Here is a 461,373-nt window from a genome sequence, read left to right as displayed (position 1 = left end):
CCAAAGTATTCTTGGAACGCATTCTCATCCGCTTTAATATTCACTAACCCACGCATGTAATACATGTAATCTAGATCTTTATGATTAGGATTTAAGCGAATAAAGCGGTCAATGGTCGCTAATGCTTGCTCTGTATTACCTGCTTGGTAATGGGCATAGACTAAATCCATTTGTACTTGTTTTGACATTGGGCCAAATGGGTAGCGTGAATCAATGGCACTTAATAGCTCAATTGCACGGGCATAAAGGCCTGAGTCTAATGTTTGTTTAGCGTCTTCATAAAGCGCTTGTGCTGATTTATTAGGAACGCGTTGGATATCTTCTTCATCTGGTGCAGACGAACATGCGCCTAAACCAAGTAATGAAACTGTAAAAACAATGGCGAATGCACGTTTCCCTATTCTATTTATCATTTTATTTGTTACCTTCGATGTCTTCGGCTAGGCCAACTGGGTAAAACCGAGTAAACTATGCTTATTATATAAATGCTTTTATTAAAAGCGATTCTAACCCAGTCGAGCACAGCTTGCACTGGTAAATTGGGTAAAGTTACTAATGTCAGAACAAATTTCTCTTCAAGCCGAGGTGCCAACTGAGTTAGGCGGTAAACGTCTAGACCAAGTATTGGCGCAATTGTTCCCTGATTATTCACGTTCACGTATAAAAACGTGGATTTTGGATGATAAAATCACCGTGGATGGTGAAATTTTCAACACTCCAAGAGAAAAACTCTTAGGTGGCGAAGTGGTCAATGTCGAAACCAGTATCGAAGCGCCACGTGAATATGAAGCGCAAGATATCAAATTAAACATCGTTTATGAAGACGATGATATTTTAGTTATCAATAAACCTATGGGTTTAGTGGTTCACCCAGGCGCAGGTAACCCAGATGGCACAGTATTAAATGCCTTACTGCACCATTACCCAGAGATCATTAACGTACCACGAGCGGGTATTGTGCACCGTCTTGATAAAGACACCACAGGATTAATGGTTGTAGCTAAAACCATTCCTGCACAAACTCATTTAGTGACTGCTTTGCAAAAGCGTGAAAACTTCACTCGTGAATATGAAGCGATTTGTAATGGGACGATGACCGCAGGTGGAATGGTTGAAAAACCAATCGGCCGTCATCCAACTCAACGTACGCATATGGCCGTACATGAGCAGGGAAAACCTGCTATTACGCACTTTCGTGTTGCAGAAAAGTTCCGTGCACATACACGCTTGCGTTTACGTCTAGAAACTGGCCGTACTCACCAAATTCGTGTGCATATGGCGTTTATAAATCATCCATTGATTGGTGATAAAGCTTATGGTGGCCGTCCGCGCCCACCAAAAGGTGCCACACCTGAGTTGTTTGAAATGCTAAGAGCGTTTAACCGTCAAGCATTACATGCGGTTAAGCTGAGTATTGCTCACCCAATCACAGGTGAAATGATGACGTGGCAAGCCCCTATTCCTGACGACATGGTGGCAATGACACACGCATTACGCGAAGACACCAAAGCTAACCCAAATATAGACTTTTAATCGCGATGATCACACCTACATGGCCCGCACCAATAAATATTGGTGCCCTGAGCACCACACGAAAAGGGGGCTACTCAGAAGCCCCATTTAGTAGTTTCAACTTGGGTTTACATGTAGGTGATGATGAACAAAAAGTACTGGCTAACCGTGAGTTATTAGCGAGCCATTTACCGACTAAGCCGGTTTGGTTAAACCAAGTTCATAGCAGCGATGTTGTTATTGTTGATGAGCAGTTTGATCATTCCAAATTAGTGGATGCAGATGCGCTTTTTACTCGTTTGCCAGAGCAACCTTTAGCGATAATGACGGCAGATTGTTTACCCATTCTACTCACCACTGAATGTGGGAGTGAGGTAGCCGCAATTCATGGTGGCTGGCGAGGTTTATATGCTGGCATCATCGCTAACACAATAGCTCTCTTTACGACTCCTTCAGAAAAAATAGTAGCTTGGCTTGGACCTGGTATTGGGGCGCAAAATTTCGAAGTGGGTGAAGAGGTCAAGGCTGCGTTTTGTCAGCTTAGTGCGCAGTATCAACACGCTTTTCAGGCACAAGCTAATGGTAAATATTTAGCCGATATATACGCCATTGCACATGTTCAACTAAACCATTTAGGTATTTTAAAAATTTCAGGTGGTGAGTATTGTACTGTTCACCAGCAAGCGCAGTTTTTTTCATATCGACGAGATGGTAAAACAGGGCGAATGGCTACTTTGATCTGGCGCAAATAATTGTTCATCATTGCGAATATATTACCTTCAAAACCTTGAACAAATCATTAAACATACCCATTAATAAAGTAATTAGTTTTTTTAATAGGTACCCCTCATGCGTTTAGATAGATTTACCAGTAAATTTCAATCTGCGCTTTCTGATGCGCAATCATTAGCACTTGGCCGCGACCATCAGTTTATTGAGCCTGTTCACTTGATGTACTCATTGTTACAACAAAGCGGCTCTAGTGTGCGAGCTTTATTAGCACAAGCAGGCGTTAGCGCGGATGAGCTTAATACTAAACTGTCAAAAGAAATTGAAAAGTTATTCAAAGTGGAAGGTGTAGGCGGTGATGTTCAACTGTCTAACAACATGGTTTCGCTGATTAACTTATGTGATAAATATGCGCAAAAGCGTAAAGATAAGTTTATCTCCAGCGAATTATTTGTACTTGCCGCCTGTGAAGACAAAGGTCCTCTTGGTGATATTTTCCGTGCTTTGAATGTAACAGCGAGTAAAATTGAAGCGGCAATTGAAGCGATTCGCGGCGGCCAAAAAGTAGATGACCCTAATGCTGAAGAAACCCGTCAAGCCCTGAAAAAGTTTACTATTGATCTCACTGAGCGTGCGGAGCAAGGTAAGCTTGATCCTGTGATCGGCCGCGATGATGAAATTCGCCGAACCATTCAGGTATTACAACGCCGCACCAAAAATAACCCGGTATTAATTGGTGAGCCCGGTGTAGGGAAAACAGCCATTGCCGAAGGGTTAGCGCAGCGTATTATTAATGGCGAAGTGCCAGAAGGACTAAAAAACAAGCGCGTATTATCACTTGATTTAGGTGCGCTGGTGGCAGGAGCTAAATACCGCGGTGAGTTTGAAGAGCGATTAAAATCAGTATTGAATGAGCTAGCTAAAGAAGAAGGCCAAGTTATTCTATTTATTGATGAAATACATACTATGGTTGGCGCTGGTAAAACCGATGGTGCCATGGATGCCGGTAATATGTTAAAGCCTGCACTTGCTCGTGGTGAATTACACTGCGTGGGCGCAACAACCCTTGATGAATATCGCCAATACATTGAAAAAGATGCCGCTCTTGAGCGCCGCTTTCAAAAAGTACTTGTTGAAGAGCCGTCGGTTGAAGACACTATCGCTATTTTGCGAGGCTTAAAAGAGCGCTATGAATTACATCACAGTGTTGATATTACCGATCCTGCAATCGTAGCTGCGGCGCATTTATCACATCGCTATATTAGCGACAGGCAACTTCCTGATAAAGCGATTGATTTAATTGACGAAGCGGGTTCTTCAATTCGTTTGCAAATAGATTCAAAGCCCGAATCTTTAGATAAATTAGAGCGTCGTATTATTCAGTTAAAACTGGAAGATAACGCCCTTGCCAAAGAAAAAGATGAAGCAAGCCAAAAACGTCGTACAGAGATGCAAGAGCTTATCGGTGAACTTGAATCACAATACCGTGAACTTGATGAAGTGTGGAATGCAGAAAAAGCCTCTTTACAAGGCACTCAAGTAATCAAAGCGGAGCTTGAACAAGCGCGTTTAGATTTAGAAGTAGCACGACGTGCAACCGATTTACAACGTATGTCGGAGTTACAATATGGGCGTATTCCCGATCTAGAGCGCAAACTTGATTTAGCCTCACAAGCTGAAATGCAAGATATGAGCTTGCTAAAAAACCAAGTTGGTGAAGATGAAATTGCTGAAATTTTATCGCGTTGGACAGGTATTCCCGTATCTAAAATGCTACAAGGTGAGCGGGAAAAATTATTACAAATGGAAGATCAACTCCATGCTAAAGTGATAGGACAAGATGAAGCGGTTGTCGCTGTTTCAAATGCAATTCGCCGTTCACGTGCAGGGCTTGCTGATCCCAACCGTCCAATTGGCTCGTTTTTATTTTTAGGGCCAACAGGGGTCGGTAAAACAGAGTTGACCAAAGCGCTTGCTACGTACATGTTTGATACTGAAAGCGCTATGATACGTATTGATATGTCAGAATTTATGGAAAAACACTCAGTTGCGCGTTTAGTGGGAGCACCTCCGGGCTATGTTGGGTATGAAGAAGGCGGTTATTTAACAGAAGCTGTGCGACGTCGCCCTTACTCTGTCATCTTGCTTGATGAAGTAGAAAAAGCGCACCCTGATGTATTTAATATTTTACTGCAAGTATTAGATGATGGCCGCTTAACTGACGGGCAGGGGCGCACGGTTGACTTTAAAAACACCGTGATCATTATGACCTCAAATCTTGGCTCAGATATTATTCAAGAGCAGGCGGGAAGTAATGATTATGATACGCTCAAAGAAAAAGTGATGGGTGTTTTAGTGAGCCAATTTCGACCAGAGTTTATCAATCGGATTGATGAAACGGTGGTGTTCCACCCATTGGCGAATGAGCATATTAAAGAGATTGCCGATATTCAGTTAACTAAATTACGAGAGCGCTTAACTGAAATGGGGTATTTATTAGATATTAGCGATGCAGCTTTAGAGCGGATTGCAGCCAGCGGTTTTGATCCAGTTTATGGGGCACGACCACTGAAACGAGCTATTCAACATACCATTGAGAATCCACTGGCTCAAAAACTGCTAGCAGGTGAGTATCAAAGTGGCAGTATGATAGTGATAGATGCCGATGAAAATGGACTGATATTCAGCGCACGCTAGTGGTATGAATTATCAAATATTAAGGCCAGCAATTAGCTGGCCTTAAATTATTTTAATTTACTAAATTTAAGCCTCAACACTCACCGCTTGTAATGACTCACTTTGATAGCAGCCAAGTACACGTACGTATTGCGTGTGTTCTTTCAGCTGCTCTAAAGCGTGCTGCACGTGGCTATCTACTAAGTTGGCTTCTAAATCAACATAGAATACTTCTTCCCATGGGTTTCCAGGCACTGGGCGAGACTCAAGTTTCACAAGATTGATATTGTGTTCTTTGAAAATCATTAACGCATCGGCCAATGAACCGGCTTGTTGCTTAGTGGCCATAATCAAACTGGTTTTCGTTGGAATTTGCTTTGACACTTGAAGTGGTTGGCGAGCGACGACGATGAAACGACTGTGATTTTCACGCTGGTTGGCAAGGCCTGATTTTAATACTTCTAACCCGACATGCTTGCCTGCTTGGGCTGAGCCTATCGCGGCACTATTTGGTGTATCAAGGGCTGATTGTAACGCACTGGAGGTCGAGTCAGAGGTTTCATGTTGAATATCACCTAAGCCTTGTAAAAACCGACTACATTGCGCAAAAGGTTGTGGATGAGCAAAGATTTTAGTTAATTTGCTGAGCTCTGTATCAGGTGAGGCTAATAAACAATGTTCAACACTGTGAGTTACTTCGCCCACGATGGATACTTGTGCATGTTGCAGTAAGTCAAATACTTCATTAATACTACCTGAGCTGGTGTTTTCGATGGGCAATAAACCAAAATCGGCTTGGCCGCTTTCTACATTACCAGTGATTTGTTCGAAACTTGCACAGCCAAGTTCAACCAGTTTGCCAGGACGACGACTAAAGTACTTATGACAGGCTAATTGACTGTATGTGCCTTGGCCACCTAAATAAGCAACACGGTGAGTTTCGCTCATTGCATCAGGGTTTAAATTCTTTTGTAGCATAGCTTGCTGATTAAGGACTGAATCTTCTAAGATAGTTTGGAATACGTTATTGACATAGTAGGCATCTAATCCCAAGGATTTACCGTAACCAATTAATTTTTCAAGTAAAGCTTGCTCACGCGCTTCATCACGAATCGGTTTGTTATTAGCTATTTTATACTCTACTACGCCATGACTAATACGGCGGCGCTTGGCAAGTAGCACAAGCAGGTCTGAATCAATCTCATTGATATCATGTCTGAGCGAATTTAGTACATCATTTGTCATTTGGGTTCCTCATTCCAAAAGTTACCTTAAAAAGGCAAAAACAAAAAAGCCTCCCAGTTGGGAGGCTTTGCTATTCGGTTGATTTAATCTCGCAAACAGGTAAGCCTCTTCTATTTGATAAAGAAGCTAAAAAAAGAAAATGTGAAAAGCGAGAATTTTATGTTCATGCTTTAAATGTATGGAGACTAGGCTATAAAGTCAACACTCTATTGTCTTTAATCGGGCAATTGAAGTCGTTTATTCGTAGAATTGAGTTTTTTTATGAATATTTACAAAAAATTTATAAATCTAAATAGGGATCTGGTATATTTCTGAGTGTCGATTCAAATAATAACAATTATTAATAAATAAGGTTGGCTTGTGGTGTATAGACGCCCACCATCACGTTTTGGTGTTAATTCATTAAGTATGAAACTGTCGCTGTTAATTTCAGCGATTTGTTTGATCGCCGGCATTTGTGCGGCTGCACTAATGCTTAAATCTGAAGAAAAACAACTCGTGTTTGAAGAACACGAAGTGCTGAAGCTATCTAGCGAACGTTTGAACCAGCAATTTAATAACCTAGTGAAAACAAAGGTTAATATTGCAGAGCAAGCGAATACAGTTGTATCGAGTCAACTTTTCTATAATTCTTCTCAATTGGCAAGCAGCCAAAATGCTAAATTAAGTTTTGATGCAGATGGCAGTATTCGTAGCGCGTCAGAAGACGGGTTGTCAGCAGCTTTTTTACCGCAGCAAGAGTTCACTCCGTTTTATAAAAAACTAATTAATGATTCTGAGTCATTATGGAAAATAGTTTCCCCACTTTGATCCAAGATTTTTTTAACTTTTATCTGATCTCAAAAGATAATTTTATCCGTATTGCGCCACCTAATTGGGCACTTAATGTTGCCAGTGAGCACCAGTTTACTGATGGCAGCAGTTTTAACTACGCTAAAGAAGCACTAAACCCAACGCGCGAAGCCGTATGGTCACAAGTTTATTATGATCAAATCTGGCATAAATGGGTTATTAGTGTATTGGTGCCAATTTATATTAATAATGAGTTTTTTGGCGTTACAGGCAGTGATCTGGCTCTTGAAACATTAATATCGCAACTTCCCGTAGGTGATAACGATCAGCACTTGTTTGTATTTGACAGTAAAGGCCAACTACTTGCGCATCCAAAGTTGACCAAAAATAAGTACGAACAATATGGCCAAGCTGGTCAACCCCTACGTACCAGTGATTTTGTTAATACAGATTTACAACAGCTTATAAATCAAACGATTAAAATGAAATTGCCAAAAAATGCTGATTCATTTATTCAAGATGGTGAAACCCACATTATTAATATCCGTAAAGTTGAGCACTTAGATTGGTATATCGGTATTTATAAAAAGCGTTCTTCGGCGCTATCTGCGTTGCAAGAACTTAAAGTAAAGTTTTTTGGTTTATTTATTTTATATGCCATTTTAGTCGCTTTGCTATTGCACCAAGCGTTGTATCAACTTGTTTTACGCCGAATCCACTCTTTAGTGCATGCAGTCACGAGTTTTGGTAAAGGACACTTACAAATTGAATTTCCAAAAGAAAATAAAGACGAAATAGGTACTTTAAATGGTTCCTTTCGTGATATGGCGGTGGAGATCCGTAAACTTATTGATGGTTTAAATCAGCGGATCACTGAAAAAGAAATCGCAGAAAAAGCGGCAAATAGACTTTCAAAGGCTGTAGCGTTCTCTGGCACTGGGGTAGTGATAACCGATCATAATTTTGTGATTGAGTACGTTAATCCAAAAATGCTAGAAATGACCAAATTTAGCGAAAAGCACTTTATGCAGTCGCCACTGTTAAGCATTATTGCTGATGAAATGGCTATTTTGGTGGATGACATAGATATAGATCTACGCAGCCGAAATTATTGGCGCGGTGATACCTTAATACAAGGGTTAGATAAAGCGCCTATCTGGGTTTCATTGAGTATTTCGCCTATTCGTGAAGAGGGTGGGGGAGATCACCAGTTATGTGGCATCTGCTCAAGATATTTCGTTCGTAAAAGAAAGCCAGCGCAAAATGGAGCAATTAGCATACTTTGATACCTTAACTGGGCTGGCAAATCGTACCTTTTTTAGAATGCAATTACGTAAATCAATGGCACTTGCTGAGCGCGGACATTATGCATTTGCGTTATTTTATTTTGATTTAGACGAGTTTAAACGGATAAACGATACACTTGGCCACGATGCTGGTGATCAATTGCTCGTTGAAGTGGCAAACCGGTTGAAAAAACGCTTGCGTGCTGAAGATACAATAGCTCGTTTAGGCGGCGACGAATTTGCTGTACTACTCAGTGGCATTGAACAACAAGAGCACGCCACAGAGGTGGCCAATACAATACAAAGAACACTAAATGAGCCTATTATGTTAGGCAATAATGAAGTGATTATAAGTGCCAGTATCGGAATTACAATGGCACCATACGATAGTCAAGAAGAAGATCAGCTATTAAAACATGCTGATTTAGCAATGTATGAGGCGAAAGCAAAAGGGCGAAATACTTTTCACTTCTATAGCCAAGAGCTTAACGCTGCTGCTAATGAACGTTTATTTATTGAAAATGAATTACGCTTAGCAATTAAAGAGCGTCAGTTTCTACTATATTATCAACCACAGGTAGATTGTAGAACGCAGCAAGTTACGGGCTACGAAGCATTAATTCGTTGGTTCCACCCAACCGAAGGCATGATCCCGCCGACTAAGTTTATCCCTATTGCTGAAGCAACAGGCCTAATTGTTGAGCTTGGTGCATGGGTGCTACAAGAAGCCTGTGAGTTTGCTGCAAGGTTAGCCAGACAAGAACGTGAAAATAATATTTCTATCAACCTCTCTGCGCGCCAATTTAAAGACGCTAACCTAGTACCACTACTTGCCTCTATTATTGAGAAAACACAAGTCCCAGCAAAACGCTTGCACTTAGAACTAACCGAAAGCATGTTAATGGGCAATGTTGAAGCTGCGATATTACAACTTCATCAACTTAAAGACTTGGGGATTTCTATATCGATTGACGATTTTGGTACGGGTTATTCGTCATTGAGTTACTTAAAACGTTTCCCTGTTGATATATTAAAAGTTGACCGTTCATTTGTAAAAGATATTCCAGATGACTCCAATGATATGGAAATTACCGCAGCAATCATCGCGATGGCGCAAAAGCTTAAGCTAGATGTTGTTGCCGAAGGAGTAGAAACGGTTGAGCAGGTTGAGTTTTTACAGAACAATAACTGCTTCATTGTGCAAGGTTACTATTATAGCCCACCCATTGCAGAAAGAGAGCTACCAGCGTTATTTGAAAGGCTTAGTACTAAACTTAAATAAGCGAGACTTGTATTTTATTGACAAAAAAGGCACTCAATGTGCCTTTTTTGTTGTTATAGGAAAGTGTAAATATTTGCAGTTAACCAGTTAACCAATAGCAGGAATTAAACCAGCCATTTGCAGGCCTTGTGCGCTTATTATTAACACACCGCATAGCCCTGCAATCGCAAGTCCTAAGTTTCCTCCTTTAACATTGTAGCCAGCATATTCGCTTTTACGTTGTTGGTATACCATGGCGACGGGTAAAAATACGGCCAAAATGACGAGTGCTATCGCTGCGTAGCCAAGCGCCATGATAAAGCCCTGCGGGTAGAAAAGGGCAAAACCTAAAGGTGGAATAAAAGTAATCAAGGCGGTTTTAATACGGTCTTTACTTCCATCGCCTTTTTTAAATGCATCAGCAAAAAAATCGAACAAGCCTAAACTTACCCCTAAAAACGAAGTGGCTAAGGCTAAATCGGCAAATAAATTAACGGCCGTTGAAACCGCTGAATTATTGGCAATATTGGCCATGCTCGTCACAAAACCGGGTAAACCCGTGCTGGTTAAAAGCTCAGCTTGACTCATCATACCTTGGCTAATTAGTTGCCAAAAAATATAAATAACGAGTGGCAGTGCAGCACCTGCGATCATAACGCGACGCAGTGTTTTAATATCCAAGCCAACGTATTTAACGATAGAAGGAATGGATCCATGAAAACCAAAAGAGGTAAACACAACCGGAATGGCTGAGAGAATAAGCCCTTGCTCGATGGGCATTTCAAGTAAATGCTGGCCATGGACATAAGGAGTAAGCATGTAAAATAGGCTCGCAAGTACAATTATTTTAATACTAAATAACACCCGATTAAGTTTATCGACCTTACTTGTGCCAAGGGTGACCACGGTGCCAATAACAACCGCAAGTATAATAGAGCCAATTTGTGGTGCTAGTTCTAAGTTTAGCCCAGAATTTATCTTTTCTTGTAATTGAGCACCACCCCCTGCGATATACGCAGCGCATAATGCGTAGAATAAAAACATCACAGAAAAATTAGCTACGTATTGGCCACGCTTACCAAGCCACGATTTTGCTAACGTATTTAATGTTGCATCGCGCTCAGCATGCTGGTGTAACTCGAGCATAAGTAATGCGGTGTACGTCATCAATAACCATGTAGCGACTATCAATGTAAGGGCGGTTGTAAACCCAAGTCCTGCACTTGCAATCGGTAGCGCCAACATACCTGCGCCTATAGTGGTACCTGCAACAATTAACATGCTGCCTATTGTTTTATTTTTAAGCACTTTTTGCCTCTAAAACTTCGTGAGAGGCAAGCAAGATATAACTAGTTGGCGCAAACTTAAATAGTTTTGTTATAAATCAAAGAAATTAAATGTAACTTATGATTTACATGTGCAATACAGTGCTTAATTTATTCACTGAAACCTAATTTATGTTGACTTATTAACCAAGTCTGATATTTGTATAGATATATTCTTATTTTTACAGATTTTTTAGTAGATAATTAAATGCAACTAACTAACCGAGTACCTTCAATTTTGTGCCCATGGCTGACCCTATCAGTGATGCGCTCATGTATGGGTCGCGGTAAAATATAGTTTTTATTTTAACCGCGGTATAACGCGGTTAGAATCCTCTTTTTCTCTTCTGTGTTGTACCGCTTCCATAAAGGAATAGCCGGGTGAACGTCAAAGTATCTTATTTGTTTATGGTGTTGATATGGTCAACAACACCGCTAGGCATCGTATTTAGCAGTGAAACAGTTGCTCCAACCCTTGCGGTGCTTATGCGCATGCTTATTGGCTTGGTGTTAGCGGCGTTTGTCGTATCGATTGCAAATGTGCGTATTCCTTGGCATCGTCGGGCTTGTTTTTTATATGTCTATTCTAGTATTGGTATTTATGGTGGCATGCTACTTAGTTATATGGCAGCTAAAACGGTGCCGTCAGGGTTAATCTCATTAACTTTTGGCTTAGCACCTATTTTATCTGGTCTACTGGCTCAGCGGTTATTAAACGAACCTAAGTTCAGCGCAATAAAGCTCATTGCATTGGCTTTTGCATTAATCGGTTTGTACTTGGTCAGTCAAAGGCATATTCAAGGCTCATTAATGCAAATGCAAGGGCTGCTATTTGTATTTTTGGCTGTCTGCTTTTTTAGTTTAAGTGGTGTCATGATCAAACGCGTTAAAATTGCGATACACCCAATGGCCACAACATTTGGTGCTCTGATATTTGTAACCCCCTTATTCTTTATTACTTGGTGGTTGCTTGATGGTGAACTCAATAGTGCGCTTTGGTCGGCTAAATCATTATGGTCAATAGTCTATTTAGGGGTGTTTGGCTCGTTAATTGGCGCGCTTGCTTATTTTCATGTTCTGCAAAAGTTAGCAGCAAGCACAGTAGCATTAACCACGCTCATCACACCTAGCTTCGCTATTGCTTTAGGAGCATGGTTAAACAACGAACCTGTAGATCTGCAACTCATTATGGGAGCTGTAATAATCTTGGTAAGTTTAGCTGTATTTCAATTTGGCGAAGGGTGGTTCAGCAAAAGAGGCAAGTTAAAAAAACAAGCCTCATAAGATTAAGCTTACATTTTTGCTATTTGAATAATTAAACGGCGGTTTTTATCTCGGCCTAAAATATTGTCATTTGTTGCAACATGGCGCTTTTCACCAAAGCCTTGTGTTTCAACTTTTGACTCATCAATACCTAAACTAACCATATAATCTTTAATTGCTTTGGCGCGCTTTTTAGATAATTCTAAATTGTTCCAACGCCCACCATAGCTATCAGTGTATGAATCGATAGAAATTGAAGCGATACTGGTATCGTGTTTTAAATACTCAGCTATTTTATCTAAGCGCTGTTGTGATGATTTAGTTAGTGTGCTGGTATTGGGTTGGTAATTCATCACTGTAAATGAAATATCTTCAAAGCTGTATGGGAGTAACTCATCACGACATTGCAAAAAAGCCCAGTAAGCTTGTTTAAAATTAATACTTGATAGGCCGACGGCAATTTTGTCGGCACTATTTTGCCAGTCTTGATAATAAAAAGTAGGGTAGTAACCTTTTTCTAGCTCCGTGAGCATTTCCCATGCTGTTTTATTGCCAAGCTCACCGTCAAATTTTCGCAGTAACTTCATATTAGCTATATCACGCGCAGCAAGGCCGGCTCGCCAAGAGGGCGGCACTGCTTTTAGTCCTGCGATGCTGTAATTATCTGGCCTAACCACCATATCTAAGTTAAACAACACATCTTTGTTCTTACTCGCCGTGGTGCTAAATATGGCTTCGCCGTAGTAAGGAACTTCATGATTTAACTGACATTGTAAGCGAGTGGTTTTTACCACCTCCCATTGTGAGGTATCGGCATCGGCACTGTATTGGCGCATCGCAGCATCTGCCAAGCTACTCGAGAGTAGGGCAATTGTTGTGATACCAAAAGATAAGGATGATAACTTCACAGCAGAGTTCTCCAACAATATTAACTTTTCTATGTGCTTTATAGCGTGCCAAAATTTTGGCTTAATGAACCAGTATAAGAGCCTGTTTATCAAAAACGGCAGACTTTATAAGGCGACGGGCTTAGTTTAGTAATGTATAAGCCTAACTAATACAACTAAGAGATAAGCAATATACATGCCTATAATTTATCATGTAATAAATCCTTTAACCCCTAGCCTAGAGGGCATCAATTTTGTCATAATAGAAGGCTTACATCCATAAACCAAGAAGACTATGGCAAATACTGAACAAACACTTTTCGCAAAACGCTTTCGTGGCTTTTTCCCTGTTGTTATTGACGTTGAAACTGCGGGCTTTAATAAAGAAACCGATGCGCTACTAGAAATTGCGGTCTCTATTTTAAAAATGGATGACGAAGGCTTGTTAAGTATTGATCACACGGTTCATTTTCATGTTCAACCATTCGAAGGTGCCAATATTGAACAGGCAGCCATTGAATTTAACGGTATTGATCCTTTTTCACCACTTCGTGGCGCAGTTCCTGAAGACGAAGCAATAAAAGGAGTCTGTAAAGCAGTACGTAAAGCGCAAAAAGCAGCGGGCTGTCAGCGCTCTGTGGTTGTGGCACATAATGCGGCATTTGATCATGGCTTTTTAAATGCAGCCATTGAGCGTAATAATATTAAGCGCACACCGTTTCATCCGTTTGTCAGTTTTGACACAACCTCTTTAGCTGGGCTTGCTCTTGGTCAAACCGTACTCGCTAAAGCGTGCCGTGCTGCGGGGATTGAATTTGATAACAAACAAGCTCACTCAGCACTTTACGATACAGAGCGCACAGCTGAGTTATATTGTTTAATAGTGAATCGTTGGCAGCAATTAGGTGGTTGGCCGCTAGCTGAAATTGAAGACGAATCAGATACTGAAGCATCAACGCAAGACTCAGCCGCTAAAACGACTGAGTAATTTTTCCTTCACTCATTTTTACTAAATGAGGCGGGTAAATACGGGAAAAGTTTTTTGAGTCTTTTGCTATTTTTAATTCCACACCTGGGTGCATTAGCTCATTAACTTTTACTCGGCTGGTTGCTAAAAGCTGCGCTATTTTGGTTTTAATTAAATGCTTCTTACGCTTAATATGCGCAATTCTTATATTTATTTGCTCTTCACTGGCCGCTATTTTAGTTAAAAATAGTTGTCTCTTATCGGCTGCGGGAATTTTAACTGCTTTTTTACGCGCTTGTTTAAGTGATGCGGCTTTTGTAGCCAGTAGCTTTTCAAAGTCAGAGACTTGAATCTGTTTTTGTCGTAAGTCATGCCAATATTGGGCGAGGTGTACCTTAGTTTTAGTACCAGAAGGCGCACCGAGTTCGCCAGTTTCAATACGCATTGCATTTAAAATACTACCACCAATAATTTTACCCTTGGGGTTATTCGCTTTACCAACCCTAATTAACCGCCGCGCACTTAAATCGCAGTGGAGAGCTTGGCGATCAATAAACAAATCTTGTTGCCCCTCAATAAAACAATATTGGGCGTATCCTAATGAGATTGTTCGTGCAGCTTTTATCTTACATGTAAACTCATCACCCTCTTCACGCTTTCGGCCAATTGCACCTAGCAGCACGGTGACTGCACTGGCACTGTCTATTTTGCCTGATTCAACAAAGCCTAATACAGTAACGTCACCGCTGGCGCGTACACGCATACCGTCTTTTATATCGCCACTGATAATGACACTGCCATCAAAATCAACATGACCAGTACCAATATCAACGTTATCAAAACATAATACGTCATCAACACGCATGCCACGTGGTAATGCAACGGGTACACCTTTACTATCAGCAATAAGCATATTAGGGTTATCAGGGTCGAGTTTAGTTCCTTCAAAGGGCTGTAGAGGAAGGTCTTTACCTGGGCAAGCAGCAATGGTGTCACCAAACACAGTGTAACCATCTTCACCTTGAGTTGCCGCTATGCGCTGCATTAATGGGGTACCAGGTTTTACAGTGATTATGGCGCCTAAATCACGCATATCAACTTTGCCACCTTCCTTTGCTTGTGGGCTTAAAACACGGTCTTGTGCTGTTGAACATAAGCGAACAAATTTAGCATCGCTACCTTCTTTAGGTCTGCGGCCATGAGCTACAATCGCGCTATACGAAGCCCCTGCGGGTTTTTCAAATTGTTGACCTAAAAAGCTATCTAATGCACGTTGGCTGATCCCTTGAATAACTCCCGCTTCGAGTAGCGCATCACGGGCATTATCCAGAGACATCAATTGACCACCTCGGGCTGTAGTTAAGGTGGCTTCAGCAACCATATTTTTTTCATCAATTTGAATGAGTAGCGAGGCGTCCACCGCACGCGCAATAATCAATGAATCAGCTTGATAATTACTATTTGGAGCAAACAGTTTGCCAATATTAGCACTGACTACTTCAAAGTCGGCGTACTGAGATTGTTCTAATAATTCTATTAACTGCGAGCTAGTAACAGGGAAACCACTGTTTTTTGGGTGCTCAGCAAGCGCAACAAAACCCGTTTGGGGATCATGATTAAACAGCGACATTTATAACATCCTTTAGAATATGCCTGTTTTTATTATTAATTACTCACCGAGATGCTTAATTTAAAAGTTTTAATACAAAATGGTGGTTTAGTATGCTATTTGAGCACAGCTATGCTGGTTTGTTAAGTAATTGTTTATTTTATTTTGCAGGACAATGCATAATTCACATTTTGTGTTTAATTAATCACCACTTAGTGGGAGCTAATAAAATAAAGCTCTGAAGAGTCTTGAGTATCAGCACCTTAGTCAGTTATACTGCTTGCACACTCTGAATGAGTTTACTAATTCAGGGGCTGATTAGGATTCGACGGAATTCAAGAAGCCCGAGGTGCATGTCGAGGTGCGGTTTGCCTCGTAAAAAAGCCGCAATTTAAAGTAATCGCAAACGACGATAACTACTCTCTAGCAGCTTAGGCTGGCTAGCGCTCCTTCCATGTATTCTTGTGGACTGGATTCTGGAGTGTCACCCTAACACCTGATCGCGACGGAAACCCTGGCCGGGGTTGAAGCGTTAAAACTAAGCGGCCTCGCCTTTATTTACCGTGTTTGTCCGGGACTTAAAGGTTAATTAAATGACAATACTAAACATGTAGTACCGACGGTCGAGGCTTTTCGGACGGGGGTTCAAATCCCCCAGCTCCACCAATAAAGGTTTTTAAATTCGTTGATTTGAAAACCATAAAAAACCCACCAATTTGAGCAATCAGGTTGGTGGGTTTTTTTATGCTTATAGCGAGGTGTTTTATTGTTTGAAAAGCTGGTGGCTTGTTGCTCTTTGTTGTAATAAGCGTTTTATTTTACTGCTGCTTTGGCTACTCGCTTGTTGTTTTTAATCATGCTAACGTCATTATTCTGTTTTGCTTGCCAAGTAGTGTTAGATGGAATTTTTAGCGGGTGATTTATTAACGCCGCTCAGCGTAGCTGGGCTTATTATTTTGTCGGCTGTTACGTCGATGATCTCCGCTGCCTTTGGGGCTGGTGGTGGGTTGATGTTGTTGGTGGTGATGGCGTCGTTATTGCCGATGAGTATTGTGATTCCGGTGCATGGGTTGGTGCAGTTGGGTTCAAATGCTAATCGCTTTATGCTGACTTTTAAACACCTTGATAAAAGTATGTTTGCATACTTTTCACTCGGCGGGATTATTGGTGCGTTTGCTGCGTCGTCTATTGTGACACGTATCCCACTTGAGTTGATGAAAATTGTGGTGGCGGGGTTTGTACTTTATTTACTATGGGGCGTGACACCCAAGCTACGTGAAACCTCAAAATTATGGCGTTATATGGCGGGAGCTGTCACCACATTTTTATCTATGTTTGTTGGTGCGAGTGGCCCGTTGGTAGGCAGTTGTTTGTATGTTAATAATTACGACAAGTTAAAATATACTGCTACCTTCTCTGCTTGTATGAGTATGCAGCATACTTTTAAAGCTATTTTGTATGGCTTTGTGGGCTTTTCGTTTTGGCAGTGGTTGCCATTGGTGACAGCTATGATTATAAGTGGTGCGCTCGGTACTGGGCTTGGTTTAAAACTATTACAGCGGATATCTACGGCTAAATTTAAAGCTATTTTTCGTGCGATTTTAACGTTACTTGCGCTGCAATTAGCATGGCAAGGGGTTAAAGCGTTTTAGTTTAAATCAGTTAAAGCGCTATAAGCCTAGGTTTTATAGCGCTTTATACTACCAACGAGGGAAAGTGGATCGTTTCGCAAATTTGATATCTTTCACAAGGTTAAAAACCCATAATAAAGCCAGTCTATGGTTTAACCTTGAGGTTGAACTCATTCCTTTTCACAATATTCGACCATTCACTCTACCTGTTTGATTTAGCTTTTTACTGACTAGAAGTTATATTGGATTTCAATAACACTCATTACGCCTTCTACAATGGTTTTCCACTCGCCGGTAAATTCTGCGCCATATGAAGCGGCGATTGTTTTACCTATTTTTTTGAGCTTCGTCGTTGCTCCAAAGTGGGCCGGCTAATACATTGGTTTTGAATGAATGGCTACCTGAATTTGCTACTTCAAGTTCAACTTCAACAACACTCATTTGGCTCTCTACTACGGTATTCCATTGACCCGTCCATTTACCTTGGTGTGCAGCGGCAACGGCGGGGGCTTTTTCTTCGGCATCTTTTTGATCCCAGATTGGGCCTGCTGGGATATTCACTTTAAATGTACTCATAAATTTCTCCTTAAATTGTTTATTGAATAGGTTTTGAGCAAAGCTCATCGCTGTACTCAATATGGAGTATATGAATTACTTCAGGCTTTTCTATTACAGGGTATTACATTGTGTGGGTTTAGATTAGAGTGATTTTGGCAAGCTTGAATACGCAATCACGGCACTATCGCGCTGTGCAATATCTGGGTGGTGTAAGCTTTGTTGGTACTGACGGCAATAATTAATAGGGTTGCCGTGATTAACTAAAAATGGGTTGTTATTTGATGAGGCTAATACGTTCGCCCACCGTGTTTTTATATGTTCAGGAGGACTTGGTAATGTATTAAGAATTGCTATGGATGCTTCAAATTGACTCGCTATTGCTAGCGATAGCATATCGTCATTGGCGGCTGCCAACCAACTTACGCCGTTTTTACCTACACATAGTAGTGGCATGTATGGTGCTAATGCAGGGCAAACGTCATTTTTATAGATGTCTACTTGCCAATATGAGCGAGCAATTTTTGTAAATTGCGCAAAGCTGGTTATTGCTGAAAATTGCGATGTGGCGAGTGGCAAAATCTCTACTCGAGGTTTATTGGCATTGACGGTGTCGTTGGCAACATCGATATACCAGGGGCCAAAAATCAGGGCATTTTGAAAATATTCATCCCGCAGTGAGCCCCATGCTTTTTTTATAACATGACCTTGTGAGATACCATCTCTGAGCAAACTTAACCCTGGTTTTTGGCTTTGCTGTAAGGCTATTTGCAACAAATTGAACATCTCGTCACGAATTTCTCTACAGCGGCCTATCGGGTATGGCTTATTTGCAAAGTACGGCATTTTTGGTGCTAGGGTGAGGTCGGCCTGTAACCGCAACGTTGCTAGCTCATTGCAAATTAAAGCCAGATGTTGAGTGGTGAGATCTTTAAGCTGCAAGTTTGCCTCAACCTTAATGAATATTTTCATCAGTTTAGACTACAAAGCCATTGTTTTCGATTTATTACAGCGTTGCTGTAATACGCTGTAATATTTTAAAACAAAGAATTTGTCTATCCTCAGTAAACATAGTTCAGGGACTGCTTAAATATGTTTACTCAGCCGATTACATTTACTCAATTACCTATCCCACTTAGTGAGTTTAACCTTGCTGATGACCTGTTAATTGCTGAGCAGTTAACTTGGGTGGAGCATGTTAATACCGATGAATATCAGGGTAAGTGGGATGTGCTTGAGCTTAAAGTGCCTAAAGAGCATCGTTACAGCCATCGTATTTTGCAGGCATTTGCTATTGAAGCTGCATGTGAATGGATTGACGGACCCAATTTAGAGTTACTGAGTGCATTTGAGAGTCTGCTTGCTAGTTTTGAGTGCGAGATTTTGTCGGCTCGTTTAATGCGTTTGCATCCAAACTCTTTTATCAAACCCCATCGGGATCACGGCTTGTGTATTGAAAAATCACAGCAGGCCCGTATACACATTTGTTTAGGTTACTCTGCCAATATTGAGTTTTATGTTGATGGCCACCGCGTGCCCATGAGCAATAATAGTGCTTGGTATATAAATGCAGATGCTGTTCATAGTGTAAAAAATGCAGGCTCAACACCCCGTATAAATTTGGTTGTAGATTGTAAAGTAAATGACTGGCTTAAAGGGTTGATCTGGGCATTACATGATTCAACGCAATTCAATGTTAATGCAGGAGGTTGTGATGACAAACCTGCATTTGCCTAACTCAGCTACTGCTTATATGACAGAAGAGCCGATGGTTACGGGGCTACTAAACCAAGCATTACGTAACCAAATTCGTTCGCTTACTCAACAACCGACAACTGCAATAACCTTGCAGCAATCATTTATAGCCATTGCCAGCCAAGCTGTGGCCCAAGCTCATAATGATGCATTAACTAAGCGTTTATTTTCAGACGCTTATGAGCAAGCAATGCATTGCCTTAATCAAGCTCAGTTGCAAGAGTCAGAAATAACCGAGCAATTTATTAATCAGCATGGTTTGGTTATGTCGGTTTTAAATTGCACCACCACAATTAAAGATGTGCACCGCAATAGCTGTTTCTATAAGGCAATATTTGAGTTGGTAACAGACTTATTAAAGCGCAGTGCGCAGATCAATATTGCCTATCCGGCATGTGGGCCTTTTGCGCCGTTATTGCTACCCATTTTGTTATACATGGATAAACAAAACCTGATCTCGCCAAAAACAGTGCGAGTTTCACTTATCGATATTCAACCCGGTGCTATTAAGTCTCTTAATGCGTTAATAAATGAGTTAGAACTCAGTGATTATTTTGATGGCGTATTTTTAAGTGATGCAGTGTTATATCAAGGGGAAAAACCATACGATATTTTTATCGCAGAAGCATTTCAACATGGTTTATCAAAAGAGGCGCATTTAAGTATTTGTAAAAACTTTGCGGCTCAATTAAGTAGTCACGGTGTGATGCTGCCTTGTAAAACCATTATTAATGCAGCATTAGTTAAGTGCCAACGTGAGTATATCGAACAGTGGCAAGCTTCAGCACAAGGGGAGGTGAGTGTTGAACCTAACCCTGAGGTTTTAAATGAAAGAATTGAATTAGGAAATGTACTGACCCTTGACCGCTATAGTTTATTAAACCTTGATATTCTTAATTTAGAGCAGCAGCAGGTTGTGTGCTGTAACACATTAGCAATCCCTGAAAATACGCAAGAAGTAAGTGAGCATGTATTGGTGCTTTATGCTCAAGTGATGACTTATAACGGTCATTGGCTGACTCAATATCAATCAGGCATTACCCACCCATTACCTTTACTCAATGTATGTATCGATTTTGTGCCGCAAAGCTCAACCGCGGATGACTTACTACTGAATTCGACAGATAAAATTACTTTTTATTACAAGCTAACTGGATTAACTGGGTTTTTGCCAACTAAAGCCGAGCAACAGGTGAGTTATGCAGCAAGTTAATCGTGTTGTACTTTTTACTTCAAGTTGTTTGGCGATGCCTACAATCGATTTGCTGTTGCAAGCCAAACTGCTGGTTGCGGTGGTTTTTGTTGATGATGAAGCACAGCACCATCAACATGAGCTGCAACAGTTACACGCCCAATGTGAAGCATTAAATATAAGCCTTAGCAGTTGGAATAATAATGAGCAATTGATAGCACAACTTGATCAATGGCATGCATCAATCGCAGTTTCGTGTATTACAGCCAGAGCGCTGGATGATGAGCTTATTAACTTTTTTCATGGCCAAGCTTATGGGCTGTGTTGTGGTATAGCTAAGAGTCATCAATGGGCCAATAGTTTATATTGGCATATCAGAACACTGCAAAATGAACTGCCTATCACTTTGCATAGACTCAACAGTAATGAAAATACAGCGCTGCAACCTGTTGCTATTCACCCGTTTGATACTTACCAAAGTTTGTCGTTACGAGTTGCCTCAGCATTAGCGCCTGCTTTAGTAAATGTAATGACGAAGCTCAGCACTATTACTTGGCAGCCATTAAATAAAAAGAATGACGCGTCAGATACTGCAAAGCCAATCACTCGCGAAGACATAACTTTATCTTTTAAAAATCATAACGCCAATGATTTTGTTGCTGCAGCAAAAGCAGGTAACCCTCTATATGGGGGAATTATTGTAGCAACTAAGCTTGGTGAATTTAATGTGCTGCAAGCCTCAACGATTGAGCAAAATGGAGTTATTGAGCCTGCGGGGACGATTTTGTCTATCAATAAATCAGCAGGGTTAGTTGTACAAACTAAACAGGGAGCGGTGGCACTAGATATTATTTCTAGCCAGTTTGGTTGTATCTCTGGTTATCGGTTTGCATCTTTAGCGAATGTTAGCGCTGGAATGCAATTATAACTATATAAAATTTAGAGGAAATACATTATGAGTGCGAATCCATTTATTGGCGATGTAGAAATATTTGCGGGAACCTTTGCCCCAAGAAGCTGGGCTATGTGCGACGGGCAGTTATTGGCAATTAGTAGCAATACTGCGCTTTTTTCTATTATTGGTACTATTTACGGTGGTGATGGTCGTACTACTATGGCGTTACCTGATTTACGTGGGCGAGCCCCAATAGGCTTTGGTCATGGCCCTGGCTTAAGCAGTTATAAGCTTGGTCAAAAAGGAGGCGCTGAGTCTGTACATATTTTACAACCCTATTTACCTTCAATGCAAAGCACAGTGTCATTGCCAAGTACTACGCAGTCAGTCTCAGTCAGTATTCCAGGACAAACCATAACCGATGTGACCGGTAGTGCAAATATTGCAACTACACAAAATGCTGATACAGGTGAGCCTGCAGCAGGTGCGGCATTGGCAACAGTTGTTGCTGGTGGCGGCCCTGATAAACAAGAATTGATCTATCAAACTGCGCCATCGTCCTTACTTAGCCTTGGTAATGTGAGTGTTGATTCGTTTGATATCCCAGCACAAGAGAATGTTGCATTAACATTGCCTGCTAATAGTTTGCAAGGGACAGCTTCTTTCCCTGGTGGTAACCAAGCTATGGATGTTCGCACACCCTATCTTGCAATGAACTACATAATTGCTCTGCAGGGATTATTCCCGAGTCGGAATTAATTATTTATGCAGCATAATTATCATTTTATCGCAGGTTTGCCCAGAGCAGGCTCAACATTATTGGCGAGTATATTAAGACAAAACCCTGATTTTCACGCTGATATGTCAACGCCTGTTGCGGGCTTTGTCACTAACCTATTGGAGCAAATGGGCTCTGGAAGTGAATTTGCTTCGTGTATTACTTCGGTCCAGCGGCTGAATATATGCCGTGCTGTTTGCTCTGGCTATTATCAGGACGTGGCAAAGCCAATAGTGTTTGATACTAACCGGTTATGGACAGCAAAGCTTAACGTATTAAACACTTTATTTGGTAATGATTTTAAGGTGATTTGTTTAGTGAGAAACCCTGCATGGGTGATGGATAGTTTTGAGCGTATTTACAGGAAAAACAGCCTTGAATTTAGTCGTATATATTCTGCAGCAACGCGGCAAAACGTGTATACCCGCTGCGAGCATATAGCGTCTAACCTTGGGCCATTTGGTAGTGCGTGGGCTGCGTTAAAAGAAGGTTTTTATGGTGAGTTTTCAGAGCAATTGTTGTTGCTCGATTATGACTTGTTAGTGACTAAACCAGAAAATAGCCTAGCGCTGATCTATCAGTTCTTAGGCTTACCTAACTATCAGCATGACTTTGAAAATGTCAGCTATAACGCCAATGAATTTGATAAGAACTTAGGCGCAGAGGGATTACATGCGGTGAAGAAAAAGGTGGAATTCACTGGCCGCAAAACGGTGCTTCCCCCTGAATTATTTAAAAAATACAGCGATATGGCTTTTTGGTTAGATCCACAAGGCAGTAACGCAAGCTTGATCACGCAAAAAGCACCTTAACGTTTCAAATAAGTAGTACTAAAGCAACGCTTTATACAATATGGTTAGAGGACTAAACCAATGCTGCATTTCTCTTTATCCCCAATTTCTATCTTTGTCGGCTCTGCTCTGGGGCTTACTCAAGCGGCTGATGTTGTCGCTAGTGAATACGTTCAATTACCCGTGCAGCCTCAGCACAGCGTAAGTATGTTCAAGCCTAGTCAGACTAACGCAGGTAAGGTAAAAAGTGAGCAATTAGTTGCGCCAAGCAAGAATGAATTGGTGCTCGAAAGCGCCAATGTTATTAAGCATTTGATCATTATTGATGCAGCAGTCCCAGATAAAAGTTTACTTTACGGGCAGCGTCAGACAGGTACAGAAATTGTTGAATTGCAAGCTGATGAGTCCGGTATTAAGCAACTTGAAGCACTACTGGTTGATTATCATGATCTACAGAGCGTGAGCATTTTTGCTCATGGGCGCAGTGGCGAAGTACTACTTGGTAACAGCTCGATAAATACCGCGGTAGTTGAAACAAATACACAGTTTATGCAGGCGTTTAAGGGGGCGGTTAGATCCGGTGGTGACATATTTTTTTATGGTTGTGATGTTGGCAAAGATACGCAAGGTGAGCAGTTTTTAACGGTGTTTAATCAAGCAACAGATTTAGATGTTGCTGCTTCTGATGATTTAACGGGTAATGCTAGCAAAGGAGGAGATTGGGATTTAGAAATCGTCAAAGGCGACGTGGATTTTGCTAACCGACCTTTTTCAGAGCATGCACTACAGGACTTTTCAGATGTATTGGCGTTTGACAGTACATTAACGTTTGATAATTTACCTACTGGCTACGCTAACAGTAAAAGTTATCAAATTTCTGGGACTAGCTATACCATAAAAGTTAAGTCTGGAGCGGAGGGAGGGCTAGATTTATATAACTTCACAACAGGTTATGTCTATGTCGCTACCAACAGCTCAACTCAAACTTACAGTAAAATATATTTTACGAATGATGAGGAGTTTAATTTATCAAGCCTTTACGTATATAACTCAAGTGGTACTAATCGAGCTGTCCGTTTAACTACAGACAAAGGAGGGGTTGCGGACTCTAGTAGTTTAGTTAACCGTCAGGGAGCGAATATAAATACTTCGGGCTCATTATTCACAGGAATAAAGTGGTTAAAAGTTTCTTATACAGATAACTCAACATTAGGCTGGTTGAGAATTGATAACCTTGCCATAAATAACTTATCGTCAGCTCCAGTAAACTCAGCCCCTGTAGTTGATTTAAATGGAGGAGTAGCTGGAGCAGATAGCTCTGTTTCGTTTACTGAAGGCAATGGTGCGGTAAATATAGCATCCAGCGCTAATGTAGCTGATAGCGATGCAGACACAATAACAACAGTAACGATTGCATTAACTAACGACCAAGATGGCGTCTTAGAAGGGCTGAGTGTTTCAGCGGCTGCACAAAATGCACTTGGTGGTATATCAGGTGCCTCAGACATTACTCTGCAAGATACAATTTCGATAACGGGTGCTTCTGCAACTGTTGCAGAAGTGACGACCTTTTTACAAGCAATAACCTATAACAACACCAGCTCTACACCCAATACCACAGCCAGAAATATCACAGTTGTCATTAACGATGGTACTGAAAATAGTGTAACCCGAAGTGCAAGTATCAGCGTTGCGAACGTGACTGCAGCAAGCTCAACAGCCGCTGGTTTCAATACGTCAAATGGCACAAATTTAAGCCCTGCAATCACGTTTAGTAATGATAATGAAACGCTAACTATTAGTAACGCATTACATATTGCGGGATCAACCGCCGATGGTGGCGGTGGAACAGATACTATCAATATTAATGATGGTGCTGACCTTACCGGTTTTGCATCGTTGACAGGTTTTGAAACTCTCACCCCCTATAACGATGGTTCATTGACTTTAAGTGAAACGCAGCACGAGAGTTTCACCACCATAAATGGCACAGGTACAAATCAGTTCACTATCTCTAGTGCGAATGGCGATCAAACACTGACTGGCGATGCAGATATTGAAACCTATGTGCTTGGCGCAGCAATGACCTTTACTCTTGGTAGCACAGCGCAAAATGTAACGGGTAGCAGCGCAGCTGATGCGGTTAATATTAATGCCTTTGCAGTTACTGGAACACTAAACGGTGCTGCAGGCACCGATGTATTACAGGTCGGCGCTGGGGCTGATCTTAGCGGTGCAACAATTTCTGCCTTTGAATCATTAACGCTTGCCAGTGGTGCGAGTGTAACGATGACCGAAGCGCAGCACGATAATTTTTCAACGTTTACTGCACCGGGTAGTGAAACAATAACCATTAGTTCAGCAACGGATGGACTAGTAGGTAACAGTGCGATTGAAACGTATGTGCTTGCTACGGCAAATACGTTCACCCTTGGCGCTGTAGGGCAAAATTTTACGGGCAGTACAGGGGATGACTCTCTTAATGTGGGGTCGTTTGCTGCAACGGGTATTTTTGCGGGCAACACCGGCACTGATACGTTATCTATTGGTAGTGGTGGTAGTATTTCTGGTGCCACGATTAGCGGCTTTGAAAACTTGGCTGTAGCCAGTGGCGGTTCAGCAAGTATTGCTGCATCACAATTAGCATTGTTCTCCGGTACGGTAACAGGCAGTGGCACAGAGACACTGATTATTTTAGGTGACGGTAATTTTGCAACAGTCTCTGCAATTGAAAACTATACAATAGCGGATGACAGCAGCAACGCACGAACGGTTACTATTAGTAGTGCAGGGCACTCAGTAATAGCGAGCTCAGCAAGTGATGCTATTACGTTTGATATTGGCACACTAGCTTATACGGGAACAATTACCGGCGAAAATAGTGTTGCTGATACGTTATCGATGAGTAATGGCGCAAATATTAGTAACGCGACCGTCAGTAATGTGGCTAATTTAACACTTGCATCGGGCGCATCAGTGTCGATGACGGCCAGTCAGCATGGCAACTTTACAGGCACCATAACCGCATCAGGTTCAGAAACGATTACTATCACCGGTGATGGTGATTTTACAACTTTAACTGGTATTGAAAGCTACGATGTAGCTGATGACAGTACAAATACCAGAACCATCACCGTATCAACGGGGACTACTAATGTAACCGCCGGATCATCGACAGATGCAATCACTTTTGCAATAGGTAGCAGCGCATACACAGGCACCTTAATTGGCGAGAATAGTGTTGCCGACCAAGTACAAGTCACTGATGGTGCAGACATTAGCGGCGGTGGATTTTTAAATATAGGCACTCTTTCGTTAGCTAGCGGCGCAACAGTGGCTATTGATGCGGCTAATATTGGTAATTTTAGCACTGCGATAACGGGGAGTGCGGGTACTGAAACACTGAAACTGATGGACGGTGGGGCGTTTGATTTCACCGGTACTTCAGTGTCTGCGGTTGAAGCAATCGCAATAGGGACTGACAATAATACGACGATAATTTTAACTGATAATTTTAATGCCAACGGTCAAACAGTATCTGTTGCAAATGTCAGTGGTGCTGCAATTACAGCGGATCTAACAATAAATGCTTCAGCTTTTACCAGTGACGTATTAACGATTTCGGCCAGCAATTTTAACGGTGATGATTTTATTACTGGTGGTAGCGGCGCAGATACCATTCGCCCAGGCGGTGGTACTGATTCGATGACGGGCAATGCCGGTAACGATAATTTTGTCGGCGATGTATCACAATTATCAGGGGATACAATCACTGATCTAGCCGTAGGTGATAGCTTAACTATTACAGGTGTGACAGGGCTTTCAAGTGCCAATGTGCGATTTAATGGTACTAGTACATTAGAAGTTGATACAGATGCCACCGATTTTAATATTTCAGAGCTTACGCTGGCGCTAAGTAACTCCCCAGCGGCAAATTTAGCTTTTAGTGTGGCTGACAGTGGGAGCGATACTGTTATCACTTTTGTTGAGCCAAATAGCGCTCCTGTATTTAGTAGCTTGAATGGCGGTACGACCTTTACTGAAAATGGCTCGGCAATTGTTATCGACTCTGATGTAACGATTGCTGATACTGAGCTCGATGCTCTTAATGGCGCGATAGGTAATTATAATAATGCCAGCTTAACCATTAGTCGAAACGGTGGAGCAAGTACGCAAGATGTCTTTGCGAACAATAGCTTATTGGGGGTGCTAATTGAGGGTAATACATTTACTTATAATTCGACCACGGTCGGAACGGTAACCACCAACTCAGCAGGTACGTTAGTACTGACCTTTAATGCGAATGCGACCTCTGCCATTGTTGACTCAGTGCTGCAAAGCATTACCTATCAAAATAGTTCAGAATCACCATCATCCGCAGTGACTTTGGATTATGTTTTTAATGATGGGGTAGCAAACAGTACGGGTACAAATCAAGCTGTAGTGAACATTACTGGGCTAAATGATAGCCCAACTGATATTTCGCTATCATCGGCAAGTATCAATCAATCATCAACTGGGGTGGCAGCTAATATAGGATCGCTTTCTACCTCAGATGTAGATACTAGCGACAGCCACAGTTATTCGTTTGTAAGCTCAGGTGCAAGTGTAAGCGGCACATGTAGCGCTGATACAAACAATAGTAGTTTTCAGATCAGTGGCACCTTAATTCAAACGCAAGCTACACTTAGTGCAGGAAGTTACATTATCTGTGTACAAAGTAGTGATGCAACAACTACGTTTCAAAAAGCGTTTACTATTACAGTCACGGATGATGTAGCGCCTAATGCACCTTCAACCCCCAGATTTAGACGTGGCTTCAGATTCAGGGGTATCTAATACAGACAACATTACCAGTGATACCACGCCAACATTTAGTGGTACTGCTGAGAGTGGCTCAACGGTTGCTTTGTATAGTGATCAAGTTGGTGGCGGAGCAACGGTAATAGGAACTGCTACGGCGACTGGTGGTAATTGGCAGATCACAACCAGTGCGTTAACTAGCGGTTTAGATCATGCTATTTCAGCAAAAGCAACTGATGCTGCAAGTAATGTGAGTAGTAGCTCAAGTGCGTTGACTATTACAATAGACACTGCTGCGCCGATCGCTCCGAGTTCGCCAGACTTGTCAGCAGCAAGTGATAGCGGTGCTTCTAACACAGATAATATTACAAACGATACCACACCGACCTTTACGGAACTGGTACTACTGGTGACACCATAACGCTGATCTCAAGTGTTGATGGTTCAATAGGGAGCACTGTTGTTAATGGTGGGGTATGGAGTATCACAGCAAGTTCAGCTATGTCCAGTGGCTCGCATGCCATTATGGCACGTGCGACGGACTCTGCTGGTAATATCACCAATGGTACGAGTACTACAATAACGATTGACACTAATGTGAGTACTCCGAGTATTACCACGCCCATTGAAGTAGATGGTCGGATCAATACTGTAGAAGATGCGCATGTGCTTATTCAGGGCCGCGGTGCTGATTCTGGTGCTGTGGTTAATGTGACTATCAGCGATGGCGCAAATAACCAATCGCGCAGTGTGACGGCTGATGGCTCTGGTGCATGGACTATCAGTGGTAATGAGTTTGATGTGAGCAGCTTTAATAACGGCACGCTCACCGTCAGCGCCACACAATCTGATACCGCGGGTAATATTTCAAGTGCAGCCAGCACCTCCGTGATTTTAGATAACGCTGCACCAAGTGCTGTAACTATCACTACGCCGATTGAGGGTGATGACATAGTTAATGCCAATGAAGATGACAGTGTATTGATCGTCGGCTTTGGGGCAGAAGCCAATGCCAGCGTGAGCGTCACTATCAGCGATGGCGCAAATAACCAATCGCGCAGTGTGACGGCTGATGGCTCTGGTGCATGGACTATCAGTGGTAACGAGTTTGATGTGAGCAGCTTTAATAACGGCACGCTCACCGTCAGCGCCACACAATCTGATACCGCGGGTAATATTTCAAGTGCAGCCAGTACTTCGGTGGTTTTAGATAACGCTGCACCAAGTGCTGTAACTATCACTACGCCGATTGAGGGTGATGACATAGTTAATGCCAATGAAGATGACAGTGTATTGATCGTCGGCTCTGGGGCAGAAGCCAATGCCAGCGTGAGCGTCACTATCAGCGATGGCGCGAATAACCAATCGCGCAGTGTGACGGCTGATGGCTCTGGTGCATGGACTATCAGTGGTAACGAGTTTGATGTGAGTAGCTTTAATAACGGCACGCTCACCGTCAGCGCTACTCAAAGTGATGCGGCGGGTAATATTTCCAGCGCAGCCAGCACCTCCGTGATTTTAGATAACGCTGCACCAAGTGCTGTAACTATCACTACGCCGATTGAGGGTGATGACATAGTTAATGCCAATGAAGATGACAGTGTATTGATTGTCGGCTCTGGGGCAGAAGCCAATGCCAGCGTGAGCGTCACTATCAGCGATGGCGCGAATAACCAATCTCGCAGTGTGACGGCTGATGGCTCTGGTGCATGGACTATCAGTGGTAACGACTTTGATGTGAGCAGCTTTAATAATGGCACGCTCACCGTCAGCGCTACTCAAAGTGATGCGGCGGGTAACACGTCAAGTGCAGCCAGTACTTCGGTGGTTTTAGATAACGCTGCACCAAGTGCTGTAACTATCACTACGCCGATTGAGGGTGATGGCCGCGTTAATGCCAATGAAGATGACAGTGTATTGATCACGGGCTCTGGGGCTGAAGCCAATGCCAGCGTGAGTGTGACTATCAGCGATGGCGCAAATAGTTTATCGCGCAGTGTGACGGCTGATGGCTCTGGTGCATGGACTATCAGTGGTAATGAGTTTGATGTGAGCAGCTTTAATAACGGCACGCTCACCGTCAGCGCCACACAATCTGATACCGCGGGTAATATTTCAAGTGCAGCCAGTACTTCGATGATTTTAGATAACGCTGCACCAAGTGCTGTAACTATCACTACACCGATTGAGGGTGATGACATAGTTAATGCCAATGAAGATGACAGTGTATTGATCACTGGCTCTGGGGCAGAAGCAGGTGCGACTGTGAATGTAAATGTTGCAGGGGTCAGCCGTACAATAACTGCAGATGGCAGTGGTAATTGGTCTCTTAGCGGCAGTGAATTAGACATTAGCGCGTTAAATAACGGTATTTTAACGGTATCTGCAACACAAACGGACAGCGCTGGTAATACTTCACCGGCTGCAACCACTAGTATTACATTAGACAATATAGCGCCTACAGGGCATGCTGCGAGTGTTGATCAGAGTGTAATAAATGCCAGTAATGAATCTGCAATGAGTGCTTCTTTGTCTGGTTTGGAAGGAGCTGGCACACTTAGTTATCAAGTAAGTGACGGCAGTAATTCAGTCAGTGGTACGGCAACTATCAGCGCAGCAACGCTGCAAATCACAGGTATTAATGTGACCTCATTGGCTGAGGGAACGTTAACCTTCTCAGCAATAGCTACAGACACCGCAGGCAATGCAAGCTCAGCTGTGACTGCAACAGTAACCAAGCAATATAATGTAGCGCCAGTATTAAGTGGAACTCCCAATACAACAACAGCAGAAGATGCAGCTTATAGCTTTATACCGACACTGACCGATAGTGATGAAGGCGATACTCACACCTTTACTATCATTAACAAACCAAGTTGGGCGAGTTTTAATACCAGCACGGGTGAGTTATCGGGCACACCGGATAACAGTGATGTAGGCAGCTACGCTAATATCACTATTGGTGTTAGCGATGGTACGGCCAGTGCCAGTTTAGCCCCGTTCACGTTAGAGGTAACCAACACTAACGATGCACCTGTTGGACAGAACTTTAGCTTTAACCTTGATGAAGGCGCAGCACTCACGGTGGCGCTCGCTAATGGTTTATTGAGTAATGCGAGCGATGATGACACTGGCGATACACTGACAGCGGTTGGGGTGAGCCAACCGCAATTTGGTAGCTTAACGCTAAGCGGTGACGGCAGCTTTAGTTATCAACATGATGGCAGTGAAAACCATAGCGACAGCTTTACCTTCCAAGTACGTGACAGCGATGGGGCACTCTCGGCGGTGCAGACAGTGACACTGACGATAGCAGCCGTGGCGGATGCGCCTGTTGCTGTTAATGACAATGCAACGACGACAGAAGACACCGCGATTAACTTTAGTTTAGTGGCCAATGACACCGATGCTGAAGATGATTTAGTGGCGGCCTCAGCGGCGATTGTATTACCTGCAAGCAAAGGCTCGGTGAGTATCACCAATGGCATTGCCACGTATACACCGAACGCCAATGAAACCGGCACTGACACCTTTACCTACACCGTTAAAGATGCGGCGCTGAATACCTCGGCTGCGGCCACAGTGACAGTGACCATTACCCCAGTGAATGATATTCCTGAGGTACAAAATGTTAATCTTAGTATTGATGAAGACACGGCCTCTGCGGCCACCGATGTACGCAGCTTAGCCAGTGATGTGGAAGACGCCACCCCCACAGGGGATATCACCCTTGTTAGCAGCCCAACGTCAGGGCAAGTGGTATTAGACCAAGCAGCGGGCAGCTTTGTGTATACCCCAAATGCGAATGTGACAGGGCAAGACAGTTTTACCTATACAGTAACCGATAGTGAAGGTGGAGTATCATTACCAGGCACTGTTACGGTAAATATCGGTGCAGTGAATGACCGTCCTGTAGTCGTTAATGATGCAGTGACAACCGATGAAGACACGGCGACAACGTTAGCTATTTTAGCCAACGACTCAGATGTGGAAGACAGCGGCTTTAATGCGGCGAACGTCAGCTTAGAGAACAAAGGCACAGGCGCCGGCATGTACGACTTTGCGGACGTGAGTATTAATCTCGATGGCAGTTTAGCAATCACGCCTAAGCAAGATGTCAACGGCGAGTTTAGCTTTACCTACACACTCACCGACAGTGAGGGGTTAAGTTCCACTCCTGCGACCGTCACACTGACGATTAACGCTGTTAATGACGCCCCTGTTGCCATGGACAACACTGCGCAACTACAAGAAGAAGGCTCATTTGAGGTCAACGTACTGGGTAACGACAGCGATGTGGATACTGGCGACAGTTTAGATGCCAGCAGTGTGACGGTAGTCAGTGCCCCAAGCAACGGGCAGACTCAAGTAACAGCGAGCGGGGCAATTATTTACACCGCCAATGCTGATTACTTCGGCAGCGACAGCTTCACTTACACTGTTAAAGACAGTAACGGCGCAACCTCCAACGAGGCGAGCGTAACCATGACAGTGACCCCAGTGAATGATGCACCGGTGGCTGTTGCACAAACGCTGAGCCTTGATGAGGATAGCAGTTTACTTATCACCTTAGTGGCAAATGATATTGAAAATGACGACTTAACGTATCGTATTGACAATGATGTAGCACAAGGAACTTTAGTACAGCAAAGCAACGACAGCTGGTTATATACACCAAACGCTAATTATAACGGCAGTGACAGCTTTAGCTTTATTGCTAATGATGGCGAGTTAGACTCAGCACCCGTGAGCGTAAACTTGACCGTCAATGCCATCAATGATGCACCGGTTGCCATCAATGATACCGTGTCCGTTAGTGAAGACAGCGCAATAACTATCAACTTGGCAGGCAGCGACATAGAAGGGGATACTTTAAGCTATCAAATAAGCCGTCAGCCTCAAAACGGCAGCGTGACTTTGACGGGCTCACAAGTCGTGTATCAAGGGGATAGCCACTTCTTTGGTACAGATTCCTTTAGCTTTATTGTTAACGACGGCACGGTGGATTCAGCACCGGCAGACATTACAGTAAATGTTACTAGCGTAAACGATGTGCCAGTGATCAGCGGCGCACCGACTTTATCGGTCAGTGAGAAAACCGCCTATAGCTTCACCCCAACCGCCGTTGATACAGAAGGCGACAGCCTTACCTTCAGTATTACCAATAAGCCAAGTTGGTTGAGCTTTGACAGCACCAGTGGAACACTCAGTGGCACGGCCACGAACGCCGATGTGGGCGTACACAATAATATTGTGATCAGTGTCAGCGATGGTATGGATACCGTAAGCCTGCCAGCCTTTAACTTAACCGTGATCAACGTTAATGACGCACCAACGATTGGTGGTGTTCCTGCATTAAATGTTGATCAAGATGCACTGTATAGCTTTACCCCAATAGCGAATGACATTGATGGTGACAGCTTAACCTTTAGCATCAGCAATAAGCCGAGCTGGGCAAACTTTGATAGCAGTACAGGGCAGTTGTCAGGTACGCCAAGTAATGATGATGTAGGCGTAAATAATAACATTATCATTGCAGCATCAGATGGCGCGCTTACAACAGCATTGAGTAGCTTTAATCTTACCGTTAAGAACGTTAACGATGCACCCACAATCAGTGGTACACCCAGCAGCACGGTTAGCGAAGACAGCCCGTATCAATTTATCCCTAGCGTGAACGATATTGATGGCGACAGTTTAAGCTTTAACATTAGCAACAAACCAAGTTGGGCGAGTTTTAATACCAGCACGGGTGAGTTATCGGGCACACCGGATAACAGTGATGTAGGCAGTTACGCTAATATCACCATTGGTGTTAGCGATGGTACGGCCAGTGCCAGTTTAGCCCCGTTCACGTTAGAGGTAACCAACACTAACGATGCACCTGTTGGACAGAACTTTAGCTTTAACCTTGATGAAGGCGCAACGCTCATGGTGACGCTCGCTAATGGTTTATTGAGTAATGCGAGCGATGATGACACTGGCGATACACTGACAGCGGTTGGGGTGAGCCAACCGCAATTTGGTAGCTTAACGCTAAGCGGTGACGGCAGCTTTAGTTATCAACATGATGGCAGTGAAAACCATAGCGACAGCTTTACCTTCCAAGTACGTGACAGCGATGGGGCACTCTCGGCGGTGCAGACAGTGACACTGACGATAGCAGCCGTGGCGGATGCGCCTGTTGCTGTTAATGACAATGCAACGACGACAGAAGACACCGCGATTAACTTTAGTTTAGTGGCCAATGACACCGATGCTGAAGATGATTTAGTGGCGGCCTCAGCGGCGATTGTATTACCTGCAAGCAAAGGCTCGGTGAGTATCACCAATGGCATTGCCACGTATACACCGAACGCCAATGAAACTGGCACTGACACCTTTACCTACAGCGTGAAAGATGCGGCGCTGAATACCTCGGCTGCGGCCACAGTGACAGTGACCATTACCCCAGTGAATGATATTCCTGAGGTACAAAATGTTAATCTTAGTATTGATGAAGACACGGCCTCTGCGGCCACCGATGTACGTAGCTTAGCCAGTGATGTGGAAGACGCCACCCCCACAGGGGATATCACCCTTGTTAGCAGCCCAACGTCAGGGCAAGTGGTATTAGACCAAGCAGCGGGCACCTTTGTGTATACCCCAAATGCGAATGTGACAGGGCAAGACAGTTTTACCTATACAGTAACCGATAGTGAAGGTGGAGTATCATTACCAGGCACTGTTACGGTAAATATCGGTGCAGTGAATGACCGTCCTGTAGTCGTTAATGATGCAGTGACAACCGATGAAGACACCGCAGTGAGCTTGGCTATTTTAGCCAACGACTCAGATGTGGAAGACAGCGGCTTTAATGCGGCGAACGTCAGTTTAGAGAACAAAGGCACAGGCGCCGGCATGTACGACTTTGCGGACGTGAGTGTTAATCTCGATGGCAGTTTAGCAATCACGCCTAAGCAAGATGTCAACGGCGAGTTTAGCTTTACCTACACACTCACCGACAGTGAGGGGTTAAGTTCCACTCCTGCGACCGTCACACTGACGATTAACGCTGTTAATGACGCCCCCGTTGCCATGGACAACACTGCGCAACTACAAGAAGAAGGCTCATTTGAGGTCAACGTACTGGGTAACGACAGCGATGTGGATACTGGCGACAGTTTAGATGCCAGCAGTGTGACGGTAGTCAGTGCCCCAAGCAACGGGCAGACTCAAGTAACAGCGAGCGGGGCAATTATTTACACCGCCAATGCTGATTACTTCGGCAGCGACAGCTTCACTTACACTGTTAAAGACAGTAACGGCGCAACCTCCAACGAGGCGAGCGTAACCATGACAGTGACCCCAGTGAATGATGCACCGGTGGCTGTTGCACAAACGCTGAGCCTTGATGAGGATAGCAGTTTACTTATCACCTTAGTGGCAAATGATATTGAAAATGACGACTTAACGTATCGTATTGACAATGATGTAGCACAAGGAACTTTAGTACAGCAAAGCAACGACAGCTGGTTATATACACCAAACGCTAATTATAACGGCAGTGACAGCTTTAGCTTTATTGCTAATGATGGCGAGTTAGACTCAGCACCCGTGAGCGTAAACTTGACCGTCAATGCCATCAATGATGCACCGGTTGCCATCAATGATACCGTGTCCGTTAGTGAAGACAGCGCAATAACTATCAACTTGGCAGGCAGCGACATAGAAGGGGATACTTTAAGCTATCAAATAAGCCGTCAGCCTCAAAACGGCAGCGTGACTTTGACGGGCTCACAAGTCGTGTATCAAGGGGATAGCCACTTCTTTGGTACAGATTCCTTTAGCTTTATTGTTAACGACGGCACGGTGGATTCAGCACCGGCAGACATTACAGTAAATGTTACTAGCGTAAACGATGTGCCAGTGATCAGCGGCGCACCGACTTTATCGGTCAGTGAGAAAACCGCCTATAGCTTCACCCCAACCGCCGTTGATACAGAAGGCGACAGCCTTACCTTCAGTATTACCAATAAGCCAAGTTGGTTGAGCTTTGACAGCACCAGAGGAACACTCAGTGGCACGGCCACGAACCGCCGATGTGGGCGTACACAATAATATTGTGATCAGTGTCAGCGATGGTATGGATACCGTAAGCCTGCCAGCCTTTAACTTAACCGTGATCAACGTTAATGACGCACCAACGATTGGTGGTGTTCCTGCATTAAATGTTGATCAAGATGCACTGTATAGCTTTACCCCAATAGCGAATGACATTGATGGTGACAGCTTAACCTTTAGCATCAGCAATAAGCCGAGCTGGGCAAACTTTGATAGCAGTACAGGGCAGTTGTCAGGTACGCCAAGTAATGATGATGTAGGCGTAAATAATAACATTATCATTGCAGCATCAGATGGCGCGCTTACAACAGCATTGAGTAGCTTTAATCTTACCGTTAAGAACGTTAACGATGCACCCACAATCAGTGGTACACCCAGCAGCACGGTTAGCGAAGACAGCCCGTATCAATTTATCCCTAGCGTGAACGATATTGATGGCGACAGTTTAAGCTTTAACATTAGCAACAAACCAAGTTGGGCGAGTTTTAATACCAGCACGGGTGAGTTATCGGGCACACCGGATAACAGTGATGTAGGCAGCTACGCTAATATCACTATTGGTGTTAGCGATGGTACGGCCAGTGCCAGTTTAGCCCCGTTCACGTTAGAGGTAACCAACACTAACGATGCGCCTGTTGGGCAGAACTTTAGCTTTAACCTTGATGAAGGCGCAGCACTCACGGTGGCGCTCGCTAATGGTTTATTGAGTAATGCGAGCGATGATGACACTGGCGATACACTGACAGCGGTTGGGGTGAGCCAACCGCAATTTGGTAGCTTAACGCTAAGCGGTGACGGCAGCTTTAGTTATCAACATGATGGCAGTGAAAACCATAGCGACAGCTTTACCTTCCAAGTACGTGACAGCGATGGGGCACTCTCGGCGGTGCAGACAGTGACACTGACGATAGCAGCCGTGGCGGATGCGCCTGTTGCTGTTAATGACAATGCAACGACGACAGAAGACACCGCGATTAACTTTAGTTTAGTGGCCAATGACACCGATGCTGAAGATGATTTAGTGGCGGCCTCAGCGGCGATTGTATTACCTGCAAGCAAAGGCTCGGTGAGTATCACCAATGGCATTGCCACGTATACACCGAACGCCAATGAAACCGGCACTGACACCTTTACCTACACCGTTAAAGATGCGGCGCTGAATACCTCGGCTGCGGCCACAGTGACAGTGACCATTACCCCAGTGAATGATATTCCTGAGGTACAAAATGTTAATCTTAGTATTGATGAAGACACGGCCTCTGCGGCCACCGATGTACGCAGCTTAGCCAGTGATGTGGAAGACGCCACCCCCACAGGGGATATCACCCTTGTTAGCAGCCCAACGTCAGGGCAAGTGGTATTAGACCAAGCAGCGGGCAGCTTTGTGTATACCCCAAATGCGAATGTGACAGGGCAAGACAGTTTTACCTATACAGTAACCGATAGTGAAGGTGGAGTATCATTACCAGGCACTGTTACGGTAAATATCGGTGCAGTGAATGACCGTCCTGTAGTCGTTAATGATGCAGTGACAACCGATGAAGACACGGCGACAACGTTAGCTATTTTAGCCAACGACTCAGATGTGGAAGACAGCGGCTTTAATGCGGCGAACGTCAGTTTAGAGAACAAAGGCACAGGCGCCGGCATGTACGACTTTGCGGACGTGAGTGTTAATCTCGATGGCAGTTTAGCAATCACGCCTAAGCAAGATGTCAACGGCGAGTTTAGCTTTACCTACACACTCACCGACAGTGAGGGGTTAAGTTCCACTCCTGCGACCGTCACACTGACGATTAACGCTGTTAATGACGCCCCCGTTGCCATGGACAACACTGCGCAACTACAAGAAGAAGGCTCATTTGAGGTCAACGTACTGGGTAACGACAGCGATGTGGATACTGGCGACAGTTTAGATGCCAGCAGTGTGACGGTAGTCAGTGCCCCAAGCAACGGGCAGACTCAAGTAACAGCGAGCGGGGCAATTATTTACACCGCCAATGCTGATTACTTCGGCAGCGACAGCTTCACTTACACTGTTAAAGACAGTAACGGCGCAACCTCCAACGAGGCTACTGTGACCATGACGGTCAACCCGGTCAATGACGCACCAATAGGTATTGCACAGGAACTTGTCCTAGCAGAAGATGAAGTGTTATTGATCACTTTAGTAGGCTCTGATATAGAGAACGATGATCTAAGCTATCGTATTGATGAAGGTGCATTACATGGCTCGCTCGTGCAGCAAAGTAATGACAGTTGGTTATATACGCCAAACGCTAATTATAACGGCAGTGATGGCCTTAGCTTTGTTGTTAATGATGGACAACTAGATTCTACAAGCACAGCTATTTCGTTAGTTATTACTGCAGTAAATGATGCACCAATGGTAAGGGCACTCAGTGCTAATGTTGACGAAGATACAGGGGTCGTTATTAACTTACTCGGTAGTGATATTGAAGGAGATAGCTTAACGTATTCAATCGTTGATCAGCCAGCGCACGGTACTGCGACTATCTCTGGCGAGCAAGTAACTTATCAAGGTAATACAAACTACTTTGGAGCAGACCAATTTACTTACATCGCGAATGATGGATTACTTGATTCAGCACCGAACACAGTGTCAGTAACTATTAATAGTATTAACGATTTGCCGGTGATTAGTGGAATACCAAGCTTAGAGGTTAATGAAAATGACTTGTATAGCTTTGTACCAACAGCAACAGACAACGATGGTGATAGCTTAAGTTTCAGTATTGCAAATAAACCAAGTTGGCTTAATTTTGATACCATTACAGGGGAGCTATCAGGCAGACCAAATAACGCTGATGTAGGAAGTTACGCTGATATTACGGTGCGTGTATCTGATGGGGTTGCAAGTCAAAGTTTAACCCCATTTACACTGACAGTAGTGAATGTTAACGATGCACCAACAATCAGCGGTTCACCTGCAACATCAATTGCGCAAGATACAGGCTACTCATTTACCCCAATTGTGTCGGATATTGATAATACTAGTCTATCATTCACGATTGCGAACAAGCCGAGTTGGGCAACGTTTGATAACACAAGTGGTACATTAAGTGGTGTACCAACACGAGACGACGTTGGCTTATATAGTAATATTTTGATCACTGTAAGCGATGGGCAGTTAAGCAGTACGCTTAACCCATTCAGCATTGATGTAACGTATGTGAACGCGCCGCCTATTGCTAATGATATGCAGCTTAATATTGAAGAAGATACTGCTATTAGTGTTAGCGCGCTAATTAGTGATAGTGATGAAGATAGTTTAGCTATACAGCTAGTCACTGAGCCACAATTTGGTAGTTTAGCAGTACAAGGCCGAGTATTTAGTTATCAACCTGAGGCGAATTATCATGGCCGTGACAGCTTTAGTTACTCAGTATTCGACGGTAAAGATAACTCGCAAATTGCAACTGTAGCAATAAACGTTTCACCAGTAAATGATGAGCCGGTGGCTTTGGCAGATACATTTAACCTAACGCCTACACAAAGTGGTCAATATACCTTAGATGTTCTTGCTAATGACACCGATGTTGACGGTGATCCGCTCAGTATTATTGGTGCCAAAGCGAGTGTGGGTACAGTCTTGGTTGTTGATAATCAATTACTATTTGAGTTGGTTGCAAGCACACAGAGCAGTATTAATATTGAATATATGGTTGCTGATCCGCACAATGCTAATAGCAGTGCAATTGCTACGCTTAGCTTTAATGAAAATATGGACGGAGGACCAACAATAACTGCACCAGCAGATGTTAGCATAAATGCAACTGGCTTATTTACACGGGTTAAATTGGGCACTGCAACGGCCTTTGATGATCAAGGAAACCCGCTAGCGGTTAGTACTGTAGAGCCAAGTATGTTGTTTGCTCCAGGCACACATCAAGTATATTGGCAAACAACAGATAGTGCTGGCAACATGGCCTTGGCTGAACAGCAAGTACTCGTTCACCCACAAGTATCCCTTGAGCAGGGGATGGAGGTAGCTGAACAACAAAGTTATACCACCTACGTTTACTTAAATGGTGAAGCACCGAGCTATCCAATAACGATACCGTATAGTATCTCAGGAACAGCAACTGAGGACGACCATGATTTAACTTCTGGTGAAGTTGTGATAGAGCAAGGTTTGGTTGGCGAAATTAACTTTAACGTGTTCGCTGATAGTGACGTTGAAGCTGATGAGGTTGTGACGATTACGCTAGATGAAAGTCTGAACACTGGAGTGAATGCTTCGAGTACGATAACAATTACTGAGCAAAATATTGCACCAACGTTATCAACGACTATTGAGCAAAATAACCAAACTCGACCATTTGTATTAGCCAATGACGATTTGGTTACAGTTCGGGCGTTCGCTGCAGATAACAATCCAACGGATACTATTTCAATAAGCTGGCAAGTAGACGATGAACGAATTATCAACTTAGCAGAACACCCTGATACATTCGTGTTTTCAACAGCTGATCTGACAGAAGGTATTTATGGCATTGCGGTCACTGCTACTGATAATGCGCAACAGAGTTTATCAAGTACAGTAACTCGTTATGTTGAGGTGGTTGCACAATTACCTGAGTTAACAAATACCGATACAGATGAGGATTTACTCCCAGATGATTTAGAAGGTTATCAAGATGGTGACAATGATGGCATCGCCGATTACTTAGACCCGATCAATGTTTGCAATGTCATGCCAGAGCAAGTCATGCAGACAACGCAATTTTTAGTCGAGGGAGATATTGGTGGTTGCTTAAGAAAAGCTTATTCAGGCTTAGCAAGTAGTAGTGGTGCGCTACAGTTTATGTCATCAGAATTGCCAGCAGATGAGGGAATGAACAACATAGGCGGTTATTTTGGCTTTATTGTTACAGATATTGAACCTGTAGGTTCGCGCTATAACATTGTATTACCACAACGCATGCCAATTCCAGCTAACGCTGTTTACCGTAAACTCATGAACAATGAATGGAGAGACTTTGACACGACTGAAGGAGACCAAGTTTATTCTACTCAAGGCGAACAAGGTTATTGTCCATCACCATCAAACGAGCTGTGGCAAGAGGGCCTTAAAGAAGGTGATTGGTGTGTGCGTCTGCGCATAGCCGATGGCGGCCTCAATGATGCAGATGCGTTAGTAAACGGCCAAATTGTGGATCCAGGGGGTGTTGCTGTTATGAAAACAGATAACAACAATCCCGTTACTCAGTCTGACCAAGCAATCATCGCAGTAGGTAGTACGATAATACTTGATGTACTCAATAATGACAGTGATGAAGATGCAAACGCATTGACATTAACTGGTGCAAATGTTGATTTTGGCGAAGTCACAATTATTGATAATCAACTTAGTTATACGCCGTTCACTAACTTTATCGGTACGGCCACTATTCGTTACAGTGTGTCAGATGGGCAAGGTGGAACTGCATATGATATTGCAACAGTGGATATTGTTGTTAATAGTGCGCCAACTACAGCAGCTGACAGTGCATCGACCAATGATCGCACCCAAATTGTGATTGATGTGCTTAGTAATGATAGCGATGCCGATGGCGATGCACTAACTATAACCAGTGCCATAGCTACTCAAGGGGAAGTAACTATTAATTCAGACGGTACATTGAGTTATCAACCAAAACAGGGATTTGAAGGTGTAGACTTAATTGAATACACCGTAATAGATAGCAAAGGCGCAAGTAGCCAGGGCGAGGTAAAAGTGACTGTAAAAGCTTATACAACCACAGCAGTGGATAATAGTTCATCAGGAAGCATGGGGGGAATGTTAGTGATAATGCTGGTTGGCGTGGTGCTAATTCGTCGTACAACCAAAGTGACACCTTGGGCTTTACTTGCAACCGTATCTATTGCGAGCCAGCCCGCGGTAGCAGGTACATGGTCACTTGATGGGCAGATTGGTTATGCTGCAGTGGCCGGGACTCCATCAGTAATGAGTGAGTCGGTTTTCGCGAATACAGCTTATGACGACACAGATGTTAGTTGGTCTATCGCAGGTAATTACACATTGTCGTCTAATTGGCAATTTGGCCTGCGCTATATTAACTTAGGTGAAGGAAATACGACCTTTGTTGGCAATACACTTGATCCAACCAATACTCACCAGCGTTTATCTAACAAGGTGCCAGTTTTGGGCCAAGGGCCTGCACTACAAACCGCCTATGTTTTTCCTTTATTTGGCCAAATAAAAAGTAAGCTGTTTATAGGCGCTTTTTACTATCATTATTCAATTGAGAGTCTTAATAATTGGGGGCAAAAAATTGAGTATAATGAGTCAAATACGCGCGCTTATTTTGGTGGGCAATTGGCTTATCCTATATTAAAAAATACAGATATTTCGCTTAACTTTAGCCATTACACATTAAACGAAAACGATGTCAATGAGTGGGCTTTGGGATTTGAATATCAATTTTAACAATTTAGTTGGCCAGCCTAACAGGCTGGCCGCTAACGTTTAATATTTAAATAACCCTAATTTTTGTACAATGCCTTTTTCAAGATCATTTAGTTGCTTTATGGTCTCGTCAAGATGTTCGGCTTCTTGTGCTAATGATTTTGCACCGTGGTTAATTTGTTCCATCGTGGTTAAAATTCCTTGTGTGGTCAAGGTTTGTTGTTCTGAGCTTGCAGCAATACGCTCATTCATGAGGTTTATTTCGTCGACTTGTTCTGCAATATTATGAAACACATGTTGGCTTTGTTCATTAGCATTGATCACTTGGCTACTAACGTGTTTGCTTTTTTGTGAGGCGGCTACACATTCACTGGCGTTTGTTTGCAGTGCATCAATAATACTCTCAATTTCAGAGGTTGAATGATAAGTTTTACTCGCCAGTGCACGTACTTCATCAGCAACCACGGCAAAGCCTCGACCTGACTCACCTGCTCTTGCAGCCTCGATAGCGGCATTGAGGGCAAGTAAATTGGTCTGCTCGGCAATACTTTTTATTACATCGAGTACTTGGCTTATTTCACTGCTGCGACTGTCGAGTTGCTCCACCACGCTTGAAGTATGATCGAGTTGATTTTCAAGATCATGGATTAAGGTACTGTTATTACTCATGCTTAATTGGCCATCTTGACACAAGTTTTGCACTTTTGTAGTTTGATCTGCGGTTTGAGTTGCGCCAAATGCAATTTCTTTTGTGGCTTCACTGAGTTGACTCAAGGATGATGTTGCAGCATCAGTAAGTGCATATTCTTGCTCAGCTTCGTATTTAGATCTCATAGTGGCTTCGTTCACAGCGCCCGCGATGATTTCTAATTCAGTGGCCGTTGTACCAAGACTGGCAATAATTTGTTGGACTTCGTTAATAAAGCGATTAAACCCTGCTACTAAATAACCAATTTCATCACTCGATTGATAGTTAATCCGTTGGGTTAAATCGCCACCGCCGCGTACCAGCTCATCAACAAGTTGGTTCACACCAACAATAGGTTTAATTATGATAAAGCGACACACGTAAATGATTGTTACACCGAGCAGTAAAAACGAAATAGCCAAAGTGATCACCATAGTTTTAACCGCTTTGAATATACCTTGATTGAGTGCATCTTGGCTGTATTTTATATTTATAGTGCCGATAGCTTGATCTGAAACAGACAAGGGTAACTGATGAGCGATTACGTTTTTTGTATTACTTTGTTGGCCTACGTTGCCTAAACGTTTATTACGATGATCAACTACTTCGATATGCTGAATATTGTGGTTTTTAGCAAAAGCATTAATTATTTGTGCAATCAGTGGCTTATCGTATGAAAAAACAGGCTCAGCCAAAATGACGGTTAATTGTTGATCCAGTGCCGTGATATTTTCTTGCCACTGCTGCGTTTCACTATTTTTTAATAAGTAATAGTTAACGCTAACCACAAAGCCAAATATGATAACGAGACAAATGCTCAGTGCGATAGTTATTTTGTATTGTAATGACTTCATTGTGTTGTTGTACTCTCATTAAGTGGGTCGAACCAAAGCTCTGAGCGAGATAAAGGGGTCATTGAACTTAAATCTGGGTTGCTAAGAGGGATAATAATACGTTGTTTTAAAAGTGCTTTTTGCAATACCATTTGTACTTGGCTGTCGCTAAAAAACATGCTGTTAAAGCTGCCATCTTTGACCATATCATTCAATGATTGCGTCAGCTTTTGTGCTAGTTGCGTGTTTTCTTTGGCAACAAAAAAATACAGCGGTGCGGTGTATTTTAATAGTACATATGGATCTACCGTTAGATTTAGATCTCGGTGATTGACTATTTCATCCCAAGGCTCATTTACACCACGAGGGAAGTAATCGAAACGGCCACCTTCAAGCATAGGGAACAGATTTGGGTACTTTAGTGTGGTGACTACATTCAAGCCGTTTTCTTTTAAAATGGTTGTATCAGGCCATGTTTTACCTTGACCAGCACGAAACTTTTTTAAGTCAGCAATATTATTGACATGCTTAAACAACTCAGCATTTTGTTGGGTTACGATTGCTAAGCGCATCCCTAACAAACCTCTAAACAGCGGAATGTATATCGCTTGGTAGTTTTGCTCAAGGGACTGTGATGTCATGCTCCACATTACATCAAGCTGGCCTATCTTTACATCGTTTAAAATGCGCGCATTTGAAATGTCTTTATCACTTTCATATGGATGACTGTAATCTAAGTTGGCATTGTTTAAAGCTGCAATGAGTAGCTTGTGGGGGAGGGATGTATCCTTTGAGTAACTTTGTAATTTAATAGGCTCGCCATAGCTAAAAAAGCTAATCAAGAGCACTAGAGTTAAAGGTAAATAGCGCATAAAAAACCGCATTGTTATAATTGTGTTAATTACAAACTACGGTTGTTTTAAAGTCAGCTCAACCTTTTGTTATATGCATACGTATTCACAGTGATTTAGGACAACTAGCGATTACTTTGCAAGCATTATTGCGATCTCGGTTTTATAGTCATTTGTGTATAGGCTGATGCGGATATTTTCATTTCCTACCGCGTAAAATAGTGTCATACGTGAGTTATCACCGCGGGTTAATTGTGGTTTACCTAGTTCTGAAATATAAAATGCAGCAATATCAGCTACAGATTGCGCAGAATAACCGGTTTGTACAAGCGGGTACTCATCAGTAACTTGTAGCGTAGGCTTAAAGTCATCGGGCAGAGGTACTGCGTCTAAATCAGCTACGCTGGTAAATGCAGTAAACACAAATGCGACGAGCATGGTCGTTATTATTTTGTTCACACTCTTTCCTTTTAAAGCTAAATGTTAGTTTTGATTAAATTTTATTACGGATTAAATCACGCACTATAAAGCGTGCAGGATGAATAGCTTGGCTAACCCGCTCACTGAGCGGGCTTGGCTCGTTATTCAAATTTGCAATTAAATGCTCAGCAGCCAAGGGGGCGCTGCAAAACCCTCGTGCGCCAAACCCTGTTAGTATGTGCAAGCCTTGTTGGGGCTTTTGCAGAGGCAGATACTGGTAGCGTTTACCTAAGCGTAGATTGGCAAATGCACTCACGTAATCTGTTTGCTCTACCCACTCACCGGCCATTGGTAGGTGATCAATAAAACTGCATCTTACAGCAGCCTTAGCTGAATCGATAGCACCTAAGCTGGTTGCAAAATCACATTGCCCATAAAAATTAAGCAGTTGCTCACGATTTGTAATGTTGTCCTGCTCGGTAACTTCGCGACTTTTTGAGTTTTTTTCAAAAGTGGCACCCATACAATGTTTACCTTGATAGGCAGGGGTAAAATACCCTTTATGACACAGTACTGTTTTAAGTTTTTTAGACGCCTCGCTCGCTTGTACATGGGATACCTGACCTCGCACACCTACAATGGGCAGTGCTTTCGTTTGTGTAAAACGGTCACTGTGCTCGCCAGCGCAAATAATAACATCACTAAATGGGCCGAATTGTTTATGCTCACTTTTGAGTATCCAACCATTGGCTGTTTTTTCAAGTGTATCAATGTCACAGTTAAAGTGACTTTGTATGTCTGACAGCGCACATGCTTGCTCAAAAAGAGCACTAACTAGTTGCGGCGGATTAACCCAACCAGCTAAGGGAAAATACACTCCAGCGTAACCAGACTCAATCCCCGCTATTTCATTTGCCTGCTCTGGGGTAACACTGTGCATTAACGCATTTGGCCAAAGTTGTTTGGTTTCAATATTTTGATGGCGCTCTGCTAAAGGTTGCTTAACAGCGTGTTGCAGCACTCCACACCATTGATGGTCATAGCTAAAGCCATTAGTAGTTAATTGCTGATACAAACGTTTTGCATATAAAAAGCTATGGGCAAAAAATTCGCTGTGAGGTGAGTTTTTTGCCTGAAGGTGAGGATAAACAGCACCTTGCACATTATGAGAGGCACCCATCGCAAGTTGACTGTCTTGGCAAAATAGCTGGCTATGAATACCGCGTTTGGCCAAGCTATAAAGCACTGCACTGCTGGCAATGCCACCGCCTATCACCGCAACATTGTTTAATTCACTTGCTTGGTTAGCAAAGTAGGGCGGGGCGGAATGCGCGGCATTTGCTTGTACTAACTTGCCCGTTAGCATTTCTCGTTTGCGGCCAAAGCCTTTGGCTTTTTGTATTTCAAAGCCTGCTGCTATTAATCCTCTTCGTACAAAACCTGCTGCCGTAAAGGTAGCTAATGTTGCACTGTTACGAGAGATATCAATCATCAAATTAAATAAACTTTGCTGCCACATTTCGGGATTTTTGCTGGGGCGAAACCGTCTAGATACCATGCATCGATAACTCCCGATGGTGAATAACTCATGTTGTTAATTGCGTCTTGCACATCACCAAAATGTAAGTCGAGCACTATTTGGCCGTTTTCAAACTCAAGACGGTGGCAGCCAGCTAAGTTTATCGGGTGGTTCGCAACAAGTTGTTCACTCAATGATGCCAATTCGGGCCAAGCTTGTAATGCTTTTGCCAAATCGTTTTTTTTCATTGGGTATTTTTCAAAAGAAATAAAATGTAAGCGGTTAACGTTTTGTTGCTTTTGAACTTTATTCTCGTCATGCTGCCTATTAGCTAAGTGATTTTTAAATTGCAGCCACGAATTAAGAAAGTTAAGTCCAGTACCAAAGCCTGTTTCGCCAATAACAAAATGTGCTTGGTCATGATTTTGTAATCGTCTGGGAATATCATTTTGTTGATAGAATACGTAATTGGACTCTGCTAGACCGTCGTCGTTAGAGAAATACACGTCGTCGAAGTTATCTGCAACGGGAGTGCCTAGGTGATTAAAGTGAATATCAGCGTTTTTGATCATGGCATGCAATTAATTAAAGAGTACTTTTTTTTCATTATTTTACGTGTTTTCTTTGAAATAGTCTGGCGTTATTTATAAGCTATACGTTCAGAGTACATGTGTACGCTAGAAAGCTGACCACTTAGTTATAAAATTCAGCGTAAAATAGATCACAATTTAGTATCAAGCTAAGGTAATTACCCATGAGAAGAGCCGTTATTACGGGCATCGGTGTTGTATCAAGCATCGGCAACAACAAAGAAGAAGTTTTAGAATCGTTAAAAACAGGTAAAAGCGGCATTGCTTTTAACCAAGAATTTGCCGATTACAAGTTACGAAGTAACGTATCGGGTCAAATTGATATTGACGTAAAAGAGTTTGTTGACCGTAAAGCAATGCGCTTTATGGGTGATGCAGCTGCCTATTCTTACATTTCAATGCAACAAGCGATTGAAGATGCTGGCTTAAATGAAGAACAAGTTTCAAATGAACGCACAGGACTATTAGTTGGCTCAGGTGGCGGTTCATCAAAATGGCAAGTTGAAGCCGCAGACATTTTACGTGAAAAAGGCGTAAAACGTGTAGGCCCTTATATGGTACCACGTACTATGGCGAGCACCACATCAGCGTGTTTGGCAACACCATTTAAAATCAAAGGTGTGAACTATTCAATTAGTTCTGCGTGTGCAACATCGGCGCATTGTATTGGTCATGCTGTTGAGCAAATCCAACTTGGCAAACAAGATGTAATTTTTGCCGGTGGTGGTGAAGAGTTGCACTGGACCCTTGCGATGGAATTTGACGCAATGGGCGCGCTTTCTACAAAATACAACGAAACACCAGAGCAAGCATCACGTACATATGATGCAAACCGCGATGGTTTTGTTATTTCTGGCGGCGGCGGTATCGTTGTTGTTGAAGAACTTGAGCATGCCCTTGCTCGTGGTGCGCACATTTATGCTGAAATTACTGGCTATGGCGCAACATCTGACGGCTACGACATGGTCGCACCATCAGGTGAAGGTGCAGTACGTTGTATGCGCCAAGCGATGCAAGACCTTGATGGTGGCATCGACTATTTGAATACCCATGGTACATCGACACCTGTGGGTGATGTTAAAGAGCTTGGTGCAATTCAAGAAGTATTTGGTGGTAATTCACCGATGATCAGTGCAACCAAAGCAATGACAGGGCATGCACTTGGTGCAGCAGGTGTGCATGAAGCTATTTTCTCATTACTAATGCTTGAGCATGGCTTTGTTGCTCCATCAATCAATATTGATGAATTAGACGAGCAAGCAGCAGGCTTAAATATTGTGACTGAACGCAAAGACGTTGAGTTAAACACTGTTATGTCTAATAGCTTTGGTTTTGGTGGCACTAATGCCACACTTGTTATGAGCAAATATAAAGGCTAATTAAAAGCTTGAAAATATAAAAGCCGAGCAAAAATGCTCGGCTTTTTCGTTTGTGCTAGTAGGGGGTTGTTAGTTACAATACCGCTCCTTTGAGTAAACGAGTCCGTTAATGAAGATACTTGCAGATCAAAATATGCCCTTAGTTGAACAATACTTCGCAGATTTAGGGCGAGTGGAGCGTTTTGATGGCCGTGCATTGCAAAGCGATCAATTAGTGGATGCCGATGTGTTACTTACCCGCTCAGTTACGCAAGTAAACGAGGCGCTTTTAAGCAAAGCAAATAAGCTTAAATTTGTCGGGACTGCTACCATCGGGGTGGATCATATTGACACTGATTTACTCACTCAACGAGGAATAGCCTTCACCAGTGCACCGGGTTGTAATGCCGTTGCGGTTGCAGAGTATGTGATGAGCAGCCTGTTCGCGCTAGCACAAGAAAATGCCAGCAGTATTGAAGGCAAGACTATTGGTATTGTGGGAGTTGGCAGTATTGGTAGTTGCCTACGAGAGAAACTTTCGGCTTTAGATGTAAACGTACTTGTTTGCGACCCGCCTAAGCATGAAGCAGGTTTACTGGCAGAGCATTGCGATCTGGACACACTCCTTACACAATCTGATATTGTGACTTTTCATGTACCTTTAGTAAAAACAGGTAAACACAGTACCTTACACTTAATGAACAAAGCACGATTAGCTGCTTTAAAAAATGGTGTGACTTTGATCAATGCCAGTCGTGGAGATGTCATTGACAACCACGCTTTACTTGAACTAATGCAAGGTGGCGCTGCACTCGATTTAGTGTTAGATGTGTGGGAAAACGAACCCACTATTTTAACCGAGCTACTTGATTACGTGCGCTTTGCCAGTGTTCACATAGCAGGGCACACGTTAGAAGGTAAAGCGCGCGGTACACAAATGCTGTATCAAGCACTGTGTAATATAGAGGGGCTAAAAGCTGATAAGTCTTTGGCTGATTTTTTACCTAAGCCGAGTGTTACAGATGTTTCATTGCAAGACACATTTACTCTTGCAGATCTTGGTCAACTGATACACCTAGTTTATGACGTGCGCCGTGACGATGGTATTTTACGTCGTCATCTAGCGTTGCAAGGGTTTGATAGCTTAAGAAAAAACTACCCCATTAGACGAGAATTTAGCACCGTAAGTATAACAGGTGCTGGGGACTATGCGCCCATACTGCGGGAGCTCGGTTTTAACATTTTAAATAATGGCCACATTGGCGATTATTAATAGAGGAATAAACATGTCACAAAAATACAATGTTGCTGTACTCGGTGCTACTGGCCTAGTTGGTCGTCAAATCATCGAAACTTTAGAAGACCGTAAGTTTCCTGTTGATCAATTATTTTTATTAGCAAGTAGCCGCAGCGCTGGCGAAGATATTAAGTTTCGTGGCGAAAACATTGAAGTACAAGATGTTGAAGGGTTTGACTTTAGCCAAGCCCACATAGGTTTGTTTTCGGCTGGCGGCAGCGTGTCTGAAAAGTACGCACCAATTGCAGCAGATGCGGGTTGTGTTGTTATCGACAACACTTCTCACTTTAGAAATGACTTTGAAGTACCTTTAGTGGTGCCTGAAGTAAATGCAGCAAGTTTAGCTGATTTTAGAAACCGCAATATCATTGCGAATCCTAATTGTTCAACCATTCAAATGATGGTCGCTTTGAAGCCAATTTATGATGCGTATGGTATCGATCGTATCAATGTGTCAACTTATCAAGCTGTATCTGGTGCAGGTAAAGAAGCCGTTGATGAGCTTGCCAAACAAACCGCAAATTTAATGAATGCACGTCCAATGGAGAATGAAATATTCCCTAAGCAAATTGCATTCAATGTTATCCCGCAGATTGATACTTTTGAAGAAAATGGCTACACCCGCGAAGAGATGAAAATGGTAAATGAAACCCATAAAATTCTTGGCGATACTACAGTAGCCGTAAACCCAACCTGTGTGAGAGTGCCTGTATTTTTTGGTCACTCAGAAGCGATTAGCATTGAAACGCGCATGCCTTATGATTTTGAGCATGTTAAGCAACTACTAAATGATGCACCAGGGCTTGAGCTTATTGAAGATGAAGGGGATTATCCAACAGCTGTTTCTGATGCAAGTGGTAACGATACAGTTTATGTCGGGCGCTTGCGCCAAGATATTTCTCACCCACATGGACTTAATATGTGGGTTGTTAGTGACAATACTCGTAAGGGTGCAGCAACTAACAGCGTACAAATTGCTGAAGAGCTAGTAGAAAACTACCTTTAGTCACATCTTTTAAAGCGGCATATTTGCCGCTTTTTATTTTTAAACTGCCAAATAATTGCCGCAACGTAACTAAAAGCGTATAAACTTAACCGTAACAATAGCAAATTCTTTCTGCTGATGAAGTTTAAGCGATTATGTTTCAATACGTTGCAATAGATATTACAACCTAACTGGTTTATAGTTTGTAACTGGAATAAAGCTTGCAGGAAATTTTAATTAACTATTAGTTTATGTAATTTAGTTTATGTAAGTTATTTTAATTTATATAAGTTATTTCTGTATGAAATAACCAATGTTTAAGCGCTCATACTCGCTATATAGCAGCGCTGCGTTAACATTTAAACATTAAAGGATCAGCATGCGCGGTTTAGCAACACTTCTTTTATTAGCGTCTGCATTGGTGGTTACACCAGTTTTCGGCCAAGATGGTGCCCAGCTTAAGGGACCAAAAGGGGTCGATTATGGCGTCCAAGGGCGCTCAATCGGGCCAATCAAACCAACCGATACACTTTGGCGTATCGCAGCGAAGGTGCGCCAAGATAACTCTGTTAGCATTTACCAAGTCATGCAAGCCTTGTATGAGAAAAACCCTAATTCATTTTTAGATCAAAACTTAAATCATATGCGTGATGGCGCATACTTAAAAATCCCCACACTTGCTGAAATTCGCAGCGTAAACCCACAGCTAGCTAAACAACGTTCAGAGCAAGATGACGAACCTTTGGGAAAAGAAGAAAAATGGCACGCTAACAAAAAGTGAAATTTCAGCTTCACAAAAAAAAGTCACACAGGCTCGTAAAGTTGACGTAGACGAAGCCAAACAAGAACTAAAGCAAGAAATAAACACCATTAAAACAGAGCAAGGTACTCAGCTTGTTGAACTGCAAAACCAATTCAAGTCATCTGTAGAAAATGTTGAAGAAATATTAGTTGAAAATAATAAGCTTAAAGAGCAATTAACTGGAATTTCAAAAGAATTAGAAAATGTTCGCAACCAATTAGGACAAGACAGCGAAATACAACAGCAATTAAAAGAGCTCATTGCAAAACAAAATGAAATAATCGAGCAGCAAAAAGCAAAAAAGATTGAACAGGACAGTGAGTTTGACTTTGGCGCACTGTTAAATAATCCAATTGTCCTCATATTGCTTATGACAATTCCAGCTTTGTTAGTTATTTTCGCTGTGGTTATGTTTTTACGTAAGCGTAATAACAAAGAAGAGCCAAGTGACGTTGATGATGAATTTTTACCGCAAAGCCCAACTTATCCAGAAGAAGATGACCTTGACCTAGGGCCTTCATTAGATCCTATCATTCCTGATCCCGTTGATGACGAACTGAACGACATTGGTGTTCAACTTGATGACAGCCTAGAAACGGATATGTTGCCTGATGATGACGACATTATTTTTGATGATAACATTGACGATACATTTGAAGAGGGCGACAGCCTTCTCGATCAAGATGAGCTTGATGGGCTGCTTGGAGATGACATTGTTTTTGATGATGAAAAATCTGAAGGCCAAGATGATGACCTAGATATTTTCTTGCAGCAAGACTTTGATCAAAATGATGACGATAGTTTAGGGGATGATATTGACCTAGATGCGGATAAAAATGATGGTGATATTTTAAGTGCCAGTGATCTAGATGACTTATTTGCAAATGAAGAAGATGAGTCTGTGCAAACAAGCGAAAAGTCAGAGGATGCAGCACAGGAAAACACGGATGATGAACTAGCTGCGCTCAGCGAAGAGCTTGCAGATGAAGATGACGATTTTGATATCGACAGCCTCATTGATGAAGCGGCTGAGCCAGCACCAGAGCAGCCAGCTGAATTAGTTGAAGAAGACGATGAATTCGATTTAGATGATATCGACAGCCTTATTGATGAAGCAGCCGAGTCAGAGCCAGAACCAGAGCAGCCAGCTGAATTAGTTGAAGAAGACGATGAATTCGATTTAGATGATATCGACAGCCTCATTGATGAAGCGGCCGAGTCAGAGCCAGAACCAGAGCAGCCAGCCGAATTAGTTGAAGAAGACGATGAGTTTGATTTAGATGATATCGACAGCCTTATTGATGAAGCGGCCGAGTCTGAGCCAGCACCAGAGCAGCCAGCTGAATTAGTTGAAGAAGACGATGAGTTTGATTTAGATGATATCGACAGCCTTATTGATGAAGCAGCCGAGTCTGAGCCAGCACCAGAGCAGCCAGCTGAATTAGTTGAAGAAGACGATGAATTCGATTTAGATGATATCGACAGCCTTATTGATGAAGCAGCCGAGTCAGAGCCAGAACCAGCACCAGAGGCGGCACCAGAGCAGCCAGCCGAATTAGTTGAAGAAGACGATGAGTTTGATTTAGATGATATCGACAGCCTCATTGATGAAGCTGCCGAGCCAGAATCAACACCAGAGGCAGCACCAGAGCAGCCAGCCGAATTAGTTGAAGAAGACGATGAATTCGATTTAGATGATATCGACAGCCTTATTGATGAAGCGGCCGAGCCAGAGGCAGCACCAGAGCAGCCAGCTGAATTAGTTGAAGAAGACGATGAGTTTGATTTAGATGATATCGACAGCCTCATTGATGAAGCGGCCGAGCCAGAGGCAGCACCAGAGCAGCCAGCCGAATTAGTTGAAGAAGACGATGAATTCGATTTAGATGATATCGAAGAGCTTGCCGATGATCGTAATTCTGAGTTAGATGAAGCTCTTGCCGATTCAATTGAGGAGCTGTCAGGTGCACAAGACGATCTCAATATTGATGAAGTAGAAAGCATTGCATCTTCACTTACAGACGAGCCAGAGCCAGAGCTAGAAGCTGAGCCAGAGCTAGAAGCTGAGCCAGAGCCAGAAGCTGAGCCAGAGCCAGAAGCTGAGCCAGAGCTAGAAGCTGAGCCAGAGCCAGAAGCTGAGCCAGAACTAGAAGCTGAGCCAGAGCCAGAGCCAGAAGCTGAGCCAGAGCTAGAAACTGAGCCAGAGCTAGAAGCTGAGCCAGAGCTTGAAGATGATCCATCAGAAGTGATGATGGATGAGGACGATTTATTAGATGAATATAACGATCCATCATTAAAAAGTGTTGATGAACTCTTAAATGAGCTACAGCAAGAAGACGACTACGTACCCACGCCAGAGTGGTCTGATGTTGATGATCTCAATAAAGAGTTAAACGATACACTTGATGATGAAATCGAAGAAATCGAGATTGATTTAGGTGATGACCCTCTTGCTGACGAAGAGGCCACCCCAGATCTTGAGCAAGAAAGTGAAGAGCTTGACAGTGAACTCGTTACACCCAGCGAAGAACTTGAAGAGTATCCAGAGCTGGAGTTAGATAGCGAAGAGCTAGTTGAAGATTTAGCACAAGATACTGGCGAGTTACAAGTAAGCCAAGCCGAGCAAGATCTTGCCAGTGCGATGGCAGGTGGACAAGACTTAGATAGCTTAGAATACGATTTTGATGACGAGCAGCTAATTGAGGATGAGTTACTTGACGATGTATTGTTAGATAACCCAACAGATATAGCTGAAACAACAGAGCCTGAGCCAGCGCAAGCAGATACCTCTATTTCTGAAGATGCAATAAGTGAATCACAGCAAACAGAGCAGGATTCATCTGATCAGTTACAACAGGATGAGCAAGCAGACTTACAGCTAAGCCAAGCTGAACAAGACCTCGCTGATGCTATGTCAAACAATCAAGATTTTGACTCATTAGAGCAAGACTTTGATGACGAGCCATTAATGGGTGATGAGCTGCTTGCTGATGATCAAGACAATGTTGAAAACGAAGAGCAGATCAAACATGAGCCAACTTTTGATAGTCACGATGTTGACAATGATGAACTCAATGAAGAGTTACTAACGAACACAAATAGCGGCGATGTAGCTAATGAGCTAGAAAGCACAATTGATGAAAGTAACTTATCTGATGATCAGCTCGATGATGACTTTATGGCTGATCTTACGCAAACTGATTTTGATGCATTACTCAGTGAGCTTGCAGAGCCTGAGCCACTCAATCTAGATGATAATGCAGAATTTGACGTTGATTTTAATGCGCTGCTAAATGAAGACTTAGCAGAGCTTGATGAATTAACTGAAGATGCTGATGTGCCAGCTGTCCCACAGGCAGAACAAGATTCTGATGATGAGTTTGTAGATATTGATGCTTTAATTGAACAAAGTGACGATGCAACAGCAGAGCATGAACCTTATGACGATGTAGATATGGATGTTGGCTTGGGTGAATTTGATGCTTTATTAGCTGGAGATAACCCGACTGATGTTGATTTAGAAAGTGGTGGTTATTCAGCAAAACTCGACTTAGCCCGCGCATATATTGAAATTGACGATATGGATTCAGCGCTTGATGCAATTGAGGATGTCATTGCCAATGGCCCAGAAGAAGTACAGCAAGAAGCGCAGAGCTTAAAAGCCAAATTGGTGTAAAAACTAAGCGTTAGCAGCAAAGGGCATGAACGCGAGTTTATGCCCTTTTTGCTTTTATTAGCTTGCTATATAGCATAAAATGCCCCGTTCATTAGTACAGTAGGTAAAGCAGTAATTATGCGAGTAGCACTTGGAGTTGAATACAACGGCGCCCGATACAGTGGTTGGCAGCGTCAGTCACATGTTAATAGTGTACAACAAGAAGTAGAGACAGCGCTTTCGCGTATTTGTAATCATCCGGTTGAAATCGTGTGCGCGGGGCGTACTGATGCCGGCGTACATGGCACCGGTCAGGTGGTACACTTTGAAACAAACGCTGAGCGTGAAATGGTGGCATTTACTATGGGTATGAACACTTTATTACCTAAAGATATTGCGATTCGATTTGCCAAACCTGTCAGTGAAGATTTTCACGCCCGCTTTAGTGCAACCGCAAGACGTTACCGCTACGTAATCTACAATTATTCATATCGCGGTGCCATTATGAATGAGGGGGTTACACACTTTCATCACCCATTAGATGAAGTGAAAATGCAACAAGCATGTCAGTATCTAATCGGTGAGCATGACTTTACTTCGTTTCGTGCGTTACATTGCCAAGCTAATACCGCTAATCGTACTATTCACCATTTATCAGTTAAGCGCCAAGGGGATTATGTAATCATTGATATAAAAGCAAATGCTTTTTTACATCATATGGTGCGAAATATTACCGGATGCTTGATGGATATTGGCTTGCATAAGCATCAGCCCGTATGGCTGAAAGAATTATTAGACTTAAAAGAGCGCGCAAAAGCCAGTGCCACTGCCAAAGCAGCGGGCTTGTATTTAGTTGACGTGGATTACCCAGCACAATTTGAAATACCATCAACCCCTTTAGGGCCGTTGTTTTTAGCTGATTCAGATAAATAAGTGCTTTTAAGGCGATAAAAACTCACGGTTATCCTACTACTAAGACCAGTTTTTTATACCGTCGGCGCGTAATTCATGTTTTAATTGAAAAAATTGTCTGCCTGTATATACGGGCAGGAAGCGACACAGAACAGCATTAAGAGAGTTGCAAATGAGTTGGTTAGAAAAAATCTTACCTAAAACGACAAAATCTTCAGGCCGTAAAGAGATCCCAGAAGGGGTTTGGGCTAAATGTACAGATTGTGATTCGATTTTATATAAAGCAGAATTAGAAAAATCATTAAATGTCTGCCCTAAGTGCGATCACCATATGCGTGTAAGTGGGCGTAAACGTCTAGAGCATTTCTTAGATGATGCCGATCGTCAAGAGCTTGGTACTGAACATGAACCAAAAGATGTTTTGAAATTTAAAGATTCTAAAAAGTATTCAGACCGCATTAGCGCAGCGCAAAAGGCCAGTGGTGAAAAAGACGCACTAGTTGCAATGAAAGGCCGCCTCAAAGGAATTCCTGTTGCCGCTGTTGCTTTTGAGTTTTCATTTATGGGTGGCTCAATGGCGTCGGTTGTTGGCGCGCGTTTTGTTGATGCCGTAGACCAATGTTTAGAACATAACATGCCGCTTATTTGTTTTTCTGCCTCAGGCGGTGCACGCATGCAAGAAGCACTTATGTCGCTAATGCAAATGGCTAAAACCAGTGCTGCACTTGCTAAAATGAGCGAAAAAGGTTTGCCGTTTATCTCTGTTATGACCGACCCCACAATGGGTGGTGTATCAGCATCATTAGCAATGTTAGGTGATATCAATGTTGCAGAGCCAAAAGCGTTAATTGGTTTTGCTGGGCCTCGCGTCATCGAACAAACAGTACGTGAAACCTTACCTGAAGGTTTTCAGCGCAGTGAATTCTTACTCGAGCACGGTGCAATCGACATGATTGTAGATCGTCGTGAGATGCGCGATACGTTAGCACGTGTACTGGCTAAATTTATGAACTTGCCTTCTACCGAACAAGAGCATAGAGTAGCGTAAATTTCAGCTTAACTGATTACACGCTATGACAAAAAATATTCCTAGCCAATCATCAAGCCTTGATGATTGGCTTTGTTATTTAGAAAGTGTTCACCCTGCAAATATTGCTATGGGCCTCGAACGTGTAGCCGATGTTGCCAACAACATTGGCTTATTAGACACCTCAAGTAAAATTATTCTGATTGCTGGAACGAACGGCAAAGGCACCACCGCGCGTTGTTTAGAGTCACTATTATTGGCTCAAGGGTACAGTGTGGGCACGTATGCTTCTCCACACCTAATTCATTACAATGAACGGGTTCGCATTAATGGTGCTGAGCTAGATGATCAATTCCATGTTGATGCTTTTGATTTGTTAGAGCAGGGCCGCGGAGAAACACCATTAACGTATTTTGAATATGGTACGTTGGGTGCGCTGGCTATATTTAAACGCCATAGCGTGGATTACGTGCTGCTTGAAGTGGGATTAGGTGGCCGGTTTGATGCAACCAACATTGTTACACCGTATGCCAGTGTTATTACTACGATTGATTTAGACCATAAAGAATACCTCGGTGATACCCGCGAATTAGTTGGCTATGATAAAGCCGGTATTTTTAGAACGGCGACTCCAGCAATTGTTGGCGATTTAAATATACCTCACACAGTAACCGATTACGGTACTGACATTGCGGCTAATATGTACCTATCTGGCCAAGACTTCACGTTTAATGAGCAAGCAGAAAGCTTCAGCTGGCAATTTAATGAACTGAGCTATCAGTTCGCAAAACCGGGTATACCGTGCCAAAATGCAGCGACTGCATTGACAACGTTGGCGGTTCTTGATTTATTACCAACACAAGAGGTAATAAAAGATTGCCTCACAAACCTTGTGGTAGAAGGGCGCTTTCAACAGCTCAGTACAGCGCCTTTGGTGTATACCGATGTAGCTCATAACCCTGAGTCGGCTCGCTACTTAACGCAAAAGTTAAAGCACTTGCGAGATCAAGGCTTTAAAGTTCATGCGTTAGTCGCTATGCTTGCAGATAAAGACAAAGTTGCTGTTTTGAGTGAAGTTAATGCTGTGGTTGATCAGTGGCACCTTGCAGGGCTTGACTGTTACCGTGGTGATACAGTAGAAAACTTAGCCAAAGCAATGGATAACGTGTGCACTGATGCAGCGCAAACTCAATCTCAAAATGTTGAGCTGGCACTCAGTCATGTGTTGCCAACTATTGATGAGCAATCAGTGTTAATTATTTTTGGCTCATTCTTTACGGTTGCAGCAGCAATTAAATATTGGAAAAAATAGAGAGAAATACGGTGAACTCAGGCTTTATAAATCGTTTAGTCGGCACAAGCATTGTAGTGATTGCAGCTATTATATTTATTCCAAATATATTGGATGGCGAAAAAGTACATTACAAAGAAGGCTTCAAAGCCATTCCTGAACGTCCTGAGTTCAAAACCATTGACTTACAAGATGCCATTGACGATAGCGTAGCGCATGTTGAACAACCCGATACACAAGCCATTGAAGATATTTCCAGTGATGACGCATTACTAGAAGAGAAAACTGAAACGGGTGACGCAGTAGCTGAATTTGCCGATGAGCAAAAAGTGGTGACAGTGTCAGCACCAAGCAATGAACCAACAGCACAAGTTGTTCCTAAAGTTGTTAAACCTAAGCCTGAACCTACTCGTAAGCCAGAAGAAAACCTCACGAAAATGGCTTATGTCATTCAATTAGGCAGTTTTTCTCATGCAGCGAATGTTAAATCTCTGCAAGCTAAACTCACTGCAAAAGGGTTTAAAACCTTTACTCGGCCTGTTAAAACACCGAATGGCACTTTAACCAAAGTTTTTGTAGGTCCATCGCTTGATAAGGCGCAACTTCAAAGCAAACTACCTGAATTAAAACAACTTACAAAATTAAACGGTAAAGTTACGCAATTCGAGGTAACAAAATGATCTGGCATTTAGCGTCATCCTCTTATAGAATGCGCCCCAAATTAACGACTAGTTGGTTATTATGATCTGGGTTGATTACGCCATACTTGGCATTATTGCACTGTCTACTATCATAGGTTTAATTCGTGGCTTTATAAAAGAAGCAATGTCTTTAGCTGTATGGGCTGGTGCATTCATCATCTCTAGCTTATTTTATCAATATTTAGCCTCCTTCCTAACCAGTATTTCTGAACCCCTTTTAAGAAATGCAGCGGCCATAGCCATATTATTCTTTGCGACGCTATTGTTAGGCGGAATGTTAAACTACCTCTTAGGTGAACTTGTACAACGTACAGGCTTATCTGGCACCGACCGTGTTTTTGGCATTGTCTTTGGTGCACTGCGTGGCGTGTTGGTCGTGAGCGCGTTACTCTTCTTTCTTGATGCTTTTACCGGTGCGCCAAACACGCATTGGTGGGGTAATTCTATTTTGATCCCAGAATTTGGCTTTGTTGTTGAGTGGTTTTTTTCATACCTCGAAAACAATTCAAGCTTTTTAAATTCGGTCAACCGTTAATCACCGAGGAAAAATTGCATGTGCGGTATCGTTGGAATAGTCGGAACATCTCCTGTTAATCAGGCGATTTATGATGGCTTAACTGTTTTGCAACACCGTGGTCAAGATGCTGCGGGCATCATCACCATTGAAAACAACACCTTTAGCTTACGTAAAGCAAATGGCTTAGTGAAAGATGTATTTCACACTCGCCATATGAAACGCTTACAAGGTACTATTGGTATTGGCCATGTACGCTACCCGACTGCTGGTTCGTCTAGCTCGTCAGAAGCACAACCTTTTTATGTTAACTCACCGTTTGGTATTGCGCTTGCGCACAATGGTAACTTAACCAATGCAGAGCAGCTTAAAGAGCAGCTATTCTCTGAAGCTCGCCGTCACGTTAATACGACTTCAGACTCTGAAATCTTACTTAACATCATGGCTCATGAGCTAAGTAAAGCAGACAAGTTAAAACTTGATCCTGAAGATATCTTTACTGCGGTTACTGAAGTTATCAACAAGGTGCAGGGCGGCTATGCTGCTATTGCGATGGTTATTGGTCATGGCGTACTTGCATTTCGTGATCCAAATGGCATTCGTCCATTGGTATTTGGTAAGCGTGAAACAGCAAGCGGCACAGAATATATGTTCGCTTCAGAAAGTGTGGCACTAAAAACCGATGGTTTTGAATTCGTTCGCGATGTAGCACCAGGTGAAGCAATTTACGTAACCGAAACAGGTGATTTTTACTCTCAAGCCTGTGCTGATAAAGCCGCTTATTCTCCGTGTATCTTTGAGTTTGTTTATTTTGCGCGTCCAGATTCAAACATCGACCGTATGTCGGTATATGCAACACGCGTCAATATGGGCACCAAGTTAGGCGAAAAAATAGCGCGTGACTGGGCTGATAAAGAGATTGACGTGGTGATCCCTATCCCTGAAACATCATGTGATGTTGCTCTTGAGATTGCCCGTGTTCTTGACTTACCTTATCGTCAGGGCTTTGTTAAAAACCGCTACATTGGCCGTACGTTTATCATGCCAGGCCAAGAAATGCGTAAAAAGTCAGTGCGTCAAAAACTTAATGCAATTGACCGCGAGTTCAAAGGTAAGAATGTGTTGTTGGTCGATGATTCAATTGTACGTGGGACTACTTCAGCACAAATCGTTGAAATGGCCCGTGAGTCAGGCGCTAAGAATGTTTACTTTGCGTCAGCTGCGCCTGAAATTCGCTTCCCGAATGTGTATGGTATTGATATGCCATCAGCTGCTGAGCTAATTGCTCATGGCCGTGAAGTTGAAGACATCAACGCAAGCATTGGCGCTGATGGCTTAATTTTCCAATCTTTAGATGATTTGATTGCTGCAGTGCGCCAAGAAAATCCAGAGATAAGCCGTTTTGAAACCTCAGTATTTGATGGTCAATATATAACTGGTGGAATCGATCAAGATTACCTAAATCGCATCGATAGATTACGTAATGACTCAGCTAAGACTACTCGTGAAAGTGCTATGTCTTCTGGTTTAGAGTTACATAATCAAGAAGAAAACGGGTCAGACTAATACGTTTAGTTAGCCTGCTTAGAGATAAAAAAAGGAGCTAAGTTTAGCTCCTTTTTTGTAAAGGAAAGGAAATAACGAACACTCTATATACTACTATATTTATACTACTATATTTATACTGCTTTTTACTTCTTATTACTGACGAACACTCCTCTACCAACATTTATGCTATGTAAAGGTTGGATCAACAATTCCATTAGTCCAAAGCATTGCTGTTACAGCTAAAATAATCACCAGCAAAATAAGCCCACATGTCACCACTGAGCTTGCATAAATGAAACCTCGCTCTTGAGGTATATGCATTAAAATTGGTACACCGGTGTAAAGTAAATAAACCGAATAAGCTAATGCAACCATGCCTATACATACTACAAACCAAAGCTCAGGTAAAAATGCTGCTAACGCAGACATAAACACAGGTGTAGAGGTATAAGCTGCAAGCTCTAAAGTTTGCGTAAAGGTAGGCTCTGCACCAAACGTTACCGCCATCCAGTGTGCTAAATAAGCCAGTGCGAACACACCCGCAATTAAGGCAGCGTACATGGCAACTGCAATTAACATAGCACTATCGTGAGTTAAGAATACCGGGTCACCTGTGCCAATGCTCCAACCTAAGTATACAGATGAATAATAGCCCATAGCTGATGGAAATAACGCAATCAGCAAAATATGCGATAAGCTATAGGTTAAGCTCTCATGACGATTGTCTATAGTTTGCCACTCTTCGAGTGGATGGGCATAGATGCCCCATAAGTGGTTTAATATCATTGTGTGCCCCTTAAAAAAGTTGTCTGCTGTTTTATTTTTTATACAGCTTGTATTAAGTTATGGTTCAGTTGTTGGGGCTTGTCAAGGAACAGCGATTCAGCGAGTGCTATTAGACATTAGTTGAAAGGTGGCTTTATTTTATTCTCTGGTTATTTTCGTGGTAAAATACTTGTAATAAAACTATTTATATAAGCAGTTCAAACCGTGCCTTACAGCGAACTTTTACAACCAATCAATAATTTTCTTAAGTGCGAAACCCCACAAGCTTGGATAGATGAAGCCGTAAAACCAGAGAACCTAAATGTTTTACTGATTGATCACCTGATATGTGAGCTTAAGGCTGCGCAGTCTGCCATGTTCTTAATTCGCAAATACGCGGTTGATAAACAAAGTAGCGATGCATTGCTTGAGTGGCTCAAGCCCTTTGAAACACTCATTTATAAGCGTGAAGGTAATTGGCAAGATTTAGTGGCTAAAAATAAGCTGAATAAGTCGGTGATCCCAAAATCGGATTCACCCTATGGGCAAGACTTGGTTGATAAAATGGTAATGCTGATAAAAGAAGAGCTGCACCATTTTTATCAAGTGCTCGAGATCATGGATGAATACGGTGTTGAATACCAAAGTATTACCCCGTGTCGTTACGCAAAAGGTATGCTCCGGCATGTTAAAACCTATGAGCCTGATGCATTAGTCGATAAGCTTATAGTGGGCGCTTACATTGAAGCGCGCTCATGTGAACGTTTTGCCAAACTGGCCCCGCATTTAGATAAACGTTTAGGTGATTTTTATATTTCATTGCTACGCTCTGAAGCTCGCCACTACCAAGATTACTTAACATTGGCACAAGAAATTGCAGGTTTTGATATTACGGAGCGAGTGACATTTTTTGCTGAAAAAGAGCGCGAGCTAATCATAACTTCAGATACTGATTTTAAGTTCCACTCGGGTGTACCTAATTTGTAAGTTCGCTATACTCGACCCTAATATTATAAAAATTATATGGATATTTAATGAAGAAGTTAATTGGGTTTTTATCACTTTTCAGTGTATCTGTTTGGTCTAATGAAGGAGGGGTTCCTGCCTTTTTTAATTCAGAATCAAATAAAGAATACCTTGCGCTCATAGAGCACCTTGTTGATGTGCTACCAAAAAATGGCAATCCTAACTTTTTAAGTGTATTAGCCTCTCCTTATGGTTTATTGGATGTACAGGCAACTAAGTTTAGCGATGATTTAGATAAGAATAGTTTCTCTAATTTTAATATGGGTGTAATGGGTTCTGCTATTTTTGATGCAAAGCAAAGCTATACAACAGATTTACCGAATCGTGTTTTGTGTCGTCAAAGCAGCTGCAGAAAACCGAGATTAGCATATGCGCGAGAACTTATTGCTCATATAAATACCATAGAGGCGTTTTTTACTGAAAATCCAACGATAAATTTAGTGGGCGTTTTAGACCAGTATGTTTATCGTGTAAATAATGCTTTTTATACTCCAGCTAGCGTAATTGATTATACCCCTTCTGCCGAAGCTGGTTTTGTACCATCAGCCGATTTTAAACAGTATTTTAGTGCCATTGAACGAACCCCTTATTATAAAATTGAAGAGCAAACATTGGCTATTCGCCAGCTTATGCTTAAAACTGGTATGAGTGTGATACACCGCTGCGACGATTCATTATTACGTATAATCGTTTCGGGTATTAGTAATAACCAGTGGGGAGTGGTTTTTAGTCCTGATAATAGTTATAAGCCGGTGCTCGGTGAGCGAAATTTACAAGGGTTTGAATACGATGATGTTGTAAAATTAGCTGATAATACCTTTACTACCAGACTAATTAATATTATTCATTACCTACAAATGGCTCGTTAATTAGCGTTTGTTGTTTTTCGGTTACAACAAGGTAAGAGCCTTGGTTGTACCAGTCACCTAAAACAGTGCGAGTCAGTTGGCTACCAGCTACATTATAATGGTGTACATTTGGGCGGTGGGTATGGCCGTGGATCATGTTAGTGACTTGGTGTTTAGCAAAAACATCAAGTACGGCGTCTTCGGTCACATCAAGAATGTCTAATGATTTGCCTGCTTGGTTTTGTTTGGATTTTTCGCGAGCTTTTTTTGCCACACCTCGGCGATACCATAATGGTAAGGCCAGCATCAAACGTGGCCACCACCAACCGCGGCCTTTTTTACGAAATTTTTGATACTCAATATCTTGGGTGCACATTTCATCGCCATGCAAAATGACAGTAGGTGTGCCATATAAATCAATCACGGTTTGTTCATCGAGTATAGTCATACCGGCTTTGTTGGCGTAGCCATCACGCATGATAAAGTCACGATTCCCATGAATAAAAAACACTGGCGTACCGTTATCGCTGACCTGCTTGAGCCGTTTTGCGACTTCACTCGATAATGGCGTGACATAATCATCACCTACCCAGACTTCAAAAAAGTCACCTAAAATATATAACGCATCGACATCTTTCTTCACAATATGCTTGTCTAAAAAGTGGTAAAACGCAGCACTTATATCAGGGCGGCTTTCAGTGAGGTGAAGATCGGCTATAAAGTATGTTTGGCGAGTCATAGGTAAGTCTTTTAAAAATAAATAAAGCGGGCATATACGCATAGCATAAATACCCGCTAAAACGCCACGTTACGTGGGTAAGCCTAACTTAGTTTACAGTTACGCTTTTGATAATAACATCATCAAGTGGTACATCTTGATGAAAACCAGAGCTGCCTGTAGCAACAGCTTTGATTTTCTCAACTACGTCCATACCTTCAACAACTTCTGCAAACACGCAGTAACCCCAACCTTGTGGCGTTTCGCTGCTAAAGTTTAAGAAGTCATTGTCGTTCACGTTAATGAAAAATTGAGCAGTCGCTGAATGTGGATCCGGTGTACGTGCCATAGCCAATGTGCCTTTTTTATTTGAAAGGCCATTGTTTGCTTCGTTTTGAATAGGATCATGTACTTCTTTTTGCGTCATACCAGGCTCAAAACCACCACCTTGAACCATAAAGCCATCAATTACGCGGTGGAAGATTGTACCGTCATAAAAGCCTGCATTTGCATACTGTAAAAAGTTTTTAACAGTGTTTGGTGCTTCGGTTTTGTGCATGTTAATGGTGATATCACCAAAGTTTGTATGTAGAACAACCATGAGGTTTCCTATTAGCTGATTTATTTGGCGCTATTTTATCTTAGTTAGCTAAGATTAACAAAGTGCTTATTGATTTGATAAAGCGCTAGAGCAGGGGCTTTTCAAGTGGTAACATAGTCAATCAAGTAAATAGTCAAGGACTTAAAATAAATGGTAAATATATACAACACACTCACGCGTCAAAAAGAGCAGTTTAAACCTATGGTCGAAGGCAAAATCGACATGTATGTGTGTGGTATCACCATTTATGATTACTGTCACATTGGTCATGCTCGTACATTTGTTGGTTTTGACGTGATTGTACGTTATCTTCGCCACCTTGGTTATGATTTAAAATATGTGCGTAATATCACCGATGTAGATGATAAAATTATTAAACGTGCGAATGAAAACGGCGAAGCTATTAATGACTTAACCACCCGCATGACAGTCGCCATGCATGAAGATTTTGATAGCTTAAACATGTTACGCCCAGATATTGAACCTACAGTCACAGGGCACATGGACGAGATCATCGAAATGGTTGAGCGCTTAATCGCAAAAGGCCATGCTTATGTTGCTGCGGATGGCGATGTACTGTTTGACGTATCTACATTTGAGCAATACGGCGCGTTATCGCAACAAGATTTAACGATGCTGCAAGCAGGCTCGCGTGTTGAAGTTGCGCAAGATAAAGACGATCCACTTGATTTTGTATTGTGGAAAAAAGCCAAAGCAGGTGAGCCATCGTGGTCTTCACCTTGGGGCGAAGGTCGTCCAGGTTGGCACATTGAATGTTCAGCAATGAGCTCTAAGCATTTAGGTGAGCATTTTGATATTCATGGTGGTGGATCAGATTTACAATTTCCACACCATGAGAACGAAATCGCGCAATCATGCTGTGCAAATAATGGTAAATACGTAAATACGTGGATCCACACCGGAATGGTGCAGGTAAATAAAGAAAAGATGTCTAAGTCATTAGATAACTTTTTTACCGTACGCGATGTACTTAAAGAGTATGACGCTGAATCAGTGCGTTACTTTTTGATCTCAGGGCATTACCGTAGCCAGCTAAATTACTCGCAAGAGAATTTAGACCAAGCACGGTCTTCACTTGAACGTATTTATACTGCACTTCGTGGTATTGAGCCTATCGCGTGTGAGCTTGAGGGCAACGAGTATGTCGCTAAGTTCAGAAAAGCAATGAACGATGACTTTAATACCCCAGAAGCATTACCTGTGTTATTTGAATTGGCAAAAGAGCTTAACCGCGTTAAAGACTCAGATGTAACACAAGCTGGTAAACTAGCTTATATTTTACGTAGCATTGGTGAAGTACTCGGCGTTGCACAGCAAGTCCCAGAAGCGTTTTTACAAGGCGGTCAAGCGGATGATGAAGTTGCTCAAATTGAAGCGTTAATTGTTAAGCGTAACGATGCCCGAGCTAATAAAGATTGGACTGCTGCCGATGAAGCTCGCGATGCACTTAATGCATTAGGTGTAGTGCTTGAAGACTCTGCTGGTAAAACTACGTGGCGTAAAGCGTAAGTTTATCTGTTAAAAGTTAAAAAGGTTGCCACATTGGCAACCTTTTTTGTTTTTCAGTATTGACCTCAACCTAACTTTAGGTTTTACCTTTATAGCTCTTATTTTTACAAAGGAAAGAAATGAATATTCTTCTTGCCATGATCCCCGCATTTTTATGGGGCACTACGTATGCAGTAACTAAGTATGCAACACCTGATTGGCCGCCGATTTTACTCGGTGCAATACGCTCATTGCCTGCGGGTTTATTATTACTATTGATCAAACCGACTTGGCCGCAATTAAGACAGTGGCGTGGTTTAATTGTATTAGCATTAGTTAATATCGCCCTGTTTTTTAGTTTTATCTTTGTTATGGCGATCAATTTGCCTGCTGCAATTGCTGGCGTGGGTATGGTCTCAGTACCTGTTGTGGCTTTGTTATATGCATGGTTGTTTAAAGGGCAGCGACCCGCGTTATTACAGTCAGTGTGTGCGTTAACGTTAGTTTATTTAGCGTGGCGGTTGTTCGATCCACAACACATTACGCTTAGCTTCTTAGGTATTGCTGCGTTGGTTGGGGCACTATTAACAATCGTTATTGGTAGTACATTAGTGCAGAAAATTACCACGCATATCCATTGGTGGACAGTGCTGACTTGGCAATTGATTTTAGGTGGCTCGCTGTTAGCAATTGCGGCATCAGTGCAAGCATTTTATATTGAGCCACAGGCTTATCAGGTTCTTACGCACACATTTACTCCACGTCAGTGGTTTGTACTATTTTGGTTAGTAGTGCCCAATACTGCACTGGCTTATGCGCTATATGTTTGGCTGCTTGGGCGGATGAGTGTGGTTGAATTTACCTTTGGCACGATTGCTAATCCAATTGCAGGTATTATTTGTGCCATCGTTTTATTAAATGAGCAATACCAAGGGTGGCAGTATATGCTGATGGCATTAATGATTTTCTTTTCTGTTTTGCCACAATTATTAAAATTGATGCGGCCTGCTCAATTAGCTAGATAGTTTAGGGATAAATAGGGATAGGTGGTATTTAATACACATCGCTGAAATTTAAGGCGTTGCCGCTGAATCAGCGGCAACGTAAGTATTTAGTGCAACCAGCGAATGGCGTCGTTGATTCGACCTGTATAGCGATCAACAGGGCTGCCTAAACTGGCGACTAATATAGTATCTGCTCCAGGCCCACGCTCTATATGCCCAGCAAACCGCTCATCATGGAAGTCACTTTCCCCATGACCAAAAGATTGTTTTTCTGAGGGGACAATGAAGACGGTCATCGGCCCGTGCTCGGACTCAAATACTAGGTGTAGTCCACGTTGTCCTTTGAAATCACAAAACATTAAGTAAGTTACTTTACCTGGTAACTCTTTTAGTTCACCACCAAGCTTTGCAAACTGTTCATTTACGCGCTCTAAACTGATCTCGTTAGTTTTTTCTAACGAGCCAAGTTCATGATATATATGTGCAAGTGCATGTTCTCCTGCACCATAATTAACATTTTGCTCGCTACTAAAGAAAAATGCACCCACTGCTACTAACAATGAAGCTGCCATAGCAAGAGGAAGTTTACCTAGCTTAAAACGCGAGCCAGCTTCGATTACATTACTTTGTGCAGTCTTATCAGCAACGGGCTCATTACTTACAGTACTTGGCTCAGAAGTATGCTCATCAGCGAACAGCTCAGTGTTTGCTAAAATACGCTCAGCTAAGCCTTCAGGCACAGGTATATCCAGTGCTTGGTTCAATGCATTGTCAAACTCTTGCATTTGGTCAATTAGTTCTTGTCGCTCAGGATCTTGCCCAGCAAAATCCAGAATTTCTTGGTCTTCACTGTTTGGCTGTGCGATTACTCGGCGACGAAACTCGAGATCATCCATTACTTTGATGCCCCTTTAAGTTGTTCATCATCACGGCTTAACGCCTCTTTTAACTGGTTTCTGGCACGGAAGAGTCGGGTCATTACCGTGTTTTTGTTTAAATCTAAAATATCAGCAATCTCATCTCCAGAGCAGCCCATGACTACTTGTAGTAATAAGGGCTCTTTGTATTCATCAGATAATTTAGCGATTTGACGTTGGATCACCGTTTGTTCCATTTCGTCATCTAACGTTACGCTTTTCTCATCGACGAGCGTATCGTTTTCTACATCGCTATAATCAAATTGTTTACGTTCAAAACGCCGTGCATTTTCACGGCGCACAATCGTCAATAGCCATGGTTTAGCTGCTTTTTGATCTAATAGCGAATCAAGCGAACGCCAAGCTCGCAAGAAAGTTTCTTGAACGAGATCTTCGGCTATATTAGGGTCGCGGCATAACCAATAGGCAAAGCGATATAATTCGCTATGATAAACTTGAACGAGTTTTTCATAACGTACTTTTTTCTCTGTCACATCAACTAAGACCTGACTTTTAGAATTATTATTTCCCGGCATAATTACTTTTTTATATTAAGGGATAGTTTGCTTGCATATTTACTATGCAAGCTGTTGAGTATACTAATAAAGTCCTTTTAAAACATTTTTCTGATTTTTTTTGTGCTGAGGAAGTGTGTAGCTCTAATGTTTTAATTATCACACTTAAATCAACCGTTTCACTATTTGAACTATAGAGTGCAGCCCTTAGTTTAGCAATTTGTTCGCTAAGTTGCTGATCATTTACTTGCTCGATTAACGCATCAATAGCGCTATTTGATTGCTTTGTCATTTTTATAGCGTATCGATTAAGTGCGTGATGAAATGCAGATAGATCGTTGCTTTTGCTCTTGGCTTTTAACTCACTAAGTGAAGGACGTACAACTGATGATACATGCTGCGGTTGTACATTTGGTTCGTGGGTTGTTTTACTGCGCCACCAAAGTAACAAGGTGATTAGCCACAGCAAGTAACCAATTATACAAACAATGATTAACCACATTGGCGTTGTTTTTACTGTTATTGTGTTGATATTGCTTGAGTTTTCATTTAGCGGTGTCATGCCTTCAGTTTGTTGAGGTATTGCAGGGACTGTAGCAGGTAAATGGCTTCTTGCTGTAACAGTAATTGTCCGTGCAGGCAAAGTTGCATAACTAATACGCTTAATTTTAGTGTTGTACCAAGGCACGCTGACTTCAGGCAGGGTGTATGTACCTGGCGTTTGTGGTAACAGTGCATATGAGGCAGTTTGCTGCGAAATAACGCGACCATCACGCACAAGGTGGTTATTTTCTTTTTCATCAGGGTAGCTACGAATACCGTTTATCTCAGGGAGTTCAATATCAGGTAACTGCTCTTTGGTTATGCCCAAGGCGGTAAGCGTTAGTGTACGGGTAATGGGGGGTGCCTACTTCGACAGTATCGCTATCAGGTTGCCATTGCTCGTCTAAATTAACCAACTCACTGGGTAACCATGCACCTTGATAATCATTCGGAATTGGTTTGATCTCAACATCGGTACTTTCACCCATAGCTGATACTTCTAACTGGCGGTAGTTTTGTCTAACGCGGCCCTGAAAAACAGGGGCTTCAATGGTATAAACACCGCTTTTTTGCGGTTGCACTAAATATTCACGCGTGATCACTAAATAGCGTTTACCATCAACCAATTCATATTCTTCTTGCTGTTTTCCGATTTGACTTAGTTGCGCATCAGGCATACTTGGCGCAGTTAAATTACCATCGAGTAATTCCTTTGCAAGGTAGAGTTTAACTGTGTATAAACCGGCCTCTTGCACAAATAAGGAGTCAGATGACATAGATGACTTTATAAAAATGTCGTTATTTTGTTCAGTTTCTTTGCTGCGCTCTGACACCTTTAATGCGATTGGTTGTGAGCTGATACCTGCAACAGTGAAAGCCGGAATTGTATAATCACCGGCATTTCGGGTCATTAATTTAATTGACCAGTTAGTTTGTTTAGAAATACTGCCATTAACGATATTGGTGCGGGTGCTTACACTCGTCGGGCCAACCACAAAGTCTTTAAGTAGCACTGAAGTGTCGGGCTGATCGTTCTTTATTGTGTCATCAGCACTGATTGTTAACATAAAAAACTCACCGGCTAACACAGGGTTTTTGTCAACACTGGCTTGCAGTTGTGTCATTGCCCACAGGGGCATAGCGCTGATAAGCAATAAACAGCAAAATAATCGCATTACCATGATTTTTCGACTCCTTGTGGACGACGTTGATAGTTTCGTTTTTGTGCTTCTAATTGCATTTTGTTACGTAATAAAATAGCAGGATCATCAGGTACTTTGCGCAGTAACTGATTTAGTTGCTGGGCTTTTTCTTTTTCTTCATTGGTCAGCTGCGCAGTTTGTGCTTGCATTGCTTGTTGCTTTGCCGCTTCTTCTGCCTGTTTTTGTTGCTCTTGACTCAATTGCGGTTGAGTTTGTTCACTCGGTTCTGACTGCTCTTCATCTGATGCTTGTTGTGAATCGTTTGATTCACTTTGCTGTGGTTGTTCAGGCTCTGCTTCCATCTCAGGTTTGTTTTGCTCATCACTTTGCACAGCCGAAGGGTTACCGTCTTGTGACTTATCTTGCTCGTCAGATTGCTCGCCCTGTTGATCGTTTTGCTGCGATTGAGAGTCTTGTTTTGATTGCTCACCTTGCTGTGATTCATCTTGATTTTGCTGATCTTGGTTTTGCTCGTTTTGTTGCTCTTGGTTATCGCCTTGTTCACCATCCTGTGAATCTTGATTTTGTTGCTGCTGTTGGTTTTTTAACTGCTCCACCAAGGTTTGGTTTTCTTTGGCTTGGTCAAAATTTGGTTGTAATGCTTGCGCTTGTTTATAAGCGTCAATCGCTTCATCTAATTTGCCTGCTTTGGCTAAAGCATTACCGTAATTATATAAACCAGTCGCGCTTTTGTCTTGGCTAAATGCGTGTAATGCACCTTCAAAATTACCTTGCTGATAAAGTGCAGCCCCTTTAAGTTGACTTGAATGGGCAGCGCTTGCGGCTTGTTCATATTCGCCTTGTTGATATGCATCTAACGCGCGTTGGTCTTGGTTTTTAAAAATACTGGGTAACTCTACTGCATAGGCATTTTGTTGAGGTAAAAAACAGACCACCATAAATGCGCCGAGTAGGGCACCCTTTCTAAAAAACCACATCATTAAGGGCAGTAAAATAAACAAACCATAAATACCCGCATCAATTCGCCATAACGCTTGGCTTTGTTTTTCATCTTTGAGGGTTTCAGTGTTGGCACTTGGCGCGAATACTGAAATATCACGGGCGCTTGGTTGATAAAGTGCAAATTTTCCGCCGCTGTTATTAGCAATACCCGACAAGCGAGATGTGTTTATAGTGGGTACTACAATTTGACCATAGTTATCTTTTAAAAAGCCGCCTTCAGGTAACTTTATCGGGGCGCCTTGCTCTGTGCCTACACCATATACATTGAGCCGGTAACGATTAGCCGCAGTAAATTGGTTGATATCGGATTGCTCATTTTGCTCAATGCCATCGGTGATCAAAATGATATCACCTTCTAAATAACCTGCTTGGGTTAGTAACTCTTTTGCTTCATCTAGGCCTGCTAGTACGTTTGAACCTTTATCTGGCATGATCTCAGGGCTAAGACTCGGAATTAAGTTTTCAAGAGTCGCTGCGTCATTTGTTAGTGGTGAAATAGTGTAAGCAGTGCCTGCATAAGCGACAAGTGCTGTGTCGCCTTCTTTAAATAGGTCAATCATATCCAGTGCTTTAAAGCGAGCTTGGATAAGTCTGCTCGGAGCTATATCAGTGCTGTACATTGACAGCGACATATCCATTACAATCACGCGGGCATTCTTACTCTGAAATACAGGTACTTGTTTTTCCTCAAAGCTAGGACCTGCACTAAATAGCACTGCTAATACGCAAAAGAATGCCACTAACCACATGGGTTGCCCGGTCGTTTTATTTTCAGAACCTATGACAAATTGTGCCAAATGCGGTGCTATTAATTCACCTTGGTTGGTTTTTTTATGCTTAATTAACGCAACAATAAATAATGCTGCCACGGGAATAAGTAACCATAAAACAGTTGGGCGTATAAATTCAAAGTCCATTAGGCCTCCTGTTTAAAAGCACGTGCAGTGATCAATATCATTCGCAGCGTAATAATGGCAAGTACTATTAATAAGGGGATATAAAACAGTGAGCTTTGTGGCCTAAAAGTTTGTTCATCAGCACTGATTGGCTCAAGTTTATCTAGCTCTTGGTAAATTTGCTGTAATCCAGCCACGTCTTTTAGCACGAAAATACAAACCACCAGTTTGTTCTGCAATGCGTTTCAGTAGACTTTCATCTAAGCTGCCACCACTGGCTCCACCCATATTAAATAAGCTAAAGCCGCGTGGGTTATCTGAGCCAACACCTATAGTATACACTTTTATACCTTCTTCACGTGCTAAAAGTAAGGCTTCTTCAGGGTCTAAATTACCAGCGGTGTTTTGACCGTCAGTAAGCAGTACTACAATCCGATTACTTTCATCTCTACTTGCAAACCGTTTTACAGATAACCCTAACGCGTCCCCGATTGCTGTCGCGCGGCCTACTAAACCAATTTGTGCTTCTGAAAGCATTTGGCTGACCGTTTTAACATCTCGTGTGAGTGGGGTTTGCAAAAAGGCGGTATCACCAAATAAAATGAGTCCTAAGCGGTCGCCTTGGCGTTGCTCTATAAAGTCACTCAGTACGGCTTTGACCATGGTTAAGCGGTCAACATATTGCCCTTGATAGGCCATGTCTTGCTCTGTCATTGAGCCAGACAAATCAACTGCGAGCATAATGTCGCGGCCTTCATTCGGCAAGGTGATTGGCTCATCAAGCCATGTAGGGTTTGCAACAGCACATACTAGTAACACCCAAAGAAGCCATTCTAATATATTAATGTTACGTGGATGCTGTTTTGCTACCTGACTTGCTAAATTATGCCTAGCAAAGCCAGGTATACGTAACTGGGTTTGTGCGTCACTGGTCGCTGGCTTAAATAGGCGTAATAGTAGCGGTAAAGGTAATAAAATAAATAGCCAAGGCCAACTAAATTCAAACATTTAGCGACTCCTTAAGCTTAAATTGTTTTAATGCCAGCTTTTAGCTTGGTAGCTAACGCTGGTTGTGCAGTATTTGCTTGATAAAGGCTCATGAGTTCTTGTTCACTAAAATGTTGCTCAGTGAGTTTATTTAATGTGATACACCATTCTTTTTGTTCCAGCACTGGCGTGTTCAGGGCTGTAGTAATGCAAAACTAATCGTTTGATCAGTATATGTAGCTGTGCGCTGTCGTTTGCTACGGCCTCGCTTTGTGCAATGGCGTAACGCTTTGCTTTTTTAAATTGATTGTCACGGTATAGTTTTATAGCTAATAAAATAGCGGCTACAGCAATAGCAGCGATAATGAACCACCAAATTGGTGCGAGCGGCCACCATGCTACTTGTTCTGGCACAATGACATCATGAAGGCCATCTAACGGGGATGCTTGCATATTTACTTTCTCACTAACTGCAGTTCCAAAGGAGAAGCTGCATTGAATGATATTAAATTAAGGCCTGATTTAGTTAACCTGTCCATTCGCGTGCTAAAAGCTTGAGCGGCTGTTTTGGCAAAAGTATCGCGAAAGCCTTTATCCATTAACGGCAGTGCAAAGTCACTCCCATTCGCGTTGACGGTGACTGTTTGCTTAAAAGCAGGTAATTGGTGCTCAAATGGATCGCTAATATGACAACCAATCAACTCACAGTGACGACTGAGTATTTCGAGTTGCTTAAAGCTAGCATCGTCTAGCGCGCTAAAATCTGAGACCAAATAAACTAGACTACCAGGCTTTGCTAAATGGTTGAGGCGTTTTAAATTATCACTAAAATTATGTGTTGCGGGTTGGTCAATCTTGGCAAGCGCCTGTTGGTGGCTATCACATAGATTATGACAAAGCTTTAATACGGCTTTTTCTCGGGCACTGGGTTTTAGCTCTAAATGTTCATGCTGATTAAATACGATACCGCCAATACGGTCGCCTCGTTGGCAGGCTGACCACGCAACTAACGCACTAATGTGCGCGGCTTGTATTGATTTTAGCAATAACTTTGAGCCAAACAACATCGAATTAGAAAAGTCAGTAAAAACAAATACTGGTCGCTCTTTTTCTTCTTGAAACAACTTAGTGTGGGTTTCACCTGTACGTGCAGTAACACGCCAATCAATAGAGCGAATATCATCGCCTTGTTGATAATGACGTACTTCGGCAAACTCCATACCTCGCCCTTTATGCGGTGCTAGGTATTGTCCAGTTAAACTGTTTTTAATTTTTACTTTGGGTGCAAGCTCTAAAAGCCGAGCCTTAGCTTTATAATACATTAGCTCTTTTAACGCTAAGTTTACGCCATGACTGTGGCTGGTTTTAAGCCAGCTTTGATTATCTAATTCGCTTTGCATAATTTAGGGTACGGCAACAAGTTCTAAAATACGGCTGATCACTTGATCTTTTGTTACGCCATCAGCTTGGGCTTCATAACTTAATATAATACGGTGACGTAATACATTATGCAGCACGGCTTGAATATCATCAGGTGCAACAAAGTCGCGACCATGTAGCCAAGCGTGTGCGCGCGCACATTTATCAAGAGCGATTGTCGCTCGTGGGCTTGCGCCATATTCAATCCAGCGGCCTAGTTGTTCGTCAAATTGTGCACCTTCTCGGGTGGCAATAATCAGTTGTACTAAATACTGTTCAAGTGGCTCGGCAAGATATAACCCTAAAATATCTTTACGGGCGGCAAATAAGTCTGCTTGGCTTATTTGTTGTTCAGGTACTTGATGCTCGCTTAGTGCTTCACCGCGAGTAAGGCGTAAAATATCGCGTTCATGCTCAGCTCCTGGGTAATTAATGCTTAAGTGTAATAAAAAGCGATCAAGTTGGGCTTCTGGTAATGGATAAGTACCTTCTTGCTCTAGTGGATTTTGTGTTGCCATTACCATAAACAAATCAGACAGAGGGTAGGTATTTTTCCCCACAGTAACTTGACGTTCAGCCATCGCTTCTAATAATGCAGATTGAACTTTGGCTGGGGCACGGTTTATTTCATCGGCTAAAATTAGGTTATGAAATAGAGGGCCTTTTTCAAATACAAATTCACTGGTTTGCTGGCGGTAGATGTCAGTACCGGTTACATCCGCAGGTAACAAGTCAGGCGTAAACTGTACGCGTTGAAATGAGCCCTCAACACCTTTGGCTAATGCATTTACAGCACGAGTCTTGGCAAGCCCCGGCGGGCCTTCTACTAATAAGTGGCCATCGGCTAAAATGGCGATCAGTAATGCTTGAGTTAATTCTGGCTGGCCAATAATTTGGCTATCTAAGTAAGTTTTTAGTTGTGAAAAAGCGTTAGCGGCCATAGTAAAAAGAGTATCCTCGTTAGCACGGGTTTAAAAAAGCTTAACTTGTAATATGGGTAAATAGGGTAAAACACAAGTGTTAGACCTAATTTTACAAAATAGTTCGTTATTTTTTAACGATTTTTACCCTAACATATAAAGAACCGATAATTTTGTAAATAGTTAAAAAAAAGCCTATTGTTGGTAACTAATTACACTATTTTCAATTTCGCTATTGGCTTTAGTACACGGGTTGTTTAGAATCGAGGAAAACAAACAGGTCAGACCTGTCAGCGGGAGAGCATAAATGTCTGAGCAAAACATACTTAAAACAGCAAAAGGCGATCGTATCGCCATCGTTAGTGGTTTACGTACACCGTTCGCAAAACAAGCAACTGCATTCCATCATGTACCAGCCCTTGATATGGGTAAACTAGTGGTTAATGAAATGCTAGAGCGCTTAAATTTTGATAAGTCAGAAATTGATCAATTGGTATTTGGCCAAGTGGTACAAATGCCTGAAGCGCCAAATATTGCTCGCGAAATTGTGTTAGGCACAGGTATGCCGGTATCGGTTGATGCTTATTCAGTGTCTCGCGCATGCGCGACTAGCTTTCAGGCCATTGCGAATGTTGCTGAGTCAATAATGGCCGGCTCTGTCCAAGTAGGTGTTGCCGGTGGCGCAGATTCTTCTTCAGTGTTACCTATCGGTGTAAGCAAGAAACTGGCGGGTAGCTTGGTTGACTTAAACAAAGCGCGTACTTTTAGCCAGCGTTTAAAAATATTTTCAAAACTGCGCTTAAAAGATTTAATGCCAGTACCGCCTGCAGTAGCCGAGTATTCAACGGGCTTGTCTATGGGTCAAACAGCTGAGCAAATGGCGAAGACGCATAACATTAGCCGCGCAGATCAAGATGCGTTAGCACATCGTTCACACTCGCTTGCCAGTCAATCATGGGCTGATGGCAAATTAGCTGAAGAAGTAATGACAGCGCATTTACCACCTTATAAGAGCTTTATCGAACAAGATAACAATATTCGCCATAACTCAACCGTTGAAGGTTATGCAAAATTAAAACCTGCATTTGACCGTCAACATGGTTCAGTTACCGCTGCAAACTCAACGCCATTAACCGATGGTGCGGCAGCTGTACTGATGATGAGTGAAAGTAGAGCAAAAGCATTGGGCTATAACATTTTAGGTTATGTGCGCAGCTTTGCCTTTTCAGCAATCGGTGTGCATGAAGACATGCTAATGGGACCAGCCCATTCCACACCTATCGCCCTTGATAGAGCGGGCATTACTCTAGCTGACCTTGATTTAATTGAAATGCATGAAGCATTTGCAGCGCAAACACTTGCTAACATGAAAATGTTTGCCTCAGATAAGTTTGCCCAAGAAAAACTTGGCCGTAGTAAGGCCATTGGTGAAATTAACATGGATAAGTTTAACGTGATGGGCGGATCGCTTGCATATGGGCACCCATTTGCAGCAACTGGCGCACGACTTATCACTCAAAGTTTACACGAACTTAACCGCCGTGGCGGTGGTTTAGCCTTGACTACCGCCTGTGCGGCTGGTGGTTTAGGTGCAGCCTTTGTATTGGAGAGTGCGTAATGACAGATTCAGTATTTAGTTTAGAAATTGAAGACGGTTTAGCCGTTGTAACTATTGATGTGCCGGGTGAGAAAATGAACACCCTGCGCGATACCTTTGCCGATGATTTAAAAGCACTGCTTGATAATGCAAAACAACAAGCTGTACAAGGTATGGTATTTATTAGCGGTAAAAGCGATAACTTTATCGCTGGTGCTGATGTCAAAATGCTTGATAACGTTGAAAAACGCGAAGATGCACTAGCAATCAGCGAGCTGTGCCACCGTGCGTTTTTTGATATGAAAAAGCTACCATTCCCAACGGTCAGCGCTATTCATGGTGCGGCTCTCGGTGGTGGTTTAGAATTTGCGCTAGCGTGCGATTACCGTGTGTGTTCAAACAGCGATATTACTAAGTTAGGCCTGCCGGAAGTACAACTTGGTTTATTACCTGGTGGCGGTGGCACACAACGTTTACCAAAATTAGTTGGCCTACAAAAAGCCCTAGAGTGGATGCTAACAGGTAAGCAAGTTCGTGCTAAACAAGCTAAAAAAGCGGGTTTAGTTGATGACTGCGTACCGCACACTGTTTTACTACGTGTAGCGAAAGAGTTTGCCTTAAAAGGTAAAGCAAAAGCGCCGAAACCAAAGCTTGACCGTATTAGTCAATTGCTTGAGTCAAACCCATTTGGCCGCAATATCATCTTTAAAAAAGCCCAAGAAAACGTATTGAAGAAAACCGGTGGTCATTACCCCGCACCATTGGCAATCATTAAAGCGGTGCGTGCAAGTGTTGAGCTTGATGAATTAAAAGCCTACAAAACAGAAGCCGAGGGTTTTGCAACCTTGGTAATGAGTGATGAATCAAAATCACTGCGTGGGATATTCTTTGCTACTACTGAGATGAAAAAAGAGTGGCGCAACGATGATGCCCCAGCCATTGAAAAAGCAGCCGTATTAGGCGGTGGTTTGATGGGCGCAGGTATTACACATGTTAGCGCAGTTAAAGCAGGTGTTCCTGTTCGTATTAAAGATGTAGCAGAGCAGGGTATTAGTAATGCCATGAATTACAGCTACAAAATTTTAGATAAAAAGCAAAAGCGGCGTATTTTATCTAAAGCTGATTTACAGCAAACCATGAGTAAAATAACCGGCACGACTAATTACAGTGGCTTTAAGCACATTGATATTGTTATTGAAGCGGTATTTGAAGATTTAAGCCTTAAGCAAGGTATGGTTGCAGATGTAGAACGTGAGTGCCAAGACAACACTATTTTTGCGAGTAATACGTCATCGTTACCTATTTCGCAAATAGCGGCACAAGCAGCTCGTCCTGAAAATGTAATTGGCTTGCATTATTTTTCACCAGTTGAAAAAATGCCATTGGTTGAGATTATTCCACATGAAGGTACGTCTCAAGAAACCATTGCTCGAGTGGTAAATTTTGCCCGTAAGCAGGGTAAAACACCGATTGTTGTTAAAGACATGGCAGGGTTTTACGTAAACCGTATTTTAGCGCCTTATGTCAATGAAGCGGCTAACTTACTTCTTGCAGGTGAGCCAATTGATAAAATTGATGCGGCACTTGTTGAATTTGGTTTTCCTGTTGGACCGTTGGCATTATTAGATGAAGTAGGTATCGACATAGGCTCTAAAATAGCCCCAATTCTTGAAAAAGAACTCGGTGAGCGCTTTAAAGCCCCTGATGCATTTAGTCGTTTAATTGACGCAAAACGCTTAGGCCGTAAAACAGGTCGTGGTTTTTATATCTATGATAAAAAAGCCAAAAAAGTGGATGAGTCAATCTACGAGTTACTAGGAGTAAGCCCATCACCACGTTTAAATAAAAGCGAAATTGCTAAGCGTTGTGTAGCTCAAATGCTAAACGAAGCAGTGCGTTGTTTAGATGATGGCATTATTGCAAGCCCACGTGACGGCGACATTGGTGCGATATTTGGTATTGGCTTCCCACCATTTTTGGGCGGCCCATTCAGTTATATGGATAAACTTGGCGCAAGTAAAGTGAGCTCAGAAATGGCGACCTTTGCTAACTACAACCCTGTATTTACCCCTTGTGATACCTTGGTCGATATGGCAGATAAAGGCGCGAGTTTTTACCAAGTTGAGCCTGTCGCTACAACAGACAACAAACCTCAAGCTGAAAAACAACCAAACGTTGTTGAAGAGTTGCCTGTTGAAGCTGCTGCGGATGAGGTTATTATTACGCAAGCTACGGAGTCTGACAGTGATGATGAAAACACCGATGAACAACAAGACGATAAAAAGTCTTAAGGTTTAAACCTGATAAAAGCGCACCCTTGAGGTGCGTTTTTTTATGCCTACATAAAATCACTAACGCATAAAATCACATTGCATATAGACTATTTGATGCACAGTAGAGGTGTGTATTTAAGGTATACTGAGAAAACTTGTGGGGAAAGTATTGCACTAAGCGAGGTGCCCAGTGCAATAGATGCATCACATGTGAATCTCGATCGCTTTGCGATCTTTTTCAGGCATGTTTGCTACAACTAAATTAAATGAATTATCAATCATGCGCTCAATTTCGCCTTGAGGGATAGAGCCATCAAGAATAACAGTATTCCATAACCGTTTATTCATATGATAGCCAGGTATCACTGAAGGAAAAAGATCCCGTAAAGCTTGTGCTTCATCAGGGTCACATTTTAAGTTCATCCACCAAATTAGGTTGCCATCTTCATCTGTTTCACCTTCATTACCGACCGATAATGTAGCAAACATTTTATGATTTACTTTATATACATCAACTTCTTGGCCAAAAGGTTTGGTAACCATAACCAGAGGTTTAGTTGTTAAATACTCATGTGCTGTGTGTTGATCCATGATCCAGTCCTTGAAGTCATTTACGGTATCTTAACCATAGCAGCTTTTTTCGTAGTTTAGTCATGAAAAAACGTCCAATAGGTATAATTTATTAGAATTATCAATCATAACGCTATTTGCTGGGATTTTCTTGTTGCAGAAAAATAACTTCATGGTATGTTTCTGATGATTAATAAATTATAGGAATACACTAATGCCTAAGGCAAGTGAAGTTAAAAAAGGTAATGCCATTGAGTTCAATAATCGCGTTTTAGTGGTTAAAGATATTGTTCGATCTGTGCCACAAGGCCGCGCTGGTGGTAGTTTATACCGTATGCGTCTGTATGATGTAGTAACGGGTGCTAAAGTTGATGAAACGTTTAAAGACAGTGATATGTTAAAGCTTGCTGACTTAATTCGCCGTGAGTCAATGTTTTCTTATATCGATGGCGATGAATATGTGTTCATGGATAATGAAGATTACACGCCATATAACCTAAATAAAGACGCTATCAGCGAAGAGATTTTATTTGTTAATGAAGAAACACAAGGCGTACACGTTATTGTGATTGATGGCGCACCTGTGGGCTTAGACTTACCATCAAGTGTTGAGCTGGTAGTTGAAGAAACAGATCCATCTATTAAAGGGGCATCAGCCAGCGCACGCTTCTAAACCAGCACGTTTATCAACTGGTTTAACTATTCAAGTGCCTGAACATATTTCAACGGGTGACCGCATTCGTATTAATACTGCAGAGCAAAAGTTTATGGGCCGTGCTGAAAAGTAATAATTTAGCTCATTAGATAGTCATTAAGAGCCGATGCATTATCGGCTTTTTTGTATCTATTATGAATGACACGAATACCCATTATTCATATATTAGAGTTTAAACAACGGTGAACATAAGTTACACTGCGCGCTTTATTTTTAACCAATTTTATAAGGTCTCTTTTGTATTTTTTGATTAGCGCAATTTGTATCGCAATTATGTATTTGGATGTAATCAAAAAAGGCATGCCGGTTAAACGCTGGGTTATGCTAGCAGGCTTGCTAGGGCCCATAGCATGGTGTTTATTTAACTTACATTACCGTAGAGCTTTATTACGGGGTGTTGGGGTCAATGCGTGCATTTGGCGCCCTTAGGCTTGATGAATTAAACTCGGCGCTGATTCATTAAGTTGTTTTTGCAAAAATGCGGTAAATTCTGTTTTTGATAAAGGCTTAGAGTAATAATAACCTTGCATGGTCTCGCAATTAAGTTGCTCTAAAATTGCTATTTGCTGCGCTTCTTCAACACCTTCTGCAACAACATGTAAATCTAGGTTGTGGGCAATGGTGACAATCGAATCGACCATATTGCGGCCACGTTCGTTTTCCATATCATCAATAAATGCTTTATCAACTTTTAATGTATTAAGTGGGAATTGTTTTAAGTACGCAAGTGATGAATAGCCGGTGCCAAAGTCATCCATAGCTAAGTGAATACCACGAGCACTGAGTGAGCGCATAATCGATATAGCGTCTTGTGGGTCATCCATTACAGTACCTTCAGTGATCTCAAGCTCTAAAAAGTAAGACGGTAGTGCATTTTTTTGTAAAATCACGTCAATACGCGTAGTTAAATCTGGCAAGCTAAATTGCTTTGCTGACAAATTTACCGCTACTCGGCCGTTAAATAAACCAGCATCGAGCCACTCTTTCACATCTCGGCAGGCTTTGTTTAATACCACTTCACCTATTTCGATGATTTGACCTGTTTCTTCAGCAATAGGAATAAACACGCCTGGGCTAATAATGCCTTTTTTTCGGTGTAATAAAGCGAACCAAAGCTTCCATACCGGTGAACTTGCCAGTTCGAATGTTCATTTTTGGTTGGTAATACACCTCAAAATGATCTTCTTTTAAACCAAATCGCATTAAGTTTTCGATTTGTAAGCGTTTAACGGCCTGGCGATTCATTGTATCGTTGAAAAATAAGTAACTATTGCCTTTCTTTTTTGCGTGATACATAGCTGTGTCGGCATTTTTAAGCAACAGCTCTGGCGTATTACCGTCTTCAGGGAATAGCACAATACCTAAACTAGAAGTGATCACCAATTCATGTCCCGCCATTTTAAATGGCGTCGCGATAGCGGCTAAAAACTGTTTTGCCATTCGAGTGATGGTGTGGATATCGTTTGTACCAGACATTACAAGAGCAAACTCATCACCACCTAAGCGGTAAAATACGTCTTTCTCACGGGTGAGCTTATTTAGCCGCATGGCTAATTTTGCTAATAAACTATCGCCGAGTTGATGGCCCAGTGAGTCGTTGATTTTTTTGAAGTTATCTAAATCAAAAACTAATAGCGCATGGTGGTTATCTTGCTTTGCCAATTTTTTTTAGATCAGTAAAAAACAAGTTACGATTAGGCAAGCCAGTAGTTCTATCTCGGTTGGATAAATTATGTAATTGCGACTCGGCTTTCTTACGCTCTGTTAAATCTGAAAATACCACCACATAATTACAGATTTGATTGTACTCATTTTTTATTTCGTCGATAGAAATTTCAATAGGTAATACTTTGCGGTCACTATTACGTAGTTTCACTTCTTGTTGCCAATGCTCCGTGCGACGCACGGTATTTTTTATCTCTTCTATGTAGCTATCTTCATAGCCCTGCAAGGTGAAAGGCTTATTAAGGTAGTTTTCACGGTTGCCGCCAAATTGACTTAAAAAACTTGGATTTAAATCAACCAGATTAAAGTTTTTGTCGTAAATAGCCAAAGCATCAGTAAGTGATTCAACACACTTTGCAAATAGGTTTAGGCGGGCTTCAGTTGATTTTAATAAGGTAATATCACGGACAGTACCGGTCATTCGTAATGGGTTTAAACTGGCATCTTTCTCGATAATTTTGCCGCGATCAAGTACCCAACGCCAACGGTCGAAACTATCTTTAATACGATAACTAGCTTCAAAGAAAGCGGTTTGTTCGGCAAAATGTTGTTTGAGTAAAAGCTCAACACTGGATATGTCATTAGGGTGGATCAGCGACTTGTTAGGGGGGAAGTCTGTTTGGGTGTTTCGATCCATCATGTATTTGTCGTTTATACGCAATACTTCACCGGATCCGATATTCCAATCCCACAAGGTATCGCCACTGCCTTCAACAGTGCTTTTTAAACGGTGCTCTGATACACGTAACTGTTTACGTGAGCGGCGCAGTCTGTGAATGGTAAATAACAGATACGGTAAAACCAGCGCAATAAATGCGCTGGGTATATAAACCATTAAGGTTTGGTTATCTACTAACTGCTCGCTATAAGCAAGTGGGTTAAAACTGAGTAGTAAAAATACAAATACAGTTAGTTTTATTGTTATTTTTTTTATTATCATTGTGCACTTCATTAATCTTCACTAGATAATCTAATAGAAGCGTCAGGTTGTGTCAAAGAGAATGCGAGTAAACAGCTTGTTTTGTTTGTTTCTTTAATTTTGCAACGCTCAATAGCTCATATCTTGCTCTATCATCATTGAAGGTGTCGAGTATATAACGTTTCATTTGTGACAGCGTTAGTTCTTTTAATGCGTTTAAAAGCTTTTTCTGCATGTGAAACTCATGGTCTTGATTACCAATAGCAAGCCACAACCTTTGTGAACGTAAACGTAAGTTTTTATCTTTTTCGGCTATATGGGTTTTAAGACCATGTTTTTGTATTTGCCACTGTTGCTCATCAATGGTATTTAGGTTACCAACGAAATTAGCTAAAAATTCATTATGGCGTTCTAGCAATGTTGTTGCGCTATAATTTGGTGACTGGACATAAAAAGCGATGCCTGCGCGAGTATTAAAGGGGGCATACCCAGCTCCTACTAAGTAACCTAGTTGTTGCTTGGTGCGTAGCTCATTAAAGTAATCATGGTTAATTAAATGATTTAACGCCATCATTTTGATTTTTTCGCTAACGTTGCTGGTTAACGCTTGGTAGTAAATTACCATGGCATTATCACTGCAATTTAACTCAAGCTGGGCACGGGTAATTTTATCAATTTCGTACAATGGGCGTTGTAAATCAGCAATTGTTGCAGATTTGGCTAAATGATTGGCGACCTCTTTTTGAAACTCTATTGCATCACTTTCTCGCCAGTTCCCGTGTAAGAAAGACTCAACATGTAGCGCTTTAAAAAACTCTCTTCGAAAGCAGTTAAACTGATGGAAACTGGTGTCTTTTAACGCCGTTGCGAGTTCTTCAGGTTCAGGGTTCCATGGCATGACTTTCGCGCCAAGCACACTAAACAACTCGCCAACAGGTTTATTTTGGTTGCTATTTCGCCAATGGCGCACCAACTGCTTTTTTATATTCAGCGAAGCGTTTGGCACAGATATCAACATTAAACAGCGCATCTAGTAGCTCATCTACAAGCTCCAATTGACTTGATGATAAACCCGCTGTATGCAGTGTTAGTCCGCCCTGGTGCGAGGTTAAATGGTAGCTTAAACCTGCTAATTCAGCTGGGTAAAATTGTTCGGCTACGCTATCCATAAATAAATCAGCAAATAGCCGTGTTAGTGCCATGTGTTTAATATCTTTAACCGCGTAGTCAGAGTCCATTGCTAAATAAAAGTGTCCTTTAGCGACCCGAAAAGTGTTGTCTTGTTTGAACCAGAAATCAAAACCGGGTTCTTTTACTAGTAACGTGGGTTTAGTTTGCGGTTGTTCTACATCAAATAAAGCCACCTCTTTAGTTAAATAGGGGTTTGCAGTTGGTAATAACATTTCAGGTAGTGGCGTGTTTATTTCGCTAAGCGCCTCAAGCCAACAGCTAGATAACCCTTCGACGCGGTAAGGTGTATGATACCACTGAGTTTTATGCTCAGGTTCAACATCGGGATGAATGAGCACCAAACGCATATTGTTCGGCACTAACCATTGCATGGCTATTTCGTGGGCATGCTGGTTAAACCCCTCCATCAAATAGTCACCTTGGACATAGTTGGCTTCGTCGTAATGCTGCATATTGACACTTAAATTACTCACCCAATCTATAAGCCGTGCTTTTTCTTGGTTATCAAACGCTATTTTTAATAGGTTTTTCTTATCTTGATAAAGTCGTGGTAGTTTGTCGGTATTTTGATTAATTAAGCAAATGTATTCAAACACCATTTCAACAATGTCTTCATAATACTCTATGCCTTCATCAGTCAGCGCCATGCTGATATTAAAATCTTTAAAGTTACTGCCATTTATTCCACCACCAGCGGAGAGAGCGTTGATCCAGCCTTGCTCTTTTAAAATGGAGTATAAAGAGCCTTGCCCCTCATAGCCTAACAGGTGTGCAATAAAGCTGACGGTTTTATGGCGATAAAACTCATCGATATTAGGCATAGCAAAGCTAACAATGAGCTTCTGCATATGTTTATGAGGCTCAATATGTAACACTTTACATAAATCTTGCTCGCGGTAGAGCTGTGCTTCAATCGCAGGCTTTTTAATATTACAACCTTTGATACCGTTAAACAGCGCTTTTACCCACTGTTGCATGGTAGCCACTTCTTCGTTTGCGCAAACAACCAATGTCATCCATTGAGCTTGATAATGAGTGTCAAAAAAAAGCTCTTAATTCATCACTTATGCAGAGTTCACGATCAGCTAAAGTTTGTAAGTTACCAACAGAAAATTTAGCAAAAGGGTGGGCTGGATTAACAGTTTCTTTGTGCGCTTGATATATACGACGTCCATCATCTTTTATTTTTAATTTAAATTCAGCTTCAATGGCATTACGTTCTTTTTCTGTTTCAGCGGGGTTCAAAAGTGGCGCGATAAAAAAGCGACTAAATTGTGTTAATGCATGTTCAAACTCTTGATTATTAATATCAAAAAAGTAACAGGTGTGCTCGGTCCCGGTCCACGCGTTGGTATTGCCACCTGACTGAGATACAAAGTTGCTAAAGCTATTTGATTCTGGAAATTGGTCTGTACCCAGAAAAAGCATGTGTTCTAAAAAGTGGGCTAAGCCTTGCCGATCAATGGGGTCATCAAAGTGTCCTGCGTTAACTGCCATTGAAGCAGCGGCTTTAGTTGAATCTTTATCTTGCACTATTAACACTTTTAGACCATTGTCCAGTGTTAGGGAGTGGTATGTTCTGTTATCATTACGGCTGATATTCAAATGATGCTCCTGAAACTTACGTTTACTTGTTTACAACACATGATATCTTCAGGACAGTATTTAACTGCGATGCCTTAATACCTGAATATCATAAGCGATAGGTTATATTGCTTTAATATAGCGGACAAACGGGCAAACTGGCTACTGTTTTATATTCTTTAATCGGTTGATTTTTTATGAAAACAATCCTAATTATGCGTCACGGCGAAGCAACACCGATGCAAGCAGACGATGCAAGTAGAAATTTGACCCTAGTTGGCCAACAGCAAGCAGAAAAAATGGGTAAGTGGTTACACACGACCTATACTCCAACAGCGTTATTAGTGAGCCCTTTCACAAGAGCCCAACAAACAGCGCAAGGCGTTAAAAAGAATAACGCATTTTTATTTGAAGAAACCTGTACAGACATTATCCCTGAAGGAAATCCGCAAGTTGCGGCTGACTACCTTGAAACCTTAATCGCATTACACCCTGAGTGTGATACTTGGCTGGTGGTGGCACACATGCCAATTGTTAGCTATTTGGTTGATCAGCTGAGTAATGGCAATATGCCTATATTTAACACGGGGGCTGTTGCGGTGATCAGTTATGATGATACTGAGAAAAAAAAGCCAATATTTGAGTATACACTCACCAGTTAGTGTTGATGTCTAGAAATTATTTCATCTTAGACAGTTAACCTTCTTGGTCTTACTTTGTTAAATTAGCGCCAAATAAATTAACGAGAGAATGAACATGATTATCGAACGTCTTCAAACGGGTGCGCGTATGAGCCGCATAGTTAAACATAACGGCACCGTGTACTTATGCGGTCAAGTGTGTGCAGATGCAGAGCAAGGTATTAAAGAGCAAACCCAAACCATGCTTGATAAGGTAGAAGCACTCTTAGATGAAGCAGGAAGCTCAAAAGAGCATATGCTTAGTGCCACTATTTATGTAAAAAGCATGGACTTCTTTGCTGATATGAATGCGGTGTGGGATGAGTGGGTACCAGCAGGGCACGCACCAGCTCGTGCGTGTGTGGAAGCTAAAATGGCGCGAGATGCATTATTGGTAGAGATATCAGTTGTCGCTGCAATTAAATAATCCCTTTAAGCGGCCTGATAGAAAAGCACAAACTCAATAGGTCGTTTAAAAAACTTAACCCTCAGGATAGACAATGAGCTCAAATCCAGTCGTACTAATAACCGGCGCTAGCCGTGGAATAGGGGCTGCGACTGCCATTCATTTCGCTCGCCATGGTTACGATATCTGTCTTAATTACAAAACAAATGAAGTTGAAGCGAAAAAAGTAGCGCAGCAAATTGAAGGTTGTGGTGTGAAGGTTATTATGTTGCAAGCTGATGTTTCTAGTGAAGTCGATGTAATTACCATGTTTGAAAGTATTGATAATACATTTGGCAAGCTAGATGTACTGATCAACAACGCCGGTATTTTAAAGCCACAAATGACGTTACTTGGTATGGATGCTAAACGCATCAATGAGGTATTGACGACAAATATCACCAGCGTTTTTCTATGTAGTCGTGAAGCGATAAAGCGTATGCCAAATGGCGGTAGTATCGTTAATGTGTCGTCGGGTGCAGCAAAAACAGGATCAGCTAATGAATATATCGACTATGCCGCGTCTAAAGGTGCTGTGGATACACTAACTATCGGTCTAGCTAAAGAGGTTGCGAAGCAAAATATTCGCGTGAATGGCGTGAGACCTGGGCTTATTTATACTGACATGCACCGTGATGGTGGAGAAGCCAATCGAGTAGATAGACTCAAACAAAAGCTTCCTTTAGGACGAGGCGGAGGGCCTGAAGAAGTGGCCGCTGCAATTTACTTTTTAGCGTCTGAGCAAGCCTCTTTTACTACCGGAAGTTTTATTGATGTTGCTGGCGGTTTATGACTAAGAAAAGTGTACTTAAAGCAAAATTATACTCGTTGCTTATATCCCCTATGAATGACCTTAAAGAAAGCAGCTGATAATATAAAACTTACCTATCATGGGCCTTACCTTGTTGTAATAACCGGTTACTTATGCAATGTAATTGTTAATACTTTACTCAGAATAGCTGGCAGTAACTAAGATGTGCCGTTATTATTAAGTGTGAATTTATAAATAATAATAATTTAGGTGTTATGGATACTGAAAAAAAATCGAGTTTGTTTCTATTTGGTTTATTTATTTTCATCATGCTGGTTGGCTTACTCGGGCTGTCACTTACCCCCAAATGGAATGAACCGTTAGCAAACAATATATACGCTATAGCTGGGTTATTCGCCTTTAGTGGAGACTGGACACAAGATCTTCATAAAACTCAACATATGAATATTTTTATTGAGTTTGCACGTTTTGCAGCCCCCCTAACCACGGCTTTAATTTTCTTTGTATTGATTTTTGATGGTGCAAAACAATTATTGGCATTTTTATTACGTCCGCGTAATGGTTTTGAGTTGGTCATAGGCCTTGGTAATAAAGGCTCTGCTATTGCCGTGTCGGCGCTTGAGCAAGGTAAAAAAGTAATAGCGATAGAGCATCAAAGTCAAAATAGTAATATTGCACTGTTAAAACGCCGAGGTGCGATTGTTTTCAATGGTGAAATCAATCTAAAGGTGGTTAAAAAGTTAAATGTACGGCATGCGAAAAATATATTTTTTTGCTGTGGTGATGACAATAAAAATATCGCCATAGCAGAGCAAGTGCTCCCTTATTTAAATGCTGTTGAAGGCGAAAACTCTCCTCAGGTTTTTGTACATTTACATAGCCGAGTATTGGCTGATAAATTAAATCAATTACCGCGCTTTATGAGTAACACTCAAACTGAATTGCGATTTTGGCGCAAAAGCCAAATTTTAGCGGAACACTTATTACAGCGTTATCCAATACAGCCTTATGCCAATATTCAAGGTGTATCGCGGGCGCATATTATTATCTTTGGCTGTAATGATAATGCGCTAGATTTAGCACGAACGATAGCCAAAAATGCAATTTATAAGAGTTTACAAACGCCAACGATTACGTTCATTACTGATAAGCCGAATGGCAGCTTAAAAGCTGAGTTTGCTGCTATTGCCGCAGCAACACAGTTGCAGGTCATTGATGAAGATGTTGCTCAGTTAGTTGCTGAGCAGCAACGTCTTGCAATGTTACTCAAAGATGTAACACAAGTATATGTATTTGAAAATGAAAGCTTAAATAGCTTTGAAGTGGCATTGGCGCTACGAAACGCAATGTTCAACCATTGCTTGTTTATGGCACCGATTATTTATGCCACTGATCATGCTGAAATTGGTGATAGTCCCGCGCGGCAAAATCAAAAAATTCCAGATAATTTATATGCTTTCAATAACAATAGTAAAGACATCAATATCAGTGCTATTACCCAACCGCTTGGCAGTTTAATAGCAAAACGCACTCATGAGCACAGTTATTTGGCCAGCAACAATGACGACAGCCAGCCTACCTCATGGCAAGCATTGCCATATAGCTTAAAAGAAGCAAACCGTGCGTTTGCTTTGAGTTGGGATAACAAACTCGCAGCAATTGGCGCACGATTTTGCACAACGGCTCAGGGAATTGAAATCAACGCCAGTGAGCTTACTCTTATGTCGGCTATGGAGCACACGCGTTGGTGTGCTGAGCGCAGCATTGATGGTTGGCAATTTAATGATGTGCGGTCTAACTTAACCAAGCAGCATCCATTATTAAAACCGTGGCGTGAACTCAATACTCTGCAACAGCAAGGTAACAATGATTTTTTTACAAGTACTGTAACCGACCTACAAACCATGGCTAATAGCAGTGAATTTGAGTTTGGCTTGCAACGAGTAAGAACAATTGCAGTAACAGGGCATCGCTTTAATGATTTAGCGACGTCAAAATACAGCGAGTTGGTAGCCTCGATTGATGCTACCTTATTGCAAATTAAACAACGATACCCAAATGATCATTTTCAATTTGTTAGTGGCTTGGCTCAAGGAGCTGATCGGTTGGTTGTTGAGCGCGCCAAAATTATTTTGGGTGCCCCATTTATAGCGTTACTGCCAATGGCTTATGAGCTCTATAAAATGGATTTTGATAATGACACTAATGAATTTGAACAATTCATTGCAAAATCACTTTGGTATAGCGAGATCCCACCTGTGTATCAGCATGTTGCTGATATGGAAGAGGCAACTAATCCTGCTCGTGCTAATCAATATGCTGCATTAGGTGCACATTTAGTGGCTATTGCGGATGATTTAATTGCAGTATGGGATGGCAACGCTGGAAGAGGTTTAGGCGGCACCGCTGATGTTGTTGATTGGTGGAAAAATAAAGTTCCAGAAGAGTTTGCAGTGAGCTACCCGCTAAAACCGCAAACAGCGAAGGGTGATTTGTATATTGTTGACTTTGTAAGAGGTACTTAAATATGAGTGAGTCACAGTTAACTCATCAATATTTAGCATTTATTTCGTATCGTCATGCAGACAATAAACAAACAGGGCGTCAATGGGCAACCTGGTTACACCAAGCAATTGAAACCTATGAAATACCTAAAGATTTAGTTGGCCAAAAGAATGCTCGAGGGGATGTAATCCCAGAACGGATCTTTCCTATTTTTCGTGATGAAGAAGAGCTCCCCGCAGATGCCGATTTAGCCAATGCGATTACCCGCGCACTTGATAATACCGGCTTGTTAATCGTGTTGTGTTCACCTAATGCGGTTGCTTCAACTTATGTAGCTGACGAAATTGATTACTTTAAAAAACTAGGTCGTTCGGATCAAATTATTGCAGCAATGATAGATGGCGAACCAAACGCAAGTTGGGATACCAGTAAACAAGAGCAGGGTTTTACCGCCAGTGATGAATGCTTTCCTAAGCCCTTACAATATGCATATGATGCTAACGGTCAGCCTACATCACAACTAGCTGAACCGTTGGCAGCAGATTTTAGGGTTAACCATGATGGGGTGCTTGAGCAGGGCTGGGCATCGATAGAAGCTTATCGACAGTATTTAAAAGCCTCAGGCTCAGTGTCGGCTAAAGTAATAAACGAACGAGTAACTCGTTATCAAGCTCAGCAGCAGCTAATGCTGTTAAAAATTATTGCTGGCATTATCGGAGTACCGCTGGGCGCATTAACAAAGCGCGATCAAGCTTACCAATTAGAGCTTGCTCAGCAAAAAGCCAAGCGCTTACGACAATGGTTAAGTGGTGTTGCCATCTTAGCTATTGTTGCAATTGCGGCAGGGATCATGGCTTTTTTTGCTCAACAACGAGCAGTAAAGAATGAACAATTAGCGACCGAGCAACGTGATGCGTCACTGTTAAATCAAAGTCGCTTTTTAATGGATCGAGCGCGCCAAGCGAATAGCAACGGCGAGCACGACCTTGCTTTGTTATTAGGTTTGAATGCGTTACCAGGTCATTATGGCGGGGAGCGGCCAATGCCTGATGATATTGGTCAAATAAGAACAGCAATTTATGCCACTAATAAGCGCTTTCACTATAAAGGGGCTGAAAATTTTTCTCAGGTTGAATTTAATGCAGAGCAAGGTTTGTTTGCTTTGAGTGATGGCAAGTTACAGTATTTGTCATATCACCCAATGGCTCAAGATAAAGTGATTGCCGCAGAGCAGGCGATTGTTGCTTTTGCACAAAGTGAAGATGCAACAAAATTAGTCACGGCGTCAAATAAAGGCCAACTCACTTTGTGGGATAGTAAATCATTAACTCAGCTAGCAACAACGAAGCTCAATGTAGATATAGCGCAGGTATTGATAAGTCCAGACGGGAGTATAGTTTACACCTTGTCTGCTATGAATCGCATCATTGCCTGGTCAGTGTCAGAGCAGAAAATTATTTTTGATCACACAACATCCAACAATTTTACTAATGATAAATTACTTCTAAGCTCCGATGGTAAATATCTCCTGATCTCTCCTGTTGCATTTGGTAAGGCCAGTATATTAAATGCGTTTACAGGGGACCTGATCCGACATATCGAATTAGATATCAGCTATGGGACGACGGGTAGCTTGGCAAGACAACTGCGCTTTACATCAGATAGTCGAGGTCTATTGATTTATGATAATAAGGGTACTCGAGTTGAAACGATAGTAACAGGAGAAATCCAAGGGGAAAGCTCAGGAATGCATGCGCTGACAGATAATTCAGGCGAATATATGTTTATCATGTCGAATTTTCAGCCTATTGTAAAAGATGCTACTAATGCTGAATTTATTCGAGGTTTACGAAAAGCGCCAGTCCTTTGGAATATTAAAACAAATACAGGCGGCCCATTGAGCCACTTTGGTGATGTAACTGATGCAGCCTTTACCAGTGATGGCACTATGTTATTGACCATATCTTATAACACAGTGAGGGTATGGGATGTAAAAACAGGCACAGAAATGACGACTTTTACATTGCAGGGCGCACCTAAGTTACAGCTGAAAAATAATTTATTACTCGGGGTGTCCAGTAAAGAAAAATCGATTGCGTTGTGGCAACTAGATAAAACTCAACCCCACTTTGTATTATCACCTGAGAGTAAAATATGGGGCAGCCAATTTAGTGCTGATGGCAAGCAACTTTTAACACCAAGCCATGAAAATGAACAGCGTTATTACCTAATAGATACCGGGAAAGGTGATATCCAGCAAACACTTACATTATGCAATTCAGCTAGACTAGCAGCTAATGCTTGGTCGAAAAGTGGTCGCTACTTAACTGTTAATTGTCAGTTTAACAGTACTAAGGTGTTTGATATAAAAAAGCTGACTACCTTAAGTTTGGTCAAGATAGCGATGATATTAATATCGCTAATATTGCACTCACAGCTAACGAAGCTCAGCTTGTCCTTTTGAAAAGTGATTGGCAAAGTAACACCCTGTCAAAATTTGATATAGAAAGTAAAGTTTTATTGGCTGAGTTTAAATTAGCGGATGATATTACGGTTGATAAACTTATAGTTAGTGAAACAGGCCTGTTTGCACTTACCACGAGCTATAATTCGGGTGGGCAAGTATATAACTTAAATACAGCCATGCAGATTGCCACAATAGATAAGTTGATCAACATTGGTAGTGGATTTTTTATCGAAGCGACGCAGCGGTTGATAGTGCAAAAGTCAAAACGTAGTTTGCTTATGTATGATCTCAACACTGGTGAGTTACTGAAACAATTGGAATTTGATTCTGACATTAAATCGTACAAATCACATCAACAACAATTTATTGTTGGTTTAAAAGATCAAGAATTAATCGTGTATGATAGCCAAAACGCACAGGAACAGCATCGCTTCAATACTTTAACCGAACCTAACAACTTAACGGCCACTGTGTCGAATAAGTACGTTATTTTAAATGGCAGCAAGCCGAGCATATATGAAGTTGCAACGGGAAAACTATTTTATCAAAGTGAGGATTATCACAATCAAGCATTGGCGTTTGATGAACAAAATGACCGTCTATTGCTGCTTTCAAATACGAATAAAGTATATACATTGCCAGCAATTAGCGAGGGTATCGCACAAGCGGCAATCAACGCTCTTCCCTATAAACGCCATTGTCTAACAAATAAAGAACGCGAAGAAAACTTTATTTCACCGTTAAAAAAACAACAGCAATTGAATAGAGATTGTCTGGGAATTAATTAACACACACGATGGCTACAAAAGCACCGATAACCAAAAACTAAAGCTAACTACACTTAATACAGTTGAAAGTACCACGGCACCTGCAAGCGTAACTTGATGCTTACCAATTTGGCTAGCAATGAGGTAGGCGTTTACTCCAACAGGAGAGGCGCTTAACAGTACCAACACATTTAAAATTTCTCTATCGAGTGAAAGTGCATAGCTGCCTATTAAAAACACCCCAGCAGGCAGTACAAAAATTTTCATTAATGACGCTATTAACGCCGGCTGCCAGTTAGCCGCGATTTTGTAAAATGCTAAATTAGCACCTAATACAAACAGCGCGCAGGCTATGGCAGGCGTTGCGAGCAGCTCTAAACTATTGGCTAAATTATCAAATAAGTGTATACCACTTATGTTGAGCAAAAGCCCACAACCTATGCTCAATACAATAGGGTTTAGCACCATACTCTTGATAAAGGTTGGCCATGAAAATGCGTGTTCACTGCCTTTTGCGCCTATCAAATACGTCAATGCGAATAATAATGTGCTATGAAAAGTAATAATCATAAACGCGATGGCTATCATATCTTTGCCTAATGAGGCTATCACGATTGGAATACCCACAAGTACCATGTTTGAATAACTTGACGCTAAGCCAAATACGCCGTGTTCTTGGTAATTTTTGTGCTTAGCCAGATAAAAACGGTCGATAATTATGCCGCTGGCGAACACCAATAACACCGGAATGTAAAAGCTCAAAAAAGCAGATAGACTAATACTTTGCTGTAAGTCGATACGGGACATATTTAATAACAAGAAGGCAGGTAAACTAACATAAAAAGTAAATTTGCTCAGTCCTGCGATGTGCTGTTGTTGAAAAAACTTTAACTTACAGCAGCTGTAACCAAGGGCAACAATAAATATCAGTGGAAAAATAATTGAAAAAATATGCACTGCTTTATTGCCTTAAATTTAAAGTGGTTGGAAAATCAAGGATGGTGTTTATCGTCTGAATAAATCATTTTGCGGTAAATTGATCAAAATAAGTACTGCGCCTTTACCACCGTATTCAAGGGGGGCTTGATGCATAGCTATTACATCGGGGTGTTGTACAAGGTATTGTGGTACTTTATGCCTGAGTATATGCCCACCAATACCATGAACAACGCAAGCACAGTAATAATGCTTTTTTTTGCATTCATGAATTAAGCCTGCTAACTCGTCTTTGGCAATTTCTTTATTTAAACCGTGTAAATCTAAGGTTAGATCAGGAATAAAATCCCCACGACGCAATTGCTTAGCTAAAAAGCGGTCTTGACCATCTTGCACATAATTAACTGTACCATTAGTGTCTATGTCTGGCACATATTCATCAGAAAAGAAAAATTCTGACTGTTGTTGCTTTTTTTGCTGGGCAAATTGCTTCGCTTGTGACACTTTAGGTTTATTAGCAAAACGATGGGTGTCTTGTTTAAATACACGGGCACCGTTAATACTTTGACGAAACAAGTCAATGTCGTCAGTGCTGATTTGGCTGTTTGAGTGAAGATCTTTTTCATAGCGGCAGTCTAAACAAAAAAATGCTAAAAATCGAGTAAAAACCGATGTTGAAACGAGTTACAATAGGGCAATCAAGAGGTTAATCTACCTCGATTGAATATACATTTTTTGAAAGTAAGCAGGCAGATAACACACATGAGCGAATTACTAATAGAAGAAGCAACCTTAGATGAAGCTGTTGCAGAACTTTCAACATTGCATGACTGGTTACGTTGGACGACTAGCCAGTTTGCCAGCAGTGGTATTTTCTTTGGCCACGGGACAGACAATGCATGGGATGAAGCGGTTAGCTTATTACTTCCTGCATTAAGTTTACCCATTGATGCGCCAAAAGAGTTAATGCATGCGCGGTTAACCAGTACTGAAAAAAACCGTTTAGCCGGTTTAATTGCAGAGCGAATTAACGATTTTACACCAGTCCCTTATTTAACAAATATTGCCTGGTTTGCAAATATGCCATTTTACGTTGATGAGCGCGTGCTAATTCCACGCTCGCCTTTTGCAGAGCTTATTAATAATCGTTTTACGCCGTGGTTAGAACAGCCTGAATCGGTAAACCGTATTTTAGATTTATGTACCGGCTCTGGCTGTATTGCAATTGCACTGGCACAAGTGTTTGATGAAGCACAAGTTGATGCGGTTGATATTTCTTATGAAGCGCTTGAAGTGGCTGATATTAATATTACCGACTATCAGCTAAACGACCGTGTACTACCCATTCAATCCGATGTATTTAGTGGTGTACCAGGACAAAAATACGACCTGATAGTTGCCAATCCGCCGTACGTTGATGCTGAAGACATGGCCGACTTACCGCGTGAGTTCCACCATGAGCCAGAGCTTGGCCTTGCATCAGGTCACGATGGCTTAGATGTTACTCGCACAATATTAAGTGAAGCGGCAGAACATCTAACTGATAACGGTTTGTTATTTGTCGAAGTGGGCAACTCTATGGTACACATGGATGCGCTGTATCCTGGTGCGCCGTTTGAATGGATTGAATTTGAACAAGGCGGCTTAGGTGTGTTTGTGATCAGCAAAAAGCAATTAATCGCTTATTTTGCTGACTAAAAAAGTTAAAAATTAAAGCCGAGCCCTAGGCTCGGTACTCAGTAGTCATTAGGAATGAGGAAAACAATGGCAGGTAATAGCATAGGGCAGTTGTTTAAAGTGTCCACCTTTGGCGAAAGCCATGGCGTCGCGTTAGGTGGTGTTGTCGATGGCACGCCCGCAGGTCTTGAAATCACAGAGGCCGACTTACAAATAGATTTAGACCGTCGTAAACCAGGGCAAAGCCGCTATACAACGCAGCGCCGTGAAGACGATCAAATAAAAATTCTTTCAGGCGTATTTGAAGGTAAAACCACCGGAACTAGCATTGGTTTACTAATTGAAAACACCGATCAACGCTCAAAAGATTACGGTAAAATTAAAGATGTATTTCGCCCCGGTCACGGTGATTACACATATTGGCATAAATATGGCCTGCGCGATTATCGCGGCGGTGGACGATCATCTGCCCGTGAAACCGCAATACGCGTAGCTGCAGGCAGCATTGCTAAAAAATACCTAAAACAATTTCATGGTATTGAAGTACGTGCATGTTTAAGCCAACTAGGGCCAATAAAAGCTGAGAACTATGATTGGGATGAAGTAGAAAACAACCTGTTTTTCTTTCCTGACGCCAGTAAAATTGAAGCATTAGACGAGTACATGCGAGATTTAAAAAAACAAGGTGACTCAGTAGGCGCTAAGGTTAAAGTCGTGGCTAAAAACGTCCCTGTAGGCCTAGGTGAACCTGTTTTTGACAGACTTGATGCAGAACTAGCACATTCACTGATGAGCATTAACGCAGTAAAAGGCGTTGAAATTGGTGATGGTTTTGATGTGGTTGAGCAAAAAGGTTCAGAGCATCGTGATGAGTTAACCCCTGATGGTTTTACCTCAAATCATGCCGGTGGCGTACTTGCGGGTATTTCCACAGGGCAAGATATTATTGCCTCTATTGCGCTCAAACCAACATCAAGTATTACAATACCTGGCAACAGCATTAATACAGAAAATGAAGCGGTTGAGATGATCACTAAAGGTCGTCACGACCCATGTGTTGGTATTCGTGCTATTCCCATTGCTGAGGCTATGATGGCGATTACGTTAATGGACCATTTACTACGCCAGCGCGGGCAAAACCCACATGTAAACCATGAGCATGGGCCGATAAACGGCTCGGTATAACTGATTAGGTTTTGATAAAATTAATTTTTGCTTTTCAAACGCGATTTTTATCGCGTTTTTTTTGTCGCTTTGTAAAAGGAAAATCAATGCAATTATTTATTGGCAATAAAAACTACTCTACATGGTCGCTCAGAGCATGGTATTTAATGAGTAAATTCAATGTTGAATTTACTGAGCAGCAACTAGTTTTAGATACACCAGAGTTTTATAGCGAACTGCAAAAACACTTTACAGTAGCAAAAGTACCTGCGTTGATAGATGGTGATTTACAGGTATGGGATTCGTTGGCTATTTGTGAATATATCAATGATGCTTATTTATCTAATGCAGCATGGCCAAAAGCAGTCGTTTTACGAGCACAAGCACGAAGTGTAAGTGCTGAAATGCATTCAGGGTTTATGGCGCTGCGTAATGAAATGCCAATGAATATACGCGCAACGCGAAAAGTAGAGTTATCTGATGCAGCTAAAAAAGACATTGCTCGCATCGATGAAATATTTTCCGCGCAACAAAAACGTTACCCTAACGGCTGGCTATTTGACGAGTTTAGTATTGCAGATGCTATGTTTGCGCCTGTTGTTTTACGTTTAAAAACATATCAAATTAGTTTATCCCCGTTAGCGCAGCAATACTGTGACACAGTAATGGCCTGCCCTGTACTGCAGCGCTGGATAACTGAATCAATGACCGAAACTGACATAGTTACCTGTGATGAAGTGGGCATTGATGTTAGTTAAATAATGAATGTTTATTAAAATATTTCGGGGCTGAGCCCCCTATGTTCGGTTTAAAATTTGATTAGTGGTAATGCGCTATTTTTTTGATCTGTCCAATGCACTAACTGAGTGCTTGGGTAGGATTTTATTGGCGATAATTCACTGATTTCTATGGCATCTAAAAACAGTTGATTGCTGGTTAATACAACCCATTCAGAGCCTAATGCAGTTAACTTGTTTGCACTATGCTTAAACTTGATTAATGCTTTATCAAAGTAAGCACTGTGTGCTTGGATCACTGGCAATAAATCTATATGGTTATTTGATATGTGGATGATTAAAATGCCATTTTTACTTAAACGTTGCCAGTAAAGCTCAAACGCTTCTTGAGTTAATAGGTGGGCGGGAATAACATCACTTGAAAATGCATCAATAACCAATGCGTTCATTAAAGGTGCATTACTTTTAAGCTCGTTTGCTAATGCGACTCTGCCATCACCAATGGTGACATTTATTTTGGCGGGGCTGTTTTTAAGATAATCAAAATACGTATTTGCCATTGTGTATACCGCGGGGTTTAGCTCATAAAAATGCACTGAATCGTGCTTATCAGCGAGGCTAGCCAACACCCCAGCACCTAAACCTACTACGCCCATGTTGAGCTTTTCTTGGCTTTTAAGTATCGCGAGTGACTTAGCGACGCCTGTGTGCTGATTATAGTAACTGCTAGCAACTACATTTTGACCAGGCAAGGGCTGCGAGCCATGTACCGTTGTGCCATCAATTAAGCGCCTTTGTGCAAGCTCAGGAGTATTGATATCTTTTACTGTGAGGTAACCATAAAAATTTCTCTGTGATGCAATGTTGTATTGATTAAAACTAAAATAAAGAACTAAATAGCAGCCACACCACAGAGCTGTAGCACTGATCAATAGCGTATTTATTTTTTTTAATTTAGCCAGATGAATGTACCCAATGAGAATAAGCAGCACAGCTAAACCGACGATATACTCGGTGATTTGTTCAAACAGCAGCGGGGCAAGTAACGTGGTAAATAAGCTGCCAAGCGCACCACCTAAAGCTATATACAAATAAAAATGTGTTAGTAATGTACCTTGTGGTGCGAGTTGTCTAAGTTCACCGTGGCAAATCATGCAGCCACTCAATAATATAAAGCTATAAATAATAATTTGTGTAATTGCATTAAATTGACTGCCTAAAAAGTACATTATTAGGCCTGCAAATGCGCTGAATATAAAAGCATACACCCAAACAGAACGGTTATAGTTGTTTTTGTTGGCAAACGCATAACTAAAACTACCTAAATAAATAGCAAGTGGCACCACCCATACAAGTGGCATAGGTGGGATGTTGGTGCTGATCATTTGTGTGGTCGCAATTAACATGATTGAGCTTGTTGCGGATAAAATAATCCAAAGCATATTTGGTTTTTTGACCATGGTTTGTACACGCGGTAACGCCGAGCAATTTTCTGTGCTGCTCTTGCTTAATAGTTTATAAGCTAAACAGATTAAGAGTATGCAGTAGATAAGTAGCCCTATTTGCTAGTAATGTTTTTGTTGCGACAATGAGAAAAACACCTCAAATATGATTGGGTAGCTCATTAAGGCTAATAAAGACCCAAGGTTAGAAACCGAATACCAATGATAGGGGACGGTATTTTTACCATGCTCAATGTACCATCGTTGCATAAGTACACTGGTCGCGCTTAGTAACATAAACACTAAGCCAATTTGATTTAGTAAGTTTGCCATTACTGACCAGTTAGGGGCTAAATTTAAATTAACGTGGAACTTGTTTAGGCTAATTAGGCTTGCTAAAACAACAAGCGAAATATGGATTACCATTTGTTTTTTTAGTGAATAGCGACTTAGAAAGTGTGCATAAAAGTAGCCAAGTAATAAAACAGTTTGATAAAAAAACAGACTAGCCGACCACACCGATGCGCCGCCTCCAAATCGAGGTAATAGCTCTTTAGATAGCATAGGCTGAATTTGAAATAGTAAAAAGGCGCTAACAAAAATGGTTAAGATAAATAAGATACGAAGCATGGATTTTAATTATTAATGAATCATGTGAGCAGCATTGCGGGTAACAGGTTAAGCAGCAATGGAATTAGCCTAGAATTTCTCTTAAGAAAACCTTAATATATGATTTATAATAATTTATTGGAGTAGCCAGTGGGCAAGTTTGTAATAGGGGAATTTGCTATTGATGTGAGCCGATGCAAAATATCATCAGCTAATACAGAGCAAGTCGTTGAACCTAAAGTCATGGATGTACTGCAATATTTGTATTCACATCGAGGTGTGGTGGTTAGCCAAGAGCAAATTTTTTTCAGCCGTATGGCCAAATGCGACATTTAGCCCAAGCTATGTGCAGCGTTGTATTGCATTGCTGAGAAAAGCATTGAGTGAAGACTCAAAAAATCCACGCTATATTATTACTCACCCAAAGCGGGGGTATAGCCTCGAAGTAGCTAAACCACAGTTAAATAAACCCAAGCGTATTTACTTATCAGCGTTGGTAATTTTAATCGTCACGTTTATTGGAATTGTAAATTGGCTTTACCCAGATACACCACAAGTAAAAACACACTTTACTAAATTGATGCCTATTTCTTCGAGTGAAGAAAATGAATCCAGCATCTCCTTATCACATAATGGTAAATATATTGCGTTTGTACGTGGTGATAAGTCAAACCAAACTATCTGGTTAAAAAACTTACGCTCAGGAAAAGAAGTTAAATTAACCCAAAAGCAATCAACCTATCACAGCCTAGGGTGGAGCAGCGACGACAGCGAAATCGCATTTGTGCACCAGCAAGATACCCAAACATTGGGATATTTCACCTTAGATAAACTGACATTACAACCTGCAAACTACAGAGAAATCTATACTTTTAAAGACTTTAAAGTGACGAGCCAGCAGTTAGAGTGGGCTAATGATAACCATATTTATTTTATTGAAAAACGTCAAAGCGATAACCATACTCAACTAAGTTCAATTGATTTAACAACGCAAGAAAAACGCGCCATTAAGTCATCCGTTGGGCAAGATTGGATGAAGTTGCAGGCATTATCACCGAGTCAGCAGGCTATTGCGCTTGCCTCTGAGGCAGGGCAAAATAAATACAGAATTGATTTGTTCGATGTTGCAACAAGTACAACGAAAACATTAGCGATTGTTGAAGATGCAGTACAAGGGTTGAGCTGGCACCCCGATGAACACCAATTATTGATTAGTAATAAGCATGAGCTCCAGCTATTAGATTTACAGGGTCAACTAACAGAGGTGGCGTTTAATAACTACCACATTATTAGAGATGCGCATTTTTCGCTGTCAGGCAACGACATATTAATGGAATTAGTTAAAGTTGATGTAGATATCATCCGCTCAACTCGTCAAGAACCAACGCAATTTGAAACGCTTGTAGATACCTCCTCAGTCGACTTTTTACCTGTTTACTCCCCTGATTCGTCTAAATTTGTATTTGAATCTCATCGGTTTGGTATAAAGCAGTTATTTTTGTATGAAAATGGCACGCAAACGCTGATTTTCTCTAATCCAAGCAATGAAGAACTATTTGGTATAGTCTGGTCAAAAGACGGTGAAGAAGTGATCACTGCCAGTAAAAATACACTCTTTAGAATTAATCTAAAAGAAGAAAGCTTTGTGAGTATTCCTCATTCTTATCATTCATTTTATCTACGAGAAATGTATCACCACGAAGACGCCATTTTAGTTTCTTATCGCGCTACAGACGGGGTTACTTTTCATCCTGCTAAATTTGACTTAGAGACGCTTGAATTAACACCTTATACTGGCTCTGGAGAGCGTTTGGCATGTTATGCAATGGATATAGATGAGCAGGATCAGGTTTACTTTTCTAATGAAAAACAAGTCTTTAGATTGAACAAAAACAAAGAGCTTGAAACTGTTTGGCAATCACCTGCAAAAGAGATAATCGGCTTGAACGCCGGAGTTACGAATATGACAGTAACACTTGCAGATAAGGACGGTTATGTGATGAATGAAATAGATCTTAAAACAGGTGGCAATAAAATAATATTCAACGGCAAAGATGATGGGAAAATGCTAATAAACGCATCCCATGATTTTCAGCAATTCCTTTATTTAACAGAGCCAAAAAGAACACGCACCTTAGTGCGCTTAAATTAACGACTTTAATAAAGAAGTACCCTAATTAAGGTGGTGAAGTGAGGTTGTACAATGAAGAACAACATAGAGCACCAAGCAACGTTAAAACGCTTAGAAAGATTTAGCCGGTTTACCGACAGCAGTATAGGTATTCCTTTTACTCGATTTAAATTTGGAGTTGAAGCGCTGATAGGAGTTATTCCCGGCATTGGAGATGCCGCCGGACTAATACTTTCAAGTTACGTACTTTTTGAGGCTCAGCGGCTTGGCGTTGGGTGGCGAATAAAATCTCGTATTATTTTAAATATGCAAATTGATTTTTTTGGTGGGTTAATCCCGTTTTTTGGCGATATTTTTGATGCGTTTTTTAAAGCGAATACGCGAAATACTCAGTTGTTAAAGCGCTATCTTGATGATCGAAGTAATATGGCAGAGACCTAAATTCCTCACTAAATATATCTAAGCAGTATAACGCAAGGCTTTTTTACTTTCCCTTTAAAAGCCCGTACAATTCGCCTCGTTTTTAGCGAGTACTTATTCCTGTTTACTGAGGCGTATTATTAAACCTTATGCACCAAATAGCCGATCTAATATCTATTTTTGAGTCAACGTTTTATCAAAGCCATAATACGCGTTTAGTCAAAGGTGAGCATGAGCCTATTTATATTCCAGCAAATGAGCAAACTCCCTATCATCAAATTATATTTGCCCATGGTTTTTATGCCAGTGCACTGCATGAAATTGCCCATTGGCTAGTAGCCGGTGAAAAACGACGATTATTAGAAGATTACGGTTATTGGTATTGCCCTGATGGCCGCGATAAAGCGCAGCAAGCTGAGTTTGAAAGTGTTGAAATTAAGCCTCAAGCCATCGAGTGGGCGCTCAGTGTTGCCGCCGGTTTTGATTTTAAAGTGTCGGTTGATAATTTAAATGGTGAACAAACTTGCCGATTTGACTTTCAAGCACGCGTCCATCAACACCTTTTAAATTTATTGAGTAATGGCTTTAATGTGCGCACGAATAAATTACTGAAGGCCATAAGTGAATTTTATAAAACACCGTGGCCGATGAATAACGCGCAGTTTACATGGCAGCACCCAAAGGAGCTAAAGAATGCAGTTTAAATTAGGCTTAATTGTAAACCCTGTGGCGGGTTTAGGTGGCAGTGTTGCACTAAAGGGCAGCGATGGCGTAGCTACTACTGCCAAAGCCTTAGCGCTTGGTGCTGAGCCTAAAGCCAACTTACGCACTAAAGCCGCTCTTGAGGTATTATTGCCCTATAAAGAGCAATTAACAATATTCACCGTTAATGACGCCATGGGTGAAAACACAGCGAAGGCGTTAGGTTTTGCCACACAAGTTATTTATCGTAGTGAGTGTGCTACAACGAGTGATGATACAGAGCAGGCTGCCAAAGCATTGCAACAACTCGGTGTTGATTTAATTTTATTTGCTGGTGGCGATGGTACTGCACGTAATATTTGTCATGCGGTGGATGATAGCGTACCAGTGCTCGGCATTCCTGCTGGCTGTAAAATTCACTCAGGTGTTTATGCCATTACCCCTAAAGCGGCGGGTCGTGTTGTCGAGATGCTCATCAAGGGCGAACTTGTTACACTGGCTGATGCAGATGTTATGGATATCGATGAAGATGCTTTTCGCCAAGGAACAGTCAAAGCAAAACGCTATGGTGAAATGCAAGTGCCGAGCGAAATACGTTATGTACAAGCCGTTAAAAATGGTGGTAAAGAAACCGACGAGTTAGTACTGGCTGATATAGCAGCCTATGTTGTGTCAGAAATGGAAGAAGACACCCAGTACATTATGGGCAGTGGCTCAACGGTTGAAGCCATCATGCAAGAAATGGGTTTGAATAACACCTTGTTAGGTGTTGATTTAGTACAAGATCAAACCCTGATAAAGCAAGATTTAACCGCTCAACAATTAATTGATTTAACCAAAGGTGTGCCTACAAAGTTGGTGATCACGTTGATCGGTGGGCAAGGGCATATATTTGGTCGGGGTAATCAACAATTAAGTCCAGCACTCATCCGCGCAATCGGTAAAGACAATATAATCTTAGTCGCAACCAAAACAAAATTACAGGCCTTAAATGGCCGACCGCTCATTGCTGATACCGGCGATAGCGAATTAGATGATGAATTAAGCGGTTATATTCGGGTAACAACCGGGTTTAACGACCATGTTATGTATGCTGTGGGTCACCAAGACACCCTGCAAGTACAGGAGAAATAAATGAGTTTAGTAAGTTACATTGAAGCAGCACAGCAATATTTTGACGATTTAGTAATAAAAGCCACTGATGATGAATTGTTTGCCGGTGGTTATTTACGCGGCCATTTTGATTTAGCTGTTGGGTATGCACAAGTTGAAGAACTTAATTTAGAAGTGTCAGAGCTCAATGAAACCGTTGAAAAAAGCCTAGTGAAAGCGTATCGCAATGGCGAGCTAAACGAAGATGATAAAACACTTGTAGTGCGTATTTGGGAAGAAGTAAAAGCACTCGCATAATATACAACGTTAATCGCGATACTTAAAAACGGCTTTATAGGTTGAACGTAAGAAAACTTGAAGTTGAACTCTGTTAATAATCGTTTAATGAAAACAGAGTTCACATGCGGGTTAACCAAGTTTCAAATCAATTAAAAGTCCTTATCTGAGATAAGCACCTTATTAAGCTTGCAAAAACCTCTGGATTTCAAGTTCGACACCGTTGCCTACTCATCGTTTCTCTGCTCAAAGCTGTATTCAAAAGCTTATCTTGCCTGCAAGATGGCGCTTCATTTTCTCAATTAGCTCAGGCTTTTGTAGGTCGCTTTACAGCTATTAGTCCTGCCGTCATCGAGTTGCATGTTACCTATGAGCTATTTAACGAACAACCTTGTGAAATAGACGTCTGTTCTGATGTTGAAACTGAGCGAGCCTTTTTACTTGGCAGCCACACGACCGCTGCTCCTTAAGCACTAAGCTATGAAAAACGATTAAAAAACTAAAAGTTAGGCTAAAAAATCATTTATCACATTAAATACAGAAAAATAAAATATCTCTAATACATCATTTAAATATCCGTTCTTTATTATCCCATATACAGCCTAATAATCTGCTGCTAGCTTGATTATAGGTTTCAGGAACCTTAGCTAAAAAATAATAAAAACCTGACACATTAAATTAATTATAACGAGTAATAAAAAGGGTGTTAAGAGATGAATATATTTAAGAAAAATAAAATAAGTCTACTTCTAGGTGTTACCGCAATAACATTAAGTATGACAGTCGCAGCAATGGATAGAATCCCCGTTCGTTTTATTGTAGCTGCAGATAGTCACAGTGGGTCAGGAAAACGAGCGTCAACCTCAGATTTAGATGATGGTATCAATCAGTTAAATACTTTTTTATAGTGATATTGACGTAGAATTTTATCGAGATGAAATTATTTATATTACAAACGATGATGTTGATGGCATTAATGATGATGATTGGAATACCGATAATGAAGAAGATGTAAAACCATGGTTTTCATATGGAAAAATGAATATTATCGTTGCTAGTCTTGACGGCCTAAATGGTCATGCATATTGGAACTATGAAGGAAGAGATGTTATTGAAATAGAACCTAGTAAATTAGACACCTCTACAATTGCACATGAAGTTGGCCACAGTTTAAGCTTGAAACATACTTATTCAGGTTGGGATGATGAAACAATAGCGGTAATGGAAGGTTCAAACGGTTATAAATACGGTGATAATATCATTGATACTCCTGTTGATCCTGGTGAGAGATCAAACTTTGATGACTGTGAATGGATAGGTAGTGATGAAGACAGTGATGGTGAAGAATATGACCCTGATGGATTTAACATCATGGGCAAAGGTCAAAACGAGTGCCGAGATAAATTTAGTAATGCGCAAAATAAACGCATGAAACGTATCGTTCAAACTCATAAATTTCATTTGTTTGATAAATATGGTTCGAATCAAAATCCAAATTGCTCTAATTCACCTAAAGTAACAAGTTATCCGAGCAGAGAGCAATTTAATTATGAAGATGAGGTTAGTGATACTCCTTGGGTACAAGATGCTTTTAACGATGATGAGTTTTCTTGGAAATTAGATTTTGATACCAGCTCTTCAAGTACTGGTGCAAATGAACCATATGAAGGTCAAAGTTTTGCACATATTGATTCCAGCCATGAATTTCTAAGTGAAAATGACGAAATAGCAATGCTTAGTCCTTGTTATGATATTACCAATAAAGACTTCGCTGAGGTTAGGTTTAGATATCATATGTATGGTAGCGATATCGGTGAACTTACCTTAGAAATAACTGAAGATAACGGTTTAAATTGGAATGAACTATGGTACAAAAGTGGAGAACAACATAGTTCAGGAAACAGTAGTTGGAGTACTGCAACAATATCTCTTGATCAATACCTTGGTAAAGATGTGCAACTACGTTTAACAGGAAAGGTTAAAGGTGGTAGCAAGGGCGATATATCGGTCGATGATATCAAATTTTCTGCCAGTGGCGATACTGGAGGAAATGGAAGCCAAACAATATCTACAGCTATTCAAAGTGGTAGTGACGATGCTGAAGAAATGGTTAGCTCTGGTGAAGTAAACCTTTCTAGTTCTGATTTAGAGCTTGTTGAAGAGAGTGGCTCAAACGCTAAAGAGCAATTAGTCGGCTTACGATTCGATAATGTAAATATACCCGCAGATGCAACGATTGAAAGTGCGACAATTCAGTTTACAGTAGATGCAACAAATACAGGAAACACCAACTTAACAATACATGGGCATTATAGTGGTAATTCTGACACTTTTAGTTCAAGTGATGATGATATCTCAGATCGACCACTAACTTCTGCCTCTGTTAATTGGACTCCTGGAGTGTGGGATGTAATAGGTCGTAAGAGCAATAATGAAAAAACACCTGATCTTAAAAGTATCGTTCAAGAACTTGTGAATAAGTCAACTTGGGATACTGATAGCGCTGTCACTTTTATTATTTCAGGTGAAGGAGAAAGAGAAGCTGAATCTTACGAAGGTACTGAAGGTGGTGAAGCTGTTTTAACCATAACTTATTCAAACTAACACAACCGCGCTGATATTTTCAGCGCATTTCCTCAATTAATAAATTGCTTTATCAATAAATAGTTAGTTAACTTGTTAAACTAAAAAGCATTTACCAATTCTCTGGTTAATGCTTTTGTATACTTTTAAAAGAAGGTATCTTTCACACCAAGCACCTGAAAATGTTCATTAATTAAATAAAGGGTGCTGTAGTTTTTTTATATCAGATTGCTCATAGTCAGTCACAGCAAATAATAATTTATTATCTTCAGGAACAACAATGAGTGGACTGGTATACGAAAAAGTCTTACTAGGAAACTTTGCTAATGGTCGAGATTTTTCTGATGCATAGTCAAAAAAATTGATTTGTTGTCCATTAGAAACCGCTGCTCGATAATAAATTCCTTTATCCGTTGTTCCCCAAAAATACTTCTCTTTCATATTTTTTCTTGAAATAAGAGCTCTTGCAGGCGACTCTGCTTGGGAACTGGATAGTATTTGCTGCCACAAGCCCCCTTCTTTCGGCTATATATTAATTTATTTTTATCCGTCATGACGCCAAATCGACCGCCATTAAAGGTCAATTGCTTAACTTCGCCAGTATCTATCGATATTAGGTGTAAATCAGTTTCATTTTCAGTGGATACCGCTGAAATAATAGCATCATCATTAATACTCCATGTTGGACGATTATGATCGTTAAAAGGACTATTTACTTTCATGATCTGCTTAGTTGCAACGTCAATCGTATAAACTTTTAAACCCTCCTCATCTTCAAAAGGTGCAAGAAAAACCAATTTTTTGCCATTGTGAGACCAGCGAGGAAAACTTATATTTACTCCAAAGTCCGTTAATTGTATTCGCTCTTTACCATGCTTATTAGAAAGCCAAATTTCATACATGCCTGTTTCATTTGAGACATAAGCAATTTGTTTAGAAATGCTCGAATAGTCAGGTTGCCGCTGGCTATAGTTTGATAGTAATATTGGCTCAGGGCTAGAAGCGATAGCTTGATCCAAACTTAACGATTTTATTTGATATTTTCTTAACCTTTTCTGATAAAAAAGTGAATTATCCACTCTATTAAATACAGGAAAACTAAAACCATCCACATTTAATAATTTTTTTTCTTTTGTTTTTGTATTAAGCCAATATCCGGTGCGGATCCCTGATTTACGATCACCGTAAACTAAATGTATATTATCTGAATGCCAACTTAAGCCACGTACATCCTCTATTCCTTCAGTAACACGTTGAGTTTCTTTTGTAGCTATGTCGATAATATAAATATCCTCACTGTATTTATTAAATCTTCTCGTAACAGCTAAGGATTTACCGTCCGGTGAAAAAGCCATATCTCTATCTTCATACTTGCAACCAGTAGCACAAGAAAAGCGCACTGGTTTAGCATTACTACTCGTTAAATCTAGCAAATAAATTCCACTTTCTTCAGAATCAATATCCTCACTATGAAAGGCTAGTGTTTTATCATCTGGGGAAATATCAAGGTAATTATGTTTGCTTTTCAAAGGACAGGTAGCAACTATCTTCTCAAACATACTTTTAATATCTAATTGAATATAATCACAAAATTTCTTTCTAGAATTCTCACGGGCATAAAATAAATAATTTCCATCATTACTCCATACTGAGTGCCGCTCTTTTGCCTCATCAAATGTCAATTGACGAGGCTGAACATCTGGCTGTTGCAGATCTTTCAAATATAAATTCGCAATATCATTTTGATCTGTCATGCGATAGACAATAAACCTGCCATTAGGTGATACCGAAACATATAACTCCTCACCTGGATCAGAGGTTACTGTTTCCACGCTCGCGTGTTTAACTTGCTTATTATTTGCTATGTATAACCAATAAATGAAAAATATGAACATGAGCAAACTTAAAAGTTTTATTAAAAAAGCATACGCATTTGGTTTATTCGCTTCAAACAATTCACTCCCTGTAAAATAATTCGCATCTGGTTCGATTGTTATTGGTTCTACTAATAATCTATAACCCGCCTTTCGAATGGTCTCAATGATCTGTTGAGCTTCACCTTCTTGCTTAAAGCTATTCCTTAAATTCCAAACAACGTTAGTTAACGATTTTTCTCCTACATAGCTATTACCTTTCCAAATCTTTTCTATTAACTCCTCTCGAGGAATAATCCTAGGATGGTGTTCAACAAGATAATTTAGTACTTCAACCCATTTAGGTTGTAAAGACTGTTTTTCATTATTCTCAAACTGAATAGCAAATTCATGGGGGTAAACAATGTATTTGCCAAGTTTATAAGTTTGTTCAATTTTCATTTAATTACCTACACTAACACTTTCAACTACTCAATAATGAGATATAAATCTTTGTTGTTATTACATCGTCCATTTTAATAATTAGATGAAAAATTAATTTTCACTTTAACAAAAAGAATATCCTTAATACCTTTTTAAAAACAATAATTAATATTATATTTACAGTTGTAATGCTTTTAAAAATCGTCTTGCAACTAAAAAATATAAAAATAAATTAATTTAATATTTTCATGTACTTAAAGACCTAAAAAAGACATTAAAATGAGGTATAAAAGGTTGATTGAATTCACTATTACCCGACAAAATGACGTAACAAAAAATTGATAGATAACGAATAAGGGAAGAGCAAATAATTGGGCGATAAAATCATCAAGCTTAGTGTTGCTCAACCCATGAAAGTGCTCACACTCTATCACCATAAAATAAAATATATTTAGGGGAAAATAATGAAAAAAAATCTAATCACCCATGCTTTACAGCTTGCTCTTATCGGGGGCATGTCTGCAACAATAGGGCAGGCTATTGCAGCTCAGGAAGAGACTGTAGAAAAACAAACAATCAAACAAGCCAAAGCCATAGTGCAAAAAAGAAGAAGCTAATGTAGAAAAAATTACAGTCACAGGTTCACGACTCCGTCGCGATAGTTTTAGTGTTGCAACCCCTTTGGCAACTATGGATAGAGACGCAATTGAAGACGCTGGAATCGGCTCATTATCTAATATTTTAATAGAAGAGATGCCTATGATAGGCATGGGAACGAGTAATACTACAAGCCAATCGGATGTTAACGGAACGGGATTATCCACCATTGATTTACGTAATTTAGGGTCAAGTAGAACATTAACCTTAATTGATGGGCGTCGAACCGTTTCTAATAGTTATAGTTCCAATAAAGTAAGTTTATCAACTATACCAACGGGGATGGTTGAGAAAGTTGAAGTTATCACAGGCGGAGCTTCTGCTGCTTATGGTTCAGATGCAATAGCCGGTGTTGTTAATATCATTACTCAACAATATAAAGAAGGATTTGAATTTGAAGCTAAGGGCAGTGAAAGCGCTGAAGGTGGAGCCAAAGAGTTCTCCTTATCAATGAGTTATGGAACTGATTTTGATAGCGGCCGAGGTTATCTATTCATGGCTGGCGATTACGCTAAAGAATACGGATTAAGCTTCAGGGATCGTAATCGAGCCCAACAAGAAATGGATCTTGATTATAATGATACCTTGATGTGTAACACCGTTATAATTGAGAGTGGAGATGAAGTTTGTCTTAATAGCACCACACAAGATCAATGGCGTAACCGTAGTGATGGTTTAGCTGGTGGTGTATTTGGCGAAAACAGTAAGAATGATCAACAGTTCTGGTACGATGAAAATGGCCTTCATAATGACTGGCGCGACAATGAAGAAAAATATGGCATCAATTCAAATCAATTTGTACAACTAAAAGTACCAGAAGACTCATCTTCTTTTGCGTTAAAGATGGATTATGAGCTATCTGACGAACTTGAAGCTTATTTCCAAGTGCAATATAGCACTAATGGCTCAGTAAATTATAAATCACCAGAAGATGGTAATGAAAGTTCCAATCGTGTTACATATGACCCTACAACAGGAATTTTTGACGAAATCAATCTCGGCTACATTCCAATTGACAACCCTTACGTTCCACAAGAGATTTTAGATTCGGGTTTATACAAAGATCGTATTTATTGGGATCGTAGGTTTAATGAGGTTGGTGAAATTATCACAGATAACACCCGAGATACTATTCGTGTTTGGGGCGGTGTTCAAGGGATTGCATTTGATGGCGAGTGGGAGTGGGATTTATCACTTGGTTATGGAAAATCTAGTCAAAGACAAACGCGATATAATGAACTTTATGTACAAAACTGGCGTAACGCTGTCGATGCTGAAATATTAGATGATGGTTCTATACAATGTAAAAGCGCTGAAGCACGTGCTAATGGTTGTGTACCATTGAATATGTTCGGCGAAGGTTCAATTACTCCTGAAGCGGCTAATTATATTAGAGCAAACCCAACAATTAATTCAGATATAGAACAAGTAACAGTTTTAGGTTATATCGCAGGTGATTTATTCACCATGCCTTATGGTCCTGTTGCATCAGTTTTTGGTTTTGAATATAGAGAAGATTCACAAGAGCTCAGCACCAATGTGCCAGAAGGTGGGATCACATTTAACTACGTTCCTTCTTTTTCAGGAAAAATTAACGTTGCTGAAATTTTTGCGGAAATGTCTTTACCATTATTAAAAAATGTTACCGCAGCTAAAAGTGTTGATTTAGAGGTTTCTGCTCGTTTTGCTGATTATAGCTCGGAAAATGTTGATTTGATCTCAAGTTACCGTGTGGGCTTGATGTGGGAGCTAACTGATGGGTATGCTTTTCGTGCCAACTACTCACGCGCTCAACGCGCGCCAAATATTACAGAATTAGATTCACCACCTCGCGGCGATTATGACAGTTATGATGATACATGTGACGGTTTAACTGCAACATCAAATGCCCCTGGACACGATAACTGTCGTTTAGAACAGGTATTTGCCAAACAACTCGCCGAAAATCCTAACTTTGAATTTGAAGATGAAAACGGAGGTTATTCTCCCGCAGAAGGCAATAACAAGTTATTTGAAGAAACAGCTGATACCTATACTTTTGGTATCACAATGGCCCCTGAATTTATTGATGGGTTTAAAGTAGCTCTTGATTATTATGATATTAAGATATCAGATGTAATTTCAAGTTATGAAAACCAAGCAATTGTTAACGCTTGCTACAACTCATCAATGGCTTGGGGAGCAGGTAACACGTTTTGTAATGATATTACCCGCGCTAATGATGGTCAAATTACGGAAGTAATACAACGTAACTACAACCTAAATGAAAGACGTACACGGGGATATGATGTTGCAATGGCATATCGCTATGATTTAAGCGAATACGGTTCTTTAAAGTTTAAGTTAGATATGAACCATATAATTGAATGGTCAGAAACTGCCGATACGGCGGGAGAGTTGATCACAACCGATTATATCGGTGATATTGATAATGAAAGTATTTTCAAAGACAAAGCATCGGCTTCAATATCTTGGTCAAAAAGCAATTGGCGAGTGCGCTGGAGTACCAGCTATAAAAGCTCGTCAATTAACGACAAAAATCGATATACAGAATGGTTAGGATATATGGAGAAAAACAATACAAATTGCGCAGCACTAAATGCAGCTTGTGTGGAAAACCCAGAATCATTAGCTTATTACGAAGTTAGCTCTTATACGAAACATAACTTATCAGTGAAATATAAAATGGAGCTATCTGATAATACTGAAATAGATTTCAAAGCAGGCATTAGAAATATTTTTGATAATAATGGTGACTTCAGACCTGATAGTCGACACTACTACAGTGCATTTGGTGGTGGCGTTGGCCGTCTTTATACTGCTGGAGTAACTTTATCCTTCTAAATAACAGCACTTCCACAAGGATGTGGGTATTTTACTGATTATTAAGCGATTCACCCTAGTGTGTGAATCGTTTATTTAAACCCTTGTGCCAATTCAAATACAGACAATAATAATTATCCTACAACTATATCCTAAGGCGTTATTTTAAGGAATATCATGAAAAAAATTAAAACTTTATCTCTTATATTGTTCACACTATCTTTCTCTATTCTAGCAAAAGAAGATGCACCTAAACTAATCGCTCAAGTCGATAATCAAACATCTAACCTAAATATTGAAATAAGTGATGGTCCTTATATTTTAAAAAATAAGAGTAAATCTTCATTTACTAGTTTTTGGGTTTGTGATGGTGAACGTAAACAAGAAATAACATTGATCGATAATTACCCTCATAAGTTTAATTCATGTGGTTTATCTGCCGAAGTTACTTCAGGTTTGGTAAAAGAAGATAATATTCTCGAGTATAGTGGCGACTTTAAAATTGCCGCAACGAGTGATTTTCATGGGCAATACAAGCTCATGATGCAATTACTTCAAAATAATAACATTATCGATACACAAGGAAATTGGTCTTTTGATAATGGCCATTTTGTCATAACAGGAGATGTCTTTGATCGCGGAGATCAGGTTACAGAAATTTTATGGTTTTTATATAAATTGGAAAAACAAGCGTTACGTGTCGGTGGGCAAGTACACTTATTATTAGGCAATCATGAAGTCATGACACTCAATGGCGACTTACGTTACTTAAACCCTAAATATGAGTATACCGCGAACACGCTAAATATACCTTATGATGAGTTGTTTTCTAAAGAGAGTATTTTAGGTAATTGGATAAGAAGTAAACCTGTATTAGTAAAAATAAATAATATGTTATTTACACATGGTGGTTTCCATCCTAGCTTAGCTAAAGAAAAACGTACGTTATCTGAAATCAATACTGTATTTAAGACAAATTTAGTAAAAAGTGAATTAAGCACTAAACGTGAGGGGGTGGGGAAAATATTTACATAAAAAAAATGGGCCAATATGGTATCGAGGTTACTTTAAAGTAAAAGACGAAGGTGCTAGTAATGAAGAAATTGAACTATTACTACAGCACTTTAACGTTAAAAATATAATAGTTGGTCACACATCTCAAAAACAAATAGAGACACGACATGAAGGAAAAGTGATTGCTATTGATTCAAGTATCAAAAATGGCAAGTACGGTGAAGTATTATTAATTGATGGAAACAATAAGTGGCGAGGTACATTAAGCGGAGAAATGATTCCTTTAGAAAACACCTCTTTAGTAACAGACTAAAAATTAGTCATATAATTCAGCTTTATTAAACACTATCTCTTATATGATTAATTAAGGGGTAGGGTTAAGGAATATCAAATGGATAGTATTTTTGATTTATTTACGATGGGTATAGGCCCATCCAGTTCTCATACTGTAGGTCCGATGAAAGCAGCGAATGTTTTTATGAAAGAGTTGAAAACGAAAGGAAACCTAAGCAATGTTAATCGTATTGAAGTTACTTTATATGGCTCGTTAGCAAATACGGGTAAAGGGCATGGAACCGATCAAGCTGTGATATATGGTTTATTAGGCTATAAGCCCGAATCAATTGACATAGAAAAAGCAAGACTTGCTCTAACGGAATTAACTAACACAAACACTTTAGCGATAGAAAAATATCATAGAATTGTCTTTAATCCAGACTTTCATATTGAGTTTAGAGATCAAGAATACTTAAAATTCCACCCAAACGGTATTAGGTTTCAAGCATTTGACAAAGACAATACTCTTTTACAAGCAGAGACCTTTTACTCAACTGGGGGTGGTTTTATCTGCACCGCTGATGATACAACACTAAAAATAACAACTTCAGTGCAGCCATACCCATTTAATTCCTTTGATGAATTGGCCAAGATTTGTAGTCGTTCTCAAATGAACGTCGTAGACGTTGTATTAGCCAATGAAGCCACCTTAACTAATGAAGATAAAATTTATGAAAAATGCCATGATATATGGCTTGTTATGAATGAGAGTGTCAATAGAGGATTACACTCTCAGGAAAAAACATTACCTGGCGGTTTAAATCTTAATCGTCGAGCACCAGAATTTTTTAAACGATTAATTCATCATAAGAGTATAGATTCACTCAATCAAATAGACTGGTTAAATGTGTTTGCTCTTGCTGTTAGTGAAGAGAACGCTCGGGGAAATCGCATTGTTACAGCCCCAACGAATGGTGCCGCGGGTATAATCCCCTCGGTCTTAAGTTACATTAATCAATTTCACTTGCCAATAACACGGAAAGTTTCTACAGAGTTTTTTGCCGTAGCTACAGCTATCGGCAGCTTATACAAAAAAAATGCATCTATTTCAGGAGCGGAAGTTGGTTGCCAAGGGGAAGTTGGTGTAGCTTGCTCTATGGCTGCTGGCGCATTAGCGCATATATTAGGTGGCGATATTAAGGCAATAGAAAACGCCGCTGAAATAGCGATGGAACACAATTTAGGTATGACCTGCGATCCCATTGGTGGATTAGTTCAAGCCCCCTGCATCGAACGAAATGCCATAGCAGCAGTTAAGGCGGTCAATGCTGCTAGAATGGCTGTCTATAATCCTAATGATAGCAAAGTATCACTCGATACAGTTATAAAAACAATGTATCAAACAGGTAAAGATATGGGACGTAAATATAAAGAAACATCTCATGGAGGGTTAGCTATAAACGTTTCTATCGTTGAGTGTTAATAACATTTCATAGGTTGGATCTAAAAAAGCGTGAAGTTGAACTCTGCTAAGAATCAAATCAGTTTAGAAAATAAGTTGATGGAGTAGTAGGAAGAGTAAAGGAGCACTATATGAGGCTCGTACGTACGCCCTGTGAGAGGGATGAGGAGAAAACCTCACCCTACTCGATGTACTTGGTGATTTATAGTTCCTAAAATCTATATTTTATGGTTACTTAAAATTTACCTAAGGAAGCATTTACGGTAATGTATGCTGGTTAAAATCCTAAGGAACAAGCGAAATGAATAATAATAATGATGCAACGATGCCGACAGGGCTAGTTGCACGATTTTTAAACTTTGTAGAAAGGGTGGGGAATAAATTACCTGATCCGGCAATTATATTTTTATTTGCTATGTTACTGATTTGGTTTTTGTCGTGGTGGTTTTCAGGCGTTAACTTTGACGCCATCGACCCGCGTACTGGCGAAGCTATTATAATCAATAACATGTTGGCCAGTGATTCACTTGCCACCTTTTTGTCTTCAATGGTAAAAACCTTTACTGGTTTTGCACCACTGGGCGTGGTTTTAGTTGCTATGCTAGGAGTGGGGGTTGCTGAGCACTCTGGCTTTATTAATACGGGCTTAAAGCTCATGTTAAAAGTAACGCCTAAACAGCTACTTACACCGTCTATTATTTTAGTTGCTATTGTTAGCCATACAGCAACCGATGCTGGGTACGTGTTAGTTATTCCACTCGCAGGGGTTATTTTTTATGCGGCTGGACGTCATCCGCTTGCGGGTATTGCTGCGGCATTTGCTGGTGTAAGTGGCGGCTTTGGTGCTAACTTTATTCCATCCGGAATCGACCCGTTATTACAGAGTTTTACCCAAAGTGCGGCGCAAATAATTAACCCGACTATGTCGATTAACCCATTAAATAACTGGGCATTTACCTCTGCATCGAGCTTATTTATCGTTTTATTAGGCTGGTATATCACTGATAAAATTATTGAGCCACGGTTAAAAAATACTGCTGTCGATGGTGAAACCGAAGATTTACCGGCGTTTGAAGATGCTCGTAGTGACGAAAAGCGCGCGTTTTTTATCGCAAGTAGCGTAATGATTGCAGGTCTGGCTTTGCTTGCCTATGTTTCTGCGCCAGCAGATTCAGCAATGCGCAGCGCAGATGGCTCGCTCACAAACTTTAGATCACCTTTAATGCAGTCAATTGTACCGCTCATTTTCTTACTGTTTTGGATACCGGGTGCGGTTTATGGTTTTACAGTTGGTACCTTTAAAAGCTCTAAAGATATGATCGATGCGATGAGTAAAGCAATGCATGGTATGTCGTATTATATTGTAATGGCATTTTTCTGCTCGCTATTTATTGCTGCATTTAGTAAATCAAATTTAGGAGCGCTTCTAGCTATAGAAGGGGCGCAGCTGTTAAAAGCAATGGAGCTGCCAAGTGCAGTTACTGTTGTGGGTATCATCTTTTTAACGGGCTTTGTTAACTTGTTTGTCGGCTCTAGCTCAGCTAAGTGGGCGTTATTAGGCCCGGTGTTTGTGCCTATGTTGATGCAATTAGGTATTTCGCCAGATTTAACGCAAGCCGCGTACCGAGTTGGCGATTCAAGCTCTAATATTATTACACCGTTAATGCCTTACTTCCCGCTAGTTGTGGTGTATTGTCAAAAGTATGTTAAAGGCACGGGCATTGGCACGCTCATCGCCATGATGCTACCGTATTCAATTGCCTTTATGATTGGTTGGAGTTTGTTTTTACTTGGCTATTGGGCACTTGGTATTCCACTGGGTCTTGACGCTAGCTACGTATATCCTGCCGTAACACCTTAGCGCAAAGTCACTTTTCTACAAAAAACCTCATCAGCTTACTGGTGGGGTTTTTTATTATTTAAATAATTCATCTAGTTTATAATATTTTAGCCCCTGAGCTGGTTGGGCACTGATATTACATATTTTTATAGCGACTTGTTTGCCACTTATTGGCCTAAACTTTTTAAGGCCTGGGAACATACATAAAACAGGCAAAAGTACGCTGCCAAGTTTTTCGCCAAGCCTAAAGTCATCATCTCGCTTCCCAAGTAATAACGATGGCTGAATAATGCTAATGTGCTTAAAGTTTAACTGTGCTACAACCTGTTCCAATTCGCCTTTCATTTTTAAATACGCACTACGACTGTTAGCATTTGCACCGCTAGATGACACCACTAAATAGTGTTCAACGCCATTCTTTGCAGCAAGTTGAGCTGCATGGAGTTGGTAGTTAAAGTCTACTTTTCGTTGCGCATCAATTGAGCCCGCGGCTTTTTTAGTCGTGCCTAAGCATGAAAATAAAATATCAGCTTCAAATAAATTTGAGTGTTGCTCTAATTGTGCAAAGTCCACCACATAATTAATGACTTTATCACTGTTAAAACTAACTGAGCGGCGAGTAAGTGTAATTACTTTAGTGATATGGGCTGCGCTAATCAACTGCTCAACTAAATGGCTACCTATTAATCCCGTAGCACCGATAACAATTGCCGTTTTATTCATATGTAATTACCACTGCGTTAAACTATAGAGTGAGCATTGTGAAGAATATTTATGCTTTAGACAATCAATCGACAGCTTTAGTCCTAGTAACTTAAACATTAACCATGGCATTATTAACAATATGCGCCTGTAATGTTAAAGGGGCAATCTAATCACACAATAAAAATTTAAAGGTACGACTATGAGTATTATGACATTATCCACGCAGGGGAGCGTGGCAGTTATTACATTTACCAATGGTGAAAACCGCCAGAACCCCACTTTTGCCGCTACTCTAAAGACGCTATTAAGTGAAGTGCTTGAAAACGAAAATCATAAAGCCTTAGTTATTACGTCAAATGATGAAAAAAGCTGGAGTTTAGGCATCGATACAGATTGGCTCATGCCTGCAATGAAAGCGAATAAAGCGGATGAAATACGTGGCTTTATGTACGATATGGATGAAGTTTTTAAAACTTTATTACTGTTCCCGATGCCAGTGATTGCAGCAATTAATGGCCATGCTTTTGGTAACGGGGCTATTTTATCGTGTGCCTGTGACTTTAGATTTATGCGAGCAGATCGAGGATTCTTTTGTTTCCCAGAAGTTGATTTATCAATTCCATTTTTACCGGGAATGATAGCTTTTGTGAAAAAAGCGATACCTTATTACCGCTTTAATGAAATGAAACTAACTGGCCGACGCGTCCCAGGTGCAGAGTTAGCAGTCGATCACGTTATTGAAAAGGCCTCAAAAGATAACGATACTTTACTTACAGATGCGATGGAATTTGCTGCTACATTTGACAAAAAACGAGCTATTTTTGCAGAGCATAAAAAGCGTTTACATAAAGAAATAATTCAAATTATTGATGAACAGAATAAACCGTTCATTGATAATCTTGCGTTAATGGTTTAGCTGCTAATAATAGCTCCAGGATATAAGAACGCTCATGAAGGCTAAACAAATAGAAGAGTTGAAGTTAACACACTCTGAAACCAAGGAAGTCATTACACCTTATGCATTCAAAATAGATGAGGCATTATTAGGGTTACCGCTGGCATCGCCAACAAGGCGAGCGTTAGCGATGATTATCGATGTTATGCTAATCTTTCTTGCGGCAAAGCTCAGTGCTGCTTTAATTGCATTCGTAGCTACAGTGGCTTTTTATAAAGGCACAGCACAAAAACACTTACCTAAAATGAACTCACTTTGGCGGCGAGCATTAAAATTAACGGCTGCTACCTTGTTGTTTTTTAGCTCGTTGTATTTATTGTCAGTAGCAATTGATTACTTTGATGGTGACACTGTGGCTGAAAGCGTAAGTATTCAGCAAGATATTGTATTAAGCCCAGAAGAAATACAGGTTGCTAAGGCTTATTTAAAACAAACCTCAGGTGAGCAGCTGTGCGATCAAGCGTGTCAAACAGCTAAGTTGGCTAATTTAGTATCTCAAGTACCAAAGCTCGCTGAACTTGAAGAGCTCAGCAAAGTTTACGAGATTGAACATATTAATATGGCAAAAGGGCTGCTGCATTTGCTCATTGAGGCTAGCCAGCAATCACATAATGAACAGTCATTAGAGGAAATTGACTCTATAGAGCCACATTCAAACTCACCAACATCTCATAGTATTTTAAAGTGGGGTATAGGGATTATAGAGGATTTAGGTCTAGGCTTTGGGTGGGCTGCGGTTTATTTCACTTTGTTTTCTCTTTTATGGAAAGGGCAAACGCCGGGTAAAAAGGTGTGTAATATTCGTGTAGTCGCTTTGAATGGAGAGCCGTTAGGCTTACTTGATTGCTTTGGTCGTTACGGCGGTTATGGCGCTGGCTTTGCAACCGGTTTATTGGGGTTCTTACAAGTCTATTGGGACCCGAATCGGCAAGCCATCCAAGATAAAATATCAGCGACGGTTGTTATAAAAGGGAGTATGAATCAGCCAGCCACTCCAGAAACAATAGAAAAGGCGATTAAGCAATAAATTAAAAGTCTGCTTTAATAAATATTTTAGCTCTGGCTTATTCAAACTAAGACATTCGCTATAAATTGTAGGTTGTCATTTATGGCAAAAGCGCTTTTATTGAACAATACAGTGCAACCTTAGGGTTTAATAGATAATCCTGTTGGCAAAGCTAAATCAGTCATACTGACCGAAGAAGGCTTAAAAAAGCAGAGCTACTTTTTGAGAAGCTATTTACGAAATAGTGAGTACAGAAAATAGAGAGTCACAAAAAGTGCTAGCTATAAAAGGTCTAAAGTTAGCTCATATTTATGGTCATTTTGCTGTAATAAATTATCAGTGGATGTTGAACTTTGTAGTCAAACTGAACGTAAACTCTAGCATAAAGTAAATGATAAAATAGTACTGTTTTGCGGACGAGACCTATGGCACATTTGCCACTTTAAGGGTGTTTAAACTTCTGTGGCAGCTTAAAAATCAAAGGTTGAGCAGATTATTTAAACGGCTTAAAAAATGTATTTGTAATGCGCCATTCCTTTATTATCAATTTAATGAAATGGCACAGGTTTTTGAACATTAGCTTGATATACCAGACCCAAGTTACTCTGGTTCTATTTTGCTATTTATGTCTTTTGGTATTGCCACAGGGCTGGTGACGGTGAAAGATTTCATTTGTACTTCAAATTGTTCTACACCTTTTTCGCCTTTCCACATTCTAACTAGCATATAGTCCATTTCTGGGGCGAACCACGCTAATGCCTGACGCTTGTCGTTATCGTAAAGGCGCTTTACTTTAATCGCCTCAATGTTACCGATAGGCAGAGAGATCATCTCCTTGCCTACGACTTCAAAATTATAGTCGCGGCAGTTACCTTTCTTATCAACAAGTGGATATGAAAAGCTGGTTTTACCCATTTTTAACTCTTCACGTACTTGAACTTGGTATGAGATTGAATCCTGAAATTGATCAGACCATTCACATTCTATAGGGTATTTACTCTCGCTGCTGTTGACGAGCTTTTTAGCGTTATCAAATTGTAGGGTATATTCTTTATCAGGCCCGGTGCCAGTACGGATCATACTGTAGCTAACAGGTGTGACTTTTTCGCCAGTGTAAATAAAATTTGATGTTTCTTTACGTGAATCTGAGAAGATCATCCACTCAATATCACTGTGGTAGCTAACTTGGTAGCTGTTATCGGCGAGTTTTTTTAGCGTACGTACGCCTTGGCCATGATTTTCGCCTTTACGCAAAATGTCATAGTTGGCTTCGAATTGGGTGAGTTCACCTGCGATTAAACTGGTAGGAAGTAAAGTGCCCGCACACAAAAGTAGGGCACTTAATTTTTTATTGTGGGTAGTCTGCGCCGTGTGGTGGGAGTTTGTTTTCATCAAGAACTGCATAATCTGCTTCCATCGTAAGTCGTTGTTCACTGAACCATTTGACCACCAAAGGATAGATTATATGTTCTTGCGCATGCACACGCTTTGCTAGTGTGTCAGCAGTGTCATCAGCTAACACAGGAACTTTGGCTTGAAGAATAACGGGACCGCCGTCTAATTCTTCAGTGACAAAGTGCACGCTTACACCATGAACGTCATCTTTTGCATCTATTGCTCTTTGGTGGGTATTCAGACCCTGATACTTAGGCAACAAAGAAGGATGAATGTTCAACATTTTTCCTTTAAATTTTTGCACTAAGCTAGGAGTAAGAATACGCATAAAACCAGCTAATACAACTAGATTTGGTGTAAAAGAGTCAATAACGTCCATTAATTCTGCATCATAGGCTTCGCGCGAGTCAAAATCTTTGTGGCTGAGCACTGCGGTTGCAATACCAGCTTGTTTTGCTCGCTCAAGGCCATAAGCGTCTGCTTTATTACTAATGACAGCCGCTATGTTTGCGTTTATCTCGCCATTATTACAGGCATCAATAATAGCTTGTAAATTAGAGCCACTACCTGAAATTAAGACTACTAGACGAGAAGGGGCCATTAATCACGACCACCTAGGATTTCTACTTGTTCTTCGCCTGCTTGGGCGTCTTGGATTTCACCAAGGTGCCATGCATTTTCGCCAAGATCTTTTAAGATGCTTAAGCTTTGCTCAAGTTTATCAGCAGGAACTACTAAAACCATACCTACACCACAGTTAAATGTGCGGTACATTTCATGAGTCGTGATATTACCGTTTTCTTGTAACCAGTTGAAGATACCAGGCCATTGCCAGCTATCACCTTTTACAACTGCTTTTGCAGATTCAGGTAACACACGTGGGATATTTTCCCAAAAGCCACCACCGGTGATGTGAGAAAGTGCGTGAACATCTACTTGTTTAAATAATTCAAGTAACTGTTTAACGTAGATACGTGTAGGTTCAAGCAGTGTTTCGCCTAGAGTTTTACCTTCAAACTCAGCGTTGGTATCAGCTTTTGATACTTCAAGCACTTTACGAATTAATGAGAAACCATTTGAATGAGGACCACTTGATGCAAGTGCGATTAGTTGATCGCCAGCGGCAACTTTAGTACCGTCGATGATGTTTGCTTTTTCAACTACGCCAGTACAAAAACCAGCCATATCGTAATCTTCACCTTCATACATGCCTGGCATTTCAGCAGTTTCACCACCGATTAGAGCACAGCCCGAAAGCTCACAGCCTTTGCCAATACCCGTTACAACGTCTGCAGCTGTATCAACATCAAGCTTACCTGTTGCATAGTAATCTAAGAAAAATAATGGCTCTGCACCTTGAACGATAAGGTCATTCACACACATAGCAACTAAGTCGATGCCCACGGTATCGTGTTTTTCAGGTCGATAGCTAAACGTAATTTAGTACCCACACCATCAGTGCCTGCAACTAAAACTGGTTGCTTGTAACCCTCAGGGATTTCGCACAGTGCGCCAAAACCACCAATTCCGCCCATAACTTCAGGACGACGGGTTTTTTTAACTACGCCTTTAATACGCTCAACAAGTGCGTTACCGGCATCGATATCTACGCCCGCGTCTTTATAACTTAGAGACTGTTTTTGTTCGCTCACAGGTTTTCCTCAAAAAAGTTGCATGGTTTTGCATGTGTATGCTTAGAAACGCGCGTATTTTACAACAATTGCTGGTGCGCGGCTAGTTCAAATATAAGTTTAACTATAATGACAAGGACAGTTGTCCGCATAAGTAAAGTTTCAAGTGGCAAGGTGAAAGTTATGAGTCTATAGACTTTCACCATTGACCTCGTATTTTTAAACTGTTGTTAGGCTTTAGCCGTTAATATTGCACGCAGTGGAGCAGGGTAGCCTTCAATGGTTTTGCTAATATCGTTCGGATCTAAAAAGTCGATCAGTGATTCGTTTTCCATCCAATCAGATTTTCGTTGTTCTTCAAGAGTGGTGATTGCACAGTCTTTTACTTGCACATTTTTAAAGCCAACGCGTTCCATCCACAGTTTTAATGCAGCGGTGCTTGGAATAAACCATACGTTACGCATTTTTGCGTAACGGTCAGTTGGCACTAACACTGTATTCTCATCACCTTCGATGACGAGTGTTTCAAGAACCAGCTCACCACCAGGGCGAAGTTGCGCTTTTAATTGTGCTAAAAAATCAATTGGTGAACGACGGTGATAAAGCACGCCCATTGAAAAAACCGTATCAAATGCTTTGAGTTCAGGTAGCGCTTCAACACCTAGCGGCAGTAAGTGAACGTTTTCATCTGGGTTGAAATGTTTAATGGCTTGAAACTGGCACAAAAATAAATCAGAAGGGTCGATACCAACAACAAATTCAGCACCTTCTCCACGCATTCGCCATAGGTGATAACCTGAGCCACAGCCAATATCTAATACTGTGCGCCCTTTAAGGGGCTCAATATGAGGTAATAACCTGTCCCACTTCCAATCGCTGCGCCATTCGGTATCAATCTCAATACCATGAACGTTGAAGGGGCCTTTACGCCAGGGCATCATACGCTTGAGCAGGTGTTTAGTTTGTTTTTGTTCACCTTCGCTCATTTCACCCGCGGCACCAATTTGTACTTTATCAGTGATATTTACATACTCAGTTGCCACTTCTGGCAAGTTTTTTAACACTTTTTGCCATTTTGGCAAGTCACCGTGGCTGGCCTCATTTTGCCAATGCTTTAATTGGCTTGGCAGTACTTCGAGCCAGTGACTCAGTGGGCCTTGTGCAATGGCTGCATAAAATCGATTAAACCATGAAGACATTAAATATTTCCTAAATTATTTTATTGCAACTAATGAGCAAAAGTTAAAACATTGATACCATACTTGAATTTGACTAAAGCCAATCTCTTTTAGGCGAGAATAATGTGCACTTAATGTATCTGGGCGCATTACATTTTCAATAGCAGTGCGTTTTTGGCTTATTTCTAATTCTGAATAGCCATTGTGACGTTTAAAATCATGATGTAAATCAATCAGTAAATTATCACACTGCTCGTTTTCGCCTTTTACTTTTTCACTAAGCAGTAATACACCACCAGGTTTTAAGTTAGCGTAAATTTTTTCAAGCACGGCGTGACGTTGTGCGGGCGGTATAAACTGAAGAGTAAAGTTCATCGCCACTACCGAAGCATTCTCAATATTAAGCTCGTTAATATCGCCAAGAGTAACAGTTACGGGTACGTCAGAGCGAAAACCTTTTAAATGCAGCTTACAACGTTCAACCATGGCTTCGGAGTTATCTACTGCAATAATATGGCAGTTATCAGTACGGATATTACGGCGCATACTTAAGGTGACGGCACCCAATGAGCAACCTAAATCATATAGATTAGAGTTACTTTGTGCGTATTCACCAGCAAGTTTACCCATTGTGCTAACAATGGTGGCGTATCCAGGCACTGAGCGCTGGATCATATCAGGGAATACTTCTACTACGTTTTGGTCAAAGCTAAAATCTTTAACCGCTTGCTCTGTGGCATAAATACTGTCTTTTACAGTCACACAAACAGTCTCTTTGAAAAATAATAGGGTCATTTTAGCATTTTATGCTGGATAGTCAGTGATAATTTCAGTAGCTTGGCTAGAATTATCAATAACAAGTATAAAATGAGACGTTTTAATGAGCAAAAGTAAAGTGATTAGTACTGAAGATATTCTATCTACTCTTTGTCATTCAGTTACTGGGGTACTGTCATCGGCTAGTGGCAACAGCATAAGCTATTCAGCGATGGTACAAAAAATAACCCGTACATGTATGCGACCTGATATTGGTTGCTTTGTTTTATTTGATGGTGGGTTTACAGGGTTGGTAATTACCAACTTCACTTCGCAAGCAGCAATGGAAATTTACCATGACTATATGCGTAGTATGGGTATGCCGGAAGAAGAAATTGCACACAGCCATTTGTCAGACGATGTATCAAATGTACTTGGTGAGTTAATGAACCAAATAGTGGGCGACTTTACTTCAAAAGTGCGCGAGCAGTTACACACTTCTATTACGCAAAATCAACCGAAAATGATGGCAATCAATAAACAAGTGCAAATTTCTGTTGATACTACGATGGATAGGCCGCAGGCACGACGTGTAACCTTCACCACAAGTAAGCAAAATATATTCTATCTAGAATTAGCAATGGATAAAACTGAGTTCATTAAATTGCATGATTTTGATATTAGTGAAGCTGTAGACCCTGATGACATCATTGAAAATGAAGCAAAACAAAAAGCGGAAAAAGAGCAAGCAGCCAAAGCAGAGGCAGCAGGTGATGCTGACGATGATTTTATGGCGGAGTTAGGATTATAATAGTTTTTAATGAAGGATAACCCCGATAATAGTTCGGGGTTATTTATGCAGTATTAGCCTTTTAAAAAATCTAACACAACTTGATGATGGTCTTTGGTTTTAAATTTATTAAACAAGTGTTTTATTTTGCCATCTTGGCCAATCAAAAAGCTTAAACGGTGGATTCCATCGTACTCTTTTCCCATAAACTTCTTATAACCCCATACGCCAAATGCTTCCGCAATGGCATGATCTTCATCAGATAAAAGGTCAAAGTTAAGTTCTTTTTTAGTTTCAAAGTTTTTTAAGCGTTTTACTGGGTCAGGGCTAATGCCAACGACGCGAGTGTTAAGCTTAGCAAGCTCTGCTTTTTCATCACGCAAATTTTCGGCTTGAACCGTGCAGCCAGGGGTCGAGGCTTTTGGGTAAAAATACACTAATACTTGTTGTTCTTTAAGTAGCTCAGCGAGTTCGATGGTTTCACCATCTTGGTTTTGCAGGCTAAAAGCGGGTGCAGTATCACCGGCTTGTAATGGGCTGATCACGTTCATATTGTGCTCCTTAGCGAATACGTCTAAAAATATAATCTACGTCAAGTGTACGAGAAAGGGCTTCAAAATCGATCTTAAATTCATCGATATTGACATCAACAGGAATATTAAACTCCAGTTCGCAACGCATTTTAGTTTGCTCATCTTCATCATACGTATCTGATTTTAATGAGCAAATGCTTATTTGATTGTCGGCAAAAAAGCGCGTTACTTTACTGAGTGTGCCTGGTGTATCGATTCCTGTGTATTCTAGGGTGTAACCTGCACAAAATTCACTTTGTGTATGACTGGCTGTACGCTTCATCATGGTAAGCAAGCCAAGCTCCATTCCTTTAACTGGCAAAGTATGTTCAATACGACTTATCGCAGACATATCGCCTGCTAAAAGCATAATAAATGTAAATTCACTGCCTAAAATAGCGATACGGCTGTCAATAATATTGCAGTGGCAGTCACTCACTAATTGCGTTAATTCGCTGACGATACCAGGGCGGTCTTCGCCAATAGCAGTTAAAACGATTTGATGATTTGAAAAAGCAGTCATGAATTCAAGTACCTAGGTTATATTAGTAATAACAGCCAGAGTGAGCTATGCCGGCAAATACACATGCACGGCGCGGAAGTTTAGCACAAATTTACCGCTAAACTACAAAACATCTGCATTAAGCATTATTTAAAGCACAGTGTTTCTTGTTTTTAATGGCATGGGAAAGTACCATAGTTAAAATTTTGCATAACCATTGGTAGTTTAATAAAAGCCGCCACTCTTATAGGGTTTGCATAAAAATAAGAAATGTAAAGTTAATCTTGATTTTACACTGAACCAAATCGGCATAACCCACTCATATATTTGTTAAAACAATTAAGGGTATGCTAAGGAGAATTATCTGTGCAGTATTGGATCCCAAAAGCGCTGACTGTAAGCGTATTGGTTAGTTTATCTGGGTGTGGCGTTTTTACTGACGAGGCGCATCATAAGCGTAACTATAAAGCCGGTGAGCCTGTACAGGTAGCAGGCCAATTAGCGCAACCAGCTCAAGACCCCACTTATAAAATGGAAGTGGCGGAGTACGATAACAACCCAGATTCGACTAATTATCGTCCCCCAGCGCAGGTGTTGACGATTGCTAAAGGTAGCTGGGTTGAAGAAGGTGACAAACAAGCACGTGTGTATTTTGATAAAAATGATGGAATTGTCGATTTAGATGAGTTTATTTGGGATTCGATTCAGGCTGTTTTGGCTGAGCATCAAACAAAGCCGTTAAAACAAGACAAATTACTAGGTACTGTTGAAACAGATTGGTATGCAATCATCCAACCTGAAGAAGGCTGGTTATGGGATAGTGAAACAGAAGTTTCACAGCAGCGTTTTGTATTTAGTATTGAAGAAAAATCACACCAGCGCACAGCATCTTTAACTTCTAAGCTAGTTGATTATAAAAGCAAGAGCGAAGAATTGACGCCGTTATTGCAACAGCAGTTAGAAGTGAGAGCTTTAAATCAGGTTATCGGTGAGTTTGATTATCGTTACCGTCAACTTGAAGTTGAAATGCGTAAACAACAAGGCATTATCTCGCTTGAAATGGGCTTTGATAATAAAGGCAATGCAGCTTTAGTGACTGAGCAAGATTATTTTGCAGTATTTGATCGTTTCTCAGGCTTTTTAGAGCGTTTATCATTTACGATTGTTGAAATTGATCAAGAGCGAGGTTTGATAACTGCTGATTACAATAAACCAGAATCAAGTGTATGGGATTCAATTTGGGGTGAAGATTTAGCTGAACTGCCGATTGTAGATGGTCAGTATCAAATTCTTGTGAGCCGAACTAAAGAGGGGGGCACAAGTTTAACGTGGATGGATGGTGAGGGGACAACCTTAGAGCCGGGCACTATGAATGACTTACAACAAGCATTAGAAAATGCGTTGCGTCAACGCGGTATCAAAATTTAATTAAACAATAAAAATATCACTACAAAAAGAGCTTTGGCTCTTTTTGTGGTTTCTACAGGTTGAAAATATGTCTCAGTTTAATTCACCAGCACCTAAATCAGTCGCGCCAAACTATGATTTAAAGGTGTGGTTAACCTTTTTAATTCCTTCGTTAATTGGTGTGTTTTTGTTTATGACCCCTGTTCCTTCTGGGGAGATCATGACAATTCCTATTGCGGTGATGGCAAAAGTTATACAAGCGTCATTTAGTGAAATTGCATCAGAAGTAATCGCAGTTATTATTTGCATAACAGGTTCTATGTCACTGATTTTTAGTCTTTTTTAAACCAAAAGCCTTAACGAAATTTCATTTGCTTAATCATTTATTTAATGTCAGTTGGATTTGGTTAGTTACTCGTCTATTTGGCATGGTGTTTGTGCTGCTTACATATTTTCAGGTAGGGCCGGATGCGATTAGCTCTGAAAATACTGGGTTATTAGTATTAAAAGACTTATTGCCCGTTTTATTCTCTGTTTTTATTTTAGCGGGTCTTTTACTACCTTTATTATTAAACTTTGGCTTGCTTGAACTGGCAGGAACTTTATTAACCAAAGTAATGAGGCCACTTTTTGGCGTACCAGGAAGAAGTGCAGTAAATTGTGTTGCCTCTTGGTTAGGGGATGGCAGTGTCGGTATTTTGATGACCGCACGTCAATATGAAGATAAATATTACACTCAACGTGAAGCTGCAATCATCGGTACAACGTTCTCTGCTGTGTCTATCACTTTCTGTTTGGTGGTGATTGGCCAAGTTAAGCTTGAGTATTTATTTGCACCCTTTTATTTAACCGTTTGTTTGGCTGGCGTTGTTGCCGCGATTATTGTGCCGCGTTTACCCCCATTAAGGTTTAAAAAAGATATCTACATTGATGGTTCTGAGCCTGATGGTAATGCAGAGCTTGTGCCCGAGGGGAAAACTTTGTTTAAACATTCTCTTGATGTCGCTCTTGAAAAAGCGAAAAAAGCGCCAGGTTTTAAAGGTACATTACAAGAGGGTCTTCATAATGCTTTTGATATGGTATTTGCTGTGTTACCCGTGGTTATGGCAGTGGGTACCTTTGCACTCATAATCGCTGAGTATACACCTATATTTCAGTATCTTGGTATGCCATTCGTGCCATTTTTAGAGCTTCTTCAAGTTCCTGAAGCAGAAGCCGCAGCACAAACAATAATGGTTGGTTTTGCTGACATGTTTATTCCTTCTATTTTAGCCGCAGGCTCAATAGAAAGTGATGTAACTCGATTTATTATTGCGGCTATGAGTGTAACGCAATTGATATATATGTCAGAAGTCGGAGCGCTATTATTAGGCAGTAAAATACCAGTAAATATCGTGGAATTATTTATTGTATTTATATTACGTACTTTAGTGACTTTACCGGTAATTGCCTTGATGGCGCATTGGTTAGTTGGCTAGCAGTTTAATGTAAATAAAAAGCCCTGATTTTTCAGGGCTTTTTTATATCTTAGCGCGGGGTGTATAGTTTAAAGCGGCGCGTCAATAAGTCTGATAGCTTCATTTGCTGGTAACGGCTTTGACTTTAAAAAGCCTTGGCCAAAATTACATTTCGTATTTTGTAAAATTGAAAGCTGTGCTTGAGTTTCAATTCCTTCTGCAACAACATCCAGTTCAAGGAACCTGCAAGCGATAAAATAGCCTCGACTAAAGGGTTGGCGCTATCTTGTAAATTATCTATGAAGCTTTTGTCTATTTTAAGGACGTGGATAGGTAGTTGGTGTAGATAACCTAAAGCAGAATAGCCAGTGCCAAAATCATCCAAACATAATTTCACTTTCAAAGGCGCTAGGCCTTCAATAATTTCAGTAGCCAGCTCAAGGTTTTCAATCAAACCGGACTCTGTGATTTCGAGGCATAAGGAGCCTAATGGAAGCTGGTATTTATTGTAAAGACTGTGGATTTGCGATACAAAATCAAGGCTGGCAAAGTGCCTAGATGAAACATTAACGGTGACGCGTAAAAAGCGTTTGCCTTGCTTAGTCCAAGCGGCAATTTGTTTCGCTGCAAGATTGAGCAAGTGTAGATCTAGGTTTATTATTTGCCCTGTATGCTCAGCTACAGGAATAAAGTCGTTCGGTGACACAAACCCTTTGTTAGGATGATGCCAACGCACAAGCGCCTCAAAACCGATAACTTTACTTGTTTGTATTGAAAAAATGGGTTGGTAGTAAAGCTCAAAGTCATCGTGCTCGATACCGTGCTGCAAGTCATTTTCAATATCAGCATGGGCTTTTAACTTTTTACGCATAGTGCCATTGAAAAATTTAACTTGTCCTCGGCCAGATGATTTAGCCTCATACATCGCTGCGTCGGCATGTTGCAATAATTTATAGGCCTTGTCTTTATCGCTATGGGTAAATGCAACGCCAATACTAGTGGATGCTTGTAACAAATGACCGTCGATATTGAGTGGTACATCAAGCGCTGTCGCAATCCTTTTCAATGCTTCGTTTACTTGATTTTTATGACTTATATTTTCCATAAATATAGCAAACTCATCGCCTCCTAATCGAGCAAATGTATCTGTACTACGCATCGTCTTTTGAATAGCCTTGCAAATAGTAACAAGGAAATGGTCACCCACTTCATGACCCAATGAGTCATTAATACTTTTAAAGCGATCAAAGTCTAAATAAAGCAAACAATGGCTGATTTTTTTTGTCGTTTGCGCGAGTTGCAAAATGGCATGTTGCATTTTTTCGATGAGTAATGAGCGATTAGCCAAGCCGGTAAGTTCATCATGTTGCGCTCTATATTCCAGCGTTTGCCGCGACAGTTGTCTGTCTATTGCCATACTAATTTGGCGACTAACATAGGTTAATATATCTCTATCATGTTCGCTGTAATGATATTGCTCTTGGTAGCTCTGTACCACAATAACTCCAGTGGTGTGATCATTAACAGTAAAAGGCACACCTAACCAAGACTCTGACGGCCTACCTACCATTTGAAAATGCCCAGCATCAATATATTGTTGGTATTCTTTTTTATTTAGTAGTAAAGATTGTTCTGCCGTGAGCAAGTAATAAGAAGCCGTATGTTTTAATTGCTGCTTTGAAATCTTTTTATGCGCATTAGAACGAACGCCTTCTTCGATAATATAAACAATTTCGAGTACATCGACATGTTTATCATATAAGCCGACCAAAAAGTTATCAGTGCGCAGTAAGTTGGTCATAATATTATGCAGTGACTCTAAAAAAGCATCCAAATCACTTGCTTGATAAGTTAAATTTGCTATTTGTAACAAAGTGGTTTCTAGCTTTTGCGCGTCATTTAACTGGTTTACGGTTTTTTGTAAATTATTTACTGTGCGTACTTGGTTGATTTTTGCACTCAAAAGATGTGCGACAGTCGTTAGTATTTCTAGGTGTGCATCGGTAAAATAATTACGCTTTGGGTGTTCGCAGTCAATAACCCCTAGTACTTTGCTTTTATAAATAAGTGGCACGCATAGCTCTGACATGGCGGGGCGGGCATCAGCAATATAACGCACATCAGCACTGACATCACCAATAATAACTGCTTGGCCAGTTGTTGCTACATAGCCAGTAATACCTTGATTAAACGGTATTGTATTGCGTTCAATGTAGTAGTCGGTGGCGATAGCTGACACGCCCATAGCGGCGATTTCATTTAAAGTGTTTTGACTATGGTCGGCTAAATAGATAACGCAATCGACAAAACCTAATCGCTTTACTACTTGAGTTGTAACGTATTCAAATAATTCATCAAGTTTGTCTAGCTGTAATAAGCTGGATGAAAATTGGTTAATAATACTCAATTGCTCGGTTTTAAGCTCAAGCGCAGTGGGAATATCTAATTTATTTGACATAGAAATTAGTCAGGAAACTGCTTCGTCATCATAATCATATTAACCACGTTAACTTAATATTAACCAAGGTACAAAGAAATAAGTCAAAATTACTTTTGGTTACTGTAAAAACTAATACACACTAAAGTTGCTTATAAATATCTATTTTTAGTCGCGATAATACTTTACTCGGGTTAGCCATATGCCTATGATCAACTAAATTCAGCCGTGGAACAAAGTAATGTCAAAGCAAGAAATTCAAAATACACCTACATTAACACTAACTCGTCCAGATGATTGGCACGTACATTTGCGTGACGGTGATCAGCTACCTGATACAGTACGTGATATTAGTCGTTACATGGGACGTGCGATCATCATGCCTAACCTGGTTCCACCTGCAGTGTGCACTGATTCTGCGTTAGCGTATCGCAATCGTATTATGGCAGCAGGTCCGCAAGGTAACTTTGAGCCATTAATGGTACTGTATTTGACAGACAATACCGCTCCTGAAGAGATAAAAAAAGCGCATGCAACGGGTAAAATAGTTGCTGCTAAAGTATACCCAGCAGGTGCAACAACGAACTCCGACTCTGGCGTTACTTCAATGAAGAATATTTACCCAGTACTTGAGGCAATGCAAGAAGTTGGTATGTTGTTGCTTATTCACGGTGAAGTAACTGATTCATCGATTGATATTTTTGATCGGGAAAAAGTGTTTTTAGACACTATAATGGGTGACGTTGTAAAAGACTTCCCGGATTTAAAAATTGTGCTTGAGCATATCACCACAAAGGATGCGGTGGATTTTGTTAATAATGCGTCTGATAACGTGGCTGCGACCATTACAGCTCATCATTTACTATACAACCGTAATCATATGTTAGTTGGAGGTATTCGCCCTCATTACTATTGCTTACCAATTTTAAAGCGTAATACTCATCAACAAGCATTAATTGAAGCGGCGACTAGTGGTAGTAAAAAATTCTTTTTAGGCACAGACTCTGCGCCGCATTATAAAAATAAAAAAGAGGCTGCATGTGGGTGTGCTGGTGCTTATACAGCTCATGCAGCTCTTGAGCTTTACGCTGAGGCGTTTGAGGACGCGGGTGCGTTAGATAAACTTGAAGGGTTTGCAAGCCACTTCGGACCTGACTTTTATGGACTAGCAAGAAATACAGACACGGTCACTTTAACTAAACAGCCTTGGACAGTCCCCGCTAGCTACCCGCTAGGTGGTGATCACGTGGTGCCAATAAAAGCTGAGTCTGTTATTGACTGGCAAGTAAAATAATTAACTATTATCTAAATATAAACTGCATTTTTTAGTCTTAAAATTAATCAGTTAAGCCGTGTTTCACCAATTGTTTCATGGCTTATAAAATATTTTTTAATTAATAGAGCTAAAACGTTTTTATTGTGTTAACCTTATCTTGCTTTGAGTTTTTGCGTATAGAATTTACGGATATTGTGCGGCGTGTAAGGTTACCGGTTAATGGTTTTGCTTCTTCCTGTACTATACCCCAAAGATTTTTGGGCATTCACTCAGGGAGGATATAGCCAATCTGGCTGAATTTTAATTATTGACTTACAGGAAAATTTGGTATGTCAAACACGGTTACTGGTAAAGTTAAGTTCTTCAACGAAGCTAAAGGCTTTGGTTTTATTGAACAAGAAAATGGTCCTGACGTATTCGTACATTTCAGCGCTATTACAGGCTCAGGTTTTCGCACTCTAAGCGAAGGCCAACAAGTGTCTTTCGGCATCAAGCAAGGTCAAAAAGGCCCTGAAGCTGAGAACGTAGAAGTAGCATAAGTTTTTATGTGAACCTTAGTTCATCTTGGTGAAACAGGCTCCTGTTTCACCATAATTCCCTCTTATTAAAATTATACTAATTCATTGTTTTACAGCTTTTTATTGCTATTGCTTCTGAAAATCCTCTCCGACATTGTTTATTTCTGTATCAAATTATGTATTCTGTTATTCTCTGATAAACCAAACAGTTAGAATGGTCTTGTTGAGTATTTAACTCATCCCTTATAATTATTAGCTACTAAACACTAAAATTATTATTTAATTTTACTGCTTAGTGATGCGTATGTGCTTATTAATACAAGGAACAATTCATAATCATGGTTTACACTAGGGTAAGAGAATAAAAATATACTAAGTAAAGGTTTACTACTGAATGAATACAGCAAATGATGTACTAATTGTTGATGATCACCCTATGGTTTGTGCTGCTATTAAAACTACGTTGAGCAAATCAGCTTTAGTTAATGACGTTTCAGCAGTAGCAAGTCAAAAGTCAGCATTAAATCTAATAAAAAAATGTTGCTTTTCCCTTATAATTCTTGATATTGAGCTTGAGGAGTCTGATGGTTTCAGTCTTTTTAAGCGGGCATTGCTTGAGGGCTATAAAGGAAAAGTACTGTTTCTTTCCGCAAAACAAGATAAACACATTATTAGAACCGCAGCTAAACTAGGTGCACAGGGCTTTATAAATAAAGCTGAGAGTTTAGAAGATATAACGTCTGCAGTTGAGCTTATCCTGAGAGGGTTTACATTTTTTCCACAAGACGATTTACAGATTAATGAAAAAGATATTGATCAAATTTTAACGCATAGGGAACTTACAGTGATGAGTTACCTAGTTGAGGGGTTATCAAATAAGGATATTGGGGAAAAGTTGTTTATTAGTAATAAAACTGTCAGCACGTATAAGACTAAAATTTTCGAAAAGCTTGGAGTCGACTCTGTGATTTCACTTGCTAAATTAGTAAATAACGATCCTTATTCAAAAAAACTGTAAATATCAATTCACGTTTAAGTAAAAAGTGTAATTTTATACGGGAAACTATCGCAGTTTTTATAATGTTAGCTGAATAAATACGCTTTTTTACTGAATGATTACTCTAGACTAAATTTTTCTTGAAGTTTTTTTCATCATTTCTAGCCCATCACAAAATGTTACATTTATGTTTTTTATTTAAAATTCACTCATAAAACCGTTACTACTAGTGGGGTTTGCATAAAGTTGCCATTCAGTATTGTTACTATTGTGTTAACCCTCTGTTTTTTTGAATTTTAGTTTCTATTCTTAATTGTTATTTATTTGCGTTTTATTATAAACATCAAGTTGACAGCGTGCATTGCATTTAGCATTATTGGAGGGTTGATATCTATTAAAAGATATCAGGGTTGTCTCCTTCGGGAGGTAATTAAATTATAAAAGTAACATTACTTAATTGGTTGGGAACTATGTCTGTTAAAATCAGAAAGAGTCTTGTAGCAACTGCGTTGGTTGGCGCTTTTGCATTCGCAAGCAGCAATGTGATTGCAGATCCTTTGAATGACGTGCAAAAAGCAGGTCAACAAATTCAAACGGCTGCGGTTAAGTCTCAAACTAAAATTGACAACGTATACGGTCAAACTCAAGAGCTTATCGCTGAGTACCGTGGCATTGTTGATGAAACTGAGCTTTTGAAAGTATATAACGATCACGTTGCACGTTTGGTCGCAGACCAAAATGCACAAATTGAATCGTTTGATCGCCAGATCGCGACTATCGACAACACTAAACAAAACGTTGTGCCTTTGATGTATCGCATGATCGATACGCTTGAGCAATTCATCAAAGCGGACGTTCCGTTTAACATTGACACTCGTTTAGCGCGTGTTGAGAGATTACGTGAAACAATGGTTTCTTCTTCTGTAACAACTTCAGAGAAATTCCGTCAAGTACTAGAGTCATACACAATTGAAGCTGCATATAGCTCTTTAGTTGCTGCTTCTCAAGGTACTTTAGAAATTGATGGTAAGAGCATTAACGTTGATTTCGGCCAACTTGGTCGCATCACTTACGTTGCTCAATCGTTTGACTTAAAGCACGCATGGGTATGGGATAACAATACTAAACAGTGGAAAGAATTAGGTGATGAATACCTAAAACCTGTTAAAGAAGTTATTCGTATGGCGCGTAAGCAAGCGACATTAGAACTTGTTAAACTACCAATCTTTGGCGCGGAGTAATCAATAATGAAGAAACTATTTAAAGGTTTTGCTGTTGCAGCAGTACTATCTGTTTCTGCAGGTACCGCGCTTAACGCACATGCAAATACTGATGCTTTAGATAAAATCCTTGAGCAAGTTAAGCAAGAGCGTATCTCTGAAGGCAAAATCAATAAGCAACGTGAGCAAGAGTTCTTATCAGATCGTGCTGATAAGCAAGCGTTACTTAATAAAGCGAAAAGCCAATTAGCTGCTGAAAAAGCACGTGGCGATAGCTTAACAAAGCAGTATGCACAAAACGAAAATACAATGAATGAGAAAGCAGCAGCTCTACAAAGTGCACAAGGTACTTTAGGTGAGATGTTTGGTGTTGTACGTCGTGCAGCACAAGATGCAATCGGTTCAATCGAAGCGTCACTTGTTTCTGCTGAAAAGCCAGGCCGTGCTGAAATCTTACGTTCATTAGCAGCAGCTAAAGAGCTTCCTACAGTTCGTGAATTAGAAGAGCTTTGGATTGCACTACAAACTGAAATGACTGAATCAGCTAAAGTTTCTACATTTGAAACTGAAGTTGCAGGTCTTGACGGTAACTCTTCTGTGAAGAAAGTAACGCGTATCGGTAACTTTAACTTAGTTACAGACGACGGTTACCTAATTTATTCACCTGAGACTAAGTCTATTCAACCTTTAGGTAAGCAACCAGACGGTTTCATCCTTGCAGGTATTGATGATTTAGCTGCTACTTCTGCTGGTGAATACGCAGGTGTTTACGTGGATCCTACACGTGGTGCTATATTACGTATCAATACACAGAAGAAGTCACTGATGGAATACTACCATCAAGGTGACGTAGTTGGTTATATCATCACTGCTTTATTAGCATTTGGTCTATTAATCTTCTTAGTTCGTTTTGTTGATTTAACTATCACTACGAGCAAAATCAAGAGCCAACTTAAAAATGTGTCTACACCAAACGGTAACAACCCACTGGGTCGTATCCTTAAAGTGTATCAAGAGAACAAAAACCAAGACGTTGAAAACCTTGAGCTTAAGCTTGATGAAGCGATTCTTCGTGAAACGCCTCGCATCGAAGCTGGTATCAACATCATCAAAATCCTTGCTGCAATCGCGCCACTACTTGGTCTACTAGGTACGGTAATCGGTATGATCTTAACGTTCCAAACAATCACATTGTTCGGTACAGGTGATCCGAAGATCATGGCAGGTAACATCTCTCTAGCACTTGTAACTACTGCGCTAGGTCTAATTGCTGCATTACCACTTATCCTTCTTCACGCTGTTGTAGCGGGTCGCAGTAAGTCGGTATTACACATCCTTGATGAGCAAAGCGCGGGTATCGTTGCTACTCACGCGGAGAAGGAGAAAGCCTAATGCTAGTCCTGATGGAGATCTGGGAATCTATCAGGGATTTTGTTGGCACAGGCGGCCAGGTATTATACGTGGTCGCGATAGCACTCTTTCTTATGTGGGTTTTAATGATTGAGCGCTATTGGTTCTTACTTTCTGAGTTTCCTCGTATGACGAAGGAAATTGTAGGAAAGTGGGATGCCCGCCAAGACACTACGTCTTGGTACGCACACAGAATCCGTGAAGCATGGATTTCTGAAGCGTCTGAAAAATTAGATCAGCGTATGTTGTTGATTAAAACATTAGTAGCTATTTGTCCTTTAATCGGCTTACTGGGTACAGTAACGGGTATGATATCGGTTTTCGAAACCATGGCTACCCAAGGTACTGGTAACGCACGTTTAATGGCATCTGGTATTTCAATGGCAACAATCCCAACAATGGCTGGAATGGTTGCGGCACTATCTGGAGTTTTCTTTAGCTCACGCCTTGAGGCAAGAGCGAGAATGGTGAAAGCCAAACTTATAGATAGTATGCCTCATCACTAGAGAGAGAATTAAATATGGCACGTAAACAACGTTTTCGTGAAGAAGAAGAAGCAGCGGTAGATATGACGCCGATGCTTGACATCGTATTTATCATGCTTATTTTCTTTATCGTAACTACATCGTTCGTTAAAGAGGCTGGTATCGAGGTCAATAAACCAAAAGCGGCCCAAGCTACGAAGCAAAAAAATGCTAACATTTTCATTGCTATTCGTGACAACGGCGAGATCTGGATTGATAAACAACAAGTTGATGTTGAACGTGTTTCAGCAAAGATCGAAAGTTTATTAGCAGAACAACCTACAGATGTTGTAATTTTGCAGGCTGACAAAGATGCAAAACATGGTACTGTGGTTAAAGTTATGGACCAGATCAAAGCGACGGGTGACAACCTGAGAATTTCAATAGCTGGAGATCAGTAATGATTCGTTTTCTGTTTTCACTGATTGCAGGTGGGGCAGTTACTTTCGGCTTGTTCTACTTCATGGCCTTCCTCATCTCTGGTGGGGCTGACCGTAACACGGAGCAAAAAGAACAAATCGTAGTCGAAATTATGACGAATCCGCCTGAATCTAAGGTGCAGGAGAGGAAGCGTGTTCCGCCTCCGCCTCCACCACCGCCAAAGCAGCCGCCTAAACCGCAGCCGCCTCAGCCGGAAAACAACAACCCTAATCCGGGTGCTATGTCATTTAATATGGGTAGCATCGATGTGGGAAGTTCGGCTGGTGGCTTAAGTGGTCCAGGTGCATTCGGACGTGATGGTGATGCGACACCTATCGTTCGTATTGAACCAAAATATCCAACACAAGCGGCACGTGATGGTAAAGAAGGTTGGGTACAACTTTCATTCTCAATTGATGAATTGGGTGGGGTTACAGACGTTGAAGTAATTGACGCAGACCCTAAACGTATTTTTGATAGAGAAGCTAAACGTGCACTACGTAAGTGGAAATACCGTCCTAAAATTATTGACGGTAAACCACAAAAGCAAGTTGGGTTACAAGTTCAGCTAGACTTTAAACTTAACCAAGGCAACTAAGGAGGCAAGTAATGAGAAATTTATCTAAAGTAACAGCACTTGCGGTACTTATGTCTCTCTCGGGTGCAGTGATTACTGCACCAGTTTTAGCCGCGCCAGATTACGCCAAGATTGAAGAGCGTAAGAAAGCAAAAACTAAAATCATGGGTGAGCGCACTGGTAAAAAAGTTGTTAAAGCATTTGATTTGTATAATGAAGACAAGCTTGATGAAGCAATTGCAATGCTCAAAGAGCTTGACCCTTCAGATGACTTTGACAAGGCAACAGTTAATCGCTACCTAGGTAGTATGTATGGTCAAAAAGAGCAGTATAAAACTGCGATTAAACACCTTGAATTAGCTGTAGCCCCTGATGTTCTAAATTTTGCTGATCAACAGCAAGCCTTAAAAACATTGGGTGATATGTATGCTGGTACTGAACAGTTCAAAAAAGCCAAAGAAGCTTACGTAAGGTGGATGGACTTTACTGGTGAAGAAGATGCAACGGTTTATACCCGTATTGCTCAAGCTAATTACCAGTTAGAACAATTCCGCGACGTTTTTGAGCCGGCAGATAAAGCAATTAAACTTCAAAAAGAGCCCAATAAAGGCCCTTACCAACTTAAATTAGGTTCGTATTTCGAACTTAAAGACTATAAGAATATGGTTAAAGTTGGCGAAGAAATTGTACGTACCTGGCCTGACGATAAAAAAGCGTGGGTAAGCTTAGGTAAGTACTACCTTCAAACGGAAGACTATAAAAAAGGTCTTGCGACAATGGAAGTAGCTTACAAAAATGGTTATTTTGAAGCTGAAGTTGATTATAAAGTTTTATCTAACTTCTATTCTTTGAATGAAATTCCTTTCAAGGCTGCAAAAATCCTTGAAAAGTCTATGAATGATAAGATTGTGAAGCGTAATAAACAAAATGTCAGCGCAGTAGCTAGTAACTATCATCGTTCAAAAGATATTGAAAAAGCAGCTAAGTTCTATGAAGAGGCCGCTAAGTTTGATGATGACGCTGAACTTTACCGTAAAGCGGGTTCATTATTACTTCAGTCGCAAAATTATAGTTCTGCCGTTGTTCGTTTGAACAAAGCTCTGGAATTAGGTTCTGATAAAAAAGGAACTATATACACAGATTTAGCAGAAGCTTATTACTATCAAGAAAAGTATAAGCAAGCATATGCTGCAATTGTTAAAGCTATGGATGACCCTCGCACGCGTAAGTTTGCGAAAGGTTGGTCTACATATATTAAAGATAAAGCCGCTCGCAACGGTGTAAAAATTTAATTTATAATGCTTTTCAATTTAAAAAGCCCCTATGGGGCTTTTTTATACCTAATATAAACACATGAAATTATATGTTTCCTCAATATATTAGCTTTAATTGGATAAAAAATGATTAAGAATCTGGTGATTGCAATAGTGGCTGTGCTAATTAGCGGGTGTAGTAAACCTGAAATTGCATATTCAAATATAGAACAGATGGATCAGCAGTTAAAAATACAAAATGTATTCTTACAGCCTCAAAGAATGCCAACATCTGCAAACTCAATCGCTCTGACTCAGCTACCATTCTCTGAGCAGTATTTAGAACAGCGTCATACTATTTATAAATCATTAAGAGCGTTGACGTTGGACGAAAATACCCAACAATTAGCTGATTATTTAAGCATCAGTGAGCGCTTTCCCGCACGCTATTTTCCATGGCCCTCTCAAGTGAATGTGGTTGAGAATATGCTAAATAATAATGTGCCACAGCAGCAAATTTCCGATTGGATTGACTTTACAGCCGGACAGCTTTCATTAGGCTTACAGAGTAAACTTAAACTCAATAAAGTAGAATTGGCAGAATTTCACTTACGTTTGACTGAGCTTAAAAGTCGGGGTGATTTAACAGAAGTCTTAACTAAGTCTTTAAATAGCTTTGATACCTATTTACAGCAATATACACCAAGAGGCAGTGTTGGTTTACATGGCTTACCTAATGGCGCACCTTGGTATCAAAGTAAGCTAAATTACTTTGCGGGAAAAACTGATGCACCTCTGAAGTGGCTAGTTAAAATTCAAAACCAATTAGCAGACATAAATGATAAGCCGTTCAAATTACCATTACAACAAGGACATCGCCAGTCAGTATTAGAGCAATGGCTTGAAAGTAAATCGCTTGATATGGCCTCAGGGCTTGACTGGTCACAAGGTTATTATAATTTACCTTTGTCCGCATCACGCGCTCTTCAAAGTATGTCTGATGATGAAAAGTACTTTTGGTTGGCAATGATGGAAACCGATATAGGAATTCACTATCATGCATGGACGTTGCAACAAGCAAAGGTTAATTTATCAAAAAGGTTAAACTTATCATCAGAATCAGCACAGTATTTAGTACATGATATTGTTTTTTATCCTGCGTTTAGCTTTTCTTTTGCAAGTTTATTGAAAGTGGATTAACTAGCGTTAGCCTGGTTCGCAATTTCTACAGCGTTGATTAGCAGGATCTGCTAAAAGACGCTGTGCATCAATTTTTTCTTCACAGTCACAGCAATACCCATACTGACCTATTTCAATCTGACAAATTGCTGCCTCTAATTTTTCTAAACGAAGTATAAGCTCACTGTATTCTGAGCCCAGTTGTTTCTCTGCCAATTCTAGCCAATGTTCAGGACTGCTTGTTTCAAGAGTAAGTAGAAGTGAATGATGGGCTAGATTATTTGATTGTGCGAGAGCCGCCAATAGAGATTGACGTTTTAAAGCAAGCTCACTATTTAAACGTGCTAAAATTTGCTGTGATTGGTACATGGTTGGCCTTCCTCACTGAATAATGAAAGTATTATCCATAAATTCAGTGAGGCGAAATATGATATGTATCAATTTAGGGTGCGATTGCGTATTTCTTTAATACATCAGCGACATCTACTTTGGTTTTTAAACGTCTAATTTCATCAAATAAAGCATGTGCTTGTTGATACTCACGTTTCAAATAGCCGAGCCATTGCTTAGTACGAGATGCAAAATATTTTTCATCTTTAGTTGGGTCATGATGCATCGATGAATGAATTATATGATAAAGAATGTGTTCCCATTGTAAACCTTGGTACTGCTCACCATTAATCTGTGCTTTAATCTTTTTTGCTAAATCAGGGTGTGAAAGCGCACCTCGTCCAAGCATGAGATCAGTACAGCCACTCCTTTGCTGACATAACAATGCATCCGATACTTGCCATATTTCGCCATTGGCTACAACATCAATTGCTTTACCCTCAATTAGTGGAGGAATTTTTTCCCAATAAGCCGGTGGGTTGTAGCCATCACGTTTAGTGCGAGCATGAATAGCTATACTGTTTGCACCTGCGCTAACAACAGCATCGACGATTTCTTGGCTATTACTATCATCATCAAAGCCTAAACGAATCTTGGCACTTACTTGATGCTGAATTGGTACAGCATCACGTACAGCTTTAATAATTTCATACATGTGCTCAGGATCTTTCAAAAGCACTGCGCCGCCTTTACTTCGGTTTACTGTTTTTGCTGGGCAGCCAAAATTTAAGTCTACGCCATGAGAACCCAGCTCAATGACCTTAACTGCATTTTCTGCAAGTGCCTCAGCAACTTGACCTAATAATTGGATACGTACAGGTGTGCCGGCGCGAGTAAAACCATTATTTTGCAATTCAGGGCAGTAGCGATTAAATACTTTATCAGGTAAGCAAGCATCAATTACTCTGACAAATTCAGTTACGCACAAATCAAAGCCACCAATATCGGTAAGTAATTGGCGCATTTTAAAATCGACTACGCCTTCCATTGGTGCTAATACTAATTTCATTGAGTGTAACTTTATTTGTAAAAATGGTGGCGTAGTTTACCTTGTCCGTTTAAATTGATAAATCACTAATAGCTTTATGTGTACAATAAAAAAATAATATTATTTTCGTCTTTTGTGAAAGTTATTCTTTTATGCTGGGTCTATTAAGTATACCCGTTGAGTAAAAATAGAGAGTTAGATTATGAACACAGTAAAAAATAATTCAATCGCATTAACATTAGGTGCAGTAGTGATCACTGGTGCAAGTTTAGTATCAACAAATGCACAAGCCAACCCTTTTGAGTACCAAGAACTCGTTACAGGTTATCAAGTAGATGCCACTGAAGGGAAATGTGGTGAAGGAAAGTGTGGTGGTGATGCAAAGACAAAAAACGCTAAAGCTAAAACTGAAGGTAAGTGCGGTGAAGGCAAGTGTGGTGGCGATGCTAAAACAAAAGATGCTAAAGCTAAAACTGAAGGCAAGTGCGGCGAAGGCAAATGCGGTGGTGATACTAAATCAAGCGATAAAAAAACTAAGAAAGAAGGTAAATGCGGTGAAGGCAAATGTGGCGGTAGCCACTAACCACTTCGCGATAGCATTAAGTTAATTCTATTAAAAAGGCCTTTGCGGGCCTTTTTAAATTAAGGAGTATCTATGGCAATAGCTAATAAAGATGAATTTGGTATGGTAGGGCTTGGTTTACGCCGAGAAATGTTGGATGAGCTACTTGTTCAAGTTCCAAAGCAAATTGATTTTATGGAAGTTGCCCCTGAAAACTGGCTAAAATTAGGAGGGCGATTTAAAAAGCAATTTAAGTTATTAACCAACGACCATAATTTTGTATGTCATGGCTTATCGCTTTCGCTTGGTTCTCCCGCGCCCCTTGATATTGATTTCGTCAAAGCGTTAAAAAGCTTTTTTATCGACCATGGTATCAAGCGTTATAGCGAACACCTAAGTTACTGTTCTGGCACTGGTCATATGTATGATTTAATGCCGATCCCTTTTACTGAGCAGGCAGTTAAGCACGTTGTGTCAAGAATTAAGCAAGTACAGGACATTCTTGAGCAACAAATCACGATTGAAAACGTTTCATATTATGCGGCGCCAGGCCAAGAATTAACTGAACTTGAATTTACCAACGAAGTTCTAGTCCAAGCTGATTGCAAACTTTTGCTCGATGTAAATAACATTTACGTAAACTCGGTTAATCATGGCTATGATGCACTTGGGTTCTTACAAGGGTTACCTTGTGAGAGAGTTGACTACGGTCACGTGGCGGGGCATTACAATGAGGCTGATGATTTGATTGTTGATACACATGGTGCAGATGTAATTGATCCAGTTTGGCAACTTTTAGATAAAGCATATGAATTTCATGGTGTATTTCCTACTCTATTAGAACGAGACTTTAATATCCCGGCTATGGATGTGCTAGTCAATGAGCTTGATATTATAACCCAGCTGCAAGCTAAGCACGGTGTAAGTAAACAAAAGCGAGCTTAACATTATGAGTTTTCAAGATATTCAAAATACCTTTATGGCCCACATTCGACAACCTGCAAGCCAGCCTGCTCCAAAAGGGATTGAAGAGCGTCGTATGGCTATTTACCGTGACTTATTTTTTAATAATATTGAAGGCTTTATTACATCGGGTTTTCCTGTATTAAGAACACTTTACTCAACTGATGATTGGAATACTTTAGTAAGGCGATTTTTTGTTGAACATGATTGTGTATCACCTTATTTTTTAGATATTGCAGGGGAATTTGTTAATTACCTTAGTCATGGCTATGTAAAAACAGCCACCGATCCGATTTTCATGATTGAGTTGGCGCATTACGAATGGGTTGAACTTGATGTGTCTATTTGCCAACAAGATGACAATGAGATTTTAATAAACACAGCACTGGCTGTAACGCCTTTGTATTTTAGCCAAACAGCACGTAATTTAAGCTATCAATTTGCAGTTCAACAGATAAGTGTTGATCACCAACCGACAACACCAAGCGGCCAACCAAATTACTTTGTAGTTTATAGAGACCTTGACGATGACGTACATTTTTTGACAACTAACCCGATGACTGCGCTTTTGTTATCGCTGATAGAAGCATCACCCGCCATTAACTTTGAACAACTTTGTCATCAGGTTATTCAACATGCGCCTCAGTTTAGTTATGAGCAAGTTAGTTATGGGGCTAATGAAACACTACAAGCGATGGCTAACAAAGGCGTGATCGTGACAAAAAATCAAGCTTAAAGGCTTTAATGATTATTTTACATGGACTATTATGTGCGCTTTAAAATGTCGCGCTTAATAAAGGTAGTACCATGTCAGAAGATAAAGATTTTAAAGACCCATTTAATGCAATGTATTTCCTAGCATTTTTAGCAATTTTTGTTGGAATTGGCTGTTTGAACGCAATTTTGGGCTGGGTAACCACAGTTTCTTAATTTGTTTATCTAGTTTTTGGGCTGCTACTGCAGCCTTATCTTTTAATTAGTTAACTTCTTACCGACAACCGATATTTCTAGTGTTATAATTGCTGGCTTTGTAATATAAACAATCAAATAGCTTAAATTATGACTACTCCTTCTATTATTAAAGACAGCATTACCACTATTGCAGATTACCCGAAAGCTGGCATTATGTTTCGCGATGTAACTACGTTAATGGCTGACCCTGCTGCATTCCAAGCTACAATCAACGCATTCATAGACGCCTATAAAGATCAAGGTTTTACTAAAATCATTGGTACAGAGTCGCGAGGCTTTATTTTTGGTGCGCCGCTTTCATACGCATTAGGCATTCCGTTTATTCCTGTACGTAAGCCAGGTAAATTACCTCGCGCTGTTATTTCTCAAGATTACCAACTTGAATATGGCGAAGATGTGCTTGAGCTTCATACAGACGCGATAGTACCTGGCGATAAAGTCCTTTTAGTTGATGACTTATTAGCTACGGGTGGTACGATTGAAGCAACAGCAAAATTAGTCAATAAACTTGGTGGCAATGCAACTGATGCTGCCTTTGTTGTTTCGTTACCAGAATTAGGTGGTGAGCAACGCATTGAGAAAATGGGGATTAACATCCTTAAATTGGTTGAATTCGAAGGCGAATAATTAAATGAGTTACCAAGTCCTAGCGAGAAAATGGCGTCCTCAGACCTTTCACGAATTGGTCGGTCAGTCACATGTGAAACAAGCGCTTGTTAATGCGTTAACACAAAACCGACTGCACCATGCTTATTTATTCACTGGGACTCGCGGAGTGGGTAAAACCACCATCGCGCGTATATTCGCTAAAAGCTTGAATTGCGACGAAGGTATTTCGTCTGAGCCTTGTGGCCAGTGCAGTAGTTGTAAAGATATCGAATCTGGCCGCTACATCGATTTGCTAGAAATAGATGCTGCGTCTCGAACAAAGGTCGAAGATACTCGTGAAATTCTTGATAACGTGCAATACGCACCAACTCGCGGTCGTTATAAGGTTTACCTTATCGATGAAGTGCATATGCTTTCTAAGCACAGCTTCAATGCGTTATTAAAAACCCTTGAAGAGCCACCGGAACACGTAAAGTTTTTACTTGCGACCACTGATCCACAAAAATTACCGGTGACTATTTTATCACGTTGTTTACAGTTCAATCTAAATGCATTGTCGCAATCTGAAATCTTGCAACAACTTGAGTACGTGTTGGGCGAGGAGCAATTGAGTTTTGAAACTCAAGCATTACAGATTATAGCCAAAGCCGCTGATGGCAGTATGCGCGATGCGCTTAGCTTGACCGATCAAGCTATTGCCCAAACAAACGGCAATATACAACACCAGTCAGTGCAAAACATGTTGGGCTTAATGGATAACCATTACAGTCAGCATTTATTAGCTGCGTTACTAGCTCAAGATGGGGCATTGTTAATGACCCAAATAGAGCAAATTGCGAGTCAAAATCCACAATATAATGCTCTTCTTGATGACTTAATTGGTTTAACACACCTTATTCAGTTAACTCAACTAGTGCCTGATGCAGCTAAGCTAGATGAGTATAATGCAGAGTTTATCCAGCAAGTAGCGCAAGCAAGCGACAGCCAACAAATACAAATTTACTATCAGTTATTACTTAACGGTAAAAAAGATTTGCAGTGGGCACCTGAGCCGCGTCTTGGTTTTGAAATGATTATGTTAAGGTTGCTTGCCTTTGTGCCAGCCGGTACTTCGTCGACGCAAGCATCACCAAGCACAGTGCAATCGGTACAAAACAAGGCAGGGCGAGCGAGTGCACTTCGCGATATTATTAATAAAAATAAAGTGGTGCAGCAAACCCCAAATGTTGATACAACAAATAGTGATGTACAGCCATTAAGCAGTGATGTAAATTCAGCTGATAAAATGCAGCCTGATAATAAAGCTACAGCGGACAATCAAGTAGAGCATCAGAACACTAATGAACAAGGTATTGAACACGTATCACCAGTAAAAAAAGTAGATGCTGCACAAACATTACCAAACACTGAAGTTACCCACAGTGATGAACACGCTCAACGGCAAAGTCAAGATGATGCCTATCAACAGCACAGCAACGCTGAACAAACGTTAGCGTCACAGTTTGATGACATCATGAGCAGCGCTGTAGATCAAGGCTTTAATGATCAAACCCAAGCAGTTCAAGTTGAGCCTCAAGCTAATAGCCATAATAGCGAACCGCACACCTCAATTGCACAACAAGAGTCACAAGCACAATCAGCCATAGCGCGAATTCTACGTGATAGAAACATATCTGGCGCAGGTAAGTTGTCTGGTGCGAATATTAATAGTACCCAAACCACAGAGCAACAAGTTACGCATGCTGAGCAAAATAGCTCTAAACCTGAGCTTCATCAAGCACCATTGTCTGAGTCACAGCCACAACAGGCAGCACAGCTCAAATCAGCGGCTATCGATGCGCCGCCTTGGTCGAATGATGACTCAGGCCAAACCATAAAAAAGCCAGCGCTCCCAGAGACGGGGAGCCAAACACGCTCAGATAATCAAATCGCAACAAAAAAAGTAGACTTTAAAGAAAAGCATCAAACAATTACCGAAAATTTGGCGCCTGAGTTACTTGAGCAAATTAACCCTCAAAAAAAGCCTGAAAAAAGTTGAACAAGAGCCTAGCATTCCGGTTCCTGATGATTTTCAGAGCCCAATTAGTGAAATTAGATTTGCTCATCAACAAGATGAATGGGCTTATTTAATCAAGCGAATGGGCCTAGGTGGTAGAATGCGCCAATTTGCGTTGCATTCTATTTTTACCAAACAAGGTAATAATTTACATATCGACGTGGATGAGTCACAAAAGCATCTCGATACACCAATGCTAAGACAAAAACTCGATGCAGCGCTTTCTAGTATTTATGAGCATAACGTCACACTCAGTATTAATTTTGCGCAAGGGGTAATTGACTCACCGTATTTAATACAGCAAAAAATTGATGTTGGGCGTCACCAACAAGCAATTGATGTGATTAACTCAGATGAAAATATAGTGCAATTTCAGCAGCTATTTTCAGCAATTATTGACGAAAACAGTATCCAGGCATTGTAATTAGTTACAATAGCCCTTATCTTCATGACAATTAAAGATTACACAAAGAGAGAGAATTATGTTTAAAGGTGGAATGGGTAACATGATGAAGCAAGCGCAGCAAATGCAAGAGCGCATGCAAAAAAGCCCAAGACGAAATCGCCACTATGGAAGTAGTTGGTGAAGCCGGTGCAGGTCTAGTAAAAGTAACCATGCTTGGTAATCACAATGTACGCCGCGTTGAGCTTGATGAAAGCTTAATGGAAGACGATAAAGACATGATTGAAGACTTACTTGCCGCGGCATGTAACGATGCTGTTCGCCGTGTAGCAGAAGAGACTCAAGAGCGTATGGGTAAAGTAACGGGCGGTATGCAATTACCACCAGGTATGAAAATGCCATTCTAAGGTAAATAATGCAACTTTCACAAAGTTTAAGCCAACTCATCGAAGCACTGCGCTGTCAGCCGGGCATAGGCCCAAAATCAGCGCAGCGCATTGCGTTTCATTTACTTGAGCGTGACCGCAAGGGTGGTACGCAACTTGGTAATGCGTTAACAAAAGCGATGAGTGCCGTAGGGCATTGCCAGTCGTGCCGTACTTTTGCAGAGCAACCACAATGTGAAATCTGTTTAAGTCCAAAACGTCAAGATAGCGGCATTTTATGTGTGGTTGAATCACCCACTGATGTACTAGCCATTGAGCAGACTGGGCAATACAAAGGTTTATACTTTGTGCTAATGGGACATCTATCACCGATAGATGGTATTGGCCCCAATGAAATAGGCCTTGATATTCTTGAAAAAAAATTAAGCCAAGGCGGCATTAATGAAGTGATTTTAGCCACCAACCCAACAGTTGAAGGCGAAACAACCGCTCATTATATTGCCCAGCTTTGTCATCGCTATAAAGTGGAAGCATCACGTATAGCCCATGGTATTCCAGTCGGTGGAGAGCTTGATTTATTAGATGGCATGACCTTAATGCATGCATTTTCTGGCCGAAAAGCGGTTAGCCAAGAATAGACTTTATGCTTAATTATAAAAGCCCGCGCTTATTAACGATGAGCGCGGGCTTTTTTATTTGCTTTGTTTTGATTTAATAAGAAACCTTTTTTAATTTATCCCTTGAAGTTCGAACGGCGCGCCCCATATTAAGTGCATAACGCAGACAATTTGCTAATTGGAGATTTACACAATGACTGCAGCACAAAAAGAAACATTAGGCTTTCAAACAGAAGTTAAACAACTATTAAACCTAATGATCCATTCACTTTATTCAAATAAAGAAATATTTTTACGTGAGCTTGTGTCGAATGCCTCAGATGCGGCTGACAAGTTACGCTTTTTAGCGCTTTCAAATGGTGACTTATACCAAGGTGATGCGGACTTACGTGTTCGTATCAGTGCAGATAAAGATGCAAAAACAGTGACAATTTCAGATAACGGTATCGGTATGACCCGTGACGAAGTTATCAGCTCACTGGGAACCATTGCAAAATCAGGCACTGCTGAGTTTTTTAAAAATCTAACTGGCGACCAAAGCAAAGATTCGCAGTTAATTGGTCAATTTGGTGTTGGTTTTTACTCAGCGTTTATTGTGGCGGACTTAGTAACTGTTCGTACTCGTAAAGCCGGCGAAGAAAAAGGTGTTGAATGGCAATCACAAGGTGAAGGCGAATACACCCTAGAAGAGATTGAAAAAGAAGGCCGTGGTACAGACATTATTTTACACCTTCGTGAAGACGAAGCAGAGTTTGCTGATGAGTGGCGTTTGCGTAGCATTGTCACTAAATACTCGGATCACATTTCTACACCGGTACAAATGTATAAAGCAGAAGTACCTGAGTCTGAAGGTGAAGATGGTGAGAAAATCCCAGCTGTTCCAGGTGAGTGGGAAAGCATTAACCGCGCTACAGCACTTTGGACGCGTGATAAGTCTGAAATATCAGAAGATGAATACAAAGAGTTTTATAAGCATGTAAGTCATGACTGGGAAGAGCCGCTAAGTTGGGGTCACAATAAAGTTGAAGGTAAGACTGAGTACACAAGCCTGCTTTATATCCCTAAAAAAGCGCCTTTCGATTTATGGAACCGTGAGCGTCAAAGTGGCTTAAAACTTTACGTACAACGTGTATTTGTAATGGATGACGCTGAGCAGTTTATGCCAAGCTACCTACGCTTTGTAAAAGGGTTACTTGATTCAAACGATTTACCGCTGAACGTATCACGTGAAATCTTACAAGATAACAAAGTAACACAAGCTATTCGCAAAGGGTGTACTTCACGTATTTTAAAAATGCTTGAACGCATGGCGAAAAATAAAGCCGATGATTACCAAGTATTTTGGAATGAGTTTGGCCAAGTAATGAAAGAAGGTCCAGCTGAAGATGCGACCAACAAAGAAGCGATTGCTAAATTACTACGTTTTTCTTCAACCCATACAGATGAAGAAGCTCAGAATGTTTCATTAGAGCAATACATTGAGCGTATGAACGAAGAGCAAGATGCGATTTACTATGTTGTTGCTGATTCGTTCACCGCAGCTAAAAGCTCACCACACTTAGAGATCTTCCGTAAGAAAGGTATCGAAGTATTATTAATGAGTGACCGTGTTGATGAGTGGATGATGAGCCACTTAACAGAGTTTTCAGAAAAACCGTTCAAATCAATTACCCGAGGCGATCTTGACCTAGGTAACTTGGATGATGAAGAAACGAAGAAAGCACAAGAAGAGTCAGAGAAAGAAGTAGAAGGCTTAGTTGAACGTATTAAAACAGCACTGGGTGATAGCGTAAAAGACGTACGCTTTACACATCGTTTAACGGACTCACCAGCATGTGTGGTTGCGGATGACAACGACATGAGTTCACAAATGCAAAAGCTAATGGAATCAGTAGGTCAAGCGGCTCCTGAAGCAAAACCAATTTTTGAGCTAAACCCTGAACATCAACTTGTGAAGCATTTAAATGTTGAGCAAGACGAAGACAAATTTGCGCAGTGGTCGCATGTGCTACTTGATCAAGCCTTGCTTGCAGAGCGCGGTACATTAAAAGACCCAGCGGGTTTTGTGACTCGATTAAATAAATTAATGTTAGATATGAGCAAGTAATTGCTAAATTAAGCATTTGATTGAAAAAGGGGCGAAAGTCCCTTTTTTGCATTCTACGGCTAGTTAATTAGTATAAGTTGCTTGAGTATCTGTGGCGCTTATGGAAGAATTCAGGCTTTAAAAATAAATATTACTGAACTGCTTTTTCAGTTTGGTATCAACCGAGGACAATGATATGCGCATTATTCTTTTGGGCGCGCCGGGTGCAGGTAAAGGTACTCAAGCTCAGTTTTTGATGGACAAATACGGTATTCCGCAAATCTCTACTGGTGATATGTTACGTGCAGCGATTAAAGAAGGCACGCCACTGGGTTTAGAAGCTAAAAAAGTAATGGATGCGGGTCAGTTAATTTCTGATGACATCATCATTGGTCTAGTAAAAGAGCGCATCGCCAAAGATGACTGTGAAAAAGGCTTCTTGCTAGATGGTTTCCCTCGTACGATCCCGCAAGCTGACGCGATGAAAGAAAATGGCGTAGTGGTTGATCACGTTATTGAGTTTGACGTAGCTGATGAAATCATTGTTGAACGTATGGGGGACGTCGTGTTCATCCTGGCTCTGGTCGCGTTTACCACGTTGTTTATAATCCGCCAAAAGTGGAAGGTAAAGACGACGTAACCGGTGAAGATTTAATTATCCGCGCCGATGATACTGAAGAAACAGTTCGTAAACGTTTAGGTATATACCATGAGCAAACAATGCCATTGGTTGATTATTATCAAGCAGAAGCGAAAGCGGGTAACACCCAGTACCATAAATTAGATGGTACTCAAGCAGTTGAAGCGGTAAGTCAACAGCTTGGTGAATTGTTAGGCTAATAAACGTCTAAAGTAAAAAACCGCCAAATTTGGCGGTTTTTTTCTATCTTTACTATTTTAGTAAACCATGGTGGCTTAAAGCGCGTTCATTGCGTTGATCACAGCATCATAGTTAGGCTCTTTTGATAAATCATCAACAAGCTGCTTATACACAATTTTATGTTCACTGTTTAAAACAAATACAGCACGGGTAAGAAGTCCCATATCTTTAATGATCAACCCATAATTTTGACCAAAGTCACGCCATACTGAATCAGATAAAGCGGTAACTTTATCTATATTCTCGGCTTTGCAAAAACGCTTTTGTGCAAAGGGTAAGTCAGCACTGATAGTAAGCATCACAATATTGGGAAACTTATCGGCCACCTTTTCATTGAAGTGTTTGGTTTGAATACTACACACTCCGGTATCTAGGCTTGGCACAACACTAATAAGTACCGCCTGACCTTTATAGTCATTTAATGTTATTGGTGAGAAAGAGTCATTGACAACTTTAAAATTAGGCGCTTGTTGCGAAACTTCAACCCCAGTACCAAGTAGTGTAATTGGTTTTGATTGAGCAGAAACTTTACCTGCATCTAGGCTATTTTCGGCTAGATTAGCCGCAAAAGTCGCAGAACAAAATGTACATAATGCAAAAGTGATTAAACGAAGCATAAGGTATTTCCTTTAGAGTTAACGCAATTGCGCTCAGTGTATTATAATCAACACAGAGCACCAAGGATTTATACTGCGTAATTAGTTTTCACAATGAAAGCATTATTACAGCTATCAATACCTGACTACAGAGAGTTATTAATATTTAGTTAGCTTTTACCTTGCGCTAAGTGACAATATACGAATTTAGAATTGTAAATGCTGGTTACATTGATTAACATAATGCAGTAATAAATGTTTATTAGCTGACAAATAATAATAAAGGAAGGTTGTAAGCTTAGCTGTATACAACTGAAACAACAGAGAGAAGTTATGTCAACATCGGTACTAATTTGTGATGACTCAAAGCTAGCGCGACGTCAACTGGCACGTTCGTTACCTGATGATTGGGATATCAAAGTTGAGTTTGCCGAGGATGGTGTTCACTGTATCGAGCAAATCAAAGCGATTCAGCCCGAAATACTATTTCTTGATTTAAATATGCCGCAAATGGATGGCTATGAAGTACTGCAAGCCATTCAGCAGCAGTCATTGTCGGTATTGACTGTTGTTGTTTCTGGTGATATTCAGCCAAATGCTCATCAACGAGTGCTCGACTTAGGGGCTATTGATTTTATCCAAAAGCCTTGCGACGCGCAAAAGCTTGCCGACATCATTGAGCATCACGGTATTAAAGACAAAGCGATGCGCGAGCGTCTTGCTCATCAGCTTGGTGAGCAGGTTGACCCGGATGTAAGAGATATATACCAAGAGCTAACGAATGTTGCTATGGGGCAAGCTGGGGACTTGCTTGCCCGTCTTCTTAATGTATTTGTTGAGCTCCCAATTCCTAATGTGAATATCCTTGAAGTGAACGAACTCGATATGGCTCTGCGTTCTATTGATGCAAATGCCTCAACATCGGGTGTATGCCAAGGCTTTATTGGTGGTGGTGTTTCAGGGGAAGCTCTTTTATTATTAAATGATTCAAGCTTTAAAGAAATTGCTTCACTAATGAATTACCAAGGTGAGCTAAATAATAAAGTTGAGCTTGAGCTGTTAATGGATATCAGTAATATCTTAATTGGCGCTATTTTAACAGGGCTATCACGTCAATTAGATATGACATTTAGCCAAGGCCACCCCGTAGTATTAGGCCAACACTGTGATGTATCCGATTTAGTGAAAGCTAATAAATCCCGTTGGCAACGTACCTTAGCAATAGAGATAAGCTACGGTATTGAAAACCATAATATTAACTGTGACCTTATGCTGTTATTTACCGAAGATTCACTTAAAACTTTGAAATACAAAGTTGCTTACCTACTAGAAGACTAACATTATGCCAGCAGCTGATTTTAATATGAATGAAATCCATTGGTTAATGGATATGTTTAACACCGTCGATGTCGGTTTAGTGGTGCTCGACCGTGACTATAAAGTGTGTATTTGGAATGGCTTTATGGAAAATCACTCGGGTATGTTGCCGAGTGCGGTTAAAGATAAAGATTTATTTGATTTATTTCCGTCTATCGATGAAAAGTGGTTTCGTAGTAAGTCAGAATCCGTATTTGTTCTAAAGAATCGCTCATTCACTATTTGGGAGCAACAGCCGTATATTTTTCGCTTCAAAAACTATAGGCCAATCACAGGTAAAGCGGATCATATGTACCAAAATGCGACTTTTATCCCGCTATCAAATACCATGGGGAGGTAAGTCACATCTGCGTTATCCTATATGATGTAACAGATGAAGCGGTAAATAAAAAAGAGTTAGAAGACGTTAACCGCAAGCTTGAACAAATGAGCCAAACCGATGCATTAACCCAACTGAATAACCGCGGCCATTGGGAGAACACATTACGGCAAGAATTTTTACGCATAAAACGTAATTCAGGTATATGTACTTTATTGATGTTTGATATTGATCACTTTAAGAAAATCAATGATGAATATGGTCACCGTTGCGGCGACGAAGCATTACGTCATATTGCCGACTTACTGCGTAAAACCTTGCGAGAAACGGATATCGCAGGACGTTATGGTGGCGAAGAATTCGCTGTAATTCTACTTGATAGTGATAAAGAAGGTGCTGAGACTTTTGCTGAAAGGTTACGTAGCCTAATTGAAAATTCATCTATTTATTTTGATGAACGACAAATTAAAATGACGGTTAGCATTGGCTTTGCTAGCTTTGATGACAGCTTTGAACGTTATGAAAAATGGATTGAAGCAGCTGATAAAGCCCTTTATGCGTCCAAAGGTAATGGCCGAAACTGCATTACCGATTACAAGAACCTATAAAAGTGACGCATTGGCGTCATTTTTATTCTGTGCTGTGCCTCGAGTCATCTAGCGGGCACTGGCCAAGGATACTCACATCACCCGTTTGTGATTGCTGCTCTAACTTAACTTTAAAGCCCCATAGTCTATAAAGGTGTTTCAACACTTCATCTTGCGATTTTGCTAGCGGAATGTTTTGATGTGGAACATAGCGCAAAGTTAATGAGCGATCACCACGCACATCCACATCAAAAACCTGTATATTTGGTTCAAGATTACTCAAATTATATTGCGCAGATAACGCTTCACGCACTTTGTGATAGCCACTGTCATCATGTATAGCTCCTACTTCTAAGGTCGGGTCTTTTTCATGATCAATAATAGTAAAGAGTTTAAAGTCGCGGATCAGCTTCGGAGATAAAAACTGACTAATAAAGCTTTCATCTTTAAAGTTCTGCATTGCAAAATGTAGCGTATCCAGCCAATCACTTCCGGCATATTCAGGAAACCATTGTTTATCTTCTTCGGTAGGGTTCTCACAAATCCGACGAATATCAATCATCATATTAAAACCCAGAGCATAAGGGTTAATACCTGAGTAATACTGGCTATTATAGGGCGGTTGATACACCACATTGGTATGACTTTGCAAAAACTCCAACATAAATGAATCTGTAAGCTTACCTTCATCATATAAGTGATTCAAAATAGTATAATGCCAAAACGTTGCCCAGCCTTCGTTCATGACTTGAGTTTGTTTTTGCGGATAAAAGTATTGCGATATTTTGCGTACAATGCGAATAATTTCTCGCTGCCATGATTCTAATAATGGCGCGTTTTTCTCAATGAAATATAAAATGTTTTCTTGTGGCTCAGAAGGGAAGTGTTGCTCTCGCTTTTTTGTTTCCTGCTGATGTGTTGGAATTGTACGCCATAGCTCATTGACTTGAGATTGCATATATTCTTCACGTTCCTGCTGGCGCTTTTGCTCCTCAAAAAGTGAAATTTGCTGAGGTCGTTTATATCTGTCAACGCCATAGTTCATTAAGGCATGACATGAATCAATAAGGTTTTCTACATCATCGATACCATATTTTTCTTCACAGCGAGCGATATAATTTTTGGCAAATAATAAATAGTCGATAATAGAGCTGGCATCAGTCCACGTTTTAAATAAGTAATTGCCTTTAAAGAATGAATTGTGGCCGTAACAAGCGTGAGCCATTACCAACGCTTGCATGGGAAGGGTGTTTTCTTCCATTAAATAGGCAATACAAGGGTCTGAGTTAATAACAATTTCGTAGGCAAGACCCATTTGCCCACGTTTGTAGTTTTGCTCGGTCTGAATAAACTTTTTACCATAAGACCAATGACTGTATCCAATAGGCATACCCACACTTGAATAAGCATCCATCATTTGTTCTGCGGTGATCACTTCAATTTGGTTAGGGTATGTATCTAAACGATAATGCTCGGCCACACGCGCAATTTCGTCTTGATATTGCTGCAACAAATCAAACGTCCAATCAGGACCATCACTTATTCGTTTATCGGTCATATAAATACCTCGTTGCGAAATTTATGCTGCACCTTGATGTTGACGACTTTTCTTAAATAGCTCGCGGAAAATAGGGTAAATGTCTTCAACAGATTTAATATGTTGCATGGCAAAGTTATCATGACTTTGGCTAATAGTTTGATACTCTCGCCAGAGGCTTTGATGTGCTCGGGTGGTGATTTCTATATAAGCGTAATAACGCACATCTGCGAGCAGTTTATTACGTAAAATTTCAGAGCATTGAGGTGAGTCATCAGCCCAATTATCACCATCGGATGCCTGCGCTGCGTATATGTTCCACTGCGATGTGTTGTAGCGGTTCTTTAATTATCTCGTTCATTAATTTAAGCGCACTTGAAACAATTGTACCGCCCGTTTCTTGGGAGTAAAAAAACTCTTGCTCGTCCACTTCTTTTGCTTGGGTATGATGGCGTATATAAACCACCTCTATGTCTTTATAGCTACGGGTTAAAAATTGATACAGCAAAATATAAAACCGCTTAGCCATGTCTTTGGTCGCCTGATCCATTGAGCCTGATACATCCATAATACAGAACATCACGGCCTTGCTGGTGGGGTGAGGCTGTTTTTCATAGTTACGAAAACGTAAATCATAATTATCTATAAAAGGCACTGCTTTTATTCGCAGCTCTAATTGCGCAATTTCTTGCTCCAACAAGGTTATTGCAGCTAAATCGGGCTCTGCTTCTGCTAGCAGTATGGCAAGTTGTTCGTTAAGCTCGTTTAAGCGGCGTTTTTTACTGGCGCTCATAGCGACGCGTCTGGCTAAGGAGCCTTGTAATGAACGAACAATATCAATATTACTGGGCATACCATCGCTGCAAAACCCCGCGCGGTGAGTTTTCATTTGCACTAATTTATCAAGCTGGTTCTGCTGTAAATTGGGCAGCTCTAAATCTTCAAACAGTAAATCTAGGTATTCATCTTTTGATATTGAAAATACAAAATCATCTTGGCCTTCACCTGAGTCACTTGCTTCGCCTTCACCAGCGCCACCACCTTGCCCCCCTTGCGGGCGTTGTATTTTATCCCCGGTAGAGAATTGGTCATTTCCAGGATGTATTTGTTCTCTATCGCCCCCTTGCCTTGATGAAAAATAGGCTCACTAATATCTCGTTGCGGAATCGAAATATTTTCGCCACTGCTGGTGTCAGTAACACTGCGTTTGTTAATTGCATCAGCCACCGCTTCTTTTATTTGCTTTTTATAACGCCTGATAAATCGTTGACGATTTAACGTGCTCTTGTTTTTACCGTTCAGGCGACGGTCTATAAAATGCGCCATAGAGACCCCCTAAAAGTACATCAGTCGCTTACTATTGTGATTTACGAACGCGTAAGTACCACTCAGATAGCAAGCGAACTTGTTTTTGGGTGTAGCCTTTTTCGACCATGCGATTGACAAAGTCTTCGTGTTTTTTCTGATCTTCTGCTGAGGTTTTAGCATTAAATGAAATAACGGGTAATAACTCTTCGGTATTTGAGAACATTTTTTTCTCAATTACAGTGCGCAGCTTTTCATAACTGGTCCAAAGCGGATTTTTACCATTATTATGGGCGCGTGCCCGTAATACAAAATTGACTATTTCATTACGGAAATCTTTCGGGTTAGAAATACCCGCTGGTTTTTCAATCTTTTCAAGCTCGGCGTTAAGCGCTGCCCGGTCAAATAATTGGCCGGTGTCTGGATCGCGGTACTCTTGATCTTGAATCCAAAAATCGGCGTAGGTGACATAACGGTCAAATATATTTTGGCCATATTCTGAATAGGACTCTAAATACGCGGTCTGCAGCTCTTTACCGATAAACTCAACATATTGAGGAATGAGGTAACCTTTTAGATGACTCAGGTAGCGTTCTTCTACGTCAGCAGAGAACTGCTCACGCTCAATTTGTTGCTCAAGTACGTAAAATAAATGCACCGGGTTGGCAGCAACTTCAAGAGTGTCAAAATTAAATACCCGAGATAAAATCTTAAACGCAAAGCGGGTAGAAAGCCCAGTCATGCCTTCGTCTACGCCGGCATAATCACGGTATTCTTGATATGATTTTGCTTTTGGATCAGTGTCTTTGAGACTTTCACCGTCATAAACGCGCATTTTTGAATAAATACTCGAATTTTCAGGCTCTTTTAAACGCGACAAGGTGGTAAATTTAGCTAACGTTTCGAGTGTGCCAGGCGCACATGGCGCATTGTAGAGCTCACTGTGCTCAAGCAGTTTATTGTAAATTTTGATCTCTTCAGAGACTCGCAAGCAATAAGGGACTTTGACAATATAAACCCGATCTAAGAATGCTTCGTTATTTTTATTATTTTTAAAGGTTTGCCATTCAGACTCATTTGAATGGGCTAAAATCATCCCATTAAAGGGCAGGGCACTAATGCCTTCGGTGCCGTTGTAGTTACCTTCTTGGGTTGCTGTTAAAAGTGGGTGCAGCACTTTAATAGGCGCTTTAAACATCTCAACAAATTCCATTAAACCTTGATTCGCAAGGCACAATGAGCCTGAATAAGCGTAAGCATCTGGATCGCTTTGGGCAAAATGCTCCAACTGACGAATATCCACTTTACCTACCAGAGCAGAGATATCTTGGTTGTTTTCATCGCCGGGTTCAGTTTTTGCAATAGCAATTTGATTTAAAATTGAAGGATAGCGTTTTACTACTCGAAACTGGCTAATATCACCATTAAATTCATGTAGTCGTTTAGTTGCCCATGGCGACATAATGGTTTTTAAATAACGCGGCTTAATACCGTATTCTTTTTCTAGTAGTTCGGCATCTTCGTTAGCATCAAAAAGGGCGAGTGGGTGGTCGTTTACTGGCGATCCCTTAATTGAGTAAATCGGAATTTGTTGCATTAGGTATTTTAGTTTTTCAGCAATAGAAGACTTACCGCCCCCAACTGGGCCAAGTAGGTAAAGCACCTGTTTACATTCTTCTAAGCCTTGGGCGGCGTGTTTTAAATAAGACACAATTTGTTCTATCGCATCTTCCATACCATAAAAATCATTAAAGGCGGGGTAACGAGCAACAACGCGATTAGAAAACAATCGACTTAGCCGGGCATCAGTTGAAGTATCGACCATGTTTGGTTCACCAATAGCCATGAGTAATCGTTCAGGCGCGCTGGCGTAGGCTGCTTTGTCTTTTTTACAAATATCGAGAAACTCTTCGATACTGTACTCTTCTTCTTTTGCTGCTTCGTATCGTGATTGATAATGCTCAAATATACTCATAGTAGAAACCTCCGAAAACCCGCTAAAAAAACCAGTTTTGAATGAAAGAAAAAGCAAAGGTTAATTTAAGGGTAGTCACGATTTTGATTCTTTGCGCAATAAAATTAAGAATTTAATTGAAATATTCTCACAGTGATCAGATTTAGTAATGAGTACGTATTAGGCACTAAATGCCAGCTATAAAAAAAGACGCCGTAGCGTCTTTTTATCGATTTATAACTAATTGTTTAGTTAATTATGCGAAGTTTGCGTTTGCAAATTCCCAGTTAACTAGTGACCAGAAACCTTTTAGGTAGTCTGGGCGCACGTTACGGTAATCGATGTAATAAGCGTGTTCCCACAGGTCAACTGTAAGAATAGGTGTAACACCTTCTTCAGTTAGTGGAGTTGCAGCGTTAGATGTATTAACGATGTCTAAAGTGCCATCAGCAAGTTTAACTAACCAAGTCCAGCTAGAGCCGAAGTTGTTAACTGCTTTATCATTTAAGGCATCTTTGAATGCGTCGAATGAGCCCCATTTAGCATTGATAGCATCAGCAACCGCGCCCGTTGCTTCGCCACCGCCGTTTGGAGATAGGCTGTTCCAGTAGAAAGTGTGGTTCCAGATTTGTGCAGCGTTGTTAAATACGCCACCAGTTGAAGAACATACGATTTCTTCAAGTGATTTACCTTCAAACTCAGTACCTGGGATCAAACCGTTAAGTTTAGTTACATAAGTGTTGTGGTGCTTGCCATGGTGAAACTCTAAAGTTTCTTGTGAAATATGTGGCTCAAGTGCATCAATTGCATATGGTAGTGACGGTAGTTCAAATGCCATTTTTTATCTCCATCTTCTTTTGGTTGATAGTCCAAATAGTAATAGTTAATACCCGCACAAACAGGGTCGTTACCTATACCAAATGGGATTATAGTGTTACTATAATTGTTGAGTATTTTACTCAAGTTTTAGCAAACAGCAATGCCAAACAGCGTTGCAAATGCAAGACTATTTCGATTGTGGCTTTATTTGCCCACTTTAAGATACATATATGAGGCTAAATGAAAATTTTTCAAGCCATGAATATGTTCAGCTATCGTCACTTTGAGGTTGTAGATGGAAACCATTGATAAAATTAAACAGCAAATTTCTGAAAATCCAATTATCCTTTACATGAAAGGATCGCCTAAATTACCAAATTGTGGTTTTTCTTCACAAGCATCTCAAGCACTTATGTCATGCGGTGAACCGTTTGCTTATGTTGATATTTTACTCAACCCTGATATCCGTGCTGAACTTCCAGCATATGCTAACTGGCCTACATTCCCACAATTATGGGTTGAAGGCGAGTTAATCGGTGGTTGTGACATTATCATCGAAATGTTTCAACGTGGTGAATTACAACCATTGATCACAGAAACAGCTGCAAAATATAAAGAAGCAGACGCAGAATAATCTGCTCGCGAATGCTTAAAGGCCGCACTTTATTGCGGCCTTTTTTATTGCTTATTTGGTAGGACTACATGCACGCTGAGACCGCCATAAGGCTGATTATGTAAGCTAATTTGACCATGATGTGCCTCAACTATTTCACGGCATAATGCCAGCCCTAAACCACTGCCTGTCGCTTTGGTGGAATAAAACGGGATCAATGCATTAGCCATCACTTGTTCACTCATTCCTTTACCCTGATCGCTGATTGTTATGCGCGTGCAATTTACATCCTGTGATAAGTTCACGTGTATATGCTCGATGTCTGAATCTGACTCATGGGCGTTTTTTAATAAGTTGATTAATAGTTGCTCGATTTGTGTGTGATCGGCATAGGTAGTTACATCAGCTTGTGCATTCAAACAAAATGCCCATTGATTCTGTAACTGTTTTAATAACTGTGGCCAATTAATGCGAGTAAGTTGTGGGGTGGGTAATTTGGCAAACTTACCGTACCCCTGGACAAACTCATTTAAGTGTTTAATACGCTCTTCAATCGTTAAAAATACCCGACTGAGCCTAGGCTCATCGACTTTTTCACTGAGGATTTTACCACTGTGTAACATGGACGACATAGGGCCGAGAGAGTTATTAAGCTCGTGGCTGATGATGCGTATTACTTTTTTCCATACTTCTACTTCTTGGCGGCTTAATTCACGGGTTAATTGTTTAAACACATATAAAGTATGATACTGATTATTAAGTAGCAGCTTGCCGGTTGATAAATGCCAAGTTTGTGATTCTTGCTGCTGGTTATCTATCGTAAATAGCCCGTCAACTTCTCGCTCCAGAGCGTGAACTAGCTGCGGGTTGGCACCGTCTAAAAGGTGTGTCAGCTGACTTCCTTCAAGCGCACTTTGTGCATTGAGTAAGTCTCTGGCACTGTGGTTACTGTAAACAATAAAGCCTTGGTCGTTTTTTAAAATAACCGCTTGCGGTGAGCTTTGTAGTACTTTATCTAGCATCAGCTCACGCTGGTAAATCCATTGTTTTTCTTGGCGTAGTTGCTTTGCCGTTTGGTTATATAGTTGGCATAAATCGCCAATTTCATTATTACTGTTATAAGCAAGCAGTGATGAAAGCTCGCCATCTTTAAAATTCAGTAACCCAGTCTCTAATGAGTGTATGCCTTTCACTAAAGGACTGGCCAAACGAAAGGCAAAATAGCTACTAATGATAATAGCTATAACACTAAAACCAACAGCTAAGGGCCATGAAAGTTCTGTTATCCAAGCAATTAACCAGATAGGGAGTAAACTGGCAACGGCACAAATAATGATGAGTTGCTGAGCGAGGCTAAAACGCAGAGTATTGCGGGTCATTAATAGTCAATCTCAAACTTTTGTAAACGACGATAGAGCGCTTGGCGGCTCATTCCAAATTGCCTCGCCACTTTGGCAATAACCCCATGATGTTGATGCATAGCATCTTCAATTTGCTGTTTCGTTACTTGGGTTTTTACAAGGGGGCTTGCTGGCGTACTCGTTTGCAGCGCAAAATCAGCTAAGTTAATAATACCCTCCGGATTAAGAACCGCAGCGCGTTTGCAGGCATTTTCAAGTTCACGCACATTACCAGGCCAATGGTGTGCCAGTAATGCTTGTTCTGTGTCTAGGGTAAGCTCACGGTTATTTAAAAAATGTTGCGCAAGCGGTAAAATATCATCGGGTCTTTCAGCGAGGCTAGGTAAATTAAGCTCGATTACATTGAGCCGATAATATAAATCTTCTCTAAATCTACCATTCTTAATTGCTGTGTGTAAGTTCTCGTTGGTGGCAGAAATGACCCGCACAGTGACTTTGCGAGTGTGGGTTGAGCCTAAGCGCTCAAATTCACCGGTTTGCAAAACGCGGAGTAATTTCATTTGCCCAGACAGTGGCAAGTTGCCAATTTCATCTAAAAACAGGGTACCACCATCAGCCGCCTCAAAGCGGCCAATCCGTTGTTTTGTAATCCCTGTATAAGCGCCAGCTTCTGCACCAAATAATTCGGCTTCAATAAGTTCATCGGGTAGGGCACCGGCATTTACCGTGATAAAAGGCTGATCATGTAATAACGAATTTGCTTGAATAATTTGCGCTATGCGCTCTTTACCGCTGCCGTTTGGGCCTGTGATCAGCACCGATGCATCAGACTTTGCTACCTGAATAGCCATAGTTAAAATACGTTCCATGGCGGTGCTTTTATATACCAAGCCGACTAAGTCTGCATTGTTTAGGTTGGCAGTTCGCTCTTGCTGGTGGCGCTGGTAGGTTGCGTTTTCTTGTTTAGCTTTACCTAATTCGATTAAATTATTTACACAGGTGAGTAATTTACTATCATCCCAAGGTTTTGGTAGGTAATCGGCGGCGCCTGCTTTTACTAGCTCTATTGCGGTTTCAAGTTCAGTCCAAGCGGTTATCAAAATAATCGGTAAATGGGGGTTGATAGCACGTAACTGGTAGAATAATGCTTTGCCTTCCTCACCTGAGGTGGTATCTGCGGTGAAGTTCATGTCTTGGATCACTAAGGAAATCCGTTGGTATTGCACGGTTTGTATTGCTTCAAATGGGGTCGCAGCTGTCACTACAGCAAAGTCATGTATCTCGAGCAGTAATGATAGCGCCTCTAAAATGGCAGGGTTATCATCAACGATAAGTATTTTTTCCATGTGTGTTTAATCGCTGTTTTTATTATGTACTATTTTTATTAAGTAATGAGTGAAAATGCTACACCGTGTTAAGTCAGTGTAGCATAGGTTGGGAGTCGCTTTATATTGTTCTTGTTGCGATACTTGGCGATATATTCGCTGCGCGTTTAGCGGGCCCTAATACTGCCAGAAGGCTCATAATAAGCACCATAATTGCGGTAATTGCAATATAGCTCGATGGTAAAGCGGCTATCGAAAAGTGTTGCATCAAAAACTGACCTAGCAATAATGCGCAAATGACACCGAGGACTAAACCCATAGTACAAATCAACGCATTCTCAACTAGAAAGTAATTAATAATGGCTGATTTTCTCGCTCCAAGTGCACGCCGAGTGCCTATTTGTTTAGTCCGTTTACTGATATTAAACAAGGTTAAGCCAAAAATGCCCAGCGCCGTGACTAGCACTAATATAGTGATGAGTACAATGAGCATACGCATCATAAGTTTATCCGCAGCCATATATTGATCTTTTAACTCATCGAGTCCTCTAATGTTATTAATTACGCGTTTGCTGTAATTTTTAAGCATCAGGTTTTCGATATCTTTCATCACAGCATCGCGTTGACCAGGCTTTGTTCTAACGGCAAATTGAGCGTAAGTTTTAGCCTGAATATAAGGAATAAGAGCCACATTATTTGGGTGTGAGTCTTTTAACCACGGGCCTTTCATTGGCGCTGTAATACCTATTATTTTTAGCGGTAAGTCACCAAAATAAATGGTTTTACCTAGTGCATCTCCCTCAGAAAAAAGCTCATTGGCTAAAGCCTTGGTCACGACAGTGACATTGGTTGTTCTATCTGTTGGTGAATTTGTAATGAGTACTTCAGCCTCAGTAAAATTACGCCCAGCAATTAATTTTACGCCATATGTGTCTAGGCCGTGCTCATCAATAAAAAAATAAGCGGTGCGCACACTTTTGCTTTCTTGTGGTGCCGGCTTTAAATTAAAGCTAGAAGCGCTACCGCTGCCAGATAACGGAATACTGCTACTTTGCGCTGCACTTTCGACCCCTGGAAGGGCTCTTATCATAGCTTCATCTAACTCAAACTGTTGACTTAAATCGACATCTTTACCAAAGGTCATCACATTAAATTTAAACAAGTCTTGCTCTGGATAGCCTGTTTCTTGGTTTAAAAAAGCAATTCTATCTTGAATAATAAATGCTGCATTACTAACAATAGCTGTGGTGATAGCAATTTGAATAAGTAAAAGTATTGCGCCAACCTTTGAGCGGCAAAGGGCATGAAATATCGGTTTTATCTCTAACATGATTAACTCCTTATTGGCTCTTAAGATAAATAGCAGGGTTGGTTTTGCACACCAGCCACGCAGGGTATAGTCCAGCAATAATACAGGTTGATATTGCAATAACTGGGGCGCTTAGCAGCATGGTTAAATCCATTGTGGCGAGATTAGCGTAATAATCGTAACTTTGTCTTACGCCAAGCAAACCGATTTGTGCGAGTATAATACCGAGCAAGCCGCCGATAAAACCAAGCATCGCCACTTCAACTAAATGCTGAAGAAAAACTTGCCGTTTACTTGCCCCTAAAGCACGGCGCACACCAACTTCTGGTGCCCTGCGCAAAAACTTTGCCAGTAATAACCCCAAAATATTGGCTAAACACACGGCTAAGAACATAAAGCTTAAGCCGACCAAAATTTTGTTATCTTCACTGACTACATTATTGTATTCCATCCATTGGTTGACATCGCGCAGGCTGTATTGAGGGATTTCGCGAGTGAAGCGGCCACGTTTTTTCTGCTCTTCTATATAAGAGATAAGATAGTTGCCATAGGCTGATTTTTGCTCTGGTGTATCAAGTTGAGCCCAAAATTGGATCCATACCTGTTCAGATTGCAATCGATCGGCAAAGTTTCGGGTATCTTCATGCTTCCAACCATTACTATTTCCCCAGCTTGTAAGTTCTTTGGCTTTTATTAAGCTAAATGGTAAAAATAGATCTTCTACTTTATTAAAAGCGCCGTTATTTAAGTCATAATATTTAAGGTTGAGGGGCCAATCGGCAAGAAACCACCAACAACTTGGTAGCTGTCGTCATCTAAATAGATTAGTTTTCCAATTGAGCTTTCTCCTGCAAATAGCTTATCGTTTAGCTCTTTTGAAATCACCACGACAGGGGCGGCTGATTGTTCTTGTTGCTGGCTCCACACACCACCATATTGAAATGACACATCGAACATGCTAAAAAAATCGGGTGTTGTCATGCGGGCATTGCTAATAAATGGTTTAACTTTATCTGAGTCTAAATAGACAGAGAAACCAGTTCGCATCATCGCCACTTTTTTGTCAGGAATTGGTGCGTTGTATAAATTTTCTGCATCTTGATAAGTCAGTTGCATAGGAATATCGTCACCTGTCCACCAAGTATGGCCTTCATCCATTGTTTGTAATTGTACCGTGTACAATTGGCTACTTTTATGCGGAATGGGATCTGCCGACATCATGTGGTATACGCTTAAGCTGGTCATGGTGACACCAATACCAATGGCAATCGCCAGCACCATGAGTGCACTTACCAGCGGTGTACGTTTAAAACTACGCCAACTTAAATCGAGGTAATGTAATAGCATGGCTTATGCTCCTGCAGCGCTTTTAATCGTTTGTGCACCTTGATACAAGGTAAAGTCAGCCAGTTGGCCGTCAACTACTTGAATGTTACGCGGTGCACGACGGGCAAGTTCTGGATCGTGGGTCACCATAACGATAGTGGCACCATCACGATTAATTTGTTCGAGTAGTTCCATTACTTGACGTGCCATTAGGCTATCAAGGTTACCTGTTGGCTCATCGGCAAGTAAAAAACGAGGCTCACCAGCGAGGGCTCTTGCTATGGCTACGCGCTGTTGTTGACCACCGGATAGCTGTTGAGGTAGGTGTTTAGCACGCGAAGCAAGACCTACTTGCTCTAAACATTGCTCAATACGACGTTTGCGCTCGCTAGCTTTAATACCTCGATACCTTAATGGAACTTCAATATTTTCATATAAATTAAGATCGGGTATTAAATTAAATCCTTGGAAAATAAAGCCAATTTTTTGGTTACGCACATCAGCCCGTTGATTATCGTTTAATTTACCTACATCTATACCATCTAGTAGATACTCACCTTCAGAAAATGGCTCTAACATGCCTGCAATATTTAAAAATGTGGTTTTGCCTGAGCCGCTAGGCCCCGTTACGGCGATAAACTCACCTTCGTCTACTTGTAAAGTAAAATCGCGTAAAGCGTGAGTTTGCACCATTTCTGTTTGGTATATTTTGCTGATGTTATTCATTTTTAACATGGGTTTGTCCTTTTTATTGTCCTGTTTATACACAACATACTTTTACTAGCGAAGTAGTAATGTTGATGCGTTTTTAAAATTGTCATAGCTTGAGATGATAAGCTCATCGCCAGGCTCTACACCGGCAATTAGCTCAACGGCATTAATACTGGTTGCACCGATAGTTATATCTACACGCTGTGCAGTATCACCGCTGACTTTGTATACGTAGGTTCCACCTTGTTGCATAAATGCGCCACGCTGTACTTGTAAAACATTGTCGCGGTTTTCTAATAAAATACGTGCGGTTAATCGTTGGTTTTGGCGGATCCCCGTCAGCTCTTTATTAAAGCGTACGCGGGTAGTGACTTCGCGGTTATTCACTTCAGGTGAAATAGCCGAGAGCGTACCGGTTACTTTTTTCGCGCCGAGTAATAATTCAACATCCATACCTAGGCCTAATTCATTGGCGTAGCTTTCTGGTACTTGAAGTTGGGCTTCAAAGTTACTGAGATCAACCAATGTCATCAGTGGTTGGCTTTGGCTTACGGCTTCTTTTTGTTGCACTAAAAGATTACCGACAATGCCGTTAACACTTGCTTTAATCGTTAGGTTGCTTACTTGGCGGTTTAATTCATCTACAATAAGTTGTTGGCGGGCTAGATCACGCTCTGCGGCTTGCATTTCAAACGCAAGGGTATCGTTTGCTAGGGCAACTTCTTGCTCCGCGTGTTTATATGATAGTTTTGCACGGGCGAGATCATCCACAGCTTTTTCTAAATCAATTTGGCTGATCAAGCTTTTTTCAATTGAGAGTTTTGCCCGGCGATTTTCTCTATCTGCTGCATTGAGCTCAACTTGCGCTAAATCGAGGGCTTTAGTTAAACTTAGTTTTTGTCGTCTTGCTTCGAGGTGTTTACGCTGTAACTCACCATCAAGGCGCGCTAACACTGATTGTTGTTGCTTTGGTTCGTTAGTGAGCTCGGGGCTGTCAACAATGGCAATCACCGCATCTTTATTTACCTTGTCACCTGCTTTTACTTTTAAATCAACATAACCGCGTTCTGGGCTATACACTTTAGGCGCATTAGCAGCAACAATTTTGCCGCTGGCAGAAACATCCCGGGTCAGGGTTTTAACACTAACAGGGGCTATATGTAAGGCGCTTCTTTCAACTGATAAAGTACCTTGTTCATTACCCATAAATGCTTTAACACATAAGGCCACTAAGGCCATAAGTGCTATAGCTATAATGATAGGCTTTTTATACTGGCGACGCTTTATGACAGAAATATCCTGCGCACTGGTATCTTTAATCATGCTGCTTCCTCTTTAATACGTTTAATCTTCAAGGTAAGTAATCATTAAACTCACGGCTAACATGGTGATAGGTGAGACTAAAAATAAACTGAGAATAAACATAGTGATGTCCTTTAAATTACGTAGTGTTAACTATCCGATTATCATGCCAAAATTTAAGTTGCTGTATTTTATGTGTTTTTTATTTTTTCTGGGTTTTTCTTCGTGTCCGCGGACAGAAAAAGTGTCCGCCGCGGACACTTTTTAAAGCTTAGCTTTACCTTTGGGTTAGTTTGCTAGGCCAGTAAGTTACAAATTTAGCGATCTTGGTCATGGGTTTTTATGCGTAATCTATGCACACAGAGATTATTAACTTTATATTTATGCATTATTTAGTTCATCATTCATAAGCTCTTTGCAGCAAACAACGGAGTTTTCACTCTAACTGAGCGTATTTTATTTGCTTTTTCAAAAAGGTTATCGCCTGAAAAGCTTTAAAATAGGTTCTGATTTAGAAATACACTTCGTGAATAATTATTCACTAAAGCAAGTGGTTTACGTTTACGTAAACTGGATATTTTGAGTGTGGCTTTTTTTACAACTTGTTAAATATGACACCAGTGTCATAAAAAAATAATGGCTAAAAAGGCGCTAAATGTTAAAAAATGGCATGAAATATAAAAGTTGCGCTTAAGTGAGAAATATTCAAGAATGTGAATATGTATTCAAAATTTTATTGACTCTACATACGATAGGCGATAGTTTTGACCGTCTGCTAGCAAACCGTCGAGAAGATCTTTAATAGCTAGCTGTTGTAGCAAGGGGAGGGGTCTATGTTATACGACTCAAAATTAGAAAAAGATAATTGTGGCTTTGGCTTAATAGCCCAGGTCAATGGTCAAGCTAGTCATCGCTTAATAAGAACTGCGATCACCGGTCTTGACCGTATGGAACACCGTGGTGGTATTTCTGCCGATGGTAAAACAGGCGATGGCTGTGGGTTATTATTACAAAAACCAGATAGCTTTTTTCGCGCAATCGCAGCTGAGAACAATTGGCATCTAGGTAAGAATTATGCGGTAGGCATGATTTTCTTAAATCCAGATCCAGTATTAGCACAAACCGCAAAAGACATATTGAGTGAAGAACTCGAAAAAGAAACACTTAATATTAAAGGCTGGCGTGTAGTACCCACTGATGCCTCATGTTTAGGTCCAATTGCCAAAAAACAATTACCAAACTTTGAACAAATATTTATTAATGCTCCAGAAGGTTGGCGTCCAAAAGATTTAGAACGCCGATTATACGTTGCGCGTCGTCGTGCAGAAAAACGTTTGAGCAATGATGAAGGTTTTTATATTGCCAGTTTGTCTGGGTTAGTGACTATCTATAAAGGCTTGATGATGCCAGTAGATTTACCTAACTTTTATCTAGACTTAGCTGATATCCGTATGACCAGTGCGATTTGTGTTTTCCATCAGCGCTTTTCAACTAATACACAACCGCGTTGGCCTCTTGCTCAACCGTTCCGTTATTTAGCGCATAATGGTGAAATTAACACCATTCAAGGTAACCGCCAGTGGGCGCGCGCACGTTCGTACAAATTTGCATCGCCACTGATCCCAGATTTACAATCAGCAGCGCCATTTGTTAACGAAACTGGCTCGGATTCATCAAGCTTAGATAACATGCTTGAGCTATTTTTAGCGGGTGGTATGGATTTATTCCGTGCGATGCGCATGCTGGTGCCACCTGCATGGCAGAAAAACCGTGCCATGGATGATGATCTTCGTGCATTCTATGACTTTAACTCAATGCATATGGAACCATGGGATGGCCCTGCGGGTATTGTAATGTCTGATGGTCGTTTTGCCGCTTGTAACTTAGACCGTAACGGTTTACGCCCTGCGCGTTATGTGATCACGCAAGATGGCTTTATTACACTTGCCTCAGAAGTCGGTATTTGGGATTACACCGCTGATGAAGTGGTTGAAAAAGGACGTGTTGGTCCAGGCGAGCTGTTAGTTATTGATACTCAGCTTGGTAAAATTTGGCATTCAGACGAAATTGACCAAGATTTAAAATCGCGCCACCCATACAAAGCATGGCTTGAAGAAAATGTTAAACGCTTAACACCGTTTGAAAAGTTATCAGAGCAGGACGCGGGTAATCGCTCATTTGACGACGAAACTTTACTGAAATATCAGAAAATGTTTGGTTTCACTAACGAAGAGCTAGACAGTGTCATTCGTGTAATGGGTGAAATTGGCCAAGAAGCAACGGGCTCTATGGGCGATGATACGCCATTTGCCGTGCTATCTGAAGGTAACCGTTCGTTGTTTGATTACTTCCGCCAAAAGTTTGCGCAGGTAACCAATCCGCCGATCGATCCTCTTCGTGAAAATCACGTCATGTCACTGGCTACTTGTATTGGTAGTGAGCAAAACGTGTTTAACGAAACCACTGGCCACGCTAAGCGCTTACAATTTGATACACCTATTTTGATGTATGCAGATATGCAACAGTTATTAAGTGCCGATCAAGCGCACTACAGCTATTGCAAAATTGATATTACCTACAGCAAAGAAGAAGGTCTCGCGGATGCGGTCACCCGTATTTGTGATGAAGCACAAGAAAAGGCCGCTGGCGGTTGTGTAATGCTGTTTTTAAGCGACCGTAACTTTGACGAAGATAGATTACCTATTCCTGCTGCTATGGCGGTAGGTGCTGTACAAAAACGCCTTGTAGATAACAATCTACGTTGTGAATCAAACATCATCATAGAAACCGGCAGCGTGCGTGATGCACATCAATTTGCGGTATTAATTGGCTTTGGTGCAACGGCGATTTACCCATACCTTGCTTATGAATCACTGGTTGCGATGAGTGACTCTAAAGTGATCAATAAGAGCTACTGTGAAGTAACTTTGGCTTATCGTAATGCGATAAACAAAGGGCTTTATAAGATCATGTCGAAAATGGGTATCAGTACCGTTGCGTCATATCGCTGTTCCATGTTGTTTGAAGCGGTTGGTTTGTCAGACACAATAGTTGATACGTGTTTCAATGGCGTAGCTAGTCGAATTAAGGGCGCATGTTTTAGCGACTTTGATGAAGACCAGCGTAAACTGCACCAGTTAGCATTCAGTAAGCGTAAGCTACTAAGTCATGGTGGTTTATTAAAATATGTTCACGGTGGTGAATACCATGCGTATAACCCAGACGTTATTCAAACATTGCAAAAAGCAGTGCGCTCAGGTGATTACTCAGATTATAACGTGTACGCTGATTTAGTGAACAAACGCCCAATTTCAACACTGCGCGACATGTTGTCGCTGAAACTGCCAGAAAAAGGCATTAGCATTGATGATGTAGAGCCTGCAACAGAACTTTATAAACGCTTTGACTCAGCAGCAATGAGTATTGGTGCATTGTCACCAGAAGCGCATGAAGCGCTGGCCATTGCAATGAACCGTTTAGGCGGTTGTTCGAACTCAGGTGAGGGTGGTGAAGATAAACTCCGCTACGGTACAGAGAAAAACTCGCGCATTAAGCAAGTTGCCTCAGGCCGATTTGGTGTTACACCGCATTACTTACGCAGTGCTGATGTTATTCAAATCAAAGTGGCGCAAGGCGCAAAACCAGGCGAAGGTGGTCAGTTACCTGGTGAAAAAGTAACGCCGTATATTGCTAAACTGCGTTATTCAGTACCCGGTGTGACGCTTATTTCGCCTCCACCGCATCACGATATTTACTCAATTGAAGATTTAGCTCAGCTAATCTTTGATTTAAAACAAGTGAACCCGAAAGCCCTGATCTCGGTCAAACTCGTATCAGAGCCAGGTGTGGGTACGATTGCAACGGGTGTTGCCAAAGCCTACGCCGATTTAATTACTATTTCAGGTTATGACGGTGGTACCGGCGCAAGTCCACTCACATCTGTTAAATACGCAGGTAGCCCATGGGAGCTTGGTCTTGCAGAAACGCAACAAGCACTGGTTGAAAATGGTCTGCGTCATCGTATTCGCTTGCAAACTGATGGCGGCTTAAAAACGGGCTTAGACATCATCAAAGCGGCTATTTTAGGTGCTGAAAGCTTTGGTTTTGGTACCGGACCTATGGTTGCACTAGGCTGTAAATACCTACGTATTTGTCACTTAAACAACTGTGCGACCGGTGTTGCAACACAAGACGATACACTGCGTCAAAAGCATTATCATGGTCTGCCGGAAATGGCGATGAACTACTTTAAGTTTATTGCCCAAGAAGCCCGTGAAATCATGGCAAGTCTAGGTGTTGCCCATTTAACTGATTTAATTGGTCGTTTAGATTTACTTGAAGCGATTGAAGGCAAAACTGCGAAGCAACAAAAGATTGATTTATCATCTGTGATTGCGCAGCCAAATAACCTAACGGGTGAAACACTTTATTGTAGCGTGCCAAACTCGTCACATTACTTAGGTAAATTAAACGAAACGTTATTGGAAAAAGCACAGCAAGCCATTGACGAAAGCACAGGTATTTCACTGGTTAATCGTATTTGTAATACCGACCGCTCTGTGGGCGCAATGTTATCAGGCTATATTGCCGATAAACACGGTAACCAAGGTATGGCAGCTGATCCTGTATCAATTGAATTACACGGTACTGCTGGTCAATCATTTGGTGTGTGGAATGCTGGTGGCCTTGAGATGACGTTAGTCGGCGATGCGAACGATTATGTTGGCAAAGGCATGGCAGGCGGTAAGTTGATTATTCGTCCACCATTGGGTTCATCATTTGAAAGTCATAAAGCAACTATTGCGGGTAATACCTGCTTGTACGGCGCAACAGGCGGTAAATTATTTGCAGCAGGTTGTGCAGGTGAACGTTTTGCTGTGCGTAACTCAGGTGTGCAAGCGGTTGTAGAAGGCTTAGGTGATAACGGCTGTGAATATATGACTGGCGGTGTGGTGTGTGTACTTGGCAACGTGGGTGTTAACTTTGGTGCCGGCATGACAGGTGGTTTTGCGTATATTTTAGATGAGCGTAACGACTTTGAAAAACGCATTAACCCAGAGCTGGTTGAAGTTGTGTTATTGGACGAACTGAGCTCTCACCAAGAGCACTTACGCGGCCTGATTGCAGAGCACTTAGAGTCAACAGGCTCAAGCCGAGCAGAGAATATTTTAGCGAACTTTGAAGCTTACTTACCTAAGTTTAAGTTAGTTAAACCAAAATCAAGTGATGTGAAAAGTTTACTCGGGCATCGCGCTCGCAGTAGTGCAGAACTTCGTGTTCAAGCACAGTAAGGGGGTAGTATGAGCGAGAATGTATATCAATTTATAGACGTGCAACGGGTTGATCCCCGTAAGAAACCTATTTCGTCACGTAAGAAATCGTTTGTTGAAATTTACGAACCCTTTTCAGAGACTCAAGTAAACTCTCAAGCTGATCGTTGCTTAGATTGTGGTAACCCATACTGTGAGTGGAAATGCCCAGTACATAACTATATCCCACAGTGGTTAAAGTTAATTCGTACTGGCCGTATCTTAGAGGCCGCAGAGCTGTCTCACCGTACGAATAGTTTGCCTGAAGTATGTGGACGTGTTTGTCCACAAGATAGATTATGCGAAGGCTCATGTACGTTAGATGAAGAGTTTGGTGCAGTAACTATCGGTAATATCGAAAAGTATATTACTGACACGGCATTTAAAATGGGCTGGAAGCCTGACATGTCCTATGTGACATGGACAGATAAAAAAGTAGCCATTATTGGCGCAGGTCCTGCAGGTCTAGGTTGTGCTGATATTCTAGTACGTAACGGTGTTAAGCCTGTGGTATTTGACCGTCACCCTGAAATTGGTGGGTTATTAACTTTTGGTATTCCTTCATTTAAACTTGAAAAAGAAGTGATGCAAAAGCGCCGCGAAATATTCACTGAAATGGGCGTTGAGTTTAAACTTAACGTTGAAGTGGGTGTTGATATCACCATGGATGAGATTTTAGCAGACTATGACGCAGTGTTCCTCGGTGTAGGTACGTATCAAAGTATGCGCGCAGGCCTTGAAAATGAAGATGCGCCAGGTGTACATGATGCACTGCCGTTCTTAATCGGTAATACTAACCGTGTAATGGGCTATGACGAAACAAACCAAGCGTACATCGATATGGCTAAGCAAAAAGTTGTGGTCCTCGGTGGTGGTGATACAGCGATGGACTGTGTTCGTACATCGATTCGTCAAGGCGCTGACAAAGTAATTTGTGCCTATCGCCGTGATGAAGAAAATATGCCTGGTTCAAAGCGTGAAGTTAAAAATGCCAAAGAAGAAGGCGTAGAATTTACCTTTAACGTACAACCTACAGGTATTGAGCTTGACGACAAAGGCCATGTTGCTGGCGTCAGAATGGTTAAAACTCAAATGGGTGAACCTGATGAAAACGGCCGTAGCCGCGCTGAAGTTGTGCCTGGTTCTGAGCATGTTATCGAGGCAGATCAAGTACTGATGGCATTTGGTTTTAAACCACACAAAATGGATTGGTTAGAAAAATACGATGTTGAAATTAACCACTGGGGCGGAATCAACGCACCGGAGCAGGGCGAATTTACTCATCAAACGACAAATCCAAAAATCTTTGCTGGTGGCGATATCGTTCGCGGCTCTGATTTAGTAGTAACCGCAATCTTTGAAGGGCGTAACGCCGCAGAAGGGATCATGGACTACTTAAAAGTGTAATGCTTTGAAGGTTTAAGAATGTAAAAAGCAAGCCCGATGGCTTGCTTTTTTTATGGCTAGGATTTTAGAGCCTTAAGCTGTCAGTTTTAAGCTTGCTCGGTGTTAAATTAAGCGCCGTAGGTTGGCTTGAATATAACGAAACCCAACGAAAAAAAAGACAAGCAGTCTGCATCAAGGCTCAGCATTATCAAATACTTCTATATCACTGAACTGAATTTAGGAAAGCCATTTAAGTGATATTCACAAAGAGGTTAAGAGGCGCTGCGCTTAAGAGTAGATATTAAGATTATATTTAAGTCGTAGAGGTAAAACGCAGACAGCTTGGTACCACCACATTGGGTCACTCGGGTAAGTTCGTTTCTGCTCCATAATGGTTTGTAGGAATTTAAATTAAGGGTAAAAAATCTCTATCGTTTTAGTGTTTATTCCATATATACCTGAGCTAGACGATTAAAAATAATTTAATCTTTGTGTATATCCAATAGATACACTACAATTTGTATATCTAATTAATATACGGGAGCTAATATGGCTACTAAAACTGCACCTATAAATATGCGAGTAGAACCGTCTGTTCGTAATATCATTGATGCTGCGGCTAATTTACTAAAGGTTGACCGTTCGGTATTTATTCAACAAGCAGCGCTTTGTGAAGCATACCAAGTTATAGCTTCACAAAGAGATTTTGCTTTGGATGAACAAGCCTTTGCTGCATTTGAGCAAGCGTTAGACGCAGAACCAACGGCTAATAAAGGTATGGTAGAGTTGATGAATAGGAAATCACCTTGGGAATAACTGCACCTGAATTGCTTAGCGAAACTCACGATTTATCTGATTTTGATTGTGGCAGACCTGAGCTAAATGACTGGTTAGTAAAAAAGGCGCTCAAGAGCCAACAACGAAATAACGCAAAAGTTTATATAGTCACTGATTCTATCACTACAAAGGTAATTGGTTATTATGCTATTGCTATGGGTTCTGTTCAACGAGAAGGTGCGATTGCCGCCCTAAGAAGAAACAGCCCCAACCCAATTCCAATGATCGTTCTTGCGAGATTAGCGGTCAATGACTCATATCACGGAAAAGGCATTGGTGTTGGCCTTCTTAAAGACTGTGTCAAAAGATCTGTTTATGCTATGAATGTAGTTGGTGGGGCGGGTATTCTTGTTCACGCTATCGACGATTCAGCAAAAGATTTTTACACGAGATTTGGCTTCAAAGAATCCACATTTGACCCGATGACGCTTATGGCTAGAATAAAGGATATTGAAGCTGCTCAGAAAGCATAAGTTTACAGGATCAGAAGCTTTCCAAAAAAATTACTCCTTCTAGTCAGAAAACTTAAACAAGTGCGGCAAATAAAAGTGATCATCGTTTTCACACAGCTTGCGCTTGTAAATGCTCTAAAGGTCGGCTTTGAGCGTGAAACAGACAGTCGGTCAAACTCATTTTTGGACAAAAATGAGTTAGCTAAAGGGATTAGAAGATCTCGTAGTCATTATAAAAATATAAAATAAAAAGATAATAGTCTATAAAGATTGAATAATTCGTTTGCTAAATGGAGATAGGTAATTAAAAAAATCTTTTTCCATAGTCTGTCTTAACTTATTCTCGGTTCCAACTATGTCTTTCATTTTACTTACCTCACTTGCAATCTTAACGATATCTTCTTGTGGGATTCCTAGATCATTTAAAATTCGTTCATAGCCATCCGTTGAATCCAAATAACTTTCTATCATATGAACACTTTGAACAAATGCTCTATTATTTGATTTGTCAAACAAATTTTTACTATTGAATAACTCATATATACCTATGATTTTCGTCATCTTAAATTTGATAAATTCATCAATTTGAAAAAGCGTATCAATAAATTTATTAATATCAACAACGCTGGGCTTATATTTATTAACAAATTTATCAATTACAGGTTTCAATAACCCATCGTTAATCATTAAAGAATAAACAGCATCAAAAATATGACTGCTTTGGGAGTTAAATGAGTAGTTCTTAACTTCTAACCCTCTTACAAATGACGCATCTTTTCTAAGTAGTCTAAATTTTATATCGTGGATAACATTCCATTCTTTTTCATGGGTTGTTATTTCATCATATATATTTATAAATTCAATCAATAAACTTATTTCAATTTCAGAATCTATAACTTCGGATAGATCTATACCAAATTTATCGGCTAAAGATTCTTTTAATTCTTGAATTGTTTTTTCTGGTACTCCATCACTGGAAGACTTTTCCAAGTATAAGATTTCATCTTCAGGGCTATCTGTAATTACTTCATCGGTTTCATATAGTATTTTTAAATCAATCCATTGATCAGGCTTATAAAGATCTAGGACTTCCTCATCATAAATATAAATTTTCCCTATTTGAGGTGATTTAGGGTTTAGCCGACCAACCCTCCCTATAAGGTTATTCAGTTCGAATGTTCCACGGGGTGGATCATATATGATTAATTTATTAGTTGGAGTATTTATGCCCTCCATCAATGTACTTGTACAAAGTATTGTATGTATACAACCATCTGGCTTTGAATATTCATTTTCTATATACTTTCTTAGAAATAAAGGTGTTCTTCCATGATGGATACCTATTCCTTTTTTTAAATAAATAGAATAATACCATTCAGGATGAATGTTCTCGGATATCCAATCAATAATATCCTCATCAAAGTTATCAAAATGGTCTTCATCATTTATTAAGTCAGTTTTATTTATAAATGACGTGATACTATTTGGTGACTTAAAGTAAACAAATTTTTTTTCATCATGATTTTTAAAAATGGCGGTCGATTTATTAAGCTTAATTTCGTTATAAACAAGGTTTAAATTCGTAATAAATTTGACAATTTTAATATCGCTTTTGAAGAAATCTACATTTCTTATGAAAGGGCCAAGCAACAATATCTTTCGTGATTCTTTTATTAAGTACTTATAGATAGAATTCATTTTAATGATTCTACTATTCGTCTCTTGTTGTTTAGCTTCATATTTAAGCTTGTAGATTTCATCGTATACAAGTAAATCAATGTTTGCCTTGCTAATATATTCCTTGAATTTCTTACTGCTAATTCTTTCAGGGACCACTATCATAATTTTTTTAGCCACATCATTATATTGATCAAGCTCTGCATCAGATGTAATTAATATGTAGTTCTCGTTGAAAAAATTAAAACACTTCTTCCGCAATTCATTCATTAATGAAATAGTAGGAACGACAAATATTATATTATCTAATAAGTGTTTGTTCCTGGCGATATACTCTAGTGCAATGAAGGTCTTACCAAAACTTGTAGGGGCGCTTAGAAACAAATTATTGTCATTTAATATATTTAAACATTCAACTTGTTCATTTGTAAGAATAATTTCTTCGTCTAACAAAGATTGTTTAACTGCATTATTAATTTTTGAAAAGAAAGTTCTGTTTTGAGAGTAAATTGATAGATCACTTAAATTCAATTCAGCTTCTGATATGACTTGTCCACTATATATCCCCTTTAACAAATGACTCCGTAAAAGATTCATATTTTCATCAAATTTATTAAGCATTTAAATTATCCCATACAATTTTACTTTTCTCATTAAAGAGCTTGAGGTAGTCATTTTTATTAAGAATAGGTAAAACAAAAACAACAATATTAAAATTAGTCTTTAAATCATTTAATTTTGCATTATCTTTAATAATATTCAGGATGTCGTCGTATTCGTTGTAATTGTCACAAATTAAAAACAAAACCAAATTTTCTGATACATTCTCATCTATTTCAATTACTTCGTTTAAGTTGTCAGTCTTTATATTACGAAATAATTCTATTCTATGGTTTAATTCTTCTTGAGTTACTTCATTATGTTCGCTTAGTGAATCCACGGCTTTATTAATGGCTGTGTTTAAATTACTGTAAAACTTAGCCTCTAAGTAATAAATTTCTTTTTTATCTTTTAAATAAATGGTTCCATCATTACCATATACAGGCATTTTAGGTGAGGTTTTAAAAACGAGTTTAGGGTAAATATATTTTTCGGAAGATTTTTCAGACAAAAATTGACTAAGCATAGTATGCATTAGAAACTCGCCTATATCGCCGTGTAAAGTTGTATGTGAAGTATTGACTCCATATTTAGATATAAACCCTATACTCTTTAATGCATCAAAATATTTTTTTTGCATTAGATCTTCAGTACATTTAAGGGATGGCGAATAAGTACTTGCAATTTTAAGAACATTTTCTTTATTGAAGATTTTTTCATTAATTTCTTCAAATAGAACATCTTTACAATCAAGTAATTCATCCCACGTAAAAAATTTCATTTTAATTTTATTTAAATCACTATCTTTTTTGTTGTTTTCAAATTCAGTTTCACTTCCTTCAATAGTGAGAGTTCTATAAAACGATTCATTATCGTATGTATTTGACCCGTTGAGCCCTAATTCATTACAAATTAAATTTTTGGTACTTAGTGAGACTTGTGAATGCATGAAATTTTTTGTTTTTTCATCAAAGTGTATATTAGAGACACTGTATAAGGTGGTTCCTGCACTTAAATCAAAGTAACTAACAATAAAATACAAGCGACTCTGTGATCTATGAAACTGGTCGTAAAAATTAGATACCTTTTTAATTCTCTCTTTATGCGTGAAGGTGTAAGACCCAGCCCTAGAAAACAATCTAAATACACGATGTGCAGTTGTAAAATGCATTAATACTTTCATTAAGATCCTTTTGTTCAATTTCCTATTTATTGCGCTTTATAATTAACAACCTCAGCTGAATGCTTTGATAACATTCCTACTGAAAATCATATAGAAGAAAGTACATTTTGTTTACACGATTTTGAAGATAACTTGCGTATACCATTAAAAATTAGCTATCGCTAACCCCAATTAATATAAGTTAATCCCCAATGATAACTATGTTAAAACTATCAGAAAAGCAAATAATTTCAACGTTCGGTAGCGGAATAACTTAACATATAAGCTTGAGTTGTATTAAACAAACCTAATTGACTTTCATAACATTTTGTAGGTGGTAAGTTTTGTAAGGAGGTTATTGGCTGAAGCAATATTCGTGCTGGCATTAGGAATGAACTACCCAATCTCGATAGAGAGTAAGAGCTCTCATCTTGCTATAAGTAGACATTAGAGTATTTACTTTAACTCATTTTAGGGCAGAAATGAGTTATCTCTGGATGTCTGATTATGGCACAAAGCCATCATTAAGCCTTAAATCATTGTGTCTAAGTGAGACTGTTTACTTCACGGCTTAAGCCGCAACTATAATTTTAATATTGATTGTTGGGTTTCGTTGCACTCAACCCAACCTACGGTGATAAATTTAACGCAGAGTTATTTTGGCTTTCCTAGCGCCTAGGACCTATTGCCTAGCACCTTTAACCTAGAACCTCGTATCTTTAACCTTTTTTCAATGACTAGCTTGCAAGCTTTGTAGCCAGGCATCAGGTTCTGCGATGATGAACTCTAGGCTGTGGTGATCTTTGGTGGTAATTTTGATACCTGTGTTGCCGATGGGGATTATGCCTGCTGCTTTTGTTGAGCACCTTTCAACGCGTGCTATGGTGTCGCGTTTAATGGCGTAACTGCCTAAGTTTAGTTGTTTATTAAGGGCTTCAAAGTGGAGTAAATGCTCGGTTAACGTTAAACGTCCATCAGCTTTTGCAGCGCCTAATTGTATTGTTGCGTAACTTGTTTTTAGTTGGGTTACTTTTGCAAGAGTTGCGTTCATCATTCACTCCGTGATTTTAATTTTTATTGAGTGTAAGCGGCGTTTTAATATGTGTCAATTTTGTAAATTAAATGTATTTATATTTTCCTGTACATAAAAGATTACAAAAAATTCTTTGCTCGATTATGTAGTTTTTGTTGTTTGTTGAGCGAGATAAAAGCAAATAACACCACGCTCATTTGCACTGTTAATGCAATTAAGGTACTCACTAAATTAAAGCGGCTTTGTGCACTGTTAGTGGTGTTTAGCTCGATTAACCATGCAAGCGCTAACATTAACACTAACGAGCCATGTAAAAAGCGTTGCAGATTGGCTTTAAACTTTAAATGTTTAAAAAAGCTAAAACCAAAGAGCAGTAAACTCAGTATTGGAGTGAGCAAAATACAAATAAATGACAACGTTATAAACGGCTGCCAATTTATGGCCGTGAGCGCGCTTGATTGTTGAATATAGTCTTTACAGCCGGTTAAAAGCACGAAGGCAAACGTGATCGCGCTAGTTTTGAGTGTGGTGTTATTTATCATTTTCGTCTATTCATTATGAGTTATTAAACAAAGTACTGAGCTTAACCGTGGGCAGAAATAAGCTCTTTAGCGTTTGCCCGGGCCATTTTGCTAATGTTATCGCCGGCGAGCAAGCGGGCAATTTCATCAATACGGCCATTTTTATTTAAACTTTGCATATGGGTAAACGTTTCGCCATCGGCGATTTCTTTGGCAACAAAAAACTGTTGATGCCCTGAACTTGCCACTTGAGGTAAGTGAGTAACGCAAATAACTTGGGTTGATTTACCCAGTTGACGTAATAATTTTCCTACCGCTGAGGCCGTTGGGCCAGAAATACCCACATCTACCTCATCAAAAATCAGGGTCGGTGTTGTCACTTTTTGCGCAATAATAACCTGTATCGCTAAGCTAATTCTCGATAACTCACCACCAGATGCTACTTTAGATAAAGGCTGTAGTGGTTGCCCAGGGTTGGTTGATACTAAAAATGCAATAGAGTCAAAACCAAGGCTATTAGGCGCACGCTCTGGCTCTTTTTTTAGGGCTATTTCAAATTGGCCATTCTCCATAGATAAGTTTGCCATACTAGCGCTGATCAAGGTGTTTAATGTCATTGCAGCTTGCAAGCGGCTTTCACTTAATTCATCAGCGGCATATTGATATGTACTAAGTGCGTCTTCAATTTCTTGTGCTAGCTGCTCGAGCCTGTCAGAGTTGTGGCTTATTGATTCAAGTTCTTGGCTAATTGATTGGTGAAAATCAACCAGCTCTTCAGGTTTAATATGATGTTTGCGAGCAAGATCCATGGCGCCACTTAAACGCTCTTCAACCTCAACTAAGCGGTTAGGGTCAAGCTCCGTTTGCTCGGCGTAGTTTCTGATTTCACGGCTTGCTTCTTCTACTTGAACAGCCGCCTCTTCTAATAAGGTAGCAACACTTGTTAAGCTAGCATCATAGTGGGCAAGCTCTGCAAAGCGTTGGGCGCTGTGTTGTAAAATAGAGCATGCGTTTTGCTCATCACTTTCATATAAGTGTTGTAGCTCACGCTGGCAAGATTCAAGAATTGTTTGACTGTGGCTTAACTTATGGTGCTCTGCTTCAATAGCGGTGAATTCACCTTGTTGCAGGGCAAATTCGTCTAATTCAGCGACTTGATATTCTAATAATTGTTTTTGCGCAGCTTGCTGTTGCTGGGCTTGTTCAAGCGCAGTGAACTCTTTTTGTAAACTTTGATAATGTCGATATTTACTTCGCACAGCATCAACAAGTTCAATATGCCCAGCATAAGCGTCTAGCAAATGCAGTTGATGATCCGCTTTCAATAAGTGCTGATGGGCATGTTGACCATGAATCGAAATAAGATGTTGGCCTAACTCTTTTAATTGAGCTGCCGTGACAGGGCTGCCATTAATATAACTTTTGCTGCGGCCATTTTTACAAATAACGCGGCGCAGCAAGCATTCCTTGTCATCATTGGATAGTAAATTTTGCTCTAGAAATTGAACTGCATTTGGTAATGCAGTGATATCAAATTGTGCGCAAATCTCTGCCCGCTCTGTGCCAGGGCGAACAGCTGAGGCCTCTGCGCGTTCTCCTAGGCATAAAGATAGGGCATCGATAGCAATCGATTTACCGGCACCTGTTTCACCGGTTATTGCTGTCATGCCACTGTGCCACTCAGTGCTCAGGTTGCTTACAATTGCGAAGTTTTTTATTTCTAATCCAATTAACATACTGTTTATCCATCCAGCCAATTAACTGTTAATTTATACAGTGTTTTGGTTTTTTGCAAATTAAATTTTTAAATTAATTCAAATTTTATATACATACTAGAAAGGGCAATGAACAGTGGAAGGGCTAAATGTGGCAGGAGAAACTGTAATAGGTAGTTGAGTAATATAGATAACTTTTAAATCATTAGTGCAGGGTGAATTGCTCACCCAACCCGTTATGCAATATTACTATGTATGCTGTTATTTTGTTCTGCTGAATTGTTGTTATTATCCGTTGTTGTTATGTAGTCATCGCCATTGCCGCTAAGCTCTGCTGACTCCAAGGTTTTTATAAGAGAAGGGAGAATTTCATAATAAAATGTACGGTTGTACTCAATACCGCCATACGGCAACTCGGCCACAAATAACGACAGTTGTTCTGATAACTGACCACGCTCACCGGTCACGTAGGTTTTTGCCAGTTCACTATTAACCGTGTTTATTAGTGAATCAACAATGCGCTCTAGGTATAGTAAGTTTTCATCTGTGTGTGGTTGCACAACAAAAAAGTTACTGGCAATCACCTGAATGCGGGCTATATATTTTGGTTTTATAATTTTTGCTGCGCAAAACTCATTTAACTTTGCTTTTAAATTATTCGTAACTTCAATCACTCGGTTGTTAAACTGTCGCTTTTCAGCTTCGCGTGCTTTGCGGCGATTATTTTCAATAACAAGGTAGGTACCTAATAATGTAATTAATAACAGCAAAGCTAAAAATACAACGTACGTCATATCGGCTTTATTTCCCATTTAAGGTATTTATATTGTTTTTTAATATTTTGCTCTAAAGTATGGGTAAGTGCAATAAAATTAATACAAACGACTACCCCAATTAAGCTTCGTTCGTAGAACGTGATAATAAGAGTAGTCTTTAGGATGAATTAATCTCAGTTTTTTATCCGCCTTTTTAATGACTACTTCATCGCCTGGGAGTACAGCTAAAACCACATGGCTGTCGCAACTGACTTGTAGACTGTCGGTATTTTCTAAGCTTAGCTTTAGTCGTACTTCGTTATCGGCATCAACTACTAATGGGCGGCTTGAAAGGGTGTGCGGAAACATTGGTACTAATGAAATAGCGTTAAGTTCAGGTGTTAAAATTGGCCCACCGCCAGAAAGCGAATAAGCAGTTGAACCTGTTGGGGTGGATACAATAAGCCCATCAGAGCGTTGCGAAAATACAAATGCGTCGTTAATAAAAGCTTCAAATTCAATCATGTGAGCGACTTTATCAGCATGTAATACCGCTTCATTTACTGCTGAGTTGGCGCTTTTAAGCTCTTCATGGCGATACACCTCGACTTCAAGTAAAAAGCGGTTTTCTTCTATGTATTGGCCACTAAGTACTTGTTCAAGGCTGGCTTCAAAACCTTCAGGGTTTAAATCTGTCAGGAATCCTAAGTTACCTCGGTTCACACCAATCACGGCAACATTAAATCGCGCCAATACGCGTGCTGCGCCAAGCATATTACCATCACCACCAACCACGATGGCTAAATCAGCTCGCTCACCAAGTTCGATCAATTTGACAAGCTTATCTTTGGGTACTTCGGCAAGTTGATGCCCTGTGCGTTGCTCCACAATCACGTTAAACCCTAAGGCATTTAAAAATATATAGAGTCTTTGTAAGGTTGCAGCGGCGCCGTCGTGATTTGCTTTACCAATTAAGCCTATGGTTTTAAACGGTGATTCCATGATATTTACGCAATAAATTATGATATCGCTAGGGTAACTCAAAAATGATCGCTTTGAAAAGCTCAGAGTCTTGAAATAACTTCTCGTTGCCCCGATATACTCTATATGCAGCAAGATGTAGATACTATGAATTTAAATCCGCGAGATCAGCAAATATTTTCCGCCGTAATGAGTCTTTATTGTAATGGTGAAGGTTTACCTGTGGCTTCAAGCCGTATTGCTAAGCAAAAAGGCATGGCTGTATGCTCTGCAACGGTGCGTAATGCTATGTCACGCCTTGAAAAGGTCGGGCTGTTATATTCACCACATACTTCTGCGGGGCGCGTCCCAACAAATGCGGGATTTGATTATTGGCTAAGTGAGTTTTTTTCCGTTAACTGATATTGCTCAATATTGGCATCCCGCTCAGGCGCAATTGGTTGAGTTGGCGCATGGACTAAGTCAAAAATACCAAGTGTGTTGTTGTGTTGGCTTACCGCAAGTAAGCTCGCAACATGTATTTAGAGTAGAAGTGCTCGATTTTGATAGCAACGACTGGCTTATTTTATTACTCGATAGAGCAGGTCAAAGTCATAATATTTGTATTCACAAACCCAATGATGCTTCAGATACTGTGCGATACCAGTTCGCTACGTGGTTAAATACGGTATTTAGTCAACAAACCTTAATGGAAGGGTTGTATCGGATGCAGGCAATGGCCAATACTGCACCGCGTAATTGTCATGATTCATTAAATCAGTGGACGCGAGAATTGAGCCAAAAGCTGGGTTCAGACAATAGCATTGTAGTTGGTGAGAATTATCTGTATCGACAAATCGATTGCCAACAAAGTTTAAACATTGGCGTGTCGTTCTTAAATTTTGTAGAAGATAAGCTGGCTTTTAAAAATGGCGTATCTGTGCTTAATACAGATCAACTGCCATTTACAGATTGCGATGAATTAATGGTGATCAGTGTGCCGTATTTTCAGAATCAAGAATATCAAAGTCGATTTTGTGTTATTTGCCCTAAATCGGCGCAAATTGAAGCAATCATACAAGAATTTAGATTAATCGAGTCATCTGACTCTTGAATCTTTTGATTCAATCCCCATAATTACCGCAATTGTAAAGAATTGGAGTACTTAAATTATGTCTGAGCAGACAAAATCACCAGAGCAAGAAGTTGAACTCAACGAAGAATTAGATCAAATGCAAGCAGATGTCGAAGCCGCAGTAGAAGCCGCAGATGCACATGAAGCTGAAGAAGTAAGTCCAGAAGCTGAAATTGCGATGCTATACGCTGAGCTTGAAGCTGCAAAGCAAACTATCAATGATCAAAAAGATGGCGTAGTTCGTGCTGCTGCTGATGTTGAAAATATTCGTCGTCGTGCTGCACAAGACGTAGAGAAAGCGCATAAATTTGCTTTAGAGAAATTTGCAAACGAATTACTACCTGTTATTGATAACCTAGAACGTGCTATTGAGTTTTCTGACAAAGAAAATGAAACGTTAAAGCCGTTACTTGAAGGTATTGATATGACGGTTAAGAGCTTTAATGATGCGGTTGCAAAATTTGGTGTTGAAATTGTTAACCCACAAGGAGAGCAGTTTAACCCTGAGTTTCATCAAGCCATGTCTATCCAGCCAAGTAATGATGTATCACCAAATACAGTGCTAGCGGTAATGCAAAAAGGCTACACATTGAATGGTCGTTTATTACGCCCTGCCATGGTGATGGTGTCTAAAGCTGCAGAATAATTTGTTACTCACAGTTTGAAAAAATGCCTCATCCATCATGAGGCATTTTTTTTGTTTCTCGCTCGGTGCCACAATTGGGCAATTAAAGTAAGCACTAAAGCACTAAACATTAGGCTTGAAAACGGTACTGCACTTTGCGCGTGCATAAGCGCTAGAATTGGCCCCACCAAGGCGCCACTGCCAAAGCGTAAAGTACCAATCACCGCTGTTGCAGTGCCTGACTTTTCTTCAAATTTCATTAAGATAAGAGCATCAGCATTACTTGCGATGACACCTAAACTCATCATTAATGGCGCAATAGCCGCAACAATAAAATACAAGGATAAGTGTAAAATACTAAAACTCAGTAACGAGCTACCAGCAATAAACCCGACAAATAAGCCATAGTAAAGCATTTTTCGTGAGCCAATACGTGGTACTAACCGGGTATTTAAAAAGTTACCAAACATTAAGGCCATGACATTAAAAGCAAACAGTAAACCAAACAACTGTTCTGAGACTTTAAAGTAGTCGAGGTACACAAACGGAACTGCAGTTAAAAAACAAAAAAAGCCAAATGAGACAAACATCGAACTGGCTATGTCTGCTCGGGCATCTTTATTGCTAAATACGGTTTTGTAGCTATCAAAAAGAGCGCAAAACCTTTGAGTGGGCTTTTGAAAATTGGTATATCAATTAAGTGTATTTGTGCCAGTGCTAAGATAACAAAGCTATAACTTGCCAGTACAATAAAAATAGTTTGCCATTGTGAAAAGCCTAAAATCATAGAGCCGACCGTCGGAGCTATAAGTGGCGCGACCATCATTATCATCGATACATATGACATACCTTTTGCCGTGTCTTTTTGATAAATATGGCGAATAATACCAGGCACTACAACCGTTGCTGCTGCTCCTGTAAAGGCCTGCACAACACGAAGACCCCAAAATATATGAATATCATTGCAAAAAGCGAGAGCGAGGGAGCTTATACCAAATAGAGCCAATCCTGTTTTAGCTAACACACGGCGGCCAAGTTGGTCGGCAATTGGGCCAAAAAAGAGCATGCCTAAAGCATAACCCGCTAAATAAAGACTAAGCGATATTTGTACATTAGGCATAGTCGTATTTAAGTCGTTCGCAATGACCAACATAGCAGGTAAGTACATATCTATTGCCAATGGTGTTATTGCAACAATACTGGCGAGCAGGGGAAGTAAAATACGCTTACTAAAAGAGTCTTGAATGTGCATGATCCACTCGAGAAATGAAAAGAGCCGCTATTGTAGCAGTCAATATTAGAACACGGAACTTAGTTTGCGTGCTAAGTAATCATTATTAAAATTAAGTAAATAGAAGTGCCGTAGTAATATTAAATTAAGGCATGTTTTGCTATATTATTATTAATGTCTAAGTTACTGAATATGCTTGAGGGAATACAATGAAAAAGTTAGTTTTGGCGATACTTGCTACGGCTGTATTAGCAGGCTGTAAAACATCACCAACGGGTCGCACTCAGCTTGCGCTTTATTCTGATCAAGAAATGAGCCAAATGGGGCAGCAAAGTTTTGCTGATATGAAGCAAAATCAAAAGATTAATAATGATCCATCGGTTAATGCTTACGTTAAGTGTATTGCTGAAGATGTAATTGCTGTGCTACCACAGCAATACGCGTCTCAAAAATGGGAAGTTGTAGTGTTTGAAGAAGACTCTGCCAACGCGTTTGCTTTACCTGGTGGCTATATTGGTGTTCATACAGGCTTGCTTCAAGTCGCTAAAAACCAAGATCAACTTGCGACTGTTATCGGTCATGAAGTGGGCCATGTCATTGCAGAGCATTCTAACGAGCGAGTATCACAAAGTTCAATTTTACAAACCGGCATGCAAGTGGGCAGTGCCGCCCTTGATATGGGAAATGTGCAATACCGTGGTGAAATTATGCAAGCTTTAGGGTTAGGCGCTCAGTATGGGGTTATTTTACCGTTTAGCCGCTCTCATGAGTCAGAAGCTGACATTATTGGCTTAGACCTCATGGCAAAGGCGGGCTTTAACCCACAGGAGTCGGTTACGCTTTGGCAAAACATGAGCCAGGCGGGCAGTGGTGAAACACCAGAGTTTATGTCGACTCACCCAGCTCCGGGTAATCGAATCAAAGAGTTACAAGCGAACATGTCAGAGGCATTAACAGAGCGAAAAGCGGCAAACAACTCTGGCAAAAAACCTCAGTGTACCTTGTAATTTAAATTGTGTTTAAAATGATAAAAGCCTGTAAAAATACAGGCTTTTGTTCAGGGGAATTATTTGTAATCTTAATTTACAGGTGTTGCGTCACTAAGCACTAACTTAGAAAAAGTAACTTGTGTGTAGTCACCATTGGCTTTATCGGTTTTCCAATCACCCGTACCGGGGCAGGCTGTGTACCAACCACCCGGTGAATCTTTGGTGCTACATTGGTTATAAGCACCGGCTTTAAAGTAATGCCAGTCAGCTAAGTAACCTAATGGGTGATCGTATTTATCAACTTCACCGTTAGCATCGACGTTGTTTGATAAATCAATAGCGTATTTTACTGTTGGTTTTCCTTTTGCAGTAAATGTCAGGTGCATTGTGCTTTCATACACATTGATTTCGTAGCTAAACTCTTCACCAAGGGCGATACCCGCAGCGCCAGGCTCTTCAGGGTTTTTCCAGGTATTACCCCAAACTGGGTAGGTGATATCAGTACGATTTGGATCATCTTTTGGTAAGTTACGTTCGTAGTTCCAAAACACAGATCCGGTTTCGTGATCTGGCCATTTTTTATAGTAAATTTTAATCGGTTCGTTGCCCCAACCAAAGCCAAAGTCTTTCTCAATTAAGGCTTTGTCTTTACCTGCGTGGATCTGTCCAACGACGACGCTATAGGCAGGTGGCTTATCTGGGTAACCGGCACGAACAGCAACATGATCAACTTTTAGTGTGGCAGACATTTTTCCGCCAACTGAGCCAAACCTTTCTGATAGCGGGTGTGCAGCAAGCGCAAAGTTGTTGCGAGAGTTTTTTGTTTTAATTTTAGTATTTGTACCACGGATCATTTGACGTAATTCACTACGAGTATTACTTGAAGTCGCCGTTGTAATTGCTTTATTTGGGCTGGTAAATACCATCCCGCCTTGATCATCTAAATAAAAATAATCAGGGTGAGCATAGGTTTGAATTTCTTCTACATCTATTTCGTCGATTTTACCGTTGCTGTCTTGATCCATTGGTAAAGTTATTTTCCAGTGGCTAAGATCAAATTTATCGGCAGGGACTAAGTTGGTGCTATTGCCAGTGTCTTGAGGTTTGTCGCCGCCGTTGCTACTACAAGCTGCTAGTATTGAAAGAGAAAGCGGTATCACCGTACCATAAAAAGCACATTGCTTAAGTCGATTATTTTTCATTTTTGTCTCTTTAATTTTACGCGTGTGTTAAAACCAATTTACAAAATATAACAGACCAATTAATTTAATCAACCATACCAATTGATAAAATAAAATAAGAGTTTAAATTAAACGTTTACGTTTTTTGTCATGCCAATTACCAGTGTAAGGTTATACATGGTGTTAAATTATGAAGGTGAATACTAAAATGTGTGCTGTTGCAGCTAAGGTTAGTTGCCTATGAAGATAATACCGTGGCGATATAAAAACTAAGCCCGTAGGGTACGGGCTTAGTGACTTTGTTATTTAAAACTTAGCTTACCAGCCACATTGGCGACCTTGATTTTGCTCATCTAAGTATTTTTGTAATGGCGCAAAATAATCCAGTAGCGCCGTCGCATCCATTTCAGGTTTACCGGTTACCGTAGCAAGTGCTTCTTGCCATGGACGGCTTGAGCCCATTTCTAGCATCGCGTTAAGCTTTTCACCGGCTTCTTTTGAATTATATACAGAGCAGCGGTGAATCGCTTCTTTGTTTCCTGCTATTTCACATAGGCTACGGTGGAAATCAAATTGTAAGATATGGGCTAAGAAATAGCGGGTGTAAGGCGTGTTACCAGGTACATGGTATTTTGCACCTGGATCAAAGTCAGACTCAGTACGTGCAATTGGCGCTTGTACCCCTTGGTACTTCTGACGTAAATCCCACCAAGCTTGGTTGTAGTTTGCTGGTGTGACTTCACCAGAGAATACCTTCCAGCGCCATTGATCAACGAGCAGCCCAAACGGAATAAAGGCAACTTTATCCAGTGCCATTTTCATTAAGAGGCCAATGTCTTTTGATTCATCAGAAACTTGCTCTAATAAACCAATTTCTTTTAGGTAACCGGGTGTAACAGACAGTGCAATGGTGTCACCAATTGCTTCATGGAAACCATCGTTAGCACTTTCTTGATAATAAAGCGGTTGCGTGTTGTAAGCACGCTGGTAAAAGTTGTGGCCAAGCTCATGGTGAATTACCGAAAACTCTTCACCAGTGCGCTGTATACACATTTTTATACGCAGGTCGTCTTTACTGTCAATATTCCATGCTGAGGCATGGCATTGTACGTCACGATCTTGTGGCTTTGTAAACAATGAACGCTCGTAGAATGTCTCTGGCAGGGGATTGAAGCCCATAGATGTAAAGAATTTTTCTGCGCCACGAACCATTTTTAGTTCATCATAATTATGTTCGGCGAGTAAAGCGGTCACATCATAACCTGGGTCTGCATTTTCAGGTGCGACAACATCATAAATATTGCCCCATGTTTGTGCCCACATATTGCCTAATAGGTGTGCTGGGATAGGTTGATCTTGTGGTACTTTATCTTCACCATACTTTTCGCCAAGCTTAGCGCGAACATGACAGTGTAATGAGTCATATAGCGGTTTTACCTGACCCCAAATACGGTCAAGTTCGGTGGCAAAATCATCCGCAGGCATATCATATTTACTGCGCCACATAGCACCAGTGTCTGCGTAACCAAGCTCTTTTGCACCTTCATTTGTCAGTGCAACTTGTTGTTCATATAGTGGACGCATCGGTTTTGAAACTTGACGCCAGCCTTGCCATAAATCAAGCAGTTCATTGTAATCACGGCTGCTCGCCATTTTTGCCGTCATATCACCTAAGCTTAAGCATGAGCCGTCATCTTTACAGTATTTACCTTTGCCATATAAACCACCTAGCTCAGCAACAAGTTGCGAAAGCTTTGCTGTTTTTTCTGCGTCTTGAGGTGCTGGTAACGTTAATGCCAGTTTTAGTTTATTTAGTTTGCGGCGCGCATCGTAATCAAGTTCTAATTCGTCAAACTTTGCCGCTTCATTAGCAAGACGCACAACAGCCTCGGTCATTTTGCGGTTTACTTCAGCAGAAAGTGCTGCAGTATCATGTGTTATAAAGTTTGCGTAAATCCATTCAGCACGGCTTGATTCTAAATAAAGCGCATTGAGTTCTTGTTCGGTTTTATCAATAAATGCAAGGGCATCTTTTGCGTTTACAGGGGCTGGTGTTACAGCCGTTGTACTGTTTTTTGCTGTTTCTTGGTTGCAGCCAGACAGTGCTATGGTGCTTGCCACCATCAAGGCGCTTAAACTGAGCTTAAACTGTGGAGTAATCATGTTGTGACCCTTATATTTGTTATTTGTCGGGTAGGATAATAGCAGCGTCTGTCTCTTAGGCAAAATTTATCAAGTGAGTTGGCGAAAGACAGACGATGTCGACAGTGACATTGTATTTATAAAAGGATCGGTCATAATTGAAGCTAGTCATTTTCATTAATTAAAAGGATAGTTTCCATGTCAGTGTTCATATTATTACTGGTCGTGGTGATAGTTATTTTTGCGGTAAAAGATATTCGCATTAGCTTAATTAGTCGCCCTGCATTTAAGTTTTTCAAAAAAGTCCTTCCTCCATTATCGCAAACCGAGCGTGAAGCGATGGAAGCGGGGATGTTTGGTGGGATGGAGAGCTATTTAGTGGTAACCCTGATTGGCAGGTGTTACATAGCTACCCTAAACCAGAGCTCAGTGAAAAAGAGCGAGCGTTTTTAGATAACGAAGTTGAAACATTGCTTGCGATGCTAGATGACTATCAAATAGTACAAAAAGACAAAGACCTGCCAAAAGAAGTATGGGATTACTTAAAAATAAAAGGCTTTTTTGCACTTATTATTCCAGAAGAATTTGGCGGTCGTCGTTCTCGGCTATCGCAAACTCGACTATAGTGGCTAAAATTGCGACCAAAAGCTTAACGGCGGCGGTCACTGTTATGGTACCTAATAGTTTAGGTCCGGGCGAGCTTTTACTGCATTACGGTACCAAAGAACAACAACAACGGTGGTTACCAACTCTTGCTACTGGTGAAGATGTGCCATGTTTTGCATTGACAGGGCCAGAAGCCGGCTCTGATGCCGGCAGCATTCCTGATTCAGGAGTTGTTTGTAAGGGAGAGTTCAATGGTGAGGAAATAATTGGTTTACGTTTGAATTGGTCAAAACGTTATATAACATTAGCGCCTGTGGCAACAGTACTTGGTCTTGCTTTTAAAATGTATGATCCAGATGGTTTATTAGGCAAGCACAAAGAGTTGGGTATTACCTGTGCGTTGATTCCAACTGATCATCCAGGTGTTGAAACAGGCGAACGCCATTTCCCACTTAATATGGCATTTATGAACGGCACGACATACGGCAAAGATGTGTTTATTCCATTAGATTGGATTATCGGTGGGCAACAAGGCGCAGGCCGTGGTTGGCGTATGTTGGTTGAATGTTTAAGTGCTGGCCGAGGTATTTCATTGCCTGCACTAAGCAGTGCAACTGGGCATTTATGCGCGCGTATGACGTCAGCATATGCGATGGTGCGCCAACAATTTGGTTTATCAATTGGCCAATTCGAGGGGGTACAAGAAGCACTAGCACGGATAGGTGGGTTAACTTACAGCCTAGAAGCCTGTAGATTAATGACAGCAGGTGCAATCGACCTTAAATTAAGCCCGTCAGTGGTAACGGCTATTGCTAAATACCATATGACTGAAATGGGTCGTACCGTTATGAACGATGCCATGGATATTCATTCAGGCAAAGGCATACAAGTTGGCCCAAATAATTATTTAGCTCACGGGTATATGGGAATTCCAGTGTCTATTACAGTTGAAGGCGCCAATATTCTAACCCGTAACTTGATGATTTTTGGACAAGGTGCAACTCGCTGCCATCCATTTGTGCTTAAAGAAATGGAAGCGGCGGCAATGGAAGACGAAGATGTTGCATTAAAAGAGTTCGATGCATTATTGCTACAGCATATTCTTTTTGCAGGTACCAATGCGGGTATGGCGTTTATTCATGGCTTAACGCGCAGTGTCTTTGCAAAATCGCCTGTTTGTGGTGCAACAGCTAATTATTATAAACACCTTGGTAGAATGAGTCGTAGTTTAGCGTTTTGTACAGATGTAGCCATGCTTATTTTAGGCGGGGAGCTTAAACGTAAAGAGATGATTTCTGCTCGTTTAGGTGATGTACTGAGTCATCTTTATCTTGCATCAACGGTATTAAAGCGCTTTGAAGACGAAGGTCGTCAGCAAGCTGATTTAGCATTTGTGCAATATTCTGTAGAGCGCTCTCTGTTTGAAATTGGTCAAGCGTTTGATGGTTTCTTTAAAAACTTCTCAAACCCAGTGGTTAACTTCTTATTAAAACGCATTGTTTTCCCACTGGGGAATCATTATCACCGACCTAGTGATGAGATTGCACAAGCCGTATGTGAACACATGACGCAGCCGGGTGTATTTAGGAACCGTTTAACTCATTTATGTTATATCGACGATAATGCTGGCACTGGGGTAATGGAAAACGCCTTTATTGCTATGCATGACACGGCGAATGCATTTAAGCGATTAAAAAAATGGCAACGTGAAGGAACGCTAAACCGTAACGCCGACATTGCAACAGCGATTAATGACGCAATTGCAAAACAACTTGTTACTGCCGAGGAAGGGCAAAGGCTCAATGAAGCAAATGAGTTGAGAAAGCAAGCTATTGCAGTAGATAACTATAAAGAAGGTGAGCTCTAAATAAAAAAGCCTCAGCAGTAGTGAGGCTTTAGATTTGAAACTTATCTGGCAAATGGGTCGGCGTTTATTTTATCAACGTACCATTTGCCTTTTTTACGTACCATTTTTACGCTACGCATATCATCTATTTTGTCACCGTTAAAATAACCAGTGAAAATTAAGTTAATATTTGCTTTATCCCCGTACTGCTCGCGCAGACTCATATTGGTCATATCAACTTCGATAACAACTTCATCGTACTGCATGTTTACTAAGTTTCGCGCAAATTGCTTTGCGGTGCCGTATGATTTCATAATACGTGCAAGCTTTGGTGTCGCCATTGTCATCGCTTTACTAAGGTCTTTAGCATTATAAAGCGTGTCAAAGTAAAGCGCGGCACTTTCGCCTGGGGTATTGTTTTCACCGGAAGGGGTTACATCATCGCCACAGCCTTGCAGCATGAACGCACAAACAAATGTGCAAATAGTTAGAAATAATTTCATTCGCATTAATTGAATTATTATTGATGATTTAGTGTGAGACTAAACGAGGAATATGTAAAGTTAAACACTTATATTAGTTGTTTATTTAGTTATAAATAATAAAAAAGGATGCTAATTAGCATCCTTTTAAATGTACAGTTGTTACTACTGTACTAGTTCTTGCTCTGAGAACTCTTCAGCAAATAATGGGCTAGATAAGTAGCGTTCAGTTGCGCTTGGTAAAATAACAACAATATTTTTGTCTGCATTTTCTGGTAGTTCAGCAATGCGTTTTGCTGCAACCACTGCAGCACCAGATGAAATACCGACTAAAATACCTTCATCTTTCATTAACTGGTGCGCCATAGCAATAGCATCTTCATTAGACACTTGTTCAGCTGCATCGATAACATCTAAATCTAAGTTTCCAGGAATAAAGCCCGCGCCGATACCTTGGATTTTATGAGGCCCAGGCGTTACGTCTTCCCCAGCTAATGTTTGGCTAATAACAGGAGAGTTTGTAGGCTCTACCGCAATTGATTTAACATCTAAGCCTTTTTCAAGCTTCAAGTAGCGGCTTACACCAGTAATTGTACCGCCAGTACCTACACCCGCAACGAAGAAATCTACTTTGCCGTCAGTTGCATTGAAAATTTCAGGGCCTGTTGTTTCAAAGTGAATTTTAGGGTTCGCAGGGTTTTCAAATTGTTGTAACAGAATGAATTTAGTTGGATCGCTTGCTTGAATTTCTTTTGCTTTTTCGATTGCGCCATTCATACCTTTAGCACCCTCAGTAAGTACTAAATTAGCGCCTAGAGCTTTTAGTAATTTACGACGTTCTAAGCTCATTGTATTAGGCATAGTAAGTGTAAGCTTATAACCGCGAGAAGCTGCAACAAACGCTAGTGCTATACCTGTGTTACCTGAGGTCGGCTCAATTAGCTCTTTATCTTGCGTTAATTGCCCAGACTTTTCGGCTTCCCAAATCATTGATGCACCGATCCGGCATTTAACACTAAAGCTTGGGTTACGAGATTCAATTTTAGCGAATACATTACCAGATGTAACTCGATTAAGTTTTACCAGTGGTGTATTACCAATGCTGAGTGAATTATCTTCAAAAATTGTAGACATAGTGGTCCCTTGAGTGCAATTTGTTCAATCGGGATCGAATTATAACAATCGATCTGTAATAGCTACACTTTACTGCTCAATAGAAAAAACTAAAGTAAAGTTTGGGTATAAGATATATCTATTCGGCTTATAATAAAATGAAATTAACTTTTAAGTATTATATGTTTTTTGTTATTAAAATTCTTTTTATTATGCCGTAGTGGTTTATTAATGTGCCTTCAGCATGGGTTATACATATGTCAGTGATATTTTAGTTTGATGTTTATCTACATGCTCACATTTTTAGTTGTCTCTTTAATGTAATCCAATAGCCAACCAGACACCTACTGCTATCATTAAGCTGCCAGCGATTGCGTTCATCCATTTGATATTATCGCCGCGGTTTAAAAATAAGCGTAAACTTTTACCACCCGTTGCATAGGCCATCATACAAACAAATTCACTAACAAGTATTACAGCAACTAAAATACTCAGTTGAGGAGCAATAGCATAGTCAATATTAATAAAAGGGGGCAGTAACGAGATCATAAAGGCCCAACCTTTGGGGTTAGCTATAGCAGTCACCAACCCTTGGCTAAATAATGTTTTGCGACTTATTTTACTCTTTTGATGATTATCTAGATTGAGTTTAGTCTGATCGCGCCACATGCTAATGCCTATAAAGACTAAATATGCACCACCGGCCCATTTTAAGATTGAAAATGCCTGCGGGTAATTTAACATGATACTTGCCACGCCTAATACGGCAGCTATAGCTACTAGAGCTACACCAAGTAACTCACCTAGCATCATCCACATAGTCCGCCTGACGCCAATACTCATACCAAGTGTCATTGCTAGCGTCATACACATACCGGGTGTGATTGAAACAAAAAAGAATGTCGGTATAAATGCCGCCAGTATTGCTAAATCAAACATCAAGTTACCCACTGAAAATTATCTGGACTAGACAATATCAAGAACTTGCGTTCTAAACCAAGAAATCGGCTATGTTTATAGCAAAAAATATAAAGCTGCAGTGCTACATCTTTTGCTTAGTAACATTAAATAGCTTGGTATTTTGAATATATTTTTGCTTTGTGCGGTGCTTTGAATTAGGATCAAATTAGTTTAAAACCAAGAACTAATGGCCTGTGTCTAGATTATTAATTTTACTTACTGCTATATTCTTCAGTTATTCGATTAAAGCTGTTGAAGTTACTGATTTATATCAAGATATACTTAAGGTTGAAGATAAATCCCGAGATGCACGTTTAACGGCAAGCCGTGCTGCACTATTAAATGTTTTGGTAAAAGTAAGTGGTGATCCTTATGCAGATCAAAACCCGCTTGCTAAACAGCGTAGTAAAGATATCTCTGATTATATGCTTAAATTTGAATATGATGAGAAAACAGACGGCACACTTCAACTTGTTGTAAAATTTGAAGCCAATAAAATTAATGCATTGGTCAAGGAGCTTAACCTGCCGCTATGGGGAACACGTAGACCTTTAGTCGCAATCTGGTTAGCAATCGAAGATAACTGGCGGCGAGAGCTTGTAACTCAAGAGAGTTACCCGCAACTCGAGCAGCTAATTTATGACACTGCCGCTCGCCGTGGGTTACCTGTTGTAGTCCCGTTACTTGATCTACAAGACAGAGCATTAGTTGGTATCCCTGAAGTGTGGGGTAATTTTTCTGAGCCAGTAGAGCAAGCATCGAGCAGATACAGAGCGGAGCGAAGCATTACTGCACGTTTATATACGCAGCAAGATAGCGAAAACTGGGTACTTGATTGGCGTTTTACAAACGATGACTTATTTGAAGCAAATCGTTTAACGGGCGATAAGCAACAAACCATTGCTTTAATGATAGATAGCTTAGCAGCAGGGCTTGCAGCTGAGTATGCTGTCGATCCAAATTCTTCAGGGCAACTTGCTCAAGCAATCTTTAAACTTAAAGGCACGCAAAGTTTTGTTGATATTGAGCTTGCAAAAAGACGGTTGGAAAGTTTAAGTGTGGTTACAAAAGTAGTAATCCGTTCACGTGATAGCCAAACGATTTACTTTGAAGTTAATCACACTGGTTCTTTAAGTGACTTTAAAAAAGCGTTGGAGTTAGACCGTACATTTGAAGCGTTTGTCGATCCTAGAGCTTTTTATCAGGTTGCTTCTGAGAATGATCTTGATTATCAATGGGTCGGCTTATAATGCAGGCATTAGAGCCGGTGCAAATGGCGCTTCCAGTTACACTGCCTGACGATGAAACGTTTGCATCGTATTTTGGTGGTGAGAATTCCTTGGAAGTTAGCCACTTAAAAAATGCCTTTAAAAGCCTAGCGACCACGTTTCAATATACTTATTTGTGTGGTTTAGGCGACTCGGGTAAATCTCATTTATTATATGCAACGTGTATTCATGCGCAAGAACGTGGTTTATCGACCATGTTGTTGTCAATGCGTGAAGTGATTGATTTTGGTCCTATGGTACTCGATGGCTTAGACGCATTAGATGTATTGTGTATTGATGATGTACACCTAGTCGCAGGTAATGACGCGTGGGAAAAAGCATTATTTAATTTTTTTAATCGTTTTAATGAGCCAGGCAAGTGTTTAGTGGTTACCGCAGATTTGTTACCAGATATGCTTAATATTACACTTCCTGATTTAGAGTCGCGATTAAAATGGGGAACGACGTTTCAGATTCGTTCAATGAGTGACGATGATAAAGCGGAAGCTTTAGTAAAACGCGCAAATATGCGAGGGCTTGAACTGAGTGATGAATGTGCTCGTTTTTTATTAACTCGTCTAAGCCGTGACATGAGAGCGTTATTAGACGTGCTGGATAAGCTTGACCATGCTTCTATGGCTGCGCAACGAAAACTCACTATTCCCTTTATAAAGTCTGCATTAAAGTTGTAAAAAACCTATTTCCTCGCTTTTAGACGCATGTTATTCAGAAAGAATTCAATAAGATTAGTATAAAGCCTAGAATCTAGTCCTTGCTTTCAGTTATCATTAGTCAACAAAATTGTAATCACCTTCTGTGAAAGATCAGGTATCGAATGAACTTAGAAAATATATTAGCGCAAGCACTTGAGGCCGTTGCCAGTGCCAATGAAATCGCGCAGCTTGAAGATATCAGGGTAAATTATCTTGGTAAAAAAGGGCGAAATCACCAGCTTATTAAAAACGCTTGGTAAGATTGCGCCAGAAGAGCGTAAAGAAGCCGGTCAAGTTATCAATCAAGCAAAACAAGATGTACAAGTCGCGATTAACGAAAAACGCGAATTACTTGCTAGCAAAGCACTTGAAGAAAAATTAGCCGCAGAAACAATTGATGTAACACTGCCAGGACGCGTTATGCCTACTGGTGGCCTTCATCCAGTTACACGTACAATTGAGCGTATTGAAAGCTTTTTTGGTGAATTAGGTTTTGCTGTTAAATCAGGTCCTGAAGTTGAAGATGATTTTCATAACTTCGATGCGCTAAATATTCCTGAGCATCATCCAGCACGTGCTGATCACGATACCTTCTATTTTAATCCAAAGCTTGTGTTACGTACCCAAACAAGTGGTGTACAAATACGTACTATGGAAACTGAGCAGCCACCACTGAGAATTATTTCTCCGGGCCGTGTTTACCGTAATGATTATGACCAGACACACACACCAATGTTCCATCAGGTTGAAGGCCTAATGGTCGATACAGATGTGAGCTTCACAGAGCTTAAAGGTATTTTGCACGATTTCTTACGTAACTTCTTTGAAGAAGACATGGAAATTCGTTTCCGTCCATCTTACTTCCCATTCACTGAACCGTCAGCTGAAGTAGATGTGATGGGTAAAAATGGTAAATGGTTAGAAGTATTAGGTTGTGGCATGGTTCACCCTAATGTACTTAAATCAGTGGGTATTGATCCTGAAAAATACACCGGTTTTGCCTTTGGTATGGGTGTAGAGCGTTTAACCATGTTGCGCTATGGCGTAAATGACTTACGTGCATTTTTCGAAAACGATTTAAAATTCCTAAACCAGTTCCGTTAAGAGTGAAGATATAAAATGAAATTTAGTGAAAAGTGGTTAAGAGAGTGGGTTAATCCTGCAATTGACACGCAGGCTCTTTCGGAACAGTTATCGATGGCCGGTCTTGAAGTTGATGCTGTAGAGCCTGCAGCAGCCAAATTTAACGGTGTTGTAGTTGGTGAAGTGGTTGAATGTGGTCAACACCCAGATGCAGACAAATTACGTGTAACAAAAGTCAATGTTGGTGGCGATGAGCTTCTTGATATTGTGTGTGGCGCACCAAATTGTCGTCAAGGTATTAAGGTTGCAGTAGCAACTGTAGGTGCTGTATTACCGGGCGACTTTAAAATTAAGAAAGCCAAGCTTCGTGGTCAACCATCTCACGGCATGTTATGTGCGTTTGTTGAGCTAGGTATTAGTGAAGAAGGCGATGGCATTATGGAATTGCCATTAGATGCGCCTGTAGGCGCTGATTTACGTGAATATTTAGGGCTTGATGACAATATCATCGATGTTGATTTAACCCCTAACCGCGGTGACTGCCTTGGTATTAAAGGCATTGCTCGTGAAGTCGGTGTGCTTAACAGCATTGACGTTAAAGCATTAGAAATTCCAGCTGTTAAAGCCACAATTGACGACAAAATATCAATTGAACTAGTTAATGAAGATGCCTGTCCACGTTATTTAGGCCGCGTGATTAAAGGCATTAACCTTGATGCAGAAACGCCGCTTTGGATGGTAGAAAAACTACGTCGTAGTGGTATTCGTTCAATCGACCCTGTGGTTGATGTAACTAATTTTGTGTTGCTTGAGCTAGGCCATCCAATGCATGCGTTTGACTTAAATGCAATTGAAGGCGGTATTAAAGTTCGCAGTGCAAACGCTGATGAAGAACTTGTTCTACTTGATGGCAACACAGCAACGCTAAATGAATCAACCTTAGTAATAGCCGATCACAATAAAGCGTTGGCAATTGCCGGTATTTTTGGTGGCGAGCAATCAGGTGTAACAGAAAAAACCGCTGATATTTTATTAGAAAGCGCATTTTTCAACCCAGTTGCAATTGCAGGTCAAGCTCGTAGCTACGGCCTACATACGGATGCATCACACCGCTATGAGCGTGGTGTTGATTTTGCACTGCAACATGATGCCATGGAACGTGCGACTGCATTATTACTTGATATTGTAGGTGGTGAAGCAGGCCCAGTTGTTGAGGCCGTTGCTAAAGATAAGTTACCAAAAGTAACAGAAGTGCGCCTACGCCGTGAACGTCTAGACCGCGTAATAGGCCATCACATTGCCGATGAAAAAGTAACGGATATCCTAACGCGCTTAGGTCTTGATGTGAAAATTGTTGATGGTGTGTGGAGTGCTGATGTACCAAGCTACCGCTTTGATATTCGCATCGAAGAGGATTTAATTGAAGAAGTAGCGCGTGTATTTGGTTACAACAGTATTCCAAATGTAGCACCTACAGCTAAATTGAAAATGACGACGCATAATGAAGCCACCATTGCCGTGAATAAATTCCGCAATGCACTTGTTACACGTGGTTATCAAGAAGCCATTACTTACAGTTTTGTTGATCCAAAAGCGCAAACTATTTTGCACCCAGACAGCGATGCACTTATCTTACCGCATCCGATCTCAAGTGATATGTCAGCAATGCGTGTAAGCTTAATGCCAGGATTGTTAGCGTCATTAGTTTATAACCAAAACCGCCAGCAGCCTCGAATTCGTTTATTCGAACATGGCCTTAAATTCTTACGTGATGAAAACGCAGAAAACGGCGTTAACCAAGTGGCAGTTATTGGTGGTGTTATTACGGGCCTTGCTCATGGTGAGCATTGGGTTGAAGAAAAGCGTAATGTTGATTTTTATGATTTAAAAGGTGATGTTGAAGCATTACTTTCATTAACCAATGATATAAATCGTTTTGAGATCAAAGCAGAGCAATCTGATGGTTTACACCCAGGTCAATCTGCTGCTATCTACGTTGATGGCAAAAAAGTAGGTTTCTTTGGTGCCATTCACCCGCAAGTACAAAAATCGCTAGATATTAATAATGCGGCTTATGTATTTGAAATTGAAATGTCAGCAATTGAAAAAAGAAATTTACCTGAAGCTGTAGGGGTATCTAAGTTCCCTTCAAACCGCCGCGACATCGCTATTTTAGTGGAAGATCAGGTGAAATCTGGCGACATTTTATCAGTGATAGAAAAAGTTGGCGGAAATCAATTGGTTGACCTAAACTTATTCGATGTGTATAAGGGCAAAGGTATTGAGCCAAATTATAAGAGTTTGGCGATTGCTCTAACACTGCAGGCGGTTGATAGAACACTCGAAGAGAAAGATATCAATCAGGTAGTTGATAACGTGGTGGCCGCACTGGCCGAACAGTTTAATGCATCGTTGAGGGACTAGATATGGCGCTTACTAAAGCCGACATAGCTGAACACCTATTTGAAAAACTCGGGATCAATAAAAAAGATGCCAAAGATTTAGTTGAAGCGTTTTTTGAAGAAATCCGCTCAGCGCTTGAAAAAGGCGAGCAGGTTAAGCTCTCTGGATTTGGTAACTTTGATCTTCGTGACAAAAAAGAAAGGCCAGGGCGTAATCCGAAAACAGGAGAAGATATTCCTATTTCGGCGCGTCGAGTGGTCACTTTTAGACCGGGTCAGAAATTAAAGACTCGTGTTGAAGTAGGCACTAGCAAAGCAAAATAAAAAAAGGCAGCGTAAGCTGCCTTTTTCTTTTCTGACTGGTGAGATATTAAAACTCTCGTGGCGATACAAATTGACCGCTTTGAATGCTGTCGTAGGTTTGCTGCGCCAATGTCTCTAAACTGTCTAAACTTTTACCTGTGGCCGTTATTTTGTGCTCAATTGGTAAAATATCAATATTTGTAATGCCTGATAATTGAGCAACACGTGCAAAGGTATATGCGTGCTTAAATTTCTCGTGTTTGTTAAATAAACTCACTAAGGTTATATACACTTCAGGATTTGGTGTCTGTTGTGCTTCATTGAGCTCCAACGTTTTATAGAGCAAATCAATGGTTTTATCTTCATCAAACTTAATATAGTAAGACGCTAAGAAAAACTGCATTTGTGCATCTTGCGTTACACTTGGATCATCTTCAAGTGCTAAAAGTTTAGTCAATGCAGACTGATCATTATTGCGAGACCAATGATAATAAAGTAATCCAGGATGGTTAGTGCCCTTAGTATCTTGATAAATTCGCGTCATCTCTTTGATGCTTGTTAAATGACCTTCAACACGAGAGGTGGTTTTTTCTTTGAGTTTGATGTGTTCAATTTTTGCCGCAAGTGATACGCACTGGCTGTACTGTTCAAAGCCTTGTAGTAGCGAGTATTTGTTCTCTTCAGTGGGCTGTTTATATTCATGGTAGCGTGCCAAAATTACATCAGTACGTTGTTTTTTACAGTGACTGTCTTTGTTTAAATCGTTACATAACCCAGGGGTTTCTTTACACACCTTTGCTTGCGTAAGCGTCTCTTCACACCCGGTTAGTACTAATAAACTCAATAATGCACTTGCTCTGAGCAACATCCCTCAATCCCACAGTAATAATTTCTTATCTATTCTAACGCAATGAATTGCTCTGTAACAGTGGAGAATAAAGTGAGTTTAAATTAGAATAGCCATGCCCATATTAGTGAATTGCTCTCACATGCATAATTCGCATTATGGTTATCCGTTCAAAAATTGTTTAATTAGGTAAAAAACATGACCTCATCTCACGAGTTAGAATATACAAATAGCTGGCAAGAGCGCCAAGATTACGCAGAAAGCATGCAACCAATTATAGGTAAACTTTACCGTAGTCGCGGTATTGAAATTGCAGTATATGGTCGTCCACTTGTTAATGCGAGCACCATTGATATCATTAAATCTCATAAAACAGTGGCGCAGTTTGAAGGTACTAAATTACGTTTACGCGAAAGCTTCCCGTTTTTAGAAGCCATCAGCAAAATGGATTTAAACTCAGCACGTATTGATATTGGTAAACTTGCTTATGGTTATTTATTTAACGATGCTGCTAAAGGTCGTTCAATTGAAGATTATCTAAATGATGAATTAGCAGAAATCATTAATTCAAAAGCAAAAGAGCCTCGTGATGTCGTACTATATGGCTTTGGCCGTATTGGCCGTTTATTAGCGCGTTTGCTAATTGAAAAATCAGGCCCATATGCTGACTTACGTTTACGTGCAATTGTTGTGCGTGGTGGTAAAGAGGGCGACCTTGAAAAACGTGCAAGCCTTTTACGCCGTGATTCAATCCATGGCCCATTCAATGGCTCTATCACCATTGATAAAGAGCGTAACGCAATTAAAGCAAATGGTAGCTATATTCAAGTTATCTACGCTAACTCGCCAAATGAAGTAGATTACACCGCTTACGGTATCGAAAATGCATTGGTTGTTGATAACACGGGTATCTGGAAAGATGAAGCAGGTCTTGGTCAACACCTAGAGTCAAAAGGTGCTGCAAAAGTATTATTAACAGCCCCCGCAAAAGGTAATATCAAAAACATCGTTTATGGTGTAAATAATCAAGATATTTTACCTGAAGATAAAATTGTATGTGCGGCAAGCTGTACAACTAACGCAATTACACCAACACTTAAAGCATTGAACGATAAGTTTGGTATCAACAACGGTCATGTTGAAACGGTGCATTCTTATACCAATGACCAAAACTTAATTGATAACTATCATAAAGCTGAACGTCGTGGACGTGCTGCTGCACTGAATATGGTTATCACAGAAACTGGCGCTGCTAAAGCAGTATCAAAAGCGTTACCAGAGCTTGAAGGCAAGCTGACAGGTAATGCCATCCGCGTTCCGACGCCAAATGTATCTTTAGCCATTTTGAACCTTAACTTAGCAAAAGACACCTCAGTAGAAGAATTAAACTCTTTCTTACGTGATGCTGCCTTGCATTCTGATTTACGCGACCAAATTGATTACACCGCCTCTACAGAAATCGTATCAACTGACTTAGTCGGCAGCCGTTACGCCGGTGTTGTTGATTCGCAAGCGACAATTGTTGATGGTAACCGTGTTGTACTTTATGTTTGGTACGATAATGAATTTGGCTATAGCTGTCAGGTTGTGCGCTGTATGCGTGATATGGCAGAGGTTTCATTCCCAAGCTTGCCACGTTAATTACTAATAATTAAAAATATTTACAAAAAGCCAGCGAATGCTGGCTTTTTTAATCGTGAACTTTTTCCAAAGCTCTAAGCGTGTGGTAGGCTGTTTCTAGTTTGCTACATTTTACTAACAAAACATCCCTTGCAATGGGGTGTTGCTTAATTTCTAACTGACAAGCGACTGACTGTTAGGAGTTATTTTTAACCTAAAGGGTTTATTTTAGATGAAAATCACCAGTAATTTTGACAGTGGTAACATCAATGTTATTGAAGCCACTGATCCATTAAACATACAGCTTGAGATCAACAAAGATCACCAGTCTGATTTTTTCCAATGGTTTCATTTCCGTCTCGAGACCACTCCTTTTCAAAATCATAAACTACACATTAATAATCTTGAAAACTCAGCGTACCCAGATGGCTGGGTAGGGTATCATGCCGTTGCATCTTATGACCGTCAAACATGGTTTCGTGTGCCGTCAAACTACGAAGAGGGCACATTAAGCTTTGAGATTGAGCCTGAATGCGGCACGGTATATTTTGCTTACTTTGCACCTTACAGCTATGAACGCCATCTTGACTTAATCACTTGGGCACAAAGCCAAGAAGCATGTCAGCTAGAAACTTTAGGTGAAACGCTGGACGGCCGTGATATGAGTGTATTACGCGTTGGTGGTGATAGCGATGAGAACAAAAAAAACAATTTGGATCACAGCTCGCCAGCACCCTGGTGAAACGATGGCGGAATGGTTTGTTGAAGGCGTATTACATAAACTACTCGATGATGAAGACCCACATGCAGCGACGTTACTTTCAAAAGCAGTATTCTATATAGTGCCTAATATGAACCCTGATGGCAGTGCTCGTGGACACCTACGTACTAATGCTAAAGGAGTTAACTTAAACCGTGAATGGCAAACACCAAGCATGGAAAATAGCCCTGAAGTGTACTTAGTACTTAATAAAATGCGTGAAACAGGTTTAGACATGCATTTAGATATTCATGGTGATGAAGCTATTCCGTATAACTTTGTTGCTGGTAGTGAAGGTATTCCAAGCTACGACGCACGCCTAAAAGATTTAGAGGATAGCTTCAAAGCCGCATTATTAGTTGTAACACCTGGGGTTCCAAGATGAACACGGTTATGGTAAAGATGAACCAGGGCAAGCTAACTTGACGGTTGGCTCGTCTGCAGTAGCTGAAGAGTTTAAAGCACTCGCTTATACGGTTGAAATGCCATTTAAAGACAATAATGACTTACCGGATCCAGATTATGGTTGGTCAGATCGTCGCTCTTATCAGTTTGGTCAAGATACGTTAGCAGCAATTGTTAATGTGGTTGATAAGCTTAAATAAGACCTAAGTAATGGGTATTGGTTAAGGCTGATGCCCATTACAATATACGAGATAACTTTATTATAAATTCAGCAGGAAACTCTTTAGTTGTTCAAATCTAAAACAAAAAGTTTAATAATATTTTATAGAGTCTGTGCAGATAGTTGAATAAATTAGTAATTATGAAAATTAAGTGTTAACTAAACCGGTTGGTTTAAGTTAATATGCGAAAACAATGAAAGTTAGTTTTATATTCGTCGCGCATTCTGAGTAACTGAAGCAGAGTATCGTAACTAAAAATAAAAAATATAATTATAGAGGATATCCATGGAAGCTTTTGTAAGTGCCGTTAATGACGTGGTTTGGAGTAGCGCACTCATATACTTATGCCTAGGCGCAGGTCTATTTTATTCAATTTTAACTCGCTTTGCGCAAGTTAGACACTTTAAAGAAATGTGTAAACTGTTACTCACTTCTAACCGTTCTACTACGGGTATTTCATCTTTCCAAGCGCTAGCCGTTTCGTTATCTGGACGAGTGGGTGTAGGTAATATCGCCGGTGTGGCTGCTGCAATTGGTTTTGGTGGGCCAGGTGCAATTTTTTGGATGTGGATTGTTGCGTTTTTAGGTGCAAGCACTGCTTATGCAGAGTCTACATTAGGGCAGATTTATAAAACAGAAGAAGACGGCCAATATCGTGGTGGACCAGCTTACTATTTTGATCGTTGCTTAGAGCAAAAGTGGTTAGGTATTTTATTTGCTGTTTCTGCAATTATTGCCTGTGGTGTGTTTTTACCCGGCGTCCAAGCCAATGCTGTTGGTAATGCATTTACCCAAGTGTTTGGTAATGGTGAAATGGTAACAACGAGCTTTGGTGATGTTGGAACATTTAAACTGGTTGCACTAGCAATTATTTTAATAGTGTTAGCCTTTATTATCTTTGGTGGCATTAAGCGAATTGCAAACTTTACCCAAATAGTCGTGCCATTTATGGCGCTAGGTTACATTGTATTAGCACTCATTGTGGTATTTTTAAATGTGGATAAAGTACCGGGTATCTTCTCATTAATTATTTCGGATGCATTCACTGCACAAGCTGGTTTTGGTGCTGCGATAGGTTGGGGTGTAAAACGCGGTATTTATTCTAATGAAGCTGGTCAAGGTACTGGCCCGCATGCAGCAGCAGCTGCAGAAGTTGAACACCCAGCACAGCAAGGCTTAGTACAAGCTTTTTCCGTGTATGTTGATACTATATTTGTATGTACAGCTACTGCATTAATGATATTAATTACTCAGCAATATAACGTTGTTGGTGAACTACCCGCTGGCCGGTTCATCGTGCAAAATGTTGATGCTGCAACCGAAGTTGGCTCAGCTGCATTCACTCAAATGGCTTTATTTAGTGTATTTGGTGGTTTTGGTGAGGCCTTTGTTGGTGTTGCTTTATTCTTCTTTGCGTTTACCACTATCCTTGCGTACTACTACATAGCAGAAACCAATGTGGCTTATCTTAACCGTTACTTTAAAGGCAGCATCCCACTTTTAATCGTTAAGTTGGTTATTATGTTTATGGTGGCATATGGCATGGTTAATAACTCCGGCTACATCTGGAGTATTGGTGATATTGGTGTGGGTTTGATGGCGTGGATCAATATTGTCGGGATATTGGCTATTTTCTTTGTTGCTAAGCCTGCTCTGAACTGTTTACGTGATTATGAAGAACAAAAGAAAGCCGGTGGTGAAATCATATTTGACCCTATTAAATTAGGCATTAAAAATGCGACTTTCTGGGAAAAACGCTTAGAACAAAAGAGAAAAGAAAAAAGCAATCTAGCAGACTAATGTATTTAATTTGTTGATATCACTGTGCAGCTTGCATTTTTTTCGAATCTTCACAATTGAGTGAAATTCAAAAAAGACATCGACCAATAAAACACGTACAATAAAGAGCGCCGCAAGGCGCTTTTTTTATGCGAAGTATGGAGAGATGTATGGCGATTGTGAGTTGTCCAAGTTGTAATAAGTCGATATCAGATAAACATAAGCAGTGCCCTCACTGTGAAAATAATGTGGCAGAGCTTAACGACGAGCAACGCCAGCAATTAGCGCGTGAAAAACGCATTCAGAAACAGCAAATGTTTATGAACCACTCCTTTTTTGCATTATTTATATTCTTAGGTGGTTTCTTCTGCTTATATTTCTTACAGCCTGAGCCAAAAAGCACTAATTGGTATGCATGTACTGCTGCGATTGGAATTGGTTGTATTTGGTATTTAATTAACCGCGTTATTTTAGTAACACTCAAGAAGAAAAAATGACATGAACATCGACAATCTTGTAAATAGCATTACCCCTGAATTATTTGAACGTTTGCAGTACGGCGCTGCAACAGGAAAATGGCCAGATGGCACACTATTAAGTGATGAGCAAAAAGAGCAAACTGTACAGCTGGTTATGCTTTATCAAGCTAAAGTAGCCCAGTCGAACGAGCAATTCACCATTGGCTCAAATGGCGAAATGGTACAAAAAACCAAAGCACAACTACAAAAAGAATTCACCGCAGATAACGAAATAGCAAGGTTTAGTGAACATGATCTTTAAACACCTTTTTACCCCAAAATGGAAGCACCCAAAACAACAAGTTCGTTTAGAGGCGATTGAAAAATTAGATGTTGAGCGTGACGCAACCATTTTAAGTTCACTGGCACTGGATGATAATTCAGCCGAAATACGTAAGAAAGCACTTAATAAAGTAGATAATTTAGTACTTTGGTGGAAAGCATATAAGCAAGACCAAAGCTTAAAAGATTTAGCTGAACAGCATATCTCTAATGCGGTTTTAAATAACGAGCAATCACTTACTAGTGATATAAAAAATGAATACATCGAACGTTTTGCGCCGGTTAAAACCCTAGAAAAGCTAGCTTTTGCTGAAAAAGAGTTACAAGTAAGGGTTAAGTTACTAAAGCGTCTATCGAACCCTAAGTTAACTGAAAAAGCCTTTAAAGAAGGCGCTAGTGAATTACAGCAGCAGCTAGTTGAATTAGTGATAAATCAACAGTTAGCAAAAAACCTAGTCAAACACGCGCAAGGTGAAGTTAAAACCATCCTACAAACGCATTTAGACAATGAACGTTTAGCTGTAGAAATGCCTGTGCAAGTACAAAATGAAACGCGCATTATATTAGCTAAGCTTAATGCATTACGTGATAAACAAGATTATGAGTTAGTAAACCAGCAAAACCAGCTATTAATCGCTCAGTGGCAAGCGATTGAGTTAAAATGGCTTAATGCAGAGCAAGTTGCTGTTTTAGATGAAAAGTACCAATCAATCACAGCAAAATTAGATGCGCATTTAGCGCAGCTTAATACGCAGTATGAGCAGCAAAAAGCTCTATTAATACAACAGCAACATGAAGTGTTAGCACTGGCTAACCTCGAAGCTTTAAGTGAAGAAATTGAGAATGCATTGCAGCTTGGTTTAGAAACTCCAGAGCAAATCCAACAAGACTGGTTAGATGCAAAAGTCGAACAAGCTCAAGTTGCTATTGCGCAAAGTGAACTAGGTAATAGCGAGCAAAAAACACAAGTAGTAGGTAAACTGACTCAGTTGTTTAAGCAAGTTGCGCAATTACCACAATTAACTCAAGCAATTAGTGATTTTAAACTTGCCTTTGCTGCGTTAAATGCGATTTCTACAGAGGTTGATAAGAGTACATTTGACCAACTAAATAGTGATTTTGATAGCGCTTTTAAAGCGGCAAATACGCCTTTAAAGCAATTACCAGCGTCATTACAAGGCCCTTTTAAAGCGCAATTAAAGGCGAAGAAGCAAGCCTGGCAAGAAGCCGTTGCGCCGTTGAGCACGCAACTGACAAAAAGCCAGCAACAGGCGAGCCGTAAAGGACGTGATGTTAAACGCTTAATTGAACAAGGGCGTTTTAATGTTGCTTTTGGTGTATTTAAAGGCTTTATTGAGCTGTATGACACACTCACTCCTGTTTACGCTCAGCAATTAGATAAACTTAAAGATGAACTTGAGCAGCAACTTGCCGATGCGCGTGATTGGCAAAAATACGCATCTGCACCTAAACGTGAAGAGTTGCTGGCAGAGATCACAGCGCAGCTTGAGCAACCATGCACAGATGCAAAAGCGCGTGCTAACGAAGTAAAAACCTTACGTCGTCGATGGAACGAGCTAGGCCGTTTAGACACAGAGCAAGAGCAGCTTCAAGGCAAAGAGTTTGATGAAAAAATTGAACTATTGTTTGCACCATGTCGTGAGCATTTTGCGCAACTGGAGCAGCAACGTGAGCAGATTAAGCAACAGCGTGAAGCTGTCATTGTGCAAATGCAGACACTTGCACAAACAGATACAGGTATTGACGGGTTTGAGTGGAAAGATTTTGAAAGTCAGTACAACCGCATAAATAAGGCATGGCGCAACGCTGGTAATGTTGAGCCTAAAGTATATCGAGCATTACAACAGCAGTATAAACCGCATCAACAAGCTGTATTTAATGCGCTTAACGCGTTTCATAAAGCAAATAGTGCAGCTAAAAATGCATTAGTAGAGCAAGCACAGCAACTTAGCCAATCAGACGATTTAGCCAGTGCGTGCCAGCAGCTTAAAGAGCTACAGCAACAGTGGCAAAAGGTGGGTTTTGCGGGTGTCAAAGCTGAAAATGCGCTGTGGCAAAAGTTTCGTCAATTTAACGACTTAACTTTCGCTAAACGTAGCGAGGAGTTTGCTCAGCATAAAGAACAGCAAGATGCCGACAATGCAATAATTGCACAGCAATTAACTGAACTTGAAGATGCACTTGGAGCGGTCAATCAAAAAGCGCAGTTACTTGATTTAAAAACAAAAGTAACAGCATTGCCCACCGCAAAAGAGCTGGTAAATAGAGTAAGCGCACTGCTTAGCAATATTGATGCTAAATTAGCCTTGTTGACAGAGCAAGCAGCAAAAGCAGATTTTGCTGCCTTGTTTAGTGCTCTTGAAAACCAACAGCCAATTCCGGCGCAATGGCAAGGCAATGCAAGTACAGCACTTTCGGTTGCACAGTTACTTATCCGCATGGAAATTTTAGCCAATGTAGCAAGCCCAGCAGGCAGTGAACGTATGGCAGAGCAAGTTGCCATGTTGGATGATAAACACCGCGGTGAGCAGGCTGATTTACACTTTTATTTAAAACAATTGTTAGCGCTCAGTGAGGGTTCAGTTGATGCTGAGACACTAACGCGGTTAAAAACTGTTTTTAGTGTTTAGTAAATAAATACATTAAACAATAATAAAGCCGCATTTTGTGGCTTTATTTTTTAAAGGAAGTTACATGAAATATATTTTATTAATTGGCTGCTTATTTTTATCAGCGTGTAATACCACCAATGGTGTGTCTGTTTATTCATTTACAAACAGTGAGATAGAGTCAGTTCTCAATCAGCAATTACCAAAGCTCAGTGAACAAGTTAAATTAATGGGGTTGCCTGTACAATTTGACGTCAACGACCTTAGTGTAAATGTAGGCCCTGACAACCGTGATGTGGTGGTGCTAGGTGCTGATTCAAGTGCAATTATCAATGCGTTCGCTATTAAGTACCCTGTGCGTCTGAAGTTACAAATAGAAGGTGCGCCATTTTATGATAGCGAGAAAAAAGCGGTGTTTTTACGAAATGTAAAGTTGCTTGATTCATCAATCGACGCAGGTGGCTTTAAAGGAAATTTAGGCGTACTCGATGATGAAGCAATGAAAGTTATTAATGGCTTTTTAGCGGTTAACCCTGTGTATACGCTTAATATGAATGACCCAAAAGTGGCATTATTAAGTAAACTTCCATTAGATATGAAAGTTGAGCAAGGTGCGATAAAACTCGTGCCGAGTATATAATAGTCTCAAGTTAAGTCCACAGCCCCCTAATAACACATAGTTACAAAAAAGCCCCGATGTACAGGGCTTTTGATTCCAGGGGGATTCCACTAAAGGCTAAACTAATTCACATCTGCGTAAAAACAACCAAAACCGGGCAGGGTTAACGTATTGTCTGTTACAGTGCCAGTGTGATGAGCGAGCTCCTCATGAATGTTAACTATTGTATTACTCAGTGCAAGAGATGCATTATTGCTAGCTAAGTTGAATACACATAGCATTGTCTTACCTTCAAATCGACGATAGAAAGCCAATAATGGCTCATCTGTATCGATAAACTCAATGTCACCTTCCAGGAGTACAGCTTGATTTTTACGCCATGCCATAAATTCACGGAATGCATTTAAAATAGAGTCGGAATTAGTATCTTGTTCATCTACTGCTTGATTCTTATGATTCGAATCGACAGGCAACCAAGGGGTCGATGTTGAGAAGCCAGCGTGGTCGCCGTTCTTGTTTTGCCAAGGCATCGGAGTACGACAGCCATCGCGGCCTTTAAAGTTTGGCCAGAAGGTGATGCCGTAAGGGTCTTGTAAATCTTCAAATGCAACGTTCGCTTCGCCAAGTCCTAGCTCTTCACCTTGATACATACATACACTACCGCGCAATGAAGCGAGTAGAGCGGTAAGCATTTTACACTGCGCATGGTTTACTTCGCCATTGTTACTCCAACGACTAGCCACACGTTCGACGTCGTGATTGCTAAACGCCCAGCATGGCCAGCCTTCAGTCATTCTCTTTTCTAATGTTTCGACTGTAGTACGAATATACTCACTGCTATAGTCATTTGTAAGCAGCTCAAAGCTGTAACCCATGTGCAGCTTATCACCACCTGAAGTGTACTCGGCCATTGTAGCGAGAGAGTCTTCTGATGATATTTCACCTAACGACACCGTGCCCGGATATTTATTGAGTAAAGCACGAATATCCTGCATAAAGCTGATGTTTTCAGGCTGGGTATTATTGTAGTGATGGTATTGAAATGCGTACGGATTATCTTCACTAAAACCGCGGCCTTGGCGTTTTTCAGGTGGCTTAGCGGGGTTGTCACGAAGCTGTGCATCGTGATAGCAAAAGTTAATTGCATCTAACCTAAAGCCGTCTACCCCTTTTTTTAAGCCAAAACTCTACGTTATCCAAAACCGCTTTACGAACATCTGGGTTATGAAAGTTTAGATCTGGTTGTTCAGTTAAAAAGTTATGTAAGTAATACTGACCACGACGCGGCTCCCACTGCCAAGCTGGGCCGCCAAAAATACTTAACCAATTATTTGGTTGTGTACCGTCTGGTTTTGAGTCTGCCCATACGTACCAGTCAGATCTGTCGTTAGTTTTGTCTTCACGGCTATCTAAAAACCATTGATGTTGGTCTGATGTGTGGCTCAATACTTGGTCAATAATAATTTTAATATCACGTTGATGAGCTTGAGCAATTAACTCATCAAAGTCATTTAAATCACCAAACAATGGGTCAATGTCACGATAATCACTAATATCATAGCCAAAGTCTTTCATTGGGGACTTAAAAAATGGTGAGATCCAAATAGCATCAACACCGAGACTTTTTATATAGTCAATTCGAGAGATGATCCCTTTTAAATCACCAATTCCATCGCCATTGGTATCTTGAAAACTGCGCGGGTAAACTTGATAAATAACCGCACCTTTATACCATTGCTGCTGAGCCATGCTTTTTCTCCATCGTGACAATGCTGCTTCACCACATTAGTCGTAGTGATTACGTCAATCTTATATGTGGCTACTACTTCGCCACGTTATTTTTTAAAAAGCATACGTGAAGGCTACAAGCCTGTAAAAAGCCTGCATACGTATGCATGATAAATAGATTTCAAAAGCTATAGATACAGCACCGCAAATTGCGCTTTAACAACACAATATCCTCTCATCATAAAACCTTACCAATTAGAGTTTGATAAAAATTAACATTTTATTCTGTTCATTTTTGTGCGATTTTAAAAGGGGTTGCGAGTTATTGGTGCATACTTGCAATGGTCTTACCAATTCTCTATTGTAAAAAGTTATAATTTTTAGTGCGCTATATTAGCAAGCTTGTTTGAAATTAAATGCTTACAGATTGAAAGAGTGAAAATGCATGGGGTCTGATTGGTGAAATTAATTTACTGATCAGTTGCACTATAACTGTTGTTGTTTATCCTTATAAAAACAAGGTGTTGCCATTTTGTTTGTGAAAACTTTGTTAAATAGATTGTTTTTGCACTAGCCTGAATACGTATGCATAAAGTTGTTAATAAAATAAAGCCAGCGTTAATATTCATCCTGACAACAAAATCAGCTAACGAATAACATCGCTTCTATCACAAGCACGTTATTACGGTAGTAATACAAAATATGGGTAACGGGAAAACATCATGTCTATGTTCAAACCAAGTATATTAACAATTGCACTTGCAACAGCAGGTATTAGCAGTTTCGCTTCATACGCACAACAAGAACAACCAACAGCAAAGAGTGACGTTGAAGTCATCGAAGTTAAAGGTTTTCGTGGCAGCGTAGTAGAGTCAATCAATACAAAGCGTTTTTCATCAGAAGTGGTTGAGTCTATCTCTGCAGAAGATATCGGTAAACTACCAGATTCTTCAATTGCCGAATCAATTGCACGCTTACCAGGTTTAACTGCACAACGCCTTGATGGCCGTGCTAGCCGCGTAAGCGTTCGTGGTTTTAGTGAAAACGAAAGTGCAACGACCTTTAATGGTCGTGAGCAAGTATCGATTGGTGATAACCGTGGTGTTGAGTTCGACCTTTACCCATCAGAAATAATGAGCGGTGTTACCGTATATAAAACACCAAGCGCCAGCCTAGATGCTGAGGGTATTGCGGGTGTTATCGACATGCAAACCGTAAAACCGTTAAGTAAAGGTGAGCGCGTTATCATGTTTAATGGTCAATTAGAGCAAACAGGTTTTGATAAGCTAAACCCTGATGGCGATGATCAAGGTTTCCGTGGCACTGTTTCATACATCGACCAGTTTGCAGATGACACAATTGGTGTTGCATTTGCTTATAATAAAATGACTTCACCTAACCAAGAAAAACGTTGGAACTCATGGGGTTATCCTGAATACAGTATTTCAGAAAATAAACTAAAAGATGACACCACTGTGGGGCCGTATAATCCTATTTTAGGTGGCGCTAAACCATTTGTGCGTTCATCAACCCTTGAACGTGATTCAGCTATGCTAGTAATTGAAGCCGCACCAACAGATCGCTTAAGTATGACATTTGATGCCTTATATGTTGATTTTTCAGATGAAAAAATTCTACGTGGCATAGAAGTACCTTTTGCTTGGGGTCAAGGCCAAATATTATCAGGTTCAGAGGTTGTCGATGCCAATTCGGACTTTATAACCAGTGCAGTAACAGAAGGTCAGCGCGTAGTTGTACGTAATGATTATGAAGAGCGAAATGCAGAACTGACGCAATTTGGCTTTAATACTAAATATGACATTAACGATGACTGGTCTGTAGAGTTTGATGTAAGTCGTTCAGAAGTTGAGCGACAAATCTGGAGTATCGAAAGTTACTCTGGAACAGGACGTGGTGACGCGAATGGCGTGGCTGACAATATTGGCTATGTATTTGATGGTGGTAATACTGGCGCGCAATTTTCCCATGAACTCGATTACAGCGATTATGGCTTAATTCAGTTAGGCGGCCCGTTATCTTGGGGGACTAGTGCTGCCCTGAACGATAAATACGGTTTAAGAGACACGCCTTATGAAAACACGGCGCAAGACGGCTTTATTAATGCACCTGAAATAAATGATGAACTATCAACGTTAAAGCTTGCTGCGAGCAAGGTACTTGATAGTGAGTATTTCAGTAAAGTTAGTTTTGGTATGTCATATCGTGACCGAGAAAAGTCTAAGCTGTCAGAAGGTTATTACATGACATTAAAAGACTTTTCACTTTCAAATCCAGGTATGTTATCAGTTCCAGAGCAATATCGTGAAGGGTCAGCCAGTTTAGACTTTATTGGTATGGGCGACATGATAGCCTATGATGTGAACGGTTTAGTTAATGATGGCTACTATGACTTACTCCAAGAGAGCTTAACTGATCAAAAACACAAAACACAATCTTGGACAGTACAAGAAGAAGTAACCGCCGTTTTTGCACAGCTAGATATCAATGCAGAGCTAGGTTCAATCCCTGTTACTGGTAACATTGGTGCGCGTTATGTACAAACTAAGCAATCATCACAAGGCTCTGCGGCAAACACGGTTGACGGACTTGTCGTTGTTACGCCAACAGATGTAAGTCATGATTATAATCACTTCTTACCAAGTATTAATTTATCGTTTGCGATTGATGAAGATCAAACCATTCGCTTTGGTGCTGCAAAAACAATTTCACGCGCTCGATTAGATGAAATGAACTCATCAGTTAATGCAAGCTATAATCAGCAACCTGATGAAAATGGTAACTATTGGAATGTTTCAGGTGGTAACCCATTACTTGAACCTAAAGAAGCGACAGGGTTAGATTTAAGCTACGAAAACTATTTTAATGCTGAAGGCTACTTTGCCGCTGCATTCTTTTATAAAGATATAACGCAGTGGATTTTTGATGGTAGCTATGAAGTAGATATGTCTGGTATTGCAGACCCATCAACAGGTGAGATCCCAGCTAACTCAACTGGTTCAGGCTCGGGTAAAGTAAATGGTGGTGAAGGTGATCTTTGGGGTTATGAATTGTCACTAGCTCTACCATTTAATATCTTCCATTCTTCGCTTGATGGTTTTGGTATGATTGCCAGCCACACAGGTGTTGAGCAAGACATTACAGACCAAAATGGTAATGACTATGAATTACCAGGCTTATCAGATCAAATTGATAGCTTAACTGTTTATTATGAGCGCAGTGGCTTCCAAGCTCGTACTAGCATGCGTAAACGTAGTGATTTTAAAGGCGATGTATACGGATTAGGTTTTGCTACCACACAAGTTGATATTAAAGGTGAAACCATTTGGGATGCGCAAATTGGTTATGACTTTAGTGAAGGTGGTGTAGAAAGCCTTGATGGTTTAAGTGTGACGTTCCAAGTCCAGAATATCACGGAAGAACCGTTTGTCTCTTTACAAGGCGACAGTGACTTACAAGTACGTGATTATCAAGACTACGGTCGTACTTTCTTACTTGGTTTTAGTTACAAGCTATAACATTCTTTAGCGTTGAAAGGCCCTTGTGAATTGTTTTACAAGGGCTTTTTTTATATCGACTACACTTAAGTAAAAGCAAGTGGAGCAGGGGCTATGCAGAATAAACAAATAAAAGACGTGGTAATAGCGGGTGGCGGTACGGCTGGGTGGATAACCGCGGCGCTACTTAATAAAGTGCTTGGTAAGGTTGTTAACATTACCCTTGTTGAGTCAGATCAAATAGGTACTGTAGGCGTAGGCGAGGCGAGCATTCCGCCGATCCTTCACCTTAATGCGGCACTGGGTATACCAGAGAACGAGTTTATAAAAGCAACCCAAGCGACGATTAAATTGGGGATTGAGTTTGAAAACTGGCAAAAGCAAAATCATAAATATATGCACGCCTTTGGCGATATTGGCAAAGACTTTCCGTTTTGTGAATTTTATCATTTTTGGCTAAGAGCAAAACAGCAAGGTACAGCGTCAGATTTTTGGGGCTTCTCCCTCAATTACCAAGCCGCCAAACAGCATAAGTTTGCTCACTTAACGCATATACCAAACACACAACTCACTGGCTTAAATTACGCCTACCATTTTGATGCCACCCTATATGGCGAATTTTTAAAAGAGCTTACAACTTCGCGGGGCGTTAAACGTATTGAAGGTAAAATAGCACACGTAAAACAATGTGAAGAGAGCGGTTTTGTTCGCGCCTTAGCGCTTGATAATGGGCAGTCAATATCAGGTGACTTATTTATTGATTGTACAGGGCTGCGTGCCTTGTTGATTGAGCAAACCCTCAATACTGGTTTTGAAGATTGGTCGCATTGGTTACCCTGCGATAGCGCTATTGCTGTGCAGACTCAAAGTGCGAATGATCCCGTGCCTTATACACGATCTATTGCGCATGATGCAGGTTGGCAATGGCAAATACCACTTCAGCACCGAGTTGGTAATGGCTTGGTGTTTTCAAGCCGCCATATGACAGATGAACAAGCTAAACAACAGCTATTAGATAATCTACCCGGTGAGCCTATCACTGAGCCGAGAGTTGTTCGTTTTAAAACGGGGCGTCGCCGCAAACAATGGCATAAAAATGTAGTAGCCATAGGTTTATCAAGTGGCTTTTTAGAGCCACTAGAATCAACCAGTATTCATTTAATTCAAACCGCGGCTATTCGACTAATTAAGCTTTTCCCGCATAACGGAATTGATGAAACCTTGGTTAATACCTTCAATCAACAAAGCCAAACAGAATTTGAGCGCATACGAGATTTTATCATTTTGCATTACAAATTAACTGAGCGCACCGACAGTGCATTTTGGCGTCAATGTAAGCAAATGAGTATTCCAGACACACTGCAAAAGAAAATCGATTTATATAAAACCACAGGCAAAATTGTACGCCAAGACGACGAGCTATTTGCCGAAGTTGCGTGGCAACAAGTGATGATAGGACAAGGACTTATTGCCGAAGATTTTCACCCTTTAGCCAATGCCTTCAACGACGAACAATTAGCCGAGCTATTTACAAATTTAAAAACGTTAATTGACGGCACAGTAAACCAATTGCCGACCCACAATGAATTTCTGCACAGGATGAAAAGCAATTAAAATGAAAAAACTCATTCACACATTTTTAGCTGGCTCGTTATTGACGACTTGTTTAGCCACAGCGTTAACAGCTAATGCAATGACAATATCACCACAAAATTGGTGGGTAGGTATGCAAAACAGCTCATTGCAAATCATGTTGTATGAAACAAAGGTTGCAAAACAACAATGGCAACTCGTGCCATACCCAGGCGTTACGCTTAAAAATATTACCAAAACCGATAACGCTAATTACGCATTTATAAACCTTGATATTAGCCCAAGTGCTAAACCGGGCAAGTTACTTTTCAAAAGCCAAACGGGTGAGCAGTTTGAATACCCACTTTTAGCACGCGATAAACAAAGTGCTGAACGCCAAGGTTTTGATAGTGGCGATACTATTTATTTAATTAACCCTGATCGTTTTGCCAATGGCGATAGCAGTAACGATTCAGTACGCGGTATGTCGGAGGCTGTAAACCCAAGTGAGCGAGGCGGGCGTCATGGTGGCGATATTCAAGGTATTATCAATGCATTACCCTACCTAGATGAATTAGGCGTCACGCAGTTATGGCTGACTCCACCGCTTGAAAACAATATGCCAAGTTATTCGTATCATGGCTATGCTATTACAGACTTTTACAACATAGACCCACGCATGGGCTCGAATGAACTTTACCGTGAGTTATCATCTATTGCGAAGCAACACGGCATCGGTTTGGTGATGGACTTAGTACTGAATCACTTTGGCTCAGAGCATGTGTGGATGAAAGATAAACCCACCGCAGATTGGATAAATTTTAATGGCGATTTTGCAAACGGTAAAAATGTCACAAGCCATGCGCGGCAAACAATTCAAGACCCGCACGCCAGTGAGTTTGATAAACGCCAGTTTAGTGATGGCTGGTTTGTCTCAACCATGCCAGATCTAAATCAGCGCCAACCTTTATTAGCTACCTACCTTATCCAAAATGCGATTTGGTGGATTGAATACGCCGATTTAAGCGGTATTCGCGTTGATACTTACTCATATTCAGACAAGGCGTTTTTAGCCGATTGGACCAAAGCGATTATGACTGAGTACCCTGCCTTTAATATTGTCGGCGAAGAGTGGACTTCAAACCCTGCGATTGCTTCGTACTGGCAAGCTGGAAAAATAAATAGCGATGGCTATACGTCAAGTCTGCCAAGTGTAATGGACTTTTCTTTACAAGAATCGCTCATTCAAGCACTTAATGAAGACGAAAGCTGGAATACCGGTTGGGTCAAAGTGTATGAATCTCTGGCGAATGATTTTTTATACCCAAACCCAGATAACTTACTGGTGTTTGCAGATAACCACGATATGAGCCGCGTTTATACTGAGCTTAAACAAGACCTAGCAAAAACTAAAATGGCGATGACCATGTTGCTTACCACCCGGGGGATTGCTCAAATGTATTATGGTACCGAGGTACTATTAGATAACACGGGCAGTAACGACCATGGTGATATACGTATTGATTTTCCCGGTGGCTTTGCAGGACAAAAAACAAACGCGTTTACAGGTCAAGGCTTAAATAGTGAACAAGTGGATATGCAGCAAACCATAACAACACTGCTTAACTTTAGAAAAAACAGCCCCGCGATTGCAAAAGGAAAGCTAACACACTTTAGCCCAAAAAGAGGGGGTGTATAGCTACGCCCGTATTAGCGAACAACAAACTGTGTTGGTGTTTTTAAATAAAAATACCACAGCTAAAACCTGGTCGTTAGATTATATGCGTGAAGTTATAGGCAAACATAAAAGTGCGACAGCCTTATTCAACAAGCAAAAAGTGAAACTAACCAAACCGCTCACCTTACCTACAATGAGCGCTGTAGTATTGGTGATTGAATAGCGTGAATACGTATGCAAATACTGTCAGTCAGCGGCAGTTCACATTAGTATCATAGTTATAATAAAAATGACGGTTTAATTACATTTTGTTAAACCGTCTGGATAAGTAAGAAGATTATGACAACAAACAAAACCACAATTAGCTCACTTAAGTATGGCTCGTTGCTTTTGGCCTCCAGCATGCTGCTAACAGCTTGCTCTGAGAAACCAGAGCCTGAAGCAAATGAGCAGCAACAAGTTGCAAAGCAGCATTTTAGTGAACATTCAAAGCCAGTGGTATACCAAGTGTTTACTCGCCTGTTTGGTAATACGCAAACGGCCAATGTGCCATGGGGTACAAAAGAGCAAAATGGTGTGGGTACATTTAGTGATTTTAATGATACGGCTTTAGCGGGTATTAAAGAGCTTGGCACAACTCATATTTGGTATACCGGCGTTTTACACCACGCATTGGTGGGCGACTACAGCCAGTATGGAATTAGCCAAGATGATCCTGATGTTGTAAAAGGGCGTGCGGGGTCACCCTATGCGATTAAAGACTATTACGATGTAAACCCTGATTTAGCAATCAACCCAGAACGTCGACTAGAAGAGTTTTCAGCATTAATAGAGCGCACCCATCAACATGGAATGAAAGTGGTTATTGATATCGTGCCAAATCATGTTGCACGCCATTATAAGTCAACCGCAAAACCTACTGGCGTAAAAGATTTTGGTGAACAAGATGACACCAGCGTAGAGTATGCTCGCGATAATAACTTTTATTATGTAACAGGGCAGTCGTTTCAAGTGCCAACCAGCGAAGGCTACCAAGTACTTGGTGGTAACGCGCATCCATTAGCCGATAACCTCTTTGACGAAACACCTGCTAAATGGACGGGCAACGGTGCGCGTGCTGCTAAACCAGATATAAACGACTGGTACGAAACAGTTAAAGTTAACTACGGGGTAAAACCAGACGGCAGTTATGACTTTCCTACTTTACCGAACGATTATGCCAATAAAGATTTACGTGCTCATTTTGAGTTTTGGCAAGACAAAGACTTACCTAACAGCTGGTATAAGTTTCGTGATATCGCACTGCACTGGCTAGATAAAGGCGTAGATGGCTTTCGCTATGATATGGCTGAAATGGTGCCTGTGGAGTTTTGGAGTTTTTTAAACTCGTCGATTAAAATGCACAACCCAGATGCATTTTTGTTAGCCGAAGTATACAACCCAACTTTATACCGCCCTTATATTCATCAAGGGAAGATGGATTACCTCTACGACAAAGTAGGCTTTTACGACACGCTTAAAGGCGTGATGCAAGGCAGGCAAGCTGCAAACAGCATTTTTGCACCACAGCAAGCCGTTGCAGACATTGAACAACACATGCTGCACTTTTTAGAAAATCATGACGAGCAACGTATCGCAAGCCCTGATTTTGCCGGCAGTGCTGACAAAGGTAAACCCGCGCTGGTGGTATCAAACCTTATTAGCCGCGCTCCAACACTGCTATATTTTGGTCAAGATGTAGGTGAAGACGGCTCTGAAGATGCAGGCTTTGGCAAGCCAACTCGTACCAGTATTTTTGATTATATTGGCGTGCCAGCGCATCAAGCATGGATGAATAATGGCAAATTTGACGGTGGTGCGTTAACTGCTGAGCAAAGCCAATTACGTGAATATTATAAATCAGTGATGGCACTGAGCAGGCACCCAGCAATTGTGGCCGGTGACATGCAACCACTTACGGTGACAGGGAATGAGCAGGTTGCTGCGTTTAGCCGCAGTATTGGCAAGCAACAGCTGTGGGTTGTGAGTAATTTTTCGAGCGCACAAACAATCGTCACCATTGAAATACCAATGACTACCTTAGTTGATGATGAACGTGGCGAGTTTAAGTTACTGGATTTACTTGAAGCAAACCAAACCGCAGTGATGAATATCACCGAACAACAGGCACAAATCAGTCTAACTTTAAATGCGCTTAGCAGTGCAGTATTAACCACTGGAGCACATGATGAGAGATAACAAACCCGATTTAAGCTTTTGGCAAATATGGAACATGTGCTTTGGCTTTTTAGGTATTCAATTTGGCTTTGCGCTGCAAAACGGTAACGTGAGCCGAATATTTCAAACATTGGGTGCAAACGTTGATGACATTCCTATTTTATGGGTGGCAGCGCCGTTAACAGGCTTAATTGTGCAACCGATTATAGGGTATTGGAGCGATAAAACTTGGGGCAAACTAGGGCGTCGTCGTCCGTTCTTTTTTATACGGCGCTATTTTAACGACCTTATCACTGTTTATTATGCCCAACTCTCCTACATTATGGATAGCGGCAGGTATGCTGTGGATCATGGATGCTTCTATCAACGTTACCATGGAACCATTTCGAGCTTTAGTAGGCGATAACCTCCCAAAAAAACAGCGAGCAACGGGCTATGCCATGCAAAGCTTTTTTATTGGTGTTGGCGCGGTTGTGGCATCAGCATTACCGTGGATGATGACCAACTGGTTTGATATTGCCAATACCGCACCACTGGGGCAAATTCCAGATTCTGTGAAGTATTCATTTTACTTTGGCGGAGTCATTTTATTAATTGCGGTTGGTTGGACGATTCTAACCACCAAAGAATATTCACCTGAGCAACTGGCTAAATTTAACGAACAAGACAACGCTGATGAACCACAAAGCATAACCAATACAGTTAACTTTACGAAAGGCGGTATTATTTTTACTGTACTTGGTTTAGCTGTGCTTGGGCTTGTAACAGGGCTAAGTCTTGAAAAGAGCTTTACCTACTTGCTGGTGGCTTAGTGAGCTTTGGGGTTATTCAATTTATTGCAGGTGCACTTAAAGCAAAGCAAGCAACAAAAGGCGGCTTTTACCAAGTAGTAAACGATGTATTCACTATGCCAGAGGCGATGAAACAACTCGCCTGGGTGCAGTTCTTTAGTTGGTTTGCACTGTTTGCAATGTGGATTTACACCACGTCAGCGGTGACCAGTTTTCATTACGGTAGCAGCGATACCAGCTCTGCGGCGTACAATAACGGCGCTGATTGGGTCGGTATTTTGTTTGCAGCTTACAACGGTTTTGCCGCAATTGCCGCGTTATGTATCCCGGTCATCGTAAAGCGTGTGGGTTTAAAGCTCGCGCATGCAATTAACTTAGTATTAGGGGCACTAGGGTTAGTTAGCTTTATTGTCATTAAAGATCCAACGTTACTTATTTGGCCAATGGTAGGCATTGGTTTTGCGTGGGCGTCTATTTTATCACTGCCGTATGCCATGTTAAGTACCTCAGTACCGAGCCATAAAATGGGCGTGTACATGGGAATTTTTAACTTCTTCATTGTGATCCCACAATTACTTGCAGCCAGCGTGTTAGGCCTCATTTTACGTCACTTCTTTGAGAATCAACCTATATATGCATTAGTGCTAGGCGCTGTGTCATTTGTATTGGCGGCTGTTGCTGTGCTGCGTGTTAAGCACACACAGTAACGTTTGCACGCTCTATCACTAAGAGAAAGAATTAAGGGTAAAAAATGAAAAAATACAACATCATCACCACAAGCTTACTTATGCTCGGTTTAACAGCTTGCAGCACAGAACAAGCAAAAACAGATACACACGTTACTTCGCAATTATCAGCACCGGGTGCGCCTGGCGTAGAGCCATTTTGGGCATACTCAGGTAAAACCGGTATTGGCACGTCATTTGAGCAATACCAAAAGGGGGCTTATAGCGATAATGCAGCAACAGGCACTGTATCAAAAGTATGGTTTTCAATTGCCAAAGGCATGATCACCGAAACCATGTTCGGGCTTATTCACCAAGCGCAAATTAAAGACATGCAGTTTGTGGTTGTCGGTAAAGACTTTACCGTCACAGAAGCCGACGACCTTGATGTTACGATTGATTATTTATACAAAGATGCGCAAGGTCGCCCGTTATCACTGGCTTACAAAGTAACCAGCAGTGACAAGCAAGGCCGCTTTAGCCTAGAAAAACACATATTTACCGATCCAGACGGCCAAACCTTATTTGTTCGCAGTATTTTTAATACCAAGCTTGATGGCGTAAAAGCTTATGTAAGTGTTAACCCATATATTGATAACAACGGCCTTGATGACTTTGCAAAAACAACGGAGCAAGGCTTGGTTGCTTGGCAGGGCGATAGTTACTTATCACTGCAAGGCGCAAAACCGTTTAAACAAACCAGTGTTGGTTTTACAGGTAAGAGCGATGGCCTAAGTGATCTTAAAACCTCACAGCAACTAAACAATGTTTATACCAACACCGGTGAGCAATCAGGTAATGTGAGCCTACTGGCTGAGTTGGGGGAAATTGGCAAAAACAGTCAATTTGACTTAACCCTTAGCTTTAGCAACAGTGAACAGGCAAGCTTTAAAGAAGGCCAAGCAAGTTTAAATCGTGGCTATCAACAAGTACTTGATAACTATAACGGTAAAGGTGCAGCATTAGGTTGGCAAGATTACCTACAAAGCCTTGAGCCGCTTAACAGCATGACAGCGCAAACAGCTGATAATGGCAAACTACTTTATACCAGTGCCATGGTGTTAAAAGCGCAAGAAGATAAAACCCATGCAGGTGCATTGATTGCGTCGTTATCAAACCCTTGGGGCGAAACCGTATCAGCAAAAACGGGCTCAACCGGTTACAAAGCGGTATGGGTGCGTGACTTTTACCAAGTAGCCATGGCGTTCATGGCAATGGGTGATACCGCTACGGCAAAAACGGCATTTGAATACCTTGAAAAAGTACAAGTAAACGCCAAAACACCGGGTAACAATGGCGATACTGGCTGGTTTTTACAAAAAACACATGTAGACGGTGAGCTTGAATGGGTAGGCGTACAGCTTGACCAAACAGCCATGCCTATTATGCTCGCGTGGAAATTGCACCAAGCCAATGTATTAACAGATGCAGAGCTAACTGATTGGTACGGCCGTATGTTAAAACCGGCTGCTGATTTTTTAGTTGATGGTGGCCGTGCTAAAATCTTGTGGAACGACATGCAAATCACGCCGCCAGCCACACAACAAGAGCGCTGGGAAGAGCAAGAAGGATATTCACCTTCAACAACCGCCGCTGTTGTAGCGGGGCTTATTACCGCCGCTGATATTGCAAAACTTGCAGGTGATGATCAAAACTCAAAGCGTTACCTAGCAACCGCTAAAAAATACAACAGTGATATTGAAAGCATGATGTTCACCACCAAAGGTAATTTAGAATCAAGTTATTCAGATGGTGAGTATTTTATCCGTATTGGTCAAGATAAAGATGCTAATTCAAACACTAAAATTAATGCCAATAATGGTCGCGAAGGCTTTAATAAAAAGCAAATTTTAGACGGTGGCTTTTTAGAGCTAGTACGCTACGGCGTACGCGATGCACTTGCCCCAAGTATTGTGAAAACATTGCCTGAATATGACGATGAAACCTTAGCCGATAACTTACAAGTTAAGTACAGCTACCAGTTTAGCGATGGCAGTGGCTCATTCCCAGGCTACCGCCGTTATGGTAACGACGGTTACGGTGAAGATGAAGTCACGGGGACTAACTACGCAGAAGGCGGGCAGAATACTCCAGGTCAACGTGGACGTGTTTGGCCGTTTTTCACCGGAGAGCGCGGCCATTACGAAATTGCCGCAGCTAATGCCACGCAATCGTTAAACGCAGAAAAGCAACAATCTATTAAAAACACCTACGTAAAAGGCCTAGAGCAGTTTGCTAACGAAGGCATGATGCTCCCTGAGCAAGTATGGGATGGCGTAGGCAATAATAAAGCAGGCTACCAACTTGGCGAGGGCACGAACTCTGCCACACCACTTGCGTGGACACACGCAGAGTACGTTAAATTGGTTCGCTCTTTAAGCGATAAACACGTATGGGATCACTACCCTGTGGTTGAAAAAGCACTAAAGTAAGTTTGTTTTAATAGGTAATACTAAGAGCCACGGTTAACAGCCGTGGTTTTTTACGTTAAGGCTTTATCAATTGGGATCATTGGTAACTAAAATTTTTTAATAATATTAAGTGATGGAGTTTAGTGGTGTTTAATTCGATTGTTTTCATTTAGTAAAAATGTAGATTCTCGATTAAGTAAATTCTCGCTATGAGAGGAACGAATTTTTGTTGCCATCTTCCTGATAAGTTAGTAAGTTAATAATATTATTATAAATTTTAAAGTGTATTTACGAAGAATAGGGCAAACACTCGCGAGTGTTTATCGGTATTCTTGGTAAAACGCTGTTATAAGCCTAAAGGAATATCGTGTGAAATCTCTCCTTCTATTATTATCAATGATTTCACTCCATTGTTACGGTGTTAATGATGTAGATATTGAAAATTGGAAAGCTGACCTTGAGTTTTACTCTAAAAACATGTCTGAAAAACATATAGATCTTTACCATACGATTTCTAGGCAAAGCTTTAATGAAGAGGTAGCGCAACTTAAAGACTCTCTTCCCTCCTTAACGAAAAATCAGTTGTTAATTGAACTGATGAGGTTAACTCACAAAATTGGTGATGGGCATACATCATTTCCTTTATGGGGGCTAATTTGAAAAGCTTTCCAATTCAATTAAAGGTACTTAATGGAAAGCTTTATGTAATTAAAACCACCAAGGAATTTAAGCATCTCCTTGGTGCGAAACTTGAGAAAATTAACGGTATGAATGCGGAAGAGATCTACCATTTATTTTCTCAACTAACCCCCTTTTTCTGAAAACAAATACTCAACACAAGTAAGAGCAGCACAATATATCCCAAAAGCCGAGTTACTAAATGGACTGGGAATTATAAACGATACATTTCAGGCTAGATTTATATTCACAATAGGTAAAGAACTAATTGAACAGCAATTAGAACCATCTTACACAAATGATTACACAGCCGAACTCAGCTATCAAAACAACTCCATATTTTCGATTTCGGAAAAGCTAAACGATAACCTTTGGTTTGGGTCGTTAAACGATAAAAAAGTGGTCTATTTTAAATTCCGACGTTATACATCAATCTCAAAAATGGAATCATTGGGTGAAGATTTATTGTCTTTCATCAATAAAAACAAATCTAAAAAGCTAATCATTGACCTTAGAGACAATTATGGCGGCGACTTTTTTGTAGGTTTAAAGCTGGCTCAACTTCTCGTACTGGCTGACACTATAGATTGGAAATCTGGAGTTTATGTTCTTATTGATAATGTCACTTTCTCTGCTGCAATGAGTAACGCAGCTCAGTTTTCTCAATTACTGAACGCAAAATTAATTGGTGAACCTACAGGAGCCAAACCTTCAGGGTATCAAGATATGGGCCAGTTTATTCTACCCAATTCCAACTTAGAAGTGACGTATTCAAAACGACTATATCATTTCACTAGTGATATTAAGGATGCGTTATACCCTGATATTAATATTGGGGTATCAATTGATGACTATATTTCAAAAAAGGATCCTCAATTAAAATGGATATTAGATGATATAGGTATGAATTAATCGGCTTATAATCGGGTAGCCGGAGGTCTCCTCCAGCCCCCACACCACCCATCATGCGCTTTTTATTAACAGGAAGTGCAATGGGCGGTTCATCTCCCGTAATGAATATTGATCCAAATATCTCTCAATGATGCTAAACCTTGTGATGCTAGATAGTCATTGCCCAGCGGAATGTTAATTCCTTTTGTTTTAGAACTTCGACAAGGGCCCTCGCTTGCAAGCGCCTACTTTTGGTGCTGGTGATACCACAGGCTATGGCGAGTCGTTCGCTAACACCTAATTTCATTAAACTGCGTACTTTGGTACGGGCTATTCCTTAATAGAGAGCGCCATTTTCGCCAGTAGCACATCCTTATCCTACGGCGGATCTAATGATTTAAATCTAACCTCAGCTATAAAAAATCAAAGTCAAAATAGACAGTCTAATGGGCCGACGGCAGCTTTTTCCTTAAGGAATGGCAAACGACTTAGCTGTATAGAGCCTGCTATCCTTTAAATAAACAGCGGAACATTACAGTTAACAAAGGCATGAATAAATTGACCTTGCGAGGTCAAACGAAATGAATGCATTCACTTCATTCTGCGGCAACTGTATTGCTTAGTTCATAATATAGAAAAGCTGCAAAACACGATACATTAATAAAGGTAAGCCCTTATAAATAAAGAAAAATAAAGAAGACACCCATTCTAAAGTTTGTATTTCGCCAATTTTTTACTAAAGTTTAATTAGTCTAAAAAACAAACAGGGTGAAATATGGCTACTGCAAGAAAACGGCAAGTAAGTTTGGCAGATACAAAGTATTATCACTGTATTTCACGTTGCGTTCGGCGTGCATTTTTATGTGGTGAAGATCATTTTACTGGCCAATCCTACGAACACCGCAGAGGCTGGGTTGAAGATAAGCTATTAGAGTTAGCCAAGGTATTTTGTATTGATGTGTGTGCTTATGCCGTAATGAGTAACCACAGCCATTTAGTACTCTATGTTGATGATAAAAAAGCAAACAGGTTGAATGACAAAGCAATTGTTATGCGCTGGCATAAACTGTGTAAAGGCACCTTGCTAACGCAGAAATACGTACAAGGTGAGAAGCTAAGCAAATCAGAGCTCATCTTTTTTAATCAAACGGTCAAACAGTATCGCGAACGCTTATCAAACATTAGCTGGTTTATGCGGTTGCTAAATGAAGATATAGCGCGCAAAGCGAATAAGGAAGACAACTGCACAGGCCGGTTTTGGGAAGGTCGCTTTAAATCACAAGCTTTGTTAGACGAAGCAGCACTTGCAGCATGTATGGCCTATGTAGACTTAAACCCCATTAGAGCGAAAATGGCTAATACCCTAGAAGAGTCTGACCATACCAGTGTTCAAAAACGTTTAACAAGCGCGACAGAAGGTAAGCAACCTAAACAGTTATTTCGCTTTGCAGGTATGTCGCGTCAAATAATGCCTAAAGGACTGCCATTTGAGGTTAAATCATACCTTGAACTTGTTGAGTTAACAGGACGAATAATACGGGAGGATAAACGAGGGCATATTGATAATTCTTGTCTTCCTTTACTAGAAAGATTAAATATATCCCCAGAAAACTGGTTAAAACTAACCACTCAATTTACACGTGTGTTTCATGGTGCTGTAGGCAGGGCATCATCACATGAAAGTTATTGTGAAAACCTCAACCGCAAACGGCGCACAAACATGAGTAACTGTGAAAAGTTATTCGGATAGAGCGAAATCCCCATAGAAGTACTTTCACTGCATAACGCAGGTATTCTCATGTCTGTTATTTAAGTTTTACAACGAAACTCACTTATTTTGAAACATAAGCTAGTTTCACAAAGTGATATGTGCGTACATTCAGCATTTAAATTTTAATTTTGTAGTGCTATTTGAATAATTTAAAGTGGGTGTCATTGTAGTTGTCCAACGTGGTGGTGGAAAAATCGAAAAAGTTCCTATTTTCATTGCTCTTGATCGTAGTGGTGCTATATCTCACAAGGTTTTAAAACGAAATACAAAAGAAAATATTCAAGCACAATTGAAGCCTTTATTATCATCAGGCTCAGTGCTTTGTACTGATGGAAACTTATCGTATAAAGGTATTGCTAAAGAACTCGATATTGACCATAAACGTTTGATTGGGTTGGATAACCAAAGAGTGGTAGAAGGTATTTACCATATCCAAACACTTAATAATTATATGATGCGATGGAAGGCATGGTTAAGACGTTTTAATGGCATTGGTACAGACTACATTGAGAATTATTTAAGCTGGTTTAGGTTTATGGAAGATAACACTGAGTATTCAGATCAAACATGGATAAAAAGAGACATTATGATATGAATTTTCAATACCCACACTCAACTACAACATAGCCCTACAGATTCAGTGATCTAAATCTACCGTTAGTTGATAAGCGTGGCTGTTAGGTAATAGTATTTCGACTGAGTGAATACATCTGGGCCTAGAATCTGTATTACTCTTAAGCGCAGCGTCTCTGAACCTCTTTGTGAATAATTCAATTGAAGATCTTTTGCACAAAGAGAAGTGAATGAGAAGTAAATGAGGATGAACTTGAAGGCTAATATCGATATGTGAAAACACGATGCATTAAGAAGGGTAAGTCCTTATCACCTTAAATAAGCCACTCAAAGACCTGTAACCCACGCTATAAGTCCGATCAAAGCAACAGCAAATTCTCTTTTTATATTTTACGTAAAATCGAAGTAACTAATTGAATAAAAATAGGAACTCGGCTATGGTTAATGCATCAATAAAAATAAATGATAAACGGGTTATTCTACAGGCTCGTTAGGCATACAAGGAGTAAATAGATGGATCAAACCAAAAATCGAGTAATCGCCGTCATTTTAGGTATTGCGCTGGCTTATGCATCAATAGTTATTGCAGGTATTGGTGCTGCCGTAGCCATACCAGCTGACATTCTAAAACCTGTTGCACAAGTATCAGGCTTACTTGCATTCACTCTGGTCGACTTGTTCACCATTGCGGTGCCGCTGGCAGCAGCATTTTTAGTGGTAGCTTTCGCCAGTAAGCTGGTAATCAGCAAGCCAGATTTCACTTTTTATGCGTTGTTGCTCGCGCCTTTAGTACTCTTGCAGCTGTATTTTGTCGTGCAATCACAGCCTCAGATGCTCAACAACATCATTACAACGCTGCCGCGTTATCTGTTGTTAGCTGTGTGCTTTTACTTTTTAGCTCGCAGGACTAAGCAGGCAAGTGCTATATAATCGGGTAGCCGGAGGTCTCTAACCTCCAGCTCCCACACCACCCATCATGCGCTTTTTATTAACAGGAAGTGCAATGGGCGGTTCACCTCCCGTAATGAATATTGATCCAAATATCCCTCAATGACGCTAAACCTTGTGAAGTTAAGTAGTTATTGCCTAGCGCAATGTTAATTCCTTTTGTTTTTGAGCTTCGACAAGCGCCTACTTTTGGTACTGATTCGCTAACACCCAATTTCATTAAACTGCGTATTTTAGTGCGGGCTATAACTTTATAAAGAGCGCTATTGTGCCAGTAGCACATTCTTATTCTACGACGGATCCAACGATCTAAATCCACCGTCAGCTATAAAAAATCAAAGTTAATATAGACAGTCCAATGGGGATACGGCAGCTTTTTACTTAAGGAATGGCAAACGACTAGGCTGTATAGAGCCTGCTTTCCTTTAAATAAACAGCGGAATATTACAGTCAATAAAGGCATGAGCAAGTTAGCCTTACGCGGACAAAGGAAAGTGCATGCATTCACTTCATTCCTTCCAAGGCGCCAATTAAAGCAACAGCAAATCCTCTTTTTATATTTTACGTAAAATCGACGTAACAAATTGAATCTGCAGAATCAAAAAAGGAACTCGGCTATGGTTAATACATCAATAAAAATAAATTAAAAACGAGTATTTCTACAGGCTCGTTAGGTGTTTCTCAAGTTTGGAGTGAGTGTGGGATTTAAATTTTGGTTCGTTAGAGTATTAAAAGTATTTCTTGGGGTAGCAGCTTTACTCTTTATAGTTGAGTTACTTAAACAACACTCGATTCAAGAGTCATTAATTTTTGCTCTTACTTGGTCTTTTATCACAACAGCAATTTTTATTGGTTCTAGGTTATATCAATCACGTAAAGGTATAGAGTGTGCCTTATGCAAAGATATTCCAGACAAAAGTAATAAAAACATCTAACACATATGAGCCTTAACTCTATCAATAGGCACTAGTATTTTATTTGACCGTTTTTATTCAGTGACGGTCAATTCCAAATCAACTCTAATTCAATAAGCAAATTCATTTACTTCGTCTGTCGATGCGGCTGTTAAGCAAGTAGCTTACAGCAAACACATGGCGCGTTACGCAGTAATCTCTTATTGCGATCTCATCGCAGCCAGGCTTTTCCCATATCCTTTGAGCTTACTGGGGCACTACGACTAAATGGATTTAGAAGGTAGAGTGAAGCAAGATGCCTGAGCCGAGACATTCATCGGTTAACCTAAACAGGTAAATGACTTAGGCCTACAGGCATATAATCAGGTTCACCTTATTGGTAACATCTTTGTGGGTAATTCAGTGAAAGATCTCTTGCAAAAAGAGCTGTTATAAATTGAACCAAAATAGGAACTAAGTTATGGTTAAGCTATTAATAACTCCTATTGAAACGAGTAACTTTGTAGGCTCGTACTATTTAAGGATGATTCGCATTGAATACACTCAAGTTTAGCGATTTTCTTCACTCGAGACCTCCTCCTAAAGGGATTGATGTTTTATGTAAGTTGCAACATTTTGCAATCATCACTTATGCAGTAGACCCTTCAAGGTTCGATGGGATGTTTCCTGCACGTTTTAAGTTAGACACCTTACAAATCAACGGTGAAGAAAAAGCGCTTATTTCAGTCGTGCCATTTATTGATGTTGATTTTACTTCCGCAGTTTATCCATTTCCTAAATTTACTATGGGGCAAACTAATTACCGGATCTATATAATAGATAAGCAAACCAATGAACGCTGTGTTTGGTTTTTGGGAACCACGTTAGATTCATGGACGATTGCAGTACCCAGGTTACTTTGGAATTTACCTTGGTACCCAGGTAAAGTTAAGTTTGATTGTGAGTTTGATGAAACAGAACAAATATACCGTAAATATAAAATGACGACAGAAGCTGCCTGGGCTCCTGTAAGCGTCGAACTAACACAGAGCAAAGATGCAAAAATTGAATTGTTGGGATTCCCTGATACGCAAACGGGGCTTGTGTATTTAACGCATCCATTAGCTGGCTTTTATTATCGTCGTGATGGGAAGCTAGGTACTTACAGGGTGTGGCACAAGCAATTAGAAGTAGCTTCTGCAAACGTAAAGTCTGCTCGTTTTGGTTTATTATCTCGCTTAGGTTTAGTTACTGAAAAAGAACAACAACTACCACATAGTGTACTAATTGAGCCGATAAATGAATTCACTATTTATTTACCGCCCAAAGTAGTGGGATAAGAGTATATTCCCCGTTGCGGGTAGCGTTTTAAATTAATATTGAGTATCTAAATTTATGGATGAAAACAGTGAAGTCTGGCGTCAATATTACGAAAGAGCGTTATCACGGCCACACTCAAAACGTACTGAATTTGCAATTCGGCTCAATAAATCTAGTTTTAAAGCCGCAATAGATTGTGGCTGTGGTACAGGTAGTGATATCCAATACTTAGATCAACAGGGTTTTCAAGTTGTTGGTCTTGATATTAACCCTGACTCTGTCGCCATTTGTAGAGATAGATTTGCTGCTAAGCCATCGATAGAAATAGTTGAGTGTTCATTTGAGGATTTCGTTTACCCAAAATCTAGTGTAGTAATTGCCAACTCAAGTTTTTTCTTTGCTGATCCGAGTCGATTTGCAGCAACATGGAGCCGAATTAACTCTTCTATTCAAGCTGGTGGTGTGTTTGCTGGTGATTTTATGGGGTTCAAAGACACTTGGGCTGACAATTACCGTAGCCCAACAACACCTTTGTCAGAACTACAAGTAAGGGCTTTATTCTCTGATTTCGAGATTGTAAGTTTCTCCGAGCGTGATGAAACAGCGAAGACCTCGTTAGGCAGAATAAAGCATTGGCACACTTATTCTGTAGTCGCGATGAAACGTGTGTAACAACTAATCCAAGCGAGCCTTTTAACAGCTTAATGCTGTACCTCACTACTTATCATCACAACGGGTTACTTCTATTTTATAATGTTTGCCTTCCTTTAAAAAAGCAACTCACTTCTTACACTAAAAACACTTTAATTTCAGAGGTGATTGGTCACCCAATTTAATCCTGTTTCAGCTGGTTTTCATTTTTAAAAATAAAAAATGCAAAAAAATTAGCCTGATTACAATTTATTTTTAGAATTGGTTTACCAATTAAGGCTAGTAAAAAATTATTGTTTCTGGTTCTTTTTGATGATTTTTTATGAAACTAAAAATATGCATAAAGAAAGAAATAAAACTTATTTTGTTGATAAATTTGATTTTATATTTTGTTAACAGGTGTAACAAAAATAAGAATCAACCTTATTTATTGGTTTTATAGGTGTTGCAAATAATTAACAGTGAATATGCATTTCGTTCACTAGCTGATTGACCGCTGGTATTAAATTGGTAACTTTCATCATGTCGTATTTAATTTTTTTACGTGATTTTTTGGTTACCAATTACTACACACAATTAAATCTTACTGTGGATTTCCTAGGTTAATGATAAGAGTTTAACCAGATTGTTAGGGTTTCTTTATGTATTTATTAGGAGAAATAAAGATAATGTTTATGAAACAAAACCTACTTATGTTATCGGTATTGGCTGCATGTTCAACTGTTGCGCAAGCGGCAACTATTAATAACTCAGGATTTGAGAATGGTTGGAGTGATTGGCAGGAAGTGGATCCTGCTGCAATATCTGGAGATGCCTATCAAGGGTCTCAATCGTTAAAAATTCAAGGAAGTCCAGGGCGCGTACATCAAGTCGTTGATGTACAGAGAAATACTGAATATACCCTAAGTGCTTATGTTTTAGGTAAAGGTCAAATTGGTATTAATGATCTTAATGGGTTATTTAAAAATAAAAAGTTTGATGTTTCATCTTGGACTAAAGTTTCAAGAACATTTACTTCAGCAAATACTGACTCTCTGCAAGTATTTGCAAAGCATGATAATAACTCGAGTGATGTTCGTTTCGACAACTTTTCACTGGTGGAGTCGAATGGCGGCGGAGGTTCTGCTGGTGGAGGTGATGATGGAGATAGTGGCGACGGTACAACGATCCCTAGCAGCATTACAAGTGGTAGCATCTTTGACCTTGAAGGGAATGATCCAAATCCACTAGTTAATGACAGTACGCTTGTATTTGTACCGCTTGAAGCTCAGCATATTACGCCAAATGGTAACGGTTGGCGCCATGAGTATAAAGTTAAATCAAGTTTGCGTGTTGCAATGACTGATACTTATGAAGTGTTTGAAGCGAGCGTTAAAGTAGACATGTCCGATGGTGGTAAAACGATTATTGCTCAGCATCACGCGAGTGATACAGGCACAATAATGAAGGTCTATGTGTCTGACTCAGCAGAGTCTGGATTTGATGACAGCGTTGCGGGTAATGGTGTTTTTGATGTGTATGTTCGTTTGCGTAACACCAGCGGTAACGAAGAAAAATATGCGTTAGGTACGATCACCAGCGGTGGGTCGTTTGATTTGAGAGTCGTGAATAATTATGGTGACGTTGATGTGTCTGCTTTAGGGTCTAGTTTTGGCATCCCTGTTGAAGATGACTCAGCCTCTTACTTCAAGTTTGGTAATTATTTACAATCACAAGATACATCGACATTAGATGATTGTGGTGAATCAGGTAATTCAAATTCATTTAAAGAGTGCTTTGAAGATTTAGGGATCACTGCTTCTAAAGTAACAATGACGAATGTTACCTACACTCGAGTAACAAACTAACTTTGTTGATAAATACCACGCGATTATAAAATCGCGTGGTATTTATTATGGCTTATGAGTTAATACGTCCATTTAATTGTAAAGTCGATATTTTGAGGCTCACCGTAGTTGGCAAAATCAATATTAGCCCAATATTTTTCGTCAGTTATATTGGTTGCACTTAGTGTTGCATTCCATGCGTTATTAAAGCGCCAGTTAGCGTATAAGTTAACCAGCATGTAAGCACCTTGTTGGTAAGTTACTCCTTCACTTTCGAGTGGGTGATTCACGCCATACCCAGTGATTTCACTTTGCCAATTAATGCCACCACCTATATTTAATTTCTCTAACGATCCTGTGAATTGATAATGCGTGGAAAGCTGAACAGAGTGCTCTGGCAAGTTGGTCCAAATGCGGTCGTTTTCATTACGAGTGGTGTCAACATAGGTATATCCAGCATTTATCTGCCATTCATTGCTAATGCGACCACTTAAACTAATTTCAACCCCTTTACTCTCTGTGCCATCAACACCTTTATAAGCAGAGCTTCCGTCTGGTAATGAGTAATCTGGTTGAGTTAGATCTCGAACACCGTAATTGTCTTGTTTGGTATTAAATATGGCGAAGGTTGCCATAAGTTGACCATTATAAAATTCACTTTTAATACCTGCTTCTAAGTTGCTACCGAGTACGGGTGCAAGCAAGTTATTATTTTTATCCTTGTAATTTTGTGGTGTAAAAATATCTGTGTAGCTTGTATAAAGGCTTGTTGCTGGTGTCAGATCATAAACAACACCTACGTAGGGGGTAATTTCGTTACTTACTTTATAGTCACCAGTCGTATTGGTATAAGCTGAGTCAGTATCATAATTGTCGGTGCCTGTTTCCCAGGAGGTAACCCGTGCGCCCCCGACGAATGATAAGGTCTCGGTTACCCGAAAGCGCGTTGCTGCATAAAAGCCATACTGATCTGTTTGACTTGTTCGGTACGCCCCAGTGCTAGTATAGCTGGGTTTAGGGGCTTCACCATCATAATCCCATGCATTTGGTACATTGTAAGACCAGTCAGATAGCGAGGAGTAGCCTAAGCTTGTTGATTCATGTTGGCTAATATTAAGACCGAACATAAGTTCATGTTCGCGCTCAAATAGGCTGTAACTGCCCGTCAGGTATAAATCTAGACTGTCACGCGTGTCCTCAGTGGAACCTACTGCACCTCGCAAGAATACCCCTTCGCCAGTGTCTCGATCAGGAAGACCAGAAGCATAAACACGTAAACTTTCAACCTCACCCTCGGTGTGGTTTAGTGCTGCTCGTAGTTGCCAATAGTCGTTGAAATGGTGGTTTATATCAGCAAATACAGTCGATGATTCTCGTTGCCATTTAGCCCACTTTGGCGCATAGCTGGTAGTAACGGGTAAGTTTGCTTCGTTACCATCACTGGCAAAAATGGGAATGGTACCCCATGTACTGCCCTCGGGGTTATTATCTTGGTTTTGATAACCCAGAGATACTGTTGTGTTTTGGCTAATGTCGGCTTCAATAATGCCCATCATGGCTAATTTGTCTTCTTGATAACGCTCAAGATAACTATCAGAATCTTGATATGCAACGACGAGCCGGCTTCTAACGCTGCCATCTTCGGTTAGTGGTAAAGAAATATCTGCGACACCACGGCGTCGATCCCATGAGCCAATGCCTGCGGATATAGAGGCGTCGAACTCTTGTTTTGGGCGTTTTCGTATCATATTAACCGTAGCCGAAGGTGAACCAACGCCACTTAATAAGCCATTGGCACCACGGATCACTTCGACTTGTTGATAGAGTGAGGTGTCGTATTCTTGATTAGTTGAGCCACTATAAGTTGGAATACCATCTACTTGGAAGTCGGTAATTTGAAATCCACGAGCAAAGTAGAGCGGGCGCTGACTATCATATTTTGTGACATTGACACCTGGCACATTCAGCATTATGTCGTTCATGTCAGTAATGCCGCTTAAATCCATCAGTTCGCGCGAAATACTCGTAACAGACTGTGGTAGCTCTTTGGCTGACAGTGGTATTCTAGTAGGATTTTGACTTGAAAAAGGTGAGCTTTTTACCTCTATAATTTCTATATCTTGGTTGTCTTTGCTTATATCTTTAGCTTCTTGCGCCCAAAGTGCTTGCCCATAAAGAGCAGCAGTGACAGCTAAGGCTATAGAATATCGATTTTTTTTAAAACAGGGAGCTGATGTCGTTGATGTGTTTTGCAAGCTGTGTTTTTTGTTAAAGCTCATCTGTCTATTTTCCCTTAAAAGGCTACATTAATGATAACTATTTGCATTATTATGGTTTGTGGTCTATGAGTCAATCGAAGATTCCGCAAAAAGGGTAAGAAAGATAAATAAACAGCTATGACATTGATGACTATAATGAAATAGTTAAGGGTAAACTTAGGTAGCAGTAAGTGTTCGTTAATAGAAGGTGTAGTAGTTTAGAGTACCTAAATATTTGCGAATATAGGAGTACAGATGGGATTTTGCAGATGTATGTTTGCGATATTTAGCACACTAATATTATTGAGCGGCTGTGATAAATTTTACGATAAAGTTGAGGTGTCTGCTGAGCAGCAGGCTTATTTACTCCCTGATCGCCATACACAAAATGCTCAGTTACAGCAGCAATCGGCTAATGGATTATCTCATGAGCAACTTTATCAACGTGCTTTGAGTTTATGGTCTATTGACTATCGCGAGTTAAGTATTCCTACTTCACTTGGTCAAGCTCGAGTTGTTGTCGCGGGGCCTATAGATGCTGAACCAGTTGTATTATTACATGGTATGCAGGCAAACTCGGCCATGTGGTATCCCAATATAACAGCATTGGCAGAGCATTATCGGGTGTATGCCATTGATGATTTACTTGGCTCCGGTGGTTCGCTTGCCAATACTGATATTACGGACATGACGCAGGTAGTGAGCTGGTATCAAGAATTGTTTAACCTTATGGGGTTAGATTCAATCCATTTAGTTGGTGCTTCTCGCGGTGGATGGCAGGCAACAGCGATTGCTATAGCTGAGTCAAATAGAGAATCTTCACGTATAGCTAGCTTGGTATTACTTAGCCCAGCGCAAACCTTTGGTTGGATTGAATTTAGCGGTGATCTACTGTCGAGCATTCTGTTTACGCTAAATCCTGAGCGGGATACAGTGCGAGAGAGCTTACAAAGTTTGTCGAGCAATGCACATAAGATTAACGCTGTCTATCTTGATCAATACGTAGCGGCACTGGATAACGACCCAATACCCGATTTAATTACTGAGATGCGACCGTTTTCAGATCAACAGTTACAGCAAATAACCTTACCAACATTAGTTATGATTGGTGATAATGACATAATGAACAATCAAGGTAGCCTTGATCGGGCAAGAAAAATGTTGAAATCAGTTCAGGCTGAGCAAGTTCAAAGTGCGGGACACTTTTTAACCGTTGATCGAGCAGAATATGTAAATCGTGCGGTATTAGAATTTTTATCACAGTAATATTTTTGCCCTATACTTGTTTTAATTAGCTGAGCAAGGCCATTGTTCAGTGTGTCTGGGTTCTATGCAATCAGTGCCGCCTCCTATCAAGTTGCGAGATTTAACCTATGAAAAATTATAATTATGATGAGTTTACAAGTAAAAACTATGATTTAGATAATTTTTACGGGCCAGATATTGGTGAAAAAGCCATGGATTTTACATTAACGAACACGGATGGACAAACCGTCCACTTACTTGATTTTTCTAACGAGTTTTTGGTGCTTGAGCTTGGCAGTATTACATGCCCGTTATTTCAAGGGCGACGAGAGGGGATGGCAAATTTAGTTAGTTTATTTCCCACGGTTAATTTTTCAGTTTTGTACGTAAGAGAAGCGCACCCTGGAAGTAATATACCTTCACATAAATCGGCAGCAGAGAAATTTAGCTGTGCGATAGCACTAAAAAATGATCAAGAAACAAGATCTATCCTTATTGATGACATTAAAGGAACTGCGCATGATGCTTATGGTGGTTACCCGAATGCCGTATTCATTATTAATCGTAATGGTTGTATTGTGTATAGAAGTGATTGGAATAATGTGTCGGCTACAAAAAAAAGCACTTAATCGACTTTTAAGTGGTAAGCCCGCTAATTCGAAGAGTTACTTTTTGCCAGTGAAACCTACAATAGCCTTAAAAACGTTGAAGCGAAGTGGTCAAGGTGCGATCAAAGATTTTTTGCTGGGGCTACCAACCTTGATATGGAAAAATGTAATTAAAAGAAATGTATTACTTTTCTTTAATTTAACAAAAACTGTTTCGCCAGATAAAAGGTGTTGAACTGTACCGCGAGACGCAAGGTCATGCCTCACGGTACAGTTTGGTTTTTATGCGCCTTGCGCACAAATCTGTTTTGGGTTGCTTTTTAACGAAAGCTCTTTACGTATAATATTTGCCCCTTCTCTGAGTGCATTTAGCTTACCTCTCGCTACAGAGCGAGGCAGGGGAGCCATGCCACAGTTTGTACATGGGTAGAGTTTATCTGCATCAACAAATTGCAATGCCTTTCTTAGGGTGTTTGCAACTTCTTCAGCAGTTTCGATGGTATTGGTTGCAACGTCAATTGCGCCCACCATTACTTTTTTACCACGTATTAATTCAAGTAACTCCATAGGAACATGAGAGTTATGACATTCTAATGAGATGATGTCGATATTGGACTTTTGCAGCTTAGGAAAGGCTTCCTCGTACTGTCGCCACTCGGTGCCCAACGTTTTCTTCCAGTCAGTGTTCGCTTTAATGCCATAGCCGTAACAAATATGCACAGCTGTTTCACATTTAAGGCCTTCAATTGCTCTTTCTAAAGTGGCAATGCCCCAATCGTTTACTTCATCAAAAAAAACATTGAATGCGGGCTCATCAAATTGAATAATATCAACGCCCGCGGCTTCCAGCTCTTTCGCTTCTTGATTGAGTATTTTGGCAAACTCCCATGCCAGCTGTTCGCGACTCTTATAATGATCATCATAGAGGGTGTCTATCATGGTCATTGGCCCAGGCAATGCCCATTTAATTGGTTTGTCTGTTTGCTGGCGTAAGAACTTAGCATCCTCAACAAACACTGGTTTTTGTCGTGAAACCGGGCCTATAACACTTGGCACACTGGCATCGTAACGATCACGAATTTTAACTGTTTTTCGCTTTTCAAAGTCAACACCATTAAGGTGCTCAATAAATGTGGTAACGAAATGCTGACGTGTTTGTTCGCCATCACTGACAATATCAATACCCGCTTGATTTTGCTCTTGTAATGACACTCGCAGTGCATCCTGTTTACCTTCAATGAGTTGTTCGTCTTGCAGTTTCCAAGGAGACCAAAGTTTTTCAGGCTCTGCAAGCCAGACAGGTTTAGGTAAACTGCCAGCAGTTGAAGTGGGTAAGAGTATTTTGCTGTTAACTGTGTTCATAATAAAATTGAGCCATCTATTTAGTTAATTTTTAAATTTTGCCGTTCTTAGTGCTGCACCTAGGCGTAATTTTGAGACCATTGCTCAAGCACATTCTGATATGGCTTTATAAAGTGTTGCTCAGCAAACTTACCTTGCTCACTCGCTAACTGGCTGCGCTCTTCTCGGTCATAAACAATTTGTGTTAATGAGTGATCAAGGTTTTTTAAATTAGGTTGATAGCATTTTCCAGCAACCGCATTGGCGTTATAGATCTCAGGTCGATAGATTTTTTGAAAGGTTTCCATCGTACTGATTGTGCCTATTAGCTCTAGGTGCGTGTAGTCATTGAGTAAATCACCAAAAAAGTAAAATGCTAAAGGCGCAACACTGTTTGGCGGCATAAAGTAGCGTACCTGTAGCCCCATTTTTTTGAAGTACTGCTCAGTTAACGAGGATTCATTTGGGTGATATTCAACGCCTAAAACAGGGTGCTGATTTTCACTGCGATGATAGGTTTTATTATCAGATACACTAAGGCATATCACAGGTGGCTTTTTAAAGTGCTGTTTATAGGTTTCTGAGTTAACAAAGTATTGAAATAGCTTTCCGTGTAGCTCACCAAAATTATCAGGAATACTGAATGTTGTTTTTCCTTTGTTATGAGCTGGCAGCAATACGCTAAAATCATAATCACGTACATATGAAGAAAAGTTATTGCCTACAATGCCCTCAATACGTTTATTGGTTTTATGATCCACGATATTCGTTTTTAAAACCTCGATTGATGGAAAGCTCTCCGCACTCCCTTGAACATCCATATCGACAGATACAATTTCAAGTTCAACTGTATAGCGGTCGCCTTGGGGGTTATCCCAATGAGCAAGAGCGTTAAAGCTGTTGTCGATCATCTTTAACGCGTTACGAAGGTTCTGCTGACGGTAACTACCTCTTGCTAAATTAGCAAAGTTGGTGGTGATACGTGTGCTGTTAGATGGGTGGTAGTTTTCATCAAGGCAAACACTCTTAACTGTAAATGTGAAATTTGTATTCATTGCTGCGGTATCCAATCTGGTTTAAAACTTGGGTTATTTATACGTGCATCGGTACATGAATAAAAACGGTTTAATTTCACATAAAACATGAATCATTTTCATGCTATTTTTTTATAAACACTCCTTTATTGAGTGATTGCGCGTTTTACTCAAAATTTTTAGCTAAACACTATGCTGGAAATCCAGGTGTCTAGACTTCCATTTTTAGATGTGTGTTTTTTTCATGTGAAACATGAGGATTATTCAGCAGTTATCATCAATTTAAGCCTGAATGGGCATCATTTATATTGATATACTCGCGCTGGGTGGAGTTAGTTGCGCCTATGATAAGAGCATTGTAACTATTAAAATAAGAGATAAGTTGAATGAGTGAAATGATATTATTGGTAATATACTGCGCAATACTTGGGTGCGGTGTGGGTTTTTTAGCTGGGTTACTAGGTATTGGTGGAGGGCTTGTTATTGTACCAATACTGAGCAGTATACTGCTTCATTTTGAGATTTTACCAGCTGAACAAGTAGTAATAGGCGCAATTGCCACATCGTTAGCATCAATATTGTTTACATCAACGTCATCAGCAATTGCCCATCATAAAAATGGTAACGTGCCTTGGGATTTAGCGCCTTGGGTAATGACTGGTGTAGCCTTAGGTGCACTGATCAGCGGCTTTATTGCTGCACTTTTACCGGAATCAGTTGTACGTTTGGTGTTTGCAGTGAGTGTGGTGCTTATCGCAATCAAGATGTTTTTTAGTAAAAGTACCTCAACGAATGAGCGCGATATTCCTAATAAAGGTGTGCTTACTATTTTTACAACACTCACAGGTGGACTGTCTGCCATGATAGGCATTGGTGGCGGTGCATTATTGGTGCCTTTGTTAACGTTCTTCTCAGTTGATATGAAAAAAGCTATTGGTTGCGCATCTGCTTGCGGCATTGTAATCGCATTATTTGGCTCTTTAGGGTATGTCAGCTCGGGGAGTGCTTATTTTTCGCTAAAAGATGGTTTTGCAGGATTTGTATATTTACCGGCGCTTTTTGGTATTGTTTGTACCTCTTGGTTTATGGCGCCTGTTGGTGCAAAAGCCACTCACTACTTACCAGTTACGACGATTAAAAAAATCTTCGCCGGTTTATTGGTTGTGACTGCCATAAAAATGATTATGGGTTAACTGTTTTTTTAACCATCTAAGTTAGATGATCTAGCGCTTTTGGCAAGGTTGGGTAAGTAAAGACAAACCCGTTGTCTGCTAACTTTTGTGGTAAAACAAATTGACCATAAATAAGTAAATCAGCCATTTCACCCATCAAAATATTAAGCACCCACGCTGGCATAGGTAATATAGCAGGGCGGTGAAGTGCTTTGGCGAGTATTTTACTAAAATTATAATTGCTCACAGGTGATGGGGCTGTGGCGTTTATTGCCCCACTTAGGCGGGGTGTTTCAAGCGTAAATTCTAACAACGAAACCATGTCATCAATGTGGATCCATGACATACCTTGCTCACCATTTGCTATAGGGCCGCCTAAGCCTAGTTTAAATGGCGGCAGCATTTTAGCCAAAGCACCGCCATGGCTTGCTAGGACTATACCTGTGCGGATCACGCATACTCTGGTGTGCTGTGATTGCGCGCTAAGTGCTGCTTGTTCCCAATCATCACATAGAGTGTGGCTAAATTCTGGATGGATTTTTTTCATATTGTTCGTCGATAAATTGAGAGCCTTGACGACCGTAATAGCCAATGGCACTGCCTGATATAAAAGTGTGTGGGGGAGTGTCACATTGCATTATTGCATCACTAATTTGTTGAGTTAAGCCGATGCGGCTATCTCTGATTTTTTGCTTTTGTTGTGAGCTCCAGCGTTTATTAACAATAGGTTCGCCAGCAAGATTAATTACGCAATCAATGGTGTTAAAGTTAATATTACTTACATCATTTACATAGCATAGTTCGTTACCAAGTTTTTGTTCCGCTGATTGTGTGTCTCTAGTTAAGACGCTCAATGTGTGAACGTGTTTTAATTTTTTACACAAAGCACTCCCAACCAAGCCTGTTGCACCAGTGATGAATATGTTCATTTACCTATCTCAGCAATTATTCAATTAAATTGTTATACGAAGTAAAGCTGCTTTTGATCACTTTGCAAACATTTCATTTTATTAACTTTTCACATACACTGACTGCAGTTTTTATTTTCAAGGATTGTGGTTTGGCGGGACTAACTGGAGTAAACAAAAGTTTAGTTATCTTTGCGGCGTTGGTTGTAGGGCTTGCAGGTATTAAAGCGGCAAGTGTCATCGTTATTCCGTTTGTATTAGCGGCATTTTTGGCGATCATCTGTAACCCTTTGTTAGGATTTTTTGCACGTTATAATATCCCTAAAGGCATTGCTATTATGTTAGTAATGCTGATGGTAATTGGTGTTGGCGTTAGTTTAGGTGGGCTTGTAGGACAGTCTCTGACAGATTTTTCAAAAGATTTACCAGAATACAAAGCTAAGTTACAAGAAGAATTTATTTGGCTGGTAGATGTAGCTGGGCGTTACAATATATTAATTAATAAAGAGCAGTTAGTCTCGATGTTTGACCCTGGGAAAATGATAGATGTAGCTACAAATATGCTCACAGGACTCGGCGGCGTGATGGCTAATTTGTTCTTAATCATTTTAACTGTCGTGTTTATGTTATTTGAAGGGCCTATGTTTAGTAAAAAAATACACATGGCATTAGATGACCCGGATATGAAAATGAAACAAATCGATCGGTTTTTAAATTCGATTAATTCATATTTAGCTATCAAAACGCTAGTGAGCTTGGGGACCGGTGTATTAGCTGCATTAATATTGTGGGTACTAAACGTTGACTACTTTGTATTGTGGGGAGTGGTTGCCTTTATGTTTAACTATATTCCCAATATTGGTTCGATTATCGCGGCAATACCAGCTGTTTTACTTGCGTTAATTACACAAGGCCCTTTAATTGCGGGGATTGTCGCCGCCAGTTACCTAACTATCAACACGGTAATGGGTAATATTGTCGAGCCAAGGTTTATGGGCAAGGGGCTGGGGCTTTCAACGCTCGTGGTCTTTTTATCTTTAATCTTCTGGGGGTGGTTATTAGGCACTGTGGGTATGCTGTTATCAGTCCCTTTAACTATGATAGTAAAAATTGCACTGGAGACAAGCGACGAAGGGCGTTGGCTAGCAACCTTACTTGGTAATGGTGAAGAGATAGAAAAAGAACGAAGCTAATTATGCTTGAGTTAAATTAAATAGCCACGCTCTGATTCGTGGCTTTTTATTGCTTGATTAAAATAGTTAATTAAAACAACTTAAGTGGCTGCTTTAATACCTCAATATGCTGCTCTAAAATAGCTATTTCACAGCGTTTATAAACAATAGCAGCTTGCGTCGCGTTGGGCATTTTGTGCAGGTAACGCCAACGACAGCTGTCTTCTAAAAAGCGGTTTTGGCTTTTAATACTGCGCTTAAAGATTGGCATTAACTGGGTGTTCCCCGTATCGTCCTGGATTTTACCTAAATCCAATGTCAGTTTATTGATCCAAGTTTGCTGACTGCGCTCTAAAGAGGCGATTTCTTTATCCAAACATTGAATGTATTTTTTAGATTCATCTGTTGTTGGTTGTTCCGCTAAGGTGCATTCATTTGCATATGATACAGTGCTAAACATCACACACAGTATGCTTATATACAGATTTAAGCGGTTATTTTTTGCCATTATAATTAAACTCTAAAGTAAATTGTGCGCCATTAAGTTGCTCTGAATCGGCAATTGTTAATGTACCGTGGTATGACTTCACAAGATCTGAAACGATAGCCATTCCAACTCCATGTCCGCTTTCGTATGTATCTAAGCGCGTTCCTCGGGTAAGTAGTGATTCACGTTTATCTAGGGGGACACCTGGACCATCATCACTTATCACAATGCGAAGCGACTTGCTTTGTATAACTTGTATATCGACCTGAGAGCGACAAGCTTTACAGGCGTTATCGATTAAGTTACCAAGTAACTCAAGTAAATCTGTTTTGTCCCCTAAAAAGTAATCTTTATCAGAGGCAGCACAATGAAATATAATATCTTTGTCGCGGTAAACTTTACTCATTGCATTCAAAATGGAATCAAGTACAGGCTTAATAGCAGTTTGTTTTTTCCATGTGTCTGATGCGCCAGTTGCTGCACGTTTTAATTGGTGCTCGATCATTACATTAATGCGATCTAACTGCTCTTGAGCATCAGCATCATTAGCCATTGGGCTTGATTTTAAGACAGCTAATGGAGTCTTTAACGCATGAGCTAAGTCACTTAAGGATGCTCTATAGCGCTCTTTTTGCCGTTGTTGTGATTCTAGCAGTAGATTTAGGTCAGATTTGATCGTTTGTAATTCAACAGGGTAAAGGCCCTTTATTTGTTGAATATCGCCTGATTCAATGGCTTTGATTTCTTTATCTAATCGTTGTAGAGGACGTGCACTCCACACAAAACCAACGGCCATTAAGGCTGCTATGGCAACACCCATTACATACATCCAATTCACCAGGGTTTGCTTAAAGCCATCCATTAAACGCAGTAATGCGTCGTTGCGCTTAAGCAAAATAAACCGGGCTTGTTCAGATTGGTCAATGTTATTGAGAATAACAGTAAGGCTTAATTGCCAGTAGATAGTGCCTTTGTATTGCACTCGTCTAAAGTCTGCGGCTCCAGCTTTTGTTTCGACATAGTCAGGAACAAAGTTCACATTAACTGCCGATTCTGAGTGCCATACAGGCTGATCATCACGATAGATCATCGCGTAGGTATCGGAGTTTAATCTATTGAGCTCTGGCGCCAAAATTGTGCTCGGCATAATTATACCGCGCTCAGTAAAGTCGACTTCTGATATCAGGGAATATAAATGTGCTTCGAGAGTTTTTTCTGTCGCTTCTACAAGTGATGCGTAATAGGCTTTGCCAATGGAGAAAAACAAAATAGGTAAAGCAACTAATAAAACAAAGACAAGAATAAATCCTTGCCTTATTTTTAACGGTATTTGCGATACTACCACTGACTTTTAAGCCTATACCCACGTCCGCGTAATGTTTCAACTGGGTTTAAGGTACCTTCAGGGTCAAGCTTTTACGTAAACGCAGCACAAATACTTCAATTACATTTGAGTCTAAGTCAAAGTCTTGGTCGTAAATATGCTCAGTTAACTCTGATTTAGAAATTACCTTTTGTGGATTTACCATTAAGTATTCAAGTACTTTGTACTCGTAGGCCGTTAAGCTTAGCTCTTTATCGTCAACCCAAACTTGCTGTGAGCGAGTATGAATTTTGATTGGACCTGCGGTCATTTCAGGATTCGCTTTACCTGCACTACGACGAATTAGTGCATTACAACGGGCAATCAATTCTTCAACATGAAATGGTTTAGTAAGGTAATCGTCAGCACCAGCATCAAGTCCTTCGACTTTGTCTTGCCAGCGGTCACGTGCTGTAAGGATTAGGATAGGGATCGTCACGCCTTGTGCGCGAGCTTTATTGATTAACTCGATACCGTCGATTTTAGGCAGGCCTAAATCGACAACGGCCATATCAAGTGGGTATTCTGTAATGTGGAATAAACCAGCCTCACCGTCGTGACAAAGATCAACACTGTAGCGTTCTTTTTCTAAAGCATTACGCAGGTTATCTGCTAAGTGTAAATCGTCTTCAATTACTAAAATTCGCATTTCTTAATCCTTTTTCACTTTGCCGGTTTTTTTGTTAACGTGAACGTCGACTACATGGCCGTCATTTTTCAATATTCTAACGGTATAAATATCGTTTTGGTCAGTAATTTTTAGTGTTTTACCATCTTCGTTTTTTTTTAGCAAGCTCAACAGCTTGCTTTTTACTTATTGCTGCTTTTTTAACGTGGGGTTCTGCAACGCTATTATTCGAATAAACGCTACACAATAAAGCAAACGCCACAAGATTGAGGGCAAATACAGTACGCATGATGGGGAAACTCCTAAACCAGACCTTATTAGTTTAATGAACCAAGCAACTAAAACTCAAGTAAAAACCGTAAAATAGTGTGATTCATTTTAACTAGTCTAGTTAACAACCAGTGAACAAACCCTGAACTTATTATTGAACTTTTTGGCTTTTATTTGCCAAACACTTTTTTAAATGGTTTCACTACGGAGTTATCGTAAACACCACCACTTACGTAAGGATCAGCGGCAGCCCATTCACGTGCCTCTTCTAACGAGCCAAACTGTGCTACCACTAACGAACCAGTAAAACCGGCTTCAGCAGGGTTTTCACTATCAATTGCAGGTAAAGGGCCAGCTGTTAACAACCGGCCTTGGTTGTCGAGTTCTTCTAATCGAGCTAGGTGAGCAGGGCGTGCTGCTTTTCTAAATTCTAAACTGTTCTCTATATCTGTGGAGTAAATCATATACAACATAATGTGTGCTCTGTGTTTTACTAGTTGGAATAATTCCCATATTAGCACAGAGAATTTAGTCGGCGAAGATTTTAGCTTTACAGTGTGTAACTATTTTTAAACTGAATCTGCTTGAAAAGCCCAGTACAACACTGGTAGAGTCGCTGGGATAGTACAAAATAATAATAAGGTCTTTAAATGAGCGATAATCGTGAGCACTTTAGCTCCCGCCTCGGATTTATATTGGCAGCTGCAGGTTCTGCAGTGGGTATTGGCAATCTAGTTGGTTTTCCTGTTTCTGCAACAAAAAATGGCGGTGGAGCATTTTTGCTTGTTTATGCACTGTTTGTCATTTTTATCTGCCTACCAGTGATGATGGCTGAAATGGCAATGGGCCGCCAAGCGCAAAAAGATCCACTCAATGCCTATAAGCTGCTTTCCGGCAATGATAAAAAAGTGGACGTTTGCTGGCTTTTTAGCTGTATTAACGCCTTTTATGATTGCGGTGTTTTATATGGTTATCACCGTATGGATTTTTGGTTATTTAAGCCAGGTCGCGATGGGTAATCTCGATCAACTAGCCGATCCAAAAAGCTTTGGTGCATTTATTAATAGCAGTAGCGTTTTTTGGGTACATGGCTGTTGTTGCGATAATTGTAAACTTAATACTTATGGGTGGTGTTAAGCAAGGTATTGAAAAAGCAGCTAAATTTTTAATGCCAGCCTTATTTGTCTTACTGATTGCCTTGGTTGTTTACGTATTGACGCTTGATAATGCGATGGCGGGTGTTAAATATTATATCATTCCTGACATTTCAAAAATGAATGCAAGTGTTTTGAATGGCGCATTGGCTCAAGCGTTCTTTTCATTGTCGTTGGGTATGGGTATCTTGATGACCTATGCGTCTTATATCTCGAAAAAAGACGACATTGTCGGTAGTGCAAAAATGGTTGCTATCACAGATTCATTGGTAGCGTTTATTGCCGGGTTAATGGTGTTACCAGCTATCTTTAGCTTTAACCCAAATACGGATCCAGCTAAGTTGTCTGACTCATCGGTATCCATGATTTTTGAATTTTTACCTAAAATCTTACTTGCACTACAAACTGATATTGGTTATCTGGGTGCATCAGTCGTGGCGTTTATATTCTTTTTACTGGTGTTTTTTGCTGCTATCACCTCTTTGGTGTCAATTGTTGAAGTACCGACAGCAACATTGAGTGAGCGCAAAGGCATAAGCCGAAAAATGGCATTACTTATTTTATCTGTCACTATTGGTTTACTAACCGTACTTTGTACTATGTCATTTGGAATGGTTGAAGGACTGACCTCATTTGTTAATTACGGCGGTGGTTCAAAAAGCATGTTTGATATTGTGTATGATGTGTTTTACGACACAATTTTACCGCTCAATGGTTTAATGGTGTGCTTGTTTGTGATGTATCGCTGGAAAAAAGTGCGTTTAACTGAAGAACTCAAGCCAAGGCTGCCCAGGCTATGCAGGTAGTTTTACAGAGAAATACGTTAACTTTTCACTGTCTACTTTCATTCCGGTCATTCTAGTACTTATATTTATTAATACCGTTGCAACTAAGTTTTTTGCAGTGAGTATTTTTGGTTTTTAGTATTAAATAACTTTCCATAATTAAGCCGTGCTTTTTATAGCGCGGCTTTTTTATTAGTGTTACAGCGCTCCTGCATCTAAATATTGGCCAATACCAAGGGTAAACATCCATAGCCCCCATAAACTATGTTCAATCACACAGACAAAGGTTGAGCGGCTTTGGGCGTAGGTATAAGAGAATAACAACCCACCTAAAAAAGCTAACAGCACAGCAACCCAATTAGCATACACAATATGGGCTAATGCAAATACAGATGCGCTTATTACAATACGTATTGTTTTATTGGGCATAATACGTTTATAGCGGTGAAAAAAATATGTCCGAAATATCAATTCTTGCGGTAATACCGAAAGGAGTGGGTAAAGTATAAGCAATAAGAGCCAGTCATTAAACGATGTCCGGGGCATTATAAACCAATTGCCTTGATTCATAATTGAGTAAAACACCCCTGAAAATAATGCGCCGATAAAAAAGAAACTAAATAGCCTACGCTTAACAGCTGAAAACTGCCCCAAGCTGGTTAATCGAAAACGTTTAAAGTGAGGATCGCCTAGCAATAACATACCACACACACTCATTAAAATGATGAGTGCAGGAATGAGCCAATTTGCTAAATGAGCTCTAAGGCTAAACCCAAGCATAGGTAAAGCTATAAATATTAAGGTAAATTCAAACCAACGGTATTGAGAGGCGTTCAAGGTCGTCTCGGCTTTGAGTTTGCAAATTAGGCTAACAAGCTAAGACGACAGATTTATGACATTGACAGCGCTTTTTGCTTATTTACTAGGCTTAACGTCATCATCGGGGAAGTATTTGTAAAGTGCTAAAATACTGGCAAAGATACTAACAAAGGTGATTGCCATTAAACCAAACACTTTAAAATTGACCCAAAAATCAAGGGGGAAGTTATAAGCAATGTATAAATTAAGCGCTGCTACACTTGTGGTAATGATTATCCAAACTAGATTAAGCTTTTCCCAAGTAGCCTTTGGTACAGCAATCGGTTGCTGCGTATCAAAGGCATTGCTTAACACCGACTCTAATGCTTTTTGGACTAAGTTTTTAGCGAAAAAGTACCGGCTAACGATTAATGTAATTGCTAACCCTGTGTAAATAATTGTCGCTTTTAGTTTTACGAATTGTTCGTCATGAAATACCAATGTAAGCGTACCAAGTATTACCGCTACAGCTAAAAATAACCACTGTCGGGTAGGGACTTTGCCTACTTTTAAATAGCTGTATGCAACTTGGATAAATGTAGTAGCCATTAATAGAGCGGTTGCCCAGTAGATATCAGCTAACTTAAAAATCGCAAAAAATAACAGCAAGGGGATAAATTCAATAATTGCGTGCATACAGCCCTTAGCATAGTAAATAAAATTCGGGTTGACGTTTTACCAATTTATTTAACCAGATACAAGGTTGACTTACGAGTGGCTAAGCCTTAGCCTGCGTGCTTTTGATTTTTAGACCAATTTGAACCGTACCGTGTGGCCTCGGGGATTTAGGAGCATTTTATGAATAAAGCAGAACTTATTAGCGCAATGTCTGAGCATAGCAAACTAACTAAAAAAGATTCAAAAGCAGCCTTAGCTAGCATGTTAGCAGCAATTACCACCTCACTTTCACAGGGTGATCAAGTACAAGTAAATGGATTTGGCACTTTTGCGTTAAGTTATTATCCTGCGCGCTCAGGGCGTAACCCGCAAACAGGTGAAACTATCGAAATTGAAGGTGCCAACAAACCGGTTTTTAAAGCCGCCAAAGCACTTAAAGACGCACTATAATGTAGATTATTCTCACCCTGTTACGCAATTACAGGGTGTTGCTCCTACCTTTTAAATACCTTTAATAATTTCAATAGGTTACAGTTTGGCATGGTGTCTGCTTTTAATGTGTTAAACCCACATAAATAAGGAGATAATATGTCTACAGGTACACAACTTAGCGGTAAAACCATCGCTATATTAGCAACCGATGGCTTTGAGCAAAGTGAGCTATTTTCACCGCGTAGCGCATTATTAGATGCGGGCGCAAAAGTTGAGATCATCTCAATCAAAGAAGGTGAAATCACTGGCTGGGATGAAGATGTATGGGGCGATAAAGTCACTGTTGATAAGCTCGCAAGCGAAGCTGACAGTGATGATTACGATGCTTTACTCTTACCTGGTGGGTTATTTAACCCAGATAGCTTACGCCAAGATAAAGACGCGAAAGCGTTTGTCGATAGCTTTTTTTGGTGCGAAGATGAATAAACCCGTCGCTGCAATTTGTCATGGTCCTTGGTTATTAGCTGAGATCAATAAACTAAGAGACCGTACAGTGACTTCATTCCCAAGCATTAAAACAGATTTAATGAATGCAGGCGCTAACTGGGTTGACGAAGAAGTGAGTGTGGATAAAGGTTTAGTAACAAGCCGCAGCCCCGCTGATTTAGCTGCGTTTAATCGTAAATTTATTGAAGAAATTATCGAAGGCAAGCATCAAGCGCATTAATAGCATTTAAAATATAATAAAAAGGGGCGCTTTGTGCGTCCCTTTTTATTGGCAAACCTTACAGCTGTGTTGCTGCTTTCATTGATGCGACAAACTCTTTCAGGCCTGTCAGCATAGCGGGTGGGTTATCGAGGTTTGTTTCGATAATCTTAACTACTGCAGAGCCTGAAATAGCACCCGCAGCGCCAGCTGCTAGCGCCGCTTTTACATCATCTGGTGTTGAAATACCAAAGCCTAATAGTGCTGGAGCACTGTGGTATTCTTTTAATTTAGTTACGATTGATGATGCGGGCATTTGCGCTTTAGTTTCAGTGCCAGTCACACCTGCACGAGATAGCAAGTAAGTATAACCGCGGCCATAAGAGGCACACTGACGCAAAGTATCATCTGAGGCATTCGGTGTAGCGATAAATATAGGATCAATCCCGTTACTCATCGCAGCTTGGCGAAACATTTTTGACTCATGTAGGGGCACATCGGCGACTAGAATAGAGTCAACGCCAGCAGCTTTTGCATCAGTATAAAACGTTTCAAGGCCACGTTTAAAAACCAAGTTAGAGTACAATAATAGCCCGATTGGAATATCAGCATTGTATTGGCGAACTTGTTTAATGATATCGAAGCAGTCTTGGGTATTAATATTTACATCAAGCGCACGAATATTTGCAGCTTGGATCACTGGACCATCGGCAATTGGGTCTGAAAATGGAATGCCTAGCTCTAACGCATCGGCGCCACCGTCAATTAAGCTTTTAATGATCTCAACGCTGAGCTCTTTATTTGGATCGCCAATGGTTACAAAAGGAACGAAAGCACCTTGATTTTGCTCTTTTAAGGCTGCAAACGTTTTACCGTAACGGTCAGATTGTTGAAGTGTTTGACTCATGATTGCTCTCCTTTTGACAGTACATCCATTACGTGCGATAGGTCTTTGTCACCACGGCCGCTTAAATTAACCACTAAAACAGTTTCTTCTGTTTGTTGCTCAGCGTATTTTAATGCATAAGCAAGGGCGTGACTTGACTCAAGTGCTGGGATAATCCCTTCATTTTTAGCTAGCAGTTGGAATGCTTCAAGTGCTTCGGTATCTGTAATACCAACATATTGTGCACGGCCTGTTTCGTGTAAAAATGCGTGCTGAGGACCTACAGCTGGGTAATCAAGCCCCGCAGATACAGAATACGACTCTTCAATTTGGCCATCATCATTTTGCATAATATAGGTATATGTGCCGTGTAAAATGCCTTTTGTGCCTTTACACAGTGTTGCGCCATGCTCATGGGTGTCTAGCCCTTTACCAGCAGGCTCTACGCCAATAAGTTTTACACTCGGCTCATCAATAAAATCGGTGAACATACCAATGGCATTTGAGCCACCGCCAACGCAGGCAAGTACGGCATCAGGTAAACGGCCTTCTGCTTTTAAAACTTGTTGTTTGGCTTCTTCACCAATCATTTTTTGAAACTCACGTACCATGGTCGGGAACGGATGTGGCCCTGCTGCCGTACCAAGTAAGTAATGGGCATCTTTATAATTAGCTGACCAGTCGCGAAGCGCTTCGTTTACCGCATCTTTAAGTGTGCCAGAGCCGGCGGTAACAGGGATAACTTCAGCGCCCATTAATTTCATACGAAATACATTAGGTTGCTGGCGCTCAACATCTTTTGCACCCATGTAAATACGGCATTTTAAGCCAAGTAATGCGCAGGCTAAAGCGGTTGCAACGCCATGTTGGCCTGCGCCGGTTTCTGCGATCACTTCTTTTTTGCCCATGCGCTTGGTTAGCAACGCTTGACCTAAAACTTGATTGGTTTTGTGTGCGCCACCGTGTAATAAATCTTCCCGCTTTAAGTACAGTTTTACTTTCGGGTTTTTAATTAAATTACGAGTTAATGTTAGCGGTGTTGGGCGACCCGCGTATTCATTCAGTAATTTTTCAAACTCTGCCTGAAACGCTGCGTCAGTTTGTGATTTATTAAATTCATCTTCTAACTGCTTAAGCGCAGGAACCAGGAGCTCTGGCACAAACATGCCACCAAACTCACCAAAATATGCTGGATTGTTCATTTTAACCTCAATATTTACGGATGCAGTTAAATGCATCATTTAATTTGTTTTGGCATTTTTTGCCTGCGCTTAGCTCAACCCCAGAGTTTAGATCTAGACCTTGAGCACCTTGGTATAAAGCGCCGTGTATGTTATTTGCGTTTAGTCCACCTGCTAACATAAATGGCTGTTTCGCATTGTTTAGAATTGACCAATCAAATGTTTTACCTGTGCCACCTTCTTGGGTATCGCTGTAGGTGTCGTAAAGGTGGCGATCAACACTAATAAGTTGCTCAGGCAAATTATCTTTGACCGCTTGCGCTTTCCAGATTTCACAGTTGTTTGGTAACAGCGGGCGTAGTTCGTCAATATAAGCTTGGGTTTCTTGTCCGTGTAACTGCACTGCTGCTAACTTTAAGATCTGTGCATGTTCAGCAACCTCACCAATACTGGCATTTACAAATACACCGACATAAGCAAGGGGCGCACTTTGCGTAATTTGTAATGCACAATCAAGGTCTATAAAGCGGGGGGATTTAGGTGCAAAAATAAGTCCACCAAACACCGCTCCACTGTTATAGGCAGCAATTGCATCTTGGCTACGGGTTAAGCCACAGACTTTGTTTTCGCCTAAAATAACACTACGGCAGGCACGCTCTAAATCGCGTTCAGCCATTAATGAGCTACCAATTAAAAATCCATTACATAGAGGCGCAAGTCGTTTAACATCTTGGTGAGTGTAAATGCCAGACTCAGAGATAACGACTTTGTCATTAGGGATTAGCTTACGTAACTTTTCTGTCGTTGCTAAATCTGTGCTTAAATCACGCAAATCACGGTTATTAATACCAATAATTTGTGCATTCAGTGCAAGAGCTCGTTCTACTTCAGCTTCATTGCTCACTTCAGTTAATACTGCCATATTAAGACTTTTAGCAACGCTCGCTAAGGCTTGATATTGGCTATCATCTAACACTGAAAGCATGAGTAAAATAGCATCGCCACCATAAATTCGCGCCATGTATATTTGGTACTCGTCGATGAAGAAGTCTTTACAGATCAGTGGCTGGTCAACTTGGCTACGCACAAATTCTAAATAATCAAAACTGCCTTGGAAGTATTTTTTATCAGTTAATACACTAATGCAGCTTGCATGATTTTTATAGACACCGGTAATTTCAGCCAGATCAAAGGGTTCACGAATGAGTCCTTTTGAGGGAGATGCTTTTTTACACTCTAAAATAAACTGTGTACCAGGGGCCGCTAAGGCTTTATAAAAGTCACGGTGTGTTGGTACTGCTTGTGCTTTAAAGCTCTCAAGCGGGCGCTTGGCTTTTCGCTCAGCTAACTCTATTTTTTTATCGGCGACTATTTTGTCTAATACATTAGCCATTGGTTACCTCTGCGTTTATGACTTTATTACTTTGCTCAACTATGGCGTTTAATGTGTTTAAGGCTTGGCCTGATTTTAAAATGTCGGCAACTTGCTCAGCGCCAGTTTTAAAATTATCTACTTTGCCGGTCAAATACAGCAAAGCGGCTACATTTACAATAATGGCTGCATTGTGAGCTGGCGTGCCTGTACCAGCTAAAATAGCGCGGCTGGCATTTGCGTTATATTCTGGGCCTTCACCGGCCAGTAGTTCAAGTGAATAGTTTGCAAGACCAAAATCTGCAGGAGTAAGTGTGTACTCGTTAAGTTCACCATTATTAAGTTCAACAACAGTAGTGGTGCCATGTAACGCAATTTCATCCGTGCCGGCACCATGGACAACCATTGCCCGTTGCGTACCGAGTGTTTTAAGTGTTTGTGCCATAGGCAGGCATAAACTTTCATCATAAACACCAAGTAATTGTACTTGCGGGGCTGCTGGGTTAGCCAGGGGCCCTAGAATATTAAATATTGTACGTGTTTTTAATGTAGTACGAACGCCCATCGCATGGCGCACACCACTGTGATAATGCGGGGCGAATAAAAACGTAAAACCTGTTTGCTCAAGGCATACAACGGCTTGTGCTGGGGTCATATCAATATTAATACCCAGCGCTTTAAGTAAATCGGCGGAGCCTGAATTACTCGAGACACTGCGGTTGCCATGTTTAACCATGTTTATGCCACACGCTGCGGCTACAATTGCAGCCGTGGTACTAATATTAATAGTGTTTGAGCCATCACCACCAGTACCGCAACTATCTGCAAGCTGAGTTAATTGTGTTTCAAATTGCACTGCATTGGCACGCATAGAGGCAGCGGCACCGGCAATCTCGTCGCTGACTTCACCTTTAATTTTTAATGCGACGAGTAAAGCAGATAACTCAATCTCATTGACTTCGCCTTGCATGATTGCATTGAACAACTGTTGGCTTTGGCTAAAGCTTAATGATGTTTGCGCGAGTAACACATCAATAAGGGCACGGCTGTTGTGCGTTGTTGATTGTTGGTTTACTGACATAAAATCCTCTACTGCTGTGCGTTAGCTAAAAACTGCATACTTTGTTGCAAAAGTGCTGCGCCATTAGGCGTTAAAATTGACTCAGGATGAAACTGATAGCCAAGGGCGTTATCTTGCTGATGGTAAATTGCCATCGGGATAGCGCCGAAGTTTGCAATCACGGCGACACTTTCAGGGACCATAGTGGCCATTAATGAATGATAACGTGCAACCGGCATGCGCTCGCCCATCCCATTGAAAACAGGGTGTTCACCCAGTTCTATGATTGATGACTTACCATGCACGGTTTCGCCTGCATGGCCAATAATACCACCGTAACTTTGCGTTAATGCTTGTTGCCCTAAGCATATTCCTAGCATTGGAAATTTTCCTTTGCACAATTCAATTAGTGCCATTAAACAACCCGCATCTGACGGTGTACCAGGACCGGGTGATAACACTAAAATGACAGGTTTTGTCTCACTGCACATTTTATTAAAAATAAGCTGCGCATCGATGTTGTTACGATATACCACTAAATCGCTGCCCAACATAGAAAGTTCATCGACTAAGTTATAACTAAATGAATCAAAGTTATCTAAAAAATAAATTTTTACATCGGCAAGGCTGCTGTTATTTAAGCTCATTTTATTGTCCTTGGTACGTCGATTGAATGGCTGTAATAACCGCCTGTGCTTTGGCGCGCGTTTCATTGGCCTCTGATTGTGGATCTGAATCATGCACTACGCCAGCACCAGCTTGAACGTATGCGGTGTTATTTTTAACAAATGCAGAGCGGATCACAATGCAGCTGTCCATCGTACCATCACCTGTTAAATAACCTACAGCACCGCCGTAACTGCCACGACGTTTGCCTTCAGTTTGGCGAACAAGCTCTGCTGCACTTACTTTAGGTGCACCAACAAGCGTTCCCATGTTCATGCAAGCTTGATAGGCGTGTAAGGCGTCAAGCTCGGGTTTTAATGTACCAACCACTCGCGATACTAAATGCATTACCTGCGAATAGCGGTCAACCTTTAATAGCTCTTTTGCATGGCGAGTGCCCGGTACACTAATACGTGCTACGTCGTTACGGGCTAAATCGACCAACATTAAATGTTCTGCGCGTTCTTTTTGGTCGTTACGTAATTCAAGCTCTATACGGCTGTCTAAGTCTGGGTTGATTTGGCCGTTAGCAAACTTGCCACGTGCACGGGTGCCAGCAATAGGATAAACCTCAACTTGTTGGCTGGTTGGGCAAAATTTTAATGCTGATTCAGGAGATGCACCAAATAAAGCAAATTCACTGTCGCGCATATAAAACATATAAGGGCTTGGGTTTTGCTGCTTAAGTTTGCTGTAAGCGTGAAGTGGGTTTGCACATGGCAATGAGAAAGTCCGAGAGGGAACAACTTGAAAAATATCACCATCTACAATGTGTTTTTTTAAGCTTTGCACTTGCTCGCAGTATACCTCATCACTAATATCAACATTAACAGTGCAGTTACCGCTTGTTTGTTCTGCGCTGAAATCGCATGCTTGATCGCATACTTTGTTTAAACGTTCGAGCTTTTTGCCTACTTCAAAGCAGTTAGCATGAACATCAGGGCCATTAAATACATTACCGATTAACTCTGTTGTTTTTGCTTGATGATCAATAACAACGAGAGTTTCAGCAAGGTAAAAAACATAATCAGGGCAGCTATTTTCACCATCAGGCACGTCACTGAGTTGTTCAAAGTTTGCCACCATGTCGTAGGCAAAAACGCCGCCTAAAAATAAAGAAAACGGATTGTGCGTGGTGCTGGTTATATTATTGATACAGCAGCGTAGGGCGCTAAATGCATTATCAGCGACTAACTTACTCGCTTCATCAATATCAGCGTCAGTACTTTGGTATTCAATAGTTAATCTGTTCTGGTTTAATGTTGTGATGCAGTTTTCTAACTTATCGTTTAAATAAGGGAGCAGTTGCATACCATTATTCGATTGTGCTGTGACCGTGACGGTTTTACCTGTACAGGTAATTTTCAATGCGCAATCGACTAAAATTAAACTCTTAACACTGTCCTTTGAATCAATCTCCGCTGATTCTAATAGTAATGAATTATCAGTATCGAGTAATGCATATAGTGCCAGTGGACTGTGTATGTATTCTCGCATTTCGGTGATGCTAGTAACTTCACCTGGCGTTGTTGTTATATGACTAAAAATCAAACCTCATTCCCTCAAAAAAATAAACCCCGCAAGCTATGCTGTGCGGGGTTTGAATAACGATATCTATATTTTAGATAGACCATTACTGTCCCGCTATACCAGGCGCCACCACCAACGATGTGTAAGAGTTGTTACGTTATTCATGTTTGTTACCCTAAAATTTAAATATAAAAAAACCCGCATTAAGCGGGTTTAGAATGTGTTAGACACGACAATTCGTCACCCGAGAATTTACGAGTGCCACCACCAGATAGTGTTTTGGATTGAATTGATCATTGTTTTTATTCTTTATGTGTCTGTAAGTGACTACAGTAAACCGTACCTGAGGCGTTAGTGTCAAGTGTTTATTTAAAACAATTTATTTAAAAAATTTGTTATACTTCATAACAATTAAACGATTATAACTTTAGCAGTCATCTCTTTTGATAAAATACGACTTACATAGCCACACCACACATTCAGACGGGCAATTAAGCGTTGAGCAATTATTGCTGCGCGCCGTTGAAAAAAATATCGATGTGTTTGCAATCACTGATCATGACACTGTTGCGGCTATTGAGCCTGCTCAAGCATTTATAAAAAGCCAACAATTACCGCTGTCATTGATCCCAGGTGTTGAAATATCAACAAAGTGGGAAAGCTTCGAGATCCATATTGTCGCGCTCAACGTAGACGTACAACAGATCGAGCTTTGCGATTTACTATCACAGCAGCAGCAAAAACGCTCAGAGCGTGCCAAAGAAATTGGTCGACGCCTCGAAAAAAATGGCTTTGACGGCATTTATGAACAGGCAAAAGCACTTGCAGAAGATGCTCAAATAACCCGTGCGCATTACGCCAGAGCATTAATAGAGCGCGGTGTTGCTAAAACGATTCCAGGTGTGTTTAAAAAGTACTTAGGCCGCGCTAAAACGGGTTACGTACCAAGTACGTGGTGTGATATGCAAACGGCTATTAGCGCAATTCATGCTGCTGGTGGTGTCGCGGTTATCGCGCATCCTGGGCGCTATCAAATGTCTAATAAATGGCTACGCAAGTTATTGCTACAATTTAAAGAAGCTGGTGGCGATGCAATGGAAGTTGCACAGCCGCAGCAAGCGCCCAGTGAGCGCCAGTTTTTAGGTGAGTTAAGTCGCGAATACGGCTTACTTTGTTCACAAGGGTCAGATTTTCATTTTCCTACCAGTTGGTTAGAACTAGGAAAAAACTTATATTTGCCAAAAGATTGCCAAGGCGTTTGGCAAACTTGGGAAGGCCAAGAAGGAGACGCACATGAGTGATTTTTTTCATATTCATCCAGATAATCCGCAGCCGCGATTAATAAAGCAAGCGGTTGATATTATTAAAAAAGGTGGTGTTGTTGTCTACCCAACAGATTCTGGCTATGCAATTGGCTGCAATTTGGGTAACAAACAAGCAAAAGAGCGTATTGAGCGCATTCGTGGTATTGAAAAACACCATAATTTCACTTTGGTTTGCCGCGATTTATCCGAGTTATCAACTTATGCCAGAGTAGATAATCAGTTATTTAGGCTTATAAAAAATAACACGCCAGGGCCTTATACCTTTATTTTTAAAGGTACTAAAGAAGTGCCTAAACGGTTATTAAACGATAAGAAGAAAACCATCGGTATTCGGGTCATAGAGCATCCAATTACCTGCGCGTTACTGGCTGAATTAGGCGAGCCGTTAATGTCATGCTCGCTGATATTACCGGGTGAGCAATTTACCGAATCTGATCCTGATGAAATTCGCGATCGCATTGGCCCATTGGTTGATTTAATCATCCACGGTGGCTATTTAGCAGAGCAGGCGACCACAGTTATCGATTTATCAGAAGATGAGGTTGAAGTGCTACGAGTTGGCTGTGGTGACACTGCACCATTTGAATAGCACAATAGCGTTGTGACAGATATAAAGAGTCCAGAGCTTGTTGAATCACAAAAGCCAGTGCAGCAAAAGCTGCCGCTGGCTTTTTTGCATGGCAAAGCGGTTATTGATACCCCCTGAAGATTTATATATTCCCCCTGACGCCCTTGAAGTTATTCTTGAAACATTTGAAGGGCCGCTTGATTTACTGCTTTATTTAATAAAAAAGCATAAACTAGATATTCTAGAGTTATCAATTTTTAGCATCACTGAACAATATGTTCGATACGTAGAAATGATGAGCGAATTTCAACTTGAACTGGCGGGAGAATATTTAGTTATGGCGGCGCTTTTGGCGCAAATAAAATCGCGATTATTGTTACCAAAACACGAAGAGCTGGAAGAAGAAGAAGATCCTCGCGCTGAGCTTATTAGACGCCTACAAGAATATGAACAGTTTAAAAAAGCAGCTGAAAACTTAGATGAAATCCCACGGGTAGGGCGAGAGATATTTACCGCCCATGCTTTAATGGCCGAGCAAGAAGAGCCGAGTCAATTATTACCGGATGTAGAGTTAAAAGACTTACTTTTAGCGCTCAGTGATGTGATGGCCAGAGCCAAAACCTTTGAGCATCATCAAATATCCGCTGAAGCACTCTCAACCCGAGAGCGAATGAGCCTGATTTTAGCGAAACTGTCTAATGCGGGCACACAACTGCCATTTACTGAATTATTCACCCTAGATGAAGGGCGCAGCGGCGTCGTTGTGAGCTTTATCGCCATGTTAGAGCTCATTAAAGAAGGTTTGATCACTTGTCTACAAGTAGAGCCTGCCAGGCAAATATATATAGGATTAGTTGAAAATAATTAGTGGCTTACTAAATAATGATGAGTAAAACTGCCCTGACTCGCCAACTCGCCAACTCGCCAACTCGCCAACTCGCCAACTCGCCAACTCGCCAACTCGCCAACTCGCCAACTCGCCAACTCGCCAACTCGCCAACTCGCCAACTCGCACTCTTTACAATAAATGCCAACTCGCATCTTTTATATGAGGTAGGCCAAGTTACACTTTCCACACAAATACAAACCTGTCATTTTTATTGTGCGTATACGCACATAACTTGTTTGTTATTCGCTATTTTCTTTTTATTCGGTACGGGCTATTCTAGGTCCATCAAATCAAGGAGCCGTTTAGTATGTTTAAAAATACGCAGTCAAGTTATGGCTTAGTCGCAATTTTCCTTCATTGGCTCATGGCATTGATGGTAGTAGGGTTATTTGGCTTAGGGTTATATATGGTTGAATTAACCTATTACGATAGCTGGTATAAAGGGTCAATGGATTTACATAAAAGTGTGGGTATTACACTGGCAGCTTTGCTTATTTTTAGATTTGCATGGCGAGCATTAGGTACACAACCTGATCCAGTTGCAGGCTCAACTAAGTTAGTCAATAAAATAGCGCACAGCGCACACCTAGTGATCTATGTATTATTAATTGGCATCGTGATTTCAGGGTATTTGATTTCAACTGCAGATGGTCGCTCAATTGACGTGTTTACGTTATTTAGTATTCCCGCCATTGGGGTTCTCAGTTGAAAATCAGGCAGATATTGCAGGTAAAGTTCATTACTGGGCAGCATGCAGTTTAATAGGCCTCGTAATTTTGCATGCACTTGGGGCATTAAAACATCACTTTATCGATAAAGATAAAACCTTAATTAGAATGATCAAACCACTAAAGGATGATTAGAATGAAAAAATTATTTGTTACTGCAGCAGTTGCTGCAACACTTTTCGGTGCCACAGCTGCACAAGCCGCTGATTATGTTATTGACACTAAGGGCGCTCACGCGTTTGTTAATTTTAAAATTAAGCACTTAGGGTACAGCTGGTTGCATGGTCGTTTTAATACATTTGACGGTGAATTTAGTTATGATGCTAAAAACCCAAATGCATCAACGATTATGGTCAATATTGATACAAAAAGCATCGATTCAAATCATGCCGAGCGTGACAAGCATTTACGTGGCGGTGACTTTTTAAATGTTGATAAATTCCCAAAGGCGAGCTTTAAAAGCACATCAATAAAATTTGATGATGATGGTGACGAAGCAGATGTAACCGGTGAATTTACACTGCACGGCGTGACGAAAATCATTACCTTTGAGATTGACAAAATTGGCGAAGGTAAAGATCCATGGGGTGGTTATCGCGTTGGTTTTGAAGGTGAGACGAGCCTGAAGCTGGCCGACTATGGTATTGACTATAACTTAGGCCCAGCATCGACTCATGTTGATATTGGCTTATATATTGAAGGTGTACGTAAATAGCCTTTAACTTAACTAGCTAAGTTGACATTGAGCGCCTCATTTTCGTGAGGCGTTTTTTTGTAAGCGCTGGGCCAAAATAGGCCTTAAATTATCGGGTAGCCAACGTAATAAGATTTCATTGTAAGCTTGCTGTTGTTTTACTGCGATAAGGGCTTCATTCAACACATTAATATGCTCATTACCTAGGGTAGTATCTGTACAACCAATGTATCCATCACTCAATTTTGCGGCTTCAATAAGTTGTAATTGAGTTAACTCATCATCGTACCCCATCGATTTTGCAATATAAAAATGCTCACTTGGGTAGCCTAATAAAATATCAATACGTTTCTTTTTTTAACATATAAGTAAGACTTGCCAATGTGTCTCGCCCTGGTCGAATAATGATAGAGGCATCGGCACTATTATTAATTATTTTATCAATCTCAATCCCATACGAGCGGCTCATTGAAATACCAAGCGTGAGTTTCTGCTCGTTCAGTAGTTGACTAAAAGATATAGGATCTGTGGCATCTATTTTTAGCTGGCTAAGAAGTTCTTTATGAATTGATAGCGATGGCGACAAACCAGTTGTGGAGCTTTCCTCACTGAAGCTAATATGTTGGCGGCGATGTTTACTTTGATATAAAGAGAGCATACAGAATGTTTTATTCGGGTTAGACACTTCTTGTAGAGCTCTACTTGACGGGAGTATGACCCTATTAAACGTATAATGAGGTAGTTGTGTTTCTAGTAACGAGATCACACTTTCGTCACGACCTGTACCTGCATATTGCCCATTTAATATATAGTATGGTGCAAAGTCGACTATGACCCAGTTAATTGTTTTGCTTTGCACGTTTAGAGAAACACAACCACATACAATAGAAAAAATGAAAACACGTAACATTGAATACTCTACTGATTTTATGATTCATTTATAGAGTGTAGCAGGGGAATTATTTAAGTAAAAGTAAAACGCCAGCAAAAGCTGGCGAATATAGTATTGAATGTGTTTATCAAAATAGATTAATTGGCTTTAAGCCATTTAACAAATTGACGAGCATCACTCGCTTTAGTGAATAAGGCGTTTTTTAAACCTTGTGTATCTGAAAAAATTACACGTTGTTTATTCACTGAAATTGATTGCACCGGATGGGCAATTTGGATCATAGATCCGTTATAACTATAAGACATAATAAAACTCACTTTTTTCTTGTTATCTATGTGCTGCTAATTTGTTTATTAGCCTCAAAAGCACATATAGATAGACCATTTGTGTTTAGCTTCATTATAGTGTTGACGATCTTTATGACATTTATGCGACCATATTAAAAATATGTCGTAATCTGAATTAGGGTTCTCGCCGTACAATAACTTAGCTTTATAATATACGTTTTTGCGGGCTTACTGGATCAGGGTAAAGGGGTTAACCGCGAGGTTTTTTTAGGACCAAGAGATAATCTTATGTCAGTTTTTTACTTTAGGCAAGTATTATTTATTTTTTTCTGGTGTTTAGATTCATTTCATTGTAGTTTAAATAGGTAACAGTCGGATGAGCAAATAACAATTAAGTAACCAACTCATGAAATACATATTTGTCAGTGATATTTTTGGTAAGACCGCCCCTCTTAGCCACTTTGCTAGGCAGTTTAATGCCGATCACCAAATTATTGATCCATACAATGGGCAACTTCAAGCCGTTGTGGATGAGCCTCTACAGTACGCACATTTTGTTGATAAATGTGACCACGATGGTTACTTCCAAAAACTCAACTCTATTTTAACTAAGGTTAATGAATCAACTACAGTAATTGGTTTTAGTGCAGGTGGTGCAGCTGCTTGGCGTAGCGTAGCTAAAGTGAAAAATCCCCATATTAAAAAGCTCATCGCCTTTTACCCGAGTCAAATTCGACATCATCTTGATGTTGCTGCGCCCATTCCCTGTGAAATAATTTTCCCAAGACAAGAACCCCATTTTGATGTGTACACAGTGATGGAAAAAGTCAGTACACAACATAAAATAACTTGCAAAGTTAGTGACTACCAACATGGCTTTATGAATCCGTTATCTGCAGGGTTTAATAGTGCTGGCTACCAATACTTTAGCCAATATTTATTAGCTTAAAATAAGTGTTACCCACAAAGGGGTCTATACTTGTTTTTTTAATTGAAAATATTGACTATGATGTCTTGCTCTAAACCGTACCAACACTTTTTATCTAATCCAATTGCAAAGCCGCCTTGCAGAATGACTAACGCCAAGATGTATGGTTTTTTTGCTCAAATTGATGAAGTAAAAGTGCAGCGATTAATTGATAACACGTTGAATGTCGCCGCAACACCCTATACCCGGTTTGAGGGAATTGGGGAGTATGCTTTAATTACATTTACGGATATCGAAAAAATAGCCTCCCTAACACCACCTTATGATCAACATGGCTGGATGCAAGAAACTGACATCATAATTTGGTTACCTGTGGCGAAAATGGTTGAGCAGGGGGGCGATGAAAGTATTACTCACTTGTATTGGTACCCAGCGTTTATTTGCGTAAATAATATTTATGCCTTGATCAATGGTCGTGAAACATGGGGTTATAACAAGTATATGTGTGATTATACAATGCCCCTTACACCCTCCCATGATCTCAATTTTTCGATTTCCATGGATTGCTTTAAGTACTTTGCTCCAGATTCAAAATTACAACAGCACGAGCTTTTTACCATTGTATCGGGTGAAAATGATGATCATAGTTTACTCTCAATGCTTGAAAATTTTGGTGAGGATATAGCTGAGTTATTCGCACAGAAGCATTTAACAATTGATACGGCTTTATTAAAGCAGTTATTGAGTGGCTTTATTAATCCACAAATGGATCAAATATTGTTTAAGCAATTTCCTGATGGCAAAGGCAATGAAGCGGTGTACCAAGCCGTTTTGCATTCTCCGTCTGAAATTAAAAAGGTACATAGTTTTAAACTATTAAAGCCTGATTTTAATTTAACCTTGAACCAAGTTGATAGCTTCCCGTTGGCAGACATGTTTGGTTTTAAAATAGGGGACCAACCGCTTTATTTACCATTTTATATTGAAATGGATTTTGATCAGCTTGAAGCAAGTCACCTCTAAACGGTTATATTGAGAAAAACATGAATCAAGAAAAGATAGTTATTATTGGTGGCGGTGTAGCGGCTATGACAGCGGCTATGTATCTTACAGAGCAGGATGACTGGCAAAAAAAACGTCAAATAACAGTTTACCAACAAGGGTGGCGTCTTGGCGGAAAAGGAGCAAGTGGGCGTAATAGTGCTAAAGGAGACCGTATTGAAGAGCATGGTTTACACGTTTGGTTTGGTGCTTATGTTAACAGTTTTAAAACCATTGAGACGGTTTATAATAAGTTAAATAGGCCTGAATCTAGTCCCCTTGCTACTTGGCAGCACGCGTTAAAACCGCACAGTTTTATTGCTCTTGAGGAGTGTATAGATAACCAATGGCAAACATGGCCAATTGATTTCCCCATACTTCCAGGCAATCCGGCACAGGGAAGCTTAGATATTACCCCGTGGGATTTTGTGAAAATGACCTTAGCATGGCTTAAAAAATGGATTTTTGAATTACAAATTGTAGCTGATAACGCAAATAAAAAAACACAATTAAGTACAACCAAAAACCGAGACCAATCTTTGTTAAGGCATCTATATCAACAAGTAGAAGACGTGGCTGATGATAGCCAGGAGCTTTGGCAACGTGATGACATACATCAGCGAGCAAAAGCGATCAGCTCGACTCCGAGCTTATTGATCGCTAAGTTAAATAGTTTTGCTCATGCAGATAAAACTTTACTCCCACAGCTTCATGAGAAAAAAGACGGCTTAGTTATTTGGTATATAGTGAGAAAGCTCAAGCGCTGGATGAATAATGAGCTTATCGAATTAATGGATGAGAATGCTGAACTTAGACGTTTATATATTTGCGCCGATTTAGCTATAGCGATGTTAGTAGGACTCGTTAAGGATAAAGTGTATCGTGACGGCTTTGGGGTTATTAATAAATACGATTTTCGTCAATGGTTAATAAGAAATGGTGCAAACAAAAAGTACAGTGCTGATTCAGCACCTGTGCGCGGGTTTTACGACTTAGTTTTTGCATATCCTAAAGGTGATTTTAGTAAACCTAATGTAGAAGCGGGAGTCGCTGCTCTTGCAATGCTACGTATAGCGCTGTGTTATCGTGGTGGTGTTATGTGGAAGATGCAAGCGGGCATGGGAGACGTTATTTTTGCACCCATTTATGAGTTGTTAAAGAAGCGGGGAGTTATATTTCATTACTTTCATCAATTGCAAAATATCAGTCCTGGTATGAATACCCAGGGTGAAAATTATATTGAATCTGTAGAGATACAGCAGCAGGTATCAGTCACACATTCACATTACGACCCGTTAATCGAGGTTAAAAACCTGCCTTGCTGGCCAAGCGAACCTTTGTATGAACAAATATCCCCTGAACAAGCGACGTTACTGCAACAAAATAGAGTTAATTTAGAGTCTTTTTGGAGTGATTGGCCAGCTATTTATAGAGTACACTTTGGCGAAGATTTACCGTGCTTAAAATTACAGCATAAAGTTGATTTTGATCGTCTTGTATTAGGGGTTTCAGTCGCATCATTAAAGCATGTTTGTCCAGAATTACTCTTGGTGGATGCTAAGCTATCAGATCAGGCTAAGCACGTTAAAACCGTGGCGACGCAAGCGAGCCAACTGTGGTTGAACAAAACAGACGAGCAACTTGGTTGGCAATTTTTACCAGCGAGTAAAGAAGGGCCGATTCTGAGCGGTTTTAGTGAACCATTTGATACCTGGGCCTCAATGAGTAATTTATTAGCTAAAGAATGCTGGCCTGATGCAAATCAGCCAAGCAATATTGCTTATTTTTGTAGTGCATTTACTTGTGATGATACCCCGCCAAAAACAGACTATAACTTTGTAAAAAAAGCGCAAGCACAGGTTAAAGCGAACCTCATAAGTATGCTAAAACAGAGAATGCAGCCATTGTGGCCACTTAGTTACCATGACAATGAATTTGATTGGTCCATTTTGTACGGAGAAAATATCGCAGAGCAAAGAGTTGATGAGCAATATTGGCGCGTTAATGTTGATCCTAGCGAGCGGTATGTATTGTCAGTTGCAGGCTCTAGTCAGTATAGAATTGCAACAGATGAAACGATTTTTAACAACTTATTTATTACTGGTGATTGGATTAAGACGGGAGTGAATGCCGGGTGTGTAGAGGCCGCGGTAATGGCGGGCATGCAAACTGCAAGGGCTATATGTGGCTATCCAGAATATATAAGTGGAGAGAATGCTTTTGAGCCACCGGAGTATTAAATAAACTTTTCGCTTTGGTGCAGTTTTAGCCAATGAGTTAGTCTATAATCAATGATATAACAGCATATTTACATACACTCATAATAAGGTTGGCTGCATAATGAAAACCCACAGTAACTTTATGTCAAAAAACATAGGGTTTATGAGCTCTCTTGGTTTATTGCTGCCTTTACAGTTGCACGCAACTGGTGAGCAGGTTTTGCATGAAACTAACATCGACGTGATTGAAGTTTATGCACAAAAAAGAGCGCAAAAAATAGAAGAGGTCGGTATTGCCATCAGCCAAGTAAAAGGTGATGTACTTAAAGCTCAGCATTATAAAGATTCAACAGAATTATCGGTATTTTCACCTAATTTTAAAATTAGCCAAAATGCGGCTGAAGGCACCCCGCCAGCGGTAAATATCCGTGGCGTTGGTTTAATTGATTACAACACGGCAAATACATCACCGGTTGCTATATATGTTGATGATATTGCTGTTGGCTCGGCTAGTAATCAACTAGTAAACCTGTTTGATATAGAGCAAGTTGACATTTTACGCGGCCCTCAAGGCACATTATTTGGTCGTAACTCAACCGGCGGAGCAATTTTAATTCGTTCAAAACGCCCTGAGTACGAGCAAAGCGGCTATTTCACGGCGGGTGTTGCTAATAATAATGCCAGTAATGTTGATGCTATGTTCAATACGCCATTGAGTGAAAATACGGCCTTGCGGGTAGCATTTAATTATCAAAATTATGATTATTCGACTAAAAATGTTTTTCTTACGGCTCCAACAGCAGGGATGGAGCAAATAAATGCACGCATTTCTTTTTTAGCTGATTTTGATTCAGTGCAATTATTAGTTAAAGGTCATATTCAAGATTGGGAAGGAATAGTTCAACCTGTTGGGAGTATCGGAGTGGTTGCCAACCCGTTAACAAAAGAACGATGTAGTCCTGCTCAAGCTGGTTCAACGCAATGTTATGATAACTTTGGCTTTAATGATGCAAGTAATGACTTTTATACAGTGAGTGTTAATAATAACTCTCCTCATAAAAGTAATGGCAAAGGCGTAAGTGCGCATTTGAATTGGCAAATGAGTGATAATAATGAAGTGATCTCTTTAACCAGCTTTAATGAGCTGGAGCGTCAACATGCGTTTAATTGTGATGGCTCACCCGCTCGCTTATGTGAAGGGAATCTAGGTTTAGATACAGATCAATTTACGCAAGAGCTTAGATTACAGTCGCAATTAAGTGAACACTTTTTAACAGCAGGCTTGTACTTTGCTGATGAATCAATAAAACAAAATAACGTGAATGATATTTTACGTGATTTTCGCGGCATTCTGCCCGCAGATCTCACTGCGACTTTCTTTTACGATAACCATATCTCAACACAAAGTATTGCGGCATTTACACAGTTAGATTACCAATTATCCACCAATTGGTTACTGAGTGCTGGCTTGCGTTATTCATATGAGTCCTTGGATTATGATTCTCTCTCAGAGCTAAATATTGTGGTCACACCTACAGATTTAAAAGGCGTGCGAGTGCCTTTTTACCAAGTACAAGGCGCTCAATCTGATAATGGATTTTCAGGGCAGCTAGGGCTAAATTATCAATTTGATAAACACACGCATGGCTATTATCGCTTTGCAAATGGTGCAAAAAGCGGAGGTTATAATGGTGGGTTTTTATCTTCACCTGAGCAAGCTCAGCTTGCTGATTATCAAAGTGAACCGCTTGAATGCACACGAAGTCGGCACTAAATCTTGGTGGCCAGAACAAGGAGTGCGTTTCAATTGGGCTGCATTTTATTATGACTATAACGACCAACAAGTATTTATGAATCAGCCTTCAATATCTCCCCAAAGCCCACCCGTACAGCTGTTGGAAAATGTGGGAGACTCAATAATATATGGTTTGGAGGCAGAACTTGATTACGCTATCTCAAAGGGACTTAATCTTCAATTTACCTTAGGCTATATCCCTCATGCTGAATTTGAAGAGTATATAGACCCGCTTGGCAATGAGCTAACAAATAAGCGGCTCCCATTTACGTCAAAATGGAATGCAAGTGCTGGGTTTGAATACACGCTTGAGCTTGCGAAAAACCCTTTAACTACGCAGTTACTTGTTGACTATCAGTCTGATTTTTACTTTGACCAAAATCAGAACCCATATGCTATGCAAGAGGGTTATAGTATCTTAAATGGTAACATTCGTTATCAATTAGGTCAGTGGGGGCTTGTTATTTGGGGTAAAAACTTGTTTGATACCCAGTACAGTAATTTAAAATTTGATTTAAGCTCCTTTTTAGGCATGCTCGAAGATTTTAAAGCTGAAGGGCGACGTTATGGGCTGGATATTAGCTATCAATTCTAGCCGTGATATATTTATTTAAGGTGCGATGTATGCCAGCTCAGGCAATACTAAAACGATTGCTATGCATTTTTATTCTATGTTGCGCGTATGTGGAAGCTGCTAATAGTTCAGATCTATATATTTATAATACCCCCAAGCAAAGTGCAAACTTATTAAATCAAGGTCATGTTTTTGAGGTGAGCCATGGTGCTTTCCCTGTAAATAGCTCTGAGGTGTCAACTTGGCTTAAAAATAAAAAAACTCAACATAAAACCACCTTTTTTGGCGGCAGTTTTTGGTTTGTTATTCAGCTCGAAAATCAAAGCCAGTTACAGGAGTTAGTGTTATTTCCTTACAATACTTTGTTGTCAAAAATTGAAACGCGTATTTATGACATGTCTGATCCAAACCATGCTGTCGAGCGTTATGAAACAGGCGGGTTAGTCAAAAATGAATTCGCTTTTCATTATGGTAACAAAATAAAGCTTACGCCTGGCAAACCCTACTTTTTAATCGCTAAATTCCAAAGCGACTATTTTTATACTCCCCCTAAGCTTGTGCTTACTCCATACGATGTGTTTTTTGCCAAAACCACTTCTCAAAATATGATTATGTTACTGTGCTTTGGCGTAGGTATTGCACTTGGTTTATATAACTTACTGATATACTTTGCTGCTCGTGATGTAACCCATCTTTATTATGCGCTATTCACCGCATGCTGGGTGCTAGCCTGGAGCCAGTTTTTTCATATTCCGGATCAAATCTTCGGTTTTTATAACGCTCATTTTCATTGGTTGGGCTTTAGTCTTATTCCGATGGCTAATATATTGTTTTATAACAATCTACTAAGATTGAAAGAGACATCACCTAAATTATCCTTAGTGTCTATATCATTAGGTTGTATTGCTACTGCGGGGGTGCCATTAGCGATCATTTGGCCCGGCTTTGGTTTTATTTGGGCCACACTCGTGACCGGATCTACTTTGTGCTTAGGGATGCTTGTGGGTGTCAGAAGCTGGATGAGAGGTTTTAAACCGGCCCGTTATTTTGTGCTTGCTTATTTAGCTATGGCTATCCCTAATATGATCGGTAATTTAACCAACCTTGGCTTGATTGCGCCGATGGCTTTTGATTTATACTTACTTGGTTTAATTGGTACTGCGCTTGATGCCATGTTATTAGCATTTGCTGTGGCTAATAAATTTAGACTTCTACACGAGGAAAATGTAGCGCTAACGAAAAATTTAGAGCAAAAAGTGCAATCACGTACTCACAAGTTACAACAATTAGCGGAAGAGTTACGAGATGCCAGCGAAGCGAAAAGTCGCTTTTTAGCGAATATGAGCCATGAAATACGCACCCCGATGACTTCTATAATTGGTTACGCAGATGGCATTATTTTGGGAGATATTAAGCCGCATGAGCGTAACCACGGGATACGAGTTATTTTGCAAAATAGCCGCCATGTACTTGGCTTAATCAACGACATATTAGATATGTCAAAAATCGAGGCTAATCGTTTAGAAATTGATTTAGTAGAAACTGACCTATTTGCCACTATCGCTGAAATTGAATCATTACTCGGTAAGCAAATTCGAGATAAAGGACTTAAATTTGGCGTTGATTATGTGTTTCCGCTACCCGATTGGATTATTTCTGATCCAACGCGTCTTAGACAGGTTTTATTGAATTTGGCAACAAATGCGCTCAAGTTTACCAGTGTTGGGCATATTCAATTAGTTATTGCTTGCTCCTCGGAACAGCTAAAAATTACAGTGAAAGATACTGGAATCGGCATGACACAAAGCGAGCAAAAAGCATTGTTTTCACCGTTTTATCAAGCAGATTCATCAATTTCACGTAAGTATGGTGGTTCAGGCCTTGGCTTGAATATTTCTAAGAGTTTAGCGCAAAAGTTGGGAGGGGATATAACTGTTCGATCAGACATTGGCTGCGGCAGTGAGTTTTGTTTAGCACTGAACTACACGACAACAGATAAAACACAGTGGATTAATTCATTTGATGAGGTCTGCTGCCATGAATCAAAAGAGGTCTTAGAAAATACCTGCCAACGAAATCTCGTCGGCGAGGTGCTAATTGCAGAAGACCACCCAGAAAACCGTCAACTTATAAAGCGCATATTAGAACGAATGGGTTTAACAGTAACTGCCGTTGAAAATGGGCAAGATGCAGTACAAGCAACCCTTGATGAGCAATTTGACTTAATTTTACTTGATATACAAATGCCAATTATGGATGGCGAGCAAGCTATTCATATAATGCAAGCAACAGGACTTTCCACGCCTATTGTTGCTTTAACGGCGAACACCATGAAACATGAAATTGAGCGCTATTTAAAGCAGGGATTTATTGATCATATTGCAAAACCAATCGATAGAACTCAGTTTAGCCATAAAATTGCCAGCTACCTAGATATTGAGATAGCAGATGATATAAAGCTTCCTGATCATGAATTTGAATTACTCAAACATGATTATATTCAAGGGCTACGCATTCAAAAAGAAACGTTACTGCAACAGTTTAAATCTGGTGATATGACAGGCTTTGCCCAAAGTGTGCACATGATAAAAGGAACCGCAGGGATGTTTGATTGCTCAAGTCTTTATAAAAAGTCAGTTGAATTAGATAAAGTTATAAAAGCTGATTCAGTCACGCTTGATTCACAGCTAGTGAATGCTTTGTTTACAGCCATTGATGATGTTCTGGCTGAGCCATCTTAATGGTTAAGCATTTAACTGTTGAATAGTCGATATCACTTTTTGAATGCAGACAAGTCAGTAAGTAAATGATTTAATATATTATCTTCTCTGGTATGAATCATGTAAGAGGCCTAATGGATTATCAACACATTTTAGTGCCAAGCGAAGGCGAACAAATTAGCATAAATGCCAAAGGGCAATGGCATATTCCGAATAAGCCCATCATTGCTTTTATTGATGGTGATGGTGTTGGCGCAGATATCTCCCCCTTAGTACGCCAGATCGTTGATAATGCTATAGCTCATTGTTATGGCAGTACTAAAAAAATTTACTGGCTTGAAGTGTTTAATGGTGAAAAAGCAGCAAAGTTATACGATGGTGATTGGTTCCCACAAGAGACAATTCACGCGGTAAGGCAATTTAAAATCGCCATTAAAGGCCCGCTGACTACTCCCTTAGGCGGAGGTTTTCGCTCTCTTAATGTAGCGCTACGCCAAGAGATGGACTTATTTGTTAATATGCGGCCAATCAAAGGCTATAGTGCACTGCCTTCACCGTTAAAACATCCTGAAAAAACCAAAATTGTTGTTATTAGAGATAGCTCTGAGGATATTTACTCTGGTATTGAATGGCAAGCAGGTAGTGTTGAAGCCGAAAAAATGTTGGATTTTCTATCTCAAGAAATGGGCGTGACACGATTACGTTTTGATCAGCAATGTGCAATAGGGATAAAGAATATCTCTAAAGAAGGCGCTGAGCGATTAATGCGTTATGCCTTGGTGTATTCACTTGAACAGCAAAGTGATTCACTTACCGTGGTTCATAAAGGCAATGTATTAAAGTTTACAGAAGGTGCATTTAAACGCTGGGGGTTTGATTTAGCTAAACGAGAATTCGGTGCGAAGGAGCATGAAAATGGTCGTTGGCTTATTATAGAGCGTGCTCAGCAACCCCCACTTATTATTAAAGAAGTCATTGCAGATAATATGTTACAACAAGCTTTAATGACCCCCGAGCAATTTGATGTTGTTGTGACGACAAATCAAAATGGAGATTACTTAGCAGATATGCTGACTGCACAAGTCGGCGGCATCGGTATTATGCCCGCGGCAAATTTAAATAATGACGTTGCGTTTTTTGAACCCACACATGGGCCATTTGAACGTATTGCTGGCACTGATACTGCAAACCCTAGTAGTAGTATTTTAAGTGCGGTGATGATGTTGCGGTTTATGAATTGGCATAATGCTGCACAAGCGATAGAAAATGCACTTGCCGCTACATTAGATGCGAATGAAATAACATTTGATCTTGATACAAAATTGCATAGCGCGACGATCCTCAGTTGCAGTGAATTTGCAATGAAGATCATCGAGCGTTTAAAGCAGTCATAATTTAAGCTGCGTTACTATTTGTAAAACTTTCGCGGTACATGCAAGGGCGATTAGTAAGTTGAGCTGCACGTTGATAAATAACTTTAGCATCATGCTCATTGCTTGGTGTGGCACTGAGAGTGTCCATTAGAGCAACAACAATAATCGCAGGAACCTGACAGCAAAATTCATCTAAAACGGCCGTTGTAGTTTGAGCATCTACATGGCAATGTGGGTGCGCGTGCTCAACTTGATACGCGTGAAGAAGAGTTTGTGCATCTAAAGCTGCATCATCTTCATGTTTGTTTTTACGGCACTGGCAGCCAAATTCATCCACCAATGTTGCTAAGGCTTGATAAATCTCTTCGCTCGTTAACGTTGTTTTTTGGCAAAGTTGCTGTTCAATAAATGCGTGTAGATTGCCATCAATGAATAAACCATCTTGTTGAGTAAAGCTTGCTGTAGTTTGCATCATAACTATATCTCTTTGTAGTGTGAGTGAATCATTTGGTATGACTTCACTCTAGCGCTAAGAGTACTATTTATGAAATTGTTGTTTTCAATAACTGATATTGATTTTATCAATATTTAAGATCCAATAATGTGTTGGTCTTTATTCATGACTTTGAGCACGTGTTTTGCGACCTCAAACAGAGAACATTGTTGGTCCATTGCTTGTTTCTGCAAACGTTTGTGCGCTTGTTCTTCATTGATATCTAAATGTTGGATCAAGATTAACTTTGCTCTGTTTAATGTTTTTTGTTCACTTATTACTTGTTTGGCATCTTGCAAGGCATCGTTCATCTGTTTTAGGTGTTCACTTTGTTCCACGATTAAATCGTAAAAAGTGCGGTTACTTGTGAGTCGATGCTGCGCTAAGTTGCCATTTTTAAAGGTGTATTCAACGCTCGAACCAGACCCATCGTAAGGAATATCACTGAGCGCTTTTATATGATTTTTATGTTCGTGTAATTGACGTTTAGCAATTTTAATCTGTTTCTCGGCGCTAGTTGTTAGTTGCTCTGCGATTAATTTCTCGATTCTATGCATATGATCAATACGCGTGGTTGTGATGTCGTACCAGACTTCGCTTATTTCATTGAGCTGCGAACTATCTTGCGGTAACTCTTGTATTAAATTGCGCAGCCTTTGTAGTTGAACGCTTGCTTCGTCTTCAGTTAGTTGCAGGGCGGGAGCATACTTTGATTAATTTATAATCCAAAAAATATTCTCGCCCGATAATCATCACTCCAGCTTGCCTTTTTGATTTTGCTACGTTGACTTGGGGCCCCGCATTCGCATTGCCTCAAAATGTTCATTACAAAGCGCCTAAATAAAGCGATGTTTTCAACTGCACCCTCTAACGCTATTCTTGAATCATCTTCTTTGAAAACAACATCTAAAACATAATGCTGGCTATTTTCAATACGCCAATGTTGCCGTATATAATGCCCTAGCATTTTGTGTTTAGGTGACATTGAACTTATGTAATACGACGTGTCTATACTGCACTTATTCTTTACTGTTCTGTGGCGTTCAACTGCGATTATACTTATTATTGTTGGCCACTTCTGTGCAAGCTCTGTCGGCAGGTTCGCTTTTAATTGATAGACGTAGCGCTCTTCTTTGCGACCATGGATCTCTTGCTTAATGTGTGTGACGACTTTTTCTTTATTTGCATCAAATACTGCTTGAAATGAATTCGATACAGCATCAAACAATTTGGGTTGATTTTTCTTAACCTGAACAACTACATGTGCCTTTTTATCTGAAATTATTTCGAGTGTTTCACGTTGGCAATGAAGTGCATCCATCGTGATGACACTTCCTTTTACATCAAGTATATCAAGCATTTGACGAACAACACTTATTTCGCCGTTTTTTGTTTTTGTCGGTTTTTGACTCAATACTAACCCTCGCTCAGTATCGTACGCCGTTACTAATTGCAGTGCTGTTTTTCTATCATTTCGATAAGAGCCGCGTAGCACCTTGCCATCAAAGGCAATAATGGGTTTATTTAATGACTGGCGCTGTTCATTTAACCACAAGGCTAAAGCTTCTAATAAGGATTCCGCAACAACACTGCGTAGTATACGTGCTATCGTATGCCGCCGAGGGATACCATGTCTGAAAGCTCGGTACTGTCTGAGCCATGATAGCTTTTCATCACCATAAATTTCAATATCTTGCCATCCTTCACATCCTGAGGATATGGCTGTAATTATCAAGAACATAACATCAATTAGATTATGTTTTTGGTTGATATCAGAACGTGTTTCTTCAATAACAGTAAGGTGGTCTAAGATGCTCAAAATTGAATGCTATAAGTGAATTTTCTCTATTAGATCATATTTTTATTTAAAGTGCGATCCCGCCCTGCAGTTAGTTGTGCGTACGCTGTAGTTAAATCATTACCGGCATATTTTAAAAATATAATAAAACTGTCTTGCTGTGTATTTTGTAAGTGAGCTAGCTGGTCTTTGCGTTGTGTGCTAAATGCACCTGATGCAAAACCGATAGCACCGCAAGCACGCTCTTGTCCGGCATGTTCTTTTGCTTGCACAAAATTAAATAGTGCAATTAAAAGTCGGGTGATCAGTGGATCACTTGCGCCATCAGCGGCTTCTAATAGAATATTTAATAATGAGCTAATATGTTGTGAAAAAGCTTGGCTTGCATGCTCTGCCGTTACTTTTTGATTGTTAATTTGTTCTCGTAAAATGGGCAATCGTGCAAGGCATTGTAAGCTAAAAGTTATTCGATTAAATAAACGTGTATTACCTATGCCGTGTTTTGAGTTTAAGTAATGTTGCTTTAACTCAGTATAAAGTTGTTGCTCGGATTCAATACTTTGCGCAATTTGTTCACGACGTTGTTGCACAAAACGCTCACAACCTGAAGCAATAAAAATATTACTGATGCCACGTTCTTTTTGAAGTTGATGAATAAAGTGGCCTAAAGTTATTAATGTTGTACAACTTATGGCTAAGTGCTGTAGCGCATTAATTTCTTCATGTTTTGCTGCAAGTAAAAATTGTTCTGTGAGAGGACTGACTCTGGGCATAAAATTTAATATGTTTATATTATTATTGTTAATAATAGTGCAACCCTTGTTCCAGTCAGTAAAAATATTAAGTTAGAATAAAGCATCGATTTTTAAGGTTATGAAATTACGAGAATTAAAAAGTCTATAGTTTATTTTAACTAAGCAACTTTTGGCACTTAGTAATATAAAACACTCACTTTGTCTGATCTTTTTGGTGCGTAAAATGGGATTGCGCACTATGTTGGCGCAAATAAATTCATCGTTTATTCTGGTTAAAAGTATATAACCATCTGTTTAAATATGACTTTTAAACTTAGGTCTATATTGGCACTGTTGTTGCTTTAGTAATAAAGTCAATCGGGTTGTGTGCCCTCACAGTGTGTTTTAGTTAAGACGAAGACGTCTACTTACTTGCTTAATAAGCAAGTAGTAGGCGTTTTTTTTGCCTGAAATATAGCAACGCACAGTGGTAATTAATCAATAACAACGAAGGTGAATACTATGGCTTATTTAATACCCACAGAATTTGTTACAAAAATGGTCGACTCTGGTGAGTCAAAAATCTATATGTCGACTCGTGATACACTAATACGTGCGTTTATGGCGGGTGCAATTTTAGCCCTCGCAGCAGTTTTTGCGGTGAGCGTAGCCGTAGCAACTGGATCTCATTTATTAGGTTCAGTGCTTTTTCCTGTTGGCTTTATTATGCTGTATTTAATGGGCTTTGATTTACTAACAGGGGTATTTGTACTGACACCATTAGCGTGGCTGGCAAAACGCCCAGGTGTGACATGGTCCCAAATTTTACCGCATTGGGGTAAGGTATTCGCTGGGAACTTTTTAGGGGCGTTAACTGTTGCCTTTATGATGGCCTTTGTTTTCACCTATGGGTTTAATACCGATGGTGGTGCCATCGCTGCAAAAGTAGGGCACATTGGTGAAGCGCGTACTTTAGGTTATGCTGAATATGGCACTGCTGGCTGGCTAACCATTTTTATTCGCGGCATGTTATGCAATTGGATGGTCTCTCTTGGTGTTGTGGGTGCGATGATTTCAACACATGTTAGTGGCAAAGTGATTGCGATGTGGATGCCAGTGATGTTGTTCTTTTTATGGGTTTTGAGCACTCTGTTGTGAATATGTTTTTGTTTCCATTTGCTTTAATGATGGGAGGGGATTTCTCAGTAATGGACTACTTAATATGGAATGAGATCCCAACAGCACTCGGTAATTTAGTTGGTGGGCTGGCGTTTACGGGATTAACCTTATACACAACCCATTATAAAACGGCGCCTAAACGTGCACTTAATACAGCAAAAGAGTCATTAACTAAGCCTGTGACAAGTTAACTTAGAATGAGCTACTTATCTGTTCGAATAGGGCAGTATTCAAGCGCCGGAAGCAAAGATATTAATCAAGATTGCTACGGCGCTTTCGTACCACCTAGCCCTGAATTAGAATTAAAAGGAGCCGTGGTTGCCTTAAGTGATGGTGTTAGTAGTTCACAAGTCAGCCAAGTTGCAAGTGAAACGGCAATCAAGAGTTTTTTATCCGATTACTATTGCACTAGTGATGCTTGGTCTGTGAGCCATGCTGCAAGCCAAGTACTAAACAGTACCAATGCTTGGCTTTTTGCCCAGAATCAACAAGGGCCTTTTCGTTTTGAAGTCGAAAGGGGCTATGTGTGTACTTTTTCAGCTCTTATCTTAAAAAAACAACACGCACATGTTTTACATATTGGTGATAGTCGGATCTATCACTTACGTGACACACACACTTCGCAACTTACGCGTGATCACCGATTGCACCATGGTAGTGATAATAGCTATTTAAGCCGAGCCTTAGGCGCTGCTGCACAGTTACAGTTGGACCATCAAATTATTGCACTTGAAAACAATGATGTGTTTTTCTTAATGACAGATGGTGTAAGCGATTATTTAACCCCCAGCATGATGCAGCAAATTTACAATCAATATCAGCATGATTTAGATGCATGTGCGCAGGCTTTTGTTACCGCTGCGTTTAATGGCGGGAGTACAGATAATCTTACGGTACAAGTTGTGGTAGTGGATAATATAGATGTTAGTGATCAACACACCTTATTTGATAAACCTTTACCGTTACCCCCCATTTTATCTAGCAATGAGGAATTTGATGGTTATAAAATTATTCGCCCAATTCATAGTTCTAGCCGAAGCCATGTTTATTTAGCTGAAGATTTATCCACGGCTTTGCAATTAATAATTAAAACACCATCTACTGATTTATCAGAAAATAAAGAATATTTAGAGCGATTAATGCTAGAAGAGTGGGCGGCTAAAAAAGTGAATAGCCCTCATATTGTGGCCATTCCGCGCTCAATACGACCACGTAATTACTGCTATACCCTCAGTGAATATATTCAAGGAGATACATTAGCACAGTGGTTGCGAGATCATCCTCAACCTAGTCTATCGGCTATTCGCGATATTATTTCACAAATAGCCAAAGGCTTAATGGTGCTGCACAAAAGTGATATTTTGCATCAAGATTTACGCCCTGAAAATATTATGATTGATACTCATGGGACAGTAAAAATAATTGACTTAGGCTCGGTACGGATTGCGGGTCTCGCTGAACTCGAAGAAAGTCAGTTACTAGGCACCGCGATGTATACAGCGCCGGAGTATTTTGTCGGTGCCGGTGGTAGCGCGTGTTCAGATTTGTTTTCACTCGCTGTACTCACTTATTATATGCTTAGTGGTCGTTTCCCGTATGGTGTTAATGTTGCGAAAGCCAGAACACTATCAGCCCAATATAAACTAACATACCAATCTGTCGTTGATCCGCAGCGCGATATTCCGCTTTGGCTTGATGCGACATTAAAAAAAGCATTGCAGCCAAATCCCGCTAAACGTTATCACGTTTTGTCTGAATTCATTTATGATTTACACCACCCCAACCCAGCATTGATGGGTCAAATTAGCCCACCTTGGGTAGAAAAAAATCCCTTACGCTTTTACCAGGGGCTGTCAGCATTGCTAGCCTGTTTGCTAGTTTTATCATTACTTGCATAGTGCTTGATATATTTAATTTTATTGCGATGAGTTAAATGTAGAGTCTACGTTAAAGTTATAGAGAAAAGGGCCGCTAGGCCCTAAATATATGTGTTTTATTAAAGGAGTATGGGGAGAGTTTGTTACCATGCGAAAGCAGAGTAAAGGTGGGCTAAACCTGTGTAGCGGTTATATTGAGTAATTGTTGTTCGATTGCCATTTGATGATTAATGACTTCACCAATCATTATTAATGTTGGCCCCGTTAACTTAGCTGCTGTGGATTTTTGTGTGATATTCTCTAACGTGCCCCGAATAACCTGCTGGCTTGCCGTAGCTACCTGTTCAAGTAAGGCTATTGGTGTTGTCGCTGGCCAACCTACTGATTGCAGACCTTGTGATAGTTGCTGCAAACGCCCTAAACCCATGTATACCACTAGGGTTGGATTATCCTGATTTGATAGATATTGATAGTTGTACCATTTAGGCTGCTGTTTTGGATCGGCAAATTGCGCAGTCATAAAGGTAACACTGCGGGCAACCCCACGAGCGGTCAGTGGTATGCCTGTATAAGCCGATGCAGCGCAGGCAGTTGTTACACCCGGAACTATAGCAAAGGGAATATTATGCTCTGCTAGGGCATCAGCTTCTTCATTTACACGGGCAAAGATACTCGGATCACCGCCTTTGAGTCTGACAACTGTATGGCCTTGTTGCGCGTATTTAACCAATAACTTACTTATCTCAGCTTGCTGCATTGAATGTTTGTTGGCGCGTTTGCCAACAAACACCCGTTGTGCGTTTTCAGGTAAAGTACGCAGCAGCTCAACCGAGACTAACCAATCGTAGAGAATGACGTCGGCACTTTCTATTAACCGCTGAGCTTTAACGGTGATAAGCTCTGGGTCGCCAGGGCCTGCACCTATAAGATACACGCGCCCTTTATTGGCTTTTGCTTTATTGAAACTAAAAGGTTTAGCAAACCAATGGGTGACCTTGTTCGATTCAGTGCCCATAAAATAAGAAAGTACGCTCATCTTGTTCCCCTTAACTAAGCTGCGCTAGTTTGTTCAGCACAGACTTGGCTTGATATAAACACACGGTCATTGTCAATTTTAACTGTATAAGTTGAGACTCTTTTATCGGTTTTCTCTAAACAGTGGCCAGAATACAGACAAAAATGCTGTTTATATAATGGTGAAGCAACAACAAGCTGGCCTTGTACTGTGCCGATAATACCGCGAGAAAGCACATTTGCTTCGCCTATCGGATCATAGTTATCTATAGCAAATACTGGCGTAGATTCATCAGGTAAATAAAACAAAGCCACTTGTTTATTCTCTATCAGCGCACATACGCCGCTGTTTGCTACTAGGTCATCAATTGATGCGATATCATGCCATAACATTGTCTTGCTCCTTTTCGATCTCAACAACAGGAATTAATTGCTCGCTACTACGAGAATGGTTTAGTTTTTCAGATTTAGTTGCAGGGCGAATTTGATTACGCTCTTGGACAAATAAAATATTGTCATCTTGTGCTGGGCTGTTAACGAATTGGCGGAATCGTTTAACTGCGCCGTCACTTTCAATAGTGGTTTTCCATTCACATTGATAGGTGTGCACAACATGCTCCATTTGCGCTTCTAGTTCAGCACATAACCCTAAACTGTCTTCAATCACGACTTGACGAAGGTAATCTAAACCACCTTCAAGGTTTTCCATCCACACTGAAGTGCGCTGAAGCTTGTCGGCAGTTTTTATATAGAACATTAATATTCGGTCGATATAGGTGATTAAAGTGTGTGTATCTAAGTCAGTAGCGAATAAGTCGGCATGACGCGGGCGCATGCCGCCATTACCACACACATAAAGATTCCAACCACTCTCAGTGGCAATTACGCCAATATCTTTACTTTGTGCTTCAGCACATTCGCGAGTACAGCCTGAAACAGCCATTTTAATTTTATGTGGGGAGCGTAAACCTTTATAGCGATTCTCTATATCGATTGCTTGGCCAACACTGTCCTGAACACCATATCGACACCACGTGCTGCCGACGCATGATTTAACGGTACGTAATGACTTACCATAGGCGTGACCCGTTTCAAAACCAGCTTTAATGAGTTTTTGCCAAATAATAGGTAATTGCTCTAAACGCGCACCAAATAAATCGATACGTTGACCACCTGTGATTTTACAATATAAGTTGAACTCTTGCGCTACTTCGCCTAACACAATGAGTTTATCAGGTGTGATCTCACCCGCGGCTATACGAGGTACTACAGAATAAGAACCATCCTTTTGCATGTTCGCTAAAAAAGTATCGTTGGTATCTTGTAAGCCAACATGGGGCTTTTCTAAGATGAAGTCATTCCATGTCGCAGCTAAAATATTTGCCGCTGCTGGTTTACAAATATCGCAGCCTTTGCCTTGGCCAAACTTTTCTAATAATAACTTGAAAGTTTTAATACCTTCTACTTTTACCAAGTGCATTAACTCTTGGCGTGAGTAATCAAAGTGTTCACAAATATGATTGTTAACTTCGACGCCACGCGATTCGAGCTCTTGATCCACCACTGTCTTTAGTAGTGCTGCACAGCCACCGCAACCGCTGGCCGCCTTGGTACAACTTTTGACTTCACCCAGCTCACAAGCTCCGCCATCGATGGCACTAATAATATCGCCTTTACTAACATTGTGGCATGAACAAATTGTTGCAGCGTCTGGTAATGCTGAGCTTGAAAGTGCAGGAGCATCACCTGTGGTTGGTAAAATTAAGCATTCAGGGTTTTCAGGTAACGTCATGTCGTTCAACATGTACTGTAGTAATGTATCGTAATCACTGGTATCGCCTACAAGCACAGCACCAATGAGTTTGTCAGCTTGTTCATTAAAAACGATTTTTTTGTAGCTTCCTCGAATAGGATCTTGGTAAACCATTTCTTTACAGTTTTCGGTTTTACCGTGAGCATCACCAATTGAGCCGACTTCGACGCCGAGTAACTTTAATTTGGTACTCATATCAGCACCAGAGAACACTAAATCACCCTGACTAAACTGGCTTGCAACAACTCGAGCCATGTTGTAACCGGGGGCCACTAAACCAAAAATAAAGTTATTCCAAAGTGCGCACTCGCCAATGGCATAAATATCAGGATCTGATGTTTGGCATTGATCATTGATCACAATACCGCCACGTGGGCCAATTTCTAATTCTGTTGAGCGTCCAAGCTGATCATAAGGACGAATACCAGCAGAAAACAAGATAATGTCAGTTTCAAGGTGGCTACCGTCACTAAAATTCATACGATAGCGACACTGCTCACCTTTAACTATTTCTTGCGTTGCCTTGCCTGTGTGTACAGTAACACCGAGCTGCTCTATTTTATTTTTTAGTAACTCACCACCCACCTCGTCGAGCTGTACTGCCATTAACTGTGGCGCAAACTCAACTACATGGGTATCTAAGCCTAGCTGCTTCAATGCATTACTTGCTTCTAATCCAAGTAGCCCCCCCCAACCACAACGCCTACTTGACTAACTTTGGCACTTTGTTGTATTGACTCTAAGTCTTCGAGTGTACGGTAAACCAAACAGTGTGGCTGATCATTACCAGGAATAGGTGGCACAAATGGGTAAGAGCCAGTTGCAATGACGAGTTTGTCATAGTGAAATAGCTGACCAGTTGTTGTTTTAACAACTTTATTTTGTTTATCTATCTGATCAACCCATGTATTAGTGTGTACATTTATATTGAGTTGTTGATAGGTTTTTGCAGTTGTTAATGCTAAATCTGCAGGACTTTTACCATCAAAAACGCTCGACAGGTAGACTCGATCGTAGGCTAAGTTAGCTTCACCGCATAACACGGTTATGATAGCGTTTTCGTCACTTGCTCGCATTTGTTCAGCAAAGTGATGACCCACCATGCCATTACCTATGACGAGAATATTTTGGGGTGTTTGCATGTGGTATTCCTTAGTTTTGACGGTTTACAAACACAAAAAAGCCCGCTCTCTTAACGTTAAATAACATTAAGAGAGCGGGCTTCTTTGCCTAAAATTCATATTGTTTTGTTTTTTATTGTTTTAGTAAGCACTTTAAGCGCCTTAACTTTTATAAAGCAGATACAGTGCCAACTTAATAAGTTTTTGAATTTTATGTTTATTTTATATTTCTGTACGAAGTGGAAACCAAAATTTGATCTATTTTAGTGCGCCTTAGCACCATATTGGTCGGTACAGTGATACTTAACGATCGGCCACTGTACTTGCAAAATTGAGCAATTCACGACGTAACCATTGATGTGGGCTGGCATGGTGCAGTAATGGGCTCCAAAGCATTTTTTACTTCAATGGGCACCACCTGAAAAGGCACAGGGCTTATCACTAAATCAGTGTGCTTGGTTAATAACATAGCTTGTCGTCGCGGTAATGTAGCAATCAGCTTAGGTGATTGGCACAGTAAACTTGCAACCATGTAATGACGGGTGAATACACGAATATGGCGAGTTTGCTCTAATTGCCATAATGCTTCATCAACCCAACCGAGTTTTTGACTTCCTGATTTATTGGTGAGAGCAGCTTCTGCTCCCCAACCAGCTCGGTTTACCCAAATATGTTCTGCTGCTAAGTAGCGCTCTAAGTTGGCATTGTTTAAATAGTTATTGTTAGGATGCATTAAGCAACAATAATTATCCCGCCACACAGTGGCTTGATGAAATGAACGAGGCATGCCATTAAAGCGATTGATTGCTAAATCAATAGTGCCTTTTTCCATATCTTGAAGGTTTACGTCACTGGGGCTGAGCACATCAAAGTTAAGACCTGGATGTTTTTCTAGTTGTGCAGTAATAAAGGGCGCAACTAAGGTAGACTCTAAATAGTCGTTGGCCATTATTCTAAAAGTGACTTGGGCAGCGGTTGGGTCAAATAAGTCGCTAGGCTGTGTGATCGCTTCAGCCATTTTGAGTAACGCTTCTATTTCAGGTTTTAAGCTTAGAGCTTTAGCTGTTGGCGTCATATTACCTGCGGCACGCACAAGCAGTGGATCATCAAATAAATCACGTAAGCGTTTTAGTGCATTACTCATTGCAGGTTGTGTTAACGCAAGTTTATTTGCAGCTCTGGAGACATTTTGCTCATCAATGAGTACATTTAGGTACACTAGTAAGTTGAGATCGACATTTCTTATATTCATTTGATCAATCTTATTCATTCGCTTTATTAATTATCTAAATTAAAGCCTGCTTGCTATGGTGTGTAAACAGCTAAAATAAAATAGTCGTCATAAGTGATAAGAATATGCCAAATCTACAGCCTGCATCATCTCACAATTGTGCGCTTGAACACGTTATTGCAACTAAACTTGCACGAGCAGTATTTGCAGGCTTTGAAGCCATGTTTGCAGAATTTTTAAATATCACCTTGGGCGCACAAAGCCGTTTTGAGCAAAGGCAATGGCATGATATACAAGCCGCTATGCGAGCACGTTTACAAGTGTACGAGCGTCAAGTTGCAAATGTCAGTGATACGGTAAAGCTCATTGCTTACAATGAATATGATGACGCCGCAATCTGGCAACAAGCAAAAAATGTCTATGCTGCGATGGTTTCGAATCATGAAAACCAACCCATCGCCCATACGTTTTTTAATTCGACATTTGGTGCTATTTGGCATGATAAAAAAATTCGTACCGTACATTTGTTTGTTTTAAAGGCAAAATATCGCACAGCTCCACGACCATTTGATGGTTTAGTCAGGCGAATATCATTACAATCTGGTTTCTCTGAGGCCGTAAAGCAGCTTATTTTAGCGCAATCATTTCGGATTAATTTTAGTGATTTTGAACATGATGTTACCCAGTTACAGCATACTTTAACAATGGGGGCAAAACACCAGTGCCGCCAAGTATATGAACTAATAAACTTAAATAATGGTTATATAGAGTACGCCAACTCATTGTTTTTTAGAAATAAAGCTTGTTATTTAATTGGCCGGTGCATTGCTAAAAATGGGGATAACATGCCCTTTGCGATTGCCATTTTAAATACCGAGGATGGCTTAAAGTTAGATGCGGTGATGATGGGAGCAGATCAACTCAGTTTACTGTTTGGCTTTGCTCGTACTTATTTTATGGTAGATACCGACCAACCAGCGCGCTATGTAGATTATCTATCAGTGCTATTACCACATAAACAGCGGTTTGAGCTGTTTAATGCGATTGGATTTATTAAACATGCAAAAACTGAGTTTTATCGTTACAAGGTAGACACCACTAAAAACAGTCCAAAATCAGATAAGTATATCAGCGCACCAGGTACGCCTGGTATGGTTATGTTAGTGTTTACCACCCCAGATTCTGAATACGTTTATAAAGTAATTAAAGATAAATTTAATGCCCCCAAAACCGCGACCAAAGCCCAAGTTATGGCTAAGTATGATTTTGTAAAACAAGCTGACAGAGTGGGGCGACTGGTCGACACTCATGAGTTTAGGTATTTAGCGTTTGATTTATCTCGCTTTAGTGATGAACTCCTAAGCCATATGCACCAAATGATTGGTAACAGTATGGTCATCTCTGAAAAAGCACTTATTTTAAAGCATGTTTATGTTGAGCGTAAAATGACGCCGCTTAATTTATACCTTAATCAATGTGATGACACAGAACTAACCAAAGTGATGATTGACTATGGTAGGGCTATCAAAGACTTAGCCGGGGCAAATATATTTCCAGGCGATATGTTAATGAAAAACTTTGGCGTTACCCGCTGGGGTCGTGTGGTATTTTATGATTATGATGAAATTTGTCCGTTAACTGAGTGCAATTTTAGAGATATTCCAAAAAGTGACAGTCAACATGATGAATTAAGTGCGCACAGCTATTTTGATATTGCTGATAACGATGTGTTTCCGAGTCAATTTAACATTTTTTTTAGCGCTAACGACACGGCATTTGCAGTGTTTAAGCAACATCACAGCGATATTTTTTCAGCGTCGTTTTGGCAACAATGCCAAGCGAATATAACCGCAGGACACATATACGACGTTTACCCGTATAAAACTAGTTGGCGCTTTAAGAGTATCCACCTTAACCAGAAGTATGATAGGGATTAATTTCAGTAAGAGGTACAATTTACAAAAACGTTTAAAGGAAATATTATGAAAGCCTATTTACTAACGGGGTTACTACTTGTATCGGGGCAAACATTTGCAAACCCACTGTTGGGTAGTTGGGAGTTTGTAGAGGGAAAATATGCGGTTGATGATGGCTATGTAACAGCAAAAGCCCCGCAGTTAACCTCAGTAAAATTAATAACAAAAACACACTTCAACTACATAACACAAAAGAACGGCCAGTTTCATTATGCTGGTGGCGGTAAATACATAATTAAAAATCAACAATTCATAGAAACATTTGGTTATGGCAATATTCCTTCATTATTGGGTAAAACAATGGCTTTTGATTACAAAATTGAAGGTGATTTGTGGCATCATTCGCTCACTGAAAATGGTAAGTTAGTAGAAGCTGAAATATGGCGAAAGTTAGACTAAAGACCACACTGAGGAGCCTATGAAATTCATTGCACACGAAAATAAAACACTATCACTGAGTGAAACAACAAAACCAAACTTACAAGTAGATGAAGTACTTATAAAAGTTGCAGCGATAGGCGTTAACCGTGCCGATTGTATGCAACGACAAGGTAAATACCCTGCACCAAAAGGTGATAGCCCTATTTTAGGGCTTGAATGTGCAGGCACTGTGGTTGAACTTGGCGCTGATGTAGAAAAAAGTTGGCTCAATGAGCGCGTTTTTACATTGTGTGCAGGTGGTGCGTATAGTGAATATGTGGCAGTGGATGCTGCACAAATAATGGCTTTACCAGATAGCATATCTATGGCGCAAGGCGCAAGCATAAGCGAAGTGTATTTAACTGCATATGGTGCACTCTTTGGGTTAGGTAACTTACAACAGGGGCAAACCGTACTTATTCATGCGGGTGCCAGTGGGGTAGGTGGGGCAGCAATTCAAATGGCAAAACGTGTTGGTGCGACTGTGGTTATTACCGCAGGGAGCGACGAAAAGTGCCAACACGCCAAAGAGCTGGGTGCAGATCATGCCATTAATTATAAAACAAATGACTTTGTTGAATATATGCAAACCCATACATTAACAGCCAATGTCATTGTTGATCCGGTATCTGGCCGATACTTAAATAAGAATGCAGCAATCGCGGCAATGGATTGTCAAATTATTATGCTGGCGTTTTTAGATGGTCGATTTGCTGAGGTTGATTTTGCTCGACTATTACAAAAACGTATTTCGTTCCATGCCTCTACTTTACGTAACCGTAGCAAAGCATTTAAACGCCAATTACGCGATGAATTCGTTAACCAATTTTACGATGATATTGCTAACCAACGTTTTGATTTTAATATTTATAAAACCATGCCATGGCAACAAGCAAATGAAGCCCATGCAATTTTAGAGCGCAATGAAAATGCCGGTAAAGTCGTGTTACAGGTTAAATAATTACCTTTAAAAGTAATACCTGTTTAAAACTAATTATTTGCCCATATAATTAGTGCAACTAAAAGTGATGTAAGGTAAAAATATGAACCCAATTATAGCAACATTAAAAGAGCATAACGTGAGTGATGAAAAAGTCCATGAGCTTTTTCAAGCGTTTACACAAAACCCAATGATGGCAATGGCGTTAGTGCAACAATTAGGTATTCCACCAGAGAAACTCCAAGCGTTAATGGCGCTTGTGATGACTCAGCCACAGCTAATTAAAGAAGCTGCCGCATCATTAGGTATTTCTGATGGGGAACTTGAAAAAGCCAAAGAGCAATATCAAAATCAGTAATAATTAGTTTTTAAGCTGTTTGACCAATCAAATAACGAATAGAGCATTGCTCTGGTAGTGTTCTTTTTTATGTATTTATTTTTTAGAGATATTAATGCGATTGTTTTTGTCCCGTATGGCTGCAACGAGCCAGTGCCCGCCACGCAAACCCGTGAGTAAAATTATGTGGTCGTTGTTAGGCTCTTTTTTAGGTATTTACTTAGTAGCCTTAATTGGTAAAACGTTGCAATTTGATCCCTTAACTAACTTATTTTTAATTGGCTCATTAGGCGCAACAGCAGTCCTCATATATGGAGCGCCACTAGCAGAATTTTCACAGCCGAGAAACCTTGTAGGTGGGCATGTTTTAAGTGCTTTAATAGGCGTTACAGTGGCTAAAGTTTTAACTGCTGATTTAATGTTAGCAAGTGCTATTGCAGTGTCATTTTCAATCGCTGTGATGCACTTAACACGAACTTTGCATCCTCCCGGGGGGCAACAGCATTAATTGCAGTTATCGGTGGTGAAGGAATTCATCAACTTGGTTATTATTATGTGATTAGCCCTGTTTTATTTGGCGCGTTGATTATGTTACTGGTGGGCTTACTGGTAAATAATCTATCACGTAATCCAAAGCGACATTACCCAGTATATTGGTGGTAATGCACAAAGGTTTAAGATGGTAGTAGGCTACCATCTTATGACTTACTTACTTTTATAGGCCTGTTTTGCTATACAAAGAGACTTTATCAGAAACCAATGTAATTTCGATGTTTTTTGCTTCATCACCCCAAGTACAATTAGTGTGTAGAGTTTTTTCAACACAGTTATCAGCACTTCCTAGAATTGCTTCAACCTCAGTTTTATCCATCCCAATAGAGATTTTTTCGTAGTTTTCTAAACTTACTTTTGAGCAAGCAGCAAGTGATAAAGTGGCTGCAATTATTAATAGTTTTTTCATAAATAGTGTCCTTGTTAATGTTTAAATTTTCTTATTTGTACAATCATGCCCATTTTAGGGTGGTCAAAATAATGAACTTCTCCACTGATCACCCGTTTAAACTGAGAAAAGCGGGCGCTTTGGATTTCTCCGTTATCGAGCTTTTCACTGATATCAATATTTGCATTAATATAAAGGTAGTGGCGTAAATAAATATTAAAAAAGCCATCTAATTCCCATTTATCAGAAGCTTGTTGCATAGCTGGCTCAAATGATTGGCTTGGATTAACTAAGCTTATAAAGTTAGCGTTATTAGCGAGGCTAGTATTTGTAATTGGCGGTGTGGTTAGGTGTTGCCCACCAAATAGTTTGATACTTTGTGAACGCGATTTACTTGCGCCTTCAAATCGCCAACCAGTATGCAGTAAAGGTTTTAAACCTTTACGCACCAACTCGCGTTGTTGGCTTTTAAATTGTAGCTGCTCAGGGTTTAACAAATAGGTGCTGATCATGTCATCTCTGGTTTCTGCTTCTGGGCTCAGCGGCAAAGAGTCAAAGCTTGCAATATAGTCTATCGAATCATCACATAAGTTTGATCGACTGGCACCAATGACTGAATCTGTTAGTGAGTTAGAATTAAAGCGGCTATCGCCCGCGATACAGTCTTGTTTCGCTTGCTGAGTGTATAACGGAGTGAGTAAGTCAATTTTGTTGCTTGCCTTAATGGGCTCTTTTTTAAGGCTAAAATCTTCTTGTAAATAAGGAGCAGGACGCTGTTTGAATATAAGCACTTCTACTTCAAACCATCGCTCTGCGAATGCTGCGCTGCTAAATACACAACACAAAATTAATAATGATTTTTTAAACAACATTAATGGCTAACCTTTTTAGAGAAATCTGCAATCATTGCAGTGACCATTTTTAAACGTTCACGGGCATTTGCCTCACTGATCGCAAAGCGCAGTTTATTTGCGCCATCCATTTTGTACACATGGGGTGCACTTTGTATCAAACCAATGATGAAGCTCGGGTTAACCTTTGTATCTTGGGTAAACTCAAAGTAACCACCTTTTGGATTTGCTTCAATCTTTTTAATACCTAATTCACTGGCTTTTAGTTTAAGTTGCTGCAAACTAAATAGGTTTTTAGTTGCATCAGGCAGTAAACCAAAGCGGTCAATTAACTCGACTTGCAGTTCATCCATGTCATCTACAGTAGCACAGCTTGCAATACGTTTGTAAATACCTAAACGGGCGTTAACATCATGAATATAGTCATCGGGTAATAATGCCGCGAGTTTTAAATCGACTTCACTTTGCTGTTGCAATAAGTTATCAAGAGTCGGCTCTTTACCTTCGCGCAGTGATTTAACTGCTTGCTCAAGCATTTCCATATATAAATTAAAGCCAATGGTTTGCATTTGTCCTGATTGGTCATCACCGAGTAATTCACCCGCACCACGAATTTCTAAATCGTGTGTCGCTAACGCAAAGCCTGCGCCTAAATCCTCAAGAGATTCGATGGCTTCTAAGCGTTTTACGGCATCTTTAGATAATGACTTAGGATGGCCGGTTAATAAATAAGCGTATGCTTGATGATGACTACGCCCCACACGACCACGCAGCTGATGCAGTTGCGCAAGCCCTAACTTATCGGCTCTATCCATGATAATAGTATTAGCAGTTGGAATATCTATACCGGTTTCAATAATGGTGGTACAGACTAAAACATTGTACTTTTGATGATAAAATTCACTCATTAACTGTTCGAGTTCACGCTCGCGCATTTGCCCATGCGCTGACGCAACACTCGCTTCAGGCACCCATTCACTGATCTCTTGAGCCACGCGGTCAATGGTTTCTACATTGTTGTGCAAAAAGTATACTTGGCCACCACGCTTGATTTCACGCAATATTGCTTCGCGAATAAGCTCAGCATCGCGCTGGCGAACAAAGGTTTTTACAGCTAAGCGCTTAGCTGGTGGAGTGGCGATGATAGATAAATCACGCATGCCGCTCATTGCCATATTTAATGTACGTGGGATAGGCGTTGCGGTGAGCGTTAAAATATCGACATCGGCACGTAATGATTTGATTTTTTCTTTTTGCCGTACACCAAAGCGATGCTCTTCATCCACAATCAATAGGCCTAAATCCCGAAAATTAATATCTTGTTGAATTAATTTGTGCGTGCCGATGACAATATCAAGTTTACCTTCGGCCATTTTTTCTAGGGTATCTTTTTGCTCTTTAGGCGAGTTAAAGCGTGAAAGCACACCGACTTCAATGGGGAAATCAGCAAAGCGGTCTTTAAAGTTTTCAAAGTGTTGCTGGGCAAGTAATGTAGTGGGGACTAACACGGCCACTTGTTTATTGTCGTTTACTGCAATAAAGGCTGCACGCATGGCGACCTCAGTTTTACCAAAGCCAACATCACCACATACTAATCTATCCATGGCATGTTTGCTTTGCATATCTCCGAGTACAGCTTCAATGGCGTTACGTTGGTCATCGGTTTCTTCAAATGGAAAGCCATCACTAAACACGCGGTATGCACTGCCATCAAGGGCGAAAGCATTACCGGGTTTTGCTTGGCGCTTAGCGTAAATATCAAGCAGCTCTGCAGCGACGTCGCGTACTTTTTTCTGCAGCGCGCTTTTTGGCTTTCTCCCAAGCGTCAGAGCCTAGTTTATGCAGCGGTGCACTGGCTTCTTCACCACCAGAATAACGGCTTAACATGTGTAGGGCTGATACGGGTACATAAAGTTTAGCTTCACCGGCATAGGTGATGGTTACAAACTCAGTGACGAGTCCTGCAGCATCAATAGTTTGTAGCCCTTGATAACGTCCAACACCATGATCTAAATGCACAATGGGTTGACCAACTTTAAGCTCAGCTAAGTTGCGGATCAGCGCATCTTGGCTTGCTTCGTATTTATGCTTTCGGCGACGGCGCTGAGATACTTTAATTCCCAGTAATTCCTGTTCGGTAATAATACTCAGCGCGGGCTTTGCACTTAATAGCACACTTTGCTCAAGCGGGCTGACAATTAACCCAACATCGCTATTGCTAGCGGTAAAGTCATCAAATGAGTCAAACTCTTTGAGTTTTAAGCCACTGGGTTTGAGTAATGCAAGTAAAGACTCACGACGTCCGTCAGATTCTACCGAGATCAGTACGCGGCCTTTTTGTTTCTTTTGCGCTGCTATATATTCAATAAATGCTTGATACGGTTCGTGTTGCTTATGCTCAATTCGTACCGCAGGGAGCTCGCTTGTGACTAAGTTTTTATTCCCTGCTTTGGTCGGTAATTTTGCTTGGCTTAAGCGTATGCGGGCAAAGTTACCTAAGTTTGAAAACAGCTCATTGAGTGGCTGATAAAGCTCAGTCGGCTCAAGTAAAGGTCTTAACGGATCGACTCGGCGGTTTTCATAGCGAACATTTACATCATGCCAAAATTGATCCGCAGCATGTTCTAAATCACCATATTGCATGACCGTTGTGGTATCTGGTAAGTATTCAAATATGGTCGCAAGCTGCTGAAAAAACAGCGGCATATAATATTCAATACCCGCCGGCCAGTTTCCTTTAGTGACTTGCATGTAGACAGAGTCTTGCTCTGCACTGGCGCCAAACTTTTCGCGGTAGTTTATTCTAAAGCGCTCAATGTCACTTTCATTAGTTGGAAACTCATGAGCAGGGAGTAGCTCTATTTTATCTACTTTTTCGTCAGAACGTTGAGTTTCAACATCAAATAGGCGAATAGAATCGAGCTCGTCATCAAAAAAATCTAACCTAAATGGGTGCGGGCTCCCCATAGGATATAAATCAACAATTGAGCCACGAATAGCGTATTCACCATGCTCCATAACCTGTTGAACATGCAAATAACCCGCTTGCTCAAGATTACTTCGTAAGCTGTGTGTGTCGAGATTATCGCCAACTTTAAAGTTAAGTGTAGAGCCATAAATAAACGAGGCCGGGGCAGTACGCAGCATTAAGGTAGATACAGGTACAATTAATACACTTTGTTGTTCTTTTTTTAGTGTATTGAGGGTCGCTAAACGCGACGAAATAATATCTTGGTGAGGCGAGAAGTGATCATACGGCAGCGTTTCCCAATCAGGAAACACCATCACCGGGTGATCAGGTAATAAATAATCAAGTTCCGTCTCTAAACGCAGCGCACTGGGTGTATCTGGGGTAACAATCAGCACTAAGCTGTCTTGTTGTTTCACCCCTTGTGCAATAGCGATACTTAACCCGCTACCGGTGAGTTGCCCCCATTGAATTTTATCTTTTTGAGATTTTACCCAAGGCAAGGCTGCCCATTGCGCAAACGCCATTTATTACTCCTTAAATGCGCCTCAACTGAGGCGCTAATTTATTCTAGTCACGGTAAATTTTAGTGAGATCTTGATAGTGATCAATTCGGCGATCACGTAAATAAGGCCATATACGTCTTACGTTCTCTGAGCGTTTTTGATCCAGTTCTACCACTAAAATTTGCTCGTCAGTATTATTTGCTTCGCTGAGCATTTCACCCTGAGGGCCTGCAATAAATGAATTGCCCCAAAATTGAATACCGTCACTTTGCTCGCTTGGATCACTTTCATGGCCTACGCGGTTGGCACTGATAACGGGCACGCCATTGGCAACAGCATGGGCACGTTGCGAAATAACCCATGCATCTTTTTGTCGCGTTTTTTCTCCGTCATCGTCACGTGGGTCCCAACCAATCGCGGTTGGGTAAATTAATAACTCAGCACCTGCCATAGCCATCAAGCGTGCAGCTTCAGGAAACCATTGATCCCAACATACCAGCACGCCTAATTTACCTACTGAGGTTTGAATGGGCTCAAAGCCTAAATCGCCTGGAGTAAAGTAAAACTTTTCATAAAACCCAGGATCATCAGGAATGTGCATTTTGCGATATTTACCTGCAATTGTGCCGTCATTTTCCAGCACAATAGCCGTATTGTGATAAAGACCTGTGGCGCGTTTTTCAAATAATGAGGCCACGATGACGATGTTTAACTCATTTGCTAATGCGCCCAATGCGTCACTACTTGGCCCTGGGATAGTTTCTGCTAAATCAAAAACATCAACGTCTTCGGTTTGGCAAAAGTAAAGGCTGCGGTGTAGCTCTTGGAGCACCACAAGTTGAGCACCTTGGCTTGCAGCGTCACGTATGCCTGCAATTGATTTTGCCATGTTTTGCTCGGCGTTATCACTATTGCTCTGCTGCACTAAGGCAACCGTTAATTTATTTGACGAAGTCATTATGCTGCTCCAACTAAAAATCCGCGAGGTAACTGCATGGTTATGCAATGTAAGCTGCCAAATTGATGAATAATAGGCAAACAGTTTATAGCAATAATGGTGTGCTCAGGGTAGGCACGTTGAACTTGCGCAAGTGCTTGTTCATCGTTTTCATCATTATAGGTAGGCACAAGGACAGCACCATTGATAATTAAATAATTTGCATAGGTCGCAGGTAGTCTATCACCATCGCTGTTATACACTGCTTTTGGCCAAGGTAAATCAATCAGGGTATAGGGGTGACCTGATGGGGTTTGAAAACCTTGCAATTGTGTTTGCATTTTATCAAGCGCGTCAAAATGCTCATCCGTTGTATCATCACACTTTACATAAACTAGGGTGTTGTTCGGAGCAAAGCGCACAAGGGTATCAATATGACTGTCAGTATCGTCACCAGCTAAATAACCATGATCAACCCATAAAAATGAATTGACACCTAATTGCTGCTGCAATTGTGCTTCAAGCTCAGGTTTTGTCAGGGTCGGGTTGCGGTTTGGATTGAGTAAACACTCGCGGGTGGTGAGCAATACACCGTGCTCATTTATTTCAACGCCGCCGCCTTCTAATACTAAATCAATTTTTTGGTATTGATTTGCAGGTGCTGCAAGCTGATTAACAAGTACTTTGTTTATTTTATTATCAAGAGCGCTTTCAAACTTGTTACCCCAGCCGTTGAAGGTGTAATCAAGAATAGCTAATTGGCTTGCATCCTGTTGGTTTACACAGGTCAAAGGGCCATGATCGCGCGCCCAGGTATCATTACACGGAGTGATCACAAAGTGCACCCGAGCAATATTAATCTCATTACTAGTTAATAGTTGGCTTATATGTGTTTTCAATGCATTGTTATGTGCAACTATAACAACGCGTTGTCGTTGACATATATGTTTGCAAAGGGAAATATAAACAGGCTCTACAGCACTGAGGTTATCACGCCAATCAGTATCTTGGTGTGGCCAAGTAAGCATAACAGCATCTTGCTCAGCCCATTCAGGTAAAAGTCTAAAGTTCATGAATTTAATAAACAAATAAAGGTGTGCCTAGTTTAGCATTTCAAACAGATATGTCAGCTTTTTATAGCTCAGTAGGTTGCTCATTTTCAGGTTTGTCTAATTGTTGCTGTTGGCGCTTTTTTAATTGCCTTGTTTGTGCGTGTAAACTCGCTCTCACCACTAACTCTTGATCAGAATCGCGGATAGCAGTAAATAAAAGCGTGTATTGCTTTTGCCCATCATCAAGCTCGTCAATTGCCACTACCTCTGTGTAGCAATAAACCGCTGACGCTTCATGTTGCAAAAACAGTTTAGTGCGAAATGCTTGACCTATTATATATTGCTCGCTGGTAGTAAATTTAACACCGCCGCCGCCATAACTATCGCAGTACATGGCATTATCTTGTGGCTGTTCAGAGGCAAGAATATGGCTCATTATGAGGTCGATTTTACGCGATTGTGCTTGTAAAAAAACCGCCAGTTCTTGGGCTACATCACCTAAATTACGCAGTGGTCTTAATGAGCTTTGTTCGAGCTCACTTACTTCATTCGCTAGTTTAAATAGTGGGGGAATATCAGCTTCTAATTGAGCAGGGCTTTGTGGCACGCTTTGCTTGTCAACAGCAAATAAATTGACTCGGTTACTTTCTGCTATTTGAAAATACTGCTCAAACTCAGCTATTTTTTCACTACTCATTAGTTTGCTCCACAACGCGCGTTTACTAATAGTAGCGCTGACAAGCTTAAATTGCTAGTGATGTAACCGTTATAAAAAAGGGCAAACCTATGTTTGCCCTTCATTTTTTAAAGGTTAATAGTTATAAATTACCTTCAGGAGTATCCACGTTTTCGCGTTTATGGTGCGCAGCTATTTCATCGGCGAGCTCATCACGGGAGCGTTTCTCACTGAGTTTAAGATCTGTCAGCCAGTAGAAAAACAAAGGCACAAAGAATACAGCTAAGAAGGTTGCAGCCATCATGCCACCCATAACACCGGTGCCAACGCTGTGACGCGCACCTGCACCCGCACCTGAGCTAAGCACTAATGGCACAACGCCTAATATAAACGCCAGCGATGTCATTATAATAGGCCTAAACCGTAAACGTGCTGCTTCAAGAGCTGCCGCACTTGCGCTCCAACCCTGCTGGTGCTTCATCAAGGCATATTCAACAATCAAAATGGCATTTTTACTGGCAAGGCCAAGCAGGGTAACGAGGCCAATTTGGAAGTAAACATCGTTAGTCATACCTACTAGCCAAATGGACACAAGCGCGCCAAAGGTACCAAAAGGCAGAGCCAGCATGACCGATAATGGCAGTGACCAACGCTCATAAAGCGCAGCAAGAATTAAGAATACCATGATGACAGCAAGGCCAAGTGCAATACCGGTTGTGCCCGAGCTGCGTTTTTCTTGATAGGCAGAGCCCGTCCAATCATACGTCATGTCTGGTGGTAGCACGGCTTTTGCAATACGCTCCACTTCGGCAATGGCTTGTCCAGAACCGTAGCCTGGTGCTGCGTTACCCAATAACTTAACCGCTGAAAGGTTGTTATAACGGTTTAGGCTTTCAGGACCACGACTAAATTCTATATTAGTAAACGCAGACATGGGTACCATAGTGCCTTGGCTATTTTTAACATAAATACGGCCGATGTCGTCGGGTTTCATTCTAAACTCAGCCTCAGCAGACATAAGTACCTGCCATGCTCGTCCAAATTTATTGAAATCATTAACGTAGTAGGTGCCTAACGTACCGGCAAGGGCTGTAAAAGCATCGTCGATTTCAATGCCCATGGCACGGGCTTGTTCACGATCAACATCCACTTTTAACTGTGGCGCATTAGGGCGCCATAATGTTTGTAAGCCACTTAGCACAGGACTTTTTTGTGCCTCTGCCATCATTAGTCCCATGGCTTGTTGCAGTTTTTCTGGGCCGCCAGCGCCTTTGTTTTGAATATAAAATTCAAAACCACCGGTGTTTCCTAAGCCAAAAATAGCAGGTGGGTTAAAAGCCAGTACCAGAGCTTCGTTAATATGAGCGGTCTTCATAAAGAGCTCATTAACCAAGCTTTTAGTATCTATTTCGCGTTCATCCCAGTGTTTTTGCGTAACAAACAAGGTTGCTGCGCTATTTTTGTAACCGCCGCCAATAAAGTCAAAGCCGGTAAATGCGACGACATTTTCATTTGCAGGGTTTGATTGCACTGCGGCAACAACTTGTTTCACGACTTCTTCAGTGCGTTCCAAAGATGAGCCATCAGGTAAGAAAATTGCTGAAATATAATAGCCTTGATCTTCATCTGGCACGAGGGAACTAGGGGTGTTTTTCCAAAGCCCGACAGTGATAGAGACCATCCCTATCATTAATAACAAACCCAGTGCACCGCGACGCACCATAAAACCAACAGTGCCAACGTATTTACTGGTTATTTGTGTAAATACTCGGTTAAACCATAAAAAGAAGCGCGCGGTTTGTTTGTGCTCTTGTTTTAAAATAAGTACACACAAAGCAGGAGTCATCGTCAGCGCCACCACACCAGATAAACTCACCGCAATTGAAATGGTGATTGCAAATTGGCGGAAGAGCTCACCTGTAAGGCCACCTAAAAACGCAATAGGTACGAATACTGAGCAAAGCACCAGTACAATGGCGACAACGGGCCCAGATACTTCTTGCATGGCTTTGATGGCAGCCTCATGAGCACTTACGTGTTCTTCGTGCATAATGCGCTCAACATTTTCGAGCACAACAATGGCATCATCAACAACAATACCAATTGATAACACCATGCCAAATAAGGTCAGCGAGTTAATTGAATAACCCAGCATATACATGCCAGCAAAGGTACCCAGTAATGACACGGGTACAGCCAATGTAGGAATCAGCGTTGCACGCCAGTTTTGTAAAAATAGATACACCACCAAAAATACTAAAATCATGGCTTCGATTAGGGTGATCACTACCTCACGAATGGATACTTCAACAAAGCGTGTGGTGTCGTATGAATTTAAATGAGCAAGTCCTGTAGGAAATTGCTGTTTTATTTCATCTAAAACGCCATTTACTTCGGCGGCAACATCCAGCGCATTAGCACCAGGTTGTAAAAATATCCCTAATAAAACAGCTTCTTTGCCATTAATTGTGCCGCTAAAGTTGTAATCTTTTGAGCCAAGCTCCACGCGAGCAATATCTTTTAAACGTAAACTACTGCCGTCAATATTTGAACGAATAATGATTTCTTCAAATTGTTCGGGTTCAGATAAGCGCCCTTGTGCGGTAACACTGTAAACAAGCTCTTGCGCTGATTGTGAGGTTGGCGTTGCGCCAATAGAGCCCGCGGCATATTGTGAGTTTTGACTGCGAATTGCGCCAGCAACTTCTTCAACGGTTACACCAAGTTGACTCATGACATCTGGGCGCAACCAAATACGCATGGCGTAGTCTTTCGCGCCAAAAATTTGCACGCTGGTAGTACCTGGAATACGTTTAATGCGATCTAAGATGTTTAAAGTAACGTAATTCGATGTCCATAAACTATCTCGGCTGCCATCGGGTGAGTAAAACGCGTGAACTTGTAAAAAACTTGATGATCCTTTTTGCACAACCACACCTTGGCGGCGTGTTTCTTCTGGCAAACGGGCTTCAACTTGTTTAACACGGTTATTAACGTTTACAGCAGCTTGGTCAATATCAGTGCCAATTTCAAAGGTTACTTCAATAGTGGTCGCGCCTGAGCTGGTTGAGGTTGATGCCATATACATCATGCCTTCAACACCCGTAATTGCATTTTCAATCGGTGCAGCTACGGTTTGTTCAGGTACTTGTGCTGAAGCGCCGGGGTAGGCTGCTGTTACCTGTACTACAGGTGGGGCAATTTCAGGGTATTGTGCAACCGGCAAGCTGCGCATTGCGGCAAGGCCCGCCAGCACAATAACAATTGATATAACAAACGCAAATATAGGTCTGTCGATAAAATAACGAGAAAACATAAGACTCCCTGTGCTTATTCAGCGTTCGCACTGTTTGATGTATTGTTTACCACGACAGGCATGCCTGGGAAGAAAATCTTCGCCATGCCATCGATGATCACTTCATCACCTTCATTAAGTCCTGACTTAATAAGCCAAAAGTTTTTATCCCCTTGGTTTTCAGGCTTCTGGATCCATTCACCTACTTCAACTGGAGCTGGGCGAGCAATCGTGCCACCTTGTTCATTTTTGCCGACCAGATAAACAAATTTACCAGTGCCATTATCAAGTACAGCTCGCTGTGGAATAACAAAGGCATTTTTACGCACTGCGCCGTTTAAGATAACACGCACAAATTGGCCTGGACGCAGTTTAAAATCAGGATTTGGGATAATCGCTTGTAATTCACTGGTGCCGGTATTTGGGTTGATGCGTACATCAGAAAAGTTTACTTCACCAGTGTGACCATAGAGTGAACCATCTTGCAGTTTGAGAGAGGTTTTCCATTGACCATTTTTAGGCAGAGTGAGTGAGCCGTTAGCCATATCTTGGCGCATTTGTAATTGTTCGCGCTCAGAAATACCAAAACGTAAACGTATTGGATCTAGCTGGGTAATTTGCGTTAACAATAAATCAGGGCCAGAGACATAAGTGCCCTCTGAAACAAATTCACGGCCCACAACCCCTGCAACGGGCGCTTTGACTTGGGCATATTCTAGATTTAACTTTGCTTCGTTTAGCGCTACTTTAGCAGCAGCTAAATTGGTTTGTGCAATATCTTGTGTTGAGCTGGCATTATCGTAATCACGTTGTGAAACCGATTTATCTGCACGCAGCTTTGCTAACCTTTTTAACATCGCGCTGTGCTTGAATAAGCGATGCGTTCGCGCCGTCAAGCGCCGCTTGCGCACGTTCAACGGCCAATTGATAAGGTTCTAGGTTGATTGTAAATAAAGACTGATCTTTTTTTACCGTTTGGCCTTCATCAAAGTTACGTGATTCTAATATACCAGTTACCCGCGCTCTTATTTCAACTTCTTTAGAGCCAGATAGAGTCGCAGGTAACTCAATAGTAAACGGGGCATCTTCTGTTTTAGCTAACACAGTAGCGACAGAAGCAGGATGCATAGCGGCTTGTTGTGCTTTAGGTGCTTCACTACATCCTTGAAGAAAGAGCGAGGCTGAGGTAAATAAAAATAATGATAACTTCGATAGTGCGAAAGGCTGACGCATGGTTACTCCACAGTTCCAATTGTATAAGTATAGGTTTAAGCAAATTTAAGCTGATTGAGTATGGTTTGTTGCGCGTTTTATAACCATGTCATTTAAAGGTAATGAATGATATTCAGCTTAAGTAAACGCAAGTGTATACCCAAATTTAAAATAGGTATACACTTGCGTTTACTTTTTTCTACATTAATGTGGTAGATTAGGGGGTGATTAATATCGGGGGGCGATGTGGAATCAAGTAATAGTAAACAAAATGATGTGTTGTGTGCCGCGATTCAAGAGTTTGCGCAATATGGGTTACTTGGCACAACAATGGAAACCATTGCTAAGCAAGCTAATGTTTCAAAGCGCACCTTATATAAACATTACCCGAATAAAAATGCGCTGTTTGACGAGGTGGTTGCATTATTATTAGAGCGTTTTTCACAATTACATAAATATCAATACCAACCTGATATTGATATTTATGAGCAATTAAAAGAGTTAGCTAAGGTATGCTTGTCACTTGGCAATGATGAGAACTACTTAACCTTGTCGCGTATTGTGATTATTGAATCGATGCGAGATAAAAAACAGGCCGCACGATTAGAAGAAAAGTTTTTAGACTGTGAGAAGGGACTACTTACGTGGTTTGAACAGGCTCATCAAGCGGGCGTATTAAATGATGTGCCAGCAGATATTGCGGCTTCATTTTTCTACGGTGGATTAAAAAATATGGGCTATTGGGAGCAAGTTATAATGTGGAAACCCGCATTAGATGAAGCGAGCTTAGAGCAATTAATAGATTTGACTTCACGGTTTTTTGTGAGCGGAATAAAATTGCAAAAATAAAAAGAGGTGGAACTTATCCATTAGTTCAACCTCAGGGTATTGATCCATTTTAGTACAATCTAGTTACTTTAGAAGAGTGACTAACTCGGTTAAATCTTTCACATTGTAATCAGGTTTTTGTGCGAGTGGGTATAAGGCTTTACCTGGGCGCGCAATAAATGCCGTTTGTAGGCCTGCCGCTTTTGCACCAGCAACATCCCAGCCATGGGCTGCGACCATTAACGCATCTTCTGCTTTTACATTCAGTTGTTTTAATGCCCACTCATAGGCACGTAAATCAGGTTTGTATATCTTAATATCTTCAATACTGTATCTGGCTTCAAAGTAATCAGTTAAACCTGCACTTTCAAACTGCGCTTTTACGCCATTATTTGATGAATTAGTTAAGCTCACTAATTTGTAACCACTGTCTTTTAATGCTTGTAAGCCTGCTTTAACATCTGGGTGTGCTGGTAGGCTTAATAATGGTGTAACAATCGCGGCTTTAGCTTGTTCGGCACTAATTTTAATATCATTGTTTTGTGCCACCATTAATAATGATGCAACCCCAATTTTGCCAAAATCCTGATAGTCGCCGATGGCTGTGCTCACTAAAGAGTGGTGTAACATGGTTGAAAACCAAAGCGGAAGTAAATCTTCTCGTCCGCCTAATGCCGCACCAATTGACTCGCGCATTGAATCCAGATCGAGTAATGTTTCATTAACGTCAAAAATAATAACTTTTGGTTTGTGCTGTACAGATTCAGCTGCCATTACATTTCCTCCGAACAATTGACCTAACAGTACTAACGATAAACTTAGCTTTGTTAGCGTTTTAAAAATAGCCATATACTTTAATGCCCTTGTATTTACTGTTAGGGGGTTAAAATTGAGCGCTGTGGGCTCCAATTACCCCCATTTATTATCTATGAAACAGTATAGTGTTTGGTTTTTTTAAATAAACATTGCAAAACCGAATGCTACATTCGAAAATATTAAATGAAATAGGGGAAGCTATGTACAGTGTGAGCGATCTAGAAACATTTATTGCAATAATAGAGAATAAAGGCGTGCTTGCAGCGGCAAGCGCACAAGGGTTATCTCCAGCCACTGTTAGCCATCGATTAGCTAAATTAGAGCGAGAGTTAGCAACCGTTTTAGTTTTTAGAGATAGTCGGCGAATACGGCTATCACCGGCTGGTGAGGTGTTTTATCAGCGTGTTGGTACGATCCTTGAGGCATTACATGATGCCGAATACAGTATTGGTGCACGTGGTTCATCGGTGAGTGGGTTACTTAGAGTGACAATGCCTCCTTGGGTGTTTTCAAAGTTCGTGATGCCCAAACTGATTGCGTTTGAGCAGCAATACCCTGATTTGCAATTAGACTTTTCGATTTCAGATAACTTTGTCAATGTTGTCGATGATGCACAAGATATTGCTATCAGGGTGGGCAAGCTGAATGACTCTGCCTTGCTATCACGAAAAATAGTTAACAATCAACGTGTTTTATGTGTGGCACCTAGTTATGTAGAAAAATACGGTATGCCAACATCTTTTGAGCAACTGCAGCAACACTTTTGGGTGTGTTTACCGTGGCAGCGACAACTCAAACTAAACAATGGCGCTGGCAAAGTTGTCAACTTTAATGCTAAAACGCGTTTCACTATTTCTAATTCAGATAATATGACTCAAGCTGCGATAGCGGGGCATGGGATTGCGATAAAATCAAAATTAGCTATTAAAGATGAATTAGACACAGGCGTATTACTTGAGGTTTTGCCTGGTATCTTAGCTGATGGTGATGCACCAGTGTGGTTTTTAAAGCCACAAAATAGTTTAACAACTCGAAAAACAGAGGTTTTTTATGAGTTTATGAAGTCATTATTTTTAAATACTAATTCAAATAATGGCTAAGGATAAAAATAGTAACCCTAAAATAACGACGATTTAACAATTTGCCTTGTAATTAATGCTAAAACTCGTAACCTAAGCTTAATAATTGTAATAGTGAGTCATAATGTGGCACAAAGTAAAGTAACGACAACATTCGTTGAACTGTCTGCTCAAATAAGACGTTTTGTATCACGTATTGTATTACCTGATGATGTAGAAGATATCGTTCAAGAAACCTTCGTTAAAAGCTATGAAGCTGACTTGAAACAAGATATTAAATATACTCATAGTTATATGCTAAAAACGGCGAAAAATTTAGCCTTAAATCATGTTGCTAAGTGGGATAATAAACATAGTGACTCACTTGATACAGGAGATGATTATCACCAACATCTAAAATCGATGCAGCTTGAAGATGAAGTAACATCAAAAGAGCGATTTTTACTTTTTTGCCGCGCGACAGAGCAACTCAGTCAGCCAGTACGAAAATGCTTTATATTAAAAAAAGTATATGGTTTGAGCCAAAAAGAAATCGCAAAGCAAATGAACTTAAGTGAAAGTACGGTCGAGAAACATATAGCAAAAGGGCTGCTAAAATCTATGCAGTATATGCAGCAACAAGAGCAAGTATCCTCAGGCACTGAGCAAGCAAATGTCACTACCAGGAGGGTGGGTAAATGAGCAATATTCATCAATTTTCGTCAAAAGACGTTATTCAGGCGCAAGCAAGCCGATGGATCAGCGCTATGGATCGCGGCTTATCGGAGCCAGAAAGAGAGCAATTTCAACTGTGGGTGCAGCAAAGCAAGACACATCAAGATGCGGTTTTTGAACTTGCACAGTTATGGGATGAGTTGAGTGTTCTCAATGAGTTAAGCAGTTTGTTTCCGAATAAACAGGTACCTTCTAAAAATTCAATTTCAAATACGCGTTTTACCATAGCTGCAAGTATTTTTGCTGTTATGCTGATGGCGACGTTTATGTTTGCAGGCTTCAATTTTTATCCCAGTTCAGTGCAGGATCAAGCCAAGTACAGCAAAATATACCGTACTAAAGTGGGTGAGCAGGCAACCTACGTTTTACCAGATAGCACCATAGTGCAATTAAACACCAATAGCTTATTGGAAGTGGCTTATACCCAAGGGCGAAGACAGCTCATTTTAAGTCGTGGTGAAGGGCGCTTCAATGTCGCTAAAGATGCATCACGGCCTTTTAGCGTCATGGCGGGTGACAAATCGTTCACTGCGTTGGGTACTGTGTTTAATGTTCAGCGTAACGACTCATCTGATTTAGAGCTGGTGGTTACTGAAGGTAAAGTGATGATCACTGATCCAAGTGTGGCGGTAAATGCGGATGATTTTGTTAGATTGCAACAGGCTAATAATGAGACTGAGCAAGTGAGGAAAATTAACGCGAGTATTGTTATCTCTGGAGAAAAAGCGCTCATAAAAGAAAGTATTACCAAACCGATAAAACAGTTATCAATGGATGATGTACAGCGCGATTTAGCATGGCAGCATGGCATGTTAATTTTTAATGGTGAGCCGCTAAGTGAAGCATTGCAAGAGGTTAGCCGTTACACTGCGACACGGTTTGAGTTAAAAGACCCTTCATTAGCATCGCTTAAAGTCGCTGGGGTCTTCAAAGCGGGTGATATCATCGGCTTACTTGATAGCCTGCAAGCAAATTTAGCGATAGAGCATGAGCGGTTAGGTGAGCATATTGTTAGCCTAACACAAGGCGATCATAGTTAAGTTGGTGGGTTAAACTCTGACTAAAAACATGAAAAGTAGCAATGCTGAAAACAAAAAGTAAAAAAATAATAAATAAAAAGTCAAAGGCATGTAGAGGATTATTCATTCTCAACTGTTTGTATAAGTTGCGTAGTAACCAAACGTATCCATTATGTGGGTTGATTGCATTGGCGCCTTTAGTTTGTAGCCTGAATGTACAAGCTAATGCCGTTGAATCACAGATGGTGCAATTTGATATTAAAGCGCAACGAGCAGACCTCGCACTGATTGAATTTGCAAAACAAACTGAACAAACCGTGGTTTTTTCATTTGAGTTAGCAAAGCAATATCAAGCTCAATCGGTGTTTGGTTATTACACTCAGTTGGATGCACTCAATACGATGTTGCAGAATACTGAACTCGATGCGGTTGTTGATCAAAATGGTTTACTGAGCGTAAAACTCAAACAAATCAATAGGAATGATAACAACATGACAAAGCTTTCTGGGGTCAGTGCAGCCGTTTTACCACTTTTAATGGCAACAAACAGCCAAGCCGTTAATGCGCAAGAGCAAGCGGCACAAGAAAACATAGAAAAAATAGCTATCGTTGGTAGCCGTGTAGCTGGGCGTTCGGTCGAAGATTTACCTGTTCCTGTTGATATTTTAAGTGCAGAAGCGCTGGAAAATACGGGACAGACAGAAGTTGGCCGGATGTTACAATCAATAGCTCCTTCATTTAACTTTTCTAGCTCATCAATCAGTGATGGTACAGATGCACTTCGGCCCGCAACATTACGTGGTTTAGGCCCAGATCAAACGCTGGTACTTATCAATGGTAAGCGTCGCCACCAAGCCAGCATCATTCATATCAATACATCTGTAGGGCGTGGTACAGCGGGCACCGACATGAATGCTATTCCTGCTGCATCAATTAAACGCATTGAGGTATTACGTGATGGTGCAGCGGCACAGTATGGCTCAGATGCCATTGCCGGTGTTATTAATATTGTACTTAAAGATGCTGAAGAAGGCGGGAAAGCGGCAATTAACTATGGTCAATACTCAGAAGGGGATGGTGAAACAGTTAATATCGATTTCAATAAAGGCTTTGCTCTGGGTGATGATGGTTATTTAAATACCACGATTAATTATCGCGATCGTGCGCCGACTAATCGCGCTGGCCTACATGGTTCTTGTCAGTTTTATGGTTGTGAAGAACTAAGCGATGGTACTTTACTCGCTTCAGACCCTCGTGAGCTAACAGCCCCTCGTGATACTTTCAGAATTGGTGATGCTGACTCACAACAGTTTGCTTTAACCGTAAATACTGGTTATGAATTAGCTGGTGGCGAGCTTTATGGTTTTATCACTTATTCAACCAGAGATAATGAGTCCGCTGCGTTTTTCCGTCATAATGCCAATGCAGATGGTAACCCAGTTTTACAAGATGGTGATGCTGTTATCCCGATGGGTTTCTTGCCAAAAATTAACACCACGATAGACGACATTTCATATAACTTTGGTTTTAAGAAAGAGTTTGATAATGATTCAAGCCTTGACCTTTCATACACCTATGGTGAAAACAGTATCGACTACACCACAAGTGATACGATTAATGGCTCATATGCTAATTTATTACGCTACGAGCAAGGGCTAAGTGCTGATGATATTCGCGCAACTATTCCTCGCGAGTCTTATGCTTATGGCATGGAGCTTTCTTTGCAAACCCTAAACTTGGACTACACAAAAGATTATGATGATTTTTCATTAGCCATGGGGGCAGAGCTGCGAACTGATGAATATCGCATTTTAGAAGGCAGCGAATATGCATACCGAGATTACGATACCAATAATGGCGTTAATATTTACGATGGCCTAAGTGGTGGTGTCGGCAGCGAAAACGCTGCGGGCGGCACGCAAGGTTTTGGTGGTTCTTCTCCTGAATCGTCAGTAGATGAATCTCGAGATGTTATTTCGTTCTATGTTGATGCTGAAACTTACGTGATTGATGATGTGATTATTTCTGGGGCGTTGCGTTACGACAACTATAAAGGTTTTGGTGACACGGTAAACTTTAAACTGGCCGGTAATTGGTCTGTTACTGATGATGTTTCATTACGTGGTGCGGTTAGCACGGGCTTTAGAGCACCTTCTATGCAGCAGCTGTATTTTAATAATATTAGTACGCAATTTGTTGTGGGCCCTAACGGTGATTTAATCGCAGAAGAAGTGGGTACATTTAGAAATGACAGTACCCTTGCACAAAGCATTGGCATTCCAAAACTTAAAGAAGAAAAATCAGAAAACCTCAGTTTAGGTATTGTTTATAACGTAACAGATAACATTAATGTCACTATCGATTATTACTCAATTGACATTGATGATCGCATTGTGATCAGTAACCGTTTAGGTAAAGGTTTATCATCAACACTTGATGCTGCCCTTGTGAGTTCTGGTGCTGGCGCTGGCCAGTTTTTCTTAAACGGTGCAGACACTGAAACACAAGGTGTGGATTTTGTTGCTACGTGGAACACAGAAGGCCTTGGTGGCACACTTGATTTCACCTTAGCAGCTAACTTCACTGAGACTGATGTAGTTGATTTATTTACCCCTGCAGGCAGCGGCCTTGAAACAATCCCAGTAGAAGACGTATTTTCAGCTCAAGAAACATCCATTATAGAAGAGTGGCAACCACAAGATAGGGTCAATTTAAGCGCGCTTTACCGCTTAGAAGATTGGACAGTGAATTTATCTCTGAACCGCTATGGTGAATACACTGTGGAAGATGGTGGCCGCCAAACCTATGGGGCAGAAGTGCTTACAGATGTAAAAATAAATTACTATGTTACCGATAACTTGTCGTTAAATATTGGTGCAAATAACTTATTTGATGTCTACCCAGACAAAAATACCATTGGTAACTCACGATCTGGCACCATTGTAGACGCGTCTGGCAATACAATTGTTAGTTCAACAGGTGTGTTTGAATATTCACGTCGTTCTGCGCCATTTGGCTTTAACGGTGCTTATTACTATTTAGGTGCCGAATACCGTTTCTAAATAACTTCTCCTACGTTATTTAACTTTTGAAGGGCCGTAAGGCCCTTGTTTTGATTTAATGAAATGTATTAGTGCTTTTGTTGCATGCGGCTCATTTCTGTATGGCAGCTTTGCATTGTCAATAACACTTTAGATAATGCCGCTTCACAGTCATGTGGCTGTGGCTTTTTCATAGCGGCTTTAATTTCTTCTAGCGTTTTATCTTCAACTTCTTCAAGCTCTTTAACGTAAGTTTGATCGTTGTCTGAGCTGAACTTAGTGATTAAAGACGTATAAGCACGGCGTGCTTCGACAGCAAATGATGAGCCATCTTCGCGCTCACCTTTTTCATTGATAGCATAGGGTTGTAAGCTTTCAACACTTACTTTTCGGGCATCTATCATACGTTGAAAAAGTGCACCAATTGCAGGATCTTCAACTTTATTTTGAGCTTTTTCATAAAATTCAATGCCGCTGTTCATTACTTGGATAATGTCAGTGATATGATTTGCGTCTTGTCCTTGATGGGTATTCATAATAATGACCTCTTTAAGTTAACTGAATTTAAATGTCACTTACTTAAAGCAAGGCCTGTTCCATCTGGTTTTAGTTTTTAACACCATGATTTAAAATAACTTATATTAAACATGTGTTCTACTTACTCACTGGTTTCGCAAATTTTACAAGCTATTATGTAATTGTTTTACTTTAACTCATTTGCCACTTCAGCTATTTTCTGTCTGAGCCAAATATGACTGGCATCACGGTGAAGCAATGGACTCCATATCATATCTAACTCAAAAGGAGGGATGGGGAAAGGTGGCTCAAGAATTGTTAAACCAGGATCGTCTACATATATATTGGCGGCCTTTGACGGCAGTGTAGCAACTAAGTTTTGTTCTTTGGCTAAATGAATTGCAACGTGATAGTTACGGGTAAATGTGGCAATGTTTCTATGTTTGCCAAAGTGGGCAAGGGCTTCATCAACCCAGCCAAGCTTTTGCACATCTTTAGGATCCATACCTACACCGACCCCAAAACCGGTTTTACTTACCCAAATGTGGCGTGCTTTTAAATAACTATCAAGGCTGAAATTTTCAATGATTGGGTTATCAGTTTTTACTAAGCAGCAAAAGCTGTCTTTCCATATGCGTTTATGATGAAAAGACTGGGGTAGGTTTTCAAAGCGATTGATGGCCATATCAACTTTACCATTTTCAACATCGTGGAAGGTAACATCACTGGGTGTGAGTATATCTAAGGTGGTGTCTGGGGCTTCTTCATGTAATTTACTTAGTAAACGTGGGGCGAGTGTGCTAGCTGCATAGTCACTGGCCATAATTCTAAACACGCGCTTACTCTGACTCGCTTCAAACTCTCTATTAGGTGCGAGGGTTTCCTCTAGCGTCATTAAAATCCCACGGATCACAGGCTGTAACTCAATAGCGCGCTCTGTCGGGACCATGCCATCACTGGTACGTACTAAAATAGGATCATTAAATAAATTACGCAGCCGTTTTAGGCCATTACTCATTGCTGGTTGAGTGATACTTAGTTGGTTTGCTGCACGTGTAACGTTGCATTCACGTAGAAGCGTGTCTAAATATACCAGTAAATTTAAATCTATCTTGCTGATGTTCATTGTGTGTCCTTGCGTTTACCAGTGCTGGATAAAACGTTGTGTGTTCGGATATGGATAAATATGGCTCACTACACCATCTTTAATATTCTTTTGAGCCTGCTGCCAGTAACCTACATCCAAAAGCTCTGGATGTGCCTGCATAAAAATAGCTTTATAACGCGGGTTTGGCATTACAAATGTACATAACTGCTCAGGAAATACATCTTGTGGTGCTACAGAGTAGCTTTGCTCATCAGTTAAGTAGTCATCATAACTTTTTGCTTTAGGCAGTGTCCGAAAGTTCATGTCTGTTAGGTATTGCACTTCATCGTAGTCATAAAAAATAATGCGATTATGATTACTAACCCCAAAGTTTTTAAGCAACATGTCACCAGGGAAGATATTCACCGCAATCATTTCTTTAAGCGCTTGTCCATATTCATTGATTGCTGTTACCGCTTCTTCGTTAGTAGCTGATTCTAAAAATAAATTCAGCGGGGTCATACGACGCTCTATATATAAGTGCTTTATAATGACTAAATCACCTTCGATAACCATTGACTCACCAATAGTGTTTTTAAGCTGTAGGAGTAAGTTATCGTCAAAACGGGATAAAGGAAATACGACGTTCGAATACTCTATGGTATCAGCCATACGACCGACTCGGTCATGACTTTTAACAAGCTGGTAGCGTTTTAGTACGGTGTTTCTGCCAAATGGTTTGCTCTCGCCAAATTTATCTTTAATAACTTTAAATACATAGCCAAATGAAGGAAGGGTAAATACCATCATTACCATACCAGGGGTTCCTGGCGCTATAACAAAGTCATCATTCGAGCGGGCAAGGTGAGCCAAAAACTCTCGATAAAATTCTGTTTTACCTTGCTTGTGAAATCCAATTGCGTTGTAAAGCTCAGCTAATGTTTTATTTGGCATTAACTGATTTAAAAAGCGCACCAATGCCGAAGGGGCATGTGTTTCGACCATAAAGTATGCACGAGCAAAGCCAAAAATAACCCGCATTTGTGAGGAGTTAGTAAGTAGTGCATCTAGATAGAGGCCTTCCTCTTTATGATGTAATACTGGAATGATAAAGGGTTGTATACCACTGCTTGAAACAACACGGCCGACAATATAAGCCGCCTTGTTGCGATAAAAAGGAGTTTGCAATATATCAAAACGCATTTGCCATGCGCTGTGGTGGGTATCCGGTGCTTGATTATAAAATGCTTTTACGAGTAGGCGAATATCACGTTCTAAGTTTACAAAAGGGGCTTTAAAATCAAATTGGTTTATTATTTTACGGATTGTGGGCTTTAACCCATCAACAACAGGAAAGAAACTTCTATATTCAGCTTCGAGCGGCAAAGCAGGGGCATTAGCGAGTGAGGTTTCAACAAAAATAAAATCATTATTAAAATACCGTCGATGAAACAGCCTACAAAAAACGGAGTTATAGAATGTTTCAGCAAGTTCAGCCTGAGGGTGGAATTGTAAAAACTGTTGATAATGTCGCTTACTTTCAAGCCAGAGTTCTTCATCTAATTGATTCGCTAAGGCAAGATGAGCTTCTTTTAATTGCGTGATGGTTTCATTTACACGGGTGTCGTAATGGCTAATTCTGAGGAGGCTGATTTCATGCAATTGCGGCCAATCCTGCTCTGAAAAAGCAATTGGCGCTTGCGAAGTGATTTTTTGAAATAATCGATAGTGCTTTTTAAAGCCCTTTAATATGAACTCTGCAATTGTGTGTGCGTGCATGTGTGAGAGTACTCCTAAAAAAACGACATAGAGCTATTGCTCTATGTTTGTTAAGAGTATGCTAAATAATAGTAAAACCCAATAGCTTATTCATAACGTTTTAGTTTATTTTCAAGCTTATCTATTTGCTTTTCGACTTTTTTAACATCTCTAGCATAACGTTTATTAATTTCTTTGAGTTGTTTTTTTATATCTTTAGTAACTTTTTTTATTTCACTGTCACTTAAAATACGCTTCAAGCGCTGTTGCTGATTAAATTCAGCACGATCCCTATCACGTGAAAGTATATCAAGCTGGTGATTTTGACTTCGAATTTGTGCATTCAGGTTACGAACTATTTGTTGTTTTTCCAGCGTATTAAGTGTTTTAACATGGTTCGCGTTAGGATCAGAAAAAGCCACATTGGTTTGTTTAATTTTGTGCTCAGTTGCATTGAACCACAAGGGAATTGACTAAATACAGTGCCACGATCAGTAGTGCATTTGTAGTAATGAGCATTAGCGGCAATACAATAGCCCGAAAATAGCAAGGTAAGTAAAAAAGATAAAAATAGGATGAGGTTGGTTTTCATATCAGCTTCCTTGCATAATTACCTTATACAAATATAACCCAAAATAGGTAAATAACAAGTCATGTAATAGAGCCACTTAAAATAAATACAGTGGCCCTCGCTTCATAGCTTAAGCTTAATTAGTAAACGTTTTTAACTTTTTAATACTTTGCACTAAAAACGGAATATCTAAGCCTTGCTCAATAGAAAAACCTTGCGCTGCAGAGATGTTTTTATAATTCCCGTCTGAATCAATTAATGTGATCCGGTCTTTTTTATACGCAATAAAGACACCTTGCGAGTAAGTAACCCCAGTATCATCTTTTTTTAGCGTATAAGTTTACACCCAGCATACTTTGATTGGTGATTTGCGGGCAATTTAAGTACTCACCAATACTAGTTGCAATGATATCACTTGGCTGAATAAGCCCTTCGACTTGGTTAATTTTTTTATCTGAGCTGTAAAGGGTGGAAGTAGTTACTACGTCATTGCTATTTTTAGCTAAGCTGAATGCAAAAATATGGGCTGCATCATCGAATACAAGAGATTCAATGTCCGTATCATTTGCATTAATTATACGAATCGCAGCGCGAGTAGTGGCTGTGTCATTGATATAATCAAAATCTGCAAACCCTGTTATTGTTAAACTGCGCTGCTTATTTTTCCAAGCAGGAAGCACTTGCTGTGTAAACAAAGCGGGTTTGTAATAAGCGGGTAAGCCATAAATCAAGCTAAATAAGGTATCTTGCGTATCTACTGGCTGTAGAAACTGCTCTGTTTTATATAAGTTGCTGTTTTTATTGGTAAAGCTCTCTAAAAAGTTCATTATCATTAAATACTAAAATTGTAATGTTAGCGGCTTTATTAGCTTCACAACGTGGCAGCGGTGTGGGCAAAGCATAATTAATGTTTTGGCTAGATAGCTTTACGTTATGTGCTTGTTTATAGCTTTCGATATCGAGTAAATCGTTTTTTGCCAGTAAGCTTTTGGCGGTAGTAGGGTATGACAGTGGTAAAACGTTATCTTGTTTAGTTATGTCAAACTCCAGATTTGCATCAGCCCAAATATGAATACTGTGGCTTAACGCAAAGCAAGTGACCAACACAGACGTGGCATAACGGCCAAACTTATATTGTTTTAAGCGTGCTAAATGGTGCCAAGTATAATTACTAACGAGTAGCTGGAACGCTAAAATTAGTATAACAATCCCGCCTGCCAATAAAGTAGTAAGCGCTGGCGAGCTTGTTAGGCGGTGCCACAACAGGGAGACGATTTCAGGCAGCGCTGAGCTACTTAGGTGATAACCTAAATTAAAATATACATAGGCGTCTAATGTTAATAGTGATGCCCCTAATGTGGCTAATACCGCTGCCATACCACGAATGTGGCGAGGATAAGGAAACACTAAACTGAGCGGAAAAACCGTCAGCACAAATGCAATAAAGGTGATGAAGCTAGTGTGGCTAAGCCAAGTAACCAGCATGTACACGCTGCCCATTGCTGTTGTCGGTGGCGAGTCGGCAAATAAATAGCTTAAACTAATAAATAAGACTAAACCGATATTAGCAAAGGTAAACCAATGCCCCCAGCTTAGTAATTGACTCGCTTTAGACGAAAACTGATTGTGCTGCGATAAATTCATATATGTTATTTAACCGATTGCGCTAATGCTTTGGCAAAGTTATCAGCAACGGCTTGTCTTTTCCCTGTTGGTACATGCTCTTTTAAGATATGCGTGATAGAATTTCCTAAACACATAAGACTTAAATCAACCGGCGCATTGTGCTCAGTTAACACATCAATGAGCTGATCGACGATTTGTTCTACTTCATCATTAGAATATTTTGATAAGATTGGCATCAGTTGGTTCAATAAAAGAGTTATATTCTCGTATTTTAACACCAGAGGCGTGAAAAACAAAGATGACAATAGATGTTAAAAAGTTAGTCGTTCATTATGTAGACAAAAAAGACGACGATACGCAGATCCATTTACGCAACGATGAAATGGCTGTTAATGATAAAGTTGCAGTTTTTATTGAGCAACTACATCACGCATACAATGGCAAACCAGGTAAAGGCTATTGTGCTTTCAGTGGCGATAAAAATAGTGTTGTTGCATCAGCAATGCAGAGCTATCGCAACGACGAGCTTGGCTTTTGGCACATGACAGAGCAAGCGACAACAGTATTAAAAGAAGAGTTAAATAAGTACGCGTTTAATGAAACCGGTTATTTAATTTTTTGTCATTACCAGTATGTTGCCACTGATTATATGTTGATTGCCATGATCAATATTAAAGAACATTACTCAATTACTTCAGAGCTTGATTTAGCGTCATCACGTCACTTAGATATTTCGCGGATGCAGCTAGCGGCGCGAATTGATTTAACTGGGTGGGATACCCAAGCCGAAGACAACCGTTATATTTCTTTTATAAAAGGGCGTGCTGGGCGTAAAGTGGCAGACTTTTTCTTAGATTTTCTAGGCTGTGAAGAAGGTATTGATCCAAAACAGCAAAGTCAAGCCATGCTTAACGCCGTTGAAGATTACTTATCTGAGCAGCAATTTGATAAGTCAGAAAAAGATGACTTACGCAAACAAGTGTTTGATTACTGTAATGACTGTGTAACCACAGGGGAAGATGCCAATGTCAGTGAGCTATCACAAGCACTAACAAAAGGCGACGACAACCCATTCGATAGCTTTTGCAAAGAGCAAAGCTACGATTTAGAAGAGTCATTCCCGGTAGATAAAAAAACAGTTACTAGCATGGTGAAGTTCTCCGGCCTTGGCGGCGGTGTAAGTATCAGCTTTGAACGTAAGCACTTGGGAGAGCGTGTCACATATAACGAAGCAACGGATACTTTAGTGATTAAAGGTATACCACCGAACTTGAAAGATCAGCTGCAACGGTTTATGGAAAGTGAAGATTAGATTTTAGTTGTTAGTTATAGCTTTATGCCATAAGCGGTAGTAATAAGCAGATTTGAGTTAGTTAAAAGCGAGGTGCTTGCACTTCGCTTTTTTAGTGAGTATAAATTGGGTGTTACGAATATCAAAAAGCCGCGTTAATTTTCATTAACGCGGCTTTTTATATTATTTTTGGCTAAACCCAGAGTGTTAGTCAACACTCATGGTTTTAGTCATTGCAGCGCTTGCGCGACCAGCAGGCTTGATAGAGCCTGCACGTAAACCACTATCAGGGATAGCTTCACGTTGGTCATGTGCCATCGCTTTTGGCGTGTGAGTAACTTCGCTGTCTGCAACAGGTGTAGGCTGTGCCATAGGGGCACTTGCATGGCCCGCTGCAATCACTGTTTTGGTGTTTGCAGCAGCGGTTTGGGCAATAGGTGCTGCTTTAGCTTCAACTGGCGTTTCAACAGCTGATACTGGTGCTACTTCGGCTTCAACCTGTGCAACCTGTGTTTCTTCAGTTGCAGTTTGTGCTTTGTCGGTTGTAGCTGGCGCTTCTTCAGTAACAGCGGGTGCTTCTTCGGTTGTAGCAGCTGGCACTTCTTCAGTTGCAGCAGGTGCTTCTTCAGTTGCAGCAGGAGCTTCTTCAGTTACAGCAGGTGCTTCTTCAGTTACAGCAGGTGCTTCTTCAGTTGCAGCAGGTGCTTCTTCGGTTGCAGCAGGTGCTTCTTCGGTTGCAACAGGTGCTTCTTCAGTTACAGCAGGTGCTTCTTCAGTTACAGCAGGAGTTTCTTCAGTTGCAGCAGGTGCTTCTTCAGTTGCAGCAGGTGCTTCTTCAGTTGCAACAGGTGCTTCTTCAGTTACAGCAGGTGCTTCTTCAGTTGCAGCAGGTGCTTCTTGGGTTGTTTCAATCTTTGCTAAATCTTCAGTGGCAAGCGCTTGTTCTACTTGCTCTGATGAATCAGTTGCTGTTTCTTGTGATTTCGCTTTTAGTTCTGCTTCATATTCTGCTGCGGCTTGATCCGCAACTGGAATAAACGCAGGTGGTTGAGTACCTTGTGTTTCATTGCCTTCTTCACCTTGCTCAGGGCGACGACGACGTTGTCCTGCGGCACGTAAGTGGCGTGGTGAGCGGCGTGAACGAGTACGTGTTTGCCCTTGCTCTTCGTCAGCAGATGCATCTTGCTCAGGAGCTGCGTTTTGGACTGGCTCTGATTTTGGTGCCTCAGGTGCTTTGTCTTTGCTAACATTTGGCTGTGTTTCAGCTTGCTTAGTGTCAACAACAGATTTAGCTTCTGGCTTTTGTTCCGCGGCTTTAACAGGCTGTTCAGTTGTCGAATCTACAGCTGTACTTTCGTCATTTTGCACACGAACTTTCTTGCGAATGTTACGGCGTTGACGACGTGCTTTTGGCTTGTGCTCAGTTTTTTCAACGTTAGTATCTTTATTTTCTACAGACTCTTTAACATCAGTTGCTGGCTTTTTATCATCAGTACGGTTTTCATTACGCTTACGAGAATTCGGGTTACGACGGCGCTTATTGCGGTTCTCGTTTCTGTTCTCTTTTTGCTCAGTGTTGCTGCTATCAACTGCTGTTACTTCCTCAGTAGGGCGTTCATTTCGCTCGTTTTGAGGTTTGTTACGTGAGTTGTTATTACGACGACGTTGGTTATTACGACGGCGGTTATCACCCTCGTTGTTACGATTACGGTTATTACGCGTATTCGATTTATTTGTTTGTTCTTTTTTCTCTGGCTCTTGTTTTTCACTTGAGTCAGCAAATAAAGATTTAAACCAATTACCAATGCTAGCTAACAGACCTACTTGCTCAGTAGCTTGTGGTGCGGCTGCTTGTAGCGCTGGAGCTGGTTTTTCCGCTGCTTGAGGAGCTGGGGTTGAAGGCATTACGACACCTTTCAATCTTGGCTCTTCACGTACTGCAACAGCGGGGGTTTTAGATGTCTCAAACACTTCTGGTTCAGGTGCTACAACTTGGTCATAGCTCACTGTTTCAAGTGTTTCATCTTTACGTAAACGCATTACTTCGTAGTGTGGTGTTTCCATGTGTTGATTTGGAATGATCACTACATCACAGCTATGGCGTTTTTCAATGCGGTGAACGCTACGGCGCTGTTCGTTTAGTAAGTAAGCAGCAACAGCAACAGGTACTTGTGCATTAACTTGTGCTGTATTGTCCTTAATGGCTTCTTCTTCGATTAAACGCAGAATTGATAATGCAATTGATTCGTTTGAACGAATAGTGCCTTGACCGCTACAACGAGGACATGGCCCTTGACTTGCTTCACCTAGTGAAGGGCGTAGACGTTGACGCGACATTTCAAGTAAACCGAAGCGTGAAATTTTACCAATTTGCACACGAGCACGATCTGGTCTAACAGCATCTTTTAAACGGTTTTCTACTTCACGTTGATGACGAGGTGGTGTCATATCAATAAAGTCGATAACGATTAATCCACCTAAATCACGTAAACGTAATTGGCGTGCAATTTCGTCTGCGGCTTCTAAGTTTGTGTTCAGTGCTGTTTCTTCGATATCACCGCCTTTAGTGGCTTTTGATGAGTTGATATCGATAGAGGTAAGTGCTTCTGTTGGGTCAATAACAATTGAGCCACCAGAAGGCAGACGTACTTCACGTTGGAACGCAGATTCGATTTGGCTTTCGATTTGATAGTGTGTAAACAATGGCACTTCGCCAGAATAAAGTTTTACACGGCTCATAAAATCAGGGCGAAAACGCTCGATATGGGCTTTAGCTTCTTCAAATACACGCGGCTTATCAATTAAGATCTCACCAATGTCGCGGCGTAAATAATCACGAATAGCACGGAAAATCACGTTGCTTTCTTGGTGGATTAAAAACGGGGCTTTGCCTGAGTTTGATGCTTGTTGAATCGCATCCCAGTGTACAAGGAGTGCTTTTAAATCGTAGTTTAGTTCTTCAAACGATTTACCTACACCTGCTGTACGAACAATTAAGCCCATGCCTTTAGGCAATTCTAAACGGCTCAATGCTTCTTTTAGTTCAGTACGCTCATCACCTTCGATACGACGTGAAATACCGCCAGCACGAGGGTTATTTGGCATAAGTACTAAGTAGCTTCCGGCAACACTGATAAAGGTTGTAAGTGCCGCGCCTTTTTGGCCGCGTTCTTCTTTATCAACTTGTACGATAACTTCTTGGCCTTCTTTTATTACGTCACGAATGTTCGGACGACCTTGGAAGGTGTAACCTTGCGGAAAGTAAGTACGAGCGATTTCTTTTAAAGGAAGGAAACCGTGTCGTTCAGCGCCGTAATCTACAAAGGCAGCTTCTAATGACGGTTCAATACGTGTGATTTTGCCTTTATAAATATTGGCTTTTTTTTGTTCGTGACCCGGGCTTTCGATATCTAAATCATACAGGCGCTGGCCATCAACCAGTGCTACGCGCATTTCTTCTTGCTGCGTCGCATTGATTAGCATACGTTTCATATTGTTACTCTACTGTGTTATGTCGCTGACATGACGAAACTTTTCGCCTGTTCAGTTGCCCCTTTCGCTTCTTTTTATACAGTCTCACGACTGGAACTGTGGCGGAGCTTGGTGCTGTATTCAATTACAAGTATCTTTATGGTGCTGGCTGACAATAACGTGTTGTCACGTTATTAGATTCATAATGGCGACAAAACTAGCGGCTGTTTTACAGCATCGTATTAGTGTTTTGTCCAGAGTCGACCATTTATTAAATAAACTTGTGCATTTACAGCACATCTGCTGAACGGCGTTTAACGCCGTCACGATCAGACAAATTATCTGTTCAAATTGCTTTTATTTCTGCAAATAAGGCTGTTCATGCTCAAACTTAACTTACGATATATTACGCGCACCGTAGTTAATTGAACGCACGTGTAAACTAGGTCTGTATAAAAGCTTTGGAAAACTTATCTCGGATCTGTATGATCAATTACCTAGAATGTGCATCACGAATGTCTTAATGTGTTAAAAGCACCGTTGTTATTGCAAATTTAAATCTGCAATGGTGATTATCCCACTATTATAACCGTGTTAGCAACTAAATTATTTTACTTAAATCAGTGATTAGGCAATGTCAGAAAAAACCGGCTTACAAGTATCTTTCGTCACGATTACCGAAGACCACCTAGGTCAACGGATTGATAACTTTCTTATTACCCATTTAAAAGGGGTGCCTAAAAGCGCTGTTTATAAGATTTTACGTAAAGGTGAGGTGCGAGTTAACAAAAAACGCATTAAACCTGTGTATAAACTCCAGCTTGATGATGTGGTACGTATACCTCCGATTAAAATTGCAGAGCGTCAAGACGACTTTGTACCAAGCAAACTTGAAAAGGTTAAGCAGCTTGAAGATGCCATTTTATTTGAAGACAAATACCTTATTGTTATCAACAAGCCTTCGGGTATGGCTGTGCATGGTGGTAGTGGTTTAAGTTATGGCTTAATTGAGGCGTTACGCTCATTGCGCCCAGATGAACGAAGCCTTGAACTCGTTCACCGACTTGACCGTGATACTTCTGGTTGTTTATTAATTGCTAAACGCCGCTCTGTATTAACGGCTTTACATGAGCAACTGCGTGAAAAAACCATGGAAAAAAACTACTGGGCACTTGTAGATGGCCAGTGGGAGTCTAAAACCAAGAATGTGAAAGAGGGCTTACGCAAAAATACCTTGCAGTCAGGGGAGCGTATAGTACGAGTAGATAACAGTGAAGAGGGTAAACCGTCACACACTCGCTTTAAAGTCCTTGAACGTTTTGATGAATGTTCGTTAGTGCAAGCCTCACCGGTAACAGGGCGCACGCACCAAATTCGTGTTCATACCCAATGCCAAGGTCACCCAATTGCCTGTGATGATAAATACGGCGATCAGGCATTTGATGCCGGCATGCGCAAAATTGGTTTAAACCGACTATTTTTACACGCACATGATTTGAGTTTTTATCATCCTAAAAACGAAACAACCATGCGTGTTGAAGCGCCACTTGATAAAACGTTAACTAATTGCATAAAAACATTACGCGCAGCTAAATCGTGAAAAATTATAAATTAGTGATATTTGATTGGGATGGCACTGTAATGGATTCGGTGACCAAAATTGTCAATTGTATGCACGAATCTGCATTAGAGTGTGGCTTAGTTGCGCCAAGTAATGAGGCAATAAAAAACATTATTGGCTTATCGCTTGAGCATGCTGTAGCGACTTTATTCCCCGATAATGTCAATTTATACCCTGATTTAATCGCCGGATATAAGCATCAATATAAACATGTTGATGTTACACCTACGCCTTTATTTGCCGATGTAGCAGAGACATTGGCAAGTTTAAAAGCCAAAGGGGTTATTTTAGCGGTCGCGACAGGGAAAAGCCGAGCAGGGCTTGAGCGTTTATTGGAAGAAACAAAGCTTGGTCATTATTTTTCGGCCACACGCACAAGTGATGATGCGCAATCTAAACCTTCACCAGAAATGTTGCTTCAGCTACTTACTGAGCTTGATATAAATGCCAATGAAGCGCTGATGATTGGTGATACTAAAATTGATATGGCGATGGCTCAGGCTGCGCATATTGATCGAGTAGGTGTCACTATGGGGGTGCATAATGAAGCGCAATTAAACGAATTTGAGCCAATTGCTACGGTTGGCTCATATCAGCAATTATCTGCGCTGTTACTCGGCTAGCGGGCTTGGTTGTCTAGTACATCTAAACCAAACTCAGTCAACATTTGACTGAGTTTAATCAGTGGTAGTCCAATTAAGCTATTTGGATCATCGCCGCTGAGTTTTTTAAACAAACAAATACCGAGTCCTTCGCTTTTAAAACTCCCTGCACAGTTATACGGTTGGTTCGGCATCACAGTACGCACTTATTTGTGCTGATGTGAGTGTTCTGAATGTCACCTCAAAAGGCTCTACAATGGTTTTTGACGTGTCTGTATTTAAATCGTACACAGTTAAACCGGTTAAAAAAGTAACCGTATTTGCACTAAATAAGCTGAGCTGTTTAATGGCGTTTTCTTTATTATGCGGCTTACCTAATATTTGACCATTAAAAACCGCCACTTGATCTGAGCCAATGACCAGCCCGTTGTCAAATTGACCTTTTGCGGCTTGGGCTTTTAATGCACTTAAACGCATAACTAGCTGGCTGGGTGATTCGTTGGCAATGGGTGTTTCGTCAACATCAGGGGAAAAACTGGCAAATGGAAGATTAAATTTTTGCAATAAAGACTGACGAAAGGGTGAACTTGAAGCTAAAATAAGTGAGTGCTGCATGGATTATTTTCCTAATGAAAATCAGATTGAGTTAGGATAAATCAGATCCGTTGGCAAAACAAAGAAATGAATCGGGAAAAACCAGCTAAAAATGGTTTTTTACTTTGACTAACCAAGTAACTATCTATATGATGCAGCCCCTATGCAAAAGGTGAAAATTCCCATCACTCTTCATCCAGGTAAAGCAGCTCAGCACCGTTTAAGTTATGACGGTATTGTACAGCTTGAAAAACTGACTCGTTTACGAGAAGTTATCCAGGAAGAAGTAGGTGAAATAGCGGTAAAAATTCATTGCAAGAATGATGAGCAAGGTTTAGTTGTGATCCGTGGCAATTTGTCCACACACGTAACTGTTACTTGTCAACGTTGTAATGGTGATTTAGGGTTGGATTTGGATCAAGACTTTGTGTATTCGCCAGTCGGTTTGGATGCAGAGTCAGATGATCTTCCAGAAGACTACGATGAAGTAGCACTTGATGAAAATGGTGAAATAGACGTATTTGAGTTAATCGAAGACGAACTACTTTTAGCAATTCCATTAGTGCCTACGCACAACGAAGCTTCATGCAGTTATACAGCAGAGCCTGCCAGCTTTGGTGTATTAAAGGCGGAAGATGATAAACCAAATCCATTTGATATTTTGAAACAACTTAAGAAAGATTCTTAGGAGAAGACTATGGCTGTACAAAAAAGCAAAAAGTCTCGTGCAAGACGCGGCATGCGCCGTTCACACGATGCGATCAGTGGTCCAACTTTAACTGTAGACCAAACATCTGGTGAGACTCATCGTCGTCACCATGTGACTGCAGATGGTTACTACAAAGGCGTACAAGTAATTTCTAACTAAGAGATTGCTTATATGCTGACCAATCTAACCATTGCGTTAGATATGATGGGGGCGATTATGGCCCCCGTTCATCTATCCCCGCAGCCGTTAACGCGGTAAATGCTAATGCCAACTTAAGACTTATCTTATGTGGTAATGAGCAAGTAATATCTAAAGAACTTGAATCCCTTGATTCTTTATCTCATCCAAGATTAACTATTCGTCACTGCAGTGAAGTGGTCACTAATGGCTGTGAGCCTGCTTTAGCAGTACGTTCTAAAAAAGATTCTTCAATGCGCGTAGCCCTTGATTTGGTTAAATCAGGTGAGGCACAAGCGTGCGTAAGTGCTGGTAATACCGGTGCATTACTTTTTATGGCGCATTATGTGTTAAAAATGCTGCCTGGAGTAAAACGCCCTGCATTGATTTCAGCGGTTCCAACCGAGCAAAAACACCCTGTATACTTACTAGATTTAGGGGCAAACGTGCACTGTGATGCACAAACCTTATATCAGTTTGGTATTATGGGCTCAGTAGTTGCGGGTCAAGCACTCGGTTGTGATAACCCGAAAGTCAGCTTATTAAATATCGGCTCAGAAGACATAAAAGGCCATGAAGATATTAAACAAGCCGCACTGCTTATGCAGCAATGTGATTATTTAAATTACACCGGTTATAGTGAAGGTAGTGATATATTTACTGGGAAATCTGATGTCATCGTGTGTGAAGGCTTTGTGGGTAATGTTGCCCTTAAAACCTGTGAAGGCATTGCTAAACTTATTATGTTTAAGCTAACCAAAGCACTGAGAAAACACTTTTTCTATAAATGCATGGCTTTTATGCTACGTCCTGTCATAAAAAAACTCTATAAAAGGGTGAACCCCGACCAGTATAACGGCGCAAGTCTGGTAGGATTGCGCGGTATTGTTGTAAAAAGCCATGGAAATGCATCAGCTAAAGCATTTCATGCTGCTATCGATGAAGCCGCCAGAGAAGTAGAACGTCAGCTTCCCGAAAAAATAGCCGCTATCTTCGAGCAAACACATTCAACTACAAAAGTAACGGCTGACGAGTAAATTATGCTGTCAGGCGCTTACTTAAACATTTATTTATTTGTTTAATAAAAAAGAGCAAAGTATGGCACAAAAAATCGCACTTGTTTTTCCAGGTCAAGGCTCACAATCTGTGGGTATGTTAAGTGAGTTGCTTGCAGAGTCTGACATTGTAAAAGCAACATTTGCTGAGGCATCAGATGCACTTGGTTATGACTTAGCAGCACTCGTATTGAATGGTCCAGAACAAGAATTAAACCAAACCCATCGTACCCAACCTGCTTTATTAACCGCTTCGGTTGCTATTTATCGTCAGTGGTTGGCTGTAAACCCTGATGCGGAAGTAACTATGGCAGGCCACAGTTTAGGTGAATACTCTGCATTAGTGTGTGCAGACGTACTGAGCCTTGCTCAGGCTGTTAAACTTGTTGAAAACCGTGGTTTATATATGCAAGAAGCCGTACCTGCTGGTGTGGGTTCTATGGCTGCAATAATCGGCCTTGGCGATGATGAAATAAAAGCTGCTTGTAGCGCATCAGCGCAAGATGAGGTTGTAGCACCGGTGAATTATAACTCACCAGGTCAAGTTGTTATTGCTGGGCATAAAGCGGCGGTAGATAGAGCGTCAGAAGCCTGTAAAGAAGCCGGTGCAAAACGTGCATTACCTTTATCAGTGAGCGTACCTTCGCATTGTGAGCTTATGAAGCCTGCAGCAGATAAATTAGCAGCTGATTTAGCCGCTTTAACATTTAATACACCTAAGTGTGATGTAATTAATAATGTTGATGTTAGAGCAGAAAATGCAGCTGATGCAATTAAAGATGCGCTAGTACGTCAATTATATAGCCCAGTTCGTTGGACCGAAACAGTACAAGCATTGGTAGCGCAGGGGATAACCCAAAGCTACGAATTTGGCCCAGGTAAGGTCTTGACGGGGTTAGCAAAACGTATTGATAAAACAATGGTATGTGGTTCGGTGAATAGCCAATCCGCCATTGATGAAGCTAAATAAGAGTAGGATAATAATGGCAAATTTATTTTCACTAGAGGGCAAAGTTGTCCTTATTACTGGTGCAAGCCGTGGTATTGGTAAAGCGATTGCAACAACGTTAGTTGCACAAGGAGCTAAAGTTGCAGGTACTGCAACGAGTGAGTCAGGTGCTACTAAAATCAGTGAATATTTAGGTGATAAAGGTAAAGGTTATGCGTTAAACGTAACCGATCCTGCATCGATTGAGGCGACACTTGCTGCAATAAAAGCAGATTTAGGCGATATTGATGTTTTAGTCAATAATGCCGGTATTACTCGCGACAACTTATTAATGCGCATGAAAGACGGTGAGTGGGACGATATCATCGATACCAACTTAAGCTCTATATTCCGTTTATCTAAAGCGGTATTACGCCCAATGATGAAGAAAAAGAATGGTCGTATCATTAACATTGGCTCAGTAGTGGGCACTATGGGTAATGCAGGGCAAGCTAATTATGCTGCGGCAAAAGCGGGTGTAATTGGTTTTTCTAAATCATTAGCGCGTGAAGTAGCGTCGCGCGGTATTACCGTGAATGTTGTTGCGCCTGGTTTTATTCAAACTGACATGACAGACGAGTTGACAGAAGAGCAAAAAGCAGCAACGCTTGCTAATGTACCCGCAGGTCGTTTAGGTCAACCAGACGAAATTGCGGCTGCTGTTTGTTACTTAGCATCAGATGCTGCGGCGTACGTTTCGGGCGAAACGCTACACGTTAACGGCGCAATGTACATGGTTTAAGGAATTTTGTTCCTAATTGGTTTTAAGCGAGTTTGTCGAAAAATGTTGAATTTTTTGTGATCTTGCTTTAAACATACTTGAATTCGCTGTGAAAATAAGCGATAAAAGACACAAATAACCCTCAAGAGGTTTGACCAGATAAATAATTATCAGCAAATCCTTGAATCACAGAATTATGCGCCGTAAACTACGCCGCAATCTGAAAATAACGCATTGGCGTTTTTAATAAAGGAAAGAAGAATGAGCGACATCCAAGAACGCGTAAAGAAAATCATCATTGAGCAACTAGGTGTTAAAGAAGAAGAAGTAAAGCACGAAGCTTCTTTCGTTGATGACTTAGGCGCAGATTCACTTGATACTGTTGAATTAGTAATGGCTCTTGAAGAAGAGTTTGACACTGAGATCCCAGACGAAGAAGCTGAAAAGATCACAACAGTTCAAGCTGCAATCGATTACGTTACAGCTCACGCTGAGTAATCAATCGCAAATTAAGGGCAGCATTCGCTGCCCTTAATCTATCCGTAATATGATACTAATTAATTTAGTACACACCCCACCTAAAATAATAATTCCCTTATTGGAGGCAACCCGTGGCTAAACGTCGAGTAGTCGTAACTGGCTTAGGAATGTTGACACCGCTAGGTAACGATGTTGAATCAACCTGGCAAGGCTTGTTAAATGGCAAAAGTGGTATTCAAACTATCACGCATTTCGATACTTCAAGTTTTGGCACCAAATTCGCAGGCTTGCTGAATGATTTTAATGCGTCTGACTACAATATGTCGCCTAAAGATGCTAAAAAAATGGATTTGTTTATCCAATATGGCATAGCAGCGGGTGTACAAGCACTACAAGATTCTGGCCTTGAGATCACAGAGCAAAACGCACCTCGCGTTGGTGTTGCTGTTGGTTCAGGTATTGGTGGTTTAACATTAATTGAAGAAAACCACATAAAACTATTAAACAGTGGCCCACGTAAACTTTCTCCTTTTTACGTGCCGTCGACTATTATCAATATGATCTCTGGTCATTTATCGATAATGCATGGTCTACGTGGTCCAAATATTTCGATTGTTACGGCCTGTACTACAGGTTTACACAACATCGGTCATGCCGCACGTATGATTGCTTACGGTGATGCAGATGCCATGGTAGCAGGGGGGCGCTGAAAAAGCCTCGACACCAATTGGTATGGGTGGCTTTAATGCGGCTCGCGCACTTTCAACTCGTAACGATGATCCACAAGCGGCGTCACGCCCATGGGATAAAGACCGTGATGGTTTTGTACTTGCAGACGGCGCCGGTGTTATTGTACTTGAAGAATATGAGCACGCTAAAGCACGTGGCGCTAAAATTTACTCTGAACTCGTTGGTTTTGGCATGAGTGGTGATGCATATCATATGACTTCGCCACCTGAAGATGGTGCAGGTGCAGCCCTGGCGATGGAAAATGCGTTAAACGACGCAGGCGTAAATGCTGATCAAGTGGGATACATTAACGCTCACGGTACTTCTACCAACGCAGGTGATAAAGCAGAAACCTCAGCGGTTAAATCTATCTTTGGCAATGCTGCAAAAGATGTGATGGTGAGTTCATCTAAATCAATGATGGGCCACTTACTCGGGGCTGCAGGCTCTGTTGAATCAATTATTACTATTTTGTCGTTACAAGATCAAAAAGTAAGCCCAACAATTAACCTTGATAACCCAGACGAAGGCTGTGATCTAGACTACGTTCCTCATACTGCACGTGATGCGAAATTAGACTACGCATTATGTAACTCGTTTGGTTTTGGCGGTACTAATGGCTCGTTGCTATTTAAAAAGGTATAATATTTTTTAAACAACGAGACCGAATAATAGCCCAGTTGTGACTGGGCTTTTTTATATGCGCATGAATCAAAAAATTATAATTGCAGAACACAGTACACAGGTTAGTTTGAGTGATCGCGGCTTAAACTATGGGGATGGTTTTTTTACTACAGCAAAGATTGTTGAGGGGAATGTAGAGCATTGGACACTGCATCGTGCTCGATTAATTGAGTGCGCAAGCCGTTTAGCATTTCCAGAAATAGAATTTATTGAACTCGAAGCTGCAATCCGCCAGCTTATAGCAACACAAAAATGTGCTGTTCTTAAAGTGCTCGTTACGCGCGGCGAAGGTGGCCGAGGCTACGGTTTACCAGAACAGCCGTTATTAAACATTGTGCTCACTGTTGTTGATTTTCCACCTCATTATGAAGCTTTGGCTACAAAAGGCCTTAGCTTAGCTGTTAGCCCCATCAAATTGGCATCTCAACCATTACTTGCTGGTCTAAAAACATTAAACAGGTTAGAGCAAGTTATGATCAAGCAAGCCATGCAAACACAAGAGAGTGATGATGTACTGGTTCTTGATTATCAAAACAATGTTATAGAAACCTCAGCAGCCAATGTATTTGCAATTAAAGACAAACGACTCTTTACTCCTTTGCTTAATGAGTGTGGAATTAAAGGGGTTTACCTGCAATCGTTATGTGCTAAATTGCCTATTGAGTTTGTGAATTTAACATTAAAACAATTAAAACAAATGGATGCAGTATTTGTTTGTAATAGCTTAATGGCTGTTATACCTGTAAAAGCAATTGATAATGCTAACTTTGATATTAATAATAGTTTAAGCGTATTAAATGGTTTAATCGCCAAGGAGTTTACGTGTTAAAAGTGATAATGGGTATTATAGTTTTAGCTTTGCTAACGACAGCGATTGGCTATCAGCAATTACAAGCAACTATTAACAGTACCTTAGCTGTTCCTGCTAATACTCAATTTGAAGTAAAAAATGGTACGGGGTTTAATCAGCTATGCCAGCAGTGGCAGAAAAGGCAATGGCTCGATAGCTGTTTTAAGTATCAGATAGTGGCAAAATTAGACCCTAGCCTCACTGATTTAAAAGCAGGTCTATACGAACTAAACCAAGGCACTGTACTTGATAATATTCGTCGTATAAATGAGGGTGAACAAGTTAGCTTTAGTTTTACTATTATCGAAGGGCAGACAGTACGGGATGTACTAGCGACAATTAAAAATGCAGCTAATTTAAACCAAGATTTAACTCATGATAATTTGAGTCAACAAATCCTAGGGTCAGATCAGCATTTAGAAGGCTGGTTATACCCAGATACATACCATTATCATGCTGGTGATAGTGCAAGCTTGTTGCTCAAGCGAGCGCACATTTTAATGAAACAGATTTTAACTGATGCTTGGCAGCAACGTGCCGATAATTTACCAATTAATTCTGCGTACGAGGCGTTGATCATGGCCTCAATTATCGAAAAAGAAACAGGTATTGCAAGCGAGCGACCTATGATAGCGTCTGTGTTCACTAATCGGCTTAATTCAAAGATGCGTTTACAAACCGATCCTACTGTCATATATGGTCTGGGGACTGCTTATGATGGTGATATTAAACGCAAAGATCTCACCAGTTACACACCGTATAATACTTATAAAATAAATGGTTTACCGCCAACGCCAATTGCGATGCCCTCGAAGGCAGCAATTTTAGCTGCGGTCAACCCACCAAAATCTGATTATGTGTATTTTGTTGCAAAAGGAGATGGCAGCCATCAATTTTCAAAAACACTTAAAGCACATAACAAAGCTGTGCAAGATTACTTACGTTATCAAAAACAATTAAGTAACTAGCCAGCCGCAATTTGAATTACTAAAAGAGATACCATGACAGCAAAATTTATTGTGATCGAAGGGCTAGAAGGAGCGGGTAAGTCAACTGCTATTTCAATTTGTCAGCAGTTTTTAACCCAACATAATGTTGATTTTGTTAATGTGCGAGAGCCAGGTGGTACCCCGCTTGCTGAGCAACTTCGTAGTTTGGTAAAAGCAAACCACCAAGAGACGATAGCCAGCGAAACTGAATTGTTGATCATGTATGCAGCGCGTTCTCAATTAGTTAATAATGTTATTCGCCCTGCGCTTAATAATGGTCAGTGGGTGCTTGGCGACCGCCATGATTTATCATCGCAAGCGTACCAAGGTGGTGGGCGAGAAATCGAGCATACAACTTTAAAAGCACTTTCTGATATTGTATTAAAAGGGCTTAAGCCTGATTTAACAATTTACTTAGATATTGAGCCTTCAATCGGCTTAGCCCGTGCGAAAGGCCGTGGAGAGTTAGATAGAATTGAACAAGAAGCGTTGAGCTTTTTTGAGCGCACTCGTGCACGCTATTTAGCACTTGCAAATAGCGATGATTCCATTAAAACGGTCAATGCAAATCAAACGATGGCGCAAGTTCATAATGATATCATTGCGGTTTTAGAGCAGTTTTTGCAAAGTAATAATTAATATGACTTACCCATGGCTCAACGATATTGAACAACAACTCAGTACTAGCTTTGTAGCTGGGCGGTTTCATCATGGTCAATTATTTAATGGTCAGCAAGGTGTTGGTAAAGCTGCCTTAGTTGAACAGCTTGCCAATGCGTTATTGTGCCAACACCCAAACGGTGTTCAGCCTTGTGGTCAATGTAAGAGTTGTCATTTGAATCAAGCGGGCACACACCCCGATAAGTTTAATGTTGCAATTGAAGGGCAGAGTATTGGGGTTGATGATATTCGTACGGTGAGTCACTTTATGAGTCACTCAGCGGCGCAAAACGGCAATAAGGTGGTGATCATAAAAGACTGCCACAAAATGACCACAGCCGCGGCAAATGCACTGTTAAAAACACTCGAAGAGCCAAGCCCTGAACGGTTTTTATTACTTACCAGTACGACAACAACGCAGTTACCCGCAACCATATTAAGCCGTTGTTCGCGTATAGATGTACAAGTCTCAGATTTAGTGAGTGCACAACAATGGCTCGCATCATTACAAATAATTGACTACCCTTGGCTTAGTTTGTTTTATAAACAACCTTTATTAGTCCAAACTTGGCAAGAAGCTGAGCTATTAGAGACCATCGATCAACTCTATAAGTTTGCAACTGAACTAAAACAAGGCCATAATTTCAGTGCGTTAGTAGATATAATAAATAAAGACAGTGAACTAGTACGGGTTTTTTGTTTATTTATTAGTGAGCAGTTAAAGCAGCAACTCGTGTCTGGCATGGATTTTGATGTTTATCAGCAGTCACAAAAGGCTTTAACGGAATTTTACCAAAATAGTACCCAAGTGCTGGGGCTGAATCTGCCTTTAGCTATTTCTCGTTTGGCGTACTCACTACGTAAATAACAATAATTAGGATTTTTTATGCAAGAACTACTTGTTGATTTAGAAGACTTAGATGAGTTGTATCGCAGTTATATGCCGTATTTAAAAACCGGTGGTTTATTTGTACGGACAAATATGCGTTACGAAATGGGTCATTCATTGGCGTTAAAAGTAACCTTGCCAGATGCCCTTGAAGACGATGTGGTAACGGGTAAAGTAACTTGGATCACACCACAAGGTGCGCAAAGTTCAAACCCACCAGGTATAGGTATCAGCTTTTTAGATGATAAGACTAACCTTAATACGAAGATCGAAAAACTACTAGGGACTATGTTAAACTCTGGTAATCCGACTTATACCATGTAGTAAGCAGTAATTGTGATTGTAGATTCTCATTGTCATTTAGACCGACTCGATTTTGATAAACTTGATTTAAACCTAGACCAAGTACTTGATAGCGCACGCGCAAAACAAGTAGAGCACTTTTTATGTGTTAGTGTCACGTTAGATCAATTCCCTAGCATGCTTGATAAAATTAAAGATTATAACGATGTATCCGCTTCTTGCGGCGTACACCCACTTGATCAAAAAGATGCTCTTGATAAACAACTGTTAATTGATTTAGCCAGCCACGACAAAGTGGTTGCGATTGGTGAAACAGGCCTTGATTATTACTATTCAAAAGATACGCATACGATTCAGCAAGAGAGTTTTGTTGGCCATATTGAAGTGGCAAACCAATTACAAAAGCCGTTAATTATTCATACCCGTGATGCCCGTGCCGACACGATTAACTTAATGCGCGAGCACAACGCTGAAAAATGCGGTGGTGTATTACATTGTTTTACTGAAAACTGGGACATGGCCAAAAAAGCCATTGATTTGGGTTTTTATATTTCTATCTCTGGCATTGTGACATTCAAAAATGCAGTAGAGCTAAAAGACGTCGTTAAACAAATACCGCTTGATAGACTCCTTATCGAAACCGACTCCCCTTATTTAGCACCCGTGCCTTATCGTGGTAAAACAAATCAGCCAGCGTATGTGCAAGATGTAGCTTATTATATCAGTGAACTTAAAAGGATTAGTTACAAAGAGCTTGCAACTGCGACCACGGCCAACTTTTATTCCTTATTTAATCTAGCAAAACAGGGTTAACACTATATGAGCCAAGCACCACTTCCTCTACTTTTAATGGGGCCAATGGTGCGCCGAGCTGATATAAACGAGGTTTGCATTCAATTTGCAACCTCGAGCCCAATTAACTGCCGTATCGAACTTGCTCATTATGATACCTATTGTGAACATGAACCGGTTCGTTTAGGCGAGCAGCTATTCTTACATTTTGTTATTATAAAGCCTATCGGTATTGAATTTCCCCATGATAAATTAATCAGTTACCGATTGTTTAATAACGAAGAAGAAATTGATCTCAACGCATTTTGTTACCCGAATAAACACACCCCAGAGTTTGCAATCCCTAACACGCTAAGCCAAATTTTACACGGCTCGTGTCGAAACCCACATCACCCAGCAAAAGACAGTCTGGTTGCTGCTAACCACTTTGTGCAAGATAAGCGCAGTGATAATGAAATTGGGGCTGATATTTTGCTGCTATCGGGGGATCAAGTTTATGCCGATGATGTAGCAGGTGCCATGCTAATTGCTATTTCGCGCTTAATCGATGTGCTGGGTATTTATAAAGAGCAACCGCTCGATATAGAGTTACCTGAAGATTTACAACAACAGCTTTATCAGCGGCATTTATATTTGCCCAAAGTACCTTGGCAAAAGCGAAATAAAATTGGGGTAGGCTATTGGCTTAAAAAAGATGTAGCGCATTTTTCAAGTTTAAAAGCCGATAACCATTTAGTGTTTTTTGAAGAGTTTATTGCCCTTTATTTATTAAACTTTAGCCCATCTGTTTGGCAGTTAATTGATTTTGAGAGTATTCACTACCAAGCGAGCACAGCGAAATGCCAGCAAATATTTGATAATGAAAAAGCCGCCCTATCAAGTTTTAAAGGTGGTCTGAAAGACGCACAAGTTTTATTTGCCAACATACCCAGTTTTATGATGTTTGACGATCATGATGTAACCGATGACTGGAACCTAACCGCAGGGTGGGAGCAAGTTATCTATCAGCATCCTGTAAGTAGGCGTATTGTTAATAATGGTTTAATTAGTTATTGGCTATTTCAAGGATTTGGCAATGATGCAGGGCATAAAACCAAGAGCCTTCTTACACCATTTCAGCAAAGCTTTACTACAGATAAGCAGTGGCAATTTAAACCCTTTGATAAAACTATTTTAGAGTTTAATCATTGGCATTATGAGCTCAATACCGTGCCCAAAGTGGTAGTGCTTGATACACGCACTCATCGTTGGCGCAATGAGCAAAATTTTAATGAACCATCAGGCTTATTGGATTGGGAGCGCCTAACAGAGCTTGAAGACAGCTTATTAACTCATGAGCAAGTTATTATCGTGTCGCCTGCGCCAGTTTTTGGGGTTAAATCAATAGAAGCCATTCAAGCAATGTTTAATATTTGCGGCCAACCTTTATTGGTTGATGTTGAGAACTGGATGGCGCATGAAGGCTCCGCGAAAAAGCTACTTGATACCTTTCGTCGTGATGACACACCCAAAGAAACGCTTATTTTATCAGGCGACGTTCATTACTCTTTTTGTTTTTCAGTGCAAAAACGCTTTGGCAAACACCCTAACCGTATATGGCAACTCACCGCCAGCGGGATTAAAAATGAATTCCCGCGTAAGTTAATTAATATTCTTGATAAGCTCGATTCAATTTTATATGCCCCCAAGAGCCCTCTCAACTTTTTTACTAAGCGTTGGCAAATGGAAGTTGATAAACATCAAACCAAAGGTGAAGGACAAAAGTATTTAGTGAGCGATTCCGCCATTAGCTTAATTAGCTTAGAGCAAGGCAACCTTGATAAATATGAGCTAATTCATGGTGATGGCCATATCACCGAGTTCGATTTAGAGCATTAAATCTCATCTCTATGGTGTTTAATATACTCCGCAACTTCGCTCACAGTGCCTAACCAGTAACCGTTCTTCGGATCTTTAATATAGCTAATTAGTTGCTCAAGCACTTTTACATCAGTTGTAAATTGGTCACCTTTGCCGATTTCATGACCTGCTAGAATCAACCAGCTGTTATTACCCCGAAGTTGCTCTAGCATGGTTGTGATTTCGTCGAAACTCATACCGTCGATTCTAAGACCTGTTAATTGAGCAAAGTCAGTGAAATTTGGGTTGTTTGCTGTTTCATCTAGCCAAGTACGGCCTGTATCAAAGTGTTTAGCAATGATTGGAACATAGCTTTTAGTATTTATACCACGGCCAACAAAGGTATTACCACAAGGGTAGGCGAATGCGCGAGGAGTAACCCCTAAATTCGCTTTTATGTACACTTGCGCATCTAAGATGTCTTTTTCTAGCCATTTCAAGGTTGTTTCTTCAAGTGATAGATCTAATGGCGTAACCATTCAAAATTACCTGTGCATACATGCGAGCTTGTATGGTTGGCAATTTCGTGATCAGCAGCCACTGCATTTTTCCATTTTGCTAGTCGCTCTTTGACGTTAAAGGGTGATACATAAAATGTGGCTTTTACATTGTGCTTATTTAATATTGTAAGGCCGGTGTCTACTTGGCTGTGGCGAGCATCATCAAACGTGATGCTAATAGCGTTTTGGGCTTGATCAGGGTAACCAAAGCCAACATATTTATTCGTAGCTGCTACATTTGGGGCACAAAAAAGTGCAGTAGAGATTAACAGTAATTGTTTGAACATGCTTGTTTCCTTTTTCTTTTATGGAAACAAATTTAACTAATGAAATATATGCTACTTAAGCATAAAAAATGCCCAGAACGAATCTGTATTGTTCTGGGCTTAGGGGTGGCTCTTGGCGAGCCTGCGCTAACTTTAAAAACACCTTCTATTCGTTAAGGGAGAAGTAGAAAGTATTATTAAGTGTAGTTAACAAATGTAAAAACGCCCAATAATTGTTGTTTTTTTATACTAAGTTAAAACAAACGGTTGCATAATTAATTCATAAAAAGTGTGATTTTTACACAGGGTTTATTTGCAACTTACCCACAGCTTATGCTTGCCAAGTGATGAGTTGATTATTTTGTACTAAATCTCGTGGTAGTGAGTTCTTAATCTTGTTTTTTTGCCATTTACCTAAGCCAATGGGGCAACCACATAAAGTTAATACCACCTCATCGGTTGCATTTGTTACCTCAGCTAAGCGGATATCTTTTCCTTGAAAGTAATCGTTTGCTTGCTGATCAGATAGTGCATAGGTATTTTTTACACAATGCCCACCGAACACAGTGGCAAATTCGTGCGTTAGCCGTACACCGTTTTTATGGATCATACCCAGCTGAATACCCAAACGCGCATATTTGATTTTATTTTCAATTGCGCTAAAACCGTCAGGGAATAACCAAAGTTCTTTATCACGCTGCATCAAGGTCCCTGGTAGTGAGCTTAAACCAAACTGCTTTTTAATAGTTGCAGTAAAATTCTGGCTGGCTTTTTTATCAAATGATTGAAAAGGGAAGGCCCCTTTTTTATTTTTTGATTAGGATTATCAACACTTGCAACCTTTTTAAACTTAGCAATAAAAAAACCTTCGCTGTCGAATGTTTGCGGCCAAACATGCAAATAACCTTCTTCAGTGGTTGCTTGCTCTGCGTTTGGAAATAAGTTGGCTAGGCTTTCAGCTTCAACACAACCAGGAAATTGCTCAAGTAGATAATCACACACTTGTTGATTTTCAAGCGGAGTTAAGGTGCAGGTTGAATACACTAATGTACCACCGGGTTTGAGGGCGTAGAAAGCGCTTTTTATTAACGCTTTTTGTACTTTAGCAATATCAATATTAGACTCAATTGACCAGTTTTTTAGAGCGTCTGCGTCTTTACGTACCGTGCCTTCACCAGAGCAAGGCGCATCTAACAATATGCTGTCAAAACACTCGAACATGTAATCACCAAATACAACGCCATCAAAATGTGAAAGGGCACAATTACCCACACCCATACGCTTTAACGTAGCACTGAGCACTTTTAAACGAGATGATGATAACTCATTGGCAACGAGCACACCTTGATTGTTCATCAATGCCGCTAATTGTGATGTTTTAGAGCCAGGTGCTGACGCCATATCGAGCACATGCGTAGCATCAAGGAGTGACTCTTTTAGTGCCATGGGTGGTAGCATTGAGCTTGCTTCTTGTACATACATTGCGCCACTTAAATGTAAGTCGGTATTACCGAGGGCAAGGGCATTTTCTTCATTTTCTGGGCGCTCTAGCCAAAAACCATCTTCACACCAAGGAATTTGAGTTAACAGCCAGCCTTTTTGTTCTGCCGCGAGTTTAAATTCTTCAACTGACATTTTTAATGTATTTACACGTACAGACTTACGCAGCGGTTTGCGACACGCATTAATAAAGTCGTCTAGTATTAGATGCGCAGGTAAGTAGCTAGCTACATCATCTATAAAATGCTGAGGAATATACGTGTTGGCGTTCAAGGCTGTGCTCACGAAGAAAATTAAAAGCGTATTCTATCATTTTCACAGTGCACTCATAAACATAAATTTAGTGATATGGCTTGTCGACACTTGGTGGTTAGTAACTAGTTATCGGGTGTCACAACGAGTATTCACTTTGCTTATGTCGACAATAGTTTGTTTTAAGCCCTGTTTTTGTCGATTTAAGGTTGACACAATTTCACATAAAGACCATAGTGTAACCATAAATTGTCGACAATCTTAGAGAAATAACTAGTGACACAAGACGCTTTTAGCAAAACGCTTATTACTACCGCATCGGATCAGGTATTTGTCGATATGCGCCGTGAGATAGTTGAAGGCAGCATAAAGCAAGGAAGCAAGATTTCTGAGCCGGAGCTGGCAAAGCGTTATGGTGTAAGCCGTGCCACGCTGCGTGAAGCACTGAATCGCCTGGAAAGTTGCTATTTAGTAGAACGAAAGGCCAATGTGGGTTGCCGAGTTGTGGCATTAACTGCAGAGCGATTGATTGAGGTTTATCAAGTACGTAGTGCGCTCGAAGGCTTAGCCTGTCGCTTAGCTGCCGACAATATGGCCGCTGATGAAGTACAAAGCTTAAAACAATTACTCAACCAGCATTTACAAACACAACGCGTAAAAGAGGGTGAGTCATACTACCAAGAAGCGGGGGACTTAGACTTCCACTACCGCATAATCAAAGCCAGTAAAAACGATCACCTTATTCATTTATTAAGTAATGGCTTATATCAACTAATTCGCATGTATCGTGTGCAAATGGGCATGGTTGGTCCGCGCGTATCAAAGGCGTTTGATGAGCATTTAGCCATTATTAATGCGATTGAAAACCATGATGGTGAACTTGCTGAGTTATTGATGAAGCGCCATATCAGTGCATCGCAAGCTAATATTCAAACCAAATTCGATTTATTAGCAGCACAAAAAAAGGCTGTGCAGTAATTTTAGACAGTCAAACTGTCATAGTAAGTATTTAAAAAATAAACTCTGCCTCGAGCAGTTACCGTTCAAAGGAGACAGCAATGTCAGCAGGATCAAAGTTTAAACAGGCGATAGCAAACAACCAGCCACTACAAGTGGTGGGGACTATCAACGCGTATACAGCCATGATGGCTGAAAAAATGGGCCATCAAGCGATTTACTTATCTGGGGCGGGAGTCGCAAATGCTTCTTTCGGCATGCCAGATTTAGGTATGACTAGCCTTGATAACGTACTTGAAGATATTCGCCGTATCACGGGTGCCAGTGACTTGCCGTTATTAGTCGATGCCGATACTGGTTGGGGCGGGGCGTTTAATATTGCCCGTACAGTAAAAGAAATGACTAAAGCCGGCGCGGCTGGCTTTCATATTGAAGACCAAGTGGCGCAAAAGCGTTGCGGCCATCGCCCTAATAAAGAGATTGTAAGCCAAAGCGAAATGGTTGACCGTATAAAAGCAGCGGTTGATGCAAAAACTGATAGCGACTTTTACGTTATGGCGCGTACTGATGCGTTTCAAAAAGAAGGCTTAAATGCGGCGATTGACCGTGCTGCGGCCTGTGTTGAAGCCGGTGCCGATGCTATATTTGCTGAAGCTGTGCATGATCTGGCTGATTATCAAGCATTTACTAAAGCGATCAACGTGCCAATTTTGGCTAACATTACTGAATTTGGTCAAACGCCAATTTATACAAAAGAGCAGCTAAGTGATGTTGGTGTGCAAATGGTGCTTTACCCATTAAGTGCGTTTAGAGCGATGAATAAAGCGGCGTTAAACGTTTATTCAGCTATTTTGAATGAAGGCTCACAACAAAGCCAAATTGAGAATATGCAAACACGTGCTGAACTGTATGACTTTTTAGATTATCACACGTATGAAAACACCCTTGATAACCTTTTTTCAGCAAACAAATAATAACAATAAATAATAGTAGGAGAACAATCATGGTTGATAAAGCATTAGGTGGCGCAGGCTTACGTGGTCAAGTAGCAGGTCAAACAGCATTATGTACAGTTGGGCAAACAGGCTCAGGTTTAACTTACTGTGGTTATGACATTGCAGAGCTGGCTGAAAAAGCGCAATTTGAAGAAGTATCATTTTTACTCTCACGTGGTGAACTTCCTACCACAGCAGAACTTGCAGAATATAAAGCAAGATTAAAAAGCCTACGTGGCTTGCCAGCAGCGTTGAAAACAGTGCTTGAGAATATTCCAAAAGATGCGCACCCAATGGATGTGATGCGTACTGGTTGCTCGATGTTGGGCAATCTTGAAATGGAAAATGATTTTAGTGAAGCTAATGATGCAATTGATCGTATGGTTGCAGTATTCCCAAGTATTATTTGTTATTGGTATCGCTTTACCCATGATGGCGTGCGTATTGAAACGCAAACTGATGATGATTCAGTTGGCGCGCACTTTTTAACGCTATTACACGATAAAGCACCGTCAGAATTATTTGCACAAGTGATGAACGTGTCACTTATTCTATACGCAGAGCATGAGTTTAATGCTTCGACCTTTACCGGTCGCGTTTGTGCGTCAACGCTATCTGATATTCATTCATGTGTAACGGGTGCTATTGGTACGTTACGTGGGCCATTGCATGGTGGCGCGAATGAGGCAGCAATGGATATGATTGAAGGCTTTAAAGATGCAGACCATGCAGAGCAAGAAATCATGGGTATGTTGGAGCGTAAAGACAAAATCATGGGCTTTGGTCATGCCATTTACCGTGAATCTGATCCGCGTAATGTGATCATTAAAAAATGGTCTGAAAAACTCGCTGCAGAAGTAGGTGATGATGTTCTTTATCCTGTGTCAGTACGCTGTGAAGAAATTATGTGGCGTGAGAAAAAGTTATTCTGTAATGCCGATTTTTTCCATGCCTCGGCATATCACTTTATGGGTATTCCAACGAAATTATTTACCCCTATTTTTGTGATGAGCCGTGTAACAGGCTGGACAGCGCATGTAAAAGAGCAACGCGCCAATAACCGTATTATTCGCCCAAGTGCTGATTACACAGGACCAGATGCGCGCAGCTATACGCCGATTGAATCACGTTAAGACATAGGGTGGGCGCATATGAGCCCACCTTTTTTTGCACATAGCCTTGAGCTGACAGTTTTTCTAGAACTTTCCTTAAACACGCTACCTGTGTGCAACCACCGTCACCCAATTTAGCGAGTCTTACCATGACCATTATTAATAACACTCAATACCGAAAACCGTTACCAAATAGCGATGTTGATTACTTTGACACACAAGCCGCCGTTGATGCTATCAAACCGGGCGCATACGCAACACTGCCTTATACATCCCGCGTCCTTGCAGAGAACTTAGTGCGTCGCTGCGAGCCATCTATGCTAGATGATGCACTAAAACAGATTATAGAGCGCAAGCAAGACTTAGATTTCCCATGGTACCCAGCACGTGTTGTGTGCCACGATATTTTAGGGCAAACCGCATTAGTGGATTTAGCAGGCCTGCGCGATGCGATTGCCGCAAAAGGGGGCGATCCGGCGAAAGTAAACCCAGTCGTCCCAACTCAGTTAATCGTCGACCATTCCCTAGCCGTAGAGCACGCAGGCTTTGATCCTGATGCATTCGAAAAAAACCGTGCTATCGAAGATAGACGTAACGATGACCGCTTTCACTTTATTAACTGGACCAAAACGGCTTTTAAAAATATTGATGTGATCCCGCCAGGCAACGGCATTATGCATCAAATTAACCTTGAGAAAATGTCGCCGGTGATCCAACACCGCGATGGCATTGCCTTCCCAGATACCTTAGTAGGGACAGACAGTCATACTCCACATGTTGATGCCCTAGGCGTTATTGCCGTTGGTGTGGGCGGCTTGGAAGCAGAAAGTGTGATGCTAGGGCGTGCATCTTATATGCGTTTACCCGATATTGTTGGAGTAGAGCTGACCGGTAAGCGCCAGCCAGGTATTACCGCAACGGATATTGTATTAGCAATTACCGAGTTTTTACGTGAGCAACGTGTTGTATCAACCTATTTAGAATTTTATGGTGAAGGCGCTGATGCGCTGACTTTAGGTGACCGTGCCACAATTTCAAACATGACCCCAGAATTTGGTGCAACAGCTGCAATGTTTTATATCGACCAGATGACTATTGATTATTTACGCCTGACAGGGCGTGAAGAAGAGCAAATAGCGCTCGTTGAAAACTACGCAAAAACGACCGGTTTGTGGAGTGATAGTTTAAAAACAGCCGAGTATGATCGGGTATTGAAATTTGACTTATCAAGTGTCGGGCGCAATATCGCTGGGCCTTCTAATCCACACCGACGCGTTGCAACTGCTGATTTAGCAAGCACGGGGATCTCTGGTGTGGTTGAAAACGAAGCGGGCTTGATGCCTAATGGCGCCTGTATTATTGCGGCTATCACCAGTTGTACAAATACCAGTAATCCACGAAACGTGATTGCCGCAGGCTTGATTGCGCGTAATGCAAACGCCAAGGGATTAACGCGCAAGCCATGGGTTAAAACCTCTTTAGCGCCAGGGTCAAAAGCGGTGCAGTCGTACCTTGAAGATGCCAAGTTATTAGCAGAGCTGGAACAGCTCGGGTTTGGTATTGTCGGCTTTGCTTGCACAACCTGTAATGGCATGAGTGGTGCGCTGGATCCTGTTATTCAACAAGAAGTGATCGATCGTGATTTATACGCAACCGCAGTACTTTCGGGTAATCGTAATTTTGATGGCCGTATTCACCCTTATGCCAAGCAAGCATTTTTAGCCTCGCCGCCTTTGGTTGTTGCGTATGCCATTGCAGGTACGATCCGTTTTGATATAGAAAAAGACGTACTGGGTAAAGATCAGCAAGGCAACGACGTGACCTTAAAAGACATTTGGCCGACAGATGAAGAAATAGATGCGGTTATTAAGCAAAGCGTAAAACCTGAGCAGTTTAAAAAAGTGTACGAGCCAATGTTTAACTTAACCGTAGATTACGGTGAAGATAACGACCCGCTTTATGATTGGCGTCCACAAAGTACGTATATTCGTCGTCCTCCTTACTGGGAAGGGGCGCTTGCTGGAGAGCGCACTATGAAGGGCATGCGTGCGCTTGCAGTACTTGGCGATAACATTACAACGGATCATTTATCACCGTCTAACGCGATTATGGCAAGTAGCGCAGCAGGCGAGTATTTGACCCATATGGGCGTACCAGAGGAAGACTTTAACTCGTATGCAACCCACCGCGGCGACCATTTAACTGCGCAACGTGCAACCTTTGCTAATCCTAAATTATTCAATGAAATGGCGATTGAAAATGGTGAGATAAAACAGGGCTCGTATACGCGAATTGAACCTGAAGGTACGGTTACGCGTATGTGGGAAGCAATCGAAACTTATATGCAACGTAAACAGCCGTTGATCATCGTTGCTGGTGCCGATTATGGCCAAGGCTCATCACGAGATTGGGCGGCGAAGGGCGTACGTTTAGCGGGTGTACAAGTGATTGCTGCAGAAGGCTTTGAGCGTATTCACCGTACTAACTTAATCGGTATGGGCGTATTGCCACTGGAATTTAAAGCTGGTACTACGCGTAAAACACTTAAGCTTGATGGTAGTGAAAGTTACGACGTAGCAGGTGAGCTGACCCCAGGTGGAAACGTTAATTTAATCATCACGCGTGTAAATGGTGAAGTAGTTACTGTTGTAACTAAGTGCCGAATAGATACACAAGAAGAGCTATCTATTTATTCTGCTGGTGGCGTATTGCAACGCTTTGCCCAAGATTTTTTAGAAGCCAGCCAAAGCGCCTAAGGAGCAATCATGACATTTAAACCACAAATTAAAGTGCCGGCAACCTATATGCGCGGCGGTACGAGTAAAGGGGTGTTTTTTAATTTAACTGATCTGCCAGAAGCAGCCCAAGTGGCCGGCACTGCGCGAGACAACTTATTACTTAGGGTAATAGGCAGCCCAGATCCTTATGGCAAACAAACTGATGGTATGGGCGGGGCGACGTCGAGTACCAGCAAAACGGTTATCTTAAGTAAAAGTGAACAACCTGATCACGATGTTGACTACTTATTTGGCCAAGTGGCCATTAATAAACCTTTTGTAGATTTCAGCGGTAACTGCGGTAATCTCACCTCAGCAGTGGGGGCTTTTGCAATTAGTAACGGGCTAGTTGATAGCGCACGTATCCCACAAAACGGAATAGCGATAGTGCGTGTGTGGCAAGCGAATATTAAAAAAAGTATTTTAGTACATGTGCCTATGGCCAATGGTGAAGTACAAGAAACTGGCGACTTTGAACTGGATGGCGTGACATTCCCAGCTGCAGAAGTAAAACTTGAGTTTATCGACCCTGCTGATGGTGATGGTGCGTTATTTCCTACTGGAAATATCGTTGATGAGCTTGAAGTGCCGGAGTTTGGTGTATTAGAAGCAACCATGATCAATGCCGGTATTCCTACTATCTTTGTTAATGCACACGATATTGGCTATACCGGGACAGAACTTCAGGACGATATAAACAACGACGAGCAAGCACTGGCTAAGCTTGAGTCTATTCGCGCGCATGGCGCAGTTAAAATGGGGCTTATCAATAATATTAACGAAGCCGCTGCGCGTCAGCATACGCCTAAAGTGGCTTTTGTTAGTAAACCTACGAGCTATACCTCATCAAGTGGTAAGCAGATCAGTCAAGACAGTATTGATCTATTGGTTCGCGCTATGTCGATGGGTAAACTGCATCATGCCATGATGGGCACTGCTGCTGTTGCCATTGGTACCGCAGCGGCTATCAATGGCACTTTAGTTAACTTAGCTGCTGGTGGCTCTCAACTAAGCGAAGTGAATTTTGGACACCCATCAGGTACTTTAAAAGTTGGCGCAGAAGCACAGCAAGTTGATGGTCAGTGGCAGGTCACAAAAGCCAGTATGAGCCGCAGTGCGCGGGTGTTGATGGAAGGGGTTGTACGTGTACCTAGTGAATTAAATGGGTGAAATAGCTAAAGCTGGCCAAATAATTTTCACATATGTGAATAATTGTAAATGGTGAGTCGGGTTTTTGAAAAAAAACATAGCATTTGTTAAAAAAAACAGGGCTGTAATTTTATTTAGAAAGTTAGCTAGGTTTGGTTTTTTTAAGTTTATGATTTGTATTTACTTTATTTTTTAGGGTGGGTTTTTTAGCTAAAGTTATCATGATGAAATTATAATAAATAATTACCGCAAATTGTCATATATTCATGTTAATTTGAATAACTCAATTAGATTTAGCTGATAATTACATTAATATGTACGGTTTGATACAAAATTTTAACTTAATGTTTTGCATGTACTGATGTAATCTTAACTCAAATGTTACTATTAAATAACAAGCGCTCAAGGAGATATACATGGCGAATAAAATAATAAAATTTACACCTATCGCAGCTTCGGTTGCGTTAACCCTTGGTTTAACAGGCTGTGGTTCAGATAACGATAACAATGAATATGAAAAACCTGATCCTGTCACAGTATATAACGCCGAAGTATCTACTAACTTTAATACGCAAGTATCTGGTAAAGCGGTAAAAGGAGCTTTAAGTAAAGCACAACTGAGCGTAACAACGCTTAACGATGCTGGCGAAGAAATCCCCCGTCGCTTTTCGTTTAGAAGCCGCAGATGAAAGCTTTACTGCTGAATCAACCACATCTCAAGCTGATGCCGATGCAAGCGCACAAGCTAAAGTTTTAGGCTCTAACCCTGAGTCGGTGATGACCGCGGTAAATGGTGCGTATAGTATCTTTATCGAAGATGATTTTACCGGACCTCTTACTATTACAGTAACCGCTGCAAAAGAAGGCGATGAGAGCTACGTTAAGTGTGACTCTTTTGTTGGTTGTGGTGATTACGCAGAAGCGCCAGCAGCATCTGAAGAAGCAGGGATGGTAAACAATGGCGATGCAAGCATTGATTTTGGCGAGTGGTATAAAGATGATTTAACACTGCAAGTTGTTAAATATATTAAAGCACCGGAAACAGCAGCTAGTAATGTACGAAACGCAAATTTTGCCGAAGGGGATGCATCAGTCAACTCATATTCTGCAAACGTGACTTTATACACAAGTATTGCTGCGAAAATACTACTTGATTCAGCAAAAGAAGGAACGGCAGTATCAGATGACACAATTGCAGCTGCGAGCCTTAAAACTTTAGTTCAAGTACTCGGCCCAGATACGGCAATAAAGGCATCTGCTTTACTTGCTGATATTTCACTGGGCGGTGCAGTCGATTTTACCGATATTAGCGAAGGCGATGCGTTAGATGCTGGAACATTAGCACTTGTTCAAACTGCCGTCTCATTGCAATCACTTGCAGGGACCGGGGAAAATGGCTCGTTGAGCGATGTTATTGCTAACCTTTCAACCGCGGTGCAAGAAGGTAAAGTAGCAAATAATGATAATGACGCGATAAAACAAATTGCGGCTGAGCTACAAAAAGCCGTTGAGAATACAAGTTTAATTTTTGCTGCCGTAATTACTGGTGAAGGTATTGACGAAGCGTTTGCCAAAGTTGCAGAAAATATGGGGATCACTGACCCTGAAGCGATTGCAAAATTAAAAGAAAATGCAACTAAAGCAGTTGAAGATGTAAAAGCTAAAGCGACTGAAGCGGGTGTTGGCGAAGATCTGATTGAAACAGCTAAAGAAGTAAAAGATGCCCTTGAGAAAATTGGTTGTGAAGATAACTGTGATGTAGGTGAAGATTTTGATGCAGAAGTTGCTGCACAAGTAAATGAACAACTTACTGCCGTTCAAAGTTTTATTGATCAAGTTGCACCACAAGTAGAAGGTGCAGAAACAGCATTAGAGACAGTTGTCGAATTAGGTGATGCTGGCCTTGAAACATCAGACCAAGTATTAGCCTTTAATGATGCTGTCTTTGCTTTGTCTACTAACTTACCACAATACAATGAGTGGCAACTTGCAATTCAAACAGCCTTAACGAAAGCAAATGGTTTGGTAGCCACTGCGCAAATCCTTGCGGATAAAGATGATAACTATGATCAGCTACTTGCTAACGCACAAACCCTTGAAACTGATTTAACATCGGGTCTTGCAGAAGTAAACGCGATAATTGCAGGTGTTGAGGCGCAAGTAACTCGTGCCAGCGATGCGGTTACCGCTCTTGGCCTAGAGCTTGATGTAGCTATTGCAAATGCGACAGCCGCATCAACGAGCATCGCTACAGCGCAAAGTACAGTTGAGACTTCTGCTGCAGCATTAGTAACCGCGATGATAGCCGTCGATGCTGCTATGCTCACCAATTCTGAGATAGCCGCATCTGCAATTGAAGTTGCTAACACTGCGATTATAGCGGCACAAGAGCTAGCAGCTGATGCTCAGCAGCTTGAACTTGCTGCTACAGCAGGCTCAGCAGCAGCAGTTGCCTTAGAAGCGCTGGCAGAAGAAGAGGCTGATAAAAATTTAGCAACAGAACTTGCTGCATCAGCAACGAGTGCGATGACTTCGTCAATAGAACTTGTAAGCCAAGCTGCAACTGCTTTATCAACAGCACAAACATTACTTAATGATGCAACCATGGCCGTTGCTAAGTTTGAGTTCCTTACTCAAGTTAAAGCGGATACAGCAACTATAAGCGACGTTTCACTTGTGACTAAAACAGGTGGTAAAGCTGCATTTGATGTAGGTGAAATGGTGTATGACGTTTTAGATGAGGCTTATGACTTAGGTGATGAAGCCACTGATGTTGTATCAACTCGTTACCCACAATGGACATACAGCTTTAATAAGACAAACCAAGGTGAGCAACGCTTGTTCTTATCACTTAGTCACGAAGATGGTGATCAGTTTGTTGAATTAAAAGGCGAGTATATTTATGACTCAAGTAAAACCGAAGCCCCAGCACGTTTAGCGTTAGCTTATAATGGTTACCTTGCAGTTGATGTGCTTGATGACAACGATGAAGTTACTCACACAGTAATGGCATCCTTAGGTAATTCAAACGATGACTTATCAATAGTTGCATCAGCGTGCTTAGCCGGTAATGCAGAGCAAGGTGATACCTGTACTATTTTTGATTTCAGTGGTGATGTGTCATTTGATGATATATTCAACAGCTCACTAGTGGGTGTTGAATCACAAAATGAAGTCACTTTCACAGATGGTGACGTAGGCTTTGTTGGCACTGTTACAGCTAGCGGTGATGATATTACTGAAATGGGTAACATTACAGCCACAGGCGTGACTGGAGATTTAGATTTCACCGCTATGGTTTGGTTGGATGACTCTGTTGAAGATGAAACATATGGCGTTGAAGTGAAGCTTCATAATGAAATTAGCTACAGCATTTCAATGTTTGCTACTGATAGTAATGATGAATTTACTGGGTCTGTAAATGCGACTTATAATGAAATGATGATGCAGTTTGGTACTGTTACTGAAATCACCAATGGAATTTCTGTTGAATACATTGATGGCGAAGTAATCGACTACACTGATATTACATTTTTAGACGAGTCTAAGTAATGTAAAACTAAGAGGGAGAAATGTTCTCCCTCTTAACTACAATAATAACAAGTGATAAAAGTATGAAAAAAAAAATTCTTACGTTAGGATTTTCCACATTACTAATTTCCCCACTTAGCTACGCAGATAGCGATTTTCAAATTTTCTCAACGTTTGATTCTGAAGTTTATACCGAAGCACAACCCGTTAAAGCATTTATTGATGATTTTGATGCACCGTTAACCTCAGGTGATAGCGCATTCACTTATAATGTTTTTGAACTTGGTGTTGGTTACGGCAATTTTAAAGTAGGTTATCAAAGCCGTTTTGATTATGTGTTAAGTTTTGATCCAGACACAGCCAATTATCTGCATACAGAAAAGAATGATCTGCCATTTGAAGAGCGCGATTATGTTTATTATTTAGATGGTAAACAATCGACGACCAATGGTTTATTTGTTTCTTATGATTTTAAATTTTTAGAGTCAGATGCGCTTACAATCACCCCTAAATTTACCCTGTTCGCCAGTACTCATTTTCAAGATGCGAATGTAGAGGGCACGGTATACAGTGATGAAATCCAAGGCGCGTTAGAAGTCGATTATTACTTTTCAAAAGATGTGTTATTTAAGCGTTTTACCCCCGATGAAAACCCATCAGGTGTAGGTTACAGCTTTGATTTAGCAGCTGATTGGAAGGTCAATCAAGATTTAACTCTAGGGTTCTTAGCACAAGATCTGTTCTACGAAACAGAGTATGAAGACAGCGGTTTTGTTAATGGTTATACCACAGAGGTACCTTTTACCGAGACCTCAGACGGTGGTATTGCTACAGAACCTACCATACGTTTAGCCACATCTGAACTGGGCCACGAAAAAGCACATACATTTGAAATGCCTGTGCGAATAAAAGCCTATGTGGATTACCGTATTAATTCACAGTTCTCTAGTGAAATTATGATAAAGCGTTACGATCAAGATACCTTTTCACAAGTGAAAGGACGTTTTCACTTTTGGGATCATTGGGCTTTAATTGGCGGTTATGAAACTAATAGTGAATCATTTTTACTTGGTGTAGAAAATGAGTACTTTGGATTGAATGTACAAACAGATAATCTAAACATTGATAAAGCCTATTATGCCAATTTGAATTGGTATATGAAGTTAGCGTTTTAAGGAGCACTTATGTTGAAAAAAATATTGTCAACCTGCTTAATTTTGGCGCTATCTGGTTGTGGCGGTTCTTCTGGTGACTCATCTGAGAACGAGTTAACGGCACTTGCGGTTGAAACATCATCGACAGTTAGCTTTTATATTGCCCCGTGGCAAAGCCCAGCAGGTACTTTAATAATAAGTAATGAAGACTCATCACAGGTTCAAACACAGTTAGTCGACGACATTAACAGCGTTACCTTGGCATTAGATAGTTTAGACTTTCACCGAGTAGAGTTTATCTCTGAATCAACAAGTTTAACGTGCCCAAGCTTTGATGGTTGTGGTCGTACTCTACGAGATAACGAAAATGATCTTAATGGAAACCGCCTAATTGATTTTGAAGAAGTTATGCCGTTATCTTTAGATTATAAGGCTGTATTTTTTAGTGCACCTGGGGAGAATAAAATTTACCTTTCGCCAGTGAGTTCATTGGCTTTTGATGAAAGCTTAGATATGAGCCTTGCAAGCTTGAGTGCAACGCCTTTTTACCATCTAACTCATAGTCAATTGAATGATAACCTGGAAGCTGAAATGCTGACTAATGCGCTGACTTTTGGTGTCATTTTGCAAGCAGCAAAAGAGATTGAAGCGAATCTTGGCGCAGATATAGAACCGCAAACCACCATTGCGACTAGTTTAACTGACATCACAGATTACGCTACTTATGCACAGCAATACGCCAGCGAAAACTTGCTAAATATACAAGGTAACCAGCTGATCCAAGCGGTCATTGGTGATGTCAAACAACGGTTATTTGCAATCGGCCAGATGAAAAGCGCGCAGCCTTTTGCTACCACCGAGCAAGCGCTTGATTCGCGGGTATTGCTTGAAGATGTTCGTGATGTAATTGGTGTTATTCGACTACAAGAACAAAAATATAGCGATGAGCTTGAAGCAAAATTAACTGAAGTTGAAACTTTATTAGATACTGATTCGCAACAGACAGCGCTGACCCTTAGCAATGTTTTATATGATGTACTTTCTAACTTTTCACCCATATCAAATGAAGATGCGGGAACTTATAGTCTAGGTGATTTAAGCGTTGTGTATACGGATTCTCCTTATACCTGGCAAATCACAGGCACTTATGATGGACAAGACGTTTCTATCGACATGAATGTACCAAAGTGGCAAATAAGCAGTGTACTCGGTAATCAAATCATCGGTGAACTAAATGCAAAAATCAGTAACGAGACGACCGTACTAAGTGTCGATGTAAGTGAGCTGATAATTAGTTTTGACGGTACAGATGATCCATTTGAGCTGGAGCAAGATGAGGTAACGGGTATTGGCACAATCACAACCGATATTTTACTTGAAAAGGATAACGCTCAGCTTGCAGGGACAATAACAGCATCAATCGATCGATTTGTCAGCCCGTTTGAAGAGTTGTTAACCGTGGTGTCAGGATTTGACTTTGATGGCGAAATTAGTTCAGAGCTACAAAATACAGGGATTATCGTTCAGGCCATTGAAACGACACCTTTTATTAATGAAGAGAATGCAAATATCGCTTTTTCATTGCAGTTAGCTATGGCTTTAAATGGGGCTCCAGGATTTAAACTAGCCTATGTTGGCGAGCTTGATGAGCTAGATAATGTAAGTAATGGAGATGTATTTTTAACGCTGCAAAACAGGGTATTAGATCTCAATCTTCGCCAAGTCGGTGAAAATATCAATGCGGTAATAAAAGGCCAATATGGCCGCTGGCTTGATATTAAACAAAAGGGTCGAAATTACAGCGGCGGTTTATATTTCGGTGATACCCAAATAGCTGATGTGACCGCGGTTAGAGGTGTTCGGGGGATTTTATTTCCTGATGGCACATTTGAATCGTTGTTTTAAACTTGTTTTGGCTACCTCACTAGGTGAGGTGGCCATAGGTTTCTTTAGAAACTCTATAATCATTTTTAATCTATAAAGTTGTTCTAAACCTGCAGTTACCAACTAGACTTTACTTTATTAGTTTATCTTCATTATTTAAAACGTAATTTTAACACCAGTACTATTTGTTAAGTGATCATATTTAACTGCGTAATAAAATAGGTACGGTTAACGTTGGCAATGTTTGATCAAAATATACTCTGTGGCCTACTTACCTGCTCCATAATATCGCCATAGCTACAGATACGCGATTTGTTAGATCTCAGCTTCTCATTCAAACCTATACTTGCTCAATGGGGACTAGCCCGAGTGAATAGGAAAGAAATGCTATCACAAACACATATTTAATGCCCTCAGCAATATTACTCTTAAGCCAGCGTGAGCGAGCAACTATGATCACAGAGCGCGGCGTGCACCTGAAATAAGTTGTATGCGTAGCCTCAATAATAGCCTCGGTTTCTCCTGTTATTAGGCATAATACATCGCCGCACAGTTTATAATTTCATGAAATTGGGAATCACAACTTGATAGCGGGTTTTAATCATGCATCCGTGTTGTAGTGAAAGCTTATTACCGAGTTCATCAAAAAGAGAGAGATTATAGGGGAAGCTGACGCTTTTACGTTGAATTTAATGGCTTATTCGAGAATAAGCCATTAAATACATTTTTTGAAGAGCTCAAAAAATTTCTGGGTTGTTAAACCTCCAACCCGTGTACACAGCCCATCAAGGTTTTCTTAGCAGACTCTAAATGTTGCTTCATAGCAAGTACAGCACTTGCATGATCGTGTGAAATTAGATGTTCAAGAATAATGATATGCTCGTTAATTGCGACAGTAAAACGTTCTAACTCACCATTTTTATCCCACTGATAATGGTAATGGCAGATAAATGAAACAATCTCATAAAATTGGTCAATAAAACGGTTTGTTTTTTTAGCGCGTAGTTTAAAATGAAAAGCCTTATCTAGATCTGGAAATTCCATATAGCGGTTTTTCATATCAGTTCGTACTTCTTGATGAGCTTGTAATAAATCAGCGAGTTCAGACCAAATTTTGTCATCTTTAGGTGCTCGAAGTAAATCATTTAAAGCATTCATTTCAAGCATTTCTCTGAAGTCGATCGGTTCTTTAGCAAAGGCTTCATCAAATTCAACCATTTGCCAACGGCCACGAGGAATTTTTTTATTAAGCCATTATTGGAAAACTTAATTAAAAACTCCCTTACACTAATTGTTGTACAGCCTGAGTTTTGAGCTAAGCTCAGTTCAGAAAACCTATCTCCAGGGAGTAACTTACCATGGTGAATTAGGCCCATAAAATATTTTTCTATTTGCTCATCTTTAGTAGATGCTTTGTTTTCAATATCAAAGAAATCAGTATCTTCAGGTTGTCGCAATACAATCTTATGGGAGCCTTCACGCTTCACTAAACCTTTTTCAATCAAATATTCTACACATGCCCTAACAGTTGTTCGACTTATTTTTAGTTGCCGAGTTAACTCCATATCGTTAGCCATAACATTTTGGCCTTCTGGTAACTCATTGATATGATTTAATATCAGATTGATGGATTGTTTGAACAGATAGGTTTTATTCGACGCCATATTAATCTCACTTTTTATAAACGTTATCCATACTATTGAGACATACCACTAGTTAAGTAGAATTTTATAGTTAATAACCACATACAATAATTATCATTTTAAGCCTAAACAGGACTTATTTACAAAACAAATAATGCTAATTGTATTTTTTAAGGTTTAAATCGAGTCTAAAACTCAAATTATCACTATTAAAGAGATGTTTCATAGCATTTTAAAACGTCGTTTATTGAAATGCTTTCTATGTTATCAAAGACTCCTTTACTAATTTTAATTATTGACTTTTACTTACTTGTGTAGGATTGTATGTAAAAATACAATTAAAGTATAAGGTACCTATAAAGGTTAAAAAATAACAAAGTAGTATGCAAAGTTTAATAAGTTGATTAGCAATAGAAAATAGAGGGGGTCAAATAGAGTGATTCAATTTCAAAGACAAAAACATAAAAATAATTTAGCGAAAAGATAGTTTGCAGTTCTTTATTTTGTAAGTCCCGTTAGCCTGATATCGCCTGTCTTGAGCCCAATTAAATGTCTTAAAGATTAAGCTGGTAGCTAAAAGTCATTCATTGAATATATTACTACTAATGTAGAAGGGAACATTGCACGATTATAAAAGGAGTTGGATACAGTGTGCTTTACAGAGAATAGTGGTTTTGTGTTAGGTATACACGTTGAAATTTAGCTAAAAGTGCCGATGCTAGGCACTGCCAACGAAAATCCATCACGTTTATCTAGCCATGATTGGTTAGCATTCAACACAGCTCAAGAGGCATGGTTCCCAGGTTTGTTGATGACAAGTTTGGTAAATCTGGTTGGATTTACAAAGAAGAAATCTATGTAATTTCGCCTTGGAAAGTAGCTACAGGTCTTCTGGGTACTTATCGGTTTACTATGTCATTACAGGATATTCCTGCAAAATAAAGTATCCCCTAAGCAGTATGCTCATTTATATATTAATGGTGTTAGTTACACTACTAAAATTGAACAAGGTGCGACAAAAGTGAGCTTTGAAGTTGGCTTACCAGCGCAAGATTTAGATATCAAAGTCTGGTTTGATAACAACAAAAATTCAAGTAGCAAACCCTTAGCTACTTTTATCTTGATGTTGAGTGTATGAATCAAAGGAAAGTTAATGAAAACAAAGTATATTAAGTCATTAAAGTATGTTCTGAGTTTTTTACCCTTCTGTACAAGTGTGAGTTATGCGTGTACCAGTGCAGAGCTTGCAGCACATAACGCGTTAAGTGAAGTTGAAAAAAAAGAAGTATACGGTTTTGAAGGTTCAGGCATACCATGTTCATCTAAAATGAAAGAGCTTACCGCACAGTGGGAAAAACTAACTAGCTCTGTAGATAAACAGCGCGGACGAGAAAAATTTAACAAGAATAAGTACGGCATGTTTATTCATTGGGGGCTTTATTCTTCACTTGGCGGTATCTATAAAGGCAAAAAAATGGAAGATGGTGGAACAGGCCCTACCATTGCTGAATGGATCATGCGCCGTAAGGAGATCCCGCGAAGTGAATATGAAAAACTGGCTAAAGATTTCAATCCACAGCATTTTAATGCGCACGAATGGGTTGCCCTTGCAAAAGCTGCTGGAATGAAATATATCATTATGGGCTCTAAACACCATGAAGGGTTTGCTATGTTTAAATCTCAAGTGAGTGATTTTAACATTGTTGATGCGACACCTTTTGGACGAGATCCAATTAAAGAAATGGAAATTGCTGCGAAAAAAGCAGGGTTAGATTTTGGTGTTTATTACTCTAATTCACTGGATTGGCGTGACGGTGGTGATGGTGGTATGAAAGACTACGGTCCAGGCCCAGGTATAAAGCCAAGACGTGCACCGATGCCAAATAATTGGGATCCGGCACCTGTTAGTTTTGATGATTATATTGAGAATAAATCTATCCCACAGGTTAAAGAGCTATTAGCGAACTATGATTTGTCACAAATTTGGTTTGATACACCTATTTATATTCCACCTGAGCACAGCATGGCATTTTATAAAACGGTGTACCAAGCTAATCCGGAAATACTTGTTAATGCACGGATAGGAAATGGATTCGGTGATATTGGCACACCCGGTGATAATGTGATCCCTGATAAAGCTAGTTCAAATACATGGGAAGGTATAGCAACCACCAATCATACATGGGGCTATAGTTCATATGATCACGATTGGAAAAGCTCAAAGGAGTTGCTTTATTGGTTAGTGGAGAATGTGAGTAAAGGTGGTAATTTCTTACTCAATGTAGGTCCTGATGGTCAAGGCGTCATACCTACAGAGTCTGCAGATATTTTAAAGAAAGTAGGGCAATGGCTCGCTGTAAATGGCGAAGCAATCTATGGTTCTAAGCCTTGGGATGTCAATCATGAAGGGCCTACAAAAATTGACATGAAAGGGACAAAGTATCGTCAAGATAACCAAGTTACTTTTGACTTTACCGACAAAGACTTTTGGTTCACCGAAAAGGAAAATAAACTATACGCTATCTCGTTTGCTTGGCCTAAAAATAATAAAGTGCTAGTTGGCTCTTTGCATGGACAAAATATAAAATCTATTCGGATACTCGGTCAAAAAGGCAGTGTTCAATGGAAGCAGACAGAAGCAGGCATCGAAATCACCTTACCTACTAATACCAATCAGGAACCTGGTTATACTTTAGAAGTTCAGTTATTTTAATTATATTTATTGTAGTGAGTAATGCGCCTTATAGGATCTTATTCACTGCAGTATAAATAGCCTTCAGCGTTAAAACTCCTCAAAAATATCTCCTTTAGTATAAAATGTGAATGCTGCTTAAACGAGCCACATAAGTAAAGGTAAACTCTTTCCAATATTAAGCAGTCTTACTCTCATAACAACACAGTAACTTAAGTGAGATTGTTCACACTGATGTATTCACTAACCCCAACTTACTAGTTATGATTTATGTGTTATATGAATATAATTAAACCATTTTTATTTTTTGTTTTTTAAATTTATCATTTATTTTCAATTGTTTATTTTGTTTTGTTATTTTTAATTGTTTATTTTGTGTGTTTTTATATGTAAAAGTATTGTCATGCTGATTTAAATATGTCATTGTGAACGTGATGTAAATAATAGTAACTAAAATAATGGGGAACACACACAATGCATAAAGTTCTTAGAGTTAGTGCGCTGAGTTTAGCAATCGTTAACATATTAGCCGTTTCAACATTTGCGAGTGCCGCACAGGAAAATGAAAATGAAAAAGCACAAAAGGATATTGAAACAATATCTGTCACAGGTATCCGCTCTAGCTTAAGCCGTTCACAAATGGTGAAGCGTTACTCTGCATCTGTTGTTGATGCCATTTCTGCTGATGATTTAGGTAAATTTGCAGATGAAAATATCGTTGATGGATTGTCCCGAGTGCCGGGTGTTCAAGTTGAAAGAAACGATGGCGGACAGCAAGGGGATAGAATTAGTGTTCGTGGTTTAGGGCCACAGTTTGTGACTGCTACTGTAAATGGGCGTACTTTACTTTCTGCTGGTAGAGAGGGTGGGCAAGGTAGTGTGCGCTCTGTAAATATGAATGTACTACCACCAAATATGTTTTCGGGTGTTGTAGTTAAAAAAACACCTACAGCTACAGATACCGCGTCAGGCCTAGGTGGCTCGGTTGATTTGCAATTGCTAAAACCTGGTGACCTTTTCAAAAATGGTGATGAAGGAAATGTAGTTGGTTCTGTATCAATACGCAGTGATTATCCAAGCATCTCAGAAGAGTTTGGTTACAGAGTTAACGGTATAATTGGTTTTCAAAGTGATGATGAGGTTTGGTCTGGTTATATAACCGCTTTAAAAGGCGAGTCACATCCTTCGAGAAATCAAAATTTTCCAATCAATACTACAAGCCTTGCAGATATTAATTTAGACGATAATGGTGATGGCATTGCAGATCGTACAGAAACAGTTACTGCTTTTAGCGCTGTAAATTTAGAGCCTATTAGAGAAGATAGATTAACTAACTCAATCTCTGGTGCGATTCAATTTGCTCCATCGTCAGACCTTACAATTATAGCTGACTATATTTCTACGGAATTTGATAATAAATCATTTCGAAATCGTGGTCGATTAAACCTCTTACCCAATGGTGGTGGTGATGCATTCCAGGCAGGCCATGTTATAGATTCTAGTTCAGTGAACATTAATGAAAATGGGATTTTAACTTCAGTTAACTTTGATGGGTGTACTGGCTGTGACCCTAAGGGCCAGCTAATGCCAATTCTATTTAATAATTTAACAAAGACAACTCTTACTGGAATAAACTTTGATTGGCAAATAAACAATCACCTGAAGATGGTAACGGATCTGTACTTTTCAGAAACAAAGTATGAACAAGATCTTAAATATACATCGTTACTTGTCGACTTAAATGGTGGAAGTGGCGTTAGTTTTGAAGCGACTAATGAGTCTATGATGATTGACTTTGGTGAAAGCTTTTACGATAACAGTAATACAATTTTCACAAATGGTGCTACAAGAAGAGATTATTTTGACGCGAAGGATTATGGTTTAAAATTAGATTTCAGCTATGAATTAGATGATGTCATAACATCGGTTGATTTCGGTGGTCGCTACTCTATTGGTGATATAGATGCCCAACGTACAGCTGTTGGTTTGGTTGCAAATAATATCGGTTTTGACCAAGGTGACGGTATTAGTTACCCAGCTGGCTCAGGGGAAGCTGAAGCTGCTCTAGATGCCACTTTAGCTGGAGGCATGAGTAATTTTGGAAGTATATTTCCAATGCTACCAAATCTCAGCATTGATAATGCTATCGATGTACTGCCTGCATTGAATGGTGTACCTGTTGTAGATCCTTCTTCTTCTTATAAACTTAGAGAAGAAATATTAGCTTTATACACACAAGTAAATTTTGACTTTGATTATAAGTGGACTGGTAACGTAGGTTTGAGAGCAGTGCAAGTGAAAAGTACTGCCGAAGGCGCTGAAATTGCGGGTAGCTTAGTTGCTGGTAACTTGCCCCCTAATAGTACGACTATAATTACCCCTGTTAAAATTGAAAATGACTATGTTAAATTTCTTCCATCACTTAATTTAAGTTATAAATTTACAGATGATGTGATTCTACGCCTTGGGGGTTCTAAAACCATAACTATGGCAGATCCCTCAGAACTAGCCCCTCGAGCAAACGTATCAGTAAATGAAAAGGGAGAGGCGCTTTCTGTTTCAAAAGGTAATCCAAATTTAGATCCTCTTAGCTCTGTTAATTTTGATGCAACTATCGAGTTCTATACAGAGAATGATGGTTCAATCGTTTTTAGTGTATTTAGAAAGCAGGTAAGTAATTTTATCATTCCAGAGATTATATATACTCAATATGGAAACTCTGTTGGCGAAATACCTGTGTCTCAATTTGAAAATTACTCAGATGGTAATCTCGGTGGATTTGAAATTGGTGGTAACCAACCATTAGATTTCATAATCGATGGTTTGGGTATACAAGCCAATTATACTTATGTTGATTCAAGTTTTGACGAAGATGTGGGAGATGAAGGTTTTGGGTTTCCTGGATCTTCTAAAAATAATTTTAATGCAATTATTTATTATGAAAAAGCTGGTTTTGGTACTCGCTTAACGTATAGCTATCGTGATGATTACTTAAATTGTTTAGCAGGGAATTGTGATCAAAATGTATCTGGCAGCCCTTTATTTACTCAAGCTCAAAGTATAGTAAACATTAACTTTGGCTATGATATCACAGAGAATATAAATGCAACATTTGAAGTTAACAATATCTTTTCTGAGGATAGACGAGACTTTGCAACAGATCAGTCACATTTCGCAGGCTATTATGAAAGAGAAAGAACAGTTGTTTTAGGTTTTAGCACTAAATTCTAAATTAACTTAAACTGTAGCAAAGGTTAGGAGATCATAGGGAGAGCTGTACTCTATTGATCTCTATACCAGCAACACAGTTAAAAAGTTGGGTTTTATGTGTTGGAACTTTAGTCTCCTAGCATAAAACCCTCTACTTCATAAACAATGTGATAAGGATTAATTGAGACAATTATATTTCCTATAAACCTCTAATTTAATGGTAAAAACTGTTACCAAGGACAGTTTATATCATGGGTCTTGAGTGTGAAAGCTAATCCATAAACACAATAAGTTTGAGCTCTAGTGTTTTGAGATTGTTTACAATAGTGAAAGTGAAATTTAGTTAGGTGAGCTCATTTTTAGCTCTATATCTAATGATTACCAGTGACTCATATAGAAATAGGCAATCTAGAGCAATAAAAAAGTTAACAGTAAATGCAGCGACTTCTTACCGTATCAAAGTTCCTCCTTTACTAAAGCCTGATTTAACTAAAGGCACCTTCATAGCGAGCGAATTCTGAGTTTAAAAATATATAGGGCAAATACAGTAATGTGTTTGTGGTAGATATGATATGCAGGCCAAGCGCCGAGGTACTTATGTCTATCGAGGTCTGTTAAAAAATTAAATGTAAAGTTATACAAACTTTTTTACTTTTCGTTGACATGCTCAAAATAAATATTATTATAAATAAAAATACAGTTTGTTTTTTTAATTTTCATGACGATATATTTAAATATAAATGGTGTGGATATCAAAAGCGAGTTTGTAAAATCCATAACCTAGCAGCTTTTTAGGATACTCAATAAACATGAAAAAAATAGTGTATAAATTTTTACTAACACTCGCTGGGTTTTCAGTTTTAGCAGGTTGTCAATCTGAAAAGGTGATAGATGTTCCTGAGCACAATTTCACTGGAGTAAATACAAAGCAAGTAGCGGCAACTAAACGTCCTAATATTATCGTAATTTTAGCGGATGATATGCGTGCCGATGCGACAGGGTTTTCAGGTAATAAATTAATCAAAACGCCTAATATTGACCAATTGGCTGCAAATGGTACTGTTTTTAAAAATGCATTTGCAACCAGTGCTGTATGTACGCCAAGCCGAACTTCATTACTAACAGGTCAGTATGAGCGTAAGCATTCAGTAAACTTCAACTCAGGTACAATTTTAGAAAATCAGGCATATAAACAAACTTACCCAATGTTAATGAAAGATGCTGGTTATTTTGTTGGTTATATAGGTAAAAATCATACTCCAATTGGTACCAATAGTGAGGGGGTTGAAGGTTACAAAAGTGGCGTGATGGATCAAACATTTGACTATTGGTATGCGGGCCATAAACATCTTGGTTTCTACCCTAAAGAGCGCCATGCTATTTTTAATAATGCTCAAGCTGACACGCAAATTGAAATATTAGAAGAAAGCCTCGATAACTTCATTGCTCCCAATGAAGCGTTTTCTCACGGTTCTACTTTTTTAGATAGCCGACCAAAAGATCAACCCTTCGCTTTACTTATTAACTTTAATGTTCCACATGCAAGTTCAACAAGCACAATGGAGCAACGAGAGTCTGATCTCGCACTTTATAAAAGCGCGTATCGAGATCAAACCGATCAAGTTACAGCTCCAGAAACATATATCGCTGAGCAAGATATTGTAAAGCCTAAACTTCCTAGCAATGTTCATAACGGTAAGTATTTATCGACCTATGACTACGCAAAAGAGAAAGGCACATTAGTTGAGCGTAAAATTCGTGAAATGCAAACCATTTCGGGGATTGATAAGTTTGTCGGTAAGTTGCACAAACATCTTGAGCAGCAAGGTGTTGCTGACAATACTATTATTGTATTTACGTCAGATCATGGGCTGATGCATGGGGAGTTTGGTTTACGTGGAAAAGTATTTTTATATGAGCCTTCGATCAGTATACCGTTGGTAATTTATGACCCACGTCCGAATCAGCAAACTGTACAGACATCTGACGAATTAGTTGCTTTAGTTGATTTAGCACCCACGTTGTTAAATCTCACGGATGTACCAGTGCCTGACTCCATGCAAGGTGAAGATCTTTCGCCTTTATTAGCCGGGAAGAAGGTTCAGTGGCGACAAGAGCTGTTCATCGAAAACCTGATGACAATTCAAAACTATCCACGAATGGAAGGGCTTCGTACACATAAATGGAAGTACATTCGTTATTTTGATAAGAAAGATGAAGGCAAATACACCGATTATATTGATGCATCAATTAAAGGTGAACAGCCTATTTATGAAGAACTTTATGACTTAGTTAATGATCCAAAGGAAATGAAAAACCTTATTGATGAACCAAATACAGCCGCAATAGCAGAGCAAATGCGCAAACGGAATACGGTACTTGTTAAAGAGTTGCGTTAAGTTTTATGAAGTTATGAACGATGAGCATAGGCTAACTTATTAAAATAGTTTTTAGTCTGTTGGTTTTGTTTGTTCCTTTTTTGATTAGTACCTGTAGGGCTCCGTAAGAGGCAAACAATTAGTAAAAACTAACCTAATTTTATTAAAGCTGGTTAGGTTTAAATTTAACGAATAAGTAAGACGAAAAATAATAGGAATCTTCAATGAAAATCTTCAACACACATTTATTATCAGGCATTGCTAGTGCCTTTATTTTAAGCAGTACCTTCAGTGTATATGCTCAAGAAAATTCATTATCGATGGATGAGCTGTGGGGGGAGACAAGTATGAAAACCTCCCAAAATGTTGATAAATCTAGTCAGCAGCAGTTTATGCAAGACAAATATTCAATGTTTATCCACTGGGGATTGTATTCTATTCCCGCTGGTGAGTGGAAAGGAAAAACCTATTATGGAATTTCTGAATGGCTAATGTCTGATCGTGTTGCTGATATTGCAGTGGATGATTATAAAAAATTAGCGACGGACTTTTACCCTGATCAATTTGATGCAAAGGCGATAGTAAAAATGGCGGTAGATGCCGGTATGAAAAATATCGTTATTACCGCTAAGCATCACGAAGGGTTTGCTATGTATCATTCAAAATCGAGTGATTATGATATTGAAGATGCCACCTCATTCTCTCGTGATCCATTAAAAGAGTTAGCACATGCCTGTCAAGAAGCCGGGATTGGTTTGGGTTTTTATTACTCACAAATGCAAGATTGGTATGAACAAGGAGGCGCAGGTGTGGCTTGGTCATCACCAGAACAAAAAGGTGATTTTGATACCTATTTTGAAGAAAAAGTTGTGCCGCAAGTGACGGAGCTATTGACTCAATATGGACCAATTCGCACTGTTTGGTTTGATACCCCTGGTGGTATGACTAAAGAGCAGTCAATGAAACTTGTGCATTTAGTGCGTAACTTGCAACCAAAATCTTTAATTAATAGTCGTATTGGTAATGGGGTTGGTGATTTTTCTACTTTAGGAGATCACAGTCTTTCAGAAGTAAATCATCCAGGGCTATGGGAAACTATAGACACTACTAATAACAGCTGGGGCTATGCCTGGTACGATAAAAACTGGAAGTCTGGCACAGAAATCTTACGTCGTTTGATTTCAACCGTTGGTCGCGGTGGTAACTATATGTTGAATATTGGCCCTGATGCTAAAGGACGAGTACCAGAGATGGCTAAGGCTGGATTAGAAAGTGCAGGGCAATGGTTAAAGCAATATGGCCATACTATTTATGGTGCACAAGCATCACCTTGGGGGCGCGCTCAAAGTTGGGGGGATATTACTGTACAGGGCAGTAAAGTTTACCTGCATGTGTTTGATTGGCCTGAAGATGGAAAGATTCACCTGTCAGGTTTGCAAAACCGTATCCTATCTAGCAAGTTACTTGGGGATGGTACAAAAAAAAGTATCTGTTAAAAAACAAAGCAATGGTTGGTTAACCGTTAATGTGCCTTTTGCTGGAGTAGATGAGCGGATCTCAGTCATTGAGTTAGAAGTGGCTGGTGTGCCTAAAGTTGATGACACCCCTGGAATCGATCCGAGCATTACCACCACACTTAATTCAGCCTTTGCTGATTGTAACGGCTGTAAGAATGCAGAAATCCGCTGGATGCAAAAGTTTGGTGATTGGAATTATGCTAATAATTTAATGAATTGGCAGGACAAAGCTAAAGGGTCTTGGCACGTAGATGTTGCTAAATCAGGTTTATATCGTTTAGAAGTAGAATATTCAGCGGATGATGTTGTTGATTTCAGTGAGTGGTTCATTAATTTTGGCGAGCAATATTTGATGTTACAAGCACTGGACACTGGCGAGCGTAAAAATTCACTGCGTCAATCTAAAGGTCGTACTTTATATCGTTACCGCACCGATGTTGTTGGTGTTATTGAGCTTAATGCAGGTAAACAGAATATCACTGTAACACCCAAAGGCAAGGTTGTTGGTGGAGGTATTAATCTCAAAGCTATCCATTTAGTTCCTGTGGAAAAATAAGCACTGGCTGTTAATACTTGTTTGTAAATTAACAAAACACGCGTGTAAAACTGCGTGTTTTGTCTCTTCAGTGATTGAAAATATAGTAATCATAATAAAGTGCTACATCACATTTAGTGTTTATCTTGGCTTTACGGTCCCAATCTACAGGTAGCTAAAATTGAGTCTACATGGTAGCTCTTATCCGAAAACTACAATGCACCAAAAGGGATAATGAATGGTTAGTAGGGGGGTCTTTGAGATGGAATTATCCCCAGTACTGCCATTGGTATTGATCGACGTTTTGCATTTACTATACCTGTTTATAACAGTGGCAATTTAGCCTAGCGACTAATAAATATGTTGAGACGCTTAGAGGCTATCATATCCAAGATAAGTCAGTTTTGGAATTGACATTCTGTAGTTTGTAGCTATCAATACCTTCTAATTATTGAGTGTAACACCAAGTAAACAAGGTATTAAATTACCTTGCTGGTGACTCTGTCCCATACGCTTAAACTCCCTGCTAAGTCGGCTCTAACTCGTATTATGATCAAGCCTTATCACTATGAAACCTATGCTGCATTTTTGTTAGTAAAAACTCATCTAAATACCTATTTAATTTCTTATCACAATGTTTGAATTCATTTTACATTTAAAAAACAATTTCATGATGGCTTTATTACTTATCTCTTAAATTACTTGATGTACATTTAAATATAAAAATACATAAATTCATTGACGCTAATGTTAATAAGTGATTAAATTAAAATATGTTCAGAGATAGCTTGTAAACAGCCAAGTAAATATTTTCAATAAATGTGGGAAGGTCTTTTTACTTGGACATAAATAGCCCGCTGGAAGAATATTGTTAGGATGCAAGAATGATAAATAAACATTTTGTTCTATTGAACAAAGACGACAATGTTTTTGTATGTTGTAGAGAGTTACTCACTGGTAACTCAATAACGTTAGAAGGCGTTGAAGTAACAATGACTGCAGATATTACTGTTGGTCATAAAATTTCCAGAAAGCAGATTACCAAAGGTGACAAAATCTTAAAATATGGCGTTTCTATTGGTTCAGCAACTCAAGACATCGCTTTTGGCGAACATGTACACCTACATAATATGAAAAGTGATTACATAGCCAGCCATACTCGCCAATCTAAAGTAGGGGGAAGCTCATGAAAGGCTATTTAAGAAAGGATGGCCGTAAAGGTATCCGTAATGTTGTGCTGGTGGCTTATTTAGTTGAATGTGCTCATCATGTTGCCAGAGCTATTGTCACTGGTTCGGAGCAAGGCGATGTTCAATTAATCGGCTTTCCCGGCTGCTACCCGAATGATTACTCACTACAAATTATGGAAAGATTGTGCACACATCCTAATGTAGCTGGTGTGGTGATAGTGTCTTTAGGCTGTGAAGGTTTTAATCGAGAGCAGCTAGCAAATACTATTGAAGAAAGTGGCCGCGCGGTTGAAACGCTGGTGATTCAAAAAAATGGTGGCACGCGTACAACAATTGAAGCCGGTTTAGCCAGTGTTAATAGAATAAGCCAAATTGCCGAACAAGCTGAAATTGTACCAATGGATATTAGTGAATTAGTGGTTGGTACTATTTGTGGTGGCTCTGATGGGACCAGTGGAATAGGTGCGAACCCAGCCGTAGGCGTTTGTTTTGACAAACTAATCACTGATGATGCGGTATGTATGTTTGAAGAGACTGGCGAATTAATCGGTTGTGAACAGATTATGGCTGAGCGCGCAATCACCCCAGAGCTTGGTGAAGAGATCATGAAGTCGGTTGAAAAAGCTGAGCGTTACTATACTAAAATGGGTTATGGAAGTTTTGCCCCAGGTAATGCAGAAGGTGGACTCTCTACCCAAGAAGAAAAATCAATGGGGGCTTATGCTAAATCTGGAAGCTCAAAAATACATGGTTTGATCAAACCTGGCGATATTCCTACTCAAGGTGGCTTATACCTAATGGATGTGGTGCCTGATGGTGAACCAATGTTTGGTTTTCCTAATATTGTTGATAGTGCAGAAATCGTAGAAATGATTGCATCAGGCTCGCATATTATCCTCTTTACAACGGGTCGGGGCTCTGTTGTTGGATCAGCCATTTCACCTGTTATTAAAGTGTGTGCTAATCCAGAAACCTATGAAAATCTATCAGATGATATGGATATCAATGCTGGCAAAGTTATTCAAGGTGAAGCAAGTGTTGATCAGGTCGGTGAAGAAATATATCAACTGGTTAAAGAAGTTGCAAAAGGCTCACCGTCTAAATCAGAAGCGCTGGGGCATCAAGAATTTGTTTTAACTTACAAGAAGTTTGAGGCGATTGGCCCGGCTTGTTTACCTACAGTTAGGTAATGGAGTAAATAAGTATGTTTAAGAATAGGCAAATTGGTAACACCACAGTTAAAGTATCTGAACTTGGGTTTGGAGCTGCATCGCTTGGCAACTTGTATAAAAAAACATCTGATGATGAAGCTAAAAAAACGTTGCAAGCAGCGTTAGCATCGGGAATCAATTTATACGATACCGCACCGCGCTATGGACTAGGTCTTAGTGAAAGAAGACTCGGTGATGTACTCAGAACTCGCCCTAAGTCAGAGTATGTTATATCGACCAAAGTGGGCCGAATCTTAACACCGGATCGCCATGCGAATGTAAACGAGCTTCGATATGGCTTTGATACACCGATGCCATTTGACGCACATTACGATTATACCTATGACGGCATAATGCGTTCATTCGAAGATAGCATACAGCGTTTAGGTGTCGCAGAAATTGATATCTTACTAGTTCACGATATTGGTGTAGACACTCACGGTGATAAAGACCCTTATTATTACCAGCAGTTAGCTTCAGGTGGTTATAAGGCACTTGATGAGCTGCGCCAGCAAGGGGTGATCAAAGCTGTTGGTTTAGGTGTAAACGAAACCGAAATTTGTGAAAGAGTCATGGATATAGGTCAGTTTGATTGTTTTTTATTAGCGGGTCGTTATTCATTATTAGAACAAAATGCGTTAGATACCTTTTTACCAAAATGTGAGCAGTATGGCGCGTCAATAATTTTAGGCGGTCCATATAATTCAGGTATTTTGGCAACCGGTGTACAAAGTGGTGGTGTACCGCATTATAACTACGAACCTGCACCTGCAGATGTTATCGCCAGAGTAAGCACGATTGAAGATATTTGTAAGGAGTTTTCTGTCCCACTTGCAGCAGCTGCACTGCAATTCCCATTAGGCCATTCCGCGGTTGCCACAGTGATCCCTGGAATGGGCAGTGAAAGAAGAGTTGATAAAACGGTAGAGCTATTTAATCACGTAATACCAAATGAGTTTTGGTCTCGCTTGATTCAGGCTGGCCTGCTAAGAGAAGACGCGCCGCTTCCTAATAAAGGGTAATGATATGTCTCATATATTGATAGATAGTCACCAACATTTCTGGCAGTTAAATCGCGGTGATTATCATTGGTTAACACCCCAGTTAACGTCATTATATCGTGACTACTTACCCCACGATTATGAGCAGGCAGCAAAACAACACATGCCTACTCAATCGGTATTGGTTCAAGCAGCTGCAACTGATGATGAGACCGATTTTATGTTAGCGCTTGCTGAAGAAAATCGTTTTATTGCGGGTGTCGTTGGTTGGGTTGACTGGACACTACCTGAGCAAGTGGTGTGTAAAAGACTATTAGCACTTTCACGCCATCATAAATTTAAGGGTGTTCGGCCTATGTTACAAGATATCGACGATGTCGATTGGATTTTAACTCCCTCTTTTGAGCCGATATTTAGCCAGCTAGCAACACTGGGTTTAACCTTTGACGCGTTAGTCACAACAAAGCACTTAGCGAATATTAGAAAGATTGCTCAGCGTTATCCGCAATTGCACATTGTGATTGATCACTGTGCTAAACCAAACATCGCCAAGAGTGAGTTTGCAGCGTGGAGCGACGCATTAAACAATTTTAAAGAGTTAGATAATGTGTACATCAAAGTATCGGGGCTGACAACTGAAGCAAGCAGTGAGCAAATCGATGCGAGCGATTTTGTACCGTACTTAAAAAGTGTCACTGATATTTTTGGTTCATCTCGAATGATGTGGGGCAGTGATTGGCCTGTAGTGAATACTAATAGCAGTTACGCAGACTGGTTTTCGCTAAGCAGCCAATTAGTAGCAGATTGGCAAGAGAAAGATAAACAAAACCTTTGGTCAAACACGGCTAAGGCTTTTTATAAATTAGTAAATTAAGGAGCATTTCAATGACAAATAAAACAGCAGTGGTAACCGGTGGTGGCAGTGGTATTGGCTACAGTATTTGTAAAGCGCTAGGTGCATCGGAATATAAAGTTATCGTTATTGATTTAAATTTAGAAGCTGCAGAAGCAACAGCAACTGAAATTAAAGATGCAGGTGGTCAAGCTGACGCAGTCGCGGTTGACGTGTCAAATACTGTTGCCGTGTCTGAGGCGTTTGAAAAAATTAAGCAAGACAATAACACCATAGACGTTTTAATAAATAACGCGGGCATTGGCTCGATCGGCACAATTGAAGAAACATCAGAACAAGAATTAGATAAAGTTTATAACGTAAATGTAAAAGGTGTTTATAACTGCGCAGCGGCAGTTGTGCCGACGATGAAAGAGCAGCGATCTGGCATCATAATTAATATGGCGTCGATAGCATCAAGTGTTGGTATTCCAGATAGGTTTGCTTATTCAATGAGTAAAGGGGCGGTATTAACGATGACTTACTCAATTGCTAAAGATTATGTGGCTTACGGTATTCGTTGTAATTGTATTGCACCAGGGCGTGTACATACTCCATTTGTTGAAAGTTACCTAGAAAAAAACTACCCAGATAACAAACAAGAAATGTTTGAAAAACTATCTAAAACTCAACCAATTGGTCGCATGGGAACCCCAGATGAAATAGCGGGGTTAGTACAATATTTGTGCTCTGATCAAGCTTCATTTATTACGGGTACTAATATTCCTATTGATGGTGGTTTTGTCACTATTAATAACTAATTAGATAAAAACTGACATACAACAACTACACACAACACACACAATAAAAAGAAGATTGTCATATGAGCAACGCAGGTCAAAAGTATGAAGTGGTACCAAAGGCGTTTTTAGCGTCATTTATTTTGGTAACATTATGTTTCCCACTATGGGGATTTGCTAACGACATTACCAATCCTTTGGTGAAAGCTTTTTCTAAAATTTTGCAAATGAGTACAGCTGAAGGCACTTTAGTTCAAGTCGCGTTTTATGGCGGCTACGGTCTAATGGCAATCCCAGCGGCTATTTTTATCAAAAAGTTTACTTATAAAGCAGGCTTAATCTTGGGATTAGCTTTTTATGCATTGGGCGCTTTTCTGTTCATACCCGCAGCTGGGGCTCAAGCGTTTGCTCCTTTCTTACTGGCATTTTTTGTTATGACTTGCGGTTTATCGTTTTTAGAAACTAGCGCAAATCCTTATATTTTGTCTATGGGGCCAAAAGAAACAGCAACACAACGCCTAAACTTAGCGCAAGCTTTTAATCCGGTTGGTTCATTGTTGGGGATGTTTATTGCGACGCAATTTATCATTCAAAAACTCAATCCTGCAACCGACTTAGAACGCAGAGATTTGGCAGCTAATGGTTCTACGTCAGCAATGGAACAACTTGCAGCAATTACAGCGAATGACTTAGAGGTGATCCGCAACCCTTATTTGGTGATTGGTTTAGTTGTTTTAGCTGTGTTGGTGATTATTGCTTTTAAAAAAATGCCTAGCACCGAAACAAACTCAACTGATTTAGATATCAAAGGTACTTTTAAACGATTATTAGCAAACCGCAATTATCGTGAAGGTGTCGTTGCACAGATGTTTTATGTAGGTGCGCAAATCATGTGTTGGACCTTCATTATTCATTATGGTACTGAAGTGTTAGTCAGCACTGGTATGACAGAAAAAGCAGCGGAAGCACAATCACAAATGTATAACATTTATGCGATGATCATTTTTTGTATTAGCCGTTTTGTATGCACGTTTTTATTAAAGTACATTAATCCTGGTCGTTTACTCATGATCCTTGCAGGGGCGGGAATGGGCTTCACACTCGCCACTATTTTTCTACAAGGTGTTGCGGGGATCTACGCGTTAATTTGTATTTCTGCTTGTATGTCACTGATGTTTCCTACTATCTATGGTATCGCGCTCGAAGGCACAGGTGATGATGCCAAGCTAGGTGCTGCAGGCTTAATAATGGCCATCGTAGGCGGGACTTTTTTACCTATGGCACAGGCATCGATTATTGATTTAAACACTGTGCTTGATGGATTTTCAGCGACTAAAATGTCTTTTGTTTTACCGCTTATATGTTTTGTTGTTATTGCGGTTTATGGCAAACGTTCTCAAAAAGGTAGCTAAAAGATGAAACAGTATTGCTTTGCGCTTGATCTCAAAGATGACATTAAACTAATTGAAAAATATAAAGAATATCATGCTAAGGGTAATGTATGGCCGCAAGTGATTGACTCAATTAAACAAGCAGGTATTGAAGATATGCAAATCTATTTGGTTGCTAATCGGTTGTTCATGATCATGTATGTCACCGATGAGTTTAGCTTTGAAAAAAAAGAAAAAAGCGACCTTAGTAATCACAAGGTGCAGCAATGGGAAGAACTAATGAGTACCTTTCAGCAAGCTTTACCGGGTAGTAAAGCCGGTGATAAGTGGCAGTTGATGGGTAAAATTTTTGATTTAAACGAACAGATATAATTTAGAAATAGAGGTATTTATGAAATTAGTAAGATTTGGTGCAGTAGGCCAAGAAAAGCCAGGTATCTTAGATACAAACGACATACTTCGCGATGTATCAGCACATATTAATGATTATGACAGCGCATTTTTTTCTAACGATGGTTTAGCAAAGTTAAAAACTATTGATATTAGTTCATTGCCTGTTGTGGCTGACGGTGTTCGAATTGCAGAGCCAGTCGCAGAAGTAGGTAAAATGATTTGTGTTGGCCTGAATTACGCCGATCATGCTGCTGAGTCTGGTATGGATGTACCACCAGAGCCGGTATTGTTCTTCAAGGCAACATCATCAATCGTAGGCCCAAACGACAATGTTGAGTTACCACCTAAATCAGAGAAAAGTGACTGGGAAGTTGAGCTAGGTGTGGTGATTGGCAAAGAAGCTAAATATGTGTCAGAAGCAGATGCTATGGATTATGTTGCTGGTTTCTGTGTAGTGAATGATTTATCAGAGCGTGAATATCAAATTGAACGTGCTGGTCAATGGTGTAAAGGCAAAGGTTGCGATACGTTTGGCCCGGTTGGTCCATTTTTAGCAACGCCGGATGAAGTTCAAGACTTTAATAATTTAAGTATTTGGCTAGAGCTTAATGGTAAAAAAGTGCAAAACGGCAACACAAATACCATGGTTTACAAAGTACCTTTCTTAGTGCACTACATTAGCCAGTTTATGAGCTTACAACCAGGTGACATTATCAGTACAGGTACACCTCCAGGCGTAGGTTTAGGTATGCAACCACCATTATATTTGAAAGAAGGTGATGTTATGCGTCTGGGTATTGATGGCTTAGGTGTTCAAGAGCAAACCGTTGCACGTTATAAAGGTTAGTAAAATATAAAAGCAGGTTGGGCAAAGAAGCTGAAACTCACCTGCTTTTAATTATTAAAAGGAATAGGCGATGATTATTTCTGCTCCAACTGATTTTAGAGCGGCCGCCAAAAAGCGACTGCCGCCATTTTTATTTCACTATATTGATGGCGGTTCATATAAAGAAGATACACTTCGACGTAATGTTGATGATTTATCGGATATAGCGCTAAAGCAACGCGTGCTAAATGATATGTCTGAGCTTGATTTGAGCACAGAAATATTTGGTGAAAAATTTGCTATGCCTATTGCGCTTGCACCTGTCGGTTTAACCGGTATGTATGCAAAGCGAGGCGAAGTACAGGCAGCTAAAGCGGCTGAAAATAAAGGTCTGCCTTTTATTATGTCGACGGTTTCAGTATGTCCAATTGAAGAAGTTACCCCCGCTATTGAAAGGCCGATGTGGTTTCAGCTTTATGTGCTTAAAGACCGTGAATTTATGAAAAACGCTTTGCAGCGCGCAAAGGCTGAAGGCGTAACAACACTTGTATTTACGGTTGATATGCCTGTACCTGGTGCTCGTTATCGTGATATGCACTCGGGAATGAGTGGGCCTTTTGCAGCATCACGACGTATTCTACAAGCCATGACGCATCCACAATGGGCGCTAGATGTAGGCGTTTTAGGCAAACCTCATGACTTAGGTAATATTTCTAAGTATCGCGGTACGCCGACGAAACTTGAAGATTATATTGGCTGGTTAGGCACAAATTTTGATCCTTCAATTAGTTGGAAAGACCTCGAATGGATCCGAGATTTCTGGGATGGCCCTATGGTGATCAAAGGTATTTTGGATGTGGAAGATGCCAAAGATGCGGTGAAATTTGGCGCAGATGGTATTGTTGTTTCTAATCATGGTGGTCGTCAACTCGATGGTGCGATTTCTTCAGCTCGTGCATTGCCTGCTATAGCTGATGCGGTGAAAGGCGACTTAAAAATCTTTGTCGACTCAGGTATTCGCTCAGGCCTTGATGTATGTCGGATGATGGCACTCGGTGCAGACTGTACCTTGCTTGGTCGATCTTATATCTATGCTTTAGCTGCGCGTGGTCAGCAAGGCGTTGAAGAGCTGCTTGATCTTTATGATAAAGAAATACGGGTAGCGATGACCCTCACTGGCGCTAAGACGATTAAAGACTTAACCCGAGATTCATTAATACAATATTGATTTTTAATAAATTAAAAAGCCTGTTTAAGTTTATTAAACAGGCTTTTTTGTGAGCTAATAAAAATGATAACAACAAGAACTCAAGGTGGGTTTTTATAGTTAAGTTATTGAATGTTATGGATAATTGCGTTTTGTTTTGAAGCGGTTTATTTACCCGTTTAATCGATGTTTTATCGATCAAGTGCTTCTTTTGTATAGCGATATTTAAATAAATAATTTTACATCTTATACAGATTGACTTGTAGAAAAATGGTGTTTATTCTATATAAATATACACTTTATTGTTGCTGGTTTTATTGTTTTGGTTGTCTAGTCAGCCAATCCATTTAAAAGACTAAATCCTGCTATAAAGAGCGATCCGTTATTACTAATATTTCGCAGCAGCTTACAGCCTTAATTGAATAATTACATGTAAATACACAGCTTTAAAATAGAATGGTTATAAACCATAAATACTTATATCTATAAAAATAAAAACTTACTCTTTGAGTGAAAATGGGAAATATATGAATATATTAAAATCATTAGCGCAAAAGAACCGCAGGACACTTAGTCTTTTCTTATTATGTGTTATAGGCATTACAGGCTGCAATGCACCAGAGCAATCTCAACAAAAAGCTGTACAAGAAGGTTCATCTAGTCAGAAACACAAACGTCCAAATATCGTATTATTAATGACCGATGACCAAGGTTATGGTGATTTCAGTATCTATAACAACCCGATTGTTAAAACACCTGAAATTGAAACATTAGCTGCCCAAAGTCAACGTTTCACAAATTTTCACGTAGATCCAACATGTTCACCAACGCGTGCAGCTATTATGAGTGGTAAATATTCATTAAGAGCTGGCGTATGGCATACTGTGATGGGTAGGCATATGCTGTCTGATAAACATCATATTTTACCTGAAATATTAAAAGAAGCCGGTTATAACACCGCTATGTTTGGTAAGTGGCACTTAGGTGAAAATTACCCATTTCGTCCTCAAGATCAGGGTTTTAATCATGCACTCATTCACGGTGGTGGCGGTGTTGGACAATCACCAGATTATTGGGAAAATGACCAGTTTGATGATACCTACTTTTTAAATGGTGAAGAAAAGCAATACAAAGGTTTTGCTACTGACGTGTGGTTTAATGAAGCAATAAACTTTATGAAACAACAAAAAGGTAAAGACTCCCCCTTCTTTGTTTATTTATCTCTTAACGGCCCGCACATACCTTGGCGCGCACCAGCCAAATATATCGAACCTTATACCGCATTAGGCTTACCTGAAGATATGGCTAAGTTCTACGGTATGATTGCCAATATAGATGAAAATGTTGGACGCTTGCGCTCGGTTCTTCATGATGAAAAACTTGAAGATGATACTATTTTTATCTTTATGACCGATAACGGTTCATCGATGGCTGCTAAAAGTAATGGTGAACCATTAAATTGGCTTTCAGAAGATGTCAAACTAGCTATTGAAAAACAAACAGGTAAAAAAATAAATACCTTAAATAGTTATATGCGCGGAGGCAAAGCTTCAACTTATGATGGCGGTCATAGAGTGCCATTTTTTATTCGCTGGCCAAATGGTAATTTGGGAGACCCAGCTGATATTAATGATTTAGCTTCTCATTTTGATATTTTACCAACCTTATTAGATTTAGCTGATATTAAAGCCGACAATGTTGATACTGATGGTATTTCGTTAACACCTGTTTTGAAAAACGAAAGTAGCTTACCAAATAGAACATTAGTAGTAACAAACCAAAGAGTGTTAAACCCAGACCCTCAACGTCCATATTCAGTTATGCAGGGAAATTGGCGTTACGTTCATGCCGTTCAAGATGGGGGAGTGGAGTTATTTGATTTGACAAATGATCCTGGTCAAAAACACGATATTAGCGCGCAACACCCGGAAAAAGTTGCCGAGTTATCTAAATATTATGAGCAGTGGTGGCAGTACACAACGGGTAAAGGCACGCCTACAACTAGACCTATCATTGGTAGTAAATTTGAAAACCCATCACGCTTAACAGGCATGGATTGGTTATCACCAAATACAGGGCAAGTGCCATGGTGGCCTGGTTTTGGTGAAGATAAGTGGGGGAAAGGCCACGGTTGGGTTGGTAATGAAGATAAATTTATGGTGTCTCCTTGGGCATTAAAAGTGGCTGAAAATGGCCTGTATACCCTGACTCTATATTTACATGATATTCCAGCAAACAAGGTGATCCCAAAGCGGTTTGCACATTTACAATTAAATGGTGACGTGAAAACTTTGCCAATCCCTCAGGGGGCTACATCAATCTCGTTCAAAGTGCCATTATCGGTTGGTGATTTAGATATGCGTGCATGGTTTGATAACCATAATGATGATAGTGGTTTAGCTACAGGCTTGCCGGCATTTTATATGTATGTTGAGAGACAAGGGTAGTAGGTAGCGCTCTAATCAACTGAACTACAGTCGTACAATTTGAGGTTCTTAAATATAATTTATTCAAATAAGTTAGAATAAATTGGTACGACTGAGTGGATTCGAACCACCGACCTCTACCATGTCAAGACGTTAAAAAATAATCTATTATTTTAGCTTAAAAATAATAATTGATTACATTTCAAGTTGTTAAGTTTTATTTTGGCATATTTAGTGAGGGTTTTAAAGTAGTTAAACTTGATAAAGGCGCTGTTTAGGCACAAACATTAAAATGTCATTATTACCACTATTGTGTTGATTATCTATGGTGCCAAACAAAATAAAGAAAGCCTATTCAAAAATTAATTTGCTCCTTGGCACGGCTAAGTTAAGTAATGTGGATGTATGCTCGCTCACCTTAGATAGAACTATCAGCACAATAGTTTTAGAAACGAATATAGTGTCTTTTTTAAATCCAGTCATGATGATATTTTTGATGATTTAGACTCCTTTTATTTAGATGCATATCAAGCTCCGATGGTTTGTTATGAAATCGACGGTCAGCATTATGTTATATCAGGGCTTTTTTACGTACACTAAATTACAGCGTACTAAAATATTAGACGAAAAGATTTTGTTCCATGTTTGGTTATTTCATCAAGACCTAAGCCCTCTGAACGTAAACTCATATTCTTAAATGATGTTTTAAGAATCATGCATAAACAGTATTTTAATGTAAATGGTACAAGTATATCTGCACTACTTAAAAGTCTCTTCTCAGAGGAGCCTAGTGTTTTTAAAACGCAATCTTGGAAAATGCTTTTTCCAAAAATAAAAACAAAAACTGAATTGTGTACATGGCTCAAAATTAGTACAAAATTTCCGGGTTTGAATTTTAGTGTCAATCAAGCGATGCTGTATTCAAAGTGCTCATGACAAAACAGAATGTTGTTAAACCGAAAAGGTAAAAGTTTACTCTTGATCAATTATTACTGGATTGTTATTTCATTTCTGTCAAAATTAACATACTCCCATTTCAAGCCATCGATTTCTGTAGTACGGATAGCAGTAAAAAGAAAACAGTGCAATAATTATGAAAGTCAGCTCGAACATTTTTTAAAAAGAGTTGTACTTCTTTTAATGAAAAGGGTTCGATTTTAGTTTTCGGTTTTTTTAAAGGTTGAATATTAATAAATTGTGTTTGAAACTCATAGCGTAATGAAGCTTCTTTAAGCATTTTTCGCAGTGGGGTCATTACGTGATTGATCCAATCATTACTCAGCTTTTTCTTTACCGATAAGTTTCGTTTCGGTTCTAAAATACTGGCACGATATTTAATAATATGAGTACGATTAATTTCATTTAACCTAAATTGACCAAATTCTGGGATTAAATAACGTTCGAAAATCATTACAACATTTTTGTAATGGCTAAGCTTCCAGTGTATTTTACTTTCTTCTAGCCACTCGTAAGCAAATTGCTCAAATGTCGGCGTATTAACTACTATCAGATCGCTTTTATTTGTCGTGGTCTTTTTTTAACGTCTGTATTTGGTCATCATATTTTTTAAATACAGAGCATCGAATGCTTTTAGGAAATACATCACGATAGACAAATCTATCAAGCATGATTTGAGCCTCAATGTTTTCTAGAACTTCTCAAATTTGATACGATTAGCTTTTGTATCCTTGAGTAAGGTCTGCTCACGACATCGTATATTTTGATAATAAAAATCAAAAAACAACTTATTGTTTCGGCTTCTTACACTAGCCATAACATACACCTCCACTTGCAAGAGGAATGATAAAGTCGCATTCATTTTTAGACGTAGTGTTATACATTTCATCCATTACACTCTTTAAAAGGTAAAGTATTTTTCTTGATCCAAAAGGTCTAATGTAATGCTCATTCTCAAAAAAACATTGTCTTTCAACTTACGGTTAAATCTGGGCTGAACTTAATAAAGCTTGAAAGTTCTTTAGCAGAAAGCAAAGTAAATTCATTTTTAATTACAAAGTATCCTCACAAAAAACTAACTTGATTAAATTACACTCAAAGTATCCTGTAAAGAAACTTTTAAATAATTGGTTGTATTAAAATGATTGTTTATAACTTAAAGGAATCAATCGCAGCTAAACCATTGAAATATTGACGTAAAATTACGTTATATGAAGTTAAAAATGCCGCCGGAGTAAATAAAGCCGCTATGTCAAAAATGGCAAATAATAATTAATTATTCTACGACTACGCGGATATTAGACGCTTTGTGTGAGTATTTCGATTGTAAAATTGAAGAAATTATTACCTACGGAAAAGTCGATAATTAACTAACGAGTTGTATTAAAAGCATCAGATGCATTACAACTACATTACCAGTACGTGTTATTAACCTTAACCACGGCTAGCGCATTTAAATCCCAAACTCTAACAGGGGTGAGCGGTAATCATCGTCTAGCCCTGCCATTTTCTTTTTCTCCCCAGACTTGCTGACTTAGATATATCTTGTTTAAAAAGCGCCATGGCTATCTTTCGCATTACATTAAACATTACTTAGTTAAACATCCTCACTGATTTTAGAGCTTAGAGATAGCTAATCGTCCAAAGCCTCAAGATTGTAGTGGCAGTGATCAGCCAGTGATAGTTAAGCACGCCGGTTTCAGATTTCTTCAAAGTAGCAAAGTTAGGCTGTCTGTAGAATCGGTTAATGCTATTTATTTGCAACTTTCAATGCGTTTAACTTTTTCAGAAATATTTAACTTTAAAATATATTCAACGAAGTGATTTTTCAGGAGTGATTATAGTTAAATCGATAAGTTAAGAGGCGAAATTTTTGATACAAATATGTAACCAGTTGGTAGGTGAATAATTTCATAAAATGTATAAGTTTAACATTTACCTGATGCTGATAATCAATTTACTACTACCTTAATCAACAGGGGTCATAATAATGAAAAGAAATATTTACATAAACACGTTATTAGCAGGGACATTCGGTTTATTGCCATTATCTGAAGCAATTAGCCAAGAATTATCTGCAGATAAAAATAAAGACGTAGAAGTAATTCAAGTCACAGGCATTCGTCAGAGCATTATCACTGCGAATGAGACAAAGCGCTCTTCGGATAATATTGTCGATGGTATCTCTGCTGAAGACTTAGGAGTATTCCCTGATGCGAATGTAGCGGAATCACTGCAGCGTATAACAGGAGTTTCAATAGACCGTTCTGGTGGTGAAGGTCGTTTTATTACAGTGAGGGGACTTGGACCAGAGTTTAATACAGTATTAGCTAATGGTCGTATTTTAGCTACTGAAAATGCTGGGCGTGAATTTAGTCTTGATGTATTGCCTGCTGACTTAATTAATGGCGCGACAGTTTATAAGAGTTACAGTTCAAATCTTACTGAAGGTGCAATTGGAGGAACAGTAGATATCACTACTTGGAGGCCATTTGATATCAACGAGACGAAGATGAGTGCTTCAATTGCTGGCACGTATGATACAAATGCTGAATCTTACGATATGAAAGGGTCGGCTCTATTCAGTACGCTTTTAATGATGATATGGGTTTTCTAGCATCGCTTTCTTATAATCAACGTACAGTAAGAATTGATAGCGTTTTCTCTGACGGTTATGTTCCATATAGTTTTGATGAAACACAGACCGTAAATGGTGAACCGGCAAATGACGTTTTAACCTTAGCGAGCCAAAGATATCAAGTTTTTGATCAAGACCGTGAGCGCATTGGCGGTACATTGGTGTATCAATGGAAGCCAAATGATGATCAGATTTTGACGATTGATGGTTTATTTTCGATATTTAACGTTGAAGATAGTAGTACTGAAGTCGCATTTCCTTTTAGTGTGGGTCGCGAAAATGGTTTTAGTAATGTTGTAGTTAATAATAGCGGCATGGTTCAATCTGCAACTAAAGATGGTTTTGTTGATGTTATTAGAGCGTCTTCTCCTCGAGATACTACTACCTACCAAGTAGGGCTAAATCATGAGTGGCAAATTTCAAATAACTTGAAAGCGATTACTGATATTGCCTACTCTGAAGCTAAAGGTGATGGGTATGGTAAAAGTCGTTTTTATGTAACACGTGCATTTAGTGAAATGGCGTACTCATTAGGAAGCGACTTTCCTTTAATTAATACCAAAGAAAATCTGACTGATCCGAATATTTGGTCTTCTCATGTTGTAACTAATGCTGGTAATAATACGCAGGATAACGTTTTAGAAGCTAAGCTTGATTTTGAGTACATTGTTGATGAAATGGGTTATTTGCAGAACATTGATTTTGGTTTTTACTATTCAGAACGTGAAAAAGATCAAGTAGCCTCTATGCGTGGTGTATGCGGCCGATGCTTTAATAATGCAAAAGTGACGATTACAGATCCATCAATTTTTAATGCATTTGAACCTAATAATTTTTTAAGTCAAGTGGCTGGTGAGTTTGCTAGCAGCTGGATTAATTATGATTTTGATGCATTAACAGCTTATTACCAATCTGAAGAAGCATTAAGTCAACTTTCTGCAGAGGATAGAGCAAGTGTTGAATCTTTACTTGCTGATGGTGCATTTACAGCACAACGCGATGATGGTGCTACAACGAATGTTCAAGAAGATAATTTTGCTGCGTACGTTCAATTAGGCTTTGCTGGTGATAATTGGGATCTAAATTTAGGCGCACGTTATATTCAGACCGATCTTACTTCTACGGGGCAATATGTTTATATCGAAGAGCTTATAAATATTGTTAATCCTGATGGCAGCATTGAAAACAGAGATGCTGTTTTTAGTGCACCAGAAGTAAGAACTTTCCAAAATGATTACGATGAAATCTTACCCAGCGCAAACTTTAAATGGGAGTTTATGGATATAGAAGGCTTAATTTTTAGAGCCAGCTATTCTGACACAATAACTCGACCAACTATTTCAAGTCTTTCAACCAGTGTTACCTATAATATTAATGTGGATGCAGAAAGAGTTAACGCTCAAAATCCAAATTTACAACCATTCAAATCTCAAAACTATGATGTTACTTTAGAGTGGTACATGGATGATTCAACGACGATTACACTTGCTGGATTTCAAAAGAACCTATCTTCATTCCTCACAATTACAACAGAACCTGTCATGATTGAGGGTGTTCAATTTGGTGATACTCGCCCAAGAAATGGTGGCGAGGGGGAGATCACTGGGATTGAAGTTGCTTACCAACAATTATTTGACCAATTACCTGAACCGTTTAATGGATTAGGGATTCAAGCTAACTACACCAACATAGATAGTACCGCTGATTACAGTGAGTTGGGTGGCGTTGAGGACTTAACATTGGAAGGGTTGTCTGAGCATAACGCTAACCTGATTTTATTTTATGAAAGAGACGCAATAAAAGTAAGATTTGCCTATAACTATCGTTCTGATTATTTAAGTGAGGCGAGCACGTGGCTAGGGGGGCCAAAACATGTTGATGATTTCGGGCAGCTTGATTTTAGAGCGAGTTATGATTTTGCAGACACCATGCAGGTTTACTTTGAAGGAGTAAATATTACGAACGAAACATTAAGCCAATATTACAACCAGGACGAAAGTCAGAAGGTTGGTTATGAAGATTTTGGTTCTCGTTATGCGTTAGGTATACGGGCTCAGTTTTAATCATCACATGAGTAACTCTGCTTCGCTGGAGTTACTCAAATAGGTAATAGAAATGTATTTATTTAAACGATATTTAGCTGTAATTTTTATTTGTACTGGTTTAATTGCGTGTACAAAAGAGAGTGACTCTTCCCTACAAAAAGAAACGGTGAATTTACAGGATAAAAAGCCGAACATATTATGGATATATGTTGAAGACATCTCACCTGACTTTGCGCACGATGGTAATGATTTAGTAACCACTCCAACGATAGATGAGTTAGCAAGAGTCGGTGTAAAGTTTAACAATGCCATTGCGCCTGCGCCTGTCTGTTCTGCAATGAGATCAGCTATGATGACGGGGCAAATGCAAACAAATTTAGGTATTCATAACCATCACAGTTCGCGTACTCCAGAATCAACAATTTTACTCCCAGATAATATAAAAACTGTTCCTGAAATTATGAAGCAAAATGGTTATTTTACTTTTAATAGTGGTAAGGATGATTATAACTTCAGCTATGACCGTTTTGACTTATACAGCGGTGATTATAAGGTGCATCCACTCTACGGTAAGTCGGGTGTAGAAATTGATTGGAACGATAGAGCCAACCCAGAGCAACCATTCTTTGGACAAATCCAATTAAAAGGTGGAAAGCATATTTTCAGTAGCAAGTTTTCTGAAAAAGTGAAGTATCCCATCGATAGAAGTAAAATTAAGTTGCCTCCTTATTACCCAAATGATCCCATTGTTATTGAAGAATGGGCTAGATATTTAGAATCTCTGCAGATCACAGATAGAGAGGTTGCAAGTGTTTTTTCTCGCTTAGAAAAAGATGGAGAATTAGAAAATACGGTCATATTTTTCTTTGCTGATCATGGCACTCGTTTTTTAAGACATAAACAGTTTTTATACGATGGTGGTCTTAAAGTACCTTTCATTGCTTATTGGAAAGGGCATGATGATAAGTTAAAGCCGCAAGTAAGAGACGAGCAAGTAAGTATGCTTGATATAAGTGCAACAACGCTAAGCCTTGCCGGTATCGATATACCTGAATACTTTGAAGGTGAAAACTTATTCTCTGATAATTACCAGGGTCATAAATATGTTATTTCGGCTCGTGATAGATGTGATTTTACGATTGATAGAATTAGATCGGTTCGTTCAGAGCGCTTTAAATACATCCGAAACTTTTATCCTGAACGCTCAGGTATGCAACCTAGTTATAGAGATTACTGGGATCTAACAAAAGTATCTCGCAAGCTTTATGAAGATGGCAAGTTGAATGAGGTTCAAGCAAAGCACTTTTCTCCAACGAGGCCAAAAGAAGAACTTTACGATCTTGAAAACGACCCTCACGAAATCTTTAATTTAGCTGATGACAATAACTTTAAGTCGACGTTATTAGAGCACAGAAAGGTATTAGATGACTGGATACGTGATAGCAACGATCAAGGACAGTACCCTGAAAATGAAGAAGCGTTAAAGCTAATGTTAGGCATTTGGGGAGACACAGCGATTAACCCTGAATACGACGAACTCAGAATTAAATATCCAAATTTATCTGGTTCTCAATTCCCGCTTAAAAATGAAAAGTTTAAGCTTGTTTCTGAGCAGTAGTTTTAGTTTACGCTTGGACTGAGATCTTCAAGCGTATGTCCCTCAACATTATTTTATTAGGTTAATAATGACAAAGTTATTTGATCCAGTAGAACATCCTCACCGCCGCTATAACCCTTTGTTGGGAGAGTCAGTATTGGTATCACCGCATCGAGCTAAGCGCCCTTGGCAAGGTCAAGAAGAAAGTGTTGATCATGAAATTAAACCTGCCTATGACGAAAATTGCTTTTTATGTAAAGGCAATACGCGCATTAATGGTGAAGTAAACCCTAATTATGACGGAACGTTTGTTTTTACTAATGACTTTGCAGCATTGCGTGAAGATATACCTGATGTAGCGGTCGATGATCCTTTATTTAGTATGCAAACAGAGCGCGGTACTGCGCGGGTAATTTGTTTTTCGCCAGATCATTCAAAAACACTCCCAGAGTTATCAATTACTGAAATAGCCAACGTAGTTGATACTTGGCAACAGCAATGTACTGAGTTATCGCAGACGTATCGTTGGATACAAGTATTTGAAAATAAAGGAGCTGTGATGGGGTGTTCAAACCCGCATCCCCATGGGCAAATTTGGGCTCAGCATCAGTTACCCAGTTTAGTAGCGCGTAAGCAGGTTAACTTACAACAATACACCGAGCAGTATGGATCAAACTTATTGCTTGATTATGCCAAACGAGAAGTTGAATTAGATGAGCGCGTTGTATGTATCAATGACGATTGGTTAGTGGTTGTGCCTTATTGGGCCGCGTGGCCATTTGAAACGCTATTATTACCGCGCTTTGCGATAACCAGAATGACTGATTTAACAACAGCTCAGCAAGCTAGCTTAGCTGAGGTGATCAAACAAATCACGGTCAAATACGACAATTTATTTCAATGTTCGTTTGCTTATTCAATGGGGTGGCATGGTGCGCCATATGATGATCAAGATGACTCATATTGGCAATTACACGGCCAGTTCTTCCCGCCACTATTACGCTCTGCAACCGTTAAAAAGTTTATGGTGGGTTATGAAATGATGGCTGAGGCACAGCGTGATATAACGCCAGAGCAAGCCGCTACCATTTTAAAACAGCAATCACTGACGCATTATAAAGAGGTGAAATAATGAACATTGAAAGCAATGCCCGCAACGCATTTTTATCTCATTACGGACGTGATGCTGATTTTGTTGTAAAAGCACCGGGCCGAGTAAATCTAATTGGCGAGCACACCGATTATAACGATGGCTTTGTACTTCCTTGTGCCATTGAATATGCCACTTATATTGCTGTTGCACCTCGTACTGATAACACGGTTAATGTGTTAGCACTTGATTGTGATAATGAAATCGACAGCTTTGTGCTAGGCCAAGAAATAGCTCATCACCCAAGCCAGAGTTGGAGCAATTATGTGCGCGGTGTGGTTGATGAGTTACAAAAACGCGGTCATGTGTTGTCGGGCTGTGATATCTGCATTACAGGCAATGTGCCGCAAGGGGCGGGTTTAAGCTCCTCGGCCGCCTTAGAAGTTGGTGTTGCTTATGCCTTTAACCATTTATGTAATTTATTTATTGAACGTAAAGAAATCGCTAAAATTGGTCAAGCGGCAGAAAACAATTTTGTGGGTTGCAACTGCGGCATTATGGATCAATTAATTTCCGCGTGCGGTCAACAAGGTCAAGCACTAGGAATTGATTGTCAGTCACTCGATTTAATTGAGGTAAGCATTAATGATGGCATGACCATCATGATGATCAACTCAAATGTAAAGCGTGGATTAGTAGATAGCGAATATAATCTTCGTCGCGAACAGTGCTATACCGGCGCACAAGCATTTTCAAAACCTAGTTTACGCCATGTTTCTATTGAAGATTATGAAGCTAATAAGGCGCAGTTGGATAAGCAAGTTGCAAAGCGTGTTGAGCATATAGTGTATGAAAACGCGCGGACTCTATCGGCAATGCAAGCCTTCACAAATAATGATATTTCTACGTTAAGTAAGCTGATGGCACAAAGCCATCAGTCTATGCGCGATTTATTTGAAATTACCACTCCAGAAATAGATACCCTCGTGGAAATTATTAACAGTGTAATGGGTAACAAAGGTGGAGTACGTATGACTGGTGGTGGCTTTGGCGGTTGTGTGGTGGCGTTTGTACCAAATTGTATGGTCGAAGAGGTTAGTGCGGCAATTGCAGCGAATTATCAGCAACAAACCGGTATCAAAGAAACTATTTATACCAGTTTACCTGCATCAGGCGTGTCAGTAATTAGAGCATAAAGGTGGTTAAATGAAAAAAGTACTTGTCACTGGTGGTGCCGGATATATTGGCAGTCATACTGTATTGAGCTTATTAAACAGTGGTTTTGAGGTGGTTGTTATTGATGATTTGAGTAACTCAAGTCGTGAATCACTAATAAGAGTCGAAAAGCTAGCACAAAAAAAAGTAGAGTTTATTCATGCAAGTTTACTGGATCAAGAAAAACTCAAAGCAACATTTGACGCCCACGATTTTAGCTCTGTAATTCATTTCGCAGGTTTAAAAGCGGTGGGCGAATCAATGCAAAAACCATTGAGCTATTACCAAAATAATTTGATATCAACACTTAATTTATGTCAATGCATGGCAGAATTTAATGTTAATAAACTGGTGTTTAGTTCATCAGCGACAGTTTATGGTGAGGATGCAAAACCACCTTATACTGAGGAACTCCCGCTGAGCCGCGCATCAAGCCCTTATGGGCAAACCAAAGTCATGATTGAGCAAATGCTGCAAGATATTGTAAAGGCAGGTAAATTACAGGTAGCAAGTCTACGTTACTTTAATCCTATTGGTGCTGACAAAAGTGGTTTAATTGGCGAAGACCCATTGGGTATTCCTAATAATTTGATGCCTTTTATCGCGCAAGTAGCGGTTGGTAAACGTGAAAAGCTATCTATTTTTGGGGGAGATTACCCAACTGAAGATGGCACTTGTGAGCGTGATTATATTCATGTTAGTGATTTGGCTAATGGCCATTTTAAAGCACTGCAGTGGTTAGATCCCAAGCAACAACCCGTATATGAAGCATTTAACTTAGGCACGGGCAGTCCATTTTCAGTATTAGCTATTGTGAAGAGTTTTATACAACATACAGGTGTTGATATCCCGTTTAAAAGGGCTCCTAGACGCAACGGTGATTTACCTGCATTTTGGGCTGATTCAAGTAAAGCTAAAAACATACTTGGCTGGCAATGTGAATATAATCTTGAAGATATGATGAAAGATACATGGCGTTATAAAACAAGTAACCCTATGGGTTACCAGAATAAAAATTTAGCTTAATTACGGTTATTTAAGGAAATAAAATGAACACACTCAGATTAATTATATTAATAATGTTACTTAATCCGACATTACTCTATGCACAAACTAAGCAAACAAGCTTTGAGTTAGGTCCACTCGTGATTGACGTAGAAAAAGACGAAAGTCCTTTTTCGATAAAAATAAAAAATATCACTAAAGAGACGGAAGTTTATAGTTTTACTATGGTACTCACTGCAGATGAAGCCATAAGCCCGCCTAAAACGTCAATCAAGTGGCAAACACCATCGATAGATATTGCTGGTATCTGGACTCCAGAGTTTAACAATGACTATATAATTCCAGCGGATTGGAGTAGTAAAAAATTATCTTCAATGCTGACGCAAAATGCACCTACTTACTCTTTATTTGGGCATGATGATATCAATCGCTATACCATATCGGTAAGTGATGCTGTAAATCTTGTAAATTTATCAGCTCAAGTGCGCGAAGAGGATTCAATGATTTATCATCAACTGGATTTTTTTACTGAAAAGCACAAAGCAGTTAAAAATTATGAAGTTGAAGTTAGAATCGATATGCGTGAAATCCCTATTTACACTTCGCTGCGTGATGTAGCTGATTGGTGGGCAAATATGGAACAATATACGCCAATAACTGTTCCGCAAAGTGCTTTAGAGCCAATGTATTCTACTTGGTATAGTTATCATCAAAATATCAAACATGATGAGTTACTCGCTGAAAGTAAGTTAGCGAAACAATTAGGCTATGGTGCAATTATTGTTGATGATGGTTGGCAGACCAATGATAGCAATAGGGGTTATGCTTATACTGGTGACTGGGATCCAGAAAGGTTAACCAATATTGAAAAATTTGTGTCGGATGTACATGCTCTAGATATGAAATCATTACTTTGGTATTCAATTCCATTTGTTGGCGATAAGTCAAAAGCGGCACAAAAATTTAAAGGTAAATATCTTAGCCATAGTGAGTCATTAGGAACTTATGTTTTAGACCCGAGATACCCTGAAGTGAGACAATATCTTATAAATCATTACATAAAGGCAGTAAAAGATTGGAAGTGGGATGGTTTAAAATTAGACTTTATTGATCAATTTAAAACATCAGACGATACAGACTTAACTATTGGGAATGGTAGAGATTTCGCATCTGTATATGAATCTGTAGATAAACTAATGTCTGATTTAGTTTTTGAGCTAAAGAAAATTAATCCTGAAGTAATGATTGAATTTAGACAGCGATATATTGGGCCAGCGATGCGAAAGTATGGAAACATGTTTCGTGCTACAGATATTCCAAATGGTGCAGTAACAAACAGAAAGCGTATTGTCACACTAAGACTTTTAAGTGGCGATACCGCAGTGCATTCCGATATGTTGATGTGGCACCTTGATGAACCTGTAGAGTCAGCCGCTTTGCAATTATTAAATGTTTTCTATTCTGTACCGCAGTTGTCAGTGCGATTAAATGATTTACCTACTAGTCATTTAGATATGGTTGAATTTTATACAAGCTATTGGAATGCAAATAAATATGTTTTACTTAGCGAAAATTTTCAGCCTCAAGGTATAACAAGTAACTACCCTCTAATTAGTAGTTATAAGGGCAATAAACAAATTATTACCTTATATGGCGATTCGGTTGCAGCCCAAACCAATAATATAAGTACCATAGATATCATAAATGCTAAAAAAACGAATGAAGTGATTTTAAAACTTAGTAAAAATACATACAGAGCAGATGTAGAAGTATATACACCGACTGGTAAGCGAGTAGAAGTCTATAGTAAGGTCGTAAACGGCCACTTACTAATATTGGATATTCCTGTATCGGGTTTAGCTAAGATAAAATTAATAAGTAAATAATACATTTACTGATGTTAAAATGAGTACTCATTTTATTTGAGTACTCCTGCTTCTTCCCTGTTAGACGTTTTCTAGGCTTTATTCGTAGATTCAACTCAAGCGTAAATACGATAAAAGCGCTTATGATTCCACGTGTAGCCTTTAACATTGCGTAAATGTAAAAAACATAAACCAAACCCCCAATTTCGCTGCCATTGGCTTAAATCCAATAGCAACGCTGCAATTTCCTTATTTTCATCAGACAGTTTTGGCGTATAGCGATAGCATGTTTCACTTATCATTAAAGATGCATCCATGCCGCCATATTTTGAGCGCCATTTATAAAAGGTTGAGTTACTCATACCATGTTCACGGCATAGCTCTGGAATGGGCACACTACTTTCGGCTTGCTTCAAAATGGCGAGGATCTGACTGTCTGTAAAATGTGCTTTTTTCATAATTTTCTCCTGTGTTTACAATAAGAGAAAATTCTACGTTTGGCATCTATTATTTTTCGGGGAGATTACCAAAGAAAGTGAAATTTACCGTTTTAAAGTAGGAGGTTACGCGATCAATGTTCCTTAAGAACTAAGTTGTGAGTTGACCATTATTACACCATTGAGAATGGTCAGCTAATATCGACAATAATCGCACCGAGCGCGCTATCAAACTGTTTGTTATTGTCCGTAAGAACTGGATGTTTAACCAAACCTCACCCGGCGCAATAGCAAGCGCCCACCTATACAGCATCATTGAAACTGCGAAATCCAACGGCTTACGCCAGATTACATCATGCATTGCCTCGATGAGCTTTATCAGCCAGAGCCAGACATAGAACGATTATTGCCTTGGAACATCGATACCTAGGAGATGATCACCGGACGTTTAAGGTTCACAATATTTAGTGCAACGTTGATACTACATTCCTATAAATTACCTACTTCATATCAAAAAATAGCTTTTACACATTAAAAATTGAACCGTAATACTGTTACACATAGTATTCAGAATAAGAATAAATATGTGCTCAGATATATTTATATATCAAGCTTAATACAATAAAATCTAAAGGCTTAATATGAAACTAGAAACACTCGATATTAGTATTTTTGTCATATATATAGTAGGGCTATTAGCCGTTGCTTTATGGATATCTAGAGATGAAAAGTCTCATGAAAAAAATACAGAAGATTACTTTTTAGCTGGAAAAAGTTTGCCGTGGTGGGCTATAGGTGCCTCGCTAATTGCTTCAAATATTTCAGCAGAGCAAATTATTGGGATGTCTGGTTCAGGATATGCGATAGGGCTTGCGATTGCTTCTTACGAATGGATGGCAGCTATCACGTTAGTTATTGTTGGAAAGTATATGTTACCTATTTTTTTAAAAAATAAAATATATACGATGCCTCAGTACTTAGAAAAACGATTTGATAATAAGGTTAAAACTACATTAGCTCTTTTTTGGTTAGCTGTTTATATTTTTGTTAATTTAACGGCAGTTTTATGGCTTGGTGGGCTTGCAATAGAAACCGTAGCTGGTGTCGATTGGTTTTATGGCATGGTTTTTTTAATTTTATTTTCGATGGCTTACTCCTTGTACGGTGGCCTTAAAGCCGTAGCCTATACGGATATAATTCAAGTTGTTCTACTTGTTTTTGGCGGGTTGTTTTTAACCTATTTAGCTCTTGATACAGTGTCAGGGGGGAGAGGGATATTTGAAGGCGCTAAAGTTTTAACGAAAGAGTTACCAGAGCATTTTGATATGATTCTGAGCTCTGACAATGAACATTATCTAAGCCTGCCAGGTATTTCCGTTTTAGTCGGTGGTTTATGGGTGATGAACCTCAGTTACTGGGGGTTTAACCAATATATAATTCAAAGAGCCTTAGCTGCAAAAAATGTAAAAGAAGCTCAAAAGGGTATTGTGTTTGCTGCATACATTAAATTACTCATGCCAATAATTGTGGTTCTCCCTGGTATAGCCGCAGTATTAATATATCCCGATTTAGATATTTCTGATCATGCTTATCCATCTATGATGTCACTAATGCCACTTGGTATTAAAGGATTGGTTTTTGCAGCATTGGTAGCTGCTATCGTTTCTTCACTTGCATCAATGACAAACAGTATTTCAACTATCTTTACAATGGATATTTACAGTAAGTTGGTGCCCAATAAGGCACAAACACATTATGTGAAAATTGGCCGAATTACTGTCTGTGCATCGCTACTCATTGCGCTTGTTGTTGCAGAACCTTTTTTAGGAAACTTTGATCAAGCCTTTCAATATGTACAAGAGTTCACGGGCTTTTTTACTCCCGGAATAGTGGTCATATTTTTATTGGGAATGTTTTGGTCAAAAGCAACTTCTACAGGCGCATTTTCTGCTGCAATTGGCTCAGCCATTTTTTCAATATTGTTTAAAATATATATGCCTCATATTGCATTTATGGACCGCGTAAGTATTGTTTTCATCTTATGCTTAATTGTATGTATTATCGTATCGCTCCTTAATCAAGAGGTTCAGGAAAATAACACAGTGAAATTAGATGAGGTTAGCTTTAGTACAGAAACTAGTTTCAACGTAGCATCATTAGGTGTAATTATTTGTCTTGTTGCGTTTTATGTAACCTGGTGGTAACCAACTTGTTCATATTGTCATAACGATGTAATGTTGGTACATATATCATCGTTATCAATATGTTTCCTTTTTACTTATTAAAGAAGAGGACGAAATAAAGTAGGTGTAATTGAATGCTAAATTGGATAAATAGGATTATACCAAGGGATTCAGGGCCATTAGAGGTCCAAGGTGAGGATTCTAAATTTGGTTTCCAAAAACATATACCTAAAATAATGGAGCAAAGTCACTGGCATGGGCACATCGAAATAAATTTTCTGTTTAACTGCTCTGCAGAGTATCTCATAAATGGTCATTATATAGATGTGCCTGAAGGAAAAATGTTAATTTTTTGGGCTGCAATACCTCATCAAATGACTAATTTCACAGGTGACGGGTACATGATTAATATCTACATTCCTCTTCAAGCTTTTCTGTCTTGGAAACTACCACATGATTTTATTGAATTATTATTAATAGGAGAAGTTGTTTTATCAGACAGCTTATACCCAAATGATGAATTAATTACACAAATGTGGGGAGACGATTTAATCAAAAATACGCCACCGTTAACCATGCAGGTGATTAGTGAAATCAGAACTCGTATTTCCCGTATGGCATTAGAAAAATATAAAACGTACGGGTTTGTAGAAAGGGTAGTTAAAGAAAAAGGACAAGCGGCTATAAGGGGAATAAACCATGTCCAAGCCATGCTCGCTTATATAGCGGAACACTATGATGAGAAAATTAACATCGAGGATGTGGCTGGTGCGACAGGTTTACACAAAAATTATGCAATGAAGCTATTTGGTAGGGTGATGAAGGTGAGTATTAAGCACTATGTAAATCAGCTCAGGCTTCAACATGCACAGGCCCTTTTGGTTGATACACAAGAACCAGTTATTAATATTGCAAATAAAGCAGGGTTTGGCTCGGTAAGCCGATTTTACGATATGTTTCAAAAAGAATTACACATGTCACCTTTAGAGTTTAGAAAAACAATGCTTAAGCATTGAGTTATTTTTTAGGAGGGTTTTATGTTAATTGTGTAAGCTATTTAATGTTATGCGTGCTCTAATTTAATTTACAAACATTGCATTATAAATCAAAAAATAAATGTAATTACTATTAAATAAGAGAGTAAGTGATGAAAAAATTATTTCTTTTAGTCTTTTTAACTACGATCACAAGTTACAAAGTAAATGCGCTGAATAAGACCATTACCTCACCCGATGGTGAAATAGAACTTACAGTTAACACTAATGGAATTGATCTAAAATACTCTGTAAAAGCGTCTGGTGAAGTTATTCTTAAAGACGCTAAGGCAAATATAGCATTTGAAAAAGATGGATTATTATTACGTAATGATAAATTCAAAAATAGTACTAAACAACATGTAGACCAAGTTGTTAGGCCTCATATAAAACAAAAATCTGCAACCATTCATGATAATTATAACCAATTAAACTTAGCGTATGAAACTGGTATCACTGTTCAATTTCGCGTATTTGACAATGGGGTTTCTTATCGGTTTGTTAGTGACAAAAAAGGTGAATTTAAAGTCGTTAATGAAATTGCAGAGTTTAAATTTACGAAAGATTTACTTACCTATTATCCTCAAGAAAAAAGTTTTTACTCTCATAATGAAAGAACATATTTAAATAAATATCTATCAGAATTAGGTGATGACAACTTGGGAAGTTTACCCCTATTAGTTGAAGGCTCTAAGTTCAAAGTAGTCATTACAGAAACAGGTTTGCGAAATTACCCAGGGTTATGGATCACAGGTAATAGTAAAACTTCATTAATGGGTACTCACCCAAAAAGAGTGCTATCTTCGAGCTTGAAAGGAGGCTCAGACAGAAACGAAAATATTATTAAAAGAGCAAAAGATATTGCGTTAATAACTTCAAATGAAAGTGAGTTTAAATTTCCTTGGAGAGTGATAGCGATAAGTAAAGATGATAAAGAACTGTTAAACAACCAATTGAGCTACTTATTAGCACCAGAAAGTGAAATTGATCCAACATGGGTAAAACCGGGAAAAGTTGCATGGGATTGGTGGAATGCAAATAATCTATATGGGGTAGACTTTAAAGCGGGTGTAAATACTGAAACGTATAAATATTATATAGATTTTGCTGCACAATATGGTCTTGAATATATAATTTTAGATGAAGGTTGGTATACATTAGGCAATGCTTTAGAAATTGTAGATGATATTGATGTACAAGAAATTGTTTCATATGGTGAGTCTAAGAATGTAGGCGTGATCCTCTGGGTTGTATGGGAAACTCTTGGTAAAGATATGGATAATATCCTTAAACACTACCAAAAGTGGGGTGTTAAGGGTATCAAAGTAGATTTTATGCAAAGAGATGATCAAGAAATGGTTAACTATTATTGGCAGGTAGCTAAAGCAGCGGCAGATACAAAGCTACTTGTTAACTTTCATGGCTCATATAAACCAGCTGGATTACGAAGAGCGTATCCAAATGTTATTACTCGAGAAGGTGTTCGCGGTTTAGAGCACAATAAATGGGGTGACTACATTACGTCGGAGCATAACTTAACATTGCCCTTTATACGTATGCTCGCCGGTCCTATGGATTATACCCCAGGTGCGATGGTTAATACTCAACCTGAAAACTTTCACATATCATTCAATAGACCGATGAGTAAAACAACAAGAGCCCACCAAGTAGCACTTTATGTTGTGTTTGAAAGCCCACTTCAAATGCTTGCTGATAGCCCATCTAACTATAGAAAAGAACACGAGAGCACTCGTTTTATAAGTTCGATACCATCAGTTTGGGATGAAACCGTTGTTCTGTCGGCTAAATTAACTGATCATATTGTTATGGCAAGACGTTCAGGCTCTGACTGGTTTGTGGCTGTATTAGGCAATAGTGAAGGGCGAGAGTATGAAATAGACTTTGGGTTTTTAGATGATGGTCAATATAAAATGGATCTTTTCAAGGACGGTATTAATGCCGATAATTATGCAAGTGACTATGCAACTTCAACATTAGCGATTGACTCAAAACTTAAGCACAAAGTTGAGCTGGCACCAAATGGTGGCTGGGTTGCTAAGCTGCGTAAAGTAGCAAACTAGATGACGCAGTATAAAAACTTATTCGCTTCTTTATTCTCGGTATTTGTTCTATTAGGAATGGTAATTTATGGCTTGATAGTAAGGCCATTTTTACTAGAGCAAACAGCGCTGCCTTTAGAAGTTGTATTTCTTTTATCGTCCATAATTGTGGTCACACAAGCCTTATACCTTGGGTTTAAGTGGAATGAAATAATCACAACAGTAGTCGAAAGAATATCCAAGGCTCTTCCAATAGTTATGCTCTTATTCGCTATAGGAGTACTTATTGGAACGTGGGTTTTGTCTGGGACAATTCCTTATTTAGTCTATTTGAGCCTTGAACTTGTCTCTCCCGAGCACATATACCTTATCGCATTTGCAGCATCCGCTGCATTTTCATTATGTTGCGGGTCTTCTTGGGGGACCATCGCGACAATTGGCTTAGTGTTTATTACTACCGGTAAAATTCTGAACGTAGATTTGGGGATATTGACAGGTGCAATAGTAGGAGGGGCGTATTTTGGGGATAAGCTGTCTCCATTATCTGACACAACGAATGTGGCTGCTATTTCTGTCAACGTGGATGTGCAATCCCATATTAAAGCAATGCTTATAACCACATTACCTGCTGCTATAGTATCTTGTATTTTGTTTTTTATATTAGGTTATTTATATCCAGCAGATATGGGTGTTTCAAACTTATATGCTCTAGATGAATTAAAAGAAATCTTGCCAAATCTATTTAGTTTTAACTATTTATTATTTTTACCTCCTTTGATTATCTTGGTTGGCTCAATTAAAAAAAAGGAGCCTTTACCGACTTTAATCGTTTCATCCTTATTGGCATCTTTACTCGCTATTTTTTATCAACATAGCTCGTTTGATGATGTTGTTAATACAATCCATAGAGGCTTTTCAATAGATATGTTGATTGCTCTTCCAACAACCCAACAAGTTTTTCTTGGTAACTTATTGAATAGAGGTGGAATATATTCATTAATAGAACCGATTGTTATAATTTTAATTGTTTTTATTTATGTAGGTACTATTAGTAAGTTAAATGCGATACCCACTTTGATAAATGAAATCATTCCAAAAATTAAAAAACCAAGCAAGCTGGTATCCATTACATTAATTTCCTCTGGATTAACAAATGCACTTACCTCTAGTCAGTACGCAAATAGCTTTATCGTAGGGGAAGCTTTTACAAGAAAATACGATGAATTGAATATACCTAGAACTGTTTTGTCTCGATCTTTAGAGGACACAGGAACCATGATTGAAAGCCTAATCCCTTGGAGCACAACATCAGTATTTATTTTTACCTCCCTTGGTGTTGGTGTGTTGGAGTATTGGAATTGGCAGTTTTTATCAATTATAAATATTTTTTTTAGCATTCACTTTTGCCTATTTGGATATTGGACAAGCAAAAAGTAGACCTAATTTGGAGATAGATAATGAATAAAGAGCACAACTTTGTTACCGATTTAATTAACGATAGTAATAAAGAAGGAGAAGCTTTTGGCGCGGTTGTTCCTCCTATCTATCAAAACTCTTTATTTACATTCAGCTCTTGGGCTGCTTTGGAGCAAGCATTTCAGAATAAAGAAAATAGTCATATTTATACTCGAGGAAATAATCCAACAGTCACCTTTGTAGAAAAGAAAATAGCTAAGCTAGCGAAAGGCGAAAAATCCAAGCTATTTGCCTCAGGAATGGCTGCAGTTTCATCAGGTATTTTGCACTTTATGAATAATGGCGATCACATGATCACCTTAAAAAATATCTACGGTCCTGCACATAGTTTACTTAATAACTTTATGCTTCCTAAGATGGGAGTTGAAGTAACTTATGTATCTGGAAATGATATTGAAGAAATTAGAAACAGCATCCAACCTAATACCAAGTTAATTTATTTAGAAAGCCCCACATCAGTTACGTTTATAATTCAAGATATTGAAAAAATAGTAGAAATTGCTAAAAAACATAATATAGCAACCGTAATTGATAATTCATGGGCCACGCCAATATTCCAAAAAACATTACCTATGGGAATTGATTTAGAGGTGCACTCGTGTTCAAAATACTTAGGTGGACACAGTGACATTATTGCCGGTGCCTTAATAGGCAGCACAGATGTTATAAATTCCATAGCTGGGTGCGAGTATGAACTTTTGGGTGCTAAATTATCACCTCATGAGGCAAGTTTATTACTGCGTAGTTTACGCACTATTGATATAAGAATGGCTAAACACCAAAGTAACGCATTGTTTATCGCTGAGTTTTTAGAAAAACATGAGAAAATAAAAAATATTACCTACCCGGGACTTAAAAGTTTTAACCAATACGAGCTTGCTTGTAAACAAATGAGTGGTTTTAGTGGGCTAATAAGCTTTCAATTAAATACAAATGATTTAACTCAAATTATTAAATTTTTTGATTCTTTAAAACTATTTCAAAAAGGGGTGAGTTGGGGAGGGCACGAAAGTCTTATTTATGCACCTGCAATTAGCTGTATAAGAGAGTTAACTGAAGAGCAAATTAATATGATGGGTATTACTCTAGGTGATATGAGAATATCAGTTGGGTTAGAAGATAAACACGATTTATTAGATGACTTAATTCAGGCTTTAAATCTTATTTAAAGTAGGTGAAGGCTTTTAATACCATAAACATGAATGGTCAAAATATTAGTTTTAATAGTAGTATTCAAAAATATGTGTCATTTCAGTAGAGTTTACCAATACAGGAATGACACATGACTAAAGTTTTTAATTTCGAACGGTAATCCCCCAATTTCGCTGACATTGGCTTAAATCCAATAGCAACGCTGCAATTTCCTCATTTTCATCAGACAGTTTTGGCGTATAGCGATAGCATGTTTTACTTAACATTAAAGATGCATCCATGCCGCCTTATTTTGAGCGCCATTTATAAAAGGTTGAGTTGCTCATACCATGTTCACGGCATAGCTCTGGAATGGGCACACCGCTTTCGGCTTGCTTCAAAATAGCGGGGATCTGACTGTCTGTAAAATGTGCTTTTTTCATAATTTTCTTCTGTGTTTACAATAAGAGAAATTCTACGTTTGGCATCTATTATTTTTCGGGGGGATTACCTACGACCGAGTCACCGATATCGGCGTGGGGAATAAAGAGTAGGTAGCGCTCTAACCAACTGAGTTACACTCGTACAATTGAATTCTTAAATTAAACTTATTACAGGGAGTAATAAATTTGGTACGACCGAGTGGATTCGAATCATCGATATTGGCGTGGGGCATAAAGAGTAGGTAGCGCTCTAACCAACTGAGCTACGGTCGTACAATAGGATTCTTAAATTAAACTTATTACAGGGAGTAATAATACCAAACACATTTAATTGATGATCTATTTTAATTTAATGCTATTTGTGATCTAATACTGGTAAATTCACTCATTCTTATTGAGCTTAAATTGTCCAACATGCCAGATTTTCCCTACACCCGAGATGCGCGATTAAAAACCCGCTATCAAGTTGTTCGTCAATTTCTTAAAGTTAAAAATCGCACGGCTGTTGCACAAGCGACAGGCGTGAGTCGGCGCTTGGTAAATGAGTGGGTGACAGCTTATCTTACCGATGGCATTGCGGCATTAGACATTAAGAAACAGCCAGGTCGCCCTTGTGCTCTAACGGCTAAGCAAAAGCAGCAACTCAAAGATTATGTATGCAAACATGCAGTTAAAGATGAAGGGGGTCGCTTAATCGGTGAAGACATTCGTGAGTATATTCGCGAGACATTTGATGTGCAGTATAAGCTTAATAATGTTTATCGCTTATTACATGAGCTTAATTTGTCGTGGATTACATCTCGCTCGAAACACCCTAAACAATCAGTTCAGGCGCAAGAAGACTTTAAAAAATTTCCTTCGTAATACGCTCATCACAATTCCAGGCCACGTATCACTTGATAGAGTCAATGTCTGGTTCCAAGATGAAGCGCGGTTTGGTCAACAAAATACCACATCTAAAATTTGGGCAAAGAAAGGTTCAAGGCCCCGTGTGGTCAAACAGCAACAGTTTCTATCAACTCATATATTTGGTGCAGTTTGCCCTGCGACAGGTCAAACTGAGGCTATCATAGCGCCTTATTTGAGTAAGGATATAATGAGGCAGCACTTAGAACTTATTTCGGATGCGACACCCTGTGGGGAGCACGCTGTGGTAATCGTTGATCGGGCAAGCTGGCATATGGGTAATGTTGCACAAGACATTAAAAATGTGTCGGTGATACCGCTTCCTCCCTACTCACCCGAACTGAACCCCATTGAGCAAGTGTGGGCATGGATGAGAAATAGAGAGTTATCTAATCGTACATTTGCAAGTTATGACGATATTGTGGAGCAAGTAAGTAGGGCGTGGAATACATTTCGCTCAGACATTGATAACGTTAAGCGTATCTGTTCGAGAAAATGGATAAATTTGATCACTTAATAAAAAGTATTGGTATAAATTTGGTACGACCGAGTGGATTCGAACCACCGACCTCTACCATGTCAAGGTAGCGCTCTAACCAACTGAGCTACGGTCGTACAATAGGATTCTTAAATTAAACTTATTACAGGGAGTAATAAATTTGGTACGACCGAGTGGATTCGAACCACCGACCTCTACCATGTCAAGGTAGCGCTCTAACCAACTGAGCTACGGTCGTATCATAAATTTAAGCGCTGTTAATTGTTTAACAACGGTCGCTAATATATAGCGTGCGCTTGTGTGAATCAAGCGAGAATAGTGTTTTTTGGTTCGTTTGCCGTTTTTTTATTCATATCGGACTGATTTCACACGTTTTATAAAACCTCTGCCACCAAATTACATGTTCTTTCGCTGATTGCTTTAAGCCGTTGAGTAGAGTGTGTGGGTGATTAGGTTTTAACATGGGTACTAAAGCTTTATCCACGTATGTATTTTGTAGCCAAAGAGCTCGATAGTATGGCATGAGTAGCTCTAAGGCACCCGTGAGCTGTGCTTGATATGGCTGTAGCTGCGCCAAATAATATTTTTTAAATACATTGTTGACAATCTGCGCCTGTTTTTTGTTTTTTATTGGATTACAAAGACTCGTTAAATCTATATCTGCAAGGTAGTTTGTTGTTACATTGTTAAGTCGTGTTTGCTTTCTTACGGCAGTGATGAGTGCTTGATTAAAGTTAAAGCGATTTAGCTGCTCTAAACTTTTATAAATATGGTGAATATTAATTTGCTGATATTGCTCAGCACTTATTTGGTTTTTTATATTCGCTAGTTGCTGTAAAGCTAATTCTGTTTCTACTAAGCCGTTGAGGTTGGTATCGAGTTCATAATGTGTTAGTTGCCAACTTTGTTTGAGTTCAGCTTCGGCATATAAAAATTGTGTGAAATAGGCAGGTAGCTGCGCCTGTTTATGATGCAGCGCGGCTAGTATTTTTTGATAGCTATTTGATGTTTTGTCGAGGGTTCGCAAACAAGTTGGAGCGGCCTTAATGAACTCTATTTGATAAATTAATTTAGTCGCAGGAGTGGCCACTTTACCTAGTTGAGAGTTGTGCTCAGCAATTAATGTGCTCAGTGCGCATGAGTTAAGTTGGGCTAATTGTAGAATACTTACGTTGAGCTGTGTTTGGCTTATTAAAGGTTGGGGATTTAATTTTATATTAGTAAGCTCTGCGTATGCTGGTATAGGGGATGACAGCGCATTAGCAAGGCGCGACTGGTATTCGTGATACGTGTCACTGGGTTGCTCGCTACAACCTGTAGTAAGTACAATTGAAGCGAGCATAGCTAGGTAAACAAAAATGCGTTCGTTTATACCTGATACTGTTTTAAAGCTATTGAATAAATGGTTCACGTTTAAAGCGCTTAGCGACGGTTAACATTAATAGAATAGCAGCTACGGTTAAACCAACAATAATACCTATCCAAAACCCATGTGGCCCCATCGCTGGCACAATTAAATCGGTGCGGGCAAGCACATAGCCTAAAGCAAAGCCTATTAGCCAGTATGAAATAAATGTTATGTATGAAATCGGCGCCGTGTGTTTTAAACCTCTTAGAATACCATTTGCTGCAACTTGTAGGGCGTCTGGTAGTTGATAAATACAAGCTAATATCATTATTGATGTTGCAAGTGCGATTACTTGAGCATCATCAGTGTATAGTTGACTTATAATATCACGACCAAAAAATGTAATGGTTGCTAATAATATTGCGATCATGACGGCTAGTAAGTAGCTGGTGGATATGGCTTTTTTTAACTGATCAAAGTGATTTTGCCCATACAAGTTACCAATACGGATACTTATGGCGATAGATAAGCTAAGTGGCATCATAAAGAGTAGGGTGGTAACACTGGCTGCGATTTGGTGCCCAGCAACCGCTACGGCACCTAAATGGGCAATAAAAAGTGGAATACAAGCAAATAAGGTGACTTCAAAAAAAGTGGCCAGTGAAATAGGAATACCTACTTTGGTAATATTCCACATTGTTGCTATCTGTGGTGCTTTAAAATTGGCGAGCAGTCTTTTAGCATCTACTTTTTTACTCAGTTGGCAATATATCACCTGCGCGATTGCCATGGCAGTAAATACCAGTGCTGTGGCGATACCACACCCTGCGCCGCCCAATTCAGGCATGCCAAATTTACCGTGAATGAAAATATAGTTAGCGGGTATGTTTACTGCAAGCCCGAGCAAACTAATATAAAACGCAGGTTTAGTCATGCCCATACCTTCGGTAATATTACGGTAAACACTGAAGACTAAAAAACCGATAATGCCCCATTTGACAAAGTGAATATACTCGTAGGCCATAGCAGCAATAGCTGGGCTAGTATCAAGTTTCAAAATGATTAAGTCAGCAAAATAAGCAATTGAAAAACCAACCACACTTAATACACCGGCTAAATAGAGCCCTTGTTGAAAGTAGTGGCTAATGCCACTTTTATCATTAGCGCCTGAGAACTGGGCAATAATTCCCGTTAAGGCCAACAGTATACCTTGCAGTGCCAGCATTGCAGGGTTCCAAACACCGGTAGCTATTGAAAGAGCGGCCAGATCAGTAGGGCTCACTTGACCTGCCATAATGGTGTCAACTACCGACATTAATACTAAGGTTACTTGTGCTAAAAATACTGGGATCGCAAGAGAAATAAGGCGTTTAGCTTCCCAATTACAAAAAGTCATAGTGTTTGCTAAATAAGAAATAATTGGGCGCTAGTGTAATTGATTTATAAAAGAATAAAAGTTTATATCGATGATTCACTAACCCTTAAGTGATAAACTTACGCTCAACTTAGCAAAGTGAAGATTGATTTAATATGTTTACTGGAATAGTACAAACTAAAGCGACAGTTTTATCGACAGAGCAGCGTGAAGGTGTATTACGCTTAACGTTATCGGTAGGCTTACAGTATGTTGAAAAGCTAGAAATTGGTGCAAGCATTGCAATTAATGGTTGTTGTCTAACGGTAGTGAAATTTAGTGCGGCTGAGAGCCAATTGGCGTATGTTTATTTTGATGTGATTGATGAAACCCTCAAATTAACAAACTTAGGTCAATTAGAGGCTGATGACAAAGTTAATTTCGAGCGCTCAATGACATTTGGCTCTGAATTAGGCGGGCATATTATGTCGGGTCATATTCATTGCACAGCACGTATCGATGACATTATTAATACGCAAGATAATTGTAAAATAAAACTAGCTTTAGCCCCCCAGTGGCAAAAATATGTATTGTACAAAGGGTTTGTCGGTGTAAATGGCGCGAGCCTAACTGTGGGTGAAACCGATGAAAATGGCTTTTGGTTACATTTAATTCCAGAGACATTAGCTATTACCAACTTGGGCTTAGCAGAAGCCGGCGCGCAGCTAAATATTGAGGTTGATCAACAGACCTTTACTATTATCAACACGGTCGAGAACTACTTAAAACAAAGTCGCTAAAAGATTTGCTCATTATCACTATCGATGTGTAACTCTATTTTATTGTAAGCATGATCAATATGCATATTAAAATGAATAGGGTTACAGCAGGCACTGCAATCTTCAAAGTAGTCTTGGTCACCTTCGCTGGCGTCTAAGGTTACATGGATATGATGCCCGCAATGTGGGCAAGTTATGCGTTGTGATAGTTGATTTTTCATAAATGCTCCGACTTGGCAATCGAGCCAAAGGTAACAGCGCTAAACACGTATTCAGGCATTTTAGCGACTGCACGCGTTTTCAACATCTTATTTTAAATATAGTCGGTATTACAGCTTTATGACATCGTATTTACAGTAAAAAGCCCATTATTTTAATAGTGAATCAATTTGTTGTTTAGCTTCAGTTAGATAGTGGCCAGCAAAAATATTGGCATGATTTAAGATTGGGTAAAGCTGGTAAATTTGTTTACGGTTCTGGTACCCATTACTCAGTGGGTACTCCTTATTGTAAGCAAGGTAGAATGCTTCGGGAAGCGGGGCGAATAGCTCACTCATGGCAATATCAACTTCCCGATCACCATAATAACAAGCGGGATCAAATATACAGGGTATAGCTTGAATAAACCCCATGTTGCCTCGCCAAAAATCTCCATGCAGTAGTGACGGCTCTACATGGTGACTATGGAGTAAGTCTTTTATAAATCGGATCAAATATTCTTTATCCACTAAGTTAATGCCTTTTTCTTCAAGTAACTGTAATTGCCAGCCAATGCGTTCTTCGGCGTAAAACACATTCCACTTTTTATGCCATCGGTTGGGCTGTAAAGTTGGGCCAACAAAATTGTCATGATCAAAGCCAAACATTGCCTGCTGATGTTTTTGGTGGAGGCTTGCCATATGCTTGCCCATACTATGCCACATTGTATGAGGCTGCTGATCGAGCTTAAGCCACTCAAGTACTAAAAATGCATATTCAATGTTTGACCCACTTGTGATGTGATCAGGGACCATAAAAAGGCTTTCCTGAGTAAGCAGTCTCAAATTATGGGCTTCACACTCAAATCGCTCTAATTGTGTATGATGGGCAACTTTTACAAAGTATGTGTGGGTACCATCGCTTATTTCAAATAACATATCGTCATTTGAGCTTTGCAGTTGGCGTTTAAAGGTATGCTTAAAGTCAAAATGCATTGCTTGGCTGATCTGCTCATTAACGGTATTCCACATAATATTGCTCACCTTTTATACAGATTATTAAACTATGGCAAAAAGTAGTTAAATAAACAAACTCTTGTATGTAAAATTCAATAATCAGTTTTAAGCAATGATTTAGCCACCTGTGGAGAATAAAATGAACAAAAGTATACTCACTAATTTAACAGCCACAATTTTAGTGTTAGTTGGTTACTTTTTTGACCAAGCGATTGTGCTTTCAATTGGCTTATTTGCTTTATCCGGGGCGTTTACAAACTTATTGGCAGTACATATGTTGTTTGAGAAAGTTCCATTTCTATATGGCTCGGGTGTTATTCAAGTTAAGTTTGCCAAGTTCAAACACGCCATCAGAGAGCTAGTTATTACTGAGTTTTTTTCAAAAGATAAAATTGAACAATTATTGGCGAGCAAGCAACCGCAATTGGATTTAAAACCGGTGATTGAAGAGGTTGATCTTAATCCTGCATTTGACAGTTTACTTGAAGTAATTGAACAGTCTCAATTTGGTGCGATGTTGGCAATGTTTGGCGGCACAGAAGCGGTTGAGCCAATGCGTGAATCCTTTATTGAAAAAATGAAAAGCTCTCTATCAAATATGAGTGAGACCCCACAGTTTAAACAACTTGTAAATGACAAGCTAATGCAAAAAGCGATGTCATCAGATAAATTATACGATACCGTATTAGGCCTTGTAGATGACAGGTTAAACGAATTAACGCCAGCGATGGTCAAAGATATAATTCAAACCATGATCCGTGAGCATCTTGGTTGGCTCGTGGTTTGGGGTGGGGTATTCGGTGGCTTATTTGGTTTGCTTGCGGCTATTATATAACGGTAAAAATATTAAGCAGGCCAACTACACGCCTGCTTAATTATGGCATGAGTATCCCATACTCTATTTTGAACCAGCGACAACTAGGACACTGTTATCGTTTGTTTTCGCTAAATCATGGATACTTGTTTTGCCAGTTGTATCAAGGTTTAAGTATTTTGCGCTTTTATTAAAACCATACATGGCTGCAAATTTTCCTAGTTCTGTATCGTTACAGTGTAACTTGTTTATTGCTACTTTTTTACTCATTCGTACGTCACGCATAGTGGCAGCCAATGTAATAGGTTTGTTTGAAGTAACGGCCATACATACTAAAGTACCTGGGCTGTTATCTGCGCCAACAAATTCTGCTGCTTGAGTTGTGGTTGCTGTCAATGTTGCTGCGCCAATAAGTAAAGTTGTACAAAGAGTAGTAGTTAAAGTTTTCATCATCATTCTCCAGTGTTTGATGTCAGTTGACGAGTTAATTATTGGCTTTATTTTTATAGAATGCTGTAAATGAAAATCGACAATATGTAAGTAACTATGTCAGTCATGTCATACTTATTTAATTAATTGATTTAAAATCAGAAAAAGTATGTTTACTGACACATTTAAAGTGATTTATTTTGCCGTTTTTTATTGGTTTTTTATTGGTTTTTGATTGTTTTTCATCCTGTTTTCATTGGCTTTACAGTTCATTTACTTTAGAGTGAAAGCACTTTATAGATTATCTTGGCTGACATATATTCTCAGGCTGTTATCATTCTCAATAATTATTTTTATCTCGCTATGGAGACTATGTGAGTAGCAAGTTTTCCCGTTACTACCAGCAAGCGTATGCTTGCGAACAACAAAACTTTAATCAGTGTTTTTATTGTGGCTGCGAGGCTACAGAGCGAGATCATTGCCCGCCATTGCATATGCTACAAAGCGTTATCGATTTGGGTGAAGATGCCGACTTCATTAGTATATCTGCTTGTTATGAGTGTCATGCATTACTTCACAATGAACGATTATTGACAATTGATGAGCGCTTTATCAAGCTTAAGAAAAAGCTCGCAACTAAATATGCTAAGCCATTACGAGTTTATAATATGTGGCACGAAAGTGAGCTCAATGATATGAGTGATGAATTTGCTCATAGTATCAAAGCAGGTATGGCTCTTGGCGAAGAAGCGGCGCAACGTATGGCGTTTACGGGCTTTAGCTATGCAACTGAAGAGGCGAAAGTCACCGTTAGAGAGAAAACACCTGAGTTTGATGTTGAAGGCGTGATCTTTACAGACTTTAAAGAGGCTCTTAATTACTGTATTACAGAACTCAAAGTGCACAAAAGCGACTTTTATAAAATACTTGTTGAAGACTACCAAGGTGATTTTAATAAGGCACTTAGTCAGTATCGCCATCGCCACGACAAAGTAACAGCAGCAAAAGATGGCAATAGCTTAATAAAAGATTTTTCAAAACAGCATAAACAAAACTCAGACTTTGTTACTCGCACGGTAAAACATTTTATTAATAAAGATCCAAGTTTAACTACAGAAGCTGCTTTAGATAAGCTCTATATTAACTATATAAAAAAATAACATATGATGTAATTAAATTACATTTACCTTAAATAAATGCAGCTTCAGCTTATTTTTTGGCTTTATGCTGCGCATTTATATACATTAATAAAAAACAACAGAGATTAACATGATGCAAAAATTTGCTCCTTCATTGCTGGTCGTTGCACTTGGTATTGCTTTAGCTGGCTGCCAAGATAACGGACCACAAGACGAAAAAGTAACAATCAATAAAAATCCATACCCAAGTACTTATCAGCCACTTAAATCAACGAGTACGTTGATCACCAATGCCACAGTTTTAACAGGCACCGGTGAGCGTTTAGAAGAAGCTGACGTTTTACTGGTTGATGGTAAAGTCCAAGAGGTAGGTAAAGACTTAGCAGCCAGTGCTGATCTTACAATTGATGCGCAAGGTAAATGGGTAACGCCTGGATTAATCGACGTTCACTCACATTTAGGGGCGTATCCAAACCCATCGGTTGAATCACATCAAGACGGTAATGAAATGACCAGTCCTAATACGGCAGAAGTATGGGTTGAACATTCTATTTGGCCACAGGATCCAGGCTTTAATCGCGCACGTGAAGGTGGCATAACGTCATTGCAAATTCTACCAGGCTCTGCAAACTTATTTGGTGGGCGCGGTGTAACACTTAAAAATGTGCCAGCTCATACGATGCAAGGGATGAAGTTTCCAGATGCACCGTATGGCTTAAAGATGGCATGTGGTGAGAATCCTAAGCGTGTATATGGTCGTAAAGGTGTATTACCTTCAACACGTATGGGTAACATGGCAGGCTATCGCACAGCATGGATTGGTGCGGCAGAATATAAGCGTGAATGGGATAAATACGAGTCAGATTACGCAGCAGGTAAAAATCCAAAGGTGCCGCACCGTGATATCAAATACGATACATTACGTGGTGTATTAGATGGCGAAGTAATGATCCATAATCACTGCTATAAAGCTGAAGAAATGGCAATGATGATTGACCTATCTAAAGAGTTTGGTTATCACGCAGGTACCTTCCACCATGGTATTGAAGCCTATAAAATTGCTGACTTATTAGCTGAAAACGGCTCTTGTGCTGCACTTTGGCCAGACTGGTGGGGCTTTAAAATGGAAGCCTACGACATGGTTCAAGAAAACGTTGCGATTGTTGATGCAGTGAAAAACTCATGTGCCGTTGTTCACTCAGATTCTGATACAACTATTCAGCGCTTAAACCAAGAAGCGGGTAAAGTAATGTTCCGCGCTAATGATAATGGTTTTGATATATCTGAAGAGCATGCCATTAAATGGATCACGGCTAATGCTGCTAAGTCACTGGGTATTGCAGATAAAACAGGCTCACTTGAAGCAGGTAAGCAAGGTGATGTAGTAATTTGGAATCAAAGTCCTTTTAGTGTTTACGCTAAAGCAGAACAAGTCTTTGTTGACGGTGCCAAAGTGTATGACCGTGATGATGAAGCGTTTCAACCACAAAGTGATTTCATGTTAGGTCAAAAATAAGGAGTAACTAGAATGACAAAATTAAAACAATCATTTTCGCTCTCGCTAGTTGCTGCTGGTTTAATTGCAAGTGCAACAGCTAACGCAGAGTCTTTAGCCATAATTAATGCCACAGTTCATACATCAACAGAGCAAGGTGTTTTAAAAGGTGCCAGTATCATTATTGATGAAGGTAAAATTACAGCGATTAACCCTGCTAAAGTCGAAGCTGACAACATTGTTGATGCTAAAGGCCAAATCGTAACCGCTGGTTTTATTGGCAGTTTGAATCAACTAGGTCTGGTTGAAGTTGGGGCTGTAGCTGGCTCGCGTGATGCAGGGGATGACAAAGCGGGTATCGACTTTGATCCAAGCCTGGCCTTTAACCCGCGCTCTAGCCTTATCCCTTATGCACGTAAAGGCGGCATTACTCGTGATGTTGTTACTCCTCACGGTGGTGACAGTATTTTTGCAGGTCTAGCCAGCGTGGTTGATTTAAGTGGTGAGTTTGACAGCGTTAAACAAACACAGGTTGCATTAGTTGTTCACTTAGGTGAAAAGCGTAAAGGCTCTCGTGCTATGTCGCTTAAAACATTGATTGATAAGTTGACTAGCCATCAGCAAAAATCAACGAAGAAAGATAAAAAAGACGATGGCAAGCCGAGTACTGAAGATACAGTATTAACAAAAGTACTTGCCGGTGAGATGCCGCTTTTAGTCAGTGCTTCACGTGCATCAGATATCATTGAGCTCATCAAACTAAAACAGCAATTTTCACTTAACTTAGTGATTGCAGGTGCGCAAGATGCGGTGGTTGTTAAACAGCAATTAGCAGACGCGCAAGTACCAGTGATCGTAAGTTCAATGGATAATTTACCTGGTAGCTTTGACTCTTTGCATGCTAGTTTAAGTAATGCGGGTGAACTTGAGAAAGCAGGCGTAAAAGTGTTACTCGCAATCGCTGGTGACGGCAGCCACAATGTATATCAATTGCGCTTTGATGCCGGTAATGCTGTGTCATATGGTATGACGCAAGAAGGTGCCTTAAAAGCCATTACAGCTAATGTTGCTGATGTGTTTGGTATTAATGCCGGGCGCGTTGCTGTAGGTACTGCGGCAGATTTAGTTATGTGGAATGATGACCCATTTGAGCTCAACAGCCATGTGACTAAAATGTTCATCAACGGCGAAGAAGTGTCAACTGAATCACGTCAGGACAAACTGAGAAATCGTTACATGACTGACTCAGAAATGCCACGCGCATACACTAAGTAGTGTTTAGCTAGTTTATAAAAAGCCGCTGTAGCGGCTTTTTATATGTGTTTTATGCATCGTCTTGGTTTATACCCCAGACACAAAAAAAGGCGCTCAATGAGCGCCTTTTTTACATATTAGCGATTAAACTAGTTTAGCTAGAATATCGTTAAATGTTGCGCTTGGGCGCATTGCATTGAATGCTGCTGTATCGTTAGGTTGGAAATAACCACCTACGTTTACTGCAACACCTTGAGCGTTGTTTAGTTCAGATACGATCTGCTCTTTTTGTGCTTCTAAGTCACTAGCAATCTGAGTGAACTGAGCTTTAAGCTCTGCATCATCGTCTTGCTTAGCAAGTTCTTGAGCCCAGAATAGAGATAAGAAGAAATGAGAACCACGGTTATCAATTTCTTTTACTTTACGAGAAGGTGACTTGTTTTCAGCAAGGAAAGTACCCGTTGCTTTATCAAGTGTATCTGCAAGTACCTGTGCTTTTTTGTTATCTGTATTCACTGCTAAATGTTCTAGTGAAGCAGCTAAAGCTAAGAACTCACCTAAAGAATCCCAACGTAAGTGGTTTTCTTTTTCGAATTGCTGTACATGCTTAGGCGCTGAACCACCTGCACCTGTTTCAAATAAACCACCGCCATTCATAAGTGGTACGATTGAAAGCATTTTTGCACTTGTACCAAGCTCAAGGATTGGGAATAAATCAGTTAAGTAATCACGTAATACGTTACCAGTTACTGAGATAGTGTCTTTACCCTCTTTAATACGCGCTAGTGAGAACAGAGTTGCTTCAAGCGGTGCTAAAATTTGGATATCAAGACCATCAGTATCGTGGTTTGGTAAATATGCATTTACTTTTTTGATGATTTGCGCATCGTGTGCACGGTTTTCATCAAGCCAGAAAATAGCCGGGTTACCTGTAGCGCGAGCACGGTTTACTGCAAGTTTAACCCAATCTTGGATTGGTGCATCTTTAACCTGACACATGCGCCAAATATCACCTTGCTCAACATTGTGCTCGAGTAAAGTAGTGCCGTTAGCATCAACAACACGAATTACACCGTCAGCTTTTGCTTCAAAAGTTTTGTCGTGTGAACCGTATTCTTCTGCTTTTTGAGCCATAAGGCCAACATTTGGCACGCTACCCATAGTGGTAGGATCAAATGCACCGTGCTCTTTACAGAAGTCGATAGTTGCTTGGTAAATACTTGAGTAACAACGATCTGGAATTACAAAGCTTGTATCTTGTAATTTACCATCGTTATTCCACATTTGGCCGCTAGAGCGGATAGCAGCTGGCATAGACGCATCAATGATCACATCACTTGGAACATGAAGGTTAGTGATCCCACGATCTGAATCAACCATTGCGATAGCAGGGCGCTGTGCATAAACAGCTTGAATATCGGCTTCGATTTCAGTGCGCTTTGCTTCGTCTAAAGATTGGATTTTTAGAATATACATCGCCAAGGCCGTTATTTACATCAACACCTATCTCTTCGAATAATTCGCCGTGTTTGGCAAATACGTCTTTATAAAATACTTTAACAGCGTGACCAAAGATGATTGGGTCAGATACTTTCATCATGGTCGCTTTCATATGTAATGAAAACAATACGCCTTTTTCTTTTGCTGCATCAATTTCAGCTGCTAAAAAAGCTTGTAATTTAGCTGCGCTAATTGATGATGCATCAATGACTTCACCAGCAAGTAACGGAGTGCTTGCTTTTAGTACAGATACATCACCATTTTTAGCAACGTGCTCGATGCGTACATCTGTTGCTTGGTCAACCGTTACTGATTTCTCAGAACCAAAGAAATCGCCTTCGCTCATGCTAGCAACGTATGAAGCAGACTCTTTGCTCCATGCACCCATTGAATGTGGGTTGTTTCGTGCATACTCTTTAACAGAACCTGGCGCACGACGGTCAGAGTTACCTTCACGTAATACAGGGTTTACTGCACTACCTTTGATTTTGTCGTAGGTCGCTTGAATTGCTTTTTCTTCGTCTGTTTTTGGTTCGGCTGGGTAGTTTGGAAGTGCATACCCTTTTTCTTGTAGTTCTTTTATAACAGCGCGTAATTGTGGAACAGACGCACTGATATTTGGTAATTTGATGATGTTAGCTTCAGGAGTCTTAGCAAGCTCACCTAGTTCAGCTAGTGCATCGCCAATGCGTTGCTCTTCGGTTAAATACTCAGGGAAGTTAGCAATAACACGGCCAGCTAAGGAGATGTCACGAGTTTCAACTTCAACACCAGCGGCATTTGTGTATGCTTGAATGATCGGTAGCAAAGAGTAAGTTGCGAGTGCCGGAGCTTCGTCTGTTTTAGTGTAGATAATTTTTGATGTCATCATCATTCCTAGATAGTAGGCATAAAGCCATATTCAACAATGCAAGAATATCATCACCACTGCTGGCAATGATCAGTCTGTTAGGTGTTAATACTGTAATTCAATAACCACACCTGACGAACTGCTATAAATTTAATGTTAAAAACCCGCCAATGGAATTAGCCATTAGCATAGTTTTACCACTTAAAGGGCCATTTCTGGGCTTTTTAAGCACAAAGAGTGTAACAAGCTTGGCACAAAAGGGCTAATACAAAATATAACCAAACGACCTCAAGATACGAGTTCTGAATCTTGAAGTCGTTTGGCTATTACATGGGGGCATTAAAAAGGAATTTCAAGACAAAGGACAGATTTTGTACTTTTTAAGTATTTAATTAGCAAAGCGCAGGGCTGTAAATAGAGAATAGAAAATATCAGAATAAGAAGTTAAGCGAGGATCTTTACAGGTCGCTCGCTTGTAGTGTCGAACTTCTATAACAACTACACTAACTCTTCGTTAGGAGCAATATTAGTCGCATGTAGGCCTTTTGGGCCTTGTTGCAATTCGAATGTTACATCTTGACCAGCTTTAAGTGTTTTATAACCGTCCATTACAATCGTTGAGTAATGGGCGAATATATCATTCTCGCAGCCGTCTTCTACGATGAAACCAAAACCTTTGGCGTTATTGAACCATTTGACTTTACCACAAGCCATACTTCTACATCCTTCTATAAGTTGACTAATTTAGTTATTCTAAACCGTATAATTTGATAGACTGACTAAGGTTTAATCAATCTATAATTGACTGTAGTTTATTTATACGATCAGTCAAGTGTTTTAAACTATTTTTTAACAATTAATTTATTTTTTTATTCAAGTTTGCTTGAGTTCCAAAGACAAGACTATATTTAATTATGAGTGGCATGAAAGATTCAGGTGTTTTAGACACAGTTCGCGACAGTGAAAAGCAAAAGCTACAACCACCGCGAAAATACAAAGTCATTTTAAATAATGATGATTACACGCCTATGGACTTTGTGATAGAAGTACTAGTGACGTTTTTTAATATGGATAGCGATAGAGCAACAGATGTGATGCTACAGGTTCATCAAAACGGTCGGGCAATATGTGGGGTGTATACCGCAGATGTTGCAAATACCAAAGTTGAGCAAGTAAACCGTTATGCGCGTGATAACGAGCATCCACTGCTTTGTAGTTGTGAGCAGGAATAATACCAAGGTAGGGTGATCAAAATACCCATCACAACGGTATATATATTTATCTCAGTAAGGGGTTGCCAATGCTAAACAAAGACTTAGAACTAACTTTAAACGCGGCGTTTCGTGAAGCGCGTACTCGCCGCCATGAATTTATGACAGTAGAGCACCTATTACTTGCACTACTTGATAACCCTTCGGCAAGCGAGGCGCTCAATGCTTGCGCAATTGATATGGCAGCGCTTAAAACAGAGCTATCAGAATTTATTGACGAAACCACGCCAGTTATTCCAGATCTAGAGGAAGAGCGTGAAACACAACCTACGCTGGGTTTCCAACGCGTATTACAGCGTGCAGTATTCCATGTGCAGTCGTCGGGTAAAAACGAAGTAACTGGTGTGAATGTGCTGGTTGCTATATTTTCTGAGCAAGAAAGCCAAGCGGTATACTTACTCAAAAAGAGTGATATTTCACGCCTTGATATTGTTAATTTCATCTCCCATGGGATTGCAAAATCTGATGATGAAATAGGCGGTGAAGACACTGATGATATCCATGAAGAAGTACAAGAAGTGCAAGGTGAAGAACCTTCAAAGCTTGATAATTTCACGACTAATTTAAACGCTCAAGCGATTGAAGGTAACATTGACCCTCTGGTAGGTCGTGATAATGAAGTCGAGCGTACCGTTCAAGTTTTATGTTGCCGTAAAAAGAATAATCCGTTATTGGTTGGTGAAGCTGGGGTTGGTAAAACGGCCATTGCTGAAGGCCTTGCGTATCGTATTGTAAATGAACAGGTGCCCGATGTAATTGCCGATGCAGTCGTTTACTCGTTAGATATGGGCGCGCTATTAGCTGGGACTAAATACCGCGGCGACTTTGAAAAACGTTTTAAAGCCCTGCTTAAAGAGCTTCAGGCGCAACCAGGCGCGATTTTATTTATTGATGAGATTCACACCATTATTGGTGCGGGAGCAGCGTCAGGCGGCGTTATGGACGCCTCAAACCTACTTAAGCCACTATTATCAAGTGGCAAACTTCGTTGTATGGGTTCTACCACTTACAACGAGTACAAAAAACATCTTTGAAAAAGACCGTGCTTTAGTGCGTCGTTTTCAAAAGATTGATGTGCTTGAGCCAAGTGTGGCTGATACCACCAAGATTCTTAATGGTCTAAAAGAGCGTTACGAAGAGCACCACGGTATTCGTTATACGCAAAAAGCACTTAAAGCAGCTGCGGAGCTCAGTGCCAAATACATTAATGAGCGTCATTTACCGGATAAAGCTATTGACGTGATTGACGAAGCAGGCGCAAGCCAACGCTTACAACCAAGTTCAAAACGTAAAAAAACAATTGGTGTGGCAGATATAGAGTCAATCGTTGCTAAAATGGCTCGTATTCCACAGCAAAGTGTTTCATCAAGTGATAAAGAAACACTTAAAAATCTTGATCGTAATCTTAAAATGTTAGTGTTTGGTCAAGATCAATCAATTGACGCGCTTACTTCTGCTATTCGCTTATCTCGCTCAGGTTTATCAAATGAAGACAAGCCTGTGGGTTCGTTCTTGTTTGCAGGGCCTACCGGTGTAGGTAAAACAGAGGTAACTAAACAGCTTGCTAAATGCATGGGTGTTGAGTTTATTCGTTTTGATATGTCTGAGTATGTTGAGCGCCACGCGGTAAGTCGGTTAATTGGTGCGCCTCCAGGCTATGTTGGCTTTGAACAGGGTGGCTTATTAACCGAAGCGGTTATTAAAAATCCACATTCGGTTGTATTACTGGATGAGATAGAGAAAGCCCACTCAGATATTTACAATATCTTATTGCAAGTAATGGATCACGGTACTTTAACTGATAATAACGGCCGTAAAGCTGATTTTAGAAACGTAGTAGTGGTAATGACAACTAATGCCGGTGTACAAGAGACTGTTCGTAAGTCGATTGGTTTTACTGAGCAAGATCATTCCCATGATGCGATGAGCGAGATAAACAAGGTGTTCTCGCCTGAGTTTAGAAACCGTTTAGATAACATTATTTGGTTTAACCATCTAGAGCGCGATGTGATCTTATTAGTGGTCGATAAGTTTATTGTTGAGCTGCAAGCTCAGCTTGATAAAAAATCGGTTAATCTTGAGCTCACCTCAAAAGCACGTGAATGGTTAGCGGACCAAGGCTATGACAAAGCAATGGGTGCACGACCCATGGGACGTGTTATTCAAGAGGAACTTAAAAAGCCATTGGCGAATGAGATTTTGTTTGGTGAATTAATCGAAGGAGGCACAGTTAAAGTGTCACTTAAAGATAAAAAATTGCGTTTTGATTTTGAAACCGATTTAACGCCTGCATAATCATTGCAATATGTAGATAACAAAAAGCCCAGCAAATGCTGGGCTTTTTGTTTATTAAATGTAATGGTCTGCAGATGCTTTCAATTACATTTAATAAACGCTTCAAGCTGTTGTAGAAAGTAACTAAGTTACTTAATCAACTTAGCTAAAAACTTGATATTTCGTTAACGCACTAACTTAGCGAGCACGGAATACGATGCGACCTTTTGATAAATCGTATGGGGTCATTTCTACGGTAACTTTATCGCCGGTTAAAATACGGATATAGTTTTTACGCATTTTACCTGAAATGTGAGCCACAACAACGTGACCATTTTCAAGCTCAACTCGGAACATTGTATTTGGTAAAGTATCAAGGACCGTCCCTTGCATTTCGATTACGTCTTCTTTCGCCATGTTTAGCGTAACACCTCTTTAATAGTTAAACGATGCAGATTTTGCCCAAAATACACCAATAAGTAAAGGCACAGCAGCTATTTTTGTAAATTAAATAGCCAGCCAAGCATCATCAACCCTATTTTCGGCAGGCAAAAACTGAGTTTTATAACGCATTTTAGCGCATTCGTCTATTTGATAGCCTAAGTAGAGATGTTCTTTATTATACGCTTGAGCGAACTTTATTTGCTCTAAAATCATTAAAGTACCCACACTGTAATGCTCAAAATCAGGATCAAAAAATGTGTAAATAGCTGAAATTGCATTGTCCATACAATCAGTTACAGCAACGCCGACCAAGGTATCAGCATGCCATAGCTCAATAAATGTAATAGGCAACCAATGACAAAACAGAAAGCTATTATATTGTGATTGCTCTGGAGGATACATAGAGCCATCCTGATGGCGCTCGGTTATGTACTTACTATAGAGTGGGTAATATTCAGCGCGCTCTTGCTCTGAATATTTTACTTCAAAGACCGTTTTTGCTTTATTAAGTTTACGTTTTTGAGATTTAGACGGTAAAAATTTGTTGGCCAAGACACGCACCGACTTACACGCACTGCATACAGGGCAGTGTGGTCGGTAAATTTGGTCACCACTACGGCGAAAGCCTAAACCAAGTAAAGTTTCAAATTTACTGCTGTTGTAGCAGCTGGGATCTAATATAACCAGTAATTGCTCTTGGCGGTCGCCCAAATAGCTGCAATCAAATTGTTGGCTTAAACCTAAGCGAGCTGGTAGATGATCAGTCATAAATTGCTGTAAGCTCCTGAGCTTGCCACATAGTAGCTGGGATTTTGTAACTTGCTGCTTGTTCAAGTTTAGTTAAAAAATCAGCTCTAGGTACAATTTTTTCACCTAAAGACAGTAAATAAGGGTTTTCTAATTGGCAATCAATAAAATGAGCATTGTGGCGTTTAAGCCAATTAACTAACGCCCACATCGCAAGCTTTGAGCCGTTGGTTTGGTAATGGAACATAGACTCGCCACAGAACACCCCAGCTTGCATTATGCCGTACAAACCACCTACTAGCACACCGTTATCCCATACTTCGACACTGTGTGCCAGAGAGTCTAAATGAGCTTGTTTATAGGCATTGAGCATTTCGTCTGTGATCCAAGTACCTTCTGCGTCAATACGTTGTTGTTGACATGCTTCAATCACTTCATCAAAAGCGGTATTAATCGTAATTGTCACGGGATTTTTGCGTAAATGTTTACGCAAACTTTTACTGACATGAAAATCAGCAAGCTCGATAATGCCACGCTCACTTGGCGACCACCACATAATAGGCTCGTATTTACTAAACCAAGGAAAAATCCCCTGACTATAAGCGTTTTTTAATCGCGTAACAGATAAGCAGCCGCCTACAGCTAGCAGCCCATCAGGATCATCTAGCGCATACTGTGGATCTGGGAAAATAAAATGGTCTTGGGATAATTGATAGAGTTGTTTTGTCATCACACCGTTTCTTATTACTACGCGAGCAGATAAATTGTAACTTGTTGCTTTAAAATCATAAACAACAAATGCAAAACAATTAGGTTAGGGTAGTTGCCTAAGTAAATGTTAGGCAAAAAAAAGCGCGTTATAAAAACGCGCTTATTTGAACCATTAACTCATTTGAATTAGCTAACAACTTTCACTGGCACTGCTTGCGCAGCTTCATATTTAGTTGTCATTGCTTCTTCAACAGGTGTAAATGATGTCAGATCAATGCCTTCAACTGCAGACTTATACTCTTCCATAGTCGGGAAGCGACCAAGTACTGTAGAAAGTACTACAAGTGGCGTTGAACCTAATAGTGATTCACCTTTTTTCTCAGATGTATCAGCTACTACACGGCCTTGGAACAGACGGGTTGAAGTGGCGATAACAGTATCACCAGGTTCAGCTTTTTCTTGGTTACCCATACACAGGTTACAACCAGGGCGTTCTAGATATAAGATGTTTTCATACTTAGTGCGTGCCGCAGTTTTTGGTTTAGAATCGTCAAACTCAAAACCGGCGTACTTAGCTAGAATATCCCAATCGCCTTCAGCTTTAAGCTCATCAACAATGTTATAGGTTGGTGGCGCAACAACTAATGGCGCTTTAAATTCAATTGAACCGTTTTTCTTTTCTAGGTTACGTAGCATGTGAGCAATAATTTTCATATCGCCTTTGTGAACCATACACGAACCAACAAAGCCTAAATCAACAGGTTTGTCATTGTAGAATGAAACAGGGCGGATCACATCATGAGTATAACGCTTAGATACATCATCGTTATTTACGTCAGGATCGGCAATCATTGGCTCAACGATTTGGTCTAAATCAACCACAACTTCTGCGTAGTATTTAGCATTATCATCTGGAGATAGAGCTGGCTCTTCACCAGATTGGATACCCGCAATACGCTTGTCAGCTAAGTCGATTAGCCCTTGAAGTGTTTTCGCTTCGTTTTCCATGCCTTTGTTGATCATGATTTGAATGCGTGATTTAGCAAGTTCAATTGACTTGATCAGTGTTTCATCGTTTGAAATACAGATTGATGCTTTCGCTTTCATTTCTGCAGTCCAGTCAGTGAAGGTAAACGCTTGGTCAGCCATCAGCGTACCAATATGTACTTCAATGATACGGCCTTGGAACACGTTTTCGCCACCAAATTGCTTCAGCATTTGCGCTTGAGTTGCATGTACCACATCACGGAAATCCATGTGTTTAGCCATTGCGCCTTTAAACGTCACTTTAACTGAATCAGGGATTGGCATTGCTGATTCACCCGTAGCTAGTGCTACGGCAACAGTTCCTGAATCGGCACCGAACGCAACGCCTTTTGACATACGTGTATGCGAATCACCACCGATGATGATTGCACGGTCGTCAATGGTAATGTCGTTCAGTACTTTATGGATAACGTCAGTCATTGCATGGTAAACGCCTTTCGGGTCACGTGCAGTGATAAGACCAAACTTATTCATAAACGCCATTAGCTTTGGAATATTTGCTTGTGCTTTGCTATCCCATACTGACGCTGTATGACAGCCAGATTGGTATGCGCCATCAACTAGAGGTGAAATTGTTGACGCAGCCATTGCTTCTAATTCTTGTGCCGTCATTGGGCCCGTTGTATCTTGCGAACCAACGATGTTCACTTTAACACGAACATTTGAACCTGCGTGAAGTGGTGTATCAGATAGAACACCTACTGCATTACGGTTAAAGATTTTTTCAACTGCAGTTAAACCTTGACCTTCATGTGAAATTTCTTTTGAAGGTGCATAAACAAGCGGTGTTTCAATGCCTAATGTTTCAGCAGCAAATGTTTGTAGTTTTTTACCGAATACAACTGCATAAGAGCCACCTGCTCTCATGAATTCAACTTTTGCGGTGTGAATGCGGATGAAACATCAACAAGTTCTTTATCACCGTTATAAAGTTTTTTCTCTTTAGTATCGATTGTTAAAACAGTCCCTGTGGCAACAGAGTACGCTTCTTCAAGAACAGCATCACCATTTGCATCAGTCACTGTATTACCATCAGCGTCGACTTTTTTAACCCAGTTTTTAAGATCAAGACCAATACCACCGGTTACATCAACGGTAGTTAAAAAGATGGGCGCAATACCATTAGTACCTGCAACAACAGGTGCAATGTTAATGAAAGGAACGTAAGGACTTGCTTGTTTACCTGCCCAAAGTGCGACGTTATTTACGCCAGACATACGTGATGAACCAACACCCATTGTGCCTTTTTCAGCAATCAACATTACTTTAGCATTCGGGTGTTTCTTTTGAAGTTCAACAATTTCTTGCTGCGCTTCAGGTGTTATCATGCACTGGCCATGTAATTCACGGTCGGCACGTGAGTGGGCTTGGTTGCCTGGAGACAGTAAATCGGTTGATATGTCGCCTTCACCAGCAATGTAGGTTACTACATCGATTTTTTCTTCGATGTCAGGTAATTTTGTAAAGAACTCAGCTTTTGCAAAGCTCTCTAGTAAATCTTTAGCAATTGCGTTGCCTGCTTCGTATGCCGCTTTTATGCGTGCCATGTCAGCATCGTATAAGAATACTTGTGTTTTAAGAACTTCGGCAGCTTGTGCAGCAATTTTAGCATCTTCGGCCAATGCTAAATCAAGTAGCATTTCAATTGACGGGCCGCCTTTCATGTGTGAAAGAAGCTCAAATGCAAAGTCTGGAGTGATTTCTTCTACCGCTTCTTCGCCAAGAATGATTTCTTTTAAAAATTGTGCTTTAACGCCCGCAGCACTGGTTGTTCCTGGTAGGGTGTTGTAAATAAAGAAATGTAATGAATCTTTACGGTGCTCGTTATCAGTATCTTTAATTTGAGCAATTAATTCAGATACTAGCTCTGCGCTATCGATTGGTTTTGGGTTTAATCCAAGTTCCGCTTTACGGGTTTGGATTTCTTCCATATATTTTGTATACAAACTCATAGAAAACTCTCGGTATTTTACTTGATATGAAGCTGGACATTTTAACTTATTTTACAGTCTTTCGTCATGCCCAAATGAATAAAGCGTTTATGCCCAACTATAATTATAGCTCATTTTACTTGCGTTACTTTGACGGTAATCATTGCACAGCTTCAGATCCTACCGTACTTCCACCATTAATTGTATATATAAAATGAATCTTCACTATAAATTTTGTGAATGCCACTTGATATCGCAAAGCAATCTCAATGAATAAACTATATAAATAACTCGGTAATTAAACATTTTTAGTTAGGCACAAAAAAGGGCTGAAAAAATCAGCCCTTCATGCAATTGGTATAAGTGTATAAATTACAGGTTATCCAAAAAACGCTCAGCGTCTAATGCCGCCATACAGCCTGTACCGGCAGACGTGATTGCTTGACGATAAATGTGGTCAGATACATCACCAGCTGCAAATACACCCGGTACGCTAGTTTGAGTTGCGTTACCGTTTAAGCCTGATTCAACCACTAAATAGCCGTCTTTCATTTCTAACTGGCCTACAAACATGTCAGTATTTGGTTTATGACCGATAGCAATGAATACACCCGCTAAATCAAGTTCTTCAGTAGCATCTGAATTGGCGTCTTTAATACGAATACCTGTAACACCCATTTGGTCGCCAAGTACTTCGTCTAATGTGCGGTTATAATGTAGAACCACGTTACCGTTTGCTGCTTTTTCTGCTAAACGGTCAGCCAAGATTTTTTCACTACGGAAACTATCACGACGATGGATAACATGTACTTCATCCGCAATGTTTGATAAATAAAGCGCTTCTTCAACGGCTGTATTACCACCGCCAACTACCGCTACTTTTTGGCCTTTATAGAAAAAGCCATCGCAGGTTGCACATGCTGAAACACCACGACCTTGGAAGTTTGTCTCAGACTCTAAACCTAAGTATTTAGCAGACGCACCGGTTGCGATGATTAAAGCATCACATGTATATGTACCTTGATCGCCAGTAAGGGTAAATGGTCGCTGTGATACATCCACTTTATTTATGTGATCAAACACAATTTCAGTTTCAAAACGCTCTGCGTGTTCTTTCATACGATCCATTAATGCAGGACCTGTTAAACCATGAGCATCGCCAGGCCAGTTTTCAACTTCAGTTGTTGTTGTAAGTTGGCCACCTTGCTGCATACCTGTAATTAATACAGGGTTTAAATTTGCGCGTGCTGCGTATACTGCCGCAGTATAGCCTGCAGGGCCAGAACCTAAAATTAGTAACTTACAATGTTTTGCTTCACTCATGCTTTTTATCCTAAACGTTTTAATAGCGTATTAATGTGCTCGATTTTAAGAGAAACAAGGGGGAAGTAAATAAAACTATCGATTATTTTTTTTAGCAAATCGCAAAGCTGTCAAATATTGTGTACTAGAATGCACAAAACAACCGTTCTGTATGATATATGAACTATCAGACCATTATTAATCTAACTGACACCGTTAATTCATGACCAAGCTCAGTTTTTTTTGATATGTTTTAATTAATTTTGATTTGTCCCCCTGTAAAAGGGTGACCTAAGTGAATAGGCAACTATGTTATTTTGGCAGGAAAAACCCGCATTTGGGTTGACTTCAAAAGACGTTAACGTCTTAACCAATGCAAAACAGTACCACACACAATTACTTGCTTTGATCGCAAGCGCACAAACACGTATTTATATTACCGCGCTTTATTTACAAGACGACGAAGCAGGGCGAGAAATACTTGAGGCATTACATCAAGCGTCATTAGCCAAACCAGAACTAGAAGTAAAAGTACTGGTTGATTTTCACCGTGCCCAACGCGGGTTGATTGGTGCTGCAAAATCAGATGGTAACGCCAGCTTATATTGTGAGTATCAACAAAAGTATCAATCTAATGTTCATGTATATGGCGTTCCAGTAAAAGCAAAAGAACTATTTGGTGTATTACACTTAAAAGGCTTTGTAATAGACGATACCTTACTTTATAGCGGTGCAAGCTTAAATAATGTGTATTTACAGTACGATGAGCGTTATCGTCTTGACCGTTATTTTTTAGTTAAGCAGGCATCCTTGTGTAATGCAGTTGTTGATTTTATTGAAGGGCAATTACTTAGCTCTGAAGCAGTTCCTCGTATTGATACACGTCCACTCACTAAGTTTAATGACATTAAGCTCGCGCAAAAACAATTAATGCGCTCTTTAAAGCAAGCTAGTTACGCTCATGCAGTCGATGAAAATACGCAGCCGCTTGGGGTTAGGCTGTTTTTAGGTTTAGGGCGTCGCAGCAATGAGCTTAATCGACTGATAAAGTCACTGTTTGATAGCACGGAGCAGGAGCTGGTGTTGTACACACCTTATTTTAACTTTCCTGCACCGTTAATGCGCTCATTAAGGCGGTTGCTCAAACAAGGTAAAGAAGTCACCATTGTGGTCGGTGATAAAACTGCCAATGACTTTTATCTACCACCGAGTGAGCCGTTTAGTAAAATAGGTGCATTGCCTTATTTATATGAAACCATTTTGCTGAAGTTTTTGAAATCGCAAAAACGTCATATAACGAATGGTAACTTAAACGTGTATTTGTGGAAGCATGAAAGCAATTCGTTTCACTTAAAAGGTATCTGCTCTGATCGTAAGTATCATTTACTAAGTGGCCATAATTTAAACCCACGTGCATGGGGCTTAGATATTGAAAACGGTATCTTATTGGAAGATCCTGAGCAATCGCTCATGCCTGCAATTGATAATGAAAAAGCAGAGATCCTAAAACACTGTAGGCGCCTTGATGGGCCAGAAGATTTAGAAACCATGGATAACTATCCGCAAGCGGTGAAGAAGTTATTAGGACAGGCTAAGCGGGTTAAAGTTGACTTTATAATTAAACGCTTTATCTAACGTTAAATTACCAATAAAAAAGCAGCTAAATTTAGCTGCTTTTTTCATTTATGCGTGTTGCAAATTATGCATTTTCAACAGCAGTACGTGGGTCTACGTATTCCATGTTGAACGCTTCAGCAACTTCTTTATAAGTAACTTGGCCTTTGATTACGTTTAGACCTTTAAGGAAGTTAGCGTCATCTAGTAGTGCTTTCTTATAACCTTTGTTTGCAAGGTTAATGATGAAAGGCAGTGTTGCATTGTTAAGTGCAAACGTAGAAGTGCGCGGTACAGCACCAGGCATGTTAGCAACGCAGTAGTGAACAACTTCATCAACAATGTATGTAGGATCAGCGTGAGTGGTTGCTTTAGAAGTTGCGATACAACCACCTTGGTCGATTGCAACGTCAACAATTGCAGCGCCAGGCTTCATTGCTTTGATGTGCTCTGCTGTTACAAGCTTAGGCGCAGCAGCACCTGGAATAAGAACGCCACCGATCACTAAGTCAGCTTCTAGCACGTGCTTTTCAAGTGCATCAGCCGTTGAGTAAATCGCTTTAACTTTGTTACCAAACTGTGCATCTAAAGCACGAAGTACATCGATATTACGGTCAAGTACTACAACGTCAGCACCTAGGCCTACAGCCATTTGTGCAGCGCTACGACCAACCATGCCACCGCCAATTACAACTACTTTAGCTGCCTCAACACCTGGCACGCCACCTAATAACATGCCACGGCCGTGGTTTGATTTTTCAAGTGCTTGTGCACCAGCTTGAATAGACATACGACCAGCTACTTCACTCATCGGAGCAAGAAGTGGTAAACCACCGCGCGAGTCAGTGACTGTTTCATAAGCGATACAGATTGACTTGCTCTTAACAAGGTCTTCAGTTTGCGGAAGATCAGGTGCAAGGTGAAGGTAAGTGAAAAGAATTTGGTCTTCACGTAACATTGCACGCTCAACAGCTTGTGGTTCTTTTACTTTTACAATCATTTCTGCTTTTGCGAATACATCAGCAGCTGTAGGTAAAATTTCAGCACCTGCAAGGGTGTAATCTTCATTAGTAAAACCAATGCCCATACCTGCATCAGTTTCAACAATCACTTGGTGGCCGTGATTTACTAATTCACGAACACTCGCAGGAACCATACCTACACGGTATTCATGGTTTTTAATTTCTTTAGGTACACCAATAATCATAATCTTTGCCTTGTTGGAACGGGATAAAATTTTTCACTATTATATTCATCATTAGCCAGTGTGTCTCACCTTTTTTTAGCTCAAAACTAGTGGTATAGTCTAAAAATAAAAAATAAACAGTGTAAAAAACTAGTTGGTAATATGCATGAGTTATTAGACCGAATTGATCGTAAAATATTAATGGAATTACAGCATGATGGCCGTATTTCTAATGTTGAACTGGCCCGACGAGTAGGCCTCAGTGCAACCCCCTGTTTAGAGCGAGTAAAAAAGCTGGAACGCGAAGGTTACATTGTAGGTTATAAAGCAGTAGTTGACCCAGCCAAGTTAGGACAGGGTCTATCTGTCTACGTTGAAGTGACCATTACTAAAACATCTCCCGATGTTTTTGATGAGTTTAGCGCAGCGGTGAAAAAGCACGATGAAATCATTGAGTGTCATTTGGTATCGGGTAATTTCGACTTTTTACTAAAAACCCGAGTTAATGATATGTCCGAGTATCGAGGGGTATTAGGCGATATTTTATTAAAGCTGCCTAATGTCAGTGAAAGCCGCACTTATGTGGTGATGGAAGAAGTAAAAGGCGAACAGGGTGTGATCATTCGTCCTTATATCGCGTAAATCATAAAAAGCCGTTCATAATCAGGCCATCAAGGTTAAGATAAAGTGCAACAAAAAGTATTTCCTGCTAAGGTATTCCACTGCTAAGTGTGAGAATAAAGAAAAATGAGGAATAGGGAATTATGCGCCTAAACGGTGTACAAAGACTATTAGAAACCGGACTAATCATTAGTAGCTTCGCGGCAATATTTATTTTGTGTGCGTTAATTAGTTTCGATCCAGCCGATCCTGCATGGTCGCAAACAGGTGAATTTAGAAACGTCAATAATATTACCGGCGCCGCAGGGGCGTGGATAGCTGATATTTTACTGCTAACTTTTGGTTGGTTAGCTTATTTAGTGCCTGCCGCGATTCAAGTATTCGGTTATTTATTATTTAAACAACCCCACAAAATTTTTCAGCTTGATTACACCACACTTGCCTTAAGAGTGATTGGGTTTGCGCTATTTATTACCTCGGCCACAGCAATTAGCAGCATAAATTTTGATGATATTTATAACTTTTCATCGGGCGGGGTAGTAGGGGATGTGATTGCTGGGGCCATGATGCCAGCGTTTAACTTTACCGGTACATCAATCTTATTACTATGCTTTTTCTTCGCTGGTCTTACATTACTTACGGGTGTATCTTGGGTACAGTTTGTTGACTTCTTGGGTGATTGGGTCGTACGTATTTACAAATACATTGCGGCGCAATTTAACAGTTGGTTACACCGTGAACGTGAAGCAACACGCCCAGAAAAACAGAGCAATTTAGACGAACCTTTAGTTGAAGTAGACGCAATTAGTTTTAATGATGAATCAACTAACGAACAACCACCAAAAAGATTTACTGCAGATCAAATGCAGTCGCAACCACAGCATAATGCCTTTGATGAGCTTGATGATATTCTTGATCAAGAAATTAACTTTAGTGCCATAGATGATGAGCCAATGGATACCGCTGCTGCATTAAATGCACTGGATCAAAGCCATGTGGCTGAGCCTGAAAAACCAGTAACAACGGTTGTTTCACCAGCGAGACCTATGCCTAAGCCAAAAAGCACCTATCAGCCGCCACCTACAGCGAAAGAAAAGTTTGAGCAGTTATTAGATGAAAAGCCGCCAAGTGCGCCGCTGCCAACCCTTGATTTACTCGACAGGCCAGACAAAGCGAAAAACCCAATTTCCCCTGAAGAGCTTGAAGCTGTATCGCGTTTAGTTGAAACCAAATTACTTGATTTTAATGTACAAGCAGCGGTAGTCGGGGTATACCCAGGTCCTGTAGTTACTCGTTTTGAACTTGATTTAGCACCGGGCATAAAGGTGTCTAAAATTACCGGCCTTGCAAAAGATTTAGCCCGTTCATTATCAGCTGTGAGCGTGCGTGTGGTTGAAGTCATCCCAGGTAAAACCTATGTAGGGATTGAGCTGCCAAATAAACACCGTGAAATAGTGCGTTTATCAGAAGTCATTGACGCACCAAAATTTGAGCAAAATCCATCACCACTTACTATGGTGCTAGGTAAAGACATAGCCGGTGAGCCAATTTGTGCCGACTTAGGCAAAATGCCGCATTTACTTGTAGCTGGTACAACGGGTTCCGGTAAGTCAGTGGGCGTTAATGTGATGATATTAAGCTTACTGTACAAGTCAGGCCCTGATGATGTGCGCATGATCATGATTGACCCGAAAATGTTGGAACTTTCGGTTTACGAAGGTATCCCACATTTATTGTGTGAAGTGGTTACCGACATGAAAGAAGCCGCCAATGCGCTACGTTGGTGTGTGGGCGAGATGGAACGTCGTTACAAGTTAATGTCAGCGTTAGGTGTTCGTAACTTAAAAGGTTACAACCAAAAGGTACTGGAAGCCAAAGAAGCGGGTTATCCAATTCTAGATCCATTATTTAAAGATACCGACGGCATGAAAGAAGGCCCAGATGAGCTTGATAAACTGCCTAGTATCGTTGTAGTGATTGATGAATTTGCCGACATGATGATGATTGTTGGTAAAAAAGTTGAAGAGCTGATTGCACGTATTGCCCAAAAAGCCCGTGCTGCGGGGATTCACTTAGTATTGGCAACACAACGCCCATCGGTTGATGTTATCACCGGTTTAATCAAAGCGAATATACCAACGCGTATGGCGTTTCAGGTATCAAGCAAAATTGACTCACGTACAATTTTAGATCAGCAAGGCGCTGAGAATCTACTGGGTATGGGTGACATGTTGTACTTACCACCAGGGACCAGCGTACCTGTACGTGTACACGGCGCATTTGTAGATGACCACGAAGTACATGCGGTCGTTGATGATTGGAAAAAACGTGGTAAACCAAACTACGTAGATGAAATACTTAACGGCGATGCCACAGAAGAGATATTACTGCCAGGCGAAGCCAGTGAAAACGCGGATGAAGAATCAGACCCGCTTTATGATGAAGCCGTATCATTTGTGATTGAAACCGGCAAAGTATCGGTTTCAAGTGTACAACGTAAGTTGCGTGTAGGGTATAACCGCGCAGCGCGTTTAGTAGAACAAATGGAAACGTCGGGTATTGTGAGCGCACCAGGACATAATGGCGCTCGCGATGTTTTAGTGCCCAACAGTGGAGCAAATTAAATGAAAAAATTTAACTATTTAGTATTAGCAGTAAGTTGTGTTTTATCTACTACAGCAATTGCCAATGACAGCCAAGCGCTACAAGACAAACTTGCCGAATTGAAAAGCTTTCAAGCGCAGTTTGTCCAGCAAGTAAACGATGAGCAAGGTCAATCAATCATGCAAGGTAAAGGTAATATTGCCTTACAACAACCTATGATGATCCGTTGGCAACAAGCCAGTCCAGACGATACTTTGTTTATATCAAATGGTGATAAAACCTATTACTTCGACAGCTTTGCTGAGCAAGTAACCATCATGAATACCCATAGCTTGATTGATTCAACTCCGTTTGTGTTATTAACTTCAAAAGACCCTGCGCAATGGCAAAAGTATCAAGTGAAGGCGACTTCGAGTGGTTTTAGCGTTACGCCAAATAAAGGCGTTGAAAGCCAAGTTGAGCAACTTGATATTGTATTTGCAAAAGATCACACTGGTTTGGAAAAATTATTAGTAAAAGACAGCTCAGGGCAATCATCTACTTTTAGCTTTAGTGACACTAAAGTAAATGAACAATTAGCCAACGCAACCTTTGAATTTACCATTCCTGAAAACGTTGAAATAGACGACCAAAGCCAAGGCGAATAATAGCAGTGAGTAACTTAGGCTTTAATTTTGGCCCAGATGTGCGCCCGCTTGCGGCGCGTATGAGACCAACGAACCTTGAGCAATACATAGGGCAGCAACATTTATTAAGCCAAGACAAACCACTGTATCAAGCGATTTTAGCAGGGCGCTGTCATAGTCTTATTTTATGGGGCCCACCGGGGGTGGGTAAAACCACCCTCGCGCAAATTATAGCGAATCACGCTGACGCGTCTTTGATACAAATGTCGGCGGTAACCGCAGGTATTAAAGATATTCGCGATGCTGTGAGTGAAGCGCGCAATAACCTTGAAGGTCGTGGGCAACGTACCTTGTTATTTGTTGATGAAGTACATCGCTTTAATAAATCTCAGCAAGATGCTTTTTTACCGCATATTGAAGATGGCACTTTTATATTTGTAGGTGCCACCACTGAAAACCCGTCATTTGCGTTAAATAACGCTATTTTATCTCGCGCCCGTGTTTACGTACTTAAATCATTACAAGAAGCCGATCTACATTTAGTTATTGAGCGCGCCCTTGCCAACGATGATGAACTCAGCAGCAAAACGATTACAATTGCGGATAATGCAAAAAAAAGCATTGTGCCAAGCAAGCGATGGTGACGCCCGTAAAGTGCTTAATTTACTCGAACAAGCGATTGATTTAACTACACAGAGCAACGGCCAATATTTAGTGGATGAACATGTCCTGAGCCAAGTACTGCCAACACATTTAGCCAAATATGATAAAGGCGGCGATGAGTTTTACGATTTGATCTCTGCGTTTCATAAGTCAGTGCGCGGTAGCTCCCCTGATGGTGCCTTATATTGGTATTGTAGAATCCTGGCTGGTGGCGGCGATCCGCTTTATGTGGCAAGGCGTTTATTAGCCATTGCCACAGAAGACATAGGTAATGCAGATCCACGCGCAATGGAAGTGGCCCTAAATGCATGGGATATTTTTCAGCGTGTAGGGCCAAGTGAAGGCGAACGGGCTATTGCCCAAGCGACTTTATATTTAGCCAGTGCGCCAAAAAGTAATGCGGTTTATATGGCGTTTAATCAAGCCAAGGCGGATGCGCAAAATGAACCAAGTTACCCTGTGCCTGAGCATTTACGCAATGCGCCTACCAATCTAATGAAAGACTTAGGCTATGGTGCCGAGTATCGTTATGCACATAATGAAGAAGGTGCATTTGCAGCAGGCGAAAATTATTTCCCTGAGCCAATTGCCGACACTCAGTATTATTTTCCTACCGAGCGTGGCCTTGAGCAAAAAATTAAACAAAAGCTCGATTACTTAAAACAACGTGATCAACAAAGTGAGCTAAAGCGCTATGACAACACTTAAGATTTACCTCATGATTGCAGCGGGTGGGGCATCTGGTGCTTGTTTACGCTTTTTTATTAGCGAAACCATGCTAAAACTGCTGGGTAGGGGATTCCCTTTTGGCACGTTGACGGTTAATATTCTGGGTTCATTGTTGATGGGCGTATTATACGGTTTGATAGAGCGCGAAATTATCACCGTCAGCCCCGCTAAATCCCTTATCGGAATTGGCTTTTTAGGTGCATTAACCACCTTTTCTACATTTTCAATGGATTCGTTGTTGCTATTGCAACAAGGCCACTTTTTAAAAATGGCCCTCAATATCGTCTTGAATGTGACGGTGTGTATTTTTATGGCTTGGCTGGGCCTTCAGCTGGTAATGCAAAAAGGTTAAAAAACTAACATGTTAGATTCTAAATTATTACGTCAAGATATCGAACAAACAGCGGCGCGCCTAGCAGCACGTGGCTACGAGCTTGATACAGCGACTGTCAGCGCACTTGAAGAAAAACGTAAAACACTGCAAGTAAAAACACAAGAATTACAAAGTGAGCGTAACAGCCGCTCCAAAGCGATTGGCCAAGCAAAAGCAAAAGGCGAAGACGCACAACCATTACTTGATGCAGTTAGTAGCTTAGGCGCTCAACTAGATAGCGTTAAAGCTGAGCAAGATGCAATTTTAGAACAATTAAAGCAGATCTCGCTTGCTATTCCTAACTTGCCTGATGAATCAGTACCCGCAGGTGCAGATGAATCTGAAAATGTTGAAATATCAACATGGGGCGAGCCTAAAAAGTACGATTTTGCAGTAAAAGACCACGTTGATTTAGGCCAAGACTTAAACGGCTTAGACTTTGAAATGGGTGTTAAAATCACCGGTTCTCGCTTTACGGTTATGCGCGGCGCAACTGCACGTATGCACCGTGCGTTAGTGCAATTTATGCTAGACACGCACACTGATAAAAACGGCTACACAGAAATGTACGTGCCGTATTTAGTTAACCGCGACAGCCTATACGGCACAGGTCAGTTACCTAAATTCGCTGAAGACTTATTCCACACCAAAGGACTAGTTAACGATGATGGCGAAGAGCAAGAAGGTTTTAGCTTAATTCCAACAGCGGAAGTACCGCTAACTAACAGCGCTCGTGATGAAATTTACGACGAAAAAGACTTACCTATTCGTTTAACTGCGCACACGCCGTGTTTTAGAAGTGAAGCGGGCAGTTACGGCCGTGATACCCGTGGTCTTATTCGTCAGCACCAGTTTGATAAAGTAGAGCTTGTACAACTAGTAAAACCAGAAGATTCAATGCAAGCATTGGAAGAGCTAACAGGTCACGCTGAGCAAATCCTACAAGCACTTGAGTTACCGTACCGTAAAGTAATTTTATGTATGGGCGATATGGGCTTTGGCTCTGCAAAAACTTACGATTTAGAAGTCTGGTTACCAGCACAAGACACGTACCGTGAGATCTCATCATGTTCTAACATGGTTGATTTCCAAGCGCGCCGTATGCAAGCACGTTTTCGCCGTACTGGTGAGAAAAAGCCAGAATTATTGCATACACTAAACGGCTCAGGTTTAGCCGTTGGTCGTACACTAGTAGCAATACTTGAAAACTACCAACAAGCCGACGGTTCAGTGATTGTGCCAGAAGTACTACGCCCGTACATGGGTGGGCTTGAAGTGATTAAATAAGCTGAAGAGCTTTAATATGAGAAGCCGCTGTTTGTAACGAACAGCGGCTTTTTTGTTAATTAAGGTTTAGTTAGCAAGAGTAAAGTTAGCAAGAGTTAGTTAGTTGTGAGATTAACTCGGTGTTAAATTTATTACGTAGAAAGAGGCCTTAGCCATGATTTTATCAAGTTCACATGAAGGTTAAGCTTTTGGCATTAAAATTACTGCTCATCGTAGGGCATGCTTTAAATAGCTGTTTTATAACCCGCGTAATTACTTGTTTACATTGGAGTTGTAGAATGGAATTATTAGCGCATGCAATATACCCCGTTTTGGGTGTTTTAACATCCAAAATTTTATTCAGTAAGGCTTGTTAGTTTTTACTCAAGGAGAGAGTGTTATCGAATATGCAGAAGAGTTCTCTAAAGGAGATAAATTAAGAAGAATACTTTTAGCAATGTTGCTAGGTTTGTTTATTATGATCACTCATAACAAATGGGTTTTCCCTTTTATCTCTTGGTATGCTGACACAGCACATTGCCATACTCCACTGGGTTATTCTGGAATTTCAGTTTTGTGGTATTCGTTGTTTGTAGGTATGCCGCTTTTATGTGCTTTCATAATTGGTGTGGTTACTGTTCCAATTGGCTATAAAGGTATTACTCAAAAACAGTTTCCTCCTAAGGGAATGAAAGTTTACAAACCCACAAAAATTCTCAGAGGCTGGAAAGGTGATTTAAAGTCGGTATTTCATTTATTAATACCAACCTTGTTAATATTATTGTCTATTTGGGGGTATTTTCAGGTAGATAAAATACCACATGAAGTAGGCAAAGATGTCGACTATAGCGTATGTAAAAGTATTGGAAGATAAATGAAAAAAGGCCTTACAGACATATTTGAAGTTGATTCTGTGCTAAAGGTTTTAGTTTTATGCGTACTGACTATAGGTTCATACTTAATATATAAACTTTACTGGTTTTCAAGCCAAATCAACCAGCATACCGAACTTAAAATCTCTAACTTGTTTATTATAACGGCCATTGCTTTATTTACTATTTCATTCGGCAGTTTAATTTATGGTTTAGTTAATTATCATGATCTTTCAATTTTAAAAAGCTCGATGGCTATTCATTTAGCTTCAAGTGTTTTTGATGTAACGTGGATAATTATGGTACGTAATCGTATTAATGTAATTACAGGCTCTCATAGAGGAGACAGACTTTGGTTGAACCCATTTATCACATCAATTTTACATGTGGTGTACATGCAGCATAAAATAAATAAAGGTTTAGGTAAAAGCGCAATATAGCAAAAAATTAAAATGACACTGCTCCCAACTAGCTCGCTTTTTAACCTATTCACAACGATTTACTTTGATTCATAAGATATTATCCTGCTACAGTAAATATGATAAAGAAACTGACCCAGTTAAATCGGTATCGTCTTAATTTAAGTTAATCACTGTGGAGTAATGAATAATAATTTTGCGTCTTTTCCATCGGTTAATACCGCGATATTTCCTTTTGCTGTTACATACACATCCCGCAAACGCCCAGTGATCTCTGAGAATACATGAGATTGGCTAAACTTACCGTTAGCTAAATTGACTGCATAGAGTTTTTTGTCGACTAAAGTGGTGAGTAGTACATGTTTTTGCAGTGCAGGAAAGGCAGATTGCTTCGAGCCGTAATAAGCCATACCTGATGGTGCTATCGAAGGCGTCCAATCTACTGTCGGCTTTTTCATCCCAGCATATTCAGTGAAGGGGGAAATACGTGCTTGAGAATAATCCTTACCATAGGTTATCACTGGCCAGCCATAATTGGTGCCAGCGGTTAAGTAGTTAAGTTCATCGCCGCCAGCAGGGCCATGTTCGTGACTGACTATTTGCTGCGTGTCATAATCGTACACTAAACCTTGGGTGTTACGATGACCGAGTGAATAAATTGCGCGCGCAGCAAGGTTTTCGTGTTCAATATATGGATTATCGCTTGGCAAGCTACCATCTAAATTAATGCGTAATACTTTACCTAGCTGGCTGGTGATAACTTGCGCTTGTTCTCGATGATCAAAACCATCACCACTTGAAAATAATAAAGTGTTATCGGGTAGTACTAGTGCGCGACCAGCATAATGCTGAGGGGTGTCTTTATCTGTTGCTACTTGATAAATTACCTCTGGCTTTGAAAAGTCTGTACCATCAAAGATGGCTTTAGCAATTACGACTCGGTTGGCATCAGCTTCACCTTGAGCATACGTAAAAACTATTTCGTTGGACTGGCTATAGTCAGGAGATAACACGATATCGAGTAATCCGCCTTGGCCGGCAACGTATAAACCATCAAGGGCCAGCTTAACTCTTGACTGCTTATTATTTTTTATAATAACTACATGGCCGTCACGCTCAGTAATTAACCATGTGCCATTAGGGAGTTTAACCATACTCCAAGGAGAATTAAGCTCAGTAGCAAGGGGAGCTATGGTGTGTTGTTTTGTGGGTAATGTTGAACCAGCGTGTACTGTAAACGATAAAAGCCAACATAGCGTAATATAACAGATTGATTGTTTACCAGTGACGCCTTTGCTAGTGTAAGTAAAAGGTTTTATTTTAATTTGAGATAACCATGCGCTTTTTAACACGTTTATTGCCTTCATTTTTAGCCTCCTGGTTACTAACATTCACCCTTGCTAGCTTGTTTCATAGTCAATACGTTGTCAATCAATTAGTTAATGTAGGTGTTGTGGTCGGCTTTAGTGATCGCGTTAATTTAACTCTAGAGGATTGGTTAGGCTTACTACCCACTTACGGCGCAATAATAGCCGTTGCACTAGCTATCGCATTTTCAGTCGCGGGGCTAATTTATAGAAAATACAATAAATACGCCATTCAACTATTTGTTTTATCAGGAGTCGCCGCTTTTGCTGTGGTTTTAATAGCGATTGAATCAATTATGAATATTACCATTATTGCCGGCGCTAGAGGATGGGGTTTCTATTTACAATTGGTAGCAGGTGCAATCGGTGGCTTTATTTTTGAGTGTTTAACTAAAGCAAGCCGAAAAAGTTAGCTGTATTAATTATGTATGTCGTCTAAAAATTTACGAATAATAAGGCTTATTGTTTGAGGCGAACCTTCGTGAGGATATGACCTAGTTTTGGCAACTACTTTAAATTCATTCTTTTATCCCTAATAAGCATACATTGATGCAAGTTTGAGCCGAGTAAGTGGCGAGCAAAAAATACTAATTTCAACTCATCAGCAGCAATAAACTCCATAGATTAATTTATCAAATGATAGTGATTTAGAAATTAAATAGACTAATGACGTTGCCTATCAGATTGATAATAAACTAAAAAGAGGGACTGGAAGTTTTACACTTCTTTGAATGATTGATAATAATTAGTAAGAAAATCAACTAACGCCCTTACAGCTGGCAGTAGGCCGCGCCTAGAAGGGTATACAAGATGAATAATATCTGTTTTCGGTTGCCACCGAGGTAGTAAATGAACCAATGAGCCATCTTTTAATTGCTCCATAACCATAAGCACAGGTAATTCAACGACGCCAATTGCTTTTAAAGCTGCGTTACGTAATGCAATCATATCGGTTGTTACGTAACGTGGTATATGACTAACTTTAGCTTCTTGATCATCAGGACCATAAAGCAGCCAATGGTAATGATGCTGCGGTTGGCCTAAGCCTAAACTTGGCCATGCTGATAGCTCTTCAGGTCTTTGGGGTAAACCATATTTATTAACAAGCGCAGGGCTTGCTACTAAACATTTACCTCTTTGTGATAATACTCTTAACACGAGTTCACTATCTTCAATCGGGGCTGGCCTGACTCTGATAGCTACATCAATTCCTTCAGCAATTACATCGACTCGGCGGTTAGTTGCTTCGAGTTGAACGTTTACTTTTGGATATTGTGCCATAAAATCAGCGAGTACTTGGCCAATATGAACATGAAGTAATGCAATTGGGCATGATAGCTTAATGGTGCCGCAGGGCTCAGCATGAGTGAATTCTACAGCTTCTTTCGCTGCTTCAGCCTCCACAAGCATTGCTTGGCAATGAGAAAGAAACGTCATACCAATTTCAGTTACTTTAAATTGACGAGTTGAACGATATATCAATTTAACATCTAGCCTATTTTCTAAGGCGGAAATTCGTCTACTTAGCTTTGATTTTGGAATACCCAGCGCTCGTCCAGCAGGCGCAAAGCCACCATATTCTACTGTTTTTGCAAAATAATATAAATCATTAAGATCTTGCATAGTGCCACCACCATCGTTCTTTTAATAGAACGATGATACTCATTTTTGCTATCTACTCAAACTTATATTTAAAAACTAAACTAATAAGCACGTTAAACAATAGGAGTCAGTAATGAAAAAAGTTGAACGTGTTTTTTCTACTCCCGATTCGCACTGGGTGGGAGATGGTTTCCCGGTAAAAACATTATTCTCATATCAGCAACAGGGAAAATCTATTAGCCCGTTTTTGTTACTTGATCATGCTGGACCAATGCAATTTTATCCCACTGAGCATCAACGCGGTGTTGGTGAACATCCGCATCGAGGTTTTGAAACAGTCACTATTGTGTATCAAGGAAAAGTCGCACATAAAGATTCTACTGGTGAGCAAGGTGTAATTGGTGAAGGTGATGTGCAATGGATGACAGCGGCAAGCGGAATTTTACACAAAGAGTTTCATTCAAACGCCTTTGCTGAAACAGGGGGCGTATTAGAAATGATGCAGTTATGGGTCAACTTACCCAAGGTCGACAAGATGTCTGCACCTAAATATCAAAGAAATTAAAGCAAAGCAAATCCCTTGTGTGGCTTTGCCTGATAAAACCGGTTTTTTACGTGTCATTGCAGGGCAGTTAGCTAACAAAAAAGGACCTGCATCAACTCACAGTCCTATTTTAGTGGCGGATGGTGAAATCAAAACTTCAGGTCACTACCATCTTGCGTTACAAGATGGTTGGACAACGATTGTTGTTGTTCGTGATGGACAGTTAAAACTAAATGGAAAAATTTTATCTAATAATCAAACACTCGCTATTTCGGGATCAGATCATGGGCTTTCTATAGAAGCACTTAGTGATAGTAAGTTGTTAATACTTTCAGGAAAGCCAATTGATGAACCAATTATTGGTTATGGCCCTTTCGTAATGAATAGCGAAGCTGAGATAAAACAAGCGATTACAGACTACCAAACGGGAAAGTTTGGTCGTTTAACGCGCATTTAGGTTTTCTAAATGCAAATGGTGCATTGCACACTTTTATATAGGAGAAATGAAGATGACTAAACCTTATGTTCGTTTAGATAAAGAAGATGCAGCAGTTCTTCTAGTCGATCATCAAACTGGCTTATTGTCATTAGTAAGAGATATTGACCCCGATAAATTCAAAAATAATGTGTTAGCGCTGGCAGATTGTGCTAACTACTTTGGAGTTACCAACTATACTTACTACAAGTTTTGAGGAAGGGCCAAATGGTCCCCTTGTACCGGAACTAAAACAAATGTTTCCTGATTCGCCTTATATAGCTCGCCCTGGTCAGATCAATGCATGGGATAACGAAGATTTTGTTAAGGCAATTAAAGCAACAGGTAAAAAGCAATTAATAATTGCTGGAGTCGTAACAGAAGTATGCGTGGCATTTCCTGTTTTATCAGCAATTGAAGAAGGCTTTGATGTATTCGTAGTCACTGATGCATCTGGTACGTTTAATCCGATGACAAGAGATGCCGCATGGGATCGAATGTCAGCAGCAGGTGCACAAATGATGTCGTGGTTTGGTTTAGCATGCGAACTACACCGTGATTGGCGAAATGATGTAGAAGGGTTAGGAGAGCTGTTCTCAAACCATATACCAGATTACCGTAATTTGATTAACAGTTATACAACATTTAAATCATAGTAGTAGATAAAATAAGGCGTGAGAATACACGCCTTATTGTTTCAAAATATTATAGTGGGGATAAAAATGAGTAGTCAAAGCCAAATAACTGAAATGTCATGTGATATTGAGGCAGGTTGTGGTGCAATTACAAAAATAGTTCATCCAAAAGAAAAAAACCTTGGCGGTTTTTGTGTACGCCGTACATTACCTAATCAAGCCATAAAGAATATCGGGCCTTTTATATTTTTCGATCACATGGGACCTGCAACCTTTGCAGCAGGTGAAGGAATTAATGTTAGGCCGCACCCACACATTAATATCGCAACGGTAACTTATTTATTTGAGGGGGAAATTTTACATCAAGATTCAATTGGTAGTGAGCAGGTTATTCGACCGGGAGATTTAAACCTTATGGTAACAGGCTCAGGTATGGTTCATTCTGAAAGAGAGCCTGCAAGGGTTAAAAATCAAGTGCACTCGGTACATGGCTTACAACTTTGGCTAGCTTTACCAGAACAAGATGAAGAAACGGATCCTGCATTTTATCATTACCGCGCACAAGACTTACCCCAATTGGAAATCGATGGTGTTAGTGTAAGAATAATGATAGGAACAGCATTCGGATCTACATCACCAGTAAAAACTTACAGCTCGACACTTTATATTGAATCGTATTTAAAAGCAGGGCAATCATTGCTGCTGCCTAATGCTGCGCAAAGAGGTTTGTATGTTGTTTCTGGTGAGTTAAAGTTAAAAAACACTCAAGTAACTGAACATTCAATGGTTGTACTCGATGCAAACGAACATGTCACAATCACAGCACATAAAGATAGCCAAATTGCACTCATAGGAGGCGAAAGTTTAGGTAAGCGATATGTTGATTGGAATTTTGTTTCTAGTAATAAGCAGCGAATAGAGCAGGCCAAACAGTTATGGGACGACAGGCAGTTTCCAGAAATAGTAAATGATGCAGATGAATTTATCCCATACCCAGTTGCGGGGAAATAGGGATAGCTGTAGTTATGTAATCTGGTAAGAAAACTTATTATTTTTTACATACAGAATCAGTTTTCAAAGTGGCTTCACAGGCTTTAGCGTCCTCTGACAGCCAATGTTGAATATCTGACTTAGCTGTACATCCAGCATCTTCAATTAGTAATATTTCCTTTTCACACAGCAATAAGACTGCGTTTTGCTCTTGAATAACGATTTTCAACTGATAGTTTTTAAATGGTTCAAGTTTGCTTTTATCGCCTCTTATTGCGGCTAATAGCAGTTTTTGTGGGTCAGTATAATCTTCAGAACCAAACTTTAATGTTCCATCAACAGCAGCGGACATATCTTTTAATTGTGAGGCAAGATCTGCCATTTTTTCAGGATCATGAGAACTAGGTAACTGGGAGCAGCCAACAGATAAAATTATAGTAAAGAGTATAATCAGTTTTTTCATATTAAATATTCCATGCCGTTAAATTGCCGTTTTCATCTTTGCCAGTGTCTAAATTCCAGTTACAAATTTGACTGCATTGTTCATCATTAAAAATGTCGTTAGCAACGATTGATATAAAATGTCTTATATTTTTAACAGCTAAATCGAAAATGAAGTCGTAATGCATTAGTCCGTTGGGGGTATTAAGTTGCTCAATATAAGAGTAATCAATCTCATCTTGGCGAGGGTAGAGTAGCCCGTTATTTGCCGCTACATGCCTTGCCCATGGAAAAAGTCTATATCCTTCTTCAGCATGACCAACAACCAGTTGAAAGCCTGAATGCCACGCATCAAAATCAGGAGCTGCTGATTGTGCATAGTCTGGGTGAATATTTGATAAAATATGTTGCCACAGTTTTTTAATATCTTCATCAAGGCAGTTATTCTGGTTGGTACATGATCCAATATTAAGTTGAACGCGATCAGCAAGGCCAATTTCACCCAAGTTTAACCTTGGCCAAATGTAAGCGTCTTGATTCATTTCACAAGTTCGGTGGTCAGTTTGGTTTTGCTCATATGGGCCCACTTTAAGCTCGACCACCGGATGAATGGTGATATCAGCCGCAACATGCGACATATACCCACACAGCCAAGCAAAGCATTTTTCTTGTGCTGTTCCCTCTAGATTTTTGCAATACTTTATAGCTTCTTTAATTACATCACCGGTTTTTTGATAATGCATTAAATCAGCCCATTTATTTTGCTCTGAATTGCCAACCGCTAGATAAGGATAATCAGGTGACACGCAACCTAATTCAATATATTTTTGGTTTGTGCTTAAGATGAATTTTGCGTGATTTGGAATATTCATTCTTGAAAGGGCGTTATTATCAGTTGCTAAATTAGCAGCTGTTATATGTGCGAATGCACCTGGCATGAGTAAATCCTTCTACTTAATCTCTAATGTATTAACAACTTACAATAGCTGACTTATTAGTTAAGTAATACAAGTTTATAAATAATGGCTGTTAGTTGTAAAGCGAGAAGTAATAATGAGCGATGAGTATAGAAAAGAATAAATGGTCGGTATGGAGAGATTCGAACTCTCGACCCCTGCCACCCCATGACAGTGCGCTACCAAGCTGCGCTACATACCGACGTTGGAAAGCAATATACGTAATATTTTTGAAAAATCAATAAGCTTTTGTTTGTTTGAACGTTTATTGAGCGAGCCAAGTGTAAATACTTAGCTCTAAGGACAATTTTAATCATTTAACCAATCATTGATCGATTTATACATCTCGTCTCGTAGAATTGGTTGGGCTGTTTTGTTAGGGTGTATATTGTCGTTTTGCATCAAGCTTTTATCTGTTGCGACTTTAAGTACAAAAAACGGCATTAAGTAGCTATTTGTTTCATTAGCTATGGTAGCAAAGCTTTCTGTGAACATGCCTGTATAACGTGGGCCATAGTTAGGAGGAATATGTATTTCCATTATTGCCACCTGTGCACCCGTTTGTTTACTAGTTTGTACGAGAGACGTTAAATTGTCTTGCAGCTTTTTAATCGGGAAGCCACGCAGGCCGTCATTGCCACCAAGCTCAATAAGTACATGGCTAGGCTGAAACTCATTAAGAAGGCTGTTTAAGCGACGTAAAGCACCACCTGTGGTTTCACCACTGATACTGGCATTAACAAGCTGAATATTAACTTGCTCAGCGTCGTATTTATCTTGTAACAATTTAACCCAGCCTTGTTCTTGTTTTAACCCGTAGGCGGCACTTAAACTGTCTCCTAAAATTAAAATTGTGTTGTCAGCTGCTGCAGTAAGTGGTTTGATTACTAACAGTAAAACGAAAATAAAACGTAGGATTGAATACATCATATGTCAGCGCTATCTCAATTAAATATTATTCAGGTTAATGGTCTTTCTAAAACGGTATCAACCCTGGAAGGGGATTTGCCCATCCTCAGCGACATCAGCTTTAATGTCAAGTCTGGCGATTCAGTCGCAGTTGTGGGCACGTCAGGCTCTGGTAAATCAACATTATTGAGTTTACTGGCAGGGCTTGACCAATCGAGCGAAGGTGAAATCTTTTTAGATGGCGAACCACTTCATGCATTAGACGAAGAAGCCCGTGCCGCACTAAGAGCCTCTAAAGTTGGCTTTGTATTTCAATCTTTTATGTTAGTGCAAAGCCTGACTGCGCTTGAGAATGTGATGCTTCCTGCTGAGCTTGCAGGGGAGCAAAATGCAAAACAACAAGCGCTTGAGTTACTTGAAAAAGTAGGTTTGAGCCACCGTATAGAGCATTATCCGTCTCAGCTGTCAGGGGGGAGCAGCAACGTGTTGCCATTGCGCGTGCATTTATAGGCACACCTAAAATTTTATTCGCTGATGAGCCATCAGCAAACCTCGATAGCAAAAACGGTAAGATGATTGAATCTCTACTGTTTGAATTAAACCAGTCCCATGGCACAACGCTCATCCTAGTGACCCACGATGATGCGCTCGCCCAAAAATGTCAGCACATTTTGCAAATAGAAGCGGGTAAGCTCGTAAAAGATACCAGTGAGGATGTGGCTAATGTGGGCTAAATTAGCGTTAAAATTATTTAGCCGTGAGTTTCGTCGCGGTGAATTAACGGTGATCTGTGCAGCGATCGCTTTAGCTGTATTGACCGTTTTAACTTTGTCTATGGTAACCGACCGAATAGGTCAAAGTATTGCACAAAAGAGTAGTGCATTTATTGCTGCAGACCGTGTGCTGGCAAGTAGCCATGCATTACCTGACGACTACTTAGCCGAAGCAAGTAGCTATAACTTAAAAACAGCCACATTGACTTATTTCGATACCATGCTTTTTGCTAATGATGAAATGCAATTAAGCTCAGTTAAAGCTGTGTCGGAGCATTATCCGTTAAAAGGTGAGCTTAAGGTTAAATCAAGTTTAACTGCAAACGTCGAAGTCGCAACCCAAGGGCCAAATGTTGGTAATGTTTGGTTTAGTGAGTCTGTTTTTTATGCATTAAACGTAAAAGTTGGCGATTCAGTTGAGTTGGGCGCTGCGCAATTTACTATCGAAAAAGTATTAGTGGAAGAGCCTGATGCACCTTTTAATATCTTTTCAAGTAGCCGGCGCGTATTACTCAACGAAGCGGATATAGCGAAAACGCAAGTGATCCAACCCGGTAGCCGAGTATATTATCGCCAATTATACGCTGGTGATGAAAGTGACATTAGCGACTTTTATGCTTGGTTAAAACCTCAGATGAAAGAAAATCAGCAATGGTATGGCGTTAAAGATAGGCAGTCGCCAATTGCTAGGAGCTTAAATCGTGCCGAAAGCTTTTTATTATTAGCTGGGTTATTAGGCATAATATTAGCGGCTGTTGCTATTGCAGTATCAGCAAAACGTTATTGTGAACGTCAATATGATCCAGTAGCGATGATGAAAACCCTTGGTGGTAGCCGTGCAACAATCCGTAAAATATACCTTTTACACTTATCTATGGTGTGTGTGTTCTCTGTTTTGATTGGGCTATTAATTGGCTATGCTCTGCAAGGTATTGCTACTGATTATTTAGCTAAATCAATGAATAACACTTTGCCTGATGCGAGTATTAAACCATGGTTAGTCGCTATCGGTACGGGTGTAATTTGTGCGGTGATGTTTTCAATTAAACCGTTACTCGATTTATTCGATATACCGCCACTAAGGGTATTGCGCCGTAATTTAGGCGATAAATTATTAGTGAGTAAAGTGCATTTAGCGATGTCTGGCGTTACGGTGTTTTTGTTAATGTGGCTGTTTAGTAATAACTTAAAGATAACCGCTATTTTATTTGCCTCGACTCTTGTATTAATTGGTTTGTTATTTGGCTTGTCGCGGCTCATTTTTGGTGGTGGTCGTAAGCTTGGCCTGCGTCCCGGTAACAGTTGGTCGCTAGCAATTGCATCTATCCAAAAGCGGGCAAATGCCAATGCCGTGCAGTTAATTAGTTTTTTCGCTGGCAATCAAATTACTGTTGTTTTTGATTGTTCTTAAAAATGACATGATCTCAGATTGGGAGTCACAACTTCCCAGTGATGCACCCAATGCTTTTTTAGTCAACATAACTGAAACTGAGTTGCCTGAAGTGAATAAGTTCTTAGCGCAAAAAGACATTCTTGTTTCAGAATTTTACCCCACAATACGCGGTCGTGTTAATGCGGTAAATGGCGAGCTTGTTGCTCGCGAAGTCTCACTTGAAGATAACGAGAAAAAAGATGAAGAAGCTCGCTCAGGTATTGGTCGTGAGCTTAATTTAACGTGGCTCGCAGAGCCGCCTGCTCATAATGAAATTATTGATGGACAGTGGTTTTCTGACGAGGCAATTGCCGAGGCATCAGTTGAACAATCAATGCTTGATAGACTTGATATTAAGCTTGGCGATACGTTAACGTTTTTAATTGGCGCTCAATCGTTTGACGCGAAAGTCACTAGCGTTCGCAAAGTGAACTGGGCAACATTAAAACCTAACTTTTTTATTATTTTGAGCCCAGATGTATTGGCAGACTTTCCTGCAACCTATATCTCATCGGTACGTATTGAAGCTGAGCAAAAACGTGACTTTAGTGAGCTTTTACGCACATATCCAACTATTAATGCTATTGATGTTGATAGTTTTGTTAAGCAAATACGTTCGACTATATCTCAAGTATCGCTCGCAATAGGGTTTGTATTAGCCATCGTTGTTTTATGTGGTGCACTGGTGCTTATCTCGCAAGTGCAGGCAAGCCTTGGTGAACGTATGCAAGAAATTGTAATACTTCGTACTTTGGGTGCCAAAGGCAGGTTAATAAAAAATGCCACCTTGTATGAATTTTTACTGCTCGGGGCTACTGCAGGGTTTGTTGCAGCTTTGATAAGCGACGTGGCTCTGTTTATTGTGCAAAGAGAAATGTTTGAACTGGCAGGTAAATTACACCCTCATATTTGGTTAATTGGTCCTATCGCTGGCGGTGTATTTGTAGCTGCGTTAGGTTATTTAATGATTGCCAGGACAATGCGCAAAAACACGCAAGGTTTGCTACGCTCATTAGCGTAAGTTTTAATTTGCGTTATTATTAACTTGAAGTACCCGCATTAGCGGGTATTTTTTTGATTTATTGAAAATTAACAATGCACTGGTAATTTATACAGTGCTCTGGCATTATTGCCATATTAACGATTTATAGGTGTAGGTTAGCGTTTGGCTATAATTTTAGGGATCGATCCCGGCTCTCGATTAACGGGTTACGGTGTTATTGAGCATCAAGGCGCTAAATTTAACTATTTAGGCAGTGGTTGTATTAAATTGGCTGAACATGAGTTTCCTATTCGATTAAAAATGATTTACCAAGGTGTTAGCCAGCTTATCGAGCAGTTTTCGCCAACCACATTTGCAATTGAAAAAGTATTTATGGCCCATAACCCAGACTCAGCATTAAAGCTTGGGCAAGCAAGAGGCGCAGCCATTGTGGGAGCATCAATGGCTGAGCTACCAGTGTTTGAGTATTCAGCTCGGCAGATAAAGCAAGCAGTTGTAGGGCACGGTGGGGCTGATAAATCTCAAGTCCAGCAGATGGTTAAAAATATTTTAAACTTACCAGGTACTCCCCAAGCTGATGCCGCTGATGCGTTGGCTATTGCTATTTGCCATGCACACTCTGAACAAAATTTAATAAAACTAGCGGGTAGTGCTTCAAAAACCGTTAGAGGAAGATTAAGGAAGTAAACATGATCGGTCGTTTAAATGGTGTGTTAGTTGAAAAACAAGCGCCAGAAATACTCATTGAAGTCAGCGGTGTTGGGTACGAAGTAAACATGCCCATGACCTGTTTTTATGACTTACCAAATATTGGCGAAAACACCATAGTCTATACCCATTTTGTGGTACGAGAAGATGCGCAATTATTGTTTGGCTTTAATAACAAGGTAGAGAGAGCGTTATTTCGTGAACTATTAAAAGCAAATGGGGTAGGACCAAAGCTTGGGCTTGCGATTTTATCTGGCATGTCGGCGCAACAGTTTGTCAGTTGTGTAAATAATGAAGATGCAACCAGCTTAGTAAAATTACCCGGAGTGGGTAAGAAAACCGCAGAGCGCCTTGTACTTGAAATGAAAGACAGACTAAAAGACTGGGGTAATGACTTATTTACACCATTTAGCGATAATGCAGTTATTGAACCGGTTGCAAACGATACGTTGGTTGCAAATAATGCATCAGACGATGCGGTATCTGCACTCGTTTCTTTAGGCTATAAACTAGCTCAAGCACAAAAAACAGTTAAAGCTGTTGGTAAGCCTGGTATGTCTACAGAGAATCTAATTAAAGAATCTCTAAAATCAATGTTGTGAGTAAACCATGATTGAAGCGGATCGTCTCATAGACGCAAGCGAGCAAAGTAACGAAGATGTTGTTGATCGCGCCATAAGGCCAAAATTACTGGCAGATTACACTGGTCAGCCTCATGTCAAACAGCAAATGGAAATATTTATAGAAGCGGCACGTAGCCGTAATGAAGCACTCGATCATTTATTAATATTTGGCCCTCCAGGGCTGGGTAAAACCACCTTAGCTAATATTGTCGCCAATGAGCTAAATGTAAATATTAAAACCACATCAGGTCCTGTGCTTGAAAAAGCAGGAGACTTAGCCGCGCTGCTAACTAACCTTGAAGAAGGTGATGTACTGTTTATTGACGAAATTCACCGATTAAGTCCACAAGTTGAAGAAATTCTCTATCCCGCGATGGAGGATTACCAACTTGACTTGATGATTGGTGAAGGTCCTGCGGCCCGTTCAATAAAATTAGATTTGCCAGCATTTACACTAATAGGTGCAACTACACGAGCTGGGTCGTTAACGTCACCGTTACGTGATAGATTTGGCATTGTGCAACGGTTAGAGTTTTATTCAATTGCTGATTTATCAACGATTGTTGGCCGTTCTGCTCATTATTTAAATTTAGAAATGTGTGATGATGGCGCGACTGAAATCGCAAAACGTTCACGAGGCACCCCTCGTATTGCTAACCGGTTATTACGACGTGTACGCGATTACACTCAAGTTAAATCAGACGGTACTGTGAATGCGGAAGTTGCAGAGCTTGCACTTAATATGATTGATGTTGATAAAAGTGGTTTTGATTACATGGACCGTAAATACCTACTCGCCATCATTGAAAAATTTATGGGCGGGCCAGTTGGGCTTGATAATCTTGCAGCTGCGATTGGTGAAGAAAAAGAAACGATTGAAGATGTAATAGAGCCATTCTTAATCCAACAAGGGTTTATTCAGCGTACCCCTCGAGGGCGTATAGTATCTGACAACGCCTATCACCATTTTGGTCTACTCCCCAAGAAAGATTAATTTACTTAATACAGCTTTATGTTGTTAAAGCTGTATTATGCTCACTTCTGTGTGGCGCTAAGTTTGTTACTTGCCATAGTTACAAACTAAGAATATTAAAAATTCACATGCAGTTAAGCTAGAGACCTCTATCGTGTAGAGCATAATTTGCTTGAACCTGTTTTCTGTAGGCAAAAAAAAACCCGCATAAGAATGCGGGCAAACAACAAGTTGAAGGAAGTAATCCAGGGTATACAGCTTAATTAAATCATGTTTTATCATGAGCGCTTTAAGCGATGTAATACGAAAAATCAGAATCATATTACGAAGAACTGTGCTTAATAGTGTTAGCTATTACTGCGCTAGCTCGGTATGAGTGAATAATACGTAAAAGCGATGTTTTGTTCAAACTAGAAAAATTTTATTTTCAGATTAAAAAAACTAATATCAAAAAAAATTAATTTGTTTTCTTTTTGGTCATTAAATTCACGATGATTATCTATCGTTATGTTATTTAAGGTTTTTAATACTTTGTATTTTATTGTTATAGATTAGTTTATTTTTTGCTGGTCTTAATGTTTTGTTGGTTTTTGATTGTTTATGCACGGATAATGAATAAAGCGGGGGTTTTTATCGGTTTTTTGATATAAATAATCGAATAGGCTGTTGTTTTATAATATTGTTGTTTTAACTGTAATCTATTATTTTACGTCGGTTGCACAATAAAGAGGCACTCAGTTGGGTTTTCACCGTTTTTTGCTGCTAATTCGTAGCAACAGCGTTGTCAGTTCACTGCGCAGTGGATACACTAGCCTGAACTATTGGCTATATTATTGGTCATAGTCGCACTTTATAAAAAGTACGACTTTAACAAGAAATTGAATTGGGAGTTTTATTGTGGGATCAGGAATTAATTTTGTAGATTTAATCCTCGAAGCAAGTGTATTGGTACAATTAGTGATGTTAGCGCTAGTTGGCATGTCTATTATGTCATGGGCTATTATTTTTCAACGTAAAAAAGCTATTTCAGATGCGTTGTTAAATGCAAAACGATTTGAGCAAAAGTTTTGGTCTGGTATCGATTTAAGTAAGCTCTACAATGAAATTTCGTCACGCAGCAGTGCCACTGGTATTGAAGCGTTATTTGTGGCAGGTTTCAAAGAGTTTGCTCGTCACAAGAAAACCTCATTTCAAAGTGCCAGCATTGTTATGGAAGGTACCCATCGTTCAATGCGTGTTGCTTTATCCCGCGAGATTGAAAAATTAGAATCAAGTTTATCGTTTTTGGCAACCGTTGGTTCAATCAGCCCATATATAGGTTTGTTTGGTACAGTATGGGGTATTATGAATGCTTTTATCGCACTTGGTGAAGTTAAGCAGGCAACATTACAAATGGTAGCCCCAGGGATTGCCGAAGCCTTGATTGCAACTGCCATGGGTTTATTTGCCGCTATTCCTGCCGTTATAGCTTATAACCGCTTTGCAAATAGTGTTGAAAAACTTGAATCTCATTACATTAACTTCACCGAAGAGTTTGCAAATATCCTACACCGTCAAGCAGCTACACAAATAGAGGCAAAAGCGAATGTATCAGCGTAAGAAGCGTCGTCCTGTTGCAGAGATAAACGTAGTTCCTTACATCGACGTAATGCTGGTACTACTGATTATATTTATGGCAACAGCACCTTTAATTACTCATGGTGTTAAAGTTGATTTGCCTAAAATGGAAGAGTCAGATTTAGTCGATACAAAAGATACACCCCTATTATTGCGTCAATTGACTCAGCGGGTAAGTATTATGTAAGTATTGGCACTGATCCAGAAGAGCCAATGGAAGCACTCGATGTTGCTGCTGTTATTAAACTACAATTGATGAAAAACCCAGAAACGCCAGTGATGATTAAAGGCTCAGGTAAAGTATCTTATCAAGAAGTTCTGCTATTAATGGATTTCTTAAAGAATGCGGGTGTACCTTCAGTTGGTTTGATGACTGAGTCATTTGAAGGAAGTAAAGGTTAATATGGGTGCTTCAGTAATAAAGTCAGTATTATTACATCTTGCAATTATAGGTGTATTGTTTGGTACGGCAAATTTTCATACGCCAAGTCCTAAAGTGTTAGAAGTGACATTAAATTCTAAAGCTATGCCTGAGGCTGAAAATGCAGTGGCTGCGGTAACTGTCGACCAAAAAATGGTTGAGCAAAAAGTAGCTGAACTAAAGCGTAAAGAAAATGAAAAAAAAACGTGCTGAAGATAAGCGTATTCGTGATTTAGAGCGTCGAGCGTCTGATGCTCGTAAACAGCGTGAAGCAGAATCAAGACGGATCAAAAGTTAGAGCAAGAACGCAGAGCAAAAGAAAAAGAAACTGCACAAGCACAAGCTCAGGCTAAAAAAGCGCGTGAAATAGAGCAAAAAGAGCGTGCTAAAGCGCAACAAGCCGAAAAACAAAAGCAAGAAGCTGAACAAGCAGCAAAAGCAGCCGCCGATAAACGCAAAGCTGAAGAAGATGCGCTTAAAAAAGCAGAAGAAGAGCGAAAGCGTCAAGAGTTAGAGGCTAAAAAAACGTGCTGAAGCTGCTGAGCAAGCACGACAAAAAGCCTTGCAAGAGCAAATGTTGCAAGAGCAATTAGCGAAAGAGCAGGCGGCACGTAATAAAGTACGTCAACAACAGGTCGTTTCAGAAGTTGATAAATATAAAGCCTTGATAATGGCGCGTATTCAGCAAAACCTGCTGATTGACGAAAAAATGAAAAATCAACAGTGTCGAGTTAATATACGTTTAGGTTTTAATGGCCTAGTGACTCAGGTCAAATCGTTAGGCGGTGATAAATTGGTGTGTGAAGCTGCACTTCGTGCGGTTCGTATGGCAGACACGTTGCCCGTATCGAAAGATAAAGACGTATTTGAGCAATTAAAAAATATTAACTTAACAATTAAGCCACAATTTTAAAGGAATGGTATGTTCAACCAGTTAAAAGCAGTTTGTTTAATTTTAGTTATTGGCTTTACAAGTGTAGCTAATGCTGCACTTGAAATTGTCATTACAGAAGGGATCGATGGTGCACGCCCCATTGCTATCGTGCCTTTTCAATACAATGGTGTGGGCCCAATACCACAAAAACTCAGTGAAGTAATTGCCGCTGACTTAATGCGCAGCGGTAAATTTAAGCCTATTAGCATAAATGATATGCCGCAATTACCGAGTAAAGACAGTGATATTGATTACTCTGCATGGGTCAATTTGGGTGTGGAAGCTATATTAGTTGGTAATGTAGAACAGCAAACAGACGGGCGCTATTTAGTGAGTTATGAGCTTGTTGATGTTATTCGTGGCCAGATCACGGGTGGCGAAACTCAAATGATGAGTAACGGCAAACTTATCAAAAGCCAAGATCACGTACAAGAAGCACGTGAAAGTGTGATTTCTGAAACTGGCTTTAGACGTTATGCTCATCGCATAAGTGATGTTGTTTATGAAAAGCTAACTGGCGAACGCGGTGCATTTTTAACAAAAATTGCTTATGTAATCGTGCGTGATGATGAGCCTAAGCCATATCAACTAGTAGTTGCTGATTACGATGGTTTTAATGAGCAAGTGCTATTACGTTCAAAAGAGCCGCTTATGTCACCTGCTTGGTCTCCTGATGGAACTAAGCTTGCTTATGTAACATTTGAAAATCGCCAAAGCCAAATTTATATCCAAGATTTATACACAGGTAAGCGTGAATTAGTTACCAGCCACCAAGGCATTAACGGAGCGCCACAATTTTCACCTGATGGTACAAAGCTATTATTAGTATTATCTAAAGACAGAAACGGTGCGACTGAAGTGTATATGTTAGATATGCAAACGCGCAAAGAAACGCGCCTTACAAATCACCGTAGCATAGATACCGAGCCATCTTGGCATCCGAATGGTCAAGAAATCCTCTTTACCTCTGAAAGGGGTGGTAATGCTCAGATTTATAAGTTAAATTTACAAACTGGTAGGTCACAAAGAATGACATTCGATGGTGACATGAACCTTGCAGGTTCAATTACTCCAGACGGTAAAGAATTAGTGATGGTTAACCGAACCAACGGGCAGTACCATCTTGCTAAGAAAGAGCTGGCTAGTGGCGCGTTTCAAGTATTAACACGAACGCGTTTGGATGAATCACCGAGCATAGCACCAAATGGCTCAATGATTATCTATAGCACGCTTCATAATAATAAACAGGTACTGGCGCTGGTATCAATGGACGGTCGCTTTAAGGCACGCTTACCTGTGCTAAACGGACAAGTAAAGGCACCAGCTTGGTCGCCATACTTGCAGTAATAATTGCTAGTTTACTCAATATAGGAATCTACTCATGCAACTTAATAAAATACTTAAAGGCCTGTTAATCGCTGTGCCAGTTATGACTTTAGCGGCTTGTAGCTCATCTTCAGATATCGATGAAGGTGCTGCAAACCAATCAAACCAAGGAACTGTTGAACAAACTACGCAAAACGATACTGTAGAAGTAGCAACATTAACTCCTGAGCAGCAAGCACAAGAAGAGCTTCGTGAAAAATACGAAGCACTTCGTCAAGAACAAGTAATTTACTTTGATTTTGATAAAGCGACTATTCAAGGTCAGTATGGCGAGCTTTTACGCGCACACGCTGAGTTCTTAGTACAAAACCCATCAGTTAAAGTACTTATTGAAGGTCATGCAGATGAGCGCGGTACACCAGAGTATAACATTGCACTTGGTGAGCACCGTGGCCAAGCAGTTGAAAAATACTTACAAAGTTTAGGTGTTTCAGCTAGCCAAATGTCAGTTGTGAGCTATGGTGAAGAGAAGCCAATGGTTAAGTCACGTACTGAATCAGCTTTCGCTAAAAACCGCCGTGCGGTACTAGTTTACTAAGATTAGAGAAATTATGAAGCCGAAAATTATTTTGGCAGCCATGATATTGAGCGGGAGCACCCAAATTTGGGCTGCTCCCGCTCCTGTTTCAGAAGCTGCAAGTTCACAATCAAGTATTGAGAAACGCCTAGCTGCATTAGAAAATATGATGCAGTCACGAAATTTATTACAAGTTGAATTACAGCAACAGCTGAATGTACTTCAAGATGAAGTTAGCCAAGTTCGTGGTATTACCGAAGAACAAAGCTATAAGCTTGAAAAAGTACTTCAGCGCCAACGCGAGCTTTATCAAGAAATTGAAAACCGTGTTAGCCAAGCTTACTCACAACCTAGCCAAAGCGCTCAACCCGTCTATAACGAGCAATCAGCATCGCAAACAATAAGCTCTGACTTATCAGAGAACGAAGCTTATGAGCGTGCAGTGGCATTAATAATGAAGGATAAACGTTACGATCAAGCTATTCCTGAATTTCAAACGTTCTTAACGACGTACCCAGAATCAGTCTATGCCTCTAATGCGCATTATTGGTTAGGGCAATTACTGACTATCAAAAATGATTCGGTGAAAGCCTCTGAGCACTTTAGGGTAGTTGTTAACGAATTTCCTAATTCAAACAAGCGTCCTGATGCGATGTTAAAATTAGGTACTTTGTTACAAGAACAAGGATTAGCAGATCAAGCAACAAAAACCTTGAACGAACTGATCAACCAATACCCAAGTACCACTGCTGCAAAATTGGCCACAGAACGCCTAGCAAAAATGTAGAATGAGCTTGATTAGACTGCTTTTTGTCATAAGCGGTCTAAAATTGGTCAACTAGACATAAAAACTTAAAAAAAGAGACATTTTCTGTTGCACTCATTTTTTAAATAAGTATTATAAGCGCCCGCAGCAAACGAATGGTTCAACCACTCAAATTGCGGCAAAAAGAGCGGGTCATTAGCTCAGTTGGTAGAGCAGTGGACTTTTAATCCATTGGTCGATGGTTCAAGTCCATCATGACCCACCATTTTAAAGTTGGCTTTATGTTAACATTTGAATGGTCTTTTATCGGCGGATTTACGTATTGTTTAGTTACATTTAGTTGTAACGCCAGAGCGGGTCATTAGCTCAGTTGGTAGAGCAGTGGACTTTTAATCCATTGGTCGATGGTTCAAGTCCATCATGACCCACCATTCTTTATTTGGCTTTATGCTAAGAGTGAATGGTATCAATCGGCGGATTTACGCAGTGCAGATTGCACAATCAGAGCGGGTCATTAGCTCAGTTGGTAGAGCAGTGGACTTTTAATCCATTGGTCGATGGTTCAAGTCCATCATGACCCACCATTCTTTATTTGGCTTTATGCTAAGAGTTGAATGGTATCAATCGGCGGATTTACGCAGTGCAGATTGCACAACTAGAGCGGGTCATTAGCTCAGTTGGTAGAGCAGTGGACTTTTAATCCATTGGTCGATGGTTCAAGTCCATCATGACCCACCATTCTTTATTCGGCTTTATGCTAAGAGTTGAATGGTATCAATCGGCGGATTTACGCAGTGCAGATTGCACAATCAGAGCGGGTCATTAGCTCAGTTGGTAGAGCAGTGGACTTTTAATCCATTGGTCGATGGTTCAAGTCCATCATGACCCACCATTCTTTATTTGGCTTTATGCTAAGAATTGAATGGTATCAATCGGCGGATATACGCAGTGCAGATTGCACAATCAGAGCGGGTCATTAGCTCAGTTGGTAGAGCAGTGGACTTTTAATCCATTGGTCGATGGTTCAAGTCCATCATGACCCACCATTCTTTGTAACATTGAATGGTATCAATCGGCGGATTCACGCAGCAGCTACTTCAATCAGTAGCACAAGAGCGGGTCATTAGCTCAGTTGGTAGAGCAGTGGACTTTTAATCCATTGGTCGATGGTTCAAGTCCATCATGACCCACCATTCTTAGTAACATTGAGTGGTATCAATCGGCGGATTCACGCAACAGCTATTTCAATCAGTAGCACAAGAGCGGGTCATTAGCTCAGTTGGTAGAGCAGTGGACTTTTAATCCATTGGTCGATGGTTCAAGTCCATCATGACCCACCATTCTTGGTATCCCTTCTTTTTATATTTTATTCCCTTTGAGTTCGTAACGACTACTGTTATTTAGCTTTATATTCTCGTATAATTCGCCCCATAAATGCACTGTAGATTTAAGTGGTCGAGAAATGAGTTTAGCTCAAACTATTATGCCTGAAGGATACATCTTTCCTCCTAAGCCAGCTCCATTAAATATTGATGAGCAAGCACAGTATAAGGCACGTATAAAACAACTATTAATAGATAAGAATGCGGTACTGGTTGCCCATTATTATACTGATCCTGAAATTCAAGCACTTGCTGAAGAAACCGGTGGCTGTGTCGCCGATTCATTAGAAATGGCGCGTTTTGGCGCAAAGCATGATGCAGATATGATCATTGTTGCTGGTGTTCGCTTTATGGGTGAAACAGCTAAAATTTTAACGCCAAATAAAACCGTCGTTATGCCAACGCTTGAAGCAACATGCTCGCTTGATATTGGTTGTCCAATTGATGAGTTTTCTGCGTTTTGTGACGAGCACCCTGATCGTAAAGTGGTTGTATACGCCAATACATCAACAGCAGTTAAAGCACGTGCTGATTGGATTGTTACTTCATCATGCGCACTTGAAATTGTTGAACACCTTGATGAAATGGGCGAAAAGATCATCTGGGGCCCAGATAAGCACCTTGGCGCTTACATTAAGAAGAACACTGGCGCTGATATGATCATGTGGGATGGCGCGTGTATTGTACATGATGAGTTTAAAACTAAAGCGTTAAAAGATATGAAAGCACTTTATCCTGATGCAGGCGTATTGGTACACCCAGAGTCACCCGCTGAAATAGTTGCGTTAGCTGATGCCGTTGGCTCAACCAGTCAATTGATCAAAGCGGCGCAAACAATGGATAACCAAAAGTTTATAGTGGCGACTGATCGCGGTATTTTTTATAAAATGCAGCAGCTATGCCCAGATAAAGAATTCGTAGCAGCACCAACGGCAGGTGAAGGCGCAACCTGTAAAAGTTGTGCGCATTGCCCGTGGATGGCAATGAACGGCCTTAAAGCAATCGAGGAAGCATTACTCGATGCAACTGGTAAAGAAGTGTTTGTAGATATGGGTCTTCGAGAAGGCGCACTCAAGTCGCTTAATCGTATGCTTGATTTTTCAGCATCATTACAGCGTTAATATCGTAAGCGTTATTGCAAAAGGTCATTAATTTAAAGATTAACGGCCTTTTTTGTTTATATACTAAGCAATTGAAATACAATGCTGAAAAACACCTTGCACCATTGTGCGCTATTTCATACTATTACGCCGCGTTATAAAATAACGCTTGCGGTGACGTGTCCGAGTGGCTGAAGGAGCACGCCTGGAAAGTGTGTAAAGGGCAACCTTTCGAGAGTTCGAATCTCTCCGTCACCGCCATTATTCAATATCAGGACGTCTCATGACGTCCTTTTTTATGCCTGTTAAAATATCTCCAAAGCATCAATGTAATCCATTGAACTCAAACAAGTTCCATTCAGTTTAAAATTTGGCTATGATGCTATTAATTCAACAAAAGGATCTTTGATGAAGCACATACTCCTTATTGTCACAGGCGCGAGCCCACAAGTTTTAACAGAAACCCTTTTTGCTATCAATCAGCAGAGCAAGCAATTCCCCGACGAAATCTTTGTTATTACTACGAAAAGCACATTAGGTATACTTACTGATGGGCTATTTAAGCAAGCTCAATTAGCCAAACTCATCGAAGATTACCAACTCCCAGCTATAAATTTTACTGAAGAAAATATATGGCTAATAGAAGACGAAAACGGCCAACCTATTGATGATGCAAAATCAGAATTAGAACAAACATACATGGCTGATTTTATCACCCGTAAGGTCTTTGAGCTCACCAGTAAGAACAATCTTAGTATTCATGCTTCTATTGCGGGTGGCCGCAAAACAATGGCGTTTTATTTAGGTTATGCAATGTCGCTTCTTGGTAGAGAGCAAGACACTCTAAGTCATGTTTTTGTTAATGATGAATTCGAGTTTGTACGCGACTTTTATTACCCCACTTCATACAACCACATGATTAAGGGCAAAGATGGAGCATTAATTAATTGCAAAAATGCCCAAGTCACACTTGCTGAGATCCCATTTGTTCGGATGCGCCAATCTATAGATGAAACACTTATAAGTAACATGCAAAGTGCTTCATTTAGCCAAACAGTTGCAAGCTTAAATTCAATACATAAAAAAATCTATCGCTTGAAATCAATGCAAAAGCTAAAACACTCACCTTTGCAGGTATTGAAATAAAACTTACCGCAAAAGAATGTGCTTTTTATTTATGGCTTTTACAATGCACCCTAAGTGAAAATGCAAAATTAATAGTTGATCGTGATTTTGAAGAGTCATTGCGCCATAGCAAGGAATATCTATATATTTTACAAGAAAATAGCAATGACCTACGCGTATTTAGAGATACGTTTGGTATAGAGCCTGAAGACTTCAGAGATAACTTACATACGCAATTAAAAGCAATGGAAAAAACATTTGTACAACAATCACGTAGTCGTATTAATACAAAAATAAATAAGTTACTACCGAACGAATTAGCAAATAAAATAGCCATTTCATCTCAAAAACAAACCCTTGCTACGCATTATTGGTTAAATGCAATTACACATGATATAAAAATAGATTTAACACAGTAATATTTACAAGCTTGTAAACGCATAAAAATAATAATGCTTGGTAGATTAGTACATAAGGAAGTAACAAAGAATGAAGCAATCAATGAACTTTGAACATATTCAGTCAAAATGGCCTGAGCTCCACCAACTTGCAGCCTTTGCTGAAGACTACGCTATTAGCGATCCACAAAGCTCATTGGTAAAATTACGCTGCTTTGCTGAAAAAGTCGTTGGCTACTTATATCACGAGCTGCGTTTACCTGTTTTTCCTAATTCTAATATTTTCGATAAACTTACCGCCGACGACTTTACCAGTGCAGTGCCGCGTATAATAACCGATAAGCTTCACGCCATCCGTAAAAGTGGCAACCAAGCTGCCCACGAAGGCAAAGTTGACCAACAACAAGCTATTTGGATATTAAAAGAAAGCTACTTCGTCGCTTCTTATTTATTTATGGCGTACGCCAATGGAACACAGCAAGAATGCCCAGAGTTTAAAGCACCCGAACAAACACAGCCTACTAATCAAAGTGATTTAGAGTTTGCAAAAAAGAACAAGCAACTCACTCAGCAGCTAGCTGAAAATCAGGCTCGTTTAAAGCGCGCACTTGACGAACTAGAAGCCGCAGAGCTTGCACAAAAACAAGCACAGCAGCGAGCAGCAAAACTAAAACAAACTATTGATGCAGAAAAGCTGACTCAGGTTAAAACCCGCAATGAGCAAATTGTTAACTCTAGTTTTAACTTTAACGAAGATGAAACCCGTAAACGTATTATCGATTTAGACTTACGTAATGCAGGTTGGCATGTAGCACTTGATGACGAGTCAACGGAAGACGTAGGCAAAGAAGTAAAAGTAACAGACCAACCTACAACAACAGGCGTAGGCTATGTTGATTACGTATTATGGGATGACGACGGCAAACCCCTTGCGGTAATTGAGGCAAAGCGCTCTCGCGAAAATATCGAAAAAGGCCGTCAGCAAGCAATGCTTTATGCTAACGCGCTTGAAAAACAATATGGCCAGCGGCCCGTGATTTTTTATTCAAACGGCTGGGATATTAAAATACTCGACGATGCACAAGGCTATAACAGCAGAGGCTTATACGGTTACTACTCTAAAGACTCACTGCAGTATTTAATAAAGCAGCGCACACTTAAAAAAGACCTAAACACCACGCCGATTGATACCGCAGTAGCAGGGCGTTTGTATCAAATGGAAACAATTACCCGAGTATGTGAGCGTTTTAGTGATAAACACCGTAAAGCGCTTATTGTACAAGCAACTGGCACAGGTAAAACACGCGTATCTATTGCCCTTGCCAAACGGCTGCTTGATGCGGGTTGGGCTAAGCGCGTACTGTTTTTATGTGACCGAAAAGAGCTGCGTAAACAAGCGGGTAATGCCTTTACCGAATTCACCAAAGAGCCAGTTCATATCGTAGGCAAAAGCGCTAAAAACACCGCAGCCAGCGCGCGGGTGTTTATCGCAACGTATCCAGGCATGCTACGCATAATGAACAAGTACGATGTAGGTTATTTTGACCTAATAGTAGCGGACGAATCCCACCGTTCAATTTACAATATTTACGGTGATATTTTTAAATACTTTGACGCGCTAGAAGTAGGCTTAACTGCTACACCGGTAGAAATGGTATCGCGGTCAACCTGTGATTTGTTTGGGTGCGATTACAAACTACCCACAGCCAACTACCCACTTGAAGACGCCATAGAACAAGGTAACTTAGTGCCTTACAAAATTGTAAGTTACACCACACAGTTTTTGCGCGAAGGCATTAAAAAAGACAACCTAACCGATGAGCAAATAGCGCAATTAGAAGAGCAAGGCATTGACCCTAATGAGCTCGATTTTGACGCAAAACAAATAGACGAAGCCATTAAAAATAAAGACACTAACAGGCTAATACTGCGTAACTTAATGGAAAAAGGCCTGCGTGATAAAGACGGCCAACTGCCAGGTAAAACAATCATATTTGCCCGAAACATAGCCCACGCCGAATTAATGGCGCAGCTGTTTAGCGAGCTTTACCCACAGCACGGTGCTAATTTTTGCCGCGTTATTCACTCAAAGTACGAACGCGCCGAAGAGCTAATAGACGATTTTAAATCAAGCGACGAAAACAGCATGCGTATTGCGGTATCGGTTGATATGCTCGACACCGGTATAGACGTACCTGAATGCGTAAACCTCGTATTTGCAAAACCCATAAAATCAAAAGTAAAGTTTTGGCAAATGATCGGCCGTGGCACACGCTTATGCGAAAACCTATACGGCACAGGCAAACACAAAACTCACTTTTTAATATTCGATCACTGGGCAAACTTTGAATACTTTGACGAAAACCCAGAAGAAGAAGACGTAAAACAAGCTAAATCGTTACTGCAAAAGCTATTTGAAGCGCGTGTAATCCTTGCACAAACGGCCCTCAAAAAAGCCAATATGGATGTGTTTGATCAAACAATTAAATTAATTCACGATGATATTTGTTTACTACCAATGGAATCAATATCAGTGCGCGACAACTGGCAAGTGGTCGAAACCTATAAAGACCTAAAACGCCTTAATCAATTTGCGCCTAACACAGCCAGCGACTTACTCGAAAAAGTCGCGCCGCTGATGCAATGGCGTAACATTATGGGGCAAAGTGAAGCGTATAAACTAGATAGTGAAATAACAGTTATCCAAACACTTTTATTAACTGATGCAAACCAAATTGATCTAGCTAAACAAAATGTGATGAGCAAAGTTGAGTCGCTACAAATGCACTTAAACGAAGTACGCACAAAGGCCCCAGCAATAGCAGAAATACAAACAGATCAATATTGGCAATATTTAACACATGCTGCACTTGAGCAAAGCCGCACTGACTTACACAGCATTATACATTTGCGTAATAAAAGCGTAACGCCGCCACCACCCGAGTTTGTGCTAGATATAAAAGAAGACGAAAATCAAATTAAAGAAACCGACAGGCTGACAAAAATAGTCTCTATTGATTATCAAATATACCGCCAAGAGGTTGAAAAAACACTTACCCCGTTATTTGAAACCGACAGCGTACTGAAAAAAATTCGCAGTGGCGAACCAGTAACCGAAGCTGACTTAGCGCAATTAAGCTCGTTAGTGCATACGCAAAACCCAAGTGTAGATTTAAATACATTAAAAGAGTTTTTTCCCGAATCAACCGCGACGCTCGACAAAATATTGCGTACCATAGTCGGCATGGATAAAAACGCCATAGAACAAAGTTTCACTACCTTTGTGCAGCAAATACATACTCACGTAAACTCTAAACAACAGCGCTTTATTGGTATGCTAAAAAACCATTTAATTCGCCACGGCTCTATCGAAATAGCCCAGCTTTACGATGCACCTTTTACCCAAATACACGACATGGGGCTAGACGGCATATTTAGCCAGCAACAAGCCGACGTAATCGAACAATTTATTAAGCAGTTTGATGTAGAATTGGGTGATAAAAATCAATCTGTTGAAAAAGAGGTGAGGCTGTAAATGGTCAATCAAGTAGAAGTGTTTCAATCTGATGATGGTGCCTTACAATTATCAGTTTCATTAAAGAACGAGTCAGTATGGCTTACTCAAGCAGATATGGCAGTATTGTTTGATAAAAACAAACGTACAGTGTCTGAACATATTCGTAATATTTTTAAAGATGAAGAATTAATAGAAGAGGCAGTTGTCCGGAATTTCCGGACAACTGCCTCAGATGGTAAAAGTTATACTGTAAGCCATTATAATCTCGACGTTATTATATCAGTGGGTTATCGCGTTAAATCTAAAAATGGGGTGCGCTTTCGCCAATGGGCGACTAAAACGTTAAAGCAGCACTTATTAAAAGGCTACACCTTAAACCAAGAGCGACTAGCGCAAAACGCAACAGAGCTTAATAACGCATTACAACTCGTTAAACGTATTGCTGTTTTGCCACAAAACAGTGAGTTTGGAGCAGGGCTTGTAGATATAATTGCCAGTTACACGCAAACCTTCTTATGGCTACAACAGTATGATGAAGGACTGCTTAATTCACCAAAAGGGGAGTTAGGCGGCGCACTTACACCACTTAATGATGCAAAAGCCGCGATTACTCAGCTTAAGCAAAACCTTATGAACAAAGGCGAAGCTACCAAGCTATTTGCACAAGAACGTGATGATGGTTTAGCAGCTATTTGGGGAGCGTTAGATCAAACCGTATTCGGTGAACCTGCTTACCCAAGCGTAGAAAGTAAAGCCGCACATTTATTATATTTTGTTGTTAAAAACCACCCGTTTAGTGATGGCAATAAACGCACTGCAGCATTTTTATTTGTCGATTTTCTAAATCGCAATCAACGCCTGCTAAACGAGTATTATCAACCAGTAATAAACGATACAGGGTTAGCGGCTATTACTTTATTAGTAGCAGAGTCAAACCCAAAAGAAAAAGACACCATTATTCGCTTAATCGAAAATTTATTAAGCCAAACTGAAATAGCATAAAACGTAGGTCGGATAAGCCAAAGCGCCATCCGACGATGTTGGATAAGTCCGAGCATCATCCAACAATGTGATATAAAAATTTAATCAATACAACGAGCGTTATAAAGCGCTCAGACTAGGAATACTATGATCACCGGACCTTTAAAAAGTAAAATAGACAAGCTATGGGAAGAATTTTGGACAGGCGGCATCACTAACCCGCTGACCGTAGTAGAGCAAATTACTTTTTTAATGTACGCCCGTATGCTCGACATGAACGAGCAAGCCGACGAAAAACGAAGCGCACGTACTAAGCAGCCGTTTAACCGCCGCTTTAACGACGCCGAGCAACACATTCGTTGGCAAAACCTACGCCATTTAGGGGCAGAAGAGTTATACAAACTGGTTAAAGACGAGCTGTTTCCGTACTTTTCAAAAACCTCAGGCGACGTATCGCCAGAAGGCGCGGTATTTAACGAGTTTATGAAAGACGCGCAATTGATGATCCAAAAGCAAAGCTTATTGGTAAAAGCCGTTGAAATGGTAAACGACTTACCACTTGAAAACTCAGACACCAAAGGCGATTTGTACGAATACTTGCTTAGTAAACTCACCACAGCAGGTATTAACGGCCAATTTAGAACGCCGCGCCATATTATACGCGCCATGGTCGAAATGATGGATCCAGATGTAACCAGCCAAATATGCGACCCATCAACCGGCACTGGTGGCTTTTTGTCGGTAAGTTACGAATACCTATTA

The 461,373-nt window shown here is 40.3% G+C and carries 337 protein-coding genes, 12 tRNA genes, 1 other RNA gene and 57 pseudogenes (2 of these 407 cut by a window edge); 260 read left to right on the top strand and 147 right to left on the bottom strand.

The genetic code is table 11. The annotated features are described in order from the left end of the window. Positions 1-413 (bottom strand): annotated as a pseudogene (locus tag ACU8V8_RS10945) (outer membrane protein assembly factor BamD) (it extends 350 nt beyond the left edge of the window). A gap of 142 nt (positions 414-555) precedes the next feature. Between ACU8V8_RS10945 and rluD the strand changes: the two are divergent. The 3 genes from rluD to clpB all read left to right on the top strand — a co-directional run bounded on the left by rluD (position 556) and on the right by clpB (position 4,938). Next, on the top strand, positions 556-1,533 hold the full coding sequence (gene rluD, locus ACU8V8_RS10940) for a 23S rRNA pseudouridine(1911/1915/1917) synthase RluD (RefSeq protein ID WP_290210826.1): 978 nt from the start codon (positions 556-558) through the stop codon (positions 1,531-1,533). Further along, the gene (gene pgeF, locus ACU8V8_RS10935) at positions 1,533-2,264 is read left to right on the top strand and encodes a peptidoglycan editing factor PgeF (RefSeq protein ID WP_446889626.1); all 732 of its coding nucleotides are present in this window, start codon (positions 1,533-1,535) and stop codon (positions 2,262-2,264) included. The genes rluD and pgeF overlap by 1 nt, the downstream gene beginning before the upstream one ends. A 97-nt stretch (positions 2,265-2,361) precedes the next feature. Beyond that, positions 2,362-4,938, top strand: coding sequence for an ATP-dependent chaperone ClpB (gene clpB / locus ACU8V8_RS10930; protein ID WP_446887499.1), 2,577 nt, complete (start codon positions 2,362-2,364; stop codon positions 4,936-4,938). A 66-nt stretch (positions 4,939-5,004) separates the two neighbouring features. Here the strand turns inward: clpB and ACU8V8_RS10925 are convergent, their stop codons facing one another. Next, a complete protein-coding gene (locus ACU8V8_RS10925; protein ID WP_446887498.1) occupies positions 5,005-6,162 on the bottom strand; it encodes a chorismate mutase in 1,158 nt (385 codons plus the stop codon). Positions 6,163-6,522: 360 nt separating this feature from the next. Here ACU8V8_RS10925 and ACU8V8_RS10920 point away from each other — a divergent pair. Beyond that, positions 6,523-9,522: pseudogene (locus ACU8V8_RS10920) on the top strand (bifunctional diguanylate cyclase/phosphodiesterase). An 87-nt stretch (positions 9,523-9,609) separates the two neighbouring features. On the opposite strand, the gene ACU8V8_RS10915 reads toward ACU8V8_RS10920, so the two are convergent. After that, entirely contained in the window at positions 9,610-10,809 is a 1,200-nt protein-coding gene (locus ACU8V8_RS10915) for an aromatic amino acid transport family protein (protein ID WP_446887497.1), read from the bottom strand. A gap of 398 nt (positions 10,810-11,207) precedes the next feature. Between ACU8V8_RS10915 and ACU8V8_RS10910 the strand changes: the two genes are divergently transcribed. After that, positions 11,208-12,110, top strand: a complete 903-nt coding sequence (locus ACU8V8_RS10910) for a DMT family transporter (protein WP_446887496.1) — start codon at positions 11,208-11,210, stop codon at positions 12,108-12,110. 8 nt (positions 12,111-12,118) lie between these two features. Here ACU8V8_RS10910 and ACU8V8_RS10905 read toward each other — a convergent pair whose 3' ends face one another. Beyond that, positions 12,119-12,997 carry a flagellar protein MotY gene (locus ACU8V8_RS10905; protein WP_446887495.1) on the bottom strand — a complete coding sequence of 293 codons (879 nt, stop codon included), beginning with the start codon at positions 12,995-12,997 and terminating at the stop codon, positions 12,119-12,121. Positions 12,998-13,271: 274 nt separating this feature from the next. Between ACU8V8_RS10905 and rnt the strand changes: the two genes are divergently transcribed. Next, a complete protein-coding gene (gene rnt, locus ACU8V8_RS10900) occupies positions 13,272-13,964 on the top strand; it encodes a ribonuclease T (RefSeq protein WP_446887494.1) in 693 nt (230 codons plus the stop codon). Here rnt and ACU8V8_RS10895 read toward each other — a convergent pair. Continuing rightward, positions 13,948-15,573, bottom strand: coding sequence for a DUF342 domain-containing protein (locus ACU8V8_RS10895; protein WP_446887493.1), 1,626 nt, complete (start codon positions 15,571-15,573; stop codon positions 13,948-13,950). The genes rnt and ACU8V8_RS10895 overlap by 17 nt on opposite strands. Before the next feature lie 289 nt (positions 15,574-15,862). Here ACU8V8_RS10895 and ssrA point away from each other — a divergent pair. Further along, positions 15,863-16,218, top strand: a transfer-messenger RNA (tmRNA) gene (ssrA, locus tag ACU8V8_RS10890). A 233-nt stretch (positions 16,219-16,451) separates the two neighbouring features. Next, positions 16,452-17,204 carry a sulfite exporter TauE/SafE family protein gene (locus ACU8V8_RS10885; protein ID WP_446887492.1) on the top strand — a complete coding sequence of 251 codons (753 nt, stop codon included), beginning with the start codon at positions 16,452-16,454 and terminating at the stop codon, positions 17,202-17,204. Positions 17,205-17,510: 306 nt separating this feature from the next. On the opposite strand, the gene ACU8V8_RS10880 is transcribed toward ACU8V8_RS10885, so the two are convergent. Continuing rightward, positions 17,511-17,759, bottom strand: coding sequence for a mannan-binding lectin (locus ACU8V8_RS10880; RefSeq protein WP_446887491.1), 249 nt, complete (start codon positions 17,757-17,759; stop codon positions 17,511-17,513). Between the two features lie 123 nt (positions 17,760-17,882). Beyond that, on the bottom strand, positions 17,883-18,584 hold the full coding sequence (locus ACU8V8_RS10875) for a hypothetical protein (RefSeq protein WP_446887490.1): 702 nt from the start codon (positions 18,582-18,584) through the stop codon (positions 17,883-17,885). A gap of 246 nt (positions 18,585-18,830) precedes the next feature. On the opposite strand from ACU8V8_RS10875, the gene ACU8V8_RS10870 reads away from it, so the two are divergent. Genes ACU8V8_RS10870 through ACU8V8_RS10830 form a run of 9 tightly spaced genes read left to right on the top strand, consistent with a single transcriptional unit; the run spans position 18,831 to position 42,509 of the window. Continuing rightward, on the top strand, positions 18,831-19,475 hold the full coding sequence (locus ACU8V8_RS10870; RefSeq protein WP_446887489.1) for an aspartyl/asparaginyl beta-hydroxylase domain-containing protein: 645 nt from the start codon (positions 18,831-18,833) through the stop codon (positions 19,473-19,475). Next, the gene (locus ACU8V8_RS10865) at positions 19,453-20,706 is read left to right on the top strand and encodes a hypothetical protein (protein WP_446887488.1); all 1,254 of its coding nucleotides are present in this window, start codon (positions 19,453-19,455) and stop codon (positions 20,704-20,706) included. The genes ACU8V8_RS10870 and ACU8V8_RS10865 overlap by 23 nt, the downstream gene beginning before the upstream one ends. Beyond that, positions 20,693-21,613: a hypothetical protein gene (locus tag ACU8V8_RS10860; protein ID WP_446887487.1), complete on the top strand. Its 921-nt coding sequence runs from the start codon at positions 20,693-20,695 to the stop codon at positions 21,611-21,613. Before ACU8V8_RS10865 ends, ACU8V8_RS10860 begins: the two co-directional genes overlap by 14 nt. Positions 21,614-21,640: 27 nt before the next feature. Further along, positions 21,641-22,339 (top strand): phage tail protein, encoded by a 699-nt coding sequence (locus ACU8V8_RS10855; protein WP_446887486.1) that lies wholly within the window; start codon positions 21,641-21,643, stop codon positions 22,337-22,339. A gap of 6 nt (positions 22,340-22,345) precedes the next feature. After that, positions 22,346-23,170, top strand: coding sequence for a sulfotransferase (locus tag ACU8V8_RS10850; protein ID WP_446887485.1), 825 nt, complete (start codon positions 22,346-22,348; stop codon positions 23,168-23,170). A gap of 60 nt (positions 23,171-23,230) precedes the next feature. Continuing rightward, positions 23,231-27,988, top strand: a complete 4,758-nt coding sequence (locus ACU8V8_RS10845) for a DUF4347 domain-containing protein (protein WP_446887484.1) — start codon at positions 23,231-23,233, stop codon at positions 27,986-27,988. Then, positions 27,936-28,373 carry an Ig-like domain-containing protein gene (locus ACU8V8_RS10840; RefSeq protein ID WP_446887483.1) on the top strand — a complete coding sequence of 146 codons (438 nt, stop codon included), beginning with the start codon at positions 27,936-27,938 and terminating at the stop codon, positions 28,371-28,373. The genes ACU8V8_RS10845 and ACU8V8_RS10840 overlap by 53 nt, the downstream gene beginning before the upstream one ends. After that, complete coding sequence (locus tag ACU8V8_RS10835) at positions 28,370-36,052, top strand: tandem-95 repeat protein (protein ID WP_446889625.1); 7,683 nt, start codon at positions 28,370-28,372, stop codon at positions 36,050-36,052. Before ACU8V8_RS10840 ends, ACU8V8_RS10835 begins: the two co-directional genes overlap by 4 nt. Beyond that, positions 36,012-42,509, top strand: a complete 6,498-nt coding sequence (locus ACU8V8_RS10830) for an Ig-like domain-containing protein (protein ID WP_446887482.1) — start codon at positions 36,012-36,014, stop codon at positions 42,507-42,509. The genes ACU8V8_RS10835 and ACU8V8_RS10830 overlap by 41 nt, the downstream gene beginning before the upstream one ends. 39 nt (positions 42,510-42,548) lie before the next feature. Here the strand turns inward: ACU8V8_RS10830 and ACU8V8_RS10825 are convergent, their stop codons facing one another. The 4 genes and pseudogenes from ACU8V8_RS10825 to mnmC all read right to left on the bottom strand — a co-directional run bounded on the left by ACU8V8_RS10825 (position 42,549) and on the right by mnmC (position 47,371). After that, positions 42,549-44,030, bottom strand: coding sequence for a methyl-accepting chemotaxis protein (locus tag ACU8V8_RS10825; protein WP_446887481.1), 1,482 nt, complete (start codon positions 44,028-44,030; stop codon positions 42,549-42,551). Beyond that, positions 44,027-44,881, bottom strand: a complete 855-nt coding sequence (locus ACU8V8_RS10820) for a hypothetical protein (protein ID WP_446887480.1) — start codon at positions 44,879-44,881, stop codon at positions 44,027-44,029. Before ACU8V8_RS10820 ends, ACU8V8_RS10825 begins: the two co-directional genes overlap by 4 nt. A 111-nt stretch (positions 44,882-44,992) precedes the next feature. Then, positions 44,993-45,319: a hypothetical protein gene (locus tag ACU8V8_RS10815; RefSeq protein WP_446887479.1), complete on the bottom strand. Its 327-nt coding sequence runs from the start codon at positions 45,317-45,319 to the stop codon at positions 44,993-44,995. A gap of 34 nt (positions 45,320-45,353) precedes the next feature. Beyond that, positions 45,354-47,371, bottom strand: a pseudogene (gene mnmC / locus ACU8V8_RS10810) (bifunctional tRNA (5-methylaminomethyl-2-thiouridine)(34)-methyltransferase MnmD/FAD-dependent 5-carboxymethylaminomethyl-2-thiouridine(34) oxidoreductase MnmC). A gap of 182 nt (positions 47,372-47,553) precedes the next feature. On the opposite strand from mnmC, the gene fabB reads away from it, so the two are divergent. The 11 genes from fabB to purF all read left to right on the top strand — a co-directional run bounded on the left by fabB (position 47,554) and on the right by purF (position 61,497). Next, a complete protein-coding gene (gene fabB / locus ACU8V8_RS10805) occupies positions 47,554-48,768 on the top strand; it encodes a beta-ketoacyl-ACP synthase I (RefSeq protein WP_446887478.1) in 1,215 nt (404 codons plus the stop codon). Positions 48,769-48,877: 109 nt separating this feature from the next. Next, positions 48,878-50,020 (top strand): 4-phosphoerythronate dehydrogenase, encoded by a 1,143-nt coding sequence (locus ACU8V8_RS10800; RefSeq protein ID WP_446887477.1) that lies wholly within the window; start codon positions 48,878-48,880, stop codon positions 50,018-50,020. A gap of 13 nt (positions 50,021-50,033) precedes the next feature. Beyond that, a complete protein-coding gene (locus ACU8V8_RS10795; RefSeq protein WP_446887476.1) occupies positions 50,034-51,050 on the top strand; it encodes an aspartate-semialdehyde dehydrogenase in 1,017 nt (338 codons plus the stop codon). 358 nt (positions 51,051-51,408) lie between these two features. Then, positions 51,409-51,810 carry a FimV/HubP family polar landmark protein gene (locus ACU8V8_RS10790; RefSeq protein WP_446887475.1) on the top strand — a complete coding sequence of 134 codons (402 nt, stop codon included), beginning with the start codon at positions 51,409-51,411 and terminating at the stop codon, positions 51,808-51,810. Further along, positions 51,761-55,507 carry a FimV/HubP family polar landmark protein gene (locus ACU8V8_RS10785; protein WP_446887474.1) on the top strand — a complete coding sequence of 1,249 codons (3,747 nt, stop codon included), beginning with the start codon at positions 51,761-51,763 and terminating at the stop codon, positions 55,505-55,507. The genes ACU8V8_RS10790 and ACU8V8_RS10785 overlap by 50 nt, the downstream gene beginning before the upstream one ends. Positions 55,508-55,624: 117 nt before the next feature. Then, on the top strand, positions 55,625-56,419 hold the full coding sequence (truA, locus tag ACU8V8_RS10780) for a tRNA pseudouridine(38-40) synthase TruA (RefSeq protein ID WP_446887473.1): 795 nt from the start codon (positions 55,625-55,627) through the stop codon (positions 56,417-56,419). A gap of 151 nt (positions 56,420-56,570) precedes the next feature. Further along, positions 56,571-57,446: an acetyl-CoA carboxylase, carboxyltransferase subunit beta gene (gene accD / locus ACU8V8_RS10775; protein ID WP_446887472.1), complete on the top strand. Its 876-nt coding sequence runs from the start codon at positions 56,571-56,573 to the stop codon at positions 57,444-57,446. A 25-nt stretch (positions 57,447-57,471) separates the two neighbouring features. Beyond that, a complete protein-coding gene (folC, locus tag ACU8V8_RS10770; RefSeq protein WP_446887471.1) occupies positions 57,472-58,737 on the top strand; it encodes a bifunctional tetrahydrofolate synthase/dihydrofolate synthase in 1,266 nt (421 codons plus the stop codon). Positions 58,738-58,748: 11 nt separating this feature from the next. Then, on the top strand, positions 58,749-59,396 hold the full coding sequence (locus ACU8V8_RS10765) for an SPOR domain-containing protein (protein ID WP_446889624.1): 648 nt from the start codon (positions 58,749-58,751) through the stop codon (positions 59,394-59,396). Between the two features lie 61 nt (positions 59,397-59,457). Further along, positions 59,458-59,952 (top strand): CvpA family protein, encoded by a 495-nt coding sequence (locus ACU8V8_RS10760; RefSeq protein WP_058561253.1) that lies wholly within the window; start codon positions 59,458-59,460, stop codon positions 59,950-59,952. Between the two features lie 18 nt (positions 59,953-59,970). Then, a complete protein-coding gene (purF, locus tag ACU8V8_RS10755) occupies positions 59,971-61,497 on the top strand; it encodes an amidophosphoribosyltransferase (RefSeq protein ID WP_446887470.1) in 1,527 nt (508 codons plus the stop codon). 168 nt (positions 61,498-61,665) lie between these two features. Here the strand turns inward: purF and ACU8V8_RS10750 are convergent, their stop codons facing one another. After that, entirely contained in the window at positions 61,666-62,265 is a 600-nt protein-coding gene (locus ACU8V8_RS10750; protein WP_446887469.1) for a Yip1 family protein, read from the bottom strand. 204 nt (positions 62,266-62,469) lie between these two features. Between ACU8V8_RS10750 and miaE the strand changes: the two genes are divergently transcribed. Then, entirely contained in the window at positions 62,470-63,231 is a 762-nt protein-coding gene (gene miaE / locus ACU8V8_RS10745) for a tRNA isopentenyl-2-thiomethyl-A-37 hydroxylase MiaE (RefSeq protein WP_446887468.1), read from the top strand. A gap of 47 nt (positions 63,232-63,278) precedes the next feature. Then, positions 63,279-64,139: a hypothetical protein gene (locus ACU8V8_RS10740; RefSeq protein ID WP_446887467.1), complete on the top strand. Its 861-nt coding sequence runs from the start codon at positions 63,279-63,281 to the stop codon at positions 64,137-64,139. Here the strand turns inward: ACU8V8_RS10740 and ACU8V8_RS10735 are convergent. Further along, a complete protein-coding gene (locus ACU8V8_RS10735) occupies positions 64,111-64,857 on the bottom strand; it encodes a UDP-2,3-diacylglucosamine diphosphatase (RefSeq protein WP_446887466.1) in 747 nt (248 codons plus the stop codon). The two genes, ACU8V8_RS10740 and ACU8V8_RS10735, sit on opposite strands and share 29 nt — an antisense overlap. Positions 64,858-64,945: 88 nt before the next feature. Continuing rightward, complete coding sequence (gene ppiB / locus ACU8V8_RS10730; RefSeq protein ID WP_446887465.1) at positions 64,946-65,437, bottom strand: peptidylprolyl isomerase B; 492 nt, start codon at positions 65,435-65,437, stop codon at positions 64,946-64,948. Between the two features lie 150 nt (positions 65,438-65,587). Here ppiB and cysS point away from each other — a divergent pair, with 150 nt between their 5' ends. Next, positions 65,588-66,967, top strand: coding sequence for a cysteine--tRNA ligase (gene cysS, locus ACU8V8_RS10725; protein WP_446887464.1), 1,380 nt, complete (start codon positions 65,588-65,590; stop codon positions 66,965-66,967). Between the two features lie 119 nt (positions 66,968-67,086). Then, on the top strand, positions 67,087-67,971 hold the full coding sequence (locus ACU8V8_RS10720) for a DMT family transporter (protein ID WP_446887463.1): 885 nt from the start codon (positions 67,087-67,089) through the stop codon (positions 67,969-67,971). Positions 67,972-68,057: 86 nt separating this feature from the next. Here ACU8V8_RS10720 and ACU8V8_RS10715 read toward each other — a convergent pair whose 3' ends face one another. The 8 genes and pseudogenes from ACU8V8_RS10715 to ACU8V8_RS10680 all read right to left on the bottom strand — a co-directional run bounded on the left by ACU8V8_RS10715 (position 68,058) and on the right by ACU8V8_RS10680 (position 76,333). Continuing rightward, positions 68,058-68,846 (bottom strand): DUF3379 family protein, encoded by a 789-nt coding sequence (locus tag ACU8V8_RS10715; RefSeq protein WP_446887462.1) that lies wholly within the window; start codon positions 68,844-68,846, stop codon positions 68,058-68,060. Next, a complete protein-coding gene (locus ACU8V8_RS10710; protein WP_446887461.1) occupies positions 68,846-69,403 on the bottom strand; it encodes a sigma-70 family RNA polymerase sigma factor in 558 nt (185 codons plus the stop codon). The genes ACU8V8_RS10715 and ACU8V8_RS10710 overlap by 1 nt, the downstream gene beginning before the upstream one ends. Positions 69,404-69,413: 10 nt before the next feature. Then, a pseudogene (locus ACU8V8_RS10705) lies at positions 69,414-71,106 on the bottom strand (BatD family protein). Further along, positions 71,100-73,007 carry a VWA domain-containing protein gene (locus tag ACU8V8_RS10700; RefSeq protein ID WP_446887460.1) on the bottom strand — a complete coding sequence of 636 codons (1,908 nt, stop codon included), beginning with the start codon at positions 73,005-73,007 and terminating at the stop codon, positions 71,100-71,102. Before ACU8V8_RS10700 ends, ACU8V8_RS10705 begins: the two are co-directional and overlap by 7 nt. After that, a pseudogene (locus ACU8V8_RS10695) lies at positions 73,007-73,994 on the bottom strand (vWA domain-containing protein). The gene ACU8V8_RS10700 and the pseudogene ACU8V8_RS10695 overlap by 1 nt, the downstream one beginning before the upstream one ends. A gap of 126 nt (positions 73,995-74,120) precedes the next feature. Beyond that, positions 74,121-74,426 carry a DUF4381 domain-containing protein gene (locus tag ACU8V8_RS10690; RefSeq protein WP_446887459.1) on the bottom strand — a complete coding sequence of 102 codons (306 nt, stop codon included), beginning with the start codon at positions 74,424-74,426 and terminating at the stop codon, positions 74,121-74,123. A 2-nt stretch (positions 74,427-74,428) separates the two neighbouring features. Then, positions 74,429-75,373, bottom strand: a complete 945-nt coding sequence (locus ACU8V8_RS10685; protein ID WP_446887458.1) for a DUF58 domain-containing protein — start codon at positions 75,371-75,373, stop codon at positions 74,429-74,431. Between the two features lie 3 nt (positions 75,374-75,376). After that, positions 75,377-76,333 (bottom strand): AAA family ATPase, encoded by a 957-nt coding sequence (locus tag ACU8V8_RS10680; protein WP_421959566.1) that lies wholly within the window; start codon positions 76,331-76,333, stop codon positions 75,377-75,379. Positions 76,334-76,619: 286 nt separating this feature from the next. Between ACU8V8_RS10680 and fadI the strand changes: the two genes are divergently transcribed. Beyond that, positions 76,620-77,930, top strand: coding sequence for an acetyl-CoA C-acyltransferase FadI (gene fadI / locus ACU8V8_RS10675; RefSeq protein ID WP_087531774.1), 1,311 nt, complete (start codon positions 76,620-76,622; stop codon positions 77,928-77,930). After that, positions 77,930-80,200 (top strand): fatty acid oxidation complex subunit alpha FadJ, encoded by a 2,271-nt coding sequence (gene fadJ / locus ACU8V8_RS10670; protein ID WP_446887457.1) that lies wholly within the window; start codon positions 77,930-77,932, stop codon positions 80,198-80,200. The genes fadI and fadJ overlap by 1 nt, the downstream gene beginning before the upstream one ends. Before the next feature lie 186 nt (positions 80,201-80,386). On the opposite strand, the gene ACU8V8_RS10665 is transcribed toward fadJ, so the two are convergent. Further along, positions 80,387-80,773, bottom strand: coding sequence for an MmcQ/YjbR family DNA-binding protein (locus tag ACU8V8_RS10665; protein ID WP_446887456.1), 387 nt, complete (start codon positions 80,771-80,773; stop codon positions 80,387-80,389). Positions 80,774-80,966: 193 nt separating this feature from the next. Here ACU8V8_RS10665 and efpL point away from each other — a divergent pair. Beyond that, positions 80,967-81,540: pseudogene (efpL, locus tag ACU8V8_RS10660) on the top strand (elongation factor P-like protein EfpL). Positions 81,541-81,892: 352 nt separating this feature from the next. On the opposite strand, the pseudogene ACU8V8_RS10655 reads toward efpL, so the two are convergent. Further along, positions 81,893-84,027 (bottom strand): annotated as a pseudogene (locus tag ACU8V8_RS10655) (putative bifunctional diguanylate cyclase/phosphodiesterase). Positions 84,028-84,184: 157 nt separating this feature from the next. Next, positions 84,185-86,907: pseudogene (locus tag ACU8V8_RS10650) on the bottom strand (insulinase family protein). A 176-nt stretch (positions 86,908-87,083) separates the two neighbouring features. On the opposite strand from ACU8V8_RS10650, the pseudogene sixA reads away from it, so the two are divergent. The 6 genes and pseudogenes from sixA (at position 87,084) to ACU8V8_RS10620 (ending at position 94,543) form a co-directional block, all read left to right on the top strand. After that, positions 87,084-87,561, top strand: a pseudogene (gene sixA / locus ACU8V8_RS10645) (phosphohistidine phosphatase SixA). An 81-nt stretch (positions 87,562-87,642) separates the two neighbouring features. Continuing rightward, positions 87,643-87,993 carry a RidA family protein gene (locus ACU8V8_RS10640; protein ID WP_446887455.1) on the top strand — a complete coding sequence of 117 codons (351 nt, stop codon included), beginning with the start codon at positions 87,643-87,645 and terminating at the stop codon, positions 87,991-87,993. A gap of 73 nt (positions 87,994-88,066) precedes the next feature. Beyond that, entirely contained in the window at positions 88,067-88,804 is a 738-nt protein-coding gene (locus ACU8V8_RS10635) for an SDR family oxidoreductase (protein WP_446887454.1), read from the top strand. A 233-nt stretch (positions 88,805-89,037) separates the two neighbouring features. Continuing rightward, complete coding sequence (locus ACU8V8_RS10630) at positions 89,038-91,308, top strand: NAD-binding protein (RefSeq protein ID WP_446887453.1); 2,271 nt, start codon at positions 89,038-89,040, stop codon at positions 91,306-91,308. A 2-nt stretch (positions 91,309-91,310) separates the two neighbouring features. Next, on the top strand, positions 91,311-93,752 hold the full coding sequence (locus ACU8V8_RS10625; protein ID WP_446887452.1) for a toll/interleukin-1 receptor domain-containing protein: 2,442 nt from the start codon (positions 91,311-91,313) through the stop codon (positions 93,750-93,752). Further along, positions 93,749-94,543, top strand: coding sequence for a hypothetical protein (locus tag ACU8V8_RS10620; RefSeq protein WP_446887451.1), 795 nt, complete (start codon positions 93,749-93,751; stop codon positions 94,541-94,543). The genes ACU8V8_RS10625 and ACU8V8_RS10620 overlap by 4 nt, the downstream gene beginning before the upstream one ends. A gap of 12 nt (positions 94,544-94,555) precedes the next feature. On the opposite strand, the gene ACU8V8_RS10615 is transcribed toward ACU8V8_RS10620, so the two are convergent. Together ACU8V8_RS10615 and smrB are read right to left on the bottom strand one after the other, a co-directional pair. Further along, positions 94,556-95,479, bottom strand: a complete 924-nt coding sequence (locus tag ACU8V8_RS10615) for an AEC family transporter (RefSeq protein ID WP_446887450.1) — start codon at positions 95,477-95,479, stop codon at positions 94,556-94,558. A 48-nt stretch (positions 95,480-95,527) separates the two neighbouring features. Then, entirely contained in the window at positions 95,528-96,055 is a 528-nt protein-coding gene (smrB, locus tag ACU8V8_RS10610) for an endonuclease SmrB (RefSeq protein WP_446889623.1), read from the bottom strand. Positions 96,056-96,220: 165 nt separating this feature from the next. Here smrB and prmB point away from each other — a divergent pair, with 165 nt between their 5' ends. From prmB to ACU8V8_RS10595, 3 genes are all read left to right on the top strand, one after another. Beyond that, the gene (prmB, locus tag ACU8V8_RS10605; RefSeq protein WP_446887449.1) at positions 96,221-97,156 is read left to right on the top strand and encodes a 50S ribosomal protein L3 N(5)-glutamine methyltransferase; all 936 of its coding nucleotides are present in this window, start codon (positions 96,221-96,223) and stop codon (positions 97,154-97,156) included. Positions 97,157-97,222: 66 nt separating this feature from the next. Then, entirely contained in the window at positions 97,223-98,320 is a 1,098-nt protein-coding gene (gene aroC, locus ACU8V8_RS10600; protein WP_446887448.1) for a chorismate synthase, read from the top strand. An 86-nt stretch (positions 98,321-98,406) separates the two neighbouring features. Next, the gene (locus tag ACU8V8_RS10595; protein WP_446887447.1) at positions 98,407-99,057 is read left to right on the top strand and encodes a glutathione S-transferase family protein; all 651 of its coding nucleotides are present in this window, start codon (positions 98,407-98,409) and stop codon (positions 99,055-99,057) included. Between the two features lie 50 nt (positions 99,058-99,107). Here ACU8V8_RS10595 and ACU8V8_RS10590 read toward each other — a convergent pair whose 3' ends face one another. Together ACU8V8_RS10590 and ACU8V8_RS10585 are read right to left on the bottom strand one after the other, a co-directional pair. Beyond that, entirely contained in the window at positions 99,108-100,496 is a 1,389-nt protein-coding gene (locus ACU8V8_RS10590; protein ID WP_446887446.1) for a spermidine synthase, read from the bottom strand. A 105-nt stretch (positions 100,497-100,601) separates the two neighbouring features. Further along, entirely contained in the window at positions 100,602-101,108 is a 507-nt protein-coding gene (locus tag ACU8V8_RS10585; protein ID WP_446887445.1) for a hypothetical protein, read from the bottom strand. A 129-nt stretch (positions 101,109-101,237) separates the two neighbouring features. Between ACU8V8_RS10585 and ACU8V8_RS10580 the strand changes: the two genes are divergently transcribed. The 8 genes from ACU8V8_RS10580 (at position 101,238) to ACU8V8_RS10545 (ending at position 108,333) form a co-directional block, all read left to right on the top strand. Further along, positions 101,238-101,423, top strand: coding sequence for a winged helix-turn-helix domain-containing protein (locus ACU8V8_RS10580; protein WP_446889671.1), 186 nt, complete (start codon positions 101,238-101,240; stop codon positions 101,421-101,423). Beyond that, complete coding sequence (locus ACU8V8_RS10575) at positions 101,335-103,239, top strand: winged helix-turn-helix domain-containing protein (RefSeq protein ID WP_446889622.1); 1,905 nt, start codon at positions 101,335-101,337, stop codon at positions 103,237-103,239. The genes ACU8V8_RS10580 and ACU8V8_RS10575 overlap by 89 nt, the downstream gene beginning before the upstream one ends. 51 nt (positions 103,240-103,290) lie before the next feature. Further along, the gene (locus tag ACU8V8_RS10570; RefSeq protein ID WP_446887444.1) at positions 103,291-103,659 is read left to right on the top strand and encodes a DUF4112 domain-containing protein; all 369 of its coding nucleotides are present in this window, start codon (positions 103,291-103,293) and stop codon (positions 103,657-103,659) included. A gap of 128 nt (positions 103,660-103,787) precedes the next feature. Next, positions 103,788-104,342 (top strand): elongation factor P hydroxylase, encoded by a 555-nt coding sequence (locus ACU8V8_RS10565; RefSeq protein ID WP_446887443.1) that lies wholly within the window; start codon positions 103,788-103,790, stop codon positions 104,340-104,342. Then, on the top strand, positions 104,332-105,474 hold the full coding sequence (locus ACU8V8_RS10560) for an ATP-NAD kinase family protein (protein ID WP_446887442.1): 1,143 nt from the start codon (positions 104,332-104,334) through the stop codon (positions 105,472-105,474). The genes ACU8V8_RS10565 and ACU8V8_RS10560 overlap by 11 nt, the downstream gene beginning before the upstream one ends. Then, positions 105,475-105,750: a YfcL family protein gene (locus ACU8V8_RS10555; protein WP_446887441.1), complete on the top strand. Its 276-nt coding sequence runs from the start codon at positions 105,475-105,477 to the stop codon at positions 105,748-105,750. Positions 105,751-106,442: 692 nt separating this feature from the next. Beyond that, positions 106,443-106,637 (top strand): hypothetical protein, encoded by a 195-nt coding sequence (locus ACU8V8_RS10550; protein ID WP_446887440.1) that lies wholly within the window; start codon positions 106,443-106,445, stop codon positions 106,635-106,637. Positions 106,638-106,767: 130 nt separating this feature from the next. Continuing rightward, positions 106,768-108,333, top strand: coding sequence for a hypothetical protein (locus ACU8V8_RS10545; protein ID WP_446887439.1), 1,566 nt, complete (start codon positions 106,768-106,770; stop codon positions 108,331-108,333). A 168-nt stretch (positions 108,334-108,501) separates the two neighbouring features. Here ACU8V8_RS10545 and ACU8V8_RS10540 read toward each other — a convergent pair whose 3' ends face one another. Beyond that, positions 108,502-108,753 (bottom strand): hypothetical protein, encoded by a 252-nt coding sequence (locus ACU8V8_RS10540; protein WP_446887438.1) that lies wholly within the window; start codon positions 108,751-108,753, stop codon positions 108,502-108,504. Next, positions 108,750-110,627, bottom strand: a complete 1,878-nt coding sequence (locus ACU8V8_RS10535) for a winged helix-turn-helix domain-containing protein (protein WP_446887437.1) — start codon at positions 110,625-110,627, stop codon at positions 108,750-108,752. Before ACU8V8_RS10535 ends, ACU8V8_RS10540 begins: the two co-directional genes overlap by 4 nt. Positions 110,628-111,073: 446 nt before the next feature. Here ACU8V8_RS10535 and ACU8V8_RS10530 point away from each other — a divergent pair, with 446 nt between their 5' ends. The 6 genes from ACU8V8_RS10530 (at position 111,074) to ACU8V8_RS10505 (ending at position 118,702) form a co-directional block, all read left to right on the top strand. Further along, the gene (locus ACU8V8_RS10530) at positions 111,074-111,226 is read left to right on the top strand and encodes a hypothetical protein (protein WP_446887436.1); all 153 of its coding nucleotides are present in this window, start codon (positions 111,074-111,076) and stop codon (positions 111,224-111,226) included. 73 nt (positions 111,227-111,299) lie between these two features. Continuing rightward, positions 111,300-114,110: a TonB-dependent receptor domain-containing protein gene (locus ACU8V8_RS10525; protein ID WP_446887435.1), complete on the top strand. Its 2,811-nt coding sequence runs from the start codon at positions 111,300-111,302 to the stop codon at positions 114,108-114,110. Positions 114,111-114,266: 156 nt separating this feature from the next. Next, positions 114,267-115,124 (top strand): metallophosphoesterase, encoded by an 858-nt coding sequence (locus ACU8V8_RS10520; protein ID WP_446887434.1) that lies wholly within the window; start codon positions 114,267-114,269, stop codon positions 115,122-115,124. Then, entirely contained in the window at positions 115,096-115,416 is a 321-nt protein-coding gene (locus ACU8V8_RS10515; RefSeq protein WP_446887433.1) for a hypothetical protein, read from the top strand. Before ACU8V8_RS10520 ends, ACU8V8_RS10515 begins: the two co-directional genes overlap by 29 nt. 78 nt (positions 115,417-115,494) lie before the next feature. After that, a complete protein-coding gene (locus ACU8V8_RS10510) occupies positions 115,495-116,862 on the top strand; it encodes an L-serine ammonia-lyase (RefSeq protein WP_446887432.1) in 1,368 nt (455 codons plus the stop codon). 280 nt (positions 116,863-117,142) lie between these two features. Continuing rightward, positions 117,143-118,702, top strand: coding sequence for an AbgT family transporter (locus ACU8V8_RS10505; RefSeq protein ID WP_446887431.1), 1,560 nt, complete (start codon positions 117,143-117,145; stop codon positions 118,700-118,702). 54 nt (positions 118,703-118,756) lie between these two features. Here ACU8V8_RS10505 and ACU8V8_RS10500 read toward each other — a convergent pair whose 3' ends face one another. After that, positions 118,757-119,404: an NAD-dependent epimerase/dehydratase family protein gene (locus tag ACU8V8_RS10500; RefSeq protein ID WP_446887430.1), complete on the bottom strand. Its 648-nt coding sequence runs from the start codon at positions 119,402-119,404 to the stop codon at positions 118,757-118,759. Positions 119,405-119,585: 181 nt separating this feature from the next. Here ACU8V8_RS10500 and ACU8V8_RS10495 point away from each other — a divergent pair, with 181 nt between their 5' ends. The 3 genes from ACU8V8_RS10495 (at position 119,586) to ACU8V8_RS10485 (ending at position 121,608) form a co-directional block, all read left to right on the top strand. Next, complete coding sequence (locus ACU8V8_RS10495; protein ID WP_446887429.1) at positions 119,586-120,302, top strand: enoyl-CoA hydratase/isomerase family protein; 717 nt, start codon at positions 119,586-119,588, stop codon at positions 120,300-120,302. Positions 120,303-120,336: 34 nt separating this feature from the next. Beyond that, entirely contained in the window at positions 120,337-121,368 is a 1,032-nt protein-coding gene (locus ACU8V8_RS10490; protein ID WP_446887428.1) for an RDD family protein, read from the top strand. A 129-nt stretch (positions 121,369-121,497) separates the two neighbouring features. After that, positions 121,498-121,608 (top strand): hypothetical protein, encoded by a 111-nt coding sequence (locus tag ACU8V8_RS10485; protein WP_446889621.1) that lies wholly within the window; start codon positions 121,498-121,500, stop codon positions 121,606-121,608. Positions 121,609-121,947: 339 nt separating this feature from the next. On the opposite strand, the gene ACU8V8_RS10480 is transcribed toward ACU8V8_RS10485, so the two are convergent. The 5 genes and pseudogenes from ACU8V8_RS10480 to cmoA all read right to left on the bottom strand — a co-directional run bounded on the left by ACU8V8_RS10480 (position 121,948) and on the right by cmoA (position 126,313). Further along, positions 121,948-122,739 carry a DUF3108 domain-containing protein gene (locus ACU8V8_RS10480; RefSeq protein ID WP_446887427.1) on the bottom strand — a complete coding sequence of 264 codons (792 nt, stop codon included), beginning with the start codon at positions 122,737-122,739 and terminating at the stop codon, positions 121,948-121,950. Further along, entirely contained in the window at positions 122,696-123,343 is a 648-nt protein-coding gene (gene purN / locus ACU8V8_RS10475; protein WP_446887426.1) for a phosphoribosylglycinamide formyltransferase, read from the bottom strand. The genes ACU8V8_RS10480 and purN overlap by 44 nt, the downstream gene beginning before the upstream one ends. Then, positions 123,343-124,394 (bottom strand): annotated as a pseudogene (purM, locus tag ACU8V8_RS10470) (phosphoribosylformylglycinamidine cyclo-ligase). Before purM ends, purN begins: the two are co-directional and overlap by 1 nt. Before the next feature lie 209 nt (positions 124,395-124,603). Beyond that, entirely contained in the window at positions 124,604-125,572 is a 969-nt protein-coding gene (cmoB, locus tag ACU8V8_RS10465) for a tRNA 5-methoxyuridine(34)/uridine 5-oxyacetic acid(34) synthase CmoB (protein WP_446887425.1), read from the bottom strand. Between the two features lie 15 nt (positions 125,573-125,587). Next, entirely contained in the window at positions 125,588-126,313 is a 726-nt protein-coding gene (cmoA, locus tag ACU8V8_RS10460) for a carboxy-S-adenosyl-L-methionine synthase CmoA (RefSeq protein ID WP_446887424.1), read from the bottom strand. A 118-nt stretch (positions 126,314-126,431) separates the two neighbouring features. Here cmoA and ACU8V8_RS10455 point away from each other — a divergent pair, with 118 nt between their 5' ends. Then, on the top strand, positions 126,432-127,118 hold the full coding sequence (locus ACU8V8_RS10455) for a DUF3334 family protein (RefSeq protein ID WP_446887423.1): 687 nt from the start codon (positions 126,432-126,434) through the stop codon (positions 127,116-127,118). Positions 127,119-127,171: 53 nt separating this feature from the next. Here ACU8V8_RS10455 and bcp read toward each other — a convergent pair whose 3' ends face one another. Beyond that, positions 127,172-127,648, bottom strand: coding sequence for a thioredoxin-dependent thiol peroxidase (gene bcp, locus ACU8V8_RS10450; RefSeq protein WP_446887422.1), 477 nt, complete (start codon positions 127,646-127,648; stop codon positions 127,172-127,174). 10 nt (positions 127,649-127,658) lie between these two features. After that, the gene (locus ACU8V8_RS10445; RefSeq protein ID WP_446887421.1) at positions 127,659-128,192 is read right to left on the bottom strand and encodes a glycine cleavage system protein R; all 534 of its coding nucleotides are present in this window, start codon (positions 128,190-128,192) and stop codon (positions 127,659-127,661) included. Positions 128,193-128,537: 345 nt separating this feature from the next. Here ACU8V8_RS10445 and bamC point away from each other — a divergent pair, with 345 nt between their 5' ends. Together bamC and ACU8V8_RS10435 are read left to right on the top strand one after the other, a co-directional pair. After that, positions 128,538-129,599 carry an outer membrane protein assembly factor BamC gene (gene bamC / locus ACU8V8_RS10440; protein WP_446887420.1) on the top strand — a complete coding sequence of 354 codons (1,062 nt, stop codon included), beginning with the start codon at positions 128,538-128,540 and terminating at the stop codon, positions 129,597-129,599. A gap of 67 nt (positions 129,600-129,666) precedes the next feature. Continuing rightward, a pseudogene (locus tag ACU8V8_RS10435) lies at positions 129,667-131,056 on the top strand (YjiH family protein). Between the two features lie 68 nt (positions 131,057-131,124). Here ACU8V8_RS10435 and ACU8V8_RS10430 read toward each other — a convergent pair. Beyond that, positions 131,125-133,493: pseudogene (locus ACU8V8_RS10430) on the bottom strand (EAL domain-containing protein). Between the two features lie 220 nt (positions 133,494-133,713). On the opposite strand from ACU8V8_RS10430, the gene pyrC reads away from it, so the two are divergent. The 10 genes from pyrC to ACU8V8_RS10380 all read left to right on the top strand — a co-directional run bounded on the left by pyrC (position 133,714) and on the right by ACU8V8_RS10380 (position 142,867). Next, positions 133,714-134,766 carry a dihydroorotase gene (gene pyrC, locus ACU8V8_RS10425; RefSeq protein ID WP_446887419.1) on the top strand — a complete coding sequence of 351 codons (1,053 nt, stop codon included), beginning with the start codon at positions 133,714-133,716 and terminating at the stop codon, positions 134,764-134,766. Between the two features lie 311 nt (positions 134,767-135,077). Further along, entirely contained in the window at positions 135,078-135,287 is a 210-nt protein-coding gene (locus ACU8V8_RS10420; protein WP_016707789.1) for a cold-shock protein, read from the top strand. Between the two features lie 373 nt (positions 135,288-135,660). After that, positions 135,661-136,284, top strand: a complete 624-nt coding sequence (locus ACU8V8_RS10415) for a response regulator (protein ID WP_446887418.1) — start codon at positions 135,661-135,663, stop codon at positions 136,282-136,284. Positions 136,285-136,733: 449 nt separating this feature from the next. Further along, the gene (locus tag ACU8V8_RS10410) at positions 136,734-137,504 is read left to right on the top strand and encodes a DUF3450 domain-containing protein (RefSeq protein ID WP_446887417.1); all 771 of its coding nucleotides are present in this window, start codon (positions 136,734-136,736) and stop codon (positions 137,502-137,504) included. Between the two features lie 6 nt (positions 137,505-137,510). Beyond that, positions 137,511-138,875 (top strand): MotA/TolQ/ExbB proton channel family protein, encoded by a 1,365-nt coding sequence (locus tag ACU8V8_RS10405; protein WP_446887416.1) that lies wholly within the window; start codon positions 137,511-137,513, stop codon positions 138,873-138,875. Then, positions 138,875-139,399, top strand: a complete 525-nt coding sequence (locus ACU8V8_RS10400; RefSeq protein WP_087531730.1) for a MotA/TolQ/ExbB proton channel family protein — start codon at positions 138,875-138,877, stop codon at positions 139,397-139,399. The genes ACU8V8_RS10405 and ACU8V8_RS10400 overlap by 1 nt, the downstream gene beginning before the upstream one ends. A gap of 14 nt (positions 139,400-139,413) precedes the next feature. Next, on the top strand, positions 139,414-139,818 hold the full coding sequence (locus ACU8V8_RS10395) for an ExbD/TolR family protein (RefSeq protein ID WP_087531729.1): 405 nt from the start codon (positions 139,414-139,416) through the stop codon (positions 139,816-139,818). Continuing rightward, on the top strand, positions 139,818-140,435 hold the full coding sequence (locus ACU8V8_RS10390) for an energy transducer TonB (protein ID WP_087531728.1): 618 nt from the start codon (positions 139,818-139,820) through the stop codon (positions 140,433-140,435). Before ACU8V8_RS10395 ends, ACU8V8_RS10390 begins: the two co-directional genes overlap by 1 nt. 11 nt (positions 140,436-140,446) lie before the next feature. Beyond that, positions 140,447-141,706, top strand: a complete 1,260-nt coding sequence (locus ACU8V8_RS10385) for a tetratricopeptide repeat protein (protein WP_446887415.1) — start codon at positions 140,447-140,449, stop codon at positions 141,704-141,706. A 108-nt stretch (positions 141,707-141,814) separates the two neighbouring features. Beyond that, the gene (locus ACU8V8_RS10380; RefSeq protein ID WP_446887414.1) at positions 141,815-142,867 is read left to right on the top strand and encodes a hypothetical protein; all 1,053 of its coding nucleotides are present in this window, start codon (positions 141,815-141,817) and stop codon (positions 142,865-142,867) included. A gap of 6 nt (positions 142,868-142,873) precedes the next feature. Here ACU8V8_RS10380 and ACU8V8_RS10375 read toward each other — a convergent pair whose 3' ends face one another. Further along, on the bottom strand, positions 142,874-143,215 hold the full coding sequence (locus tag ACU8V8_RS10375) for a TraR/DksA C4-type zinc finger protein (RefSeq protein WP_446887413.1): 342 nt from the start codon (positions 143,213-143,215) through the stop codon (positions 142,874-142,876). A 73-nt stretch (positions 143,216-143,288) separates the two neighbouring features. Further along, complete coding sequence (locus ACU8V8_RS10370) at positions 143,289-144,245, bottom strand: tRNA-dihydrouridine synthase (RefSeq protein ID WP_446887412.1); 957 nt, start codon at positions 144,243-144,245, stop codon at positions 143,289-143,291. A 181-nt stretch (positions 144,246-144,426) separates the two neighbouring features. Between ACU8V8_RS10370 and ACU8V8_RS10365 the strand changes: the two are divergent. From ACU8V8_RS10365 to adk, 10 genes and pseudogenes are all read left to right on the top strand, one after another. Beyond that, positions 144,427-144,798, top strand: a pseudogene (locus ACU8V8_RS10365) (HvfA family oxazolone/thioamide-modified RiPP metallophore); the annotation flags it as partial. An 81-nt stretch (positions 144,799-144,879) separates the two neighbouring features. Next, positions 144,880-145,731, top strand: a complete 852-nt coding sequence (locus ACU8V8_RS10360; RefSeq protein WP_446887411.1) for an HvfB family MNIO-type RiPP peptide maturase — start codon at positions 144,880-144,882, stop codon at positions 145,729-145,731. 4 nt (positions 145,732-145,735) lie between these two features. Next, entirely contained in the window at positions 145,736-146,485 is a 750-nt protein-coding gene (locus tag ACU8V8_RS10355) for an HvfC family RiPP maturation protein (protein ID WP_446887410.1), read from the top strand. A 71-nt stretch (positions 146,486-146,556) separates the two neighbouring features. Beyond that, positions 146,557-146,679, top strand: a complete 123-nt coding sequence (locus ACU8V8_RS10350) for a hypothetical protein (RefSeq protein ID WP_446887409.1) — start codon at positions 146,557-146,559, stop codon at positions 146,677-146,679. A gap of 129 nt (positions 146,680-146,808) precedes the next feature. Further along, complete coding sequence (apt, locus tag ACU8V8_RS10345) at positions 146,809-147,348, top strand: adenine phosphoribosyltransferase (protein WP_099297043.1); 540 nt, start codon at positions 146,809-146,811, stop codon at positions 147,346-147,348. A gap of 4 nt (positions 147,349-147,352) precedes the next feature. Continuing rightward, positions 147,353-149,810 (top strand): annotated as a pseudogene (dnaX, locus tag ACU8V8_RS10340) (DNA polymerase III subunit gamma/tau). 58 nt (positions 149,811-149,868) lie between these two features. Next, positions 149,869-150,196, top strand: a pseudogene (locus ACU8V8_RS10335) (YbaB/EbfC family nucleoid-associated protein). Positions 150,197-150,204: 8 nt separating this feature from the next. After that, positions 150,205-150,813 carry a recombination mediator RecR gene (gene recR, locus ACU8V8_RS10330; protein WP_446887408.1) on the top strand — a complete coding sequence of 203 codons (609 nt, stop codon included), beginning with the start codon at positions 150,205-150,207 and terminating at the stop codon, positions 150,811-150,813. A 172-nt stretch (positions 150,814-150,985) separates the two neighbouring features. Further along, positions 150,986-152,899: a molecular chaperone HtpG gene (gene htpG, locus ACU8V8_RS10325; protein ID WP_446887407.1), complete on the top strand. Its 1,914-nt coding sequence runs from the start codon at positions 150,986-150,988 to the stop codon at positions 152,897-152,899. A 175-nt stretch (positions 152,900-153,074) separates the two neighbouring features. Beyond that, positions 153,075-153,718, top strand: a pseudogene (adk, locus tag ACU8V8_RS10320) (adenylate kinase). 75 nt (positions 153,719-153,793) lie between these two features. Here the strand turns inward: adk and tpx are convergent. Then, positions 153,794-154,375: a thiol peroxidase gene (gene tpx / locus ACU8V8_RS10315; RefSeq protein ID WP_446887406.1), complete on the bottom strand. Its 582-nt coding sequence runs from the start codon at positions 154,373-154,375 to the stop codon at positions 153,794-153,796. 312 nt (positions 154,376-154,687) lie between these two features. Between tpx and ACU8V8_RS10310 the strand changes: the two genes are divergently transcribed. Beyond that, positions 154,688-155,692, top strand: coding sequence for a response regulator (locus tag ACU8V8_RS10310; protein WP_446887405.1), 1,005 nt, complete (start codon positions 154,688-154,690; stop codon positions 155,690-155,692). A 4-nt stretch (positions 155,693-155,696) separates the two neighbouring features. After that, positions 155,697-156,658: pseudogene (locus ACU8V8_RS10305) on the top strand (diguanylate cyclase). A 22-nt stretch (positions 156,659-156,680) separates the two neighbouring features. Here the strand turns inward: ACU8V8_RS10305 and ACU8V8_RS10300 are convergent. The 4 genes and pseudogenes from ACU8V8_RS10300 to ACU8V8_RS10285 form a co-directional block, all read right to left on the bottom strand. After that, positions 156,681-158,195 (bottom strand): SpoVR family protein, encoded by a 1,515-nt coding sequence (locus tag ACU8V8_RS10300; protein WP_446887404.1) that lies wholly within the window; start codon positions 158,193-158,195, stop codon positions 156,681-156,683. A gap of 21 nt (positions 158,196-158,216) precedes the next feature. After that, a pseudogene (locus ACU8V8_RS10295) lies at positions 158,217-159,500 on the bottom strand (YeaH/YhbH family protein). A 31-nt stretch (positions 159,501-159,531) separates the two neighbouring features. Continuing rightward, the gene (locus ACU8V8_RS10290) at positions 159,532-161,454 is read right to left on the bottom strand and encodes a PrkA family serine protein kinase (RefSeq protein WP_446887403.1); all 1,923 of its coding nucleotides are present in this window, start codon (positions 161,452-161,454) and stop codon (positions 159,532-159,534) included. 235 nt (positions 161,455-161,689) lie between these two features. After that, complete coding sequence (locus ACU8V8_RS10285; RefSeq protein ID WP_446887402.1) at positions 161,690-162,271, bottom strand: superoxide dismutase; 582 nt, start codon at positions 162,269-162,271, stop codon at positions 161,690-161,692. Positions 162,272-162,547: 276 nt separating this feature from the next. On the opposite strand from ACU8V8_RS10285, the gene ACU8V8_RS10280 reads away from it, so the two are divergent. Continuing rightward, on the top strand, positions 162,548-162,886 hold the full coding sequence (locus ACU8V8_RS10280) for a Grx4 family monothiol glutaredoxin (protein ID WP_016709200.1): 339 nt from the start codon (positions 162,548-162,550) through the stop codon (positions 162,884-162,886). A gap of 44 nt (positions 162,887-162,930) precedes the next feature. Here the strand turns inward: ACU8V8_RS10280 and ACU8V8_RS10275 are convergent, their stop codons facing one another. The 6 genes and pseudogenes from ACU8V8_RS10275 to ACU8V8_RS10250 all read right to left on the bottom strand — a co-directional run bounded on the left by ACU8V8_RS10275 (position 162,931) and on the right by ACU8V8_RS10250 (position 170,220). After that, positions 162,931-164,244, bottom strand: coding sequence for a sensor histidine kinase (locus ACU8V8_RS10275; RefSeq protein ID WP_446887401.1), 1,314 nt, complete (start codon positions 164,242-164,244; stop codon positions 162,931-162,933). Then, entirely contained in the window at positions 164,244-165,572 is a 1,329-nt protein-coding gene (locus ACU8V8_RS10270; protein ID WP_446887400.1) for a sigma-54-dependent transcriptional regulator, read from the bottom strand. The genes ACU8V8_RS10275 and ACU8V8_RS10270 overlap by 1 nt, the downstream gene beginning before the upstream one ends. A 100-nt stretch (positions 165,573-165,672) precedes the next feature. Then, on the bottom strand, positions 165,673-166,881 hold the full coding sequence (locus ACU8V8_RS10265; RefSeq protein WP_446887399.1) for an ABC transporter permease: 1,209 nt from the start codon (positions 166,879-166,881) through the stop codon (positions 165,673-165,675). Between the two features lie 10 nt (positions 166,882-166,891). After that, positions 166,892-168,207, bottom strand: a pseudogene (locus ACU8V8_RS10260) (ABC transporter permease). Positions 168,208-168,210: 3 nt separating this feature from the next. Beyond that, positions 168,211-168,921: an ABC transporter ATP-binding protein gene (locus ACU8V8_RS10255; RefSeq protein WP_256826774.1), complete on the bottom strand. Its 711-nt coding sequence runs from the start codon at positions 168,919-168,921 to the stop codon at positions 168,211-168,213. A gap of 45 nt (positions 168,922-168,966) precedes the next feature. Next, entirely contained in the window at positions 168,967-170,220 is a 1,254-nt protein-coding gene (locus ACU8V8_RS10250) for an efflux RND transporter periplasmic adaptor subunit (protein WP_446887398.1), read from the bottom strand. Positions 170,221-171,032: 812 nt separating this feature from the next. On the opposite strand from ACU8V8_RS10250, the gene gltB reads away from it, so the two are divergent. From gltB to ACU8V8_RS10230, 4 genes are all read left to right on the top strand, one after another. Further along, on the top strand, positions 171,033-175,490 hold the full coding sequence (gene gltB / locus ACU8V8_RS10245) for a glutamate synthase large subunit (protein WP_446887397.1): 4,458 nt from the start codon (positions 171,033-171,035) through the stop codon (positions 175,488-175,490). A gap of 9 nt (positions 175,491-175,499) precedes the next feature. Next, positions 175,500-176,915, top strand: a complete 1,416-nt coding sequence (locus ACU8V8_RS10240) for an FAD-dependent oxidoreductase (protein WP_446887396.1) — start codon at positions 175,500-175,502, stop codon at positions 176,913-176,915. A 528-nt stretch (positions 176,916-177,443) separates the two neighbouring features. After that, entirely contained in the window at positions 177,444-177,710 is a 267-nt protein-coding gene (locus tag ACU8V8_RS10235; protein WP_256826770.1) for a type II toxin-antitoxin system TacA family antitoxin, read from the top strand. Next, positions 177,701-178,204 (top strand): GNAT family N-acetyltransferase, encoded by a 504-nt coding sequence (locus ACU8V8_RS10230; protein ID WP_446887395.1) that lies wholly within the window; start codon positions 177,701-177,703, stop codon positions 178,202-178,204. Before ACU8V8_RS10235 ends, ACU8V8_RS10230 begins: the two co-directional genes overlap by 10 nt. A gap of 240 nt (positions 178,205-178,444) precedes the next feature. Here the strand turns inward: ACU8V8_RS10230 and ACU8V8_RS10225 are convergent, their stop codons facing one another. The 7 genes from ACU8V8_RS10225 to nadK form a co-directional block, all read right to left on the bottom strand. Continuing rightward, positions 178,445-180,481: a DEAD/DEAH box helicase gene (locus tag ACU8V8_RS10225; protein ID WP_446887394.1), complete on the bottom strand. Its 2,037-nt coding sequence runs from the start codon at positions 180,479-180,481 to the stop codon at positions 178,445-178,447. Continuing rightward, positions 180,474-181,643 carry a HamA C-terminal domain-containing protein gene (locus ACU8V8_RS10220; RefSeq protein WP_446887393.1) on the bottom strand — a complete coding sequence of 390 codons (1,170 nt, stop codon included), beginning with the start codon at positions 181,641-181,643 and terminating at the stop codon, positions 180,474-180,476. Before ACU8V8_RS10220 ends, ACU8V8_RS10225 begins: the two co-directional genes overlap by 8 nt. Before the next feature lie 709 nt (positions 181,644-182,352). Then, positions 182,353-182,676, bottom strand: a complete 324-nt coding sequence (locus tag ACU8V8_RS10215) for a hypothetical protein (RefSeq protein ID WP_446887392.1) — start codon at positions 182,674-182,676, stop codon at positions 182,353-182,355. 98 nt (positions 182,677-182,774) lie between these two features. Further along, positions 182,775-183,197 (bottom strand): hypothetical protein, encoded by a 423-nt coding sequence (locus ACU8V8_RS10210; protein WP_290210784.1) that lies wholly within the window; start codon positions 183,195-183,197, stop codon positions 182,775-182,777. 41 nt (positions 183,198-183,238) lie between these two features. Continuing rightward, on the bottom strand, positions 183,239-184,912 hold the full coding sequence (recN, locus tag ACU8V8_RS10205) for a DNA repair protein RecN (protein ID WP_446887391.1): 1,674 nt from the start codon (positions 184,910-184,912) through the stop codon (positions 183,239-183,241). A gap of 215 nt (positions 184,913-185,127) precedes the next feature. Beyond that, on the bottom strand, positions 185,128-185,685 hold the full coding sequence (locus ACU8V8_RS10200; RefSeq protein WP_446887390.1) for a hypothetical protein: 558 nt from the start codon (positions 185,683-185,685) through the stop codon (positions 185,128-185,130). Between the two features lie 78 nt (positions 185,686-185,763). Next, positions 185,764-186,648, bottom strand: a complete 885-nt coding sequence (gene nadK / locus ACU8V8_RS10195) for an NAD(+) kinase (RefSeq protein ID WP_446887389.1) — start codon at positions 186,646-186,648, stop codon at positions 185,764-185,766. Positions 186,649-186,753: 105 nt separating this feature from the next. Between nadK and ACU8V8_RS10190 the strand changes: the two are divergent. Together ACU8V8_RS10190 and grpE are read left to right on the top strand one after the other, a co-directional pair. Further along, a pseudogene (locus tag ACU8V8_RS10190) lies at positions 186,754-187,720 on the top strand (HrcA family transcriptional regulator). A 58-nt stretch (positions 187,721-187,778) separates the two neighbouring features. Beyond that, complete coding sequence (grpE, locus tag ACU8V8_RS10185; protein WP_087533658.1) at positions 187,779-188,387, top strand: nucleotide exchange factor GrpE; 609 nt, start codon at positions 187,779-187,781, stop codon at positions 188,385-188,387. A 35-nt stretch (positions 188,388-188,422) separates the two neighbouring features. Here grpE and ACU8V8_RS10180 read toward each other — a convergent pair. Continuing rightward, positions 188,423-189,618: pseudogene (locus tag ACU8V8_RS10180) on the bottom strand (Bcr/CflA family efflux MFS transporter). 188 nt (positions 189,619-189,806) lie between these two features. Here ACU8V8_RS10180 and ACU8V8_RS10175 point away from each other — a divergent pair. Beyond that, on the top strand, positions 189,807-190,604 hold the full coding sequence (locus ACU8V8_RS10175) for a M48 family metalloprotease (protein ID WP_446887388.1): 798 nt from the start codon (positions 189,807-189,809) through the stop codon (positions 190,602-190,604). 71 nt (positions 190,605-190,675) lie between these two features. Here the strand turns inward: ACU8V8_RS10175 and ACU8V8_RS10170 are convergent, their stop codons facing one another. Both ACU8V8_RS10170 and ACU8V8_RS10165 read right to left on the bottom strand, forming a co-directional pair. After that, on the bottom strand, positions 190,676-191,788 hold the full coding sequence (locus ACU8V8_RS10170) for a polysaccharide lyase family 7 protein (RefSeq protein WP_446887387.1): 1,113 nt from the start codon (positions 191,786-191,788) through the stop codon (positions 190,676-190,678). 297 nt (positions 191,789-192,085) lie between these two features. Continuing rightward, complete coding sequence (locus tag ACU8V8_RS10165; protein WP_446889620.1) at positions 192,086-193,927, bottom strand: M2 family metallopeptidase; 1,842 nt, start codon at positions 193,925-193,927, stop codon at positions 192,086-192,088. A 180-nt stretch (positions 193,928-194,107) separates the two neighbouring features. On the opposite strand from ACU8V8_RS10165, the pseudogene ACU8V8_RS10160 reads away from it, so the two are divergent. Continuing rightward, positions 194,108-196,382: pseudogene (locus tag ACU8V8_RS10160) on the top strand (acyl-CoA dehydrogenase). A 41-nt stretch (positions 196,383-196,423) separates the two neighbouring features. Here ACU8V8_RS10160 and ACU8V8_RS10155 read toward each other — a convergent pair. The 3 genes from ACU8V8_RS10155 to ACU8V8_RS10145 form a co-directional block, all read right to left on the bottom strand. Next, entirely contained in the window at positions 196,424-196,864 is a 441-nt protein-coding gene (locus ACU8V8_RS10155; RefSeq protein ID WP_446887386.1) for a hypothetical protein, read from the bottom strand. Between the two features lie 144 nt (positions 196,865-197,008). Then, positions 197,009-197,977 (bottom strand): cysteine synthase A, encoded by a 969-nt coding sequence (gene cysK, locus ACU8V8_RS10150; protein ID WP_087533652.1) that lies wholly within the window; start codon positions 197,975-197,977, stop codon positions 197,009-197,011. A 294-nt stretch (positions 197,978-198,271) separates the two neighbouring features. After that, positions 198,272-198,895: a LysE family translocator gene (locus ACU8V8_RS10145; protein ID WP_446887385.1), complete on the bottom strand. Its 624-nt coding sequence runs from the start codon at positions 198,893-198,895 to the stop codon at positions 198,272-198,274. 215 nt (positions 198,896-199,110) lie between these two features. Here ACU8V8_RS10145 and ACU8V8_RS10140 point away from each other — a divergent pair, with 215 nt between their 5' ends. The 5 genes and pseudogenes from ACU8V8_RS10140 to ihfA all read left to right on the top strand — a co-directional run bounded on the left by ACU8V8_RS10140 (position 199,111) and on the right by ihfA (position 204,706). Further along, positions 199,111-200,166: a DUF2066 domain-containing protein gene (locus ACU8V8_RS10140; RefSeq protein WP_446887384.1), complete on the top strand. Its 1,056-nt coding sequence runs from the start codon at positions 199,111-199,113 to the stop codon at positions 200,164-200,166. After that, positions 200,166-200,876, top strand: a complete 711-nt coding sequence (gene hda / locus ACU8V8_RS10135) for a DnaA inactivator Hda (RefSeq protein WP_446887383.1) — start codon at positions 200,166-200,168, stop codon at positions 200,874-200,876. Before ACU8V8_RS10140 ends, hda begins: the two co-directional genes overlap by 1 nt. A gap of 143 nt (positions 200,877-201,019) precedes the next feature. Beyond that, positions 201,020-202,001 (top strand): annotated as a pseudogene (gene pheS, locus ACU8V8_RS10130) (phenylalanine--tRNA ligase subunit alpha). 15 nt (positions 202,002-202,016) lie between these two features. Further along, a complete protein-coding gene (gene pheT / locus ACU8V8_RS10125; RefSeq protein WP_446887382.1) occupies positions 202,017-204,404 on the top strand; it encodes a phenylalanine--tRNA ligase subunit beta in 2,388 nt (795 codons plus the stop codon). A 2-nt stretch (positions 204,405-204,406) separates the two neighbouring features. Next, entirely contained in the window at positions 204,407-204,706 is a 300-nt protein-coding gene (gene ihfA, locus ACU8V8_RS10120) for an integration host factor subunit alpha (protein WP_002960690.1), read from the top strand. Positions 204,707-204,752: 46 nt separating this feature from the next. Here the strand turns inward: ihfA and ACU8V8_RS10115 are convergent, their stop codons facing one another. Continuing rightward, positions 204,753-205,553, bottom strand: coding sequence for a DUF2989 domain-containing protein (locus ACU8V8_RS10115; protein ID WP_446887381.1), 801 nt, complete (start codon positions 205,551-205,553; stop codon positions 204,753-204,755). Positions 205,554-205,730: 177 nt separating this feature from the next. Here ACU8V8_RS10115 and ACU8V8_RS10110 point away from each other — a divergent pair, with 177 nt between their 5' ends. The 7 genes and pseudogenes from ACU8V8_RS10110 (at position 205,731) to ACU8V8_RS10080 (ending at position 214,387) form a co-directional block, all read left to right on the top strand. Beyond that, the gene (locus tag ACU8V8_RS10110) at positions 205,731-207,173 is read left to right on the top strand and encodes a glyceraldehyde-3-phosphate dehydrogenase (protein ID WP_446887380.1); all 1,443 of its coding nucleotides are present in this window, start codon (positions 205,731-205,733) and stop codon (positions 207,171-207,173) included. Positions 207,174-207,384: 211 nt separating this feature from the next. Beyond that, a pseudogene (locus ACU8V8_RS10105) lies at positions 207,385-208,517 on the top strand (M14 family metallopeptidase). Between the two features lie 306 nt (positions 208,518-208,823). Then, complete coding sequence (locus ACU8V8_RS10100) at positions 208,824-210,338, top strand: alanine/glycine:cation symporter family protein (protein WP_446887379.1); 1,515 nt, start codon at positions 208,824-208,826, stop codon at positions 210,336-210,338. 149 nt (positions 210,339-210,487) lie between these two features. Continuing rightward, on the top strand, positions 210,488-210,814 hold the full coding sequence (locus tag ACU8V8_RS10095; protein WP_446887378.1) for a hypothetical protein: 327 nt from the start codon (positions 210,488-210,490) through the stop codon (positions 210,812-210,814). Position 210,815: 1 nt separating this feature from the next. Continuing rightward, positions 210,816-211,097, top strand: coding sequence for a YeaC family protein (locus ACU8V8_RS10090; RefSeq protein ID WP_446887377.1), 282 nt, complete (start codon positions 210,816-210,818; stop codon positions 211,095-211,097). Beyond that, on the top strand, positions 211,087-213,768 hold the full coding sequence (locus ACU8V8_RS10085) for a DUF349 domain-containing protein (RefSeq protein WP_446887376.1): 2,682 nt from the start codon (positions 211,087-211,089) through the stop codon (positions 213,766-213,768). The genes ACU8V8_RS10090 and ACU8V8_RS10085 overlap by 11 nt, the downstream gene beginning before the upstream one ends. A gap of 64 nt (positions 213,769-213,832) precedes the next feature. Continuing rightward, positions 213,833-214,387, top strand: coding sequence for a DUF1439 domain-containing protein (locus ACU8V8_RS10080; protein WP_421960578.1), 555 nt, complete (start codon positions 213,833-213,835; stop codon positions 214,385-214,387). 101 nt (positions 214,388-214,488) lie between these two features. Here the strand turns inward: ACU8V8_RS10080 and ACU8V8_RS10075 are convergent. Continuing rightward, a pseudogene (locus ACU8V8_RS10075) lies at positions 214,489-216,115 on the bottom strand (alpha-glucosidase family protein). A gap of 701 nt (positions 216,116-216,816) precedes the next feature. Between ACU8V8_RS10075 and ACU8V8_RS10070 the strand changes: the two are divergent. The 8 genes and pseudogenes from ACU8V8_RS10070 (at position 216,817) to ACU8V8_RS10035 (ending at position 230,593) form a co-directional block, all read left to right on the top strand. Continuing rightward, positions 216,817-219,630: a TonB-dependent receptor gene (locus tag ACU8V8_RS10070; RefSeq protein WP_446887375.1), complete on the top strand. Its 2,814-nt coding sequence runs from the start codon at positions 216,817-216,819 to the stop codon at positions 219,628-219,630. Between the two features lie 93 nt (positions 219,631-219,723). Beyond that, positions 219,724-221,223 (top strand): tryptophan halogenase family protein, encoded by a 1,500-nt coding sequence (locus ACU8V8_RS10065; RefSeq protein WP_446887374.1) that lies wholly within the window; start codon positions 219,724-219,726, stop codon positions 221,221-221,223. A 1-nt stretch (position 221,224) separates the two neighbouring features. After that, positions 221,225-223,082, top strand: a pseudogene (locus ACU8V8_RS10060) (glycoside hydrolase family 13 protein). Between the two features lie 116 nt (positions 223,083-223,198). Then, positions 223,199-225,097 (top strand): alpha-amylase family protein, encoded by a 1,899-nt coding sequence (locus tag ACU8V8_RS10055; RefSeq protein ID WP_446887373.1) that lies wholly within the window; start codon positions 223,199-223,201, stop codon positions 225,095-225,097. After that, positions 225,087-226,574, top strand: a pseudogene (locus ACU8V8_RS10050) (MFS transporter). Before ACU8V8_RS10055 ends, ACU8V8_RS10050 begins: the two are co-directional and overlap by 11 nt. A gap of 44 nt (positions 226,575-226,618) precedes the next feature. Next, on the top strand, positions 226,619-229,024 hold the full coding sequence (locus ACU8V8_RS10045) for a glycoside hydrolase family 15 protein (protein ID WP_446887372.1): 2,406 nt from the start codon (positions 226,619-226,621) through the stop codon (positions 229,022-229,024). Positions 229,025-229,372: 348 nt separating this feature from the next. Then, on the top strand, positions 229,373-229,663 hold the full coding sequence (locus ACU8V8_RS10040; protein WP_446887371.1) for a hypothetical protein: 291 nt from the start codon (positions 229,373-229,375) through the stop codon (positions 229,661-229,663). Positions 229,664-230,131: 468 nt separating this feature from the next. Continuing rightward, a complete protein-coding gene (locus ACU8V8_RS10035; RefSeq protein WP_446887370.1) occupies positions 230,132-230,593 on the top strand; it encodes a S41 family peptidase in 462 nt (153 codons plus the stop codon). 89 nt (positions 230,594-230,682) lie between these two features. Here the strand turns inward: ACU8V8_RS10035 and ACU8V8_RS10030 are convergent. Continuing rightward, positions 230,683-230,961, bottom strand: a pseudogene (locus ACU8V8_RS10030) (hypothetical protein); the annotation flags it as partial. 30 nt (positions 230,962-230,991) lie between these two features. On the opposite strand from ACU8V8_RS10030, the pseudogene ACU8V8_RS10025 reads away from it, so the two are divergent. The 8 genes and pseudogenes from ACU8V8_RS10025 to ACU8V8_RS09990 all read left to right on the top strand — a co-directional run. Further along, positions 230,992-231,233: pseudogene (locus ACU8V8_RS10025) on the top strand (hypothetical protein); the annotation flags it as partial. 114 nt (positions 231,234-231,347) lie between these two features. Then, positions 231,348-232,322, top strand: a complete 975-nt coding sequence (locus ACU8V8_RS10020; RefSeq protein ID WP_446887369.1) for a transposase — start codon at positions 231,348-231,350, stop codon at positions 232,320-232,322. A gap of 175 nt (positions 232,323-232,497) precedes the next feature. Then, a complete protein-coding gene (locus ACU8V8_RS10015) occupies positions 232,498-232,938 on the top strand; it encodes an IS1595 family transposase (RefSeq protein WP_446887368.1) in 441 nt (146 codons plus the stop codon). A gap of 491 nt (positions 232,939-233,429) precedes the next feature. Then, positions 233,430-233,846, top strand: coding sequence for a hypothetical protein (locus ACU8V8_RS10010; RefSeq protein ID WP_446887367.1), 417 nt, complete (start codon positions 233,430-233,432; stop codon positions 233,844-233,846). A 716-nt stretch (positions 233,847-234,562) separates the two neighbouring features. After that, the gene (locus ACU8V8_RS10005; protein WP_446887366.1) at positions 234,563-234,799 is read left to right on the top strand and encodes a hypothetical protein; all 237 of its coding nucleotides are present in this window, start codon (positions 234,563-234,565) and stop codon (positions 234,797-234,799) included. 512 nt (positions 234,800-235,311) lie between these two features. Further along, on the top strand, positions 235,312-236,097 hold the full coding sequence (locus ACU8V8_RS10000) for a DUF2071 domain-containing protein (RefSeq protein WP_446887365.1): 786 nt from the start codon (positions 235,312-235,314) through the stop codon (positions 236,095-236,097). Between the two features lie 55 nt (positions 236,098-236,152). Continuing rightward, the gene (locus tag ACU8V8_RS09995; RefSeq protein ID WP_446887364.1) at positions 236,153-236,749 is read left to right on the top strand and encodes a methyltransferase domain-containing protein; all 597 of its coding nucleotides are present in this window, start codon (positions 236,153-236,155) and stop codon (positions 236,747-236,749) included. Positions 236,750-237,396: 647 nt separating this feature from the next. Then, entirely contained in the window at positions 237,397-238,575 is a 1,179-nt protein-coding gene (locus tag ACU8V8_RS09990) for a polysaccharide lyase family 7 protein (protein WP_446887363.1), read from the top strand. Positions 238,576-238,634: 59 nt separating this feature from the next. Here the strand turns inward: ACU8V8_RS09990 and ACU8V8_RS09985 are convergent, their stop codons facing one another. Beyond that, positions 238,635-240,833 carry a TonB-dependent siderophore receptor gene (locus ACU8V8_RS09985; protein WP_446887362.1) on the bottom strand — a complete coding sequence of 733 codons (2,199 nt, stop codon included), beginning with the start codon at positions 240,831-240,833 and terminating at the stop codon, positions 238,635-238,637. A gap of 234 nt (positions 240,834-241,067) precedes the next feature. Between ACU8V8_RS09985 and ACU8V8_RS09980 the strand changes: the two genes are divergently transcribed. Beyond that, entirely contained in the window at positions 241,068-242,078 is a 1,011-nt protein-coding gene (locus ACU8V8_RS09980; protein WP_446887361.1) for an alpha/beta fold hydrolase, read from the top strand. A 107-nt stretch (positions 242,079-242,185) separates the two neighbouring features. Further along, on the top strand, positions 242,186-242,686 hold the full coding sequence (locus tag ACU8V8_RS09975; RefSeq protein WP_446887360.1) for a deiodinase-like protein: 501 nt from the start codon (positions 242,186-242,188) through the stop codon (positions 242,684-242,686). A gap of 261 nt (positions 242,687-242,947) precedes the next feature. Here the strand turns inward: ACU8V8_RS09975 and ACU8V8_RS09970 are convergent, their stop codons facing one another. After that, a complete protein-coding gene (locus ACU8V8_RS09970) occupies positions 242,948-244,027 on the bottom strand; it encodes a methionine synthase (RefSeq protein ID WP_446887359.1) in 1,080 nt (359 codons plus the stop codon). Positions 244,028-244,086: 59 nt separating this feature from the next. After that, the gene (locus ACU8V8_RS09965; RefSeq protein WP_446887358.1) at positions 244,087-245,061 is read right to left on the bottom strand and encodes a DUF1852 domain-containing protein; all 975 of its coding nucleotides are present in this window, start codon (positions 245,059-245,061) and stop codon (positions 244,087-244,089) included. Between the two features lie 365 nt (positions 245,062-245,426). Between ACU8V8_RS09965 and ACU8V8_RS09960 the strand changes: the two genes are divergently transcribed. Beyond that, the gene (locus tag ACU8V8_RS09960) at positions 245,427-246,233 is read left to right on the top strand and encodes a sulfite exporter TauE/SafE family protein (protein WP_446887357.1); all 807 of its coding nucleotides are present in this window, start codon (positions 245,427-245,429) and stop codon (positions 246,231-246,233) included. Between the two features lie 16 nt (positions 246,234-246,249). Here ACU8V8_RS09960 and ACU8V8_RS09955 read toward each other — a convergent pair. Next, positions 246,250-247,141: pseudogene (locus ACU8V8_RS09955) on the bottom strand (TIGR01777 family oxidoreductase). Positions 247,142-247,272: 131 nt separating this feature from the next. On the opposite strand from ACU8V8_RS09955, the gene ACU8V8_RS09950 reads away from it, so the two are divergent. Then, complete coding sequence (locus tag ACU8V8_RS09950) at positions 247,273-248,313, top strand: AI-2E family transporter (RefSeq protein ID WP_446887356.1); 1,041 nt, start codon at positions 247,273-247,275, stop codon at positions 248,311-248,313. Between the two features lie 70 nt (positions 248,314-248,383). Here the strand turns inward: ACU8V8_RS09950 and ACU8V8_RS09945 are convergent, their stop codons facing one another. From ACU8V8_RS09945 to ACU8V8_RS09925, 5 genes and pseudogenes are all read right to left on the bottom strand, one after another. Then, a complete protein-coding gene (locus ACU8V8_RS09945; RefSeq protein ID WP_446887355.1) occupies positions 248,384-248,800 on the bottom strand; it encodes a hypothetical protein in 417 nt (138 codons plus the stop codon). Beyond that, positions 248,787-250,124, bottom strand: coding sequence for an ATP-binding protein (locus ACU8V8_RS09940; protein ID WP_446887354.1), 1,338 nt, complete (start codon positions 250,122-250,124; stop codon positions 248,787-248,789). Before ACU8V8_RS09940 ends, ACU8V8_RS09945 begins: the two co-directional genes overlap by 14 nt. Next, positions 250,118-250,791: pseudogene (locus ACU8V8_RS09935) on the bottom strand (response regulator transcription factor). The gene ACU8V8_RS09940 and the pseudogene ACU8V8_RS09935 overlap by 7 nt, the downstream one beginning before the upstream one ends. A 3-nt stretch (positions 250,792-250,794) precedes the next feature. Next, positions 250,795-251,059 (bottom strand): annotated as a pseudogene (locus ACU8V8_RS09930) (PepSY domain-containing protein). A 151-nt stretch (positions 251,060-251,210) separates the two neighbouring features. Continuing rightward, the gene (locus ACU8V8_RS09925) at positions 251,211-251,513 is read right to left on the bottom strand and encodes a YciI family protein (protein WP_446887353.1); all 303 of its coding nucleotides are present in this window, start codon (positions 251,511-251,513) and stop codon (positions 251,211-251,213) included. A gap of 177 nt (positions 251,514-251,690) precedes the next feature. On the opposite strand from ACU8V8_RS09925, the gene ACU8V8_RS09920 reads away from it, so the two are divergent. Then, the gene (locus ACU8V8_RS09920; protein ID WP_446887352.1) at positions 251,691-252,059 is read left to right on the top strand and encodes a hypothetical protein; all 369 of its coding nucleotides are present in this window, start codon (positions 251,691-251,693) and stop codon (positions 252,057-252,059) included. Between the two features lie 32 nt (positions 252,060-252,091). Next, a complete protein-coding gene (locus ACU8V8_RS09915) occupies positions 252,092-253,000 on the top strand; it encodes a sodium-dependent transporter (RefSeq protein ID WP_446887351.1) in 909 nt (302 codons plus the stop codon). Between the two features lie 177 nt (positions 253,001-253,177). Here the strand turns inward: ACU8V8_RS09915 and ACU8V8_RS09910 are convergent, their stop codons facing one another. Both ACU8V8_RS09910 and ACU8V8_RS09905 read right to left on the bottom strand, forming a co-directional pair. Continuing rightward, a complete protein-coding gene (locus ACU8V8_RS09910) occupies positions 253,178-253,816 on the bottom strand; it encodes a CPBP family intramembrane glutamic endopeptidase (RefSeq protein WP_446887350.1) in 639 nt (212 codons plus the stop codon). A gap of 78 nt (positions 253,817-253,894) precedes the next feature. Then, positions 253,895-254,473: an inner membrane-spanning protein YciB gene (locus ACU8V8_RS09905; protein WP_446887349.1), complete on the bottom strand. Its 579-nt coding sequence runs from the start codon at positions 254,471-254,473 to the stop codon at positions 253,895-253,897. 162 nt (positions 254,474-254,635) lie between these two features. Here ACU8V8_RS09905 and ACU8V8_RS09900 point away from each other — a divergent pair, with 162 nt between their 5' ends. Both ACU8V8_RS09900 and ACU8V8_RS09895 read left to right on the top strand, forming a co-directional pair. Continuing rightward, positions 254,636-254,905 (top strand): HU family DNA-binding protein, encoded by a 270-nt coding sequence (locus tag ACU8V8_RS09900; RefSeq protein ID WP_446887348.1) that lies wholly within the window; start codon positions 254,636-254,638, stop codon positions 254,903-254,905. Between the two features lie 138 nt (positions 254,906-255,043). Further along, positions 255,044-255,614 (top strand): annotated as a pseudogene (locus ACU8V8_RS09895) (type 1 glutamine amidotransferase domain-containing protein). A gap of 58 nt (positions 255,615-255,672) precedes the next feature. Here the strand turns inward: ACU8V8_RS09895 and trpA are convergent. From trpA to ACU8V8_RS09865, 6 genes are read right to left on the bottom strand one after another with little or no spacing between them, the layout of a single operon-like run. Continuing rightward, positions 255,673-256,500 carry a tryptophan synthase subunit alpha gene (gene trpA / locus ACU8V8_RS09890; RefSeq protein ID WP_446887347.1) on the bottom strand — a complete coding sequence of 276 codons (828 nt, stop codon included), beginning with the start codon at positions 256,498-256,500 and terminating at the stop codon, positions 255,673-255,675. Beyond that, complete coding sequence (gene trpB, locus ACU8V8_RS09885) at positions 256,497-257,681, bottom strand: tryptophan synthase subunit beta (protein WP_446887346.1); 1,185 nt, start codon at positions 257,679-257,681, stop codon at positions 256,497-256,499. Before trpB ends, trpA begins: the two co-directional genes overlap by 4 nt. A gap of 7 nt (positions 257,682-257,688) precedes the next feature. Then, a complete protein-coding gene (trpCF, locus tag ACU8V8_RS09880) occupies positions 257,689-259,053 on the bottom strand; it encodes a bifunctional indole-3-glycerol-phosphate synthase TrpC/phosphoribosylanthranilate isomerase TrpF (protein WP_446887345.1) in 1,365 nt (454 codons plus the stop codon). Further along, positions 259,046-260,113 (bottom strand): anthranilate phosphoribosyltransferase, encoded by a 1,068-nt coding sequence (gene trpD, locus ACU8V8_RS09875; protein ID WP_446887344.1) that lies wholly within the window; start codon positions 260,111-260,113, stop codon positions 259,046-259,048. The genes trpCF and trpD overlap by 8 nt, the downstream gene beginning before the upstream one ends. 8 nt (positions 260,114-260,121) lie before the next feature. After that, positions 260,122-260,739 (bottom strand): aminodeoxychorismate/anthranilate synthase component II, encoded by a 618-nt coding sequence (locus ACU8V8_RS09870; RefSeq protein ID WP_446887343.1) that lies wholly within the window; start codon positions 260,737-260,739, stop codon positions 260,122-260,124. A 1-nt stretch (position 260,740) separates the two neighbouring features. Next, the gene (locus tag ACU8V8_RS09865) at positions 260,741-262,309 is read right to left on the bottom strand and encodes an anthranilate synthase component 1 (RefSeq protein WP_446887342.1); all 1,569 of its coding nucleotides are present in this window, start codon (positions 262,307-262,309) and stop codon (positions 260,741-260,743) included. A gap of 422 nt (positions 262,310-262,731) precedes the next feature. Between ACU8V8_RS09865 and rnm the strand changes: the two genes are divergently transcribed. From rnm to ACU8V8_RS09850, 3 genes and pseudogenes are all read left to right on the top strand, one after another. Continuing rightward, on the top strand, positions 262,732-263,589 hold the full coding sequence (gene rnm, locus ACU8V8_RS09860; RefSeq protein ID WP_446887341.1) for an RNase RNM: 858 nt from the start codon (positions 262,732-262,734) through the stop codon (positions 263,587-263,589). Then, complete coding sequence (locus ACU8V8_RS09855; protein ID WP_446887340.1) at positions 263,582-264,202, top strand: L-threonylcarbamoyladenylate synthase; 621 nt, start codon at positions 263,582-263,584, stop codon at positions 264,200-264,202. Before rnm ends, ACU8V8_RS09855 begins: the two co-directional genes overlap by 8 nt. 21 nt (positions 264,203-264,223) lie before the next feature. Beyond that, a pseudogene (locus ACU8V8_RS09850) lies at positions 264,224-265,049 on the top strand (segregation and condensation protein A). Here the strand turns inward: ACU8V8_RS09850 and ACU8V8_RS09845 are convergent. Beyond that, the gene (locus ACU8V8_RS09845; protein WP_446887339.1) at positions 265,046-265,189 is read right to left on the bottom strand and encodes a hypothetical protein; all 144 of its coding nucleotides are present in this window, start codon (positions 265,187-265,189) and stop codon (positions 265,046-265,048) included. The pseudogene ACU8V8_RS09850 and the gene ACU8V8_RS09845 sit on opposite strands and share 4 nt — an antisense overlap. A gap of 188 nt (positions 265,190-265,377) precedes the next feature. On the opposite strand from ACU8V8_RS09845, the pseudogene ACU8V8_RS09840 reads away from it, so the two are divergent. After that, positions 265,378-265,933, top strand: a pseudogene (locus ACU8V8_RS09840) (cytochrome b). A gap of 1 nt (position 265,934) precedes the next feature. Then, positions 265,935-266,513, top strand: a complete 579-nt coding sequence (locus ACU8V8_RS09835) for a YceI family protein (protein ID WP_290208864.1) — start codon at positions 265,935-265,937, stop codon at positions 266,511-266,513. Between the two features lie 36 nt (positions 266,514-266,549). Here ACU8V8_RS09835 and ACU8V8_RS09830 read toward each other — a convergent pair whose 3' ends face one another. The 3 genes from ACU8V8_RS09830 to ACU8V8_RS09820 form a co-directional block, all read right to left on the bottom strand. After that, positions 266,550-266,786 carry a hypothetical protein gene (locus ACU8V8_RS09830; protein WP_446887338.1) on the bottom strand — a complete coding sequence of 79 codons (237 nt, stop codon included), beginning with the start codon at positions 266,784-266,786 and terminating at the stop codon, positions 266,550-266,552. Positions 266,787-266,832: 46 nt separating this feature from the next. Then, the gene (locus tag ACU8V8_RS09825) at positions 266,833-267,402 is read right to left on the bottom strand and encodes a hypothetical protein (RefSeq protein WP_446887337.1); all 570 of its coding nucleotides are present in this window, start codon (positions 267,400-267,402) and stop codon (positions 266,833-266,835) included. A 119-nt stretch (positions 267,403-267,521) separates the two neighbouring features. After that, positions 267,522-267,689, bottom strand: a complete 168-nt coding sequence (locus ACU8V8_RS09820; RefSeq protein ID WP_167850818.1) for a hypothetical protein — start codon at positions 267,687-267,689, stop codon at positions 267,522-267,524. Positions 267,690-268,077: 388 nt separating this feature from the next. Between ACU8V8_RS09820 and ACU8V8_RS09815 the strand changes: the two genes are divergently transcribed. The 7 genes from ACU8V8_RS09815 (at position 268,078) to icd (ending at position 278,342) form a co-directional block, all read left to right on the top strand. Beyond that, entirely contained in the window at positions 268,078-268,620 is a 543-nt protein-coding gene (locus tag ACU8V8_RS09815; RefSeq protein ID WP_446887336.1) for a dienelactone hydrolase family protein, read from the top strand. A gap of 57 nt (positions 268,621-268,677) precedes the next feature. After that, on the top strand, positions 268,678-269,622 hold the full coding sequence (locus tag ACU8V8_RS09810) for an acetoacetate decarboxylase family protein (RefSeq protein ID WP_446889619.1): 945 nt from the start codon (positions 268,678-268,680) through the stop codon (positions 269,620-269,622). Positions 269,623-269,642: 20 nt separating this feature from the next. Next, positions 269,643-271,880, top strand: a complete 2,238-nt coding sequence (locus tag ACU8V8_RS09805; protein WP_446887335.1) for an NAD(P)-binding protein — start codon at positions 269,643-269,645, stop codon at positions 271,878-271,880. A gap of 100 nt (positions 271,881-271,980) precedes the next feature. Continuing rightward, positions 271,981-273,633, top strand: a complete 1,653-nt coding sequence (locus ACU8V8_RS09800) for a TonB-dependent receptor (RefSeq protein WP_446887334.1) — start codon at positions 271,981-271,983, stop codon at positions 273,631-273,633. Further along, positions 273,608-274,249: a TonB-dependent receptor domain-containing protein gene (locus tag ACU8V8_RS09795; protein WP_446887333.1), complete on the top strand. Its 642-nt coding sequence runs from the start codon at positions 273,608-273,610 to the stop codon at positions 274,247-274,249. Before ACU8V8_RS09800 ends, ACU8V8_RS09795 begins: the two co-directional genes overlap by 26 nt. 29 nt (positions 274,250-274,278) lie before the next feature. Beyond that, positions 274,279-276,969 carry a 7TM diverse intracellular signaling domain-containing protein gene (locus ACU8V8_RS09790; RefSeq protein WP_446887332.1) on the top strand — a complete coding sequence of 897 codons (2,691 nt, stop codon included), beginning with the start codon at positions 274,279-274,281 and terminating at the stop codon, positions 276,967-276,969. Between the two features lie 113 nt (positions 276,970-277,082). Next, a complete protein-coding gene (gene icd / locus ACU8V8_RS09785; protein ID WP_446887331.1) occupies positions 277,083-278,342 on the top strand; it encodes an NADP-dependent isocitrate dehydrogenase in 1,260 nt (419 codons plus the stop codon). A 1-nt stretch (position 278,343) separates the two neighbouring features. Here the strand turns inward: icd and ACU8V8_RS09780 are convergent, their stop codons facing one another. The 4 genes from ACU8V8_RS09780 to ACU8V8_RS09765 form a co-directional block, all read right to left on the bottom strand. Continuing rightward, positions 278,344-278,793, bottom strand: a complete 450-nt coding sequence (locus tag ACU8V8_RS09780) for a hypothetical protein (protein WP_446889618.1) — start codon at positions 278,791-278,793, stop codon at positions 278,344-278,346. Between the two features lie 116 nt (positions 278,794-278,909). After that, positions 278,910-279,371 carry an ANTAR domain-containing response regulator gene (locus ACU8V8_RS09775; protein ID WP_446887330.1) on the bottom strand — a complete coding sequence of 154 codons (462 nt, stop codon included), beginning with the start codon at positions 279,369-279,371 and terminating at the stop codon, positions 278,910-278,912. Between the two features lie 161 nt (positions 279,372-279,532). Further along, a complete protein-coding gene (locus ACU8V8_RS09770) occupies positions 279,533-280,633 on the bottom strand; it encodes an ISAs1 family transposase (protein ID WP_446887329.1) in 1,101 nt (366 codons plus the stop codon). A 29-nt stretch (positions 280,634-280,662) separates the two neighbouring features. Continuing rightward, positions 280,663-281,385, bottom strand: coding sequence for a nitrate- and nitrite sensing domain-containing protein (locus tag ACU8V8_RS09765; protein WP_446887328.1), 723 nt, complete (start codon positions 281,383-281,385; stop codon positions 280,663-280,665). Positions 281,386-281,868: 483 nt separating this feature from the next. On the opposite strand from ACU8V8_RS09765, the pseudogene ACU8V8_RS09760 reads away from it, so the two are divergent. Continuing rightward, positions 281,869-282,716: pseudogene (locus ACU8V8_RS09760) on the top strand (formate/nitrite transporter family protein). 6 nt (positions 282,717-282,722) lie between these two features. Next, positions 282,723-284,423 (top strand): protein kinase domain-containing protein, encoded by a 1,701-nt coding sequence (locus tag ACU8V8_RS09755; RefSeq protein WP_446887327.1) that lies wholly within the window; start codon positions 282,723-282,725, stop codon positions 284,421-284,423. A gap of 151 nt (positions 284,424-284,574) precedes the next feature. Here the strand turns inward: ACU8V8_RS09755 and cobA are convergent, their stop codons facing one another. The 4 genes and pseudogenes from cobA to ACU8V8_RS09735 all read right to left on the bottom strand — a co-directional run bounded on the left by cobA (position 284,575) and on the right by ACU8V8_RS09735 (position 289,602). Next, the gene (cobA, locus tag ACU8V8_RS09750; protein WP_446887326.1) at positions 284,575-285,438 is read right to left on the bottom strand and encodes a uroporphyrinogen-III C-methyltransferase; all 864 of its coding nucleotides are present in this window, start codon (positions 285,436-285,438) and stop codon (positions 284,575-284,577) included. A gap of 14 nt (positions 285,439-285,452) precedes the next feature. Further along, positions 285,453-285,809 carry a nitrite reductase small subunit NirD gene (nirD, locus tag ACU8V8_RS09745; RefSeq protein WP_446887325.1) on the bottom strand — a complete coding sequence of 119 codons (357 nt, stop codon included), beginning with the start codon at positions 285,807-285,809 and terminating at the stop codon, positions 285,453-285,455. Further along, positions 285,796-288,371: pseudogene (nirB, locus tag ACU8V8_RS09740) on the bottom strand (nitrite reductase large subunit NirB). The gene nirD and the pseudogene nirB overlap by 14 nt, the downstream one beginning before the upstream one ends. Before the next feature lie 282 nt (positions 288,372-288,653). Beyond that, positions 288,654-289,602, bottom strand: a pseudogene (locus ACU8V8_RS09735) (LysR family transcriptional regulator). Positions 289,603-289,706: 104 nt separating this feature from the next. On the opposite strand from ACU8V8_RS09735, the gene aceK (ACU8V8_RS09730) reads away from it, so the two are divergent. The 5 genes and pseudogenes from aceK (ACU8V8_RS09730) to ACU8V8_RS09710 all read left to right on the top strand — a co-directional run bounded on the left by aceK (ACU8V8_RS09730) (position 289,707) and on the right by ACU8V8_RS09710 (position 293,917). Continuing rightward, on the top strand, positions 289,707-291,518 hold the full coding sequence (gene aceK, locus ACU8V8_RS09730; protein WP_446887324.1) for a bifunctional isocitrate dehydrogenase kinase/phosphatase: 1,812 nt from the start codon (positions 289,707-289,709) through the stop codon (positions 291,516-291,518). 45 nt (positions 291,519-291,563) lie between these two features. Further along, on the top strand, positions 291,564-291,956 hold the full coding sequence (locus tag ACU8V8_RS09725; protein WP_446887323.1) for a hypothetical protein: 393 nt from the start codon (positions 291,564-291,566) through the stop codon (positions 291,954-291,956). A gap of 19 nt (positions 291,957-291,975) precedes the next feature. Next, complete coding sequence (locus ACU8V8_RS09720) at positions 291,976-292,938, top strand: zinc-binding dehydrogenase (RefSeq protein ID WP_446887322.1); 963 nt, start codon at positions 291,976-291,978, stop codon at positions 292,936-292,938. Positions 292,939-293,020: 82 nt separating this feature from the next. Further along, complete coding sequence (locus tag ACU8V8_RS09715; RefSeq protein WP_446887321.1) at positions 293,021-293,275, top strand: DUF2999 family protein; 255 nt, start codon at positions 293,021-293,023, stop codon at positions 293,273-293,275. A gap of 94 nt (positions 293,276-293,369) precedes the next feature. Next, a pseudogene (locus tag ACU8V8_RS09710) lies at positions 293,370-293,917 on the top strand (HPP family protein). A gap of 52 nt (positions 293,918-293,969) precedes the next feature. On the opposite strand, the gene ACU8V8_RS09705 reads toward ACU8V8_RS09710, so the two are convergent. The 9 genes and pseudogenes from ACU8V8_RS09705 to ACU8V8_RS09665 form a co-directional block, all read right to left on the bottom strand. Next, a complete protein-coding gene (locus ACU8V8_RS09705) occupies positions 293,970-294,215 on the bottom strand; it encodes a DUF3862 domain-containing protein (protein WP_446887320.1) in 246 nt (81 codons plus the stop codon). 14 nt (positions 294,216-294,229) lie between these two features. Next, positions 294,230-295,066, bottom strand: a complete 837-nt coding sequence (locus ACU8V8_RS09700; RefSeq protein WP_446887319.1) for a peptidoglycan binding protein CsiV — start codon at positions 295,064-295,066, stop codon at positions 294,230-294,232. After that, a pseudogene (gene mfd, locus ACU8V8_RS09695) lies at positions 295,066-298,540 on the bottom strand (transcription-repair coupling factor). The gene ACU8V8_RS09700 and the pseudogene mfd overlap by 1 nt, the downstream one beginning before the upstream one ends. Before the next feature lie 43 nt (positions 298,541-298,583). Beyond that, on the bottom strand, positions 298,584-299,477 hold the full coding sequence (locus ACU8V8_RS09690; RefSeq protein WP_446887318.1) for a carbon-nitrogen hydrolase: 894 nt from the start codon (positions 299,475-299,477) through the stop codon (positions 298,584-298,586). After that, positions 299,477-300,529, bottom strand: coding sequence for an agmatine deiminase family protein (locus ACU8V8_RS09685; RefSeq protein WP_446889617.1), 1,053 nt, complete (start codon positions 300,527-300,529; stop codon positions 299,477-299,479). The genes ACU8V8_RS09690 and ACU8V8_RS09685 overlap by 1 nt, the downstream gene beginning before the upstream one ends. A 61-nt stretch (positions 300,530-300,590) precedes the next feature. Beyond that, on the bottom strand, positions 300,591-301,205 hold the full coding sequence (locus ACU8V8_RS09680; protein WP_446887317.1) for a PilZ domain-containing protein: 615 nt from the start codon (positions 301,203-301,205) through the stop codon (positions 300,591-300,593). A gap of 121 nt (positions 301,206-301,326) precedes the next feature. Next, positions 301,327-304,500 (bottom strand): efflux RND transporter permease subunit, encoded by a 3,174-nt coding sequence (locus tag ACU8V8_RS09675; protein WP_446887316.1) that lies wholly within the window; start codon positions 304,498-304,500, stop codon positions 301,327-301,329. A gap of 14 nt (positions 304,501-304,514) precedes the next feature. Then, positions 304,515-305,336 carry an efflux RND transporter periplasmic adaptor subunit gene (locus ACU8V8_RS09670; RefSeq protein ID WP_446887315.1) on the bottom strand — a complete coding sequence of 274 codons (822 nt, stop codon included), beginning with the start codon at positions 305,334-305,336 and terminating at the stop codon, positions 304,515-304,517. Further along, the gene (locus tag ACU8V8_RS09665) at positions 305,302-305,712 is read right to left on the bottom strand and encodes an efflux RND transporter periplasmic adaptor subunit (RefSeq protein ID WP_446887314.1); all 411 of its coding nucleotides are present in this window, start codon (positions 305,710-305,712) and stop codon (positions 305,302-305,304) included. Before ACU8V8_RS09665 ends, ACU8V8_RS09670 begins: the two co-directional genes overlap by 35 nt. A 225-nt stretch (positions 305,713-305,937) precedes the next feature. Here ACU8V8_RS09665 and ACU8V8_RS09660 point away from each other — a divergent pair, with 225 nt between their 5' ends. After that, the gene (locus ACU8V8_RS09660; protein WP_446887313.1) at positions 305,938-306,540 is read left to right on the top strand and encodes a TetR/AcrR family transcriptional regulator; all 603 of its coding nucleotides are present in this window, start codon (positions 305,938-305,940) and stop codon (positions 306,538-306,540) included. Positions 306,541-306,603: 63 nt separating this feature from the next. Here the strand turns inward: ACU8V8_RS09660 and ACU8V8_RS09655 are convergent, their stop codons facing one another. Beyond that, positions 306,604-307,368 carry a haloacid dehalogenase type II gene (locus ACU8V8_RS09655; protein WP_446887312.1) on the bottom strand — a complete coding sequence of 255 codons (765 nt, stop codon included), beginning with the start codon at positions 307,366-307,368 and terminating at the stop codon, positions 306,604-306,606. A 167-nt stretch (positions 307,369-307,535) separates the two neighbouring features. On the opposite strand from ACU8V8_RS09655, the gene ACU8V8_RS09650 reads away from it, so the two are divergent. The 4 genes from ACU8V8_RS09650 (at position 307,536) to ACU8V8_RS09635 (ending at position 313,209) form a co-directional block, all read left to right on the top strand. After that, the gene (locus tag ACU8V8_RS09650) at positions 307,536-308,435 is read left to right on the top strand and encodes a LysR family transcriptional regulator (protein WP_446887311.1); all 900 of its coding nucleotides are present in this window, start codon (positions 307,536-307,538) and stop codon (positions 308,433-308,435) included. Positions 308,436-308,540: 105 nt separating this feature from the next. Then, positions 308,541-309,095, top strand: a complete 555-nt coding sequence (locus ACU8V8_RS09645; protein WP_446887310.1) for an RNA polymerase sigma factor — start codon at positions 308,541-308,543, stop codon at positions 309,093-309,095. Next, entirely contained in the window at positions 309,092-310,168 is a 1,077-nt protein-coding gene (locus ACU8V8_RS09640) for a FecR family protein (RefSeq protein ID WP_446887309.1), read from the top strand. The genes ACU8V8_RS09645 and ACU8V8_RS09640 overlap by 4 nt, the downstream gene beginning before the upstream one ends. A gap of 41 nt (positions 310,169-310,209) precedes the next feature. Then, positions 310,210-313,209, top strand: a complete 3,000-nt coding sequence (locus ACU8V8_RS09635; protein WP_446887308.1) for a TonB-dependent receptor plug domain-containing protein — start codon at positions 310,210-310,212, stop codon at positions 313,207-313,209. Positions 313,210-313,277: 68 nt separating this feature from the next. Here ACU8V8_RS09635 and ACU8V8_RS09630 read toward each other — a convergent pair whose 3' ends face one another. The 6 genes and pseudogenes from ACU8V8_RS09630 to ACU8V8_RS09605 form a co-directional block, all read right to left on the bottom strand. Continuing rightward, positions 313,278-313,724: a ferritin-like domain-containing protein gene (locus ACU8V8_RS09630; protein WP_446887307.1), complete on the bottom strand. Its 447-nt coding sequence runs from the start codon at positions 313,722-313,724 to the stop codon at positions 313,278-313,280. 167 nt (positions 313,725-313,891) lie between these two features. Further along, entirely contained in the window at positions 313,892-314,830 is a 939-nt protein-coding gene (locus ACU8V8_RS09625; RefSeq protein WP_087531863.1) for a LysR family transcriptional regulator, read from the bottom strand. 15 nt (positions 314,831-314,845) lie between these two features. Further along, positions 314,846-316,570, bottom strand: coding sequence for a bifunctional isocitrate dehydrogenase kinase/phosphatase (aceK, locus tag ACU8V8_RS09620; protein ID WP_446887306.1), 1,725 nt, complete (start codon positions 316,568-316,570; stop codon positions 314,846-314,848). A gap of 86 nt (positions 316,571-316,656) precedes the next feature. Continuing rightward, positions 316,657-317,013: a hypothetical protein gene (locus ACU8V8_RS09615; RefSeq protein WP_446887305.1), complete on the bottom strand. Its 357-nt coding sequence runs from the start codon at positions 317,011-317,013 to the stop codon at positions 316,657-316,659. Positions 317,014-317,256: 243 nt separating this feature from the next. Then, positions 317,257-318,764: pseudogene (locus ACU8V8_RS09610) on the bottom strand (DUF3413 domain-containing protein). A gap of 5 nt (positions 318,765-318,769) precedes the next feature. Continuing rightward, positions 318,770-318,982, bottom strand: coding sequence for a YejL family protein (locus tag ACU8V8_RS09605; RefSeq protein ID WP_058558974.1), 213 nt, complete (start codon positions 318,980-318,982; stop codon positions 318,770-318,772). A gap of 62 nt (positions 318,983-319,044) precedes the next feature. Here ACU8V8_RS09605 and yejK point away from each other — a divergent pair, with 62 nt between their 5' ends. Further along, positions 319,045-320,058: a nucleoid-associated protein YejK gene (yejK, locus tag ACU8V8_RS09600; RefSeq protein WP_446887304.1), complete on the top strand. Its 1,014-nt coding sequence runs from the start codon at positions 319,045-319,047 to the stop codon at positions 320,056-320,058. A gap of 186 nt (positions 320,059-320,244) precedes the next feature. Here the strand turns inward: yejK and rne are convergent, their stop codons facing one another. Further along, on the bottom strand, positions 320,245-323,529 hold the full coding sequence (rne, locus tag ACU8V8_RS09595; protein ID WP_446887303.1) for a ribonuclease E: 3,285 nt from the start codon (positions 323,527-323,529) through the stop codon (positions 320,245-320,247). A 613-nt stretch (positions 323,530-324,142) separates the two neighbouring features. Here rne and rluC point away from each other — a divergent pair. Further along, positions 324,143-325,108 carry a 23S rRNA pseudouridine(955/2504/2580) synthase RluC gene (gene rluC / locus ACU8V8_RS09590; protein ID WP_099294198.1) on the top strand — a complete coding sequence of 322 codons (966 nt, stop codon included), beginning with the start codon at positions 324,143-324,145 and terminating at the stop codon, positions 325,106-325,108. Continuing rightward, positions 325,105-325,752 carry an HAD-IA family hydrolase gene (locus tag ACU8V8_RS09585; RefSeq protein ID WP_446887302.1) on the top strand — a complete coding sequence of 216 codons (648 nt, stop codon included), beginning with the start codon at positions 325,105-325,107 and terminating at the stop codon, positions 325,750-325,752. The genes rluC and ACU8V8_RS09585 overlap by 4 nt, the downstream gene beginning before the upstream one ends. Here the strand turns inward: ACU8V8_RS09585 and ACU8V8_RS09580 are convergent. Further along, positions 325,749-326,346: pseudogene (locus tag ACU8V8_RS09580) on the bottom strand (Maf family protein). The gene ACU8V8_RS09585 and the pseudogene ACU8V8_RS09580 sit on opposite strands and share 4 nt — an antisense overlap. A 142-nt stretch (positions 326,347-326,488) precedes the next feature. On the opposite strand from ACU8V8_RS09580, the gene yceD reads away from it, so the two are divergent. The 14 genes and pseudogenes from yceD to ACU8V8_RS09510 all read left to right on the top strand — a co-directional run bounded on the left by yceD (position 326,489) and on the right by ACU8V8_RS09510 (position 338,229). Further along, on the top strand, positions 326,489-327,013 hold the full coding sequence (gene yceD, locus ACU8V8_RS09575; protein ID WP_446887301.1) for a 23S rRNA accumulation protein YceD: 525 nt from the start codon (positions 326,489-326,491) through the stop codon (positions 327,011-327,013). Positions 327,014-327,022: 9 nt separating this feature from the next. After that, entirely contained in the window at positions 327,023-327,193 is a 171-nt protein-coding gene (gene rpmF, locus ACU8V8_RS09570; RefSeq protein ID WP_008109865.1) for a 50S ribosomal protein L32, read from the top strand. 12 nt (positions 327,194-327,205) lie between these two features. Continuing rightward, positions 327,206-328,248, top strand: a pseudogene (gene plsX, locus ACU8V8_RS09565) (phosphate acyltransferase PlsX). A 61-nt stretch (positions 328,249-328,309) separates the two neighbouring features. Beyond that, positions 328,310-329,236 (top strand): ACP S-malonyltransferase, encoded by a 927-nt coding sequence (gene fabD / locus ACU8V8_RS09560; RefSeq protein ID WP_446887300.1) that lies wholly within the window; start codon positions 328,310-328,312, stop codon positions 329,234-329,236. 13 nt (positions 329,237-329,249) lie between these two features. Further along, positions 329,250-329,996, top strand: a complete 747-nt coding sequence (gene fabG, locus ACU8V8_RS09555; protein WP_446887299.1) for a 3-oxoacyl-ACP reductase FabG — start codon at positions 329,250-329,252, stop codon at positions 329,994-329,996. Positions 329,997-330,236: 240 nt separating this feature from the next. After that, positions 330,237-330,473, top strand: coding sequence for an acyl carrier protein (gene acpP / locus ACU8V8_RS09550; RefSeq protein ID WP_016707440.1), 237 nt, complete (start codon positions 330,237-330,239; stop codon positions 330,471-330,473). 113 nt (positions 330,474-330,586) lie between these two features. Then, positions 330,587-331,829: pseudogene (fabF, locus tag ACU8V8_RS09545) on the top strand (beta-ketoacyl-ACP synthase II). A 55-nt stretch (positions 331,830-331,884) separates the two neighbouring features. Next, complete coding sequence (gene pabC / locus ACU8V8_RS09540; protein WP_446887298.1) at positions 331,885-332,697, top strand: aminodeoxychorismate lyase; 813 nt, start codon at positions 331,885-331,887, stop codon at positions 332,695-332,697. Further along, positions 332,691-333,686 (top strand): endolytic transglycosylase MltG, encoded by a 996-nt coding sequence (mltG, locus tag ACU8V8_RS09535; protein WP_446887297.1) that lies wholly within the window; start codon positions 332,691-332,693, stop codon positions 333,684-333,686. Before pabC ends, mltG begins: the two co-directional genes overlap by 7 nt. Before the next feature lie 33 nt (positions 333,687-333,719). Next, on the top strand, positions 333,720-334,346 hold the full coding sequence (gene tmk, locus ACU8V8_RS09530) for a dTMP kinase (protein WP_446887296.1): 627 nt from the start codon (positions 333,720-333,722) through the stop codon (positions 334,344-334,346). Between the two features lies 1 nt (position 334,347). Beyond that, complete coding sequence (holB, locus tag ACU8V8_RS09525; protein ID WP_446887295.1) at positions 334,348-335,235, top strand: DNA polymerase III subunit delta'; 888 nt, start codon at positions 334,348-334,350, stop codon at positions 335,233-335,235. A gap of 18 nt (positions 335,236-335,253) precedes the next feature. Continuing rightward, positions 335,254-335,580, top strand: coding sequence for a PilZ domain-containing protein (locus ACU8V8_RS09520; protein ID WP_446887294.1), 327 nt, complete (start codon positions 335,254-335,256; stop codon positions 335,578-335,580). 12 nt (positions 335,581-335,592) lie between these two features. After that, on the top strand, positions 335,593-336,372 hold the full coding sequence (locus ACU8V8_RS09515; RefSeq protein ID WP_446887293.1) for a TatD family hydrolase: 780 nt from the start codon (positions 335,593-335,595) through the stop codon (positions 336,370-336,372). Between the two features lie 6 nt (positions 336,373-336,378). Then, the gene (locus tag ACU8V8_RS09510; protein WP_446887292.1) at positions 336,379-338,229 is read left to right on the top strand and encodes an alkaline phosphatase D family protein; all 1,851 of its coding nucleotides are present in this window, start codon (positions 336,379-336,381) and stop codon (positions 338,227-338,229) included. On the opposite strand, the gene ACU8V8_RS09505 is transcribed toward ACU8V8_RS09510, so the two are convergent. The 3 genes and pseudogenes from ACU8V8_RS09505 to rsmF all read right to left on the bottom strand — a co-directional run bounded on the left by ACU8V8_RS09505 (position 338,226) and on the right by rsmF (position 340,789). Further along, the gene (locus ACU8V8_RS09505; RefSeq protein WP_446887291.1) at positions 338,226-338,729 is read right to left on the bottom strand and encodes a hypothetical protein; all 504 of its coding nucleotides are present in this window, start codon (positions 338,727-338,729) and stop codon (positions 338,226-338,228) included. The two genes, ACU8V8_RS09510 and ACU8V8_RS09505, sit on opposite strands and share 4 nt — an antisense overlap. Next, positions 338,714-339,037, bottom strand: coding sequence for a polysaccharide deacetylase family protein (locus ACU8V8_RS09500; protein ID WP_446887290.1), 324 nt, complete (start codon positions 339,035-339,037; stop codon positions 338,714-338,716). Before ACU8V8_RS09500 ends, ACU8V8_RS09505 begins: the two co-directional genes overlap by 16 nt. 310 nt (positions 339,038-339,347) lie before the next feature. Then, positions 339,348-340,789 (bottom strand): annotated as a pseudogene (gene rsmF / locus ACU8V8_RS09495) (16S rRNA (cytosine(1407)-C(5))-methyltransferase RsmF). A 255-nt stretch (positions 340,790-341,044) separates the two neighbouring features. Between rsmF and ACU8V8_RS09490 the strand changes: the two are divergent. The 9 genes from ACU8V8_RS09490 to ACU8V8_RS09450 all read left to right on the top strand — a co-directional run bounded on the left by ACU8V8_RS09490 (position 341,045) and on the right by ACU8V8_RS09450 (position 354,348). Further along, on the top strand, positions 341,045-341,746 hold the full coding sequence (locus ACU8V8_RS09490) for a GntR family transcriptional regulator (protein WP_446887289.1): 702 nt from the start codon (positions 341,045-341,047) through the stop codon (positions 341,744-341,746). 80 nt (positions 341,747-341,826) lie between these two features. Continuing rightward, a complete protein-coding gene (prpB, locus tag ACU8V8_RS09485) occupies positions 341,827-342,699 on the top strand; it encodes a methylisocitrate lyase (protein ID WP_446887288.1) in 873 nt (290 codons plus the stop codon). 29 nt (positions 342,700-342,728) lie between these two features. Then, a complete protein-coding gene (prpC, locus tag ACU8V8_RS09480; RefSeq protein WP_446887287.1) occupies positions 342,729-343,853 on the top strand; it encodes a bifunctional 2-methylcitrate synthase/citrate synthase in 1,125 nt (374 codons plus the stop codon). A gap of 128 nt (positions 343,854-343,981) precedes the next feature. Beyond that, the gene (acnD, locus tag ACU8V8_RS09475) at positions 343,982-346,588 is read left to right on the top strand and encodes a Fe/S-dependent 2-methylisocitrate dehydratase AcnD (RefSeq protein ID WP_446887286.1); all 2,607 of its coding nucleotides are present in this window, start codon (positions 343,982-343,984) and stop codon (positions 346,586-346,588) included. Between the two features lie 9 nt (positions 346,589-346,597). After that, positions 346,598-347,779 (top strand): 2-methylaconitate cis-trans isomerase PrpF, encoded by a 1,182-nt coding sequence (gene prpF / locus ACU8V8_RS09470; protein WP_446887285.1) that lies wholly within the window; start codon positions 346,598-346,600, stop codon positions 347,777-347,779. A 395-nt stretch (positions 347,780-348,174) separates the two neighbouring features. After that, positions 348,175-348,447 (top strand): hypothetical protein, encoded by a 273-nt coding sequence (locus ACU8V8_RS09465; RefSeq protein WP_446887284.1) that lies wholly within the window; start codon positions 348,175-348,177, stop codon positions 348,445-348,447. Beyond that, positions 348,398-351,310 carry a hypothetical protein gene (locus ACU8V8_RS09460; protein ID WP_446887283.1) on the top strand — a complete coding sequence of 971 codons (2,913 nt, stop codon included), beginning with the start codon at positions 348,398-348,400 and terminating at the stop codon, positions 351,308-351,310. Before ACU8V8_RS09465 ends, ACU8V8_RS09460 begins: the two co-directional genes overlap by 50 nt. A gap of 62 nt (positions 351,311-351,372) precedes the next feature. Beyond that, positions 351,373-352,464, top strand: a complete 1,092-nt coding sequence (locus tag ACU8V8_RS09455) for a hypothetical protein (protein WP_446887282.1) — start codon at positions 351,373-351,375, stop codon at positions 352,462-352,464. Positions 352,465-352,473: 9 nt separating this feature from the next. Beyond that, positions 352,474-354,348 (top strand): hypothetical protein, encoded by a 1,875-nt coding sequence (locus ACU8V8_RS09450; RefSeq protein WP_446887281.1) that lies wholly within the window; start codon positions 352,474-352,476, stop codon positions 354,346-354,348. A gap of 735 nt (positions 354,349-355,083) precedes the next feature. Here ACU8V8_RS09450 and ACU8V8_RS09445 read toward each other — a convergent pair. Then, positions 355,084-355,545, bottom strand: coding sequence for an FCD domain-containing protein (locus ACU8V8_RS09445; RefSeq protein WP_446887280.1), 462 nt, complete (start codon positions 355,543-355,545; stop codon positions 355,084-355,086). Then, complete coding sequence (locus tag ACU8V8_RS09440) at positions 355,482-355,991, bottom strand: hypothetical protein (protein WP_446887279.1); 510 nt, start codon at positions 355,989-355,991, stop codon at positions 355,482-355,484. Before ACU8V8_RS09440 ends, ACU8V8_RS09445 begins: the two co-directional genes overlap by 64 nt. A 771-nt stretch (positions 355,992-356,762) precedes the next feature. On the opposite strand from ACU8V8_RS09440, the gene ACU8V8_RS09435 reads away from it, so the two are divergent. The 16 genes from ACU8V8_RS09435 to ACU8V8_RS09360 all read left to right on the top strand — a co-directional run bounded on the left by ACU8V8_RS09435 (position 356,763) and on the right by ACU8V8_RS09360 (position 377,600). After that, positions 356,763-356,912, top strand: coding sequence for a hypothetical protein (locus ACU8V8_RS09435; protein WP_446887278.1), 150 nt, complete (start codon positions 356,763-356,765; stop codon positions 356,910-356,912). A 211-nt stretch (positions 356,913-357,123) separates the two neighbouring features. Continuing rightward, the gene (locus ACU8V8_RS09430; protein ID WP_446887277.1) at positions 357,124-358,683 is read left to right on the top strand and encodes an alpha-L-fucosidase; all 1,560 of its coding nucleotides are present in this window, start codon (positions 357,124-357,126) and stop codon (positions 358,681-358,683) included. 453 nt (positions 358,684-359,136) lie between these two features. Continuing rightward, positions 359,137-361,893, top strand: a complete 2,757-nt coding sequence (locus tag ACU8V8_RS09425) for a TonB-dependent receptor (protein ID WP_446887276.1) — start codon at positions 359,137-359,139, stop codon at positions 361,891-361,893. Between the two features lie 788 nt (positions 361,894-362,681). Continuing rightward, on the top strand, positions 362,682-364,271 hold the full coding sequence (locus ACU8V8_RS09420; RefSeq protein WP_446887275.1) for a sulfatase-like hydrolase/transferase: 1,590 nt from the start codon (positions 362,682-362,684) through the stop codon (positions 364,269-364,271). Between the two features lie 203 nt (positions 364,272-364,474). After that, positions 364,475-365,746, top strand: a complete 1,272-nt coding sequence (locus tag ACU8V8_RS09415; protein WP_446887274.1) for an alpha-L-fucosidase — start codon at positions 364,475-364,477, stop codon at positions 365,744-365,746. Beyond that, positions 365,721-366,323: a hypothetical protein gene (locus tag ACU8V8_RS09410; protein ID WP_446887273.1), complete on the top strand. Its 603-nt coding sequence runs from the start codon at positions 365,721-365,723 to the stop codon at positions 366,321-366,323. Before ACU8V8_RS09415 ends, ACU8V8_RS09410 begins: the two co-directional genes overlap by 26 nt. 863 nt (positions 366,324-367,186) lie before the next feature. Continuing rightward, the gene (locus ACU8V8_RS09405) at positions 367,187-367,492 is read left to right on the top strand and encodes a UxaA family hydrolase (RefSeq protein ID WP_446887272.1); all 306 of its coding nucleotides are present in this window, start codon (positions 367,187-367,189) and stop codon (positions 367,490-367,492) included. After that, the gene (locus ACU8V8_RS09400) at positions 367,489-368,682 is read left to right on the top strand and encodes a UxaA family hydrolase (RefSeq protein ID WP_446887271.1); all 1,194 of its coding nucleotides are present in this window, start codon (positions 367,489-367,491) and stop codon (positions 368,680-368,682) included. The genes ACU8V8_RS09405 and ACU8V8_RS09400 overlap by 4 nt, the downstream gene beginning before the upstream one ends. Before the next feature lie 14 nt (positions 368,683-368,696). After that, a complete protein-coding gene (locus tag ACU8V8_RS09395) occupies positions 368,697-369,725 on the top strand; it encodes an aldo/keto reductase (protein ID WP_446887270.1) in 1,029 nt (342 codons plus the stop codon). Between the two features lie 4 nt (positions 369,726-369,729). Further along, the gene (locus ACU8V8_RS09390; protein ID WP_446887269.1) at positions 369,730-370,578 is read left to right on the top strand and encodes an amidohydrolase family protein; all 849 of its coding nucleotides are present in this window, start codon (positions 369,730-369,732) and stop codon (positions 370,576-370,578) included. A gap of 11 nt (positions 370,579-370,589) precedes the next feature. Continuing rightward, complete coding sequence (locus tag ACU8V8_RS09385; protein ID WP_446887268.1) at positions 370,590-371,357, top strand: SDR family NAD(P)-dependent oxidoreductase; 768 nt, start codon at positions 370,590-370,592, stop codon at positions 371,355-371,357. A 62-nt stretch (positions 371,358-371,419) separates the two neighbouring features. Continuing rightward, positions 371,420-372,748 carry an L-fucose:H+ symporter permease gene (fucP, locus tag ACU8V8_RS09380; protein WP_446887267.1) on the top strand — a complete coding sequence of 443 codons (1,329 nt, stop codon included), beginning with the start codon at positions 371,420-371,422 and terminating at the stop codon, positions 372,746-372,748. Positions 372,749-372,751: 3 nt separating this feature from the next. Then, on the top strand, positions 372,752-373,099 hold the full coding sequence (locus tag ACU8V8_RS09375) for an L-rhamnose mutarotase (RefSeq protein WP_446887266.1): 348 nt from the start codon (positions 372,752-372,754) through the stop codon (positions 373,097-373,099). Positions 373,100-373,118: 19 nt separating this feature from the next. Beyond that, positions 373,119-373,967 carry a fumarylacetoacetate hydrolase family protein gene (locus ACU8V8_RS09370; RefSeq protein ID WP_446887265.1) on the top strand — a complete coding sequence of 283 codons (849 nt, stop codon included), beginning with the start codon at positions 373,119-373,121 and terminating at the stop codon, positions 373,965-373,967. Between the two features lie 70 nt (positions 373,968-374,037). After that, a complete protein-coding gene (gene lldD, locus ACU8V8_RS09365) occupies positions 374,038-375,174 on the top strand; it encodes an FMN-dependent L-lactate dehydrogenase LldD (RefSeq protein ID WP_446887264.1) in 1,137 nt (378 codons plus the stop codon). A 506-nt stretch (positions 375,175-375,680) separates the two neighbouring features. Continuing rightward, complete coding sequence (locus ACU8V8_RS09360) at positions 375,681-377,600, top strand: arylsulfatase (RefSeq protein ID WP_446887263.1); 1,920 nt, start codon at positions 375,681-375,683, stop codon at positions 377,598-377,600. 1,015 nt (positions 377,601-378,615) lie between these two features. On the opposite strand, the gene ACU8V8_RS09355 is transcribed toward ACU8V8_RS09360, so the two are convergent. Continuing rightward, positions 378,616-379,026: a hypothetical protein gene (locus ACU8V8_RS09355; RefSeq protein WP_446889616.1), complete on the bottom strand. Its 411-nt coding sequence runs from the start codon at positions 379,024-379,026 to the stop codon at positions 378,616-378,618. A gap of 201 nt (positions 379,027-379,227) precedes the next feature. Beyond that, a complete protein-coding gene (locus ACU8V8_RS09350; protein WP_446887262.1) occupies positions 379,228-379,353 on the bottom strand; it encodes an Arm DNA-binding domain-containing protein in 126 nt (41 codons plus the stop codon). A gap of 421 nt (positions 379,354-379,774) precedes the next feature. On the opposite strand from ACU8V8_RS09350, the gene ACU8V8_RS09345 reads away from it, so the two are divergent. Then, the gene (locus ACU8V8_RS09345) at positions 379,775-379,906 is read left to right on the top strand and encodes a helix-turn-helix domain-containing protein (RefSeq protein ID WP_446889615.1); all 132 of its coding nucleotides are present in this window, start codon (positions 379,775-379,777) and stop codon (positions 379,904-379,906) included. A gap of 83 nt (positions 379,907-379,989) precedes the next feature. Here the strand turns inward: ACU8V8_RS09345 and ACU8V8_RS09340 are convergent. After that, positions 379,990-380,123, bottom strand: a pseudogene (locus ACU8V8_RS09340) (ISAs1 family transposase); the annotation flags it as partial. 403 nt (positions 380,124-380,526) lie between these two features. On the opposite strand from ACU8V8_RS09340, the gene ACU8V8_RS09335 reads away from it, so the two are divergent. The 7 genes from ACU8V8_RS09335 to ACU8V8_RS09305 all read left to right on the top strand — a co-directional run bounded on the left by ACU8V8_RS09335 (position 380,527) and on the right by ACU8V8_RS09305 (position 390,012). Beyond that, positions 380,527-381,153, top strand: coding sequence for a TonB-dependent receptor plug domain-containing protein (locus tag ACU8V8_RS09335; protein WP_446887261.1), 627 nt, complete (start codon positions 380,527-380,529; stop codon positions 381,151-381,153). Next, the gene (locus ACU8V8_RS09330) at positions 381,141-383,237 is read left to right on the top strand and encodes a TonB-dependent receptor (RefSeq protein WP_446887260.1); all 2,097 of its coding nucleotides are present in this window, start codon (positions 381,141-381,143) and stop codon (positions 383,235-383,237) included. The genes ACU8V8_RS09335 and ACU8V8_RS09330 overlap by 13 nt, the downstream gene beginning before the upstream one ends. A 52-nt stretch (positions 383,238-383,289) precedes the next feature. Then, positions 383,290-384,837 carry a sulfatase family protein gene (locus ACU8V8_RS09325; protein WP_446887259.1) on the top strand — a complete coding sequence of 516 codons (1,548 nt, stop codon included), beginning with the start codon at positions 383,290-383,292 and terminating at the stop codon, positions 384,835-384,837. A gap of 67 nt (positions 384,838-384,904) precedes the next feature. Further along, positions 384,905-385,948 (top strand): UDP-glucose--hexose-1-phosphate uridylyltransferase, encoded by a 1,044-nt coding sequence (locus ACU8V8_RS09320; RefSeq protein WP_446887258.1) that lies wholly within the window; start codon positions 384,905-384,907, stop codon positions 385,946-385,948. Further along, positions 385,948-387,102 carry a galactokinase gene (gene galK, locus ACU8V8_RS09315; protein WP_446887257.1) on the top strand — a complete coding sequence of 385 codons (1,155 nt, stop codon included), beginning with the start codon at positions 385,948-385,950 and terminating at the stop codon, positions 387,100-387,102. The genes ACU8V8_RS09320 and galK overlap by 1 nt, the downstream gene beginning before the upstream one ends. A 10-nt stretch (positions 387,103-387,112) precedes the next feature. Continuing rightward, a complete protein-coding gene (galE, locus tag ACU8V8_RS09310; RefSeq protein WP_446887256.1) occupies positions 387,113-388,147 on the top strand; it encodes a UDP-glucose 4-epimerase GalE in 1,035 nt (344 codons plus the stop codon). Between the two features lie 23 nt (positions 388,148-388,170). Then, positions 388,171-390,012, top strand: coding sequence for a glycoside hydrolase family 36 protein (locus ACU8V8_RS09305; RefSeq protein ID WP_446887255.1), 1,842 nt, complete (start codon positions 388,171-388,173; stop codon positions 390,010-390,012). Between the two features lie 43 nt (positions 390,013-390,055). Here ACU8V8_RS09305 and ACU8V8_RS09300 read toward each other — a convergent pair. Beyond that, positions 390,056-390,449, bottom strand: a pseudogene (locus ACU8V8_RS09300) (transposase); the annotation flags it as partial. 176 nt (positions 390,450-390,625) lie between these two features. Between ACU8V8_RS09300 and ACU8V8_RS09295 the strand changes: the two are divergent. The 6 genes and pseudogenes from ACU8V8_RS09295 to ACU8V8_RS09270 all read left to right on the top strand — a co-directional run. Further along, positions 390,626-390,858: pseudogene (locus ACU8V8_RS09295) on the top strand (transposase domain-containing protein); the annotation flags it as partial. A gap of 211 nt (positions 390,859-391,069) precedes the next feature. Further along, positions 391,070-392,632 (top strand): sodium/sugar symporter, encoded by a 1,563-nt coding sequence (locus tag ACU8V8_RS09290; protein WP_446887254.1) that lies wholly within the window; start codon positions 391,070-391,072, stop codon positions 392,630-392,632. Between the two features lie 113 nt (positions 392,633-392,745). Next, complete coding sequence (locus tag ACU8V8_RS09285) at positions 392,746-393,627, top strand: helix-turn-helix domain-containing protein (protein ID WP_446887253.1); 882 nt, start codon at positions 392,746-392,748, stop codon at positions 393,625-393,627. A gap of 131 nt (positions 393,628-393,758) precedes the next feature. Beyond that, positions 393,759-395,726, top strand: a complete 1,968-nt coding sequence (locus ACU8V8_RS09280; protein WP_446887252.1) for a glycoside hydrolase family 97 protein — start codon at positions 393,759-393,761, stop codon at positions 395,724-395,726. Further along, the gene (locus ACU8V8_RS09275) at positions 395,727-397,142 is read left to right on the top strand and encodes a Na+/H+ antiporter NhaC family protein (protein ID WP_446887251.1); all 1,416 of its coding nucleotides are present in this window, start codon (positions 395,727-395,729) and stop codon (positions 397,140-397,142) included. It abuts the gene before it with no gap. A gap of 20 nt (positions 397,143-397,162) precedes the next feature. Beyond that, positions 397,163-398,350: a trans-sulfuration enzyme family protein gene (locus tag ACU8V8_RS09270; protein ID WP_446887250.1), complete on the top strand. Its 1,188-nt coding sequence runs from the start codon at positions 397,163-397,165 to the stop codon at positions 398,348-398,350. A gap of 144 nt (positions 398,351-398,494) precedes the next feature. Here ACU8V8_RS09270 and ACU8V8_RS09265 read toward each other — a convergent pair. Then, positions 398,495-398,755, bottom strand: a pseudogene (locus ACU8V8_RS09265) (transposase); the annotation flags it as partial. A 414-nt stretch (positions 398,756-399,169) separates the two neighbouring features. Between ACU8V8_RS09265 and ACU8V8_RS09260 the strand changes: the two are divergent. After that, positions 399,170-400,178 (top strand): IS630 family transposase gene (locus ACU8V8_RS09260; protein ID WP_446887249.1). Its coding sequence is split into 2 segments (ribosomal slippage): positions 399,170-399,603 and positions 399,602-400,178, totalling 1,011 coding nucleotides; the frame shifts between segments, so codons are not numbered across the junction. A gap of 21 nt (positions 400,179-400,199) precedes the next feature. Here the strand turns inward: ACU8V8_RS09260 and ACU8V8_RS09255 are convergent. The 4 genes from ACU8V8_RS09255 to ACU8V8_RS09240 form a co-directional block, all read right to left on the bottom strand. After that, positions 400,200-400,276 (bottom strand) — tRNA-Val (locus ACU8V8_RS09255). Between the two features lie 45 nt (positions 400,277-400,321). Beyond that, positions 400,322-400,398, bottom strand: a tRNA-Val gene (locus ACU8V8_RS09250). A gap of 111 nt (positions 400,399-400,509) precedes the next feature. Then, positions 400,510-401,571 carry a DUF3080 family protein gene (locus ACU8V8_RS09245; RefSeq protein ID WP_446887248.1) on the bottom strand — a complete coding sequence of 354 codons (1,062 nt, stop codon included), beginning with the start codon at positions 401,569-401,571 and terminating at the stop codon, positions 400,510-400,512. Continuing rightward, positions 401,552-402,904: an MATE family efflux transporter gene (locus ACU8V8_RS09240; RefSeq protein WP_446887247.1), complete on the bottom strand. Its 1,353-nt coding sequence runs from the start codon at positions 402,902-402,904 to the stop codon at positions 401,552-401,554. The genes ACU8V8_RS09245 and ACU8V8_RS09240 overlap by 20 nt, the downstream gene beginning before the upstream one ends. A 134-nt stretch (positions 402,905-403,038) precedes the next feature. Here ACU8V8_RS09240 and ACU8V8_RS09235 point away from each other — a divergent pair, with 134 nt between their 5' ends. Continuing rightward, complete coding sequence (locus ACU8V8_RS09235) at positions 403,039-403,662, top strand: riboflavin synthase subunit alpha (RefSeq protein ID WP_446887246.1); 624 nt, start codon at positions 403,039-403,041, stop codon at positions 403,660-403,662. On the opposite strand, the gene ACU8V8_RS09230 is transcribed toward ACU8V8_RS09235, so the two are convergent. Together ACU8V8_RS09230 and ACU8V8_RS09225 are read right to left on the bottom strand one after the other, a co-directional pair. Next, on the bottom strand, positions 403,659-403,862 hold the full coding sequence (locus ACU8V8_RS09230) for a CPXCG motif-containing cysteine-rich protein (protein WP_421961549.1): 204 nt from the start codon (positions 403,860-403,862) through the stop codon (positions 403,659-403,661). The two genes, ACU8V8_RS09235 and ACU8V8_RS09230, sit on opposite strands and share 4 nt — an antisense overlap. A gap of 147 nt (positions 403,863-404,009) precedes the next feature. Further along, entirely contained in the window at positions 404,010-404,870 is an 861-nt protein-coding gene (locus ACU8V8_RS09225; protein WP_446887245.1) for a fructosamine kinase family protein, read from the bottom strand. 124 nt (positions 404,871-404,994) lie between these two features. On the opposite strand from ACU8V8_RS09225, the gene ACU8V8_RS09220 reads away from it, so the two are divergent. Then, positions 404,995-405,690, top strand: a complete 696-nt coding sequence (locus ACU8V8_RS09220) for a DUF445 domain-containing protein (RefSeq protein ID WP_446889553.1) — start codon at positions 404,995-404,997, stop codon at positions 405,688-405,690. A 63-nt stretch (positions 405,691-405,753) separates the two neighbouring features. On the opposite strand, the gene ACU8V8_RS09215 is transcribed toward ACU8V8_RS09220, so the two are convergent. Then, positions 405,754-406,125 (bottom strand): DUF3718 domain-containing protein, encoded by a 372-nt coding sequence (locus tag ACU8V8_RS09215; protein WP_446889552.1) that lies wholly within the window; start codon positions 406,123-406,125, stop codon positions 405,754-405,756. Between the two features lie 347 nt (positions 406,126-406,472). Here ACU8V8_RS09215 and ACU8V8_RS09210 point away from each other — a divergent pair, with 347 nt between their 5' ends. The 3 genes from ACU8V8_RS09210 (at position 406,473) to ACU8V8_RS09200 (ending at position 410,007) form a co-directional block, all read left to right on the top strand. Then, a complete protein-coding gene (locus ACU8V8_RS09210) occupies positions 406,473-407,258 on the top strand; it encodes a hypothetical protein (RefSeq protein ID WP_446889551.1) in 786 nt (261 codons plus the stop codon). Between the two features lie 112 nt (positions 407,259-407,370). Further along, entirely contained in the window at positions 407,371-408,753 is a 1,383-nt protein-coding gene (locus tag ACU8V8_RS09205) for an amidohydrolase (RefSeq protein ID WP_446889614.1), read from the top strand. Positions 408,754-408,765: 12 nt separating this feature from the next. Then, positions 408,766-410,007: an amidohydrolase family protein gene (locus ACU8V8_RS09200; RefSeq protein WP_446889550.1), complete on the top strand. Its 1,242-nt coding sequence runs from the start codon at positions 408,766-408,768 to the stop codon at positions 410,005-410,007. A 123-nt stretch (positions 410,008-410,130) separates the two neighbouring features. Here the strand turns inward: ACU8V8_RS09200 and ACU8V8_RS09195 are convergent. Together ACU8V8_RS09195 and cspD are read right to left on the bottom strand one after the other, a co-directional pair. Then, positions 410,131-412,354, bottom strand: a pseudogene (locus tag ACU8V8_RS09195) (NADP-dependent isocitrate dehydrogenase). A gap of 480 nt (positions 412,355-412,834) precedes the next feature. Next, on the bottom strand, positions 412,835-413,050 hold the full coding sequence (cspD, locus tag ACU8V8_RS09190; RefSeq protein WP_058558936.1) for a cold shock domain-containing protein CspD: 216 nt from the start codon (positions 413,048-413,050) through the stop codon (positions 412,835-412,837). Between the two features lie 209 nt (positions 413,051-413,259). Between cspD and clpS the strand changes: the two genes are divergently transcribed. Beyond that, complete coding sequence (clpS, locus tag ACU8V8_RS09185; RefSeq protein WP_421961542.1) at positions 413,260-413,568, top strand: ATP-dependent Clp protease adapter ClpS; 309 nt, start codon at positions 413,260-413,262, stop codon at positions 413,566-413,568. A 68-nt stretch (positions 413,569-413,636) separates the two neighbouring features. Then, positions 413,637-415,902, top strand: a pseudogene (gene clpA, locus ACU8V8_RS09180) (ATP-dependent Clp protease ATP-binding subunit ClpA). Positions 415,903-416,079: 177 nt separating this feature from the next. On the opposite strand, the gene infA reads toward clpA, so the two are convergent. The 5 genes and pseudogenes from infA to trxB all read right to left on the bottom strand — a co-directional run bounded on the left by infA (position 416,080) and on the right by trxB (position 422,084). Continuing rightward, the gene (gene infA / locus ACU8V8_RS09175) at positions 416,080-416,298 is read right to left on the bottom strand and encodes a translation initiation factor IF-1 (protein WP_002962494.1); all 219 of its coding nucleotides are present in this window, start codon (positions 416,296-416,298) and stop codon (positions 416,080-416,082) included. Between the two features lie 90 nt (positions 416,299-416,388). Continuing rightward, entirely contained in the window at positions 416,389-417,093 is a 705-nt protein-coding gene (locus ACU8V8_RS09170) for an arginyltransferase (protein WP_446889549.1), read from the bottom strand. Further along, the gene (aat, locus tag ACU8V8_RS09165) at positions 417,086-417,802 is read right to left on the bottom strand and encodes a leucyl/phenylalanyl-tRNA--protein transferase (RefSeq protein ID WP_446889548.1); all 717 of its coding nucleotides are present in this window, start codon (positions 417,800-417,802) and stop codon (positions 417,086-417,088) included. The genes ACU8V8_RS09170 and aat overlap by 8 nt, the downstream gene beginning before the upstream one ends. A 167-nt stretch (positions 417,803-417,969) precedes the next feature. Then, positions 417,970-420,782: pseudogene (locus ACU8V8_RS09160) on the bottom strand (bifunctional aconitate hydratase 2/2-methylisocitrate dehydratase). A 351-nt stretch (positions 420,783-421,133) separates the two neighbouring features. Next, positions 421,134-422,084, bottom strand: a complete 951-nt coding sequence (gene trxB, locus ACU8V8_RS09155) for a thioredoxin-disulfide reductase (protein ID WP_446889547.1) — start codon at positions 422,082-422,084, stop codon at positions 421,134-421,136. Positions 422,085-422,372: 288 nt separating this feature from the next. Between trxB and pssA the strand changes: the two genes are divergently transcribed. Next, positions 422,373-423,698: a CDP-diacylglycerol--serine O-phosphatidyltransferase gene (gene pssA, locus ACU8V8_RS09150; RefSeq protein WP_446889546.1), complete on the top strand. Its 1,326-nt coding sequence runs from the start codon at positions 422,373-422,375 to the stop codon at positions 423,696-423,698. 64 nt (positions 423,699-423,762) lie between these two features. Here pssA and ald read toward each other — a convergent pair whose 3' ends face one another. Next, positions 423,763-424,884, bottom strand: coding sequence for an alanine dehydrogenase (gene ald, locus ACU8V8_RS09145; RefSeq protein WP_446889545.1), 1,122 nt, complete (start codon positions 424,882-424,884; stop codon positions 423,763-423,765). A gap of 141 nt (positions 424,885-425,025) precedes the next feature. Between ald and lrp the strand changes: the two genes are divergently transcribed. From lrp to ACU8V8_RS09105, 8 genes and pseudogenes are all read left to right on the top strand, one after another. Continuing rightward, positions 425,026-425,505 (top strand): leucine-responsive transcriptional regulator Lrp, encoded by a 480-nt coding sequence (gene lrp / locus ACU8V8_RS09140; RefSeq protein ID WP_058558927.1) that lies wholly within the window; start codon positions 425,026-425,028, stop codon positions 425,503-425,505. A 122-nt stretch (positions 425,506-425,627) separates the two neighbouring features. Then, positions 425,628-428,108, top strand: coding sequence for a DNA translocase FtsK 4TM domain-containing protein (locus ACU8V8_RS09135; protein WP_446889544.1), 2,481 nt, complete (start codon positions 425,628-425,630; stop codon positions 428,106-428,108). Further along, entirely contained in the window at positions 428,109-428,735 is a 627-nt protein-coding gene (gene lolA, locus ACU8V8_RS09130) for an outer membrane lipoprotein chaperone LolA (protein WP_446889543.1), read from the top strand. It abuts the gene before it with no gap. A 5-nt stretch (positions 428,736-428,740) separates the two neighbouring features. Continuing rightward, positions 428,741-430,085: pseudogene (locus ACU8V8_RS09125) on the top strand (replication-associated recombination protein A). A 10-nt stretch (positions 430,086-430,095) separates the two neighbouring features. Next, a complete protein-coding gene (crcB, locus tag ACU8V8_RS09120) occupies positions 430,096-430,458 on the top strand; it encodes a fluoride efflux transporter CrcB (protein WP_446889542.1) in 363 nt (120 codons plus the stop codon). 9 nt (positions 430,459-430,467) lie between these two features. Then, positions 430,468-431,766, top strand: coding sequence for a serine--tRNA ligase (serS, locus tag ACU8V8_RS09115; protein ID WP_446889541.1), 1,299 nt, complete (start codon positions 430,468-430,470; stop codon positions 431,764-431,766). Positions 431,767-432,115: 349 nt separating this feature from the next. Continuing rightward, positions 432,116-432,619 (top strand): hypothetical protein, encoded by a 504-nt coding sequence (locus tag ACU8V8_RS09110; protein ID WP_446889540.1) that lies wholly within the window; start codon positions 432,116-432,118, stop codon positions 432,617-432,619. Next, the gene (locus ACU8V8_RS09105) at positions 432,620-433,057 is read left to right on the top strand and encodes a hypothetical protein (RefSeq protein ID WP_446889539.1); all 438 of its coding nucleotides are present in this window, start codon (positions 432,620-432,622) and stop codon (positions 433,055-433,057) included. A 149-nt stretch (positions 433,058-433,206) separates the two neighbouring features. Here ACU8V8_RS09105 and ACU8V8_RS09100 read toward each other — a convergent pair whose 3' ends face one another. After that, positions 433,207-434,388 (bottom strand): PQQ-dependent sugar dehydrogenase, encoded by a 1,182-nt coding sequence (locus tag ACU8V8_RS09100; RefSeq protein WP_446889613.1) that lies wholly within the window; start codon positions 434,386-434,388, stop codon positions 433,207-433,209. Here ACU8V8_RS09100 and ACU8V8_RS09095 point away from each other — a divergent pair. Beyond that, positions 434,373-434,816 (top strand): hypothetical protein, encoded by a 444-nt coding sequence (locus tag ACU8V8_RS09095; RefSeq protein ID WP_446889538.1) that lies wholly within the window; start codon positions 434,373-434,375, stop codon positions 434,814-434,816. The genes ACU8V8_RS09100 and ACU8V8_RS09095 overlap by 16 nt on opposite strands. A gap of 304 nt (positions 434,817-435,120) precedes the next feature. Here the strand turns inward: ACU8V8_RS09095 and ACU8V8_RS09090 are convergent, their stop codons facing one another. Then, positions 435,121-436,026, bottom strand: coding sequence for a LysR family transcriptional regulator (locus tag ACU8V8_RS09090; protein WP_446889537.1), 906 nt, complete (start codon positions 436,024-436,026; stop codon positions 435,121-435,123). A 112-nt stretch (positions 436,027-436,138) separates the two neighbouring features. On the opposite strand from ACU8V8_RS09090, the gene ACU8V8_RS09085 reads away from it, so the two are divergent. The 5 genes from ACU8V8_RS09085 to ACU8V8_RS09065 all read left to right on the top strand — a co-directional run bounded on the left by ACU8V8_RS09085 (position 436,139) and on the right by ACU8V8_RS09065 (position 438,670). Continuing rightward, on the top strand, positions 436,139-436,570 hold the full coding sequence (locus ACU8V8_RS09085; RefSeq protein ID WP_446889536.1) for a pirin family protein: 432 nt from the start codon (positions 436,139-436,141) through the stop codon (positions 436,568-436,570). A gap of 19 nt (positions 436,571-436,589) precedes the next feature. Further along, on the top strand, positions 436,590-437,006 hold the full coding sequence (locus tag ACU8V8_RS09080) for a pirin family protein (RefSeq protein ID WP_446889535.1): 417 nt from the start codon (positions 436,590-436,592) through the stop codon (positions 437,004-437,006). A 52-nt stretch (positions 437,007-437,058) separates the two neighbouring features. After that, positions 437,059-437,241 carry a hypothetical protein gene (locus ACU8V8_RS09075; RefSeq protein WP_446889534.1) on the top strand — a complete coding sequence of 61 codons (183 nt, stop codon included), beginning with the start codon at positions 437,059-437,061 and terminating at the stop codon, positions 437,239-437,241. Further along, the gene (gene ycaC / locus ACU8V8_RS09070) at positions 437,195-437,680 is read left to right on the top strand and encodes an isochorismate family cysteine hydrolase YcaC (RefSeq protein WP_446889533.1); all 486 of its coding nucleotides are present in this window, start codon (positions 437,195-437,197) and stop codon (positions 437,678-437,680) included. The genes ACU8V8_RS09075 and ycaC overlap by 47 nt, the downstream gene beginning before the upstream one ends. Positions 437,681-437,746: 66 nt before the next feature. After that, entirely contained in the window at positions 437,747-438,670 is a 924-nt protein-coding gene (locus ACU8V8_RS09065) for a pirin family protein (RefSeq protein WP_446889532.1), read from the top strand. A 37-nt stretch (positions 438,671-438,707) separates the two neighbouring features. Here the strand turns inward: ACU8V8_RS09065 and ACU8V8_RS09060 are convergent, their stop codons facing one another. The 4 genes from ACU8V8_RS09060 to ACU8V8_RS09045 form a co-directional block, all read right to left on the bottom strand. Beyond that, entirely contained in the window at positions 438,708-439,112 is a 405-nt protein-coding gene (locus tag ACU8V8_RS09060; RefSeq protein WP_446889531.1) for a hypothetical protein, read from the bottom strand. A 1-nt stretch (position 439,113) separates the two neighbouring features. Continuing rightward, positions 439,114-440,028, bottom strand: a complete 915-nt coding sequence (locus ACU8V8_RS09055) for a zinc dependent phospholipase C family protein (RefSeq protein ID WP_446889530.1) — start codon at positions 440,026-440,028, stop codon at positions 439,114-439,116. A gap of 143 nt (positions 440,029-440,171) precedes the next feature. Beyond that, positions 440,172-440,248 (bottom strand) — tRNA-Pro (locus ACU8V8_RS09050). A 107-nt stretch (positions 440,249-440,355) separates the two neighbouring features. Continuing rightward, positions 440,356-440,976 (bottom strand): arylesterase, encoded by a 621-nt coding sequence (locus tag ACU8V8_RS09045; protein ID WP_446889529.1) that lies wholly within the window; start codon positions 440,974-440,976, stop codon positions 440,356-440,358. On the opposite strand from ACU8V8_RS09045, the pseudogene ACU8V8_RS09040 reads away from it, so the two are divergent. The 26 genes and pseudogenes from ACU8V8_RS09040 to ACU8V8_RS08915 form a co-directional block, all read left to right on the top strand. Then, positions 440,977-441,689 (top strand): annotated as a pseudogene (locus tag ACU8V8_RS09040) (ABC transporter ATP-binding protein). Next, positions 441,679-444,181 (top strand): annotated as a pseudogene (locus ACU8V8_RS09035) (ABC transporter permease). The pseudogenes ACU8V8_RS09040 and ACU8V8_RS09035 overlap by 11 nt, the downstream one beginning before the upstream one ends. Positions 444,182-444,325: 144 nt before the next feature. Beyond that, positions 444,326-444,850, top strand: a complete 525-nt coding sequence (gene ruvC / locus ACU8V8_RS09030) for a crossover junction endodeoxyribonuclease RuvC (RefSeq protein ID WP_256825870.1) — start codon at positions 444,326-444,328, stop codon at positions 444,848-444,850. Positions 444,851-444,852: 2 nt separating this feature from the next. Continuing rightward, positions 444,853-445,473, top strand: coding sequence for a Holliday junction branch migration protein RuvA (ruvA, locus tag ACU8V8_RS09025; protein ID WP_446889528.1), 621 nt, complete (start codon positions 444,853-444,855; stop codon positions 445,471-445,473). Positions 445,474-445,480: 7 nt separating this feature from the next. After that, entirely contained in the window at positions 445,481-446,488 is a 1,008-nt protein-coding gene (gene ruvB / locus ACU8V8_RS09020) for a Holliday junction branch migration DNA helicase RuvB (protein ID WP_446889527.1), read from the top strand. Between the two features lie 876 nt (positions 446,489-447,364). After that, the gene (gene tolQ, locus ACU8V8_RS09015; protein WP_087534448.1) at positions 447,365-448,066 is read left to right on the top strand and encodes a protein TolQ; all 702 of its coding nucleotides are present in this window, start codon (positions 447,365-447,367) and stop codon (positions 448,064-448,066) included. Continuing rightward, positions 448,053-448,486: pseudogene (gene tolR, locus ACU8V8_RS09010) on the top strand (protein TolR). Before tolQ ends, tolR begins: the two are co-directional and overlap by 14 nt. A gap of 1 nt (position 448,487) precedes the next feature. After that, a pseudogene (gene tolA / locus ACU8V8_RS09005) lies at positions 448,488-449,418 on the top strand (cell envelope integrity protein TolA). A gap of 9 nt (positions 449,419-449,427) precedes the next feature. Beyond that, the gene (gene tolB / locus ACU8V8_RS09000; RefSeq protein ID WP_446889526.1) at positions 449,428-450,786 is read left to right on the top strand and encodes a Tol-Pal system beta propeller repeat protein TolB; all 1,359 of its coding nucleotides are present in this window, start codon (positions 449,428-449,430) and stop codon (positions 450,784-450,786) included. A gap of 34 nt (positions 450,787-450,820) precedes the next feature. Continuing rightward, complete coding sequence (pal, locus tag ACU8V8_RS08995) at positions 450,821-451,363, top strand: peptidoglycan-associated lipoprotein Pal (RefSeq protein ID WP_421959330.1); 543 nt, start codon at positions 450,821-450,823, stop codon at positions 451,361-451,363. 13 nt (positions 451,364-451,376) lie between these two features. After that, positions 451,377-452,129: a tol-pal system protein YbgF gene (gene ybgF / locus ACU8V8_RS08990; protein WP_446889525.1), complete on the top strand. Its 753-nt coding sequence runs from the start codon at positions 451,377-451,379 to the stop codon at positions 452,127-452,129. A gap of 168 nt (positions 452,130-452,297) precedes the next feature. Next, positions 452,298-452,373 (top strand) — tRNA-Lys (locus ACU8V8_RS08985). 90 nt (positions 452,374-452,463) lie between these two features. Beyond that, positions 452,464-452,539, top strand: a tRNA-Lys gene (locus tag ACU8V8_RS08980). A gap of 77 nt (positions 452,540-452,616) precedes the next feature. Continuing rightward, a tRNA-Lys gene (locus ACU8V8_RS08975) sits at positions 452,617-452,692 on the top strand. 78 nt (positions 452,693-452,770) lie between these two features. Beyond that, positions 452,771-452,846 (top strand) — tRNA-Lys (locus ACU8V8_RS08970). A gap of 78 nt (positions 452,847-452,924) precedes the next feature. Further along, a tRNA-Lys gene (locus tag ACU8V8_RS08965) sits at positions 452,925-453,000 on the top strand. Positions 453,001-453,078: 78 nt separating this feature from the next. Continuing rightward, a tRNA-Lys gene (locus ACU8V8_RS08960) sits at positions 453,079-453,154 on the top strand. A 71-nt stretch (positions 453,155-453,225) separates the two neighbouring features. Then, positions 453,226-453,301, top strand: a tRNA-Lys gene (locus ACU8V8_RS08955). A gap of 71 nt (positions 453,302-453,372) precedes the next feature. Continuing rightward, positions 453,373-453,448, top strand: a tRNA-Lys gene (locus ACU8V8_RS08950). 122 nt (positions 453,449-453,570) lie between these two features. Continuing rightward, entirely contained in the window at positions 453,571-454,611 is a 1,041-nt protein-coding gene (nadA, locus tag ACU8V8_RS08945) for a quinolinate synthase NadA (RefSeq protein WP_446889524.1), read from the top strand. A gap of 152 nt (positions 454,612-454,763) precedes the next feature. Continuing rightward, positions 454,764-454,851 (top strand) — tRNA-Ser (locus ACU8V8_RS08940). A 147-nt stretch (positions 454,852-454,998) separates the two neighbouring features. After that, on the top strand, positions 454,999-455,736 hold the full coding sequence (gene csm6 / locus ACU8V8_RS08935; RefSeq protein ID WP_446889523.1) for a CRISPR-associated ring nuclease Csm6: 738 nt from the start codon (positions 454,999-455,001) through the stop codon (positions 455,734-455,736). A 98-nt stretch (positions 455,737-455,834) separates the two neighbouring features. Then, positions 455,835-456,134, top strand: coding sequence for a hypothetical protein (locus ACU8V8_RS08930; protein ID WP_446889522.1), 300 nt, complete (start codon positions 455,835-455,837; stop codon positions 456,132-456,134). Positions 456,135-456,204: 70 nt separating this feature from the next. Continuing rightward, on the top strand, positions 456,205-459,648 hold the full coding sequence (locus ACU8V8_RS08925; RefSeq protein ID WP_446889521.1) for a DEAD/DEAH box helicase family protein: 3,444 nt from the start codon (positions 456,205-456,207) through the stop codon (positions 459,646-459,648). After that, complete coding sequence (gene rhuM / locus ACU8V8_RS08920) at positions 459,649-460,632, top strand: RhuM family protein (RefSeq protein ID WP_446889520.1); 984 nt, start codon at positions 459,649-459,651, stop codon at positions 460,630-460,632. Between the two features lie 126 nt (positions 460,633-460,758). Then, positions 460,759-461,373 carry the 5' portion of a type I restriction-modification system subunit M gene (locus ACU8V8_RS08915; protein ID WP_446889519.1) on the top strand. It continues 966 nt past the right edge of the window, so only the first 615 of its 1,581 coding nucleotides appear in the window; the start codon lies at positions 460,759-460,761; its stop codon lies beyond the right edge, outside the window.

This window comes from Pseudoalteromonas sp. SaAl2 (assembly GCF_052947895.1).
The sequence above is the reverse complement of the archived record's forward strand: the minus strand, read 5'-3'. Positions and strand labels throughout refer to the sequence as shown.

Excerpts from the sequence above, each read along its gene's own strand:
- accD (WP_446887472.1), top strand. The coding sequence starts at position 56,571 with ATGAGTTGGTTAGAAAAAATCTTACCTAAAACGACAAAATCTTCAGGC.
- tmk (WP_446887296.1), top strand. The coding sequence starts at position 333,720 with ATGACAGCAAAATTTATTGTGATCGAAGGGCTAGAAGGAGCGGGTAAG.
- ACU8V8_RS09320 (WP_446887258.1), top strand. The coding sequence starts at position 384,905 with ATGACAAAGTTATTTGATCCAGTAGAACATCCTCACCGCCGCTATAAC.
- ACU8V8_RS09350 (WP_446887262.1), bottom strand. The coding sequence starts at position 379,353 with ATGGCTAGTGTAAGAAGCCGAAACAATAAGTTGTTTTTTGATTTTTAT.
- yejK (WP_446887304.1), top strand. The coding sequence starts at position 319,045 with ATGACAATAGATGTTAAAAAGTTAGTCGTTCATTATGTAGACAAAAAA.
- ACU8V8_RS10575 (WP_446889622.1), top strand. The coding sequence starts at position 101,335 with ATGTACTGCAATATTTGTATTCACATCGAGGTGTGGTGGTTAGCCAAG.
- ACU8V8_RS09625 (WP_087531863.1), bottom strand. The coding sequence starts at position 314,830 with ATGAACATCAGCAAGATAGATTTAAATTTACTGGTATATTTAGACACG.
- ACU8V8_RS09460 (WP_446887283.1), top strand. The coding sequence starts at position 348,398 with ATGCTGGCGAAGAAATCCCCCGTCGCTTTTCGTTTAGAAGCCGCAGAT.
- ACU8V8_RS09805 (WP_446887335.1), top strand. The coding sequence starts at position 269,643 with ATGAATCAAGAAAAGATAGTTATTATTGGTGGCGGTGTAGCGGCTATG.
- ACU8V8_RS10565 (WP_446887443.1), top strand. The coding sequence starts at position 103,788 with ATGCACCAAATAGCCGATCTAATATCTATTTTTGAGTCAACGTTTTAT.
- recN (WP_446887391.1), bottom strand. The coding sequence starts at position 184,912 with ATGTTAATTGGATTAGAAATAAAAAACTTCGCAATTGTAAGCAACCTG.
- ACU8V8_RS10625 (WP_446887452.1), top strand. The coding sequence starts at position 91,311 with ATGAGTGAGTCACAGTTAACTCATCAATATTTAGCATTTATTTCGTAT.
- ACU8V8_RS09360 (WP_446887263.1), top strand. The coding sequence starts at position 375,681 with ATGAATATATTAAAATCATTAGCGCAAAAGAACCGCAGGACACTTAGT.
- ACU8V8_RS10925 (WP_446887498.1), bottom strand. The coding sequence starts at position 6,162 with ATGACAAATGATGTACTAAATTCGCTCAGACATGATATCAATGAGATT.
- lrp (WP_058558927.1), top strand. The coding sequence starts at position 425,026 with ATGCATGAGTTATTAGACCGAATTGATCGTAAAATATTAATGGAATTA.
- ACU8V8_RS10235 (WP_256826770.1), top strand. The coding sequence starts at position 177,444 with ATGGCTACTAAAACTGCACCTATAAATATGCGAGTAGAACCGTCTGTT.
- purN (WP_446887426.1), bottom strand. The coding sequence starts at position 123,343 with ATGGCCCCTTCTCGTCTAGTAGTCTTAATTTCAGGTAGTGGCTCTAAT.
- fabD (WP_446887300.1), top strand. The coding sequence starts at position 328,310 with ATGGCACAAAAAATCGCACTTGTTTTTCCAGGTCAAGGCTCACAATCT.
- fadI (WP_087531774.1), top strand. The coding sequence starts at position 76,620 with ATGTCTGAGCAAAACATACTTAAAACAGCAAAAGGCGATCGTATCGCC.
- ACU8V8_RS09670 (WP_446887315.1), bottom strand. The coding sequence starts at position 305,336 with ATGTTAAAAAGGTTAGCAAAGCTGCGTGCAGATAAATCGGTTTCACAA.
- ACU8V8_RS10395 (WP_087531729.1), top strand. The coding sequence starts at position 139,414 with ATGGCACGTAAACAACGTTTTCGTGAAGAAGAAGAAGCAGCGGTAGAT.
- ACU8V8_RS09975 (WP_446887360.1), top strand. The coding sequence starts at position 242,186 with ATGAAAAATTATAATTATGATGAGTTTACAAGTAAAAACTATGATTTA.
- ACU8V8_RS09440 (WP_446887279.1), bottom strand. The coding sequence starts at position 355,991 with ATGGCGTCGAATAAAACCTATCTGTTCAAACAATCCATCAATCTGATA.
- ald (WP_446889545.1), bottom strand. The coding sequence starts at position 424,884 with ATGATTATTGGTGTACCTAAAGAAATTAAAAACCATGAATACCGTGTA.
- fucP (WP_446887267.1), top strand. The coding sequence starts at position 371,420 with ATGAGCAACGCAGGTCAAAAGTATGAAGTGGTACCAAAGGCGTTTTTA.
- ACU8V8_RS09960 (WP_446887357.1), top strand. The coding sequence starts at position 245,427 with ATGAGTGAAATGATATTATTGGTAATATACTGCGCAATACTTGGGTGC.
- cspD (WP_058558936.1), bottom strand. The coding sequence starts at position 413,050 with ATGGCTTGTGGTAAAGTCAAATGGTTCAATAACGCCAAAGGTTTTGGT.
- ACU8V8_RS09075 (WP_446889534.1), top strand. The coding sequence starts at position 437,059 with ATGACTAAACCTTATGTTCGTTTAGATAAAGAAGATGCAGCAGTTCTT.
- ACU8V8_RS10800 (WP_446887477.1), top strand. The coding sequence starts at position 48,878 with ATGAAGATACTTGCAGATCAAAATATGCCCTTAGTTGAACAATACTTC.
- ACU8V8_RS09945 (WP_446887355.1), bottom strand. The coding sequence starts at position 248,800 with ATGGCAAAAAATAACCGCTTAAATCTGTATATAAGCATACTGTGTGTG.
- grpE (WP_087533658.1), top strand. The coding sequence starts at position 187,779 with ATGTCTGAGCAGACAAAATCACCAGAGCAAGAAGTTGAACTCAACGAA.
- ACU8V8_RS09285 (WP_446887253.1), top strand. The coding sequence starts at position 392,746 with ATGCTAAATTGGATAAATAGGATTATACCAAGGGATTCAGGGCCATTA.
- ACU8V8_RS09235 (WP_446887246.1), top strand. The coding sequence starts at position 403,039 with ATGTTTACTGGAATAGTACAAACTAAAGCGACAGTTTTATCGACAGAG.
- ACU8V8_RS10585 (WP_446887445.1), bottom strand. The coding sequence starts at position 101,108 with ATGCTTCGTATCTTATTTATCTTAACCATTTTTGTTAGCGCCTTTTTA.
- csm6 (WP_446889523.1), top strand. The coding sequence starts at position 454,999 with ATGAAGCACATACTCCTTATTGTCACAGGCGCGAGCCCACAAGTTTTA.
- ACU8V8_RS10885 (WP_446887492.1), top strand. The coding sequence starts at position 16,452 with ATGGAATTTTTAGCGGGTGATTTATTAACGCCGCTCAGCGTAGCTGGG.
- ACU8V8_RS10790 (WP_446887475.1), top strand. The coding sequence starts at position 51,409 with ATGCGCGGTTTAGCAACACTTCTTTTATTAGCGTCTGCATTGGTGGTT.
- ACU8V8_RS09825 (WP_446887337.1), bottom strand. The coding sequence starts at position 267,402 with ATGTTACGTGTTTTCATTTTTTCTATTGTATGTGGTTGTGTTTCTCTA.
- ACU8V8_RS10555 (WP_446887441.1), top strand. The coding sequence starts at position 105,475 with ATGAGTTTAGTAAGTTACATTGAAGCAGCACAGCAATATTTTGACGAT.
- ACU8V8_RS08925 (WP_446889521.1), top strand. The coding sequence starts at position 456,205 with ATGAAGCAATCAATGAACTTTGAACATATTCAGTCAAAATGGCCTGAG.
- trpCF (WP_446887345.1), bottom strand. The coding sequence starts at position 259,053 with ATGGCTAATGTATTAGACAAAATAGTCGCCGATAAAAAAATAGAGTTA.
- ACU8V8_RS09800 (WP_446887334.1), top strand. The coding sequence starts at position 271,981 with ATGAAAACCCACAGTAACTTTATGTCAAAAAACATAGGGTTTATGAGC.
- nadA (WP_446889524.1), top strand. The coding sequence starts at position 453,571 with ATGAGTTTAGCTCAAACTATTATGCCTGAAGGATACATCTTTCCTCCT.
- ACU8V8_RS09270 (WP_446887250.1), top strand. The coding sequence starts at position 397,163 with ATGAATAAAGAGCACAACTTTGTTACCGATTTAATTAACGATAGTAAT.
- ACU8V8_RS09335 (WP_446887261.1), top strand. The coding sequence starts at position 380,527 with ATGAAAAGAAATATTTACATAAACACGTTATTAGCAGGGACATTCGGT.
- ACU8V8_RS09390 (WP_446887269.1), top strand. The coding sequence starts at position 369,730 with ATGTCTCATATATTGATAGATAGTCACCAACATTTCTGGCAGTTAAAT.
- ACU8V8_RS10505 (WP_446887431.1), top strand. The coding sequence starts at position 117,143 with ATGAATAATAATAATGATGCAACGATGCCGACAGGGCTAGTTGCACGA.
- ACU8V8_RS09995 (WP_446887364.1), top strand. The coding sequence starts at position 236,153 with ATGGATGAAAACAGTGAAGTCTGGCGTCAATATTACGAAAGAGCGTTA.
- ACU8V8_RS09640 (WP_446887309.1), top strand. The coding sequence starts at position 309,092 with ATGAGCAATATTCATCAATTTTCGTCAAAAGACGTTATTCAGGCGCAA.
- ACU8V8_RS10240 (WP_446887396.1), top strand. The coding sequence starts at position 175,500 with ATGAGCGAGAATGTATATCAATTTATAGACGTGCAACGGGTTGATCCC.
- clpS (WP_421961542.1), top strand. The coding sequence starts at position 413,260 with ATGAAAGATTCAGGTGTTTTAGACACAGTTCGCGACAGTGAAAAGCAA.
- serS (WP_446889541.1), top strand. The coding sequence starts at position 430,468 with ATGTTAGATTCTAAATTATTACGTCAAGATATCGAACAAACAGCGGCG.
- ACU8V8_RS10455 (WP_446887423.1), top strand. The coding sequence starts at position 126,432 with ATGAGCAAAAGTAAAGTGATTAGTACTGAAGATATTCTATCTACTCTT.
- ACU8V8_RS10860 (WP_446887487.1), top strand. The coding sequence starts at position 20,693 with ATGCAGCAAGTTAATCGTGTTGTACTTTTTACTTCAAGTTGTTTGGCG.
- ACU8V8_RS09225 (WP_446887245.1), bottom strand. The coding sequence starts at position 404,870 with ATGTGGAATACCGTTAATGAGCAGATCAGCCAAGCAATGCATTTTGAC.
- ACU8V8_RS09095 (WP_446889538.1), top strand. The coding sequence starts at position 434,373 with ATGCGCTTTTTAACACGTTTATTGCCTTCATTTTTAGCCTCCTGGTTA.
- ACU8V8_RS09920 (WP_446887352.1), top strand. The coding sequence starts at position 251,691 with ATGAGCGATAATCGTGAGCACTTTAGCTCCCGCCTCGGATTTATATTG.
- ACU8V8_RS10525 (WP_446887435.1), top strand. The coding sequence starts at position 111,300 with ATGGATAGAGACGCAATTGAAGACGCTGGAATCGGCTCATTATCTAAT.
- ACU8V8_RS09200 (WP_446889550.1), top strand. The coding sequence starts at position 408,766 with ATGACAAAATTAAAACAATCATTTTCGCTCTCGCTAGTTGCTGCTGGT.
- ACU8V8_RS09830 (WP_446887338.1), bottom strand. The coding sequence starts at position 266,786 with ATGGGGTACGATGATGAGTTAACTCAATTACAACTTATTGAAGCCGCA.
- ACU8V8_RS10200 (WP_446887390.1), bottom strand. The coding sequence starts at position 185,685 with ATGACGTACGTTGTATTTTTAGCTTTGCTGTTATTAATTACATTATTA.
- ACU8V8_RS09990 (WP_446887363.1), top strand. The coding sequence starts at position 237,397 with ATGTTTATGAAACAAAACCTACTTATGTTATCGGTATTGGCTGCATGT.
- ACU8V8_RS09090 (WP_446889537.1), bottom strand. The coding sequence starts at position 436,026 with ATGCAAGATCTTAATGATTTATATTATTTTGCAAAAACAGTAGAATAT.
- fabB (WP_446887478.1), top strand. The coding sequence starts at position 47,554 with ATGAGAAGAGCCGTTATTACGGGCATCGGTGTTGTATCAAGCATCGGC.
- ACU8V8_RS10265 (WP_446887399.1), bottom strand. The coding sequence starts at position 166,881 with ATGTTAGAGATAAAACCGATATTTCATGCCCTTTGCCGCTCAAAGGTT.
- ACU8V8_RS09510 (WP_446887292.1), top strand. The coding sequence starts at position 336,379 with ATGAGCCAAGCACCACTTCCTCTACTTTTAATGGGGCCAATGGTGCGC.
- ACU8V8_RS09370 (WP_446887265.1), top strand. The coding sequence starts at position 373,119 with ATGAAATTAGTAAGATTTGGTGCAGTAGGCCAAGAAAAGCCAGGTATC.
- holB (WP_446887295.1), top strand. The coding sequence starts at position 334,348 with ATGACTTACCCATGGCTCAACGATATTGAACAACAACTCAGTACTAGC.
- ACU8V8_RS10370 (WP_446887412.1), bottom strand. The coding sequence starts at position 144,245 with ATGAAATTAGTATTAGCACCAATGGAAGGCGTAGTCGATTTTAAAATG.
- ACU8V8_RS10445 (WP_446887421.1), bottom strand. The coding sequence starts at position 128,192 with ATGACTGCTTTTTCAAATCATCAAATCGTTTTAACTGCTATTGGCGAA.
- ACU8V8_RS09375 (WP_446887266.1), top strand. The coding sequence starts at position 372,752 with ATGAAACAGTATTGCTTTGCGCTTGATCTCAAAGATGACATTAAACTA.
- ACU8V8_RS10095 (WP_446887378.1), top strand. The coding sequence starts at position 210,488 with ATGGCGATTGTGAGTTGTCCAAGTTGTAATAAGTCGATATCAGATAAA.
- ACU8V8_RS10510 (WP_446887432.1), top strand. The coding sequence starts at position 115,495 with ATGGATAGTATTTTTGATTTATTTACGATGGGTATAGGCCCATCCAGT.
- ACU8V8_RS09085 (WP_446889536.1), top strand. The coding sequence starts at position 436,139 with ATGAAAAAAGTTGAACGTGTTTTTTCTACTCCCGATTCGCACTGGGTG.
- ACU8V8_RS10225 (WP_446887394.1), bottom strand. The coding sequence starts at position 180,481 with ATGCTTAATAAATTTGATGAAAATATGAATCTTTTACGGAGTCATTTG.
- ACU8V8_RS09280 (WP_446887252.1), top strand. The coding sequence starts at position 393,759 with ATGAAAAAATTATTTCTTTTAGTCTTTTTAACTACGATCACAAGTTAC.
- htpG (WP_446887407.1), top strand. The coding sequence starts at position 150,986 with ATGACTGCAGCACAAAAAGAAACATTAGGCTTTCAAACAGAAGTTAAA.
- ACU8V8_RS09045 (WP_446889529.1), bottom strand. The coding sequence starts at position 440,976 with ATGATGTATTCAATCCTACGTTTTATTTTCGTTTTACTGTTAGTAATC.
- truA (WP_446887473.1), top strand. The coding sequence starts at position 55,625 with ATGCGAGTAGCACTTGGAGTTGAATACAACGGCGCCCGATACAGTGGT.
- ACU8V8_RS09215 (WP_446889552.1), bottom strand. The coding sequence starts at position 406,125 with ATGATGATGAAAACTTTAACTACTACTCTTTGTACAACTTTACTTATT.
- ACU8V8_RS09680 (WP_446887317.1), bottom strand. The coding sequence starts at position 301,205 with ATGAGTAGTGAAAAAATAGCTGAGTTTGAGCAGTATTTTCAAATAGCA.
- ACU8V8_RS10055 (WP_446887373.1), top strand. The coding sequence starts at position 223,199 with ATGACAACAAACAAAACCACAATTAGCTCACTTAAGTATGGCTCGTTG.
- ACU8V8_RS10665 (WP_446887456.1), bottom strand. The coding sequence starts at position 80,773 with ATGGATCAACACACAGCACATGAGTATTTAACAACTAAACCTCTGGTT.
- ybgF (WP_446889525.1), top strand. The coding sequence starts at position 451,377 with ATGAAGCCGAAAATTATTTTGGCAGCCATGATATTGAGCGGGAGCACC.
- ACU8V8_RS10255 (WP_256826774.1), bottom strand. The coding sequence starts at position 168,921 with ATGTTAAAAATGAATAACATCAGCAAAATATACCAAACAGAAATGGTG.
- ACU8V8_RS10850 (WP_446887485.1), top strand. The coding sequence starts at position 22,346 with ATGCAGCATAATTATCATTTTATCGCAGGTTTGCCCAGAGCAGGCTCA.
- ACU8V8_RS10285 (WP_446887402.1), bottom strand. The coding sequence starts at position 162,271 with ATGGCATTTGAACTACCGTCACTACCATATGCAATTGATGCACTTGAG.
- aceK (WP_446887324.1), top strand. The coding sequence starts at position 289,707 with ATGCCAAATCTACAGCCTGCATCATCTCACAATTGTGCGCTTGAACAC.
- ACU8V8_RS09500 (WP_446887290.1), bottom strand. The coding sequence starts at position 339,037 with ATGTTCAAACAATTACTGTTAATCTCTACTGCACTTTTTTGTGCCCCA.
- ACU8V8_RS09675 (WP_446887316.1), bottom strand. The coding sequence starts at position 304,500 with ATGTTTTCTCGTTATTTTATCGACAGACCTATATTTGCGTTTGTTATA.
- ACU8V8_RS10680 (WP_421959566.1), bottom strand. The coding sequence starts at position 76,333 with ATGGCCGCTAACGCTTTTTCACAACTAAAAACTTACTTAGATAGCCAA.
- ACU8V8_RS10855 (WP_446887486.1), top strand. The coding sequence starts at position 21,641 with ATGAGTGCGAATCCATTTATTGGCGATGTAGAAATATTTGCGGGAACC.
- ACU8V8_RS10375 (WP_446887413.1), bottom strand. The coding sequence starts at position 143,215 with ATGTACCAATCACAGCAAATTTTAGCACGTTTAAATAGTGAGCTTGCT.
- ACU8V8_RS10635 (WP_446887454.1), top strand. The coding sequence starts at position 88,067 with ATGAGCTCAAATCCAGTCGTACTAATAACCGGCGCTAGCCGTGGAATA.
- nirD (WP_446887325.1), bottom strand. The coding sequence starts at position 285,809 with ATGTTATGGCATGATATCGCATCAATTGATGACCTAGTAGCAAACAGC.
- nadK (WP_446887389.1), bottom strand. The coding sequence starts at position 186,648 with ATGGAATCACCGTTTAAAACCATAGGCTTAATTGGTAAAGCAAATCAC.
- crcB (WP_446889542.1), top strand. The coding sequence starts at position 430,096 with ATGATTGCAGCGGGTGGGGCATCTGGTGCTTGTTTACGCTTTTTTATT.
- ACU8V8_RS10500 (WP_446887430.1), bottom strand. The coding sequence starts at position 119,404 with ATGAATAAAACGGCAATTGTTATCGGTGCTACGGGATTAATAGGTAGC.
- ACU8V8_RS10175 (WP_446887388.1), top strand. The coding sequence starts at position 189,807 with ATGAAAAAGTTAGTTTTGGCGATACTTGCTACGGCTGTATTAGCAGGC.
- ACU8V8_RS09290 (WP_446887254.1), top strand. The coding sequence starts at position 391,070 with ATGAAACTAGAAACACTCGATATTAGTATTTTTGTCATATATATAGTA.
- ACU8V8_RS09925 (WP_446887353.1), bottom strand. The coding sequence starts at position 251,513 with ATGTTGTATATGATTTACTCCACAGATATAGAGAACAGTTTAGAATTT.
- ACU8V8_RS09720 (WP_446887322.1), top strand. The coding sequence starts at position 291,976 with ATGAAATTCATTGCACACGAAAATAAAACACTATCACTGAGTGAAACA.
- cmoB (WP_446887425.1), bottom strand. The coding sequence starts at position 125,572 with ATGTCTTCATGGTTTAATCGATTTTATGCAGCCATTGCACAAGGCCCA.
- galK (WP_446887257.1), top strand. The coding sequence starts at position 385,948 with ATGAACATTGAAAGCAATGCCCGCAACGCATTTTTATCTCATTACGGA.
- ACU8V8_RS09970 (WP_446887359.1), bottom strand. The coding sequence starts at position 244,027 with ATGAACACAGTTAACAGCAAAATACTCTTACCCACTTCAACTGCTGGC.
- ACU8V8_RS10715 (WP_446887462.1), bottom strand. The coding sequence starts at position 68,846 with ATGGATGATCTCGAGTTTCGTCGCCGAGTAATCGCACAGCCAAACAGT.
- rpmF (WP_008109865.1), top strand. The coding sequence starts at position 327,023 with ATGGCTGTACAAAAAAGCAAAAAGTCTCGTGCAAGACGCGGCATGCGC.
- ACU8V8_RS09810 (WP_446889619.1), top strand. The coding sequence starts at position 268,678 with ATGATGTCTTGCTCTAAACCGTACCAACACTTTTTATCTAATCCAATT.
- fadJ (WP_446887457.1), top strand. The coding sequence starts at position 77,930 with ATGACAGATTCAGTATTTAGTTTAGAAATTGAAGACGGTTTAGCCGTT.
- ACU8V8_RS09820 (WP_167850818.1), bottom strand. The coding sequence starts at position 267,689 with ATGTCTTATAGTTATAACGGATCTATGATCCAAATTGCCCATCCGGTG.
- ACU8V8_RS10825 (WP_446887481.1), bottom strand. The coding sequence starts at position 44,030 with ATGAAGTCATTACAATACAAAATAACTATCGCACTGAGCATTTGTCTC.
- bcp (WP_446887422.1), bottom strand. The coding sequence starts at position 127,648 with ATGAACGTGATCAGCCCATTACAAGCCGGTGATACTGCACCCGCTTTT.
- ACU8V8_RS10110 (WP_446887380.1), top strand. The coding sequence starts at position 205,731 with ATGACCTCATCTCACGAGTTAGAATATACAAATAGCTGGCAAGAGCGC.
- ACU8V8_RS10380 (WP_446887414.1), top strand. The coding sequence starts at position 141,815 with ATGATTAAGAATCTGGTGATTGCAATAGTGGCTGTGCTAATTAGCGGG.
- ACU8V8_RS10280 (WP_016709200.1), top strand. The coding sequence starts at position 162,548 with ATGGAAACCATTGATAAAATTAAACAGCAAATTTCTGAAAATCCAATT.
- prmB (WP_446887449.1), top strand. The coding sequence starts at position 96,221 with ATGAGCGAATTACTAATAGAAGAAGCAACCTTAGATGAAGCTGTTGCA.
- ACU8V8_RS10170 (WP_446887387.1), bottom strand. The coding sequence starts at position 191,788 with ATGAAAAATAATCGACTTAAGCAATGTGCTTTTTATGGTACGGTGATA.
- ACU8V8_RS10010 (WP_446887367.1), top strand. The coding sequence starts at position 233,430 with ATGGATCAAACCAAAAATCGAGTAATCGCCGTCATTTTAGGTATTGCG.
- ACU8V8_RS09650 (WP_446887311.1), top strand. The coding sequence starts at position 307,536 with ATGTACAGTGTGAGCGATCTAGAAACATTTATTGCAATAATAGAGAAT.
- ACU8V8_RS09665 (WP_446887314.1), bottom strand. The coding sequence starts at position 305,712 with ATGCGTCAGCCTTTCGCACTATCGAAGTTATCATTATTTTTATTTACC.
- ACU8V8_RS10740 (WP_446887467.1), top strand. The coding sequence starts at position 63,279 with ATGAAGAAGTTAATTGGGTTTTTATCACTTTTCAGTGTATCTGTTTGG.
- ACU8V8_RS10865 (WP_446887488.1), top strand. The coding sequence starts at position 19,453 with ATGACAAACCTGCATTTGCCTAACTCAGCTACTGCTTATATGACAGAA.
- ACU8V8_RS10495 (WP_446887429.1), top strand. The coding sequence starts at position 119,586 with ATGAGTATTATGACATTATCCACGCAGGGGAGCGTGGCAGTTATTACA.
- lldD (WP_446887264.1), top strand. The coding sequence starts at position 374,038 with ATGATTATTTCTGCTCCAACTGATTTTAGAGCGGCCGCCAAAAAGCGA.
- prpB (WP_446887288.1), top strand. The coding sequence starts at position 341,827 with ATGTCAGCAGGATCAAAGTTTAAACAGGCGATAGCAAACAACCAGCCA.
- ACU8V8_RS09725 (WP_446887323.1), top strand. The coding sequence starts at position 291,564 with ATGAAAGCCTATTTACTAACGGGGTTACTACTTGTATCGGGGCAAACA.
- ACU8V8_RS10115 (WP_446887381.1), bottom strand. The coding sequence starts at position 205,553 with ATGTTGCTCAGAGCAAGTGCATTATTGAGTTTATTAGTACTAACCGGG.
- ACU8V8_RS10090 (WP_446887377.1), top strand. The coding sequence starts at position 210,816 with ATGAACATCGACAATCTTGTAAATAGCATTACCCCTGAATTATTTGAA.
- ACU8V8_RS10550 (WP_446887440.1), top strand. The coding sequence starts at position 106,443 with ATGAATATATTTAAGAAAAATAAAATAAGTCTACTTCTAGGTGTTACC.
- ACU8V8_RS09415 (WP_446887274.1), top strand. The coding sequence starts at position 364,475 with ATGAAAATCTTCAACACACATTTATTATCAGGCATTGCTAGTGCCTTT.
- tolB (WP_446889526.1), top strand. The coding sequence starts at position 449,428 with ATGTTCAACCAGTTAAAAGCAGTTTGTTTAATTTTAGTTATTGGCTTT.
- ACU8V8_RS10065 (WP_446887374.1), top strand. The coding sequence starts at position 219,724 with ATGCAGAATAAACAAATAAAAGACGTGGTAATAGCGGGTGGCGGTACG.
- ACU8V8_RS10290 (WP_446887403.1), bottom strand. The coding sequence starts at position 161,454 with ATGAGTATATTTGAGCATTATCAATCACGATACGAAGCAGCAAAAGAA.
- ACU8V8_RS10420 (WP_016707789.1), top strand. The coding sequence starts at position 135,078 with ATGTCAAACACGGTTACTGGTAAAGTTAAGTTCTTCAACGAAGCTAAA.
- ACU8V8_RS10385 (WP_446887415.1), top strand. The coding sequence starts at position 140,447 with ATGAGAAATTTATCTAAAGTAACAGCACTTGCGGTACTTATGTCTCTC.
- ACU8V8_RS10560 (WP_446887442.1), top strand. The coding sequence starts at position 104,332 with ATGCAGTTTAAATTAGGCTTAATTGTAAACCCTGTGGCGGGTTTAGGT.
- ACU8V8_RS10875 (WP_446887490.1), bottom strand. The coding sequence starts at position 18,584 with ATGCCGTACTTTGCAAATAAGCCATACCCGATAGGCCGCTGTAGAGAA.
- ACU8V8_RS10760 (WP_058561253.1), top strand. The coding sequence starts at position 59,458 with ATGATCTGGGTTGATTACGCCATACTTGGCATTATTGCACTGTCTACT.
- ACU8V8_RS10530 (WP_446887436.1), top strand. The coding sequence starts at position 111,074 with ATGAAAAAAAATCTAATCACCCATGCTTTACAGCTTGCTCTTATCGGG.
- trpA (WP_446887347.1), bottom strand. The coding sequence starts at position 256,500 with ATGAGTCAAACACTTCAACAATCTGACCGTTACGGTAAAACGTTTGCA.
- acnD (WP_446887286.1), top strand. The coding sequence starts at position 343,982 with ATGACCATTATTAATAACACTCAATACCGAAAACCGTTACCAAATAGC.
- ACU8V8_RS10480 (WP_446887427.1), bottom strand. The coding sequence starts at position 122,739 with ATGAAAACAAACTCCCACCACACGGCGCAGACTACCCACAATAAAAAA.
- ACU8V8_RS10895 (WP_446887493.1), bottom strand. The coding sequence starts at position 15,573 with ATGTCGCTGTTTAATCATGATCCCCAAACGGGTTTTGTTGCGCTTGCT.
- ACU8V8_RS10390 (WP_087531728.1), top strand. The coding sequence starts at position 139,818 with ATGATTCGTTTTCTGTTTTCACTGATTGCAGGTGGGGCAGTTACTTTC.
- ppiB (WP_446887465.1), bottom strand. The coding sequence starts at position 65,437 with ATGGTTGTTCTACATACAAACTTTGGTGATATCACCATTAACATGCAC.
- ACU8V8_RS10535 (WP_446887437.1), bottom strand. The coding sequence starts at position 110,627 with ATGAAAATTGAACAAACTTATAAACTTGGCAAATACATTGTTTACCCC.
- ACU8V8_RS10820 (WP_446887480.1), bottom strand. The coding sequence starts at position 44,881 with ATGCGCTATTTACCTTTAACTCTAGTGCTCTTGATTAGCTTTTTTAGC.
- ACU8V8_RS09445 (WP_446887280.1), bottom strand. The coding sequence starts at position 355,545 with ATGGTTGAATTTGATGAAGCCTTTGCTAAAGAACCGATCGACTTCAGA.
- ACU8V8_RS10880 (WP_446887491.1), bottom strand. The coding sequence starts at position 17,759 with ATGAGTACATTTAAAGTGAATATCCCAGCAGGCCCAATCTGGGATCAA.
- ACU8V8_RS10720 (WP_446887463.1), top strand. The coding sequence starts at position 67,087 with ATGAATATTCTTCTTGCCATGATCCCCGCATTTTTATGGGGCACTACG.
- pabC (WP_446887298.1), top strand. The coding sequence starts at position 331,885 with ATGCGCATGAATCAAAAAATTATAATTGCAGAACACAGTACACAGGTT.
- ihfA (WP_002960690.1), top strand. The coding sequence starts at position 204,407 with ATGGCGCTTACTAAAGCCGACATAGCTGAACACCTATTTGAAAAACTC.
- ACU8V8_RS09275 (WP_446887251.1), top strand. The coding sequence starts at position 395,727 with ATGACGCAGTATAAAAACTTATTCGCTTCTTTATTCTCGGTATTTGTT.
- ACU8V8_RS09455 (WP_446887282.1), top strand. The coding sequence starts at position 351,373 with ATGAAAAAAAAAATTCTTACGTTAGGATTTTCCACATTACTAATTTCC.
- ACU8V8_RS10215 (WP_446887392.1), bottom strand. The coding sequence starts at position 182,676 with ATGATGAACGCAACTCTTGCAAAAGTAACCCAACTAAAAACAAGTTAC.
- ACU8V8_RS10210 (WP_290210784.1), bottom strand. The coding sequence starts at position 183,197 with ATGATAAATAACACCACACTCAAAACTAGCGCGATCACGTTTGCCTTC.
- ACU8V8_RS09395 (WP_446887270.1), top strand. The coding sequence starts at position 368,697 with ATGTTTAAGAATAGGCAAATTGGTAACACCACAGTTAAAGTATCTGAA.
- recR (WP_446887408.1), top strand. The coding sequence starts at position 150,205 with ATGCAACTTTCACAAAGTTTAAGCCAACTCATCGAAGCACTGCGCTGT.
- ACU8V8_RS10750 (WP_446887469.1), bottom strand. The coding sequence starts at position 62,265 with ATGATATTAAACCACTTATGGGGCATCTATGCCCATCCACTCGAAGAG.
- ACU8V8_RS09400 (WP_446887271.1), top strand. The coding sequence starts at position 367,489 with ATGAAAGGCTATTTAAGAAAGGATGGCCGTAAAGGTATCCGTAATGTT.
- cysS (WP_446887464.1), top strand. The coding sequence starts at position 65,588 with ATGGTAAATATATACAACACACTCACGCGTCAAAAAGAGCAGTTTAAA.
- ACU8V8_RS09325 (WP_446887259.1), top strand. The coding sequence starts at position 383,290 with ATGTATTTATTTAAACGATATTTAGCTGTAATTTTTATTTGTACTGGT.
- galE (WP_446887256.1), top strand. The coding sequence starts at position 387,113 with ATGAAAAAAGTACTTGTCACTGGTGGTGCCGGATATATTGGCAGTCAT.
- apt (WP_099297043.1), top strand. The coding sequence starts at position 146,809 with ATGACTACTCCTTCTATTATTAAAGACAGCATTACCACTATTGCAGAT.
- ACU8V8_RS09715 (WP_446887321.1), top strand. The coding sequence starts at position 293,021 with ATGAACCCAATTATAGCAACATTAAAAGAGCATAACGTGAGTGATGAA.
- ACU8V8_RS09965 (WP_446887358.1), bottom strand. The coding sequence starts at position 245,061 with ATGAATACAAATTTCACATTTACAGTTAAGAGTGTTTGCCTTGATGAA.
- infA (WP_002962494.1), bottom strand. The coding sequence starts at position 416,298 with ATGGCGAAAGAAGACGTAATCGAAATGCAAGGGACGGTCCTTGATACT.
- ACU8V8_RS09105 (WP_446889539.1), top strand. The coding sequence starts at position 432,620 with ATGAAAAAAGGCCTTACAGACATATTTGAAGTTGATTCTGTGCTAAAG.
- ACU8V8_RS09520 (WP_446887294.1), top strand. The coding sequence starts at position 335,254 with ATGCAAGAACTACTTGTTGATTTAGAAGACTTAGATGAGTTGTATCGC.
- aroC (WP_446887448.1), top strand. The coding sequence starts at position 97,223 with ATGGCAGGTAATAGCATAGGGCAGTTGTTTAAAGTGTCCACCTTTGGC.
- tpx (WP_446887406.1), bottom strand. The coding sequence starts at position 154,375 with ATGCTTCGTTTAATCACTTTTGCATTATGTACATTTTGTTCTGCGACT.
- pyrC (WP_446887419.1), top strand. The coding sequence starts at position 133,714 with ATGTCAAAGCAAGAAATTCAAAATACACCTACATTAACACTAACTCGT.
- ACU8V8_RS09685 (WP_446889617.1), bottom strand. The coding sequence starts at position 300,529 with ATGAACTTTAGACTTTTACCTGAATGGGCTGAGCAAGATGCTGTTATG.
- ACU8V8_RS10700 (WP_446887460.1), bottom strand. The coding sequence starts at position 73,007 with ATGGACTTTGAATTTATACGCCCAACTGTTTTATGGTTACTTATTCCC.
- cobA (WP_446887326.1), bottom strand. The coding sequence starts at position 285,438 with ATGAGCGTACTTTCTTATTTTATGGGCACTGAATCGAACAAGGTCACC.
- ACU8V8_RS10630 (WP_446887453.1), top strand. The coding sequence starts at position 89,038 with ATGGATACTGAAAAAAAATCGAGTTTGTTTCTATTTGGTTTATTTATT.
- ACU8V8_RS10310 (WP_446887405.1), top strand. The coding sequence starts at position 154,688 with ATGTCAACATCGGTACTAATTTGTGATGACTCAAAGCTAGCGCGACGT.
- rluD (WP_290210826.1), top strand. The coding sequence starts at position 556 with ATGTCAGAACAAATTTCTCTTCAAGCCGAGGTGCCAACTGAGTTAGGC.
- prpC (WP_446887287.1), top strand. The coding sequence starts at position 342,729 with ATGGTTGATAAAGCATTAGGTGGCGCAGGCTTACGTGGTCAAGTAGCA.
- rnt (WP_446887494.1), top strand. The coding sequence starts at position 13,272 with ATGGCAAATACTGAACAAACACTTTTCGCAAAACGCTTTCGTGGCTTT.
- ACU8V8_RS10490 (WP_446887428.1), top strand. The coding sequence starts at position 120,337 with ATGAAGGCTAAACAAATAGAAGAGTTGAAGTTAACACACTCTGAAACC.
- ACU8V8_RS09065 (WP_446889532.1), top strand. The coding sequence starts at position 437,747 with ATGAGTAGTCAAAGCCAAATAACTGAAATGTCATGTGATATTGAGGCA.
- pal (WP_421959330.1), top strand. The coding sequence starts at position 450,821 with ATGCAACTTAATAAAATACTTAAAGGCCTGTTAATCGCTGTGCCAGTT.
- lolA (WP_446889543.1), top strand. The coding sequence starts at position 428,109 with ATGAAAAAATTTAACTATTTAGTATTAGCAGTAAGTTGTGTTTTATCT.
- ACU8V8_RS09835 (WP_290208864.1), top strand. The coding sequence starts at position 265,935 with ATGAAAAAATTATTTGTTACTGCAGCAGTTGCTGCAACACTTTTCGGT.
- ACU8V8_RS09385 (WP_446887268.1), top strand. The coding sequence starts at position 370,590 with ATGACAAATAAAACAGCAGTGGTAACCGGTGGTGGCAGTGGTATTGGC.
- ACU8V8_RS10840 (WP_446887483.1), top strand. The coding sequence starts at position 27,936 with ATGCACCTTCAACCCCCAGATTTAGACGTGGCTTCAGATTCAGGGGTA.
- aceK (WP_446887306.1), bottom strand. The coding sequence starts at position 316,570 with ATGCACGCACACACAATTGCAGAGTTCATATTAAAGGGCTTTAAAAAG.
- ACU8V8_RS09605 (WP_058558974.1), bottom strand. The coding sequence starts at position 318,982 with ATGCCAATCTTATCAAAATATTCTAATGATGAAGTAGAACAAATCGTC.
- ACU8V8_RS09705 (WP_446887320.1), bottom strand. The coding sequence starts at position 294,215 with ATGAAAAAACTATTAATAATTGCAGCCACTTTATCACTTGCTGCTTGC.
- ACU8V8_RS10545 (WP_446887439.1), top strand. The coding sequence starts at position 106,768 with ATGAATATTATCGTTGCTAGTCTTGACGGCCTAAATGGTCATGCATAT.
- yceD (WP_446887301.1), top strand. The coding sequence starts at position 326,489 with ATGCAAAAGGTGAAAATTCCCATCACTCTTCATCCAGGTAAAGCAGCT.
- ACU8V8_RS09205 (WP_446889614.1), top strand. The coding sequence starts at position 407,371 with ATGCAAAAATTTGCTCCTTCATTGCTGGTCGTTGCACTTGGTATTGCT.
- ACU8V8_RS09755 (WP_446887327.1), top strand. The coding sequence starts at position 282,723 with ATGAGCTACTTATCTGTTCGAATAGGGCAGTATTCAAGCGCCGGAAGC.
- ACU8V8_RS09655 (WP_446887312.1), bottom strand. The coding sequence starts at position 307,368 with ATGGCTATTTTTAAAACGCTAACAAAGCTAAGTTTATCGTTAGTACTG.
- ACU8V8_RS09135 (WP_446889544.1), top strand. The coding sequence starts at position 425,628 with ATGCGCCTAAACGGTGTACAAAGACTATTAGAAACCGGACTAATCATT.
- pssA (WP_446889546.1), top strand. The coding sequence starts at position 422,373 with ATGTTATTTTGGCAGGAAAAACCCGCATTTGGGTTGACTTCAAAAGAC.
- ACU8V8_RS09980 (WP_446887361.1), top strand. The coding sequence starts at position 241,068 with ATGGGATTTTGCAGATGTATGTTTGCGATATTTAGCACACTAATATTA.
- rne (WP_446887303.1), bottom strand. The coding sequence starts at position 323,529 with ATGAAACGTATGCTAATCAATGCGACGCAGCAAGAAGAAATGCGCGTA.
- clpB (WP_446887499.1), top strand. The coding sequence starts at position 2,362 with ATGCGTTTAGATAGATTTACCAGTAAATTTCAATCTGCGCTTTCTGAT.
- ACU8V8_RS09465 (WP_446887284.1), top strand. The coding sequence starts at position 348,175 with ATGGCGAATAAAATAATAAAATTTACACCTATCGCAGCTTCGGTTGCG.
- ACU8V8_RS10220 (WP_446887393.1), bottom strand. The coding sequence starts at position 181,643 with ATGAAAGTATTAATGCATTTTACAACTGCACATCGTGTATTTAGATTG.
- ACU8V8_RS09900 (WP_446887348.1), top strand. The coding sequence starts at position 254,636 with ATGAATAAAGCAGAACTTATTAGCGCAATGTCTGAGCATAGCAAACTA.
- ACU8V8_RS10735 (WP_446887466.1), bottom strand. The coding sequence starts at position 64,857 with ATGACTCGCCAAACATACTTTATAGCCGATCTTCACCTCACTGAAAGC.
- ACU8V8_RS10400 (WP_087531730.1), top strand. The coding sequence starts at position 138,875 with ATGCTAGTCCTGATGGAGATCTGGGAATCTATCAGGGATTTTGTTGGC.
- ACU8V8_RS09815 (WP_446887336.1), top strand. The coding sequence starts at position 268,078 with ATGAAATACATATTTGTCAGTGATATTTTTGGTAAGACCGCCCCTCTT.
- ACU8V8_RS10690 (WP_446887459.1), bottom strand. The coding sequence starts at position 74,426 with ATGCAAGCATCCCCGTTAGATGGCCTTCATGATGTCATTGTGCCAGAA.
- ACU8V8_RS09775 (WP_446887330.1), bottom strand. The coding sequence starts at position 279,371 with ATGCATAGAATCGAGAAATTAATCGCAGAGCAACTAACAACTAGCGCC.
- ACU8V8_RS09690 (WP_446887318.1), bottom strand. The coding sequence starts at position 299,477 with ATGACTTCGTCAAATAAATTAACGGTTGCCTTAGTGCAGCAGAGCAAT.
- ACU8V8_RS09765 (WP_446887328.1), bottom strand. The coding sequence starts at position 281,385 with ATGCCCAGAGTCAGTCCTCTCACAGAACAATTTTTACTTGCAGCAAAA.
- ACU8V8_RS10415 (WP_446887418.1), top strand. The coding sequence starts at position 135,661 with ATGAATACAGCAAATGATGTACTAATTGTTGATGATCACCCTATGGTT.
- ACU8V8_RS09055 (WP_446889530.1), bottom strand. The coding sequence starts at position 440,028 with ATGCCAGGTGCATTCGCACATATAACAGCTGCTAATTTAGCAACTGAT.
- ACU8V8_RS09430 (WP_446887277.1), top strand. The coding sequence starts at position 357,124 with ATGAAAACAAAGTATATTAAGTCATTAAAGTATGTTCTGAGTTTTTTA.
- acpP (WP_016707440.1), top strand. The coding sequence starts at position 330,237 with ATGAGCGACATCCAAGAACGCGTAAAGAAAATCATCATTGAGCAACTA.
- ACU8V8_RS10570 (WP_446887444.1), top strand. The coding sequence starts at position 103,291 with ATGAAGAACAACATAGAGCACCAAGCAACGTTAAAACGCTTAGAAAGA.
- ACU8V8_RS09220 (WP_446889553.1), top strand. The coding sequence starts at position 404,995 with ATGAACAAAAGTATACTCACTAATTTAACAGCCACAATTTTAGTGTTA.
- ACU8V8_RS10405 (WP_446887416.1), top strand. The coding sequence starts at position 137,511 with ATGAAGAAACTATTTAAAGGTTTTGCTGTTGCAGCAGTACTATCTGTT.
- ACU8V8_RS10640 (WP_446887455.1), top strand. The coding sequence starts at position 87,643 with ATGATTATCGAACGTCTTCAAACGGGTGCGCGTATGAGCCGCATAGTT.
- ACU8V8_RS10355 (WP_446887410.1), top strand. The coding sequence starts at position 145,736 with ATGAGTTTTCAAGATATTCAAAATACCTTTATGGCCCACATTCGACAA.
- ACU8V8_RS09240 (WP_446887247.1), bottom strand. The coding sequence starts at position 402,904 with ATGACTTTTTGTAATTGGGAAGCTAAACGCCTTATTTCTCTTGCGATC.
- ACU8V8_RS09425 (WP_446887276.1), top strand. The coding sequence starts at position 359,137 with ATGCATAAAGTTCTTAGAGTTAGTGCGCTGAGTTTAGCAATCGTTAAC.
- rhuM (WP_446889520.1), top strand. The coding sequence starts at position 459,649 with ATGGTCAATCAAGTAGAAGTGTTTCAATCTGATGATGGTGCCTTACAA.
- ACU8V8_RS10785 (WP_446887474.1), top strand. The coding sequence starts at position 51,761 with ATGACGAACCTTTGGGAAAAGAAGAAAAATGGCACGCTAACAAAAAGT.
- ACU8V8_RS09700 (WP_446887319.1), bottom strand. The coding sequence starts at position 295,066 with ATGTTGTTTAAAAAATCATTATTAATTTTGTGTTGTGTATTTAGCAGC.
- ACU8V8_RS09780 (WP_446889618.1), bottom strand. The coding sequence starts at position 278,793 with ATGCAAACTACAGCAAGCTTTACTCAACAAGATGGTTTATTCATTGAT.
- fabG (WP_446887299.1), top strand. The coding sequence starts at position 329,250 with ATGGCAAATTTATTTTCACTAGAGGGCAAAGTTGTCCTTATTACTGGT.
- ACU8V8_RS10080 (WP_421960578.1), top strand. The coding sequence starts at position 213,833 with ATGAAATATATTTTATTAATTGGCTGCTTATTTTTATCAGCGTGTAAT.
- ACU8V8_RS10590 (WP_446887446.1), bottom strand. The coding sequence starts at position 100,496 with ATGGTCAAAAAACCAAATATGCTTTGGATTATTTTATCCGCAACAAGC.
- ACU8V8_RS10270 (WP_446887400.1), bottom strand. The coding sequence starts at position 165,572 with ATGGAAAAAATACTTATCGTTGATGATAACCCTGCCATTTTAGAGGCG.
- ACU8V8_RS10085 (WP_446887376.1), top strand. The coding sequence starts at position 211,087 with ATGATCTTTAAACACCTTTTTACCCCAAAATGGAAGCACCCAAAACAA.
- gltB (WP_446887397.1), top strand. The coding sequence starts at position 171,033 with ATGTTATACGACTCAAAATTAGAAAAAGATAATTGTGGCTTTGGCTTA.
- ACU8V8_RS09635 (WP_446887308.1), top strand. The coding sequence starts at position 310,210 with ATGCTGAAAACAAAAAGTAAAAAAATAATAAATAAAAAGTCAAAGGCA.
- icd (WP_446887331.1), top strand. The coding sequence starts at position 277,083 with ATGGATTATCAACACATTTTAGTGCCAAGCGAAGGCGAACAAATTAGC.
- ACU8V8_RS10155 (WP_446887386.1), bottom strand. The coding sequence starts at position 196,864 with ATGAAATTATTTCTAACTATTTGCACATTTGTTTGTGCGTTCATGCTG.
- ACU8V8_RS10685 (WP_446887458.1), bottom strand. The coding sequence starts at position 75,373 with ATGCAAAGCGAATTAGATAATCAAAGCTGGCTTAAAACCAGCCACAGT.
- trxB (WP_446889547.1), bottom strand. The coding sequence starts at position 422,084 with ATGAGTGAAGCAAAACATTGTAAGTTACTAATTTTAGGTTCTGGCCCT.
- ACU8V8_RS09405 (WP_446887272.1), top strand. The coding sequence starts at position 367,187 with ATGATAAATAAACATTTTGTTCTATTGAACAAAGACGACAATGTTTTT.
- ACU8V8_RS10300 (WP_446887404.1), bottom strand. The coding sequence starts at position 158,195 with ATGACCGATAAACGAATAAGTGATGGTCCTGATTGGACGTTTGATTTG.
- ACU8V8_RS10795 (WP_446887476.1), top strand. The coding sequence starts at position 50,034 with ATGTCACAAAAATACAATGTTGCTGTACTCGGTGCTACTGGCCTAGTT.
- ACU8V8_RS09330 (WP_446887260.1), top strand. The coding sequence starts at position 381,141 with ATGGGTTTTCTAGCATCGCTTTCTTATAATCAACGTACAGTAAGAATT.
- trpB (WP_446887346.1), bottom strand. The coding sequence starts at position 257,681 with ATGAACAATCCAGCATATTTTGGTGAGTTTGGTGGCATGTTTGTGCCA.
- ACU8V8_RS10145 (WP_446887385.1), bottom strand. The coding sequence starts at position 198,895 with ATGTTTGATTTAGCAATACTGGCGGCATTTATACCGACATTCTTTTTT.
- ACU8V8_RS10410 (WP_446887417.1), top strand. The coding sequence starts at position 136,734 with ATGTCTGTTAAAATCAGAAAGAGTCTTGTAGCAACTGCGTTGGTTGGC.
- ACU8V8_RS09985 (WP_446887362.1), bottom strand. The coding sequence starts at position 240,833 with ATGAGCTTTAACAAAAAACACAGCTTGCAAAACACATCAACGACATCA.
- ACU8V8_RS09630 (WP_446887307.1), bottom strand. The coding sequence starts at position 313,724 with ATGAATACCCATCAAGGACAAGACGCAAATCATATCACTGACATTATC.
- ACU8V8_RS10070 (WP_446887375.1), top strand. The coding sequence starts at position 216,817 with ATGTCTATGTTCAAACCAAGTATATTAACAATTGCACTTGCAACAGCA.
- ACU8V8_RS09060 (WP_446889531.1), bottom strand. The coding sequence starts at position 439,112 with ATGAAAAAACTGATTATACTCTTTACTATAATTTTATCTGTTGGCTGC.
- ACU8V8_RS09505 (WP_446887291.1), bottom strand. The coding sequence starts at position 338,729 with ATGGTTACGCCATTAGATCTATCACTTGAAGAAACAACCTTGAAATGG.
- ACU8V8_RS09420 (WP_446887275.1), top strand. The coding sequence starts at position 362,682 with ATGAAAAAAATAGTGTATAAATTTTTACTAACACTCGCTGGGTTTTCA.
- trpD (WP_446887344.1), bottom strand. The coding sequence starts at position 260,113 with ATGTCAGTAAACCAACAATCAACAACGCACAACAGCCGTGCCCTTATT.
- ACU8V8_RS10100 (WP_446887379.1), top strand. The coding sequence starts at position 208,824 with ATGGAAGCTTTTGTAAGTGCCGTTAATGACGTGGTTTGGAGTAGCGCA.
- ruvA (WP_446889528.1), top strand. The coding sequence starts at position 444,853 with ATGATCGGTCGTTTAAATGGTGTGTTAGTTGAAAAACAAGCGCCAGAA.
- rluC (WP_099294198.1), top strand. The coding sequence starts at position 324,143 with ATGTCAGAAAAAACCGGCTTACAAGTATCTTTCGTCACGATTACCGAA.
- hda (WP_446887383.1), top strand. The coding sequence starts at position 200,166 with ATGCAGGCATTAGAGCCGGTGCAAATGGCGCTTCCAGTTACACTGCCT.
- ACU8V8_RS09855 (WP_446887340.1), top strand. The coding sequence starts at position 263,582 with ATGAGTGATTTTTTTCATATTCATCCAGATAATCCGCAGCCGCGATTA.
- ACU8V8_RS09870 (WP_446887343.1), bottom strand. The coding sequence starts at position 260,739 with ATGAGCTTAAATAACAGCAGCCTTGCCGATGTAAAAATTTATTTTTTA.
- ruvB (WP_446889527.1), top strand. The coding sequence starts at position 445,481 with ATGATTGAAGCGGATCGTCTCATAGACGCAAGCGAGCAAAGTAACGAA.
- ACU8V8_RS10275 (WP_446887401.1), bottom strand. The coding sequence starts at position 164,244 with ATGACCCGCAATACTCTGCGTTTTAGCCTCGCTCAGCAACTCATCATT.
- ACU8V8_RS10020 (WP_446887369.1), top strand. The coding sequence starts at position 231,348 with ATGGCTACTGCAAGAAAACGGCAAGTAAGTTTGGCAGATACAAAGTAT.
- ACU8V8_RS09450 (WP_446887281.1), top strand. The coding sequence starts at position 352,474 with ATGTTGAAAAAAATATTGTCAACCTGCTTAATTTTGGCGCTATCTGGT.
- ACU8V8_RS10870 (WP_446887489.1), top strand. The coding sequence starts at position 18,831 with ATGTTTACTCAGCCGATTACATTTACTCAATTACCTATCCCACTTAGT.
- cysK (WP_087533652.1), bottom strand. The coding sequence starts at position 197,977 with ATGTCTACAATTTTTGAAGATAATTCACTCAGCATTGGTAATACACCA.
- ACU8V8_RS10350 (WP_446887409.1), top strand. The coding sequence starts at position 146,557 with ATGTCAGAAGATAAAGATTTTAAAGACCCATTTAATGCAATGTATTTC.
- ACU8V8_RS09435 (WP_446887278.1), top strand. The coding sequence starts at position 356,763 with ATGGTTCCCAGGTTTGTTGATGACAAGTTTGGTAAATCTGGTTGGATT.
- ACU8V8_RS09230 (WP_421961549.1), bottom strand. The coding sequence starts at position 403,862 with ATGAAAAATCAACTATCACAACGCATAACTTGCCCACATTGCGGGCAT.
- folC (WP_446887471.1), top strand. The coding sequence starts at position 57,472 with ATGACAAAAAATATTCCTAGCCAATCATCAAGCCTTGATGATTGGCTT.
- ACU8V8_RS09790 (WP_446887332.1), top strand. The coding sequence starts at position 274,279 with ATGCCAGCTCAGGCAATACTAAAACGATTGCTATGCATTTTTATTCTA.
- ACU8V8_RS09410 (WP_446887273.1), top strand. The coding sequence starts at position 365,721 with ATGGTACAAAAAAAAGTATCTGTTAAAAAACAAAGCAATGGTTGGTTA.
- aat (WP_446889548.1), bottom strand. The coding sequence starts at position 417,802 with ATGACAAAACAACTCTATCAATTATCCCAAGACCATTTTATTTTCCCA.
- ACU8V8_RS09305 (WP_446887255.1), top strand. The coding sequence starts at position 388,171 with ATGAACACACTCAGATTAATTATATTAATAATGTTACTTAATCCGACA.
- ACU8V8_RS10520 (WP_446887434.1), top strand. The coding sequence starts at position 114,267 with ATGAAAAAAATTAAAACTTTATCTCTTATATTGTTCACACTATCTTTC.
- ACU8V8_RS10595 (WP_446887447.1), top strand. The coding sequence starts at position 98,407 with ATGCAATTATTTATTGGCAATAAAAACTACTCTACATGGTCGCTCAGA.
- pheT (WP_446887382.1), top strand. The coding sequence starts at position 202,017 with ATGAAATTTAGTGAAAAGTGGTTAAGAGAGTGGGTTAATCCTGCAATT.
- ACU8V8_RS10710 (WP_446887461.1), bottom strand. The coding sequence starts at position 69,403 with ATGCCGGGAAATAATAATTCTAAAAGTCAGGTCTTAGTTGATGTGACA.
- ACU8V8_RS09170 (WP_446889549.1), bottom strand. The coding sequence starts at position 417,093 with ATGACTGATCATCTACCAGCTCGCTTAGGTTTAAGCCAACAATTTGAT.
- ACU8V8_RS10540 (WP_446887438.1), bottom strand. The coding sequence starts at position 108,753 with ATGAAAGAGAAGTATTTTTGGGGAACAACGGATAAAGGAATTTATTAT.
- prpF (WP_446887285.1), top strand. The coding sequence starts at position 346,598 with ATGACATTTAAACCACAAATTAAAGTGCCGGCAACCTATATGCGCGGC.
- ACU8V8_RS10360 (WP_446887411.1), top strand. The coding sequence starts at position 144,880 with ATGGCAATAGCTAATAAAGATGAATTTGGTATGGTAGGGCTTGGTTTA.
- purF (WP_446887470.1), top strand. The coding sequence starts at position 59,971 with ATGTGCGGTATCGTTGGAATAGTCGGAACATCTCCTGTTAATCAGGCG.
- ACU8V8_RS10250 (WP_446887398.1), bottom strand. The coding sequence starts at position 170,220 with ATGATTAAAGATACCAGTGCGCAGGATATTTCTGTCATAAAGCGTCGC.
- ACU8V8_RS10045 (WP_446887372.1), top strand. The coding sequence starts at position 226,619 with ATGAAAAAATACAACATCATCACCACAAGCTTACTTATGCTCGGTTTA.
- ACU8V8_RS10845 (WP_446887484.1), top strand. The coding sequence starts at position 23,231 with ATGCTGCATTTCTCTTTATCCCCAATTTCTATCTTTGTCGGCTCTGCT.
- ACU8V8_RS09905 (WP_446887349.1), bottom strand. The coding sequence starts at position 254,473 with ATGCACGCAATTATTGAATTTATCCCCTTGCTGTTATTTTTTGCGATT.